This window comes from Sorangium sp. So ce117, from assembly GCF_051524395.1.
Lineage (GTDB): Bacteria > Myxococcota_A > Polyangia > Polyangiales > Polyangiaceae > Sorangium > Sorangium cellulosum_B.
On record NZ_CP150309.1, the window covers coordinates 4,000,856 to 4,462,228 of the forward strand.

The following is a 461,373-nucleotide window of genomic DNA, read 5'->3' on the forward strand; positions in this document are numbered from 1 at the left end:
CATGGACGAGATCCAGGCCTGTTTCCCGGCCGATCGCAGGCCGCGCCCCGAAGGCCAGGCCGCCTGACCGGCGGAGGCTCGAGGACGCCGGAAAGGGAAGTCCTTTTCAGGCGTCCTCGGCGGCAGGCCGCCCGCTCGCCGCGCGCGCGTCCGGCGCTCTCCCCTCTCGCCGCCGGACTCGACTCTTCCCCCTGCAGCCCAGCCGTCTCCTCTCGTCTCCGACGCTCCCGCGCGTGTGGCTGGCGTGTGAAGAGCCTGTTGTCCGAGATACGTTGTGCTCGGAAAGCTCGCTTCCCGGCCGCGCGCGCCGGATCCGATCCGGCGCGGGGCTTTGAGCCGCGGCGCGTCGCGCCTTCCTTTCCGTCCGGAGAGGTCAAATCTCCCCTTGCGATTGCCGGGCAAGCTGGTGAAGTGTGGCCACTTGCATGCATGGATTCTGTTTCGTTCGCGTGTCTCTCGATAGGGCACCCTCTCCGCGTTCGCCGATGGCCAGGCCTCTCACGGGCCGCTCCCTGAGCTCGGCGCGGCCGTCGCGGGCTCTCCTGCCCCGCTTCGGTTCGGAGGCGTGCGGTGCCTGAGCCTCGGATACTGATCCTGTCGAACAGAGATCCGGAGGAAGTCGTCGACGAGCCGCCACTCGCGCAGCGGGTGGGGAGCGGGCGGCTCCGGCTCGGTCGCGAGGACGGCAGCGCGGTGGTCGCGGAGAGCGTGCTCGCGGCCCTCGCCGCGGCCCCGGGCGTGCGCGTTGCGCACCGGCCCGTGCTCCGGCCGAGCGAGGTGCTCGCGGCCATCGGCGACCATCGCCCGGACGTGATCTTCAACCTGTGCGAGGCGCTCGACGGCGACAGCCGCCACGAGGTCATGTGCGCGTGGCTGCTCGCGGGGCTCGATCTCCGCTTCACGGGCAGCGATCACGTCGCGCTCCGGAGCTGCCTGCACAAGGCTGAGGCGAACCGGATCCTGGCGCGCGCCGGCGTGCGCGTGCCAGCGACGGTGCGGGTCGAAGGCCCGGATCGCATCCCGGAGGTCGCGTTCCCGGTCATCGTCAAGCCGGAGCGCGAGGACGGCTCGATGGGCATCGATCGTGGCTCGGTCGTCCACGATCGCAGGGCGCTCCGCGACCAGGTCGCCGCGGTCGTCGCGCAGTGCCGCCAGCCGGTGGTGGTGCAGCGTTACGTGCACGGGCGGGAGATCTCGGTCTCGCTGCTCGGGTGGCCGACGCCGCGCGTGCTGCCGCCCGGCGAGATCACGTTTCAGGGCCTGCCAGAGGGGCACCCGCACGTCGTCACGTACGAGTCGAAGTGGCGCCCGGAGACCGCCGCGTCGATCGGGACGCCCTCCTCGGCGGCGGTGCTGCGGCCGCTCGATCTGCGCCGCGTCGTCGCCGTGGGCCGCCGCGCGTTCGAGGTGCTCGGGCTGCGCGACTACGGCCGCGTCGACGTGCGGCTCGACGAGCGCGGCACGCCGCACGTCATCGACGTCAACCCGAACTGCGATCTCTCGCCGGACGCCGGCTTCGCGCGGGCGGCGGCGCGCGCCGGCCTGTCGTACGCCGACGTCGTCTGGGAGATCCTCCGCGCGGCGCTCGCCCGCGGCGCGCGCCACGACGATCTGCTCCGCGCGCGGGGCCGCGCGCCGGCGCGCGGCCGCGCCGCGGCGCGCTCCGCTGCCCGCGGCGCCCTCGCCGCCGCGCCCGAGGCGCCGTGATCACCCAGCGCGGTCTCCGCGCGGAAGATCGGCCGCTCATCGCCGCGCTGCTCGAGTCGGTCCCGGCGTTCACCGACGACGAGCGCGCGGTGGCGCTGGAGCTCGTCGACGTGACGCTCGGCCAGCCTTCGACGGACGGTTATGGCTACCGGTTCGTGCTGAGCTTCCTGGGCGCCCCGGGCGGCGACGGGGCGCCGCGGCTCCTCGGGTACCTCTGCTACGGCCGCACGCCGATGACGCAGTCCACGTACGACCTGTACTGGATCGCGACCTCGCCCGATTTCGCCCGGTCGGGGGTGGCGCGGGGGCTCGTGGCCACGATGGAGAGCGAGATCGCGCGCGAGGGCGGCGGCCTCGTGCGCGTGGAGACGGGCAGCCGGGAGGGGCACGGCGCGGCGGTGCGCTTCTACGACGCGGTGCAGTTCACGCGGGCCGCGGTCCTCGCCGACTTCTACGCGCCGGGCGACGATCTCATGATCTACACGAAGCGGGTCGCCCCGGCGCGCGCCTGGGCGGCGCCCTCGGCCGGCGAGGCGCCGGCGCGCGTCGACGCGCCCGCGCGCGGCGAGGCGCCCGCGCGCAGCGACACGCCGCCGGGCGAGCCTGCGCTCTACGACGCGGCGTTCGGCTACCGCGACTACGCCGCCGAGCGCGACTTCCTGCTCGCGTGCGCGCGCCGCTTCGGCGGCCGCCCGGTGCAGCGCGTCCTCTCGTGGGCCTGCGGGCCCGCGCGGCACCTGGAGGCCTTCGCGGAGCTCGGCGTCGGCTGCGCCGGCGCGGACGGCTCGGCGGCGATGATCGCCTTTGCGGAGCGCGCCGCGGGCGCCCGCGGCGCCGGGGCGTGCATCCGCTTCTCGTGCGCGGAGCTCGACGAGCGCCCGGACGTCGCGCCGGTCGATCTCTCGTTCGTGCCGCTCTCGGCGATCCACCAGCTGGCCACGCCGGCGGCGCTCGAGCGCCACCTCCGGCTCGCCGCCTCGCTGCTCCTGCCGGGCGGCGTCCACGTCATCGAGGCGACCCACCCCGCCGATCTCACGCCGTCCGGCGTGAACAGGACGGAGTGGACCGAGCTGCGCGGCGAGCAGTCGATCGACGCGCGGTTCCGCATCCACATCGAGCGGTCGACGCCCGATCGCGTGGTGCCCGTGACCCTCGAGGTTGTGTGCTCGGCTCGGCGCAACGGCGGCGCGCCGAGGGAGCTCTCGTCGATCCGGCAGGAGGCGACGTGGTACGTCCCGGACCTCGCCGGGTGGCGGCGCGTCGCGGAGCGGGTGCCGGAGCTCTCGCTGGTGGCGACGCTCGGCGACTTCAACGTCGATGTGCCGTTCGAGCACGCCGCTGCGTGGCGGCTGATCCTGGTGCTGAAGCGCCTCTGATCGATCGAAGCCGCGCGCGGCCGCGATCAGTTCATATCCCAGAAGTACTTGCCCCCGCTCGGCGGCGGCTCGTCCGCGCCGCCGCCGGGGCCGCCCGTGTCTCCGTCGCGCGTCAGCTGGAGCACCTCCTCGAGCGAGCTCGCCTCCTCGCGCCAGTACGCCTCCGTGCCGAAGTGCGGAAAGGTCCTCGGGAAGATGGGGTCGTGCCAGCGCCGCGCGATCCATGCCGCGTAGTGGATCATGCGGAGCCCTCGGAGCGGCTCGATCAGCCCGAGGGTCGAGCGGTCGAAGCGGCGGAGCTCCTCGTAGCCCTCGATGAAGAGCTCGCGCTGCTGCCGGGCGGCCTCGTCACGGCCGGGGAGGAGGAGCCACAGATCCTGCACGGCGGGGCCGACGACCATGTCGTCGAAGTCGAGCACGCGGAGCGCGCCGTCGCGCAGGAGCAGGTTGCCGGGGTGCAGATCGCCGTGGATGCGGTGCACGTCGACGCCGCGCAGGCGCTCCTCGGCCGCGTCCGCGACGGCGCGCGCGGCCGCGAGGTACCGCCGCTCGACGGCCGCGGGGATGAGCTTGCGCTCGACGAGCCAGCCGAGGTCCTCGCGCGCATAGGTGTCGGCGGAGAGCCGGACGCGGTGCTCGGCGGCGCTGGCCGCGCCCACGTTGTGGATGCGGGCGGCGAGCCTGCCGAGGCGCACGAACAGCTCGTCGCCGAGCTCGTCGGGGGCGCGGCCGCCCATGCGCTCGAAGAGGCAGTACGGGATGTGGTCGATCTGCTTGAGCGTCTCGCCGTCGGGGAACGGGCGCGTCGGGCAGACGGGGATCTCGGCGTCCGCCAGCTCCGCGAGGAACCGGTGCTCCTCGAGGATCTGCTCCCGCGTCCAGCGCCCCGGCCGGTAGAACTTGGCGATGACGCGGGTGCGATCCTCGCGCTCGACCTCGTAGACGCGGTTCTCGAACGAGTTCAGCGGGTAGCAGACGCGGTTGCAGTGGACCCCCGCGGCCTCGACGGCCTCGATCACCTTGTGCGGCGTCAGCGACAGGAAGAGGTCGGTCGGGGTGGTGGTGCTCATGGTGGGGAGAGTTGAGCACCGACCGGCGTCGCGCTCGACGAGAACTTTCGCCGCGCGCTGCCGGAGGCCGTCGCCACGCGCCGTTGCCGCGCGGCGAGCGTGGTTGCCGCGCGGCGGGCGTGGTTGCCGCGCGGCGGGCGTGGTTACCGCACCGCGCGGCGAGCGCCATTACCGGGCGGGCCCAGGGGCGCTGTGTCAAGCGCGGCCGTGATACGCTATCCTGAGGACCGCATGATGGAAGAAACGCAGCTTTCGTTTCGTCACCTCGAGCTCAACAGGCTCGAGGCGATGGTCGAGATCATGTTCCTCGCCGCATACGCTGACGGGTCCATCAACGAGGCCGAGCGCGCCGAGCTCGCGCGGCACGTGACGGCCATGAGCGACGGGCGCCTCGGGGCCGACCTCGTCGAGTCGCTCATCTCCATCATCGAGCGCTCGGTGCGCGACGAGGGCAGGAGCGGCCGCTTCGCGGCGCTTCGCGTCCGCCTGCCCGACGTGCGGATGCGCGAGGCCGCGATCGAGCTGGCCGTCCGCCTCGTGGCTGCCGACGGCGTGATCCACGAGAGCGAGCACGCGCTGCTCGTCGAGGCGGCCACGGCCCTCGAGGTGCCGATCGCGTTCAAGGGGCGCGTCGTGCCCGGCTCGGCCCGCTGAGCGGCGCGAGGGGCGACCGCGCCGCGGCGATGCCGGCGCGCGCCCCGGGGGTGCCTCGCTGGCTATCGGGCGATCCTAACCGACATCCGCTGTCGATGTACCCGTCGAGCGCCGGTGTGGCGCGCAGGGAATGCGTCGTGCGACGACCGTTGCGCCGACGGATCCGTCGCGCGCTCGTCCCGGGACCGCGCCGGCGGACGACGCGCCGCGGCTGCGGACGACGCGCGCGCCGGTCACGGCGGACGGCGCGCAGCCCCCGGGGCGAGCCGATGGCCGCCGGCGCCGGATCTGATGCCTCCACACCGCAATCCAGGCGCCGCGGCGCGCGGGAAAGAGGCGGATCTGCGGCGATTTCCATCGGCCTGCTCCTTGCAGCACACGTGGGCAAGGACATGGACAGCCACCGAACTGACAGCTCCACGACGCCACATGGCGGCTCGATGGATCCCGCGTCGAATCGATCCCGCCCCCCGAGCGGGGGCCGAGCCTCTCAGCGTGCGTACCGCTCGCCGCGGTCTCCGCGCTGGCCCTCGTCTCACCGCCCTCCGTTCGAGCCCGTCGACCTCCGGACGTCGGGCCGCCTGTCGAGGCCGTCCGGCTCGGCCTTCCGGCAGGGCGGGGACGTCGCGCCGCTGGAGACGCCGAGCGACGCTCCGGCCACCCCGGCGAGCGTACCGCCCGCCACGCTGCGGACCGGTCTTGCCGGCGCGCCCCCCGCCGCCGCCCTGGCGGTTCCTGCGAACGACCCGTGCTCCGCCGCGCTGCGGCGCTACGCCCCAGGCGACGTCCTCGGGGGGCGCTATCGCCTCACAGAGCTCCTCGGAGAGGGCAGCATGGGCGCCGTGTGGAAGGCGCGGAATCTCTCCCTGAGCCTCGATGTCGCGCTGAAGCTCATCCGTCGTGACTGCGCCGTCCCCGAGGCCGCCTCGCGGCTGATCCGGGAGGCGCAGGCGACGGCGCGGGTGTCGCACCGCGCCACGGTGCGGATCTTCGATCTCTGCTTCACGGAGGAGGGAGAGCCGTTCGCGGTGATGGAGCTCCTCCAGGGCCGGTCGCTCGCCCAGGCGCTCGCCGAGTCGGGCCCGATGTCGCCCATCTCCGCGGTCCAGCTGCTCCTTCCCGTGATCGGCGCGCTCGGCGCGGCGCACGGCGCGGGGGTCGTGCACCGGGACGTGAAGCCGGCGAACATCGTCCTCGTGCGCGAGGGCCGCCGCACGGTCCCCAAGCTCATCGACTTCGGGATCGCGTTCACCGAAGTGCGCGCGGCGGGCGACGAGCGGAGGGAAACACTGGTCGGGAGCCCGGCCTACATGGCGCCCGAGCAGGTCCGCGGCGGGCAGGCGTCGGACGCGCGCGCCGACGTGTGGAGCGCGTGCGTCGTGCTCTACGAGCTCGTGAGCAGCCGTCGCCCGTTCGGCGGCCCGAGCAGCATCTCCATCGTGCACGACGTGCTGCGCGCCGCCCCGCCGCGCCCGGAGGCCCTCGAACTGCACCCGCGGCTCTGGGAGATCATCGAGCGCGGCCTGGCCAAGGACCCTGATGGGCGCTTCACGACCATGGCCGCGCTCGGCCGCGCGCTGGCCCAGTGGGCGATCGCGGCCGGGGTCGCCCACGACGTCACGGGCGCGTCCCTCGTCGACTACTGGCTGTCGTGAGAGGGGCTCTCAGTACGTCACGCCGCAGCCCTTCGCGTCGGCGAAGGCCTTGATCGTCGCGAGCTCGGCCGTCGTCGCGTCGCTGTAGGCCCAGCTGATCGCGCCCGCGTATCCCTGGCTGTACCAGCTCTCCAGGAGCGTCGGCAAAGCGGCCGTCGCCAGGCCGGCGATCGGGAAATCCCCCATGATCACGGGCTTGTCCGTGATGCCGTAGTCCTTGGGCGACTGGTTGTAGGGCCAGTACAGGTTGACCCGGTCGTTGATATGAAAGGTGTAGAAATCGACGTCGGTGTCTCGCCAGGACCGCGCCCACTTCATCGACGCCGAGCCGATCGTGACGAGCGCCGTGCTCTCTGCGCGCAGCGCCCGGATGGCCTCGCCGAGGAACGCCGCCATCTGCGCGTGCTCGATCGGATCCACCTGGGCGTCGGGCTCGTAGCGAGGGCCGTCGTCCGGGCTCGGTCCGGTCATGGCCAGCTCTGGCTCGTTGATCACGTCCCACGCGACCATCCGGTGCCGGTAGGGGCTCTGCGCGACGGCCCTGGCGATCGGCCGGACGACCTTGTCTATCAGCTTCGCGCGCCGCTTTGCGTCCTTCACGATGGGGGTGATACCGACGGTCTTCACGTCGGCGTCGATCCGCGTCGGGTGGAAGTTGTCGAAGGAGAACAGGCAGAACACCAGGTTGACGTCCGCCTGCTCGGCGAGCTCGAGCGCCTTCTGGACGTCGCGCCGCGTCGTCCCGCCGAGGCCGGTCGGGTTCTCGCTCGTGTCGAAGACGACGCTCTCGCCCCGGATCTCCGGCAGCATCCACCACCGCGCGACGCTCGCCCCGTGAGCACGGATGTCGGCGAGGTTCTTCGCGTGCGTCTCCGCCTCGGCCGCGACGCCGCGCTTGTCCCACGCGGCGATGCCGCCGAAGTCGCCGGCGAAGTTGTGCCACGCATAGTTCATTCCGAACATGAAGCGCTTCTTGCAGCCGATCGTGATACCAGCGCTCTCAGCGGGGCACTCGTCGACACACTCCATGCTGTCGATCGGCGCGCCTCCCTGTCCTCCGTGGCCACCCTCGGAGGAAGCGCCCTCGCCGCCGCCGCCGCCAGCGCCGCCGGCGCCGCCAGCGCCCTTGCCGGTCGCCCCGCCAGCAGGCGGGCTCTCGCCGGTGCAGGCGACGAGGACCAGCGCGGCTGTTGCGATGAGCGCGCGGAGACCCGGTGGGCAACGGAGTGTGTTCATAAGGACAGCGGGGTGATCGTACGCGTGCTGTCACGCGAACGCCATCCTCGGGTGGCGGCGCGGGCAGCGAGCGGGCTGCGCGACGCGGGCAGGAAGGGCGGCGCAATGCGGGCAGGCTGGACGGCGGGCGAGGCGGGGCGGCGCCGGCGGGGTTCCCCTTGAAACCTGCTTCCCCGCCCGGCTATGGGAGGGACTCGGGCGCCGCTCGGGCCCCGAACGCCCCGCTTGCGGGAGGAGAACCACCGATCATGAAAGCGCGCGCAGCCGTGGCCCACAGGGCCGGCGAGAAGCTGACGGTCGAGGACGTCCAGGTGGAGGGCCCTCGCGAGGGCGAGGTCCTCATCGAGATCAAGGCAACGGGCGTCTGTCACACCGACGCTTACACGCTCTCAGGAAAGGATCCGGAGGGACTCTTCCCCGCGATCCTCGGTCATGAAGGCGCGGGCGTCGTCGTCGACGTCGGGCCGTCCGTGAAGAGCCTCAAGAAAGGCGATCACGTGATTCCCCTCTACACGCCCGAGTGCCGGCAGTGCTCTTATTGCACGAGCGGAAAAACCAACCTCTGTCAGGCCATCCGCGCCACCCAGGGGCGCGGGCTCATGCCGGACGGAACGAGCCGCTTCTCGATCGGCAAGGAGCGGATTCACCATTACATGGGCACGTCGACCTTCTCGAGCTTCACCGTCCTGCCCGAGATCGCCGTCGCCAAGATCCGCGAGGACGCGCCGTTCGACAAGGTCTGTTATATCGGCTGCGGCGTGACGACGGGTATCGGCGCCGTCATCAACACCGCGCAGGTGAGGCCCGGCGACAACGTCGTGGTCTTCGGCCTCGGCGGCATCGGGCTCAACGTGATCCAGGGCGCCCGGATGGCCGGCGCCGACATCATCGTCGGCGTCGACATCAACCCGAAGCGCCGCGAGCTGGCCGAGAGGTTCGGCATGACCCACTTCGTCAACCCGAGCGAGGTGGCGGGGGATCTCGTGCCCTACCTCGTCGATCTGACCCGGGGCGGCGCCGATTTCAGCTTCGAGTGCATCGGCAACGTCAAGGTGATGCGCCAGGCGCTCGAGTGCTGCCACAAGGGCTGGGGGACGAGCATCATCATCGGCGTCGCCGGGGCCGGCGAGGAGATCGCCACGCGCCCCTTCCAGCTCGTCACCGGGCGCGTCTGGAAGGGCACCGCGTTCGGCGGCGCCAAGGGGCGCACCGACGTTCCCAAGATCGTCGACTGGTACATGGAGGGCAAGATCAAGATCGACGAGCTGATCACCCACACGATGCCGCTCGACGACATCAACCGCTCCTTCGACCTCATGCACGAAGGCGAGTCGATCCGCAGCGTCGTGCTCTTCTCCTGAAGCGGCGCGGCGCTCGACGCCGGCCGCCTCGCGCGTGACCGCAGGGGCGGACGAGCGCACTAGGCCCCTCGGCGCGCGGCATGGCGCGCGCCGAGCGCGGCGCGTGCGCCATGCCCGCGCGCCATGCCCACGCGACAGCCTGCTCTTCGGGGCGCATGTCGGTGCCCTATCGGCGGCGACGGGTGCTGCAAAAATGCTGACCCATGTGACATCATTCGCCGCCATGGTCCATGTCACCTCCCTGGCGGGGCTGCCCGCCAACGCCCTTGCGGAGTCGAACGCGGCGATCGCGGCGTGCGATGCTGTCGTCCTCGTCGCGCCGTCGCCCATCGCGAAGTACGCGGGGGGGCTCGGGTCCGCCGTGGGCGCGGTGGTCGAGGCTGCGGCGCGCGTCGACTCCGCGCTCGAGGGCAAGAGTGCTCCGCTCGTCCTGCCGGCGCCGGGGGTGCCTGGCGGGCGCCTGGTGCTCGCGCCGATGGGGCCGCTCTCGGAAGACGTCGATGACGTCCGCTCCGTCGCGGAGGCCGCGGCGGCCGGCTTCGCGCGGGCGGTGGACGCGGGGGCGAGCCGGCCGCTGCTCGTCGTGCGCGCTCCGGTGGGCGCGGCGCCGCGGTTCGCGCGGGCCGTCGAGGTGGGCGCGCTCGCCGCGCTCGGGAGCCAGTGGACGCCGCTCGAGGCGCGGGAGGCGGAGATGGCCCCGCGCTCGGCCGAGTCGGTGGCGGTGCTCGGGCTGTCGGAGGCGCGCGCCCGCGAGATCGCGGCCGTCGAGGTCGGTCGGGCGCTCTGCCGCGACATCACGGGCACCGAGCCGGAGCGGATGGCGCCCCGCCGCGTCGCCGAGCTGTGCGAGGCGGCGTTCGCCAGGACGGGGGTGCTCGTCAAGATCGAGCGCAACGTCGATGACTATCCGCTCATCAGCGCGGTCTCGCGGGCGTCGCGGGTCGTCGAGCGGCACCGGCCGTGCGTCGTGCGGCTCGACTACAGGCCTCGCGGGGAGATCCGGCGAACGGTGCTGCTCGCGGGCAAGGGCGTCACCTACGACACGGGCGGCGTCGACCTGAAGACCGACGGGCACATGGCCGGCATGTCCCGAGACAAGGGCGGCGCCGGCGCGGTCGCCGGCCTCGTGCGCGCGGCCGCGGCGCTCGGCCTGGAGGGCGTGCGCATCGTCGGGCTCCTCGGGCTCGTGCGCAACAGCATCGGCGAGGAGTCCTATGTGAGCGACGAGATCATCCGCAGCCGCGCCGGCGTGCGCGTCCGGATCGGCAACACCGACGCCGAGGGCCGCCTCATCCTGGCTGACCTGCTCGCGCTCGGGCGGGAGCTCGCCATGAGCGGCGCGGCCGACCCCATCGTGTTCTCGGTCGCGACGCTGACCGGGCACGTCTACCGCGCCCACGGGCCTTACACCGGCGCGATCGGCAACTCCGCCGCGCGGGCGGAGCTCGATCGGCTCGACGTCCTCGCGGAGCGCTGGGGCGAGCCGATGGAGCGCGTCCGGCCGCGGCGCGAGGACTACGCGTTCGTGGCGCCCCGGTCGAGCGCCGAGGACGTGGTGTCCTCGAACCGCCTCGCCTCGGTGAACACGCCGCGCGGGCACCAGTTCCCCTTCGCGTTCCTCGACATCGCCTCGGGGCTCAAGGGGGGGGCGCTGCCGTTCATCCACCTCGATATCGGCGGCGTCGGGGTCGAGTCGGCGGACTGGCAGTTCGGCCGCCCGACAGGCGTCCCCATTCCGAGTCTGACAGCTTATCTCTCTGGCGAATCCTGACCTACAGGAGCGCCAAGGGGGAGACAGCGGGCCTTCCGAGCTCTCGTGGAGAATCGGGAAGGAGCCCGTGTTTTCCGCGCTCGATGGGCGGGTGATCCGTTCTTGGTGGCCGGGGTGGGGGGGCGGCCCGAGCGGATGTGTTGCGCGGTATCATCGGGGCGATGGGGGCGGCCGGCACGTCGCTGGCAAGCTGGGCCGTCATGCGGAGAACTCGCTCGACCACGACCGGCCATCGCGCACCGATCCCGCGCGCGCTCGCCGGGGGACTCGTCCTCGCGGCCACCGCGTGCAGCACGGGGGAACGGGGGATCAACCTGGATGTACCGCGCCTGCCGACACAGCGCGACAGAGGGGATGTCCTGCCGGCTGTCACGAGCGACGGCGAGCAGGCCGAGCGCGCGCAGCCGGCGCCCGATACGGCCGGGATCACGAGCATGGCAGTCCCGATCGGGAGCACCGGATTTGCCCGTGGACGGTCGACGGTGGTCGTGAAGGGCTCGATGGAGCGCGTGCGCGCCGCGGTGCTCTCGTTCGAGCGGTATCCGGAGTTCATGCCGCACTACAAGAAGTGCCGCCTGCTCGGGCGCACGCCCGCGGGCGGGTGGGATCTCTACATGGAGGTCTCGGCCCTTTCGGGCGCGGTCACGATGTGGGCGCGCATCGAGATCCAGAAGCCGGTCGTCGAGGATGGCGTCGAGACGTACTCGTCCCGCTTCATCTCCGGCAATGTGCAAGATCTCCAGGCTATTTGGCGGCTCGAGAAGATCGACGCCCAGTCGACGCGCCTGTCCCTCGAGGTGTTCCTCCGGCCGAAGCTGCCGCTTCCGAAGAGCCTCCTCAACGCGGAGAACCTGGACGGCTCGGCGCGCGCCGTCGCGGCCATCCGGGCGCGCGTCGAGCAGGCGCAGGACGGGAATCGCTGACGCGCGCTGGAGCGAGGCGGCGAGGCCGGCGTCACCCGCCCGAGGCGAGCCTCCGGACGGGGTTGGGCACGTCGAGCCGCGCCGCCGTGGCGCCGTAGACGACCCGCTCGGTGCCCGGGTCGCCCAGGAACTCGTAGGGAAAGCCGAGCGGCACGCGGCTCGCCGCGTCGAGCCTCTCGAGGGCCGCGGCGGGCAAGACGACGTCGAGGCAGCCCAGGCAGTCCTGCATCTGCTCGGGCTTCCGGGCGCCGACGATGGGGATCACCTGCGCCGGGCGCGACCTGAGCCACGCGAGGGCCACCTGCGCCGAGGAGCACCCGAGCTCCTCGGCCACCGCGTCGACCGCGCGCGCGACGCGCAGGCCCCGCTCGTCCAGGCGCCCCTGGTTCATCGCGGCGCGCGCGGCGTCGTTGCCGCCCCCCCGCGTGTACTTGCCCGTCAGCACGCCGCCGGCCATGGGCGCCCACGCGAGCACGCCCAGGCCGAGCCGGGACGCCATCGGGACGAGCTCCCGCTCCACCGTGCGCTCGATCAGGCTGTACTCGATCTCGATGCCGACGAACTGCGACCAGCCCCGGAGCTCGGCGATCGCGTTCGCCCGGGAGACGACCCAGGCAGGCGCGTCGGACATGCCGACATAGAGCACCTTGCCCGCGCGCACCACGTCGTCGAGCGCGCGCATGAGCTCGGCCTCTGGCGTCGTCCAGTCCCACGCATGGACCCAGAGCAGATCGATGTAGTCCGTCCCCAGGCGCTTGAGGCTCGCCTCGACGGACTGGACAAGGTTCTTCCTGCCGTTGCCGCTCGCGCTCGGATCGGCGTCGTTCATGGAGAGCGAGTACTTGGTCGCGATGACCCACGCGCCGCGGTCTCCGCGGACGAGCTCACCGACGATCCGCTCGGCGCTGCCGTTCGTGTACTTGTTGGCGGTGTCGATGAAGTTGCCGCCGCGGGCGCGGTACGCCTCGAGGATGCCGCGGCACGCCTCGGCCGAGGCGCCGAAGCCCCAGTCCTCGCCGAAGGTCATGGTGCCAAGGCTGATCTCCGAGACCTTGAGCCCGCTGCCGCCGAGCAGTTTGTAACGCATCTCCATGGTCGTCCTCCTCGGGCGCAGTCGTCGCCCGGCGACCGGCAGCCTAGGGCGGGCGGGAAGGGCGCTATAGAACGCCGCTGCGCTCCCTGGAACCGGGCTGCTGCGTTGACCGGCCCCGCGCCGCGGGCGCATGCTGGGGCCGGCTCTCCGATGATCTCCCGCGTCTCCCGCAGCGCCATCCCGTTCGTCCGCGCCGGCACCCGCGAGCCCATCGAGGCGCTCCGGCAGGCCGAGATCCGCGCGTCCAGCCGCTCGCTGCGCTGGACAGGCGTGGTGGCCGAGCTCGGCGTGAACCCGTCCTGGGAGACAGACCACCTCGCCGTCGCCGGCCATTACATCGCCATCAACCTCGCGGACGCGCCGCTGCGCTTCGAGCGAAAGCAAGCGGCGGTTCGGGATCACCCCCGGCGCGCTCGCCCGTACCCGGTGATCGCCGTCCGGCGGCGCGAGGCGCTCGCGGCCCTCAGGGCAGCCGGGTGCTGAGGTTGGCTATTCCGTCCGAAGGGCCGTCGAGGGGAGGGGAGCCGAGCGTCCATTTGCGGACCGGCGTGCCCGGCGGCAGCCCGACGTAGTTGTGGCGATGCCGGGACCCGTTGAGGTGCGCCCGGTTGCCGGTGAAGGCGCTGAGCCCCGCGGGATCCTCGTTCTGGATGCCGTAAAGCGTGTTCCTCGACAGCGTGTTTCCCTCGACCAGCGCGCGCGCGCAGGCCCTCAGCCAGATCCCTTTGCCGTCGTTGTTCGCGGACTGGCAGCCGATGATCCTCGCGTCGCTCTGCCCCTCGAGCAGGAACCCCGCGCCCTTCTGCGGGTCGCCGCGCGACGGACCGGCGTCGACGGGCGGGGCCGGCGGCTGCACGAACAGGGGCGTTCGGTGGACCGTGTTGCCGTCGGCGATGCAGTCGATGAACGCGTTGCCCTCGCCGCCCACGAGGCCCCCCTGCGGATCCGCGAGCGGCGTCGACGCGATGAACCCGGCCGCGAGCCCGTCGTCCTCGGCGGTCCCGCTCGCGTTCCTGTTCCCCACGGCCACGCAGCGCCTCAGCACCACGTGGCGGGTCGAGTGGAGCGCGAAGCCGCCGGCGGGCGCGCTCGCGCTCGCGCCGTGGTTGCCGATCGCGCGGCAGCCCTCGAGCAGCCCGCGGTACACCGCCCTGCCGATGCGAAAGCCGAGCGCGGAGAAGTCCTTGACCGCATCGGCGGACGCGGCCGGGTTCGCGTTGTAGTTCCCGTCCGCCTCGCACTCGACCATCTCCAGGTTGCTCGTCGTCGAGATGTTGAACCCGCACGCGCGGTTCCCGGTGAGCGTGAAGTTCCGGTTCGCCCTGCAGCGCAGGAATTTGTAGTTCTCTCCCCACGCGAAGAAGCCGGCCGGCTCTCCGCCCGACGTGTTGTCGTGCGCCTCGCAGTCCTCCACGAGCACGTTGCGGCAGATGACGAAGTCGGCGCCGACGACGTTGAACTGCACGCCGCTCGGCTGGGCGCTGGTGTTCGCCGTGCGGTTGAACACGCACCCCTTGACCTGCACGTCGTCGCAGAACAGGACGAGCGCGCCCAGCGTCACGACGAAGTCGAGCCGGCTCGAGTTCTCCGAGCACACGCAGTTGATCATCCGGATGCCTTCGGCGAAGGCGACGCCGCCGGCCGCGTCCCGGGCGCCCATCACGAAGATCCCGCCGTTGCGGCGCAGGAAGCCCGTGTCGATCACGCCGTCGCCGCCGCACCGCCGGACCGACAGATCGAGCAGATCCAGCTGGCTGCACGCCCTGGCGGCGATCCCCACCCCCTGGATCCCGAGCACGCTGCCGTTCCTGATGACGAGCCGCGTCCTCCCCTCGGCGAACACGCCCACGTTCCCGGAGACGACCTCGCCCCGGCAAGGCCTCGCGCCCGGGTCGGGGGCGACGACGGGCGCCGGAGGGTCGATCTGCCGCAGCGTCCTGCCGCACAGGTCGAGGGTGACGTCGTCGCTCGCGATCGTGATGGCCCGCGCGCTCGCGTCCTGCGCCACCCAGTCGACGTCTTCCACGAGGGTGTACACGCCGGGCGCCGTGATGACGAAGGGGACGCGGCGCTCCGGGTCCGGTCCGCCGTTGATGTCCTGCGCCGTGATCGGCGTCGCGGGGAGGCGCGCGCCGGCGCCGGGGAGCTCGCTCATGGTCCTCGGGCGGGAGTCTACGCCGTTCAGCCCGCTCCGCGTCGCGCCGGCGAGCGCGCGCCTCACTGGATCGGCACCGCGCGCAGCGACTCGGCGAGCTTCGCGTAGAGCGAGCTCCGCGGGTCGTCGCGCCGGTAGATGAGCCGGAAATGATCGCGCGCGAGGGGCGCGGACGGCAGGAGCCGCTTCAGCTTGCCGCCGCGGAGCTCGGCGGTGACCATGTGGCGCGGCAGCACGGCGACGCCCTCGCCGGCGAGCACCAGCGCCTTGATGGCGGCGCCGAGCCCCACCCAGCGGTGCCGCGCGAACGCGAAACAGCCGGCGCCGCCCGCCTGATCCGCGAGGTACCGGAACAGCGGCATGGTCGGATCGATGTCGAGCAGGCAGTGCCGCGACGCGTGCTCCGGGCGGGCGAACGCCTCGCGCCGGAGCAGCTTGGGGGAGGCCACGAACGCGTAGCGCTCCTCGTGCAGCGTCTCCGCCGCGAGGCTCGTGGCGCTCCAGCGCGCGCTGGTGACGACGCAATCGACGCTGCGGTCGTAGAGGCGCTTCAGCAGGTCGTCGGAGGCGCCGAAGTAGAGGTGGAGCGTCAGCTCGGGGCGCCGCCGCGTCAGCGCGCCGAGCTGGGGGACGATCCACGACATCCCGAGCTCGAACCGCGTGCCGAGCGTCAGCTCGACCGGCTCGGGCGCGGGGCCCATCGCGCTGCGGAGGCAGTCCTCGGCGAGCGCCAGGCACTGGCGGGCGCGCGGCAGCAAGGCGAGCCCGCGCGGCGTCAGCTGCACCCGGCGCGTGGTGCGCTCGAACAGCGGAGCGCCGACCTGCTCCTCGATCTGCCGGATGCGCTGGCCGAACGCGGCGGGGCTGAGCGCGACGGCGCGCGCTGCGGTCCGGAAGTTCAGCGTCCGCGCCGCGGCCTCGAAGCAGGCGAGGTTCTCCAAGGAAGGGAGCAGCATCGCGGGATCGTATCGTTTTGCGCAACAATCCCGGCCATGAAATACGGGATCGCGCCGGCCGCGGCGCGCGGTCCACCTCGCGCCGCGGCCGGCGCGCGTGACCCGGAGGGCTGGGGTCGTCCGGACCCCGGGGCGCTACCGGGGATCCTCGACGGGCGCGGTCTCGAGCGGGACGGTGCCGCCGTTCGCGATCCACTTGAAACCGTCGACGAGCGCGGTCGAGTCGACCCTTTCGTCGCCGGCGTCGAAGATCATGAACCGCAGCTTGAGCTCCTCGCCGCCGGTCACCGGGGCCCGCGTGCGCAGCCAGCCGGTCGCGCCGGCGTTGTTCCAGAGCCCGAAGCCGGTGCCCTCTAGCTCGTCCGTCCCGAGCGGGCACTCCTCGCAGACATCGAAGAAGCTGAGTTTGACGCTGACGGGGTTGCCAAGGCTATCGAACGAGAGGTTGCCGTCGAGCGACCCTGGCGGGGCCGGCGTCGCCAGGGCGACGAACTGGTCGTTGAAGCAGTGTTCTTCTGCGACGAACTCGGGGTATTCGAAGGTGTAGAACTTGAACGCGAACTCGTAGCCTGTCGCGTTCGTCGGCGCGCGGATGACGAGCTCGAGGGCGATGTCGTCGTGGATGTTCGCCGAGGGAGCGCACTCGGGGGGGCCTTGCGGGAAGCCGGGCGGCGCGTCGCCCGGCCCGTAGTTCTCGCAGCTATCCGCGTTGCACGCGCCCGGCCACCCGGCGATCCGGGCGCGACCCGAGGACAGGACGAGCAGGCGGGTCCCGCCCTGCGGGCGCACGTTGGGGCCGAAGGAATCGAGCACGCCCACCGCGGGCGAGGGCTCCGCGGGCGAGCCGTCGCCGCGCACGTACTGCGCGCTCAGCACGCCCCACTTCCTATCGCCGGGCGACGCCTTGGCGCAGAGGTCGATCGCGTGGGCCCCGTGGATGGCGTCGAAGTCGGCAGGAGCGATGTTCCTGTCGCAGCCTGGCGGCGCGTTGTCGATCACGCCATCGCAGTCCTCGTCGGCCGGCTCGGGCACCGCGCCGCTCGGGTCGGGCTCCGTGATCACGACCTCGACGGCGCCTGGGTTGACGTTCGTGTCGCCGTCGTTGCAGTCGCCGTCCTCGATGGTGAACCCGTCGCCGTCGTCGTCGGGCGACGGGCCCTCCTCCGCCGGCGCGCCGCCGCCGAAATCAGCCCAGGAGCCCGTCGACTCCACGCGTCCGCCGGCGCCCGCCTCCGCCGTCGTGGCGCTGGCGCTGGTCGCGCCCCCGCCGCCGCCCTCGCCAGGCGCCTGCTGGTCGCGCGCCGTCGCGGAGCACGCGCCCGAGGCCCAGAGCGCCGCCCCGACGCTCGCGCAGAGACCCAAGTAGACGAAGCGCCCGCCTCTCATGGTGCATCCACCTCGATGGTTGGTCCGGACCGCCGGAGCGCCGCGTCCCCGGCGACCCGCGGCAACATGCGAGCACATCACGGCCTGGGCTCGCTGTCTTCTGTTCGCTGCTGCGGCGGCGCGGGGTCGTCGGGCGGTGCGCCTCGCGCTCGTTCCCCTCGCTCCCCTCGCTCCCCTCGCTTCAGGAGCCGCGCGGCCCACAGCGAGAGCGCGAGCAGCCCGACGGCCAGCGCGCCCCCGATCGGCGCGCGGTGCCGCTCGGTGAACGGAAGGTCGCGCGCGACCGGGGCGGCGCCGAGCTCCGGGTTCGCCGCTGCGGCGCCGAGCCTCGCGGCGGGGGGGCGCTCGCGCACGGTGGGGTCGAGCAGGTCGGCCAGATCGTAGCTCGGGCGCTTGCCGAGCGCGTCGCCGACGTAGAGCCGGTGCGGCCCCGGCCGCGCGGCGCGGAACACGATCTCGCGCGCCCGCACCTCGCCTTGCGCGCCCGAGAGGGAGAGCGGCGCCGAGTCGCCGTCGTGGATCGTGAGCCGGAGGAAGCGCTTCCGGGTCGGGCTCAGCGGGATCCGCGTCGACGCGAGCGAGGGCCCCGACTCGCCGCGCGGACGGATGCGATGGATCATGCCGCTCCCCACGGCCGGCCAGACCGCGCGGTACGTGGTCGAGGCGACGTCGACGCGGCGGCTGAACTCCGGCGTGGCGACGTCGAGGAGGACGGCCTCCAGCGGCGCGCCGTCGGCGCCGGCGTCGAGCGTGACGAGCGTCGTCTTCGCCTCGCTGTCCCGCTGCGTCTCGACGATCGCGAGCGGCAGCAGCGCGGGGGACTCGGTGGGGGCCTGCGGCTCGCACGAGACGGCGCCGCCCGTGATCCGGACGTCCGCGGCCGCGCCGCGCGCCGGGGCGCCCTCGGGGACAAGGCGGATCCGGACCAGGGCGGCGCGCGAGAGGGGATAGCGGACCGACAGGTGCTCGACCGTCTCCGAGCCCTGGGGGACGCGGTACACGTGGGCGCCGCGCGCGACCTCGCTGAGCGCCCTCGGATCCGCGCCGGTCTCGACCCGCGCCTCGCGGAGGAAGCTGCCGCCGGTGACGCTGAGCTCGACGCGGCAGTGGCGCGTGCCGGGCGCGTCGAGCGCCCAGGTCGCGTGCGCCACGCCGGCGGCGTCGACCCCCGGATCGAGCATCGTGGCCGCGATCCGCCCGGAGGCGTGCGCGGCGCCCGGCTCGCGGATCACGTAGGGCACCTCGGCGCCGTCGGGGCCTGCGATGCGGACGTCGGCGAGCAGCTCTTCCGCGCGGCTCTCGCGGTAGAGGTCGAGATCGACGTCGACGCGGTGGTCGCCGGCGGCGTCCACGCCCTCGATGGGCCGGACGAGCGCGTGTTTCTCGGTCGGGAGCGCCGCGCCGGTCTGGGCCTCGGCGGGCCGCGCGAGGCTCATCGCCGCGAGCAGCGCGAGCGGCCCGGCCGCGCCCCGCGATCCGGCGCGCAGGAGCGTCACGAGGCGCCGTCCGAACCGTGCGTAGAGGAACCCTCCGCCGACGAGCAGCGCCCCGACGCCCGTGAAGAGGGCGATCTGGTAGATGCGCTCGACGTGCCAGACGTCCCAGGCAACGAGCTTCGCGATGGTGACGGCGAACAAGGAGAGCCCGGCGTAGCGATGGAAGGCGTCGCGCGCCGCGAACCCCGCGGTGAGCAGCGCGATCGCCGCGAGGGCGAGCACGAGCGTGGTCGCCATCGCGAGGCTGCCTTGCTGGCCCTCGAGGGCGGCGCGGTGCTGCACGGTGAGCTCGGCGAACTCGGCCGCGTCGAGCGGGGCAGGCGGGGCGGCGGGGAGCGCGGTGATCGCGCTCCGCACCTCGAGGACGACGGTCGTGATGAGCAGGGCATACCCTGCGCCCAGCGCCCCCACCGCGGCGCCGCGCAGCTCGGCGCGCGCGGCGTCCGGGGGGCGGGCGAACGCCGCGCGCGACAGCAGCCGCCCCGCGGCGAGCAGGGCGGCGCTCACGCCCGCGAACGCATAGGTCCTCGCGTTGAGCAGGACGGGAACCGCCATGGTCCCGTCGCGGCCGTGCGTCGCGAACCAGGTCGTCACGAGCGCCTCGGCCTCGGCCCGATCGACGATGAGCGCCCGCGCGAGGGCGGCGGCGAAGAGCAGCAGGGTGACGGCGAGCCAGGCGCGCTCGCCGGTGCGCGCCGCGATCGCGGCCGCCACGGCCGCGAGGATGCTCCAGACCACCGTGACCGTCGCGCCGCCGAGCCCGAACGCGACGGCCGCGGCGAACAGGGCGAGCGCCTGTCCGAGGAGCAGGGCGATGCGATCGGCGGGGGGCGCGGCGCCGGCGCGGGTCACGCCGGCGCGGGTCACGCCGGCGCGGAGGAGCGCGGCGCCGAGCGCCAGGTCGAGGGCGCCGGCGCCGGCGGTGAGCAGCGCGCGGAGCGTCGGCGTGTCCTCCGGCGTGGCGCCGAGCGCGGCCGCGACGAACCCGAGCGTCGCCACGCACGCGGCGAGCGCGTCGGACCACGAGAGCGCCGGCGCGCCGGGCTCGCGCGGGCGCCGCGCCGAGGCGCCCGCGGCGCCGAGGAACACCAGCATGACGAGCGCCGATGCGCCGAGGAAGCCTGCGCTCACGGCGTCGACGGCATCGGCGGCCGCCGATGCGCCCGCGTCCGCCGGCGCGCTCGCGAAATGCGCAGCCGCCGCGAGCGCGACTGCCGAGACGATCGCCGCGGCGAGGAGCAGGGCGGGGAGCGCGGCGCGCGCGGCCGTCCACGCCGCGAGGGCGGCCGCGCCCGCGAGCGCGAGCGCGAAGAGCGCCGCGTCGGCCTCGATCAGCAGCATGCCCGCGGCGCAGGCGAAGAGCGCCGCGCCGGCGGAGCACGCGATGGCGGTCTTCCGATCGAGCTGACCCGCGAGCCCGGCGCCGCGGAGCCACCCCGCGAGGTAGACGAGCGTCCAGGCCGCGACGAGCGCGACGAGCGTCGTCCGGTGCGCCGCCGGCGCGTCCGCGAACGTCGCGGCGAAGCCGAGGAAGGCGGCGCCCATCGGCGCCAGCAGCCAGGCACTCTCCACCGGCGCGCGCAGGGCGACCAGCGCCGCGAGCGCGAGCGCGATGGCGGCGGCTGCGAGCGCGCGCGGCGCGTCGAAGAGCAGCGCGGTCGCGCCCGCGTGGGCGAGCACGAGCGCGGCGATGCTTGTCGCCGTGGCGTCCGCGCGCGCCGCGACGCGGAGGACGCCGGTCGCCGCCGCGCCGACCGGCGCGGCGCTTCGATCGGGGCTCGAGGCGGGCGCGCGGCGCAGCCACAGCGCGCGCAGGATGCCCTGCGCCGCGGCGAGCGCGATGAACGCGAGGGGCGCCGCGCGCGCGGCGAGCGGGAAGTAGGGCCCCGGGAGCGCCTGCGCGGGCGAGTCGAGCCAGGGCGCCCCGTCCGGATCTCCGCCGGCCGGGGCGGCGCTGGCGTCGAAGTACGTGGCGTACCAGCCCCAGAACAGCGCCGTATGGCCTGCGATCGCGAGCCACGGCGCGACGCGGAAGCCGAGCCTCGCTGCGACGGCGTGGGCGACGCTCGTCATGAGCAGGAGGTAGCCGAACAGGACGAGCGGCCGGTCCTGCCCCGTCGACAGCACGACGGGGTTGAGGAAGCCGGCGACGAGGCTGAGGACCAGGATGGCCTCGCCGCGGTGGCGGAGGGCGAGGCCGGCGCCGAGCAGGAGGAGCACCGTGTCCGCCGCGAATGCCGCGGGGATCGGGACGAGCTCGTACAGCGCGGCGCTCGCCCACACCGACGCGATCAGGACCGAGAGGCCGAGGCCGATGAGCGTGTGGACGAAGCGACGCTGCGCGCGCCCGCGGAGCACCTCGGCGATCGCGAGGAGCGCGGCGCCGGTCGCGGCGCCGATCGCGACGCGCCCGAACGGCCCGATCCAGGCGTTGTCCGAGGCGTACTTGAAGAAGAAGAGCGCGCCGAGCAAGAAGGTGGTCGCGCCTGCGCGGGTGAGCCAGGTGAGGCCGAGCCGCTCCTCGATGGAGGGTCGCTCCGGGGCCTCGCGGTGCGCGGCCGAGCCGGCGCCGGACGCGCTCGCGTCGAGCGTCGCCGCGGGGCGAAGCGCGCGAGGCATCGGAGGAGCAGCGGGACCCGGGAACGCGACCGCGGAGGGCGCCGCGGCCTCCGCGTCGGCGAACGCCGTGGACGCGGCCGCCGGGGGCGCGGTGGCGGTCGGCTGCGCGATCTCGGGCGGCGCGCCGGCGGTCGCCGCGTCGAGCGCGGGCGGCGCGCCGGCGGTCGCCACGTCGAGCGCGGGCGGTGCACCTGCGCCCTCGGCGTCGAGCGCGGGTTGCGCCGCCGCTGGGGGCGGGAGCGCGCCCTGGGCAATCCGCTCTTGCTCCAGGCCGTGTGTGCTTCGCAGGCTCTCCGTCGCTGCGGTGAGCGTTGCGCGGCCGCGCTGTCCGGAGAGCTCGGCCACCCGGTGCTCCAGCGCGTGGATCCGCAGCAGGAGGTCCTCGTTGCGCCGGTTGGCCCGGACGGCGAACACGAAGGCGACGAGCGGGGCAACCAGGAGATAGGCGACGAGCGCGAGCCCGAAGAAGACGACGATTCCTGCCCCCATACATGCTTCGTAGCATGGGGTGCGCATCGCAGGCGCCGCCCGTCCGCGCGATGATGCCTGTGCTGTTCACGCTGCTCGCGCTGACGGCCCCATCGGAAGGCGAGGACCTTTCGGCGCGCGCTGGGATTCGGGTAAGGTGCATCCGCATGAGGAACACACGCCTGCCTGATCGCCGCGCGCCGGGCGCCTGCTATCTTCCCCGTGTTCCCGGACGGCGGCGTTGCTCGGGGGGGGAGCGCGGCCATTCGGGAACAGTTCTTCTGTCCTCTCGACCTTCTGCGCCGGAGACCTCGCGATGGTGAAGCACCCGACCGTCTCTGCGTGGCAGCGGGATCACGAGGAAGGTGGTTATACGGCCGAGTTGCACGGCTGGACCTTGCGGGTCCGCTGGATACCCGAGCGCCCGGGTGAGGTCCGCGGCTTCGTGTGGGAGGCCGTCGATCCCTCGGGGAACAAGGTCACCTCGCGCGAGATCCACGAGGAGATCGAGGTGGCGATGGCGTACGCCGAGGAGCGCGCGGCCCCCGATCCGAAGAAGCACGAGGGCAAGACCGTCGATTGAGCCGCGCGCCGCGCGGCGGCGCCGGGCTCAGCCCGCCTTGTCTGCGGGCGCCGCCTTGCGGCTCCGCCTGGCGCCGTAGTTCCGGATCACGATCTCCCCCACGCGGCCTCTGGCGTCGCTCTTCGCGTTGATGCTCCGGAGCGCCGCGACGCGGTCGATCTTGAACCGCTTGTAGAGCGGCGGGATCTCCGGAACATCGGAGTTCGAGAGCATTACCTGGACGCCTCGCGCGTCGAGCTCCGCGAAGAGGGCGGCGAGGCGCTCCTGGTCGCGGAAGCCGAAGCCGCCCGCGCTGTAGGACGTGAAGTTCGCGGTCGACGAGACCGGCGAGTACGGCGGGTCCAGGTACACGAAGTCGCCTTCCTGGGCGTGGTCGAGCACGCGCTCGAAGTCGCGGACCTCGAGCTCGACGCCCCGCAGCGCCGCCGAGCAGGCCCGCAGCTGGGGCGGGTTGCAGATGGCCGGCTTGACGTAGCGGCCGAAAGGCACGTTGAAGCGGCCGGAGCTGTTCACCCGGTAGAGCCCGTTGAACCCCGTCTTGTTCAGGAAGATGGTCCGCGCGGCGCGCTCGGGCAGCGACAGCGAGGCGGGATCGACGTCGCGAACCTTGTAGTAGTGCGCCTCCTCGTAGGCGTGGCTGCCCAGCGCGGCGATCACCTCGTCGACCCGATCCCGCACCGCCCGGTAGCAGTCGATGAGCTCGGCGTTGACGTCCGTCAGCGCCGCGCGCTTCGGCTGCAGGCAGAAGAAGAGCGCGGCCCCCCCCATGAAGGGCTCGAAGTAGCGCCCGTAGGACGCGGGGAGGAGCGGCTGGAACTGGCGGAGCAGCTGGCCCTTGCCGCCCGCCCATTTGAGGAACGGGCGTGGCGTCACGGGCGCGTCGTCGTCGGGGTCGGTGACAAGGGCGGTGGTCATCGCGCAATACTGGACGCCAACCTACCAGGGCGCGCGATCGTCCTCAACCGCCGAAGGCCGCCGTGAGCGAGCGCGCTCGTCCGACGCGTCCGACGCGCCTCGCCGGTCCGCCCCCGACGCGCGGGTGCCCGGGGCCATGGGTCTCTCCAGGCTAGGTCTTTCTATGTCCATGCCGCGGCCCCGTCGGGCGGCGACGTGCCTTGAGGTCGACAGCGGATGTTGGCCTGATTCATCAGCAATTCCGATTGCTTGTAAGCATGCATGAGCGTGCGTGTCCCGGCTGGAGCGCTGCCCGGATCATGGCATGTCGCCGCTTGCGCGATCGCCGAGCAGGGATAAGTTGAAGTCTCGACACGCGGGCTGAACAGCCGCTGGTGGAGCGGAGCTCTCCCGCATTCGCGCACCGCCGCGTCAGGCCATCTCGCCGGTGGACCTGCGCGGCGCGGCAGGGGCTCGCTCGGGCGCTGGGCGCGGGCGTCCCGCGCCGGGTGGCGGCTCCTCGAGGGGCCGCCATTCGTGGCAGCCGCCGTTGCTTCTCGACAGGAGGGATGCCGCCATGATGCTTGCCTTCGACCTCGATCGCGACGACGCCCCGCAGCAGCGCGGCCCCGGTCCTGCGGACGGACCGGGTTGTTTCGGTGAAGCCGCGGACTACCGTGCTCAGCGGATCCTGTACGCCGCCCGCGACTGGATCGGCGAGCAGGACGGCATCACCACCGACGGCCGCTCCCTGATCCTGCTGCACGCCCAGCGGACGCCGCCGGAGCGGCGCGAGGCGCTCGTGCGCTGCTTCGAGCGCGTGATCCTGCACGCCCCCCGGCCGGAGCTCGCCGCGCTCTCGGCGTCGCTGCGCCAGGCGGGGCTCTCCGTGGACGAGGACCTCTCGGTGATGGGCGCCCCGGCCGGCGAGGTGCGCGCCGCCGTGCAGGGGCTCAGCCGGTTTCGCACATTCCCGCCGGGCCTGCGCCTGTCCAGGGTGTCGCCGGACGACGACGATGCGTCGATCCGCGCGATCCAGGAGCTTCAGGCCGAGAGCGGCCACGCGCCGCTCCCGGGGTGGTACCTGCGCGGCGGCGAGGGGCGCTCCTTGACGCTCGCGCTGCGCGATGGCGCGGGGGCGCTGATCGGCTGCGCCACCCTGTGCGTCATGACGCGGCCACAGCCTGCCGAGATCGGCGGGCGCGAGGCGCTCGCCCAGCTCGGGCTGCTGGGCGCCCCGCCGCTCTGGATCTCCGACGTGGGCGAGGCGCCCTCGTGGACGGCCATGCCGATCTGCACCTCGCTGCGCGAGGACCACCGCGGGCGGGGGCTCGGGGCCCCCCTGCAGGCGGCGGCGCTCCGGGAAGGGCACGATCGCTTCGGGATCCGGTGGTTCTACGCGCTCGTCAGGGCCGGCGACGAGATCGCCAAGCGCATGAACGCGCGTTGCGGGCTCGCCCCGCACCGTGCCGAGGGGTTCCTCGTCGCGTCGGCGGTGCCCCCCGAGAAGCCCCGGCGGCCGGCGGACGGGCGCCGCGGCTCAGGCTGACAGCACGGGCGCGAGGAGAAAGCGCCGCCGTCCTAGCCGAGGAGCCATGGGGCCGGCGCCTCGCCCGCGAGGCGCCGGCGGATCGTGTCGAGCGCGCGCTCGAAGTAGCCGTCGCGCGCGACAACGAACTCATCGAGCCGCACGTCGCGCGGCTCGACCTTCACGGCGCCCGCGGCGTCCGGCGGCCGCCGCACGAGGCCGCTCGCGCGGGGCACCTCGCCTCGGACGAGGCGCAGCGCCGCGCCGAGCGGGAGCGACAGCAGCGCGGTCACCTCGCGCGGATCGGGACGCAGCTCCTCGAGCGCGCGGCGGGTCGTCGCGAGCAGCACGTCCTGCAGCTCGCGATCGACGATGCCCGGCGCGTGATCGTCCTGGCTGCGGCGCGTGCCGAGCCGGACAACGTCGCGCGGCGAGAGCGGCAGGCCGATCTCCTCCTCCGCCTCGCGCAGCGCCCCCTCGAGATCCTCTCCGGCGCGGTAGTGCCCCGACACGGCGACCTCGAGCGCGCCGGGCCAGGTGTCCTTCTCGGGGCTGCGCTGCTGGAAGAGCACCCAGGGCTCCGCGGCGCTCCGGCCGCTGTCCGGCTCCAGGCCATCGGGCCCCCGCTCGAGGAGCACCCACACGTGAACGCTCCGGTGCCAGTCGCCGTCGCGGTGAACGAGCCTGCGCGCCTTGCGCACGCCGAGCGGCCGGCCGTTGTCATCGAGGAGGTCGAAGAGCTCCTCTTCGTCCTGCGCCGCCATGCGCCACAGGGTAGCGCAACGTGAACGGAGCAGGACGTCTTCGCTGATCTGCGTGCTCGCTCGTCCGATGACGCTGTGCTCCGTGCCGTGCCCGACGCACGACATCAGACGGAAGCAGCAGGAAACGAGGCGAGAGGGGTGAAGTGGCGATCCCAGCGGGAATCGAACCCGCGTTACCGGCGTGAGAGGCCGATGTCCTAACCGCTAGACGATGGGACCTTGTTCTGTGGAGAAGACCGACAGCAGAGCTGAGCGGTCTGGCTGGGGGACAAGGATTCGAACCTTGATAGCAAGAGCCAGAATCTTGCGTCCTGCCGTTAGACGATCCCCCAAGGGGTCAGCGCCGTGTTCATCAGCGCCACGGGCCGCGGAATCTACTCGGGCTGCCTGGATTGTCAAGCGATCGAAATCGGACCCGCCGAAGAAAAATGCTCACCGCCAAAAATCGCCCAATTCTCGCGTGTTTCGAGCGACTCGGGCATCGAGCAAGCCCTTCCCCCTGCTCGGCTCGTCGCTCAACCCGCTCCGCCCTCGTTGTATGCCGTCCGTTGTCGTCGCGCTGATGTCATCGCGCTCTCGCCACGATCCGTTCATGCTGTCTTCGTACTGTCGGTGGCTCGTCCCTGGGGAGGCTCCGCGATGTCGCAACCGCGCCCTCGCCGTCGCTTCTCCAGACATCTCGGCTTCGCCGCCCTGGACTTTCGGCCCCGGAAAAGTCGCGGCTCCCTGCTGCGTGCCCTTGACGCGCCGGGTGACTGATTTACTTTCGGCCGCGGTTTAGCCACCGGCCTAGGAGAGTGCCAAGACACTGCGATGTCGGGCACTTAGCTCTCGTCGCGCGGGCGCATCGCCCCAGCGGGGGGGCGAACGGGACCTCCGGCGAGCCGATGGTCAGTCAACAAGCCGAGGACGAGGGAGCCAGCATGAAAATCAGGCCGCTGCAGGATCGGATTGTCGTCAAGCGCGTCGAGAGCGAGACGAAGACCAAGGGGGGCATCATCATCCCCGACGCCGCGAAGGAGAAGCCGATCGAGGGGCGCGTCGTCGCGGTGGGGAACGGCAAGGTCCTGAAGGACGGCAAGGTTCGCCCGCTCGATGTGAAGGTCGGGGACAAGGTGCTGTTCGGCAAGTACAGCGGCACCGAGGTGAAGCTCGACGGCGAGGAGCACGTGCTCATCCGCGAGGACGACGTGCTCGCCGTGACCGAGTCCGCCTCGTGAACCAGGTCTGAGGCAACCGAACGCAAGCGTTAGTACACGCGGCCGCGCGGCCGCGAGGGGATTGAGAGATGGCTGCGAAGCAGATCGTTTTTAGCCGCGGCGCCCGCGCCGCGATCCTCAAGGGCGTGAACACGCTCGCCGATGCGGTCAAGGTGACCCTCGGGCCGAAGGGGCGGAACGTCGTCATCGAGAAGAGCTGGGGCTCCCCGGTGGTGACGAAGGACGGCGTCACGGTCGCCAAGGAGGTCGAGCTCGCCGGCAAGCTCGAGAACATGGGCGCCCAGATGGTGCGCGAGGTCGCCTCGAAGACCAGCGACAAGGCCGGCGACGGCACGACGACGGCGACGGTGCTGGCGCAGGCGCTCTTCGGCGAGGGCCTCAAGCTCGTCGAGGCCGGCCACAACCCGATGGATCTGAAGCGCGGCATCGACGCGGCGGTCGCGAAGGTCATCGAGGCGGTGCAGAAGGCCGCCAAGCCGACCAAGGACAAGGACCAGATCGCCCAGGTCGCCACGGTCAGCGCCAACGGCGACAAGGAGATCGGCCAGATCCTCGCCGACGCCATGGAGAAGGTCGGCAAGGAGGGCGTGATCACGGTCGAGGAGAACAAGCGCATGACGACGGAGCTCGAGACCGTCGACGGCATGCAGTTCGACCGCGGCTACCTCTCGCCCTACTTCGTGACCGACCCCGAGAAGATGACCGCGGTGCTCACGAACCCGCTCATCCTCGTGCACGAGAAGAAGATCTCGGCCATGGCCGACCTCCTGCCGCTGCTCGAGCAGGTGGTGAAGCAGGGGCGCGAGCTGCTCATCCTCTCCGAGGACATCGAGGGTGAGGCGCTCGCCACGCTCGTCGTGAACAAGCTGCGCGGCACGATCAAGGTCGCCGCCGTGAAGGCGCCCGGCTTCGGCGATCGCCGCAAGGACATGCTGAAGGACATCGCGATCCTCACGGGCGCGACGCCGTTCATGGAGGACCTCGGCCAGAAGCTCGAGAGCGCCACGGTGCGCGACCTCGGGACGGCCAAGCGGGTCGAGATCGACAAGGACAACACCGTCATCGTCGACGGCCAGGGCGACAAGACCGCCATCAAGGGCCGCATCGAGGCCATCCGCAAGCAGATCGCGGACACGACGAGCGACTACGATCGCGAGAAGCTCCAGGAGCGGCTCGCGAAGCTCGCCGGCGGCGTCGCGGTGGTGAAGGTCGGCGCGGCGACCGAGGTCGAGATGAAGGAGAAGAAGGCGCGCGTCGAGGACGCGCTGCACGCGACCCGCGCGGCCGTCGAAGAAGGCATCGTGGTCGGCGGCGGCGTGGCCCTCTTCCGGGCGGCCGCCTCGCTGGAGTCGCTCAAGTTCAACGACGAGCGCGACGTCGGCGTGCGGCTCGTCCGCCGCGCCGTCGAGGCGCCGCTCCGCCAGATCGCCCAGAACGCGGGGGTCGACGGGACGGTGGTCGCGGAGAAGGTCCGGACGGGCGCGCCGACGTTCGGCTACAACGCCGCGACCGACTCGTACGAGGACCTGCTCGCCGGCGGCGTCATCGATCCGGCCAAGGTCGTGCGGCACGCGCTCTCCAACGCGGCCAGCGTCGCCGCGCTGATGCTCACGACCGAGGCCCTCGTCGCCGAGAAGCCCAAGAAGGAGAAGGCCGCGGGCGGCGGGGCTCCCGGCGGCATGGGGGGTATGGGCGGCATGGGGGGTATGGGCGGCATGGGCGGCATGGGCGGCATGGGCGACTTCGACATGGGTTGATCGCCTGTCCGCGCCGCTCTCGGGCTGCCGCCGCCTCCGCGCGGCGCCGGCCCGCCGGGCGCGCTGCCCCGACGAAGCGGGCCGAGGGGCCCTCCAAAGCATGCTGGCTTGGGGGGCCCCTCGCGTTTTGTGTTTTGTGAGCGCCAGCGCTCTTGCCCGGGTTTTTGACCCGCGGTCACGTGGGGCGCTAGACTCCCGGGCAATGTCGGAGTCGTCGTTCGCCCGCTATGGCCGCGAGTACGTGCCGGGCGACGTGCTCTTTCGTGAGGGTGACTCCGGCGACGTCATGTTCGTCATCCAGTCGGGCGCCGTGCGGATCACGAAGTCGGTCGTCGGCGAGGACAAGGTGCTCGCGGTGCTCGGGCCCGGCGAGTTCGTCGGCGAGATGGCGATCTTGAACGGCAAGCCCCGGAACGCGACGGCCACCGTGAGCGAGCCGTCCCGCTGCCTCGTGATCGACGCGCGGAAGCTGGAGGTCATGCTGCAGCGCGACGTCGAGATAGCGCTCCGTCTCCTCAAGAAGCTGGCGAAGCGGCTCGACGCGGCGAACTCGCTCGTCGAGATCCTCATGCACCGTGACCCGAAGGCGCGCGTGATGCTCGCGCTCGCGCGCCACGCCGAGGCCTTCGGGGAGGAGACGCCTGAAGGCATACGCGTCCGCTCCTCTCCCGAGGACATCGCGCGCGAGGTCGACGTCGAGCAAGAGACGGTGGACGAGGTGATGAAGCGGCTCCGCCGGCTGAAGCTCCTCTCGTACGGGCCGCCTGGACCCGCGGCGATCATGGTGACCGACATGCGCAGGTTCAGGGATTTCATCGAGTTCCTGGACATGCCGCAGAAGTTCGGCGGAGAGAGCTGAACCAGTGGAGCTGCGTGTCATCGGCTGCCACGGCGGGGAGACCCCCAGGCATCGCACGTGCGCGTTCGTCGTGGACGACATCCTCGCGATCGACGCCGGCTCGCTGACCAGCGGGCTCGAGGTGAAGGACCAGGCGCGGATCGAGGCGTGCCTGGTGAGCCACGCGCACCTCGATCACATCCGCGACCTGGCCACGATCGCGGACAACCGCTGCCAGCTCGGGTGCCCGCCGCTCGTGATCGCGGGCACGCGCGAGACGCTGCGGACGCTCAAGAAGCACTTCTTCAACAACGTGCTCTGGCCCGATTTCGCGGTGATCCCGAGCGCCGGGCAGCCGACCATCCAGTACCTCGAGCTCAAGCCGGAGCGCCCCACGCCGGTCGCCGGTCGCCTCGTGCGCGCGGTCCACGTGACGCACACGATCGACGCGTCGGCGTTCGTGATCGAAGGGGACGGCGGCGCGATCGCGTACAGCGGCGACACCGGGCCCACGGAGCGGCTGTGGGAGGTGCTGAACCAGCAGCAGGACCTCCGCGCGCTGCTGATGGAGGTCAGCTTCCCCAACCGGGAGCAGCGCCTCGCCACCGTGAGCGGCCACCACACGCCGCAGACGCTCGCCCACGAGCTCCAGAAGTTCCGCGCGCCGAGGGATCTGCCGACGATGCTCTACCACATCAAGCCGGTCTTCCAGGCCGAGGTGGAGCGGGAGTGCGCCGCGCTGAAGGGGCTGAACCTGGAGGTCCTTCAGCTCATGGATCACTTCGTCCTGTAGCCGACGCATCGCCGACGCATCGGGGCGGGGCGTCGTGCGCGCGCGGGGGATGGCGGCGCTCCGCTCGACGCGATCGTGGCGCCGAGCTGCCCTGTCCGAGGGGGGATCGCTCGCTGGTCCGGGCGAGATCTCACCGCGCAGGAGGTGAGGCCTGGGCCTGCGCGGCGGCGGTGTCGGGAGCTCGCGCGCGACGCGGCCGCAGGCGCGGCGGGCTAGCGGCTTTCCTGGGTGGGCTCGTCGTTGAAGGGGCGCTTGCCGTCGGGCACCTCTTCGACGCGGGCGAGGACGACCGTGATGTTGTCGGTGCCGCCGAAGTAGTTCGCCCGATCGATGAGCGCCGTGCACGCAGCGTCCAGCGAGCCGCTGGACATCACGAGCTCGAGGATCTGATCGTCGCTCACCAGCCCGGACAGGCCGTCCGAGCAGAGGAGGTACACGTCACCGTGCCGCGTCTCGTCCGTCACGAGATCGACGAGGACGTCCTCGCGGATGCCGAGCGCGCGCGTGATGACGTTGGCCGGCAGCTGCCTGACCTCCTCCTCGGTCATCCACGGCGCCATGTGCGCCGCGTCGCTGACGAGCGAGTGATCGCGGGTGAGCTGCGTGATCTGGCTGTCGCGCAGGCGATAGCAGCGGCTATCCCCGACGTGACCCACCGTCACGTGCTCGGCGTCCTTGGAGAACATCGCCGCCACGATCGTCGTGCCCATGCCGAAGTCGGCGAGCGTCTTGAGCGAGCGATCGAAGATGCGCCGGTTCGCCAGCCTGAGGCCGGTGACGACGTAGTTCTCCTCCTCGGTCAGGTTCGGATCGGCAGGGAAGGGCCAGGTGGCGTCCCTCCCCACCGTCACGGACAAGAAGTCCGAGAGGGTGCTCACGGCAAGCTGGCTCGCGACGTCGCCCGAGCGGTGTCCGCCCATTCCATCCGCCACGGCCACGACACGGTACTCCTCGCTGACGAGGAGGTTGTCCTCATTGTGGTCCCGGAGGAGCCCGGTATCCGTCATCCCGGCAAACCGGGTCCGCAACATGGGCAGAGAGTAGACGCGGAGCAGGGGGGCAGCGCAAGTTCAAGGCGAGGGCAAAGCTGAAATCCTGGGCCGGATCTCCCACAGCGGCCTCGCCATGGCCGCTGGAAGCGGCCGGCGGCAGGGGTAAAGGACCGTTCCGGAGGCGCCCGCTCGCCGGACGCACTTTGCTCTTGAAAGATGAGAGAGGACGTGGGGTTCCCCGCCGCGCGGCGCGCGCCGAGGCGACGGGCGCTCGAGCTCAGAGCCAGCTCTCGCCGATCGCGATCCCCGCCGAGGCCGCGATCGCCTCGGCGGCGCGCACGCCGCAGGCCTGCGCCTCCTCGAAGAGCGCCATCCCCGGCTGATCGACGTGGGCCCAGGCGACGCGCTCGGACAGCGCGCAGCGCGGCTCGAACGGCCGAGGGCCGAGGAAGCCGGGGCGCGGGCGCGGCATCGCGTGCCCCCAGATCATGACGTCCATCCGCTCGACGTCGTCGCGCAGGTGCGGGTGCGCCGGCGCGAGATCGCGCAGCACGCCGTCGGCGAGCGACGCCCACGGCGCGCGGAGCAGCGCCGCGCGCGCGGCGGCGACGTCCGGCCCGCCGAAGGCGCGGTAGTACGTCAGCACGGTGCGCTGCACCGGCGTCGCGAGGCGCGACCGCTGCGTCGTCGCCGCCGCGAGATCGGTGAGCTGGTGGCGCGCGTCGACGTAGCCGAGCCCCTCCGCGCCGTAGAGGACGGAATCCCACGCGTGGTTGGGATCGATGGGCCGCTCGACGTGCAGGTTCGCCACGAGCCACGCCGACGCGACCCGCTCCGGCAGCTCGCCCGCCGCGCTCCCCGCGAAGATCCGGCGCACGACGAACGCCGGCGCCGCGAGGATCGCCGCGCGGGCCTCGACGCGGCGCGCCTCGCCGCGCTGCACGTCGACGTAGTCGATCTCGACGCGGCCGCTCGGCTGCGGGCGCACCGACGTGACGAGCGCGCCGAGCGACACGCGCGGCGCCGCGCGCTCGAGCAGCGCCTTCACGAGCCGGCCGTTGCCCTCGGGCCAGACGAGGTAGCGGCTGCCCGCGAGCTCGGGCGCGCGCGCCTTGCGCCCCGCGAAGTAATGCAGCCCCGCCCAGGCCGAGATCTCCTCGGGCTCGCCGCCGAAGTCATCGAGCATCGCGTAGCGCACGTACCAGCGCACGAACGGTGTGCGGTACCCCTCGCGATCGAGCCACGCCGCCATGCTCATCCGGTCGAGCCGGAGGAGCTCGGGGTCGCGCGAGGAGCGATCGAGCGGGATCTGGAACGCCGGGCGCCCGTCGCTGCCGGTGAGCTCCGTGAGCTCCTCCTCGAGCGCGTGGAACCTCTCGAGCTCGTCCAGCGCCTCGCTCGAGAGCGCGTCGACCGGCGCGAGGCCGCTGTGCCACGCGCCCTCGTAGAACAGCCGCTCGCCCGGCGCGTGGCACAGCCGCCTCGGATCGAACACGGGGCGCCCCGCCGCGTCCCACCCCGTGACGACGCCCATCTGATCGAGCAGCCGCAGCGTCGCGCGCGCCTCGACGTTCGGCGCGGCGAGGTAGTGCGCGCCCCACGGGTGCGGCACGACGCCGTCGTCGCCCCACGCGCTCGTGCCGCCCGGCCTCGGCTCGAGCTCGAGGACCCGCAGATCGAGCCCGGCGCCGGCGAGCCGCCACGCGGCCGACAACCCGCTCACCCCGCCGCCGACGATCACGACGTCCGCGCGCTCGGCGGGGCCGCTCGCCGCGGGCAGCGGGCCGCCGCGGAGCAGGTGGCCCGCGCCGTGGGCCGCGCCGACGATCTCGCCGGCGAGCGGCGCGCGCCCCGGCGCGGCCGTGTGCACGACCCAGCCCGCGGCCACGGAGCTCAGGAAGCCGCGGCGGTTCACCCGATCACCGGGTCCACTCGGCCCACTCGCGCGTGTACACGGAGACGAGCTTCTGGTCGTTCAGCCGGTTGATCGGCGCCTCGACGCGGCCGAGATCGCGGGGGAACCGGAAGAGCTCCGGCAGGCCGCTCGAGTCGAGGTAGCGGAGCCTCGACGGATCGATCCGGAGGGCGCCGGGCGCGGCGAGCCCCTCGCCGCCCGCCAGGATGAAGCCCCACTCGCCGAAGCTCGGCACGTAGACGTGCAGCGGCGCGGTCTTGAAGCCGGCCGCCTCGAGCGTCGTCACGACGCTCCAGAACGACTCGCGCGCGTAGTGGGGCGACGTCGCCTGGACGACGGCGAGCCCGCGCACGGAGAGCCGCTGCCGGAGCAGGTGATAGAAGGCGTCCGTGTACAGCTTGCCGACGGCGTAGTTGCCCGGATCGGGGAAGTCGACGATCGCGAGATCGAACGACTCGGTCGACTCCTCAAGGTACTTGAACGCGTCCTCGTTGCGGACGGCGACGCGCGGGTCGTGCAGCGAGCCCTGGTTCAGGTCCGCGGCGAGCGGCAGATCGCGGAAGGCGCCGGTGACCGCGCCGTCGAGGTCGACGAGCAGGATCTGCTCGACCGACGGGTAACGGAGCAGCTCGCGCGCGGCGAGCCCGTCGCCGCCGCCGAGGATCAGCGCGCGCCGCGGCTCGCGCCCCAGCGCGGCGACGGCCGGGTGCACGAGCACCTCGTGGTACCGGTGCTCGTCGTCCGACGAGAACTGGAGGTTGCCGTTGAGGAAGAGGCGCGTCGTTCGCGGGCTCCTCGTGATGACGAGGCGCTGGTACGGCGACTGCGCGGCGTAGACGATGGGCGCCCCGAAATAGAGCGCCTCCGAGCGCTCGACGAACCGCGAGACGAGCGCGAAGGCGACCCCGAGCCCGGCGATCACGATCAGGCAGAGCGCCCGCAGCCGGACGATGACGGCGCGATCGAGCGGGAACAGGAACGTGCTCGTGAGCGCGACGACCGCGTTGAGCATGCCGAAGAACAGGCTCGTCTGGTGGATCCCGAGGCGGGGCAGGAGGAGCGAGGGGAAGAGCAGGCTCGCGGCCAGCGCGCCGATGTAGTCGAGCGTGAGCACGCGCGCGACGAGCCGCTTCAGATCCAGCGAGAAGTTGAGCAGCCGGATGAGCAGCGGGATCTCGAGCCCCACGAGCATCCCGATGAGCAGCACGAGCGAGTAGAGCAGCGCGCGGAACGACCCGAGCGCGGTGTAGACCCTGAAGAGCATCGGCGCGGAGAGCCCCCCGACGAGCGCGAGGCCGAGCTCGATCTCGACGAAGCGCTCGAGGAGCCGGCTCTCGATGTACTGGGAGAGGTACGAGCCGATCCCCATCGCGAACAGGTAAAGGCCGATGACGAAGCTGAACTGCGTCACCGAGTCGCCGAGGACGTAGCTCGCGAGCGTGCCGGTGATGAGCTCGTAGACGAGCCCCGACGTGGCGATGACGAACACGCTCGCGAGGAGCGCCGGGTGCACGAGCCGGGGCAGCGGCTGCGCCGCAGGGAAGGGCGCCGGAGCGTCCCCGGGAGGGGCGCCCCGAGCGCCCGCAGGGCTCTCCTCGACGGCCGGCATCGGCGCGGTCCTAGCACCGCTCGCGCTGGACCACAGCCTGTTCGGGCTCGCCGGCGCACCTGAAACGCTTCCTCTTTCGTCGTCGAGGCTTCTAGTATGGTGCTCGCGTGAGCACGCCCTTCGACCGAGCAGCCGCGTGCCCCTCCTGCGGCGCGCCGATCACGTTTCGCTTCGCAGGCGCGATGGCGCAGGTGTGCAAGCACTGCAAATTCGTCGTCGCGCGCACCGATCGGGACCTCCGCGCCGTCGGGCGCGTCGCCGACCTGGTCGAGATTCCCACGCCCCTCCAGCTCGGCGTCACCGGGCGCTGGGGCAACGAGCCGTTCGTGGTCGACGGCCGCGTCCAGCTCGATCGGGCCAGCGCGCCGGGCGCGCCCTGGCAGGAGATCTTCATCGCGTTCCCGGCCAGCGGCCGCTGGACGTGGGTCGCGTTCGCCCAGGGGCGCTGGTACGCCACCACCGAGGCGCCGCTCCCGATGAACGGGCTGCCGCCGTGGAGTTCCCTCCAGCCGGGCGGCCGTGTCCACCTCGAGGGGCACGGCATGTTCACCGTCGTCGAGGTCGGCCGCCGGCGCGTGATCTCGGCCGAAGGAGAGATGCCCTACGTCGCCGCGCCGGGCGTGGTGACGGGCTTCGCCGACATCGCGGGGCCGAGGGGCGAGTTCGGGACGCTCGACTACGGCGACGGGCGGACGATCCCGCCCAAGCTCTACCTGGGCCGGCAGATCGACCCGGCCATCATGCAGCTCGACACCGGGGCCCCTGTGGACCAGCCCACGGCGCAGGTGTCCGCCGTCGTGTGCCCGAGCTGCGGCGGCAACCTGCCGCTCGCCGCGCCCGGCACCACGGAGCGCATCGTCTGCCGGTACTGCGGTACTGCGAGCGATCTCACGAAGGGCACGCTCGTCGCGCTCGGACAGGTCCCCAGGCCGCCCATGGAGCCGTACGTCCCGCTCGGCGCCGAGGGCCAGCTCCGCGGCATGCGCGTGCTCTGCATCGGCTTCGTCATCCGGGGCTGCACCGTGGAGGGCGAGCGTTACCGCTGGCGCGAGTACCTGCTCTACGGCGGACCGAGCGTTGGCTACCTGTGGCTGATGGAAGAGGACGGGGCGTGGCAGTTCGTGACGCCTCTCTCGCCCGGCGAGGTCCAGCCGATGGGCTCGACGGCGAGCTATCAAGGGCGGACGTATGCGCTCAAGCAGAGCGTCCACGCCGAGGTGGAATACGTCATCGGCGAGTTCTACTGGAAGGTCGAGATCGGCGAGGCCGTGCAGGCCACGGAGTACCAGGGCGAGGGCGGCAAGGTCAGCATCGAGCAGGCCCCGACCGAGGTGAGCGTGTCGTTCTGCTCACCGCTTCCAGGGAAGGAGATCGCCGCCGCCTTCCACCTGCCACCCCCGCCGAGCCCCTCGTTCGGCGACGGGACGAGCGGCGGAGCCGGCCGGATCGTCGTCATCGTCGTCGTCGTCATCGTCGTCCTCCTCATTCTCATCGCGCTCAGCGACTGCGGTGGGGGCGGCGGCGGCGTCCTCTTCATTCCGAGCGGGGGCGGCAGCCCGAGCTTCGGCGGCGGGAAGTGATCCAGCTCTACTGCTCGATTCGGCTACGCATGAAATGAACGACATGTGCCGGTGCGTCTTTTGCGATCCCGGCTGGTGTCGAGTCGGGCACGTGCAGCACTGGACATGTCTATGTCCACCTCCGTGGAAAGGCGACATCGCGTCGAGCGGAGCGGTCGGATTCGGGCAGATGATGGTCGGTTTCGGGTATCGCCCCGCTCCGGCCGCCGCCGGCGATCGAGTAATTTCAATGGGTTACACGCTGGCTTACGGCGGCCCGTGACGTGCAATGTGCCGTCTGACGCCGGTGGTGGACCGGCGGCGGAGGCCCATGCAAACGGTGAATTCGATCGACCCGCACGCACAGCTGCGTGCGCTCTACATCTCCCTGCTCCGAAACCAGGAGCACTTCGACGAGTTCAAGCAGCTGCTCGCCCTCTACGTCGTCGCGCCCGAGGCAGATGAGGAGCCGGTGGACGCGGCCAGGATCCGCGCGCAGCTCAACGGCCGCATCCGCTCCTGGATCGGCGGCTTCTTCGATGGGCTGAGCGCCTCCCAGGTGCTCCAGTGGCGCGCGATCGTGGTCGAGGAGCGCTTCAACGTGTGCCTGTCGCCCTGGAAGGAGTCGAACGTCTATTGATGCCGCGGCGCAGGCGACAGGCGGGGTTGCACCGCCATCGGCGTACGTCTCACCGGCGCGGCTCTGCCCCGGTGCCATCTACCGGCGCCCGGAGCGCGCCGCGCACCGCGAGCGCCGTGCCCGGCGCGCCGCGCCGGGCGAGGGAGGTGCCCGCGCATGGATGACGCCCTGTGGGTGGACGAGCTCTACAAGGCGTTCTGGCGGACCCTCCCCGGGATGCTGCACGCCGACGCGCAGGGGCTGGCCTACACGCTCGGCCTGTCGCCGTCGCGCGACGTGCCCTGGAGCGCCGTGTTCAGCAACGAGATCACGCTGGCCGCGCCCGCGCTGCTCGCGGAGGCCATGCCGGGCGTCCGCGGGGCCACGGTGCAGGACGCGCTCCTCGCGCACCTGCTCGCCGTCATCGAGGCGTTCGGCACCGATCGCATCAAGGACAAGCAGGTCCGCCCGACCTGGCAGCTCGAGGCCATCCTGGCGCACGCCCGGCGGGCGCGCGACGAGGCGCTCCGCCGCGTCGCGCCAGGGGTCGATGACCCGGCCATCGATTTCGCGCGCGCGGACGACGCGACGCTGTTCGCCATCGAGACCGAGCGCAGCCTCCTCGCGAGCGGCGGGCCCGCCGGCTTCAGCCGCTATTACGCGCTCTCCCTCGGCAAGCAGAGCGTCGGCTTCCCGGCGTCGATCGCCCTCGCGCACGCCGCCGGCTGGACGGCCGAGCGGCGCGAGGTGCTCGCGCGGCTGCTGTCGTCGGTGTGGCTCGGGCTGCAGCTCCACGACGACGTCATGGACTGGCAGGACGACTACCAGCGAGGCGGCGCCTGGGCCGTCGTCCTGGCGTCGGAGCTCCGATCGCGCGCGCACGAAGAGCCCCGGGCCGAGGAGCGCGATCGGGAGCGCGCCTCGGCGCCGCGCCACCGCGGCGCGGTCGCGTACGGGCCGCTCGGGACGCCGCCCTGGGGGATCGCGGTGACGCCGAAGGCGCAGGGCGAGCCGCCGATCCCCGACGCGCCCTCGTCCTTGCTCCCCGTCCGCCGGATGGTCCTCGAGTCCGGCGTCCTCGCGGCGATGCTCGACGGCGAGCGCCGGTGCTTCCGCGCCGCGCGGCGGCGCGCCGCGGTGCTCGGCGCTCGCCGCGTCGCGGCCTGGGCGGAGGGGAAGGCGGCGCAGGCGCAGGAGCTCGCGCGGTGCGAGGCCGAGAGCCCCGGCTTCGCGAACCGCGCCCACGCGCTCAACGCCTGGGCCAAGGCCGTGCTGGCATGAGCCGCGGCCGCGGCGCGGCCGCGCGAGGGGGGGCGGGCTCTCCGGAGGAGGGGTCCGCGCGCGCGCGTCCGGCGCCCGGTCGCAAGAGCGCGCCGCCCCCGGCGTCGTCCGCGACGCCCAGGGCGCGCTCGCGGCGCCCGCCGTGGGACTTCGGCTATGCCCCGGTCCCCACCGCCGCCGGCGACGACGACGACGGTCCCCTCGACGTCGTCGTCGCCTCGCGGTGCCCCGTCGCGCCCGACGCGGTCGCCGCGGCGCTCGGGGCGCGCTGGTCTGGCGTCGCGGTCGAGCGCGTCATCGAACGGACGCCCATCTTCTGGCTCCGCGTCCGGTCCCCCGACCGCGGGCGGCGCGCCGACGTCGCCGCGGCGCTCTCGGCCGCGGCGCTGCCGGTGCGCTACGTCGCGTCGGCCCGGCGCCCGAGCGCCGCCGTCGCCCCGCGCTTCGACGCGGCCGCCGGCGCCGCGGCGCGCCCGGAGGGCTGGACGGCGCGCCGCGCTTCGGTCGAGGACGAGCCCGTCACCCCCGGCCGCTGGTTCCTGCGCGACGAGGGCGGCGGGATCGGCGTCGATCGCCGCCGCTGCGGGGGCGGCGCCGGGACGCGCCTCGGGGTCATCGACGACGACGCGTGGACGGCCGACGAGCTCGGCCTCGAGCGCGAGGTGCTCGTCATGATGGAGCAGCCGCCGCGCAGCCAGGCGCACGGCGCGTTCATGGTCGCGTGGGCCGTGGGGGGCCGCCGCCCCGGCGGGTTCCGCGGCGTCGCGCCGGACGCGTCGCCCCGGCTCTACCTGATCCCGAAGCCTGGATCGTGCGTCGTCGCCCTTCCGGTCGCGATTGTCCGGGCGGTCAGCGACGGCGCCGACGTCGTTGTGTGCGCCGCGTACGTCGAGGGCTCGACGACGCCCATGCTCGACGACGCGCTTGAGTTCGCCGCCCGCCTCGGGCGCCGCGGCCGGGGCTGCCCTGTCGTGTTCCCCACGGGCCGTGAGGCCTCGAGCCCTCCCGAGTCGCTGCACGCGAGCTTCTCGCTCGGGTTCGGCGAGCCCGCGAGCGACCCGCGCGTGTTCTGCGTCGGCCCGGGCGCCCGCGGCGAAGGGTGGTTCCTCTGGCGGGACCGGCGGGGGCGCAGCCGCCCCTTCGCCAACCGCGGCCCGGCGGTGCGGTGGCTCGCGCCAGGGGACGACATCACCTGCCCGCTGCCGTCCGCGTCCAGCGCGACCCCCGCGCTCGAGCGGCTCTGCCACGCCGAGTCGAGCGGGGCCTCGGCCCTCGCCGCGGGCTCGCTGCTCCTCGTCCTGTCGCGGAACCCGTCGCTCCGCCTGCCCGAGCTCGACGCCCTCGTGATGCGCACGCTCGCCCCCGTGCCTCCCGCGGCGCCCGCGTCGGCCGAGCCGATCGCCGACGCGTGGGACGTGCTCCCCGACGGGCGCGATCGCGACGGCCACAACGCCAAGCACGGCTACGGCCGCATCGACGCCGGTCGAGCCTGCCTCGCCGCCGGAGATCCCGTCGCGCTCGCGCTGGTGTCCGTCGGCGAGGACGGCGCCGCTCGCATCTGGCACGACGCCCGCGCCGAGGGGCCGCTCGTCCGCCGCCTGTACTCGCGCCGCCTCGGGCGCTGGGCGGTCCGGGCGCTGCTCGCCGACCCGAGCCTCTGCCACGGCGTCTGCGCGCTCGTGCGCCACGCCCGCCTCACCGCGGGCGACCCGCGGCGCCGGCGCGCCCACGGCGCTGGCGCCGTGCTGCGGCAGCTCTCGCTCGTCGTCCGCGCCCTCGCCGCGAGCCGCGCGGCGCCGCCGCCCTCGCCGCGCGTGCGGGACGAGATCACCGCCCTGCTCGACCGGCTCGAGCGATCGGCGACCGACGCCGCCGCCGTCGCCTACGTCGAGTCGCGCTTCGGAGCGCTGGCGGACGTCGTGTTCGCGGACGCCACGGACGGCGACGCGCACGAGGGCGCCGCCTGAGCGCGCCGCCGTCCCGCCGCGGGGTGATCCCGCTCTCATCTCCGCGGGAAAACGTAATGATAATTGCGTAGTAGCGCCGCTGGGGCGCCGGGATCGCGGGTGACGGGCGCGTTGCGCCCCGTCCGGCGCGCGAGCCCCGTTGGTTCACCCGGAGTTCCAGCGTATCGTGGGTGGCTGGCGGCGCAATTTGCGCGCCGTCGGCTCTCCCGATGCCTGCTATCGAGAATCGCCGTTGGCTCCTCGCGGTGGTCGTCCTCGCGGCGCTCGTGCTGGGCGGCTCGGGGATGAGGAGCGCTCTGGGCTGGTACGAGCGCCCGTTCCCCGGCGTGCTCGTCGATCCGGACGGCGTGGTCTCGAGCGTGGGCCTGCCGTCCTGGGAGGGCTTCCAGAAGGGCCTCCGGTACCCGGATCGCGTCGTCGAGGTCGACGGCTGGCGCCTCGAGAGCACCGCGGGGCGCTACCGCGCGAGCGCCTGGGACGCCGCGGTCGAACGGGCGGCGCACGAGGGGCGCCGCTCGGTGCACGCCCGCGTCGAGACGGCGGAGGGGCTGCGCGACGTCGAGCTCTCCCTCGTCCCCTTCGACGCCCTCGCCTGGTGGTTCTACGCCGGCGGGCTGATGGTCGTCGCCTCGCTCTACGTGGGCGCCGCGCTCATCGCCCTCAGCGCGAGCCCCCACGGCAAGCTCGCCCGCGCCTTCGCGAGCGCCGCGCTGTTCGCCGCGCTCTTCCAGTTCGCGCTGTTCGACTACCACAGCTCGCGCCACCTCGTCCCGTTCTTCCACGTCGCCTACGCGCTCGTCCCGATGAGCTTCTTCACGCTGGCGCTGCGGCTGCCGGACGACGTCCCGCTCATCGCGCGCTACCCCGTCTTCGCGCGGATCGCGCACGGGCTCGGCGGCCTGCTCGCCGCCGCCCTGCTCGCCTCGCACGCCATGGGCTGGACCACCGTCTCGCTCCGGAGCGTCTGCGCGATCCTGTTCGTGGCGTCGTTCTTCTTCTTCGCGACCACGCTGATCCTCCGCTTCGCCGCGGCGGAGGGCGATCGCCGCCGCACCCTGCGCGCGCTGCTCCTCGCGATGGCGCCGCCGCACGTGGTGATCGCCCTCGGCTTCATGCTCGCCATGCTCGGCGCCCCGGCGTCGACGCTCGCGTGGTTCGCGATCCCCGCGCTCGCCCTCACGCCCGTCTCGAGCGTCGTCGCGTTCATCCGCTACGACCTCTGGGGGAGCCGCGCGCTCCTGTCGCGCCCGCTCACGCGCGTCATCATCGCCTGCATGATGGTCGCGCTCACGGTGATCCTCTGCTCCGCGTGCGCGGGGTACGCCGGCCTCCCGCTGCTCGGCGCGATCAAGGTCGCGGCGCCGGCCGCCGTCGTCAGCGCGGCGCTCGTCGTGTTCGCGCTCGGCGCCGGCGATCGGAAGCTCTTCCCGGCGCGCGCGGAGTACAAGCCCACCGTCGAGCAGCTCAGCGAGGAGCTGACGCTCGTCGCCGATCCCGACGAGGTCGCCTTCGCGGTCGAGCGCACGGTGGCGCGCTGGCTCTCCTGCGAGCGCGTCACCTTCCGCCGCATCGCGGTCGACGCGGCCGACGGCGCGGGCAGCGCCGGCGCCGCGCCCGGCGAGCCGGCGCCGAGGGCGGACGAGTCGAGCGGCGAGCGGGTCATCGAGGTCGAGCCCTCCACGACGAGCGCGAGCGCGAGCGAGCTCTCGCTGACCGTCATGTTCCGCGGCCGGCTGCTCGGCGTCCTCGAGGTGGGCAAGAAGCGCGGCGGCGCCCTGTTCACCAGCGAGGATCTCGACCTGCTCCGCACGATCGGCAACCAGGCCGCGCTCGCCATGGCGCACGCCCACAGCTACGCGGAGCTGGAGCGGCGGCGGCGGGAGCAGGCCGCCGCGTGGCGCGACGAGCGCGCGGCGCTCATCGAGACGCTCGCGGCCGAGATCACCCACGAGGTGCGCTACCCGATCAACTTCTTCCGCTCCGTGTTCAAGCGCGGATCGAAGAACCAGAGCCTGGACGCCGAGGAGGTCGACATCGGCTGCGAGGAGGTCGAGCGCCTCGAGCGCCTCGTGATGGGGCTGCGCCGGGTGACGCACAGGAAGCTCGAGCGCCGCCGCCTCGCGGTCGAGGAGCTCGTAAGCCGGGCGGAGATGCTCCTGCGCGATCAGCTCGGCAAGCGGCGGATCGAGGCGCGCGTGAGCGCTGGATCGAGGCTCCGCTGCGATCCCGATCAGGCCACGCAGGTGCTCGTCAACCTCCTCTCGAACGGCCTCGACGCGGCCGGCGACAAGGGGACGATCGGGGTCGTCTGGGAGACCACCGAGAGCGGCGCCGAGCTCGTCGTGTGGGACACGGGGCCCGGCATCTCGGGGGACGCGTCGCGCCTCTTCGCGCCCTGGTACACGACGAAGCCCCGCGGGACCGGGCTCGGGCTCGCCATCACGCACCGCATCGTCCGGGCCCACGGGTGGTTGATCGAGCCGGAGCGGCGCGACGGCACGACGCGGTTCGTGATCTCGATCCCCGCCGCAGACGTCTCCATCACCGCGGAGGACGAGGTCGCGTGAAGATCCTGATCGTCGATGATCAGCGGAGCGGCCGCCGCACGCTGCGGCAGATCCTGGCCGCGCTCGACGAGGTCGAGGTACTAGAGGCGGTCGGCCTGGACGACGCGATGACGGTCGTCGAGCGGAGCGCGCCGGACCTCCTGCTCCTCGACGTGCGCCTGTCGGACGATCCGCGCGACCGCGGCGGCCTGGAGATCCTGCGGCGGGTGCGGGCCTCGGGGCGGAGCACGCCGGCGCTGATGGTCACGTCGGTCAGCGAGCTCTCCGAGATCCGGGAGGCCATGCGGCTCGGCGCGCAGGACTACGTGCTGAAGGACGAGCTCTGCCCGGAGATGCTCCTGCCGATCATCGAGGGGCAGCGCGAGCGGCTGCTCCTGAAGGGCGAGGTGGTGCGGCTCCGCGAGCGGGTCGACCGCACGTTCGGCACGAAGGCGCTCATCGGCTCGTCCGCGGGGATGGAGCGCGTCCGCCGGATCATCGAGCGGGTCGCCGAGTCGAGCAAGACGGTGCTCATCCGCGGCGAGACCGGCAGTGGCAAGGAGATGGTCGCCCGCGCGCTGCACGAGATGAGCTCGCGCCGCGGCGAGCCGTTCGTCGCGGTCAACTGCTCCGCGCTGCCGGGGACGCTCATCGAGTCGCTCATCTTCGGGCACGAGCGCGGCGCCTTCACCGGCGCCGAGAAGCGCATGCGCGGCCAGCTCGAGCTCGCGGGCGCGGGCACCATCCTGCTCGACGAGATCGCCGAGATGCCCGGCGAGCTCCAGGCGAAGCTCCTGCGCGTCGTCGAGGATCGCCGCTTCCGCCCCCTCGGCGCCGAGTCGGAGATCCCGCTGCGCGCCCGCGTCCTCGCCGCGACCCACGTCGACCTGGAGAAGCGCATCAGCGAGGGGCGCTTCCGGGAGGACCTCTTCTACCGGCTCAACGTCGTCACGGTGCACGTCCCGTCGCTGGCCGAGCGCGACGCCGATCTCATCGAGCTCCTGCTCGCGTTCAGCGCGGAGCTCCCGCGCAAGCTGCGCTACACCGACGACGCGATCGCGTGGCTGGTCCGGCGGCCCTGGCCCGGCAACGTGCGTGAGCTCCGGAACGTGGTCGAGCGGCTGGGGCTGCTCGCGGACGACGATCTCATCGACGTCCCCACGCTCGAGGAGCTCGCGCGCGAGCGGCCGGTCGTGGACGCCACCGCGGAGATCGACCGGCTGGCGCGCGCCCTGCTCGCGCTGCCCGAGCGGCTGGGATCGAAGCTCCGCGTGATCGAGCGCGCCGTCCTGCACCACGCGATCGAGAGCTGCGGCGGCAACAAGGCGGCCGCGGCGCGGCTCATCGGCGTCGATCGGAAGATGCTCGAGCGGCGCTGGGACCGGCACACCGGCGAGGAGCCGCCGAGCAGCCGGCGGATGTCGATGCCGACGCCGATGGCCGCGCGCCACCTCGGCGAGGAGCCGCCGAGCAGCCGGCGGCACACGCCCGCGAACGGGACGCGGCACCTCGGCGAGGAGCTATCGGGCAACCGCAACCACACGCCGGTGAGCTTGCCGCGGTACGCCAGCGAGGAAGCGCCGAGCACCCGCCGCCAGGCGCCGCCGCCAGACCACGACGACGTCTGAGGGGCGCGGCGCGCCACGTCGGCGGCGTGCCGCGCCGCGCCAACGGCGGCGCCGCGCGCTACTTCCTGCCGATGCCCGTGTAGACGAACCCCATGCCGCGGAGCTCGTCCGGCTCCCAGATGTTGCGCCCGTCGAAGAGCGTCGGGGAGCTCAGGATGCGCTTCAGCCGGTGGAAGTCCGGGCGCCGGTACTCGTGCCACTCGGTGACGACGACCAGCGCGTCCGCGCCCTCGGCCGCGCCGTACATGCCGTCGCTCAGGAGGATGCGGTTCCCGTAGATGGCGCGCACGTTCGGCATCGCCTGCGGGTCGTGCGCCTGGACCGTCGCGCCCGCCTCGAGCAGCGCGTCGATGAGCGTGAGCGCCGGCGCCTCGCGGATGTCGTCCGTCTGCGGCTTGAACGCGAGCCCCCAGACCGCGATCGTCTTCCCCTTCAGGGCGCCGTCGAAGTGGGCGCTCACCTTGCTGGCGAGCAGCCGCTTCTGCCGGGCGTTGATCCGCTCGGTCGCTCGGACGATCTCCAGATCGTGCCCGACAGAGCCCGCGGTGTAGAGGATGGCCGAGAGGTCCTTGGGGAAGCACGACCCGCCGAACCCCGGGCCGGCGAACAGGAACTTCGTGCCGATGCGCGGGTCGGCCCCGACGCCCTTGCGCACGAGCTCGATGTCCGCGCCGACCTTCTCCGCGAGCACGGCCAGGTCGTTCATGAACGAGATGCGCGACGCGAGCAGCGCGTTGGCGGCGTACTTGGTGAGCTCGGCCGAGCGCGCGTCCATGAGCTGGATGCGATCGCTCGCCCGCACGAACGGGTTGTAGAGGTGGCGCAGGATCTCGCGCGCCTTCGGGTCGTCCGAGCCGATGATCACGCGGTCGGGCTTCATGAAGTCGTTGACCGCGTCACCCTCCTTGAGAAACTCCGGGTTCGACGCGACAGCGAACGGCTGGGTGGCGTTCGCGCCGATGATCTGCCGGAGCCGGTCCGCCGTGCCGACGGGGACCGTGCTCTTCGTGGCGATCACCTTGAAATTGTTCAGGTTCTTGCCGATCGTCTCGCCGACGGCCTCGACGGCGGAGAGGTCGGCGGAGCCGTCGTCCGCCTGGGGCGTACCGACGGCGATGAAGACGATCTCGGCGTCGCGGATGGCGCCGGCGACGTCGGTGGAGAACCGGAGCCTGCCGTCGCGGGTGTTCTTCGCGATCAGCACGTCGAGGCCGGGCTCGTAGATCGGCACCTCTCCGCGCTTCAGCATCTCGATCTTGGCAGCGGACACGTCGACGCACGCCACGTCATTCCCGAAATCCGCGAACCCCGCGCCGGCGACGAGGCCGACATACCCTGTTCCCACGACGGCAAGCTGCATGGGCGGGACGCTACCACGACCCCGGCGCCGTTCTAGCCGGCAGTCGCACGGAGTGTGGCCTCCGATCGATCTGTCCCGCTCCTCTCGCGTGCGAGCGCGCCGAGCGTTCGTGCTGCCCTCGCCTCCCTGAGCCGAGGGGCTGCCGGGCGCGTGGTGGTCGTGGCGCCGTGGCGCCGCGCGGCTCAGGGGTGGACGAACACCACGGTGCCGGTCAGCGAGCGCGCTGCGCCGTGCCATCCCGGCGGGACGGCCGGCTCGGTCCAGAAGAACAGGCGGCGGGCGTCCTCTGGAGACAGGTTGATGCAGCCGTGGCTCTTGGGCCGGCCGAACTTGTCGTGCCAGTACGCGCCGTGCAGCGCATACCCCTCCTCGAAGTACTGCACGTAAGGCACGTCGCGCAGCTCGAACTCCTCACCGACGGTGTCCGAGTCCATGGTGCTCGTGACGAACTTCGTGTGGATACGGAAGATCCCGCGCTTGGTCGCGGTGCTGGACTCGTGGTCCTCGAGCCCCGCCTCGCCGCTCGAGATCAGCGTCGCATAGACGGGCTTCGTTCCCTCGTAGGCGACGAGCACCTGCTTCGTGATGTTGACGTCGAGCCACTTCTCGCCGTTCTTGCCCCAGGCAGGCATCTTCTTGGCAGGGTCGATGCGGCCGGCGTGGCGGTCGTCGACCCAGTCACCGTCCTTCGTCTCGTAGTGCAGCTTGCCGCCGAAGAACTGCTGTTTGCCGGTGAGGGGCACGGCGGAGCGCCACTCGAGCTCTCCGCCGTCGACGAGCTTCTTGCCCTCGACGCGCCATCGCTTGCCCCCGGCGCGGCGCACGAGCACGAACGGGAAGTCGATGTCCTTGCCGATCTCGACGCCGTGGAACTCGGAGCCGCGGATGGGGCGGAACCTGTCGGCCGGGACGACGCGCAGATCGGTTGTGACGTTGTAGCGCCGGCCCTCGTGGAGGAACGACTCGAGGAAGGCCATCCCGTTGCGCCGAGAGACCTCGTCGATCTTCACGGCGTCGCTCGTCTTGATGAGGCCGGAGAGGTTGGGGGCGCGCCGGCCGTCCCGCAGGTACCAGGGGATCTCGCGATCGGTGATGCGCTGCGCGAGCGCGTCGAGCGCGGGCGGGGCGGGCTCTGCGCTCCATTTGAGCCAGACGTCGAGGCCGTAGGTGGCGCCGCTCTCCTCGTCCTTGGCCCAGCGATCGAGGTGCTTCTTGAGGCTCGGCTCGAAGCGCGCGACATCGTCCTCGGTCGGGATGCGCGCGTAGGCCGGGCCGCCGCGCGTGACGGTCCCGTACATGTACGGGAGCTTGTGGGTGACGTCGGGGCGGCGTGCCGCGGCGCGGACGATCTCGTCGTCGAGGTCGAGCGTCGCATCGGGGCCGACGCAGACGTAGCCGAACGGCTTGATCTTGCGGAAGCCCCCGGGGCAGCCGGACGTGCCGGCGGGCTCGGGATCCATCTCCACGACCGCGCCGGCGCGCAGGAAGCCGACGGGCTTCGCGTCGGCGCTGGGCCGCGCAAGGACGCGGGTGAGCATCGAGGTGCTGGCGAGCCGCGGGCGGCCCTCGGGGACCGGCGCCGGCGGGGTGGCGACGCCGCCGAGCGAGACGATGGGCGGGCCCTCGGGCAGGCCGGGCGGCGGCTCGTCCTCGGCCGGGGCGGGGGATGCGGGAGAGGAGGTGGAGGCCGGGCCCTGCGCGGCGGCCTCCTTGGCGCTAGCGCTGCCGGGGGCCTCGAGTGGCGAATCGGGGGTGCTCCCGGACCGGGGCTGGCCGCAGCCCGAGAGGAGCGCACCGAGGGCGAGGAACGCGAACGCAGGGCGGCGCGCCGCGGGTGAAGCTGCGGCGCGCGGTCGGGGCGGCGTGTCCATGGCGCGGCGACGGTAATGCACGGGAGGGGGAGGAGGGCCAGTTTTTGGCGGCGCATGTTCTGTGGGCGGTTGGCGCGCGCCTCTCTCCCGGTCCTGGAGGAATGGCGGCGCCACACCGCGGACCGTGGCGCTGAGACGCGCGGCACGTGTGCACGATGACGGACTGACGCCGAGCAGGGCGCCGCGCGACGAGCCAGCGCCGCGCAGCGGAAGAGAGCTGCGTTCAGGGCGACACGCCGCGGCGGGAGCGAGCTCGATCTCGCTCCTCGGCGCAGCGAGAAGCCGGGCGATCTCGTTGCTGGAGGAAGCCGGAGGGCGAGCAGGTCAGGCGGGCGAGGTAGCCGGGATGGACCGGGTCGTCTAGGCTCGCGGGGCCCGCGGAAGGCTTCGGTGCACGCCCATGATCGAGACCGTCAGCTTCAAGAATTTCAAAGCGCTGCGGGACATCCGTTTCCCGCTCGAGCGGTTCACGGTGCTGGTAGGGCCGAACGCCTCCGGGAAGACGAGCGTGCTTCAAGGGCTGGCCGCTCTCCACGCGGAAGACCCGTGGTCAACCCTGGAAGGTGAGCGACATCCGTCCGTGGTCCGCTCTCATGGCACCAGCGAGCCGATCGAGATTCGATGCACGGGCACCTGGAGGGGCAAGGCGGGCTCGATCGAGCTTCGTGCAGAGGAATACGACGAACTGCACTGGGCAAGGTACGTGACCGTTCACCATGGTGATGACGTATTCACGGAACAGATGGGTGGCATTCAGTTGTCGGATGAAGCTCGAGATGCGGTGGATGCTGTTCGCCCTCCGGCGGACTTGCTCAGGCTCGACGCGACCAAGCTTGCCCAGCCGTCCTACAGCGCCTCGCTCGTGCCGCGAATAGAGCCGGACGGCGATGGCCTGGCCGCCGTGCTCGCCGAGATGCTCATCTCGCGCGCGGACGACTTCCGACGCGTGGAGGAGGCGCTGCGCGCAGTCATTCCGTCTGTGGAGAGGATCCGTCTGGAGCGGTCAGCGGTGAGGCGGCCCGAGATCCAGCGGGTGACCATCAACGGCCAGACGACGACGAGCACCGTAGAGCGCGAGTACGTTGGCCATCGTGTCGTGCTGGACATGCGCGGTGCGGCCAATTTACCAGCCCATGCCGCGAGCGAGGGGACGCTCATCGTGCTGGGTATCTTAACGGCGATCATCGGTCGTAGGAGCGCGCACTTGCTCCTCATCGACGACCTTGAGCGTGCGATCCACCCGAGGGCCATCGCCGATCTGGTCGCGCAGATCCGCAAGCTGCTCGACGCGCTTCCTGACCTGCAGATCGTCGCGACGAGCCACTCCCCCTACCTCATCGATCATCTCGAGCCTGAGGAGGTTCGACTGATGAGCGCCGACGAGACCGGCGCCGTGAGGTGGGCCCGGTTGAACGATCATCCGCAGTTTGAGCGCTGGAAAGAGTTCATGCGCCCAGGGGAGATCTGGAGCATGGTCGGCGAGGAATGGGTCCGCGATCGAGGCCCGCAGCCCCATGCCTGAGCAGGTGGCCTGCTCGATAGCGATCGTATGTGAAGCGGACGCCGACCGGCGCACGGCCTGCGTGCTGTCCGATCGAGCGCTCTGCGAAAACGTCGACTGGATTGGCTCGGAGACGATGGATTTCTTTCGCCGTTATCATGGTATCTTCCTTCAGGATTCTCACCTGAAGTGGACGAGCATGAAGGGGATGGCGAGAGCGCGACATGTCGTCGCGCACGGGTTCTCCGGCGGAAGACCGCGCGAACCAGACGCAGCGATGGCCGAGCAGGCCCTGAAGCTCCTCGCCACGCTCGGCTCTCCTCCAGACGTTGTGATCCTCACGCGTGACGCGGACAAGCTGAGCCGACGTCGCGAGGGTTTCGAGCAGGCGCGGGATTCACAGCCGTGGCCCTTCGCGGTCGTCATCGGCGTCGCCAATACCAAGCGCGAGTGCTGGATCCTCGCTGGCTACGAGCCTCGCGACGACGCCGAGAGAGCGCTCCTCGAGCGCGAGCGCAAGGATCTCGGTTTCGACCCCCGCTTCAGCGCCGAGCGGCTCACGGCGAGCGAGGAAGGCGCGAAGCGCGATGCGAAGCGGGTGCTCCATGCGCTCACGGGAGGGGATCCAGAGCGGGAGGAAGCATGCATGAAAGACCCTCCCTTGACCACCCTGAAGCAGCGAGGCGCCGCGACCGGGCTCATGGACTACCTCACGGAGATCGAAGAGCGCCTCGTGCCTCTGTTCGCCCCGGTCGCGAAGCGCTGACCACCGACCTTCCCCGGCTCCCTTGGCCGAGGCGCGGCGCCGCGCCTCCACGCCGGGCGCGGCGCAGCGTCGTCGCGCACGATCAGGGTGAACGGATACCGCTCTTCACCTCTCGCGTCGGGATCGTAGGCCCCGGTGGGCAGCGCGGTCACCACGAGCGTTCGTTTCCCGTCGGCTGCGAGCTTCAGCTCCGCGGAGCCGGACGACAGGTCCAGGATCTCGCCGTCCGAGTCGGGCGTCAGACCGGGGACGGCCTGGACGACGAAGCGGCGCCTCGCGTCGCCGGGCGCCTCGAGCGACACCCGGAGCGATCGCGGCGTGTCCGCTCCTGCCGAGAGCTCGATATAGCTGGTGCCGAGCAACATCGGCGCGCGCTCGCGGACGTCGATCCTGCCCGGCCTGGCCTCGACCTGGGCCGCCAGCGAGAGCTTCGCCGCCGCGAGGTGCTGAAGGCCGCCCGCGAAGTGCCGGAAATGGCGGTCGTCGATGTGATCGCCGGTGTACCAGCGCCAGCGCGCGAGCTCGTGGACGGCCTCGACATAGCTCATGCCCGCCGCCTCTCGGAGCATCGCATCGAGCGCATCGACGAAGTCAGGCTCGTTGGGCTGCGCGCCGTCGCCTGCGGCGGGGGCGTCGCGCGACCCGAGCCACATGCGCGAGACGAACCGCGGATCGCCGTCGAAGAACCGATCTTTGAGGTAAAGCAGCACCATGGAGGCGCCGTACATGGACCATGTCTCGTAATGGTCGTTGTGGTCGATCGCCCATTCCGGGTGCCTCTGAAAGTCGGCCAGGCCCTCGCCCGCATAGCGATCCGCGCGGACCTGGTCGAGGAACGTCGCCGACATCTCGAAGACGACGGGGCTCTCGCTCCAGTCGTCCGCGGCCTGCGAGGCGTGCGCCATCTCGTGCACCACGGTCTCCTCGAGAGCGGAGCCGCCGTAAGGCCCCCACGGATCGACGATCATGTAGGGGTGCCGGTCGTCCCATGAGGTCGACGGCTCGCCTCCGAGGACGTCGACGAGGCAGCTGCGGTGGCCTCTCCACACGAACACATCGAGCGCGTCGTCCGGCCCGCACTCTCCGCCATCGCCGATGGGCGGGCGCATGCCGATCTGGCGCACATGATAGTCCCAGCCCTCCTCGACGAACGCGAGGACCTGGCGCGCGGTGTCGCGCTCTTCCGCCTTGTAATGGTGCACGAGCACGGGGAGGGTCGAGGATCGAAGGGAGAAAGGGAACATCTCCTCGAAGTCGGCTCGCCCACAGATGCTCGCGCCTTCCGGCAAAGGGTGCTTGTACTCCGACGGTGTGGCCGGGGTCATGTCATCGCCCTCTGTGCCGCAGCCGACGGGCCCGAGGCCGAGGGTGAAGCAAGCCAGCCAGGGAAGGGATCTCCGCATCGAGGCGCTTTAACCGAGCCTCCGGGGAGCTTGCAAGGAGCGGCCGCCAGCATGGCCGCGCGGCGCGCGGCGCGCGAAGTGGAGCAGCACCCGGCTGCGTGCGTGCCAGAGGTGCTGCTCTCTCACCGCGGCTGTCGTGCTAGGCGGACTGGTCGAGCTCTCGCAGGATGTCGCGGAGCGCCTGGGCCTCGGCGCGCTCGAGGACCAGGGGCGCCGACAGGCACGTGGGCGCGTGGTCGCGATACTCCACGGGCTGGAAGGCGGCGAGCGCACCGGACGCGGTATAGGCGAGATCCAGGCGCACCGCGGAGGTGTCCGGCTCGCCCTCCCCATCCAGGGCGAAGGGGAGCTTCGCGATGGCGGCGAAGTCCCGCCTCTCCAGGGCGGCAGTGAGCGCTCCGATCGGGCAGGTGAAGTAGCGGAACCCTTCTTCCACCTTCTCACCCGTGGGCGTGTACACGGTCTCGCTCAGGATCAGCCATTTGCGGCGGGTGGCGAAGCGAGGGTCGGCGCGCATGAAGTCGGAAAGATCTTGGATCTCCATCGCGCGTTCATACCTCAACCGGGCCCAGGATCTCCACCAGTCCGTCGGGGCAGATCACGCTGTTCGGTCATCGCACACAGGAACGCAGGGTGGGTCGTCTCGACGCCTTCTCCCTGTGACATGGCCCTACGGCGGGGGGCGATGACGGGCTACGACCGTCCGAACCTGAGCAGCAGCCCGAGCCAGCCCTTCGCCAGGTAGAGGAGGTTGATCAGCACATACATCCAGAAGAACACGTCGAGCCGGTCCGCGAGCGCGAACGCCCAGATGTGGCTCGGGTAGTGGTTCAGGAAGCGCAGGAACGTCATCACGAGCCCCGCCGCCCGGGCGGCGGGCGACCGGGGCCGCTCCTCCGTGGCGGTCTCGTAATAGGCGGAGACCGAGGTCTCCTTGCCGCTGATCTCCGGGCGGCGGACGAAGTTCGTGAGCGAGATCGCCGAGGCGATCACCGCGACCCCCACGACGCCGGCGAGCAGGAAGCGCGGGTCTCCGCCGGGCCAGCGGCCGCCGTCCAGCCCGAGGCCGCCGGCGCTGAAGAGGCGCATCGAGAGGGCGCCCGAGAGGAGCACCGCCTTGAGCTCGTCCGTGAAGAAGTCGAAGAGGTGGCCCTCCTTCGACGCGAGCTGCTTGTGGCGCGCCAGCATCCCGTCGGCGCAGTCGAGCAGGTAGCTCAGCTCGAGCACGGCGATGGCGACGAGGCCCCCCGCCGCCGTGGGCAGCGCGACGAGCAGCGCCGCCGCGGCCACGAACACGGCGAGGTTGAGCAGCGTCACCTGGTTCGGCGTGATCGCGGTCCGCGCGAGGAGCGCGACCACGCCGCCGGCGAGCGGGCGCATCAGGTAGGTGTTGAAGAGCTGATCGTGCTTCTTCCGCGTGGCCAGGTAGATCCGCTTCGCTTCGCCGAGCATGGCCGGCGCATCCTAGCCGAGCGGCTCCCGTCTTGCTCGGGCGGTGGCGGCGCTTTCGCCTCCGTCGGCGGCACCTTCGCCCCGCCGGACGGGCCGCCCCCGGTCAGCGCCGCGCCGGGCGCGAGGCGGGCGCGCCCCCGTCCAGCGGCTCGTCGCTCCAGTCGACGGCGATCGAGTCCTCCTTCGCGGCCTCGGGGCGCACCCACTCTCTGGTGATGGAGCCGCCGCTCACGGGAGGCTCGTCGCTCCAGTCGACGGTAATGCCCGTGATGCCCTCGACAGCGGTCGAGACGCTCGCGGGCATCACCGGGATCGTGGCGGGCCCGCTCTCGTCCGCGGCGCCTCGGGGCGACGGCTGCTCTCGCAGCGTGATCGCGTCCGGAGCGAGCGCGTGCGCGAAGCGCGACGCGCGCGGCGGCGGCTCGCTGCGCAGGAGGGCGCGCACGTCCTCCAGCATCTGGCGCGCGTCGGGGTAGCGCTGATCGCGGTCGAAGGCGAGCGCGCGATCGACGACGAGGCACACGTCGCGCGGCGCGTGCGGCGCGCGCTGGGCGAGCGGCGGCGCCGGCTCCCTGCCCATCTTCAGCAGGAGGTCGAAGTCGGTGCTCGCCTCGTGGACATGGCGGCCGGCGATCAGCCGGAACATGGTGGCGCCGACCGCGAAGAGGTCGGCGCGGGTGTCGATGTCGCGGCCCTTCGCCTGCTCCGGCGGCATGTAGGGCGTCGTGCCGAGCACCAGGCCCATCCGCGTGAGCTCCCCCTGGAGGCTGGAGTCCTGGCGGATCCGCGCGAGCCCGAAATCGAGGACCTTGATCCGCGGGACGCCGCCGTGCGCGGGCGTGTCCGCTGCGCCGTCGCCGACGACGTACAGGTTGGGCGGCTTGATGTCGCGGTGGATGATCCCCTGCGCGTGCGCCGCGGCGAGCGTGTCGAGCACCTGCGCTGTGAAGCGGAGCACCTCGGCCAGCTGGAGGCCGCCGAGGCGGCGCTCGCGCTCGGCGAGCGACTCGCCCTCGAGGAGCTCCATCACCAGGAAAGGCGCCCCGTCCTCGGCGACGTCGATGTCGCGGATCTCGACGGCGCCCGGGTGGCGGAAGCGGTTCGCGGCCTGGGCCTCGCGCTCGAACCGGTCGCAGATCTCCTTCGATTTCGCGGCCTGCGGGTGCAGGATCTTGAGCGCGTCCCGGCGGCCGATCCGGTGGACGCCGACGTAGACGGCGGCCATGCCGCCGGCGCCGAGCAGCCGCTCCAGCGTCCACTTGTTGCGGATCGTGGTCCCCACGCGTTGTGAGGCGGTTTCGCTGCTCATGGGGTCCTTCCGCTCATGGAAGCGGCGCGGCCGCACGCGGTCAAGCGTATGCTCCGCGCGGTCGCGAGGAGAGCGATGGTGAAACCGGGCAAGCAGAGCGGGCGGCAGTACACCGAGGCCGAGGTGCGGGCCATCCTGGAGCGCGCCCTGCGGGACGCGCAGACGCGCGACGTGAGCCATGACGAGCTGGTCGCGGCGGCCGAGGAGATCGGCATCTCCCGGGGCGCGATCGAGGCCGCATCGCGCGACATCGAGCATGTCCGGGGCGAGGAGGCGGCGCGCGAGGCCATCCTCGCGCGCCGGCGCAAGGGGTTCCGCTCGCACCTGTTCTCGTTCCTCCTCGTGAACGCGTTCCTCTTCGCGGTGAACGCGCTCACGGACGGGCCGTGGTGGTTCTTCTGGCCGCTGCTCGGGTGCGGCCTGGGGCTCGCCTTTCACGCGCTCGGCGCGCTCTCCAGCGACGTGTCCCCGCGGCAGATCCGCCGGGAGCTCGAGCGCAGCGCCGCGCAGTCGCGGGCAGAGCAGCACCGGCGGCTGAAGGAGCAGCGCGAGGCCGAGCGCCTCGAGCGCAAGCAGCGCCTCGAGCAGAGCGCGGAGGATTTCGGGCACGCCCTCGAGGAGGGGGTCGCGACGGTGCTCTCGCGGATCGCGCAGGAGATCCGTGGGAGCGCTCCGCCGCCGGCGCCGGTCGAGGGCGCGTCGAAGAGGTCGCGGATCGCGCCGCTCGACGCGGACGAGGCCGAATCGGAGGAGCTCGGCGAGGAAGAGGCGGATCGGGCGGCCCGGCGAGGCCGCGGCGGGCGCTGACGGCGCGGCGCCGCACGTGTGGCGGTAACTTTTCGGGAGCGGCGCGTGGCCTATCGTTCGACCACCGCGAGCGGCGCGTAGCCACGGCGGGCGGCGCGGGCGAAGGCGCCGGGCGTGATCCCGAAGGCGCGCCGGAAATGGCCGTGCAGCTGGCTCTGATCACAGAAGCCGAGCGCGGTCGCCACCTCGCTCACCGGCCTGCCCGCCGCCAGCCACGCGTACGCGCGCGCCACGCGCATGCGCAGCACGTAGGTGTACGGCGGGATCCCGTGCTCGGCGCGAAACGCACGGCACAGCTGGTAGCGATCGAGCCCGGCCGCCGCCGCCAGCTCGTCGAGCGAGAGGGCCTCGCCGAGGCGCGCGTGGATGAGCTCGGCGGCGCGCCCGAGGCGGCCGCGCGCCACGCCGGCGTGTGGCCGCGCATCGGCGCCGTCGAGCTGGCGCACCAGCGCGTCGAGCGCCTCGGCCACGACGACCTGCCGCGTGAGCGGATCGGGCCGCCCGCGGTACGCACGGTGGAGGGCGAGCAACGGCCGGCGATCGGGATGGCGCCGCTCGAGCAGCGGCACCCGCAGCGAAAGGCTCGGCCGCAGGCCGCGGCGCTCGGCCTGCTCGCGCACCAGCGCCACGTCGAAGGTCACGATCTGGAAGCGCGCCGGCCCGTCGCGCCGCAGATCTTTGTGCACGCTCGTCGGCGCGTCGAGGTGCAGGTCGCCCCGCGCGCTGGCCACGCCGCCGCGGCGCGACCAGAACTCCGCGCGCCCGCGATGGATCAGCGCCACCGCGTACGTCTCCTTCACCGCGCACCACAGCCGCTCGTCGGCGTCGACGAGCAGCGAGCGCACACCGGGCACGTCGGCGTAGGCGCGCAGCTCGGTGCGCACGGGCGCGGCGTCTCTCGGCATCCACCGAGCGTAAACCGGCGCCAGCGGTCGCGCTCTCCGAAGTTTGCGCACGAACGCTCGAGAACGACGCTGGCGGTCGCGCGCGCCAGAGTTGGCGCAAGGAAGCCCAAGACGACGCCGCGGTCGGACCGCATGCTCGCGCTCGATAGCGAGGAGCCCACGCAATGCAGGAATCGTCCGCCGCCCCATGCTCGCCGCGCGTCGCCGCCAGCGCCGCGTTCTTGTGCTTCGCCCCCGTCATGGTCAGCTTCGCCGTCGCCCCCGGCGCGCTGTGGCCCGAGTACCCGGGGCTCGCCTTCCACCTCGCGGTCTTCGCGCTGGTCCCGAGCCTGCGGGCGCCGGAGTGGGCGCGGATGGCCGGCTACGGCTGGCTGTTCCTCGACGTGACCACCGGCGTGATGGCACTCAACCACGTGCCCCACGCCGTCTCCGATCCGGTGCGGCTCGGCGCCCACATCTTCGCCGGCATCTGGATCGTGACGGCGTCGCGCGCCGCCTCGCTGCCGGTGAAGCTCGTCGGCGTCCCCGCCGGCGCCTGGCTCTTCGCCTACAGCTTCGTCTCGCCCTTCTTGCCCCCGACGGTGCTGGCGCCGGCGTCGATCTTGATGATGGTCTGGTTCGCGCTCATCGCCTGGCAGAACGGCAGCCAGCGGCGCGTGTGACGCAGCCGCGCGTCAGAGCTCGGGGAGATTCGGCACGGCAGGGGTAGGGGGGGCCAAACGCCTTTGCGGTGGGTAGGGGGTTCAATGCCTTTGCGAAGACTGGGGCTGACGTTTCCGCGAGGGCAAGACTGCCCTTCCCCGCCCGCGTCTACAGCGCGCCGCCGCGGCCTGCCAGAGTCCGGGCGTGGGCTCAGAGCAAGTCGGAGAGGTCCGGAGCGCGCGTGTTCAGGAACGCGATCAGCTTCGTCAGCCGGCCGGGGGTCAGGCGCCGCTCGCGGCGGAGCAGCGAGATCGGGACGGGCTCGGCGCGGAGCGGCGCGAGCACCTCGACCGCGGCGCCGCTCCGGAGGGAGGCCGCGGCGAGGTAGAGCGGCGCGCAGGCGATGCCGGCGCCGGCGAGCATCGCGCTGAAGCCCGCGTCACCGTCGTCGAAGGTGAAGCGCGCCTTCGGCTCGTAGCTGCCGTCCCGGTGCGGCCAGGGCAAGACGCGCCCGCTGCCGTTCCGGAAGGCGACGAGGTCGTGCCCGTCGAGATCGCGCAGGGTCGCGGGGCGCGCGCGGCCAGCGAGGTAGCCCGGCGTCGCGCAGAGCACCCACGGCGCGGCGAACCAGGTCTGGGCGATGTGCCCGGGCAGACCGTCGAACGGGCCGGAGCGGATCGCAAGATCGATCCCGCCCTCGGCGAGGTCGAGCACCCGGTTCGTGACGCGGATGTCGACCCGGATGTCCGGATGCACGCGCGCGAGCTCGCCCACGAGCGGCGCGAGGACGTGCCGGACCATGCCGGTCGCCGCCGTGAGCCGCACGTTCCCGCCGTCGCCGCGATCGGACGCGTTCGCGGCCGTCTCGGCGAAGGCCTCCGCCGCGCGCACGGCCTCGCGCGCGGGCTCGATCAGCGCCTCGCCGGCGTCGGTGAGGGAGATCGCATGCGTCGAGCGATGGAGGAGCCTCACGCTGGCGCCGTCCTCGAGCCGCGTGATCGCCTTCGAGACGCTCGCGGCGGACATCCCGAGCCTGCGCCCGGCCTCGGCGACCGAGCCCGCGTCCACGACGGCGAGGAAGCACCGCAGCTGCGGGACGGACACCTCGAAGCCGATCGCGGCCATGCCGCGCGACGATGCGCGCGTTCACGGCGCGCCGCAATGGCGGGCCTCCTCGCCGCGCTCGCGATCGGATGCGCCCCGGCGCCCCGTCCGGCGGCCGACGCCAAGGGGAACGCCGGCTTCAGCGGCCACGACGACGTCGCGTACGACGCGAGCCACCGCATCGAGAGCATCGTCATGTTCACGGACATCCCTAAGGAAAGGCTGAAGTAGATGATCACGATCACCCCCTCCGACCTCGAGCGCTTTCTCCGCGAGGACGACGGCAAGCCCGTCGTCATGCTGAACCTCCTCCGCTTCCGCCCCGACGGCGGCCGCGAGCGCTACTTCGAGTACATCGCGCTCGCGCGCCCCGTCCTCGCCCGCCACGGCGGCGAGATCCTCTACGCGGGCGACGGCAAGACGGCGCTCTGCGCCGAGTCCGGCCAGTCCTGGGACTGCGTCGCCCTCGTCCGGTATCCCTCGCGAAGGGCGTTCACGGACATGATCGCCGATCCGGAGTACCACCGCGCCGACCCTGTGCGCCTCTCCGCGCTCAGCGAAGCCGTGCTCCAGCCGACACACCCGCTCGGCTGAAGCACTCCACGCTCTCGAAGGCGCGTCTTCCGTCACCACCCTGCGGACATGCGGATCATGGAGACGCTCGTCCTGGAGAGCGACACGGACTGGACCGTGCTCCGCCCACAGCGTCTCCTCGATCGGATCACGGGCGCTCGCGAAGCGTGAATTGCCCGCAGAGCATCTCTTTCTTGAAGCTCAGCTCATCGAGGCCGATCGCCACGTCCAGGCCGGCCGACCTCGCGAGCTTGTTCATGTCGAACGCGACGAGCTGGATGTTCGAGGCGAAGCGCGCCACCTGGTCCAGCACCGCGTCCAGCAGGGCGTCGATGGTCTTGTTGAGCGACTTGCGGCGAAGTCGAGCGGGCCCCAGCTCCCCTCGAGCTTGATGTCGATGTCCGAGCGCTTCACGTCGAGGTGGATGGCCGCCTTCGCGTCGCCGTCCAGGCGCACGAGCCGCACGACGGGCTTCAGCACGCACTCTCCTTCCAGCTTGATGGACTCGCCGATGCCGGCCACCTTTCCCGAGACCTTGGCGTATGCCTTGACGCGCATCGTGCACGTGGCCTTGTCCTCGGAGATCTCGAGGTTCGGTGAATAGACGGTCGCCTTCACCTCGGCCTCGCCCGAGAACACCGAGTAGCTGGCCTTCTCCTTCTCCTTCCAGGAGGGATCCTTGACCAGCTCCTCGAAGGCCACGTTGATGGCGTCCTCGCGGACGACGAGGCGCACGCGCCCGGCCCCCTCGATCGGCGGGAGGTCCGTGCGGGGGATCGCCATGCCAGGCGCCGTGGCCTGATTCCCGCCGAACACCCGCGCAGACCCGTTGATCTGGTCGTACTCGACCTGCGCGCTGATCAGGGTCGCTCGGATGTCGCCGAGCCCCTGTGTCAGCTCGGGGATCAGGAGGCGCTCAAGCCACTTGACCAGGGCCGGCACCACCACCCTGTCGAGCACCTGGGTCGCGACGGGATCCACCTGGCCCTGTGTGGTGGCCACGGCCTTGTCCACCTTCATGATCAGCCGCGGCCCGGCCGCTGCGCACGTCGCCAGGATGTCGGCCCTGGCGATGAACTCCAGCTTTCGGTCCGGGAAGGTGAGGGCGAGGTGGATCGTGTCCACCGTGCAGAGCGTATTGGACCTGCCCGCCTGGACCTGGGGCGGCAGCGGCGCCAGGTTGAGCCTTGGCGACGTCGGGATGGAGTACAGGTAGCTCGCGCCGAGCTCCGGGAGCGTGCCCTCCTGCTCGAAGTACTCGTCATAACGCCGGTAGTAGTAGTCGACGACGAGCTGCATCAGCGACTCGTCGGCCGCGAGGTACACGGCCTCGGTGCGCTGGGGCTGGATGTTGGGGAGCTTCACTTCGGCGGTCGTGGGGGTAGACATCGGGGCTCTCCTCTCGGGTTGGAGAGAGGCCTCTGTGAGCCTCGCTCCGGCAGCATGTGCGGTCTCGGGGTGCGTCTCACCCCGCCCTCCGCGCGCTTCACTCCTTCATCCGAAAGGCGAGAGAAGAACCCGACAGCGGTCGGTCGATCTTTTCTTCAGGAGCTCGCCCAGGTCGCCGCGGGCCTTCGCCCCGCGCCGTCCGACGGTCCACCCCTCTCGCGTCCGCGTCACCCCCGGCCGGCTACCCTCGACGGGATGGTTCACCCCGTCGTCGATCGGTGGTCCCGTGACCACTTCGGCGCCCCCGCGCAGAAGCGCGCGAGGCCGGTTCCGACCGATCCTGGTGACCGCTGCCGGCAACCGGGGCACCATGGCCGCCGCATGGGCCTGCACCAGGGCGTTCCCGGTACCTCGCCGGCGAGATCGGGGCGGAGGCTTCCGGCAGGCAGCGCGAGGTGAGCGCCAGGCGGAGGGAACAGCGTGTCGTCGAGGATCTTCATCAGCCATGCCGCTGCGGATTCATCGCATTGCCAGCTCCTGGAGCGCCATCTGGCGTCGCTTTGCCGCGAGCATCTGATCGCGCTCTGGCATCACCGCATGGTCCATCCAGGCGAGGATGCGCGAGCGGCGATCCGCAGGCAGATGGAGGCCGCCGATGTCGTCCTGCTGCTGGTCACCCCGGATTTCGTGGCATCCGACGAGTGCAACGAGCAGGCGGCCCAGGCGATGGTGCGCCATCGCCTGGGCGCGGCGCGCGTGGTCCCCATCCTGGTGCGCCCTGTCGACTGGCGCGGCGCTCCGTTCGCGGCGCTGAACCACCTTCCTCCGGACGGGCGAGCCATCACGCGTCATCCGGACCACGACGAGGCCTGGGAGCAGGTCGCGCGCGAGCTCCGGTCCATGGTCGTGCGCACTTCATCGCGGCTCGGCGTCGCCGGTGAGAGCACCCCAGGCCGCCCCCGCAGGGAATCGCCGGCGAGCCGCATGCTCCGTGCTACGGCGCTGGCGATGGCTCTCGCCGCTGCTGGAGCGACCTTCCTGTGTCTCCGTTCGGAGCCCGAGCTACGTGACACCGTGAAGGCGTCCGAGCCACGTGACACCATGAGGCTGAGCCATCTCCTCTGGGCTCCAGCGGACTGCGGTCAGAAGCAGCCCATGGTTGGCTATCGACAGTGCAGCGATCTTCGTGGCCTCCCGTGGCTGCAAGCCCAGCTCAACCTCCTGAAGAGCGCCGGAGTGCAGGGCTTCATCGATCTGCCCGTCGATGCGCGGCTGGACGCGGCGAACTCCGCGGGGAAAGATAACTGGCTGCTGTACACGACGGCGGGAGACCGACGTGTGCTGGTCGGGGTGGGCTATCAGCATGAAACGCGCTCGAAGGATGGGTGCCTGCGGCTGTACGATGCGCAGACGCTCGAAGCGCGCTCTGCCACGGTCTGCCTGGACGAGGGAGGGCGCTGGTGGACCAGGGACGAGAACGGGACCTATCGAGCTGTTGGACGGTGACGTTCCACCGGGCGCGTCGAAGGGTGTAGATCCTGCACGCCCTCCCCGCGGAAGACGGCGCCATGGCGGGGGCGACCTTCGCCCCGCGCTTCGCGCCGCTCTCCCACGCCAACCGCCGCCCCTCTCGCTTTCGCCTCTCCCCCCGGCGGGCTACCCTCGATGGGATGTTTCACCCCGTCGTCGACCGGTGGTTTCGTGACCGCTTCGGCGCCCCCGCCCCCGCCCAGGAGCGCGCCTGGCCGGTCATCGCGGCCGGCCGCGACGCCCTGATCAGCGCGCCGACCGGCGCCGGCAAGACGCTCGCGGCCTTCCTCTTCTGCCTCGACCGGCTCGTCCGCGACGCGGCGCGTGGCGCGCTCGAGGACCGCACGGATGTCCTTTACATCTCGCCGCTGAAGGCGCTCTCCCACGACGTCCACCGCAACCTCGAGCAGCCGATCGCCGAGATCTCCGCGGCCATGGAGGCGGCGGGCCTGCCCGCGCCGGGCATCCGTGCCCTCGTGCGGACCGGCGACAGCCCCGCGCAGGAGCGGCGCGCCATGGCGGCCCGGCCGCCGCACGTGCTCGTCACGACGCCGGAGTCCGCGTTCATCCTGCTGACCAGCGCGTCGGGGCGGCGCGCGCTCTCCGGGGTGCGCACGGTGATCCTCGACGAGGTCCACGCGATCGCCGGCGACAAGCGCGGCGCCCACCTCGCGCTCTCGCTCGAGCGGCTCGAGGACCTCGTGGTCGGCCAGGGCGGCGCCCGGCCGCAGCGCGTGGGCCTCAGCGCCACGGTCCGCCCCATCGAGATCGCCGCCCGGCTCGTCGCCGGCGCGCGCGAGCTGCCCCAGATCGTCGACGTCGGGCAGCGGCGGGATCTCGATCTCGCCATCGAGGTGCCCCGCGACGAGCTCGGCGCGGTCTGTACGCACGAGCAGTGGACCGAGATCTACGACCGCATCGCGGCGCTCACGGAGGGAGCGCGGTCGACGCTCGTGTTCGTCAACACGCGCCGCCTCGTCGAGCGGGTCGCGCACGCGCTCGGCGCGCGGCTCGGCGAGGACGTCGTGGCGGCCCACCACGGCAGCCTCTCGCGGGCCCGGCGCCTCTCGGCGGAGCGGCGCCTCAAGGCCGGGGAGCTCCGGGTCGTCGTCGCGACCGCGTCGCTCGAGCTCGGCATCGACGTCGGCGCGGTCGACCTCGCCTGCCTCGTCGGCTCGCCGCGGTCGATCAACGTCGCCCTCCAGCGCATCGGCCGCTCGGGCCACGCCCTCGCCGCGACGCCGCGCGGGCGGCTCTTCCCGCTGACGCGCGACCAGCTCGTCGAGTGCGCGGCGATCGTGCGCGCCGCGCGCCGCGGCGAGCTCGATCGGATGGCGTCGCGCGAGGGGCCGCTCGACGTGCTCGCGCAGCAGATCATCGCCGCGTGCGCGTGCGAGGAGCGGGACGAGGAGGGGCTCTACGCGCTCGTCCGCCGGGCCGCGCCTTACGAAGGCCTCTCGCGCCGCGACTTCGACGCGGTGGTGGCCATGGTCTCGGGCGGCGCCGCCGCGGCGGACGACGGCGCGTCCGCGGCCCGTGGCGCGCGGCAGCGGGCGGGGTCGCTCGTCTACCGAGACGCGATCGGCGGCCGGCTGCGCGGGCGGCGCGGCGCGCGGCTCGCGGCGCTCACCTCGGGCGGGGCGATCCCCGACATCGCGGCCGTCGACGTGGTGCTCCAGCCCGACGGCACCAAGGTCGGCACGCTCGACGAGGATTTCGCGATCGAGTCGTCCGGGGGCGACGTCTTCCTGCTGGGCAACACCTCCTGGCGGGTGCTCCGGCTGGAGGGCGGCCAGATGTGGGTCGAGGACGCCCACGGCGCCGCGCCGACGGTGCCGTTCTGGCTAGGAGAGGCGCCGGCGCGCACCCCGGAGCTCTCGGCCGAGGTCGCGGCGCTCCGCGCCGAGGTCGCCGCGCGCCTCGACGAGGAGCGGGCCGAGGGGACGCGGCCGGCGGCCGAGCGGGGCCAGGGCGGCGAGGAGGCGCGGGCGGCGTGGTCCCGGGCGGCGCGCTGGCTCATGGAGGCGTGCGCGCTCGACGCGCGCGGCGCGCTGCTCGTGCGCGACTACATCGAGGCGGGGCGCGCGGCGCTCGGCGCGGTCCCTGGCGGCGCGACCGTCGTGGTCGAGCGCTTCTTCGACGAGGCCGGGGGGCAGCAGATCGTCGTCCACACGCCGCTCGGCGGCCGGGTGAACCGCGCGCTCGGGCTCGCGCTGCGCAAGCGCTTCTGCCGCTCGTTCGACTTCGAGCTCCAGGCGGCGGCGACCGACGACGGCGTGCTGCTCTCGCTGTCGGCGGAGCACGGGATCCCGATCGACGAGGTGCTCGATCTGGTCCGCCCCGAGGGCCTCGAGGAGGTGCTCGTCCAGGCCGCTCTCCAGGGCCCGATGTTCCGCACGCGCTTCCGCTGGGCCGCGTCCCGCGCGCTCGCGCTGCTCCGGTTCCGCGGGGGCCGGCGGGTGCCGCCGGCGCTCCAGCGCATGCGCGCCGACGACCTCCTGCTCTCGATCTTCCCCGAGCAGCAGGGCTGCCAGGACAACCACGGGCTCTTCGCGCACGTCGATCCGCCGGATCACCCGCTCGTCCGCGAGGCGCTGCGCGACTGCCTGACCGAGCTGATGGATGTCGAGGGGCTGCGCGCGCTGCTCGTCGGCCTGCGCAGCGGGGCGATCCGCGTCGTCGCGCTCGACACGCCGGAGCCGAGCGTCTTCTCGCACGAGATCCTGAACGCGAACCCCTACGCGTTCCTCGACGACGCCCCGCTCGAGGAGCGCCGCGCGAGGGCGGTCCGGGTGCGGCGCGGGCTCCCGGCGGAGGTCGCCGAGCGGCTGGGCGGGCTCGACCCGCAGGTCGTCGCCGAGGTGGTCTCCGAGGCGCGGCCGGACGTGCGCGACGCGGACGAGCTGCACGAGCTCCTGCTCGACCGGGTCGCGCTCCCCGCGGAGGAGGGGATCCGGAGCGGCCTCGCGAGGCACTTCGAGGCGCTCTGCGCCGCGGGGCGCGCGGCCGAGGTGGGCGCCGCTCCGGGCGCGGGCGTGCCGCGCGCGCCGCGCTGGGTGGCGACCGAGCGGCGGCCGCTTGTCGAGGTGATCTGGCCGGAGGCGGTGTTTGCGCCCGACGTCGCGGTGCCGCCCGCCGTGCGCGGGGCCGCCGGGGCGGTCGATCGCGGCGCCGCCATCACGGCGCTCGTCCGCGGCTTCCTGAGCGCCGCGGGGCCGATCTCGACCGAGGATCTCGCGTCGCGGCTCGACGTGCCCGCGTACGAGGCGCTGTCCGCGCTCACGCGGATCGAGCTCGCCGGCGGCGCGCTGCGCGGGCGCTTCCTGCCGGGCGCGCCGTCGCGGTCGGCGCAGGCCGCCGCGGACGGCAGCGATCCGTCGATCGAGTGGTGCGACCGCCATCTCCTCGCCCGCATCCACCGCCGCACCGTCACCGGCCTGCGCAAGGCGATCGAGCCCGCGACCGCGGCGGAGCTCCTCCGGTTCCTCCTTGCGTGGCAGGGCGTGCGGCCGGGCACGCAGGCGCGCGGGCCGGGGGGCCTCGGGCGGGTCATCGAGCAGCTGCAGGGCTTCGAGCTCGCCGCCGGCGCGTGGGAGCAGGCGGTGCTGCCCGCGCGCGTGGCCGGCTACGACGAGGGGCTGCTCGACGCGCTCTGCCTGTCCGGCGAGGTGGCGTGGGGCCGCGTGGTCCCGCGCGACGCGGCGGCGCCCACGCGCGCGGCGCCGATCACGCTGGCGCTGCGCCGCGATCTCCCGTGGCTCCTCGCGCCGCGGGAGGCCGAGGGCGCGCCGCCGCCGGCGTCGCTCTCCGAGGCGGCGCAGGGCGTGCTGTCGTTCCTGACGCGCGCGGGCGCGTCGTTCTTCGACGACCTCGCCGTCGGTGTGGGCGGCGCGGGCGGCTTGGGCGGCGCGAGCCGCTCCCGGGACGAGGTCGAGGAGGCGCTCTGGGAGCTCGTCGCCGCGGGGCTCGTGACCGGCGACGGCTTCGCGGCGCTGCGCTCGCTGCTCGGCGGCGGCGGCGCGGCCGTCGCGCTGGGCGCGGGCCGCCTGCGCGGCGGGACGCGCCGGGGCGGCCCCGTCGCGTCGGGCAGGTGGTCGCTCCTGCGAGCGCGCCCGGACGCGTTCGCGCCCGCTGCTGGCGAGAGCGCCGAGGGCCCCGACGCTGTCGAGGCGCTCGCGCACCAGTACCTCCGCCGCTACGGCGTGGTCTGTCGCGAGCTGCTCGTGCGCGAGCCGCGGCCGCCCGCGTGGCGCGACCTCCTCCGGGTCTACCGGCGGCTCGAGATGGCGGGTCAGCTCCGGGGAGGGCACCTCGTCGCCGGCTTCGTGGGCGAGCATTTCGCGCTGCCCGAGGCGCTCGACGCGCTCCGCGCCGTCCGGCGAGAGCCCCTGTCCGGCGAGATCGTGCAGCTCTCGGCGTGCGACCCGCTGAACCTGGTCGGCATCGTCACGCCGGGGCCGCGGGTGCCGGCCGCGCTCGGGAACGTGGTCATCTACCGCGACGGCGTGCCGCTCCTGCCCGTGGCCGCGGCCGCGCCTGGCGGGCCGGGACAGGCGATGTCCGCTGCCGCGGGAGCAGCGATGTGAGGGCGACGACCCAGCCTTCTCGCCTCGCCAGAGGAGAGAATTCAACGCAAAGGCGCCAAGACGCCAAGGCGCAAAAATGCACGATAATTGTTCTTTCGTTTGCGCCTTTGCGCCTTTGCGCCTTTGCGTTGAATTCTCTCTCCGGATCCCTGGCCGGACTCCTGGTGGGCGGAACCAGGTCATCATGCGGTTCGATGAGATCGAGAGTCATCTGCGCGCCGCGCAGGCGGAGTCCCTCGACCCGGTGTGATGGACGAGCCGAACTCGAGTCCTTTGACGGTGATCATCGAGGCGCGCAGCAAGACCCCCGCGGCAGGCCGCCAGGGCAGCCCGCGCCCTTGACGCTCGACCGCATGGCGCGAGCTGCCGTACGCTCACGCCAATGGCCAGCGAAAAGAAGAAGAAGTCACGAACCGAGGCCGCCTCGGACGCGGACACGCAGGGCGAGAAGCCCTCCGCTGAGCCGCAGCGCGGCGGCAAGAAGAAGAAGTCGACGCTCACGGCCGCCCAGCGGCAGGATCTGCTCGATCTCGATCCTGCCTATGAGGCGCCGATCGACCACCCCGTCTCCACTACGTTGCAGGAGGCGCGGGAGCTCGAGGTCGCCCTGAGCAAGCTCGGCAAGGAGATCTACAAGAAGAGCAGGCTCTCGAAGGAGGTCGGCACCTCGATCTCTGCCCGGCGCGACCTGCTCGCCGCCGCCGAGTCCGCCTGGACCGAGGTCCGCACGCTCCCGCTCTCCTCCGACCTGCGCGCGCAGCGCAAGGACGCGGAAGCCCTCAAGCGCGACGCCATCGCGGCGCTCCGCTACTTCCTCGCGGCGGACGAGGAGGTGGAGCGGCGCGTCGACGGGATCCTCCTTGGCACCGGCGTCGCCGACCTGGTGAGCGATCTGAGCCAGCTCGCCGAGCTCCTCGAGCAGCACCGCGACGCGCTGGCCAGGGCCGATCTACCGAAGCGCGCCCCGGAGCGCGCCCGTGAGCTCGCCGCGGCGCTCGGCAGCGGCGCGGCGGAGCGCGCCGTCGATCCCGGGGGCAACGCCGCGATGGCACTCCGGAATCGCGCCTTCTGGTGGCTGCGCGAGGCGATGGACGAGATCCGCGCCGCAGGCCGCTATGTCTACCGCGACGAGCGCAAGGTGCTCGCGCTCTTCCGCACATCGAGCGCGCGTGCCCGCGCGCGTCGGCGCGCAGTGAAGCAGGATGAGCCCGAAACGACCGGATCGAGCCCGACACCGGCAGCGCCTGAGCCTGAGCCTGAATCGACCTGACGGCAGCGATCCGACACATCGAGAGCCCGATCCCAGCCGCTTTCGCGAAGCGGACACCGCTGCGGCGTGCTCGAGCGCACGTTGCGCTCCAACCTTGATGCCGTCATTATCCTGCGGCGAACACGCGCTCGGGGGGGCGTTCCTGGTCATCTGAGGCCGCCGCCATGTGGACTGTCTTTCCCGAGCTTCGCCAGCCCGAAAACTCCCGTCACCGCGCCTCCGGCCCGCCAAGGGTGCTCTGGACATCGGCGGTCGCGTTCGCGGCCGCTCTGCAGTGCCTCGCGTGCAATCAGGGAGCGTCCCAGCCCGGCGGCGCGAAGGCGGAGAAGCCTGCGGCCAGCGTCAAGGAGGTGACGCTCGCCCCCGTGACGGAGCTCGTCATGGAGCAGGCCATCGACATCTCGGGGACCCTCGACGCCGATGAGCAGGTGACGCTCGGGGCCAAGGTGGCCGGGCGCCTCGCCTCGATCTCGGTCGACCTGGCGAGCCCGGTCCAGCGAGATCAGGTCATCGCTCAGCTGGAGGCGCGGGACTACGAGCTGCGCATCGAGCAGGCCACGGCCGCGCTGGCGCAGAGCCGCGCCCAGCTCGGCTTGCCCCCGGACGGGCCTGACAGCGAGCTCGATATCGAGGGCACGGCGGTGGTGAGGCAGGCCCTCGCGACGTTCAAGGAAGCGCAGGCCAACCAGGTCCGGGCGCGGGGGCTCGCCAGGGAAGGGCTGATGTCGGGCATGGACCTCGACGCGGCCGAGGCGGCGGCGGTCCGCGCGGAGACCGCCGTGCAGTCGGCGCGGGAGGAGGTGCGCATCCGCGAGGCCGCCGTCCGCCAGCGGCGCTCCGAGCTGCGCATGGCGCGGCAGCAGCTTGCCGACACCCTTGTGCGGTCGCCGCTCGATGGCGTCGTCCAGGTGCGGAGAGCGAACGTCGGCCAGTACCTCGCCGCGGGGGCGCCGATCGTGGACGTCGTCCGGATCGACCCGCTGCGGCTGCGCGTGGCCATCCCCGAGCTCGAGGCGGCCGCCGTGCGCGCGGGCCAGCCCGTGCGCGTGACCCTCCAGGGAGACAGCGCCACCTATCCAGGGACGGTCGCGCGCCTCGCGCCCGCGATCGACCCGCAGAGTCGCACCCTGCTCGTGGAGAGCGACATCAAGAACCCCGGCCACCTGCGGCCGGGGAGCCTCGTCAGCGCGCAGATCGTCGTGAGCTCGAGGCCGGTGCCGACCGTGCCGGCGACCGCCGTCGTCCGGTTCGCCGGCCTCGCGAAGGTCATCACGGTCGAGGACGGCAAGGCGAAGGAGAAGCAGGTCACCGCCGGAAAGACGTCGGGGGATCGGATCGAGATCGTGTCCGGCGTCGCGGTGGGGGAGTCCGTCGTCGCCCGGCCCGGGTCGCTCCAGCAGGGGCAGCCGGTGCGCGTGGTGGAGGGGGGCTAGGGTGCAAGCGCTCGCCAGGATCTGCATCCAGCGGCCCGTCTTCGCCGCCATGCTGACGCTCGCCCTCGTGGTGGTCGGCGCCGTGGCCTACTTCAAGCTGGGCGTGGATCGCTTCCCCGCCGTGGACCTGCCGACGGTCTCGGTCCGCACCACGCTCCCCGGCGGCGCGCCCGAGGACGTCGAGTCGGAGATCTCCGAGGAGATCGAGGCGGCGGTCAACACCGTCGAGGGGATCGCCGAGCTCCGCTCGATCTCGACGAGCGGAACCTCCGTCGTCGTCGCCACCTTCAACCTCGACCGGGACATCGACTCGGCGGCGCAGGACGTCCGCGATCGCGTGCAGGCGGCGCTGCGCCGGCTCCCCGTGGGCACCGATCCGCCCGTCATCGCGAAGCAGGACAACGACTCGACCCCGGTCATGTCGATCGCCCTCTCGGCCGATCGCTCGATCCGGGAGCTCACCGAGGTGGCCGACAAGCTCGTGCGGGTGCAGCTCGAGCGGTCGTCGGGCGTCGGCGAGGTGCGCGTCGTGGGGGGGCAGCAGCGCGCCATCAAGATCTGGCTGAACGCCGATCGCCTCGCCGCGTACGGCCTGCCGATCACCGCCGTCCGCGACGCGATCGTGCAGCAGAACGCGAACATCCCCGCGGGGAACGTCACGGGCAAGGAGGAGGAGCGGACGCTGCGCACGATGGGCCGCATCGAGGACGCGGGCGCGTTCAACGATCTCGTCGTCGCCACCGTCGACGGGCGGCCCGTCCGGGTGCGCGACATCGGCCGCGCCGAGGACGGCACCTACGAGCAGCGCTCGCTGGCCCGCCTCGACGGCAAGCCCACCGTCGTCCTCGACGTCGTGCGGCAGTCGGGCGCCAACACCGTCGCGGTGATCGAGGCCGTGAAGGCCAACCTGGCGAAGCTCTCCGAGCAGATGCCCGAGGACGTGCGACTCGAGGTGATCCGCGATCAGTCGGGCTACATCTACACGGCGCTGCACGAGATCAACGTGCACCTCGTCCTCGGCAGCATCCTCGCGTGCGCGGTCGTCCTGCTCTTCATGCGGTCGTGGCGGTCCACGATCATCGCGGGCGTCGCCATCCCGACGTCGGTCGTCGCGACGTTCGGCATGATGTGGCTGCTCGACTTCACGCTGAACAGCGTGACGATGCTGGCGCTCGTGCTGATGGTGGGCATCGTCATCGACGACGCCATCGTCGTCCTCGAGAACATCTTCCGCTTCGTCGAGGAGAAGAAGATGGACTCCTTCGAGGCGGCCAGGGCCGCGACGCAGGAGATCGGGCTCGCCGTGCTCGCGACGACGCTGTCGCTCGTCGTCATCTTCGTCCCCGTCTCGTTCATGTCGTCGATCTCGGGGCGGTTCCTGTTCCAGTTCGGGATCACGGCCACGGTCGCGATCCTCGTGAGCCTGCTCGTCAGCTTCACGCTGACCCCCATGATGAGCGCGCGCCTGCTCCGCGAGGAGGGCGCCCGCGCGCACGGGGTGGCGGAGGCGGGAGCGCACGGCGGCGGGGGCGGGGCGGCGACGCGAGAGGGCTTCTACGGGAGGCTCGAGGCCAGATACACGCGCGCCCTCGCGTTCGCGATGCGGCACCGGGCGCTCGTCGCCGTCTCGGGCGCGCTGGTGATGGCGTCGGCCGTGCCGCTCTACGGGCTCGTGAAGCAGGAGTACATCCCCTCGGGCGCGGACGACGCGGAGTTCGAGATCCGCGTCACGGCCCCGCTCAGCGCGAGCATCGGCGCGATGGACGACGTGATGCGGCAGATCAGCGACGACGTCCGCGGGGTGCGCGGGGTGCGGAGCGTGCTCGCCACCGCGGGCGGCGGCTTCGTGGGCGGCGTCAGCGCGGGTGAGGCCTTCGTGCGGATCGCCCCGCACGACGAGCGCACGTTCTCCCTGACACGGCTGCTCAGGGAGACGTTCTCCGGCCATCCGTGGCGCGCCTTCAAGGACAACTACTCGCAGAAGGACGTGATGCAGGAGGTGCGGCGCAAGCTGCGCAAGTACTCCGATCTCCGGATCTCGGTGCGCAACGTGCCGTCGTTCAACATCGGCGGCGGGAACTTCGAGATCGACTTCGCGATCCAGGGCCCGGACATCGAGCAGCTCGAGCGTTACGCGAACGAGCTCCGCGAGCGCTCCGCGCAGCTCGGCGGCATCGTGGACGCCGACGTGACGCTGAAGATCGACCGGCCCGAGCTCCGGGTGCTCATCGAGCGCGATCGCGCGGCGCAGCTCGGGGTCCGGACGCAGGACATCGCGACCGCGCTGCGCCTGATGGTGGGAGGAGATCAGGCGGTCTCGCGCTTCCGGGACGAGGCCGAGAACGAGAACTACGACGTGCAGCTGCGCCTCATCGAGGAGGATCGCGATCGGGTGGCGGCCGTCCGCCGCCTCTACGTGCCCCGGACGGCGCGCGCGCCGGCCGCGCCGTCGCCGGGCGGCGCCGGCGGCGCGACGGCGCCCTCGGCCGGGACGCCGCTGCTCCGGGGCGACCTTGTGCGGCTCGACAACCTGGTGCGCATCGAGGAGGCGAGGAGCCCATCGCGCATCGACCGGCTCGATCGCCAGCGGGTCTCGAGCCTGCGCGCCGGCGTTGCCCCCGGTTACGCGCTCGCCGACCGGCTGGAGGCGCTGCGCGGCGCCGCCCGGGAGATGGACATGCCCGCGGCGTACACGACAAGCGTGCGCGGCCGCGGCGCGGAGCTCGAGCGCACGTTCGGCGAGTTCATCTGGGCGTTCCTCCTGTCGATCGTGCTCATGTACATGATCCTGGCGTCGCAGTTCGAGAGCCTGGTGCACCCGGTGACGATCCTGCTCTCGCTGCCGCTGTCGGTGCCGTTCGCGCTGCTCAGCCTGTGGGCGACCGGGAACACGCTGAACCTGTACTCTGCGCTCGGCTTCCTCGTGCTGTTCGGCGTGGTGAAGAAGAACTCGATCCTCCAGGTCGACCACATGAACAAGCTGCGGGGCGAGGGCGTGCCGCGCGAGGAGGCGATCCTCCAGGCGAACCGCGATCGGCTGCGGCCCATCCTGATGACCACGCTGGCCCTGGTCGCGGGCATGCTCCCGCTCTGGCTGGGCACGGGGCCCGGGGCCGAGGAGCGCCAGACGATCGCCGTGGTGGTCATCGGCGGCCAGTCCCTGAGCCTGCTGCTCACCTTGATCGTCACGCCGGTCTCGTACTCGCTGCTCGACGATCTCGCGCGCAGCGAGCGCTGGGGGCGGGTCCGGTCCCGCGTGGCATCCCTCCGCGAGCGCGCGACGGCGCGGTTTGGCCGGCTCTTCGCGCGCAGGACGACGTAGGCGCGGCGGCGCCCGCTGCCCGGCGCCTCAGCCCTTCGCCATCCGGAGCGCGGCCACGGCCACCGCGCCCCAGCCCGCGAGCAGGAGCAGCCCGCCGAGCGGCGTGACCATGCCGAGGACGCGGACGCCGGTCAGGGTCATCACGTAGAGGCTGCCGGAGAAGAGGAGCACGCCGCCCGCGAAGCAGAAGCCGGCGACCGTCGCCGCCGTGCCGCCGGTGCGCGCGGCGAGGTGGGCGGCGAGCGCCAGCGCGAGCGCGTGGGCGAGGTGGTACTGGGCGCCCGTTTGCCACCAGGAGAGGCGCAGCGCGCCGTCCGGCTCCGCGTCGAGCGTCGCCTTGACCCCGTGGGCGCCGAAGGCGCCGAGCGCCACCGCGAGGAACCCGTAAACGCCCGAGAGCAGGAAGAAGAGACGTTCCATCGGGCGCGGAGCTTAGCCGATGGCCGGAGCTCGTCACGGGGGGCGCTTGGCTGGGTGCGCAACTGCGGCGGGCTCGCGCCGATGTTCGAGGTGCAGGAGGACGGTCCGTCGACATGGGCAAGCGAGGCCGCAGGCGCCGAAGGGAGAGCACGAGGCAGGACGACGCGCCGGACGACGTCGATCTGATCCTCCGCCACGTGTCGCGGCAGTTCCCGCACGACGTCGCGCGCGCTCTGCTCGGCGCGGCCGGGCCCATCGAGCCGCTGGGCTGGGTCGACACGCAGGTCACCGGCCGCCAGCGGCGGCTCGATCGGGCGCTCGCCGTGAAGGTGGGCGGCGAGCGGCGGCTGCTCCACGCCGAGTGGACGCTGGCGATGGGGGACGAGATTCCGTTCCGCGTGTTCGAGTACCATTGCCTGACGGCGCTCGCGGTGGCGGACGAGGCGCGGGCGAGCGAAGGCGCCCCGGCCCAGCAACCCACGCCGATCGACAGCGTGGTGGTGGTCCTTTCTGGCCGGGAAGCGCCGTGGCCAACGCACGGCGCGTATCGGACATCGTCACTGGATGAGCCGTTCTCCGGCGTGCAGTTCCGTATCGAGGCGGTCTATCAGCGGACGGTGGCCGAGCTGGCGGCGCGGGGAAGCCCGTTCTGGCTGATCTTTGCGCCCCTGGCCGCGGATGCGGATGGCAGCAAGCTGAGCCAGGTGATCGAAACGCTCCGGGCCTGCTCCGGCGAGCGTCAGTTTGCGGAGCTCGGAGCGGCGATGGTAGCCCTGGCCGAAGCGGACACGCGTGAGCGTGGCCTGGCAGATGTGGTAAAATCATTGCTGCCGCGGGAGATCGTCATGCAGAACTCGATTTACAGGGAAGGCAAGGCGGCCGGGCTCAAGGAAGGGCTGGAGAAGGGGCTAGAAAAAGGGCTGGAGAAGGGCCTCGCGCTGCTCGCGCACCAGGTCGAGCGGCGACTGGGGCGCCCGCTCACGGCAGCGGAGCGAAGCCGGCTCCACGAGCGCCTGCACGCAGAAGGCCCGGAGAACGTGGGCGACGTGGTGCTCGACCTCTCCGCAGACGATCTTTCGATGTGGCTCACCGCCACGGCCTCGTGACGGTCCAGCGGACCAACGGCGCACGCCCTGCCAGCGAGCCAGCGCCGCGTGCTCGGCCGAGCGCGCCGCGCGTCAGCCGCCCGCCGCCCCCCGCCGCGGGAAGATCGTCCCCCGGATCTCCGCCATCGACGTGCCGAACGTCGTCGCGAGCCGGCCGAGGACGAGGCGGTTCAGCCGGCCGTCCGGCGGCGCCTTGACCGCGATCACGAACGCGACGTCGATCGGCGTGCCGGCGTGCCTCGCCGCCCGCTCCGCGAGCGCCGCCGCGGCGACGTCGGACAGCTCCTCACGACGCGCGACGCGGATCTTCACGTAGAGCGCCGCCCGCATCAGCGTGTGGTAGCCGTGCATCCACGCCATCCAGCGCTCTTCCGGGCCCCCGGCGAGGGCCCGTGAGAGCGCGTCGCGGCGCCGCTCGATCTCGTCGAAGGGCAGGTTGTCGAGCTCGTTCAGCGCGCCGGGGAACTCCCCCGCGAGCGCGCGGAACACCTCCTTGCCCGGAATCGGCTCCCCGGCCGCCCGGGCGCGCCGGAGCTCCGCGAGCGTGAGGTACTTGCGGGCAAGCTGCGACAGGACCTCCGGTGAGAGGCGCGTGTCGCCGTCGGGGACCGCCGCGCCGGTCACAGCCAGCCGTGAGGGAACGCGAGGACGTCGCCGATCGACGCGGCGCCGAGGCACAGCGCGACGAGGCGATCGACCCCGAGCGCGTTGCCCGCCGCGGGCGGCATCCCCTCCTCGAGCGCGTCGACGAAGCGCTCGTCGACCGGATAGACCGGCTTGCCCTGGGCGGCCCGCGCCGCCTGATCGGCGAGCAGCCGCGCGCGCTGCTCGACCGGGTCGGTCAGCTCGCCGAAGCCGTTGCAGAGCTCGACGCCCGCGACATACAGCTCGAACCGCTCGCAGACCCGCGGATCGCTCGGCTTGAGCCGCGCGAGCGACGCGAACGGCGCGGGGAAATCGACAAGGAACACCGGATGGGGCAGCGCGGCGATGGCCGGCTCCACCGCGTCCACGAGCAGGCGGAAGAAGCGCTCCTCGTCGCTCGACGCGAGCGCGATCGCGTCGTCCGCGGCCACGCCCGCCCAGCGCGCGAACGCCTCGCCGATCGAGATCCGCGGGAACGGCCGCTCCAAACGTACCTGCTTGCCGGACGTCGAGATCGTGCCATCCGCGCCCAGCGCGCCCGCGACGCGCTGCACGATCGCCTCGGTGTCGGCCATCACCTCGTCCACGCCGGCAAAGGCGCGGTACCATTCGAGCATCGTGAACTCCGGGTTGTGCCTGTCCCCGAGCTCCCCGCGCCGGAAGCAGCGCGCGAGCTGGAAGCAGCGCGGGACGCCTCCCGAGAGCAGCCGCTTCATCTGGTACTCCGGGCTCGTGATCAGGAACGTCGGGCGCGCCGCCTGCACCGCGAACGCGTCGAGGTGCAGATCGAGCCCGGGGGAGGGGACCATGCTCGGCGTCTCCACCTCGAGGAAGCCGCGCTCGGCGAACAGCGCCCGCACCGCGGCGAGCGCCGCCGCGCGCTGGGCGAGCGCCGCGCCGCGCCCGCGATGGATCGCGCGCTCCGTCTCGCTCGACGGCGGCGCGGCGGCGCCCGCGCGCGCCCGCGGCGGCCTCCGGGGCGCGATCCGCTCGACGAGCCGCGCGGACGCGAGCGCGCAGTCGGTCGGCGCCGGCGCCGGCGCCCCCTCGACGATCGCGAGATCGCCGACCTCGAGCGGCGGCGCGAGCGCGCCCTCGAGCGCGACGCGCAGCGCGCCGAACGCGTCGCCGAGGACGACCGCGCCCTCCGCGACCTCGAGCACGCGGCCGCCGACGCGAACCCTGCCGGGCAGCGGCGCACCGGAGGGACGGGCGGGGCACGGGGAACAGGCGGAGACGATGTCGCTCGGGGCGAACGTCGCCGGGAATCCAATGGAGGTGTTTGTTTCAGAGAGAGCCACGGGAGCCTGCGTTGAAGGTGCCGGAGACATACCACGCAGGTTGACCAGGGAGGTCACGTAACGAGGCAATCGCGGCCACAACTCCTTGATTTTCCACGAGGACGTCGCGTCGCTTCTCCTTGATGAGCCAACGCAACTCGTTACGTTGGTCGCGCTCGTCGGTCCGGCCCTGCCGCGCCTCACGCGAGCGCTGCTTGCAGAAAGCCAGCAGAAATCCAGCCGGAGAGATGAACCCATGAGACGACTGCCGCTCTTGCTTCCGTTGACCGCACTCGCAGCCTTGGCGTCTGCGGGGCCCGCCGCCGCGTCGGAGTGGCACACGCTGCGGCAGGGCTCGCCGGCAACGGCGCTGTCCTTCCGCGGCACGGATGGCGCGCGGGGCGCGGCGGAGGCGGCGCTGAAGCACGCCGCTTCAGACCTCCGCCTCCAGGGCGTCTCGCTGCGTTACCAGAGCGAGCTCGTCGATGGCGATCACCGCACTGTCCGGTTTGGGCAGGTCCACGCCGGACTGCCCGTGCTCGGCGCCGCGGTGGCGATCGATCTCACTCGCGAGAACCGCGCGGAGGTCGTGGTGCTCGACGTGGCGCGGGACCTGTCGGTCGCGACGACGCCGACTCACGGGGAAGAGGCCGCGCGGCGCGCGGTCGAGGCGACCTACGGGATGACGCTCGCGGAGCGGCCGAACGCGGCGCTCGCCGTGTTTCCCGAGGCGGAGACCGGCGGCAAGCTCGTCTGGGTCGTCGATGTCCGGTCGGATCGCGGCGGGGAGCGCTACCTCGTCGACGCGCACACAGGCAAGCTCGTCCACAGGCGCTCGCTGGCCGTGCACGCGCGAGGGCGCGTTTACCCCATCAGCTCGGCGGTCACGCCCGAGGTCCAGGATCTCGAGCTCAGCAGCCTCGACGCGGCGGATCCCCAGACCTTGAGCGGCTGGAACGGCAACTTCAAGGTGGTGAATTACGTGGATGGCGACCTCACCGGCGGCGTCGCGCTCACGCTGGAGCAGAGCGTCGGGCCGAACGCGGGGGAGGACTTCCTCTACGATCCGCCGACGAGCGCCGAGGATGCGCACGACCAGTTCGCGCAGGTCGGCATCTATTACCACCTCACCCGGATGCGCGATTACTTCGTGTCGACCCACCAGATCGACATGGGGGCGCCTGGCTGGAAGCTCGTCGCGGTCGCCAACATGCTGGAGGCGGGCCGGCCGATGGACAACGCGTTCTTCTCGGGAGAGGGCGTGGGCGAGCCCTTCCGCGCGCCGAACCTCATCGCCATCGGCCAGGGCTCGTTCTTCGATTTCTCGGACGACTCCGACGTGTTCCTCCACGAGTTCACCCATTATGTCTCCGCCAACGCGGTCGGCTACAATGGGGGGCAGTTTGCGATCAACGAATACGGGCTCTCCCCCTGGGCCGGCAGCATCGATGAGGGCATCGCGGACTATTTCGCCTGCACCGTGAACGGCGACTCCACGCTCGGCGAGGCGACGCTGGCGCCCTTCGGCATGGCGCGCGACCTCGCGAAGGACACCAAGACATGCCCCGGCGATCTGGTGGGCGAGGTGCACGAGGACGGCGAGCTGATCGGCAGCCTCGCGTGGTCCTTGCGCGAGAAATTCGGGGCCAAGGTGGGCGACAAGCTCGTCTGGGGCACGGTGACGCTGCTGACCCCCAACGCCTCGTTCGGCGATTTCGCCAAGGCGCTGAAGAGGGCGACCGGCAAGCTGGTGACCGCCGGTGAGCTCACGGAGGCGGACGCCGGGGCCGTCGACGCGCTGATCGAGAGCCGGGGCCTCGACGACTGCGAGGAGGTGCTCGATCTGACCGGGGGCAAGTCGCAGACGACGAACATGTTCGGGATCGACTCGTTGGTCTTCGGCTCGGGGGCGTCGTGCGCGGATTACCGCTCGCAGCTCAGCCTGCAGAGCCTCTTCCACTTCAAGAGCAAGCCGGATCGGGCCGCGAAGGGCGTCCGCTTCACCGTGGAGCTCGATCCCGACCGTGGGAACGACGTCGAGTGGAGCATCTACGTGAGGGCCGGCCGGCACGTCGGCTTCACGCTGGGCGAGCTCCTGCCGGAGGCCACGAACTACGATTACAGCGTCGAGGGGATCACGGAGACGGACGGCGAGCTCGTCATCGACGAGACCTCCGATCCGCCGTTCGATCCCACGCAGACGTACTACCTGGTGATCGGCCACAAGAACTGTCCGTCCTCGTCCGTGACGGTGGAGAGCGAAGATCTCGGGCTGGAGCCGCCGGTCGATCCGACGGAGCCCGTCGAGCCGGAGCCGGCCGGCTCCACGGGCGGCGCGACGCCGGATCCGACCGATCCGATCGAGGATCCCGAACCGGAGACGGTCGCGGGGTGCGCTTGCCGCGCCGCCGAGCCGAGCGCGCCCGTCGCGCCGTGGACGGCGCTCGCGGGGGTCGCGCTCGCCGGAGCTGCCGTGCTCAGGCGGCGTGCGCGGGCGCGCCGCGAGCTGGGCTGAAGTGAGGGCCTGAGGCCGCTGGCGTCACGCCGCGGGCGGCGCATCGACGTGCGCCGCCTGCCCTCGACGCAAGCGCGAGGCCTGGAGCGCTCGCGCCTGTCGCTTCTGTGGGTGGGATGCGGGGGCTGCCTTCGCTGCGCTAGCGTCCGCCCGCGCCGCCGGTACCGCCCGCGCCGCCGGTGCCGCCACCCGCGCCGCCGGCACCGCCACCCGCGCCGCCACCGCCTCCGCCCGTACCACCGGCGCCACCCGTACCACCGGCGCCACCCGTACCGCCCCCGCTTCCTCCCTCGCCTGTACCGCCGCCCCCGGCCGTCCCGTTGCCGCCGGTGCCACCGCCGCCGCCGCTCGTGCTGCTCACGCTGCTCACGCTGCTCGTCGTCGGATTCTGGTTGGGATCGCAGACCTGCGTGATCACATCCGGTCTGCAGCAACGATGTTGTTGCTGCTGCTGACCGATGCCCATGCACTCGAGGCCATCGGCGCAGTCATCGTTGCCGTTCGCGATTTCGCAGGGCTCGCCCTCTCGCTGCTGGCTGCAGCTCGCGGCGGAGGCGACGATCGCCGCGGCGAGCGCGGCCAGGAGGAGCGCGGGGCGCAAGGCGTTGCGCGATGTTTTCGGGGCTTTCACGCGCGCTGGTCTAGCAGAACCAGGCGGGCTTGCCTATTGCCCATCTACTGCGGAGGGGTAGGCCGGTTCTTGGCGTCGATGGCGTCGATGAACAGGCCCATGTACTGCGCGGCGCTCGTGATCGAGAAGACGAGCGATAGATAGATGAGCAGCCGTCCGACGTGCACAACGTCGACCTCTCCGAAGTCGACGCCGAGGTGGATGTGGTACGGGTAGCCGAGGATCAGGCAGACGATCCCGATCATCTGCAGCGCTGTCTTGATCTTCCCGCCGTCGCCCGCCGCGATGACGAGCCCCTCGGTCGAGGCGATGGAGCGGAGCGCCGTGATCGTGATCTCGCGCGAGATGAGCAGCACCACCGCCCACGCCGGGATCCGGCCCATCGGCACGAGCCACACGAGCGTGGCGGCGACGATGAGCTTGTCGGCGAGCGGATCGAGGAACTTGCCGAGCACGCTCACGAGGCCCTGCCGCCGCGCCAGGTAGCCGTCGAGCATGTCGGTGATCGCCGCGAGCGAGTAGACGCCCGCGGCCCAGAAGCAGTCCCGCGGCGCGCCCCTCGACAGGAGCAAGAGGACGGCCGGGATCATGAGGATCCGGGCGAACGTGAGCAGGTTCGGGAGGTTCCGCGCGTCTTCCCAGAGCGTGCGCCGCCGCTGCGCCTTGATGCCCCGCAGGGACGTGCCCGCGCTAGCGACCATCGATGAGGACCATCCCCTCTCCGCCGAACGTCACGAAGCCCTGCATCCCTCCAGGCGCCTCGGAGGCGGGCAGCGTCCGCGGCAGGAGCCGGCCCATCCACCCGAGCACCGCGGTCGCGCGCGTCGACGTCGGCCGCGACGGGGTGATCTCCAGCGCGGCGGCGCGCTCGGGCACCGACAGGACCATGTGGCCGCGGCCGCGGAGCTGCACCATCGCGACCGCCTCGCCCTCGCCGGCCGGCAGGCGGCCGTTCTCGTAGCCGATCGGCAGATCGAAGCCGACGAGGACGTCCTCGCGCAGGTAGATGGACTCTTCCCCGAGCGTCACCGGGTGGAGCCGCCGCCCCTCCGGCGCGCCGAGCACGAGCTCGCAGCGCCCGCCGATCTCGATGAAGGGCGTGCTCGGCCCGCCGAGCGGCTCGTCGAAGATGCGCCCGCGCGCCTGCCGCTTCAGCACGTGCGTGGCGGTCCCGGAGTGCACGCTCATGGTGCGCAGCGCGTCGAGCCGGGCGACGAAGCCCTTCGCCGACTGCACGAGCACGACGCCGCTCGGGTGCCGCGTGACCGCGGCCTCGCGCGGGAAGACCAGCAGCCGCTCGCGCGCGAGCGCCGAGAGCGTCTCCAGCGGCGGCGCCGCGGACGGCGTCGCGGCCGGCGGCGTCGCGGCGGGCGCCGCCGTGGGAGGCGGCAGCGAGGACGACGACGGCCGCCCCGCCGCCTTCTTGCTCGCCGCCGCCGCGTCCGCCGCCGCGGGGACGGCGATCGCGAAGCGGCCCGTCGCGGAGGGCTCCTCGGGCGCCACCGTGCTGCGGCGCACGGTCGGGGCCACGCTCCCTCCCGGCGTCGCCTGCACCGCCGGCATCGACGGGACCGTCGGCGCCGCGCCGACCCTCGGGCCGGGAGCCTTGCCCGCGCCGGGCAGGTTCGTCGCGCCTCCCGCGCGGCTGTCCGCCCCGAGGCTCTTGAACGACGGCGGCGCCGGGATCGTCGGCATCATCTCGCGGCCAGGCTCGATGGCCGACCATGTCCCTGACGGGATGCGCGGCAGATCCGAGTCGTGCCGGAAGCCCGCGCCGGCGCGATCGAGCGCCTGCACCGCCTCGCCTGCGGCGCGCTGCACCTCGACCTTGGCCTCGACCGGCGGCTGATCCTCGGTGTCGGGCGGTTCCATCGAGTAGCGGCCCGTGGCGCCGCCCGTCATGTCGAGCAGGCGCCGCGCCATCGCGTCGTGGCCGCCCGCCGCGAACGCGTGGCTCGCGCGCTCGTAGTCGCCCATGCGCTGGAACGCGAGCCCCAGGTAGCCCCACGCGCGCTGGTGCTTCGGGTTCTGCTCGAGCGCCTTCTCGAGCTCGGACCGCGCCTGCGCCGGCTGCCCGGTCTTGAGGTACGAGAGCGCGAGGTTGATGCGCGGCTCGACCGCCTCCGGGTGGGCCTGGATCAGCCGCTCATAGATCGCGATCGCCCGCGGGTAGAGCCCCAGGCGGAAGTAGACGATCCCGAGCAGGTCTTGCCCCTTGGGATCGCTCGGCTGGAGCGACAGCGCGCGCTCGAGCTCCGCCTTCGCGGCGTGGACCCGGTTGTCCTGCAGGAGCTCGCTGCCCCGGTGCAGGTGGAACAGGAACTCCTCCGCCGCGACTTCGCGTGAGGAGGGCCGTGGGTCGTCGCGCTCGTGCATTGTCGGGGGGATCGTACACGAAAACGCACACACGCCGTCAGGCGCTCGCCGCCTCGATCGCCTCGGCGAGCGTGAAGGCCCCCTCGTAGAGCGCGCGGCCCACGATGACGCCGCTGACGCCGGGGATCTGCGCGAGCGCGCGCAGGTGAGCGAGCGATCCGACTCCGCCGGAGGCCAGGACGGGGAAGCCGCACGAGGCGGCGAGCTCGCGGGTGGCTTCCAGGTTGGGGCCGACCTGCGTGCCGTCGCGGGAGACGTCGGTGTAGAGGAGCGCCGCGACGGGGGCGCCGGCGAGCGCGCGGGCGACGTCGAGGGCGGTGACGGAGGAGACCTGCTCCCAGCCCTGCACGGCCACGCGCCCGTCCTTGGCGTCCACGGCGACCACGACGCGCCCCGGGAAGCGGCCGGCGAGGTCGCGCACGAGCGCGGGATCGTTCACCGCGGCGGTCCCGAGCACGATGCGCTCGGCGCCCAGCGCGAGGTAGCTCTCGGCCGCGGCGGCGGAGCGGATGCCGCCGCCCACCTGCACGCTGCCGCCCTCCGCGCCGAAGGCCGCGATGACGGCGCGGACGGCGTCGGCCTGGACGGGCAGGCCGGCGCGGGCCCCTTCCAGGTCGACCACGTGCAGCCGAGCGCAGGCACGGCGGAGGCGAGCGGCGAGCGCCGCCGGATCCTGGTCGTAGACGGTGACCTGATCGTAGCGCCCTTGATGGAGGCGCACGGCCTGGCCTCCGAGGAGATCGATGGCGGGGATGAGCTGCACGCGGCGGGTCTAGCGCGCCTCTGCGCCGGTGGGTAGAGGCGGCGAGGGCGGCGAAGGTCGCGAAGGTGAACGGCCCCGCCGCGTCACCACGACCCGCTCGCCCCGAGCACGACCCCCTCCGGGCCTGCCGCGAGCACGCCTGCGCGGATCCGCCTTGACGTCGCGCCGGCGGTCATATCGCTCTGCTTCGGCTCGGTCAGGTAGAGGACCGCCGCCGTCCCGAGCCCGGCCAGCCCCACGCCGAACCCGATCGTGCTCACGAGCCCGGTGGTGCTCGCGCTCTCCGCCGCGTCCAGGCCCGTCTGGTCGCAGGCCGTCGGGTCGCTCAAGCCGATCCTGCTGCCGCAGTGCTCGCGGACGACGCTCTTCTTGCCGAGCGTGAGCGCGCCCGTCACCCCGCCGAGCACGAGCCCCGCGACGCCGACGCCGCCGGCCGCGTACACGGCCGCCCGCCGGCCTGAAAGGCCCTCGGCGGACGGCGCCGGGGCGCCGCTCACCTGCAGCTCGACGCGCTTCTTCTCGCCTTGAGCGAGTTGGATCCGCGTCTCCTGGACAGGCCCTCCCGGCGGCTGCGTCGACACGACGTGCTCTCCCGGATCCACCGGCACGCTCGCGCCCAGCGCGGCGCTGTCCACCGCGCGACCGTCGCGCTTCACCACCGTCCCCGCGGGGGCTCCGGGCGGGAGGGAGAGCGCGAGCTCCGGCACGAGCGGGGCCAGCTTCTCGCGCTCCTCCCGGGCGACCTTGGGCCGCTCTCCTTGCCGGCGCTTCTGCTCCGGCGTCAGCTGCTCGTAGAGCGCAAGGTACTCCCCGAAGTGCGCGAACGCGCTCGCGACGCGGCCCCACCTCGACTCGCAGATGGCCAGCGTGAAGAGCGCCCCCGGCTTGGGCTCGAGCCGATGGCTCTCGGCGATCGCGTTGCAGCCCGTCTCGTACTGGCCCGCCTCCATCTCGGCGAGGCCCCGGTTGAAGAGGGCTTCCGCGGCCGCGCTGTCCTGCGCCGCGGCGGGCGTCGCGGCGGCGAGCGGCCAGAGGACGAGAGCGAGAGGAGCCATCCGGCGCAGGCGACGTGTCATGTTCTGGGGCATCCACAGGCGAAGGTGTCGATGGGTGTCGGCGAGGATCGGACCGGCAGCGCGGCGGACATCGGCCTCAATCTCGTCCGAGCAAAGGGACTTTGGGGCGAGAGGCGGCGCCTGTTCGCCCGGTCGAAGCGGGCCTCGGCGCCACCTTCGGGGGAGCGCCCGCCGCCCCGCGCGCGGCCGGCCCCGCGCTGGCGCTCGCGCTGGTCGCGGGCGGGGTGGGCTCCGCGGCGAGCGCCGGCGCGGAGGCGCTGGGCGTCGGCGCGGACGGCTCTGCCTGCGGCGTCGCGCTCGGCGCGGTGGTCGCGGCGGCGCTCGCCGAGGCGGCGTCCGGCGCGGGGGCCGAAGGCGGCGCGGCCACCGCCGGATCGGCCTGGGCCCCGGCGCGGATCAGGAGCCAGGTCCCTGCGCCGAGCACCCCGAGCCCGAGGACGACCGCGGCGGCGACGAGCGGGGCTCGGCTTGGCGCGATCGGCGCGGTGTTCCCTGAAGGGACGGACGTCACCGACGTCTCCATGGTCGCCGCGAGGGGCGCGACCGGGGAGCGAGACGGGTGCTCCGGCCCCATCGGGCCGACGCTCGTCGCCACCGGCGGCATCATCGCGGGCGCCGTGATCGCGGGCGTGGTGAGCGCGGTGATCGCGGTGATCGCGGGCGCGGTGATCGCGTGCGCCGAGGGGCTCGCCAGGGCCCAGGGCGGCGTGGTCGGGCGGGGTGAACGCCCGCTGCTGGCCGGGGCGAGGCCGAGCAGCTCGGAGAGCGCCTGCGCCGCCTCGCTCGCGAGGCGGAACCGCGCCGCTGGATCGACGGCCGTGGCCCGAGCGAACCAGCCATCGAAGAACTGCGGCAGCACCACCCGCTGCGACATCGCCCGGTGGACCGGCGGCTCCTGCGGCCCGTTGACGGCCACGAGCGCGAACGCGATCACGTCGTTCGCGCTGAGCGCCTCCGGGCTCCAGTACGGCGTCCCCACGAGCAGCGTGTACGCGATCATGCCGAGCGCGTAGATGTCCACGGCGCTGGTGAGCTTCGTGTCGGTGCGGAACTGCTCGGGCGCCATGTAGATGGGCGTCCCGAGGCTCCGCGTGATGCCGGCCGCCGTCCCGCCCTCGGCGAGCAGCTTCGCCACGCCGAAGTCGAGGATCTTCATGCGGGGCGTCCCGTCGTCGCGCTGGGTGACGAACAGGTTCTCCGGCTTGAGATCCCGGTGGATGATGGACGCCGCGTGGGTCCGGTCGAGGGCCGACGCGGTCTGCTGGAGGTACGTCGCGACCTCGCCGGGAGGCAGCCTGCCGAGGCGCTTGAGGCGCTGGCCGAGCTCCTCGCCGCGGAGCAGCTCCATCACGAGGAACGGCATGCCTGTCGCCTCGTCGATGCCCGCGTCGAAGACGTCGACGATGTACTCGCTCTCGATGTCCGCCGTGATCTGCGCTTCGCGCTTGAAGCGGCTGCGCATCTCCTCGCTCTGGAAGAGGTACGCGTGCATCACCTTCAGCGCCCGGCGGCGGTTCGTCTCGATGTGCACAACCTCGTAGACGGACCCCATCGCGCCCACGGCGAGGAGGCGCGCCACGCGATAGCGGTGCGCGAAGACCGTTCCGTCCGCGAGCGTGCCCGACACGGCGGGAGGGTCGCGCGCGGCGGCTGTCGCGTCAAGGATCCAGGGACCCGCGAAGGGCGGGCTGCGCGGAGCCGCGGCCGCGACGCTGCGACGCCCAGCTGCGCGCATCACCGCGCCCGTGCGCACCGCAGCCCTGCACCGGCGAAGTGGCCCGTCGGCGGGCGCTCCTGGAAGGCGGAGGTGAGCAACGTCTCCTTCCCGCTGCGCCAGCCCCCGCCCCAGATCATGTGGTTCGTGTCGGGGGTGAGGACGGCGCAGTCATCGCACGCGGTCGGGTCGTCCGCCGCGAACGAATCCAGCACCCACTCCCACACGTTTCCCCCCAGATCCGCGTGTCCCCACCGCCCGTCTCCCCGCGGCGACCTCGACCCGCTAGGCTGGAGGTCCGCGATCTCGCACGATCCATCGAGGCCGCAACCGTACACCGCGTAGCTCTCGTCGGGCTCCGGGGCGCTCTCCGGGCTCGACCATGGATACACGCGCTGCTCGTCCCCGCCGGCGGCCGCGTAGCGCCGCTCTGCTGACGTGGGCAGCCGGCCGCCGTCCCACGCGCAGAACGCGAACGCCACGTACCAGCTCACGCAGGCCGCGGGCAGGAGCTCGTGCTCGCCCAGCTCGTCGGTCCACGAAAAATAGGGATCTTCGCAGTGAAGCGACGCCGACAGCGCCGTCCGGTCCACGGGCAGGTCGGCGTCCCACGCGGCGCGCCACCCGCTGTCGGGGATCTTCGGGTGCGCTCCTGCCCCTGCCACCGGCCAGCTCGCCGGGTACTCCGACAGGAACGCCCGGAACCGCCCCACCGTTACCTCGAATCGATCCAGCCGGAAGTCGCTCACCGTCACCACGCGCGGCTCGGCGTCGCCCCGATCGAACGTGCCTCCGGGCACCACCAGGCTCCCGCAGCAGCCCTCGTCTCCGCGCGGCCCGCAGATCGCGTCCATCTTCGCGCAGCTCCGAGGGACGGTGCAGCGCCCGTCGTCACACAGGGGCGCGTCCGCCGGGCACTCGGGTTCGTCCTGCCACGCTCCGGCTTCGTCGCACGTCTGCGGCCTGTTCTGCGCGCACCGCACCTCCTCTGGCGTGCACGTCTCGGCTCCGCCTCCGCCGCCCGCGCCGTCCGCCAGGTGGTACGGCTTGTCCACGCCCACGATCGTCGTGCAGCCCCCGATCACGAGGCATGCCCCCGTCCACATCGCCACGGCAGACGCTGCGATCCGCATCAGCGCCGCGCCCCGAGGCGCTCGACCAGCGCGGACCGGACCGCGCGCCGCGGACGCCGAGCCTCCATCCCAAGAATCTCCATGCGCGGGATTCTACTGACATTTCGGCTCGCGAGAGGGCCCGCTCGACGCCGCGTTGCCGCCGTGGGGAGCGAGGTGCGACCGGCGCCCTCCTCCGCAGCGCCGGGCTCTGCCGCGTGTGTCCTGATGCATCGCGGCTTCTGTCCTTGCGCGCCGGCCGACATCCGCGCCGACATCCGCTCGGGGCGAGGCGTTCCGGCCCGGCGGGCGCCGGTTGCACGAGGTCGTCGGGCAGATACCATCGCTCGCTGAAGATGGCTGTACTCACGCTCGAGCAAGCGGCGATCCCGCTCCGGCAGGCGTACCGGGAAGGTCGCCTCATTCCCTTTCTGGGCGCGGGCTTCTCTGCCCCGCTCCGGCTGCCGATGTGGAAGGAGCTGATGGGGTGGATGGGCGCCGCGCTCGGGTTCGAGCCAGCGCTCTTCGAGCTGCACGGCCTGCCCCCGCAGCTCGCCGGCTTCTTCGCCCGCGAGTGCGCGGGCGGCCTCGACAGCTTCATCGCCGAGATGCGCGCGCGCTTTCACGCGGGCGAGGTGGACGAGCGGCGCAGGAGCTCGTGCCAGCACAAGGCCCTGGCGCGCCGCGACTTCTCGACCATCTACACGACCAACTTCGAGCACCACATCGAGGAGGCGCTGCGGGACGCAGGCAAAGAGGCCGTGGCGCTCGCCAGGTTCGACGACTTCGCGCGGTGCCCGGCGCAGGGGGCGTGCCACGTCATCAAGTTTCATGGAGACCTCGAATGGCCCGAGACGGTGGTGCTCACCGAATCGCAGTACTTCAGCCGCCTCCGGCTCGAGGCGGCGCCCGATCAGCGCCTGCGGGCCGATCTGCTCAGCAACAGCTTCCTCTTCCTCGGCTACAGCTTCGGCGACGTCGACATCCGGTACATCTGGTACCGCATGGAGCAGATGCGCATCGAGGGCAGCCCGCAGCTCGCGAGGCGCGCCTCGAACCGCCGCGGCTACTGGGCGACGTTCGGCGCCGGGCTCGTCCAGCCGGCGCTGCTCGAGGACTGGCACATCGACGTGATCGAGCTCGACCCGAACGACAAGACGAAGAGCGTCGTGGACCTGCTCGACGCGCTGGACGGGTGAGGGCGGTGGTCATGGTCTATTTCGTCTCGTCGAACCACCGCAAGATCGCGGACATGACGTATGTATGGAAGGACGCCCCGACGCCGCTCCGCGTCCTCCGGCTCGACGTGCCCCAGATCCTCTCCTCGGATCTCGACACCGTCGTTCGCGAGGAGGCCCTCGCCGCCTACCGGCTCTCCCTCGTGCCGCTCTTCGTCGAGCACGGCGGCCTCTTCATCGAGCACCTGAACGGCTTCCCGGGCCCGCTCGCGATGCCGTTCTGGGAGCGGCTGCAGGACCGGATTTGCTCCCTCATCCCTCCGGGGCAGTCGCGCGCGGCGCACGTGGTCCAGAAGGTGTGTTATTGCGACGGCCGGACGCTGCGTGTCTACACGGGCCGCGTCCCCGGCGAGATCGCCGTCGAGCGGCGGGGAGACGAGGGCATCCACTGGGAGCCGATGTTCATCCCGGCCGGGCACACGCGCACGCTCGGGCAGATGCCGCGTGACGAGCGCCTCCGGTGCTCTGCGAGCGCGGAGGCGCTGCGGGCGTTCCGGTTCGATCTCGGGCTGTGATCGCGGTGGTGCTTGACTTCCGGATCGCTTTGGAGTTCCTAACCGTCCACGACCGCGGCAAGGGGGCGAGAGCCTGATGTCCGGCGCTCCTCTCCCCCGCGCTCAGAGGTTGTCCTCATTTGGCGCGGAGGCGATTCATGGAGTTCAGACAGCTCGGCGGGTCAGGGTTCAAGGTACCGGTGCTGAGCCTCGGGACGGGGACGTTCGGTGGCTCCAACGAGTTCTTCCGGGGGTGGGGCGCGAGCGACGTGGCCGAGGCGACTCGGCTGGTCGACGTCTCGCTCGAGGCCGGGATGAACATGTTCGATTCGGCCGACATCTACTCCGACGGGCTCGCCGAGGAGATCCTCGGCCACGCGATCAAGGGCAGGCGCGACAAGGTCATCATCTCCACCAAGGCGACCTTCCGGAGCGGCAAGGGCCCGAACGACGTCGGCTCGTCGCGGTATCACCTGATCCGGTCGATCGAGGGGAGCCTGCGCCGGCTGCAGACGGATTACATCGATCTCTTTCAGCTGCACGGCTTCGACGCGGTCACGCCGGTCGAGGAGACGCTCGGCACGCTGGACGATCTCGTGCGAGCGGGGAAGATCCGCTACCTCGGATGTTCGAATTTCTCCGGCTGGCACCTGATGAAGTCGCTCGCGGTGTCGGAGAAATATGGTCTCTCTCGGTACGTGGCGCACCAGGCGTATTATTCGCTGGTGGCGCGCGACTACGAGTGGGAGCTGATGCCGCTGGCGCTCGATCAGAAGGTCGGCGCGGTGGTCTGGAGCCCGCTGGGCTGGGGGCGGCTCACGGGCAAGATCCGGCGCGGGCAGCCGTTGCCGGAGGTCAGCCGGCTCCGGAACAAGCTGTCTGTCGAGGGGGGGCCGCAGATCGACGACGAGTACCTCTATGGTGTGGTCGACGCGCTCGACGCGGTGGCGAAGGAGACGGGCAAGACCGTCCCGCAGGTCGCGCTCAACTGGCTGCTGCAGCGGCCGAGCGTCGCGAACGTGATCGTCGGCGCTCGTAACGAGGAGCAGCTTCGACAGAACCTCGGGGCCGTCGGCTGGAACCTCGCGCCAGAGCACATCGCGAAGCTGGATGCCGCGAGCAAGACGAAGCTGCCCTATCCCTACTTTCACCAGGTCGGCGCGTTCACGGAGCGCAATCCGTTCCCTGTCGCGCTCTGACGGTCGCGGCCTGGCCGCGACCGGCGGCTGATCCTGCGCGGAGGCCCGGCTCGGGGGCGCGCACCGCGCCCTCGCCGTGGGAGGCGATCCCGTGGCGAGGGCCGGTCAGCGCAGCACGGCGGTGGCGTCCGGCGTGGCGGCGTGCAAATCAGCGGTCGTGCTCATTCTTTGCGACTTCGACGGGACCATCACCCGCGACGACCTGACGAACCGGGTCTGGGACGCCCACCTTCGCTATGACTGGCGGCAGGTGCTGCTCGCGCCTGCCGCCTCCGGCGAGCTCACGCCGTTCGAGCTCCTCCGCCGCGGCTACGCCGACGTGGATCGCCCGGCCGCCGAGCTCCTGGCCGAGCTGCGCCCGCACGCCGGGCTGCGGTCAGGCTTCGAGGATCTCCTGGCCCTGTGCGCCCGCCGGTCGTGGGTGTTCCACGTGATCAGCCACGGCTTGCCGTTCTACATCCGCGAGTTCCTGCCGCCGGGCACCGCGTTCTCTTGCTTCGATGCCGTCTTCGATGGGCGCTGGCGCGTGACCGTGCCCGGGACGGTGCCGCTCGGTCCCGGCGAGGACTTCAAGATCCGCGTGCTCGACCAGCTGAAGGCGGCCACCGGCGAGACCTCCACGGTCTACATCGGCGACGGCCGGCTGGATTACCCCGCGGCGCGGTGCTGCGATCGCGTGTTCGCGGTGCGGGACAGCGCCCTCGACGCGCTCTGCTCCCGCGACGGGACACCGTGCACACCCTTTGACAGCTTCGCCGAGATCTGCGCGGCGCTCGAGGGCGGCGGCGCCCCTGACGGGGAGCGCGCGCGGCGCGCGGCCGACGCTACGCCCACACCTGGCTGATCCATCCGAGGTTCATCCAGCCCAGGGACCCTCTCGCTTCGGGGTACGCCCGCTCGATCGCCGCCGCAGGCGCGGCGCGGCTCAGATGTGCTTCGGCGGGTTCAGCTTGTCTTCCGCCGACCTCCGCTGGACGAGCGCCTTGGCCTTCTCGTAGAGGACCCGCAGCCGCCCGCCCTCGGGCTCCCAGTACTCGGCGCGCTCGACATAGAGCTTCAGGAGGGCGGCGTGAGGGTGGGTGGGGCCGGCCGGCAGCCACGCCTTCCACGAGGGCTTCCAGAGGCTCCGGATCTTCTCCTCGTTCCTCTCGATCGTCGCGCGCGCCGAGATCGAGATGTACGCCCGATCCCGCGGCCTGTAGCAGCAGACCGCCACCTGGTGCTCGCGGGAGATCTCGCCTGTCTTCGCCGCCTCGTCCTCCGTCACGAACCAGAGATCGCAGTCCATCAGCTCGGCCGGCTCCTGGATCTCCATCGGCCGCCCCCGCATCAGCCCCTCGGGGGTCATCGTGACGAGCATCGCGGTGTCGAACTCCCTGAGGAGCGCGTGCAGCTCGCTCATGGATCCGCGGATCTGAGCCCTGGCCTCCGGATCCATACTCCGGTGTTGCTCTCCACTCTGGTGTTGCATGCGGACAAAGCTGCTCCGCGGACCCTGGCCCGCAAGCAGGGGTGCACCCTGACCCGTGTACCGCAGCAACCTGGCGGCGCTCCGGCGTGACCCGATGCGCCGCGCGCTGCAGAATGGCCCAGGCAGCTCGGCTCACCTTCGCTGGTTTTTTGCGCAGTGGACGGCGTGATGCGACGCCTCGACGCGCGTCCGCTCGGCAGATGGGGCGCTCTCCTGCCGCCAGAAGTGCCAATTGGCGGGCCCTCCTGGGCGGCACACTCCATGCGTTCGCCGGCGCGGGGGCACACCACAACTCCGCCCAGCAGGCTCTGCCATGACCGCGTTTTTGGACGACTTCGACCCTCGTATCCCCGCTGTCCCGATCCGGGACGACACCGCCCGGATCCGGGAAGATTTCCTCGTTCTCGCCGCGCACGAGATCAGGACGCCCGTGACCTCGCTCCTCCTGCAGCTCCAGCTGACGAAGCGGATGAGCCAGCAGGAGCCGGAGAAGACCCCGGCGTGGGCGGCGGCGATGCTGGCCGTCTTCGACCGCCAGCTCGGCCGTCTCGCCCGGCTCTGCGACGACATGTTCCAGGCGAGGCACGGCGGCCTGGCCCGCGGCGCCCCGACCCGTGAGCCGGTCGATCTCGTCGGGCTCATCCGCGAGGTGGTCGCGACGGCGGTCGCGCACCGGCCGGCCGCGTGCGGCGCCATCTCGGTCGCGGCCGAGGGCCCGGTGATCGGCTGGTGGGACCGGTCTCACCTCGAGCGCATGGCGTTCCACCTGCTCAAGAACGCGCTCACCTTCGGCGAGGGCAAGCCGATCTCGATCGAGGTGCGCGCGACCCGCGCGCGGGCGCGGCTCATCGTGCGCGACCGCGGCATGGGGATCGCGCAGGAGGACCAAGAGCGGATCTTCGCGCGCTTCGAGCGGGCCGTCCCTGTCGAGCGCTTCGGCGGCCTGGGGCTCGGCCTGTACATCGCGCACGTCGCGGCGCGCGCGCACGGCGGCGCGATCCGCGTCGAGAGCGAGCTCGGCTGCGGCGCGGCGTTCATCGTCGATCTCCCGCTCGCCCCGCGGCGGCCGCAGCGGGTGAGGGCGGCGCGGCGCTCCTCCTCCTCCTCGCCGATTCTCCCCTCGCGCCCGGCGCGGGCGCGGCGCGGGCGCGGCGCGGGCGCGGCGCGCGCGCCCGAGCTTTCCCTGGGCGCGCACCTCAAGCTCGCGCAGGTCAAGCAGGTGCACCAGCGCCTGCTGCGCCCGCACTGACGCGCGCGCGGGCGGGTCAGCCGTTCAGGAAGCGGGCGAGCAGGCGCAGGCCGGCGGCCTGGCTCTTCTCGGGGTGGAACTGCGTCGCTGTGACGTTGTCTCGCTCGATCGCGGCGGTGACGCGGTGCGGGCCGTGCTCCGTCGTCGCTGCGACCAGCGCGGGGTCGAGCGGGACGGCGTGGTAGCTGTGGACGAAGTAGACGAAGGGGCGCTCGCCGGCGAACACCGCGAGCGGGCCCTCTACCTCGCGCGCGAACGCGATGCGGTTCCAGCCCATGTGGGGGATCTTGATCCCGACCCAGGGCTCGCCGGGAGCTGCGTCCGCTTCGGCCGCGCTCGGCTGTGGGGTGAGGCGCTTGACGGTGCCGGGGAACACGCCGAGCCCGCGCGCGCCCTCCGCCTCCTCGCTCCCGTCGAAGAGCGCCTGCATGCCGAGGCAGATGCCGAGGTAGGGCGTCCCCTTCCGGATCTGCGCGCGCAGCGCCTCGCCGATGCCGCTCTGCAGCGCCGCGGCGCAGTCGCGGAAGGCGCCCTGGCCGGGCACCACCACCTTGTCGGCCCGGCCGATGAACTCCGGGTCGCCCGTGCGCGTCACCGCGCACGGCGCGCCGGCGTCCTCGGCGGCCTGGAGAAGCGCCCGCTCCACGGAGCGCAGGTTGCCCATCCCGAAATCGACGAGCGCGATGGCTTGCATGGCTCAGAGGCTCCCCTTGGTGGACGGGATGCCGGCGACGCGCGGCTCGATCCGGGTCGCCTTCATCAGCGCCTTGGCGAACGACTTGAAGCAGATCTCGACGATGTGGTGCAGGTTGTCCCCCTCGATGAGGCGGACGTGGAGGTTCGCGCCGACGCCGCGCGCGAAGCCCTCGAAGAACACCGGGGCGAGCTCGACGTCCCAGGTGCCGAGCTTGGCCTTGGGCAGCGGCACGCGCCAGACGAAGTACGGCCTGCCGGAGAGGTCCAGCGCGCACTGCGCGAGCGCCTCATCCATGGGGAGGGTCGCCTCGCCGTAGCGGGCGATGCCCGCCTTGTCGCCGAGCGCCTTCTGCACGGCCGTACCCAGGGTGATGCCGCAGTCCTCGGTCGTGTGGTGGCCGTCGATCTCGACGTCGCCCTCGGCGTGGATGGTGAGATCGAACAGGCCGTGGCGGGCGATCTGATCGAGCATGTGCGTGAGGAAGGGGAGCGGCGTCTTGATCTCCGAGCGGCCCTGGCCGTCGAGATCGATCTCGATGCGGATGTCGGTCTCGCGCGTCTTGCGCTCGACACTGGCGATGCGGGGCATGGCGCGTAGGGTAGTCGCCCTTCGCGGCAAGGGAAGCGGCGTGATCCCGATCACGTGGCAGGTAGCGCGGCAATGGCCTTGGATGCGAGCGCCGGATCGCATAAGGTGGCCCCCTGGATAACGTGGCGGTGGTGGCGCCCTGGAGGCAGCCCCAGCGCGGGAGCGTCCGTGAGCTCACCGGTCACCGAAGGTCAAATTCTATCGGGGAAATACCGGGTCGAGCGCATCCTCGGGCAAGGGGGCATGGGCGTTGTCGTCGCCGCGTTGCACGAGAAGCTCCACCAGCGGGTCGCCATCAAGCTGCTCCATCCCGGCGCCAACGACGAGATGGTGGAGCGCTTCGTGCGCGAGGCGCGCGCGGCGGTGCGCCTGAAGAGCGAGCACGTCGCGCGCGTGCTCGACGTCGGGACGCTCGAGACGGGCGCGCCGTTCATGGTGATGGAGTACCTGGAGGGGAGCGACCTCCAGGAGACGCTTCGGCAGCGGGGCCCGCTCGATCTGGAGGAGGCCGTGAGCTACGTGCTCGAGGCCTGCGAGGCCATCGCGGAGGCGCACGCGGCCGGCATCATCCACCGCGATCTCAAGCCGGCGAACCTCTTCCTCACGCGCGCGGCGGACGGCAGCGGCATGGTGAAGGTGCTCGACTTCGGCATCTCGAAGGCGCTCGCGGACCCGTCGACGGCCGGGGCCGAGCCGGAGCTCGGGCTGACGAAGACGGCGATGGTGCTCGGCTCGCCGCTCTACATGGCGCCCGAGCAGATGCGCTCGGCGCGCTCGGTCGACGCGCGCGCGGACATCTGGTCGCTGGGCGCCATCCTCTACCAGCTGCTCACCGCGCGTGTCCCCTTCGACGCGAGCTCGCTGTCCGAGCTCATCCTGATGATCAACACCGAGTCGCCGCCGCCCCCGACCACGTTCCGGCGCGACCTGCCGCCGGGCCTCGAGGCGGCGATCCTGCGCTGCCTCGAGAGGGACGTCGCGAAGCGCTTCAAGTCGGTCGCCGAGCTCGCGGGCGCCATCGTCGATTTCGGGCCTCCGCTCGCGCTGGCCTCGCTGGAGCGGATCGAGCGGACGCTGGGGCTCGTCCCCGCGGTCTCCTTCCGGGACCGGGCGAGCTCCGTGCGCGAGCGCATGAGCACGCCGCCCGCCTGGCAGACGTCGCAGGAGCGCGTGAGCGGCGTCCCCGCGGCGACCGCGCGGCACAGCGCGGCGCCGCCTGCCGGCGCGACGGCGGGCGGCGCGGTCGGCGCGGTCGGCCACACCGCTGGCCCGGCGGGCACCGCGCCTGGCTGGACGGCCGGGGGCGCCGCGTCCGGGCCGCGCTCGCGGAGCGGCGTTGTGCTCGCGCTGGCCGTGGTGGGCGCCGCTGTGGTGATCGGGGGGATCCTGCGCTTCGTCACGTTCCATGGCGGCGCGGACGCTCCTCCCGCCGACCCGTCCGCCGTGTCGGCGACCGCCTCCGCCGAGCCCTCGGCGCCCGCGACGCCGGCCCCGCCCCCGCCTGTCGCGCCTCCGGAGGTGACCGCGGAGCCGCAGCCGCCGGCGACCGCGGCGCCGTCGGCGACCGTGTCCCCGGTGGCGACCGCCGCGCCGGTGGCCACCGCGGCGCCGCTGTCGACCGCCGGGCCGAAGGCGCCGGCGAGCGCGACGCCGGTCGCCACGAGCCCTCGGGCGAAGCCCACCGCCGCGCCCTCGGCCCCACCGGCCGCGACCGCCGCGCCGACCGCGACCGCGACCGCCGCGCAGCCGGGGAGCATCTTCGATGTGCTGAACGACAAAGGTAAGCCCAGATGAGTTGGCCAGGAAGCGAACGGCTCCCGCTGTGGAGCAGCAGGAGCCTGCGCGTCGGCGCCGCGGTCGCGCTCGGCGGCGCCGTGCTGACGGCGCTCGCGCCCGCGGGGGCGCAGCCGGCGCCCGCGGGGGCGCAGCCGGCGCCTGCGGGGGCGCAGCCGGCGCCCGCCGCGGGCGCGCCTGCCGTCCAGGGGCCGCTGTCCGCGACGCTCACCGGCGAGGCCAAGGCCGAGTACGAGGCCGCGCGGATCCTCTTCAACGACGGCGACTACCGCAACGCCATCATCAAGTTCGAGCGTTCCTTCGAGCTCTCCGGCGACCCGCGGCTGCTCTGGAACATCGCTCTCTGCCAGAAGAACCTGAAGCGCTACGCGCGCCTCCTCGGGACGGTCGAGAAGCTCCTCAGGGACGCCGGCCCTCAGCTCGGGGAGCAGGATCGCAAGGACGCCGCTGCGCTCATCGAGGCGACGAAGGCCTACGTGAGCCGGCTCGATCTGAAGGCCAGCGAGGCGGGGGCCACGGTCTTCGTCGACGGCGAGGAGGTCGGCCAGACGCCGCTGAGCGAGCCCGTGCTGCTCGACGTCGGCACCCGGAAGATCCGGGTGACCAAGAAGGGCTTCAAGGACGTCGAGGTCTCCCAGCAGGTGACGGGCGGCGGCGAGGTCACGGTCACGGCCACGCTGGAGAAAGAGGTTCATCAAGGGCGGCTCATCGTCGCGGCGGCGCCGGACGCCGTCATCTCTATCGACGGTCGCGTGGTCGGCCGCGGCGGCTACGACGGCGCTGTGCCGAGCGGCGGCCACGCGCTCCGCGTCACGGCGTCCGGCATGGTGACGCACCAGTCCGAGGTGATGATCCAGGACAACCAGACGCGCCGCGTGCAGGTCACGCTGGTGGCGCAGCCCAAGCAAGGGAACGTCGAGACCTGGCTCTGGATCGGCGGCGGAGCGCTGGTGCTCGCGGGCGCGGTCCTAGTCGCCACGGGGGTCTTCGGCCCGGAGCCGCCGGTCGACGGCCGCACGTCGCCTGGCTCGGTCTCCCTGTCCCGGAAGGGCGGCGCCACGTTCACGATCCCCTTCGGGGGTGGCCGATGAGCGCCGTCGCCCGGGCGGCGCTCGCCGCGCTCGTCGCTGTCGCGGCCTGCGGGTGCTCTCCGCCGGACGAGATCATGCTCGCCGTCTCGACGGATCTCGAGATGCCCAAGGACTTCGGCGCCCTCCAGGTGCAGGTGTTCGAGGGCGGTACCCCCAAGTTCTCGGCGACCTACGAGCGGCTCGGCGAGTCCGACGCCGCCGCGCGCCTGCCGGCGACGATCGGCTTCTACTCCTCGAGCGGCGGGGGTGATGCCATCCGGATCAAGGTCAGCGCCCTCCTCGGGGACGAGCTCGGCGCGCCGCGCATCTTGCGCGAGGCGGTCACGAGGATCCCGAAGAACCGCGTCGCGCTGCTGACGCTGCCGCTCAACTTCCTCTGCGACGACTCGGGCGAGAGCGACGGGAGCGGCGGCGTTGTGAACAAGCACTGCTTGGAAGGGCAGACCTGCGTCGCGGGGGCGTGTGCATCGAGCGAGGTCGATGCGGGCGCGCTCCCCGACTACGCGCCTGCGGACGTCTATGGCGGCGGTGACGGCGACGGCGACGGCGATTGCTTCGACGTGACGGCCTGCTTCCAGGGCACGACGCCTGCGGAGGTCGACACGGCGTGTTCGATCGCGGGCGAGGCCGGAGTCCCGCTGAACGTCGCGCTGGAGACCGCGGCGGGCGACGGGATCTGCGATGACGCCGAACGTTGCCTTGTGGCGCTCGACGCCGGCAGCGCCGATGGCTTCCAGGTGGCGGAGGACGGGCGGATCCAGCTGCCGACCGCCGTCTGTGATCAGGTGGCCGCCGGCAGGATTGCGGCCGTCGTGACGTCGCCGGTGACGGCCGCGTGCGTCCAGAAGACCGTGGGCCTGCCGACGTGCGGGCCGTGGTCGGCGTCGGGCTCCGCGAAGCCGTGATGATGGAACCGTGAAGTCGCCAGAAGACGCCAAAAAGCCGCCAGAAGACGCCAAGAAAAACACAAAAATTCTGGCGTTTCTTGGCGTCTTCTGGCGACTTCACGGTTCAAAAGCCCCTACCCTTGGCCGAAGTACCCCTCCACCCACTCGAGCGCTCGCCGTCCGGCGTTCCGTCAGATCGAGATCTGGGAGAGCGCTCGATATCGATGTGCCGTCGAGAGCGTGACCTGACTTGACGCTCGTCGTCCGGCGTTCCGACAGGTCGCGATCTGAGAAAGCGGTCGATCGCGACCTGCCGTCAAGGACGTGACCCTGGCTGACGCTCGTCGTCAGGCGTTCCGGCAGGCCGCGATCTGGGAGGACGCTCGAACTCGGGTGTCCCGTCGAGAACGTGACCTGAGCTGACGCTCGTCGTCAGGCGCTCGCCGAGATCGCGATCTGCCCGAGCGCCTGAACTCGACGTGCCAGCAAGATTGCGATCTTCCCAGGACCTTGCCGGGATCGCGGAGCCCAGGTCCACACCTGGGCTTCCCTTCAAAATTACGCTGCGCGCCAGATCGGGGCTGCCTTCCTCCGGCTCCTGTGAGCCTCGGCCCATGACGGGCGCCGGTGAGGGCCGTCACGTCGCGTCGGTCACCCCGAGGCGCGGCCTGGGGCTGCGCTGCGCGCTCCGCGGTTGCTCCTGTAATCGGGTGTCATCGACAGGACACGAGACCGGCGCTTCCCTGGCACGACGCGCTGTCCCCCACGTGGAGGTCTGTCCCATGTTGAAACACCTGATGATCGAAGAGATGGTCGCCCTCGTCGCTCCGTGGATCGAGGATGCCCAGCGGAAGCGGCTGTTCCTGTCGATCCCGGAGATCGCCGGGCTGCACGACAAGGTGGCCGAGGTCCACGGCGCCGTGCTGGCGGTTCGCCCGAGCAGGACGGGCGTGTCGGCCGGGATGACGGCCTTGAACGACGAGCTCTCGAAGGTCGACGAGCGCCACGATCACCTGGCCAAGGCGGTCTCGTATGGCATCGACGCGCACCGCGAGCACTGTCTGGCGGAGGAGCCGCCGGACGTCGGGGGGGCGGAGGCGTGTGATCAGGCCCAGGCCAGGCTGTTCCCGACCGGGCTCGCCATCATCAAGGCGTCGCCCACCGCGGAGTCGGGCAACACGGCGCGGATCGCCCGGCTCCTCGACGAGGAGCCCTCGACCGCGGCCTTCCTCAAGGCGATCCCGGCGCCGGGCAAGACGACGCTGCTCCACACCGTGCAGCGGTGGATCGCGTCGGGCAAGGAGCTCTCGACGATCGAGCACCGGCGGGACGCGCTCGCTGCCAAGGAGAAGACCGCGCCGGTCGTGAACGCGACGATCCTGGCGGCGCGCAATCAATGGCTCCGCGTCGTCGCTGCGGTGCTCTCCAACCTGGAGATCTCCAGCGCTCCCGCGGAAGCCATCGAGACGATCCGCGGCCCCGTCCTGAAGGCGTCCGAGCGAGCCGGCAGGCGCTACGCTGGCGGCAAGGCCGGGAGCGCCGGCGCCGAAGGGCCTCGCCAGCCCGCGGGAGCGGGGGAGGGGGGCGCCGCCGCCGGGGGCGCGCCCGGCGTCAGCCCGCCTGTGGAGTGACGCGGCCGTCGGCGCGCGTCACCCGCGCCGCCGCCGCCGCGCGAGGAGCGCCGCGGCGGCGAGCCACGCCGCTGCCGAGCCCGCCGCCCCGTCGGCGCCCGCCGCGAGCCCGCAGCCGTTGCCGTGCGCCCGGGGGTCGCCGCGCAGCGGTCTGGGGGTGGCGCCCTCGCCGCCAGAGCCGTCCTCGCCGCCTTGGCCTCCGCCGCCGCCCGAGCCCGCGTCGCCGCCGCCCGAGCCCGCGTCGCCGCCGCCCGCACCGTCTTCGCCGCCCGCGCCGCCGCCTCCGCTGCCGGCGTCATCGGGCACGCAGCCGCCGGCCACGCAGGTGCCGCCGGGGCAGCGGGCGCCCTCGTTGGGGAAGAGCGCGCACTCGCCGTGCCTCGGGTGGCACTGCGCGGAGGTGCAGACGTCCCCGGAGGGCGCGCACACGACCGGATCGGCGCCCTTGCAGACGCCGCCGTCGCAGGCGTCGGTCCGGGTGCAGGGGTCGCCGTCGTCGCAGGGCGCGCCGTCGGGCTTCGCCGGCGCGCTGCAGTCGCACGCGTCGCCGACGTGGTCGCCGTTCGCGTCCTCCTGCCCTTCGTTCGAGAGGAACGGGCAGTTGTCGTCGGCGTCGGGCGCGCCGTCGCCGTCGTCGTCGTCGTCGCACCGGTCGCCGTAGCCGTCGTCGTCGCCGTCGCTCTGGCTCGGGTTCGCCATGAGCGGGCAGTTGTCGCCGTCGTCGGGCGCGCCGTCGCCGTCGTCGTCGCCGTCGCACGCGTCGCCCTCGCCGTCGCGGTCGAGATCGGACTGCTCGGGGTTCGGGATGGAGAGGCAGTTGTCCACGCCGTCCTCCACGCCGTCGTCGTCCCTGTCCAGCGCGTTCAGGTCGCACGCGTCGCCCCGGCCGTCCGTGTCGGCGTCGGCCTGATCGGGGTTGGGGACGAGCGGGCAGTTGTCGGCCTCGTCGCCCAGGTGGTCGTTGTCGTCGTCGTCGTCGCACGCGTCGCCGCTCTCGTCCGGCGGCGACTCGTCCTTGTTGTTCTCCTGCCCCGCGTTGGGCGCCGAAGGGCAGTTGTCGCCGTCGTCGGGCACGCCGTCGCCGTCGTCGTCGGGATCGCAGGCGTCGCCCGCGCCGTCGCCCTCGAGGTCCGACTGATCGGCGTTCGGCGTGAGCGGGCAGTCGTCGTCGCCGTCGAGGACGCCGTCGCCGTCGTCGTCGGGATCGCAGGCGTCGCCCGCGCCGTCGCTGTCGGCGTCGGCCTGAGCCGGGTTCGGCGCGGACGGGCAGTTGTCGTCGAGGTCCTTCACGCCGTCGTCGTCGCCGTCGCCGTCCACGTCCCAGTTGACGACGAAGGCCCGCTCGGCCACCGACATCCCGGCGAGCGCCGGCGCCGGGAGCGCGTCCAGGTGGGCCGCACCCGCGTGGGAATCGGCCCGGCTCGCGCGCTGGCCGCCGAAGTGCATGACGACCCGCGTCTCTCCGGGCGGCAGGTTCAGGGTGAACTCGACGACGGGCCCCTGCGTCTCCGCGCAGTCGAAGGTGGCCATCCCGACGCTCGCCGGGGCGATCGCCGCGGAAGGCCCGTAGAAATTGAAAAAGAGGCTCGGATCCCCCGCCATGTCGTTGGCGTCGTCGGTGGCGAGCCATCGATCCGCCGGCGTGAACTCCAGATCGCCGGTGTGCGACTGCGTGATGGTGGTAGCGCGGTCGGATCCGACGTTCGTCTCGATCCGCACGACCGTTGCCCGCTCTCGGGGGGTGGGGTTGTGGAGGATCTCCAGGAAGCGCGCCCAGCCCTCGTCGGTCGGCACGTACACCTTCCGGGTGACCTCGAGATCGCCGAGGAGCGCCGGCCCGTGGACGAGCTGCCGCCCGTCCATCTCCTCCACCCGGGCCGAGGCAGGAAAGGCGACCCCGTCCACCCGAAGCAGCATGCCGCTGTCGAAGGCGTCATTGGTCCCGTCGTTGATCACCCCCTCCGTCCCGACGTCCCACCGGAAGTTGAGACCATCTACGAGCGCCTGAACGGGCCCTGTGACAGCGCACTGCGCCGCCGCGCTCCGCGGCGCCGCCGCGAGGGCCAGCGCGGCGCCGACTGCTGTGGCCATGACGGTTCGCTTCATCATCACTCTCTCGCTCCCCGGGCCGCGCCTGACGGCTTGACCGCGCTCGTCAGCGCTCCGACGTCGCCCGCCGGCTATCTCTTCTCCAGGACGAGGAGCTGCACGCGCCGGTTCTTCTCCCGCCCGGCCGCGCTCCTGTCGTCCGAGATCGGCTGGCTCGCCCCGTATCCCTTCGCGACCAGCCGCTCGGCCGCGATGCCCTTCCCGACGAGCCACCGGCGCACGGCCTCCGCGCGAGCGGTCGAGAGCGTCTCGTTGAACCTGGCGTTGCCGGCGCCGTCCGTGTGCGCGGAGACCTCGATCTTCACCCACTCCGGGTGCTGCTCGATGACGTCGCGCACCTCGGCGAGCACCGCCTCGCTCTTCGGATCGATCGGCGCCGGGTCATTCTTCAGCACGCGGAACACGACGGGCTCCAGCAGCAAGATCTGCTCGCCCTGCACCCGCACCCGCGTCGGGCAGCCGCTCGCGGGCGCGTCGCCGCTCGCCGGGCCCTTCTCGCGCGGGCACGCGTCGGCGTCGTCGGGCAGGCCGTCGCCGTCCTGGTCCGTGGGCTGGCGAGGAGCAGGGGGGCAGCCAGGGCGCGTCGCGCCGCCCGCTGCGTCGCCCTTCTCCGTCGGGCACGCGTCGAGCGCGTCGGGCAATCCGTCGCCGTCCTGGTCCGCGGGGCAGCCGCGCCGCGACGGGTCGCCGCCCCCGGAGCCCGCGGCCGCATGGGGGCAGAGGTCGTCCGGATCGGCGACGCCGTCCTCGTCTTCGTCCTCGACGGGGCAGCCATTCCTCTTCGCGTCGGCGCTGGCCGGGCCGTGCGCGTACGGGCACGCGTCCCGCGCGCCCGCGATGCCGTCCATGTCCGGATCCGCGTTCGCGCCCGCGTCCGCCGCCGCGCCGGCGGGCGGCGGCGCCGGGGGAGCCCACGCCACCGTGCCCATCGCGCGGAACGACGGCGTGCCGATCGCGTCGCCGATGCCCGGCCCGGCGGCCGCCCCGACGACGAGGCCGGCGAGGGGGCGGAACGGGCGGAACCGCGCGCCGAGCAGGAGCTCGGCGCTCGTCGTCCTCTCCACCTCGACCCGCTCGCGCGCGGTGAGCGACAGGGAGCCGCCCTGGAGCATCGTCTCGGCGTACACCTCCGGGCCGAGCTGCAGCCGCTCGTCCCAGAGGAGCACGCCGGCGCCGCCGCCATAAGCGAGCGTCGAGGGGCTCTCGGAGCTCCGCATCACCGCGCCGGCCGCGACGCTCCACACGACGCGCGCGACGCGCCCGCCGAGCAGGAGCTGCGGCGTGACGCGGACCGCGCCCTCGCCGACGTACGCGTCCGAGCTGCCCGTGGGCAGGTGCAGGGACGCGCTCGTGCCGATCTGGAAGGGGTCGCCCTCGTCGCCGAGCAGCCGGACGCGCACGCCGAGGCGCAGATCGCCGAACGCCGGGGAAGAGGGCGCCTCGGGCGCGCCTGCGCCGGCCGCCGCGGCGGCGCCGTCGCCGCTCTGGGCGAGCGCGAGCGGCAGCGACGCCGAGACGAGCAGCCGATCCCACAGCGAGAGGGAGCCGCCGACGTGGAGGAGCGACTGGCTGCCGACGATCTCCCGCTCGGGCGAGGCGCCGCCTCCGAGCGTGAGCGGATCCTCCGCGTGGTCGAACAGGGCGAGCCCGCGCGGGACCAGGTGCCCTCCGATGAACGGCGACGGCACACCGAAGAGCGGATCACCCGCGGGGGTCGGCTCGAACCGGCTGAGCGCGACGGCGCCAGGCCCCTCCGCGCGCGCGGAGGACGGGCCGAGGGCGATGCCGATCAGCGCGCCCGCGAGCGCCGCGCCCACCGTGATGAAGCCTCTCATGGGCGCCGGATGGTATCCCCGCCACCGCGAGCGGAGCAAAGGCGATTTGTCCGAGACGTTTCCAACAGTTGCTCGTGCGGCGCGTGCATCGGATAGCATCGCGGTGATCCGAGGTGGAGAGTCGGAGAGTCGGAGCGCCGCCATCGCGGCGTGCCTCCGCCAGCAAGGAGCATCGATGCGAGGGAAGCACCTGGGCCATTGGGGGCGCGCCATCGCGGCCGCGCTCGGCGTTTGGCTCGCGGCGGGCGTCGCCGCGGCCCAGCCGGCGCGCTCCGCGCCCGCCGCGACGCCGCCCGCCGCGACGCCGCCGGCGGAGACGCCGCTCGCGGAGTCGCTGACCGGGATGGCCAGGGCCGAGCACGGGGCGGGCGCGGCGCTGTTCGACGACGGCGACTACGCGGGCGCGCTCGCGCGGTACGAGCGCGCCTACGAGCTGTCGCGCGATCACCGGCTGCTCTGGAAGGTCGCGCTCTGCCAGAAGAACCTGCGGCGCTACGCGAAGATGATCGCGACGCTGCGCCGGATGGAGGCCGAGGCGGGCGCCGCGCTGTCGGCCCGCGACAAGCAGGACATCGCCGACCTGATCAAGGCGGCCGGGGCGTTCGTGTCCTTCCTCGCGATCACGGCGAGCGAGCCGGGGGCCGCGGTGTTCGTGGACGACGAGCCGGTCGGGACGACGCCGCTCGCCGCGCCGGTGCCGATCGACATCGGCGAGCGCCGCATCCGCGTGTCGAAGCCGGGCTTCGTCGATTTCATCCGGCAGGTGAAGGTCGTGGGCGGCGACAGCGTGGCGCTCGTGGCGCGGCTCGACCGGGCGTTGCACCGGGGGCGGCTCGCCATCGCGGCGGGGCAGGACGATCTCATCGCGATCGACGGCAAGGTGGTGGGCAAGGGCCGCTGGGAGGGCTCGGTGCAGAGCGGGACCCACGCGCTGCGGGTGACGGCGCCGGGGATGACGCCGCACGAGGCGCAGATCCTGGTCCGCGACGACGAGCGCCGCCGGATCGACGTGTCGCTGGAGCGCGCCGCGCAGCGGGGCGGCGCGAGCAAGTGGCTCTGGATCGGCGGCGGCGCGGCGATCTTCGCGGGCGCGCTCGTCGCGGGCTCGCTGCTCTTCGAGCCGGGGACGCCGGCGGAGCAGGGCAGCCTGGGCACGGTCCCGCTCGGCTTCGGAGGGAGACGTTGATGCGGATGAAACGGACGAAGCGGACGAAGCGGACGGGAACGATGTCGGCGGTGGTGTTGCTCTCGCTCGCGGCGGCGGCAGCGGGGGTTTCGGCCTGCGGCGGGGAGAAGGGGCAGCTCATGGTCGTCTTCCAGACGGACATGTCGCTGCCGAAGGACATCGATACGGTCCGGATCGAGGCGACGCTCGACGGGTCCGTCGTCTACGACGAGACGTTCGAGCGGCTCGGGAGCGAGGGGTCGATCCTCCTGCCCGCGACCCTGGGCTTCCTCACGCCCGACGACCCGTCGCAGGCGCTCCGGGTGCGCGTCATCGCGAGCCGCGGCGGGAAGGACGGGGTGCGCCTGCTCCGCGAGGTGCTGACGACGGTGCCCGAGGGGCGCACGGCGACGCTGCACATGCCCATCCAGTTCCTGTGCGACGGCTCGGCCGAGGTCGAGCGCGACGCGCAGGGCAACGCGCTGCGCGACGCGGAGGGCAACGTGCTCGTCAAGAACAGCTGCCCCGAGGGCCAGAGCTGCGTCGCGGGCTCGTGCGTGCCGCGCGAGGTCGACTCGCGCGAGCTGCCCGATTACGAGGCCGTGGCCGTGTTCGGCGGCGGGGCAGGCGACGGCGACGGGCTCTGCTTCGACACCCTGCGGTGCTTCGCCGCCGCCGCGTCGGCGCCCGTGGATCTCGAGGCGTTCGCCGCGGACGGCACCGTCTGCCGGGCCGCCGCGCCGAGCGGCGACGTGAACGTCGCGCTGCTCACCCAGGGCGGCGGCATCTGCGGCGAGAGCGCGTGTTTCGTGCCGCTCGACGCGGAGAGCGACGCGGGCTTCCGGGTGGAGGAGGGCAACGTGCTCCGGCTGCCGGTCGAGGTGTGCCGGCGGGCGCAGAGCGGCAAGCTCGCGGGGCTCGCGATCGCGGAGGCGGGCGAGGGGCAGTGCCGCAGGAAGGGCACGGATCTGCCGACGTGCGGCCCTTGGTCGGCGCTGCTGGGCGGCGAGTCCACGAGGCCTGACGCGTCGGCGCCGGTCCCCATCGCTGTGGCGCAGGTCCACCCTGTGTCGCTGCGGGTGGCGGGGGGCAGCGTGACGTGGATCGCGGGCGCCACGTTCGACGGGGAGGGGATGGCCCAGGAGGACGGGGAGCTGAAGACGGCGCCCGTCGGCGGCGGCGATCCGCGGATCCTCGGCGCGACGCAGGCCTCGCCGCGGGATCTCGCGATCGACGAGGCGCGGCAGGTGGCCTTCTGGACGAACGCGGAGGACGGCACGCTGAGCGTGGTCCCGCTCGCGGGCGGCGAGCCGCGCGTGCTGCTCGCCGATCTGGAGCAGCCCGAGGGGCTCGCGCTCTCGGGCGACGCGCTCGCGTGGACCGAGCTCTGGGGAGGCGGCGTGTTCCGGGCGCAGCTGAGCGGCAGCGGCGCGGAGGTCGCGCTCGGCGCGCCGGAGGACCTCACGCCGCCCGGCACGACGTTCTCGTCGCCCTACCGCGTGGCCAGCGCGGGGGACACCGTGTGCTGGACGTACCAGGGCACGCTGGGCAGGACCGACGGGGCGGTGGCGTGCCGCGTGGGAGAGGCCTCGGTGACGATCGCCGCGGAGCAGCTCACCCCGCGGGAGATCGCGCTCGACGTGGACGGGGAGGGGAACGCGGCGGCGGTCTACTGGGCGAGCTTCGAGGGCGGCAGCGTCTTCCGGGCGGATCTGAGCGGGGCGGAGGCCGGCGCGCCCGAGGAGATCGCGTCGGATCAGGGCCAGCTGAACGGCCTCGCGGTGGACGAGGGGCACGTGTACTGGACGCGGCGCGACGCGGGGACGGTCGTGCGCATGCCGAAGGGCGGCGGGGAGCAGGAGGTCCTGGCCTCGGGGCAGGCGCGGCCGGGCGACATCGCTGTGGACGAGGCGACCGTCTACTGGATCAACGAGGGATCGCCGGACGGCAGCGACGGCGCGCCGGTGAGGGACGGGGCGGTGCTGAAGCGCGCGAAGTGACGGGGACGGCGGCGAGCGCAGGGGGCGGCGCCGCGCCGCCTGCGCGCTCGCCGCCGCGTTGTGCTATGGCGCGATCCGTGAAACGCACGGCGCTTCTCCTGCTCGCCCTCGCGCTCCCGGCGTGCGGATCGAGCTACGCACAGCAGGGCCCGAGCGACACGCTCCGGGCCTACGCGCAGGCGCTCCAGGAGGGGCGCGTCGACGCCGCCTACCGGCTGCTCTCGGACGAGGCCAAGCGGTCGATGTCGCTCGAGGCCTTCCGGCGCGCGGTGCGGGACAACCCGGACGACGCGCTCGAGATCGCCCGGGCCATCGCGCGGCCCGCGGCCGATCCGGTGGTGACCGCGACGGTCACCATGCCGAACGGCGAGGAGCTCCTGCTCGTCTTCGAGGGCGGCCGCTGGCGGCTCGACGCGGCGGCGGTCGATCTCTACGGTCAGGCGACGCCCCGGCAGGCGCTGGTGGGGTTCCTGCGGGCCTTCGAGCGCAGGCGCTACGACGTGATCATGCGCTACGTTCCTGACGCCGAGAGGGAAGGCCTCGTCGAGCCCGCGGGCGCCGCGCCCGATGAGGCAGGCGCGCCTGGCGAGGCCGGCTCCGCGCGCGCCGGCGGCGAGGGCCCGGCGCAGCCCGCCGGACCTGGAGCCGCGCCGGGGACCGCGGGAGCTGACGCGGCGCAGAAGCCTGGCGGTCGGCCCGGGACGGTCAAGGCCGCGGCCGCCGCGGCGCAGCTCACGCCCGAGAAGCTGAAGAGCGCCTGGGAGGGGCCGCAGAAGGAGCAGATCAACCGGGTCGTCCAGGCGATCAAGGCGGCGCTGCCGACGGCGACCATCGAGGAGACCGGGGACAGCGCGTCGATGGCCTATGGCGCCGGCGGCACGGTCGCTTTCACGCGCGAGCACGGGGTCTGGAAGATCAAGGACTTCTAGCGGCGCGCCCGCGTCATGGCTTCGAGAAGAGCGCTGTACTAGGGTTGTCTGCATGCCGACCGGCGATCCTTCTTCGCGAACGCCTCCCTCGCCCGACGCGGATAGCGTCCCGATCCTCCCGCTGCGCAACTCGGTGCTGTTCCCGATGTCGGTCGTGCCGATCAACGTCGGCCGGCCGCGGAGCGTGCGCCTCGTCGAGGATCTCCTCGGCCGCGAGCGCGCGCTGGTCGGCGTGATCAGCCAGAGGTCGCCCGACGTGGACGAGCCGACGTTCAAGGAGCTCTACTCCGTCGGGACCGTCGCGCGCGTGGTGAAGGTCATCCGGCTCGGCCCGAACAACTACTCGGTCGTGCTGAACGGGCTCGGCCGCTTCCGGATGAAGTCGGCGTTCTCGCTGGAGCCGTACATGCGCGCGCGGATCGAGCGCATCCCGGAGTCGCTCGTGCGCGACGTGGAGCTCGAGGCGCTCGGCGCGGGCCTGCGCGAGGCGACGCGCGAGGTGCTCGGCCTGATGCCGAACCTGCCGCGCGACACGGCGGGCATCCTCGACAACGTGCGCGAGCCGGGCGCGCTCGCCGATCTGATCGCGTCGAACTTCCCGCAGGCGCAGGCCTCGGTCGGCGACAAGCAGGAGATCCTCGAGGCGTTCGACGTGAAGGCGCGCGTCCGCCTCGTGCTCGCGATGGTCGGCCGCCAGCTCGAGGTGCTGCGGGTCAAGAAGGAGATCTCCTCCATGGTGCAGGAGGAGATGGGCAAGTCGCAGCGCGAGTACATCCTCCGGCAGCAGATGAAGTCGATCAAGGAGGAGCTCGGCGAGGGCGGCGACGACGACGAGATCGAGGAGCTCCGCGAGCGCATCCGGCGCGCCAAGGTGCCGGCGGAGGTCGACAAGGTGGTCCGCAAGCAGCTCAGCCGGCTGCGCTCGATGGCGCAGCAGTCGGCCGAGTTCAACGTGACCAAGACATACCTCGAGTGGATCGCGGATCTGCCGTGGTCCAAGACGACGGTGGACAAGCTGAGCGTCGAGAGCGTGCGGCGCTGCCTCGACGAGGATCACCTCGGGCTGGAGAAGGTGAAGAAGCGGATCGTCGAGTACTCGGCGATCCGGCAGCTTCGCACGGACAAGAAGGGGCCGATCCTGCTCTTCATCGGGCCGCCCGGCGTCGGCAAGACGTCGCTCGGCAAGTCCATCGCGCGCAGCATGGGGCGCCGCTACGAGCGGATCGCGCTCGGCGGCGTGCGCGACGAGGCCGAGATCCGCGGGCACCGGCGCACCTACGTGGGCGCGCTGCCCGGGCGCATCCTGCAGGCGCTGAAGAAGGCGGGGACCAGGAACCCGGTGCTCGTGCTCGACGAGGTCGACAAGATGGGCGTCGACCTGCGGGGCGATCCGGCGGCGGCGCTCCTCGAGGTGCTCGATCCGGAGCAGAACTCGACGTTCCAGGACCACTACCTCGACCTGCCGTTCGATCTGTCGCAGGTGATGTTCCTCGCGACCGCGAACAACTGGGACGGGATCCCGGGGCCGCTCGTCGACCGCATGGAGGTCATCGAGGTGCCCGGCTACACGCGGACCGACAAGCTGGGGATCGCGCGGGAGTTCCTGGTGCCGAAGCAGCTGTCGGCGCACGGGCTCACGGACGAGCGCCTGGAGTTCACGGAGCCGGGCATCGAGGCGGTCGTCGACCACTACACGCGCGAGGCGGGCGTGCGCGGCCTGGAGCGGCAGATCGCGGCGGTGTGCCGCGCGACGGCGGTGAAGGTCGCCGAGGGCCACGACGTGCGCGAGGTGGCGACGCCCGAGCACGTGGAGCAGGTGCTCGGCCCGCACAAGCACCGCCCCGAGATCGCCGAGCGGACGCTCCAGCCCGGGGTCGCTACCGGCCTCGCGTGGACGCCGGCGGGCGGCGAGATCCTCTTCATCGAGGCGACGAAGATGCCGGGCAAGGGCAACGTGGTGCTCACCGGCAACATGCGGAACGTGATGCAGGAGTCGGCGAGCACGGCGGTGAGCTTCGTGCGCAGCAAGGCCGATCGGCTGCACCTCGATCCGGAGTGGCTCAAGGAGATCGATCTGCACGTGCACATCCCGCAGCACGGCACGCCGAAGGACGGGCCGAGCGCGGGCGTGACGATGTTCGCCGCGGTGGCGTCGCTGCTGCTCGGGGCGTCGGTGCGCAGCGACGTCGCGATGACGGGGGAGATCTCGCTGCGCGGGCGGGTGATGCCGGTCGGCGGCGTCAAGGAGAAGCTGCTCGCGGCCCACCGCGCCGGGATCCGGCACGTGCTCATCCCGACGAAGAACCGGCGCGACATCGAGGACGTGCCGCAGGACGTCAAGGAGCAGATCAAGATCACGATGGTGTCGTCGATGGAGGAGATCCTGCCGCTCGTGCTGGAGCCGCCGCGGCGCGCTCCGGCGCAGAGCGCGTCGCAGGAGGAGGTCGAGGAGCAGGCGGGGGTGTAGCGGGAGGGCGCTCCACGAGCGCCTTCCCGCCTTCGTTCGATTTCGAGCGCGTTCCGGGCGCCGCGGCGACGCTAGCCGTGGCAGGCCCGCACGAAGCCGCAGCGCAGCTTGCGGCACGCCTCGACCGGGACGCCGTCGAAGCGATCCTCGGACCTCGCCTCGGCGAAGCGATCGGCGAGCCGGGCGAGCTCGCGCTCGAACCGCGCGTGCTCGTCCTCGGTGAGGGTCCCCATGGGGCCCGAGGCGGCGAGCCACACGGGCTCGACCTCGGCGCCGACGAAGAGCACGCCTGCGCGGACGGGGCGGTCGGGGTGGCGCCTCCTGAGCGCGAGCGCATACGCGCGCAGGCGGAGCTCGTACGGCGAGAGATCCGCCCGGGGGCGCGCGCGCTTGTACTCGACGACGTCGACGAGGCCGCCCGGGTGCAGGACGGCGAGATCGACGGCGAGCGAGAGCGCGAGCCTCGCGCCGCGCCGCCGTCCGGAGCGCTGGGGCTCGACGTCGAGCACGAGCGCCTCCTCCCGGAGGAGCGACGCCTCCTCGGCGCGCACCTGCCGCGCGTAGGGGCCGTCCAGGAAGCGCGCGACGCGCTCCGCGGTGCGCAGCACGTCCGGGCCGTGCGGCGGGAACCCCTCGAAGGTGAGGCGGGCGACGACCTCCTCGGCCTCGGTCGGCTCACCCCAGCGCGCGCGCGGCCAGCGCTGGAGCACCCGGTGCACGGCGCGGCCAGGAGGGCGAGGATCCGCGCCGTCCTCCAGCTCGACGCGCTCCTCGCCCGGGAGCTCGGGCGGGCCCTCGACGTCGAACAGGCCGAGCTGGCCCTCGCCGGCAGGCTCGCCGATCCCGAGGAGGTGGCGCAGCCGGAAGCGGCGCGGGCACGCCTGGAACGCCGCGAGGGACGCGGCCGCGACCAGCACGGTCTGCGCGCGGGCAGGCCCCGTCGCCGGCGGCGCCCGGGGGGCCGGCGCGGCGCGCGCGTACGCGTCGGTGCCAGGCGCGGGCGCCTTCGCCCCGGCGAGCAGCGCGCAGGCGTCGAGCGTCGCGCGGATGGCGCCGGCGAGCGGCGTGGAGGCCTCGACGAGGTCCGCCGCGGCGACGCGGGGCTCGTCGTCGGCCGTCGCTGTGGCGCGGGGCTCGGCGCCGACCGCCGCCTTCAGCGTGAGCCACGCCGAGCCGCTCCGCGGCTTCGCTTCGGCGCCGACGAGCACGAGCTCGCGGCGGGCGCGCGTGATCGCGACGTACGTGAGCCGCTGCCGCTCGGCGCGCTCCCGCGCCCGCACCTCGGCGCGCGCCGCCTGGAGCGCGGGCGTGCTGACGGGCAACAACGGCCCGCGCGCCGACGCCTCGGCGTCGGGGAGCGAGCCGGTCCGCGACCGCCCGTCGATGACCCGCGCGAAATGGCGCACGAGCAGGGCGGCAGGCCGGTCCCCCGCGGCGGGGACGTAGCTCAGGCCAGGCTGAACCGCGCGGGGCTCCGCGTTGAGATCCAGGAGCACGACGGCCGGGAAATCGAGCCCCTTGCTGGCGTGGATCGTCGTGAGCCGCACGGCGTCGTCCTCGGGCGAGAAGACGGCGGCCTCGGGCTCGTCCGCCTCGTCGCGGATGCGGCGGTCGAGCCAGCGGACGAAGCTCGCGAGCGAGCCGCCCCGGCGGCGGGCGATGGAGACGAGGCGGTCGACATTGCCGAGGCGGGCCTGGGCGCGAGGGAGCGCCGCGATGACGCGGTCGAGATCGAAGGCGGTGACCGCGGCGCGGATCGCCTCGCCCGGCGTCGAGCGGAGCGCCGCGCGGCGCAGGCCGGCGTAGCGGGCGCGGAACGCCTCGAGGCGCTCGCGATCCCCCGCGGGCAGGCGCGCGAGGACGGGGAGCGGGCGCCCGTCGTCGAGCTCGGCGTCGTCGGGCGAGGGCGACCAGACCCCCTGCGCCAGCGCGGCGGCGGGCCAGCGGCCGAGCAACGGGACCGCGAGGCCGCGGCCAGGAGGCGCGAGGAGCGCGAGCGACGTGTCGGAGAGCGCCACCACCGGGCCGCGGAGGACGGTCGCCAGGGCCAGGCGATCGCGCGGATCGAGCAGGAGGCGGAGGATCGCGGCCAGATCGCGGACCTCGGCCGCGTCGAAGAGCGCGCGGCCGGCCACCACGTACGGGATCTCGAGGCGCGCGAGCGCCAGCTCGACGAGCGGGATCGTGCTCCTCCGGCGGGTGAGCACGGCGACGTCGCGGAAGCGCAGATCGCCGGTCGCGGCGCCGTCGCCGCCCGCGGCGCCGTCGCCGCCCGCGGCGCCGTCGCCGCCCGCGCCGCGGACGCGCCGCGCGATGTACGCGGCCGCGATCAGCGCCTCGCGCAGCTGTCCGCGCGCGTCCCGGACGAGGGCGTCGACCCCGTCCGGAGCGCCGCCGCCGTCGCTGACGAGCACGACGTCCGTCGGGCCCTCCGCGGCCCTGCCGGGCGCCGCGACGAGGTGCTCTGCCGCGCTGTAGGCGATCTCGAACTCGCGCGGCGAAGCCTGGGGCGCGCCCGCGTCGCCGTCGCCCGAGCCGCGATCCTGGGCGAAATCGCGCGCGGAGAAGGCGTTGATGAACGCGAGCAGCTCGGGCGTCGACCGGCGGCTCTCGCGGAGCGCCACGAAATCGGCGCTCGGATCCGGCGACCAGAGCGCGGGCGCGAGCTCGAGCGCGCGGCCCGCGGCGGCGCCGGCGAGCTCCGCGCAGACGCGGCAGAAGATGGAGACGTCGGCCCCGCGGAACCCGTAGATGGATTGCTTGCGATCGCCGACGAGGAACAGGCCATGACCGGACAGGCTGGCCGCCGTCGGGGCCGCGCCGGCCGGGCGCGAGAGGGCGGCGTCGTCCCGCTCGCGCAGGAGGTACACGAGATCGCGCTGCACCGCGCTCGTGTCCTGGAACTCGTCGACGAGCAGCACGTCGACCGAGCCGCGGACCGCCGCGCCGATCGCCGGATCGTCCCGCAGGCCGTCGCGGGCGGCGCGCAGGAGGTCCCCGAACCCGAGGCCGCCCTCGGTGCGGCGGATCGCCGAGAGCCGCTCGCGGATCTCCTCCAGCAGCTCGACGATCCGCGCCTCGCGGCGCGACAGGGCCGGGGCCTCGCGGAGGAAGCCGAGCAGCTGCTGCGCCTTGTCGCGGTGGGTCTCGCCCGGCAGCGCCTCGCGGAAGGCGATGAGCGCCTCGTCGGCCGGCGTGGACTTGCTCTTGTGCGGCTTGCGCTGCGTGAGGAGCTCGATGAGCGGGGCGCTCGCCGCGCTCGCCGGGAAGGGCGCGCCGCCGTCCTCGCGGCCGAGCGCCGCCACGAGCGCCGCCGCCGGCGCGCGGAAGGCGGCGCTGCCGAGCGCGGCGCTCCCGGCGGCGAGGCGGCGGAGCTCCCGCGCGAGCGCGCCGGCCTCGGCGGCGTGGTCGGACACGGCGAGCCGGCGCGGCGCGAGGCCGTCCTCGTCGAGCCGGTCGAGCAGCCGCGTGACCTCGCTTCGCGCGGCCTCGACGCCGCCCGTCGCGGCCATGAGCGCGCGCGCGGCCTCGGCGCGCTCGCCCCCATCGGCGAGCGCGCGGCTCAGCGCCTCGTCGACGGCGAGGTCGCTGAGCGCCTGCGCCTCCTCCTCGTCGAGGATCCGGGCCGAGGGCGAGAGCCCCATCGCGATCGCGTGCCGGTCCACGATCTGCTTGGCGACGCCGTGGAGCGTGTCGATGCGCGCGGCGGGGAGGCGGGCGAGCGCCTCCTCGGCGCGCTTGCGCAGCTCGGCGGCGGGCAGCGACGCGCCGCCGCCCGCGCCGGCGAGGCCGGCGACGGCCGCCTGCCGCGCCCGGAGGATGTCAGCGAAGGGGATGTCCGCCTCGCCGTTCCAGCGGGCGATCTCGCGGAGCGATCGCTCGACGCGGTGGGCGATCTCCCGCGCCGCGGCGCGCGAGAACGTCGTCGCGACGATGCGGTCCGGCGGCACAGGCGGCGCGGCGGACGCGGCGTCGGGCAGGCCGAGGGAGGTGAGGCCGAGCGTGAGCAGCACGTAGAGCGCCGTGAGGCGGTGGGTCTTGCCGGTGCCGGCGCTCGCGGCGACCACGACGTTGCGGCGGAAGGCGTAGATGAGCGCGTCGCCCTCGGCGAGCTCCGCGCCGCGCGGGGCGGCGCTCACGCGACCTCCTCCGCGGCCTCGTCGCTCGGCACGACCGCGGGGCGGCGGCACACGTCGCGCGCGTCGCACCGCGCGCACATCGTCGAGAGCGCCGGCCGCGGCGCGGCCTTGCCCTCCCAGAGCGCGACGACCGCGGCCCGCGCCGTGCGCGCGGCCTCGGCCCAGCCCTCGGCGAGCGCGCGCTGCTCGTCCGCCGTGCGCGGCCACAGCTCGATGAGCCCGCGCTGGCGCACGCCGATGTAGACGGCCCGCACCTCCTCCGCGCCGAGCGCGCGCGCCGCGATGGCGCTGTACAGCGGCAGCTGGAGCGCCCTCCGCCGCTCCTTGGCGTCGGGGAGCTTGCCGGTCTTGTAGTCGACGACCCGCACGACGCGCTGGTCGGTCGATCGATCGAGCCTGTCGATCTGGCCGTCGACCCACAGGCTCGGGCCGTCCTCCTCGTCGGACAGCGGGGGGAGCTCGAGCGGCTGCCACGGGGGCGGCTCTCCGGCGCCGAAGCGCCGCTCGGCCAGGAAGAAGCGGAGCTCCGGCGACGCGTCCTCCCCGTCTCCGTCGAGCGTGCGGGCCACGACCTCCATCACGTCCGCGATCGCCTTCTCGACCGCCTCGCGGCGGAGCGGGGCCATGGGCGCCGAGGCGCCGAGCGCCGCCTCGGCCGCGGCGCGCGCCGCCGCGAGCTGCTCGGCCGGATCGCGCTCCGGGCCGAGCTCGCGCAGCGCCTCGAACGAGGCCTGCAGGGCGCGGTGGATCAGCGTGCCGCGCTCGCGCGCGTCGGCCGACTCGGCGAGATCCTCGGCGCGGCGCACGTGCAGGACGCGGCGGGCGAACGCCGCGAAGGCGCAGCCCACGGCGCGCTCGATGTGGGTGACGGCGATCGGCCTGCCGGGGTGCGCCCCGCCGATCGCGGCCCTGAGCTGCGCGGCGAGCGCGGGATCGCGGTCGACGAGGACGCGGCCCGTGTGGAGGTCGATCGGCGCGCGCGGATCGAGGAAGAAGTCCGCGCGGGCGCGCTCGATCCGGATCCGCTCCGCGAGGTCCGCCGCCGGCCGCCCTCCGCCCGCGAGGGCGATGAGCTCCGCGTCGCGCGGGCCGAGGGGCGCCGCGTCCGGGGCGACGCGCGAGGCGGGCTCCGTCCGCTGGTGCGCGCCGGCCGCCGCGGCCGCGGTGAAGAGCGGGTGCGGCTCGTTCGGCTCGCTGTCGTCCCCGCGCGTGAAGCAGAGGGCGACGCGGCGGGCGCCGGCGAGCGCCCAGCCGAGCTCCGCGCGCTGGGCCGCCTGGCGCTCGCGCCCCGACGCGGGGCGGCTCGGCGCCGGCAGCCTCCCGCGGAGCGCCTCGCCGAGCAGCGTCTCGTCCGCGCCCGGGCTGCCGCCGTAGGCGCGCGCGTCGAGCCCGGTCACCACCACCACGTCGTGCTCGAGCGCCGTGAACCCTGCGGCGACGTCGATGCGCACCGCGCCGGCGCGGCCGGCGTCGCCGCGCGGCCCGGCGCCCTGCTCGGCCGCGGCCCGCTCGAGCTCCGCGTAGATCTCGGCCGCGGTGGCGGGGCGCTCCTCGCAGCCGAGGTCGTACGCGGCCCGCGCGAGCGCCTCGGCCTGCTCGCGGATCGCGCGCGCGGCCCGCGCGCCTTGACCCATCGCGCCCATCGCCTCGAGCGCGAGCGCGCCGCCGCTCCGCCGCTCGCCGCGCAGCGCGGCGCGGAGCTCCTCGATCCCGGGCTCGCCGAAGCCCAGCTTGTCGAGGAGCGACAGGAAGCGCCGCACGATCTCGGGCCGCGTCGTCGCCTCGCCGATCCAGCGGGCGCTGGCGAGCAGCCGCTCCAGCGCGTGCGGCATCCACGCCTCGTCGTCACCGTCCTCGTCGCCGTGCGCGCCGCCCAGCACCGAAAGGCCCAGGGCGAGCTCCGCGTCGCTCAGCGCCTCCTGCGCGGTCGCCGGCGCCGGCCGCGCCGTCCCTGCGCGGCGGTCCGCGCGGCGGGCCGCCACGACCGAGATGAGGCCGTCGATGAGCAGCCGGCCCGTGCGATCCACCTCGACCGGCACGTCGCGCAGCCGGTGGGCGAGGTCGGTCGAGCGCCGCTCCGCCTCGGCGGCGGACGTGCGGTCCATCCAGGCGCCGGCGTGGACCCCCGGGGCGCGGAGGATCTCGATCGCCTGCTCGCGGCGCACCGGCCCGACGGCGAGGCGCAGGAGGGCGAGCGCGACGCGCCCGTCGGGGCAGCTCGCGGCGGCGCGGCCGCGCGGCTCCGACGAGCGGACGCCCGCGTCGGCGAGGGCGGCGCGGAGGGGCTCGATCGCTGCGTCGTCGAGCGCCGGCACGACGACGGCGATCCGCTCGGGCGGGATCCCGCGGCCGAGCGCGGCGGCCACCTCGGCGGCGGCGGCGCGCGCCTCGCCCTCCGGGGTCCTCGCCGCGACGGCGGCGAGCGGCTCCGCACCGCCGTCGGGCACCCACGCGATCTCGGGCGCGTCCTCGAGCGAGGCCCAGCGCCGCTCCAGGGCGTCGGCGACCGGCGCCGCGCCGTCGTCCGGCAGCGCGGGCAGCTCGACGGTGACGCCCGCGCCGCCGCGCGCGCGGACCGCGGCGTGGAGCGCCTCGACCCAGGCGAGATCGTCGGGCTCCCAGGCCACGGCGCCGCGGATGGCGACCTTGCGCGGGAGCGGGAGCGCGCCGGCCGAGCGGAGCGCCCGCGCGAGCAGGAACCCCGCGCAGCGCGGGTCGACGAGGCGCGCTGCCCGCAGGGCGGCGTCCGCCCGATCGAGGACCTCGGCGATGGCGATCGCGTACGTGGTCCCGAGCGCCCGCAGATCCGCCGGGGAGGTCCCGGCGCGCCGGAAGCTCCCGAGGGCGCGGTCGAGGGCGTGCGCGAGCGCGACGCGCGCGGCAGGCTCGGCCGGCTGCCGCAGCCGATCCGGCGGCAGGGCGTCGAGGGCGAGCCGGGTGGCGAGGCGGGTTGTGTGAAGGCTCGCTATGGCGGCGTCCGGCGCCAGCAGGGCGAGCGCCTCGGAAACGAAGCTCCACCGTGAGCGGATTTCCTGGTCCGCGGTGCGCGCGTCGCGCAGATCGAGAGAGGCGAGCTCGCGTTCAACGTGCCGCTCGGTCGGGACAATGAGGAGCGATGTTCTGCTCACCACCGCGAGACGGCCGAGCGCCGCTCCCGGGAAGCGCAGGCGCCCGCCACGGCAGGGGGCTGAGAGGGCGCCGGCGCATCTGAATGCACGTCCAGCAAGGGGTACCTCACGGCAGACCCTTTACTTCATGCATCCGTCCCCTCGCAACCTCCGCCGGGGGCGCGCCTTGTTGAAAAAGTCTCGCGGAATGTGGGAATTCTTGTGGGGAAATCGGAATGCGTGTTGAAAAACCTGTTGGGAACCCTGGACGCTCCGGGCCGTAGCCTCGGTAGATCTGCGGAATTGCCCCCAGCAAGCGCGCGCCGGAGCACGCCCCGGGCGCTCCAGGGTTTTCAACAGGCTCAGCGGTGAACGGAGGCGACCGGAGGCGACGGGGCGTCACGACGGGAGCGTGAGCCGCCTCGGTAGAACCGAGCGGGAGGGGCGGACGGAAGAAGGGAAACGGAGGAGGGGTGGTTGTACGCTCTGTCGCGAGGCGCCCTGTCGGTTAGGTCGGTTGCGAGGAGAGCTAGCGGTGCGCGACGTCCTTGTCGCGGCGGACGCTTGTGTCGTCGGCCGGCGGCAGATCGGCCACGCTCGCCGGCAGCAGGGCGGGGGCCGCCGTCACGCGGCTCTGGTCGTCGCCTCGCGCGGCGGGAGCGGCGCCAGCGGACGCGGCGGCGGACGTGCTCGCTGCGGTGCCCGGCGCAACGTCGGTGGCGGCGGCGGTGGTCGCCCCGGCGGGGGGCGCCTCGGACTGTGCGCGATTCCGCACAGCGGTCACCGCCTTGTCGGCCGCCTTGACGAGCTGTGTCGTCACGACCGAGGGCGGGAAAGGGAGCTTCGGGGCGACGAAGAGCTCGAGCTTCAGGATCGTGTGGTGCTCGTCGACGGCGCGGAGCCGCCAGCGGGCGCGGAAGTCGGCGACGTTGCCGCGCTTGTGGCGGCCGGAGATCACCTCGTCGGCGCCGTCCTTGGTGGGCGGCGACATGTCGGCGACCGTCCAGATGTGCGCGGCGCCGTTCAGGATCGGCACCTGGAGATAGACCTCGCTCGTGCCCTTGCGCTTCGTGAGCACGCGGCTCTGGTCGAACGGGCCGATGAACGTCTTGTAGTTGCCGTAGGAGGTGACGATCTTCCGGACCGTCTGCAGGGGCGCTTTCACGAGGATCGCCGCGCCCCCGGTGTCGATCGCGGCGACGGGCCCGGTGGTCTTCAGCGTGTACCGGAGCGCCTTCCCGAGCGACGCGAGCTTCTCCGACTCGGCGTCGGCGGCGCGGGCCGCGCGCGGCGAGAGGGAGAGGGCGAGCACGGCGAGCGAGAAGGCGATCAGGGACAGGGACCACAGTTTCTTCATGGACTCTCCTGTTCGAGCGACGTCCGTCAGCGCGGGCTCCCCCCCACGTCGCGGACATGCGCCTCGGGCGGCGAGACCGCAGCCCCTCGCTAGATGTAACTCCGTCAGCACGCGGCTGCACGCCTGCGCACTACAGAAAACATGCTTTCTTCGGACGAGGTCGGAATTCAGCGGTCGGCGTCGGCGCGCTTCGCGTTTGCGCCGCGCTGCGCGCTGTCGTCAGTCGTGGGCGTCGGCGCGGCGCTCGCGGCCTGTCCGGCAGCGTCGGCGTCGGGCTCGGATGACGCCGCAGGCGGCCGCAGGGGTCGCTCGCCTGGCTCCTCGTCGAGCGGGGCCATCTTGCAGGAGCCGTCGAACTGCACGCCGCGGTCGATCATGATGGCGGGCGCGTGCAGGGCGCCGGTCACCTTGGATGGAGCGTAGAGCTCGATGGCGTCGCGGGCGCGGATGCTCGCCTGGACCTCGCCGCCCGTGACGATGCACGTCACGACGTGGATCTCCCCGATCACGAGCGCCCCTTCGCCGATCACCAGCACGTCCTCGCCGCGGATCTCACCGCGGAAGCTGCCGTCGATGCGCACGCGGCCCTCGAAGAAGAGCTTGCCTTCGAAGTGCGTACCGCGGCCGAGGAGGGCGTTGATCTCGGTGGGCCGGTGGCCCCCGCCGTCGTCGCCGCGGGGGCTTCCTGGGGATCGCGGCGAGAGGGGCGAATCCCTGTCGCCCGGAAAGGACATCGGCTCCATCGCCCGCTGGCTTACTTCAGGCATCGTCACATTCGCAACGGGGGTGCGCGTCAGTCGCGTAACGGGCGCGCGGCGGTGGCCGTGTATGTTGAATGATTTCAGATGCTTGGGCTCGATTTGTGGCAGGGTACGTTTTCTGCAGAGGGGGCGGACCGAGCAGGTGTCCCGGCGTGCTGATCGCCGGGGGCGCGCGGCGCGTGGCCGACGTCTGGCCCGAGCGCGCGTGGAGCGTGAGGGTCCGAGGCGACCAGGAGAGGGAGTGGAGATGACGTTCCGATCGTTGCTTGTGGCTGCCGGTGTCCTGGGCAGCATCTCGGTAGCGTCCGCGCAGACGCCGCCCGCGCCGCCGACAGCTCCGCCGGTCGACCCCACGCCGCTCCAGCCGACCGAGCAACCGGCCGCCCCGGCGCCGGCGGCGCCGGGTGCTGCCGCTCCCGCTGCTGCGCCCGGTGCTCCCGCGGCTCCCGGCGCTCCTGCCGCTGCGCCGGGCGTGGCTGCTGCGCCCGCTGCTGCTCCGCCCGCGCAGCCGGAGCCTCCAGCAGCGCTGCCGCCCGCCCCTGTGTCACCGCGGCCCGACGCAGCGGCCTCCCCGACGGTGCAGTGGACTCAGGCCACTGCGGCCGACACCGTCCAGGAGGAGGACGAAGAGACGACCCTGCCCTGGCGAGGGACGACGTTCACCTGGAACCAGGGCGGTAGCACGACCCTGTTCGGTGTTGGTGGGGAGTATATCCCCGCCATCCAGGTCTACGGCTGGGATTTCACGTTCCGGCCCAACTTCTATGTGCTCGACCTGCCCAAGGACAAGGTGTCGGTGGCCGCCGAGATCGGCTGGGTCACCGAGCTCACGAACAGCGACACCACGACGGATTACCGTGAGCCGCAGTTCAAGGACACCGGGCTCAGCGCTCGGTACAGCCGCGAGCTCTGGCAGAGCGGTGGCGCGAACGAAGGCGAGTACAAGACGGACGGGGCCATGCGGCTGCGGGTGCTCCTGCCGACCTCGCCGAACAGCTGGAACTCCGGCAAGTACTTCCTCCTGTCGGTTGGCCCGCAGATCACCCAGAAGATCAAGCTGCTCGGTTCGAAGGCCGACGGGCTGAACAACGTGACGGCGACGCTCGGCGTGACCTACGCCCATCTGTTCGCGGACTCGTACACGCCGGTGAAAGCTGGCCTCCGGCGGCCCCGGATGGCCGTAAGCGGTGACCCGATGTTCGACGACCAGCTGAGCGGGGTGTCTCAGACCACGGATAGCCTGACCACGAGCCTCGAGGTCGACCTGCCGCTCTACAAGGACCTCTCCCTGGCGACGAGCTTCAGGCTCATCGGCCAGTTCAAGCACGAGTTCGAAGGGGGATGCGCCAACATCGGGACCGGCTGCGCCCCGTACGAGGGCTCCCAGGGGCCCACCTACGCCGTCCAGACGGCCTTCGATGTCAGCGTGAGCTACCCGGTCTACGAGGTCGTCGGCCTCACGCTCGGGTACAACAACAGCAACATGCAGCTCGGCCTCGACGGCCAGCGCAGGAATTTCTTCTACAGTCCTGACGCTCAGTTCTATCTCGACATCACCGCCAACCTCGACGTCATCTACTCGAAGGTGACCGGCCGCGGGGAGAAGCCCGAGAAGGCGGGCGCGGCCAGCGCTTCGCGCCGACAGGCGCTCTGACGCGCGCGAGCCGTCGCGGCCCACCGGCGGCTCGTCAGCGGCTCGTCAGCGTCCAGTTACGCGCGCCCGCGGCTCTCGCCGGTGGTCAGCCCGCCCGCGATGAGGTGCGCGGCGCGCAGGGGTTCGGGGAGGTGGCCGTTCACCGAGAGCCGCGCGATGAGCGCGCTCGCGTCGTCCAGCGAGATCCCGGCGCGCTGCACGTACACGCCCGCGACAGGCTCCATCGGGCCGGCGCGCTGGATGAGCGCCCACTTGCGGCGCCCTCCCCGGACGCGCGAGAGCAGCGCGCCGCGGATCGCGTCGAGGTCGGGGAGGCGCCGCGCCACGACCACGACCGGCAGGGCGAGGGCTTCGTGCAGCGCCGCGAGATCGACGACGTTGAAGCCCGCCACCGCGATGCCCTGGAGCATGACCACCTGCGCCTGGGCGTAGAAGCGGGAGCCGCGGATCATCGCGGCGATCGCGGGCGTGGCGTTCCGCCCGTCGCGCCTCACGCGGGTGGAGAGGACGCCCTCGAGGCGCAGCCCCGAAAAGACGGTCCCGACGACCTGCACGTCGCCGCGGTGGTCGCGGGCGAACGGCGCGTCGTCGACGCCGATGACATGCGAGAAGCGTGGAGCGCGGGCCGGCACACGCGGAGCTTACCGTGCTGCCGTCTTTGCCGGGCCAGGCGGTCGTGCTGTACTGCTAGGATGCGACCTTCCAGGCACCTCTCGCTGAGCCTCTCGCTGGCCCTCGGCCTCGCCTCGTCGCTGGCCTTCGCGCAGGGCGCCACCGCCCAGCCGGCCCCGAAGGCCCCCGCGGCGCCGGAGAAGGCCGCGGCCCCGCAGAAGCCGGCGGTCAACAAGCCGCGCGGCGGCAGCGCCGGCGCGCCGCAGGCCGGGCGGCAGCGCCCCGGGCGCGCGCGCAAGCCCAAGAAGGACGCGCAGGCGAGCCTCGCCGGGCGACCGGTCGCCACCTTCCCCGGCTTCCGCATGCTCCCGACCGGCGGCTCGCGCGTGTTCGTGCAGATCCACGGCGGCAAGGTCGACGTCGCCGAGTCGAAGGCCGCCGGACGCGTCGTCTACCGGCTGAAGGGCGCGGGGGCGATCCAGACGAACCGCTTCCCGCTCGTGACGTCGTTCTTCGCGACCCCGGTGACCCAGGTGCAGCTCGTCGGCCAGGGCAACGATCTCGACATGGTGATCGACCTGCGCACCCAGGCCGACGCGACGTACCGCGTGCTCGAGACCGATCAAGGGATGGTGCTCCAGGTCGACTTCCCCCCGTCCGTCCCCGAGCAGCGCTCCGCGGCGCCGGCCGAGGGAGCGCGCAAGCGCTCCGAGCGCCGCACGATCTCGCAGGACCCCGGGAGCGACGAGGAGAGCTCGGATCTCTAGGGCTCCGGCTGGCCGCGGCGGGGGCCCGGGCCGCGGCCGAGCTCACCGCTTCAGGGCAACTAGAGGGCGACCGCCTCCCGCCGGGCCTTCTCCCCGGGCGGGCCCGCGTCCGCCGCCGAGGCCGACTCGCTCATCGCCGCCGCGGCGAACGTGACGAGGACCATCCACAGGAGATCGGCGAGCAGGAGGTGGACGAGCTGCATCCACACCGGCGCGAGCAAGAAGAGGTTGAGGAGCCCCGCGCCGATCTGCAGCAGCACGAGCGCTCCGGTCGCCGCCGAGAGCCGCGCGACCTCGGGCGAGGGGCGCCGGGCAGCGACGGCGCCGCGGGCGAAGAGGAGGTAGACGCTCACGGCCGCCGCCACGGTCGGGTGCAGCACGCGCAGCTGCAGCAGGAAGTGCGCCGCGGGCGAGAAATCCTGCGCCAGGCCCTCGCGGAGCGACGCCGCGGCGAAGAGCGTGTCCCCGAGCGCGGCGATGGCTCCGGTCACGCCCACCGCCAGGACCCCCGCGAGCCCGGCGCCGAGCAGCGCGCCCGTCACCCCCTGGCCGCGCAAGCGCACGCGCCGGCCCCCGCGCGCCCAGTAGAGGGTGCAGGTCATGGCGCCCACCAGCAGGAACGTGTTGATGAGGTGCACGGCCATCCAGAGCGCGCGGGCCGCCGACGCGTCGTGGGCGACGTACTCGAGCAGGACGATGCCGGCGCCGACCGCCGCCTCGGTGATCATGAACAGCATCGACGCGGCCGCGCCGCCGCGCACGGGGTGCCCCGACGGATACGCGACGAGGGCCCAGACGAGCTGCAGCGCGACGAGCAGGAACGCGACGCCCGAGGTGGCGCGGTGCGTGAACTCGATGAAGGTCGCCGCGCTCGGAGAGCGCGGGATGACGTCGCCGTTGCACGTCGGCCAGTGGCTGCCGCAGCCGGCCCCCGAGCCGGTCGCGCGCACGAACGCGCCCCACAGGATCACGCCGAGCGTGAAGGCCAGCGCGAGCGCCGCGAGCTTCCAGAACCGCGCCTGAGTCATGCCGGGTCCTTACCGCGAAACCAGCGCGACGGCAGCCCGCGCGAGATCGGCGATGCAGGGGCGACTTGCCCGGGCAACTCCCGCGATTGCCTTCGTGATTGCGCGCGACCGCGCGCGACCTTCGGCGAGGCGGCGTCCGCCGCAGCGCGATCTCGTTGCGCCCGGCCCCGGCTGAAGGGAGGATGTGCCGGTGCCGAACAGCGACGACCTCCGAAGCGCTCCGCTCTCCGCGCCGATCGAGCTCCCGAGCGGTCGACCGGCCAGGATCGTCGTCGCGGACGACGACCGCCTCGCGCGCCAGATGCTGGCGAGCATCCTCCAGAAGGCCGGCTTCCAGGTCGAGGCGGTCGACGACGGTCAGGAGGCGATCGAGCTGATCGGGCGGGGAGGGGTCGATCTCGTGCTCCTCGACATCGTGATGCCCCGGCTCACCGGCCTCGAGGCGTGCAGGCTGCTCAAGAGCATGACCTCCGAGTCGTTCCTCCCCGTCGTGCTGGTCACCGTGAAGAGCGACACGGCGAACCGGGTCGAGGGGCTCAAGATCGGCGCCGACGACTACGTCTGCAAGCCGTTCGAGGAGGAGGAGCTCCTCGCGCGGGTCGGCGCGATGCTCCGGATCAAGCGGCTGCACGACCAGGTCGCGGCGCAGCGCGCCTACCTGGAGCAGCTCTCCATCCACGACGAGATGACGGGGCTCTACAACTACCGTTACCTCTTCACGCGGCTCAACGAGGAGTTCAAGCGCGCGGAGCGCTACCACGAGCCGTTCGCCTGCGTGCTCGTCGACATCGATCGGCTGAAGGTGATGAACGAGACCGGGGGGCGCACGCTCGGCGACGCCGTGATCCGGCGCGTGGCCGATGGGATCCGCCGCTCGGTCCGGGAGGTCGACGTGGTCGCGCGCTACGGCGGCGAGGAGTTCCTCATCGTCCTGCCGAGCACCCACTTCGCCGGGTCGCTGACGGTGGCCGAGCGGATCTGGCGCGAGGCCGCCGGCAACCCGGTCGAGTTCGGCGGAGAGGCGAGGCCGTGCAGCGTATCGATCGGCGTCGCGCTCTACCCCTCGCGCGACGTCCGCTCCAAGGACGGGCTGATCCGCGCCGCCGAGAGCGCGCTCAACCAGGCGAAGCGCGAGGGCGGCAACCGGATCTGCGTCTTCCAGCAGCACGGCCAGATCTACACGCCCGCGGCGAGCGGCGAGCCGCAGTCCTCGCCGCCGCCGGGGAAGCTCCGCCGCTCCAGCGATCCCGCCTTCGCCGCGACGCACGCGGCGCATGCGGCCGCGGACGAGCCGAGGGAGCCGCAGACGCGCCGGGGCACCGACCTCCCGCCCTTCGCCTCACGCAAGCCGCTGTAGTCGCGCCTCGCCGCTCCGCCTCGTGAACGCCGCAGATCGCGCCCGTATCCTCCTCGTCGACGACGAGCCGGCCCTGCGCCGCGGCCTGGCGCGCGCGCTCGTGCGCGACTTCGACGTCCTCACCGCGGAGGACGGCCCCGCGGCGCTCGGGCTGCTCGCGACGACCCGCGTCGAGGCGGTGCTGCTCGACCTCGCCATGCCGCGCATGAGCGGCGCCGAGGTGCTCGATCGGATCAGGGCGACGTACCCCGACGTCGAGGTCGTGGTGATGGCCGGCCACGCCGACCTCGACGCCGCGATCGCGGCCGTGCGCGCCGGCGCGTACGGGTTCGTGACGAAGCCCGTCGACGCGGAGGCCGCGGTCTCGATCGCGATCGAGCGCGCGATCGAGCGCCGGCGGCTCGAGGGCCGCGCGCGGGCCCTCGAGGAGCGGGTCGACGAGCACGAGCAGCTCGGCGAGGTGATCACGAGCTCGGCCGCGATGCAGGACGCCTACAGGAAGGCCCTCGGCGTGGCGGCCGTCGGGGCGCCCCTCCTGCTGATCGGCGAGCGCGGGACGGGCAAGGAGCTCGTCGCGCGCGCCGTCCACCGGCGCGGCCCGCGCGCCGCGCGGCCGTTCGTCGCCGTCGACTGCAGCGCGCTGCCAGGGTCGCGGGCCGAGGACGAGCTCTTCGGCGAAGGCGGCGACGCCTCGCCGGACGGGCGCGCCCGCGGGGGCCTGATCGAGGCGGCGGACAAGGGCACGCTCTTCCTCGACGAGGTCTCGGCGCTGCCGCCCGCTGCCCAGGCCAGGCTGCTCCGGGTCCTCACGCACGGCGAGATCGCGAGGGCGGGAGGCGAGCCGCGCCGCGTCGACGTGCGCGTGATCGCGTCGGCGTGCGAAGGCCTCCGCGAGCTCACCTCTACCGGCCAGCTCCGGGAGGATCTCGCGTACCGGCTCGGCGTCATCGTCGTCGAGCTGCCGCCGCTCCGGCGGCGCAAGGAGGACGTCGCGCTGCTCGCGAGCCATTTCCTGAACCGGTGCGCGCGCAAGCACGGGCGCGACGTCAAGCGGATCGGCCCCGAGGCGGCGCGCCTGCTCCGCGAGCACGCGTGGCCGGGCAACGCGCGCGAGCTCGAGAGCGCCATCGAGCACGCCGTGATCTCCGCGCGCGGCGAGGCGATCTTGCCCGCGGATCTGCCGCCCTCGGTGTCGGGGCGCTCCGGGTCGCCGCTTCGCCCTCCGAGGGACGCGCTCGTCTTGCCGGCCGAGCTCTGCGATCTCCCCTACGCGGAGGCCAAGGAGCGGGCCGTCGATGCGTTCGATCAGATCTACGTCGGGCGCCTGCTGGAGCGCACGGGCAACAACCTCAGCGAGGCGGCGCGGCAGGCGGGGATGGATCGCTCGAACTTCCGGAGGCTGAAGAAAAAGGTCGCGTCACGCGGAGACGAGCCGGCGCAGGGGGAGAGCGACGGGGCGGGGCCGAGCAAGGGCGGCGCGGGCTGACGCGCGGACACGTCGCCGGTCGCACGTCGCGCGCGCACGTCGCAGAAGCGCGCGGCTGGCTCGTGCTACGTTGCGCCGAAAATGGCCCGACGCGCTGCACGAGCTGCCCTTGCTGCCGCCGCCGTTTCCCTCGCGGTCCGGCTCGCGCCGCTCCCTGCTGCCGCCGCCGACACCGTCGGGGCGCCCGGGCGGCGAGCGGCGGCGGTCCACGATCTCCCCGGCGTGCTCGCGCTCGCCGACCGCAATCACCCGAACGTCGCAGCCGCGCGCGCGAAGCTCGATCAGGTCCGCGCGCAGCTCGACGAGGCCCGGTACGCCCCGTTCTCGCAGTTCAAGCTGACGGGCGGCGTCGCGCTCGCGCCGACCGTCCGCGGGAACAACGTCTTCAGCCCGAACACCGACGTCTCGCTCACCTCGAGCCTCGGGGTCGGCTGGCGCGTGAACATCGACGGCGTCGTCCCGCTCTGGACGTTCGGGAAGATCACGAACCTCTGGGACGCCGCCGAGGCGAACGTCCGGGTGAACCAGGCGAGCGTCGAGAAGGAGCGGGACGCGGTGCGGCTCGACGTCCGCAAGGCCTACTTCGGCCTCCAGCTCGCGCGCGACTCGCGGAGCCTGCTCGTCGACGTGAGGGCCGAGATGGACAAGGCCCTCCGGCGCCTCGAGGAGCAGGTCGAGCGCGAGGAGGGCGATCCCATCGAGCTGCTCAAGCTGCAGACCTTCGGGGCCGAGCTCGAGGCGCGCGGGGCCGAGGTCGACAAATACATCTCGGTCGCGCTGGCGGGGCTGCGCTTCTACACGGGCGTCGCGGATCTCGACATCCCCGACGTCCCGATCCGCCCGCCGAAGCACCGGCTCGGCCACGTCACCCGTTACCTGACCGCGGCGCGCCTGTACCGGCCGGAGCTCGCGCAGGCGCGCGCCGGCTTCGACGCGAGGTCCGCGCAGGTGCGGCTCGCGCGCGCGCAGCTGTTCCCCGACATCGGCATCGCCCTGCAGGTCGGGGTGAGCGCCGCCCCGGAGGTCGCGGATCAGCTGAACCCGTTCACCAGCGACCCCGGCAACTTCTTCCACTACAGCGCGGCGCTCGCGCTGCAGTGGAAGCTCGACCTCTTGCCTCAATCGGCGCGCATCCGCGCCGCCGAGGCGCAGCTCGAGGAGATGGCGTCGACGCAGCGCTTCGCCATGGGCGGGGTCGCGACCGAGGTCGAGACCGCCTATGCCGAGGTCGTGGAGGCCCAGAAGCGGCTCGACGCGTACACCAAGGCGGCCAAGTACGGGAAGCGCTGGCTCGTGATGGTGCAGCAAGGAATCGACGTCGGGACGATGGCGGACAAGGATCTCATCGATCCAGCCAAGGCATATGCCACGAACCGATTTAACCAGCTGAACGCGACGATGGATCTCGACATGGCGATGTCGCGGCTGGCGAAGGCGACCGGCTGGGACGCCATCGCGCCGGACGGCACCTGAGCGAGGGGGCGGCCGCGCTGAGGCACGCGCTGCGTCGCTCGGGCGCCGCTCGGGCGCCGCTCGGCTCAACGTCACCCCGGCTTGAACGCGACCGTCCTTGGCAGTACGGTGCGCGACAGCATGGGAGCCAACGTCAACGTCGAGCGGGCGCCGCACAAGGTGGCTTTGGCAGCGAACGGTGATGCGGCGCGGCGCGCGGCGAGCGGCGCATCCGCGGGCGCCAGCATCGCGTTTTACGTCCTGCTCGCGGCGTCGGCCCTCGCCATCATCGGCACTCTCCACTTCGTGGCGTACGTCGTGCCGACCGAGGCCTCGATGGGGATCGTGCAGAAGATCTTCTACTTCCACGCCCCCGCCGGGTACGCGATGTACATCGGCGCGACCATCTGCTTCATCGGCTCCGCCGGTTACCTCGCGCGCGGCACCCAGCGCTGGGATTCGCTGGCGAAGGCCGGCGCCGAGGTCGCCGTGGCGATGGGGCTGATCGTCCTCGTCACCGGTCCGCTGTGGGCCGCCAAGGCGTGGGGCGTGTACTGGACGTGGGATCCGCGCCTCACGACGTCGCTGCTCAGCGTGCTTATCTACATCGCTTACGTCGTGCTCCGCGCCTTCACCGGCGACAGCGACGCCGAGCGCAAGTTCGCGGCGGCCCTGGGCGTCCTCGGCGCGGCCAACCTGCCGATCATCCATTATTCGGTGAAGATGTGGGGCGGTAACCACCCCACGGTCATCACGGGCAAAGGCGGCGGCCTCGGGCACCCTGACATGAAGATGGCGCTCGGCTTCGGCTTCCTCTCGTTCACCCTTCTCACCCTCGCGCTCGTGTGGGCGCGTTACCGCGTCGATCTCGCGTCCGCGCGGCTCGCGGAGCTCGAGCAAGAGGCCCTCGAAGCCGGCATCGGAGAGGACTGACAACATGCAATCCAATCATTCCTTGTTCTCCCATGCGGCGTTGCAGCAGCCGACGAGCACCACGACGGACGACCGAGCGCAGGCGTTCCGCCCCGTCCAGGGGGGGAACGACATGCAGAGCGGAGAGAAGCTGCTGGTCGAGGCGTACGCCGCGATCTGGCTCATCCTCTTCGCGCTGGTCTTCGTCTCGTGGCGCCGGCAGAAGCAGATCGACCGGCGCATCGACGCGCTCGAGGCCGCCGTGCAGAAGGCGCGGGCTGGAGCGGACCAGGGGGCGAGCTGATGCCGAACCTGGGGGAGATGACCCCGCAGCACGCGCTCTACATCCCCGTTGTGCTGATGCTTGGGCTGATCGTCGGCTACATTCTGGGCAGCCGCGCCGTGCGCGCCGAGCTCGAGCGACGCAGGCGCAGAATGAAGGAGTGACGGGGGCGCAGGCCTTCGTCCCGCGTAGCTGGCGGGCCCGGTGAGCGCCGTCCCCGCCCCACTAGCCGGAGGTCACAAGGTGGTCGATTTCTCTGTGAGCGAAGAGCACAAGGCTCTCATCGATACGGCGCGTCGCTTCACGAAGGAGCGCATCCTCCCGATCGCGGCCGAGTGCGATCAGAAGTCGTACTTCCCGATGGATGTCTTCGTGGAGGGCTGGAACATCGGCCTCGTCAACCCGACCTGCCCGGCCGAGTACGGCGGCCCGGGGATGGGCGAGCTCGAGAACGCCCTCCTCGCCGAGGAGCTCTCGTACGGGTGCACCGGGATCCAGACGAGCTTCCTCGCGAACGGCCTCGCGCTCACCCCCATCAAGCTCGCCGGCAACGAGGATCAGAAGAAGAAGTACCTCGGCATGCTCACCGCCGAGCCGATCATGGCGAGCTACTGCACGAGCGAGCCGGACGCGGGCAGCGACGTCGCGGGCCTCAAGACGCGCTTCACGAAGCACGGGGATGACTACGTGCTGAACGGGCAGAAGTGCTGGATCACGAACGCGAGCTACGCGCGCTACTACGTGATTTTCGCGACGTCGAACCCGGAGCTGCGGCACAAGGGGATCGCGGCGTTCATCGTCGACCGCGACACGCCCGGCGTCCGCGTCGGCAAGAAGGAGGACAAGCTCGGCCAGCGGGCGAGCGACACCGCCCAGGTGTTCCTCGATGATGTGAAGGTGCCGAAGGCGAACCTGCTCGCGCCCGAGGGGCAGGGCTTCAAGCTCGCCATGGAGACCTTCAACCAGACCCGCCCCGACATCGGCGCGGCCGCGACGGGCCTGATGCGGCGCTGCGTCGACGAGTGCGTGGCCTACGCCAAGGAGCGCAAGACCTTCGGCCAGCCGATCGGCAACCACCAGCTCATCCAGTGGATGCTCGCGGAGATGGCGATCCGCGTCGAGGGGACGCGCCTGCTCTACCAGAAGGCCGCGTGGAACCTCGATCACGGGGTGCGCGACCCGATCGTCTCGAGCTTCGCGAAGGCCTACGGCGCTGACAGCGCCATGCAGACCGCCGTGGACGCCGTGCAGGTGTTCGGCGGCAACGGCTACGTGAAGGAGTACCCCGTCGAGAAGATGATGCGCGACGCGAAGGTCCTCCAGATCTACGAAGGCACGAGCCAGATCCAGCGCCTCGTCATCGCGCGCCAGCTCCTCGCGTAGCGCGCCGCGAGGGCGACCCGCGTCAGGTCTGCGGGTGCCAGACCAGCGTGAGCTCGGGGCCGAGCGTGAGCGCGAGGCCCTCGGCGGGCACCATCACGCGGCGGACCTTCTGGCCTGCGAACCTCGTCCCGTTCGTCGAGCAGAGATCGAGGGCCATGATCTCCGCGCCGTCCCGCAGGAGCAGCAGGTGGGTCCGCGAGATGTGCGTGCTCAGGACGGCGCGCAGGCCGCGGTCCAGGCAGTTGTCGGCGCGCCCGAGCAGCACGCCGTCGTCGAGCGCCTGCTGGGGCAGCTCGACCGCGGCGCTGCGCTCGCTCGATTGCAGCGTGAGCCGCACGTACCCGCTCTTCGCGCGCGGCGCCACCATCTCCTCGATGTGCGAGACGGGGCGCACCGACGTGATGTGCGAGATCTCTCCGCGGGCGAAGCGGTGGCTGGTCGTGATGCCCTCGGTTGCCGGGGGCGGCGCGGCGCCCTCGCTGACGGCCTTGCTCGCGACGCTCTCGAGGCCGCGCGGCGGCTCGCTCATCCCGCACGAGCTCACCTCGAGCACCCTCGACGAGGCGCGCGGCCCGACCGGGAGCCCGCCGACCACGTGCTTGCCGATGCGCACGAGCAGCGGGCCGCTGACGACGATCGACCGCCGCGGCACGTCGTCGTCCACGAAGAAGGGGATCGAGGTCTGCAGATCCATGAGCCGGAGCCCGAAGCCGCCGTCGGGGAGGTTGCAGCAGGTGGCGACCAGGTGGCGCACGCAGACGTCGTCGCCCGACGCGAACTTCATGTCGCAGCGCGGGTGCGAGCCGAAGACGGCATATGCGCCGCTGTTCGCGGGCAGGTCCAGCCACGCGACGTCACCGCCTGACACCCGGAACAGCCGGTACCCCTCGGTCATCGGCGACTCGGGAGGGTTCAGCGCCATCACCGCCTCGGCGGTGGACAGCGCGCGCCGCATCGTGGCGACGTCGATCCGCGGTTCTACCGTCATCGCGCGCTCCACGAGCGGCGCGATGTCGCGCGCCCCGCAGTCCGCGTCGGACCGCCGAGCTCGAGCGTGAACGGCGGAGTCGCTGCGCAGGCCTCCGGCAGAGCCGCGGCAGGAGCGAGCGTGGTGGATGTCAGGCAGCGGCGAGGCCTCATGCGGTCGAGCCGAATCCTACCGGAATTTTTCGTCTGGGGCTCTTTCGCTGCGCGCCCCGAATCTGCTGTGGCCGGCGGGGCTCAGGTCGAGACGACGGCTGTCCGGTTCAGCTCACGCCGACGCTGACCTCCGCAACGAGCTCGCCGCCCCAGCGCCAGAAGGCCACCGAGCGGCTGAACAGGACGATGACCTCCAGCCCGAGCCCTCCGCCGAATTCGAGCCGAAAGCGCCCGACGTCCACCTCGATGAGTTGCATGCTCCCCGAAGACGCGAGAGTCGGGCCAACCGTGGATCCGTGCGCGTTGCACGCTGGTGTGTCCGCCGGAGGCACGGCCTCGCCTCGGCCGGTGCGCAGGGCGCGCCGGCCCGCGTCAGCGGGGCCAGGGCGAGGCCCCGCTGCGCGCCGCCGCGAGGGGGGCAGCGGGGCGGCGACGTGGCGCGCGCTCGCGGCAGGGACAGGGGGAGGGCCGGCCGACGCAGGCGAGCGGGCGTGGAGCCGTCGCGCGGTCGTCGACAGACGCGCCATTTTGACGCCGCCCGCACGGTGTCTATCCTGGTCGCGGTGTCCCGGATCCTCCCACGCTTCGACTATCGCATCGAGTTCGCCGCATCGACCGATGTCGGCCTCGTCCGCCCGAGCAATGAGGACCGGATCCTCTGTTGCCCCGAGCTCGCCCTCTTCGGCATCGCCGACGGGATGGGCGGCCACGCCGCGGGCGAGGTCGCGGCTCAGATCGCCGTCGACACGGTGCGCGGCGAGGTGCTCCGTCCGCCCGCCGCCGCCATCCTCGACGCGTACGTGGCCGACCCGAACATCGAGGCGCGGCGCGAGGTGTTCGCGCTGCTCCGGCGCGTGGCCGAGGCCGCGCACGCGGCCATCCTGGAGGCGCGCCGCATGGAGCCGAGCTACCAGGGGATGGGCACGACGCTCGATTTCGTCGTGCTCGCGCACAGCCGGGCGTTCTTCGCCCACGCGGGCGACAGCCGCGCGTACCTGGTTCGCCCGACGACCACCGTCCAGCTCACCCAGGACCACGCTCTCTACGATACGCTCCGCGCGGCCGGCAACCCGACCCCGGCCAGGAAGCCGCAACGGAACCCGCTCGTGAACGCGATCGGGCTCGCGGGCACCGTCGCGGTCGACACCGTGTTCGTCGATCTCTCGCGCGGCGACCGCATCCTCCTCTGCACCGACGGGGTGCACAACGCGATCGACAGCGAGGCGTCGCTCTCCCGCTTCTGCTCGAAGGGCGGGCCCCAGGAGGTCGCCGCGGGCCTCCTCGGCCACGCGCGCGAGCGGGGGGGCCACGACAACGCGAGCGTGATCGTCATCGACATCAAGGAGCGCTTCGTGAAGCGCGCGGACGACGCCGGCCCGTCCTCGCGCGATCTGTCGGTGCTCTCCGCGTGCCCGCTCCTCGCCGGCATGAGCCCCGCGGCGGTGCTCGGGGCGCTCGCGGCCGGCGTCGAGGTGGAGCTCGGCGCGGGGGATCGGATCCCGCGCGACGTCGCCAGCGATCTGGTCGCTTACCTGGTGCTCGACGGGGCCGTGAATCTTCCGGACGGGCGGCGCGTCGGGTCCTCCGGCCTGCTCTTCCCCGAGTCGCTCGTGGGCGCGCGGCGCAAGGGCGAGCTGCCGGTCGCCGCCGCGCGGACGCGGCTCATCCGGATCCGCAAGGACGATTTCGCCGAGGTCTGCGAGCACGACGCGGAGCTCGCGGCCGCCCTGTACCAGCGGCTCGCGCGGTACCTCGCGCTCGGAACCGGATGAGCGCGGCCGAGATGCAGCTCTCCCTGCTCCACCTGGACGATCGCGTCGCGGCCTTCGCGAAGCCGTCCGGGCTGCTCGTGCACCGCGGCTGGGGCGACGCGCCGGTCGTGTTCGTCGACCTCGCCGAGCGCGCGCTGGGCCGGAAGGTCTACCCGGTCCACCGCCTCGACCGCGCGACGAGCGGCGTGCTGCTCGTCGCGCTCGACGCCGCCGCTGCGGCGCTGCTCTGCGCGCAGTTCGAGCAGGGCCTCGCGCGGAAGCGCTACCTGGCGCTCGTGCGCGGCGTCCCCCCCGAGCGCGGGTGCATCGATCACCCGATCCCGAGGCGCGAGGGGGGCCCGCGCGTGCCGGCCGTCACCGACTTCGAGCGCCTCCACGCGCTCGAGCGCTACGCCGTCGTCGAGGCGCGCCCGCGCACGGGCCGCCTGCACCAGGTGCGGAGGCACCTCAAGCACATCAGCCACCCGATCATCGGCGACGTGAACTACGGCAAGGGCGAGCACAACCGCCTGTTCCGCGAGCGGTATGCGCTGCACCGCCTCGCGCTCCACGCGGCCGAGCTCGCCGTCGCCCACCCCGAGACGGGCGCGCCGCTGCGCCTCGCCGCGCCGCTGCCCGACGACCTGCGGGGCCCGTTCGATCAGCTGGGCGTGCCGGCGTGGATAGGCGCCGTCGGCGACGCGGCCGCTAGCCCGCCCCTGGAGAGCGGCGCTTCGGGGTGACGCCGTGGCCGGCGCGGATCTCCTCGAGGGAGAGCGCCGGGCCTCGCTGGACGAAGCCGCCGTCGAACGGGTTCTCGGCGAGGAACAGGGGCGTGTCGAGATCGACGAACGAGAACCCGCCGAGGCCGGCGGCGAAGCACGCCGACGCCGTCATCGCGAGCACCGACTCGACCATGCCGCCGATCATGAGCCCGAGCCCCGCGGCGCGGGCGACCGCCGCGATGTCGAGCGCCTCGGCGATGCCGCCCTTCATCAGCTTGATGTTCACCACGGTCGCCGTGCGCTCCGCCGCGACGCGGAGCACGTCCTCCGCGGAGGCGGCGCTCTCGTCGGCGGCCACGTCGACGCCGGCGCGCCGCGTGACCTCTTTCATGCCGTCCCAGTCGTCGCGCGGCACCGGCTGCTCCAGCAGCGCGACGTCCGCGCCGAGCCGGCGCGCGTGCGCGACGAGCGCGAGCGCCTCGCCCGCGGTGAGCCCGCCGTTGCCGTCGAGGATCAGCGACGCCGCGGGCGCGGCCCCGTGGATCGCCTCGATGCGCGCCGGGTCCGACGCGGCGAGGCGGCCCCCGACCTTCACCTTGAGCGCGCGGAAGCCCATGGCCGAGGCGCGCCGCGCGGCCTCCTCCGCGCGCTCCGGCGAGCCGGTGGTGATGGTGATGTCGGTCGTGAGCGCCGTCCCGGACCCGCCGAAGAAGGCCCAGAGCGGCATGCCCGCGCGCTTCGTGAGCGCGTCGAGGATCGCGGTCTCGATCGCGCAGCGCGCCGCGCCCGCGCCGCCCGCGGACGCCTCGCGGAGCGCGCGCGCGACGGCGCGCCACGCGCGCGCGTCCGAGCCCACCGCGGCCTCGCGCAAGGAGAGGGCGGCGGCGCGCGACCCGTCCTGCGTCTCGCCGTTGAACGCGGGCAGCGGCGCCGCCTCGCCGAAGCCGAGCGTCCCGTCGGCGAGCTCCACGGTGACGAGGAGGTTCGCCGCGCGCTCCTGCGCGCCGCCGGCGATGCCGAAAGGCTCGTGCAGCGGGATGTCGAGCGCCTCGACGGAGACGCGCCGGATCAGGGTGGGGGTCATCAAGACGAGCGTCGCCTCCTCGGGAGCGTCAAGGGGAGCGGGCCGCGGCCGGGCCGAGCAGCGCCTCGACCTCCCGGGAGATCTTGTCCTCCTCGCCGTCCTCGTAGCCCGCGTGGATATGGCGCACGACGCCGTCCCGATCGACGACGAACGCGGTCGGCATCCTCCGCGGCCTGTACGCCTTCTCCGCGCGCTGGTCCTTGTCCCAGAGGATCTTGAACCTGACCCCCGCCTCGTCCGCGAACCCCGCGATCTGTTCCGTCGAGACGTCCTCGGGTGCGTCGAGGGAGACGGCGAGCACGGCGAGATTGCCGCCGAAGCGGTCGACGAGCTCCTGGTACTTGGGGAACGATCTTCTGCAGGGGCGGCAGTAGGTCGCCCAGAAATCGACGATCACCACCTTGCCGCGCGCGTCCTTGAGCGTGGCGGGCCCCTCGCCGCTCACGACCTCCGCCGCGAGCTCGGGCGCCGCCGAGCCGATCAGGCCGCCGCCCGCCTCGGGCGCCGGCGGAGCGATGGGCGCGGCGCCGCCGCAGCCGCCTGCGAGCGAGAGCGCGAGCGAGGCGCAGAGGGCCGCGAGGACACGGGCGAACGACGGCGATGAACTGGGCCTCATGACGAGTTCTCCCTCCCCGATCAGGGCTCGCGATCGACGATGGAAGCGAGCATCTCTCCCTCGGCGCAGAGCGTCCCGTCGACGCTCGCCTCGCCGCGCAGCTTCCAGACGTTCGAGCGGTGGTGCAGCACCTCGGCGTAGAGATCGAGCCGGTCGCCGGGCGTCACGGTGTGGCGGAACTTCGCCTTGTCGATGCCAAGGAAGAACATGAGGTTCGACGTGGCGTCGAACGGATCCGACGCATAGGCGAGGATGCCGCCGAGCTGCGTGAGCGACTCCAGGATCAGCACCCCGGGCATGATCGGCCGCTGGGGGAAGTGCCCCTGAAACCAGGGCTCGTTGTAGGCGACGCACTTGTAGCCGCGGATGCACTTGTTGGCGGTGATCTCCGTCACCCGGTCGACCATCACGAGGGGGTAACGGTGCGGCAGGATCGACAGGATCTGATGGATGTCGAGCGTGACGGGCGCTTGGGTTCGGTCAGGCAAGGCCGGCTCCTTTCCGCGGTGTGGAGCGCGCGGGCGGCGCGCTACTTCGCGTCGTCCTTCTTCTCTGCCTTGTCGCCGCCCGCGTCGTCCTCGCCGCCGCCGGTGTTGTAGAGCTGGATGACCTGCTCCGTCAGATCGAGATCGGCGCGGACGTACGGGGCCGCTTGCTTGTCGAAGATGATCTCGTAGCCCGACTTCTTCGCGATCCTGCCGACGATGAGCATCATCTTCTTGAGGATGGGCCCGGTGAGCTCGCCCTGCTTCTTCTGGAGCTCCTTATTGTAGTCGACGAACACGGTCTGGAGCTCGACCATCTGGCGCTGCCAGTCCTCCATCCGCTTCTGGAGCGACTCGCGCGAGAGCACGCGCGACTGCTTCTCGATGTCCTCGCGCGCCCGCTGGAGCTCGGTCTGCTTCGCGTCGAGCTCCTGCTGCCGCCGGTCGAAGAGCTTCTTCAGCGTGGCCTGCGCTCGGATGCCGTCCTCCGTCTGCATGACGGCGTGCTGCACGTCGACGACGGCGATCCGGGTCTCGGCGGCGGCGACGCTCGGCACGGCGAGGGCGAGCGACACGGCGGCGGCGCGGGCGATCCGAGCGAAGAGCGGCGCGGGCCGATGGACGGGAGAGCGGGAGACCATTGAAGGCGATTACCCGCCGCGTGACGGACGGTCAAGGTGTGCGGGGGATCAGAGGCACTTGCCCGAGATGCAGCTCTCGCCGTCGGGGCAAGGCTCGTCGAGCGAGCACTCCGGCGCGACCTCCTCCCGCGTCTTGCAGAACCCGTCCTCGCAGCCGACGAAGCGGCTGTCGATGAGCTGGCAGGCCCGGGTGTTCTCGCACGGGTAGTGGCAGTAGCCGTCCTCCATGCACTCCTGGCCCTGCGCCGCGCAGGCCTTGGCGCCGCAGCCGGGCTGAGGCGAGGGGTCGTCCATGCACGCGCCGGTGGCCGCGTTGCACACCTCGCCGGGCGCGCAGTCCGCGTGCGTCGCGCAGCCGGTGGTGCAGGCGCCGTCGACGCAGACCGCGCCGCCCTCGCACGGGGCCTCGTCGCCGCACTCGGGGTTCGCGGGGTCGGGGACGCAGACCCCGCGGTCACAGCGCGTGCCGGGCTCCGCGCAGGGCGCGGCGTTGGAGCAGCCATCGGCGCACTCGCCGTTCACGCACACCCTGCCGTCGCCGCACTCGTAGCTGAACTCGCACGCCGCGATGCAGAGCCCGTCGACGCACCGCGTGCCGTCCTCGCACGCGCCGTCGCCGTCGCAGGGACACGTGGTCAGCTCCGCGTCGCACTCGGGCTCCGCGCCCCCCGCGCCGCCCTGGCCCGCGCCGCCCTGGCCCGCGCCGCCCTGGCCCGGGTCTGCTGGACCCGCGCCGCCCTGCCCCCCACTGCTGGCGGCGTCGATGTCCGGCTCCACGGGGCGACACCCGTAACCGTCGCAGAGGAAACAGTTCTCGCCATCGGGGTCGCACTGGAGCGACGCATCGCCACAGCCGCCGCAGCCCGTCGAGGTCGCGGCGATCATCAGGAACAGCGCGCCTCGGCCCAGGATCTTCGCAAGGGGGGAATGAAGAAGCATCGAAGTCCTCCAGCGGCGGCCGGCACAGGCGCGGCCTTCCCGCACGACTACCATGACGCGCGCTAACACGCAGCGTGCCACGGGGCGGCAGGAGCGGAGCGCCGGGAAGCCCGACGAGGCGCTCATTTTGTGAACCCGCTTGTGAACCTGCGTTCACCTGCGCTCGTCGCGCGAGGTTCACTGATCCGTGGGGGGCGCGCGGTGTGAGGGGGGACGGCCGGCGCTCGGAGCCCGGGAGCGATGGGGAAGGCCGCAGCAGGCGCTTCCGGTCGGGGCGAAGGCGCGGGGGCGCTCTCTGCGAGCAGCCCGGCCGGTCACCCCGTGAGGATCAGGAGCGGTACCCCGCGTTCACGTCGACGTAGCCGTGTCCGAGATCGCTCGTGAGGTACGCGAAGTCGCCGGGGCCGCCGCCGAGCACGAGCTCGATGACATAGGTGTCGCGCGCGAGCACCTCGTTCGCCTTGAGCTCGGCTTCCGCCCCGATCGGCGCGCCGTTCCGCACGATCGGGATCCCGCCGACGAGGATCTGGGCCTCGCGCGGGTCGAAGGGGACGCCTGCGCGGCCCGCGGCGGCGAGCAGCCGCCCCCAGTTCGCGTCCTTGCCGAACAGCGCGGTCTTCACGAGCATCGACGTGGCCACCGTACGCGCGACGGCGCGCGCATCGTCGCGCGTCGCGAGCCCGCGGACGCGGATCTCGGCGACGTGCGTGCTGCCCTCGCCGTCGGCCACCATCGAGCGCGCGAGCTCGCCGCACACCTCGGTCAGGCCCGCCGAGAGCTCGTCGCGCGAGACGCGGCGCTGCGACGCGCCGGAGGACAAGAGGAGCACCGTGTCGTTGGTGCTGGTGTCCCCGTCGACGCTGCACGCGTTGAACGTCACGTCGCACGAGGCCGCCAGCGCGTCGCTCGCCTCGCCGGCGTCGAGCACGGCGTCGGTGAACAGGAAGACGAGCATCGTCGCGTGGGGCGGGCCCACGTCGGGGTGGATCATCCCGGCGCCCTTGCCGATGCCGAGCAGCGTCGCGCCGGCGCCGAGCTTGCGCTGCGCGAGCTTCGGCCAGCGGTCGGTCGTGCAGATCGCCTGGGCGAAATCGAGGTAGCCCTTCGGCGACAGGCGGGCCGACAGCTCGGGGACACGCTCGATGATCCGGTGCGCGGGCAGGACGGCGCCGATCACGCCGGTCGAGGCGGGGAGCACCTCGTCCTCCGAGGCGCCGATGGACTCGGCGACGGCGCGCGTCGTATCGAGCGTCGCCTTCCAGCCTGCCTCGCCCGTGCACGCGTTCGCGCACCCGCTGTTGGCGACGACGGCGCGAGCGCGCCCCGACCGGACGCGCTGCATCGCGATGTCCACGGGCGCCGCGCGCACCACGTTCCGCGTGAACATGCCGGCCACGATCGCCGGCTGATCGGCCACCGCGAGCGCGACGTCGATGCGCCCGTCTTTCCGGATCCCGGCGCTGATGGCGCCGAAGCGAAACCCTGCAACTGGCTCGAAGCTCATGAGGGCGCGGAGTCTACGCACGAACGCGCGCCGGGAGAAAGCGACAAGCGGAAGGCGCGCGCCCCGGCGGAAGAGACGCCGGGAGGCGGCCGAGCTGAGCGCGGCATTTGCAATGCTCTGCCCCGATGATCTCGGTCCGGATTGTCGACATCAAGGGCCTGTATCTGCCGGGCTTTCCCGACAGCACGGCGCCGCCGGGGACGACGCGGGCGGCTGGATACAAGCCCGGTTACAAGAGCCTCGATAACCGGGGACGCGTCTACATCAACCGAGATCTCGATGGGCAGTGGGCAAAGAATACGCAGCTCGTCGAGATCACCGTCGAGGTGACGAGCTCCGAGGGCGAGCTGCCAGAAGGAGCCCGGATTCGCTGGAGCGCGCGCGATCCAGACGATCCCTCGAATGAGCGGCCGGAGGTGCACCCGGACTGGGCTGGCACCCTCGACGAGAACGATTACGACGCCGAGGGGGACTATGTGGCGCCGGCCGAAGACGACAACGAGGGAACGCAGGACAGGGCACCTGGCTGGGAAGAGGTGGAGGGCTACGCGCTGTCCGACGCGGCGGAGACCAGCGCGAGCACGGCGATCGTGGGGGGGCGGAGCGCGATCCGGCGCCACATGACCGATATCGCCGGAGACAACCTGATCGTGAGCGCCGAGATCGAGGCCGATGGCATCGCCGAGGCGGCAGGCGACGAGACCGGGATCATGACGCTCTGGCGCCGGATCGACGTCGAGTACATCCGGATGGAGAGCGCGCCCCCGGTGCCCGTGGAGCAGGCGCCGGAGCACTTCGAGCTGGTCTTCACCCAGCTCGACTTCACCGAGGCGCGCGTGATTCAGGACCTGCAGCACATGGCGCTCGACGCCGGCACGCTCGGCGAGATGGCCTCGCGCTTCGTGAGCGAGCACTTCGAGCACGCCGGGGAGCCTGGCTGGTTCTGCCTGATCGCCGCGCTCGAGCCGCACGCCGTGCCCGAGGTCCGGGGCGAGCCGCTGTTCTCCGGCAGCGTCACGATCCTGGACGGCGGCGAGGGCGAGCGGCGCGGCGAGTACGTGGAGATCCCTGGCGCCCACCCGGAAGCGAGCTACGTCACGTTCCGCTGGGACGGCTGGCAGATGAGCTTCTCGGTCGCGAGCGCGGCAGTCCTCGACGACCCGCCGCGGACCCGCCTCTGGCTCGCGCCGCACGACATCCAGAGCCAGTTCACCGCGGGCGACGGCTCCCTGGCGCACGCGTACGAGCGGCGCCTCTTCTTCTTCCCTCGGGCCCGGCGCAGGGACGGGGCGTGGGAGCCCCCGGGCTACGGCATCCCGGCGCGCGTCGACGCCGACGTGCGGGGCCCAGGGGCCACCTACACCGCCGGCATGAGCCCCACGATCGACATCGGGCCGGCGAGGTACTTCGCCGGCAGGACCATCCTGTTCACCCATCACAGGGCGTGGTGGGACCCCGAGGGGGCGCAGCCCCGGCGCGGCTACGAGCGAGCCACGCTCCACACCATCGTCCACGAGCTCACGCACGCGTTCGGGATGCCGCACAAGTGTGGCTACTTCGATTACCGGCAGCCGCGCCGGACGACGTGCTGCATGAACTATCGGTCCCACTGGATGGTGGACGCCGACCAGCAGCTCATCCCTGGAACCGACGGGCGGGTCGGCAACGACCTGTGCGGGCGCCACGTGAAGGAGACCCGGCGCGTGCGCCTCGAGAACAACAGGGGACTTCGATGGAGATGAGGGGCTGTCATGTCCGATGAACACGCGCGGAGCGCCGGGGACCCGGTCGGCCCGCCCGGGCTGGTGCTCCGTTCACTCGACCACGATCGCCGCTATGTGCTCGGCTTTCCCCTGCACGTGGCCATCACGCTGTGCGCCGACCGCCCTCGGGCCTGCATCCTGCGGCTCCCGCGCCCGAGCTGGGCGGGCAACGCCGGCGCGATCGGCGTCCGCCTCGCGCGGGCGGGCACTGGCGAGGAGGTCGTGAGCACCGAGCCCGCGCCGGTCGTGCTCCCCGAGCACGGCACGCCGGTGTTCCGCCTGTGCCCGGGCGAGTGCAGGCGCATGCTCATCGACGTCTCGTCGTACCTCCCGGCGGGGCTCGATCCCGGGCAGTACACGCTGGTGATCGTCTACGTCGGGCCGCCGGACCGCGCGGAGAGCGCGCCGGCGCCGATCGAGCTCGCGGCGCCGAGCCCCGAGGAGCAGCGCGAGCTCGGGCGCCTCGCGCCCGAGGCCGCCCGCGCCGGCTCCTGGGGCCGCTGGACGAGCCTCCCTCCGGACAGCGGCGCGGCGGTCACGAGCCGCGTGGAGCCGGGCGACCCGCTCCGCTTCGACCACATCCTGCGTTATCTGATGTACGGGCCGCAGCCGCTCGGCGACGTGGACCCGGCCCTCCTCGACGTGCTCCGCGGCGTCTACGAGCCGGAGGCCCACGCGCTCCGCGCCGAGATCTACGCCGCGCGGGGAGACGCGGCGCGCTTCGCGGAGGCGGCGGCGTTCATCCGGGCCACCTATCCGGGGCTCGCCTGGTGGATCGAGCGGATCGAGGCGGGGCAGAGCGAGATCGGCTTCGTCCGGGCATGCCGGGCGAACCCGTGCGGCGGGTGAGCGGCGGCTCCGGTCCACGCCCGCTCACGCCCTCGCCGCCGCGCCGGCTCCACACGCAGATCACGCGATTGCAACGCGATGTTCACGTTGCGCGGGTTCAATGGTCGCCGAGCGATGCTTGACGCGATGCGAACCATGGCGAGGTGCTTCTGCAGAAGGACGCGGTCGTGAGCGCGCTGCCGCCCGACGCCGTGACGTCGCTCCCGGGCGCCGAGGCCGCCGCGGTCTCGTGGCGCACGCAGGGCCAGCGCTACATCACGATCATCGTCAAGGCGAGCTTCGCGTTCACGCCCGGCGCGGCCATGTGGCGGACGGAGCCGCAGGAGATCCTCCGCGCCGAGGTCCATCACGGCAAGAACCCCGCGCGGAGCGTGCGGTTCACCGGCGATCTCGCGCCCTACCTGGGCCGCGCGGACGTGCTCTTCACGGGCGACGCCCACGCCCCCGAGGGGGCGCATGTCGAGTGCTTGCCGGTGCGGCTCGCCGTCTTCGGCGCGGGCGGCTGCGCGCTCGACAAACGCCTCCTCGTCCGCGACAAAAAGCCGTTCCAGCGGATGCCCCTCGTGTACGAGAAGGCAGCGCGCGGCGCGAACGGGTGGGAGAACCCCTTCGGCATCGACGCGGGCGACGGCGAGGCCAGGGTCCTCGATCCCCAGGACCCCGCGCGGCCCGCGGGGCTCGGCCCGATCGCGCGCGCCTGGCCCGTGCGCAAGCGGCTGCTCGGCAAGACCCGGCGCGAGACGCTCGAGGGCCCGAACGCGGAGATCCCCGCTGGCTTCGACTGGTCGTACTTCCAGGCGGCGCCCCCGGACCAGCGGATCGACTATCTGCGCGGCGACGAGTGGATCGTGCTCGAGAACCTGCACCCGGCCGCTCGCCGGCTGGAGATGCGCCTGCCCCGAGCGCGCGGCGTGGCGCGGATCCACGGGCTCGCCGCGCCTCCTGCGACAGGGGGCGACGTCATCGAGCTCAACGCGGACACGCTCCGGATCGACGGCGCCGAGCAGCGCTGCACGGTCGTGTGGCGTCAGATCGTCCCCGTACCCGACGGCCACGCCCTCGCGGCCGTGCGGATCGCCGCCGGCGTCGCGGTCGACAGCGAGGAGCTCGCGTGGCCCGACCTGCGCCCCGGGCGGGCCTCGGGCGCCGCGGGAGCGGCTCCAGGTGCGCTCCCGATCGGCCCGCGAGGGACCGTGCACATCGAGGACGCGCCCGGCCAGGCGCGCCAGCGGGACGGGGATCCGGGGCGCACCATCCACCTCTCGGACGACGAGATCGAGCTCATCGACCTGATCCAGCGCCCGTCGCCGCTGCAGACGGTCGCGCTCTCCGACGAGCAGGGCGAGGCGGCGGTGCGCGCGCCGGCGCTTCCGTTCGCGCCCGCGCCGGGATCGTCGCGGCAGGGCCGGGTACTGGCCAAATTTGGACAGGGAGACGGGGAGGCGGGGAGAAAAAACTCAGCAAATCTCCCCGTCTCCCCGTCTCCCTGTGATTTTTCTCGGGCAAAGTCGACCACCACCCAGGGCCGGCCCGAGCCAGCGCGACCGCAGATCGATGCCGTCGCGAGCGCGACGCTCGTGCTGTCGAGCGAGGAGGAGGTGCGCGTCGGCGAGCGGCCCGCGATCCCGTTCTTCTTCGACCCGAGGCCCGCGCCGCGCGTCGAGCTCAGGGCGCCGATCCCCGGCGCGCCCTGGTCTGGCGCGCTCGCTTCACCGGCGCCCGGCGCGTCCATGGGGCTCGCGACCCTCGCGCTGGAGGAGGATGCTCCGCCGCCGCCCGCCGAGGTGTTGCCGCCGCCCGTCGAGTCTTCGTCCTACGCCGCCCCGGCCTCGGGCGTCCTCGCGCGCGAGCCCGAGCGACCCGCCGCGTCCCGCTTCTTTCACGCCCTCCGGCGCGAGGGCGAATCGCCCTCCGGGTCGCTCCCGCCGCTCGGCGACGGCGACGAGGTGAGCCTCGAGCGGTGCGCCCTCGTCACGGCGGAGCTCGCCGAGAAGCCGGTCCCCCGCGCCGACGTGCTCAGGGCGCACGGCCTGTCGGAGGCGCGCTGGGCAGAGGCCGAGCGGCGGTGGCGGGAGTCGATGGCAGAAGAGGCCAGGCGCCGCGAGCGGGCGCTCCGCGACAGGTTCGACGCGGCCTACGTCGGCGCGTGGGAAGCCGTCTGTGGCCCGCTGCATGCGGCCGACTATGCCCGGCTGCTCGTCGCGACCGAGCGCAGCGGGGGCGCCGCGGCGCTCGGCGACCGCGCGATCCGACGCACCGTGTGGGTGCGCATGAAGCGGCTGTGGGCCAGGCGGCTCGCCGACGATCCGCGCCTCAGGGCCCGCGTCGAGGCCGAGATCGCGAGGCTGCGCGAGGCGCCCCGCCAGCGCGCGCAGGCCGGCGCACCCGCGGCGTACGCCGTCTGATCCGCGTCGCGCGCCGTGCCCCTTGACCGCGGCGCCCGGGGTTCCGAACATCATCGCTGGTGCAAGCGATGGTCCATTCATGATCGACGCGTCGACGCTGGGCAAGGAGCTCGCGGGCCGGTACAGCGTGGAGGGGCTGCTCGGCGTGGGCTCGATGGGCGCCGTCTTCCGCGCGCGCCACCTCGCGCTCGCGCGGGTCGTCGCGATCAAGGTGCTCACCGGGCACACGGATCCGCACGCCGGGGAGCGGATGCTGCGCGAGGCGCGCATCTCGGCGCTCATCAAGTCGCCGCACGTGGTGAGCTGCTACGACTTCGGCTTCCTCTCGAGCCGATCGCCGTTCATGGTGATGGAGTACGTGGGCGGCCCGTCGCTGGCCGCGAGGCTCCAGGATGGCCCGCTGCCGCTCGACGATCTGCGGCGCTACATGCTCCATGCGGCGCGGGGGATGGCCGCCGCGACCGAGCTCGGCGTGATGCACCGCGACCTGAAGCCGTCGAACATGCTGATCGCGCCGTCAGGGGAGCTGAAGGTCGCCGACTTCGGCCTCGCGCGCCTGACCGCCACGACGGGGCCCTCGGCGCTACGGGAGCAGCCCCTCACCGCGATGGGCACCGTGCTGGGGACGCCGTTCTACATGGCGCCGGAGCAGGCGTGGAGCCCGCAGGAGAGCGACACGCGCGCGGACATCTACAGCTATGGCGCGTCGTTCTACCACGCGGCCACGGGACAGCGACCGTTCGAGGAGCAGGAGCTCCTGCCGCTCCTGCTCGCGCACCGGCAGGACATCCCGGCCCGGCCGCGGGCGCTCCGTCCCGAGCTCGACGAGGACGTGCAGGCCGTCCTGGAGCGCTGCCTGGCCAAGGACCCGAAGGACCGCTTCCAGTCCTTCGACGAGATCGACACCGCCCTCGTGGGCGCCCAGAGCACCCGCTGGGGGGACCCGCACGACCTGACGCTCCGCGTGTACATGGAGCAGTACACGCGCTTCCGGCCCGCCATCCTGTCGGGCGGCGCTGCCGGGCCGGTCACGGCCTTCCAGTTCCACGGGGACAGGACGCTCTCGATCGTGCGCGCGAACATCGCAGGCGTGTCGGCCGACGCGCTCGTGAGCGCGGACGACGGGCAGCTCACCATGTCGGGCGGCGTGGCGCTCGCCCTGAACCACGCGAGCGGCGGCGTGTGCCACATGGAGACGCGCAAGTACGTTCCCGTGCGGCACGGCGGGGTGGTGGTCAGCTCCGGCGGCAGGTTGAACGCGCGGTTCGTGTTCCACGCGATCACGCTCGACTGGGATCACGTGGCGACCTACCGGCCGACGCGCGATCTCATCCTGCGGCTCCTGGAAGGGTGCTTCTATCACGCGGACACGATGAAGCTCCGGAGCATGGCGCTGCCGCTGCTCGGGGCGGGGCGAGCGGGCTTCTCGCCCGCCGAGTGCCTCGACACGATGGTCGAGTTCCTCGTGAAGGCGATGCTCCTTGGCGGGACAGGGCTGTCGCACGTGACGATCGTGCTCCGGGAGGGCGCCGGGGTCTGAGCGAGCGCCCTCTCGGCAGGTAGCGCCGCGCCATCGCCCCCGGTCCCTGTTTCCAGTCCTCCTGGAGCAGGGGCCCGTGGCTCAAGGAAGTGTCACCGCAGCTCCCGGTCAGAAGTGTTACCAGGGCTCCGCTCGTACACTTGCTCACCGTTGTGCGGCTCCTGCGCAGCTCAACCGGCCTCCTGCACGTCGATTCCGTGTCCTTCATCACTGGATGCCGCCTCCTGCGCAGCCATGGCCGCCTCCAGCGCAGCGCCGGCGGCTCTCCTGCGCGGTCTTGGCCTCGTCCTGCGCAGCGCCCCTGGGTCTCCTGCGCAGCCACGGCCGCCTCCAGCGCAGCGCCGCTAGATCTCCTGCGCGACTCTGGCCGTCTCCTGCGCAGTCTCTTCTGGTCAGCGTCTCGGTCGATCGATCTCCGCTCCGAGCACGCGGAGGCCCTTCAAAAGGCGCACCGCGGCGGAGTACTGGTACGCGGGCACCGACAAGCACCGCGCGGCGAGCACGGTGCTGCCGCCAGCGTCCAACGAGATCGCCGCGGCGCCGCGGATCTCCGGACGCGTGCTGTTCGCCGACCACTCGGCTGACGAAGACTGCCAATCACATCACCATCAGCACACCGGCGTACGCGCCGGACGGGTCGACTCCTGTCTCTTCGGATCACTCGCCGAGTTTCTATTTGACGCCCAGATCCCACCGAGAACAATGGCGCGTGTCCCCACACCGCGTGTCGCAGCTCGGCGAGGAGCCTTCACCATGTCGATGCGCTTCCACGGCAAGGTCGGCCTGCTTAGCGCTTGTAGCCTCGTCGCCGCCACCGCTCCGGCGCTGGCGCTCGAGTTCAGCGGCGGTGTCAGCGTCGGTGGGATCCAGGTCGGGACGGAGCCCAGGCTCGCCGTGAGCCCCTTCATCGGGTGGCTGTGGCGCAGGACGAGCGACTTCCGGATCGAAGTCCACAACGTGCTCAGCGTCGTCCCAGGGGCAGGCGTCGGGTTCTACGACCGGACGGCGGTCACCTTCGGGTACACCACGAAGACCGGCAACGTCAGCCTCGGGCCGTCGCTGTCGATCTACATGATGCAGGTGTGCGGCGCCGTGATCTGCGACCGCGTGATGGGCGTCGCTCCGGGCGGCCGCGCCCAGTCCGACTGGTACTTCGCCGGGCGCCTCGGGGCGTCCACGAGCGTCAACGTGGACTGGGCCGGCGGGAGCAGCATGCGAGCCTGGACGAGGCCAAGGAGCGATGTGAGTATGCCAACGGGGTGCACCTCGGCTCGGGAGCGCAGTCGTGCGGCCCGTGCCGGTGGGTGACGAACTCAAGCTCGATTAGCAGCTCTTGTCGGCAGCATTGCGTCGATGTGGCGGAGGCATGCGAAAAGGACTGCCGCAAAATTCCTGAGAGCGACAAGCCAGCTCGTCGGAGATGCTGGGAAAAGTGCAATAACGAGTATGCTGAATGCATCAAAAAGTGCAAGGACTGAACAATGAGCTCTCATGCGGTCACCAGGGCGCTGGCGCGCACCCTAGAAATGACGCTGCCAGGATCGAGCGACGTTCACGACATCGTTGTTCGCATCGGGCTTCCAGAGACCGATCCCATTCCGGGCGGAGATTTTCGTGTGCTACTCGAGATCAGTGGATTCGACGAGCCGTACTCTCGTCACTTTTGCGGTGTCGATGAGCTCCAGGCATTTCTCGCAGCATGCTGGATCGTGCCGCCAATCCTCGCCACGCTTGCCCCCGCCGGAGCCAGGTTAAAATGGCTTGGCGAGGATGACCTCGGGTTCGGGACTTCCTCTGCGACCCCCTGAAGAAGCGCGGAGATTTGCGGCGGTGGATGCTCCGTATTGGAGGGGTCGCCGCGCTCGGCGCCGTTGTCGAGAACATGATAGAGGTTGCGGGTGGTCATGATCGAGTTGAAGTATCGATTTCATGGTGATGCTTCTCGGGATGTTGGCGCCGCCGCACACGGTAACGGCATCGTGTCCGGCACAGAAAGGCTCACTGCGGCACGCGCGATCTCCTGCGACGCGGCGAAACCACGCGATCTGCGGGATCCCTCAGCCTGGACCAACCTTTGCTGTCCGTGCCCTCGGGAGGTGATGCTCATGTCGAGGATCCTGGCGATGGTTTCAATTTGTCTTCTGGCGTCCGCCTGCGTCGATTCGACGACGGTGGGCCCTGGCGGGCCCACGAGCAGCTCCTCCGGCGGCGGCCAAGGGGGGGACGGCGGCTCCGGCCCGGGGCCCGGCGGCGGCGCGGTCGATTGCTCGGCGTTCGAGGACGACGAGCCCGGACCGCAGGTGACGTTCACGGTGACCAACAACCGCGCGACGCCCATCTATTACCACAACGACCAGTGCTCCGACCGCTTCCGCGTGGCTCCGGAGGGTGGGCAACTCGGCAATGCGGAGCTCTCGAACATCGAGATGACCTGCGAGGAGGTCCAGACGGCAGAACACTGGCCGCTCGACTGCCACGACGCGACCGTGATCGAGATCGCGGCCGGACAGAGCGCGACGTTCGGTTGGACAGGCGTGCTGTACGAGCGCCAGCAGATGCCGAGCGCCTGCGCGGTTCGGCCGGACAATCCATTCGTCGCGTTCTGCGAGCTCGCCGTCGCCGTGCAGCCCGGAGCGCTCGAGATCGCCATCGAGCTCTTCGGCGCGGCCAAGTGTGAACTAAGCAGCATATGCGATTACCCCAGCGCTCCGTTTACTGTCAGGCAGGATTTCACGTACCCGGACGACACGGCGGTTGCGATCGCGATCGACTGACGTCGCCACCTCGCTCAACGGTCGATCGGACTCAGGGAGATCCCTCATCGGGATCGACATCGGGAGCATAACAGTTCGCGGTACCTCAACGAGGGTGGGCCAGGCGCGCCGCGTGGAGCGAGGGGGTCAGAGATGGCGCGGTCCCGGGCTCGACGTCCTCGCCGGGATCGCAGCGGTCATCGACGCTTGGTGCGTGGATGGGTGGGCGGCTTGCTGCGCGCGGGGCCGGCTTCCAGCGCGTCTCTACCTCGGAGGTGGAGGGCAGACCCGCCTTCGGCTGGGAGTGGCGCTGGCGCTCCAGCGGGATGGTGGTGGCCTATCCGGAGATCATCTGCGGCGAGAAGCCATGGAACGCGCCCACCGCTGAGGTATCGCCGATTTTCAGGAGAGTGAACGAATCCGGGTTCGATGATGCTTCGATGATCGAACCCACGCGCGCAGCGTGACTGTGATCTTGCAAGACGCCGCACCGCGAAGCGGTCGCGATGAAGAAAGGACCCTTGACTTTCGCCTCCTGGTCGTAAGAGTATTCCACCCTCCCTTGACGGTCCGGACCTCTCTCCGCCGGGGGCCGCAGTCGGTCGCGGGATCGCGCAAGGGCCGACTCCGAGTGAGGGTACTGTCGGGATTATTTGCTTCTTGCAGCTGCGCGTCCGAGTGGGTCTTGCTTTCTCCGTGGTGATGCCCGGCCCCATCACACGGCGTATTCGAGTGTGAGCATCTGTCTGGCGAGCGTCGTGATCGCCGGGCATGTGGTCGGCGCAGGCCCGCGGGTGCATTCGTGAACACCGCGAACACGAGCGCGCTGGTCGAAAAATTTGAATCTTGACCCATGGTTCGAGGGTACGCAGGCGTCTCGATGGTTCAGTAATTCATCTCGAGCAGAAGCCTGCGGCTTCGCCGGTCCATCATGGAGAACCCTTCAATGCGCATCGCTCCCTTGCTCGGCTACTTATCCGCCTCGATGGCATGCGGCCTGCTGGCGTGCAACGCCGAGCGCATCGTGGGCGAGGACCTCGACGTCCTGGACTCCTCGTCGAGCAGCTCGTCGTCGTCGAGCAGCGGCTCGATCTCGTCGACGAGCAGCAGCGCGGGGACGGGCGGCGATGGGGCCGGCGGGGGCTCCTCGTCGAGCAGCAGCTCGGGGGCGGGCGGCGATGGGGCCGGCGGGAGCTCCTCGTCGAGCAGCAGCTCGGGGACGGGCGGCGGCGGGGCCGGCGGGGCCGGCGGGGGCTCGTCGTCGAGCAGCAGCTCGGGGACGGGCGGCGGCGGGGCCGGCGGGGCCGGCGGCGCACCCGACACGTGCACGACATCCGAACCGTCGGTCTGCAGCAATCAAACCGGCGACCACTGCGGCTTCACCTATCAACTCTGGATGGACCGGGGGACCGGCTGCCTGACCAGCACCGCGGATGGCTTCAGCGTGGAATGGAGCGATATCAACAACTTGCTGGGCCGCAAAGGCCTGAGGCCCGGGTCGGCGAACCAGATCGTGACCTACGAGGCTGACTTTCAGCCAAGCGGCAACGCCTACCTGGGTGTCTATGGTTGGGCGAAGAAGCCGGACGTCGAATACTATATCGTCGATGGCTGGGGCACCTGGCGCCCCCATGGCGGAACAAGAACCATGGGCACCGTCACGAGCGACGGAGGCGTCTATGACATCTACAGAATCGATCGATCCGATGTGATTGGGATTGATGGCGTCAATGCCCCTCCCCAGTTCTGGAGCGTTCGCACGCAGAAGCGCACGAGCGGAACCATCACCGTCGCCAACCACTTCGACGCATGGCAGAGTCTGGGGATGAACATGGGGACCTTGAGCGAGGTCTCGATGTTCGTGGAAGGATATCAGAGCAGCGGAAGGGCTGAGGTGAGCTTGTCCATGAGATGAGCGCCGGGGTCGGAGCGTCGAGCCCAGCCCGCCCCCGAGCTAGCGCCCGCTCGCGCCGTCTCCCCGCGCGGCCACGGACACCCGCAGCGCGCCGATCCCGCGCGCCTCGGCCGTGGCGCCGGCGATATCGATGACGAGCTCGTCGCCGGACGCGAGCGGCCCCACGCCCTGGGGCGTCCCGGTCGCGATGACGTCGCCAGGCTCCAGCGTCATCACCCGGCTGATGTACGCGACCAGCTCGGCCACTCCCCAGATCATCTGCGCCGTCATCCCGTCCTGCCGCACCTGGGAGTTCACGACAGCCCGCACGCGGAGCGCCGCGGGATCGAGCGCCGTCTCGATCCACGGCCCCACGGGGCAGAACGTGTCGAACCCCTTGCCCCGCGTGAATTGCACGTCCTTCCGTTGCAGATCCCGCGCGGTGATGTCGCCCAGGCAGGTGTACCCGAGCACGTGATCCAGCGCCTCCTCCGGCCGCACGGCCCGGGCGCGGCGGCCGATGATCACGCCGAGCTCCGCCTCGTGCTCGACCCGCTGGCTCTCCGGAGGGAGCACGATGGACTGGCCAGGACCGATGAGCGCCGAGGGCGGCTTGAGGAAGAGGAGCGGCTCGACCGGGACGTCGTTGCCCAGCTCCTGCGCGTGCGCGGCGTAATTGCGCCCCACACACACGATCTTCGTGGGGGCCACGGGGCAGGCGAGATCGATGTCGGTCCACGCCACGGCCTCCCCCGTGGTCTTGCCGCCGAGCCAGGGCGGAGCGTCCAGGACGAGCGCGGCTGCGCCGTCGAGGCGGGCGAAGAAGGCTGGGCGATCCTGATCGGGAGGCGCGAGGCGAGCGAAGCGCATGGCGCGAGCAAAGCGCGATCTTCGCGTCGCGGCAAGCCTCGGGGACCCTTGCACAGCGACGTGCGAGCGCCGGGCGCCCGCCAGCGCGGAGCTCGTGCGTCATGGTCGTCGCGCGACGTCGGCGGCGGGCCGCCGTCACCGAGGAGGCGCGGCGACGCCCCGGCGTCGCGCGACGAGGCGAGCCTCGTGATGCCCTTCCTCGAGCCACCCTTCCTCGTAACGGACCACCTCGAGCGCCTCGCCGAGGAGCCCCGGCAGCTCGCCGTCATCGAGCAGCCAGCGCGCGCTCGGGTGCGCGTGCCGCAGCAGGTTCGACCGCGTCGGGTGCACGACGACGAGGTGGCCGCCCGGGGCGAGCTCCGCCGCGCAGGCCGCGAGCCTGCGCTCGAGGAAGTAGAAGATCACGAGGAGGTCCCACGGCCCGGCAGGGAGCGGATCGCGCTCCACGTCGAGCGTCACCGTGCGCAGCGCGAGCCCTTCTCTCGCCGCGGCGGTCCGCGCGATGCCGAGCCCGACCTCGGAGATGTCGGCCAGCGTCACGTCGAGCCCGCGCCGCGCGAGCCACAGGGCGTGACGACCCGCGCCGCCCGCCAGGTCGAGCGCGCGCCCGCGCCGGGGCAGGAGCGGATCGAGCGCCGTGAGCGCGGCGGACGGCTCCCCCGGATCGCCGCCTCCCTCGCGGTAGCGGGCGTCCCACCTCGTGCGATCGTCGTCCGACACGCTTTCCTCCTGTGCTGCTGGCCGCGCCGGGGCGAACACCGGCGAGCGCCCCTCGCTGGCGCGGAGCGTACCATCCTCCAGCGGGGCCGCTCCGGCGCGGGGCGACGGCGCCGGCCGGCGTCTTCTGGACGCGCGGCATGACCTGGCCTAGCACGCCGGCGGTTTGCCATGCCCGAGTGCCTGACCCTGGCCCCGACCCCGGATCCTCGCCGCTTCCGCGCGCCCGACGGCGCGCTGCTCTCGCCGCCCGAAGGCTGGGCGTGCCTGCCCCCGGGTGACGCCGGGCTCACCCGCCGGGTGAAGCTCGCGGGCCCGTCCTGGATGGTCGTCGAGAAGCGCGGGAGGAAGACGTTCTCCCGGGGTCTCTGGGCGCCGGCCGCCACCATCGAGGCCGCCCGCGCGGCGCTCGAGGCGGAGCGCAGCACGCCCGCGTACGCGAAGAAGCGGGAGGCGGACGCCCGGCGGAGGGAGCGCGACCAGGAGGAGTACGTGCGCGAGTTCGAGGCCGCGGTGGCCGCGTTCCTCCGGTTCTCGCCGCGCTACGCGGCGCTCGCGCGGGCGGTCGCGACCAAGGTGACGCTGCACGCCACGCCGGTCGGCAGCGGCACCGTCGCCCGCACGGAGCGGATCCCGGTCGGGCAGCGCGCCGAGTCGGCCGTGATCGCCTGGATGCGGCACCAGACCACGGCCTACGACTCGATGGCCATCCCGCGCGTGAAGGGGATGCGCCGCGAGGTGCGGCGCGAGCTCGCGCAGATCTCCCGCGCCATCCTCGATCTCCATCGCGGCGACGCGCCGCACGCGGGCGCGTCGTGCCCGCTCTGCGCGGCGCTCTGACGCGCGGGGCGGAGCAGAGCGAGCGCGCTACCCGCCGAGCAGCCCCTCGCCGACCAGCCGCGCGCGCAGCCCCGCGGCCCCGTCGAACACGTGCGCGCGCATCCCGACCGCGGCCGCCGCCTCGCAGTTCTCCGCGCGATCGTCGACGAACAGGCACTCGCCCGCGCCGACCCCGATGCGCGTCATGAGCCGATCGAAGAACTCGCGCGCCGGCTTGCGCACGCCCAGGTGATGGCTCGAATAGACCCCCTCGAACAGGACGTCGAGCCCGAACGCCTCGCGCACCTCCTCGACCCACACGGGGTAATTGCTCGCCACGAACCTGAGCGAGCGGCCCTCGAGCGACGCGACAATCTCCCGCACGCCGGGCAAGAAGCGATATCCCGCGCGGCGCACCCGGTTGAACGCGTCGAGGTCGAACGAGAACCCCTCGGCGCCTTCACGAAAGAACCGGCGAGCGAACTCGGCCTCATCGATCTCACCGATCTCGAACGCAGGCCAGCACGTGGGGTCGCGGTGCTTTGCGATCTCGGCGCGCGCGGCGGGCGCGGCGGACCGGATCGCCGCGGCGAGCGCCTCCCGGTACGGGTCGTAGAGGACGGTATCCATCAGATCGAAACACACTGCGCGGACCATCAGTCGCGAACCGTAGCACCGGCGCGCGCCTGTGTGCGCACACAGGTCACACAGGCGCACAGGCGTGCGGCCACACGGGTGAGTTGCGTTGAGGGCGCGCGAGCCAACGCGAGCCAACGCGAACGAACCCGATGTCACGAAACCGATACGAACTTTGAGAAAGCGCATCTCGCAATGCGCTGCGCGATGGCTTATACTGGGCATGGGTGGCGAGTTCTCAGGAGCATGGTCCGGCGACGCGCCGGCTCCTGAGATCGCGTGTGGTGGTCTGCTTTTCTACCGGCGCGCAGCGCCGGGACTTACTTAAAAAGGAGTCAGGCCATGAGATTGCCTGCGATGGGCATTGCCTTGTTCACGGTCGCCGTGGCCAGCGCGGCGTGCGGCGGCGGTGGTGACGACGAGAATCTCAATCAGAGCGGCTCGGGCGCCGGGAACAGCTCGGGTAATGGGAGCGGAGGCGACGACGGCGGCTTCGGTTCAGCGGGGGTGACCTCGGGCAGCGGCGCCGGCTCAGGCGGCCCCAGCAGCGGCGCAGGCCCTTCGACCGGGGCCGGCGAGGCGTGCGCCACGCAATCGGCGCAGGCCGGGCTCCAGCCCGTGTACCTGGCTGTCGCGTTCGACGTGTCAGGCAGCATGGGGATGAACGACAGGCCCTCGCACAGCAAGGAGCTCAAGTGGGATCCCGTCGTCGCCGCGACCAAGCAGTTCTTCAAGGATCCGGCGTCCGCGGGGCTCACCGCCTCGCTCACGTTCTTCCCCGGCGAGCGGCGGATGTGCGACGCCGGAACCTACCGCACGCCGGACGTCGAGATGACGCCGCTGCCCTCCGAGGCGTTCGGCGAGGCGATCGACGATGTCACGCCCGCGACCGACGACGACTGGCGCACGAGCACGCCGACGGCGTTCGTGGTCGACGGGACGGTCACTTTCATCGAGGCGCAGCGCCAGGAGAACCCCGGGAAGTACGCGCTCGTGCTCGTGACCGACGGCTACCCGCAGCGCTGCAGCAGAGACGCGGACAGCATCGAGGCCGTCGTCGAGCGCGTCGAGGGGGCGCGCCAGGACAACGTCCCGACCTACGTGATCGGGGTGGCGAACCCTCCGGAGGACGAGCCGGGAAACGTCGACAACCTGCGCGACATCGCGGTGGCGGGCGGCACGGGGAAGGCGTTCATCATCGAGACCGGCAACCCCGACGCGACGGCGACCGCGTTCAGGGCGGCGATCGACGAGATCCGCGGCGCCTCGGTGTCGTGCACGGTCGCGATCCCGGCCGCTCCCGACGGGCGGACGTTCGACAAGCAGCGGGTGCGCGTGACGTACACGAGCGGAGGGGGCCAGCCGAAGGCCGTCGCGTACGATCAGGAGTGCGCGAGCGCCGACGCCTGGCGCTACGACAATCCGTCGAACCCGACGCAGATCGAGCTCTGCGAGAGCGTGTGCGGCGCGATACAGTCGGATCCAGCGGCGTCCCTGGGAGTCGACTTCACCTGCGAGGACGTGATCGACATCCCGCAGTGATCGGCGGCGGGGGCGCTCCCTGATCCGGGCGCGCCCGCCGCTGACGTGGCGCGGCGCGCGCAGGCCCGCGTCGCGAGCGCTTCCCTCAGGGCGCGCAGGCTGCCTGTGGGCTGAAGAGCGCCGGGGCGAGGCCCCGGTAGTCTTCGTGCGGCACGCCGCCGCGGAGATCGCCGCCGAGCTTGTAATAGAAGCACCGCGAGGCGGGGATCCCGGCGGCCGTGTACGTCGCCACGTCGCTCGGCATGTTGCCGAAGCCGAAGGAGGGCACGATGCCCGTGCGCGCCTTGAGCCATCCGAGCTCGATCGTCTTGAACTCGGCCGCCGCGCCGCCGAACGCGCCGGTGACGCCGATGGTGGTGCGGAGGATGCCCGGCGGGAAGCCCTGCTCTCGCAGCCAGACCCTCGTGCTGCCCACGAGCCACTCGGGGCGCGCTGTCACATAGAAAAGGTAGATCCCGCTCTCGGCGAGGGCGCGCATCGCCTCCGCCGCGCCGGGGTGGGCGGCCGGCGGGCCGCCGCCGACGAGCTCGCCGACGACCGCCGCCTCGCTCGACGTGAGCGTCCCGTCGACGTCGGTCACGGCCACCTGCGCGCCGGACGGGAGGATCTCGATGAACAGATCCGCGCTCGTGGCGTCGCCGGCCACGGCGAGGTGGACGCGGTGCCGGCCGACCTCGAGGCGCCGGCCCGCGGCGAGATCGATGTAGACGCGCCCGCCGGTGTCCGGGATCCCCTCCGTGGTCGGGTGCGGTTGGTCGTCGTCGCTCGTCCGGAAGGTGCCGAGCCGCTCCCAGGCGCCGCTGCAGCCGCGGAGCAGGTAGGCCTCGACGTCCTCGTCCTCGAGATCGTCGTCCTGCGGCCCGTAAGCGAGCTTCGCGATGGCCCACTGGGGCCCGTCGGCGCGGGCGAAGAGGTCGCGCCCGCGGTGGCGCGGCCACCCGGCCGCGACGAGGCGCGAGCGCGTGTGCCTGAACCCGCGCGGCAGGGCAGCCGGCGGCGGCGCGTCGCAGGCCGGACGGGCCGGGCAGGCGCCCGCCCGGGGCCGCGGCGGCGCGGGAGTGTCAGCGTGGCGCGGGGCACCGGCGCAGGCGACGAACGAGGCGGCGGCGAGGACCAGCGGGGCGAGCGGGGCGGGGCGCAACATGTCCACGTATACCGCGTTGGTCGTGGTCGTGAACGTGGTCGTGAACGTGGTCGTGGTCGTGGTCGTGAACGTGGTCGTGCGCCGGCCGACGTGAATCGTGGGAGTTGAGAGCGGCGATCTTCGGGTGACGTTCACGTTCACGATCGAGCCGTTGACGACCACGTTCACGACCACGACCACGACCACGACCACGACGACGACGGTGATCGCTAAGATTCAGGTCCAGAAGCCGGTCGGCTGCCCCAGGAGCGCGGCGCCGACCTGGCCGAACCAGCCCTCTGCGGCGGCGGCGTGCTGCGAGAAGGTGTGAATGTCCCGGAACCGCCGTTGCACGGGCGAGGCGTTCCGGGCGACTCCGCCTCCGCCCGCCTGATAGCAGGCGTCCACGGCCCGGGCGCTCACCTCCGTCACCCAGGCCAGTGCGCCCGAGATCCGCGGCGCCATCGCGAGGGCGGCGCCAGGATTGTTCACGCACCCGTCCCAGAGCTCGTCCCCCATGTCGCGCAGCAGGGCGCGCGCCGCGCGGACGCTCGTCTCGGCGCGGCCGAGGTTCACCTGGAACAGCGGAGAGTCCGCCAGCTGGGCGCGCGCATACAGCCGCTTCTTGCCCGAGCTCGCGAGCGTCACGACGTCGTCGAGCGCCCCCTGGGCGATCCCCACGGCCACGGCCCCCATGTGGAGCACGAAGTGCAGGACCGGCGCGACGAAGCCCGGCCCGGCCACCGACGGCTGGCCCCGGAAGATATCGAAGGTGTTCGCCTCGGGGCAGAAGGCCCCTTCCAGCGCGATATCGTGGCTCCCCGTGCCGCGCAGGCCGAGCACGGACCAGGTGTCGAGGATGCGCGCCTCGCTCGCCGGGAACAGCATGCCCCGCATCTCTGGCACCTCGCCGGCCTCGCGCGCCGCGCCCATCCGCGGGCGGCCGCCGTCCATGATCACGCAGTTCCCGAACAGCCAGCTGGCATGCTCGCAGCCGCTCGCGAAGCTCCAGCGCCCGGTGACCCGGTAGCCGCCGTCCGTCGCGTGGGCTTCCCCCTGCGCGTTGAAGCCGCCGCCGATGATCACGTCCGGCCCGCCGGTGTAGATGGCGTCGAAGCGCTCGCGCGGCAGGAGCGCGAAGAGGTTCGGGCTCTCCGAGCCGATCATCACCGTCCAGCCGGTGGCCCCGTCCGCCCGGGCGAGCGCCTCGAGGACGTCCATCCCCGTGCGCAGATCGATCTCGTGGCCGCCGTGGCTCCTCGGCACGAACATCCGGAAGCAACCCGCCGCCTTGAGCTGGCCGAGGAGATCCGCGGGGAGGCGCCGCGCCTCCTCGATCTCCGCGCTCCGTGAGGCGATCGCGGGGGCCAGGTCACGGACGGCATGCAGCACCTTCGCGGCGTCTTCGTTCTTCATCGCTCGCTCCTCGAGATGGGGGGTGGCGGAGCCCGTGAAGGCTCGGCAAAACAGCTCATCGTACGGCGGTTCTGGCGCTCCGCGCGGACTTTCGGCCCCCCTCCGCCGGGAGGAACGTCATCGCGGGTCGGTCACGCGGCCCATGAACAGCACGGTGCCTGTCGCCACGTCGCGGATCAGGAACACGAACGGGTGATCCGCGCGGAACACCTGGGGCTGCGCCGCGGCCAACCGTGTCGTCATGACGACCCCCGTGGCCGCGGCGGCCTCGGTCCCTTCCTCGTTGACCTCCACGAACGCCTTGTGGCGGACCTGGGAGATGAAGAGCGGCTCCGCCCTCGTGATCCCGGTGAAGTCGGCCTTCTTGTCGTCGAACGCGAGCGGCATGCCCAGCGCGCTCAGGGTCGCCGACAGCTCGAGCTCGGCGGTCATCTTGAAGCGCGGGAGCGCCACGTCGACCCGCGCCGGATGGAGCGCCTCCACGTACGCCTTGAGCTCCCCCGCCGCCAGGCGCTGCTCCACCTTCGCCAGCCCGTCCACCTGCGCGGGCAGGACGACGACCATGGCCAGCCGGCGCTCGGGGCTCTGCGCCTCGTACGCGAGCTCCAGCACCGACGCGTCAGCGGTCTTTCCAAAGCCCGCCTGGAGCGTCTTGCGCATCATCGGCACGGCCGGCGCCGTCCCGGGCTTGACCGTGAACGGCTCGTTCTTGGTGGCCTGTTTGTCGAACGGCGTCGCCCACTTCCCCTTGAAGTAGACGGCGTTCGTGAGCACGAGCCGAGTGAGACCGGTGATGCTGCCGGCGGGCATCAGGTCCTTGATCTTCCCGTTCGTCTGTTGTTCGACCCATTGATTGATGCGCCCCCGCGCCGGCTCGCTCCCGCCCTTGAAGTCGACGAGCTCGATCCCGGCCCCGTAGTGCTGCTGGGTGGTGCTCTGGAACGCGGGCTCGATCGGCAGCCCGGCCTGGCCCCACAGCCGGTTGGCGATCCGGAGCTCGGGCCCCTTGGGCCCGGTCGCCAGCGCCAGCTCCTTGAGGAGCCCGGCGAACGCGGGGTGGAGCGCCTCGGGCGGGAGGGTGAACTCGAGCGTCTTCGCCATCTGGGCCGCGGTCTCGCCGCGGGCGCCGGCGTAGGTCATGGCCAGCGCGGTCGAGATGCTCGCCGGCGAGAAGAAGAGCTTGTCTTTCGTGGCGGCGAGCTTGCCGTAGAGGCGCTGCGCGAACGCGGCGTTCGCGTCGGCGAGCGCCGTGGCCGGCGGCGGGGCCGGCTGCTCCGCGTCCGGCGGGGCGGGCTCGCTCGGCCCAGGGGCCGCCGCCTCGGAGGCCGGCTTCGCGGCGGGACAGACGTGCTCCCACCGGCACGCCCCGCCCTCGGCGCGCGTGCACTGCGGGGTGCCGGTGGAGCCATCGTCGCAGACGCGGGCGATCATCGCGAGGGGGCCGCAGTCGGCGGGCTGGCACGCGGACGCGCTCGGGGCCGGCGCGGCCGGCGGGACGCTTTCCCGGGCCTGACACCCGAGCCCCAGCAACGTGCACAGCGCGGTCGTGAAGAACGAGATCGGTCTGGCCATGGCGCTGCGGTACCAGCGCGCCAGGCCGGCGGGAAGCTCGACCGGAACGAGGAAGGCGGCGAGGGCGTGTGCTCCTGCGGCGCCGGCGGGCGTCGCCGCGCGGCGCGCGCCGTCAGAAGTTGTGGATGAACGTGAACCGGCCAGCGAGCTTGTTCTTCTGGGCGGCCTGGCTCTCCTTCTGCGTCTCGTAGCCGAGGTAAAGGAGCAGCTTGTTTCCCGTGCCGTAGTTCAGCCCGATCACGCCTCCGACCTGCAGGCTGGCGAGGCCGCTCTCGTCGACGTCCGCACCGGCGGTCAACGGGTCGTCCTCGAGCGTGACCTCGTTGAGGTCGACCGTGGCCTCGAGGTGCGGGCCGATGCCGAAGTCGTCGATGGGGTAGTAGAGCAGGAAGTCCCGCGTGTAGACGTAGTTCTGGACGCTCTCGTTGAACATGCTGGAGAACGACCCCAGGATCCACGACTCGAAGTAAACGGGCTTCGAGTCGACGAAGGTGAACAGCTGCGGGGCGACCAGCGCCGCCGGTTCCATCGTCATGAAGTTGAACGAGAAGCCCACCATCGGGTTGATGATGACAGGACCCATCGTGAAGGCGGGCCCGATGTCGAACTCCGCGGTTCCCAGCGTGGTGAGGTAGATGTCGCTCGAGAGGCTGATGGGGCCGACCTGGTGCGTGGCGCCGGCCCAGAGCTGGAGACCGAGGCTGTCTGCGTCGAAGCGGAACCAGCTCGGGATCGGCGCCGGCGCGGCGGGCTCCGCCGCGGGCGTCGGCGCGGCCGTCGCCCCGGCCGCGGCCGCTGCGCCCGGATCAGCCGGGGGCGGCGCGGGATCCTGAGCCCAGGCGGCCGGCGACGCGAGCAACCCCACGACGCAAGCGAGCGCCGAGCAACATCTCCGCATATCGTTCTCCATCATCGAATTGCCTCCTCTGCGCAGCATGAGGTGAAAGCAACATGAAACGTGAGAGCAACATGAAACGTGAGAGCAACATGAAACGTGAGAGCAACATGAAACGTGAGAGCAACATGAAACGTAACGGCAGTCGGTCGACACTAACGTAATGGAGAGCGGTTAGGCAAAGCCGATGTGCACGGGAAGCCTCCGAGCGGCGCGCGCGGCGGCGTGGCCTGCCCGCGCCGGCGCACCTCGCTGGCCACTGGCGTCGATCGGGCAGGGGAGCGGCTTGAGCCGTCGGCGGCGCTCGACCGGGCGAGGACGCCGTTCGCCGAGGGCCGGGGGCGCGCAGGGGGAGAGGGCCTGCGCCTGGTTGGAGAGGAGGATCACAGGGGGATGTGCTGGATGCCCGCGGCCGCCCCGAGCGACGCCAGCACGGCGGCCCCGACGAGGAGCAGCGTCATCTTCAGCAGCGTCCCCTCGATCTGGTCGGTGACGAGGCCGTCGACGCCCTGGGCGAGCTCGTCCCGCACCTTCAGCAGGTCGATGCCGCCTCCCTGGTTGGCCTCGTTGCGGAAGCGCGCCAGCGTCAGCGTCTCGATGGTCCCGAGCAGCTGCGCCTCGATCCTGCGCCGCAGGAACCCCCGCACGCCGCCCCCTGTCGGCGAGGCCTCCACCCTGTGGATCACGGCGAGGCGCAGGCGCTTCACCGCCTCGTTGAGCGGGACGCGCTCCACCGCCTGCGCCATCCGCCCGCCGCGGGCGCCCGCCTCGGCCTGCTCGGAGACGCCGAGCAGCCGCTCGAACACGGCGGTCACGAGCGTCCCGCCGAGGCGCTTTGCCCGCACGATCTGCAGGATGCCCGTGCCGAGCGCCCGCTTCCACGACAGCGTGAAGCCGATCACGGCGGACAGCGCGAGCGCCGCGACGGCCGCCAGCCCCCCGCGCAGCGCCGAGCCGTCGGCCGCGATGGCATACGACGAGCCCGCGAGGACGAGGGCCAGGAACGACATGGCCGCGGCGGTCAGGAAGAAAGAGCGGAGCGCAGGTCCCAGCGCCCCGGCGACACCTTGCACGAACGGTCGAAGATCCATGACCGCTCAGCTGACCACGCCCGCCGCGCGGCGAAAATGCCGAACCCGGCGGGCGCGCGTCGAGCGCGGGGAGCGGGCCCGGAGGGCGCTCCTCCCGGCTCACCGGCTCAGATGACGCCGAACTTCTTGCCGACCTTCTCGAACGCCTCGAGCGCGTGATCGAGGTGCTTGCGCTCGTGGGTCGCCATGTAGCTCGTGCGGAGGACCTGCTGCTTGGGCGGGACGCCGGGCGTGATGAACGGATTCACGTAGAGCGAGTAGTCGTCGAGGAGCGACTTCCACATCATCACGGTCTTGAGATCGTCGCGGATGTAGATGGGGATGACGGCCGTCTCGGTCTTGCCGAGCTCGAAGCCGAGCCGCTGCAGCTCCGTGCGCATGTACGTGAAGTTCTCGCGGAGCTTCTCCTGGCGCCAGGGCTCCTCCTGCATGACCTCGAGCGAGGCCATGGCGGCGGCCACGCAGGGCGGCGCGGCGCTTGCCGCGAAGAGGAAGCTGTAGGCGAAATGCTGAATGTAATCGAGCACCTTTCGCTCACCGACGAGCCAGCCGCCGATCGAGGCGAGCGACTTCGAGAAGGTGCCGCCGATGAGGTCGACCTCCTTCTCGAGGCCGAAGTGCGCGGCGGTGCCGCGGCCCCCCGGGCCGATGACGCCGAGCGCGTGCGCGTCGTCGACGAGGAGCCGCGCCTTGTGCTTCTTCACCACCTCGACGATCCCGGGCAGACTCGCGATCTCGCCCTGGGCGCTGAAGACGCCGTCGGTGATCACGAGGGCGCCCTCGGTGTCGGCGAGCTCGGAGAGCGCGCTGTCGAGCGCGGCGGGATCGCTGTGCTTGTAGCGCACCATCCGGGCGCCGGACGCCTGCGCGAGCCGCACGCCGTCGTAGATGGATGCGTGATCGTCCTTGTCGATCATCGCGACGCTCCGCTTGTTGCTGAGCAGCGCCGAGATGGTCGCGATGTTCACCTGATAGCCCGTCGTGAACACGAGCCCCGCCTCCTTGCCGTGGAAGGCGGCGAGCTTCTGCTCGAGCTCGTTGTGGAGGCGCATCGACCCGTTCACGAGCCGCGAGCCGGTCATGCTGGTGCCGTATTTGTCGATGGCGTTCCGCGCGGCTTCCCGAACCTTCGGGTGGGTCGTCAGCCCGAGGTAGTTGTTCGAGCCGAGCATGATCACGGTCCGGCCCTCGAGCTGCGCCTCGGGGCCGTTGTTGAAGTCGAGCGGGCGGAAGAAGGGGTAGACGCCCATGGCGCGGGCGTTGTCCGCGGTCATGAACTTGTACGCCTTCTCGAACACGTCGCGCCCGCCGATCCGCGACAGCGACGTCCGCGCCGCCATCTGGGTCGCGAGCTGCTGCTCGGCCGCCGCGGCCACGTAGGTGCCGGTGCCGTTCGAGCCCGCGCCGTTCGCGCCGACGCCGTTCACGTGCGTGCGGGCGGCGGTACGCTCGCGCGGCGCGTCGCTGCTCGCCGTCTCCTCCACGACCGACAGCCCCGCGCCGCCCGCGCCGCCCGCGGCGGGCTGGCGGGCCGCCGCGCGGGACGGCGTCGCCACGTGGACGCCGGCCTCGTCGTCGAGCGCGGGATCGATGTTCGGGAGCGCGTGCCCGTTGAGCAGGATGTCCCAGGCCTCGGCGGCCCGCTCCCGGGCGGCGCGTAGGCGGTTCTTCGCGTCCATGACCCCCGTGGCGAGCCGCATCACGCGATCGTTGCTGACGACACGGACGACCACGCCCGACGAGGTGAGCTTCTTTGCTTGGTCGACCAGACGATCCTTCATCCTCATGCCCTGGCTCCTCACGCGATCGAATTAAGGGGCGCGGTCCTGTCCGCGAAAGCCGCTCCGGCGTGCAGGATCGAGGCCTCTCGAGCCCCTGCTGGTTCCCTGCGCGTGTCGCCGCTAAAGCAGCCTGAGCGGGCCGCGTCAACTGCCACCACCGCGTCGCCCCGGCGCGCCGCGAGCGCCGCGAAGCGCCGTCGCCGCGCACGCGCATTCCGCATCGCGCAGGAGCGTTCGCGCGGTGCGCGGCGACGTTCGCAGAGCTCGCCCGCCGAGGGGCCCGCGCGCGCCGCGCCCGACTCCCAAACACCGCGGAGGACAGGCTGCGGCAGGGGCAAAGACGCAACTCGTTGCGGAGTGGTGCGCGCCGGTGTAGGAAAAGTTTTCAGGGTGTATGCGCCGTGTCCTAGTCGTTGACGACGAAGAAAACCTGCGCCTCGTGGTGCGCACCTTCCTCAAGCGGGATGGCTACGAGGTCGAGGCGGTCTCGAGCGGCGAGGAGGCGCTCGCGATGGTCGAGTCGTTCGGGCCCGACGTCATCCTGACCGACGTCCGGATGCCCAGGATGGGCGGGCTCGATCTGCTGGCGACGCTGAAGGCCAAGGGCAACGAGGCCACGGTCATCGTGATGAGCGCCTACGGCAACGTCGACCTGGCGATCGAGGCGATGAAGGCGGGCGCCTACGATTACCTCCAGAAGCCGTTCAAGGCCGAGGAGGTGCTGCTCACGCTCCGCAAGGCCGAGGAGCGGGAGGCGCTCCGCCGCGAGAACCGCGTCCTGCGCCAGGAGATCCGGCGGGAGAACCTCTTCGAGGAGATCCTCGCGAAGAGCCCGCCGATGCAGGTGATCTTCAAGACGATCACGAAGGTCGCCGACTACAAGACCACGGCGCTCATCACGGGCGAGAGCGGCGTCGGCAAGGAGCTCGTGGCCCGGGCGATCCACCGGCGGTCGAACCGCCGCGGCGGTCCGTTCGTCGCGGTCAACTGCGGCGCCATCCCGGAGAACCTGCTGGAGAGCGAGCTCTTCGGGTACAAGCGGGGCGCGTTCACCGACGCGGTGAACGACAGGGCGGGGCTGTTCGAGCAGGCGAACCACGGCACGCTGCTGCTCGACGAGATCGGCGAGCTGCCGCTCCCGCTGCAGGTGAAGCTGCTCCGGGTGCTCCAGGAGGAGACGCTCCGCCGGCTGGGCGACAGCAAGGACATCAAGGTCGACGTCCGCATCCTCGCGGCGACCCACCGCGACCTGATGGCCGAGACGCAGGCCGGCCGGTTCCGCGAGGACCTCTTCTACCGGATCAACGTGCTCCCGATCGCGATCCCTCCGCTCCGCGAGCGGCGGGAGGACATCCCGATCCTCATGGAGCACTTCCTCGCGAGGAACAACGCGCGGTTCGGCATCAACATCCGCGGCTTCGAGCCCGAGGCGAGGCGGCTGCTCCTGGAGTACCGCTGGCCGGGCAACGTGCGGGAGCTGGAGAACACCGTCGAGCGCGCCATGGTGCTCTGCGAGGGCGAGCGCATCGGCGAGGCCGACCTGCCCGAGCGGATCCGCGAGGCGCGCGATCCGATCCAGATGCAGCTGACGAGCGGCGAGCTGTCGATCAAGAAGACGTCCCGCGTCATCGAGGAGATCCTCATCCGGCGCGCGCTCCAGAAGACGAAGGGCAACCGGACCAAGGCGGCCGAGGTGCTGGAGATCAGCCACCGGGCGCTGCTCTACAAGATCAAGGACTACCGGATCGATCTCTGACGACGACGGGCCGGCTGGGACCACAACCGAGCGCGGGCGGCAGAACAGCTCTCTTGCGCCCGTCGCTTCAGGCGGCTACGTCGTCCCGCTCCCCCATGAAGAAGAATTACGTTCTCGACGCGAACGTCCTCCTCCACGATCCACACGCGATCTTCAGGTTCGAGGACAACGACGTCATCATCCCGATCTACGCGATCGAGGAGATCGATCAGTTCAAGCGGGAGGGCTCCGAGCGCGGGCGCAACGCGAGGACGATCGCCCGGCTGCTCGACGAGGTCCGCGGCGCCGGGACGCTCGCGACCGGGGTGCTGCTCGAGAGCGGCGGAACGCTGCGGATCGCGATCCCGGAGCGGCGGCCGGAGCTGCTCGTGGGGCTGGAGTCCGGATCGCAGGACAACGCCATCCTGCAGACGGCGATCGACATCCGCGATCGGCACAAGGATCGGCCGACCATCTTCGTGACGATGGACACGAACCTCCGGATCCGCGCCGACGCGCTCGGGATCCCGGCGGAGACGTACGAGAACCAGCGGGTGCACGACCCGGCCATCGAGCAGTCGGTGGTGGAGCTCGAGGTGCCCGGCGCCGAGGTCGACGCGTTCTTCCAGAACGGCTTTCTCGCCGGCGCCAACCTCTCGGATTTGTTGCCGAATTCTGCGGTGCTGCTCCGCGACGCGGGGGCGCCGAGCCACACGGCGCTCGGCCGGTTCGACGCGGCGCGCGGGCAGATCGTCGCGCTCCGCGTCGGGCGGGAGGGGGTGATGGGGGTCCGGCCGCGCAACAAGGAGCAGGCGTTCGCGCTGGACCTCCTGCTCGACGATTCGGTCCGGCTGATCACGCTGATCGGCAAGGCCGGGACGGGCAAGACGCTCCTCGCGCTCGCGGCGGCGCTCAAGCGGACGACCGAGGACAACGCCTACAGCCGGCTGCTCGTGAGCCGGCCGATCATGCCTCTCGGGCGCGATCTGGGCTTCCTTCCGGGCGACGTGGACGAGAAGCTGAACCCGTGGATGCAGCCGATCTTCGACAACCTCGAGTTCCTGTTCTCGAACGGCGGCGCGAGGCCGGGGCGCGACGCGCGCGGCTTCGTGGAGCTCCTGGAGAGCGGGCAGATCCAGGTCGAGCCGCTGACCTACATCCGGGGGCGCAGCCTGCCGCACCAGTACCTCATCGTGGACGAGGCCCAGAACCTCACCCCGCACGAGGTGAAGACGATCATCACGCGGTGCGGCGAGGGGACCAAGATCGTGCTGACCGGCGACCCTCAGCAGATCGACAACCCGTACGTGGACCACGCGTCGAACGGCCTGCTCGTGGTGGCGGAGCGGTTCAAGCGCGAGCGCATCGCGGGTCACGTGGTGCTCGCCAAGGGCGAGCGCAGCGAGCTCGCGGAGCTCGCGGCGAACCTGCTCTGAGGCGGGCGGCACCGGGCGCGCGGCGCCCTCACGGGGCAGGGGCACACGGGGCGGGGGCGTACTTGGAAGGAGCGGCGGGCCGTGGCGCGGCGTCCTCGAGCTAGATCGGCCGAGCGGCCGGCGCCTCCGGCGTGGGTGCCGGACGCGGATCGGCTCCTCGGCGCCGCGGCGCGGCGGATCCGCGTCGTCGGGTCGAGCACGCCGGTGAACCTCGTCGAGGAGCTCGCGCGGCTCGCCGCCTCCTGGGCTCGGAGCGGCGGGGAGCTCCCGCGGTTCGCCTACGCGCCCGCGCAGGACCACGGCGATCTCCGGAGGGCGATGGAGGCGGCGGCCGAGCGGCTCGCAGGGCAAGGAGAGCTCGGCGCGGTCTACGCCGGCCGCGCGAGCGAGCTCGCCGCGGAGGCCGCCATCTGCGAGGCCGCGGGCGGGGCCGGGTGCTGGGCCGCCGCGCGCCGCCGCTACGCCGCGCGCGACGCGTTCGACGAGCAGGCGGACGCGCTCGCCGCGGCCTGGGTCGAGCAGGAGGCGGGCGCCGCGTCGAGCGACGAGGAGCGGGTGCGGAGCGATGACGCGCGCTCGCCCCGGTCGCTCGTGTCGCGGATGCGCCGCGAGATCGGGGCGCGGCGCCTGCCCCTCCGGGTCGTGATCGCCGACATCGCGCCGCTCGCCGCGACGGGCGACGGGGTGATCCAGGTCGCGCGGGGGCGCATGCTCACGCGCGACGACGTCGAGCGCACGGTGCTCCACGAGATCGAGGGGCACGCGGCGCCCAGCGTGCGCGCCGCGGCGCTCCCGCTCGGGATCTTCGCGATCGGGACCGCGAACGGGGGCGACGATCAGGAGGGCTGGGCGCTCGCGCGCGAGCGCGCCGAGGGGTACCTGGTCGGCGCCCGCCGGATCGAGCTCGGGCTGCGCCACCTCGCCGCGCGGAGCGTCGAGCGCGGCGCGGGCTTCGTCGAGACCGCGCGGCTGCTCGAGGCGCGCGGCGCGTGCTCCACGGGGGACGCCCTGCGCATCGCGGCGCGTGTCCACCGGGGCGGCGGCCTCGCGCGGGAGGTCGTCTACCTGCCGGCGCTGCTGCGGGTCGAGGCGCTGCTCGTGGAGCAGCCAGCGCTGGGGCTGGTGCTCGCCTCGGGCCGGGTCTCGGTGGGCGCAGCAGCGTCGCTCTCGTCCTGGGCCAGGGAGAGGTGATGGATCGTGGCTGCCCAGCTCGATCGGGGTTGCCCGGCTCGATCGGGAGGATGGGAAGCCGGGAAGAAAAGTCCGATCCTCGCTGAACTTCATGCCTTCCTGTGAAGCCGATCCCATGAAATGAAGGCAGCGCCGGTCGGGTGAGGGGCGGGCGAGAAAGGGGGCTGCGTGAAGGGAAGGATCACTCCAGCCGTGCGAGCACGGCATGGAACGCGCTTGACGTGGTGGCCGGCGGGCGGGCTGCCTCGCGCGTGCGGTCGCGTCCGGGTCGACCGCGCGGCGCGCAGCGGCGGTCCCGGGAGCGGATGGGCCGGGCGGAGGCGGGCATGAACTCGAAGAAGGCCATGGAGAGGGAACCCAGGCGGCCGCCGAGGGGAGGGGAGGCCCCGACGGTGGTCCTCAAGGGGGACCTCCATGTCCTGGAGCTCGGCGCGGGCCTGATGCTCGACGTGTTCATCAACGTCGAGGGGCGCCTGACGACGTTCGTCAGCCTGGACGGCCAGCTCATCGCGGAGCTCCGCGTCGCCGGTCTCGCCTGAGGTCCCGGGCCGATCAGGGGCCCGAGAACTCCCGGACGACGCGGAGGATGCCCTCCCCGTAGCTCGAGATCTTCGCCTGCCCCATGCCGCGCGCGAGCGCGAGGTCGTCGAGCGACGCGGGCCGGATCCGCGCGATTTCCCGGAGCGTCCGGTCGTGCGCGATGACGTAGGCGGGCAGCGACTTCTCCTTCGCGAGCGCGGCCCTGTGGGCCCGGAGCGCCTCGTACAGCGGCACGTCGCGTTCCTCGAGCTCGACGCCGGGCTCCGCTTGCGCGCGCGAGGCGGGGAGGGGGGCGCCCGGCGCAGGGCGCGCCGCGTCGTCGTGGGTCGCTGCGGACGAGAACGCCTGCGGGGCCGGCTGCGCGCGCGCCCGCGGGGCGGGCGCGGCCGCCGGCGGGCGCGCGGCGGGTGACGGGCCCGGCGCCGCGCGGCGCGGGCGATGGGCCCGGCGCCGCGCCGCGAGGACCGGGAGCCGCACCCGCGTGGGCACGTCTCCGCGCATCACGCGCCAGCCCGCCGGCGTGATGAGGGGGACGGGGAACTCGCCGGTCGTGAGATCGATCCACGCGTTGGCGAGCAGCGCGCGAAGGATCGACATCGCCTCGTCGTGGCTCTTCCTCTCGAGGACGCCGAACGTCGAGAGCCGGTCGAGCCCCATGCGGCGGACGCGCTCGTTCGACTCGCCGATCAGCATCGACGCGACCGCCTGCATCCCGGCGCCGCCCTTCACCCGCGCGACGCCGGCGAGCGCGCGGCGCACGAGGTCGTTGTCGCGGGCGAGCGCGGCCGGGTCGCTCGCCTCGAGGGCGTCGACCTCCAGGCAGACGTCGCAGTGGCCGCAGCCGCCGAGCGACTCGGCCTCGTCGCCGAAGTAGCGGAGGATGAAGTCGTGCCGGCACGTCGCGGCGTCGACGTAGCGGAGCAGCTCGCGGAACAGCCCCCAGGCGCGCGCGGCGTCGTCGGCGCTCGCCTCGACGCCCCCCTCGCCGAGCTGGCAGAGCCGGCGGCGCAGCGCGATGTCCGCGGGCGCGAACAAGAGGAGGCCGCGGGCCGGGGCGCCGTCCCGCCCGGCGCGGCCGACCTCCTGGTAGTACGCCTCGATCGACGACGGCGGCTGGGCGTGCACGACGAGGCGGACGTCGGGGCGATCGATCCCCATGCCGAAGGCGTTCGTGGCCACGACCACGGAGAGGCTGCGATCGGCGAAGCCCGCCGAGAGGCGCGCGCGGGACTCGGGGGCGAGCCCGGCGTGGTACGCTTCCGCGTTCCAGCCGGCGTCGCGGAGCGCCTCGGCGAGGCGCTCGGCTCCCTTGCGGGTGGCCGCGTAGACGATGCCCGCCCCGCGGGGCCGCCCGGGATCGCCGAGGGCCTCCAGCAGCGCGCGCGCCGTGCGGCGCCCCGCCTCGCGCGGGCCGTCGACCGCGGAGACCTGCAGGTGGAGGTTGGGCCGGGCGAAGCCGCGCAGGATCACCTTGGGCGGCGGCTCCTCGGGGCCGCGCCCGCGCCCGCTCGCCGCATCGCCGCCGGCGTCGTCCGCGCCGTCGGGCGCTGGCCGCGGCCAGCCGAGCCGGCGGATGATCTCGTCGCGCGCGTCGGGGGTCGCCGTCGCGGTGCAGGCGAGGACCCGGGGCGGCCGGAGCCGCGCGAGCGCGGCGCCGATGCGCAGGTAGTCGGGCCGGAAGTCGTGCCCCCACTGGACGATGCAGTGCGCCTCGTCGACGGCGACGAGCGAGAGGCGGCTCGCGGCGAGCGCCTCGAGGAACCCGTCGAGGGCGAGGCGCTCGGGCGCGGCGTAGACGAGCTTGTACTCGCCGCGGCGGAGGGCGGCGAGGCGGCGGCCGTTCTCCTCGCGCGCGAGGCTGGACGCGATGAACGTCGCCGGGATGCCGCGCGCCTCGAGGGCGCGGACCTGATCTTCCATCAGGGAGATGAGCGGGCTCAGGACGAGCGCCGTGCCGGGCAGGGCGACGGCCGGGAGCTGGTAGCAGAGCGACTTGCCGCCGCCGGTCGGGGCGACCACGAGGACGCGGCCCGCGCCCCCGAGCAGGGCCTCGATCGCCTCGCGCTGCCACGGCCGGAACGCGGCGATGCCGAACCGCTCCGCGAGCACGGCGTCGAGCGACGGCGGCGGGCTCTCCGGCGGGCGCAGCGGGGAGGGGGCGAGGCGCTCGGTCACGATCGGCGAGGGGCGTTCAGCGAGGACCATGGCGGCGTCATCGAGCGAGCGCCGTGCCTGCCGAGAGCCCTAGCATTTTCGCGCGCTTGCGTCGCCGGGTGGGTGGCGGCGCCATGGCGGTGATCAGGCCTGGACGACGCCGATGCCCTTGGCGAGCGCTTCCATGTCGTCGAAGTGATAGACGTGGCGACCGCTGCGCCCGGCGAGCGCGGCGGCGACCATCGCGCCGGCGACTGTCCTCGCGTCGATGGGCCGGTACCTGCGCAGGCCGCCCTTCATCGTGAACCGGAGCGTCTGCGCCGCCGCGACGCCGATGGCCTCGCCCTTCCTGACCTCGCCCCGCTCGCCGAGCAACAGGCTCGGCCTGAGCACGTGGACCGCCGCGAAGCTCGCCGCCGAGAGCTCCTGCTCGAGCTCGCCCTTCACGCGCAGGTAGAAGCTCGTCGAACGCGGGTCGGCGCCCACGGAGGAGACAAGGACGAACTGCTTCACCCCGGCCTTCTCGGCGAGCCTGGCGACGGTGATGGGGTAGCGATAATCGATCTCGTAGAAGGCCTCTTCGGAGCCGGCCTTGGCGATCGTCGTCCCGAGCGCACAGAACACGTCGCTCACGCCGGCGAAGTCCGCGCCTTCGAGCCGGTCGAAGTCGACGATGCGCTGCGAGAGCCGCGCATCCTCGATCGGGGCCGGGCGGCGGAGCAGGGCGACGACCTTCGTGTACGCTGGCTGTTGCACGAGGAGGCGCAGGCAGTGGCCGCCGACGAGGCCCGTTCCTCCCACGATGAGAGCTGTCTTGTCGACCGTCATGTCTTCCATGTCCGCGCGGAATCACCCGCGGAGAGCGCCGCCGTGGGGATCCACAGCCGTACCACGCAGCGTAACGCAAGCGGCGCGCGAACCATAGCGGCCGGCCGTGCAGGGCGCGAGCGGACCGACGGCGCGCCCTCCCCACGCTTCCTTTCCTGGTATGTCTGGGCGCTACATGCTCTGTCCGTGTCCAGTCACGTGCCGCGCTCGCCCGGAGCAGCATAGACGGACGACCGCTGTCCTCACGTGAGCGGCGCGCTGGCGACCTTCTGCGACGGCTTCGCGCGCTGTGCCTGCGAGCGCTTCGCGCGCTGGGCGTGGAAGGCCTTGACCGCCATCGGGATGACCAGCTCCCGGTGCTTGGGTACCAGGTTGTTCGGCAGCTGCTCGACTGGCCACCAGGTGCCCGTGGCCGGGACCTCGGCGAGCTTCGCCTGATGGACCCGGGAGAGCATCCAGCCGCGCGTGGCGGCCGAGAAGTAGTCGCCGACGAACGTGAAGTCGGAGATCGTCATCCCGACCCGGTGGAGGAGGTGCTCGGGCTGCTCGCCCGGCGAGAGGACGCTGCCGGGGCAGCACCACTCTCCAGGGCCTGCCGCCGACGCTCCGCGCTGCGTCAGGAGCACCTCGAGGGCGCCAGAGTCCGCGTTCCTCCGGAGGCATACGGCGTCCGCGGCGAGGTGGATGGGGAGCCGGGAAAGAGCGCTGATGAGCGAGCTGCCGAGCGGCTCCCGTGGATCGACGTACCCGAGGAGCCAGCCGGCCATCGACTTGATGAGCCTCATCTCGGTACCCTCCGCGAGGGCGCGCTGCGGGGCCGCTGGAGCACCGCTTGCCGGGCGTTCAGGCGAGCGCGCTGGCGCTGCTCAGGGCTGGACGTCGTGCCAGGGTCGTCCTTCGCGCTGCTGCCGGGGCGGCGCGGCCGGGTCGATGGGATCGAGGTTCGAGTTGGATCTTTCATAGAGGTTGCTGCGTTGGTGTCGTTGTGCGTTGTTGCGTGATGTTGCGCAGGTTCAGATCTTCATGTCGTTTCTCCTGGGATGTCGGGCTGCGCCGACGACGTTGATGAGCCTACAATGCGCTCTGTTTCTTTGTCGTTTCAGTCGTGCAGCTCGGACGTGAATCATTGTCCTGCGTCGTTGCTCGCGTGTCTCGCCGAGCTCCTGACGCCGGTGTTCGGGTGTCGTGCGTGAGAGTCGCTGGTGCTCCGGGCAGCGAGCGCGCCTGCGTTCGCCGGGGCATCGATGACATCGGGGTGTCAGCCGGGCAGTCGTCGCGTCGTCCGCGCTGGCCCGCCGGCTTCATCCTCTTCGGCGCCCTCGGTCACCTCCGCATCGACGTCGATGACCTGCCACGACGCCGGTTGCCCGCGGGACGCGCCAGCGCGCCCCTCGGCGCGCTCACCGAACGGTCCGCCGCCCAGGTCGATGACCCTCATGCTGAAGAACGCGCCGTCGCCGGGGCCGCCAACGCCGACGCCGGCGGCGCTCGCCGCGGCCACCCGCCGCTCGAACCGCTCCCGCACCACCGCCGCGACGCGGCGGCGCACCGGCGGGAGCAGGAGCAGGAGCCCTGCCACGTCGGTCAGCACCCCCGGCGTGACGAGCAGGGCCGCCCCGAGGAGCACAAGGAGCCCTCCCGTGAGCCCCTCGTCCGGGACGCGCCCCGCGGCCATCGCGCCGCGCCACGAGGCGAGCACCTTGAGCCCCTCGCGCTTCGCGAGCGCTGCGCCGAGGACCGCCGTCCCGAGCGCGATCGCCACGGTGGGCCAGAAGCCGATGACGTCGCCGATCGACAGGAGGAGCCAGAGCTCCAGGATCGGGAGCGCCGTGAAGAGCAGGATGAGCTTGCCCATGACCCCCGTCGTCTAGCGCCCCCGGCCGCGCCGCGCACGCGTGAGGCCGCCCGCCGCCGGCGTCGCTGCCGAGCGCCGTGCGCCGTCATCACGCGCCGGGCCGCGCCGCGCCATCATCGGCCGCCGCTGAGTCCCGCGAGGCCGGCTGTTCCAGGCTCCGCCCTGGTTCCTGCGCCGGAGTACCGGCCGCGGTGAGAGTGCGCTAAGAGCGCTTGCCCCGGAGAAATCCATGACGACTGTCCCCGTGGAGCAGGAAAAGGTGGAGGCGTGTCGCGCGTTTGCCGCCGACATCGCCGACGAGGTGCAGCGCTTCATCGACCGCCACACAACGGTCGGCGTCGAGCGCACCGTCGCCCGCGCCTACGGCGTGATCGGCGCCGACGCCGAGGGGACGCCGCTCGTGAACGCGCTGGTCGATCGCATCCACAGGGCGGGGCAAGCCGGCCGCGGCGTCGCGTACCACCTCGGCCGGGCGCTCTGCGAGGGCGCCGGCTCGGTGCAGGAGGCCGCGGAGATGCTGGCGTTCAGCGAGGCGGCCGACCTCGGCCCGGGGCCCTCCGCGGCCGAGGCGCGCGGCGCGCTCGAGGCCGCGACGCGGGAGGCGATCGCCCGGATCGACAGGGCCCGCGACGAGCGCGAGGCCACCAAGGCGGCGCACCGGGTCGGCGTCGCGCCGCTCAAGTACGTCATCGTCGCGACGGGCAACATCTACGACGACGCCGTGCAGGCCAAGGCCGCCGGGTTCGCCGGCGCCGACATCGTCGCCGTGATCCGCGCGACCGCCCAGTCGCTCCTCGACTACGTCCCGGAGGGGCCGACCACCGAGGGATACGGCGGCACGTACGCGACCCAGGAGAACTTCAGGATCATCCGCCGCGCCACCGACGAGGCGACCCGCGACACCGGCACCTACCTCGCGCAGACGAACTACTCGTCCGGTCTCTGCATGAGCGAGATCGCCTGGATGGCGGCGGTGGAGCGGCTCGACATGCTGCTCAACGACGCGATGTACGGGATCCTGTTCCGCGACATCAACATGCAGCGGACGTTCATCGATCAGTATTTCTCCCGCAGGATCATCGCGAGGAGCGGCATCGTCATCAACACGGGAGAGGACAACTACCTCACGACCGCCGACGCGGTCGAGAAGGCCCATACGGTGCTCGCGTCGCAGTTCATCAACGAGGCGTTCGCGCGGCGCGCGGGCCTCCGCGAGGAGCAGATGGGCCTCGGCCACGCCTTCGAGATCGACCCCTGGCTCGAGGACAGCCTCCTCTTCGAGCTCGCCCAGGCCCAGCTCGTCCGGCAGATCTTCGACCGGCACCCGATCAAGTGGATGCCGCCCACCAAGTTCAAGACAGGCGACATCTTCCACAGCCACGTCCACGACGCGATGTTCAACCTGGTCGGGATCACGACCGGCCAGTCGATCGAGCTGCTCGGGATGTTCAGCGAGGCGGTCCACACACCGCTCCTCATGGACCGGTATCTCTCGCTGAAGAGCGCCCGCTACATCTTCACGGCGGCGCGGCACCTCGGCGACGAGATCCAGTGGAAGCCGGGCGGCATCGTCGAGCGGCGCGCCCGCGAGGTCCTCGACAAGGCGCACGAGCTGCTGCGGGAGGTCGAGCAGGAGACCGTCTGGGACGCCATCGGGCGCGGCGCGTTCGGCGACGTCAAGCGCACGCGCACCGGGGGGAAGGGGTACTCGGGGGTCGTCGCGCGCCACCCCGAGTACCTGAACCCGATCCTCGAGGTCCTGGAGCGGTCGTAGCCCCGGCCTGCTGCGCCGTCCCGGTCGGGGGCCCTTCGGCCTTCGGGCTTCGGGCGCGCCGCGAAGGACGGGATTCCCGGGACAACTCTCCTGGAGGGCCGGAGCGTCAGCGCGCCGGAAGACATTCTTCCTGACTTGGCATCTTCTGTGCGCCGAAGCATGGCTGAAGCGTGGAAGCGTGGAACCATGGAAGACGCGCGCTCTCGCCCCCTCGATCGCGCTGGCCGCGCGGCGCCGCATGGCGATACTGTCAACGATGGATGGGCTCTTCCGGCCCCCTGGTTGTAGACAGAGGTGAGCATGACACTGCGAAACATCCTGCGTGCGTATGGCGACCGAGAGGGGGACGGGATGGTCCAGATGTCGTTCACGCTCCGCGTCCTGCCGGGCGACCGCGCGCGCGAGGCGGCGAAGCGCTTTGCCGAGTCGCACGGCCTGCGCGAGCCGCTGGTCACGGCGATGGAGCAGGCCAGCCGGGAGCACACGTATTTCGTCGTTTACGGGCACTCCCAGCACGGGGTCGACCTCTCGGACATCGAGGTCCAGGAGCTCGCGGCCCAGCCGCTCACGCGGGACGACATCGAGGCGCAGGCGAAGAAGCTCGGCCGGAAGATCGTGGTCGTCGGGGCGTGTACCGGCAGCGACGCGCACACGGTCGGCATCGACGCGATCCTGAACTACAAGGGGTTTGCCGGCGAGAAGGGGCTCGAGAGCTTCAAGTGCTTCGACGCCCACAACCTCGGCGCGCAGGTCGAGAACGCCGAGCTCTGCGAGAAGGCCAAGGCGCTCGGCGCGGACGCGATCCTGGTCTCGCAGGTGATCACCCAGCGGAACTGCCACAAGGAGAACGCGGCGGCGCTCGTCGACCTGGCGACGCGCCAGGGCTTCCGGGACAAGGTGATCCTGCTGCTCGGCGGCCCGCGCATCGATCACAACCTGGCCGTCGAGCTCGGCTTCGACGCTGGCTTCGGCCCGGGCACCAAGCCGATCACCGTGGCCTCGTTCCTGATCGAGCGCCTCGTGGGCCGGGCGTAGCCGGTCAGGCGACGAGCAGGTGGTAGGCGGCCGAGAGCTCGGCGAACCGCGCGGTGCGCTGGGCGCCGTCGCCGGCGTGCGCGGCGGCGCGGTCGGGGTGCATGGACGCGGCCAGGCGGCGGAATGCGCGGCGGATCTCGGCCTCGGTCGCGCCCTCGCGCAGACCCAGCACATCGAGCGCCCGGCGGCGCGGCTCGTCCGCCCGAGCGGCGCGCGGCGGCGCGCCCGCCGGCCCGCTGTGCGCGGCGCGCGCCGACGAGCCGGCGCGCCGCTGCCGATCCCGCGCGCGCGGGCGGCCGTGGAGGAAGTCGCTCGGCGGGAGCGGGCCTGTCTGCCGCAGCGACCCGGCGAGGGGCCTCGCCGTGTGGAAGCAGATGGTCGCCTCCTCGATGCTGAACAGCGCCTCGATGCGCGCGCGGAGCTGGATCCGGAGCGCGCGGTCGACCGCGGTCGCCGGGATGAGCCCCGCCGCCACGAGCACCTCGCCGGTCCGGCGCCCCCGGTGCGCGGCGACGAGCGCGGCGAGCCGCTGGATCGACGGCTCGGGCGCGGAGCCCTCCTTCGCGAGGATCTCGCCGAGGCGGGGCACCCGGAGCGGCGTCTCGACGGCCGTGACGAGGCCGGAGAAGAGCTGGATCCGGTGCTGGCGGCCCGGCACCGTCGAGCCGCTCGGCGTCCGGAGCTCGCAGAGCTCCAGGAGCCCGGTGGTCTTCTCGCGGTGCAGCGCGCCGAGCAGGTCTCCCAGGGTCGACGTGGAAAGGCGGCTGGGCAGTTGCATCGAAGGCGGCGTTATCACTGCCGCGCTCGATCGGCCAAGGAAGCGGCGCGGGCGCTCGGGCGCCCGGCCGTCACCCTCGCCGGACGGGCCCGCTCGCGCGCACCGTCGCTCGGCTGTCGCTCGGCCTTCGCTCGATTGCGTTGCGCGCGCCGGCGCGCACGAATGTGTGCCCGGGCCGAGGCCCGCCGTGCGAAGCTCCGCGCGAAAACGGCACGGCGCACCGCGCCGGCGCGCGGATCAGGAGGAATCTGCGATGGGCTTGCTCGACGGAAAGGTCGCGATCATCACGGGAGCCGGCGGCGGGATCGGCCGCGAGGAAGCGCTGCTCTTCGCCCGGGAGGGCGCGAAGGTCGTCATCAACGACCTCGGCGGGACGCGCGACGGGTCGGGCTCGAGCGACGCGATGGCGGCGCAGGTCGCGGAGGAGATCAAGGCCGCGGGCGGGCAGGCCGCGCCGAGCTTCGACAGCGTGGCGACCCCCGAGGGCGCGGCGAAGATCGTGAAGACCGCCGTCGATGCGTTCGGCCGGGTCGACATCCTGGTGAACAACGCGGGGATCGTCCGCGACAAGACGCTCCTCAAGATGGATGAGGGCATGTGGGACGCCGTCATCGCCGTTCACCTGAAGGGGACGTTCCTTTGCACGCAGGCCGCTGCGAAGCAGATGGTCGCGCAGGGCGGGGGAGGGCGGATCGTCAACACCACGAGCGTCTCCGGGATGATCGGCAACTTCGGGCAGGCCAACTACGCGGCTGCCAAGGCCGGCATCTACGGCCTCACCCGCACCGCCGCGATCGAGCTGCAGAAGCAACGGATCACCGTCAACGCGATCGCGCCCATCGCCAAGACGCGGTTGACGGAGGATCTGCCCATGTTCCAATCGGCGGGTGACACGCTCACGCCGGCGCACGTGGCGCCTGCGGCGCTGTTCCTCGCGTCCGACCTGTGCGCCGACAAGACCGGCAACGTCCTCGCCGTCGCCGGTGCACAGATGTACATTTACAAGGTCGTCCAGAGCCCCGGGAAGTTCAAGGACGAGGGCGGCGTCTGGACGGCGCAGGAGATCGCGGATCACTGGGACGCGATCATCAAGCTCTGATCGTGGCGCCGGCGCGACGGCGCAGGGCGCCTCGCCGAGGGCGGGCGCGGCCGGGGCGCCGGCGCGCCCGCCCGGGGCTGCTTCCCGCGGATCGCGTCGCACGCGCGGCGCGGCGCGGACGATGCGGCTGCGCGCGAGCCGACCGTTGCTGCGCTGATCCCTGGATGCTAGGTTCGAACCGCTTCCGGGGTACGTTTGGCGCATCGGCGCACTGTTCGAGCAGGTCGTTCACGCGGAGTCTGGAGGTGCCACCGGTGACCGTCTTTCGCTGCTGTTACGCCTGCGCCATGTCGCGCGGTGCGGCCTCTGCAGCGCGGAGGCGTTGAGCGCCGTGTCGCGTGACGCCCACATCCCGCTCGCCCTGTGGATCTGCGCGGCGATCGTGGCGCACATGGCGGGCGGCGGCGGCGCCGTCGAGGTGGCGCAGGTCATCGAGGATCGCGCGCAGCTCCGCCAGATGGTCCACGCGGTGAGGGATGGCCTCCGGCCGGGCGACACGACGTTCGAGATCCTGACCGACGGCGCTGCGCTCACGCCGCCCCCCGCCCCGCTCGCGCCGCCCGAGCTGCCGTCGGACAGCGAGCCGGACAAGGACGCGACGCCCGATCCGCAGCAGCCGAAGCCCGAGCCGACCAAGGCGGCGACGATCCCGCCGCGGAAGCCGCCGAAGGCCGAGCCGCCGCGCCAGGCGAAGGCGCCTCCGCCCGCGCCGCCAAAGCCTGAGCCGCCCAAGGAAGAGGTGGCCAAGATCGTACCGGTCCAGCCGGCGCCGCCGCCGCCGCTGCCGCCGGCGGATCAGCGGATCGCCGTCCGGCAGCACGTCCAGAAGGACCAGCAGGACAACCCCGAGGCGAACCGGATCGCGGACGACGCCAACAAGGTCGACGAGGAGACCATGGCGCAGATCCGCTCGAAGGATCAGGACGATCCCGAGCCGACGCCCGGGACGCCGTCGGGGCCGAAGGCGCCGACGGACAGGGTCGGCGACAGCGACCACGATCACAGCGGCCACAGCGAGGAGCGCGCCGGCAACGAGAAGCACGCGCCGGGCGAGGGGAACCCAGAGAGCGAGAGCGCGGAGCACCACAGCCCGGCGTCGCCGGCGCAGGCAGCGCAGGCCTCCCGGGCGGCGCCCCCCCCGAGCGTGCCGGGCGCGAGCGGCGGCGCTCGCGTCGCGCAGGTCTCTCCCGCGCTTCCGCCGCCGGAGAAGGGCGCCGCGGGCGGCTCCGGCCCGGCGTCGCCCGAGGTGATCGACGGCGCGCGCGGCGGCTATACCCTCAATCCGGCGAACCCGGGCGGCGACGGCAAGAGCCGTGTGGCCGGCAAGAAGGCGACGCCGCAGCCCTACCAGAGCCCGGTCCGTGTCGGCTCGATCGGCCTCGGCGCGCCGGGGCTCCCCGGCGGGCCCAACCTCAACCTGGACATGGCCGGCGTGCAGGCGGCCGTCGGCAACGAGAAGCTCAGGGCGGAGCGGGCCTCGGACGGCGCCTCCCGCAGGAGCGCGCACCGGGGCTCGTGGGAGACGACGGACAAGTGGAAGAAATGGCGTGCCGCGATCGAGAACTACGACCCCTCGGTCAAGCCCGGCAACCAGACCTCGCTCAACGCCGCGCGGGTGCCGTTCGCGACGTACATCAACATGATCCACAACCGGCTCCACCCGATCTTCGCGGAGGAGTTCCTGGCGTCGCTCGAGAGCTTGCCCTCCGGGCACGCGTTCAACCAGAACCGGGTCACGCACGTGGAGATCGTCCTGAACAAGGACAGCGGCAGCGTCGTGCGCCTCGGCGTCACGAGGCCGAGCGGGATGACGGCCTTCGACATCGTCGCGCTGAACTCGGTGCACCGCGCGTCGCCCTTCGGCAAGGCGCCGGACGCGATCGTGTCGCCGGACGGCAACGTGTACTTGCACTGGGAGTTCCACCGGGATCCGTACGACGCGTGCTCGACCCGCAACGCCCGCCCGTTCCTGCTGAAGGCGCCCTCCGGCGCCGCCCCGATCGAGCCGGCGCCTGTGCGCAAGGGGCCGCGGCCCGTCCCGGGCGACGAGGGGGCGCCAGCGCCGCCAGGCCCGCTGCTTCCGCTCAGGCGTTAGGTCCCGGCTCTGCACCGGGACCGCGGCGATGTATCCTCCGCGTCATGCCGAAGGATTCCGACGAGGCCGTTCGAGTGACCAACGCGCGCATCGAGGCGGCGCTCGCGGATTCCCCGGCGTTCACCCGAGTCGAGCCGCAGTTCTACGTCGTTCGCCAGGGGACAGCGTACGTCTACCTTCATGTCCTTCCCTGGGCGCCCGATCGCGCGCTCGTGCGGCTCGTCGCGCAGCTCGCCCGCGGCGTCGAGATGACGCCGGACCTCGCGATGAAGCTGCTCCGCCTGAACGCGCGCATCCGCTTCGGCGCCTTCGGTTACGTCGCGCAGGGCTCGTGTGTGGTCATCGTCCACACGCTCCTCGGCGGCGAGACGCTCGACGCCGACGAGATCCTTGTCGCCCTCCGGGATCTGTCCGTGCTCGCGGACGAGTACGACGATCGCATCGTCGAGGAGGCCGGCGGCCAGCGGATGCAGGACCTGATCGACGCCTCGGCGACCGCCGCGGTCTTCACGGATCTCGAAGCCCCCCGCGCCTGGGACAAGGGCTGAGCGACGGGCGCTGTTCTTCATGCTCCTCACCATCGATCTCCCACCCGAAGGCCCTCCTCCCTCCGCCGCGCCGGACACCGCTGCCTCGCCCCGTCGCGAGGAGGGCGGCGAGCCTCCGCCCGCCGAGCGCCGGTCCTCTGCCGCCGGGCGGCCTCCGCTCGCCGGCCTGCCTGTGCTCGCGCTCATCCGGCCGCTCGCCGTCCTCGCCCTGCTCGCGATGATCCTCGGCCGCATGGTCGCGCCGGCGATGGTCGGCCTGGCGGTGGGCATCGAGCGCGCTGTCCACACGATCGAGCTCGCCGGCGCCGGCGCCTCGCAGCTCTTCGCGATCGGCGCCATCGTCGTCGCGATGGCGCTGATCAGCGCGGTCGTGCGGAGCCGCGTCCCGTACGCGCTGCGGATCGGCGCGATCGTCGCGGGCAGCTTCGTCATCCTGGTCGTGCTGCACGCGACCGTGCAGCGCGTGCCCGATCTGTCCGCCGCGCTCATCGGCGTGAGCGCCGCGATCCTCGCGCTCGGCAGCGCGTGGGAGGCGCTCCGCGTCCCGTTCGTGCGGCCGGTCGCGGCCGCGCTCGGGCTCATCGGCGCCTCCGCGCTCGTGCGGCTCGCCGGCGTCCTCCTGGCCGTCTGGGCGAACGACCGCGGCTCGAAGGCGCTCGCCGGCGCCACGAGCTCTGTCGCGACCGCCGCGTTCGCGCTCGATGCGCTGGCCGTCCTCGCGGCGACGGTCGCGCTCGGCGCGGGCCGCGAGGCGCGGCCGCGTGACGCCGAGCCGCCGCCGCCGCGCCTCGTGAGCCCGCTCTCGCTGGTGGCGCTTGCGTCAGCGCTGTTCGCCACGCGGGCGGCGCTCGCGGGCGCCGCCGACGACGCATCGATGGTCGAGGCGCTCTTCCGCCGCGCGCTCGACCGGCTGCTCACCCGCCCCGCTCCGGTCGTGCCGCTCTCGATCCAGCTCTTCGTCGCCGCCCTGTCGGTGGTGGTCGTCGCGCTCGCGCTCGTCGCCCCGCCGCGGCTGCCGGCGCTGGGCGGCGCGCTCGCGCTGCTGCTCGTCGCGGGCAGCGCCCCGGAGGTGCCGCTCGGCGCGCTGTCGCTGGTGATCGCCGCCCTCTGCATCGCGCTCGCGGCCCGCGACGAGCGCGGCCTCTGGGCGGCCATGCTCGCGAACGAGCGCGAGCGCACCTCGAGCTCGCTCCCGGGCGCCGGGAAACCGGACATCACCGGCGGCGCGTCAGGTTGACGCGAGCGACGACACTCGTTAAGCACGCCCTCGCTGTGCGGAAGAACAGCGCGCGGCATTCCACCCGCTGCTCGCCAGAAGGACGCGGTGGGAGCCGCCGCCCGGTCCAGACGGTCCCTCCTTAAAAGGCCAGATCAGGCGCGGAGGGGCGCGAACCAGGCTCGCGTGGCGCGCCGCGGGCGCGGGAGAGTCCTCATGCATCGTCGCGATCTCGCCTCGCTCTCTGCTCTCGCGCTCACCGCGCTGGCGCTCGCAGGGTGCCCCGAGGAGCCCTCGAGGCCCAGCGGCGGTACGGCCGCGACCGCCACCACGGCGGCGCCCCCCGTGGCCTCGGCCGAGAAGCCCGCCGCGGCTCCGCAGGGGTCTGAAGCGCCGACGGCCACGGCGCAGGAGGCCGCCCCGGCGGCCCCCGCGGGCAAGGGGATCATCAAGGGGGTCGTCAAGTTCACCGGCAAGCCGGTCGAGATGAAGGTCCCCACCGCGCGCAAGGACGCCCCGGTCTGCCAGGACAAAGATGTCCTGTACAACGCTGTTGTCGTCAACGATGGCAAGCTCAAGGACACCTTCGTCCGCATCGCGGTCGGAGGCGTGCCGGGCAGCTGGAAGGCGCCCGACGCGCACGCGGTTGTCGACCAGCAGGACTGCATGTATGTGCCGCGCATCCAGGGCGTGGTCTCCGAGCAGCAGGTCGACATCAAGAACAGCGACAGGACGCTGCACAACGTGCACACCTACAAGGGCTCTGAGACGCTGTTCAACCAGGCGCAGCCGGGGGGCGCCGCGCCGCTGACGAAGGCGTGGAAGGACGGCATCATCAAGCTCACCTGCGACGTCCACCCGTGGATGCGCGGCTTTGTCGTGGTGACGGATCACCCCTTCTTCGCCGTGAGCGGCGATGACGGCTCGTTCACGATCGAGAAGGTCCCTGCCGGCAAGTACAAGCTCGATGCGTGGCACCCGCACCATGGCCTGAAGACGGCCGACGTCACGGTCGCGGACGACAAGCCCGCCCAGGTCACGTTCACGTACGCTGGCACCGAGCCTGAGCCGGCGGAAAACAAGGACGAGCTCAAGGGCCTTTGGTGAGATCCATGGCAGCGCCTGCAGCAGGCGTCGCCCCGCCCCGGGCCGCCCGGCTGGCGGCGAGCGGCGCGGTGGAGCGACCTTTCCAGGCTCACTCGACGCGCAAAGAACGGATGAGCACGCCACGACGGTTGCCGCAAGGCGACTCGTGCCCTAAAGGGAGGCAGGCGACAACTGACGAACTCGACTCCCCGAGCCGTGTTGTGCGCGCTAGTCTCCCGGCCCCGATGCTGTTTTCTCCCGCCTCCCGCGCTCCGGTGATGACGTCGTTTTTCAGTGTAGCTGTCCCGAGACCAGGGATCTTCGGAGATGTCGCGCGAGCGCGCGGCGCGGGCGCCGGGCACAGCAGCGAGGTGCGCGCGTGACCATGAGCGTCGAGCCGGCCGCCGAGCGCGCCCCGGTCCCTTACGTTCGCCAGGCCGAGCCATCCGAGGGCGGCGGCTGTGCGGTCCCCACCAGCGCGCGCCCGCTGCTCAAGGGAGCGGCCGATCTCGTGAGCCTCACCAAGCCGCGCATCACGAGGATGGTGGTCGCGACGATGCTCGGCGGCATGTGGGTCGCGAGCCGTTATCTCCGCGCCGGACTGGCGGGAGAGGCCGCGATCGAGCGCGCGGCGGTGCCGCCGGCGCAGCTTGCGCTGGCGTTGCTGGGGACGGCGCTCGTCGTGTCCGGCGCCAACGCGCTCAACATGTACATCGAGCGCGACACCGATCTGCTGATGGCGCGGACGCGGAGCCGCCCCTTGCCGGCGCGGCGGCTTTCGCCGGAGCTGGCGCTCTGGTTCGGGATCGCGCTCTCGGCCGCCTCGATTCCGGTGCTGTTTCTCGGGGTGAACGCGATCACGGGCGTGCTCGCCGCGGTGGCGCTGCTCAGCTACGTCCTCGTCTATACCCCGCTCAAGCGCAGGACGACGCTGTCGCTGCCGATCGGGGCGATCCCCGGCGCCATCCCGCCTTTGCTCGGGTGGACGAGCGTCACAGGGCAGATCGACGCGCCCGGCTTCCTGCTCTTCGCTGTCATGTTCCTCTGGCAGATCCCGCATTTCCTCGCGATTTCGCTCTTCCGTCAGGACGAGTACCAGCGCGCGGGGCTCAAGGTGCTGCCGCTCGAGAAGGGCGATCTCACGACACGGCGCCACATCGTCGGGTACCTGGCGCTGCTCGTGCTGTCCTCGGTGCTGTTCGTCCCGCTCGGCGTGGCGGGCCCTGTTTACCTCGGCGCCGCGATCCTCCTCGGCGGGGCGTTCTTCGGGCTCGGCGTCTACGGTCTCCGCGCGGGCACCGGCGCTCGCTGGGCGCGTCAGGTCTTCTTCGCCTCCATGGTCTACCTGGTGCTCCTCTTCGCTGCGCTGATGATCGGCGCCTGAGCGGCGCCTCGTCGCCTTGACTCACTGGCGACAGGCCCTTAAGCGTCACCGGATGGTCTCAACGGAGCCCACGCGCCACACGAACGGCGCTCTGTCGCCTGCGGAGCCGACCGACCAATCACTTCCGTCCGACCGCGGCGACGCGGGGAGGCCTCGGCGTGGCGGGCTCGTGGGCACGCCGGTGTTCTGGGCCGCGCTCCTCGCGCTGGTCGGGCTCGTGGCGCTCATCACCATCGGGATCGCCGGGCGCGCGCTCCACGGCCAGGCCGCGGAGACGCCCGCGATCCGCATCCCTCTGCCCGCCTTCGAGCTCACGGATCAGCGGGGCGCGCGGTTCGGGCTGGAGCAGCTCCGGGGCCGCGTGTGGATCGCGGACTTCATCTTCACGACCTGCCCGACCGTCTGTCCCAAGCTCACGCAGCGCATGAGCGAGATCGAGCGCCGAGGCCGCGATCTCGGTGACGCGCTCCACCTCGTGACATTCACCGTCGATCCGGAGAACGACACCCCGGCGGTGCTCGCAGCCTACGCGGCGTCGCAGCGGCTCCCGCTCGAGCGCTGGACGTTCCTGACAGGCCCCCTCGATCAGATAGAGTCGACGGTCCTCGACGGCTTCAAGATCGCCATGGGCAAGAAGGAGTCGAGCCCTGGCCTCTTCAGCATCTTCCATGGCGAGCGCCTCGTGCTGGTCGACCAGCAGGGCGTGATCCGCGGCTACTACGAGGCGAACGACGACGGGATCGACGCGGTCCTGCGCGACGCGGGCGCCCTCGTGAAGTCGAGGTGACCCGCTCGCGCCCTCCTCACGCCTCGATGGCGAGCCGCTTGATCATCTTCTGAAGGCCGAACCTGGACAGACCCAGCAGCTTGGCGGCCTGCGTCTGGTTCCCGCGCGTGCGCTCGAGCGCGTCGCGCACCAGCTCCGTCTCCAGCGCGTCGATCCTCGCTCGGACGTTGAGGCCGAGCTCGCGGGGCGTCGCGTTGCCGCCGTGCGCGATCTCCGGTGAGAGGTGCTCCCGATCGATGGTCCCGTCGCAGAGCACGATCGCCCGCCGGATCTCGTTCTCCAGCTGGCGCACGTTGCCCGGCCACGCGCAGGCCGAGAGGCGATCCATCGCCCCGCGCGTGACCCGGACCGAGCCGCGGCTGTGCTTCTCGACGAGGTGCTGGACGATGAGCGGAACGTCCGTCGCGCGCTCGCGCAGCGGCGGAACCCGGATCGTGATGATGTTCAGCCTGTAGAGCAGATCCTCCCGGAATGCGCGGGCCCGGACGAGCGCCTCCAGATCCCGGTGGGTCGCGGCGATGACGCGCACGTCGACCTTGCGCGCCCGCTCGGAGCCGATCGGCCTCACGAGGCCGTCCTCGATGACCCGCAGCAGCTTCGTCTGCATCGCGAGGCTCATCTCGCCGATCTCGTCGAGGAACAGCGTGCCCCGATCGGCCACCTCGAAGAGCCCGGCGCGCGGGCGATCCGCGCCCGTGAACGCGCCGCGCACGTGCCCGAAAAGCGCCGACTCGAGGAGCCCTTCGGGGATCGCGCCGCAGTTCTCGCTCACGAACGCGTGCGCGGCGCGCGGGCCGTTGTGGTGGATGGCCCGCGCCACGAGCTCCTTGCCGCTGCCGGACTCGCCGCACACGAGCACCGGAACCTCGGAGGCGGTGACCCGATCGACGAGGCGCAGCATCGCGCGCAGCGGCTCGCTCTCGCCGATGATGGCGTCGTACCGGTAGCGCGTGTCGCGGCCGCCGCGCGCCCTGGCGAGCTCGAGCGCCGCGGCGTCGAGCTCCGCCTCGCGCCGCGCGAGCTCCTCGGCGAGGCGCGACGAGGCGCGCTCCGCGCGGCGCGCGGCCCGGCGCAGCTCGACCTGCGCGCGCGCGTCGGAGATCGCAAGCGCCGCGACCGACGCGATGGCGCGCGCCCACCGCAGCTCCTGCGCGCCGAACGCGCCGCGGCGCACGCGGTCGTCGAGGTAGACGACACCGAGCGCCTCGCCGCGCGCCACGAGCGGGACGGCCAGCACGCTCCGCAGCTTCAGCGCGTGCACGCTGTGGTGCACGCTCGGCAGCTCCCCCGCCGCGTCGACCGCGACCACCGGCTCGCGCGCCTCCAGGGCGCGGCGCGCGAGCGTCTCCGACAGCGCGAGCTGCTCCGCGCCGAGGCTCGAGCGCGCCAGGTTGCGCGCGGCCCGCGGGACGAGGCGCCCGTTCGGGGCGCGCAGGAGCAGGAGCCCCCGCTCGACCCCCGTCCAGAGCACGAGCGCGTCGACGACCCGGTCGAGCAGCGGCGCGAGCCGCTCGCGCTCGCCGAGCGCGCCGACGAGGGCCTCCAGATCGCGCGCCTGCTCGGGCCGAAGCCCGCTCTCCGGCAGCGCCCGCGCGCGGACGACCCACGGGAGCGACCGGACCGCGCCGGATAGCGCCGACGCCCCTGGTGAGGCAGCGGAGGCGCCCGCCGAGCCTGCGCCGGCGGTGCGCACGCAGAGCTCGCGCGCGGCGTCGGCGAGCGCGGCGAGCACCCGGTGCGCGACGTCCGTCTGCCCGGCCCTGACGGCCAGCGCGTGCGCCGCTGCCAGCGCCGGGCCGCGCGCCGCGATCGGGGCGCGGGCGCCCGCGAGCGCGGCGATCGCGGCGAGGATGCGGTCGCTGCGGCCGCGCCACGCCGATGCGCCCGCCGGGCCGCGCGGCGCGTCGTCCGCGGCGGTCGCGGAGCCGACGTCGTCCGCGGAGCCGACGTCGTCCGCGGCGAGCGCGATCGCGGCGCGCGCTCCCCACCAGTCGAGCCGCGAGGCCGCCGCGGGCTCCGGGCCGTTCGCGAGCTCGTCGAGCTCCTCGACGCGGGCTCCATCGAGCTCGCCCGCGCCGTGGCGGAGGAGCCGCGCGGCCGCCCGGAGCGTGTCGTCCGCGGAGCCTCCGGCGAGGAGCGCGGCGGCGCGCGCCGCCGCCGCGCGCGGGTCGACGTGCGATCCGGCGTCCGCGCTCACGACGCCGTCGCCCCGCGCGGCGACCACGTCGGCGATGGCCCAGAGCGCGTAGGCCTCCGCCTTCGCGTCGCCCGCGTCGCGGGCCCGCGCGATGGCGTCCTCGGCGGTCCGGCAGGTCTCGTGCACCAGGCCCGCGGTGGCGTAGGCGGCGGCGCAGGCGAGCAGCGCCCGGGCGCCCTGCGCCGGCCGGCCGAGGTGCTCCCAGAGCAGCGCCGCGCGGGTCGACGTCGCGATCGCGCCGTCGAGATCGCCGAGATCCACCGCCGCCGCCGCCTCGCCGGTCCGGTAGGTGGCCTCCTCGACCACCGCGCCGGCGCGGACGGCGTAGTCGACCGCGGCGCTGAACGACGCGTGCGCTCGCTCCGGATCGCTCGCGTGCCACGCGTAGCCGCGCACGGCGGCCAGCCGCGCCAGCTCCTCGACGGAGCTCGCGAGCGCCTCGCCGCGCGCCACCTCCGACAGCGCCCGCGCGGTGTCGCCGCGCAGCACGGCGAGCAGCGCGCGCACCTCGCAGAGCGGCGCCGTGACCGCGTCCCCGGCGAGCGCGTCGGCCGCCTCCAGCGCCCCAGCGTCGATCGCGACGCGCGCGAGCACCGCGCGCGCGCGCCCCTCCGGGTCCGCGCCGGCGTCGATCGCGGCGCGCGCGCGCTCCTCCGCGAGGGCGCGATCGCCGGCGCGCCGCAGCACCTCCGCCGCGAGCGCCGCGGCCTCCGTCGCGCCGCGAACGCACGAGCGCAGCATCAGGCTCCGCGCGCGCCCGGCGTCGCCGTGCAGCCGGAGCGCGTTGGCCGCCGCGACGATCAGGCTGGCCGGCGCGTCGTCGCGCTGCTCGATCGCCTCGAGTGCGAGCGGATCCGGCGGCACCCGCGCGATCGCGAGCGCCAGCGCCGCCGCCTCCGCCGCGCCGAGGGCGTGCGCTTCGGCGGCGCCCTCGGCCGCTCCGCGGTCCTTCGGCGCCGCGCTCGCCCGCCGCCGCGCGCCGCTCCCCGGGGTTCCCAGCGCAGCCGCCTCGACGTCCGCGAACGTCCAGGCGCGCGGCGGGACCTGCCGCGCGAGCGCGACGAGCGCGTCCGCGAGCGCCCTCTCCGGCGCAGACGCGAGCTGCCCCATCGGCCACGCCGTCGCGCTCGTCCCCGCGAGCGCGGTGAGCCACCGCGCGACGCGGTCCGGCCCGAGCCTCCCCAGCCACGCCGCGTCGCTCTGCGGCGGGCCCACGCGCGCCGCGCCGTCGCCCGCGCGGAGCGACGCGCCGGAGAGCGCGCGCACCCGCTCGACCACCGCGAACGCGTCCACGAGCCAGGGGGCGACATCGTCGCGCACCCCGAGCGCCGCCTCGAGCTCGTGTCGCCGCAGGCGCAGGTAGGCGGCGCGCACGCGGCGCGCGTCGCGGTCCTGTCGATCGCGCTCTGCGCCGGGCGCCCCCGCATCGCGGCCGGCGCGCCCGGCGGGGGGTGCGGCGAACGGGGGCCGCGCCCGCTGCGCGCCGGCGATCGCGGCGCGGGCCGACTCGGTGACCCACGCGGACGACGGGCGCGCCGCGGGGGAGGGCGAGAGGAGCGCCCGGCAGATCGCGTCGAGCGGCGGCCCGGCCGTGCTCTCCGCGGCCGCCGCGGCCCGCGCCGCTCCGATCGGATCGTCCGCGTCCGCCACGCCGGGGAAGGCGATCTCGGCGAGCAGCGTCCCCAGCGCGAGCAGGTCCCTCGCCCGCGCGTCTCCGAGCTCCGCGTCCCCGCGCGCGATGTACCGCAGCGTCGCCCCGTCCACGGACGTCTCGTGGATCGAGCAGGCGAGCCCCAGGTCGATCACCGCGATCCGCCCCTCCGGCGTCAGGATCAGGTTCTCCGGCTTGAGGTCTCCGTGCGCCAGGCCGATGCCGTGCAGGTCGGCGAGCGCCTCGCCCGCGTCGCGCGCGGCGGCGAGCGCGAGCCCCGCGCGCTCGCCAGGGGGCAGCCCGCGCAGGGCGTCGGCGACGGCTCGCCCTTCGATCCAGCGCATCGCGACGAACGCGCGCCCCTCCTCGCCGGGGGCGCCCTCGACGCGCGCGACGTTAGGTGGCGCCGCGAGCCACCCGACGTCGACGAGCTCTGGCAGCCGCGGCGACAGCGCCAGCGCCGCGTGCAGCGCCTCGCGGCCGAGCACCCGCCGCACGGAGGCGCGCTGCGCCGCGGACGCTCCGCGCCCGCGCGCCTCGATCTTGAGCGCCACCACGCCGCCGCGCTCCTGATCGACGGCCCTCCAGACCTCGGCCGACCCGCCGGACCCCGCGACGTCCAGCAGCCGGAAGCGCTCTGCCAACCGAGGTGTCACGGTCGACGGCTCGCTCATCCCCGGAATGCTCCCGGGCAAGGAGCCACCTGTCAACCCGGTTACGGATCCGGCGCAGCGCCCCCCGCCGCGCCTGCCCCGCCTCCGCCTCCGCCTCCGCCGCCCGATCCCTCACCGCAGCTCGGCGCGCCGCCGTCTGGCAGATCGATATCGACGGCCCCCGCGTCGCTGCAGGTGTCTTCCGGGCCCTTGCCGTAGTGGTCCGCCACGAAGCGCGCGAGCGACGCTTTGTCGAGGCACGTCGCGGTGTACGTCGCGCCCCAGGCCGCGGCCGCGACCGGGGTGTCCAGCGCGCTGTCGGGCGTCATCACGAGGCGCGCCTCCGGCCCTCCCGGCACCATGAGGCACTTCGGATCGGAGGCGGCCTCGGCCCGCACCTCGTCGAGCAACGCCTTCACCTCTGCGCAGCCGGACGGGGCGCACCGGTACGCGAGGACGATCGCGCCGTGCTCGAGGTTGTGGACGTACATCTCGCGCGGGACCTCGGACTCGAAGCGCTTGTACTCGGCCCACAGGCCCCAGTGATCTCCGCCGCTCGGCGGGTTGGTCGCGTACTGGACAGGCGCGCACGTGGCCACGTGTTGCGCCGACGTGACGGGGATCCCCGTCTTGACGACGACCTTGCACTCGGCCTCGCCCGGGAGCGGCGGAGCATCCGGAAAGCTCGTGACGGTCTCGGGTTGTTGCGGCGCGGGCGCGGCGTCGCCCTCGTCGATCGGGGGCGAGCTCGTGCCACACCCGCTCAGAGGAACGGCGAGCCCGGCGACCATCGTGGCAGCGACACACATCTGCGCGAAACCGCAGTGTTTCATGGCCGAAGCCTACCATGTCCGACGCGCGACGCGCGTTGCCCTGGCACGTCGGCTCTGGTGTACTTGGGTCCCCTAGCGTGGCGAAGCAACAGAACGATCATCGGCAGACGCTCGTCACCTGCACCGCGATCGCCCCGCCGGTGCTGCCGGTGGCGCCCGGCACCGCGTGCCTGGTGGTGATCTACGGCACCGAGCTCGGGCGCCGCATCGCGCTAGGGACCGGGGCGATCGAGTGTGGGCGCGCGATACAGACCGATATCCCGCTCGACGACGACGCGGTGAGCCGGCGTCATGCGCGCATCTCCTGGACGGGGATGAGCTACGTTGTCCGCGATCTCGGCTCGACCAATGGCACCTACGTGAACGACGTCTCCGTCGATGAGCGCGCCCTGACGGACGGTGACCAGGTGAAGATCGGCCGGACGATCTTCAAGTTCATCCAGGGTGGGAACGTCGAGCTCTCGTATCACGAGGAGATCTACCGGCTGATGACCTTCGACGGTCTGACGCAGGTCCACAACAAGCGCTCCTTCGAGGTCGCGCTGGAGCGCGAGGTATCGCGGGCTTGCCGCTACCATCGCCACCTCGCGCTCATCATGTTCGACATCGATCACTTCAAGAACATCAACGACACCCGCGGGCACCTCACGGGCGACGCCGTGCTCCGCCAGATGGCCGCGCTCGCCGCTGCGAACGTCCGCCGCGACGACGTCCTCGCGCGCGTCGGCGGGGAGGAGTTCGCGCTGCTCGTGCCGGAGATCGCGCTCGACGGCGCCCGCCTGGTCGCCGAGAAGCTGCGCGCGCTCGTCGAGCGCACGCCGTTCCGCTTCGAGGACGGCGAGGTCGCCGTCACCGCGAGCTTCGGGGTCGCCGGCGTCACGCCGGACGCGCCGGTCTCGCCGATGGAGCTCTACCGCCGCGCCGACGAGCGGCTCTACCATGCGAAGAAGGCCGGGCGGAATCGCGTGATGTGACGCTCCGCAAGCGCCGTCAGGGCGAGGCAGCCGGGGCGGAGCAGTCTCGCGGCGCGGCGCCGTTGAGGATCCACGTGGACAGGATGTCCATGCCGTCCACGTAGGGTGTTGTGTCCTGATCTTCCGGCGTCTGGGGGTGGAACCAGAATATGGGGTTTGAAGGCGGGGGCGGCATCGGCATCCCCACGACGAACGCCGCCTGCAGCCGCTCGTTCTCCTGGCGGAGCTTCTCCGCCGCATCGGCGGGCAAGGAGGGGTCGACCGCGCTCTGCCCGATGAGGATCTTGTAGAGCAGGTAGCTGTTCCCCGGGTTTCCAGGGTCGATGAGCGGCATGGCCCTGCCGAAGCGCTCCGGGGATGCCTCCCCCACGTGCGCCTTCTCGCCCATCTGGGTCTGGTGCGCGGTGCGCCCGATCGCGGTCTCGAACAGCGGATCGAGCTGGTTGAACGCCGTGCCCAGGTTCAGGTCCAGCCCAGCGGCGGCGCTCGCGCCGTTGTGGCACCCGAAGCAGCCGTAGAAGAGGTAGTACGCGGCGCCCCTCACGCAGGCGACGCACGTCGGATCCGCGGGAGCGTCTCCCTGGCAAGCTTCCGTGCGCGTGACGCACTCGAGGTCTCGCTGGCAGAAGAAGTCGCCGCTCGGCGGGCGCTCCGGCATCGCCTGAGGCGGGTTCGTCGCCGCGACGGAGAACTCGATGCGCGTGTTGCCGCCGAGGGGTGCGCCGTCGAACGCGCGGATGCCGGACGGCGCAGCCTCGTCCGCCGGCTTGAAGACCGTCAGCGCGTACCGGGTCCCGGGAACCAGGCCCGGCATTCCTTCGATCTGGCGGAAGATGACCTCCCGCTGGACAGGGTTGTACGTGGGCGCCAGGGCGATCGGATTGACGCAGTCCGCGTAGGTCTGGACTGTCGCCAGATCGCCCGAGACACACACGGATTCGGCGCCGACCGTGGCGCTCACCGAGCTCGGCAGCAGGTAACGATCGAACTTCAGCACGAAGCTCGCGGTCGACAGGACCTCGGTCATGCCGGCGGGATCGAGCGTGGTGCGGACGGGCTGGTAGTTCTGGTCGAGGCTGGTCGTGGCGCGCGCCTCGATCAGCTGGACAGGAGGGGCGTCGATCGGCTGGAGCGTGGCCTCCCCCACGTCGCAGCCGACCGTCGCGAGGGCCGCCTGCAGGCAGAGGGGGAGGGGGGCGAGGCGTGTGGCGCGAGCTAGCGTGCTCAGCTCTCGGAGTAGAGCGAGAGCTGCTCGCGGACGACCTTCTCGTTTACCCCGGACTGAATGTGCTCCTTGAGACAGTCGGCCAGCGTGATCAGCATGTCGTCTACCCCTTTCTCCTCGATGAGCTTCGACAAAAGTTGGCGTGCATCCCGTCCGTCGTCCTCGCGGAGGAAGCCCCGCACTGTCTCCAGCGTGATTTCCCCTTGGAAATCGAGATAGAGGTTGTCGATCAGGTACTTGATCAGCTCCTTCACGCCCGTTCTCCTTGGCGTTCGCGGCGATCGTTAGGGAAGCCGCGCGCACTTCGCTATACCCGTCGCCGGAAGGCCAGGGCAAGGAATATACTGACGGATTTTGACTTTTCATTGGCACCGCTGCACGAACCTGTCGCTCGACTGATGGCACACCAGGCACGGACGCGGGTTCCGGGAGAACGCCGTCTTGCACTTGCTCTCGAACCCGAGCGGGTGCGGGTTCAGCCCTTGCCCGCCTGACGCCCCGCGCGTCGCGTGGCAGGTCGCGCAGTCCCGCTCGGTGTGGCAGGAAACGCACGCATTCAGGTTTCGCTCGGCTTCCCAGGCGTGGTGCTTCGCGCTGCGCGGCGCTGTGGTCCACTCCGCCGGCGGGGGATGGAAGCGGCGCCCCGCAGGCCGCGCTGCGCTCGGCGCGTCGCGCGCCACGCCCGTCCGCCGGTGACAGTCCGCACAGAACGTCTGCTCCTGATGGCAGCTCACGCAGCGAGGATTGTCCTGCCGGGCCGCTTGCGGGTGCATCGAGAGGAAGTCGTTCGGGTGGACGTTGCGCGGACGGATCTTCCCGTCGTGGCAGTCGGTGCAGTAGTTCGCGCTGTGGCATGACCCGCAGAAGGCGCTGTCGTTCGCGGCGACTTGCTTGTGCCGCTCGAGCCAGTCGGGCGTGTGCCCCGCGCTGTGCAGCCACGCGGGCGGCAGCAGATCGCCCGTGGCGAACGCCGTCACGAGCCGCCCGTCAGGGCGCGTCAGGTGGCAGACGTCGCAGTCGCTCTTCGCCTCACCCTGGGCCGCGCCGCTCATGTTGTGGCACGTGAAGCAGCCGGCCATGCGCGGCAGCTGGTCACGGGTAGCGAGCTCGATCCGGTCGACGCGGCCGTGGCACTGGCTGCACTTGATGTTCCTGCTCACGTGCTTCGCGTGAGGGAAGCGCAGGTTCGCATGCGGCAGCACGAGCGGCGCCACCTTTCCGTCGCTGCCAGCGTTCTCCCCGATATGGCAGTACACACACTGTCCGTTCTCGTTCGTCCCCGCCTTCACCTGGGTGAGGTCGGAGTGATCGACATCATGACAGTTGTCGCACGTCTCGCTCGGCTTCGGCAGCAGCCGGTCCGTCACCGCGCCGCTCGCGTAGGCCGCGCCGTGGCATGATTTGCACGTCTGCTTGAGCCCCTTGACGTGCTTCTTGTGGTTGAACCGGATCGTCAGCGTCTGCGGGGGGTAGATCTCGTCGCTCGGGACCGGGGTCGCGCTCGTCCCAGGCGGCATCCACGCCAGCGGCACCTCCGCGTCGTCGGGCATCGGGTGGAGGCCCGACGTGTACCCGCCGCGCGGCGCCTTGGCGGGCGCCTCTCCCTCGGCGTCGCCTTCCTCCGCGTCCTCCTCTGCCGCCTCGGCGCTGTCGTCGCCTGCTGCCGCCGGCGGCTTCGGCTGGGCAGCCGCCTCGGGGCCCACGATCGCGAGCGCCAGCGCGCCAAGGCACGCGACGATCGCGACCCACCCAGGGACGAACCTCGCCTCGTCTCGCCGAGCGCGGCGGCGTCCGTCCTGTCTTGCGTCCATGCGATCCTCGCTCACGGCGCCACCCGCAGGTTCACGAGGCCGACGACCCGGAAGCGCTGGCCCACCAGCCGATTCATGTCGTGCTCCCACTCGAGCTTGAAATCCGCGGCCTCGCCCGGCCGATACCCGGCCCCAAGGACATATCCGAACGACGTCGCACCCCGGTCCGGCCTGAGCGGATCCTCCCAGTTGTACAGCGACATCCGCGCTCCGAGCGCGTAGCGCTGCCCGCTCAGCCGCTTCTCTCCCGAGAGATCGGCCCCCGTCCGCCGCCCGCGCTCCCCCGTCTGCAGCATCCCGCGGAGCTCGACCGACGTCGTGCGCGTGCGGTAGCGGCCCGCGAGGTTCGCGAGCACATCGGTCGAGATCGTCGCGGCGCGGTTCTTCTCGTCGCGCGCGTAGTCGCGGAGATCGCCGTCATTCGGATCGAGCGACGTCGCGCCGACGCAGCCCGGTCGCCTCACCGCCTCGCACTGGCCAGCGCCGAACTCCTCCGGGTTGCCTTCGGCGATCCACATCCGCGTGCCGCCCCAGGCCGCGACATCCATCTCGCGGGTGATGTCCACCGCCGCCCGTCCGGTGATCGTGGTGATGGGATCGTGGGTGAACCAGTTCCAGATCGAGTCAGCGTCGAACGTCGGAACGAAGTAGTCGACGTCCGCCCCCAGCGTGACCCGGCTCCCGGCGTACACCTCCAGGCCGCCGTAGAACGAGCCGACGAGCTGGTTGTAGAAGTCGTAGGTCACTCCGCCCTTGATGCCGCCGAGATCGGGCTTGTTGATGTTGGCGGCGTACCCGAGCCGATCCTGCGAGATGCGCGACTCATCGGACGTCCGGACGCCTCCGTCCGGATCCGGGAACTGCTGGGTGACGGAGGTTCCCAGGTTGTAAACGCGGCGGTAGGTCAGGCGACCGTGGATGTAGTTCGGGCCGGCGCTCTCGAGCGCGACGCCGAACGCCGGCGCCAGATCGGCCTCCTGGTACGACGGGAAATCTGCTGCGCTCCCGGGCTGCGTCCGGTCGTCACCGAATCCCCGGTGGCTGCCGCGCCAGATCCCCTGCCGCTCGAAGCGCGATGTGGAGAGCGGCAGGCCGCCGCGCTGCTCGAGCCCGCCGTACGCCTCGAGTTGAACGTAGTAGGGCGTCGTCACCCGGACGAGCGCGCCGTCGAACGACCACCACCCGAGCACGTCGCTCACGTACTGGCGGCCGACCCGGAAGCCGAGCCACCCGCTGGCGACGTTCCGCCCTTCGACGTACGCGTACATCAGATCGAGGGGCGCCTCGCGCAGCCCCGGGATGTAGCGCGAGCCGCCATCGATGCTGTAGTCGGTCTCGCCGCCCCGCTGCGCGCCGTCGAGGTGGCCATTCATCCCGAAGTCCGCGTCGAGCCGGAGCCGCACGGTCGCCGAGTAGTCGGCCTCGCCTGGGGCGGAGTCGCCCTGGAGGTTGTAGACGGCGAGCCCCAGCGTCTGAAGGAGCCGCCGCCGCTCGATGTTCGTGTCGCCCCAGGGGCCCGCGACCTCGTAGGCCTGGACGCCGGTCGTCGACTCGACCTCGAAGTCGGCTGCGTCCGCGCTGCGCGCGACGAGCGCGCAAGGCAGCAGGCACGCCGCGGCGAGCGCGCGTGAGAGGGGGAGGCGACAGAGGAGGACGCGACGGGCGCTCCCCACGTGCGTGCCTGGGCGAGCGTCGCTGGACCGCCGGGGACGAGGTCGTGACGGAAGCTCCGCCATCCATGAGCGGTGCTCAATCACGGACTGCGCTCGCTTTCGTCTTGTGCGGGCCGGTCTGCGCGGCTTCGCTCTCAGCTACCGCCGAGGGCTGAACAAGCATGGCGTGGAGTTTCGTCCACGTGCGGTGATGCTGTCAACCCGATCGCAGGACGAACGGACTTGTCACGACGCGCGCCGGGTCAGCTGTATCCAGCGCCCTTCCGGAGCTTGCCGTCCGAGCCCACGCTGAAGCCGTTCGAGTCCTGGAGCGCCTGGCTCGCGCTGCTCCGCAGCTCGGCCGGCACCGTCCAGCCCCGGGTCATCAGCCCCTCGGCGACCTTGTTCTTCACCCGGACCGACTCCTCGGTCGCGAGCATCTTCACCAGCGCTGGCACGCTCGCCTCATCGCCCTGGGAAAAGATGGTCTGCACGGCGTGGAAACGGACCGTCTCGTTGACGTCGTCGAGGAACCGCTCGACCGCCACCCGCACGTCGTCGCCCTTGATGTCGCCCAGCGCCATGATGAGCTGCTGCTTCGGCTCGACGTTGCGCGCATACTCCGTGTCGAAGCGGTCGAGCAGCTGGACGAGCTCGGTCCGGTACCCGGTGTCGTCGAGCAGCGCCCGCAGGATCTTGAGCGGCCAGGTGAGCGCCTCGGCCTTGATGCAGAACTCGACCACGGCCGGCACCGCGTCCTTGCCCGCATCGACGATCCCCCGGAAGGCCAGATCCTTCTCCTCTTGATCCGTGATGGAGGGGTCGATCGAGAACGTGAAGCGCCTGAGGAGCGCCGCCGCCGCATCCGCGCTCTTCATCGCGGCGAGCGACTGGATGGCGTCAAGGCGGTCGTACGTCTGAGCGCGCTTGTCCGCGACGACCTTCGCAGGCCCGGCCACCTTCTTGTCGGAGGGGGCGCCCCCGGCAGGGGGATTGCTTTTGCGGAGAAAATCGAAAATACCCAACGCTGACCTCTGGTGGCTGTCCCCGCCGCCCGGTCCGAGCTACCCGGCGATCGTGGCCCGATCTATAGCGGGGCGCATCTTCGTGCGCTACGGGCTCATCCGCGTCGTTTGGCTCGCTGCGGCGTAAGTTCGTACGCCCCACGCGCTTGCCTAGCGGCTGAGCCCGTATCACGCGAACCTGCACCCCGCTAGAGTGGCTCCCCGCAGAGGGGGCCTCCCGCCCGAGCTATCCCGGGAGGACCGGCTCGGTCACCGCGAGGCGGCGCAGCCGGTCTACTCGGTCGTCTTGATGCCGGTGGGGAATTGAATACTCAGGCTCACGGTGACCATGCTCGTGAAGTGGAATTCGCGGTCCTTGTCGTCCACCTTTCGGTCAGGGAACGCCTCGTCGGTTCCGAGCCCGTGGTTGTCGAAGCCCGAAGTATTCCATGCGAACGGCAGGGCGCGCCACTCCGCCCCGAAGCCGATGAAGTCCGACGGGTAGAAGTTCCAGCCGAGGCCGAACGTCGGCGCGAAGGCCATGCGGCTCTCGAGCCCGAAGGTGTCCGCGCAGGCGTTCTGGGTGGTCGTGCCGCACTCCTTGCGCTCCTTCACGCCGATCGCCGCGGCTCCCGCGAAGAAGCTCACGTCGGTGTCAACGAAGAGCTCGGCGAACAGCGCCAGCTTTCCGCGGAAGGGAACGACCGTGACCTGTGGCGCTGCGACCCACTGGATCTGTCCAAGCTGATCCTTCGTCAGGTCGCCCTTGGTCAGGTTGACCCTGGTCAGCTGGCACGCCTTCGTGAACGGCTGGGTGTCGCAGTTACGCCCGTCGATCGCGACGCGCTGGAGCTCGTCCGTCAACCCGGTGTTGTACTGAAACCCGTACCCGCCCCAGGCGCCGAAGCCGAGCCAGTCCGTGAAGTGGTAGGTGAGCCGCAGGCCCGGCATGATCGTCCGCCGGTACTCGTCCAGCAGCGTGAACGATGCGCCTGGAGCCACCTCGAACCGCCCGTCGCGGTGGAGCCGGAGCTTCCGCACGGCCGGCGCGCCGGCCAGAGGGCCCGTGAGCTGAATCTCCTGCGCCTCCGCGGGCGCAGCCGTCATCAGAAGTGCACAGCCGGTAAGCCCTGCCACCACGGTGCAGAGGCTCTGGACGAATCGACGCATCATGCCTGTCCCCGTCTTTGGCTGAATCATCCTATGTCTCGCGCTCAGCGTCTGCGCGTCCCCGCGTCCAAAGTCCTCACTTCGGCAGCCGGTATTCCCAGGAGAACGGCAGGAAGACCGACAGCCCGACCTGCGCCTGTACGTTGTTGGTGAAGCTCTTCCCCTCGGCGAGCCAGGTGCTCTTGTCCTGAGGGTTGGTCTTGTCGACGCTGGGGTTCTCGAGCTCGTCGAAGAAGATGTAGTCGCTGACCTCGAACATCGCCGCAAACCAGCGGTTGAAGAAGATGCGGAGGCCACCGCCGACGTGGAACGAGAGCTTCGGCTTCCAGTCGAAGGTACGGTTGTCGGGATCGACGACGGCCATGGGCCTCGTCGAGATCGCGCCGACACCGCCCAGTACGAAGAAGTCGTAGTGGAAGATGAAGTCGCTGAACCCGGCGAACTTGCCGTACGCGGGGACGTACGTGAAGTTCGCATTCGCGTTCCACTGATACTCGGTGATCGGCTCGCCGACACGCGCCGCCCTGCTCGTCTGGAAGTTGAAGTCCGACGGCGTGTTGAGGGCACCGTACCAGTTGCCGTTGACCCCGATCGCGAGGACGTTGGTGAGGTACCAGTTGACCGCGAGCCCCGGCCCGTTGTGGCCGACGAACTGATCGTTCATCGTCAGCCCGAAGTACGGGTTCACCTCGAAGCGGTGGTAGCGCAGCGCGTAGATCTGCTGCACCGCGTAGGTCTCGTTCTTGAGATCCTTCGCGGCCTCCTTCTCCAAATTGATCGTAGGACACGCCGTCGGGTCGATCGCACAGATGTCCCCAAGCCCCGTCGTCTCGCCGCCCTCGGCAGGGGCCGCGGGCGCCTCCACCGGCTCCGTGCCCTCGGCAGGAGTCTCTGGCTCGTCGAGGTTGATTTCCTTGGGTTGCCCTTTTGGCTGAGCTGATGCCGTGAGCGGCATCGCGACCAGCGCAGCCGCAACGAGAAGCCCCACGCGAGCCTGGTTCATCGCCATCCCTTCCAAAGTCCGTGCGATGCGAGCGATCGATCGCCCAGGTAGTACAGCTTCCTAACTACTCGAATTCATTAAATAATTCGGTCAACCGCCAAGCCCGACGGACTATATCACGTCGAAAATAAAAGGATCAACAACCAAATCCTTTTGCCACGGACGACCGGCGGCGTCGCAGAGGGGACCCGCCGGGTGGACACGCGGCGAGCGGCAGACTCGCTGCACAATCACCGCGGGCTCGGATCGCCGGTGTGCTTGCGCCGAGGGCGCGACGATGGTGACGCCTGACGGTTTCAGCGGGAGAGGCGCGGCGTGCTGAGACATCGGAGCCATCGCCCGTTGGTTGGACCGGCCTCGAGCCGCGTGATTGGGTGGTGAGGAGAGATCGAGCGCCGCCGGCGCTCACGCCGCGGACCGCGCGTCAGGCGGCCGCGTCTTCGGAGCCGCTGGCGCGGCCGAGCATCGCCTCGACGAACTCGTCGGGCTCGAACTCGCGGAGGTCTTCCGCGCGCTCGCCGATGCCGACGTACCGGACGGGCAGCCCGTGCTCGGCGCAGATGCCGAGGATGACGCCGCCCTTGGCGGTGCCGTCGAGCTTCGTCAGCACGATGCCGGTGATGGGCAGCGCCTCCTTGAAGAGCGCGGCCTGCTGCATGGCGTTCTGGCCGTTCGTCGCGTCGAGCACGAGCAGCGTCTCGTGAGGCGCGCCCTCGAGCGCCTTGTTCATGGTGCGCGCGACCCGGGACAGCTCCTCCATGAGGTTCGTCTTCGTGTGCAGCCTGCCGGCGGTGTCGGCGAGCACCACGTCGGCGCCGGTGTCCTTCGCCTTCTGGATCGCGTCGAAGATCACCGCGCCCGGGTTCGCGCCGTCCTTGCCGCGCACGACCTCGCAGCCGACGCGCTTGCCCCAGACGTTGAGCTGCTGCACCGCCGCCGCCCGGAACGTGTCGCCCGCAGCGAGCACCACCGTCCGGCCCTCGGCCTTGAGCTGCGTCGCGAGCTTGCCGATCGTGGTCGTCTTTCCCACGCCGTTCACGCCGACCACCATCACCACGGTGGGCTGCGCCTTCAGCGGCAGCCCGCCGCCGGCGCCGACGCGCAGGATCCGCTTCGCGTGCTCGCGCAGCGCGTCCCAGACCTTGTCGGTGTCGGCGAGCTCGTTCCTGCTGAGCGCCGACCGGATCTCGTCGAGGAGGAGCTCTGTCGTCTTCACGCCGACGTCCGAGGTGAGCAGCACCTCTTCGATCTGCTCGACGACGTTGGGATCGATCTCCTTCTTGCCGGCGAACAGCGCCTTCAGCCGGCCGAAGAACCCCTCGCTCTCCCGCACCTTCGTGAGGCCTTTGCGGAGCCCCTCGATGTCTCGCTTGCGCGCGGCCGGAGGCGCGGTCTCCCGCGCTGGCCTGGCGGCCGGCTTGACGGCCGGCGCCTCGATCGCGGGCGCGATGGGCGCCTCCGCGACCGCGGTCGTCGCCGGCTCGATGGCGGGCGGCGGCGCGACGGGCGCCTCGACAGGGGCGGGCGCCGCGGGCGGCTCCTCCTGCGGCGCGGGCTCCTTCGCCTTCGCCGGAGGAGCTTCCTCCGCCTGAGGCTTCTTCGGGGCACGCGGCTTCTCGGTCGGCTTGTCCGCCGGCTTCTCGGAGGGCTGCTTCGCCTTCTCCTGGAGCTTCTTCGGTTCGGGGGGCGCTGCGATCTCCGGTGGCGGCGCCTTCTTCGTGACGAAGTAGACGATCGCCGCCACCACGACGAGGCCGACGATAATTAGGGCGATTTCCACGTTGGCGTTCTCCGGCGAGGGAGCCGACTATATGGGACGCACCCCATACGTCAACGTGCGGTCGCGCGGGGGCGCGATCCGACCAGCGAAACGGCAGATCGGCGCGGCGACGGGGCCGGCGCTCCGCGGGCCCCGTGCGCCTGGCTCACGGGGCCAGCGGCGCGGCGCCCGGCTTGGGCTCCGACGCCCCGAGGTCCTGCTCGATCCGCTCGTCCACGGGATCGGGACCGAAGGCGGCGTGCTCGATCCGGCTCGCCCAGAGCTCGACCTCGCGCTGCTGAACCCTGCTCGCCACCCGGCGCACGTGCCCGGGCGTCGGCTCCGGCGGCCCCTCGAAGGGCGCTCCCTGGCGCCGCGCCCAGCGGACGAGGCGATCGAGGACGGCGCGGCGCCGCGTGACCAGCGCGATGCCCAGCTTGCTCGGCGACGGGAGCGCCTGCTCATGGCTGCTGTGCATTGGCGCGCGGACCACGAGCCTCGCGTCGCTCCGGTACGGCGCCTCGATCGAGAACTCGCCGACGTCGTCCGTCAGCGCGCGGGCGATGACGCCGCTGCCGTCGAAGGCGGGGACGACGATCACGAGCTCGGCGCGCGCGATGGGCGTTCCGTCATGCGCGTCGGCGACGGCGCCACGCCAGCCGGTCGCGCCCTCGAGCGGTCCCATGACGCGCACGCCGGCGCGGCCGGGCGGCGCGACGGGCCGCTCGTCGCCCGCGCGCGTCGTTGCGGCGCGCTTCGGCGCCCGCCGCCAGCCGCCGAGCACCCAGCCCGCGATGGCGAGGACGGCGGCGCCGAGCGCGATCTGCCGCCACGCCCCGGGGCCCGCGACGGGCACGTCGATCGCGAGCTCCGCGCCGGGGATCCACCAAGGCGAGGCGGGCACGTAGCGGAGCGAGATCGGGACCGTCCCCGCTCGCTCGGCGGTGAACGCGGCGATCACCCGCGCCTTGCCGCCGGTCACGGTGGCCGCCCCGACGGGCTCGCCCGCGCGCAGCGCCTCGACGACGCCGCCCTCGACCGGGCCACGGGACGAGCGCACCTCGACGTCGATCGGGACGCCGTCCTCCGCGCGCGCCGGCTCGACAGGATGCGACAGATCGAGCGTGACTTGCGCGTACCGGACGACGCTCTGGCTGACGCTCGCCTTCGCCAGCGTGGCGGTTCCATCGAAGCGCGCGCGCAGCACGCCCTGGCCGGCGCCGTCGAGGCGCTCGGTCGGGAGCTCGAAGCGCGCGCGGCCGTCGCCGCCGGTCGGAGCCTCCGCGAGCCGCGCGCCGCGCTCGTCCTCGAGCACGACCGGGAGGCGCTCGCGCTCGAACGGCGCGCCGCTCCCGACGCCGCGCGCGCCGCTGCGATCGAGCCGGAGCGCCACGGTGACGTTCACCGTCGGGCGATCGAGATCGACCGCGTCGACCGGCGGATCGAACCGGAGGATCACCGGCGCGAGCGGGGCCGCGTGCGCCTCGAGCGGGATCTTCGCCTCGACCGCGTCGTAGAGCTTTCCCCCTGCGAACCGGATGCGCAGCGTCGCGTACGCGAGCGGCGCGCGCCCGCGGAGGCAGAACCCGCCGCGCTCGTCTGTCGCTATCACGTAGCCGCCTTGCGAGGGGCGGGGCTCGCGTGCGCGCGTCGCGCCGTCGGCCGCGCACCCGTCGACCGCCGGCAGGACCGCGGGGGCGCCGGCGCTCGTGAGGGCATCGATGGAGAGCGGCGCCTCCGCGATCGCGCTCCGCGCGTCGTCGACCACGCTTCCGCGCACGACGAACCCGTCGGGCTCGGTCCATGCGACCGCCTCGATCTGCGCGCTTCCGCGCACATGGATGCGGAGCGGCGCGCCATGCGTCTGCGCGTGCGCGGCGGGCGCCGCCGCGAGCGCCGTGGCCGCGAGGAGCGCCCACGGCAGGCATCGTCTCAGTCCGCGCATCTCCCGAAGGCCTCCGGCGAGCTCCTCGTCATGGTCGCGCATTATCGGTCACGCCGGCGCGGCACGGGCAAGGGGAAGCCGATCCGAAGCCGTGCCGAGCTCGCGCTCGCCCGGCGCGCGTGGTGTACGTGGTGTGCGTGTCGCGAGCGAGCGAGCAAGCGGCGAGTGCGGACGTAAGCGGACGTGAGCGGACGTGCACGCGAGCTCGCGGCAGCGCGTCGGGTCGATGGCGGCAGCGGTGGGTAGATAAGCGGATGGTGAAGCCGTGTTCGCCGTGAGCCCAACATGGTTCACGCGTTGAAGCGCCGCGGGCAGGCCGCGTCAAACCGTCCAGTCTGGTCGCAGCGAGGAGCGAGCGAATGCAAGGCAAAAGTGCGAGCGTGTGCGCACCAATTTTCGGGCGTAGACCCGCTGATCCGATCGCCACGGCGGCGATGCGCTCGTGTATCGTCGGACGTGGAATGCGTCGGCCCTTTTCAGTGCTCGTGTTGCTGGTTGTGACGCTTGTACTCTCGCTGATACCCACGAGGCTCTACGCGGATCAGCGCACGAGCTACCTCGCCGACCAGCTCAGGACCAACGAGGACTATCGCGTCCGCACGCAGGCGGCGCTCGCGCTCGGCGCGTCGGGAGACGACGCCGCCACGAGGCCGCTCTGCGACGCGCTCACGGACGGCAACGCGTCCGTCAAGGTCGCGGCGGCAGCGGCGCTCGGCAAGCTCGGCAAGCCCGCGGGGCTCGCGTGCCTGGAGCGCGCCGAGGGCCGCGAGCAGACGCCGGCCGTCAAGTCGCAGATGCAGAAGTCGATCGCGGCGCTGTCCGCTGGCGGCGGGAGCGGCTCGGCGGCGCCGCCGCCTCCGGGCGCGGACACGAAGTACTACGTGGCCATCGAGATCACGAACAAGAGCGGCCGCCCCGAGTCCGAGATCGAGCCGCTCGTGCGCGCCGCGATACAGTCGAAGATCCTCGCGAAGGCCGGCTACGCGGTCGCCCCCAAGGGCGAGACGGTGGCGCAAGGCAAGAAGATTCTGAACGGCAAGAAGCTGAAAGGCTTCTATCTCCTCGCCACGGTCGAGCCCGCCGTGTACCAGGGCGGCAACCTCACCCAGGTGGTCCGCGTCAGCATGTGGACCTATCCGTCCAAGTCGCTCCAGGGTGAGTTCGCGCCGAAGCTCACGCAGAGCGGCACCCCGAAGAAAGACGTCCAGAGCGAGAACATCCTGATGAAGATGTGCGTCGAGAACGCGGTCGAGACCTTCCACAAGGTCGTCGCCTCGCTGTGACGCACCTTCGCTGCTCGATATTGGCTTTCCCAGTGCCTCACGACCCTTGTCATCTCCAGCCAGCTTCGAGGATCCCATGAGCGACGCTTCCAGCACGGCCCCGCAGACCTCCGCGCCGGAGGTCAGAGCGCGCTACCAGCGGAGCGCGCGGAACTACCTGCTCGACCAGAACTTTCAGCTGAAATACACGGGGTTCCTCGTGGGGATCAGCCTTGCGCTCTCCGTGGCGCTCGGGATCCTCCTCTGGAACGCGAGCTCGAAGATCATCGAGCAGAGCCGCAGCGCCGTGCAGCAGGGGCAGGAGACCGTCCGTCAGGGTCAGGAGACCGTCAAGCGCGGCCAGGAGGTGCTCGTCCAGAGCCGTCGGGTCAGCGAGGTCGTCGCGATGAACATCGCGAAGGAGTACAAGGACGATCCCGAGCTCGCGAAGACGTTCGGCGAGGCGGCGCAGCTCGACGAGAGCAAGCTCAAGGACGAGCAGTCGCGGCTCGAGCGCGACGCGGCCATGCTGCAGCAGCGGGCGGAGGCGCTCGGGCGGCAGGCCGCCGACGTCGCGAACAACCAGCAGATGCTGCTCCGCCTCATCGTCGCGCTCCTGTCGTTGCTCGTCCTCGGCGTCGGCGTCGCGGGCATCGTCTTCACGCACAAGATCGCCGGGCCGATCTTCAAGATGAAGCGGCTGCTCCGTCAGGTCGGCGAGGGCAAGCTGATCGTGCGCGAGAAGCTCCGGAAGGGCGACGAGCTCCAGCACTTCTTCGAGGCGTTCGAGAAGATGGTGGAGGACCTGAGGGCGCGCCAGCAGGGCAAGATCGCCAAGATGGATGCGATCCTCGAGAAGCTCGAGGCGGGGGCGCACGCCCAGAAGGGGACGATGGAGATCGATCCCGAGGGGCTCTCCCAGCTGAAGCGACTCCGCAGCGAGATGCAGGAGCAGCTCGACGCGTGATCGCGCCCGCGCGCGGTCGATCGACGTACGCGCTGTCCGAATCCAGCCCGAAATCAAGCCAAAAATAAGAGGAGTTCAGGCCGCGCTAAAATGCGGCCTTGACGATCTCGACCGTCGCTTCTCCGCTCGGGAGGAACGTCACGGACGCGGCGTCGAAGCGCATCCGCTCCACGCCGCGCACGCGCGAGAACGTGGCGCGCCAGAGCCGCTCGCCCGCTCGCCGCACGCGGGCGCGCTTGCTCGCGTCGATGCTGTCGAGGGCGCGGACGTAGGAGCCGGCGCCGCGCGTCCGCACCTCGATGATCACGATGACGGGGCCGTCGCGTGCGACCACGTCGATCTCCAGCCGCCCGACCCGCGCGTTGCGCGCGACGATCTCCACGCCTTGCGCGGCGAGGTGAGCGACCACCGCGTCCTCCGCGCGCGCGCCGAGCGCTCGCCGCGCGTCGGCCGCCGGAGCGCCAGCACGCCCGATCGCGGTCCGGCTCGTCGCCGAAGCCGCCGGCGCGCTGCGCGTGGCGGTGCGCCCGGGCGGACGGCCGTCGTGTGAGCCCGAATCGTCGCTGGGAGGGAGGGAGAGGGAGGTGCCGGCCAGATCGGCCGTCGTCGGGCGAGGGCTTCGCGAACCGCGACGGCCGGTCACCCGACGCCTAGAAGCCTTCGCACTGGTCCGAGTTGGCGCGGCCCTGCACGTCGCCGCAGGCCCCCTCGTTCTCGAACCCCGTGTTCTGCTTGATGCAGTACTTGCCGGTGATGTTCGGGTCCCCGAGGCCGACGTTCGGCCGGATCTCCGAGCAGGTGAAGCCCTGCGGGCACTCGCAGAAGTTGAAGTTCGGATCGTCCGGCTCGCCGTCGGCCACGCCGCACCGGCACGAGCAGTACACCGCCTGCTGCGCGTTCCGGTTCGAGTTGGCGGCGCACTGGCCGCACACGGGCGACGCGACCTGGTCGTCGGTCCCCGGCACGCAGCAGGCTTTGCCCTCGTTCTCAGCCGCCGACTTGGTCGGGTCCTGGCAGCCGGTGAAGCCGTCGCGGCAGAGGTAGAGCTTGCAGACGCCCTCCTCGCACTTCCAGCCGTTGCCGGGGCAGTCCGCATCGGCTCCGCAGCGACAGAAGGCGCCCGCTGCGTCGCACATGCCGCTGAGGCACTGGCTCGCGCCGCCGTCCGGCCTCGACGGTTCGCAGTCGGGCGCGTAGGTCCCCGACTCCTCGCAGGTTGTGCACCCGCCCTGCCCGGGGATACACGTCGCGGGCGCCTCCTGGCCGAGCGGGCAGCTCACGCGCCCCTGGAAGTGGTTCACCAGGCAGATCCGCGTCTGGCACTGGAAGGATCGCGATTCGATGTTCTCTTCCGTCACCTTGAAGCCAGCGAACTGCGAATCGTACTCGTCTTCAGGCAGACACGGGTCGCCGACGCCGCCGCTCTCGCACGCGGAGGGCAGGCTCGCCATAGCGACGACGCTGAGCAGGCCGAGCAGGCCGGACAGAATGGAACGGGTCATCAGAACGTGCTCCTTCGGCGGCGGTGCGCGCCACCGCTTCGGCAGCGGCGCGCGGACGGGAGGCAAGAAAACGCTCAAGTCGAGGTGCTCAAAGGCACAACGTCAGCGGTTGGACCCTAGACGAAGCGCGCCTTGAGCGTCAACAGCCGGATGGGGCGCGCCCGTCCACGTCGCCGGGGTGGCGGGCGCCGCCGGTGCGAGGCGTTCGACCCTGCGCGCGCTCGTCCCTTGGCGGCGGACGGCCTGGCCGCCGCCTGGGCGGCGGCGGTGATGCGGCGGCGCGACGATCGCGTTTAAGGAAGCGAGCGCGCCTCCGTTCGATAATTCCACCGTCGACTCCTACGCAGTGCGCAACCCCAAGGTCGACCCGGCGCCCGGTGTCTCAGGACGGGAATGCAAGAGGGGGCGCCTCGCCCGGCATCGCTTGACAAGCTGCGCGCCACAATCCTACCATCCCCCGCCACACGCAAGTATCCGTTGATTCTCATTGAACTTTTTGGTTCCTGACCGAGCTGCCTCGGGGGTCTACGGCGCGCGTTCTCCGTGTGTGGAGCCGCGAACGGGGCGAAGGGGCCACGATCTTTACGTCGCCGAAAGCGAGGAACGACGATGCGGAACCGGGTGGCGAGTATCTGCCTTGTAGCTTCTGCCCTGTTGCTATCCCCCGCCGTGGGGCATGCGCAGCCCGGCAAAGGTAAGCCCGTCGCGGCTGAAAAGGCGGACGCCAAGGGCGACAAGAAGCCCAGCAAAGAGGTCAGCGCCGACGAGGATGCGGGCCCCGTGACCGCGGGCCAGATGACGGAGGAGGCGGCGCAGGGCAAGCGGCTCTTCGACAGCGAGCGGTGGAGCGACGCCGCGCGGCAGCTGAAGCGCGTCGTCGACGGCGACACCGGCGATGACGATGGCAACAAGCAGATCGCCCAGTACCACCTCGCGATCGCGCTCTACCGCATGCAGTTCTACCAGGCGAGCTACGCGATCTTCTCGCAGATCGCCGACAAGCCGAACCACCTCAAGTTCAACGAGACGCTGCTCTGGCTGTCCAAGCTCGCGACGCAGCTCCCGGAGCCGGCGGACATCATCGAGCGCGTCGGCAAGTACAAGACCGAGCAGGTCGCGCGGTTCAACAACCCCCAGCAGCGCGACCTCTACTGGCAGCTCAACTACCTGCTCGGCCGCTACAAGTACCGGAACCGGAACTACGAGGAGGCCATCAGCCTCTTCGCCAAGGTCGACCCGAACAGCAAGTACTACGTCCAGGCCCAGTTCTTCAGCGGCATCTCGTACGTGCAGCTGCGCAAGTCGGTGCCGGCTGTCAAGTCGTTCCAGCGCATCGTCCAGGCGATCGACGAGGGCGTCGAGGGCCTCGAGGACGAGGCGCGCATGCGCGACCTCGCGTTCCTCTCGATGGCGCGCACCTACTACTCGGCCTCCGTCCGCCTCGACGACAACAACGTTCCGACGATCGACGCCGCGAAGCTCTCGGCCGCCGTCAAGTACTGGAACCGCGTCGACGTCGCGAGCGAGTACTGGCTGGACAGCCTCTTCGAGCAGTCCTGGGCGTACTTCATGGCCGGGCTGTACCCGCAGGCGCTCGGCAACATCCACACGATCGAGTCGCCCTACTTCCCGAACTCGTTCTATCCCGAGGCCGACATCCTGAAGGCCGTCGTCTCGTTCACGATCTGCCAGTACGGCGACGCGACCACGATCGTCGCGAAGATGAAGAAGAAGTACGAGCCGATCAAGAAGGACCTCGAGTCGATCCTGGCGCGGTACCAGGGGGAGGGGAACGAGGAGCGCTTCTTCCAGTTCCTGAAGGACGTGGGCGCCGGCAAGGGCGACATCCCGCCGAGGGTCCGGCCGATCGTCGAGAACGCGCTCTCCGACCGCCAGCTCCGCCGCAACATGGAGTACGTGCGCATCCTCGATGAGGAGGCGGACCGGTTCAAGAAGGCGCCCGCCAACTTCCGCAACTCTCCGGTCGGCAGCGACGTGACCGACGCGCTCGAGTTCGCGAGGAGCCTCGCGATCCGGAACGCCGGCACGCTCGGCCGGGAGCGCTACCAGCGCAACCTCGACGAGCTCAACGAGCACCTCCGCGACTCGTCGAAGATCCTCATCGACATCACCGCGGCCGAGAGGAACAAGCTCGATCAGCAGGTCGTCAGCGGCCAGCTGTCGAAGGAGGACGCGCTCACGTACGGCGTCGTCAAGCCCGACGACGAGCACGTGCTCTGGCCGTTCGACGGCGAGTACTGGCGCGACGAGCTCGGCTTCTACCGGCAGGTCGTGACGTCGAAGTGCAGCAAGTGAGCGATTTCATCATGGTTGGCCCCGCGGCCATAGGTCGCGGGGCAGGCAGCGCTTCCTCACGGGGGTCCGTGGCGGAGGGACGGAGATGGAGATGAAGCAGTCGAAGTTCGGTGTACTGCATGCGCTCCGCGCGGCGGCGGGTACGTTGGCCGTGGCGGCGTGCGCGGTCACAACGAGCCCCGCGTCGGCGGCCGACGCGTGCATCACGCAGCCGGCGAAGGATGCGATCGCCGCCTGTCCGGGCGGCAAGCTCCAGGTGTCGGCGGGCAAGAAGCCGCAGGTTAGCTTCAAGTCAGCCCCGCAGGGGATCCAGCTGAAGAAGCGCGAGGACTTGACGAAGCCGGCCAATCCGACCGCTTCACAGGCCTCGGCGCAGCGCGACGAGCGGCGCAATCGCCTCGCCCCGAAGGTGAGGAGCCTGCTCGTGACGGAGATCCAGGGGCTCGAGGGCCTGTACTCCTCGACGCCCAAGAACGCGCCGGACCGGCCGAAGCTGATGCGGCGCCTCGCCGAGGGCTACGTCGAGCTCGAGTCGGCGGCGTTCCGCGACAAGACCGAGGGGCAGATCAAGGCGGACGAGGCCAAGCGGAAGAACCCGAAGGCGGTCGCCGGGATCCGGACCGAGATCGCCAAGGCCGACAAGATCCTAGCCCTCGCGCGAAAGCAGGCGATCAAGTACTACACGGACCTGAAGACGCAGTATCCGAAGTACTGCCAGAGCACCAACGCGGCCGACCCCGCGAAGAGCACGGGCTGCACGGACGAGGTCCTCTACTACCTCGCCTATGAGTACGAGCAGGCCCAGCAGCTCGAGGACGCTCGCAAGGTCTACTTCGAGCTCATCAAGAACTGGCCGAACTCGAAGTACATCCCGAACGCGTACCTCGCCTTCGGCGAGCTCTTCTTCAACGAGGCGCAGGGCGACCCGTCCAAGTGGGACCTGGCGGAGCAGTCGTACGTCAAGGTCACCCAGTACCCGCCGCCCGAGAACAAGGTCTGGGGCTACGCCCACTACAAGCTCGGGTACGTCTACTGGAACAAGGGCGACTTCGCCCGCGCCATCAGCGAGTTCAAGAAGACGATCGAGTACGGGCAGCAGTTCCAGCAGATGCCGAACGCTGCGCAGCTCGCCGTCTCTGCGCGGCGCGACATCATCCCCGTCTACGCGCTCGCGGGCGACCCGCGCAAGTCGCACGACTTCCTCCGTCCGCTCAGCGGCGACGCGGGCGGCAGCTCCGAGAAGACGTTCAAGATGATGGACGACCTCGGGCAGAACTACCTCGACACCGGTCACTACAAGGAGGGCATCGAGCTCTACACCGACCTGATGACCCGCGATCGGGGCCCGAGGTACTGCGTCTACCAGGGGCACATCGCGGAGGCGACGCTCGCCATGAAGTCTGGCAACAAGGACCAGATCATCGGCGAGCTCGGGCGCCAGCTCGACGTCCACAACAAGTTCCAGGGCGAGGGGCACCCGGCGGACGCCAAGCTGAAGTGCTCGAACATCACCGCCGGTCTGCTGACCGAGACGGCGATGGCCTGGCACCTCGAGGCGGTGGGCTCGGGCGGCGTGCGCGGCACCGGCGACAAGAAGACGATGCAGCTCGCCGCGCAGCTCTACGACAAGGTCGTCAACAACTTCAAGCAGGAGCAGTTCGCCAAGTTCGAGTTCCCCCGCATCCTGAAGGAGGACTGGCCGAACATCTTCAAGATCAAGTACGCGATGGCCGACCTTCTGTACTTCCAGAAGGACTGGGCCAAGTGCGGTCCCGCGTTCGACTCGGTCGTGGCCGAGGACCCGAACGGCCCGCAGGCGGCTGAGGCCGCGTACGCCTCGGTGCTCTGCTACCAGAACATCTACACCGAGACCCACAAGGACGGCTCCGACAAGAAGGGCTCCGGCAACCTCCCCGACGGGGGGACGGGCAAGAAGGGCGACAAGAAGGCGGAGAAGGCGAAGTTCCAGCCGAAGGACTTCAGTGACAGCCAGAAGGGCATGATCACCGCCTTCAACCGGTACGTCTGCTACATCAAGCCCGCGGCGAACGACAAGGAAGCCCAGGAGCAGTACGTCGAGGTGAAGTACGCGCGCGGCCGCACGTACTTCGAGGCGCAGCACTGGGAGGAGGCCGCGCTCGCGTTCCGCGACGTGGCGCTGAACCATGCCGACAAGGAGGTCGGCATCTACGCGTCTCAGCTCTACCTCGAGTCGCTCAACGTCCTCGGCGCGAACATGGATCCGCCGCGTCCGTCTTGTTACGACGACATGGCCGCGGACGTGCCCAAGTTCATCGATCTCTACTGCAAGGGCGGCAAGGAGAAGGAGAACGCCGAGCAGTGCGGCATCCTGATCCGCATCCAGCGCGACATCGAGCGCCTGCGCGCGCAGAAGCTCGTCGAGGCTGCTGACGCGGCCGGTGGCGTCGAGGCCCTCAAGAACTATGAGAAGGCCGCCGTCGCTTACATGGACATGTGGAAGAAGTACGGCGAGGCCGCTTGCGAGGCGAAGCAGCCCGCGTGCGAGAAGAGCGAGGAGGTCCTCTACAACGCCGCGAAGGCGTTCCAGGCCGCCCGCCTCATCGCCAAGTCGATCTCGGCCCGCAAGATCCTGCTCGACCCGCGGTACAACCTCCACAACACCGAGCTGGCGAAGACGTCGATCTACGAGATCGGCGGCAACTACCAGGCGATCGCCGTCTATGACGAGGCGGCGAACTGGTACGAGCGCTACGCCCGCGAGAACCCGAAGGGGGAGAAGGCCGCGGAGGCGCTCCAGGACGCGGTCGTGCTGCGGCTCGGCCTCGGTCAGGAGGACCAGGCGATCAAGGACGCCGACCTCTTCAACAAGAACTACGGCAAGGCGAAGCCGGCGCAGACCGCGCAGATCGCGTTCGCGATCGGCGCGCACTACATCGACCGCGAGGACTGGGATCAGGCGCGCCGGCGGCTGTCGACGGCGATGCCGCAGATCGATCGCAACGCGACGTTCGACGTCCAGGTGCAGGCGCACGCGATGTACGCGCGCGTCCTGCTGCAGACGAAGAGCGTGACCCCGGCGAACGGCGAGTACAACAAGGTCCGCGGCTACTGGAAGGACCCTGCGGCCGCGCTCAAGAAGCTCGACGCGATCGGCGGCGAGGAGCCGGAGAAGCTGCGCCGGCTCGGCAAGGTGCTGACCGCGGTCGGCGAGGCCTACTTCCACTTCGCCGAGCAGAAGCGGAAGGACGTCGATAAGATCAAGTTCCCCGAGTACAAGGGCTCCGGGAACCGCGAGGACGTCCTCAAGCACATCAACACCAAGGTCGCCGACTGGGTGAAGAAGAAGCGCCCGGCGATCGAGGCGGCCGACGTCGAGTACCAGAAGATCCTCAAGCTGGAGCCGACGCCTCCGCCGAAGTGGGTCATCGCGGCCGGCGCGCGCGTCGGTCAGATGTGGGGCAAGTTCGTCGCCGAGTTCCGGGCCGCGCCCATCCCGAAGGAATGGAAGGGGCACGGCATGGTCCCGGGCACCGACGTCTCGTACGACGAGATCCGGGGTGAGTACTACTCGCGCCTCGACGAGGCGAGCGAGCCGCAGAAGCAGATGGCGAAGGGCGCGTTCAAGACCTGCCTCGACCTGTCCGTGAAGTACCAGTACTTCGACGACTACTCGCGTACCTGCGAGGTGTGGCTGTCGAAGAACTACGGCGCCGAGTACCACCTCATCGACGAATTCCGTGGCTCCCCGTCGCGGGTCAACTCCGGCATGAGCGAACGCCCTGCGCCGCTGAACCTCGACGGGACCGCCTTCCGAGAAGCGCTGACCGCAACCGACAAGCCGGCTGCGAGCAAGGACAAGGAAGAGGGCGAGGACAAGAAGGCGGGCGAGGACAAGAAGGCGGGCGAGGACAAGAAGGCGGCGCCGGCGGCGGCTGGCGCGTCCAAGGAAGGCTCGGCGCTCGATCGGGCCACGACCCGACCCAGGAAGTGATGGAGCGAAACATGAGAAGCATCACCTCATTGGCAGCGGTTGCGGTGCTCCTTCTGGCCGCGACGGGTTGTGGCGGCGGCAGCACCGGCGGTACGGCTCACGGGGCGAAGGACCCGACGACGGGCAAGGCGATCACGGACAGCAAGGGTCAGGCCGTGTCGGTCGAGGCGGCCAACAAGTTCAAGACCGCCATGGACACCATGGTCCAGCACGACAAGGCTGGGGACTGGTCCGAGGGGACTTGCAGCTCGACGGCCCAGCTGTTCCTGGACGCGGCGGACGAGCAAGGGGACACGACGTTCGCCGAGGCCATCTACAACGCGGGTCTCGCGTACCAGCGTTGCAAGAAGGACTCGGAGGCGAAGAAGTACTTCACGCAAGCGCTTCAGAAGAACCCGAAGTTCCACCCCGCGCGGGTCCAGGTGGCGCTCTACAACCTGGCGGAGTCGGGCGAGAGGAACCTCGACGCGGCGATCAGCGAGATGCGCCAGGCCGCCGTCGTGGATGCTCAGTACAAGAACGTCGAGGCGCTCGTGCACCTCGCGCTCCTGTACATGAAGCGCGGCAACCAGGTCGCGGACAACGATGGCCCCAACGACTTCCAGCGCGCGAAGCGGTACATCCAGAGCGCGCTGGCCGTCGATGATGCCTTCATGCCCGCGTTCAACCAGCTCGCGATCTACTACCTGGAGACGGCGAAGCAGAAGGCGGGCAGGAAGACGGGCAAGGCGGTCGCGACCAACGTCAGCAAGCAGAAGAAGGTCGACACCCAGGCGCTGGAGCTCGCGGCGCTGGTCTGCTCCCAGGCCATCCGCAAGAACCCCAACTACGCGCCGATCCACAACACCGCGGGGATGATCCAGGTCGAGCTCGCGAACCTGAACGGCGCCGTGCAGGAGTTCAACCTCGCGAGGAGGCTCGATCCGACCTTCTACGAGGCGCAGATGAACTACGCGGCGGTGAACCTCCAGTTCCGCGGGTTCCAGCAGGCGGACGAGGCGTACCGCGCGGCCCTGAAGATGCGTCCGAACGACTACGACGCTCATCTGGGCCTCGCGCTCGCCCTGCGCGGTCAGATCGATGACGCGAACTTCGACAGCATGGTGGCCGCCGCCAGCGCTGAGCTCGAAGCCGCCAAGAAGGTCGCCCCCGAGCGCGCCGAGACCTACTACAACGAGGCGATCCTGACCCAGGAGTACAAGGCGAAGTCGGGCGGCAAGGGGGCCGAGGGCGCCCTCATGTCGGCGAAGGGGCTATTCGGTCAGTTCATCCAGAAGGCGGGCGTAAGCGCCGAGTTCGCCGACGCGGTGAAGCGGTCGAAGGAGCGTATGAGCGAGATCGACCAGATCATCGCCTTCAACAAGCAGACCGAGGCCGAGCGGAAGGCGGCCGAGGCCGACATGAAGACGAAGGAAGCCGAGCAGGAGGCAGCTGCCGGGAGCGAGGGCGAAGGGGGTGAAGGGGGCGAAGCGACGACCCCGGCCCCGGCTCCTGCCCAGTAGCGGAGCCTCGTCCTGCGCGCTGTCGATGGCAGGGTGCAGGTTCGTGTGACACGGGCTCAGCCGCTGGGCAGGGGAGCGAGGCGTATGAAAAGTACGCCGCAGCGAGCTTCACTCTGCGGATGAGCCCGTCGCGCACGAAGATGCGCTCCGCCACAGCGGACGTCTCGATCGGTCCGGGTCGTAAGGAGGGTGAGCGAGGGATACGGTAGTATTCCGGGCGAGCTCGACGGGCGGGTCGGACCGCGTGGCGGTGCGACAGACAACGGCACCTGGAGCCCTCTTCTCTCACTGCACGAAGCTGCATCAAGGAGAAGGGGGCTCGCTTTTTTCGTCGTCGTCGCAGCTCTCTGGGAACCTTGGGTGGAATCGGTTGTCGAGGCGTGTGTGGGTCGTGCTCTCCGACGCCTCGATAGCATGCGAAGCTGGTTGACCGGCCGCCGCGTAAGGCGGTACAATGGCACTGTAACCGCGTCGGAACATTGTGAGGAGGCTGGAATGAGAGGGTTGACCCGATTGGGTGCGGGAGTCGTGGCTGCCGTTCTTACGAGCGTGGTCGCCTCATCGGCGTTCGCGCAGGGAGCGGCTCCTGGCGGTGGGAAGAAGGACGAGGGGTACGGGTACGAGTTCTCGGACGATCCGCTGAACGCCGGCGGGTTCGGCCCCAACGACGCCACCATCCGCGTGCGGCCCGGCCCTGTCCGGACGACGCTGATCAGGCCCCGCACCTCGTTCGTTCCGGAGATGCTCAAGTCGGTCGAGAACCTCTGATGTGACGGGCAGGTTTGGCACCTGCCCTATCGATTTACCCCCCGGTGCTGGGGGCGTGCGCCGCGCGGCGCATAGGGAAGGCTGGCGGAGATGGAAGGCAAGCAAAGGGTCGCTCTCACATTTGCGCTCTACCAAAACGAGGCGCTCGTCCGCCGGGAGACGATCACCCAGGATATCGTCAAGGTAGGCAAGGACGCGAAGAGCCATCTGCGTGTCGATGACGAGCTTGCCTCGCGCATGCACGCGGTCATCGAGGTCGCCTCCCCGCAGGACATCACGCTCATCGATCTCGGCAACGAGCCGGGCACGATGGTGAACGGGGCGCGCGTCAACAAGTGCAAGATCAGCCCAGGCGATCAGCTCCAGATCGGCGGCACGAAGATCATGCTGGAGCGCGCGGAGCCGGTGGCGGTCGCCGCGGCCGCGGGCCCTGCGAAGCCGGTCCCCGCCAACCCGTTTGCGGCGGCGCCTGGTGGGAGCCCGTTCGGCGCTGCGGCGCCCGGGAATCCGTTCGCGGCTGCGCCGCCTGGGAACCCGTTCGCCGCGGCCTCCGCGGGCGGCGCGGACCCGTTCTCCTACAACAACCCGTTCGCGCAGTCGGCGCCGGCCGTCGACGAGGTGCCCCCGGACGCGCCCGAGGGCTCCTACACGTACACGCTCGTGAAGAACGGGCCGGACGTGCCGAGCGACGAAACCGAGGTCCCGGCGGCCTCGGTCGAGGTCATGATTCTGTGGGATGCCGCGGTGCTCCACGTCGAGCACCTCACGCCGCCGCGCTCCTTCTACGTGGGTGAGGAGGCGGGGAAGAACTTCAAGTGCGACTACTTCATCCCCTCGGAGAAGCTCGGCACGACGCGAGCGCCCATCATTCTCGCGGATCGCGCAGGCTCGGTCTCCGTGGTGCTCCTGCCCCGCGCGACCGGCACCATCGAGATCCCGGGTAGGCCGAAGATGACGGTGCAGCAGGCGATCGATCAGGGCCTCACGCAGCCGTGTTCCGAGCTGTCTGGCGCCTATCAGATGGCGCTTCCGTCGGGCGGGAAGGCGAAGGTCGAGCTCGACGGCATCGTCTTCCAGGTGTCCGCCGTGAACGCAGGCAAAGTCGTGGCTGGCCACCTCCAGCTGGACACGCAGAGCCTGCTGTATACGGGCCTCTCGATGGCGGTTCACCTCGGGCTGCTCGCGGCGATGGCCTTCTTCATGCCGCCCCTCGGCGATACGGGCGAGGACGGGATCTCCGCTGACCAGCAGTTCCTCATCCAGCAGTACCTCGCGGCGGCCGCCGAGAAGGAGATGGAGGAGAAGGAGACCGAGCAGGTCGCCGAGAACGCGGCGGACAACAAGGAGGGTGGCACCGGTACACGCGCCAAGGGTGAAGAGGGTTCGATGGGTAACCCGAACACCAAGGCCACCGGCAACCGCTACGGCGTCCAGGGGCCCGCTGACAACCCGGATCCGCACATCGCCCGCCAGGCCGCGCTCCGCGACGCCGCGGAGTTCGGCATGATCGGGCTGCTGAACGCCGGAGCCGGCGGCGATCCGAACGCGCCGACCGCGCCGTGGGGACGCGACGATTCGCTCGGAAACGATGCGCTGAGCGCCCGCGGCAACATGTGGGGCGATCAGATCGGCGACTCGTTCGGCGCTGGCGGCCTCGGCCTCTCCGGCATCGGCGAGGGCGGTGGCGGGCGCGGCGAAGGCATCGGCCTCGGCTCGATCGGCACCATCGGTCACGGCGCCGGCACCGGCACCGGCCAGGGCTTCGGCTCCGGCCATGGCCGCCTCGGCGGGTCGCATCGCACCAAGCCGCCGCAGGTGCGCATGGGTGCGACCAGCGTGAGCGGTCGTCTGCCCCCCGAGGTCATCCAGCGTATCGTCCGCCAGAACTTCGGTCGATTCCGGCTCTGCTACGAGAACGGGCTCAGGAACAACCCGAATCTGCAGGGCCGTGTCGCGGTGCGCTTCGTCATCGGGCGCGACGGCGCGGTCTCCAACGTGGGTAACGGCGGTTCGGATCTGCCCGATAACGGCGTGGTTTCCTGCGTCGTTCGGGCGTTCTACGGCCTGTCGTTCCCGCAGCCCGAGGGCGGTATCGTCACCGTCGTCTACCCGATCATGCTCAGCCCCGGCGGCTGAGTCCGCCTCGCCGCTCGGTTCGAGCGAACGCCCCGCACGCGATGTGCGGGGCGTTTTTCGTTTCAGCGCTGGACGCGGCCGGCGCCGGGCGCGGCCAGCGGTCTGCGGCGAGCGCCGTGGGGTGGCCAGCTCGGCGTCCGCCGCGCGGGGAGGGCGGGGCCCCGCGTGGAGGCGCTGCAGCGAGGCGCATGCACGGGGTCTGAAGCCCTGGACTTCCGCGGTTGCCTCCGCCTATTCTCGCGTCGCCGCGCGAGGTTCAACGCGCGCCACCTCGGGACGCTTGTGACGGTGCCACACGGAGCGGGGCAGCCCGTCTCCTAGATTGCTGAAGGAGCGGCGCAGCCGACTCCGGGATGCTGAAGGAGCGGCGCAGCCGACTCCGGGACGCTGGAAGGAGCGGCGCAGCCGTCTCCGGGATTGGGGACGGAGCGGCGCAGCCGACTCCGGGACGCTGTGAAGGAGCGGCGCAGCCGACTCCGGGACGCTGTGAAGGAGCGGCGCAGCCGACTCCGGGACGTTGAAGAGGGGCGACGCGACGCCCAGGTCACTCAGAGGCCGGCGATGCCGGGGCCATTCGAAAGGTGAGCGAGATGAAGCTTGGGGCATTCTTGATGGTTGGCCTGGTCGCGGCGAGCGCGGCGGGCCTGGGCTGCAGCCGCCATCGCCAGGAGGCCGTCATCCTGGCGAATCAGGCCGACAAGGAGGTCGCCGTCAACCCCGACGGTGCGGCCAACAAGTACGAGCAGGCGACCAAGCTCGACCCGAACAACCACCGCATCTTCTTCAAGCTGGCGATGGCACACAAGAAGTCGGAGTCGTGGGACAAGGTCGCATCGACGCTGGCTCGCGCCACGCAGATCGCCCCGAAGTTCGCGAACTACTGGTTCGAACGAGGGTGGGCGCTCGAGCAGCAAGCGAAGAAGAAGACGATCTCGTACGAAGAGGCCAAAGAGCCCTACCAGAAGTGTATCGAGAACGACCCCAACTTCGCGGATTGCTACTCCCAGCTCGGGAACGTCTATCTCTGGACGGACGACGAGCAGAAGGCGCTCGAGAACCTCACCAAGGCGATCGAGCACAATCCGAACGAAATCCGCTACTACGCGGCGCTCGCCGACCTGTACACCCGTCTCGGGTACACGAAGGAGGCCGAGCAGGTGCTCAAGGAGGCGAAGTCGTTCGCGAAGCCGGGGGACAAGTACCTCTTCGGCGTCCACAGCCTGCTCGCGTCGGTCTACCAGGACCGGGGGTCCACGGCGGAGATGGTGTCCGAGCTCGAGGCCGCCAAGGCGGTGGCGCCCACGGATGGTCCCGAGTCGGTGCAGATTCTCTGGAGTCTCGGGAGCACCTACGCGACCCTGGATCCGCCGCGCAAGCAGGAGGCGATCCAGATGCTCAAGGGGTTCACCACGCGCGCCTGCAAGGGCTCGAAGGCGGCGAGCTTCAAGACCGAGTGCGAGACGGCGAACACGCTCGTCGCGCGGCTCGGCGGTCAATAGCCGTGATGCCGCGCGCGGCACGGGGCACGTAAGCGTTTCAATTCGTTCGAAGGTCGGGGCCGAGGGTCGATAATCAATGGATCTTGCGCAGCGTCTCAATCATCTCGAGTCGGTTCATGACTGGCAAGGGCTCGTCGAGGAGCTCGAGAAGGGGATTGCGGCCGAAGGGGACGCGACCCGGAAGGCGGCATATCACCTGAAGCTCGGGCGGCTGCTCGAGGAGAAGTTCCTTCAGGCCGTCAAGGCGCTGAAGCACTTCCAGGACGCCTACAAGCTGAATCCAGCGCTGTTAGAGGCGCTGGAGTCGGCTCGTTCCATCTACTGGGACCTCGGCAAGACCAACATGGTCCAGAAGCTCCTGGAGCTCGAGCTGAGGAACGCCCCCGAGGGGACCGCGGCCGCCGAGCTCCGCGTGGAGCTCGGCGACGTGCTCTGCGACGCGGGCGATTTCGAGCGCGCGACGGAGATGTACGCGAAGGGCCTCGCCGCGTCCGGCGGGACGAGCGAGGAGGCGCGGGCCTGCCTCTTCGACATGCAGGTCGACCAGTCGTCGTGGTCGGCGCGCATGGCGGAGCTGGTGGACGCGGCCGACGCGGCCGCGAGCACCGACGAGCGCAAGCGGCTGCTGCTCCGCGCGGCGCGCCTCGCGAAGCGCTTCGATCGCGGTCAGCTCGAGGACCTGCTCCGGAGGGCGTACGAGACGGCGCCTTCCGACAAGCAGGCCGCGGCGATGTTCGAGGGGCTCCTCGTCGAGGCGGAGCGGCCGCAGGCGATCGTGGAGACGCAGCGCCGGATCCTCGACGCGCGCGCCGGCGTGGCGCGCGGAGAGGCGGCGTTCAAGTTCGGCGTCCGCTGGGCCACGCGGCACCAGAACGTCGAGATCGGCTCGAAGCTCCTCGAGGAGTCGCTCCGGTTCGATCCCTCGAACGAGGCTGCGTTCGCCTACCTGCGCGAGCTCTGGGGGACGAAGGAGGGCAACTGGGAGCGCGTCGCGTCGCTGGCGGAGAGCGCTGCCAACCAGAACGGCAGCTCCCCGTACATGATCGCGCAGGCGGGCGGCGTCGCCTGGCGCCAGCTCGGCAACCTGATCCGGGCCAGGAGCTGGTTCGAGAAGCTCTCGGCGGTCGCCCCGACGCACCCGAGCGTGAGCGCGTTCGAAGCGCAGATCGGCGAGCGCCTCACGGCCGCGCCTGTCGCGCCGTCCGCGCCTCCGCCGGCTGCTGCCGCGCCTGCGCCCGTCGTCGTCGCGCCGGCCGCGCCTGCGCCCGTGGCCGTCGCGCCTGCGGACGCCACGCCGCTTCCCACGAGCGCGCCTGCGCCCGTCAGCGGGCCGGCGCCGCTCAGCACGCCGGCGCCGCTCAGCACGCCGGCCCCGCTCAGCGCGCCGGCCCCGGTGAGCGGCAGGGCGAGCGCGCCCGCGAGCGCTCCTGTGGACGCCTCGTCGGTGGACGAGCGCGACGCGAGGTCCTCGGTGGCCGACATCGAGCCGCCGCCTCCTGCGCGGGCCCCCGCCGAGAGCAGGCCTGCGGATTCGGAGGTCGGCCGGCGGCCGACAGCGCCGCCGCCTCCGGCCGCGGAGGCCGCGGGCCGCGTCGAGGAGCTCAAGGCCAAGGCCCAGAAGCAGGAGCAGGCCAAGCGGTACAACGAGTACGTCAAGACGCTGATCGAGATCGCCGAGGCGGTCTCGGATCCTGCCGAGAAGATCGACAACTACGCGAAGGCGGCGGAGCTCTACTCGGGCAAGTTCTCGAACGCTGCCGAGGCGGTGAAGTGCTACGAGTCGATCCTCGCGATCGACGGCGAGCACGCGCAGGCGATCGACTTCCTCCGCCAGAGCTACGAGAAGCGGCGCGACTGGGAGAAGCTCATCGGGCTGCTCCGCCGCGAGGCCGCGGCGCTCCCGGAGGGCGGCGATCGCGCCGCGAAGTACCTCGAGATCGCGAAGCTCGCGTCGGAGCGGGTGAAGAAGGTCGACTTCTGCATCGAGCTCTGGGACGAGGTCCTCGCGAACGACCCGGAGAACCCCGAGGCGCTGAACGCGCTGGCCGGGCTCTACGAGAAGAACAAGGACTACCAGGCGTTCGCGAGGGTGCTGCAGAAGCAGGTCGACACGACCTTCGACAGCACCCAGAAGCTCGCGCTCCTCAGCAAGCTCGCGCAGCTCTACGGCGAGCGCCTCAAGGACGACGAGGCGGCCGTCAAGGCCTGGCAAGAGGTGATCGCGCTGAACCCCCAGGACCGCAAGGCCCAGGAGGCGCTCAAGAAGGCGTACCTCCAGCTGCAGCGCTGGGACGACCTCGAGGTGTTCTACGCCGAGAGCGGCAAGTGGGACGAGTTCATCCGAGTCCTCGAGTCGCAGGAGGCCAAGGAGACCGACGACGCGGCCAAGATCAGCCTGCTGGTCAAGATCGCCGAGCTCTGGATGGTCCAGAAGCAGAAGGCGGATCGCGCGGCGCGCGCCTACGAGAAGGTGCTCTCGATCGACGGCTCGCACCTCGCCGCGGCCGAGGCGCTCATCCCGATCTACACGCAGGCGAACAACCCGAAGGGGCTCGCCGGCGCCATCGAGGTGAAGCTCTCGCACGACCAGGACGACGTCTCCCGGCTCGACCTCTACCGGCAGGTCGCGGCGCTCTACGAGACGCGCCTCAAGGAGCCGCAGCGGGCGTTCGAGCGTTACCTCTCGGCCTTCCAGATCGCCCCGCAGGACGAGCAGTGCATCGATGACGTCGAGCGCGCCGCGCGCTCGACCGAGGGGTGGGACGCCCTGATCCAGGCCTACTCGTCGGCGATCTCGCGCGCGGAGGGCGAGGGGGACATCGCGCTCGGGGTCGATCTCCGGCTCCGGCTCGGGCGGGTGTTGCTCGACGAGGTGAAGCGCATCGACGAGGCGCTCTCGCAGTTCCGCGCCGTGTACGAGGCGGACGGCGAGAACCAGGCCGCGATCGGCGCGCTGGAGCGGCTCTACCGCGAGACGGGCCGGTTCGGCGAGCTGCTCGGCATCTACGAGAAGAAGCTCGGCATCGTCACCGAGCCGGAGGAGCGCAAGCAGATCCTCTATGCGATCGCGGAGCTCTACGAAGGGGAGCTGCGCGACGCGGCGCAGGCGATCGGGACGTACCGCCAGGTGCTCGACGACGAGCCGACGGACCCGCAGGCGCTCGCGGCGCTCGACAAGCTCTACCGCGAGCAGCAGGACTGGGAGTCCTACGTCGACGTGCTCCGCAAGCGGATCGACTCTCCGCTCGACGAGCAGGCGCTCATCGACCTCAAGTTCCGGCTCGGGAGCACCCTCGAGAAGCACCTGAACGATGCGGCCGGAGCGCTCGAGAACTACAAGGAAATCCTGATCCTCGATCCGGGCAACGACGCGGCGCGCCTCGCGCTCGAGGCGCTGCTCTCGAACGAGTCCCTGCGGGCCGAGGCGGCGGCCATCCTGCAGGAGATCTACGAGGGGCGCGGCGACTGGGAGAAGCTGATCCAGGCGCTCGAGATCCTCGCCGCGGCCGAGGGCGACACGGCGACGCGCGTGGCGCTGCTCCGGAAGGTGGCGCGGACGGCGGCCGAGAGCCTGAGCGACCTGGGCCGCGCGTTCGACGCGCAGTCGCGGGCGCTCAAGGACGACCCGTCGCACGCCGAGACGCGGGCGGAGCTCGAGTCGCTCGCCGCGCAGGCGGGCGCCTGGGACAAGCTCGACGTCATCTTCAGCGAGATCGCCGATTCGCTGAGCGACGCGCGGCTGAGCCGCGAGTACTGGATGCGCCTCGCGAGCATCCACGAGCGGCTCGGCAAGGTCGAGGAGGCGGCGAACGGCTACCTCCGCGTGCTCTCGATCGACCCCGCCGACTCGGAGGCGCTGGAGGCGATGGACGAGCTCTACCGGCGCACCGAGCGCTGGGGCGATCTCATCGGCGTCTACCGGCGCCGCATCGAGCTCGTGCACCAGCCGACCGAGCGCGAGGGCCTCTACGCCCAGATGGCCGAGGTCTACGAGCAGCGGCTCGGGCAGCCGGAGGAGGCGATCGCCGCGTACCGCGAGGTCCTCTCCATCGACAACACGAGCCTGGTGGCGCTGACGGCGCTCGACGGGCTCTTCAGCCGCCAGGGCATGTGGGAAGAGCTGGCGGACAACCTCGAGGCGCAGCTCGGCATCGCGGTCGAGGAGGAGGCGCAGATCCGGCTGATGCTCCGGCTCGCCGCGCTGCGGGAGTCGCGGATGCGGCTCGTCGACTCGGCGATCGACATCTACCGGCAGGTGCTCGAGCGCGAGCCGACCAACGTCGAGGCGCTCGGGGCGCTCGAGCGCCTCGGGAAGGTCGCCGAGCACGAGCTCGCGATCGCGGAGATCCTCGAGCCGCTGTACCGCCAGTCGGGCGACTTCCAGAAGCTCATCGGGGTGCACGAGGTGCAGGTGCGGCGCAGCGACGACGTGACCCGTCGCGTCGAGCTGCTCCACCAGATCGCCGTGCTCTACGAGGACGCGGGCAGCGACCTCAGCTCGGCCTTCGACACCTACGCGCGGGCGCTGAGCCAGGATCCGGCCTCGGAGTCGACGCAGGAGGGGCTCGACCGGCTCGCGCGCGCGACCGGTCGCTTCGCCGACCTGGCGCGCGTGTTCGAGACGCTGGCGGCGCAGCAGACGGACGCGGAGCTCGCGAGCTCGCTCTACACGATGAGCGCGCGGATCTACGAGGGAGACCTCGGCGACATGGACAGCGCCGTCGGGCACTACCGGCGCGTGCTCGAGATCGATCCGCGCAACCTGCACGCCGCCGAGTCGCTCGAGCGGCTGTTCAGGACCTCGGAGCGCTACAACGAGCTGTCGCAGATCCTCCAGCAGAAGGCGGACATCCTCGACGACCTGACCGAGAAGAAGCTCGCCCTCTTCCAGGCCGCGAGCCTCGAGGAGGAGGTGCTCGAGCGGCACGATCAGGCCATCGCCGTCTACGGCAAGGTCCTCGAGCTCGACGCCGAGGATCTGCGGGCGATCGACGCGCTGACGAAGCTCTACCTCAGCCTCTCACGCTGGCAGGAGCTCCTCTCGGTCTACGCGAAGAAGGCCGATCTCGTCCTCGATTCGAACGAGAAGAAGCGCATCTACTACCAGATCGGCGCGGTGTACGAGCGCGAGCTAGGCAACGTCGCGAGCGCGATCGACACGTACCAGCGCGTGCTCGAGATCGATCCGGACGATCTCCAGGCGCTCGGGCGGCTCGACGTGCTCTACCAGACGTCGCAGAACTGGCTCGAGCTGCTCAGCGTGCTCCAGCACGAGGCGGAGATCACCGCGGACCCGGCGGAGGGCATCAGCTACCAGTACCGGATCGCGGAGCTCTACGAGAAGCACCTCGACGACGTGTCCCGGGCGATCGAGCTCTACCGTGATCTCCTGCAGCAGATGCCCGATCACGAGCCGACGCTGCGGGCGCTCGAGCAGATCAAGGACGGCAGCCGCGAGCCGCTCGGCGCCGCGCTGGTGCTCGAGCCGATCTACGACGCGTCCGGCGAGTGGCAGAAGCTGATCAGCGTGCTCGAGGTCCGGGTCAAGGTGGCCGAGGACCCGTACGAGAAGGTCGATCTGCTCCACCGCGTCGCGCGCCTGTCGGAGGAGATGCTGAGCGACCACGTCACCGCGTTCGAGACGTACGCGCGGGCGGTGACGTGCGACATCGGCAACGAGGAGTCGCTCTCGAACCTGGAGCGGCTCGCGATGATGGTGAACCGCTGGCCGCAGGTCGCCGCGCTGTACGACACGGAGCTCGGCCGGCTCGGCGAGGAGCCGGCGCGCTTCGTGGAGCTCGGGCTGCGGCTCGCGCAGATCTTCGAGACGCAGCTCGACGACATCGACAGCGCCGTCGCGCGCTACCGGCGCGTGCTCGAGGTCGAGCCGGAGAACCAGACCGCGATCGCGTCGCTCGATCGCCTGTTCACCGCGACCGAGCGGTGGGGCGATCTCGTCACCATCCTGTCGCGCGAGTCGGAGATCGCGCAGTCGCCGGACGAGATCCTCGAGTTCAAGTACCGGCTCGGCGTGGTCTATCAAACGCGTCTCAACGACCTGCCCGCGGCCATCGGGGCGTACCGCGAGGTGCTCACGGCGGCGCCCGAGCACTCGCCCACGCTCGAGGCCCTCGAGGGGCTCTTCGCGGCCGGGATCAAGCAGATCGAGATCGGCGCCATCCTGGAGCCGCTCTACCAGGCGGCGGCGGAGTGGGAGAAGCTCGGCGGGGTGCTCGAGGCGGAGCTCACCCACCTCACCGAGGCGCAGGAGCGGCAGGCGATGTACTACCGGCTGGGGGAGCTCCAGGAGGAGCGCCTCATCTCGCCGGACGGGGCCCTCGCCGTCTTCATGCGGGCGTTGAAGGAGTACCCGGGCGACGAGAAGACGCTCGAGGAGGTCGAGCGGCTCGCCGGCTCGGTCGACGGCGGCTGGGAGATGCTCGCCAACGCGTACGCCGACGTGCTGGGCATCCACAGCGACAAGGACGTCCAGACCGGCATCGGCAAGCGGCTCGCGCGGGTCTTCGAGACCGACCTCAGCGACGTCGCCAAGGCCGAGGAGACGTACCGGTACGTGCTCGGCATCGAGCCGCTCGAGGCCGAGGCGCTCTCGAACCTCGATCGGATCTACACGCAGCTCGAGCAGTACCCGGAGCTCGCGAGCGTGCTCGAGCAGCGGGTGCGCGCGACCGAGGATCGCCCGGAGCTCGTCGACCTGTACCTCCGGCTCGGGCAGACGTACGAGGAGCGGCTCGGTCAGCTCGACGACGCCATCCGCGCGTTCCGGCGCATCTTCGACGAGCTCGAGACGACGAACGAGCAGGCGATCAGCGCCCTCGAGCGCATCTACACGGCCAAGGGTGCCTGGACCCAGCTCAAGGTCGTGCTGGAGCGGGAGCTCGAGAACGCGATGGGCGACAGCCAGGAGGCCGACATCCGCGCCAAGATGGCGCACCTGCTCGCCGATCGGCTGAACGACGTCCAGGGCGCGGTCGAGACCTGGAAGCGCGTCCTCGACCTCCGGGGCGAGGATCCGGAGGCGCTCGGGGCGCTGTCCAACCTCTACGAGCGGGTGGGGCAGTGGTCCGAGCTCTGCGACGTCCTCGAGCGGCATTACGACATCGCGATCGACGACGAGTCGCGCGTCGCGGTGCTGCTCCGCCGCGCCAAGCTGTTCCACGAGCAGCTCGGCCGCGACGACTCGTCGCTCGACGACTACCAGCGCGTCCTCGACATCGACTACGCGAACCTCGAGGCGCTCTACGCCATCGCGGCGATCTGGCGGCTGCGCAACGAGCCCGAGCAGATCGTGAGCTCGCTCCACCAGACGGTGGATCGGGCGCGGGACGTGCTGCCGGCCGAGAACGTGATCGCGCTGTACCGCGAGCTCGGGACGACCTACCAGCACGTCCTCGGGCAGGCGTACGACGCCATCGACGCCTGGAGGAAGCTGCTCGAGGTCGACCCGAAGGACTTCGAGGCGATGGCCGCCCTGGAGAACCTGCTCCGGGCCGAGGGGCGCTGGGTCGAGGTCATCGACGTGAAGATGGGCCGGGCGGCGGCCTACGAGTCGCCGGCGGACAAGGTGCGCGAGTACCTCGAGGTGGCGCAGATCTGGGAGCACCAGGTCGAGGAGAGGGACCGGGGCACGCTCGCGTACGAGAAGGTCCTGGAGCTCGAGCCGACGCACGACCAGGCCTTCGCGGCGCTCGAGCAGCTCCACGACGCGGCCCGGCGGAGCGAGCCGCTCATCGAGCTCTACCTCGCGCGGCTCGACTCGCGCGAGGAGGTCTCCGACAAGACCGACATCCTCCGCAAGGTGGCCCGGGTCTTCGAGGAGCAGCTCGAGGACAAGCCGCAGGCCTTCGACGCGCTGCTCACGGCGTTCGAGATGGACTTCTCCGACATGGACACGGTCCGCTACCTCGAGCGCATGGCGCAGGCGACGAACCGCTGGCCGGAGCTCGTGCAGACGGTGAACGGGTGGCTGCAGCAGCAGACGGCCCCGCTCCAGAAGATCACGCTCTGCCTGCGCCTCGCCAAGTGGTACGCGGAGGACCTCGGCCACCCCGAGTACGCCCAGCCGTACTACCAGCAGATCCTCGCGCACGACCCGAACAACGTCGCCGTGCTGCGCCAGATGGCGAACTTCTTCAAGAAGACCGGCCAGTGGCAGCAGCAGGGGCAGATGCTGACGAGCGCCCTCAACGTCGCGGTGACCGACGTCGATCGGAAAGAGGTCCTGACCGAGCTCGGCGAGGTCCTCGAGCGGCACATGGGCGAGGTCGAGCAGGGGCTCAGCTTCTACCGGCGCGCCCTCGACGTGGATCCGCTGCACCTCCCGGCCCTCGAGGCGCTGGAGCGGATCTACACGGATCGCGATCAGTCGAACGATCTCGTCGACGTCCTGCTCCGCAAGGCGCGGGCCGTGAACGAGTCCGACGTCGTCGCGGCCGTGAAGCTGCGCACCGCCGGCCTCTACGAGTCCAAGCTCGGCCTGATCGAGAAGGCCGGCGCGGTCTACCGCGAGGTGCTGGACATCGACGCCTCGAACCTCCTCGCGATGCGGGGGCTCGAGCGCGTCTACACGGCGACGCACCAGTGGCCCGATCTCGTGCGCGTCCTCGAGATGCAGCTCGACGTGGTCACCACGGAGCGCGAGCGCATCGACGTGCTGATGAAGATCGCGACCCTCCAGGAGGAACAGTTCCTGAAGCCCGATCTGTCGGCCGCGCGCCTCGAGCAGGTGGTCGAGATCGACCCGAGCCACGAGCCCGCGCTCGAGGCCCTGGAGCGCTGCTATCGCCGGCTCCGCCAGTGGCACGATCTCATCAACACCTACGATCGCCACATCAACGCGGCGGAGGACCGGCAGAAGAAGATCGAGCTCTGGTCCCACACGGCCAAGGTCTACGCAGAGGAGATCGAGGACCTCGACCGCGCCATCGACGCGTACCTGAACATCGTCGAGATCCAGGACACGCACATCCCGGCCCTGGAGGCGCTGGCGAAGCTCTACGAGAAGCAGGACAACTCGTCGAAGGCCATCGAGTACATGACGCGCGTCGCCGACCTGACGGCCGACGGCAAGCAGCGCGTCGAGATGTACTTCCGGATCGGCAGGCAGCTCGACGAGAAGCTCGGCGAGCGGGTCCTGGCCCAGGAGCGCTTCGAGATGGCGCTCGATCTCGATCCGTCGCACGTGCCGACGCTGGCGGCGCTGCGGGTGATCGCGATCGACGCGGCCGACTGGGACCGGGCGGCGCGTTACCTCGATCAGGAGCAGATGAACACCGACGCGCCCCGCGCCAAGGCGCGGTTGCTCGTCGAGCTCGGCAAGCTCCGGGACGACATGCTCAGCGAGCACGCGCTCGCGGTGCAGGCGTACGAGATGGCGCTCCAGAGCGATCCCGACAACGAGGACGCCGCGATGCCGCTCCTGAGCGAGTACGTCTCCACGGAGCGGTGGGCCCAGGCCGAGCCGCTCGCGGAGATGCTCGTCAGGAAGAGCGGCAAGCGCGACAGGTCAGAGCAGCACCGGCTGCAGCGGACCTTCGGGCGGGTCCTCGAGCGGCTCGGCAAGGACGACGCCTCGCTCAAGGCGTACACGGCCGCGCACAACCTCGATCTGGCCGATCAGGAGACGATCCGGGGTCTGGCGGACGTCAGCTTCAAGCTCGGCGACTGGGCGAGCGCGCTGACGAACTACCAGAAGGTGCTCACCAGCCTCGACGAGGCCGAGACCGAGGAGCGCGCGACCGTCTACTACAAGCTCGGCTGCATCAAGCAGGCGCAGGGGCAGTCGAAGCAGGCGGTCAACAACTTCGAGAAGGCGCTCGGGGCCGAGCCCGCGCACCGGCCGACGCTCGAGGCGATGGTCGCCGTCTACGACGCGCTCAAGGACTGGAAGCAGGTCTGCCACTACAAGCGGCTGATCCTCGACAACATCATGGACGGCCTCGAGCGGTTCAGGATGTTGAACGACATCGGCGACATCTGGGTCGACAAGGAGAACAACATCCCGAAGGGCGTGGAGGCCCTGGAGGAGGCGCTCGAGCTGGAGCCGCAGAACCACGTGCTGCTCCACAAGCTGCTCCAGCTCTACCAGCGCACGGGGCAGTGGGAGCGGATGGTGGACTGCCTCCAGCGCATCGCGGAGCTGGAGCCGCAGCCGGATCGGAAGAGCCGTTACCTCTACACGATGGCGCAGATCTACCGCGACAAGCTGGACGACCCGGCGCGCGCGGTGGAGCTGTTCAACGACACACTCGATCTGAACCCGCACTCCCTCGAGGCCTTCGAGCGCATCAACAAGATCCTCACGGCGCAGAAGGAGTGGAAGCAGCTCGAGCGGGCGTACCGCAAGATGCTGCATCGGGTCGCCGGCAAGGGGAACACGGACCTCGAGTACAGCCTCTGGCACGCGCTCGGGCTCATCTACCGTGATCGGCTCGGCGACAGGACGGCCGCCCTCGAGACGTTCCGCATGGCGTCGCGGCTCAAGCCCGAGGACGCGACGGAGCACCTGATCCTCGCGGAGCTCTACGAGCAGTCGGAGCAGTTCGATCTGGCGACCGGCGAGTTCCAGGCGATGGTCAAGATCGATCCGATGAAGATCGACCCGTACAAGCGGCTCTACCGCCTGTACGTGGACAGCAAGCGCTACGACCAGGCCTGGTGCGTCGCGGCGGCGCTGTCGTTCCTCCGCAAGGCCGATCCCGACGAGCAGCAGTACTTCGAGGACTACCGCCCGCAGGGGCTCATCCAGGCGAAGAGCCGGCTCGACAACGAGCAGTGGATCAGGAACCTGTTCCACGAGGAGGAGAACCTCTACGTCGGCAAGATCTTCGAGATGATCGCGGGGGCCGCGCTCAGGGCGAAGATCGAGACGCTCAAGCAGCGCCGTGAGCTGCCGGTCCTCGATCAGCGCTTCCTGCAGGATCCGGCGACCTCGACGGTGACGTTCGCCCGGACCTTCGGGTGGGCGGCCAACGTCCTCGGCCTGCCGGCGCCGCGGCTCTACGTGCGGAGCGACGTGCCCGGCGCGCTCGTCGCGGTGGCGAACGAGCAGCCGGCGTCCGTCGCAGGGCAGACCGTGCTGACCGGGTTCTCGCCGCAGGAGCTCACGTTCATCGTCGGCAAGCACCTCGCGATGTACCGCGGCGAGCACTACATCAAGACGCTGTTCCCGACGGTCACCGAGCTGACGGTGCTCCTCTTCGCCGGGATCAAGCTCGTCGCGCCCGACACGTCGGTCCCGCCGGACATCGAGAAGCAGATCACGGCGACCGCGCAGACGCTCCGCGGGTTCATGCAGCCGATGCAGCTCGAGGGGCTCCGCATGGTGGTCAAGAAGTTCCTTGCGGAGGGCGCGAAGGCCAACATCAAGCGGTGGGTCCAGTGCGTCGACATCACCGCGGCGCGCACCGGCCTGCTCCTCTCGGGCGATCTCGAGATCGCGAAGAAGATCATCGCCGCCGAGCCGCAGCAGCCCGGGGATCTCCCGCCCCAGGACAGGCTCAAGGAGCTGATCGTCTTCTCGACAAGCGATCAGTATTTCGCGCTGCGTCAGGCGCTCGGGATCGCCATCGGCGAGGGGTGATCCCGCGCGGCAGCAGGGCCTAAGTAGCGGAATTCACCTCATTAACCGGAGCACCCGGGGCACTCGGGGAGCGCGCGTGCGCTCCTCGCCCCGGGGCTCCGCTGTGCCGGAGGGATGCACATCTCCATGAGTCTGCTTGACGAGTCAGCAATCCTTACGAACGATCAGGTGCTGTGACCTCGTCATCGATGATCGTCCGGCTCCCCGTGCAGTCCGCGAGAGGCTTCGGGAGATACAGGCTGATCGCAAAGCTTGGGCAGGGAGGGATGGCCGAGGTCTTCCTCGCTGCGCATCGCGGCCCGCTCGGGTTCGAGAAGCTGGTCGTGATCAAGCGGCTCAAGCCGGGGATCGCGACCGAGCCCGAGGTCAACGCGATGTTCCTCGACGAGGCGAGGCTCGCCGCGCGGCTGAACCACCCGAACGTCGTGCAGACGTACGAGTGCGGCCAGATCGACGAGCAGTACTACATCGTGATGGAGTACCTGGAAGGGCACTCCCTCGATCGGATCTGCAGGAAGATCGACCCGTCGCGTCACCGCGCGGTCTACCTGGCGATCCTCGCCGACGCGCTCGCCGGGCTTCACTACGCGCATGACCTCATGGATTTCAACGGCCAGCCGCTCCATGTGGTCCACCGCGACATCAGCCCGCACAACATCTTCGTCACCTACGACGGGCAGGCGAAGGTCGTCGATTTCGGGATCGCGAAGTGGGCGACGCGCGACGCGGACACCAGCACCGGCGTCGTGAAGGGGAAGATCCGGTACATGGCGCCGGAGCAGGCCCTCGCGACGATGGTCGACCGCCGCGCGGACATCTTCTCGATGGGCCTCATCTTCTGGGAGCTCGTCGTGGGCGAGCGCTTCTGGGGAGATCTCTCCGACGTGCAGATCCTCCAGCGGCTCACGTTCGGCGAGATCCCGAAGCTGCGCGAGCGGTGGCCCGCGGCGCCTGACGCCCTCGAGCGGATCTGCTCGCGCGCGCTCGCGATGGCGCCCGAGGAGCGGTACGCGACGGCGGCCCAGATGCGTGACGACGTCGAGGCGTACCTGGCGACGATGGGCCGCCGCCCCTCCTCGGCCGAGATCGGCCGCCTCATCGGTGAGACCTTCGCGCACCGCCGCGCCGAGGTGAGGTCCGCGATCAGCGACCAGCTGGGGCGGCTCCACGCCGGCGCGGCCGAGGGCGGGGAGGAGTTCGAGATCCTGCCCGTGCTCGAGGAGCGCGGCGCCGTGCCGTGGTCTCAGCGCATGCCGCTCTCGCAGATGTCGCAGCAGTTCTCCGCGCCGGTGGGGGAACAGATGCTGGGCGACGACCCGTCGCGCGAGGACAGCATCTCGAACCGCCAGACGATCCCCACGATCATGGTCGCCAACACCAAGTCGACCCGGCGAAAGGCGCTCTGGAGCGCGGGGATCGCCGTGCTTTCGGTGCTGCTGATCGGCGGCGCGTGGGCGGTCCTCGCGCTTCGCCCCACGGCGACCCCGCCAGAGGGCGATGTTCCTCCGGAGACCAGGGGGGGCGAGGCCACGACCCCATCTCCTCCAACCTACGCGCCCCCGGTCGCCAACCTCGTCGAGCTCCGGATCATCGCCACGCCGCTGGACGCGAAGATCTACCTCGACGACGTGGAGCTCCCCAGCAACCCGTTCTTCGCGAGGTTCAGCCGGGATGGCACCGGGCACCGCATCCGGGTCACCGCCGACGGGTACACCCCGGAGGCGCGCTTCGTGGTGTTCACGCGCGACGAGGTGCTGACCATCAACCTCCGCCCGGTGCCGTCGACGTCCCCCAAGGCAGGCGGCGGAACCGCGCCTCGGAAGTGACCGGCAGCGCCGCGGGCTCGGCGTGACCGCCGGAGGCCGCGCGAGAGGGCGTCGGAGCGCCGCGCGGGGCGTTACGGCCGGCCGCTCAGCATCACCTCGAGCTCCGGCGGCACGCAGCCGTAGGCCTCGGCGGCCGCGAGCAGCGCGGAGTTCTGCGGCAGGTTGAGCAGGAACGAGCTGGCGTAGGGCGTCCCCTCGAGGCCCTTCAGCCGGCGCAGGAGCGGGGGCATCGCGCGCTCCATCGCGGCCCGCGCGCCCTCCAGATCGCCCATGTCCACGCAGGCGTCGTGGAGCGCGAGGTAGATCGGCGCCTCGTTGAGCAGGCTCGGCGCGCCCGCCTCGACGAGGGCCGCCGCCTCCCGCGCGATCTCGCGGGCCTGCTCGGCGTCGCCGAAGCGGCGCTCCGCCTCGGCGCAGAACCCGAGCGCCACGGGCAGGACGTCGCGGTTGTCCGTGACGCGGTACGCGTCGGTGGCCTTCTTCAGCAGCGAGCGCGCCCGCGCCAGGCCCGACGACTCGAGGCGCAAGAGCTCGCAGCCCCGGTAGAACAGGATGCCGAGCGTCACGCGGTCGCGCACGACCCACATGCTCCCCGCGGCCTCGTCCGCGCTCGCGCGCGGCTCCGCGAGCACGGCGTCGAGCCGGGGCTCGGGGCCGAACGTCGCCGCCCAGCAGAGCAGGATCATCTGCCCGTGCCGCGCCGCCCCGGAGCTGCCGATCGCCTGCGCCCTGGCGATGCCCCCCTCGATCTCCTGGAGCGCCTCTTCCCGGGCGCCGATGGTCGTCAGCGCGAAGCCGACGTTCATCGTCAGTATCGCCTCGCGCTCCTGCAGCCCGGCGCGGCGCGCGGCCCGCGCCGCGTTCCGGCGCGCCCCCAGCGCGGCGGCCGGCTCGCCGCGGGTCTGGTGGGCGACCGCGCGCGTCTGCCAGGCGTCGACCGCCGCCCAGACGAGGTTCCGCCGCGCCGCGAGGTCGAGCAGGTGCGCGGCCTCCTGCTCGGCCATCGCCAGCTGCCCGGCGAACGCGTGGACCTGCGCCAGCGTCGCCGAGCACTGCGCCTCCTCCTCGACGAGATCGATCGACCGGGCGCGGTCGCGCAGCGCCGTCAGCCGCCCCTCCAGGTCGATCCCCGAGCCGCACGCGTGGTCGTAGCGCGCGCGGGCCGTCAGCGTGCGCAGCTCGCTCGCCTCGTCAAAGACGTTCTCCCACATCGCCCGGATCGCCGAGTCGCGCTCGGGCGAGCGCGCGTCGAGCCGCGAGTACGCCTCCTCGAGGAGGACCGCGCGCGCGAACGCCGTCGGCTTGTCCGGGGAGAACACGAGCGCGCGATCGGCCATCGTGACCGCGTCGCGGAGCGAGTTCGTCGCCAGGGCGCGCCGCGCGGCGGCCTCCCAGCGGATCGCGGCCTCCTCGTGCTCGCCGCCGAGGTCGAAGTGCTGCGCCACCGTCGCGCTGTCCTCGCCGAGCCGATCGAGCCAGCGCGCCGCCGCGGCGTGCAGCCGCTGGCGGAGCTCGTCGCCGACGGAGGCGTACGCGACGTCGCGGACGAGCGCGTGCTTGAACAGGAACTCGCGCGCGGCAGGGAAGCGCGACGCGGGCTGCGCGACGAGGAGCTCCGCGGCGATGAGCTTCTTCAGCGCCGTCGCGGGCTCCGCCACCCCGACCTCGGCGAGGCCCACGTCCCACACCGACAGGCCGAAGACGCTCATGCGCACCACCGCCTCCCGGGTGGGCTCGTCGAGCGCGTCGAGGCTCACCTGGATGGCCGCCTCGATGGTGGGCGCCGTGGCGGCGTCCTTGCCTGAGGCGATGACCCGCGCGAGCTCCTCGGCGAAGAGCGGCGAGCCGGCCGCCTGCTGCGCGACGCGGTCGAGCGTCGCGTCCTCGAACGGCCGCGCGGCCGCGGCAGCGCTGAAGACGGCCCGCGCGATCTCGCGCGTGGCCCGGCGCGCGATGGGGCGCAGCTCCACGCGCACGTGGTCGCGGCCGGCGAAGCGCTGGCCCTGGTCGCGCCAGAACGCGGGGCGCACCATGAGCAGGATGAACAGCGCCCTCCCGGTCGCCCGCCCGAGGAGGTGATCGAGCCACGCGACGCTCTCCGGGTCGGCCCACTGCGCGTCCTCGACGAGCAGCGCGCACGGCTCGCTCGACGCCGCGTCGACGGCGATGTCGGTCATCGAGAGGTAGAGCGCGTCGCGCGCGCCGCGCAGGTCGACGCCGTCGGGGAACGGCTGGTTCGCCAGCAGGCGCGCGAGGAGCCCGCCGTCGCCGTGGAGCGGCCGCCGCGCGCGCACCGCGTCCTCGGCCTGCTCCAGCGACGCGCCCTTCGGCAGGCCCATGAGGACCCGCAGCGCGTCCGTGGCGACGCCGAGCGCCTGCGCGCGGCCGAACGACTCGCAGCGCAGCTGGATGAGCCGCGGCGGATCCGGTCGATCCACGATGCGGGCGACGAACTCGCGCGCGAGCCGGCTCTTGCCGATCCCCGGCGGCCCCGAGATGCTCATCACGACCGGCGTCCCGTCCTCCACGCAGCGCTCGAACGCCGCGACGGTCGTGATGAGCTCGGCGTCCCGCCCCACGAACGGCGTCTGCGCGTCGGGCCGCTTCGGCGCGCGCGAGAGCACCCGCACGGCGCCGCTCTCCAGGGGCTCGCCCATGAAGCGCCCGCGGGACAGCTCCACCGTTGTGGCGTCGGCGAGGACCCTGCCGAGGCCCGCCTCGCGCGCGAGCGCGACCGCGCGGTCGACGACCTCGCCGGCCGCGCGCGTCCTGTCGACGCGCATGCGGCCGGAGGCGACGCCGACGCGGCCGCCGCGGCCGCCGAGCGCGAGCCCGAGCTCGAGGGCGCGGGACGCCTCGTCGCCGTGGGCCTGCCGCACGCCGAGGTGGGCGGCGATCGAGTCCGTGCCGAGCGGCAGCGCGTCGGCCCCGCGGCGGCGCAGCGCCTCGAGCTCCCGCTGGCGCTCCTCGCCGGTGGCCACGTGCAGCGCCACGATCGTGGTCACGAGCCGCGTGCCCATCGCGCCCGGCGGGTTGTCGCTCACGCGCAGCGGCGACGGGGTGGGCAGGTACGGCTCGTCGGCGAGCGCCGCGAGCCTGTCCGCCACCTCGTGCGCCGAGCTCGGCCGGAGCTCCCGGTCGGCGAGCAGGAGCGCGTGGATCAGGTCGTCGAGCGCCGGTGGCACGTCGAGCAGGAACTCCGAGAGGCGCGGCGCGGGCGTCGTCGCCAGGCGGACGAGGGTCGCGATCGAGGTCGGCCCCATGTGCGGGGGCCGGCCGGCGACCAGCTCGAACAGCGTCGCGCCGAGCGAGTAGAGGTCGCTGCGCGCGTCCACGGTCGCGTCGCCGCGCGCCTGCTCCGGCGAGATGTACGCCGGCGTGCCGACGAGGCCGCCCGCGTCCGTCGTGAGCACGAGCTCCTTCGACGCCGCGACGCCGAAGTCCACGAGCTTGGTGCGGAGCGGGGCGTCCGGCGAGCCGCGCAGGAGGAGGATGTTGGACGGCTTGATGTCGCGGTGGACGACGCCCGCGGCGTGCGCGGCCGCGAGCGCGCTCGCGACCTGCCGCCCGACCTCGATCCCCTCGCGCAGCGAGAGCGGGGAGCGCTTCTGGCGCGCCGCCAGGTCCTCGCCGTCGAGCCACTCCATCGCGATGAAGGTCGCGCCCTCCTCGATCCGCCGCCCCTCCGCGTCGACAGCGCTCGCCTCGAGCGTCCCGAACGCAACGACCCTCACGATCCCCGGGTGATCGAGCTCGGAGAGGACCTGCCCCTCGCGGGAGAGCCGGGCCTGGTCCTCGGCGTCGACGCCGACCGCCGTGATGATCTTCAGCGCGACGTACCGCTCTGTCTGCACGTCGAAGGCGCGGTGCACGGTGCCGATCCCGCCGCGGCCGACCTCGTGCTCGATGTGGAACCGGCCTGCGACGAGCGGCCGTGCGGACTCGATGCGCGCGGAGCTCATGCGCTAGCCGACGTGGTCCGAGGGATGGGCGCCGGGTGGGCTCCGGCGCAGCGGAGAGGCGATCTCATGGCGCCGGGCCGCGTGGGCCTGCGGTGTTCCGACAGGGCGCATTCGCGAAAGAGACTACGCCGTCGCTCATGGCAGTTCCAGTGTCGCCGTCACGGGAACCCGGCAACGTCGCGGACGCGGCGATCCGGCCGGAGACGTCGTAGAGCGCGCGGCGGGCCTCTCTTGACGGATCCGGCGGCTCCTCCTACGGTCGTCGGCTCCGCTGCTCCTTCAACGTTACGTTCACCGTCACGTTACGTTCGAGCGGCGGGAGCCATTTCGATGCTCGATCGCGTCGCCGTTCACCAGACCCGGCTGCGCACGCCCGGCCTCGGGCTCGACGCCAAGGGGGTCGCGCTCGGCGCCAAGGGGCTCGTCCTCCTGCCGTCGATCGATCGGCTCGTCGCCTTCCTGGCGCTGTACACGCGGCAGGGCTCGCTCGCGGACATCCTCCGCTCGCTCGTCGTCGAGATCGTGCGCTCGAAGCTGGGGGCGCGGGAGGTCACCCTCCTGTTCGCGGCCGAGAGCAGCGATCGGCTCGACCGTGTCGCCGAGATCGCGCGGCTCGCGGGCGGCTACAGCTTCACCGGCACGAGCCGGCATTTCGTCCAGTACCGCGACGCGGCCGCGCCGTTCGGGTACGACGTCCCGCAGATCCTGCCCAGCGACGCGGCGCTCTCGCTCTATCACAACGCCTTTTCGCAGACGTACGAGGTCGAGCGGCGCGTCGACGTGCGCACGCTGCTGCTCCGGCTCGAGCCGCACCTCGATCCGGCCGCCGGACGGGACCCTGGCCCGCGCTGGCTGCTCGCGGAGTCGGGGCTCGGCCCGGCGCTGATCCGGTACTTGTCCCGGAGCAGCGTCGAGGCCGAGGTCGGCCTGTGCGAGTGGCCGCCGGAGTCGAGCTTCGATGACGCCCCGGTGCTCCGGTACCTCTTCCGCGTGCCGGCCCTCCCTGCCCGGATGGTCCCGCTGCTCACGAGCACGCCGGGGCTCGGGTATTTCGTCCCGGTCGCGCCGGGCGCGGCGGTGGAGGTGGGGTTCCGGCACCCGGTCAACCTCCGCGCCTGCCCGGTGTTCGGCGAGGCGGGCCTCGTGCTCTTCCGGGGTGGGGGCCGCGAGGCGCTGGAGATCGCGAAGCTTCCGGCGATGGGCGACGTCGCGGCGTTCGCCCGGGTGGAGCTCGGCCGCGAGCCCGTCGCGGCGAAGGTGGCGGCGGAGGGCGACGCGCAGCGCCCCGCGTCGGTCGTGCTCTCGCTCCGCCTCGTCCCGAGCTCCGAGCCGTGGCGGTCGGTCACGGCGTCGTGGATCCGGCCGCAGGAGATGCCGCTCCTGCGGCACGTCGCCTATGCGCTCGGCCCCGAGACCCTGCGCCGCGCCCGCATCGCCTTCACCGCGGCAGGCGCGTTCCTCAGGCACCCCACGGGCATCGAGGGGATCCCGGTCGGCGAGTTCTTCCGGGAGGTCCATCCGGGCCTCTACATCCCTGCCGGGTACGACGCGGTCCCTGCGGTCGCGCCCGGCGTGCTGTTCCGCGCGCTGGGCGCCCCCGCCGGGCAGGCGCTGTTCATCGGGCGCGACGGTGGGGCGATCGGCGTGCCGGAGGAGGCGTTCGTCCCCCTCGAGACGGCGCTGCTCGAGGCCCAGCAATGGTCGGCGGTGGCCGTGTCGTCCGCGGGCCTCACGGCGGCGCTGGCCACCGAGCTGCCCGAGGTCGTGCTCGGCGGCGTCGGCATCCGGCCGCTGCGCGACCTCGCCCCGTCCGAGCCGCTCGCCGAGCCGAGGGCGCTGCCGCCGGGCCCTGGCCGGACGCCCCAATGACCCAGCCTGAAGCGATCGCCGAGCGCCTCTCCGAGCTCCAGGCGAACGTGCTCGCGCCGCTCGTCCTCGGCGGTCCGCTGCGCCTTGTGCGCCCCTTCGGCGTCCGGCTCGCGCTCCTCCTCGGCGACGGCGCGCCGGCGATCGATCGCGACCTCGGCTCGCGCATCGATCTGGTCCGCGTCCGCGTCGCCCGCCTCATCGCCCCGATCGACGTGCTCCCGGAGCTCGGCGCGGCCGAGTGGGCGCTCCTGGCCGCGCTGAACGACCTGCTCCAGCTCACGAACCACGAGCTCGCCGGCGTGCTCACGCGCAGCCGCTATCCCCGCCTGCTCGCGAGCGTGCGCGACCTCTGCGAGCTCGTGCCCGCGCCGGCGGACGTCGGGTCCGCGCTCTCGCGGCACGCGACGTTCGCGCGGGTGCTCGACTGCTTTCGCACGGACGCGCTCGTCGCCTGGTGGACGGGCCGCGCGAGCTTCCGCGGCCAGCGCCCGCCCCCGCGGCTGCTCCGGTGGCGGCAGCTGCGCGGCGTCCAGGTCGAGACCCGGCGCGTCGGCCTCGCGGACATGGGCCACGGCGTCCCGGGGCTCGCCCCGCCGGACTTCGCCGAGGCGCTCTCCCTCTGGATGACGCGCACGCCGCTCACGGATCTCGCGACCGCCGCGCGGAAGGACCCGCCGTTCGCGTGGTCGGCCTCGACGCTCGCGGTCGTCGCCACGCCTCCTGGCCGGAGCCTCGCGTACCGCGTCCTCGTGCGCCAGCCCCACGACCTCGCCGTCGCGGCGCTCGCCCGCGCCGCCCGGGAGGTCCCGCCGCGGTTCGGCCAGGCCCGGGCGCTCGCCGAGTCGTTCGCCAGCGAGGTCGCCGCCGGCATCAAGCTGCTCGACGAGCGCTCTGCGGCCGGCTGACCCGCGCCTTGCCACGCGCCCGTCCTGTCATCTCCACGCACCGCGCGCGGCTTTGCTCGGTTCAAACGGGGCGTGGTACGCTCCGTCCTCCTTGGAGAGGCGCGCTGTCCTCGCGCCCGCGCCTTCGACATCACCTCACGGGCATGGCCCTGGGAGCGACGAACCGTTTGAACCGGCAAGACGCTGAGACTTCCGACAAGTTGCTTGCTTCTCCCTGGCGCGCGCGGCGCCGCGGCTCCTGCCTCGATGCGTTGCCGCGCGGCGGGCGCTCCTGCGCGCGTCTTGCCGGCGTCGCGTTCGCGCTCGCGCTCGCGGTGAGCCCGGGCGTCGCGTTCGCGCAGGCGGAGGCGCTGCTCGACGAGGGCAAGAGCCTGATGAAGAGGGGCAAGGTCGCGGAGGCCTGCCCGAAGATCGAGGAGAGCTACAGGCTGAGCCCGAGGTCGGCGACGCTCCTCGCGCTGGCGATGTGCCACGAGAAGCAGGGCAAGGTCGCGACGGCGTGGTCCGAGTACATCGATCTCGGCGCAGCGGCCCGCAAGGAGGGCAACAAGCGCCTGGAGGCCGACGCGAAGGCGAGGGGAGCGAAGCTGGAGCTGTCGCTCCCGCGGCTGACGCTGAGCGTGCCGCGGGCGGCCGTGGTCGAGGGGCTCGAGGTGACGCTGGATGGGGCGCCGGTCGACGGCGCGCTCTGGGGCCAGGCGAGGCCGATCGATCCTGGCCAGCACAAGGTGAGCGCGAGCGCCCCTGGCAGAAAGCCGTGGGAGAAGTCGGTCACGATCAAGCGGGGCGAGCGGAAGACCGTCGCGGTGCCGGCGCTCGCCAAGGACGCCTCGGCCGCTGCGCAGCCTGCGCCCGCGGCGGAAGCGCCCGCGCCGGCGGCGCCGGAGAAGGGGAGCGCGGGGTCCGGGGACGGCGCAGCGGAGCCGGGGAAGGGCGCTGCGGGGGCCGCGAGGGGCGCCGCGGCGCCTGAGAAGGGCGCGGTTGCTGCGGCGTCAGGGAAGGGCGCTGCTGGGCCAGGGAAGGGCGCTGCGGGGCCGGGGAAGGCTGCTGCGGGGCCGGAGACCGATGCGCCGCCTGCGGCACCTCCTGCAGCCGAGGAGCAGGAGCCGAGCTCCGGATCCTCGCCGAGGCACACAGGGAGCTTCGTGATCCAGGCCGGGGTGGCCGGCGGCGCGTTGATCGGCCTGATGGACTCCGGCAGCTTCGGCGATCTGAGCGCGTACTCGTACAGCTACAACATCCCGGAGGGGGAGCTCATCGCGCCCTGCGACGATGAGGTCTGCCATGCCAGCTTCGATCCGGCGATCGGGCCGTTTGCCGGCGGGGAGGCGTTCATCGGGGTTGCGCTCTCCGAGGATCTGCACCTTGGCGCGCGTGTGCTGGGCGGCTACCGGTTCGGCGGCGGCTATCTCGCTGTCGGCGGCCCCACCGTCTCGATGCGCCTCGGGCGTCTCTGGCTCGGCCTTTCGGGGCTCGTGGGCCCGGTGGCGCAGCAGGCGAAGGTCACCGGGATCAAGGGGGAGATCCCCTCCGAGGTGGTCCATCTCAACTACGGTCGGAGCGAGGTCGCGGTGAACGCGCGCGAGGGCAGCCTCCCTGAGAGCGCGCTCGTTGAGACGCTCGCGTTCGGCGGGAGCGTCGACGTGTCCCTGGTGCTCGCGGACCTTCCGAGCGCGGGCTGGACGTCGGGCGCGCTCCTGCTGAGCGTCTCGCCGACGGTCATGAAGGGCCTCGACGGCTGGGTGTTCGCGGCGCCGGCGAGCCTCGGTTACCGCTTCTACTGAGCGGCCTCGCGACCCATCGCGCTCTCTCGTCGGGCGCCCGGGTGAGGGCACCGGGAGCTTCGGTGCCCGACGAGCCCTGTCCCAGCTGCCAGCACATGCTCGATCACTTCCTCCGGAAGAACATGCTGCAGCCCGCGCAGCTCCGCCCCGGCGTGCCACCCAGGGCAGCGCGGCGGGCCCCGCCCGAGGCGTAGCCTAGCCCCTCGGGTCCGCGCGCCGCCGCCGGGCGCGGCGCGCCTCGCCGCGGGCGCTGTCCGCCCCGCTGGCGGGCTCGGGCGGCGGGGCGAAGCCGATCGCCGCGAGATCCTTCTCGCCGATGACGTCGCCCTTGGCCACGAGCGCCGCGCGGAGCAGGACCGCGCCCATCTCGGCGTCGTTGCCGGGCCACGGGTGGTCGAGCACCGCCTGCAGCGCGCGCAGATCCAGGCCGAACGGCCGGCCCCGCAGGCGGACGCCGATGCGCGCGAGGTGATCCAGCGCGAGCGCACGGAGGTCCTCGGCGCGCGACGACAGCGAGGGCAGCGCGACGGCCCGGTCGCCGAGCCGGTCCGCGAGCCGCTCGCTCAGCTGACCGGTCGCCGCGAGCGCGTCCACGGTCTGAGGCACCGCCACGACGAGCCCGACGTCGTCCGGCAGCGCCGCGCCGAGGTAGCTCTGCACCTCGGACGGCAAGGCCTGGGCGTCGAGCACGAGCAGCGTGCCCCCCCGCGCCGCCTCGATGGGCGAGCTGTCCGGATCGCGCCACAGCGCGAGCGCGCTCGGCGTCCCCGCGGAGCCCTCGATCGCAGCCGTCTCGTCGCGCGTCGGCGCAGCGCCCCGCGCCTGCGCGAACGCCTGCGCGAACCCCTCGGGGACGGGCGCCGCGCCGTCGACGATCGCCAGCGGGCCGCCCGCGCGCGGTGAGGTCAGGTGGACGACCGCGCCCCACGCCACCGCGTCGATCCCGGGCGCCGTCAGCAGCGTGACCGGGCCGCCGGCCACGCCGAGCCGCTCCAGCTGCTCGAGCGCCGCGCGGGCGGCGGGGCTGTAGGCGGCGGCCCGCGCCGGCCGCGCGAGCAGCGCCGCGATCGCGCGGAACCGCCCCGCGCCCTGCGCCACGGCCCGCTCGAGCCGGCTCACCTCGCGCGCGCGCTCCTCCGCCTCGCGGCGGGCGGCGACCTCGCGGCCGCGCGACCCCGACAGCATCGCCGACACCGCGATCACGGCCCCGAGCCGGTCGGCGACCGCGCGCAGGCCGCTCACCTCCTCCAGCGTCATCGGCGACGCGCGCCGGGCCCGGGGGATGGCGAGGGCACCGATCGGGCCCTCCGCGTCGTTCACAAGGGCGACCACGCCGACGTCGCGCTCCGCGAGCCAGGCGAGCAGCGGGCGCACCTCCGGCCGCCGGACCTCGACGGCCTCGGCGGCCTCGACGCGCAGGACGCGCTCCGGCTCGAGCTGGGCGAGCTCGATGAGGCGCGCCGGCACCTCCGCCGGCTCGGTGTGCTTGTAACCGGCGCGATCGACGGTCACCTGCTCCGGCGGCGAGAGCAGGTAGAGCGCCGGCGGGGTCTGCCCGGCGACGCCGGCGTCCGACGCCTCGCGCAGCGCGGAGAGCGCCGCCTCGAGCGCCGCCTCCGGCTCCGGGTTCATCGCCGCGCGCGTCGCGGCGTCGAAGGCCCCGAGCCAGCGCGCCCCCTCCGGCGCGAACCGGCGCGCGAGCGCCGGCGCCGCGAGCCCCGCGAGCGCGCAGAGCGCGCACGCGCCGAACACGGCGACGCCGACGGAGGACTGCGGCGCGCCGCGGAGCCCGAGATCGCCGCGCGGCGCCTGGTGCACGGCGTAGACCGCGAGCAGCGCCGGCGGGGTCGCGAGCGTCGCGACGGCGAGCGTGCCGCGGAGCGCGCGCGAGACCTGCGCCGCGTCCGCGGCCACGGTGCAGAACGCGACGCAGACCGCCGCGACGGCGCTCGTGACCGGCAGGATCGACTCGGGGGGCGCGACGCCGACGAAGGCCGCCGCGAGGCCGACCGCCAGCGCGGTCGCCGTGAGCAGCAGCGCGGCCTCGACCCGGTCGGCCACGCCGAGCTCGAGCCGCCGCGCGATGCGGACGCGCGCGATCGCCACGAGCGTCACCGTGAGCGAGCCGAGCGACGCTGCGGAGGTGGCGTAGTGGACGAGCAGCGGATCGAGATCCGCCGCGCGCTCGGGCGCCACCGCCGAGACGGCGGGCAGGGCGACCGCGACGGTCCAGAAGAGCGACGCGAACGCCGCCGCGTCGAGGCGCCGCGTGCTCGGCGGAGGCTCGAGCAGGCCGCCGAGGCCCGCGATGCGCGCGAGCCCGACCAGGGCGGCCATCGACGCGGCCGCGGCGCCGAGGTTGCCGAGCGCGATCAGCGCGAGCCCGGCGGGGCCGCTCCGCGCGGCGGCGAGCATCGCGGCGCCGGTGAGGCACACGGCGGCCGCGCGGCGGGCCGCCGGCTCGATCCGGTCCTCTCCCCGCGGCGGCCGCTCTACCCAGCGGAGGCCAAGCGCGAGCAACACCGGCAGCCCGAGCAGGGCGAGCCACGCGGGCCCGTGACCGCCGGACGCCCGGAGCGCAGCGAAGGCGGTGTAGGCGACGGCGGCCGCGGCGATCCAGAACGAGCGCCGGCGCAGCATCGCGGCGAGCGTAGCGTTTGGCCACGGGGGCGCCAACGAGGCGGTCTCATCGAGGGGACGACCGCGCCGCCCGCGCCGCTGCCGCGGCCAGACGCTCCTTCGCTACCTCAGGGCGGGAGCGCCGCGATGTAGTCGTAGAGACACTTCATCTCGTCGGCGGTGAGCGTCGGACCGAGCGGCATCCGGTTGTCGCACGGCGGGGCGTCCGTGACCTTCAGGTACATCAAGCTGGCGTCCGGGTCGCCCGGCACGACCACCGTGGCTTCGCCGCCGCAATCGGACGCCTGGCCCGCGACCCTGGTCTCCCAGCCCGTCGTCAGATCGAGGCCCCCCAGGTTCGCTTCCCCATCGTGGCAGCCCGCGGTGGCGCACTTCGCCATCACCAGCGCCTGCGCTTCAGCGCATCCGGCCCCACCGCCGCTGCTCGCGCTGGTGGTCGCAGCGTCGCCGCCGGTGGTGGTGGTCGCGGCGTCGCCGCCGGTGGTGGTCGCGGCGTCGCCGCCGGTGGTGGTGGTGGTCGCGGCGTCGCCGCCGCCGCCGGTCGCCGCGCCGGTGCCCTGGCCGTTTCCGCCGCCAGGCCCCTCGCCGCCGGCGAGGTACTGGTCCTTGTCCTCGAGGGTCCCCGCGCAGCTGATGATGAACGCGGCGCCGCTCATCACGGCGGCGGCGAGCGCGGTGCGCCCGCCAAGGAAAGCGATGTACGTCACGTGCTACCTCTCTCTCTCGCTCAGTAAATATAGGCTCCGGCGAGCCGCACCCCAAGGTACTGGTCGATCGCCCCGCCGGCGACGTACCGGTCGCCGATTGCGGGCTCGAACGACGAGAAGAACCGCGCGTACTCGACGAGGAGCCGCGCCTCGACGCCGGTCGTGACGGGCACGAGCACCCCGGCCATCGCGCCGATGCCCTGCACGCTCGCGCCCTCGAACCGATCGTAGACCTCGCCCGACGAGAGCGGGAACAGGTATTCGGCGCCGAGCGCCAGCGCGACCGGGCCGACCGGCACCCGCGCGTCGAGGCCGGCCCGGACCAGCGTGTAGGAGACGTTCGGCACCGTGCTGGCCAGGGCCTCCGCCGCTTCGACCTCGAAGGTCAGGAGCCGGAGCCCGGCGGAGATGCCGAGCACGGACGACTCGCCGATCGACAGCCGCTCCCGCAGCCCCAGGTTGATGCGCTGGTAGGTCGTGCTGAGCGGATCGCCCTCGCCCACCGCCGAGTTGAGGCCGGGCGCCATCATGAACCCCGCGGTGATGCCGAGGCCCTTGAGCACCGGGATGTCCGTCGACGCGAGCGGGTACACCTCGCCGGAGATCGACAGCGCGGGCTGACCGAAGACGTCGTAGGGCCGGAGGTTCTGCGTGACCGGATCGGAGTAGTCGAACCAGCGGCCGGCAAACTCGACGCCGGCCTCGATCGAGAAGAGCGCCGAGCGGGGGTCGTGGGGCTTGCGCTTCCCGCCCTTGTCGCCGTCGTCGCCGCCCTTGTCGCCGTCGTCGCTGCTCTTCTCCTCGCCGTCGCCGTCGCCGTCCTTCTCGCCGTCGCCGTCGTCGCCGCCGTCCTTCGGCTGGTCCTCGTCGGCCGCGGCGGCCGCCGGCGCGATCTGCGAGAGCGTCGGGCCGAGCAGCTCTTCCAGCGCCTTCTTGCGGTCGTCCCGCGAGCCGCCCAGCGGCACCGCGCTGTCCACCGCGAGGTCGCCGGCGTTCTCGTCGACGTAGACGAGGTAGACCTCTTTCTTCTTCTTCTTGTTCGTCCGCGAGACGCCGTAGATCACACCCTCGGCCTTCGCGGCCTTGCCCGCCTTGCGGATGCGGTCGATGGCCTTCTTCCGCTGGGCCTTCATCACCAGCGCGTCGCCCACCGGCTTGGTCTGGCCGGCGCTGCGCAGCGACTTCGAGAACGCGTCCTCGTCCACGACCTTCAGCGTCTCCGGGACGAGGGACACGATGTCTTCGCGGATGTCGTCCGCGTTCGGCCCCTCGATGTAGATCGCGATCGACTTCGACCCCTTGGGGGCGGCGAGCGCGATGGGCGAGAGCGCGAACGTCGTGACCGTCGCGGCGGAGAGCCCGAGGAGGATCCTCCCGCAGAGGCTCAAAGAGAGGGACAGCGTTGTGAACCTGGTCGGCTTCCGCGCGGGCCTTTTGCCGGCAGCGGCGTCAAACGAAGCTTGCACGCGGCGAGCCTACAGGCGATGTCCCGGCTGGATCCAGCGTCTTTCGAGGGGCTCAGCGACATTTCGGGTGACGCGCAGTGTCGCTACGAGACTCCGCTACAATCGAACTCGCGGGGCGCGCCGAGCCTCGTCTTCTTGGCGCCTTGACGGGCCCCTGCGACGTGAGAAATGTCGTCGCCCGATGCGCAGCGCCGCATCGCATCGCAGGCCAGCGCGTCCCCCAGGGGAGAGGGCAGATGGATCGGTCAAGAGGACGGCACCGCCGCGCGGCGCGCGGCCCCGGCGGCTCTCTCGGGCTTGCGATCGTCGTGGCGGCGGCCGCCGCCTGCTCCGGCGGGCGCGGCGGCGGGGCCGCGGGGGGAGCGGAAGGCGAGGCGCCGCGCTGCGCGGAGCTCCGGCCGGGCGCGTCGCCGCTCCGGCGGATGACGCGCTTCGAGTACAACAACACGATCCGCGATCTCCTCGGCGACGACAGCGCGCCGGCCGACGCCTTCGTTGTCGAGGAGGAGGCGCTCGGCTTCAACAACCAGGCGGCGGCGCTCGGGGTCACGCAGCTCCTCGCCGAGCAGCTCATGAAGGCCTCCGAGGCGATCGCGGCGCGGGCCGCGAAGGATCTCGGGAAGCTCCTTCCGGGGTGCGACCCGGCGGTGCAGGGGCCCGACGCGTGCGCCGCCGAGCTCATCGAGCGCCTCGGCAAGCGCGCGTTCCGCCGGCCCCTCGCGCCCGCGGAGAGCGAGCGGCTCGCGCGGCTCTTCGCCTTCGGGAACGACGAGCACGGCTTCTCGACCGGCGTCGAGCTCGTGATCCAGGCGCTGCTCCAGTCGCCGCACTTCCTTTACCGCGTCGAGCACGGCATGCCGGATCCGGCCGGCGAGGGCGTGGTGGCGCTCTCGGACCACGAGATCTCCTCGCGGCTCTCGTACCTGCTCTGGAGCTCGATGCCCGACGACGCGCTGTTCGCGGCGGCCGACGCAGGAGAGCTCCGCTCCGCGGAGCGGATCGCCGCGCAGGCCCGCCGCATGCTCGAGGATCCGCGCGCCCGCGCTGCCGTCGCGAACTTCCACGCGCAATGGCTGCAGCTCTCGAACATCGACACCCTCACCAAGGACCCGGCGGTCTACCCCGGCTTCCACGCCGGGCTCCCGGCGCTCCTCCGGGCGGAGACCGAGGCGTTCCTCGATCACGTCGTGTTCGAGGACGGCGCCGGCGACGTGGCGACGCTGCTGACGGCGCCCTACTCGCTGATGAACGCCGAGCTCCGCGCGTTCTACGGGCTGGGCGCCGCGGGCGGCGCGGAGGCGCCCGGCGAGCTCTCGGTCGTGCCGCTCGACCCAGCGCAGCGCGCCGGCTTCCTCACCCACGCCAGCGTGCTCGCGGTGCTCGCGAAGCCGGATCAGTCCTCGCCCGTCCACCGCGGCAAGTTCGTCCGGGAGCGGCTGCTCTGCCAGATTCTGCCGCCGCCGCCGCCCGACGTGGACATCCAGCCTCCGCCGGTGCGGGAAGGGATCCCGACCCGCCGGCAGTTCGAGCAGCACGCGCAGGACCCGGGCTGCGCTGGCTGCCACCGGCTCATGGATCCGATCGGCTTCGGGTTCGAGCGCTACGACGGGATTGGCCTCTACCGCGAGGTCGACCAGGGCGTCCCGGTCGACGCGAGCGGCGAGATCGTGGCGAGCCGGAGTGTCGATGGGCCCTTCGACGGGGCGGTGGAGCTCGCGCACCGCCTCGCGGAGAGCGACGAGGTGCGCCAGTGCGTCGCGACGCAGTGGTTCCGCTTCGGCTACGGCCGCGCCGAGCAGGCGGAGGACGAGTGCAGCATGCGCCAGATCCAGGCGGCGTTCGCCGAGAGCGGGTACAACATCAAGGCGCTGCTCGTGGCGCTGACCCAGACGGACGCGTTCCGCTACCGCCGCGCGGCGCCGGACGCAGGGGGCGCGCCGTGAGCGGCGCCGCACAGCGCCGGGCGTCGAGGGGGCGCCTCGATCGCCGCGCCTTCCTGCGCGGGGCCGGCGGGCTCGCCCTCGCGCTCCCCTTCCTCGACGCCATGGCGGGATCGGCGAGCGCCGTCGATTTCCCGAAGCGCTTCGTCGTCTTCTTCACCGGCCTCGGCACGGTGAAGGAGGCCTGGCAGCCGACCGGGACCGAGACGTCGTTCGAGCTCGGAGAGATCCTCGCGCCGCTCTCTCCCTACCGGGACAAGCTGCTCGTCGTCGAGGGCATCCACATGGAGTCCGCCTACCACGGCCCGGGCGACTCTCACCAGCAGGGCATCGGCCAGGCGCTCACGGGCACGGAGCTCCAGGAGGGGACCCTCTTCCCGTACGCCTGCAACCCGGCCGCGCGGGTCGGCTGGGGCGGGGGCATCTCGGTCGACCAGTTCCTCGCCGCGAGGCTCGGGGATCGCACGAAGCTCTCGTCGCTCGAGCTCGGCGTCCAGGTCCAGTATGCCAACGTCTCGTCGCGCCTCTCCTACCTCGGCCCGGGCCAGCCTGTCCCGCCCGAGGACGATCCGCGCGCGGCGTTCGACCGGCTGTTCCTGGACCTCACCGCCGATCCGGCGGAGCTCGCGCGGCGGCGCGTCCTGCGCCGCCGGGTGCTCGGCGGCGTCATGGAGGACTACGGCGCCCTCGCGCGCGAGCTGGGGGGCGAGGACCGGCGGAAGCTCGAGCAGCACCTCCACGCGCTGAACGACATCGAGCAGCGGCTCGACGTGCCGGCGCTCCTCGGCGGCGCGTGCGCCCTGCCGGCGCTGGGCGAGCCGCTCGACGTCTACGCGAACGACAACTTCCCCGCGATCGGGAGGCTGCAGACCGACCTGCTCGCGATGGCGCTCGCCTGCGATCTCACGCGGGTCGCGTCCATCCAGTGGAGCGCGACCCAGGCGGGCAAGGTGTTCACGTGGCTCGGCCAGTCGGAGACGCACCACGCGCTCTCGCACTCGAACATCGCCGACGCGGACAAGCAGCAGCAGCTCGTCGACATCGGGCGCTGGCAGGCGGAGCAGCTCGCGTACCTGCTCGAGAGGCTCGACGCCGTCCAGGAGGGCACGGGCACGCTCCTCGACAACACGCTCGTCCTCTGGTGCACGGACATCTCGGAGGGGCAGAGCCACTCGCGGCGCGACATGCCGTACGTGATCGCGGGGGGCGCCGGCGGGGCGCTCAGGACTGGAAGATTTTTGCGCTATGCCGGCGATCCCCACAACAACTTGCTCGTCGCGCTCTGCAGCGCGATGGGCGTGGACGTGTCGACGTTCGGCAACCCCGCCTACTGCACGGGGGTGTTGCCGGGCCTCTTGGCCTAGGTGCGCGCGCCGGAAATCCCGCCAGGGCTTGCTGAAGCGCGCAACCAGAGCGGCCGCGAAGCGGGCGCCGGGGTTCGGGGCGGAGCCTCGAGGAACCAGCCCCGGCGTGCGCCGCCGCGTGTTTTGGGCTTTTCGTCGCGCGCCGATTTTGGCAAGTACGCCCGCATGGGCGCCCTGCTGTCCTCCGGGAAGCCTCACGGCGCGCGGCGCGCGGCGCGCCTCGCTCTCTGTCTCGCTCACCTCGCGGCGCTCACGGCGGCGGCGTGCGGCTGTCGCAAGCCCGCGGACGTCCCGGCGGACGCGGGGGCCGCGTCCCCGGCCGGCGACGCGGGCGCCGACGCGGCGCTCACGGCGACCGACGGGCAGACCGCGCCCGCGGAGCTCGCGGCGCCCGCGTGGCCGCCGAGCGACAAGCCGCTGCTCGGCGTGACGGCCTTCGTGGCGACCGTCTACAAGGAGCCGCGCGACACGTCGAAGAAGCTCGGGTACCTGCGCGTCGGCTCCAGGGTGCCCCGCTCCGCTGAGCCCGCCGGCACCGCGGGCTGTCCGGGCGGCTGGTATGCGATCGAGCCCCACGGCTACCTCTGCGTGGGCGAGGAGGCGACGCTCGACCTGAACGACCCGATCCTCAAGGCCGCCGGCCCCGGGCCGAACCTGAGGACCGCGCTCCCGTACCGGTACGCCTTCGTCCGCGCTGTGCTGCCGCTCTACCTGCGCGTCCCCACCGCCGAGGAGCAGCGCAAATCGGAGTTCAAGCTCGACGATCACCTGTCCTGGTTCGAGGAGAACAAGGCGACCGTGCAGCGGGTCATCCTCGGCGCGAACGACGTGGCGATCGACGCGCGCGGCGTGCCGCTTCCTGGCAAGCAGCTCGGCGAGCTCGGCCTGGGGAAGAACTCGCTCGAGCTCGGCGAGGGCGCGCTGCTGGGCGCAGAAGGGGACGGCGACCCGATCCCGTTCTGGCTCGAGGGCGGCAAGCGCCTCATCCGCAACATCAGCGACTTCAAGGTCCCCGACTACGCGGTCTTCGCCGATCGCGCGCGGCGCTTCACCGGGCTGTCGCTGATCGGATCGTTCGCGACCGGACCGGAGTCGCTGAGCCGGCGGTTCGCGATAACGACCGATCTGCGGCTCGCGCCTGCGACGAAGATCAAGCCCGACACCGGCTCTCCCTGGCACGGCGTCGAGCTGACCGATGCGCTCACGCTGCCGCTCGCCTTCGTCCGCGCGCGGGGCGCTCGCGACGTCCAGATCCAGGGCGACAAGGCGACGCCGGGCAAGGAGCTGCCGTTCCGGGACATCGTCCCGCTGACCGGCAGGATGCGCCGGATCGAGGGCGTGAAGTACTACCGCACCCGGGATCAGCGGTACGTGAGCCAGCTGGACGTCGGGCTCGCGGTCGCGCCGTCCGCGTGGCCGGAGGTCGCCGAGAAGGGCGAGAAGTGGATCGAGGTGTCGATCACGCACCAGACGCTGGTCCTCTGGGAGGGCAAGCGCCCGGTCTACGCCACGCTGGTCTCGACCGGCCAGGCCGGGGTGGCCGATCCCAAGACCACGACCGCGACGGTGCGCGGCGTCTTCCGCATCCGCAACAAGCACATCACGGCGACGATGGACTCGAACGAGTCGTCGAGCGTCGGCGGCCGCGCGGAGACGACCGCCGACGCGCCGTCGGCCTCGCGCGGCGCGAAGCCGGACAAGGGCGGCTCGTCGAAGGAGCGCGCCTCGAAGAAGCCCGGCGCGAGCGCGGCGGCGAAGCCCGCGGCGGGCGAGAAGGTGGTCCCCCGGAAGGGCGACGGGGAGTACGGCGTGACGCGGCGCCGCGGCGAGGGGACCTACGCCCTCAAGGACGTGCCGTACATCCAGTACTTCGCGAGCGGCTACGCGCTCCACGCAGCGTACTGGCACGACGTCTTCGGCACGCCGCGCAGCCACGGCTGCATCAACCTGTCGCCCATCGACGCCCACCGGCTGTTCCTGTGGACCGATCCCCCGGTGCCGCCCGGATGGCACGCGCTCAACACAGGCGAAGAGCTGGGCGAAGGGACCACAATCATCGTCCACGAGTAGGTGAGGCGGGCGCTGTTATCGATGAGGGAGAAGAGGGGGCGCTCAGTGCTTCGGCGCGGTGTGGATGAGGTCGATCAGCGCCTCGTCTGCGGAGGCGGCGAGGGCGTCGAGGAGCGCGGCCAGGCGGGCGTGCTGGTCCGGGGTGAACGGGGGCATGCCGAAGCGCGCGCGCACGCCTGAGAGGCGGAGAACGAGGCCGGCGCCGTCCTGGTAGCCGGCGATCCAGGGGCCGCGGGTGAGCTCGTCGCAGATGCGACGGAGCCGCGACTCGAAGGCGGCGCGATCGGCGAGGGCGCCGGCGGGGGAGGGGGCGCGCTGCTGGAAGTGGTGGATCGAGGCGGCGGCCTCCGTCGGGGTGCCGTCGATGGCCTCGAGGCCGGCGCGGAGGTCGTCGAGGAGGGACGCGAGGCCGGTCCTGCGGACGAGCGCGCCGTCGAGGCACATCTCCCAGAGCACGTGGGCGAAGAGCGCGAGCCGCGGCGCGCCGAGCGCGGCGGCGCGCAACGCGGCGGCGAGGCGGCGTTCGCCCTCCACGAAGACGGGGGCGGCGTGGAACCAGCGGTCGGCGGCGACGTGGTGGTCGATGCCGGCCAGGACCTCGGCGAGGCGCGGCGGCGGGGCGGCGGGGCGATCGGGCGCGCGGGAGGGCCTGACGCGCCGGTCGGCCATGCGCCAGAGGTCCGGGAGCATCGCCGCCGCGCCCGCGGCGGCCGAGCCGAGGTCGCGCGCGGCGAGGTGGCGATGAAGCAGGAAGTTCATGCGTTCAGGATGGCGCCGCCGTCCGCGGCGGTCGACGGCGAAGCGATGCGGCGCGCTCTCCCTCGCCCTTCTGAATTCCCGCTGTGGGGCAAGGGATACGGCTGCTTCGGCGACGCTGCGGGCCCGTGAGGGCCTGCAGCGCAGGCCGACCGTGGCAGGCAGGAGCGCCCATGAGCTGCCTGTCCCCGATCCAGGAGACTCGTCTTCGTGCTCGATCCACCGGTACGCGCCGCGTGGTGCGCGTGGCGATGAGAGAAGTGCGAGGAAGGCAGTGCGCCTCGATGAACCGGATCTGCGGTGGTCCGGCGGTCCGAGTTCTGCCGCGGCGCCGCAGCGCTCATGTAGGCAGATCGGCGCCGTCGAGCTCGCATCTCCTGCCTCCGTTACCCGGCCAGCGGAGATGGCTCCATGCCAGTCGCCCGCTGCGGCCGTCATGGCCCCTTTTCCTCCTTGGAGCCGCGAGTTCGGCGGGGCCCCCACGCGCGCCCCGCCTCGCACATCCCCTCGCCCGCGGCCGTTGCTTCTCTTGCTCGGGGTTCGGCGCAACAGGTAGCCTAGGCAACGATGCAGGCCAGCGACCCGTTCGGCTGGGTGGGGTCGATCATCGACGGCCAGTTCGCCGTCGAGGCGCTGGCGGGCGAGGGAGCGTTCGGCGTCGTCTACCGGGCCCGGCACCTCGGCTTCGATTCGCCGGTCGCCGTCAAATGTCTCAAGATCCCCGCGGGTCTAAGCCCTGACCAGCAGGACGGCTTCCTCGCCAAGTTCCGCGAGGAGGCGCGCCTGCTCCACCAGCTCTCCCGCCGGACGATGGGCATCGTCCAGGCGCTCGACATCGGCGCCGCCGCCGCTCCGAAGGGGCCATGGACGCCGTACATCGTCATGGAGTGGCTGGAGGGCGAGACGCTCGAGCAGGATCTCAAGCGCCGCAGCGCCGAGAAGCTCCCGCCGAGGAGCCTCGGCGAGGCGATCCGGCTCCTCGCGCCGGTCGCCTCCGCGCTCGCCGTCGCCCACGACGAGAACGTGTCTCACCGCGACGTCAAGCCGGCCAACCTGTTCCTGCTCGGCGACCGCATGAAGGTGCTCGACTTCGGCCTCGCCAAGGTCTTCTCCGAGACGCCGACGTTCGCAGAGGCGCTCGTCCAGACGGGACGAACGTTCCGCGCCTTCACGCCGCAGTACGGCGCGCCGGAGCAGTTCAGCCCGCGGTTCGGCGCGACAGGGCCCTGGACCGACGTCTACGCGATGGCCCTCATCCTCATCGAGGTCGCGAGCGGTCAGCCCGCCCTCTCGGGCGGCGACGTCATCCAGCTCTTCGTCGCCTCGAGCGACGAGGCGATCCGGCCGAGCTTCCGCACCCGCGGGGTGAACGCGAACGCCGACGTCGAGGCGGTCCTCGGCCGAGCGCTCGCGATCAACCCCTCGCAGCGGTTCCACAACCTCGGCGAGATGTGGGCCGCCCTGGAGGCCGCCCACCGCGCCAGCGTCGTCGTCGTGGCGCGCGACACCCTGCGCGCGCCCGCATTCGGCCAGGGCGACGCGAACGACGACGCGGATGACGGGCTGCTCGACCTCGCCGCCGTCCACCTGCCGCCGCTGCCGCCGCCGCCGGCGCTGTCCGTCCCGCCGCCGTCGCTGCCGCCGTCGTCGACGCCGTGGCGGGCGCCGGACAGCAGCGGGATGAGGGGGAGCGTGAGCTCCGATCGCGGCTCGCCGCGGACCCGGGCCGCGCTGCCGTTCGAGGGCGGTGAGCACCGGGTCTGCACCGTCCTGTTCGCGGATCTGTCCGAGGCGACCGCGCTCTCGTCGCGGCTCGATCCCGAGGACGTCAAGGACGTCGTCGACCGCTGCTATCAGGTGCTCGCGGAGCACGTCGAGCAGATGCACGGGATCGTGGAGCGGCCGATCGGCGGGCGCGTCATGGCGGTCTTCGGCGTCCCTCGCTCGACCGACAGCGACGCCGAGCGAGCGATCGTCGCGGCGCTCGGCGCGCAGGCCGCGATCCCGCGCCTCACGCTGCCGCGCGCCGCGCGCTCGGTCCGCCTCTCGGTGCGGTTCGGGATCGCGACGGGGCGGGCCTTCGTCGGCGTCGGGGGCTCGGCGCGGCAAGATCTCGCCGTCATCGGCGACGCGGTCGACGGCGCGGGGCACCTGCAGCAGCTCGCGCCGCGCGGCGCGATCGTGATCGGCCGCGACACCCGCCGCCTCGTCCTCGGGCGCTTCCTCGTCGAGGCGCTCGACGCGGGCGCGGTCCGGGCGCCGGCGGCGCCGCCGGCGTCCACCGCGCACGGCGCGGCGCCGCCGATCTACCGCGTGCTCGGCGAGGCGCCGCTCCACCACGCGCTCGTACCGCCCGATTTCCATGGGCTCTCGACGCGCCTCGTCGGGCGCGGCGCGGAGATGCAGCGCCTGTGTGATCTCGTCGAGACCGCCTTCCACGAGCGGCGGCCGCGCCTCATCACGCTGGTCGGCGCGCCCGGCGTGGGACGGACGCGGATGCTCGCAGAGCTCTTCGCAGGCCTCCGCGACGGCGGCGCCGCGCCCTCCTCGGAGCGCGGGTACGCGCTGGCGCCGCCCGGGGGGCTGCTCGTCCTGTCGGCGCAGTGCTCGGCGCTCGCGCAGGATTCGAGCTATGGCCTGGCCGGCGCGCTGCTCCGCCGCTGGTTCGGCATCCAGGAGGCCGATCCGGCCCAGGTCATCCTGCGCAAGCTGCGCCGCGGCCTGCGCTGGATCCGGCTGCGCGCCGCGCGCGCCCGCGTCCGCGCCGAGCGGGAGGCCGCCGGCGCGGGGGCCAGGGCCGCTGCGCTCGGGGGCGCGTCGCCCATCGTGACCCGCGCGTCGTCCGTCCCGCTACGAGGGCCGATCAGCTCGACCGTCAGCGGGCGCAGGGGAGCCGGGGCGGCGCGGTACGAGGACGATGACGAGCTCGATCCGTCCCCCTCGCTGTCGAGGCCGACCGGGGGGAGCGACCTCGAGGAGATCCTCGCCCGGCTGGCGGCCATCCTGGGCGCGCGGCCTGCGCCCGCCGGGCTCCTCGAGGCCGCGGCGCGCGGCAGCGTGCTGGCGAGGCGCCGGATCGCCTCCGCGCTCGCGCTGCTCGTCGCCTTCGCGCTCGAGCGGACGCCGATGGTGATCGTGTGCGACGACCTGCAGTGGGCCGACGACGCGACGCTCGACCTCGTCGAGGAGCTCGTGGCGAACGCCGAGGGGCTGCCGCTCTGCATGGTGTGCACCGCGCGCCCCGAGCTCTACGAGCGCCGCCCGGACTGGGGCGTCGGGAAGGAAGCGTACGTCCGCGTCGACGCGTCGCCGCTCGCGCGGCGGCACGCGGAGGAGATGATCCGGGATCGGCTCCGCGGCGCCTCCGCGCTCGACAACGAGCTCGTGCGCGCGATCGCCGAGCGCTCCGAGGGCAACCCGCGAACCCTGGAGGAGACCCTCCACCTCCTCGTGGATGCCGGCGCCATCGAGGCCCAGGACGGCGCGTGGCACGTCCGTCACGACGCGATCGGCGCGCTGAGCCTGCCGCCGGCGGTGCACGGAGTGGTCCAGGCGCGCCTCGACCGCCTGGACGAAGGCGCGCGTGGCCTCCTCGCGCAGGCGGCGGTCGTCGGCCGGACCTTCTGGGAAGGCGCGGTCGAGCGGCTCCGCAACGACGCCCCGCAGGCGCGCTCGCCGATGTCGAGCGAGCGCATCCTCGCGGAGCTCCAGGATCTCGATCCGCCGTTCTCGGTGCGCCACGGGGGCAGCGCGTCCACCGCCGAGCTGCTCGCGCGCCTCTGCGAGCGCCAGCTGATCCGGCTCCGCTCCCCCGCGTCGTTCCCCGGCGAGCGCGAGTACGTGTTCGTGGAGCAGGCGACGTGCGAGGTCGCCTACGAGATGCTGAGCCTCAAGATCCGCCGGCGGATCCACCTGCTCGTCGCCGACTGGATCGAGCACCGCGCGTCGAACGTGGAGGCGCGCGACGAGGGGGCCGCCCTCCTCGCCCACCACTACGAGCGGGGCGGCGATCTGCGGGCGGCCGCGGCGGCGCACGACCGCGCCGCGGCGCACGCCGCCGCGATGGGCGAGGGCGCCGCGGCGCTGCGCCACGCGGCGCGCGCCCGGGAGCTCCACGACGAGCTCGCGGCCGACGACGCGTAGGGAGGCCGCCGCTACAGCGCCTTGCCGCGCGCGCTCGGCAGCCGGGCGCCGGACACGACAAGCGCATGGCGCAGGGCGTCCTCCAGCGCGCCGAAGGTCTCGAGCGTCCGCGCGTCGCTGCCGAGCGTCACGATGGCCTGCGCGACCCCGGGGGAGATCCCGGAGACGAGGCAGCGGCTGCCGAGCAGGCTCGCGGCCCGGGCCACCTGGAACAGGTGGTCGACCGTCGGCGTGTCCACGTCCTCCACGCCGGTCAGATCGAGCACGGCGAAGTGGGCCTGCGTGCGGACGATCTCCCCGAGCAGCTTCTCCATGACGTCCGTGGCCCGGGCGCGGTCGAGCGCGCCGATGATCGGCAGCACGAGGACGCCCTCCCACGCCTGGATGATCGGCGTCGACAGCGCGCGGATCGCCTCCTGCTGCCGGCGAAGGACGCTCGCGGTCCGCTCGCGTTCGGCGTTCTCCGCGGCGAGCATCCGATTCTTGCCTTCCAGCTCCTCGGCGTACACCTCGAGGCGCTCGATCGACTGGCGCAGCTGATCTTCGAGCCGCTTGCGCTCGGTGGTGTCCCGCATCGTCACGGCGACGCCGCCCTGGATCGGCACGATCTGGTGGTGCACCCAGACGCTCGGGCGCGACGCCTGGGCGTTCGACGCGGGCAGGAGGATCTCCTCCTCGATCGGCGCCCCCTTCCGGAGGCAGCGCAGGCACCTCTCCAGGAGGACGCCGGCCTCGACCGAGTGGACGAGCTCCGAGAGGCGCTGACCGAGGAGCTGCTCGCGCGGCATCGACGACAGCATCGTCGCGGCGCGGGCGTTGAGCCCCGTGATCACGAAGTCGGCGATCTCCTCGCTGTCGTCGCGGCGGGAGGCCAGCGTGAGGAACGCGTCCATGCTGGCCTCCACGGCCGCGTGGAAGCGCGCCTCGCTCTCCCGGCGCTGCTCCTCGGCGCGCCGGCGCTCGGTGATGTTCTCCCCCACGATGAGCGCGTTCGTGACCTCGTCCGCCCCCCGGATCGCGCTGACGTGGTTCGCGTACCACGCCCGCCCGCCGTTTACCCCGAGGCCGACCACCTCGTAGCTCGCGCGGCCTCCCTCCCGGAGCACCGTCTGGAGCGCCTCCCTCACCGTGTCGTGGTACTCCGGCGCCGTGAAATCGTAGAGGCTCCGGCCGACGATGCTCTCTTCCCGGACCCCGGGAGACGGCCGGTTCACCGAGACGATGCGCGCGTCCTTGTCGACGACCACCAGGTGGTGCGGGATGCCGTCGTACAGCGCCCGCAGCTTCTCCTCGGACTCACGGAGCGAGATCTCGGCGGTCTTGCGCCGCGTGACGTCGCGGGCGACGAAGTAGACGAGGCCCTCGTCGAGCGCGAGCATCGCGTTCCACTCGAGCCACCGGTACGAGCCGTCCTTGCAGAGGAAACGGTTCTCGTAGGTGATCGTCTGCGCGCCCGTCGAGAACGTGTCTGTCTCCGAGAGGGTGCGCGCCTTGTCCTCGGGGTGGATGAACTCGAGGTAGGGCCGCGCCATCAGCTCCTGGCGGCTGAACCCGAGCGTGCGCTCCCACGAGGGGCTGAGCTCCTTGAACCGTCCGTCGAGCGTCGCGGCGCCGAGCATGTCGACGGCGAGCGCGTAGAGCCGCCGCTGCTCCTTGTCCTCTTCGCGCACGACCGCGCGCAGGATCGGCCCTGCGCGGTCGGGGAGGGCGAGCCGCGCGATCTGCGTGTCGGCCTGGATGAAGTCCCCGCCCGGGCGCCGGTAGAGCCACCGAAACCGCTGCGGCTCGCCCCGGCCCGCCGCGTCGAGCCGCTGCGCGAGGCGTTCGGCGGAAGCCTGTCCGTCGGGCTGCAGGAGCGGCGCGAGGTCCGCGAGCTCCCGTCCGACGAGGCCCTCCGCGGATCCGGCGAGCAGCCGTATCGCCCTCGGGTTGGCGTCGATCACGCGGCCGTTCTCCAGGAGGAGGATCGCGTCTTCGGCCGCCTCGAACGCGGCGCGGTGGAGATCAGGCTGGCTCATCGTGGGCGCCGCAGGGGGTCAGGAGCGCCGTGCCGCCGCGTTGTCCTCTCGATCTCGATCGCCAATCAGCACCTCGAGCGGCCGCCGACACCCCTCTCTGCCGCTGCCGCCAGCGGCGCATTGTGCAGGAAGCCTCGGTGGAGATCGAGGTCCATGAGCCCGCGCGCGGCTCGGCGCGCTGGTTGTCGTCGTCGTCCTCGTCGTCCCGCTCGCTTTCGTCGGCTTCGTCGGCTTCGTCGGCTTCGTCGGTTTCGCCCTTCGTCCGCTCCCTGATCCGGGATCCGTCCCGGTGCAGGCCGCTCGCGCGGCGGCATTCGAGCGCTGTCGCCTTCGTCAATGTTGTCTGCCTGCCACCCGCTGACGACGACCTCTCGCGTGCTGCGGGCGTCGTGGTAGCGTTGGCCTGTATCGCGGGGGGTTTCTTCTGCGCTGCCTTTCGGCAGGCAGCTCTCGCGCGGTGCGAGGGGGGTGCGATGATCTCGGAGGCGTGCGGGCTCTGCGCTTGGCCAGCGAGCCTAGTCGTCGACGACGTGCAGCGGCACAAGGGGGCGCTCCTGGACAAGGCGCTGCAGATGCGCGCGGACAACAACGAGCCGCTCGCGCGCGTGGCCTTCCGGGGCGCGCTCTACTGGCAGCGCTGGCTCCTGACGAAGGAGCCTGGGCTCCACGAGGAGGCTCGGGTCGTCTCGGGGCTCGAGTTCGCCCGAGAGGCTGGCGACTGGAAGGAGGCCGATATGCTCCTTGCCCACGCCGACAGCTCGATCGCCCTCGCCGGTCTGCCGTTCGTCGATCACTGGAAGGCGCTCGTCGTGCAGCACTTGCCGGAGCAGGTGAGCGACGAGCACGAGCTCGAGGAGACGTTCCAGGAGTTCCGGCGGCACCCGAGCGAGGAGGCCGCGGAGAGCGTGCGACGCTGCGCCACGGCCATCGCGCCGCTCGGGTCGCCCGTCCCGGTGCACAGCCTCCTGGCGCGTGTGGCCATGGATCTCGGCCAGACCGAGGAGGCGGAGTTCCACCTCGCCGCGCTCGTCGTCTGCAGGCCGCTCTGGATCCCCTACGTCGTGCAGCTGGCCGAGCACCAGGCGAGGCTCGATCTGCCGCGTGCCCTCCGCACCATCGAGGACGCGCGCCGGCTCTTCGGGCCCGACTTCTGGCTCCCTCTTTGAGCGGGATTCACCCGCTCGGCGACGCATCTTGTGAGAGCGTCGGCTATCGACGGCCTCTGATCCCCTTGGAAAGCTGTCGTGGAGGGGAGTTGCCATGCGCGGGCGCCCCCGTCTCCGGACTCCGCCTCAGGTGTTCTCGAGGGTGCGCATCCAGCCGCTGATCCGCGCCCCCGCCGGCTTGGGCCAGCCCATCCGCGCGAAGCGCTCGAGGAGCTGCGGCGTGTGGTCCCCGGTGCGGCTGTCCTTGAAGGCCGCGCGCGCCGCGTCGAGCTCGCGCGCCGCCTCGTGGAAGCGCCCCTCGTGGTACGCGAGCCAGGCGAGCGTCAGGTGCCGGTGCTGCCGGGGCTCCGCCTCCGCGAGCGCCACCGCCTCGCACGCCATCAGGTGCTCGCGAGCGAGCTCCGCCTCCCCGCGGTGGAGCGCGATCTGCGCGAAGAGCAGCCGCGCCTCCACCAGGCCCCACGGATCCCCGAGCCGCTCGAAGAGCCTGCCGGCGGCGAGCGCGTGCTCCTCGGCGAGCTCCGGCGCGCCCGCGTCGAGGGCCACCATCGAGAGCAGGCGCTCGCACCCGGCCTCGCCGCGGGGGTTCGCGACGTCGCGGAAGCTCTGCCGCGCCGCGAGCGCGCCCGAGCGCGCCGCCTCGAAGTTGCCGACGCGGTGGTCCGCGTGCGACAGCGCGAGGTCGCACTGCGCCAGCCCGAGCCGGTAGCCGATGGCGTCGAAGTCGGCGTGCGCGGTCGTGAGCAGCGCGCGCGCCGCGTCCGAGGTCGCCCCGGCCTGCTCGACCATGCTCTGCAGCAGCAGGCACTGCGCCCGGCCGAGCCGATCGCCGACCTCCATGAACCGCGACGCCCCGGACGCGAGCACCGCCCGCGCCCGCGCGTGCTCGCCGAGCAGGTAGTCGATCTCGCCGAGCAGCACCTCGCACTGCGCCTGCCCGTGGCCGTGGCCGATCTCGTCGAAGATCGCGTGCGCCCGCGCGACGAGCCGCCGGCCCTGCGCCTCCGCGCCGAGGTCCGACGCGATGTGCCCGAGCAGGCGCAGGCAGTGCGCCTGGTTCTCGCGGTCGCCGGCTTGCTCGAAGATGCGCCGCGCGTCCTCCGCGTCGCGCCGCGCCTCGTCGAGCCTCCCCGCCAGCCGCAGCGCCTCGGCGCGGAAGCGCAGCTGCGTCCCGAGGCGCGTCCCCGTCAGCACGGGCCGCGCGTCCACGCCGCCCCGGAGGCCCGGGCGCGAGTCGCTCCCCCCGGGCAGCTTGCCGTCGAGCACGGCGAGATCGCGGAGCGTCGCCGCGATGTCGCGCGAGCTCTGCCAGTGCGCCGCCACGTGCGCGTGCATGAGCGCCGCGGCCTCGTCGGTGTCGCCGGCGCGCAGGAGGCTGACGACCCGGTGCCGGAGGATGCGGCGGCTCGACGCGGCCGGGTGCGCCCCGAGCGCGTCGGCGGCGGCGCGGAACACGCGGGCCGCGTCCGGCTCGAGGAAGAGCTGCGAGAGGAGGTGCTCCTGGAGCAGCGCGTGCGGCCAGCGCAGGCGATCGCCCACGGCGAGGAGGATCTGGGCGCGCTGCATGGACGCGATCGCCCGGTCCGCCGAGATGTCGAGCGAGGTGAGCAGCGCGCGCAGGATCTCGCGCCGGATGTCGCCGCCGAGCGCGGCGGCGGCGCGCGCGCCGGTGCGGAGCTCCTCGGGCAGCGCCGCGAGGCGCTCTTCCCAGAGGTCGGCGGTCGTCGCCGCCTGCACGGCCATCGACGCCCTCGGCACGAAGTACTTGCCCGCGCGGAGCTGGAGGTGCCCGCCGCCCGCCCACGCGTGCAGCAGCTGCAGCGCGAAGAGCGGGTTCCCCTTGCTGCGGGCCGTCGCCGCCTCGGCCGCCGCGTCGTCGAGCGGCAGCGTCTCCCGGAGCAGCGCGTGCGTCTGCGTGGGGTTCAGCGGGGCGACGTCGAGCCGCTCCCCGACGTAGGCCGCGAGCGCCCCCTCGATGCGCCTCGCCGCCACCGGATCGCACTCGACCGCCTCGCTCCTGACGGTCGCCACGACGAGCAGGCCCAGGTTCGGCGCGTCGCGGTGGAGCGTGAGGAGCCCCTCGAACGTCGTCGACGAGGCGTAGTGCAGGTCGTCGAGCCAGAGCAGCACCGGCCTGTCCCGGCCGATCCTCTCCAGCGTCTTGCGGATGATCAGCCAGCGGAGCTCGGGGCGATCCAGGCGGAAGCGCTTCCCCGTCGGGCCGACCGCCTCGCTCCCCGGGGGCGACGGCTTGATCCACTCGGCGGTCGCCGCGACCCACGTCTTGCCGACCTCGTCCTCCGGCGGGACCTCCCAGAGGTTCATCAGCACCTTCTCGACGATCTCGCGCTCGGCCCGCTCCAGCCGGTAGTGCTGGGTCACCGCGCCGAGCACGCCGTCGAGCGGCGCCGCGATGCGCCGGTAGCGCGCGCGGAGCGGCACCATGAGCGCCCGCTCGTGGACCTCCTCGCAGAGCCACTCGGCCAGCCGGCTCTTGCCGACGCCGGCCTCGCCCGCGAGCAGGACGAACCGGTGCATCGCCTTCGGCGCGTCGACCATCTCGGCCACGACCTCCATGAGCCGCGCCCGCTCCCCGGTCCGCGCGACGAACGGGCTCGGCCGGAGCGCGAGCAGCCCGGTGGTCGTCACGGACGGCGGCGGGTCGTCGTCTGGGGGCTCGATGAGCTCGGGCGTGAGCAGCTCCTTGCGGCTCGGGGGCAGACGGCCGCTCGTCAAGAGCGCGATCGGCAGCGGCGTCGCGGTCACGTTCGCGTTGTTGCGCGGCTCGAACCGCTTCCACACCCGCCGCGCGTCGCCCGCGAAGTCGAAGCGGTGCCAGGGCCGCTTCGCGAGCAGCCGCTTCGCGAACTTCGCGACGTCGCCCGGCACCGGTGGGGGGAGCGGCAGGTCCGGGATCGACGCGCTCCGGTGCTGCTGGAGGAGCTCGTCGTTGTTGCCGTCGTAGACCTCGCCGCCGGCGAGCAGGGCGTAGAGGATGCAGCCGAGCGCGTAGAGGTCCGTCGGCGGTCCGACGTGGGGCGCCGCGAAGCGGATCTGCTCGGGCGCCATCCAGCCCGGGGTGCCCGCGCCCCAGCGCACCGTGGGTTCGCTCTCCCTGGAGCCGTCGAGCCGGTGATCGACCCGGTCCTGGATGAGCCAGGCCAGCCCGAGGTCGAGCACGTGCACGAGCGGCGGCTCGCCCCCGTGCTGCAGATCGACGAGGACGTTGGAGGGCTTCAGGTCCCCGTGGATCACGCCGCGCGCGTGCGCGTGCGCCAGCGCGCCGAGCACCTGGTCGATGACGCTCCAGATGATCGGCCAGGGCAGCGGGTCCTCGAGCCGCGCGAGGTAGAGCCACTCGTGGAGCGATCGACCTGGGACGGCGTCCATCACGAGGTACGGCGTCCCGTTGCTGAGCGCCCCGAAGTCGCGGGCCTTGACGAGCGCCGGATGGGAGAGCCCGGCGAGCGCCCGGGCTTCCTCCTGGAACCACCAGGCGTCCTCGGGGCGGGCCGCCGCGCCTGGCCGGTCGAGCAGCTTCACGGCCACGCGCTCGTCGATCACGAGATCGCGGCAGAGATAGACGACCCCCATGCCGCCGCGGCCCAGCTCTCGGCGGACCTGATAGCGACCGGCCAGGATCGTGCCCGGTAAAAAGCCTTCTTCCGACATGACGGTGAGCCGCCCGATGATAGCCGTGCCGGCCGGGCCCGGTAGACTCGAATCTCGCCAGGCGGAAGGCGCCAGGCGCCAGGCGCCAGGGCGGCCCGAGGTCGCTTGGCGGCAGTTCGTCGTGTCGGGTCCGCGGAGCGATGCTAGGTTGCGGTGATGGATGCAGCGGTACGCGTGCTTGCATTCGCTGGCGCGAGGGATGTGCTGGGTACCGGAGAAGTGGCGCTGCCGCTGGCTGGTCCCTGCACCGCAGCGGAGCTCCTGGAGCACGTCTGTGCTCGTTATCCGGGGCTCGGCCCCTACAAGGGATCCATCCGGGTGGCGGTGAACGGCGTCTATGCGACGCCGAGCGATCCTGTAGGTTTCGGTGACGAGGTCGCGCTGATCCCGCCGGTGGCGGGCGGCTAGCGGGAGGACCCGAGAGGGACGCGCCATGCCTTCTTCTATCGGCGGCCTCGATCCTGCGCGCAGTGCGGGCGACGCATCGGCTCAGCGGCGGCGATCGCTGCCGCTCATCGGCGGCGGAGACGCTGGCCGACGCGCGGCCGTGATCCCCTACCGCGACGGCGCCGGCCAGGCAGCTGGCGAGCACGCGGGGCCCGCGCCGCGGAGCGTGCGCATCTCGGTCACGGATCGGTGCGACTTCGCGTGTACCTACTGCCGCCCGTCGCGGCATGACGGCTATGCCGACGGCAAGCTCATGACGGCCGCCTGGCGCACCATGTTCGAGGCGCTGCGCGACGCCGGCGTCCGGCGGGTGCGCCTGACCGGCGGCGAGCCGCTGCTCCACCCCGAGATCGTGTCGATCATCGAGTGCCTCGCCGCGCTCGGCTTCGAGGATCTGGCCCTCACGACGAACGCGTCGCAGCTCGCGCGGCTCGCCGGGGCGCTGCGCGCCGCCGGGCTGCATCGGCTGAACGTCTCGATCGACACCCTCGATCCCGGGCGCTTCGGCGAGATGACCCGGGGCGGCGAGCTCGCCCGGGTGCTCGACGGCATCGACGCCGCGATCGCGGCGGGCTTCTCGCCGATCAAGCTGAACACGGTGGTCCTCCGCGGCGTGAACGACGACGAGATCGAGCGGCTCGCGCTGTGGGCCTGGGAGCGCCGGATGGTGCCGCGCTTCCTCGAGGTGATGCCGATCGCCGAGGGCGCTCGGCTCGTCGGCAAGCACCTCGTCACCGCGGCCGAGATGAGGGCGCGCCTTGCCGAGCACCTCCTCCCGGAGGAGGCGGCCGCCGAGCCCGGCCTCGGCCCGGCCAGGTACGTCCGCGCTCGCCGCGACCCGTCGCTCCGCGTGGGCTTCATCACGGGCACCAGCGACACGTTCTGCGAGAGCTGTGATCGCCTGCGCGTCTCCTCGACGGGCGTGCTCCGGCCGTGCCTCGCCACCGACGATGGCGTCGACGCCTCGCGCGAGGCGAAGAGCGGCGATCGAGCGGCGATCCGCCTGCGCCTGGACGAGGCGTGGCGCCTCAAGCCGGACGGCAAGGTCTGGAAGGGCTGCACCGAAGAGACCGCCTCCACGGTGTCGATCCGCGCGATCGGCGGCTGACGGAGCGGGCGGATCCGAGCGGGGCCGGATCACGTTCGGCTTCCGGTCCTCACGGCTGTCGTGTCAGATTCCGGGGCGATGCCGCGAACCCCTGATCGACCCGGCGAGGGCGAAGCGCTCTCGACTCACCTCTCTCCGAGCGGCGAGGCCCGCATGGTGCCTGTCGAAGGCAAGCCCGTCACGCACCGACGCGCTGTCGCGTCCGGCGCCGTCATGATGCGCCCCGAGACCATCGCCCGGGTCGCGCGGGACGACGCCCCGAAGGGCGACGTGCTGGCCGCCGCGCGGATCGCCGGGATCATGGCGGCGAAGCGCACGCCGGAGCTCATCCCGCTCTGCCACGGCATCGCGCTCACCCACGTCTCGGTCTCGCTCGACGTGGACGAGCCCTCCGCGACGATCCGGGTGACTGCCGCCGCGGAGGCGGTGGATCGCACAGGGGTCGAGATGGAAGCCATGGTCGCGGTGAGCGCCGCGTGCTTGACCATCTACGACATGCTCAAGGGAATCGATCGCGAGATGGTGATCTCGGACATCAAGCTCCTCGAGAAGAGCGGGGGCCGCTCCGGCCATTTCCAGCGGAGCGCGCCGTGAGCCGGATCCGCGCCGAGCCGCTCGGTCTCGACGAGCTCATCGCCGCCGTGTCTCACCCTGGCGCGGGCGGCATCGCCACGTTCCTGGGCGTGGTGCGCGACGTCAACGAGGGCCGTTCGGTCACGCTGCTGGAGTACGAGGCCTACGGGACGATGGCCGAGGCCGAGCTCGAGCGGATCCTGTCGGAGCTCGCCGCAGAGATCCCTGGCGTGCGCGTCGCCGCGACGCACCGGGTGGGCGCGCTCCACGTCGGCGATGTCGCCGTCGCCTGCGCCGCGAGCGCGCCGCACCGGGGAGAGGCGTTCCGCGGGTGCCGCCTGCTCATCGACCGCATCAAGGAGCGCCTGCCGATCTGGAAGCGTGAGCACGGGCCGGACGGCCCCTACTGGGTCGGATGGGAGGACGCCCGCTGCGCCGGCGAGCATGGGCACGAGGCGCATCACGGGCACGCGCACGCGCACGGCGACGAGGAGCCCCACGGCCACGGTGGGACGGCGCCTCCGGCCAGCGCTGGCGCCTAGCGCAGGCGAAGCCCGGCCGGCGGAGGCGAGGAGAGCGGGTCGTTCTCCTTCAGGCGGTTGTGGTGCCGGATGTCCGTCCCCTTGACGAGGAAGACGACCGACTCGGCGATGTTCATCGCGTGATCGGCGATGCGCTCCAGGTACTTGGCGATCGACTGGATGCGTGTGGCCCTGTACACCGTGCTCGGGTCGCGGCTCATGACGAGGAGCACCTCCTGGAAGATGCGGGCGTAGTGCTCGTCGATCACGTCATCGCGCGTGAGCAGCTGGTTCGCTCGCTCGCAGTCGCGGGCGACCAGCGCGTCCAGCGCCTCGTGCACCACCTCGATCGCCTCGTCCGCGAGGCCTTGCAGATCCGCCACCGGCGCGAGCGGCGGCTCCTCGTTGAGCTCCTGCACGCGCTCGCAGACGTTCACCACGAGGTCGCCGACCCGCTCCAGATCGGTGACGATCTTGAGCGCCGTGGTGACGAAGCGCAGGTCGGACGCGACGGGCTGGCGCGTCGCGAGGATCCTCATACAGAGCTCGTCGACCTCGCACTCGAGGCGGTTGATCCGGCGATCGAGCCGGATCGTCGCCTTGGCGAGGCCCGTGTCGCGCGTCGTGAGCGCGGTCGAGCCTTTCTGGATCATCTCCTCGACGAGGCTGCCCATGAGCAGCAGCTTCTCGCGAAGCGTGCGTAGCTCGTGCTCGTAGACCTTGCTCGTGTGCGACGTCGGCATGACTCTATCCCCCGCTTCCATCAGCCGAACTTCCCGGTGACGTAGTCTTCCGTCTTGCTCTCCTTGGGGTTGGTGAAGATCGTCTGGGTCCTGTCGAACTCCACCAAGTCCCCCATGTAGAAGAAGGCGGTATAGTCAGAGCACCGCGCGGCCTGCTGCATGTTGTGTGTTACGAGCACGCAAGTATATCGCTCTTTCAGCTCGTCGATGAGCTCCTCGACGCGCGCGGTCGCGATGGGATCGAGCGCCGAGCACGGCTCGTCGAGCAGGATCACCTCCGGCTCCACCGCGAGGACGCGGGCGATGCAGAGCCGCTGCTGCTGGCCGCCCGAGAGGGATAGCCCGGACTGATCGAGCTTGTCCTTCACCTCGTCCCAGAGCGCCACCTGGCGCAGGCACTTCTCGACGAGGCCTGTGGGATCCTTGACGGAGATGCCGTTCAGCTTGTGTCCGGCGAGGACGTTCTCGCGGATGGACATCGTTGGAAACGGGTTGGGTTTCTGGAACACCATGCCGACGCGGCGCCGCAGCCTTACCGGGTCGACGGCTTTGTCATAGATGTTCACGCCGTCGATCATGACGGAGCCCTTCGCCGAGGCCCCGGGCACCTGCTCGTGCATCCGGTTGAGACAGCGCAGGAACGTCGACTTCCCGCACCCGGACGGGCCGATGACCGCTGTGACCTGGCCGTCGGGGATGTTCAGCGTGATGTCGTGGATGGCGTGGAACTTGTGAAAATAGGCGTTGAGCCGGGTGACGCTGATCTTGGCTGGCGGCGCCTCGTCCTCAGGCTCCATGGAGCGGCTGTCGATGCCAACGGTGTCGAGCCCGCTGCGGCGTTCCCCGGACCGTACTTTGTGGTGCAGTGAGTCAAACGAGCTCATCGAGTGCCTTTAGCGCGCCTTGACGCTCCGCGACGTGACGATGCGCGCGAGCAGGTTGAGGAGGAAGACGATGACGATCAGCACGAGGGCGCCTGTCCACGCCTCCTGCTGCCACTTCGGGTAGGGCGAAGTAGCGTTCCGCCAGATCTGCACCGGCAGCGAGGCGATGGGGCGGTCGATGGCGAAGCTCCAGTACGATGAGCCGAGCGCGGTGAGGAGCACCGGCGCGGTCTCGCCGGCGATGCGGGCCACGGCGAGCATCACGCCGGTGCCGATCCCGGGCGAGGCCGTCCGGAGCACGACGAGGAGGCTCGTGCGCCACTCCGGCACGCCGAGGGCGAGCGACGCCTCGCGGAGGTGGGCGGGCACGAGCTTGAGCAGCTCCTCCGTCGTGCGGGTCACCGTCGGGAGCATCACGATCGCGAGCGCGATGCCGCCCGCGAGCGCCGAGAAGCGCTTCATCGTGACCACCACGAGGGCGTAGACGAACACGCCGATGGTGATCGAAGGGACGCCGCCGAGCACGTCGGCGATGAACCGGATGGCGGCAGCGAGCTTGCCGCGCCCGATCTCGGCCAGGTAGATGCCGGCGAGGATGCCCGTCGGCAACCCGATGCCGCAGCCGATGGCGACGAGGATGAGCGTGCCGACGACCGCGTTGCCCATGCCGCTCCGCTCGTCGCCGACGGGCTTCGGCAGCTGGGTGAAGAAGTCGAGGGACAGCCCGCCAAGGCCCTTGCTGACGACGTAGATGAAGATCAGGAACAGCGGGACCAGGACGACGACGGCGCTCGACACGCAGAGCCCTTCGAAGAAGTAGCTGCGTACGCGGCGCAGCGTCTCGCCGGGCGCGGGCTCGAGCAGCGTGCGCCGGGGGGCGCTCGTGGGGCTCGCCACGGGGACAGGGGTGTCGCTGTTCATGCGCGCTTCTCCAGCTTGCTCTTGGTCGAGCTCACGAGCCACCGGGCGAAGAGGTTGAGGAGGAGGGCGACCCCGAAGAGGAGCAGCGCGATCTTGGACAGCGCCGACACGTACATGTCGCTTGTCGCCTCGACGAACTCGTTGGCGATGACGCTCGCCATCGAATAGCCGGGGTGGAAGATCGACGCGCTCACCTTCGGGACGTTGCCGATCATCATCGTGACCGCCATCGTCTCGCCGAGGGCCCGGTTCAGCCCGAGGATGATGGCCCCGATGATGCCCGAGCGCGCCGAGGGGAGGACCGCGTAGCGGATCGTGTCCCACGCGCACGCGCCGAGGCCGACCGCCGCCTCGCGGTGCAGCTGGGGCACCGCCTGCATCACCTCCCGCGACACCGACGTGATCGTCGGGACGATCATGATGGCGAGGATGACGCCCGCGGCGAACATGCCGAAGCCGAGCGGCGGACCCTCGAAGAGGGGGATGTAGCCGAAGTACTTGATGATGACCGGCTCGACGGTGTCCCGGAGCCAGGGGCGGAGCACGGCGATGCCCCAGAAGCCGTAGACGACGCTCGGGATCGCCGCGAGGAGCTCGACCATGAACCCGAGCGGCTTGCGGATCCGGTGGGGGGCCAGATCCGACAGGAAGATCGCGAGACCGAGCGAGACGGGGACAGCGAGCACGATGGCGATCAGCGAGGTGACGACCGTGCCGTACACGAACGGGAGCGCGCCGAACTCCTCGCGCGCAGGGTCCCACACGCTCCCGCCGAGGAACCCCAGCCCGAACTTGTCGATGGCGAGCCGCGACGATCGGATGAGCTCCAGCACCATCAGCGCTGGTACCGCGAGCACCGTGAGGCCGAACATCGTCAGGATGGCGCGGAACGCTCGATCGGCTCCTCGCGCGCCATGTGGCGCATCGCTGTGTGGCGCGGGCGAGGCGGCTTGTTGCATCGGGACTTCTACGGTGCTCATGGACCTATCCTGCGCTCCTGCGCGCACGCCAGCCGCGCACGGCGGGGCGCCGTTCGCGCGGCTGGCGCGCATTCCTGGGGTCATGGGGCGAGCAGGGGCTTGCCGTCAGGGCCGACCAGCGCGGCGAGCTTCTTGTTGACCTTCTCGACCACAGCCGCGGGCAGCGGGGCGTAATGGAGGTCGTTCGTGAACTTCTGGCCGTCTTGCATCGCCCACTTGACGAAGCTGCCGAGCACCTTGCCCTTCGGGAGGTCCTTCTGCTCCTGGTACACGAGCAGGTACGTGAAGCCGGCGATGGGATATGCGTCCTCGCCCTCGGCATCCACGAGCGAGATCCGGAGGTCGTCCGGCATCTTTGCGGCGGCGCCGGCGCCCGCGGCGGTCGTGCTCTCCAGCGACGGGGTGATGAACTTCCCGCTCTTGTTCTTGAGCGAGGCGAACGTGAGCTTGTTCTGCATCGCGTACGCGAGCTCGATGTAGCCGATCGAGGCGGGCGTGCTCGTGATCAGGGCGGAGACGCCGTCGTTGCCCTTGGCGCCGAGGCCGCCAGGCCAGTTGACGCTCGTCCCGGTCCCAGGTCCGCTCTTCCACTCCGGGCTGACCGCGCTCAGGTAGTCGACGAAGATCTTGGTCGTTCCGCTGCCGTCCGAGCGGTGGACCGTCGCGATCTCCTTGTCGGGGAGCTTCACGTCCGGGTTCTCCTTCTGGAGGGCCGGGTCGTTCCACTTCTTGATCTTGCCCAGGAAGATGTGCGCGGCCGCCTCCGGCGTGAGCTTCAGGCCAGACGGGACACCCTCGAGGTTGTAGGTCAGCACGACCGCGCCCAGGCACGTCGGCAGGTGAAGGATGCCGGCGGCCTTCCCGAGCTGCTCCTCGTTCATCGGGGCATCGGTGGCGCCGAAGTCGACGGTCCGCTCGGTGATCTGCCGGATCCCACCGCCGGAGCCGATGGACTGGTAGTTGATCTTGACCTTGGAATTGGCCTTCTGGAACTCAGCGATCCACTTCGTGTACAGGGGGTACGGGAACGTCGCGCCCGCGCCCGTCAAGGTGATGTCCCCGTCAGCGGTCGGCTGCGGCGCGGTGTCCTTCTTCGCGCCGGGGAGCGAGCCGGTTTCTTGGGGGGCATCGGAGCGACCGCACGCCGCGGTCAGGAGGAACATCGCCAGGGTGAGCAGAATTCGAGCCATGCACAGCAAGGCGTAATCGAGGTTTGTGACAGCTCGGTGACGGCAAGGTGGAACAGCGAGCACCGCGCTTTCCTGACTTTGCGTGGTTCGCGTGGATCACCCGGCGCGCGCCAGGCGGACGGTGAACTGGGTGCCGCGGCCGATGGCGCTCTCGACCTCGATCGAGCCGTTCATCAGCTCGACCAGGTGCTTCACGATGGCGAGGCCGAGACCGGTGCCGCCCAGATCGCGTGAGCGGCCGGCGTCGACCCGGTAGAACCGCTCGAAGATGCGGCCCAGGTGGTGAGGCGGAATCCCGGGGCCGTCGTCGACGACGGCGAGCGTCACCTGCTGATCGGCCGAGCGCGCCTTCACCGTGACGTGAGCTCCCTCGCCCGCGTACTTGATGGCGTTGTCGAGCAGGTTCATGAGCACCTGCTCGAGCGCGCGGCGGTCGCACCGGACGGGCGGGAGCGCCGAGGCGTCGACCGTCAGCGTGACCCTGCGCCGGCGCGCCGCCTCGGCGAGCAGCTGCGTGACGTGCTCGATGGCCGGGGCAATGTCGAGCTCCGACAGCGCGAGGCGGAAGTTCTTCGCCTCGATCTTCGAGAGGTCGAGCAGATCGTCGACGAGGTGGCGGAGGCGCTTCGCGTGCCGATCGATCACGTCGACGAACTCGGCGGCCTCGTCGGGGTCCTTCAGCGCGCCGAGCTGCAGCGTCTCGGCGGCGGTGCTGATCGCGGTGACCGGGGTGCGCAGCTCGTGGGACACGTTGGCGACGAAGTCGGTCCGGATCGTCTCCAGCCGGCGGAGGTCGGTGACGTCGTGGAACACCGCGATGAGCCCTGGCTCGGCGGACGCGCCGTCGTGATCCGCGCCCCACGCGGCGAGGGCCTCGCGCTCATCGTGCCCGAGCCGCTCCGGGCCCTTCCGGCGCGACACGCGCACGAGCAGCCGCCTCGGCAGCGTCCGCCCGAGCTCGACCTCGGCGTCGACCGGCTCGTCCCGCTGGCCGGCGAGCTGGATCGCCTCGGTGAGCCGCGCGTTGCGGATCGACTCGATGACCGATCGACCGAGCGCGTCCTCGCCGAGGGAGGCCATCGCGCGGAGCGCCCGGTTGGCGAGGAGGATCCTCCCGTCGCGATCGAGCACGAGGACGCCCTCGCTCATCCCGTCGAGGATGCCCGCGAGCAAGGCGCGCTCCGTCCGTACCTCGGCGGTCGAGCGGGAGAGCTCGCTCGTGAGGTGGTTCAGCGCGCGCGCGAGCTGGCGGAGCTCGCCCGAGCCGCGCAGCGGGGCGCGCGTCGACAGGTCGCCCTCGGACATCGCCTGCGCGAAGCGGGTCAGCCTCCGGATCGGGCGCGTGACGAAGAAGGCCGTGGCGGCGCCGACCGAGACGGCGACGACGATCACGGTGCCCATGCCGAGCAGCAGGGTGCGCCGCGAGCGGAGGAGGGCGGCGTCGACGGCGGCGCGCGGGCTGTGCTCCGCGAGCAGCGCCGCTTCCATGTCGCGCGCGGCGAGGCGCTCGATCGGGACGCCAGCGACGAGGAGGGCGAGCACCGTCCCCGCCGCGAGCTTCGCCCCGATGCCCAGCCCCCTCGGCAAGCGCATGGGCCCTCTAGGCGACCTCGGGCTCGGCGCGGAACCGGTAGCCGACGCCGCGCACGGTCTCGATGTAATCGCCCGCCGCCCCGAGCTTCTCGCGGACGCGCTTCACGTGGGTGTCGACGTTGCGCGCGGTGACGTCGACGTGCGAGCCCCACACCTCGTCGAGCAGGAGATCGCGCGACAGCACGCGCCCGCGGCGATCGTAGAGCATCATGAGCAGGCGGAACTCGAGCGCGGTCAGCGCGATCTCGGCCTCCTGCACCCAGGCCCGGTGCGCGGCGCGGTCGACCCGCAGGATGCCGAAATCGAACTTCTCCGGCGCCGACGCCGGGCTCTCCGAGCGCTTGAGGATCGCCCGCGCGCGCAGGATGAGCTCGCGCACGCTGAACGGCTTGACGACGTAGTCGTCGGCCCCGAGCTCGAAGCCGACGATCCGGTCGATCTCCTCGCCCTTGGCGGTGACCATGATGACGGGCACCGCCGAGGTTTGCGGGTTCTGCTTGAGGCGGCGGCAGATCTCCGTGCCCGACATGTCCGGGAGCATCAGGTCGAGCAGGACGAGATCGAACCGCTCCTCCTTGACCGCCCGGAGCGCTGTCTCTCCGCTCCCGGCGGACACCACGTCGAACCCGGCTTGACGAAAATTGTAGGTGAGAACGCGCTGCAGGTCGCGCTCGTCCTCCACGATGAGCACATGGCTCGGCATGGCGGATGTATCTAGCAGCGCATTGTGACAGCTTGATGGCGATCGCGCGTGCCGCGCGTCGCCCTCGCGAGACGGAATTGCGACAAGGACGAGGTGCAGCGCGAGCGCGAGGAGAGCGCGGAGATCCGAGACGGACGGCGGGCGGATCGGACGCGGCCGATCCTCATCCGGGAGGCGCGGCCGGGAGAGCAGCCTGGAGGGGTGCGGCGGGACGGACAGCGATGACGGAAGCGCGGCCGGGCGGCGGGTCGTGCAGCGAGGCGGGCGGCGGCCTTTCAGGACGGAATGCGTGGCGCTTGCAACGCTCGGCGTTTTCGCCTAACTGGGCCGCCCATGGCCCTCGAGCGAACACTCTCAATCATCAAGCCTGATGCGATGGAAAAGAACACGGCCGGCGCGATCGTCGCCCGCCTCGAGCAGGAGGGCTTCACGGTCAAAGCGATGAAGCGCATCCACCTTACCCGCGCGGAGGCCGAGGGCTTCTACGCGGAGCACCGGGGGCGCGGCTTCTTCGACGAGCTCGTGACGTTCATGTCGCGCAGCCCCATCCTGGTGATGGCGCTCGAGCGCGAGGACGCGGTGGCGAAGTACCGCGAGGTCATCGGCGCGACGGACCCGGCCAAGGCGGCGGCGGGGACGATCCGCAAGCTCTACGGCGCGAACGTGGGCGAGAACGCCGTCCACGGCTCCGACAAGCCGGCGACCGCCGCGCGGGAGATCGGCTACTTCTTCGCGGGTTACGAGGTCGCCCCAAGCGCGACGGCCTGATGCTCGGTGAGCGGCTCGCGGCTGCGCTCGGCGCGGCGCGGGACGGCGCGGCAGGCATCGAGAGCTTCGCGCACCTGCTCGGCTCGCGCCGCGTCGGGCCGCGCGGGGTCGCGCTCGCGCTGCCGGAGGTGTGCGAGGGGTGCGCGGCGCTCGTCGTTGCCCTCGACAGCCTGTCCGCGGCGGTCCGCGACGGCTTCGTCGAGACAGACTCCGCCGTGGCGGACGACGCCGCGGCGGCCGACGCCGCCTGCGCGGTCCTCGGCCACGCGGGCGTCGAGGTCGCGCGCCTCACGGACGAGCTGTCCCGCGCCGCCGCGGGCGCCCCGCCGGCGCGCGGCTCTGGCCGCGGCCGCGCGGATCGCGGCGGCTCCGAGCGCGGCATCGACGCGCGGCAGCGCCTCGGGCTCGAGGCGTCGGTGCGCAGGACGGCCCGGGAGCTGAGCGGCGCGCTTCGCCTGTCCGAGCTCGTGATCGCGACCCTCGAGCTGCGCCCGACGCCGCTCGATCTCATCGACGTGCTCCGCAACTGGAGCGCCGCCCCGGCCGAGGGGCGGCCCGTTGTCGGCATCTCGGTCGCCTCCTCCGATGGCCGCGCCAACGAGGTGGAGGGCGACGTGCGCGCCGTGAGCGGGCTGATGGAGCTCGCGGTCGGCATGGTCAGCGCCGCGGGCGTGGCGAGCCCGCACCTCGCCGTGTCCCGCCTCTCGGACGGGCGCTCGACGGTGCGCATCGCCGAGCGCGGCCCGCGCGAGGGCGCGCCGGCGGTCGCCCTCGACGTGGTGCTGCGCGACGGCGGCGAGCGGGCGGCCGCCGTGGCCCGCGTCGTCGCGCGCCGCGCGCGCATCGAGCTCGTCGAGGGGACGGGCGGGCGCGTCGTCACCATGACGTTCTGACCCCGGTGCCGGTGCTGGCTCGGCCGTGCTAAAGGCGGCGCCATGGCCACCGAAGAATCCATGAAGTCCCTCGTTGAGGCGGCGTTCCGCGACCGCGAGCTCCTCCGCTCGCCCGCGCACGAGGCCGCGGTCCTCCGCACGATCGAGAGCCTCGATCAAGGCCTGCTCCGCGTCGCCGAGCCCGACAAGACCGCGCAGGCGGGCGGCGAAGGCGCGGCGTCCACCGGCGAGGGCGCCCCGCACAGGTGGGTGACGCACGCGTGGATCAAGGAGGCGATCCTTCTCTACTTCTCGCTCCGCAGCATGAGCGTGATGGAGGTCGGCCCCTTCGAGTTCCACGACAAGATCCCGCTCAAGCGCGGCCTCGACAAGGCGGGCGTGCGCGTCGTCCCGCCGGGGACGGTGCGTTACGGCGCGTTCCTCGAGCAGGGCGCGATCGTGATGCCCGGCTACGTGAACATCGGCGCGTGGGTCGGCTCGGGGTCGATGGTCGACACCTGGGCGACGGTCGGCAGCTGCGCGCAGATCGGGCGAGGGGTGCACCTCGCCGGGGGCGTCGGCATCGGCGGGGTGCTCGAGCCGCCGGGGGCGCGGCCGGTGATCATCGAGGACGGCGTCTTCGTGGGCTCCCGCGTGATCGTGGTGGAGGGCGTCGTGGTCGAGGAGGAGGCGGTGCTCGGCGCCGGCGTGGTGCTCACCGCGTCGACGGCGATCCTGGACGTCACGGGGCCGGAGGTCGTCGAGCACCGCGGCCGGGTGCCCGCGCGCAGCGTGGTGATCCCGGGGACGCGGCCGAAGCGCTTCCCGGCAGGGGAGTTCTCGATCCCCTGCGCGCTCATCATCGGCAAGCGGAGCGAGGCGACGGATCGCAAGGTGTCGCTGAACGCGGCGCTGCGAGATTTCGCGGTGCCGGTGTGAGCGCGCGCGCCGACGCGGACGCGGCGGCCACGGCCGATCTCGCGGACACGCTGCTCTGGCTCTGCTCCGTCCCGTCGCCCACGGGCGAAGAGCAGGAGCTGTGCTGCGCGGTTGAGGAGCGGCTCGGTCGGGCTCGGCTCGCCGCGCCGGTGCGCCGCCACGGCGACTCGCTCGTCGTGCAGGTGACGCAGGGCACGGGCGGCCCGAAGATCGCGCTGGCCGGGCACCTCGACGTGGTGCGCACCTCGCACGACGGGCCGCCGCGGATCGAGGGGGATCGCCTCTACGGCCCCGGCGCGAGCGACATGAAGTCGGGGCTCGCGCTGATGCTCGACCTCGTCGAGGGCGAGCGGGAGGCGATCGCGGGCGTGGATCTGACGCTCGTGTTCTACGCGCGGGAGGAGGGTCCGTACCTGGAGAACGAGCTCGCGCTGGTCATCGAGCGCGAGCCGGACCTGCGCGCGCTCGATCTCGCGGTGTGCCTCGAGCCGAGCGACAACCGGCTGAGCCTCGGCGCGAGCGGGTCGCTCCACGCGGGGCTGACGTTCCGCGGGCGGACGGCGCACAGCGCGCGGCCGTGGCAAGGGGAGAACGCCATCTACAAGGCAGGCCCGCTCCTGTGCGAGCTCGCCGCGCTCGCGCCGCGCGAGGTCGAGATCGACGGCTTCGTCTACCGCGCCGTGACGACGGCGACGATGGCGCAGGGCGGGCGCGGGCGGAACGTCGTTCCGGACGAGTTCACGATGAACCTGAACCACCGCTTCCCGCCTGGGACGTCGATCCAGGAGGCGCAGCGGACCATCGAGGCGCTCGTGGACGGCCGCGCCGAGATCGCCTGGCGCGACCTCAGCCCTTCGGCGCCGCCGCACGCGTCCCACCCGCTCGTCGTCGCGCTGCGCGAGGCGGGCGTCGCCGCGGTCGAGCCGAAGCAGGCGTGGACCGACGTGGCCCGCTTCGCGGAGCTCGGGGTGCCTGCGGTCAACTTCGGCCCCGGCGAGAACGCCCAGGCGCACCAGCGCAACGAGTGGTCGTCGCTTCAAAAGCTGTCCGAGGGGCGCACGATCCTCCGCCGCTGGCTCTCGGCGCTCGGACCGGCCTGACGCCGCGCGCACCCGCTGCGCGCGCTCGGTGTCAGGGGGGAGCCCGGCTGATCGCGCGCGGCGTTCGGGGCGCGCCTCGGTGACGCTCGTGCCCTTCAGGTGGCCGTGCGCACCGAGAGTCCGGCGGCGGGGATGGTGAAGAAGAACGTGCTCCCCTGGCCGGGCGAGCTCTCGACCCAGATCGTACCGCCGTGGGCCTCCACGATGCCCTTGGTGACGAACGCCGCGAGCCCCATCCCTTGTCCCATGGGCCTTCGAGGGGGCGCGTGGCGAGCGAAGAGCAGCGGTCGTTGCTCCGGGGAGATGCCAGGTCCGGTATCGGAGATCGAGAATCGCGCGTCGGTGCCCGACGGCTCGGCGCGCACCGTGATGCGTCCGCCCTTCGGCGTGAAGCGCATGGCGTTGCCGAGCAGGGTGGCGATGACCTGGACGATGCGCTCCCGATCGCACGCGATGGGCGGCAGCTCGTGCGGCAGCTCCTTCGCGATCTCGAGCGGCTTCAGCGCGACCGTGGGCGCCATGAGCTCGATCGCCTTGTCGAGGATCGGCTCGACCTCGTGCGCGCCTTTGCCGACCTTCAGCGATCCGCTCTCGATGCTCATGGCGTCGATCAGGTCCTGCGCCAGCTGGTTGATCTCGTCCGCCGCGCGGGTGATCGCCTCGAGCTGCCGCCTACCCGGGCCCTCCTGAGGGACGGATCGCATCAGCATGCGGGCGCTCACGACGATCACGCTCAGCGAGTTCCTGAGGTCGTGAGAGATGGTGGATACGGTCTCGCGCAGGATGCGCTCTGCCGCCTCCGCGCGGCGCTCGAGGAGCTGGCGCTGCTCCTCGATAATCCGCTCGCGCTTGGCCGCGTCGCCCCGTGGGGCGAGCCGCTCCGCGTCCGCCTTCGATCGCCGGGGCGCCCTGGCGCGCAAGGTCGCCGGTCCCGCGGATCGAGGCCCGCTCGCCGCGGCGGACGTCGAGCCCCGCTTCGGAGCGCGCAGGGGCGCCGCCGTGGTGCGCCCGCGGAGTGTGCGGCCGTGCGCTGCGTCCGCGCCGTCCGCCGCGTTCTTCCCGGCTTTTTTTCTCGTCACCCCCGCCATTCTTGTCCCCTCGTGCCTCTCAAGCACTCAGTTAGCCAGAAAGACCGGGCCGAGAATAGTCAGGTGGTGCCGCAGTCAAGTCCTGGCAGCGCGGGAGCGCAGGTGCGTTATTCGCGGTCTCCGCAGTCTCGCCGCGGTCTCGCGGAGGGCACGCGCCTCGCGGATCTCGCGAGCTCGTGCGCGCTGTGTAGGTCTCGCCGGTTCCGTCGAGGGGGATTCGCGGCGCGTCAGGGCGCGCTTTCCGGCTGCGATGACGCGCTGCCGCGCGACAGGAGGCGGCGAATCTCGAGCACGAGCGTGTCCGGCAGACACGGCTTCGTCAGGAAGGCGTCGCACCCCGCGTCCTTCGCCTCGCGCGAGTGCCCCGCGAGGGTGTGACCTGTGAGGGCGACGATGGGGATCCTCATGGTGCGAGGATCGCTCTTGAGGTGGCGCGTCGCCTCCCAGCCATCGATCTCGGGGAGCGAGAGGTCCATCAGGATGAGGTCCGGGATCAGCTCGAAGGCGCGGTCGAGCGCCTCGCGCCCCGTCGCCGCCTCGGCCACGCGGAACCCGGAGAAAGACAAGTACTCCGCGAACATCTCCCGGTTGTCCTGGAAGTCGTCCACGACCAGGACGAGCGGCGAGACCGCGTTGTCATCAGACTTCACTTCCATCCCAGTGAACCTTTCCATTCCTCGGCGCGCCGCGCCGCCCGATCGATCGTAAGGGGCTCCGGCATCGCTCGGCCGGCCTCTCACGCAGGGTCATGTAGGGGGGCGATCCGCTCGGGTCACGTCATGTTTGTATACCTGATTGCGGGCACAATGCCGGGCATTTCCCCTCCCGCGCAGGGGTTATCCTGCATTTGCCCTGAAGGGGTTTCAGGTTGCTCCTGACGTGCCCTAGGTGGGTCCGTAGGGGCGGCGGACGCCGACGATCTCGTGGAGCAAACGAGCGGCGCTGTCCCAGTCGACCGGCTTCACGAGGACACCGTCGAACGCCGAGGCGTTGAGGGCGGCGCGGGCCTCGAGATCGCGCCGGCCAGTGCACGCGAAGATGGCGACGTGCTGGGTCGCCGGATCGGCGCGCAGCGCCTCGGCGACGACGAAGCCGTCGATGCCGGGCATCCTCAGGTCACACAGGATCACATCCGGCACGTCCTGCGTCGCGAGGAACACGCCACGCAACCCGCCGGCTGCCCGCTCTACCAGGAAGCCGTGCGCAGCGAGCGCCGCCTCCGCCATGACGAGGAAATCGGGATCATCATCGACGATGAGGACCCGGCGCCGCCGCTCGATCACCAGGGTATCCTCGTCTCCCTGCTCGTCGTGATGCTCGGTGAACTCTCTGCGCTCTGCCTCGGACATGCTCCCCCGCTCGCGGCTCGGCTGACAGCGCTCCCCAGGTGCTCGGGCTTCGATGCGCTGATGCGCGGAAGCGTGAAAGGAGAGCAACGAAGAGCAACGGCCTCCCGCCGGCGTTTCTGGAAAGGCCCCCCCGCGCTGGTGGAGGCGGAACCTGAACCCCAGGTACACCTTGTGCCCAGGTCGCTTATCCGCAACCATCAACTGTCCAGCGCAGATGGGGGTCTCTGCGCGGTTCACCCCCAGCCTCCGGCGACCGCTGTTTCGGGGGAGCCCCGACGACAGTTGGCTTGCTCGTCTGATGCTCGCGGTCCGCGCTGCTGCATATTCGGAGCAGGCGTTTATGTGGATGGATGACGAGTTCTTCGCGCGTGTGGGCCACGATCTTCGGGGCGAGCTGGCGACCATGCTGGCCGGGGTCCACTATCTCCTGCGTTACCAGAAGGACCTCGGGGCGGCCCCGCGGGACATGCTGGAGCGCGTGCGCGGCGCGGGCGAGCGGCTGAAGCGGCTGCTCGACGAGTTCGACAACTCCATCTGGCTCCGCCAGGACGCCAGCCGTCCCATGGCGATCGCCTCGTGTGATGCTGGCGAGCTCGCCCGCCGCGCGGCGGGGCATCTCGAGGGAGCCGCCACCGCGCGCGGCGTGCGCATCTCCTTCGACGCCGAGCCCGACGGGGGCGCGCCCGTGGAGGGGGATCCGGAGCTGCTCCGGGTGGCGATCGAGTACGTGCTCGGCTTCGCCATCCTGCGCTCGCGCGATCGCCCCGTGCAGATGCGTGTCTCGATCTCTGGCGGTGAGGCGATGGTGACCGTCATCGACGAGGCCGGCCCCGTCGCGCCCGAGCCGCTCGCCCGGCTGCTCGATCCGTTCGGCGAGCGGGCGGCGATCCCCGCCGACCCTGTCGCGCCGCGCCGTCGAGAGCGGCTGGGCCTCGGGCTCGCCATCGCGCGTGGCATCCTCGGTGCGCACGGGGGCGGGCTGACCGTGGAGCCGTCGTCCGAGCGCGCGGAGGGCGGCTCGACGGAGCCGGCCTCGGGGCTCTCCGCGACGGGGCTGCGATTCACGTGCTCTCTCGGCGCCGTTCGGCGGGGCTCTCCCCCCGGCTCGCCCGAAACGACGGGTCGCGGCCGTGCGGCGAGCGCGAGCGGCGATGACGGATGAGATCCTGCCCTGGGCTCGCAACGCGCGGATCGTGTCCGATGAAGACTTCGTCTAGGATGGACGGGGCCGCACGTCGCGAGCGTGCTCCAACTTCCACCGCCCACCGATGAATGCGCCTCGATGCCGACGCTGAGCTCTCTCCTCGTGCAGCATGGGGTTACCTCGATGCGGGTGGTCGAGGAGGCGATCGCCCGCCAAGTGCTCCACGGCGGCGATCTCGCCACGAATGTGCTGGAGCTGGGTGCGGTGCGTGAGCGAGAGCTCACGGCGCTGCTCGCGGAGAGCCTCGGGCTCCCGCCCGCCGTGGGCCGGCTGCGGCCCGCGTCGCCCGAGGTGCTCCGGACGATCCCCGTCGATCTTGCGGTCCAGCACCGCGTGTTCCCCCTCGACGTACGCGCAGGCCTCGACGTGGCAGCGACGGGAGCCCCGCAGCGCGAGGCGACGCTCGTCATCGCCACGGCAGAGCCCCTCGCGTTGCCCGTGGCGGAGGAGCTGAGCTTCGCGCTGGGGGTCAGCCTGCGGCAGCTCGCCGCGCCGCTGGTGCGCATCCGCCAGGCGCTCGCCGAGCACTACGGCGTGGCCCTGGAGCGGCGGTTGTCGCGGCTGGTGAAGCAGCTCGACGCGCGCGCCGAGCCGAGCCCCAACGAGTCGAACGAGTCGAACCCGGCGAACGAGCCTGGCCCTGCGGGCCCGCCGGCGCCGGCGCCGCCGCCCGCCTCACCTGCGGGCACCGACGCGGCTCCACACGCGGCGGTCGACGCCAGCTCGTCCGCGCAGATCGACACGAGTTCGCCTGCCGAGGTCGTCGCGGATCCATCGGCCGAGCTCGCTGCCGCCTCGCCCTTTGGCGCCGATGCGGATTCACCGGCAGGGGTCCGCCCCACGTCACCTCCAGGAGTCGAGGCGGCTTCGCTGGCCAGCGTCGATGAGCCCGAGGATGCCGCTGAGACCCAGCAAAAGCGACCCAGCATCGACGATGCTCCGACGGTCGAATCGCTGACCTCGATCTACGACGAGGACACGGTCGTCGCGGACGTCGCGCTCAACGAGGCGGTGCCCACGCCGAGGAAGCCGCCGCTCCACGAGATGGATGACGAGCCGACGGTCGTCGCTGCGTATCCGCTCGATCTTTCCTTGCTCCGCAATCCCGAGGCGCACATGCCTCGGGTCGAGGCGGTCGCTTCACAGCGCGCCGCGCCAGCACCTGGTGGGGCGGCCGCGCATACCGGCCAGGCGGCCGCGTTGCAGGAAGAGCCGGCGATCGAGCCGGCGGTGCCGACGCCGCGCTCCGAGCAGCTCGCGCCGCACCTTTCGCCGCTGGCGCCATCGGAGGCCGTGCGCACGCCGCCGCCCGTGGGAGCCCCGGGGCCGCCCATCGACATCCCGGAGCCGGCGCCGAAAGCAGCGGCCTCGCCGGCGTCGGCGCTGTCGGGCGTGCGTTCGCCAGCGCCAGGCACTCGGCTCCTGACGGGCTGGCTGAAGCGGGCCTCTGCTGCACACCGGCCTCAGCAAGAGCCGCTGCCGCGAGCCGCTGCGGCGCTCCAGCAGCAGCCCCACGGATCCGCATCCACGGCGTCGACAACGGCGGCATCGGTACCCGCAGGTTCGACACCTGAGGCGCCGGTACCCGTGCCGTCGGCGCCTGCGGCGTCGGCACCCGCGGCGCCGGCGCCCGCAGTGTCGGCACCTGCGGCAACTCCGGCGGAGCGACGCGAGCTCTCCTCGAGCGCGCCGGCGGCGAAGGTCTCCATGCGCGAGGCGGGACGGTCTGCGTCCGCTGCGCAGAGGCGGAAGGGCCCCTTCACGCTGGCCATGGCCGAGCAGGCGCTCGCCGCCGTCGGATCGAGCGAAGAGGTGCTCGGGGTCCTCTTCGACTTCGCTCAACAGTACTTCGAGTACACGGTCCTGTTCACGGTGCACGGCGAGCGCGCTGAAGGCCGCAACGCTTCAGGTCCAGGCGCCGAGCGCGAGCGCGTCACGAAGATCGCCGTGCCCTTCGAACGTCCGAGCGCCCTCGCCAGGGCGCGCGCGCTCCGCGCGCCGGTCGTCACCGCCGTCGCCGGCAGCGCGCCTGACGCCGAGCTCCAGCGCGAGCTCGGCAGGAAGGTCCATGCGGCCGCCGTGGCGGTGGTCCCGATCGTCGTGCGCAGCCGCGTCGTCGCGCTCGTCTACGGCGACGACGGCGCCACCTCGGTCGAGCTCTCGAGCATCGGAGACCTCATCGCGCTCGCCGGCATCGCGGCGACGGTGCTGGAGCGGCTCATCCTGCGGAAGAAGCAGAACCGCAGCGGCGGAGCCCAGCAAAGCGACGGCCCGGCGCCCCACGAGGCCGCCACGCTTCAGCAGAAGGCGCCCGCGCCCCCGCATCCCGCGCCCCCGCATCCCGCGCCCCCGCCTCCGGAGGACGCCGCCGCGCGTTCGGAGGACGCCGCTGCGCCGATGGACGAGCAGGCCACGGAGGGACCGCTCTCCCTGCGCACCCGCGCCGCGCTCATGGAGCTGAGCAGCTTGGTCCGCGCGGACGCGCACGGCTCGCACGTCGCCGCCGCGGGCGCGCAGCTGCCTGCGGCGGATGCAGACCGCGACGCGGGAGAGCCCCCGCCCGCCGGCTCCTCCGACGTCGCGCCGCAAGCCGTGCGGCCGCAGGGCGGCTGGACAACGGAGGACGGGGCTTCCGGGATCGACGCCGTCGCGCGGGCCTTCGGCCTTCGCGGCACCGGCGTGGAGACCGAGCCCGTGCGTCCGGACGAAGGTGTCGCGCATGCGATGGCCTTCAGCTCGACGATCCCGCCGGCCCCGACGCTGCACGCGCGGCGCATGGGCTCCGAGCCGCAGCTCCGGTCGGGCCTCGAGGTGGACGCGGACGTCGTGTCCGGCACGGCCGTCACGGCGCCGATGATGCCGGCGGTCACGCCGCCGATGATGCCGGCGGTCACAGCGCCGATGATGCCGGTGGTCACGCCGCTGCCTGGGACGCGCGCCGCGGCGTCGTCGGCGCCGGCGATCATCGACGAGATCCCCGACCTCGAGATCCCCGCGGCGCCGGTCCCTTCGGCGTCGGAGGACCTCGATCTCGGCGAGCCGGAAGAGGCGCGGACGAAGCGGTACTCACGGCCTCCGTGGATGCTCGACAGCTCGATCACGCCGGGCGCGGAAGAGCACCGGGAGCTCGGGCCGGCGCCGGCCGCGGGGCGGCCCTCAGGGCGCCGCCGCACGCCTGTTGCGGTCGAGACCGCCACGGCGTACGCGAGGCCCCCGTCCGAGCGGCGCGCCGCGGTCTCGCCGTCGCCGGCCGGCGACTTGCGCGCGGAATACACCTCGCTCCTTCAACATGTCCTCGCGGGCGGCGAGGCCGGCGCGAGGGCGTTCGCCGAGCTCGTGCGCAACGGCGACACGGCGATCTCGGTCGTCGCCGCGCGGTTTCCCGGTCCGCTCCGGGTCGATCGCCAGCGCTTCCGTGAGCAGCTCGCCGGCCCGGAGGGCGCCGCGATCGTCGCCACCGTGCCCCCCGCCTCCCAGTGCGGGCCGCTGCTCGAGCTCATCGTCGCGATCCGGCGCCCGGCGCTGCCCTTCATGACCGTGCGGAGCGCCTCGCCCGATCCCGAGGTGCGCCTGTGGGCCACGCACGTGCTCGGCGAGCTGACGTACCCGGAGGCCGCCAACGCGCTGCTCCCACGGCTCTTCGACGACAGCATCGCCGTGCGGCGGATCGCGATCCAGTCGGCCGCCTCGCTGATCGCGGCGCCGCCTGCGGGCGGCCCGATCCTGCAGGGGCTCGACCACATCGCGCGCGACCGCGAGGAGGCGTCCGCGCGGCGGCTCACGGCCATCGAGACGATGACCGAGATCCGCTCGGGAGCCAGCGTGCCGGCGCTCATCAGCGCGCTCACTGACCCTCACGAGGCGATCGTCGAGGCGGCGACGCGGGCGCTGGTCGTCGTCACGCGGGACGATCTCGGCCGAGACGCGCGCAGGTGGCTGTCGTGGTGGTCGAGGAACGGCGAGCGCCATCGCATCGAGTGGATCATCGACGCGCTCACGCACGAGAAGCCTGCCATCCGCCGCGCGGCGATCGACGAGCTGAAGGGCGTCACCAAGGAGTACTTCGGGTACTACGAGGACCTGCCGCGGCAGGAGCGCGAGGCCGCCCAGGAGCGCTACCGCGCGTGGTGGATCTCCGAGGGGCGCTCGCGTTTCCGCACCACCGGCTGACGCCGCAACCATGGAGCGGGTGGCGGCGGGCGCGCGGCTCGCGGCGCCGCCTCCCGTGGGAGCGGCGCGCCGGCGCCTCACGGGCGACGCGCGCAGAAGGAGGTTGAGCCCGCGTCGCGCGGGGAGGCGGGCGGCTCGGCCGCTCAGCGGGAGCCGCCCGTCGGGTGGGCTTCAGGGAGGGTCAGGGGAAGGGGAGAGAGCGAACCGCGCAGCGGCGGTTCACTTCGGCGCGGCGGGGGCGGCGGCCGGCTGCGTGGCGGGCGCCGGCCTCTTGGCGGGCAGCCCGGCGGGAGCGGTCTCGCCGGCCTCCTTCATGGCCTTGTCGATGAGCTTCTTGAACTTCGAGAACGGCTGCGCGCCGCTGATGAAGTAGCCGTTCACGACGAACGCTGGCGTCCCGCTGATGCCCGCCTTGTCCGCCACGGAGTTCTCGGAGTCCACGAACGCCTTGTGGGTGTTCGCGTCGAGCGCCTTCTTGAACTTCGTCATGTCGAGGCCCTGCTCCTCGGCGTACTTCTCGAGCGAGGCGCGCGAGAAGGCGTCCGGCTGCCCCTGATTCTTGAAGAGCACCTCGTGGTACGCCCAGAACCCGGCGTTGCCCTTCTGCGTGTAGGCCTCCTGCGAGGCCTCGGACGCGAGCGGCGCGTTCTTGTGCATCGGCAGCGGCCGGTGGCGCCACACGATCTTCAGCTTGTCGCCGTAGGTCTTCGAGATCTGGGAGACCGTGTCCTCGACGCGCTTGCAGAACGGGCACTCGAAGTCCGAGAAGACCTGCATCACGACCTTGGCCTTCTCGCCGCCCTTCCACGGGCTGTTCGGCGCCGGGGCGGAGACCTCCTTGCGCTCGGGCGGCGGCGGCTCCTTGCCGTCCTTGATGATCTCGGCGTAGAGGTCCTTGGCCGCGACGCCCTTGGCGAGCAGCGCCTCCGACTTCTTGATCTCCTCGTCGATGATCGTCTTGAACTTGTCGAGCGGCTGCGCGCCGACGAGCCGGCGGCCGTTGATGAAGAAGTGCGGGGTCCCGGACGCCTGCAGGTCGTCCGCGAGCTCCTGATCGGCGGCGATGGACGCGCCGAACTTCTTGGTGGCGATCGCGGCCTTCACCTTCTCGACGTCGAGCCCGAGCTCCTTGGCGTAGCCGAGCAGGTCGTCGTCGCTGAGCTTCTGCTGGTTCTTCCAGAGCAGGTAGTACGCGTCCCAGAAGCCCTTCTCGCCCTTCTGCGCGCGGGCCTCCATCGCGAGCTCAGCCGCAGGTTCGGCGCGCTGGTGGAACGGGAGCGGGTTGTTCTTCCAGACGACCCGGACCTTGTCCCCGTAGGTCGTGAGGATCTCGTCGAGGGTCGGGACGACCTTGGAGCAGAACGGGCACTGGAAGTCGGACCACTCGACGATGGTGACCAGCGCGGTGGCCGGGCCCTTCGCCGGCGCGTCGCCGACGGGCACCTTCCAGACGGTCTTGTCGTCCTCCTGCGGGCGCTCGCGGTCCTTCTGCGGCGGCGCCTTCGCCTTGTTCTCCGCGGCGAGCTTCGCGTACACCTTGTCGGGCTTGGTCCCGGCGGCGACCGCCGCCTGCGCGGACTTGAGCTGCTCGTCGATGACGGACGTGAACTTGTCGATCGGCTGAGCGCCGCTCAGGAACACGCCGTTGATGATCGAGGCGGGCGTGCCGGTGACGCCCGAGGTCTTGCCGACCGCCATGTCGGCGTCGATCTTGGCCATGTACTCCTGCCGATCGAACGCCGCCTTGAACTTCGCCCTGTCGACGCCGGCGTCGCCGGCCCACTTCTCGAAGTTCTCGGTCGTGAGGCTCTTCTGGTTCTGGAAGGCCAGCTCGTGGAACTTCCAGAAGGCCTTCGAGCCGCCGAGGCGGAACACGGTCTCGGCCGCGAGCGACGCCGGGCGCGCGTTCTTGTGGAAGGGGAGCGGGTTGTTCTTCCAGATGATGCGCAGCTTCTCGGGACCGTACTTGTCCTTGAGCTGGTTGATCGTCGTCTCGACCTTGCTGCAGAACGGACACTCGAAGTCGCTGAAGACGACCATCGTCACCGGCGCCGCCCGCGTGCCCCACATGGGGTCCTTCGACGAGACCGGGACCGCCGCGTCCTCGTCGGTCCACGGCTGACCGTCCTCGACGGTCGCCGAGATCTCATGCCCGCGCGAGCCGGCGCTCCGATCGATGCTCCACATCAGCCCCATCCCTGCGATGAAGCAGAGAAGAAAGCCGACGATGGCTGTTCCCTTGTTCATGATGTTTCCTCTCTCAACGTGGTGGGGCTCCGCCAGGCGGGCCCCTCCTTCAACGCGGGCGCGGCACCGGGTGCAGCGCCCGCGACAAGATCGCCAATCGTGACCTCCCGGGGCGGCGAGCCACCCCGGGCCGAGGGAGCCTCCGCCGCGTGCGCGCGGCGCAGCCCCCGGTGGAGCGCCAGGGCCGCTCTCGACCCCTCACGCCGGCGCCAGCGACCGGCCTCGGGCGCGGATGGCACGTCGCCCTCGAGAGGGCGAGTCCGCGCGACGTGGGACCGGACCAGCGCCTAGGAGGCTCGGGTCAGACCGGCAAGCGCTCCGGACCTCGCGGCAGCGCCGTCCTTGCGCCGAGAGCTGCGGTCCACGAGAGACCACGCGGCGCGATCGGGGGCGGGCTGCCGGCGAGCTCGCCTCATCGAGGCGGGTGGTAGACGCCCTGCGCGACGCCGGGACGCGGTCCTCCGGAGAGCGCCGCGAACGAGAAGAGCGAGACCGGCGCGTACGGGGCAGGGAGGACGAGGTCAGGAAGGAGCAACGCTTGCTGCGGGGCGCTGGAGAGCTCGCTCACAGGGCCGGGGTGCCGCGAGTTCGGCCCGACCATGGGCCCGCCATCGCTCCCAGCGCAGCCTGGCGCCGCGTCGATCCGCGCGTCGGTGATCGGGAGGGTGCGGGGCGGAGCGACCGAGGAAGCTCCGCGGGGATCGCAGATGGGCGCGTACCTCGTCTCGCCCGTCGCATCGTCGACGCTGGTCAAGACGGTGCACGACGGCTCGTCCGGCGGGGCGACGATCGTCATCCGGTCGTCCTCGCACACCGGGACGATCGCAGCGCGCGCTGTCAGCGGCAGGACCAGCGCCAACGCGAACGTCAGCACGGTCATCAGGCGCTGGACAGCGTGTCGCGACATCCCTCGCCAAGGATTAGCCGAGGCGTGCAGGGAGAGCAATGGCCCGGATCCCCGCGGGAACGCGCCACTTCGGGGTCTTCCTGGACGGATCCCGACGCTTCTCCAGGGTACCGCCCGGAGGACGCCACTTGTCGACAGGGTGTGGATAACTCTGTGGATAAGTTGAAGATCCCCTGTGTCGAAACGGTGGTTCGAGCGGCCCGCGCCAGCAGGAGCACGGGCGATTTCCGCGTCGCGCAGCGGTTCGCGCGAACTTGGCCCACCTTGTCCTACATCCGGTAGGTTCGCTTCATGGCGAACTCCTCCGCGACCGTGCCTCGCCCGGTTCCTCCGCCCTCGCATGAGCCCACCAAGAGCGGCTTCGCTGCGGACGATGTTCCCCGGCCGCTCGGCCGTTACGTGCTCCTGCGGCGCATCGCTCGGGGAGGCATGGGGGAGGTGTTCCTCGCCTCCACGACCGGGCTGGAGGGCGCCGAGCGCCCCGTCGTCGTGAAGATCATCCGCCGCGAGCACGCGTCCGATCCGAGCTACATCGCCCGCTTCCTGGACGAAGCGCGGGTGCAGGCGCAGCTCCAGCACTCCGGCGTCGCGCAGGTCATCGAGGCGGACGTCGACCCCGCGACGGGGGAGCCGTACGCGGTGGTCGAGCACGTCGAGGGCCGGAGCCTCGGCGAGGTCCGGGCCCGCGCCGTGCAGCTCGGGCACCGCTTCGACTGGGCGGAGGCGGTCGCGATCGCGACGATGATCGCCGAGGCGCTCGCCCACGTGCACGAGCGCAGGGACCCGTCGGGCGCCGCGCTCGCCATCGTCCACCGCGATCTGTCGCCGCAGAACGTGATGCTCGGCTTCGCCGGCGACGTGAAGATCATCGATTTCGGCACAGCCCGCGGGCAGAACCGGCGCTGCCACACGGTCGCGGGCGTCGTCTTCGCGAAGCCGGGCTACGTCGCGCCGGAGGTCGCCAACGGCGACCCGGGCGACGCGCGGGTCGATCTCTATGCGCTCGGGATCATGCTCTGGGAGCTGTGCGCGGGGCGCCGGTTCCTCCAGGGCGACGCGCAGACGCACATGGCCTCGGTCGCGCGCAACCAGAACGACCCGCCGCCGATCGCGCTGTCGCTCGGGGCCCCGTCGGCGCTCGACGCCGCCATCGGGCGGCTCACGGCCTTCGACCGCGAGGCCCGGTACCCGTCGAGCCGCGCCGCCGCGCGCGACCTCGCCGCGCTCCTAGGGGCGGCGGTCGCCCTGCCCGGCGGCGAACGCGGCGTGCGTGCGCGGGCCGCGCACCTGATGCAGCGCCTGTTCCCTGGCGAGCCGGGGCGCTCGCGCAGCGAGTTCGCGGCCCTCGTCGTCGCCGCCAAGGCCCATCGCGCCACGGCCGTCACGCCGGTGAGCCCGCGCGCCGAGGCCATGGCCTCCGCCGAGCGCGTGGACGACGGCACGCTGCCCGGCACGCGCTACCGGCTGCTGCGCGAGATCGGGACGGGCGCGAGCAGCACCGTCCACGAGGCGGAGCACGTCGATCTGGCGCGCCGCGTGGCGCTCAAGGTCGTCTCGGCGGAGCAGTCGGCGACCGACGTGATCGCGAGCCGCTTCCGCCGCGAGGCCCGCGTCCTCTCGCGCCTCTCCCACGAGCACCTCGTGAAGGTCCACGATTTCGGCATGGCCGCGGACGGCCGGCTGTTCTGCGCCATGGACCTCCTGGAGGGCGAGACGCTCGACGCCCTGCTCGTCCGCGGCGGCGCGATCGACTGGAGGGACGCGCTCGCGATGGCCGCCAAGGTGCTGAGCGCGCTCGAGCTCGCGCACGCCGAGGGGCTCGTTCACCGGGACATCAAGCCCGAGAACCTCTTCATGACGCGCCCGCGCGGCGCCGAGGGGGCGCTCTCCCTCGCGGACGCCGGCCTGAAGCTGCTCGACTTCGGGCTCGCGAAGCGCCTCGCCGACGATCGCGGCGAGGCCTGTGGCGTCGCGGACGAGACGGGCGCCGGCGAAGGGCCGGCCCGGGCCGCGGTCGCGATCGTCGGGACGCCCGAGTACATGGCCCCCGAGCAGGCCGCGTCGGGGCGCATCGACGGGCGCGCCGATCTCTACGCGCTCGGCTGCGTCCTCTACGAGATGCTCACGGGGCGCCTGCCGTTCGTCGAGCAGAGCCTCGTCGCGCTGATCGACGCGAAGATCAAGGGCAGCCCCGAGCGCCTCCGCGAGCGCGCGCCGACCCGGCAGATCCCGACGTTCGTCGACGATCTGGTGATGCGCGCGCTGGCCCGTCACCCGAGCGTCCGCTTCCAGAGCGCCGCCGAGATGCGAAAGGCCATCCTGGAGGCGCTGGGGCGACCTGCTCGCGCGCGCACCCGCCGCCGCGCGATCGGGTTCGCCGCGGTCGCCGCCGCGATGACGCTCGCGGGCGTGCTGGTCGTCGGCAAGGGGCGCGAGCTGGTGGCCCGTGTCCCCGCGGTCGCTGCGCTCGTCGGCGCTGCGGGCGAGGCGGCCGCGTCGTCGGGCGACGAGGCGCAGCCCGCTGCGCCGGCGGTCGCCGCGGAGGCGCTGGCGGCAGCTGCGGAGGCGCAGTCGCTCGCCGCAGCCGCGGAGGCGCCGGCGGGCGGCGCGATTGAGGCAGCTTCCTACGCGCCGGCGTCTGTCGCGGCAGCTCTCGCGGCGGCCAGCGCGCCAGGGCCTGGCGCGGCAGGGCAGGGGAGCGCCACATCTTCGGCCCTCGCGGCTGTGCCCGCCGGCTCCGATGCCGCCGCGCCCCGAGAGGGAGCCGCGCAGCCTGCGGCGGTCGTGTCGCCTCCGCAGGCCGCCATCGCGAAGAGCGACGCGGCGAAGCCGCCTGCGAGGGACGAGCCCGCCCGGCGCGCCTCGGCGATGACCGCGCGCGCGCCGGCGCCGAAGGCCGCCAAACCTGCGGCGCGCGTCGCGGCGGATCGCGCCTCCCGCGAGGTCGCGAAGCGCGAGCCGAAGGCGCGCGAGCGATCGTCCTCGTCCGCGGCGCGCGAGTCGGCCGCCCCGACACCCGCGCGTGGCGAGGCTGACACGGCGACGAAAGACGCGCACGAGGATCGCAGCGAAGCGAAGCGGCGCCGTCACAAGCGGCGGTCCCGGGTCGCGAAAGCGGAGTAGCCGCGCGTCGCGCGGCGCATTTCGCTCGCGCATGGGCTGCGGCGTTGTATACCGCGCAGCCTGCGATGGCTCAGATCGCCTTGTCCGCGCCGGGTTCGAACGCCGTTACTTCGGGCCCACCCCATCGCGCCATCCTGCGGCTCGCGCTGCCGACCGTGGCGGCGATGCTCACCCAGAGCATCGTCAACGAGGTCGACATCGTCTTCTTCGCGCACCTGCCGTGCCCCGAGTCCTCGAACGCGCACGCGGCGCTCTTGCCGTCGCTGATCGTCCTGTGGCTGTTCGGCGGCTCGCTCAGCGCGATCTCGGTCGGCACGCAGGCGTTCACGGCGCGCCGCTTCGCCGAGAATCGCCCCGGGGACGCGGGCGCGGTCCTCGCGAACGCCCTGTTCTTCGCGATCGTCGCCGGCGTCGTGTTCTCCGCGATCGGGTACCTGACGATGCCGTACATCCTGTCCGTCATCATCAAGGTGCCGGACGCGCGGCAGGCGGCGCTCGACTACCTCGGCTGGCGCCTGCTCGGCGTGACGTCGATGGCGGCGACGTTCGCGCTGAAGGCGTTCTTCGACGGGATCGGCAAGACGCACATCCACCTGGTCTCGGCCCTCGCGATGAACGCGCTGAACATCGTGCTCTGCCTCCTGCTCATCTTCGGCAACGCCTCGCTCGGCATCCCGAAGTACGGCATCGCCGGCGCGGGCATGGCCGGCTTCATCTCGACCTACGTCGGCCTCGCGATCATGCTCGCGTACGCGCTCCTGCCGGAGTACCGGCGCCGCTACCGCCCGTTCGCCACGAGCAAGCTCTCGGCCCCGCTCGTCTGGTCCATCCTCCGGCTGTCGATCCCTAGCGCCGTCGCGACCGTCGCGATCATGACGGGCTTCGCCCTCTTCTACGCGATCGCCAGCAAGCTCGACCAGGTCGCGCCGGCGGGCGTCGTCTCGCCGCTCTGTCCCGGCGGCCGCGCGGAGCCGGTGTACGGCGCCGCGACCACGGTGATCGTCGGCATCCTGAAGCTCACGTTCACGGCCTGCCTCGCCTTCGGCACGTCGACGGCGACGCTGGTCGCGCAGTCGCTCGGCGAGAAGGACGGCGACAAGGCCGCGCGCTTCGGCTGGACCAGCGTCCGGCTGGGGCTCGCGATCTTCGGCGTCGTCGGCCTGCTCGAGGCGATCTTCGCGCCGCAGATCCTCGCGTTCGCCAGCAGCAGCGAGCTCGTCCAGGCCGCGGCGCTCCGGCCGCTCCAGATCATGGGCATCTGCACGCCGCTCGTCGCGGTCGGCATGATCCTCACGCAGGCGCTCTTCGGCGCGGGCAACACGATGTTCGTGATGGTCGTGGAGCTCGTCCTGCACTTCACCTGCCTCGTCCCGCTGGCGTGGCTGCTCGGCATCACGCTCGGCTTCGGCCTGATGGGCATCTGGGGCGCCGGCGTCGTCTACGTGGTCCTCCTCGCCGCGACCATGGTGTGGAAGTTCCGCTCGGGGGACTGGAAGAAGATCCGGCTCGACGCCCAGAAGCCCCTCGACGAGGCCGTGCTCGGCGAGGGCGGCGGCGGGGCGAGCGCGTAGGGGCGCTGAGCCGACCGGCTCAGCGCGGGAAAGCGGCGGCGTTCCCGCCGTCGACGGTCACGACGCAGCCCGTCGTGGCCTCGGCGGTCGCGAGGTAGAGGAAGGCCTGCGCCACGTCCGCCGCGGTGGTCTCGCGCCGGAGCAGGTTGTCGCGGAAGTAGTCGTCGACGGAGACGTTGCGGGCGCGGGCGCGCGCCTCCAGCAAGCCGGCGCCGAAGAGCGCGGTGCGGATCCGGTCGGCGTTCACGGCGTTGGCCCGGATGCCCTGAGGCCCGAGGTCCACGGCGTACTGGCGCATCAGCGAGACGAGCGCCGCCTTGGCGACGCCGTAGGGGCCGAAATCGGGCCCCTGGTTGAACGCGCTCTTCGACGCGTTGAACAGGATCGCGCCGCCTGAGCCCTGCGCGAGCAGCACCCGCGCCGCCGCGCGGGCGACGTTCTGGTGGCCGAGCAGGTTCAGCTCGAGCGACGCGCACAGGGCCTCGTGCCCCTCGGACGTGTGGAGGGATCCAGAGAACGCGCGGCCGGCGTTCGACACGACGACGTCGACGCCGCCGAAGTGCGCCGCGCACTGCGCGAACGCGCGGTGCACGCTCGCCTCGCTGCGCACGTCGCAGGCGACCTTCATGCAACGGCCGCGGTAGCGGCCCCCGAGCTCGGCGGCGGCCTTCTCGAGCGACTCCTCGTCGCGATCGGCCAGCACCACGTGCGCCCCCGAGGCGAGGAACGCCGCCGCCGTCGCGTGGCCGATCCCCGAGGCGGCGCCCGTGATCAGCGCGATCCGTCGATCGAGCTGGCCCCGCTGGCCTGCGCCGAGCTTCAGCTTCGCCTGCTCGAGGCTCCAGTACTCCATGTCGAAGAGATCGAGCTCCGGGACCGGCTGGTACCCGCCGAGCGCCTCGGCGGCCTCGATCACGGAGACGGTATGCGCGTAGACGTCCGCGACGATCTCCGCCTCGGCGCGGGAGCCGCCCACGCACAGCGCGCCCGCCCCGGGGAACAGCAGCACCCGCGGGAACGGATCGAGCTCGTCGCGGACGACGCCCCGCGCCGCGCAGGAGCGGCGGAAGTACTCGTGGTACTCGTCCACGTACCTCGCGATGGCCTGCTCGACGGTCGCGCGGAAGCGCGCCGTGTCGGTGATGTCGTGGCCGTGGATGACGAGCGGCCGCGCCTTGGTGCGGATGACGTGATCCGGCGTGGCGCAGCCGATCTGCGAGACCCTGGCCAGATCGTCGCGCGCGCAGAACGCGAGCAGCTCCAGGCCGGTGCGGAGCGTGCAGACCCAGGGGCGCCCCGACGCGCGGGCGAGCGCTCCGCGGACGACCGGCCCGATGGCGGCCCGGAGGTCCGGATCCGCCACGACCGTGGGGTGCGAGACGATCACGCTGCGCTCGGCGATGTAGTGCTCGGCGCGCGTCACGGCGTCGATCATGCGCGTGTAGCTCTCCTCGGCCGTGTCTCCCCACGTGAAGACGCCGTGCTTGTCGAGGATCATCAGCGACGGGAGCGCCCCTCGGGCAAGGCGCTCCCGGACGAGCTCGGCGACGCGGCGGGCGAGCGCGAAGCCTGGCATGACGTACGGCACGAAGAGCGCGCCGTCCCCGTAGATCGCCTGGACGACCTCGGCCGAGCCGGGCTGATCGATGACCGCGAGCACCGCGTCCGCGTGCGTGTGATCGACGAACTTCGCGGGGATGATCGCGTGCAGCAGCGCCTCGACCGACGGCGTCGGGCTCGACGGATCCAGCATCTGGCCGCGCAGCAGCGCGACCATCTGCTCGTCGGTCATCGCCTCGAGCGCGCAAGCGCGCTGGAGCGGCGCGAGGCGGCACGCCGGGAAGCCGCGCGGCTCGATGGTCGCGAGGTCCCACCCGCTGCCCTTGATGAAGAGCACGTCGACGCGATCGCCGAGCAGGTCGACGGCCGTGCTCTTGACGCTCGTGTTCCCGCCCCCGTGGAGGACGAGCGACGGATCGGCGCCGAGCAGGCGGGAGGTGTAGACGCGGAGGGCGAGATCCTCGCCCCAGGTCGAGGCGTAGGTGTCGAGGGTGCGCTGGGCTTCGTCCTTGCTGTGGCGAGGATCCATCGATCGGCCGCCTACCCCAGCGGCGGAGGCGCCGAAAGCCCGCCGCTCAGTAGCGGTAGTTCTCGGCCTTGAAGGGGCCCTCGGCGGGGACGCCCAGGTACTTCGCCTGCCCCGACGTGAGCTGGGTCAGCTCGACCCCGAGCTTCGGCAGGTGCAGCGCCGCGACCTTCTCGTCGAGCTTCTTCGGCAGCAGGTGGACGCCGATCGTGTGCTTCTCGGTCCACAGGGCGATCTGCGCGAGGACCTGGTTGGAGAACGAGGTCGACATCACGAACGACGGGTGGCCGGTAGCGCACCCGAGGTTCACGAGCCGGCCGCGCGCGAGGACGATCAGCCGCTTGCCGTCCGGGAAGATGAAGTGATCGACCTGCGGCTTGATGCTCTCCTCCTTGATCTCGGGGTTCTTCTCGAGCCACGCGATCTGGATCTCGGAGTCGAAGTGCCCGATGTTGCAGAGGATCGCCTCGTCCTTCATCGCGATCATGTGCTCCGCCCGGACGACGTCCTCGCAGCCGGTCGCCGTGACGAAGATGTCGCCGACCGGGGCGACGGTCTCGAGGCGCTTCACCTCGTAGCCCTCCATCGCCGCCTGCAGCGCGCAGATCGGGTCGATCTCGGTGATGATCACGCGCGCCCCCAGGCCGCGCAGCGACTGGGCGCACCCCTTGCCGACGTCGCCGTAGCCGCACACGACGGCGACCTTGCCGGCGAACATCACGTCGGTGGCCCGCTTGATCCCGTCGCCCAGCGACTCGCGGCAGCCGTAGAGGTTGTCGAACTTGCTCTTGGTCACCGAGTCGTTGACGTTGATCGCGGGCACCTTCAGCTTGCCCGCGCGGTGCATCTCGTAGAGCCGGTGCACGCCGGTCGTCGTCTCCTCGGAGAGCCCGCGGATCGGGTCGGCGCCGGTGAAGAGCTCCGGGTGCTTCTCGTGGGCGACGATCGTGAGATCGCCGCCGTCGTCGAGGATCATGTTGGGCCCCTTGCCGCCCTTGAAGGCGTAGAGCTGCTGCTCGATGCACCAGTCGTACTCCTCGAGGGTCTCGCCCTTCCACGCGAAGACCGGGATGCCGGCCGCCGCGATCGCCGCCGCCGCGTGGTCCTGCGTCGAGTAGATGTTGCAGCTCGTCCAGGTGACCTCCGCGCCGAGGGCCACCAGCGTCTCGATCAGCACCGCGGTCTGGATCGTCATGTGGAGGCAGCCGGCGACGCGCGCGCCCTTGAGCGGCTGCGTCGGGCCGTACTCCGCCCTGAGCGCCATCAGCCCGGGCATCTCCTTCTCGGCGATGCGGATCTCCTTGCGACCCCAGTCCGCGAGCGTGATGTCGGCGACCTTGTAGGAGAGCTTCTTCTCAGCAGTCATGGTGTCCCTTTGCCTTTTCGGTGAATGCGCTTGTGCGCGCGCCGCGCCAGCCGACGAGCAGCTGCCAAACCAGGTGTCGATCCGGGCCTTCGCCCTGCCATGCGGACGGCAGCCGCCGGAGCTCGACGCCGGAGAGCCCGGCCTCCTCGGCGAGGCCTCGGAGGTCGCCCGGCGGGAAGCCGAGCCAGATGTCCGCCTCCTGCTCCCGGAGGGCCTGATCGTGGTGCGCCTCGTAATCGAGCACGCACACCGCGCCCCCGCGGACGTGAGCGCCGTCGCCGCGGCCGGGCGCGGCCGGCCGCGCGAGCTCGACGAGCGCGCGCATCGCCTTCGCCGGCTGAGGCGCGTGGTGCAGCACGCGCGCCGCGAAGACAACGTCGGCGCCCCCGGAGAGGGCCTCGCCCGCCTCCGGAGGATCGCCGCCGAGCGCGCGCGCCACGGCCCGGATCACCTCGGGCCCGTCGATCTCGCCGCACACCAGCTCGACGTTCTCGAGGCTGCGCCGCCGCAGGCGCTCCCCGGCGAGCTGCAGCTGCGCGCTCGCGCGATCGAGCGCGACGACGCGATCGAAGACGGGCGACAGCACCTCGAGCAGCGCCCCGTCGCCGGTGCCCGCGTCGACCGCCAGCCGCCGGTGGGGCAGGAGCGGCGCGAGCGCCGCGAGGTAGGCGGCGAGCTCGGCCGGCGGCCCCGGGCGCAACGGCCGCCCGCCGCGCGCGAAGAACTCGCGCGTCTCGGCGTCGCGCGCGGCCAGCACCTCCTCGACGCGCGCGAGCGTCCCGTCCGCCGCGCACGCGCGCTGGCCCGCGCGCACCGCGTCGTCGACCACGGGATCGGTCGTCGCGCGCGGATCCAGGCGGAGCAGCGTCCACGTCCCCTGGCGCCTGGCGAGCAGGATCCCCGCCTCACGGAGCGCGGCCGCGTGGCGCGAGATCTTCGGCTGGCCCTCGCGGAGCAGCTCGGCCAGCTCCCCGACGGCGAGCTCCTCCGCCGCGGCCAGGCCGAGGAGCCGCACTCGCACCGGATCCGCCAGCAGCCGGTACAGCTCGCACCGCGCGACCGCCTCCTCCGGCTGGGCCGGCGTCTCTGCGACCGAGACCATCGCTCATCTATATGTGTTAATGCGCATAAATGCAAATAGTTTGAGCAAGGCCTTGAACGCGCTCGGTTCGCCGAGAAGGCCCGGCTGACATGTGTGCCGGGGCACCCTCGGGGCGCGCGGCGGGGCAGGCTCCCGTGCAGCGGGCAGCCGTGGCCAGCCAAGCCCACGGGGGCGCCCTTCAACGGCCGCCTCCTTACCGGGGCTCCTTCTGCTTTCTCTTCGATCGCCGCTGTCGTGGTGCGCCGCGGCTCCTGGCTCGCGCTGGGTCAACCGAACGAGCGGACGGCCTTCTCCAGCTTCGCCTCTTCCGAGGAGCGGAGCAGGCCCACGGCCACCACGGTGAGGCGCTCCGGCCGGAACAGCATGCGCGCGGCATCGCGCACATCGGCGACGCTGACGCGCGCGAGCTCCTCGTGCCGCGCCTCCGGGGTGCGCGTGATGTCGGCGAGCGCGGCGAGCCCATGGAAGCCGGCGGTCGCCTCGGCGTCGTCGAGCATCGCCTCCACCGACCAGAGGTGGCGGTCGCGCGCCTTGGCGAGCTCGTCCTCGCGCGGGCCGACCTCGGCGAGCTCGCGGAGCAGCGCGAAGATCTCCCGGACCACTACGGTCGCGCGGTCGTGCTGGACGCCCGCGGCGATGTCGACGACCCCGTCGTCCTCGTAGGCCTCGAACATCCCCGACACGTCGTAGCAGAGGCCCAGCCGATCGCAGATCCGCTCGTACAGCCGCGTCGACATGCCGTCGTCGAGGACGCGGAGCAGCATCTCCACGGCGGGCTCGCGCGGATCGCGCTCGCTCACGCCCCGGAACGCGATCCGCAGATCGGTCTGGCTCGACTGGTTCTCGATGAAGCGGAACCTCGGCTTCTTCTGCCCGTTGGGCGGCGGCGCGGCGGGCACCTGCTCGCCGCGCGGCAGGGCGCCGAAGTGCCGCTCGGCGACCCGCGCGCACGCCTCGGGATCGAGCCGCCCCGCGAGGCAGAGCACCGCGTTCGCCGTCGTGTAGTGCCGGGCGTGGTGGGCGCGCAGCATCGGCTCGTCAAAGCGGTCGAGCGCCTCGATGTCGCCCGTGATCGTGAACCCGAGCGGGTGTCGCTCGTACATGAGCGCGCGCGCGTTGTTGTCCGCGTCGATGTCGCGCCCCTCGTCGTCGAGGTCCTCGAGGATCTCCTCGCGCACGATGCCGCGCTCGACCTCGATCGCGGTGAAGCGAGGCGACGTGGCCACCTCGCCCAGCAGGGCGAGCACCGGCTCCAGGTTCGTCGGCGGCACCGAGATGCTCATCACGCCGTGGTCGACGTGGGTCGCCGCGTAGAGCGTCCCTCCGAGGCGCTCGAAGGCGAGCGCCTGCGCGTGCGCGGTCGGCAGCGTCGGCGTCCCCCGGAACACCATGTGCTCCAGGAAGTGAGAGATCCCGTTGTTCTGCTGGCTCTCGAACCGCGAGCCGACGCGCAGGTAGAGCGAGGCGACCGCCCGGTGGACGTGCGGTTGCGGGACGAGGACGACCTTGAGGCCGTTCGAGAGGACGACGTCGCGCGCGTCACGCAGCGGGAGCGACGTCATTCCCCCTCGTCTTCGAGCGGCAGCGGCGGCTCGCCGGAGCCGTCCTCGGCTGGCTTGGACTCCTTGAGGAGGTTCTGGTCGTACTTCACCTCGCTGCCGATCGTCGACTTCAGCCGGCGCACGTACCCGATGAGCGCGTCGTTCTGCTTCGCGGCGCGCATGGCCGACGTGTAGAACTCGCGATCCTTGTCCCACTGCTCCTGGCTCGCAGAGGTCTTCTCCTTGAGCTGGATCACCGCATAACCGTTCGCCAGCGCCACGACGTCCTTGGGCAGGTCGCCCGGCTTGTCGAGCTGGAAGGCGATGCGCGCGGCCTCGGTGCTGTCCCTCGCGTCGGCGATGGGCGAGCCGGAGACGTTGAACGGCAGGCTCGTCTCGACGGTGGGCCGGTTCGGGTGCGTCGCGATCGTGTAGGGAGCTCGCGCCTCCCCGGCCTCGGCCTGGCCACCCTCCTTCGCGCCCGCGTCCTTGTTGACGTCCTGCTTCGCCGCGCCGCCCGCCTTCGCGCCCGGCGCCGCGGCGCCCTCCTTCTCCTTCGCTTTCGCCGGCGTGAGCTGGGCCATGTACGCGGCGAGCGCGTCCTCCAGCGACTTGCCGCCCGCTGCGGCGGCGAGCACCTGCTTCGCGGCCTCGGCCGCGAGCCGCTCCGACTCGTGGGCGATGTAGAACTCGCGCGCCGTCTCCTGCCGGCCGATCTTCTCGGCCTCGGCGTCCTTCGCGATCTGCTCGAGCTTGATCACGTGGAAGCCGTCCTCGGTCTCGATGAGGTCGGACACATCGCCTGCCTTCATCTCGAAGAGCTTGTCCTCGACAGGCTTGCTCAGGCGCCCCTTGGCCACGCATCCGAGCTCGCCGCCGCGCGCCGCGCTCGGATCGTCGCTCGCGCTGCGGGCCACGTCGGCGAAGCTCTCGCCCTTCTTGAGGCGCTGGACCGCGCCCTCGATCCGCGCCTTCGCGGCGGCCTTGCCCGCCTCCGGCCCCTGCTCGGCCTCCTCGGGCGTCACCTCGACCCTGAGGACTCGGGCGACGCGGCACTCGGGCTGATACTGCGCCTTCCGCCCCTCCCAGGCCTTGTCGAGCTCTTCTTTGTTGTTGTCGGCCCAGGCCTGGATCGCCTTCTCCGACGTGTCCACGATGAGATCGCTGTAGAAGCGCCGGTCGAAGCGCACATAGGCGAGCGTCCTCGTGGATTTCTCGCGCGAGAACTGCTCGAACGCCTCATTCTCGCCGACCCGGACCCGCGCCCGGATGAGCTCGCGCATCCGGGCGGCGATGAGCTCCTTCCGCTGGTAATCGCGGAAGTCCGTGGGGCTCATCTTCGTGATGTTCCGGATCTGCTTCTCGTACTGCTTGTTGTCGAATTTCTTCGTTTGCCGGTTGCGGACGTCCAGGTAGCGAGTGAGGTCTTCCCGGAGGCTGAGGGCGTAACCGACCTGGCGGATCTTGTCTGCCGGGAGCGAGACATGCACCCTGCCAGCCACGAGCTCGTTCGTGAGCTCGTCGTCCGAGACGCTGATCCCGAGGCGCTTCGCGTCCTCGTTGAGGAGCCACCGCTCGTAGAGCCCCTCCGCCGTGAGCCGCCGGTAACCCATCGCCCGGAGGCGGTTTTCGTCGGGGCTCCGCATCGCGAGCAGGTTCTTCGACGCGTTGAAGTCGATCGAGGAGATGCAGCTGCCTCGGACCTCGACGGCACAGGTGTTCCCGGTCGACTGCACGGGACCCGTGCTCGGGCGGAACTGGACGATGAAGACGACGGCGATCGCGATGATGATGGCGGCGCCGAAGATTTGGCTCAGTCTGTTCACGAAGGGCTCGCTCCCGGGGCGTGCGCCGCTCGCTCTTCGAGCGGCCTCCCGCCTTGGCCTGGCGCGGCATAGCACGGCGTCGACGGCGTGTCTTTACGGCGGTCGGGAGCGGGGCTAGGGGCACATGCCATGGCAAGCTCGAAGTCACACCTCCCCGATTGCGGCCTCTACCTGACGACAAAGCCGCTCCCCGGACACGAGGACAAGGTGCCTGCTGGCACCATCGTCTCCTTCCACAACCACTCGGACAACGGTCTGCCGACGGTGACGACGCCCGACCACAACGTTCACAACCGCTGGCACTTCCACGGCCCTGCCGTCGCGTTCCGGGGCACGACGTGGGCAGACTCCCTGCAGCGCCTCCCCGCCGAAGGGTTCTACACGCTTCGCAAGGAGCTCGCGTTCGACGGCGGCAACTGGCCGAAGGGCACGCTCGTGCAGCTCGGTTACACGCAGGCGGGCATGCCTATCCTGTTCATCGCCCGTGTGCGTTCGCGGCTTCAGGAGAACGACCTCTTCTTCTCCGACAAGGGCGTAGGCATCAAGCGCGAGCAGCTTTCCCTGCTCGAGCCCGTCTCCGTCTTCGAGGAGCCGAGCGACGGCTCCGGCCACCAGCCCGATCACGCCGACGCGCACTGAGGGCCGCCGTAGAGGGCGCATCCTCGTGCACCGCGCAGGACGCAGCTCCCGTCCATACTGAATATCGACCGGAGCTCACATTTCTGTCCCCGGGCACGGCGTGTGCTTGTAATTTTCTTTCGTGATTCGACGCAGAACCCTCACACCCCCGTCACTCCAGATTCCGCCTGAGCTCCTGGCCAACCGTCGCAGGAGCCCACGCCGTGAGCTGAGCGAGCGGGTACGCCTGGAGACCGGCGAGCGCGCCGTCGCCGGCTGGACGCTGAACGTGAGCGTCGGCGGGCTCAGGGTGGTGATAGAAAATTCACTCGATCCCGGTACCGAGCTAACGGTCTGGCTCGACGGTAGAAGCCCGCGTCCGGGTAGGATAATGTGGGTCCAGGACGAGCCCGATGGATCGATCGTGGGGGTGTGCTTCCTGGATGGCCTGGAGGATCGGGAGGGCATCAACGGTCTGGGGGGCCTGGAAGGAGGCCCCTCGAGGTCGCCGCGATCGAGCTCCTGAGCGCACAGGAGCGCGCCGGCGCGCCAGAGCGCCACACGGGGTCGGCGCTGTCGGCTTGACGAGGCACCCGCAATTTTGCGATGGATGTTCCTGCTGACAGCTGGGGGTAGCCGGAAACCAGCGGAAGATGCCGACACCCGCGGAGATAAAGAAGGCCCTGCTCCAGGCCGGATTCGAGGTCTACCGCACCCGGGGCGACGCCGTGCAGGTCGCGGAGCGGGTGCGGGAGAACCTCCTCATGGACTCGGGGATCGTCGTGGGCGCCGAGCCGCTGCGGGTCGGGTTTGTCGTGCGCGCCCAGCGCAACGACTTCCCGGGTGCGGCGGACGAGCTGCTCTTCGAGCGCGCGCGCGGGATGGCCGAGCCTGCCGTGGCGCGTGGCTACACCGAGGCCGAGGCCGCCCTCCGCCACGTCCGCGACCCCGGCGACGCCGAGCGGACGCTCGATACGTGGTGCGAGGTCCACTTCGAGAAGCGCGTGGCGTCGCTCGAGCTCGCCGTCAGCGAGGTGGGGTTCGCCCTCTCGCTGGAGAAGACCGCCCCGCCGCGCTGAGCGGTACGCGATGCCCTTCGACCGCGCCGCGAGCCTGCTCGGGCCGTCGGGCCCGTTCGCGCGCGGCCTGGACGGGTACGAGGACCGACAGGGGCAGGTGGCGATGGCGAGCGCCGTCGAGCGGGCGCTCGCGGAGGACCGCATCCTCCTCTGCGAGGCGGGCACCGGGACGGGCAAGACGCTCGCCTACCTGGTGCCCGCGATCCTGAGCGGTCGCAAGGTCGTCGTCTCGACCGCGACGAAGGCGCTCGAGGACCAGATCTACACGAAGGACCTGCCGCTCGTGGCCGAGCACCTCCGGCTGGATCCGCGCGCGGCGCTGGTGAAGGGGCTCGGCAACTACCTGTGCCTGCGGCGCTTCAGCGAGCTCCGGACCAGCCCCGGCGCGGGCGCCGGGATCGCGGGGCGCTCGCTGCCGCTGATCGAGGCGTGGGCGCAGGAGACCGAGATGGGCGACGTCGCGGAGCTCGCCCACCTCGCCGAGGGGGATCCGCTCTGGCGAGAGGTCGCGTCGTCCAGCGAGACGCGCCTCGGCGCCTCGTGCGAGTACTTCGAGAGGTGCTTCGTCACGCGGATGAAGCGCGACAGCGAGGCGGCGCGCCTCCTCGTCGTCAACCACCACCTCTTCTTCGCGGATCTCGCGCTGAAGATCGCCGGAGCGCGCCGCGGCTTCGCCGGCGCGGGCGCGCTCCCGCCGTACGATGCGGTCATCTTCGACGAGGCGCACCAGCTCGAGGACATCGCGACGGGCTTCTTCGGCGTCCGCGTCTCTCGCGCGCGGGTCGACTCGATGCTGCGCGACGCGGACCGGGCCTTCATCGCGTCGGGCCTCGCCGATCGCATCCTCGGGCGGGGCGAGGGGACGGCGATCACGGCCGTGGTGCGCGAGTCCGCGGACGCGCTCTTCGATCGGCTCGCCTCGCTGGGCGGCGCCGCCGGCGGCGGGGATCGCGGCGAAGCCCGGAGCCCGCTCGCCAGGGACGCCTGGTCCGGCGAGCTGCTCGACGCGTACCACCGCCTCGACGACCACCTCGAGGCGCTCGCGGCGTACGCGAGCGCGAACGCGATCAGCGAGGCGGTGCAGCTCGTCGGCAACCGCGCCGCGCAGCTGCGGGACGACGCGGCGCGGATCGTCGACCCCGCGACGAACCAGGTCACGTGGGTCGAGGTGCGCGGCCGCGCCGTCTCGTTCGGCGCGTCGCCGGTCGATCTCGGGGACATGCTGCGCGAGCACGTCTTCGAGCGGATCGGCGCCGTGGTGCTGACGAGCGCCACGCTGACGACGGGCGGCTCCGCCGGGGCGGGGTTCCGCTTCCTCCGCTCGCGGATGGGCCTCGACGAGGACGTGTCGGTCCCTGTCGACGAGCTCGAGGTCCCTTCGCCCTTCGACTACCCGACCGCCGCGCTGCTCTACACGCCGCGCGACCTCCCCGAGGCGACCGACGCGGCGTTCGTCGAGCGGGCCGCCGATCGCGCGGCCGAGCTCATCGGCATCACGGGCGGCGGCGCGTTCCTCCTCTGCACGTCGATCCGCGCCATGAACGCGCTCGCCGCGGCCCTCCGCGTCCGGCTCGGGCGCGCCGCGGCGGTGGCCCGCGCGGATGGGAGCGCTCCGGGGCGGCAGGCTCCGCTGCTCGTGCAGGGGGACGCGCCGAAGGGCGCGCTGCTACGCCGCTTCCGCGCAGAGCGGCACGCGGTGCTCGTCGCGACGATGAGCTTCTGGGAAGGCGTGGACGTCCCCGGCGAGGCCCTGCGCCTCGTGATCATCGAGAAGCTCCCGTTCGCGGTGCCGACCGATCCCGTCGTCGCGGCCCGGTGCACGGCGATCGAGCAGGGCGGCGGCAACCCGTTCATCGCCTACAGCGTGCCGCAGGCCGCGATCACCTTGAAGCAGGGCTTCGGCCGGCTGATCCGCGCGCGGACCGATCGCGGCATCGTCGCGATCCTGGACCGCAGGATCCGCACGCGCGGCTACGGCCGCGTGCTGCTCGACAGCTTGCCCGACGCACGCCGGACCGACCGCATCGAGGACGTGCGCGCCTTCTGGGCGGCCCACGCGGCCGACGCGGAAGCGGAGCGAGGCGGAGCGCCGGCGCGGACGTGAGGCGCGGCGCGAAGGGGCCGCGAGGCGAAGCGCGAGATGAGGCGCGCGCTCCGGCGACGCGCGCGCTCCGTCGGCGCGCTCGTCAGGGATACGACGTCTTCCCGTAGATGCACCACGCGCCGCCCTTCCGGAGCGCGATGGCCTGGCGGAGCCTGTAGTCCGCCTTGAACCTGGGGTCGTCGTACGAGGCGCGGGAGGAGGGCACCGTCGGGCTCTTGCAGTCGATCGCGGAGGAGATGAGCAAGAAGTAACGCGGGTTCTTCGCGAAGATCACGTCGGTGTAGCCGGCCCCGACCTTGTGCGTGTACGCGCCCGGCAGGCGGGAGACCTCGGGGCTGAGCAGCCCGAGCATGTCCACGACCGGGAAGCCCGTGCGGTAACCGACGTAGCCGATGTCGGCGAGCGCGATGGGGCCAGGCTCCGCGTTCTGGACGAGCCACTCCGCGGAGCGCCCTGCGGCGTCGTCCCAGAAGCCCTTGTCGTTGACGAGGAGGTTCCGCTGGGCCCGCACGAGCTCGCCGGCGCGGGTCGCGATCGTGATCGCGCCGAACGCCGCGATCGCGAGCGACGCCACGCGCTCGCGACGCGCGGCGATCGCGCGGACCGCGTCGTCGGCGAGCAGGAACGCGAACGGCTCCGCGGGCGCGAGGAACCGGAAGTAAGGCATCCAGTCGCCGCCCACCGCGACGACGTACACGCCGAACAGCAGCGCGATCGACGCGATCGCGAGGCCGCTCCGGCGCCGGTGGACGATGGATGAGGCGACCGAGAGGATCCCGAGCCACAGGAAGGCGCCGGCGTGCTGCGCGTACTTGCGGACGTAGTCGCCCCCGCCCTGGATCTGCTGCGCGAAGTCGCCCGTCTTCGCGGCGAGCGTGTTCGGGAGCCACGCGCCGTAGTAGCTGTGCCGCCACACGAGGTGCGCGGCGACCGGGAGCGCGAACGCGACAAGGCGCAGCACGCTCCGGCGCGAGAGCGCCTGCTCCGAGTGCCAGACGACGAGCAGCCCGAGGAACAGCGGCGCCTCCGGGCGGGTGAGCGCGGCGAGCGCGAACACCGCGCCGGACAAGGGGAACCAGGGGAACCATGAGGAGACGGGCGCGGGCCGAGCGCCGCTGTTGTCGCTGGCGGCGTCCTCTTCGCGGAAGAAGAGCTCGGTCCCTGCGAGCGTGAGCAGGAGGAACAGCGGCGTCTCCAGCCCGAACACCGCGTAGCCGGAGAAGAGGACGCTCATCGCGAGCAGCCACGTCGCGAGGCAGGGCACGTTCGAGAACGGACGCAGCCGCCGGGAGAGGAGGTAGGTCGGGACGAGCGCACCTGCGGCGCAGGCGGCGCCGAGCACCTTCGCCGCCGCAGCCGGCGCCGCGCCGAGCTTCACCGCCGCGGCGAGGAGCACCGTCCAGAGGAAGTTCGTGTAGCCCTCGACGCGCTCGCCCACGTTGTAAACGAGCCCGTTTCCGTTCGCGAGGTTCTCCGCGTACCGGAACGAGATGTACGCGTCGTCGATCGTGAAGCTCGCGACGCGGAGCGCAGCCGCGATCGTGATCACCATCGGCGCGAGCAGCCCGAGCGTGAGCTCCAGCGAGGCGGGGAGGGGAGCGCCAGCGAGCCAGGTTCGAAGATCGCGCGCCGGCGAGCTGTGGCGCTCGGCTCCGGACGGCTCCTCGCCTTCGATGGACTCGTCGTGTCCCACCTCCTCGCTCCTCCCCACCGCGGTCACGGGCTCGTCGCTCATCGGGCGCGACCATACCGCGATTGTCACAGCCACAACGTCGAGCTGCGTAAATCGGGACAGGATGGTGTGCGAACACCCGGACGCAGTGCGAACGAAATTGCGCACTCTGACTGTAGGGCTACGCTGTCGAGGCAGCCACGGCGACGGCTTCCCGTGCTGACAAGGAAGGAGTCGAGTGATGAGCGAGCTCGTTGCGCACCTGCCCGTGATCGGTCCCGTCGTTGTCCTGGCGGCGCTCGCCCTCGCCGCCGTCTTCCTCGTGCGCAGGGCGTCGGCCCCCGGTGCGCCCTCTTCCGCGCTGTCCGTGAAGGAGCGGGCCATCGTGGCGGCCTGCGCTGACGCCCTGTTCCCGGCCGGGGGCCCGATCCCGGTCTCCGGCACGGAGGCCGGGCTGGTCGAGTACGTGGACCGCTACGTCGCGCGCACACCGCGGCCTCTCCGGCCCTACATGCGGCTGCTGTTCCACTTCGTCGAGCTCTCGCCCTGGGTCTTCGGGCCGCGCCGCGCCCGCTTCACGCGCCTCCCGCAGGCTGATCGCATCGCGGTGCTCGCGTCGATGGCGCAGAGCTGCATCTACCTCCGGCGGGTGACGTTCCTCTCCCTGCGGACGATGCTCTCGATGGGGTATCTCGCGAACGAGAAGGTCGCCGGCGCGATCGGCGTCGCCTGCTGCGCCACGCCCTTCGAGCGCCGCGTCGCCGGCAGAGCGGCGGGTGAGCCCGCCGCCGCGGCGCCCCCGTCGCTCGCGCCGGGGGTGACGGCGTGAAGCTCCCCGTCTTCCCGGAGCCGCCTCGCGCCGTGGCCCGCGAGCGGCGCTCGCTCTCCGAGGCGACGCTCCGATCGAGGGGCGCGGTGGAGCCGCTCGCGCCCGACGAGCCGCGCTCGCAGGTGAAGGTGTTCGCCGACTACGAGGGCGAGGTGCGGGCGTCGTGCGAGGTGCTCGTCGTCGGCTCGGGGCCGGGCGGCGCGGTCGTCGCCAAGGAGCTCGCCGAGGCGGGGCGCGACGTGATCCTCGTCGAGGAGGGGCCGCCGTTCGGGGTGGAGGATTTCCGCCAGGAGCCGGGCGAGTCGCTCTCGCGCACGCTGCGCGAGGGCGGGATGCGCGCCGCCCGCGGGCGCATGCTTATCCCGACCATGCAGGCGATCGCGCTCGGGGGCGGCTCGGTCGTCAACTCGGCCATCTGCGCGCGCTCGCCCGCCTGGGTGTTCGACAAGTGGGCAGAGCGGACCGGCACGTCCTCGCTCACCCTGGACGCGCTGCTGCCCCACTACGATCGCGTCGAGCGCCTGCTCGGCGTCTCGCCCACGCCGATGGAGGTGCAGGGCGAGCGCAACCTGCGCTTCAAGCGCGGCTGCGACGCGCTGGGGCTGTCGAGCGAGCCGACCCACCGCAACGTGCGCGGCTGTCGCGGCTCGGGCGAGTGCTTCACGGGGTGTCGCAACCGCGCAAAGATGTCGACCGACGTCTCGTACGTCCCCGCCGCGATCCGGGCGGGCGCCCGCGTCTTCACCAGCGTGCGCGCCGAGCACCTGCTGCTCGCCGGCAGGCGCGCAACCGGGATGCGCGGGCGCACGATCGAGCCGTTCACCTGGCGCGAGGGGGCGCCCGTCGAGATACGGGCGGAGCTCGTCGTGCTCGCGGCCGGCTGCATGGCGACCCCGCTCATCCTGCTCCGCAGCGGCGCCGCCGGTTCGAGCGGCCATGTGGGCAACGAGCTGCAGCTCCACCCTGGGCTCGCCATTATGGCGGTGTTCCCGGAGCCCATCGATCCATGGGAGGGCGCGACCCAGGGCTATCACTCGCTCCACTTCATCGAGCAAGGGATCAAGCTGGAGGTCCTCTGGTCGCCGCCGGCCGTGCTCGCCGCGCGATTTCCAGGCCTCGGGCACGACTACCAGCGTCATCTCCGGACATACAACCGGATGGCGCCGTTCGACGTCATCATTGCAGCCGAGCAGTCGCGCGGGACGGTGCGTCCGAAGCGCGGCAGCTGGGACCCTGATGTGCGATTCGACTACGCACCGCGCGACGTCGAGAAGATCCAGCGCGGTCTCGGCATCTTGTCCGACATCTGCTGGGCAGCGGGGGCCTCGTCGATACTGCCCGGGCTGCACGGCGTGCCCGACGAGCTGACGTCGCCCAAAGAAGCCGAGATCCTGAAGAGCAAACGGCTCGACGGGCGTGACACGATCACCGCGGCGAATCACGCGTTCGGTACGGCGCGGATGTCGAGGCGCCCGCGGGACGGGGTGGTCGATGAGGAGGGGCGCTGCCACGATCTGGACAATGTGTACGTCGCTGACACGAGCATCTTTCCTGGAAGTCCTGCAGTGAATCCGATGCTTACGTGCATGGCGCTGGCCGATCGCATCGCATGCGGCATCATCGAGCGCTGGTGATGCGCGCGGCGGCGTGTCACCACAGGAGTCAGTGAGCCAGGGGCGCCACATCCGTCGGGCAGGCACGGCATGTCGCGGACGGTATGTGAGGGGGGCTTTGCACCCGAGAAGGAGGCAACTCCCGAGTTGATACGAGGCCCCGCGAGGTACAAGTTTAACGGCACGTTTCAACTCGCACGGGGCCGAGCCGTCCGTCCGCCGAGCTGGGAGGGAAGCTTTGGGACCGAACGCAGTTTCAGCTGCAATTCCGCGCGGACAAGCGCGCTCGCCGCATCGGAGCCACAGCCATCACGGCCGTGTGCTCCTCGTCGAGGACGAGCCCGACCAGGCGGCCATCCTCGAGGCGGTGCTGCGCCATGAAGGGCTCGACGTCGTCGTTGCGTCGAGCGGCGAGCAAGCGCTCGAGATCCACCAGCGGACGCCGGCTGACGTGCTCGTCACGGATCTCAACCTGCCGGGCATGACGGGGGTCGATCTGATGCGCCGGCTCTCGCCCGGCGAGCTCGAGGGGCCCGAGCCGAAGGCGCCGCCGCCCCACGTGGTCATGGTCACCGGCGCGGCGTCGATCACGAGCGCCGTCGACGCGCTCAAGCTGGGAGCGGCCGACTACCTCCAGAAGCCGCTCGATCCGGCGCGCCTCGTGCTGCTCGTGCGCGAGCTCCTCTCGTCGCCGCCGACCGAGTTCGACGACGACGATCCCCTCCATGGGCAGCTCGTGTTCGAGGGGATGATCGGCGGCTCGCCGCGGATGCGGGAGGTCTTCACCCGCATCGATCGCGTCGCCGCGACGATGGCCCCCGTGCTCATCGTCGGCGAGAGCGGCACGGGCAAGGAGCTCGTCGCGCGCGCCATCCACAACCGGAGCCGCCGCCGCGCGGGCCCGTTCGTGCCGGTCCACACGGGCGCGATCCCGCGCGAGCTCATCGGCAGCGAGCTCTTCGGCCACGAGAAGGGCTCGTTCACCGGCGCGTTCGCGGCCGCGGAGGGCAAGTTCGAGGCGGCGGCGGGCGGCACCGTCTTCCTCGACGAGGTGGGCACGATGGACGCGGCCGTGCAGGTAAGCCTCCTCCGCGTGCTCGAGACGTACCGGTTCACGCGGGTCGGCGGCCGCAAGGAGATCGAGGCCGACGTCCGCGTCGTCGCCGCCACGAACAAGGACCTGCTCGACCTCGTCGACGACTGCGTCTTCCGCGAGGACCTCTACTACCGGCTCAACGTGTTCACGGTGACGCTGCCCCCGCTGCGCGAGCGCAGGGATGACATCCTGCCCATCGCGGAGCGCTTCCTGCTGAAGTTCGCCAAGCGCTACGGCACCCCGGCCCGCCGCCTCTCGGACGCCGCCGTCGAGCGGCTGACCGAGCACGACTGGCCGGGCAACGTCCGCGAGCTGCGCAACGTCATCGAGCAGACGGCGCTCTTCGCCTCGAACGAGCTGGTCTCGGCCAACGACGTCCAGCTCGGCCAGGGCCGGATCGAGCGGCGCTCGGGCCGGCGTTCCTATGACAGCATCCCGTCGGCGAGGGTGGCGGCGCCGGTCGTCCCTGCCGAGCCGGCCGAGCCGCTCTCGGTGCCGATCGTTCATGCCGCCGACCTGGTGGTTCCCTCCGAGCCCGTGCCGTCGCACGTCGGCGCGCAGCCCGTGCCGTCCTCCATCGGCCCAGCCTCGATGCCGCGGAGGCCGGGGGAGGCGGGCGCGCACGAGGCCGAGCCGTCGCGGGACGCCGGCGAAGCGGCCGAGCACCCGCTCGTGCTGCGCCTTCCGGTCGGAACGCGCCTGGCGGACGCGGAGCGCAAGCTCATCCTGCTGACCCTCGAGGCGGTGCGCGGCAACAAACAGCGCGCCGCCCGCGTGCTCGGGATCAGCCGCCGCGGCCTGTACTCGAAGCTGCAGGCGTACGGGGAGCACGTGGGGAGCCACGAGGCCCAGGCGCACAGCGAGAGCGCCGAGCCGCAAGACCCGGTCGACGATGTGCCGGTCGTCACCGACGAGCCGGTCCTGGAAGAGCTCGGTTCCGTGCGCGGCGACGCCTGACGGAGCCTCCTTGCCGCTCTGCGCCGCGCGGCCACACCGCGCCGCGCCGCGAGCTCACACCGCCACACCGCAGGTTCGCAGTACCGCAGCAATCACGGGTCGGGCGGGCGCGTCGAGTGTGAGGCGCCTCCCCGCGCGGATGGGCGCCTGGGCCGCGCCGCGAGGCGGCTGGTCGCACTCCGGAGCCCGACCTGCGCGCTGCTGCGCCGCACCCCGACAACGGTCCCGTCGGAGGTCCGTCCCTTTGTGCTTTACGAAGGGACGACGACCTCGGCTATCGTAAAGCGGAGCTGCGAGATCAGACGCGCGACTGGCACGTCAGAGAGCGAGCCACCGGCGCGGCATCAAGGTAAACTCTACGCGACGCCTCGCCGGCACTACACCCCAGCGGGCCAGCCCCCAATGAAGATCACCTGCCAGTCCTGTCAGTCGAAATACACCGTCTCGGACGAGAAGGTCCAAGGCAGAACCGTCAAGATCAAGTGCCGCAAATGCGGCGCGACGATCCTCGTGAACAGCTCGGGCGTGACGACCAACGGCGGGGTCGCCGATCCGGTCTCCGGCACGAGCGTTCCGAATGACGGGACGACGTACCTGGTCAACGTGGCGGACGGAGATCAGCGCTCGATGGCGCTGGCCGAGATCGTCACGAGCTACCAGTCGGGGGTGATCAACGCCGAGACGTACGTCTGGGCGGACGGCATGGCCGACTGGCAGCCGCTCGGCCAGATCGACACGATCGTCGCGGCCCTGCATGCAGGCAGCGCTCCTGCCTCCGTGGCCGCGCAGGAGGCGGCGCCGGTGCCGTCGACGTCCGTGCCCAGCGGGGGAGCGGCCCTCGGGCAGACCTCCCCGGGCGTCGAGTCGGTCGCGGCGGCCGCTCCTCGAGCAGCGGCTGTGCGTCGCGATCCGGCGCGTCCGACGCAGGATCTCTTCGGCGCGAGCCCGGGCGTCGAGGCGCACCGGCCCAGCTCCGACGACGTGGCCACGAGCGCTCCGCTCTTCAAGAGCGGCGCCGCGCCTGGCCAGCGCGACGAGAACTCGATGCTGTTCTCGCTGAGCGCCCTCACGGCGAAGGCCGCCGCTCCGGCCCCGGCGCGGGCGGCCGTCAGCGCCACGGACGACTCCGGCCTCATCGACCTGAAGGCCCTCGCGTCGGGAGCTGGCGTCCGAGCGCCGTCGCCCGTCGCGAGCATCGTCGCCAACGATGGCGGCCTGTTCCAGCTCAGCGCGCCGATCGTGACCACGGCGCGAGCGCCGTCGGTCGCGCCGCCGAACGTCGGCGAGGCCCCTTCCAAGAACCGCGCCCCGTTGATCATCGCCGCGGGCATCGCGATCGCGGGCATCGCGATCGCAGGTGTCTTCTTCCTGATGAAGGGCGGGGGCAGCACGCCGGTCCCCACCGCGGTCGAGACCGCGCCGCCCACGGCCGCCGCGCCGGCGACGACGGCGCCCCTCGACACGGCGCCCGCGCCCACCGCGCCGGCGACGGCGTCGGCGACCGCGACGGCAGAGCCGGTCGCGAGCGCCGCGCCGAGCGCCACGCCGACGGCAGCAGGGGCGCGCCCGAACGCGAGGCCGACGCCGCGACCGAACACGGGCGGCAGCACCGCAGGCAAGCAGACGCCTGGTGCGGCCGCCCCGGCGCCGGCCGCTCCGGCCCCCGCGAAGCGCGGCGGCTGCGGTTGCGCGGTCGGCGATCTGATGTGCGCGATGCAGTGCTCCGCAAAGGGCAAGTGAACGCGCGTCGGCCGTCGTCCGATCGGTGAGCGGAGATCCTCGTCGCCGGAGCCGCGCGTGCAGCGGCTGCTCCGGCGCTGGGCGTGCGATGCGCGACCGGCGTGGGCCGGCCGCTGCAGAGACGCGCGACGCGAGCCGCGGCTGAACCTTGGCGTGGGCGCCCGCAAGGACGGTGCGGCGCCTGGACCGCCGCGCTAGCATCGTCCGTCATGAGTGAGCCCGACGGGCGGCTGCGCGCGCCGATTCCTCGGCGGATGCCGGGCGCGGCGCGGCGCTCCGCGATGGCGCTGCTCCTTTGCGCGAGCGCGGCGGGGTGCGGTGGACAGGCGGCGATGGCGCCCTCGGGAGGACCGGCGTCGAGCGATCGCAGCGCTTCCGGGCAAGCGTCGCGCCTGGCTCCGGGCGGACGATCCTCGCAGGGGGCGCTCGTGACCATGGTCACTCCATCGCGGCTGCTCCCGGATCTCGTCGGACAGCGCGGCGTGGTGGCCAGCGAGGCGGGGGCCAAGCGGGTGCTCATCGATCGCATGCGCGTCGTCGCGCACGACGATGGATCGCTCGAGCGCGCCGCCGACCTGTTGCCGTCAGGTCAGGTCACCTCGCTCAAGCTGCCGACGCGCCTGGGCGGCGGGTACCTGTTCCACGCCTCGAGCCGCGGCAGCGCGCAGCTCTGGCGGGCCCAGGCGTGGCTCGCCCCGCTCGAGCCGCTCGTCCAGCTGCCGTCGGAGGCGAACGAGATCCTCGCGGGGTTCGATCGCCTCTACGCGCGGCTCTCGCACAGCCACCGGCTCCTCGCGATCGACGCGCAGACGGGCGCGGCGATGCCGCTCGGCCCGCTCCCACCCGCGAGCACGTACGGCCAGATCGCGTTCGCCGACGGATGGCGCGCCCTGGTCGAGGCCGATCTGCGCGGCCTGCTCGTCACGTTCGACGCAGGGGCCACCTGGCGTCAGGTCGAGATCGACGCGCGGCCGACCTCTGTCGCCGTCGTCGGCGGCGATCCTGCCGTCATGACCGCGAGCGGGCTCTACGCGGTCGATGCGCGCGGCGGCGTGACGTACCGCACGCTCGAGGTTTCCGACGACGTGCAGGAGCCGCCGGCGCGCGCGCAGGGGCCTCTCGGGAGGCGCCCGCTCCGCGCCGCGGTCGAGGACGGGTGGCCCGACTCGAGCACGACCGCGGTGGTGGCTCGCGGCGGCGCCCTGGCGCGCGTCTCGCTGCGCGACGGGGCGGTCATCGACGTCGCGCTCGACGCCTATCCGGAGCGAGAGGCGGCCTGCCATGCGATCCGCGCGGGGGCGTCGTTCGGGTTCGTGTGCGGCGAGCGCGAGGGGCCGACGACCCTGTACGCTTTCCAGCCGCCGCTCGGCATGCGCCGGCTGATGCGCTTCGACGAGCCCCGCTTCGTGGTCGCGAGCGGCAACGGCGCGCTGGTGATCCGCGGCTCCTGCAGCGAAGACAGCGCGGAGCGTGCCGGGCGTGCGTACTGCGTCGTCGCCGCCGACGGGCGCACCCGCGAGATCCACGTCCGCGCGCCCGCGCGCGACGTCGGCATCGAGCGCGTCGTCGCGCTGTCCGATGGCCGCATCGCCGTCCTCTCGCCGCCTCGCCTGGACGCGTCGGGGCAGCTCACGCTGCTCAAGGGGAGCGACGTCACGACCGTCCCGCTGATCCTCCCGTCCAAGCCGCGCAGCACCGCGCGCGATCTGCAGCACGGCATGTGGATCGAAGGGTTCGAGGAGCGTGAGCCCGGCGTCATCGGCGGCTGGGTAGAGGCAGGCGGTCCGATCGTGGGCGTTCGGATCGACGCGAAGAGCGGGAAGGTGACCGCGGGGGCGCCGCGCCAGGACGGCACGGGCGCGCTCTTGTCTGGGCGGTTCGCGTTCTCCCTCGGAGAAGGCGAGCGCGCCGCCGAGTCGACGGACGGCGGCATGACCTGGCGCTCGCTCGATCTGCCGGAGCGGGACGACGACGCCGCGGCGTCGAGGACGCGCGCGTGCGGCCCCGTCGGCTGCGTCTTCAGGGGCTGGATCCGGGTCGGCTGGGGCAAGACGGCGCTGCCGGACGATCTCGCCGAGGCGAAGCCGCCGCCGGTGCTCCAGACGCCGCTCCGCGCGGGGAGCCCGATCGCGATGCGCTGCGCGGCCCTCGGCTCCTCGACGCCACCGCTGCCGGACAAGCCTCCCGCCGCGCCTTCCGCGCGCGCCGAGGGAGCGCGCCCGGCCTCGTCGGTCACGCGCTCGGCGTCGACGGAGATACCGACGTCGCCGTGGGCTCCTTTCCGCAACACGCCGCCGCCCAAGCGCGGGGCCGACGAGATCGGCCTCGATAACGGGGCTCCGTACGACATCGTGACGATGCGCGCCTACGCATGGGGCAAGCGAGGCGCAGACTGGGCGCGCGCCGGGCGCTGGCTCCTCCGCTTCGACGATCGCTTCGACCCGGATGGCGGGGTGCGTTCCAGCGGCGTGAGCGCCTCGCCTTGGTCGGATGAGGCGTCGGCCGCCGAGGCGCTCGGGGTGGTGAGTCAGGGGGCGGCGTCCTGGGGCGCGTACCTCGATCCTGGCGGACGGGCCGCGCTGACCCACGTGTGTCGCGGCGCCGGATGCAGCCTGTTCGCAGCCTCTGAAGGGCTGCCGATCCTTCCGTTGCGCGACAGCGCAGGCCGCGCCGGCAATTTCCTCCGGCCGTTTCCGAACGGCGCCGTGCGGCTCGGCGAGACGTGGTTCTTCGCGACGCCCGGCGGCTCGTATGACGTCGTGGCGCTGTGGCGCGCCGACCTCGGGATCGCGCGGCAGCTGGCGACCTACTATCGCCCTGGCCGCTCGGGCTACGGCGTGGATCCTCCGCGCCTGGTCCGGCGCGCGCTGGGCGGCGGCGTCGGCCTGCTCATCTCGGCGGCTCCCGACCCTGGCGTGCGCGCCGGCTCCTGGCACGTGCTCCCGATCGACCGCGAGACCGGCGCGCTCGGCGAGGCCGTGCCGCTCGGCCGCAAGGACCTCGCGGATACACGGATCGAGCGCTGCGCTCCGGGTCAGGACGGCTGGCTCCTCGACACGAGCCTGGAGGGCTCGCCGAGCTTCGATGTCGGCGGAAGCTCTCCCTCCGTCGACGGCGCCGAGTTCCGGCTTCGCCTGGATCCAGGCAGCGCGTGCGTCGAGGCGATGGCGGTGAGGCTGCAGGGCGCCTTCGCGAAGGCACCCGAGAAGCAGAACGACGTTGGCGCCGGCGCGATCCCGCTCGCTGCGACCGAGCGCGCAACGGGCCGGAGGTGGCGGTTGCGCTGCGAGCCGAAAGACGCCGCCAGATGATCCGCTAGTGGGTGATGGCCTCCGGCGAAACGGCGTTCACCCGTCCCTCGACGCCGACCTCCTCGCCTCCTCCGTCGCGGATGGTCCCGAGCCAGTCAGCCGTCCATGCGATCGGCGCGGCGGAGCTGTTGAGCTGCGCAGGGCCTGAAGCGTTCACGACGATCTCGCCGATCCTCCCGGCTGTCTCCGATGCCTCGGTTCCAGCACGCCACAGGAGCGTGAGCCCGTCAGCGCACAGCATCGCCATGCAGTCGCTCGTGCAGTCGGAGTAGCCGCCGAGCAGCTCGCCGAGCGCCTGGCACTCTGCGGCAGCGGCGAGCGCCGCGGGGACGGACTCCGCGGCCGTCTCCGCTGCGACCCCGAGCCCCGTCAGCCCGCCGATGGTTCGGGTTGGCGACCACGTCAGCGTCCCCGCGAGCCGGAGCACGTCGCCGGGATCCGCCGTCCACGACATGAAATGTGCCGGTGGTACGCCCGCGTTGTCAGAGGTCACGCTGCCGAGCCAGCTCGCCTCGAAGAGCGCGCGTCCCTGCATGTCTGCCACGCCGCTCAGCTGGCCGTCGAGCGCGAGCGGCGTCCCCGCGAGCCCGGTACGCGCCCATCCACGACACCTGTCGCGCAGGGGGATCGGGAGCGCGGCGAGGTGCGCCTGTGCTGCGGCGTCCCAGTCACGCTCGACCCGCTGCGCGGCAAGCGCGCGCGCATGGTCCGGCGGCGCCGCGCGCTGCATGGCGTCGAGCAGGGACGCGGCTTCCGCGCCGGCAGGCAAGAAGGCGTCGAGCAGCTGCTCGGTCGCTGCTTCGAGCATCGCGGTCAGCCCCTCCGCTGTCACGAGGGTCAGCTTCGTGTCGAGGCGCGTCGCCGCCATATCGATCGGCAGGTCCTTGATCGGGACCCGGACGTCGCGCGCGGAGCCGGCCTGCAGCTCTCGTTCGCCCACGCAACCCCACATGATCCGACCGCTGTGCAGGGCGACGGTAAGGCTCGGCCCTACAGGCGCGCCCTTGACGACAACCGGTTCGTCCGGACCGCCGTGCGCCACGAGCGCGCCCACGGGTGCTTCAGGCGCAGCGGCCGCGATCTCCTCGCAGGTGGCCTCCGCGACGACGCTCGCCGTCCAGTCCTTCGCGACGCGCGTCCCCTCGTAGACCGGGATGACGCGGAGCGTACCGAAGCCCTCCGCGCTCACCGAAACACCGAGCTCCGCGGACGGCCCGCCCTTCGTCGCGGCGCGGAGCCGAAACGTGCTTCCCAGGGTCGACGCGTGGAGCTGAACCGAGGCCCTGCCATTTTCGTCCGCGACGGCCGTGGTGCGGTCGACCCATGCACCTGCAGCTTCGCCGAGGAGGGTGAAGCTCACCTCGTAGGGCGCCGGTGGTTGTCCCGTGACCCAGACCGTGCGCAGCTCCCCTGGCACGAGCTGGAGCGTGCCTTCCTCCTCGAACGCCAGGACGGTGGGTTGAGCGGTGTCCCCGGGCATGTCGGGGCCGCCCGTCGACTCATCGGCCATACGAAAAGAGCAGGACGCCAGTCCCACGATGGCGATCCAGGGAGCCGAGTACTTCCAAGGCAAGCTCACTCTTGGAGTGTACCTTGCATCTCCCCCAGCGAACAGTGGAGGGGCAAACGTACGACGGCATTCCGGGTGAGCCCTGTCCGTCGGTCACCGACGCTACCGAGCAGAGCTTGGGGTGAGTAGGGTCGCACAGTCGTGCCGTCGCGAGCTGTGCCGCGAGGCGGTGGTGCCAGGGCCGCGTGGCGGCAGCGGACGACCGCAGGGCAGCGGACGTCCCTAAGGCGCGACCGGTGGCGCCGCGCCTCGATACCTGAGGCAGACGGCGCCAGCCCGCAGGGGCGCGACTACTTCACGTAGATCTGGGCGACGGCGAGGCCGCTGCCCTTGACGGTCATGATGGCCTTCGCGGGGCCGCCCACGGGGAGCGGATTCTTGAAGCAAGAGCCTTTGCCACCGAGCGTGGCGTTCGGTCCCGTGGTGTTGTCCTGGGAGAGCACCACGGGCGGCAGCATCGGCGCGGGCTGCGCGACGATCTGCAGGTTGAGCTCCTGGACGCCGAGGCCCACGCCGATCACCGAGTAACACTTGCCCGGCTGGATATTGAACGGCTGCTCGAGCGTCTGGCCGTCCTGGAACTGCCCGGCGAACGCGCCGCCCTCCGGCTGCATGCCCTGGACCTCGGAGGCCGCCATGGCGGTGAGGATCGGGGTCGCTGCGCTGACCGCAGCAGGCGCGATCGGGGTCGCCTGGCCGGTGCTCGTGCCCGTTGCGGTCGGCGTCGTCGGCGTCGGGGTGGGGGTCGTGGTGGCCGGCGGCGGGTACTGGCCCGGCTGCGTGGGTTGGCCGTACTGGCCCGGCTGGGTGGGCTGACCGTACTGTCCGGGCGGGTATTGTCCGGGGGGGTACTGGGTTGACGCCCCGTACTGGTTCTGCATCTGCGACGGGTTGTTCGGCTCCGGGTCGCTGCCGCCGCAGGCGAGGGGCGCGAGGCCGAGCAGGGCCGCTGGGATGAGGACGTGCAAGCGCATACGAGGCTCCTTCAGGGTTGTGCGGGTGAGGCCGCGATAATGGGACGCTCGCCGCACCCGCGGCGGCTCACCGCCGCTGGTCACGGTCGGTAAGACGGCCGAGGTGGGGGCGTGTTCTACAACGACTTGGCGGCGCGAGGCCAGACGCTGCGGTGAAGATGGCACGAGGCGCGTCCAGCGAGCGGAAAGCGGCGTCGCCGCGGCCTGGGTACACAGGTCCCGGAGCACGTTGTCGACCAGCGTTCGACGTTTCCGTGTTCGCGGCCGCGCGCGCGGCGTCGATCGCCCCCCGTGTCCCCGCACGGCCGCGGCCGTCGAGCCCCCCCCGATGGATGCGCTGAGCCTGGCCGGCGCCGCCTACCGCCGCCTACTGCCCCATTCCTCGCGAAGACGCACCAAGCCGTCGGCGCACCCGCCGGAGGAACCACTGGTCCCTGCAGCCCTCCATGGGACCCCTGCGGCGCTCCAGCCCAGTTGACGCGGGCGGAGGGCGACACCAGAAACCCCGTTCACAACCGCGCGCGGGGCGGGGCGGTCACGTGGTCCGCTTGGCGAGCCCAGCGCGGTCCCGTCGCGAGCCCGGCCGGCACGCCACGGCGTGCGGCCCGGCAGTCACGCGCCGCTTCTGTGTAGATTGAACAATGGGCGATCCCGCTCGCGGCGGGAGATCAGGAACGAGCCATGAGCGACATCCACCAGGCGATCAAGGATACCGTCGAGAGCAACCGCGTCGTCCTCTTCATGAAGGGCACGAAGACCTTCCCGCAATGCGGGTTCTCGGCGCGGGCCGTCGACATCCTGAAAAAGTGCGGCGTGGACTTCAAGGACGTCAACGTGCTGTCCGATCCCTCGCTGCGCCAAGGGATCAAGGACTTCTCGCAGTGGCCGACGATCCCGCAGGTCTACGTGGACGGGAAGTTCATCGGCGGCTCCGACATCCTGACGGAGATGTTCCAGTCGGGCGATCTGCAGAAGCTCCTGTCGAAGCAGGACTAACGTCCGGATCGCTCGGGGGCGCGAAGCCCCGCCGCGCTGACGGCGCGGCGCAGGACCTCGTCGAACATGTCGCCGGTGAGCCGCCCCGTCTGGGTGTTCTGCTGGCTGACGTGGTAGCTGCCGAAGAGCAGCGCCGCCCCGGCGCCGCCGCGCGGATCGGGGATCGCCGCCTCCACGCTGTGCGCGAACGGTGGGAGGCGCGGGTGAGCTTCCGCGCGATCCCCCGCGGACGCGCCGCGCGAGCGGGCGAGCGCGGCGACGGCGTCATAGCCGATCTTGCCGAGCGCGAGGTAGACGCGCGCCCGATGCAGCGCCGCGAGCTCTCGGTCGATCCACCCGCGGCACGCCGCGAGCTCGGCGATGGTGGGCTTGTTGTCCGGGGGAGCGCAGCGGCAGGGGGCGGTGATGAACACGCCCCGGAGCGAGAGCCCATCGTCGCGCGAGGTGCTCGTCGGCTGCGAGGCGAGCCCCGCTCGATAGAGCGCCGCGTAGAGGAAGTCACCCGACCGATCGCCCGTGAACATGCGGCCGGTGCGGTTCCCGCCGTGCGCCGCCGGGGCGAGCCCGACGATCACGAGCGGCGCGTCCGGATCGCCGAAGCCCGGCACAGGGCGGCCCCAGTAGGTCTGGTCCCGGTAAGCGCGCCGCTTCTCTCGCGCGACTTCCTCGCGCCACGCCACGAGCCGCGGGCAGCGCCGGCACTCGACGAGCTCCGCCGTGATCAGATCGAGCGCGCGCGCCGCGCCGCCGCGGCTCACGCGGCGGGCTCGCCGCCCGAGCTCGTCGATGCGCTGCTCTGCCCCACGTCCACGCCGCGCTCCGATGCGCGCGCCTCCGCGAGCGGGCGCGGCGGCGCCGCCGCGTGGTCTGTCAGGCCGCTCTGCTCGCCGGCCACCATCCCGGTCACGATGCGGTCGAGCACCGCGTCGAAGCGCAGGCGATTGAAGCGAGCTCCGCTCGCCAGCCAGTCGATGTGCCCGCCCTTGCCCGGAAAATGGCCGACGATGTCCAGGTGGTCGGCCTTGCCGGCCCAGATGAGCTCCCCCCAGACCTGCGAGGCCAGCGGGACCACGCCGTCGTTGGCGTCCGGCGGCGGCAGCTCCCCGAGAACGCGCGCGAGCTTCTGCTCGATCGATCCGTCATGGGAGCGGCAAGGGTAGTGCTCGTTCAGGCGGGCGGTGATGTTCGACAGCGCGGTGAAGATGGCAGCCGACATCGCTCCCCACGGCGACCGGAGCGCCGATACCCAGTCGCGGACGGCGTTGCGTGGCGCGTACGTCGCGACGCTCTGGTACCGCAAGCCCGCGCGGTCCTCGAGTCCGGCGTGGAGCAGATCCATCGCCTCGGGCATGAGCTGGACGATGGCGCCCTGGTCGTCGCGCAAGAGCTTCAGCCAGGCGCGCAGCTCGCGGCTCGATGCGTCGTCGAGCACGCGGATGAAGCTCTCGACCGCGCGATCGATGAGCTCGATCTCGAAGAAGCCGAGCTGCGCCCGGCCGAACGCGGCGACCAGCGCCGACGCGGCGGCGAGCGGCGGCGCGCCGAGCTTGAGGCCGGCCACCGTCAGCGCGGTGACGGCGTAGAGCAGGCGCTGGCCGCTCACCGTGGCGAAGAAGGCGGCGAGCGGGGTGCCGAAATGGGGCGTGTTGATGGTGGTGACGGACCGCAGCCGGCTCGTCCAGCCGAGCCGGCGGTGAGCGTTCCCGGGGAGCCGTGACGTCGGCGAAGCGACGAGGCGAGCGTCCAGGCCTCCGGTCGAGTGGCCTACGATGTGGATGGGGCCGTCGTCGTCCCCGGCGCTCTCGTCCACGAGGCGGGCGAGCTTCGCCGCCCGGCGGAGGATGGAGGCCGTCGGGTGGACCTCGCAGACGTGGATCTCGACGATCCGGCCGCGATCGCGGAACCGCTCCTCGATTGCGCGGATGAAGTGCTCGAAATACTCGAGGGAGGCGAGGGTCGCGAAGCCGAACATGCCCGGCGACAGGTAGACGCGCGTCTTCTGCACGCGCGGGAATGTGCCATGTCCACCGGCCCTCCGCGGCATTTCCATCGCCGCCCGCGCCTGCGACCGTGACAGCCGGGCGGCGTGAAGAAGCGGCGGCATGCCGGCGGCAAATCCGGCTACCCTGCGATCGTGGACGACCCCAGCGCGCGGGAGATCGAGGCGGCTGTACAGGAGGCCCTGGGCCTGTTTGGAACATCGGGCTCGGTGAGCGTGCAGGGACGCCAGATCGCGCTGCGCGGGCGCGGTGCGCCCGTGGCCATCGATCTGGAGCAGCTGGTCGAGCAGTGGCCGCTTCTGCCACAAGAGCTGCGCACGCGTAAGGCGTCCGACATCGCGCGGCGGCTCGCTCAGGCGCACCGCGCGGTGAGCTCGCTCGCGCCGCCTGCGCCGGCCGCCCGGGTCCGGCCAGCGCGGCACCTCGTGATCCCCGTCGGCGCGCTCGCGCTGGTGGTCGTCGTCGCGCTCTTCGCGTCGCGCATGCTCCGATCGCGGGAGGCCCCGGCCGCCTCGCCGACAGAGCCGGAGACGACGTCTGGCGAGGATGCGGCGCGGAACGCGCGCACCTGCGAGGCCGCCCGCAAGCGGATCTACGCCGGCGCTTCCATGGGGCCCTTCGAGCTCGCGGGCTGGGTCGCCGAGCTCTGGCTGGCGATGCCTCGCGGCGCCGCTGCAGCGGAGGTCGCCTCCGGCGCCGGGGAGCCAGCGGCCCTGACCGCCGAGTCCGTGGGGCTCGGCGCGCTCATCGCGCAGGGCAAGCTGACGTCGGGCGCCGACGCCGAGCTCGCCGCGATCACCGACGGGGTCGTGGAGATCGTCCCCGGGTTCGATGCGGAGGAGGCAAGGCGCTCTCCGTCGTGGCGCGCGATCACCGCGCGTTTCTCCGGCGGATACGCGCGGGCATACTTCGATCCCGCGCACCGGGCGCGCTTCGTCGCGCTCGGCGATCGCATGGCCGACGCGGCCGCCGCGGCGCTGGGCGCCCTGTACGCGCGCTGCGCGCACCTGCCCTACCACGACGCCGGCGCCTGGTTCCGCGGCGCGGATCCGGCCACGGCGGCGGCGGCGCTCGTCTATGCGTCCGGCCTCTTCGCCGAGATGTCGGCGGTCGATCGAGGGGCGCTCGCCGCGCTGCCAGGGGTGGGGCCGATCGACGCCTTGCGCGGCGCAGGCGCCTCGCTCGATGCCGCGAGCCTGGGCAAGCTGGTGGGGGCGCACGGCGGGGGCATCACCAAGGGCGGGACAGGCGCGGTCGTCATCACGTTCCCCGTCGGCGGGCCGACCCGGGCGACGACCGCGAGCCGCACCGTCGCGCGCAAGCTGCAGGTCGGCGTGGGCCAGGAGTGAACGCTCACTCGCCCGCGGCGAAGTGCACGATCGAGAAGACCCGCGCCGCGTCGCCGGCGCGCTCCGAGAGGAGCGCACGACCGCCGAGGAAATCGAGCTCGACGACGAAGGCGAAGCCGGCGACCTCGCCGCCCTGCTTGCGGGCGAGCTCGGCCGCGGCCGAGGCCGTGCCGCCGGTCGCGAGCAGGTCGTCCACGATGAGGACCCTGGCCCCCGGTCTGATCGAGCCCTTGTGCATCTCGAGCTCTGCCTTGCCGTATTCGAGCGCGTACGCCACGCGATCGGTCGCGGCCGGGAGCTTGCCTGGCTTGCGCACGGGCACGAAGCTGGCGTTGAGCCGGGCCGACAGCGCGCCGCCGAAGATGAAGCCCCGGGACTCGACGCCGACCACGACGTCGACGTGCTCGCCCACGAAGCGCTGGGCCAGGAGATCCAGCGTGATGTGGAGCGCCCGCGGATCCGCGAGGAGCGGCGTGATGTCCTTGAAGAGGATCCCGGGCTTCGGAAAATCCGGGACGTTCCGGAGGTGCGCCTTGAGATAACGGAGCGCGTGCTCGGAGGGCAGGGCGTCGTGATTGAACATGACGCCGAGCGTAGGCGAGCGCATTCGAGCCGGAAAGCGCGCCACGCGTCGCGACGCGAGCTACGTCAGGTGATGTGGCCGTCGTTGAGCTCCGCGGCGAGGAGGCCTGCGATGCCCTCGTGCTGCGCGGCGAAGAGGTCGAGGGTCAGCGGCGTGACGCTGACGGCCCCTGCGTCGTAGGCCTCGGTGTCCGAGCCGGGGACGAGGTCGTGGCGTACGCCCGCGCCGCCGATCCAGAGGTACTCGTGCCCGCGCGGATCCCGGCGAAAGATCACCTCTTCGGTGTACAGGCGCGCGCCCATGCGCGTGGCCCGCACGGGCCAGCTGCTGCCCGCGGGGATGTTGATGTTGAGCAGCGGCGCTGGCCGGCGTCCCTCCTTCCCGGCGGCGCGGTGGAGGGCGAGGGCGAGCTTGACGCCGAGCGCCGCTGCGGCCGGGAGAGACGCGCCTGCATCGGCGGAGAGCGCGATCGAGGGGACGCCGCGGAGCGCTCCTTCGCGCGCGGCGGCCACGGTGCCCGAGTAGAAGATGTCGGCGCCCAGGTTGAGCCCGTGGTTCATGCCCGACACGACCAGATCGGGGCGCCGCGGCAGCACGCGCGTGCCGGCGTGAAGGGCGACGTAGATGCAGTCGGCGGGCGTCCCGTCGACCGCGAACACGCCGGGCGCAGCCTCCAGCAGCCGGAGGACGCGGTGCAGGCTCAGGGAGTGGCTCGTCGCGCTCTGGTTGACCGCGGGGGCGCACACCACCACGTCGGCGTGCCGGGCGAGCTCGTCCCGCACCGCGGTCAGACCCGGAGCTGAGTAGCCGTCATCGTTGGAGAGGAGGATCAGAGGGCGCATGCGTTCGCTCGATGGGTCTCTGGATCAGCGACCGAGCATGCGCCTCGCGAGCGCGGCGACGAGCTCGACGAGGGCGCTGACGCGGCCGAACCATCCGGCTCCCCCGCGCGCCCGCGCCATCGCGAAGGCGACCGTCCGGAGCGCGGGCGTATAAGGGTACCACCACAGCTCGCTCTTCGCCCTGCTGCGGTCCTCGAGCAAGAAGCGCGGCCGCGTGAGCTCCGCGAGCGCGTGTGGGCTGCTCGTGACGCCGTAGCCGCTGTCTCCCGCCCCCGTCCACGGCGCGGCCGGGAGCGCGCCCGTGAAGCCGTGGTTGTTGATCGTCACCACGCCGGAGCGCAGGCGTCGCGCGAGCGCGTGGGCCCGCTCGTAGCCGCGGGTCCAGAGGCTGGTCGTGAGCGCGAAGCGGGACGCGTTGGTGCGCGCGATCGCCTCCTCGGCGTCCTTCACCACGATGATGGGAAGAACGGGGCCGAAGGTCTCCTCCCGGAGCAGCGGCGTGTCCTCGCGCTCCACCTTGAGGACCGTCGGTGGGAAGGCGAGCGAGCCCTCTTCCGGCGCGCCGCCGGCGAGGATCTCTGCCCCGCCCTCGACGGCCGCCTCGAGCTGATGCCGCACGATCTCCGCCTGCCGCGCCGTCGTCATCACGCCGACGTCGATGCCGGCCCGGAGATGCCCCGTGAGCGCGACGACGCGCGCGATGAAGCGGTCCGCGATCGCCTGCTCGACGTAGACGCGCTCGATGGAGGCGCAGTTCTGTCCGGCGTTCGTGAAGGCGCCCCAGAGGACGCCGCGCGCGGCGCGCTCCAGATCGCAGTCGCCGAGGACGATGGCGCTGTCCTTCCCGCCGAGCTCCAGGGACGTCGGGATGAGGCGCTCGGCGCACGCGACGGCGATCTTCTTGCCGGTCGCGACGCTGCCCGTGAAGACGACGAGATCGACGCCGGCCCCGGCGAGCGCGGCGCCGACGTCGCCGCCGCCCTGCGCGACGGCGAGGACGCCGTCCGGGAGCAGCCCGTCGAACAGCGACGTGACGAGCGCGCCGGAGCGCGGCGTGATCTCGCTTGGCTTGAGGACGACGGCGTTGCCCGCGAGCAGCGCCGGCACGATCGTGCGCAGCGGGATCGCGACAGGGTAGTTCCAGGGCGTGATGAGCGCGACGACGCCGCGCGGATCCCTCTGGATGCGCCCGACCTTGCCGGGGTAGGCGAGCGGATCGAGCGCGACGGTGGAGTCGTCGAGGAGCTCCTCGATGGACCGGGTCCAGTAGTCGATGAGATCCGCGTTCGGCAGCACTTCTGCGAGCGCGGCCTCCTCGATCGGCTTGCCGCACTCGCGGTGCACGAGCGTCGCGATCTCCTCGGCCCGCGCGAGCAGGCGCTTCTTGACGCGCGCGATGAGCTCGGCGCGCTCCCTGATCGGGACCTCCGCCCAGGCGATCTGCGCCGCCCGCGCTCTGGCGACGATCGTCGCGAGGTCGCTGAGCTCTGTCTCCGCCACGTCGTCGAGGGGCGCTCCCCCTGCCGGGCTGCGCAGCGGGAAGGGACCGGAGCTCGCCACCCTGACGGACGCCGACGACGCCGCGTCGCCAGCTGCGGCGCCGGCCTCGTCGGGAAGGGGAGTCGTCTCGGAATCCATCGGGCGCGGAGCCTAGCACCGCGCTCCTGCCCCTCTGCATGGGGCATGTGGCGACCCCGAGGGAGCAGGCCCCGACCGGACCGGCCGGGGGCGCGGGTTTCTACGGAGCGGGATCAGGTGCGGGGGCGGTCTCTTCAGCGGGCGCGGGCGCAGCGCCCTCACCGTCCGGGGTGGCGGTGCCGGCGGGGCTGCCTTTCCGCTTCGTGGGGCGGTCGGGCGTGGGGCTCGCCGCGGAGGGCGTGATCGACAAGATCGTTTGCTTGCGGCAACCGACGATGACCGCCTGGCCGGCGGAGAGCCACGCGGGGTCCGACGTCTTCTCCGTCGTCAGCTTGCCGAGCCGCACGTAACGCGTCCCGCAAGGCACGTCGAGCGTCTCTCCGGTGCTTCCGGCGAGCGAGCCGTTCACATACACCGACGCGCGCTCCGGCGAATTGACCGTCAGGTGGCCCCGGCTCGACGGCAGATCCTCGGCCTTGCCAGCGGCAGGCGCAGCGCTCGCCTCGGGGGCAGCGCTCGCTTCGGGGGCAGCGCTCGCTTCGGGCGCAGCGCTGGCTTCGGGCGCGGCGCTCGCTGCCGGCGTCGCGCTCTCGGCCGCGGACGGTGCAGCGGGCGCCGTCTCGGTGGGCGCGGCGGTCGGCGTCGGCTCGGTGGTCGGCGGCTGCGCGGTCGCGCCCTGGGTCGGTCCCGCAGACGTGTCGGGGGCGACGTTGGGGAGGGGCGCGGGCTCGGAGCCAGACACGCTGAGCCGGTACGCGACCGCTGCGCCGCCCACGAGGAGCGCCACGGCGGCGATCACGATGCCCACGCGGGAGCGCGGGCGCGGCGGCGGTCGCACGGTGATGCCGGCGTCCGCGGCCGGCCGCGTCGTGACGTGGTCGGAAGGCTTCACGTCCTTGTCGGCCGGGAGGGGCGGGTCCTTGGTGATGACCTTCGGGAGAAGGTCGCGGTCGGCCGCCTTCGGCCTGGACCTGCGATCCGCTTCGTCGCTCGCGTCTCTGGACCGCGTTCCGGGCGACGCATCGCCGGTCTCTGCCGCGACCGAGCGCGCGATAGCCTGAGCTTCGGACCGCGCGGAACGGACCGCCGTCTCCTCGTCTTCGAGGCCCTCGGGGCGAGAACGAATGACGGTGGGCTCGTCCTCGAGCATGCCGCGGATCACGGTCGGCTCGTCGTCGACCATCTCGCGGTTGAACTCTCGCTCGGTGGCAGGCTCCCCCATCGCGCGCCGCGTGGCGGCGGCGATCGGATCCGGCGCCTTGGGGGTGACCGGCTCACCTGAAGAGGACGGCCCACGGGCAGTGACCGCCTCGAGCGTGGAGGCGTCGTCCGCGGAGGCCGACGCGGCCGTGGCGTGTACCTCCGCGCGGTCGGGCAGGGATCTGCGCTCCGCGCGCGCCTCGGCATCCGGCGCCGCCCTGCGCTCGGCCGGGAGCTTCAGCGCTGCAGCGGGCTTCTGGCCGGGTGCCGGCTCGTCGGGGAGGAGCCCTGCGAACGAGAGCTCGCTGTCGCTCTCCGCCACCTTCGGCCGCGCAGCGACGTCCTCGTGGGGGAAGAACGGCTTCGTCTCTGCGCGCGGGCTGGAGCCCCGGGCCGGGGGCACCGCCGGGCCTGCAGCGGGCGCGTCCTTGCCCAGGGCAGCTGACCTGGCCGCAGGCGCGGTGACCTTGGCCGCGGTCCTGGCTGCCTCTCTCGGCTTCAGCTCGGCAGCCTCCGCGGGAGGACGGAAGGTCTCCTGAGCACCGGCGGGGGGGCCGGCGTCAGCCCGCGGGAAATCGATCGAGGCGCCGGGCCTGGCGGCCGGCTTCCCAGGGGAGCTGGGAGGCGGCGCAGGGTTGCGCGCCGGCGTCGCCGCGGCCGGCTTGACGGCCGCGGCCTTGACCCCGCTCGCTGCGGGCGTGGCCGCCGCGGGCGTCTTCACCGGCGGCTGTTGCGGCGTCTTCGCCGGAGATTGCTGCGGCGCCTTCGCGGCCGCTGCGGGCTGCTTCGCGGCGCTGGCCGCCGCGGTCTGCGCAGCCGCCGGGCTGAAGGCGTCGATGCCACCGACGTCGTCCAGGGCGGGCTCGAGGGAGCGCGGCGCAGACGGTCCGCTCGCGGCGATCGCGCTCGCCGCCGGCCGTGCTTCGTTCGCCGGCGACGTTTCCGTCGAGCTGAACCTGGGGTCGGGCGAGGCCGCGCCCGCCGTGTCGTTGGCGATGGCGCCGGGCGCCTCGCCGCGATGCGGGACGAGCTCGGCGGAGGCCGCGAGCTGCGCCCGGGTGCGGGGCGCAGCGGCGTTCCGCTGCACCCGGTGGAGGAGCGCTTCGAGGGTGGCGACTTTTTCGGCGACGTTCACGCCGCGCCAGCATATCGCGGCTCGGCGCTCGTTACATCATTCGCGGTGAAGGGGCGCGATCGGGCGGGCTCACCGGCGGAAAATCCCGCCGGAAGGGGTCAGAGGGTCTCGAGGTAGGCGACCAGATCGTCGATCTGGGCGTCCGAGAGCTGGGACGTCTTGCCGTGCCGGTCGCCGCCGCCGCAGGCGGGGTTGGTGAACCGGTCCTTCAGCGTCGGCGCGCATCCGTCGTGCATGAACGGCGCGCGCGCGCCGATGCGGACCAGCGACGGCACCTGGAAGCGCTTGCCCGTGCCGACGTCGAACGAGTCGCTGGTCGTGAGCTGAGCGCCCGCGTGGCAGCTCGCGCAGTCGACGGCCTTGTCGTGGAAGAGGGCCTCGCCGCGCGCGACGGCCTCTGCGTCGGGCGCCGACGACGCCGGCGGAGCGGGGAGGCTGTCGATCCACCGGGCGAAGACCTTCACCCGGCGCGGTCCCTGGTGCATGCCGCCCATGCGCCGCTCGAAGACCTCGTCCATGATGGCCTCGATGCCCGACATATCGCCGTCCCAGTGGAACGGGGCCGTGTTGAGGATTCCGCCGCTGACGAACTGGGTGCGCCGCGCTCCGATGGGGTTGAAGTGCCAGGTATGGCTGTCCTCGCCTCCCTCCGGATGGCATGACGCGCACGCCATCGGGCCGGCAGCGTTCCGGTGGAACATCTCGTGGCCGGTGTCCCTCCGGCTCTCCCCGGGGAGCGTGATGACCTTGGCGACGCGGTTGCCGGCGGTGTTGGGAGCCCCGAGGACCTGGATGCCCGCCGGCTCGCGGGTCTGCACCACCACGGAGCCGCCGGCGAACGCGACGGCCGTGGGCTCGCCTTCCACGACCACGCGCTGCTCCGCCTCGACGCAGGTTCCTTCGAAGGCATCCATCGTCACGTTCAAGGTCGCGCGGCTGGTCATGAGGATCTCGCTCCTGCCGGCCGCGACGACCGCATACGAGAGACCGTCATCGGACACCGCGACATCGACCGGCAGGGTCGCGGAGGGAAGGGCAGCGGCCAGGTTCGGCTGGCCATCGGAGTCGGGCGTGCCGACCTCCGAGACCGTGGTGTGGACGACGCTCCCATCGCATCCGCCGGAGCTGTAGCCCCCCTCCACGATCTCGACGGGCGCGATCAAGGCGCGCTGGTGGACCATCGCGACACCGCCTGTCGGCAGCTTGATCGTCCGCCAGGCGACGGTTGGCGCGAACTCCTGCCCGAACAGGTTGAACTTCGGGAGCTTCTTTTGCTCCATGACGATGCCGTCCGCCCCGATGGTGAGCAGCTCGGCAGACCGGAACTTGCTGACCAGGAGCCGGTCCCCGTCCACGATCACGTCGCGCAGATCGCGATCGAGCTTCAGGCGGCGCGTCGCCGCTCCGGGACCGGCCGGGAGCGTGACGAGCTCGCCGCCGAGGCACGCGACATGGAGCGCGTCGGTCTGCGCATCGTAGGCGACCCCCCGCGGGGCCGGGCACACGTCGCGCCGGTCGACGATCGTCCCGCTCTCCGCGTCGACGGTCACGATCGCGCCGCCGCGGCGGAGCGCGACGTGGAAGCGACCCGCGTCGTCCTCGACGACCCTGCCCGGCTCGTCGCCCTTCTGCAGGGCGATCTCCGCGGTCAGCTTCTGCGCCTGGAGATCGACGATCCAGACGCGGTCGCGATCCGGATCCGCGGCCACCGCCCGGAGGGCGCTCTTGCTCACGGCGAGCGTTCCGCCGCTGATGGCGGGCGGCGGCTCCGCCGCGACCGCGACGCTCCCCGGATCGCCGATGCCGATGTCGGGGGTGTCGTCCTCACCGAGCTCCCACGGAGCGCAGGCGGCAAAGGGTGATGCGATGACAAGGATGGCGAGGAACGGGGAGAAGCTGCGGCGCGACGCAAGCAGTCTATGCATGAGGGCCTCCGGTCCGCCGCCAAGCAAGATGGCGGCCACTTCATTCGATGTTCTTCCATCCGATCGCGCGCGGCAATACGTGTTGCCGCGGAGAGAGCGACGTATTCCTGCCGTCCACAACGCGCGTGAGCGCGGTTGGGGGGCGCGTCCGGCGAGGGTCCCGGGATGCGCATCGGTGACGACGTCCCTGCTGTCGTGGCCCATTGCGGCACGGCATGACGAGCGCACCAGACCATCGGGCCCGGCGTGGCTCCGGACGGTGTCCGGCGCGGTCTGCGTATGACGTGGGCCTTGGGGCGCAAGCATCCCGTGGGCCGAGAGCGCGGGCTGCCCGGTCACCTTCGCCGGACGGCGAGGCGAGCCATCGCCGAGACGCGATGCGTGGGATCGCCTGTGACTTGACGGGTGCTCTCGCCGCCCATAAGTGACCCACCGGTCATGAAAAGCACCGCACCCTCGTCTCGACGCAGCATCTCGCTGGCTTCGACGCTCGCCGGGCTGCTCGCCCTCGGGCTCATCGCCTCACCGGCCGCGGGGCAGCCGGCCGCTCCCCGACCGGCGGCTCCGCAGCCGGTCACCCCGCCGCCCGCCCCGGCGCCTCCTGCCGCGGGCCAACCGCAGCCCCCGGGCGCTCCTGTCGCTGCGGCCCCGCCGGCGGCGCCGAAGGCCGATCCGCTCGCCACGGCGCTCGCGCCGCAGCCGGGGGGGCTGACGCCGGACGACGTCGCGAAGGCTGCGCTGCGGACGCGCGCGTCGCTCCGCGCCAAGCAGGCCGATCTCCGCGCGGCGGCTGCGAAGGTCGACCAGGCGATGGTCAATTTCTTTCCGCGGCTGACGCTCACGGCCACCTACACGCGTTTGTCAGAGGTCGAGACCCCGGCCCTCGGCGCGGGGGCGCCGGTCGTCGGCGTGACCAACGGCCCGGGGCAATCTGGATTCAGCGAGGGACCCCTCTCCACCGCGCCTTGCGCAGACGCTGCGGGGCAGTGTGTCGTCGACGGCGATGGCCGCTTCGTGACCCTCAACCGTTCTCCTGGGCTTAGCCTCCCTTCGTCCGTCAACTCCTACTCCCTGACGGCGAGCCTCGCCGTACCCATTTCGGATTACGTGTTCCGCATCTCGCAGGGGTACGCGTCGGCGTCCCACGCAGAGAGCGCGAAGAAGCTCGAGCTGCAGGCGGAGACTCTGCAGGCCGCGGCCGACGCGAAGATCGCGTTCTTCAACTGGGTCCGCGTGAAGGGGCAGGTCGTCGTCGCAGGTGAGGCGGTGTCTCAGGCCAGGGCGCACGTCGAGGACGCGCGCCGCACCTTCGAAGTCGGGCTGCTCTCGCGCGCCGACGTGCTCCGGCTCGAGGCCCAGGTGGCCGGTGCGGAGCAGGTGCTCAATGAGGCGCAGGCCGCGCTCCTCGTCGCGGACGACCAGATCCGTATCGCGCTCGGCGCCGCGCCGGACAGGCCGCTCACGTTGGGGATCGATGTGATGGGGAGCGCGCCTGCGAAGCCGCCCGCGGAGGCGCTCCCGGCGCTGGTCCAGGAGGCGCTTCAGAAGCGCCTCGAGATCCGCGCCCTCGACGAGACGCAGTACTCGCTCGAGAAGGCCGAGGCGGTCACGAGGGCCGGCTACTTCCCGCGGGTGGACGGGTTCGCCGATCTCACCTACGCCAACCCCAACCAACGCGTCTTCGGAGCTCAGGACAGGTTCGATGCGACGTGGTCCGCGGGCGTCCGCGCCACGTGGGTCGTCAACGACATCTTCACCACCGCGGGCGCCTCCGCCGAGGCGAACGCCCGCACCATGCAGATCGCGGAGCAGAAGGCCGCGCTGCGCGACGCCCTCCGCCTCGAGGTGGCCTCCGCGTATTCCGAGCTGAGCAAGACCGCGAGCAGCATCGAGTCAGCGGAGCGCCAGCTCGCGGCGGCCGCGGAGTCGATGCGCGTCCGATCCGAGCTGTTCCGGGCAGGGCGGGCCACGAGCGTCGACGTGGTCGACGCCGAGGGCGAGGTGACGCGCGCGCGGCTCCAGCAGCTCAACGCGCGTGTCGGCGCGCTCGTCGCCAAGACCCGGCTGGACCACGTGGTCGGACGCGACGTGAAGGACCTGAAATGACCTCGCCGCGCGCGTCTTCTTCGCTTGCGCGGCCCTCCTGGCCGGAGTAGGGAAGGCGTGCGCCGCTGCACCGCGGGTTCCTGCGGCGCCGTTGTCGACACCACGGCAACCACCCGCATCATCCCTCACCGGCCGAGGCAGCGCGTCCACGGTGCGCGCCCGGTCCGCCCGTCATGACGGAGCTTGCGCTCATCCTCAGCGGCGGCCTGCTCGGGCTCGCTTTTGCGGCTTACCTCGCTCGCTGGGTCGTCGCACGCCCCGCGGTCGAGCCCGAGATGCAGCGCGTCGCCGCGATCATCCAGGGGGTCGCTGATGCGTACTTTCGCCGGCAGAGCAGCGTGATCGGCGCGGTCTCCGCGATGCTCGGAGGCGCCATCTTCCTCGCTTACGGCCTCCTCCGGCGCGCCGGGGAGAACAACCCGGTGCCAGCGCTGGAGCTCGGTGTCTGGCTGACGCTCTCGTTCGCGGTCGGGGCCGCCAGCGCGGTCGCGACCGGCCGCGTCGCCGCATGGATCGCGCCCCGCACCAGCGTGCGCGCCGCGAGCGGCGCCCGCCGCTCGCTCGATCTCGCCCTGCAGATCGCCCTCCGCGGCGGCGCCGTGTCGGGGCTCTTCGTCGCGAGCATGAGCCTGCTCGGCCTGGGCGGCCTGTTCGCCGCGGTCCTCGCGTTCCGTGGCGGCTTCGGCGCCGAGCCGGCCGAGGCGCTCGCGCTCGCCCCGACCATCCCCTGGGTCATCGCCGGTTACCCGCTCGGCGCCTCCTTCGCCGCCCTGATGGCGCAGCTCGGCGGCGGCACCTTCTCCAAGGCGGCCGACCTCGGCGCGGACCTCGCCGGCGCGGAGGTCGGGCTCGACGGGGACGACCTCCAGAACCCGGCCACGATCGTCGACCTGGCGGGTGATACGGTCGGCGACTGCGCCGGGCGCGCGGCCGGCGTCTTCGCCTCCACCGTCGCCGAGAACGCGGGCGCCATGGTGGTGGGCGCGATGCTCTTCCGCAACAACGCCGGGCTCCCGAGCGCCCTCGCCGTCGTGCTCTTCCCGCTCGTCAGCCGCGCGTTCGGCCTCATCGCGACGCTCTTCGGCGTGATGGTCGTCAAGACCGACGACCGCGAGGACGCCTTCAACGCCCTCGTGCGGGGGCTCTACGTCACGGCCACCCTCCACGCCGTCGGCATCGCCGGGGCCGCCAAGTGGCTGCTCGACGCCCACTGGGTCATCTTCTTCGGCTGCGGCGTGATCGGCATCGTCACCGGCATCGGCGTGCTGCACGTCACGCAGTACTACACGGAGCAGCGGCACCGCCCGGTGCGCGAGCTCGCCGAGGCGGCCCGCAGCGGCTCCGCGATGGCGGTGCTGCGCGGGCTCGCCATCGGCCTCGAGAGCTCGGTGCTCCCGCTCCTGGTCGTCGTCGGCGCCACCTTCGGCTCCTACCTGCTCGGCGCCCGCTCCGGGCTCGCCGGGGGGGGCCTGTTCGGCACCGCGGTCGCGACGATGGGGATGCTGGGCACCGCGGGGTACGTCCTCGCCATGGATGCGTTCGGCCCCATCGTGGACAACGCGGGCGGCATCGTCGCCGTGACCGTCGCCCGCGAGCGGCCGGACGTGCGTGGCCGCACCCTCGTGCTCGATGCCGTCGGCAACACGACCAAGGCGCTCACGAAGGCGTACACGGCCGGCGTGGCCGCGCTCGCCTCGCTGCTGCTCGTCGCCGGCTACCTCGATGAGTCCCGGCGCCGCGCGTTGGCGTCGAGCGCGCCGATTCGCGGCGAGACGACCGCGATGGTCCTGCGCCTCGACCGGCCCGAGGTTTACCTCGGCGCCCTGGTCGGGATCCTCCTTGTCTTCTGGCTGGCCGGCCGCTGCATTCGCAACGTCCTCCAGGCTGGCCGACGCGTCCTCGACGAGGTGAGGCGCCAGGCCCGCGCCCGCCCGCCGGGCTTCGTCGGCGACCACGAGCCCTGCGTCGAGATGGTCTCTCGGGCCGCGCTGCGCCATATGATCGCGCCAGCCCTCGTCTCCGCGGTGGTGCCCGTCGTCGTGGGACTTGCCTTGCGCTTTGCAAGGACGGAAGATAATCCTCTGGTCGCGGCCGATTCAGTCGCGGCCTTGATCATGGCCGGGACGGTCGCAGGCGTCCTCGGGTCGCTCTTCTTGGGGAATACCGGGGCGATCTGGGACAATGCGAGGCAGTACATCGCGACCGGCGCGCACGGTGGGCGCTACCTTGTCGACGAGACGGGGGCGCGGGCGGACAACCCCACCTATGGTGCCGCCGTCGTCGGCGACACGATCGGCGATCCGCTCAAGGACGTGGCCGGTCCCGCGATCCACGTGCTCATCAAGATGCTCCCCGCCGTGATCATCGTGTTCTTGCCGTTCTTCATCTGATGACGGTTCTTCACCCAGCGGGATTTGCCAAGAGATCCCGTTCACCCGACCCATCCCGGCGAATCACCGCCGCACCCGTATCCCGAGCCCACGACGTGCCGCCTCCGATCTCCGACGCACTCTCCACCCTCAGCGATCGTGGCCTGCGAAGGCTGCTTGGCGCCCGCACCTTCCTCCGCGGGCTGGAGTACTTCCGCCGCCGCGTCGTTGAGGACATCTCCATCAACGAGACGATGGCGAGCGGTACCGTCCGCGCCGCCGACTCCGAGCCGTATCCGGTCAAGGTCGAGCTATCGCCCGATGGCATCCAGTCGCAGTGTTCCTGTCCGGCGTTCCAGAAGGCTGGGCAGCACTGCAAGCACGTCGCGGCGCTGCTCATCAGCATCCGCGACCAGGCGCGCGGCGCACAGCCGCGGCGCGAGCCGCCGATCCCGGCGCTCGTCCCGCAGACCGCCCACGCCGGCGGCGACGCCCTGAAGCGCGTGCGCCGCCGCGATCGCCGCGGGCGCCTGGCGATCACGCCAGCGGCGCCCGTCCAGACCGTCGTCGGCACCCACGGGCCGCCGGGCTCACCCGTCGCCCTCGCGGCGCCGATCCTGGACGCGACGGCCAAGCAGACCGGGATCGGCGCCTGGCTTCCGCCCGAGGGCGTCACCGGGGCACGGCGCGTGGAGTTCCGCCTCCACGTGCGGCAAGGGGCGCTGACCGTCACCGTCCTCGACGCCGAGGCGCGCGTCCCAGTGCTGCCCTCTGCGGCGCTCGCCTGGCAGGCGCTCTATCCGACGCCGGATCGCGACGCGCTCCGGCTGCTCGCCCGGTTCGAGAGCGGCAACCCGCGCCACCCGGCCGTCGACATCCGCGGCGAGGACGTGGCCGAGCTGCTCCCGCTGCTCGAGGGCCAGCGCGTGCTGCTCGAGCCGGCCCTGATGCAGCTCCGCTTCGGCGACGACAGCCTGCGGCCGCGCTTCGATCTCGAGACCGTCGGCGGCGACACCATCATCGTGAAGACGAGCTTCGAGCGGGGGAACGACAAGCGCCGCTTCTCGCTGCTGCAGGGCGGGTGGTTCGAGGGCTGGCCGGGCTGGCACATCGACACGCAGGAGGGGCTCGCGCGCCGCATCGACAAGCGCGTCTCCCCCGCGGCGATGCGCCGCCTGCTCCGCTCGCCGACCATCGGCGAGCCGATGAGCGAGCTGGCCCGCATCATCATGCAGGGGCTGCCCAAGATCGCGCTCGAGGTCGGCGCGGAGCTGCCCGACCTGAACCAGATCGCCGAGGTCGTCGATCTCGTGCCCACGTTCCGCATGCGCGCGGGCGGCTCGCTCATCGAGGCGCGCGTCACGCTGACCGCCGCCTACGGCGACGCGGAGGTCGCCGTGCGCGCCGACGGCATGTCGCCCCCGGTGCTCATTCAGCCGCCCGAGGAGGGGATGAAGCGCGCCCGCTGCATCCGCGTGGACATCGCCGCGCAGCAGGAGGCGGCGAGCAAGCTGCTCGCCCTCGGGCTCAGGCCGGACGAGACGGGCCAGGGCTTCGTCGCGAACGGCGACCAGGCGCTCACCTTCTGGACCGAGGGGCTCGCCGAGCTCCCCGACGACTGGGACCTCTTCGTCCCCGAGGATCTCGTCGACACGCAGGTGCGCGGCAGGCCGATCGGCGTGTTCGCCAAGGTCACCTCGGGGATGGACTGGCTGAACGTCAAGCTCAGCTTCGAGAGCGAGGGCGTCGGCGTCGATCGCGACGAGCTGCGCCGCTGTCTCGCCGAGGGCAAGCGCTACGTCCGCCTCGAGGACGGGTCGTTCGCCGCGTTCGATCCCGACGCCGTGCGCGCGATGCTCGATCGCGAGGTCGAGCTGATGATGGCGGCCGGCAAGAGCGGCCGTCTGCCGCTCGCGCAGGCCGGGCGGGTGCACGAGCTGCTCCAGCACGCGAGCGGATCGAGCGTGACCGCCTCCGCGCGCGAGCTGTTCCAGAAGCTCAGCAACATCGACGAGATCGGCAGCACCAAGCGGCCCAGGAACCTGAAGGCGACGCTCCGTCCCTACCAGGAGGCGGGCCTCTCGTGGCTCAAGTTCATCCATGACATCGGCTCCGGCGGCGTGCTCGCCGACGACATGGGCCTCGGCAAGACAGTCCAGACGCTCGCCCTCCTGCTCGCCGTCAAGCAGGAGGAGAAGCACATGCGCGCGCTGATCGTCGCCCCGACGAGCGTCGTCACGAACTGGGAGCGCGAGCTCGCCCGGTTCGCGCCCTCGCTGTCGGTCGCCCTCTGGCACGGCGCCGATCGCAAGGATCAGATCGACGAGGTGAAGGCCGCGGAGGTGGTGATCACGAGCTACGCGCTCCTCCGTCGCGACGAGGATTTCCTCGCGCAGCTCGACCTGAGCTACGCCATCCTCGACGAGGCGCAGCACATCAAGAACCCGATGAGCGCCACCGCCGCGGCGGCCAAGCGGCTCCGCGCGAAGCGCCGGCTCGCGCTGACGGGCACGCCCATCGAGAACCGGCTCTCGGAGATCTGGTCCATCTTCGACTTCGTCTCGCCGGGCCTGCTCGGCTCGCTTGACAAGTTCGAGGCCCGCTTCTCGCGCCCGATCGAGGCGGGCGACTACAGGACCGCGCAGCGGCTCCGCGCCGCCATCCACCCGTTCATCCTGCGCCGCACGAAGCAGGAGGTCGCCAAGGATCTTCCCGAGAAGATCGAGATGGATCAGATCTGCGATCTCACCGGCGAGCAGCGGGCGCTCTACCTGCAGGTCGCGCGCGAGGTGCGGGCGCAGGTCCTCGGCGAGGTCGAGCGCGTCGGCCTCGCGAAGAGCCAGCTGCAGATCCTCGCCGGCCTTACCCGCCTCCGGCAGGCGGCCTGCGACCCGCGGCTGCTCGGCTTGCCGCGGGAGTTCGGCGACGACGACTCGGGCAAGCTCGTCGCGGTCCGGGAGCTCATCGCGAACGCCGTCGAGGGCGGGCACAAGGTCCTCGTCTTCAGCCAGTTCGTGATGATGCTGAGGCTCATCGAGAAGGCGATGAAGGAGGATGGTGTCGCCTACGAGTACCTCGACGGCTCCACGAAGGACCGCGCGGAGCGCGTCGACCGCTTCCAGAACGATCCGAGCGTGCCGGTCTTCCTCATCAGCCTCAAGGCGGGCGGCACGGGCCTGAACCTCACCGCGGCCGACACGGTCATCCACTTCGATCCGTGGTGGAACCCGGCGGTCGAGCAGCAGGCCACCGACCGCGCCCACCGCATCGGGCAGACGAAGGTGGTGACGGCCTACCGGCTCATCGCCGAGGGGACGATCGAGGAGAAGATCCTGCTGCTCAAGGACAAGAAGCGTCAGCTCGTCGCCTCCGTCCTCAGCGAGGACGCGGGCGGCGCGAAGAAGCTCACCAAGGCCGACCTGGAAGAGCTGTTCGCGGTGGACTGAAAGAACGACGGCGCGCTGGGGGAGCGCGCCGGTCGGGGAACACCGGCCGATCCATGAGAGCGCGCAGGGGAGCGCGCCCTCACGGGGGCACAGGTCGATCCATGGCGGCGCTCGGAGTGGCCCTCGCGGGGCCTTCCGGCACCGCAGGGCGGGGGAGGGGGGCTACGGCTTGCGGCCGCCGCTCAGGACCATCAGGTGGTACTTGCCGAACTCGCTCTGCCCCAGGGTGAACAGGACCTCGATCAGCAGGCGGTACGGCGTGGTTGCGTCGGCGACGATGATCGCCTCCGACGACGACGGATCGAGCCCTTTCGCCGCGCGAATGGCCTTGTCCGTCTCGCGCGCGTGGGACAGGGCGTTCGCCAGCGGCACGATGTAGAGATCGTTCGGGCCGCTTCGCTTGTACTTTGCGTCGACGCCCGACTGCGCGAGCTGCTCGCGGTTGGGCAGCATGACGATCGGGGTCGGATCCTCGCCGACCAGGATCTGCGACTTCGAGACGATGACGACGACGCCCTCCTGGGAGGGCTCGGCCTGCATCACCGACTTCGGCAGGGTGAGGTCCTTCGACTGCGGGATGGATGCCGCCGACGATCCCACGCTCTTCAGCAAGAAGACGAGGATGATCGTCATCAGGTCGAGCATCGCCGTGATGTTCAAGAAGTCGATCTCGGGGTCCCGCCGGTTCCTTCGGATCGCCTTCCGGAGGGCCGCCTTGTAGCGGACGACGCTCGCCTTCGGCCGCGGGGCAGGTCGCTGCTCGGCGCTCATCGGGCCACCCCGAAGTGGACCTCCGGGAACAGCACCTCCCCGTCGTCGCTCCTCAGCGCATCCATCACGTCGATGATCGTCTTGTAGTCGATGCCCGGGTTCGCCGTGATCGTCACCTGCGTCTCCTCTTTGAACTCGGGGCGGGCGTTTTTGAGGCGCTTCGCGCACGCCGTGAGCGCGGGGTAGTCATAGCTGTCGTTCGCCTTCGGCACCGTGACCCCGCCGCCCACGTCCTGGCAGCCGGTCGCGATGTTGCCGCTCGACGTCTTCAGCGAGATCCCCTGGCTCGTGATGAACGCGGAGAGGTTCAACGCCTTGCTCGAGAGCTCGCTGCGCACCTTGCCCCCCCCGATGGATGGCGGGGTCGTGTCGATCGACGACACGAATGTCACCGACACGCTGGCGAGCACGAAGATGAGGATGTTCATGATGATGTCGAGGTACGGGACGACGTTGAGCTCGCCGGCCTCCTCCCCGGCATCGGGCTCCTTGGGGTGCGATAGGCGCCGGATCTTCGATCGCTGCGCCGAGCTGAGCGGGACGTCTTGCGGGTCCGCCATGGGCTAGTAGCCAGGCTTGCTGCTGATCGTGAGCAGGTTGAAGACGCGCTCGGTCGTCGACTCGAGATCGTGCTGGATGTTCTTGGAGCGGGTGTGGAGCAGCACGTGCGCGATCATGCAGACGACCGCGATGGCGAGGCCGAACGCCGTGTTGTACATGGCCTCCGCGATGCCGTTCGAGAGCATCCGCTGCTTGTCGGCCTGCGAGAGGCCCTGGGCGGCGATGGAGGCGAACGTGTTGATCAGGCCGGAGACCGTCCCGATGAGGCCGATCAGCGTCGCGATGTTCGCGAGCGACCACAGGGCGCCGATGCGCTTCTCCACGGCCGGCTTGAGCTCGGACAGCTTCTCGCTGAGGGCGGCGTCGATCTCGTCGGCCCCCTTGTTCGCGTGGGTCAGGCCGGCCTTAACGAGCTGCAGGATCGGGTAGTCGCTCGCGTCGCAGAGCTTGATGGCGCGGTCGATGTTGCCGGCCGCCACCAGCTTCTTGACCTGCGCGAAGAACTCCTTGGAGTTCACGCGGTAGCGTCCCAGCTGGAACGCCGTTCGTTCGATGATGATGGTCACCACGACCGCGGAGACGACCAGGTTCGCGATCAGGAAGGTCGGATTGTGCTTGATGGCCTCCCACATCCCACCTTCGCCACCACCCTCGGCCGCCAACATCAGCAGATGACGCATCCTCGAAGTCCCTTTCTCAGCGTCGTCAGAAGCCCGACAATCTCCAGGCGCGGCGACTATAACTGCCGCCCGATCCCGTGTGCAAGCTCGGCGATGCTGCCGCGCCCCGAGCCGCGAGGCCGGGATCGCCGAAAATCCCCGCAAGAACCAGCGCATCTCACGGCGAGCTCGCCCCGGCCACGCGGACGGGCGCCCTCGGCGCCGAGGCCGGACAGGGTGGTCCGGAGACCCCTGAATCGCTCCGGCTGCCGGCGTCTGAGCGGGCCACCGTGCTCTGCCATCGCCGCGTCGTCCGGGCGGATGAGTCGCTGCGCTCGCTTTCGGGTGACGCGGCTCGCACTGCCGCGGCGCGCGATCCGGCCGGTGATGGTCCATGCGGGCGCTGCGCCCCCTGAAATTCGCGGCATCTGCCGCAGGTCGGCCCGCATCGCTCCCGGCCGATCATGACATAACCCCGCGATTGTTGTAAAGTTTTGCCCGTATCAGAGCGCTCACGTGTGGCCAAATCTCTCTTGACGGCGCCGGGTCTCAATCGCGAAGATGCGCGAGTCCCCCGGGCGCGTCGGCGTAGCTCGGCCACAAGGCGGCACGCTCTGCGGTGAACGGGGAGCCGCGCCCAGAGCCATGAAAGGGCCCCTGGCGCGACGACGCGAAGTCAGTCTTGGACGACAGGTGGGAGAGCTGGGACGGCGCCGCGCGCCGGCACCAGAAGAGACGATCAGGACTCTTGCAGAGGTCAGCGCCGCTCGGCTAGCGTCCCGTGGGCATCTCGCCAGAGAGCGACAGCAGCACGCCGTCCACGGCCAGCGCCGCCAAGCAAAACAGGCCTCTCATCCGTCTTTACGTGTGAGTGAAAGACTGCCGCCCCTCGGCAACACGAGTCTGACAAAGGGAACCGATCGAGTTGCGCGAAACCTCATCCCGGGGACGCGAGGCGAACTGGAGGACAGAAGCAATGCACGGAGCGTATGAAGCTTTCAAAGAGGGTGGGTGGGGTATGTGGCCCATCCTGTTCTGGTCGATCCTCACGATCGGCATCATCGTCGAACGCGCCCTCTACCTGTTCGGCTCGTCCATCAACAAGGACGTCTTTCTCGCCACCATGCAGAAGTGCATCCTGGCGGGTGACGTTGCCAAGGCCGTGAAGATGTGTTCGGCGGCGAACGCCCCGCTCGCCCGCATCGTCCAGGCCGGCCTTGTCAAGGTGAACCGTCCCGACGAGGAGGTCCAGGCGGCGATGGACGAGGCGGCTCTCCGCGAGCTGCCGAAGATCTCGGCGCGCACCTCGTACCTCGCGCTGCTCGCGAACCTCGCGATGCTCTCCGGCCTCCTCGGGACCGTGACGGGCCTCATCAAGTCGTTCGGCTCGGTCGCCGGCGAGTCGGTCGACCCCAGCCAGAAGGCCCGCGTGCTCGCGCTCGGGATCTCCGAGGCCATGAACTGCACCGCCTTCGGCCTCGGCGTGGCCATCATCGGCCTCATCGGCTTCGCCGTGCTGAACGGCAAGACGCAGCACATCGAGGACGACATCAACGAGGCGTCGGTGCAGATCCTCAACCTCGTCGTCGCGAACCGTCAGAAGGTGAATGTCGCTGCAGTAGGTCAGGCGGCTGCCTGATGGTCCTCGGCGGGCCCGGGTCGTCGAGCGCCCTCCGCGCGCGATGCCGCCTGGGCCCGCTCTCGCGCCTCGAAGCCCCGGACGGCGGCTTCCGCCGCCGGGGCCCCGGGAACTTCGGAAGAGCGACGAAGTCAGACCCAGCATGGTGCCCCACCGCGAGCTGCGGGCAGGGCGTTCCCCGCAACAACTTGGATAGGTGAGCTCAGGCTCACGTTGGGAAGGCAATATGGGCGGCGTAGACGTCGGCGACGGTGGCGGCAAGAAGCGGTCGACGAACACTGATATCAACATGATCCCGTTCATCGACCTGCTGATGGTCACGATTGCATTCCTGTTGATCACGGCGGTCTGGGTCACCAACTCGCGCATGAACGCGGACGCCCAGGTCCCTGGCCCTCCGGACCCGAACAAGGAGCTCACCCCGCAGACACCGGAGAAGGTGCTGAACCTTCACATCGGCGAGAGCGAGTTCGGGCTCGTGTGGAAGCAGGGCGCGACGGTGGTCAACGAGGTCAAGGTGAACAAGTCGCCCGTCGAGATCGGCAGCGCGGACTCGAAGATCGTCCGCTACCCCGAGCTGGCGAAGCGGATCGAGGAGGAGTGGAAGACCCACGGCGGCCACCGCGATCCGAGCGACAAGAAGCTCGACCAGGCCATCCTCCACACCGACAACCGGACGCCCTTCAAGGAGATCGTCGCGGTGCTCGACGCGCTCTACGCGCCCAAGCGCGAGATGCGGTTGCCCGATGGGAACAAGCAGGTCCCCGTGTTCAACATGACGTTCTCGGTCCGCTGAGGCAGGAGCGCGCACATGGATAGGTTCAATCCGAAGCACCACAAGAACCCCCACGCTCATGTGATCCACCAGCCGGGCCGCCGGCTGATGAAGGGCGTGCCGCTCCGGTTCGTGTGGAACAAGGTGTCCGGACACGGGGCTCGCAGCCCGAACGCGGGGCTCAACCTCGTGAGCTTCATCGACTTCCTCGTCGTGACCGTGATCTTCCTCCTGATGTCCTTCTCGGCGTCAGGTGAGATCGCTGTCGACAAGAACGTCAGGCTCCCGAAGGCGGAGAACGTCGAGGACGTCATCGACGCGCCGATGGTCGCCGTGAACGGCAACCAGATCCTCGTCGACGGCGCCCTGGCCGGGTCGACCCGCGCGATCGAGGAGCTCGGGCGGCTTCAGAAGATCGACGAGCTCTTCAACCTGCTCAAGAACAAGCGCGAGCTGTGGAAGCAGGTGCAGCCGAACAAGCCGTTCCCCGGCGTGTGCATCCTCCAGGTCGATCAGAACGTGCCCGCGCTGGTCGTGAAGAGCGTGTTCCAGACCGCGGCGTTCGCCGGTTACCCGAACGTCAGCTTCATGGTCAGCAAGCTCCCGAAGTCGCAGTGATCCCCGCTTCTTGACCTATCGAGCACAGAAGGATGGGGCACGCCGGGCGACCCCCGGCGGCCTCGGTCACCATGGAACGTGGTGGCTCCAGCGGCGCGCTCGGCGCGGCCTTCGCCTCTACGCGGCTCGCGTGGAGGAGGCTGCCTTGCTCGGGTGATCGGGCTGGGGCCTCCTGCGTGGAGCCTCTGCTATGTCCTCTGAACAGCCGCCCCGCGAGCGCGGCCTGCCGTCGGTCTACAAGGCGCGCGAGGCGCGCTCCAAGATGCGCTGGCCCCCGGCGAAGTTCTGGGGTTACACGGCCCTCGTCCTGGCGGTCTCGGCGATCCTCCACTGGAAATGGTCGCAGGGGCAGATGGAGAGCGCGCGCCAGAAGCTGATGGCGCGCCAGCGTGCGGTCGCCGTCGAGCTTGGCCCGCGCTGGTTCCCCATGCGCGAGCGCGTGGAGGGCTGGACCCTCGATCTAGCGCGGAGCGCCGGCGCCGATCTCGTGGATCGGGAGGCGCTCAAGACGTGGAATTTCCGTGAGCTTGCGGGTATTTACCTGCGCCTCCGGCTAGACGAGGCCACGGGCGTCGACGCTGTCCGGAAGAACGCGCAGCAGTCGCTCCGCGACGCGTTCACTGCGTGTCTCTTGCGTGTGCCGAACCCGAACCCGCTGGCCGGCGCGGAGTGCAAGCGCACGCGTGACTGCCCCGCGGGCGACTACTGCAACGAGGCAGAGCGCTGCTCCAGGCCCGCGCAGCCCTTCAACCTGCGCGTCGCCTACCGGACGATGCACGTCCTCTCGGACGAGTGGGTGCGTGACGCACAGGATGCCTCGAGCGAGCTCCGCTTGCGGCTGCTGGAGTCCAGCTTCGAGGACACGATGCGCGACGATGTTCCGCTCGCGGCGGAGCTCCTCACGCGGGCGCAGTATTACCTCCTCGTCCTCGACGAGCAGGCCGAGGGAGCGGCGAGCACCGAGGCGTTGCTCGGGGTGCCGCACATGGCGCGGGTCGGGGTGTGGCGGCTGTCGGACGGCAAGCCCATCCTGCGGGTGCGCCGCGAAGCGAGCGGCAACCTCATCGGCGGGACGCCCTCGGTCGAGGGGAGCGTGCTCGATGCACGGCAGCGGCAGGCGAACAGCTGCGCGCTTGCGCTCGCGGTGCGCGAAGCGATGGGCGACACCACGGCCGCGGTCACCGAGCCGCAGTAGGGCGCGCCGCCCCCGCGGCGTGCGTGCCGCTCATCGCGCCCGCGCGCGTGAGCTCGCCTCGTAGCCCGCGCCGCCGCGTGAGCTCACGCGCGCTGGCGCGCCGCAGCGCGCGCTGGCGCGCCGCACCGCGCGCTGCCGCGTCAGCGCACACGCGCGCCTCCGAGGAAGTCGCGCGCGACGATGTGCAAGTCCGTGAGGTTGTGACCTGTCGGGCCCGTCTCGACGCGCGTGCCGAGCGCGCGGTGAACGACGGCGTCGTCGAAGCGCGCGAGCGCGGAGTCGATCGTGCGGTCGTCCGTCGCGGCGGCTGCCGCGCGGGCAACGGCCGCTCCCGCGGCGCCGGAGCTGCCGTCGACGCCGTCGGAGGCCGCGCAGAGGAGCGCGACGTCCGGCGGCAAGCCGCGCAGGGCAGCGAGCGCGATCCATCCTGCGCGGCCGCCAGCCCCGCGGTGAGCCGACAGCGCCAGCGTCGGTTCGCACGGGATCACGGCCGCTTCGCCGGGAGCGAGGGTGCGCGCGAGCGCGAGGCGACGCTCCACGATCGCGCGCGCGTCGCCGTCCTCGGCGGGGGCGGCGGTGGCGCGGAGCCCTGCCCTGTCGGCGAGGGCCGCCGCCACGCGCTCCGCGAGCTTGTCCGGATCGGCGAGCACGCGCGCTTGCAGGCGCCGCGCGTCCGCTGGCTTCAGCGACTCGCTGAACGCGGGCGTGAGCCGCGCGAACCGAGGGGCCCAGCGATCGAGCGCGGCGAGCGCCTCCTCCACGCGCGTCGGGTCCGGGACGGTGGGGCCCGAGCCGACGTCGTGCGGGAGTCCACCCACGACGTCGCTCATGAGCAGCGTCAGCACGCGCGCCGGGGCCGCCGCCGCCGCGAGCCGCCCACCCTTGATCCGCGACAGGTGGCGGCGAACGAGGTTGACGTCCTGGATCGGCGCGCCTGCTTCCAGGAGCTCTGCGACGACGGCCTGCTTGTCGGCGAGGGACACGCCCGGAGGCGGCGCGGCGAGCAGCGCCGAGGCGCCGCCGGAGAGGAGGGCGATCAACAGATCCTCGGGCCCGAGCGCGGCCGCGATGGCGAGGGCCGCTTCGGCCGCGTCCACGCTGTGCGCGTCGGGGATGGGGTGCGCCGCGCGCATCACGCGCAGCGGGCGCAGCGCGGCCTCCTCGGGGTCGGCCATCGATGTCGTCTCATCGCGCGCGGCGAGCGCCGGGGCCGCGACGGTGATGACGAGCCCTCCGGCGATCCTGTCACCCCAGCGGCGGAGCGCGCCCCGGGCCATCCCGGGCGCCGCCTTCCCCGCCGCGATGACGAACACGCGGCCGCGGTGCGCTTCGGACTCGGCGTCGAGCGCGCGCTCGACGAGCCCAGCTGGGTCGAGCTCTGCCAGCCCGGCGCGGAACGCGGCCACCAGCGCCGCGCGCAGCTCGTCGAGCGCGGCGCTCAACGGGTGCTCGCGCCGACCACGCCGCGCTGCGCCGCCCCCTGGGCGGGGGCGCGGTCGCCTGCGTCGACGAGGTGCGCGCGGAGGACGTGATGCCAGCCGAGCGTGACCGAGAGGAGCGCCCGCTGCGCGTCGCGCGGGCCGTCGTCGCCCGAGAGCTCCGGCCCGCGAAAGCGGAGCGCGCCCCGCAGGCCGAGGAACGGGCCGGTGGCGTCTCCCAGGAGCGGCACGTCGAGCGACAGCGAGAGCTCCAGCCCGGGCTCCGCGGCGAGCCCGGCTCCGGGCGGCGCTTCCCAGAACGAGCCCACGCCGAGCGCCACGGAATCGATGAAGAGGTCGAGCCAGGGGGCGCTGCGCTCGAGATTGCTCGCATAGCGGGCGAGGAAGAGCGGCTGGATGAAGACGCCGCTCGCGATCGAGCGCGCGACGGGCGCCCCCTCTGCGCCGAGCGCGTCGGTGTAGTGCGCGTACAGGCCGGCGGTCGAGAGGTACACCGCGGCGCCGCGCGCGCAGAGCGCCGGACCGCCGTCCGCGAACGAGGCGCCCGCGCCCGCGCGCAGATCGAGGTCTCCGTCCAGCCGGCCGTACGCGCCGTCGCCTTCCGCATGCGCCGTGGACGCCCCCGCGAGCGCCGCGAGCGCTGCGACGCCGGCGAGCGCCCTGGTGATGGCGCGGCGCGTGGGCTCGCACGATCCCCGGGCTGCCTTGTTCCTGGTGGTCATCAGCGTATCAGCGCCTCCCGCACCGTATCCCGCAGCTCGGGCGCGAAGAGGATCCGGGTGCGAGTCATCGTCTCGTTGCGCAGCCGATCCAGCAAGAAGGACACCTCGGCGGGGCGCCGCGGGCGCCCTTTGGAGTAGACGACCATGAGCGACGCGTCCTCGGCGTAGGGCGTGTCCTCGGCGACGTCGACGCCGACGTACACCTCCGGGTCGAGCCCGGCGCTCTGCGCGATCCCGCGCACGGTCTCAAGCGCCGCCGCGCGCCGGGCGTCGCGCTCGGCCGGCGACTCGCCGGGCTCCGGGAACAGCTCGACCGACTTGAAGAGCGAGCGCACGCGCAGGCGGCGGGCCAGATCGGACAGCACGGGATCGGGCGCCGCTTCCCAGGCATGGATGGACCCGAGCAGGACCTGATCGTCGAGCTCGAGGTACTGCTCCAGGGTGGGCATCTCGCCGACGGCCATCGCCGCGATGGCCGTGGGGACCTCGGGGATCCGGTCCCCGGCGGCGAGGCGGGTGACGACGCGCCGGAGGATGGCGCCGATCATCCACTCCGCGCTGCGCGTCGTCTTGTGGAAATAGACCTGCTGAAACATGAAGAAGCGAGCGAGCAGGAACGACTCTATCGCGCTCATCCCCTTCGTCCCGTCGATGGCGAGCGCGGGCGCCGGCGGGGCAGACGCGGCGCCGCCGCCGGGCATCTCCACCTGGACGTCGCTGAACCTGAGGCTGCGGAGCAGCCATGGCAGATCGTACTCGCCGTACCTGACGCCCGTCGCGTGCGCGTCGCGGAGCAGGTAGTCGCAGCGATCGACGTCAAAGGTGCCGCTCACCGCCTTGGCGAGGTACGGCAGCTCGTGCCGCCCGCCGATGAGGTCGGCGACCCGCTGCGGGAGGTAGGGATCCTGGCGCACGAGCACCTGGTGCACGTCCGAGGACCGGTCGAGCAGGATGCGCTCGGTCCAGCGCTCGTGGTGGAGCGCCCCCGGCATGGCTTCCTCGAAGAGGTGCGACAGCGGGCCGTGGCCGAGATCGTGCAGGAACGCTGCGGCGATCGCGTCGCGCGCGCGGTCGCTGGTCACTCTCTGCCAGAACGGAAGGTCGCGATCGATTTGACGGAGCCTCGCGATCAGGAGGCGCATCACGTGGGCGGCCCCGAGCGCGTGAGAGAAGCGGGTGTGCTCGGCGCCTGGGAAGGCGAGCGACGTCAGCCCGAGCTGACGGATGCGCCGCAGCCGCTGCACCTCGCGAGCGCCGAGCAAGCGCGGAACGATGGCCGCTTCGCCGCTCTCGAACTCGATCAAGCCGTGGACTGGGTCGCGCAGAATCAAGATGGGTCTCCACTCGACGCCATGGGCGCAAACGGCGCCGAGTCACTCAGGAGTCGCCTGATGGCGTCGATCTGCGGGCGTGCGCGCGGGGGGGAGGGCTCATTGCTTCGGGCGTGCGGCGTGGAGCACAGCATGGTGCGCCTCGAACAGGGGCGGGAAATCAAGGAGGTATGCGACGTTCCCACGTGGGCCCGCGGGAAGGCAAGCGCGGCTCGTCGCCGAGCCTTCCTCGTGAGCGATCCAGCGAACCGGTCGGCTCCGCCTGACGAGGACGATAGGCGCGCTGCATCGGGGCGTCATGAGCGTGGCGTGCGACGGAATCCACGGGATGCGGCCAGCCGCGCCGAGGCAGAATCGCGCGGCGGACGTCGTGCGGCCGACGTCGCGGACGTCGCCAACGTCGAGCGAGGGGCAAATCGTGTCGAGCGTCGCGTGAGGCGAAGGCGCGCGTGGCGCACCACGGCACCGCGAACGCTGCCCTGCGGCCGCATGCGATTGCGTACGAGCGCGTGTGATTGCGTGCGGTTGCGTGCGGTCGCGGTACACGAGACGAGCGCGCGAGATGCGCGGGTGAGATGCCTGAGGCGAATCGGGCGAACAGCGCGCGACCACGCGAGGAACGTGCGAGGACGACGTGAACCACAGCGGGGTGAACAGACGCGAACAGACGAAAATGAGGCGCCGCGATGCCAGCGCGAGCGAAATTGTGATCGGAGAAAATTGTGTTCGGAGGAGGAAAGTGCTCGATTTCTTGAAGCTGGACGAGCATCCTGGTGTACGGTAGGAGGCTGACTATTCCGTTGGTTAACGCGGGTCATCGGATATCCGGGAGATCAAGTCGAGCGCATGACCACGACCAACGGACGGCAGTCGGGGCGGGGGCATCCTGCAGATGAGGAGCAAGGTCGGGTGACACGCGAATCGGGAGGCATGGCGAGCAGTGATGATGCTGAGCTCGACGAGTCGCCGAGGCGGCTCGATGCCATCCTCCGCGCCCTCCCAGAGTCGGAGCTCAAGGGCCTCATCACACGCATGGGGATCCGCATCGACGCCGCGAAGCGCATCGACGCGCCTTCTCAGGCGGCGCGGGCGCTGGTCGGCCTCCCCGACGTGCGCGACCCGTCGCGGCTCCCGACCGCCAGCCGCGAGCTGCTCCATCGCATCGCCGAGGCGGGCGGCGTGCTCGTCGTCCCCTCGCTCCCGGCCGGCCTCGAGCCGCTCATCGCCCGTGGCGTCGTCTACGCGCGCAAGACCGACGAGGGCATCGAGCTCGTGCTCCCGGCGGCGTTCCTCGTCCAGCTGAAGAGCTGGGAGAGCGAGGACCCCCGGGCGATCCGGGCGCTGCTGGCGCAGGCGCCCTTCGAGACGATGAGCGCGATCGCGACGCACTACCTCGGCCGCCCGGCCACGCCGCCCATCGCGCTGTCCCTCGAGAACGCGTGGGAGACGCTGAGCGATCCGGAGCGGCTCCGCGAGGAGATCGATCGCCTCGCGCCCGTCGAGCGCCGCCTGCTCGAGTCCATCGAGGCCGTCGGCGGCGAGGTGGACACGCAGGAGCTTCTCGATCTGGAGCGGGAGCCGATGCGCCTGCGCAGCGCGAGCGGGGTGACGGCGAGCCGCCGCGGCGCGGGCTTCGCGCTCGAGCGCCGCGCCTTCCTCATCCCGATCCATCCGAACCGGCACGTCGTGCCGACCGAGGTGGCCGCCATCGTCGGCGCCGATCGCCGCCGGATGCGCGAGAAGCGGCGCGAGCAGATCCGATCGTTCGTCCTGGAGGAGGATCACGCCCCGCGGCGCGCTCGCTTCGCCTCGGATCCCGGGATGCTCGCGCTGGCGCTCGCGTACTGCGTGCGAGAGCCCGGCAGCGACGTGCGCCCCGGCGTCGGGACGCCGCGGTCGCTGCTCGTCCGGCTCGCGCAGCGCTTCGGGCGGGACGTCGAGGGCGTCGCGCTCGTCGCGGCGCTGGCGCGCGCCGTCGGGCTATGGGACGCATCGGCCGCGTCGCCGGCGACGCCGCCCGGCTCGCTCCAGGTGCAGGAGCTGACGCCGCTCCTGTTCACGACGTGGCGCCGCGGCGGCGCGTGGGATGAAGCGCGCGCCGAGCGGGAGGTGCTCCGGGTCGCGTCGGACAACCGCGACGCGAGCCCCATCGGCGCGCTCCGCGAGATGGTGCTCGATGCGCTGCACGACCTCGGCGAGGGCCGCTGGGTCCCCTGGCAGTCGCTGCAGGGCTACCTGGCGGCGGATGAGCGCATCGCCGGGGTCGAGCGGCTGGTCCGTCGCTGGGCCGAGCGCGCCTCGGTCGAGGCGCCGGAGGTCCCCGACATCACGCGGCGGATCGCGCTGGAGTCGCTGCCGGCGCTCGGGATCATCGATCTCGGCGGCGCCGAGGACGTGGCCAGCGCGGAGCTGGCGCTCCGGCTGACGCCGCGCGGGCGGGCGCTCCTCGCGGGCTCCGCGCCGAGCTCGGACAACAGCAAGAGCAAGTTCGTCGAGGCGCACGCGCTGCGCGTCGGCCTGAGCGCCAAGGTCGCTGCCGTGCTCGGGCTCTCGTCGTTCGCCGAGATCGGCCGCGTCGGCGATCAGGTCGACCTCCTGCTCACGCCGCCGTCGATCGCGCGCGCGCTGTCGGTGGGCCTCGACAGCGACGCCCTGCGCGCTCGCATCGAGGCGGTCGCGCCGCTGCCGGACACCATCTCGCGCATGCTCATCCAGGCGAGCGTCGTCATCGGCAAGGCGAGCTTCGTCGGCGCCTCCGGCTTCCTCTGGATCGAGGATCCCGAGATCCGCGAGCTGCTCCGCACGCGGAGGCCGGCGGCCGAGATGTTCGTCGATCCGTCGCCCCCCTCGGGCTTGCTGATCGAGGCGGGGGTCGATCTGGAGCGGCTCATCCGTCGCTGCCGCGCGCTCGGCGTCGAGATCGAGGCCGATCTCGGCAACCTCAAGGCGACGCGGCAAACCCCGGCGCACGGCACCGAGGGACCGCACCGGACCTCCTCGACGGCGAACATGCGCCGATCCCGGACTCCGCCGGCGCGCACCCGTTGAGCTCGCTGTCAACCGGCATCGAGAGGCCATGAGCGCGGGCCGACCGCCGAGCCGAACCTGAAGGAACGGTCTGGCGGTCATCGGCGCTCACAATCGGACCGCAGGGGCGCGTCGTCCGCGGTGCGTGAGGCGCGCAGGCTGGCGCTGGGCTGCGCTTGATTCCGCCTGCTCCGCGCCAGCGTCCCACCTGGGAGGCGGTTTTTCGCAGCTCTTTGCATTCCTGCGGCGTGAGGGGAATCGCTTCGGAGAAGCGCGACGTGTATACCTTAGCTTGATGGCGCCCTCCTCTGGTGAGCCGGACTCGACCGAAGGAGAAGTCTCGGTCGGCCCGGAGACGGCTGCGTTTCCGCTCGGCCCTGGGGAACCGAAGGCTGACAACGTCTACACGATCGCGCCTGGCACCGTCATTGCGCGCAAGTACCGCGTCGAGCGCACGATCGGCCGTGGAGGCATGGGCCTCGTGGTCGAGGCGCTGCACCTCGATCTCGATACGCGCGTCGCCATCAAGTTCCTGCTCCCGGAGTTCATGTCGTACACCGAGGCGTCGGAGCGGTTCATGCGCGAGGCGCGTACGGTCGCCAAGCTGCAGACGCACCACGTCGTGCGCGTGCTCGACGTGGCCGCGCTCGACAGCGGCGAGCCGTACATGGTGATGGAGCTGCTCGACGGCGTGGACCTCGCGGGCCACGCCGCCGAGGCGGGCACGCTCGCGATCGGCGAGTGCATCGATCACATCGTCCAGGCGTGCGAGGCGCTCGCGGAGGCGCACGCGCTCGGGATCGTCCACCGCGATCTGAAGCCGGCGAACCTGTTCCTGACGAAGCGCCCGGACGGCGCGCCGCACATCAAGGTGCTCGACTTCGGCGTCTCGAAGATCCTCACCGGCGACACGGGCAACGTCTCGCTCACGCAGACGACCACGATCCTCGGATCCGCGCTCTACATGTCCCCCGAGCAGATGCGCTCCTCGAAGAGCGTCGATCCTCGCACCGACATCTACGCGCTCGGCGTGTGCCTCTTCGAGATCATCGGCGGCAGGCCGCCGTACGTCGCCGATAGCTTCCCCGAGCTGTGCGCGAAGATCTACACGTCGCCGCCCGAGGCGCTCCAGGACCTCCGCCCCGAGGTGCCGGAGGGCCTCGTCGAGGTGATCGAGAAGTCGATCGCGCGCGAGCCGGAGGATCGCTTCCAGTCGATCTCGGAGTTCGTTCAGGCGCTCGCGCCGTACGCCGCTCCGAGCACGCGCACGACCATCGGCGCGATCCTTCGCCAGCACGCCGTGGAGCTCGACTTGCCTCCGCCGGCCTCGCGGGCGGCCATGACGCGGACGTCGCGCGCGTCGCGCACGAGCAGCGGCGGGCCGTCGGTGAGCGACAGGGGCGCGCGCACGGGCAGCTCTACGCCTCCGGTCGAGGAAGAGGCCCCGCGCCGTGGGCGCACGCTGCTCTACGTGGGGGTCGGGGCCGTCGCCGTCCTCGTGGGCGCGTGGGGCGCGCTCCAGTTCCAGCGCAGCCGGTTCGCCGTGGGAGGGAGCGAGGCGACCGCTCCGGCGGACGCGCCTTCGTCAGGCGACACCGCGGCTCCCGGCGCGCCGACGGCGACGGCGCCTCAGGCGCCAGATACGGCCGCCGCGATCCCGACGGTCGCTGTCCCTGCTGCCACCGCAGCGGCCGCTGACGCGGGCGCGGCGAGCGCGAGCGAGGTGGACGCAGGCGCATCGGATGCGGGCGTCAGCTCCACCGAGACAGCGGCGGACGCGGGGAGCGGGCCGTCCGCAACGGGGACGACGTCGCCGAGCGCCAGCGCTGGCAAGCCGCCGCGCGCCGGCGCGGGCGGGCGAGGGCGCACGCGCCCAACGGAAGCTGGAGGGGCTGCCGTGGATGCGCCGGCGCCGCGCACCGTCACGCCCACCGTGAACGACGATCTCTCGCTGGAGACATGCACCGCCACGATGCCGGACGGCTCCAAGAAGGTCGTCCCCTGCAGGTGACGCGCGCCAGGGCCGCCCGTGTGCGGCGGGGCTCTCCGGTCACGCCGGGATCGCGGCCGGATCGCTGAGGATCGCGCCGGTGAAGCTGGGGCGCAGGTAGAAGCCGCGTGGCAGCGCGGCGATCATCTCCCCGTCGCGTCCGAACGCGAGCGTCCGCGAGCGCCCGCTCGCGGCCTTCGGCCGCACCTGGAGCCAGCGCCCCGCGTGCGCGGTGAGCGCCTCGACGGCGCCGATGCCGATGAGCCCCATCAGGTCCTCGAAATCGGCGCGCAGGACGCGCTCCTGCGCGTCCGTCGGCCGCCAGAGCCGCGGGGCGCCCAGCCGTCGCTCCTCGCTCGGCCGGCCCGGAGCGGCGATGATCGGGACCCAGAGCACACAGGCGAGCTTCGCGCGAGCGCGCGACGTCTCCCACTCCGCACGATCGGCGTCCGACAGCGAGATCGAGCAGACGAACGTCGACTCCTGCGGCGCCCCGGTGACCTCGACGGGGATCGTCTTGAGCTCGATCCCGAGGTGGGGAAAATCGGGCCTCGACGTCGAGCCGGCCGTCGCGCCGAGCGCGCGCTCGACGAGCGCGCCGGCGGCGCCCTTCGTGCGCACGCCGCCTCGGGGCACGGCGCAACCGAGCGCGCGTGCGAGATCGGCGAGCGTCAGGCCGGCGAGCGCGGCCGCCCGGCACCTGAGCTCGGCTTCGTCGCGAGGCGGTTTCAGCGCAGAGACCAACGACGCCGCCCTTAGAGCATCGCGGGGCGCGACTCCAGCGCTCAGCCGCGATCGAGAAAGGTTGGCCGCCGGGGTGCGCCGGGACGTCGATGGGGATCGAGCAGCGCTGACCCGGGGGCCATGGCGGCCTGATACGCGGCCCCCCGAACGCGCCGCCGAGAAACAACCTACTGCTTAAATCCTTCTTTGAGCCGACAGGATTCAGAGGAAAAACGCATCAGGAATTTCCTGTATGGACTTTCCGAGGTCCACCGATGCTGGGCCTGGCAGCCCGCTCGTCGTCGAGCGGCCATCTCAGGTCAGCGAGCTGGCCGGTGATCCGCAGCAGCATTTCCCGCAGGGAGGAGGCGTTCGCGCGATCGTTCGGGTTGTGTCGTAAACAGGCATACATGAACGCCGCGATGTCTGCGGTCCTCGGATCGTCGGCGATGCGCTTGATCGGCGCAGGGAGCCCGTCGTGCGTGACGTGCGCCGTGATGAGCGCGACCTCGGTGGGCGCGTCGAACAGCGTCTTGCCGGTGAGGATCTCGTAGGCGAGGCAGCCGAAGCTGTAGACGTCGGCCGTGAGCGGGGTCGGCGTGACCCCGGCGGGGACGACGCCCCAGATCTCCGGGGCGCCGTAGCAGCCGGTGGCGCAGCCAGGGCGGATGTGGCGGCCGGCGAGGCCGAAATCGACGAGCACGGGCTCGCGTCCCCCGCGCAGGATCACGTTCGTCGGCTTGATGTCGAGGTGTCCGACGCCGACGGCGTGCATGGCTTCCAGCCCGGCGAGGATGCCGTCGAGCAGCGCCACCGCGCTCCGCGAGGTGAGGCCTCGAGCGTCGAGCAGCTTGTCGCAGCGGATGCCCTCGATGAGCTCCATCACGAGGATCGGCTTGGGGCGGGCGCCCGCGTCGAACGTGACGAAGCCGGCGAGGTTCGGGTGATCGGGCAGCGAGAGCAGCGCGCCCGCCTCCTCCCGGAACAGGCGGAGGAAGTCGGCTTCCGAGACGCTCCTGGCCGCCGTGTGATCGTACTCCGGCACCTTGAGGGCGAAGCGCTCCGCCGACGGGTCGTGTCGTTCCTCGGTGCGGGTGACGACGAACACCGTCCCCAGCGAGCCGCCGCCGAGCTGGCGGTGCACGTAGAAGCCGCCGAGCGTGCGCCGGCTCGGCAGCCACGCGGGCAGCGGCTGCTCGGGCAGGGCGACCCCGCTCGGCGCGCTCTGCCGCCGGACCGGGAGCAGGAGGACGCGCGGCACGACGAGGGCGACCACATCGGCGAGCGCGCTCGGGATGCTCGCGCGCGCGGCCGAGACGAGCGCCTCGATCGGCGCCGCGACGCTCGGCTCCGCGTCGCCTTCCTCCTGCAGCGCGACCTCGATGGCGAGGCGCAGCGGCTCGGTCGCGCCGGAGGGCGCGGAGGCCGGGTGCTCGCCGCAGCGCCGGCGCGCGCCCGCGGTCAGCTGGGCGAGGCGCGTCAGGGCCTCGTCCAGGGCGGCGAGCGGCGAGGCGTCCGCGTCGCCGTCGCCCGCGCCGGTCAGCGCGCTGAGCGCGCGGGCCGCGTTCATCGCTCCGAGCGCGCGCGCGAGGCGGGCGAGCGCGCCCCGCACGATCTCCGTGCGCTGCGACGCGCCCGCAGGGAGCGCCGTCACGAGCGCCTCGATGGCGGCGATGCGCTCGAGCGCCACGCGCGCGCGCTCGGCCTCGGCGAGCTCCGCGTCGAGGCCGCCTTGCCGGGTCGACCGGCGCGACGCCGCGGCGTCGCTCTCCGGCGCGCGCGCGCCTCCCTCGCGCCCACCGCGCGCGCCTCCCTCGCGCCCGCCGCGCGCGAACCGCGCGTAGGCGCGCAGCAGCTGGGCGACGTCCGGGTGCATGCTCGCCTGGCCGAGCACGTCGAGGTCGTCGGGGTCGCCGCCGCGCATCGCCGCGTGCAAGAAGATGTCGGCCGCGTCGGCGGCGCCTTCGCGCACGAGCGCGTCGAGGCCGCGGGCGACCGAGGCGGCGATGGCGCGGCGGAGCGACGAGCCGCGTTCGGCGCGCAGCCGGTCGAGCAGCACGCCGATGGCGCCCGTCCAGCGGGCGAGCACCCGCGCCTTGAGCTCTGGCTCGCTGCCGAAGTCGGTGCTCTCGCCGTCGATCAGGTGGATGAGCGCGCGCAGGTTGCGCTGGTGCACGGTGACGTGCAGGGGCGGCGAGGCGCTCGCCCGCGCGGCGGGCCCCTCGGCGCGGAGCAGCCAGCGGGCGAGCCGCTCGTCGAGATCGTCCAGGGACGCGACCCCGGTCGCGTCCTCGCTCGGCCGCCGGTTCAGGAGCAGGAGGCTCTTCAGCAGGCCGGAGCCGAGCAGCTCGGCGTCCAGCTCACGCACGAGCCCCACCGCGGCCCTGCGCGCCGCGGTGCTCTGCGCGTCGTCGTGCTCGGAGAGCTCGATTTCCTCGAGCGCGCCCACCACCTCGGTCGCGAGGGCGTAGGCCTCGAGCGCGCGGCCGTGCGCGTCGCGCGGGCCGGTCTCGACGAACGCCGCGACGGCGCTGTCGAGCGCGCCGCGCAGCAGCGCCACCCCGGCGCTGTCCATCGAGAGGTCGCGGTGGATGACGCGCGCCAGCGCCGCGAGCCCGTCGTCGCGGACGTGCGCGCTGGGCGGGGCCTCGAGCGCGTCCTCGAGCGCGCGGGCGCAGCGCGCCGCGGCGCGGGCGCCGAGCGGCTCGCCGCGGCTCATCACGCCGCGCAGCTCGCGCCGGAGCTCGACGATCGCCTCGGCGGTCGCCATCGGGGACGTGCGCGCGATCTCGTCGAGCAGCGCGTCGGCGGCCTCGGGCTCCGCGTCGGCCGCGACGGGGAGCCCCCAGGCCATCGCCGTGGCGATGCCCGGGTCCGCGGCGAGCAGCGGGCTCCGGAGCAGCTCGATCGCGCGTCCGAGCGCGCCGTCCGGATCCACGGCGATGCTCGCGGCCAGCGACGCCGCGCCGCGCCGCCACTCGGTGGGGGAGAGATCCTGGGCGAGCAGCGCGCGCACCTCCTCGGCGAAGTCGGGCAGCACCCCGGCGAGCAGCCCTCGCGCCGCGGCGACGTGGCGCCACACGAGCGGCTCGCGATCGGCGAGGAGCGTCTGCCAGGCGAGCGCGATCCCGTCGGCGCTGCGGTCGAGGTCGCGCCGCCGCCCGTCGCCGACGTTGCGGAACAGCCGGAGCGGGAGGTCGTCGCCCTGCATGGCCCGGCGGGTCGCCTCGCGGGCGGCGCGCTCGATCAGGCGCGCGGCGAGCCGTCGCTCCGGGAGCGAGCCGGTCGACGGCGCGGCGATCCAGTCGCGCGACAGCTCGCGCCGCGAGGCGAGCAGGAGCGCGAGCGGTTCGACCGGGATGTCGGTGCCGGCGGGGAGCCAGAGCGAGAGCATCACGCGGGCGCGGATTCCTGCGCCGGACAGGCCGCGGGCCGAGCCGGCCGCCATGCGCGTCGCGAGGGCGACGAACGTCGCTGCGTTGCCGGCATAGAGCTGTCCCAGGACGCGCCTGCCCAGCTCGCGCCGCTCCGGCCCGAGCGGGAGCGCCCCGGCGATCTCGTAGAGCGCCACGCTCGCGGCGGCCGGCGCGAGCCAGCTCAGATCGTCGAGCAGCCCGTCGGCCATGGCGGTCTGGACGCTCCGGAGCAGGCCATCCGGGCTGAGGGAGTCGAGCGGGGTCGATCCATCGAGCGCATCGACCAGCGCCAGCGAGGCGATCGTCTGCCGGAAGAGCGCGCGCCGGACGTTCGGGTCGTCGTGGGACGTGAGGTCGACGAGCCCTTCGAGGTATTCCGCGCGCGGTCGCATCGGCAGGTTGCGCAGTCTAGCGCGGCGACGCGCCGGCCCCCCTCTCGCGCCGCAGCAATCCTCGCCCGTCATGGAACCTCCCACCTCGACCCGGAGCGCGTGCTGCTCCACATGGCTCCGAGAGAGCTACCTCCCCCTACGATGATCGGACCGGCCGGAGGCGCGCCCCCGCCGCGCGCTCCGCCGCCTCGCCCCGGCGAGCACGACATGGCGGGGCGAGGAGCCAGCCCTGTTGAGGCTCGATTTCGTCCAGAAGCGGGTCCTCTCGCGTCCGGCCGCCTGGGCTGTCGGCGCGCGTGGGGCAAGTGGCAGAGCGCTCCAGGCCGCGCCACGCGCGTTGAGGACGCAATCCACGCATCCTGCGCAACGCACCGCACCCCACGGACTGACTGGGTGGAAGTGGGCATCGAAGTGGGTTAAGCGGCAGCGCGTGCGGGGCCTCGTCGCCCTGCGTGTTCGCCGCGCGACGCCGCGACCGAAGAGCTGGAATGCAAGGAGACGTGGAACAGGGCTATTTCGACCTCGACGCGTTTCGCGCGGCGTACTCGCGCTTCCTCGCGCCGGCGGGGGACGCGGCACCGCGCATCCTGCTCACGGGGCACTCCCACCAGGCCTGGCCGGATGTGGCGCGCGACGCGCTCGCCGCATGCTTCGACGACGCTGCGCGGCTCGTCGACGGCAAGTGGGACGCCGCGGTGTTGCCGAGGCTCTCGGCGGTCGGCGCGGCGATCCTGGAGCGGATGGGCTTCGAGCGCGGCGACGCCATCGCCTTCGGCCAGAACACCCACGAGCTCGTCTACCGGCTGATCACGTCGCTCCCTCGGCGCGAGCGGCTCCGGATCGTCACCACGCAGGGCGAGTTCCACTCGCTCAGGCGCCAGCTCGCCCGCCTCGCCGAGGAGGGCGTCGAGATCGACTGGGTGAGCGTCGAGCCGCGACACGCGCTCGCCGACCGGCTGCTCGCCGCGCTCCGGCCGGGCACCTCGATGCTCGCGATCTCGGCCGTGCTCTTCGAGAGCGCGACGGTGGTGCCGCGGCTCGACGAGATCGTCGCGCGCGCGGCCGAGATCGGCGCCGTCCCGCTCGTGGACGTCTACCACGCGTTCAACGTCGTCCCGCTCGCGTGGGGCAGCGCGGCGCCTCACGTCTTCGCGGTCGCGGGGGGCTACAAGTACGCGGCGATGGGCGAGGGGATCTGCTGGATGCGCGTCCCGCACGGCTGCGGGCTGCGCCCGGTCTTCACCGGCTGGTTCGCCGACTTCGGCTCGCTCGCGGGCAGCAGCGGCGGCGTCGCGTACGCGCCCGGGGGCGCGCGATTCGCGGGCTCCACGTTCGACCCCTCCGCGCTCTACCGCGCCGCCGCGGTGATCGAGCACTGGGATCGCTTCGGCCTCACCGTCCCGCGGCTGCGCGCGATATCGCTCCGGCAGACCGGGCGCATCCTCGACCTCCTCGACGCCGCGGGCCGCGGCGGCGACGTCGTCTCGCCCCGCGAGCCCGAGCGCCGGGGCGGCTTCATCGCCGTTCGCTCGGCGCGAGCGGGCGACGTCGTGGAGCGCCTCCGCGCCCGGCACGTGCTCGTCGACGCCCGGCGCGACGTGCTCCGCATCGGCCCCGCGCCTTACCTCACCGACGCCGAGATCGACCAGGGCGTCGCGGCCCTCGTCGAGGAGCTCGGTCGCTAGCGCCCCGGCGGCGTTCTCGTCGGGACGATCAGGGTTCGCTGTGGACGCGCGGCGCGTCGGGGTACAGCGACCGGAGCCCGCGCCAGGCGACGTCGGCCGCGCTCTCCGCGGGCTCGGCGAGATCCCACTCCAGGTAGAGCTTGTCGCCGTCGTAGCAACCGAAGCTCGTCGACAGGCAGAGCAGCGGCTCGCGCTCGGTGGCATACCCCTCGCGCGCGACGTCGTGCCCGTAGATCGCCACGCGAGCGTCCGGGTCGATCGCGCGGAGGAAGGCATGGGCGCGGTCGCTCGATGTGCTCCGCGCCCAGAGCAGCGCGCCGAGCGTCCCGTGCAGGCTCATCTCCGAGAGCGGCACGTCGAGGAACCCGTCGAGCGGGAGCCGATCGAGATCTTGCCGGCTCTGAATGCGGGCGTGCGGCGCCGCGTGGAGCATGACCAGCCGGGCCGCGCGCGCGGCCGCCACGAACGGCCACCCGCGGAACCAGCTTCGCATCGCCAGCGTGTCCTCCGGGCCGAGGAGATCTTCGAGCCGCAGCGCCTCGTCCGGGAAGAATTTCGCCACCACCGGACCTCCCACGTGCGCGTGCTCGTGGTTTCCGAGCAGGTAGTGAACCCGGCCGGGGTGGCGTTCCGCGAGACTCCTCGCCTTTTTCAACAAGGTCACGGAATCGCCCCGGTAGAACGAGCCCAGGTAGTCGGGCCATTCACCCTCGTCGAGCTCGGGCCCGTGGACGAGGTCGCCCGTGATCACGAGGACCGCGCCGTCACGGCCGGTCGCCGCCTGCTCGAAGATCTCGGCGATTCGCTCGAAATCCGCGACATTGCCCTGCAAGTCGGTGGCGACGATCAGTCTGCCCCGATCAGGGAGGTCGACGACACGCTGCACGTCTCCAGCATAGCCGAACGTCCCTGCGTTCGCCTCGCGTGAACTGAGCTCATCCGACGCGTGAACGCCGGCCGGCTGCCACGCGACGCCCTCCGCCAGATCGTCCAGATTTGACGAAATATTACAATAGTACTGTCGCTTGGCGGAGGTTCTCGCTCGGGCTAGGCTCGCAGCCGTATGCAAAACCGGAAACTTTCAGCGTGGGTGGACGAGGTCGCCCATCAGACGCGGCCCGATCGGGTCGTCTTCTGTGACGGCTCCGAGGCGGAGAACCGAACGCTGATCCAGGGGATGCTGAGCGACGGTACGCTCCTCGCGCTCGACGGGGAGAGATACCCCAACTGCTATCTTCACCGGAGCGACCCGACCGACGTCGCCCGGACTGAGCACCTCACGTTCATCTGCACTCGCGATAAGGAAGACGCGGGCCCGACGAACAACTGGATGTCGCCGGAGGAGGCCTCGCAGCGGGTCGGACGGCTGTTTGACGGGGCGATGAAGGGGCGGACGATGTTCGTCGTCCCGTACCTGATGGGCCCAGTGGGATCGCCCTCGGCGAAGGTCGGAATCGAGATCACCGACAGCCCTTATGTCGTGGCGAGCATGCGGATCATGACCCGTATGGGCCGGGTCGCGCTCGATGCGCTGGGCAGCTCGGATGACTTCTGCAGGGGGCTGCACTCGCTCGGGGACCTGAGCCCCGAGCGCCGCTTCGTCTGCCATTTCCCGGCGGAGCGGCTCATCTGGAGCGTCGGCTCCGGGTATGGGGGCAACGCGCTGCTCGGGAAGAAGTGTTTCGCGCTGCGCATCGCGAGCACGATGGCGCGCGACGAAGGGTGGTTCGCGGAGCACATGCTCATCCTCGGCCTGGAGGACCCGGGAGGGCGGGTGACGTACGTCTGCGCGGCGTTCCCGAGCGCCTGCGGGAAGACGAACCTCGCCATGCTGGTGCCGCCGGCGTCCCAGAAGGGGTGGAAGGTGTGGACCGTCGGCGACGACATCGCCTGGCTGCGCATCGGCCGGGATGGCCGGCTCTGGGCGATCAATCCCGAGGCCGGCTTCTTCGGCGTGGCGCCGGGGACGAGCTCAAGGACGAACCCGAACGCCCTGGCGACGCTGGCCAGGAACTCGATCTTCACGAACGTGGCGCTCACGCCGGAGGGGACGCCGTGGTGGGAAGGCTTCGACGGTCCGGTGCCGCCGGTGCTGACCGACTGGAGGGGACGCCGGTGGACGCCCGACAGCGGGGAGCCCGCGGCGCATCCGAACAGCCGGTTCACTGCGCCGGCCCGCCAGTGCCCGTCCATCTCGACGGAGTTCGACGCCGCAGCGGGCGTGCCCATCTCGGCCATCGTCTTCGGCGGACGGCGCGCGCGGCTCGCGCCGCTCGTCTGCGAGGCGCGCGGCTGGGCCCACGGCGTCTATCTGGGCGCGACGATGGCCTCGGAGACGACCGCGGCCGCCACCGGGAAGGTCGGGGTCGTCCGCCGCGACCCGATGGCGATGCGCCCCTTCTGCGGATACAACATGGGCGATTACTTCCGGCACTGGATCGAGCTCGGCGAGAACCGCGCGGCGTTCCCGAAGATCTTCCACGTGAACTGGTTCCGGCAGGGCGAGGCGGGCGCGCTCCTCTGGCCAGGCTTCGGCGAGAACCTCCGCGTCCTGCGCTGGATCGTCGCGCGCGTGCGCGGGGAGGCGAAGGGACACGACACAGCCGTCGGGATCATGCCCACGGACGGCGAGCTCGACACGAGCGACCTCGGCGTGAACGACGAGGCCATGCGCGAGCTCTTCGCCATCGATCGCGACGCGTGGCTGGAGGAGGCGCGCGATCGCGAGGCGTTCCTGGAGTCGTTCGGCTCGCGGATGCCCGAGGCGCTGCTCCGGCAAAACCGGGAGCTCATGGCCCGGATCCGGGCGTGAGCTAGCACCGTCGAGAGCGATTCACGCGCGGTTCACGCGCGGTTCACGCGCGATCCACGGCCGATTCACGCGCGATCCACGTCCGATTCACGCCACGTATCACCCCGCTCGTCCGCGCTGCGTGGCGAGAACGGTCGGGAATGTCTTGACGCCGGCGCAAGTAGGCCCACACAGTTCTTTCAGAAAATTTTGAAACTTTCATGAGCCACGCAAGCGACATCCATCGCCAGGCGGAGCTGCTCGCGGCGGATGCGATCGGCGACGTCATTGAGCACTGGGGCTTCCGCCGGGTGCTCGGGCGGATCTGGACCGTCCTGTTCATTGAAGGCGGAGCCCTCTCCGCCGCCGAGATCGGCGAGCGGCTGCAGGTTTCTTCCGGCGCAATGAGTATGTCGCTGACAGAATTGCAAAGGTGGGGTGTAGTACGAAGAGTATGGAAACCGGGCGAGCGGAAGGAGTTCTTCGAGGCCGAGACGGACTTCTGGAAGATGATTTCCAAAGTGTTCGCCGAGCGCGAGCGGCTGATCGCCGACTCCGTGAGGGAGCGCCTCGAGCGGGCTTCGGCGCTGCTCGAGGGCCTGCCTCCCACCGACGCCGCCCGGTTCAGCCTCGATCGAGTGGAGCGGCTCCTCTCGTTCGTGATCGTCGCGCAGGCGGCGCTCGACGGGTTCATCAAGAGCAGGACCGTGGATTTCTCGCGGTTCGGGGATCTGGTCCGGTTCCCCATCCGCGCCGTGCGTTCCCGGCGAGGCGCCTAGCGGGACCGTGATTTCGGAGGGTTCGACCGTCACGGGGGCCCCGCGCGGTGCGGGGCGCAGCGTGCGCTCGTGCTTCCAGGTGGAGATGGGATGACTGCGACTACAACGTTTACTGGGACGGTCCAGCGGAGCGATGTCGTCTCGAGCCTCGGAGGCATGTGCGCTGGGCGAGGGCTCGACGCGCTCGCTGCGCGCCTCGCGGAGCTGAGGCGCCTGCTCGACGGGGACCTCGGCGACATCGAGCGCGAGATCGCGAAGGTCGGGCTGGACGGCGAGACGCCGGCGCACCAGAGCGCTCGGCACTTGCTCGGCCTGAACGGCAAGCGGCTGCGGCCCATCTGCGTCGCGCTGGCCTCCCACATCGGGGGCGGCTTCAACGACGCCGCGCGGACGTTCGCGGTCGCTGTCGAGCTCGTCCACAACGCGACGCTGCTGCACGACGACGTCGTCGACCTCGGCGACCGCCGGCGCGGCGCGGACGCGGCGCGGGTCATCTACGGCAACGCCGCCTCGATCTTCGGCGGCGACTACCTCCTGCTCGACGCGCTCTCCAAGATCCAGGCGGTCGGCATGACCGACGTGCTCGAGCGGGTGCTCCTCGTGATCAAGGAGATGGTCGTGGCCGAGGCGCTCCAGCTCGCGTCGCGGGGCCGCGTGCGCACGAGCACGAGCGAGTACTTCCAGATCGTCGACGGCAAGACGGCGTCGCTGTTCCGCTGGGCGATGTTCGCAGGGGCGCGCGCGGGCGGCGTGAGCGAGCCGCTCTGCAAGGCGCTCGAGAGCTTCGGGACGAGCCTCGGGGTCGCGTTCCAGCTCGTCGACGATGTCCTCGACTTCGCCGGCGACCCGGAGGCGACCGGCAAGGCGCTGCTCACGGATCTGCGCGAGGGCAAGATGACGTACCCGCTGCTCCTCGCCATGGAGCGCGACCGTGAGCTCACGCCCGCCCTCGAGGCGCACTGCGCGTCGGAGGACGCGGCCGTCGAGCCGGAGCTCGGCCGGCGCATCGCGCAGATCATGGTCGAGAAGCGCGTCGTCGACGACTGCCTGGAGCTCGCGTCCCGGCTCTGCGGGGACGCGGTGCGGAGCATCGAGCCGCTCCCGGAGAGCCCGGCGAAGGCGGCGCTGGAGGGGGTCGCGATGTCGACGCCCCGGCGGAAGCGGTGAGCGGCGATGACGAACCCCTTGATGCAGTGCGCGGGGCGCGCGCCCCGCTCGCGAGCGCGCGCGGCGCGCGGAGACACCCGATGAGCCAACACGTGTCCAGCCGGATCAGCGGCTTCTACAAGCGGTGCCTCGAGGAGCGGCTCCGCGCGATCCAGGCGCTCGGTCTGCTCGACGAGGAGGCGCTCGCGCACCTCGCCAGCGGGGGAGGGCTGCCGACGGCGGTGGCCGATCGGATGTGCGAGAACGTCATCGCGACGCACGCGCTCCCGCTCGGCCTGGCGCTGAACTTCCGCGTGAACCAGCGCGACGTGCTGGTGCCGATGGCGGTGGAGGAGCCGAGCGTCATCGCCGCCGCGTCGAACGCGGCGCGCATGGTCCGGCGGTCGGGCGGCTTCTCCGGCGAGGCGGACCCGCCGATCATGACCGCCCAGGTCCAGCTCGACGACGTGCCGGACGCGGAGGCGGCCGCGGGCCGGCTGGAGGCGGCCCGCGCGAGCCTGCTCGCGGCCGGGGACGCGGCCATCCCCAGGATGGTGGCGCGCGGCGGCGGCTGCCGCGATCTCGAGGTGCGCGTCCTCTCGGCGGAGCTCGGCGTGCTCGTTGTGCACCTCTACGTCGAGGTCGGCGACGCCATGGGCGCGAACCTGGTCGACACCGTGGCAGAGGCGGTGGCGCCGCTCGTGCAGCGCATCGCCGGCGGGACGCTGGGCCTGCGGATCCTCTCCAACCTGACCGTCCGCCGCCTCGTCCGGGTGACGGCCACCGTGACGGACGACGCGCTCGGGGGCGCGGACGTGGCGAGCGGCATCGCGCGGGCGAGCCGCTTCGCGGAGCTCGATCCGTACCGGGCGACGACCCACAACAAGGGCTTCATGAACGGGCTCGACGCGGCCGCTGTCGCGCTCGGGCAGGACTTCCGCGCCATCGAGGCGGGCGCGCACGCGTACGCGGCGATCGGCGGCCGGTACCGGCCGCTCAGCACGTGGGAGCGCATCCCCGGCGGGCTCGTGGGGCGGGCGGAGCTGCCGCTCGCGGTCGGCACGGTGGGCGGCGCGACCGAGGTGCACGCGGGCGTGCGCGCGGCGCTGCAGCTCGTGGGCGCGAAGAGCGCGCGCGAGCTCGCGGTGGTGCTGGCGTCCGTCGGGCTGGCGTCCAACCTGGCGGCGCTGCGCGCGCTCGCGAGCGAGGGCATCCAGCGAGGCCACATGCGGCTCCACGAGCGGAAGCGCGCGATCGGCGGCACGTCGACGGGGGGCGGGGAGTCCGCCGCGCCGCCGTCCGGCGAAGGCAAGCGGTTCGCCGCAGAGCGAGCCGAGGCGCCGCGCGCGGTGCACGAGGCGGGGGGCGGGACATGAGCGACGCGAGCCAGGATCAGGCGCCGCGCGGCGAGCGCCGCTTCGGCACGGGCGAGATGTTCGACGGCATCGCCGAGCGGTACGATCTCCTGAACCGGGTCATCTCGATGGGGCTCGATCAGGGCTGGCGGCGGCGCGCGGTGCGCTCGCTCGAGCTCTCGCCCGGCGCGACGGTGCTCGACCTCGCGACCGGCACCGCCGATCTCGCGATCGCGATCGCGCGGGCGCACGAGGTGAAGGTCATCGGGGTCGATCCGTCGCAGGGGATGCTCGGCGTCGGCCGCCGGAAGGTGGAGGCCGCGGGGCTCGCCGGGCGGATCGATCTCGAGGTCGGCGACGCGCAGCAGCTCCAGCTCGGCGACGCGAGCGTCGACGCCATCTCGATGGCGTTCGGGATCCGCAACGTCCCGGATCGCGCGCGGGCGCTCCGCGAGATGGCGCGCGTCACGCGGCCCGGGGGGCGCATCGCGATCCTCGAGCTCAGCGAGCCGCGCAGCGGGCTCATGGGCAAGCTCGCGCGCTTCCACATCCACACGGTCGTCCCGTACGTGGGCGGCGCGATCTCCGGCAAGGACGAGTACCGGTACCTGCAGGACTCGATCGCGAGGTTCCCGCCTCCGGACGAGTTCGCGGAGCTGATGCGCGGCGCGGGGCTGCGCGTGCTCCGCGTGGAGCCGCTCACGATGGGCGTCGTGTGCCTCTTCGTCGCGACGCCCGAGGGGGCCTGAGGTGCGCGCGAGAGAGGGCCTCTGGGGGCGGTGATGGGCGGGTCGAACCTCCACTCTGCCTGGGCGCAGCTGTTCGTCCGCGCGCTCGCGCAGGCCGGGGTGCGCGACCTGGTCCTCTGCCCCGGCTCGCGCTCCACGCCGCTCGCGATCGCGGCGATGGAGAGCGAGGAGGTGCGCTGCCACAGCGTCGTCGACGAGCGCACCGCCGCGTTCTTCGCGCTCGGGCAGGCGCGCGTGACCGGACGGCCCAGCGTCTTCGTCTGCACCTCGGGCACCGCCGGCGCGCACGCGCTCCCGGCGATCATCGAGGCGCACCAGAGCTTCACCCCGTTCATCGCGATCACGGCCGATCGCCCGTGGGAGCTCGCCGACGCCGCGGCCGCGCAGACCATCGATCAGACCAAGCTCTTCGGCGACCACGTCCGTCACTTCGCCGAGCTCGGGCTGCCGGATCCGTCGCCCCTCGCGTTGCGCGCGGTGACGCGCATCGCGGCCCAGGCGGTCACGCGCGCGCTGTCGCCGACGCCGGGCCCGGTCCACATCAACGCGCGCTTCCGCAAGCCGCTCGAGCCTGTCGACGCGGCCGGGCCCGAGCCATGGCAGGCAGAGTGGGAGGCGCTGATGCGCCGCGCCGGCACGCGGGTCGTGTCGGCCTGCGCCGGGGTCGATGGGCGCGCGATCGAGGAGCTCGCCGCGCGCTGCGCGCGCGCGGAGCGGGGGCTCATCGTGTGCGGCCCCGCCGAGAGCCGAGAGGACGACGCGCGCGCGCGCCGCGCGGTGCTCGCGCTCTCGCGCGCGACAGGCTTCCCGGTGCTCGCCGAGGGCACGAGCCAGATCTGCTTTGGCGGCCTCACCGAGGGCGTCGTGATGCCGGCGTCGTTCGATTCGTTCCTCCGCGCGCCCGAGTTCCGCGCGGCGAACGCGCCCGACCTCATCCTCGAGCTCGGCGCCCCGCCGACATCGGCCGGCTACGCGACCTACATCGCCGAGCACACGAGCGCCCGCCGCGTCGTCGTCTCCGCGCACGGCTGGAACGACCCGACGAGCGCCGCGTCTGCCCTCGTCATGGGTGAGCCCGTGGAGGTGTGCGAGGCGCTCGCGGCGCGCCTCGCCGGGGCGGCGCTGAGCCTGGGGCGCGGGCGGCGGGACTGGGCCGCGACGTTCGCGCGCGCCGGCGAGATCGCGGCGGCGCACGCCGCGCGCGCTTGCGCCGGGGACGAGCTGACGGAGGGCGCCATCGCCCGGATGGTGGCCAGCGCGTGCCCTGCGGGTTCGCTGCTCGCGATCGGCAACAGCATGCCGGTGCGCGACCTCGACACGTACTGCCCGCCGTCGGCGCGCGCGCTCCGCGTGCTGCACCAGCGCGGGGCGAGCGGGATCGACGGCCTCGTGTCGGCGGCGGCCGGCGCGCGCGTGGCGGCCGCCGCGCCGGTCACGTTGCTGCTCGGCGATCTCAGCCTGCTGCACGATCTGACCGGGCTGCTCCTCGCCGCGAAGGCAGCGGGCGACGGCCGAGCGCCGCTCGTCATCGTGGTGGTCCAGAACGACGGCGGCCGCATCTTCGAGCACCTCCCCATCGCCAGGCGCGGCGCCGAGTTGCTCGAGCGGTGCTTCACGATGCCGCAGCACCTCGATTTCGCGCCCGCGGCGGCGATGTTCGGGCTCGCCTACGAGCGCGCCGGCACCGCCGGGGATCTCGCCCGCGCGCTCGCCGCGGGGTACCAGCGGGCGGGCGCGACGCTGATCGAGGCGGTGGTGCCGCCCCACGACGGCGCCGCCCGCGTGGCGCGGCTCTGGTCCGACGTTCGTCGCGACGTCGCGGCCCTGGGCAGCGCGCCGGCCGCGGACGGCGCGGCGGCCGATCTGCAGACTCCATGAGCGGCGCGCGCGCCGAGAACCCCGAGCTTGCCGAGAGGGATCCACGATCATGAGCCAGGTCAACGCGAACACGAGTCCCGCACCCGACGACGTCGCGCGCGACGCGTCCGGCGAGGGCGCCGCGCAGCGCGGGAGCGCTCGCGCCGCCGCGAGGGCGCGCGGGCCCCGCGAGCTGGAGAGGGGATCGTGAGCGCCGCGGCGGCCCCTCAGACGGCGGGCGCAGCGGCCCCGGGTGGCGTGCGCCCCGGCTCGCTCCGGGCGTGGCTCCTCGCGTGCCGGCCGGCGACGCTCACCGCGGCGCTCGCGCCGGTGATGGTCGGGACGGCCGTCGCCTACGCGCTCGGCGGGATGCGGCTCGGCCCGGCGCTCTCGGCGCTCGCGGGCGCGATGCTCATCCAGATCGCGACGAACTTCGCGAACGACGTCTTCGATCACGAGAAGGGCGCCGACACGCACGAGCGGCTCGGCCCCACGCGCGCCGTGCAGGCGGGGCTGCTCACGCCGCGCCAGGTGCGCGCTGGGCTGCTCGTCACGATCGCGCTCACGCTGCCGTTCGGGGTGTACCTGGCGTTCGTGGGCGGGTGGCCCATCGTGGTGATCGGCGTCGTCTCGATCCTCGCTGGCGTCGCGTACACGGGTGGGCCGTACCCGCTCGGCTATCACGGCCTCGGCGACCTGTTCGTGTTCGTGTTCTTCGGCCTCGTCGCCGTCTGCGGTACGGCGTTCGTCCAGCTCGGCTCGGTCCCGCCGCTCGCGTGGGCGGCGGCCGTGCCGATCGGCGCCATCGCCACCGCCGTGCTCGTCGTCAACAACATCCGCGATCGCGAGACGGACGTCGTCGCCGGCAAGCGCACGCTCGCCGTCCGGCTCGGGCGCCGCGCGGGCGTCATCGAATACGCGATGCTCTTCGCCGCCGCCTACGCGGTGCCGGTCGCGCTCGCCGCCGGCGAGGGCCGGCGGTGGACGCTCCTCGTGTTCGCGACGTTCCCTCGCGCGGTGCGCCTGCTCCGGGTGCTGGCGACGACCGACGGCCGGCCGCTCAACGACTGCCTCGCCGGGACGGCGAAGCTGCTGCTCGCCTACGCGCTGCTCTTCTCGCTCGGCCTCGTGGCCCAGCTGTAGGGATCATGCGCGTCGTCGATGCCCGCCTCGCGTCCCGGGTCCTCGAGGGCGCGCGCCGGGGCCTCGTGCTGTCGCTCACCGACGACGAGGGGCGCGTCGGCCTGGGTGAGGCCACGCCGCTCCCCGGCTTCTCACCCGATACGGCCGACGAGGACGAGCGCGCGCTCGCCGAGCTGCCGGCGGCGCTCGGCGCGATCGAGCTGCCGGCCGAGGGCGCGACACCGACGGCCTCGGCGTCCGCGATCCTGCGCGCGCTCGCGCCGCTGTCATCGCGGCTGCGCGATCTCCCGGCGGCGCGCTTCGCCCTGGAGACGGCGCTGCTCGATCTGCTGGGCCAGCGCCTCGGCCTCTCGTTATCCGCGTGCCTCGGCGGACACGGGCGCTACGCCGACGTCCAGGTGAACGGGCTGCTCACGACCTCGGTGGCGCTGCCGGAGATGCTCGAGCGCGCGCGCGCGCTCGCCGCGCGCGGCGTCCGCGCGATCAAGGTGAAGCTCCGCTCGCGCGGGGAGGACGGCTTCGCGCGCGACCTCGAGGCGCTGCGCGCGCTCCGGCGGGAGCACCCGGGCGTCGAGCTCCGGCTCGACGCGAACGCGGCGTGGTCGCTCGACGAGGCGCCCCGCCGGCTGGCGCTCCTCGCGCCGGTCGGCCCGCGCTTCGTCGAGCAGCCGGTCGCGCCCGAGCTCCTCCATCACCTCGGCGCGCGCGAGGTCCCGTGGGCGGCCGACGAGTCGCTCGCGGTCGAGGGCATGCCGGAGCGCCTGCTCGAAGCGGAAGGCTGCGCTGCGTTCATCCTGAAGCCCGCGATGCTCGGCCTGCTGCGCGCGCACGCGCTCGGCAGCAGGGCGCAGGCGCGCGGCATCGACGCCGTGGTGACGCACCTCTTCGACGGGCCCATCGCGCTCGCCGCCTCGTGCGAGCTCGCGCTCGCCTTGCCGCGCGCGCCGCTCGCGTGCGGCCTCGACGCGCACGCCGGCCTGGAGGCGTGGCCCGCGATCCGGATCCCGCAGCTCCGCGAGGGCGGCCTCGTCGCGGCCAGCGATCAGCCCGGCCTCGGCATCCGGCCATGGACGGGCTGAGCCTCGTCGATGCCGCGCGCGATCCCGCGATCGCCGCCCGGACGGCGATCGTCCTCGGCGGCGCCGAGGACGACGCGCCGCGCGCGATCGACGTCCCCGCCCTCGGCGTCGGCCCCGGCGGCGCCCTCCGCTTCGGCGAGCTGGCCCCCGCGGTCGCGGCCGTATCTGCCCGGCTCGCCCGCGCGGGGATAGGGCAGGGAGCCCGCGTGGCGCTCGTCGCCCCGAACGCGCTCGGGACCGTGGTCGTCCTCCACTCGCTGCTCGCGCTCGGCGCCGTGCTCGTCCCGATCCATCCCCGGCTCACGGCCGGCGAGGCGGGCCTCCTGATCGACGACGCGCGCCCCGACCTCGTGCTGCGCGAGCCTGCGCTCGCCGCCCTGATCGACGACGCCGCGCCGGAGATCGGCGCGCTCCGCGAGCGCGGGGCGCGCGCCGCCGAGGCCGCGCGCGTCCCGCCGCCGGACCCTTCCGGCGATCTGGCGATCGTCTACACCTCGGGCACCACCGGCCGTCCCAAGGGCGCGGTGCTCTCGCGCAGCGCGTTCCTCGCCGCCGCCGAGGGGAGCGCGGCCAACCTCGGCATGCGCGACGACGATCGCTGGCTGCTCTGCCTTCCGCTCTGCCACGTCGGTGGCCTCTCGATCGTGACCCGCTGCTTGCTCGCGCGCCGCGCTGTCATCCTCGCGCCTCGCTTCGAGCCCGCCTCGGTGCTCGCCTCGATCGTCCGCGACCGCGCGACGCTGCTCTCCGTGGTGCCGACGATGCTGCTCGCGCTGCTGGAGGCCGATCGCGACAACGTCCTCGCCCGGCTCCGCGCGGTGCTCGTCGGCGGCGCGGGCGCTCCGGAGCGGGCGCTCGACGAGTGCGCGCGCCGCGGGGTCCCCGCGCTCACCACGTACGGCCTCACCGAGGCGTGCTCGCAGGTCACCGTGCAGCGCCCGCGCGATCCGCGCACGACAGAGCCGGGCTCCGGCTCCCCGATCGCCGGCGTCGAGCTCCGCATCGAGGGCGCCGGCAGCGACGGCGTGGGCCGCATCGAGATCCGCGGCCCGGTGCTGTTCCGCGGCTACTACCGCGGCCCCGACCGCGCACCGGAGCTCTCGGTCGACGGCGCCGGGTGGTTCGTCACCGGCGATCTCGGCGCGCTCGACGCCGCCGGGCGGCTGCACGTCGCGGCGCGCCGCAGCGATCTCATCGTGACCGGCGGCGAGAACGTCTACCCCGCCGAGGTGGAGCAGGTCCTCGCGTCCTGCGAGGGCGTCGCCGGCGCGGTGGTGTTCGGCGTGCCTGACGATCGCTGGGGCCAGGTCGTCGCCGCGGCGATCGTCCCCGAGCAGGCCTCGCCTTGCGAGGCGGGCGGCGCCGCACCCTCGCCCGCATTGCTCGGCGACCTCGCGGCCGTCGTCGCGGCGCGGCTCGCCCCGCACAAGCGCCCGCGGCGCCTCTGCGCCGTCGCGGCGCTGCCGCTCACCGCGGCCGGCAAGCTCGATCGCGCGGGCGCGGCGGCGCAGCTCGCGGCCGCGCTCGCCCCGTTCCCACCACGCTAGCGCCCGGCGCGCCGTCCGGCGGCCGTCGCTCGGCGTGGCTAGGCGAGCGCGCTGCGCAGATCGTCCGGGAGCGGGCACGGCGTGAAGCGCGCGCCGTCGATGCACACGTGCACGGTCTGCCCGATGGCGGCGACCCGGCCCGCCGTCGTCATCGTCACGCGGTAGCCCACCGTGAACGACGTGTCGCCGAGCTTCGGCGCGAGCACCTCGACATCGATGGCGTCACCGAACCGGAGCGGCAGGAGGTAATCCGCCTCGGCGTGGACGAGCGGCAGCTTGATCGTGCCGCCCGCGATCATCGCAGGAAGGTCGATGCCTCGCTCCTTCAGCGCGATCATGTACGCGTCGCTGAAATACTCGAGGACCCGCGGATAGAAGACGATCCCGGCCGCGTCGACGTCCTGGAAGCGCACGGCGCGGCGCTCCACGGCGAGGCGCGGCGCGGTCTGCTTGAGCTCATCGACGCTGAACGCGCGCTTCATCGCGCCGCAGGGTAGCGCAGAGGCGCCGAGCACGTCGCGAGGAGCGCGGTGCTCCGCCGCACCGCGGCGCCCTCCTTCTCCAGCTCTGACGCGGGCGGTCAGGTCTGACCGCCGACGCTTCGCCGGGTCGTTCTGCTGTCCCTTTCTGCTCGCCGTCGTCCGTTTCGCGGTCCATGCTCGCCCGCGATGGCTGACCGACGTCCCGGCGGTCTCGGGGCCGGGTCCCGCAGGCTGCGTCGCGCCACCGCGAAGGATCGCGAGCGCCGCGCGATGCGATGCCTCGGGCCCCGAGCGCCGCGCTCCCGCGGCGTGCTCGCGGCGCTCGCTTGCCTCTTGGCGGCGAGCTTCGCGGTCGCGTGCGAGTCGGCGCCGGTGTCGACCCCGACGCCGATGCCCTCTCAGAGTCCGCCTGTCGCTGCGCTGCCGCGGCCTGCGTTCGCGGAGACCTCGACGCCGACCGGCGCGGCGCACGCGTCGAACCCGCTCGGCCTCCCCCCGTACCCGATCAAGCTCGAGCCAGGCCGCCGCGTGTTCACGTTCTCGGACCGGATGCTCGCAGGGGCCAAGCTCGGGTCCACGCTCGTGCTGTACGCGGCGACCGTGGTCGGCTTCGACGGCGACGACCTCATCGTCGAGGGGAGGGGTGGACCCTCGTACAAGGTTCACCCGGGCTACGTCATCCCCGTGCCCGACGCGCCCCGCCTCCGGCCCCACGACCCGCTGCTCACGGAGTGGAACGGCGTCATGAAGCACGCCGTCCTCACCCGCTTCGTGAAGGACAAGATCGAGGTCCGCTACACCGACATGGACCCGCGGACCCCGCTCGCGCAGCTCAAGGGCGTTCGCTTCGTCGTGCAGACCGCGGGGCTCGCCCCCGGCAATTTCGCCGCATGGAAGGACGGCGAGACGTGGCGCCACGTGCTGCTCGTGTCGCGGCTCGGCGGTCCCGCGGCCGAGCCAGGCGCCGTCCTGACGTCGCTATCCAGCAGCTCCGCACGGTGGTTTGCCCTCGGTTACGGCGGCGCCGCGCTGCTCGCCGACGAGTCGGCGCTCCGTCCGCTCCCCGTCAAGCCGCAGCTCAAGATCGGGGCGAGCGTCTGGGCCGAATGGGTCGGCGCGCTCCGCCCCGCCGTCGTGCAGAGCGCCGAAGAGACAGGCCTGTACACCGTCAAGTTCGAGCGCGCCGGGCGGCCGGCCACGGTCGGCTGGGGGCTGCTTACGCCGCCGCTCGAACGGTAGTAGCCGCACGGCACCGCAAGAGCGCATCGCTCGATCCGCCACCCTGGCCCGAGGAGCGGTCCTGGCCCATGGCGAACTTCCGAGGTGGGCGAGCGCCGGATCGCGCATCTCGCCGCGCCGCGAAGCGACGATCCGGAGTCGAGTAACGCCGCTCGCACGCAGCGCCGGTGCGCAAGACGCTACGCGTTTTCGCCCGACATGGAGAGTGGTAAGCGCTGTAGTATGGATCTCAGGAGCGCATGGTTGGCGACGCGCCAGTGGGTCCCTTTCACCCTCAGGACCATGGCGTACGGCACCGTGTCTCTGACGCTGGGGCCCCTCACGCCGCAGCGCTCGGCGAGCCTGTGGGCGATGCGACGCTGGTGTCAGGCGAGCGCGCGAGCGCTCGATATCGAGATCCAGGCGAGCGGACTCGAGAACGTCCCTCCCGGGGTGTTCGTCTACTGCTCCAACCACCAGAGCCTGCTTGACATCCTGACCCTCGGCGCCGTGCTGCCGGGCGATTTCAAGTGGGCCGCCAAGCGCTCCCTGATGAAGATCCCATTCCTCGGCTGGCACCTCCGGCTCGCGGGTCATGTGCCGGTCGATCGCACGGTCGGCTCCCGCGCCGCGGTCGAGGCGATCTCGCGGTTCGAGGAGGTGCTCAAGAGCGGCAAGCCGCTGCTCGTCTTCCCCGAGGGGACGCGGAGCGAGGACGGCATCCTCCGGCAGTTCAAGAACGGCGGCTTCTATGCAGCCGTCCGCGCCGGCGTGCCCGTGGTGCCGGTCGCCATCGACGGCACGCACCTCCTCATGAAGAAGGGCGCCCTCGACATCGGCGACGGCACCCTGCGGATCGTCCGCGTCCGGGTCGGCGCGCCGATCGCCGTGCGCCCGGACGGCCGCGAGGGCGCGCGGGTCAACGAGCTGCGCGAGCGCGCCCACGCCGCGGTGAGCGAGCTCCTCCGCTCGATCGGCGGTCGCGTCGAAGCGCCGGCCGGCGCCGCGGCCGAATCGGAGGCGCCGGCGAGCGGCGCCCGGACCGAGCAGGCGTCCGGCTGACGGGGCGCCGCGCCGGCGGGGCGGATCAATCGCAGAGGCTGGGGAGCGCGTCGATCTCGGCGAACAGCTCGTTGTAGCCGTCGATGCGACGGCCGCCGTGCGCCTCATCGTCGAACCGGTAGAACACGCGCCGCGCGACCGGCATCACGCCGCCGTTGTCATAGGCCTCGGCGTCGGTCGCCGTGTTGCCGAAGGCCCACGCGGGCAGCATCTCCCTTCCGTCGAACAGCCGCTCCAGCTCCGCTGTCTTGTACTCCACGGCGCCGTCGCCCGTCGCGCCTGTGAGGCTCAACGTGGTGTGCACGATGCCAGGCGGGAAGCCGTACGCCTCGAGGAAATCGCGCGTGCGCTGGACGAGCCACTCCGGCCGCGCGGTCAGGTACATCGGGCGATAGCCCTTCGACGTGAGCCGGTGGAGCGCCGCCGCGGCGTGCGCGTGCGCGTCGGGCAGCTCGCCGAGGAGCAGCGAGGTGAACTCCTCGGTCTCCGTGCCGGTGAGCGTCCCATCGACGTCGCTGACGAACATCGGCGTGCCCCGCGGGACGACCTCGATGAAGAGGTCGGTGCTCGAGAGGTCACCACGGACGACCAGGTGGACCCGGTGCCGGCCCGGACCGAGCCGCTGCGCCGCGGGGATCTCGAAGTAGACGCGGCCGCCGTCATCGCTGACCCCCTCGACCGCGCGGTGCGCCGAGTCCGCTTCCGTCGTGGTCGCCGAGCCGAGGCGCTCCCACTCTCCGCCGCAGCCGCGGAGCAGATAGACGTCGACCCGCTCATCCTTCAGGTCCTTGTCCGTGATCCCGTAGGAGAACTTTCCGATGATCCATTGCGGGTCGTCCGGCGTCAGGTAGAGGTCGCGTCCACGGTGGTTGGGGCTCCCAGCGCCGGCGATGAGGTAGGAAGACGGGTGATTCCACGCGAGCTCCTCGCCCGGATCGGGCCGCGCCGCATCACACGCAGGAGGTGGGTTGCAGGAGGCTCCCGGCGCCACGCCGCCGCTCGAACCGCCGTCCTCGCCGCTCGGCGGGCCGCCACCTCCATCGCCCTTGCCCCCGCCGGCATCATCCTGGCCCCCGCCGCTGTTCTGGCCGTCGCCATCGCCGCCCCGGCCATCGTCATTGCCTCCCTGGCCACCGCCCCCGCCTCCGCTCGGCGTCCACTCGAGCGTCGCGTCGGCCGGTCCGCAGCCGATCGCGAGCGCTGTTGTCGCCATGACAAGTAGGATCCTGGTCTGCATCGGGCCCGAGTGTGACCGAGTCGCCCGCGTTCGAACAGCGACCTCCGGTCGTCGAGGGCCTCCCCGCGGACCGCGCTCGCCCCTTGCGCGCTGGCCCGACTCCGGGCAATCGTAGCGGCCCCAACGATGCCCAAGCCCGATCCGAAGGTCTTGCTTCGCCACGCCGGTGACTATCTCAAGGCGCACCCCGAGGAGATCGCGAGGGCGCTCCGCGGCGCGCTCCGCCTGCGGTTCGGCGTCCCGATCGATGCGCTGCGCTATCTGGCGCGAGAGCTCAGCGGCGGCAAGCGCGCGCCGAAGGACATCGTGATCGAGGCCGCGCCCCCGGGCCTGCGCCTCGCCCTGACGGTGAAGATCATGGGCGCCCCGATCCGGGCCTCGTTCACGGCCTTCGCCGAGGAGCTCGACGTGCGCGCGGACGCGATCCAGGTCGGCCTGCGGATCGCCGACCTCAAGCTGCAGGTGATGGGCGACGAGGCCTCGCCGATCGCCGGGCTGATCGGCTCGGGGGCGATCGACCTGAACAAGCCGGGCGATCTCGTCTCCTTCATGCCCAAGCGGCCCGCCGCGCTGATCGACGCGAAGGGTGACAGGATTACCCTGGATCTCCTCAAAATCCCGGCCCTCGGCGGGAATCCGGCGGTCGTGCGGGCGCTGCGCATCTGCGCGCCGGTGCTCGGTGTCCGTGCGCTCAAGACCAAGGATGACCACCTGGACGTGCACCTCAAGGCCACCCCCTCCGGGGTCGCCGCCGCGATCGCCGCGGTGCGCGCGGGCGTCTGAGGCTCTTTCCGGTGGGGGCCGTCGCCCGCTAGACTTCTCCCTGCATGTCTCGGCTCCCCGAGCCCGCGCCGGCTGCGCTCTCGTTCCAGTTCCTTGCCGAGATCGCATCCGGGGCCACCACCCGCGTTGATCTCTGCAGGTCGGCAGGTCCGCACCGGCCTGGGGAGCTGCTCGCCGTCAAGCGGCTGCACCCGCACTTCGCCGAGGATCAGAACGTCTCCACCCGGTTCCTCGACGAGGTGCGCACGACCGCGGCGCTCAAGCACCCGAACGTGGTCGAGGTCGCGGGCTGGGGGACGGACGAGCAGGGGTGGTACTTCGCCGTCGAGCTCGTGCAGGGCGTGAGCCTCGCGCGGCTCATGAAGACCGTCTTCGACACCGGCGAGATGTTCTCCGAGCGGCTCGTCGTCCACGTCGGCGCGACGCTCTGCCGCGGGCTCAGCGCGGCGCACGAGCTCCGCTCGCCTTCCGGCGCGCTGCTCAACCTCGTGCACCGCGATCTGACGCCGGGCAACGTGCTCGTCGGGTTCCAGGGCGAGGTGAAGATCGCCGATTTCGGGCTCGCGAAATCGTCGCTCCGCGTGATGACGACGGCCGTCGGGGCGCGCCGGCGCGTGACGACGTACATGGCGCCGGAGCAGGCCCGCGGGGGCGCCGCCGACAGGCGCTCCGATCTGTTCTCGCTCGGCGTCGTGCTGTTCGAGCTCTTCACCGGCAAGCACCCGTGGCCGTCGACGAGCGACTACGAGCTCCTGCGGAGCATGTCGACGCAGCCAGCGGCCGACCTGCGGGAGCTCCGGCCGAAGATCGACAAGGAGCTCGTGTCGATCGTGATGCGCTGTCTCGAGAGGGATCCGCCGTCGCGCTTCCAGAGCGCGGACGAGATCCTCGCTCGGCTGGAGGGGTGGCTGCACAGCCACGGGTACCACGAGGGGAACGAGGAGGCGCTCGGGCGCTTCGTGCGGCGCAACGCGATGAGGCAGATGCGCTGGTTCGAGCGCGCCGTCACCGGCGGCTTCGCCGGGGTCGCCAAGGCGCCGCGCCCCTCGCTCTCGACAGCCGAGGCGATCCCGCGCCGGCCTTCGGCCGATCCGCAGGGCAGGGGGGCGAACGCCCCCGGCCGGCCCCGCGGCGGCGGGGGCGCGCGCGCTCAGAACGACGACGCGACCGACATCGAGGCGCGCCGCGGGACGCTGTCCCCGCCGCCGACCGGCCTCACGCCGCGCGAGGCGGACGCCGCGGACGACGACCTCGACCGGCGCGGACCGATGGCCTCCGAGACGGCCGACGAGGCGACGGTCGTCGTCGGCAGCAACGGCAGGGTGCGCGCAGACCCCGGGTCCTCCAGCTCGGGCGGAGGACGGCGCCGCAGCAGCCTGCCCTCGTACGGATCCCTCACCGATCGGGACAGCGAGCCGCTGCCGGTGTCGGGGAACGCGCCGCGCGCGACGTCTGGGAACGAGGCGACGCCCTCGAGCTCTCCCGTGGGCGTGTTCTCCGTGGATCACGACGCCGACACACCGCTCACGGCGCAGGGCGCGCCGGGAGGGGCGAGGCCGCTGCACGCGGAGGTCGACCGCCTCACGACCGAGGCGCTCCGGCTCCGCGAGGAGGCCCGCTTCGCGGTCGCCCACGCCGAGCGCAAGCTGGCGCTGGCCAAGGTGGCTGCTCACCTCTCCGAGATGGCCACCGAGGCGCTGCGCCTCTCCGCGAGCGCCGCTCCGGAGCGCGCGTCGCACCGCCTCGACGAGGCGCTCGCGCTCGAGCGGGCGATGCACAAGGTGATGTCCGCGCCGCTCACGCTCGCGCCCGAGATGACGGCGCTGCCTGTCGCGTGGGGCAACGAGCAGCGGGCCATCCTCGCCCAGCTCGGCCTCGAGCACCTGGCGTCACCCGCCACGTCGAGGCCCTCGGATTTCGGCGCGCCCCCGCATCGGCTCACGCCGGCGCCCGGGGACGTGAGCGCGGCCCAGCATCGGCTCACTCCGGCGCTCGGGGATGCGGGCGCGGCACAGCCGTTCATGGGCGCCGACCCCGCGAGGCGCGACGCGGCAGGCGTGCCATACGCCGCGCTCGCCGTCCGGGGCGACGCTGCGGGCGACGCGATCGGCCCGCCCACGGCCGCGGACGCCGTCGCGTTTCAGGCCAGCCTCCGGCCGATGCTGCTCGGCGTGCCGCGCGCGCTCGCGCTCGCCGTCGCGGCGGCGGCCTTCATGGCGTTCGTCTTGCTGGCCTGGTTCTATTCCTGAAGCGCCGCTGCGCGCGCTGGCGGGGAGCGCGCGAGCGCGCCCGACGCGCCGAGACGTCGCTTGATCCCGGCGGGGCACGGCGGCTACCGTCCTTGGATCATGAGCGAGCAAAGCGACTGGGTGCTGATCGGCCTGGATGAGACCACGGCGCGCCGGCAGGGGATCCCCGCGCGCATGCCGGTGCCTCGGGGGGAGTTCGAGGGGCTGGCTGACAAGGGGCTCAGCATCGACGCCGCCCGCAAGTGGATCAAAGACTTCCTCACGAACTCCGAGCCCGGCAAGAGCGGCGTCTGGCGCAAGCAGAACAGCACGCTCGTCTCGCAGTTCGAGGCGTTCCTCGACAAGGCTCCGGTCTGGGAGCGCGCGCAGAAGGCGTTCGGCGAGCGCGATTACGAGAAGGCGATCTCGGCGCTCAAGCGCATCATCACGATGGATCCCGACGATCACGCCGCGCGGCTGAACCTCGCCTCGGCGCAGGCGAACATGGGCGATCACCCCGCGGCGCTGAAGAGCTTCCAGTCGATCCGAAAGACGTTCCAGGGGGACGCCGACTACCACGTGGCGGTCGGGCAAGTGCACCTGGCGATGCAGAAGAAGGACGCCGCCCTCGATGAGATGGTGCTCGCGCTCGAGGCGAAGCCCGACTGCCAGCCGGCGCTGGACGCGATGGTCCAGCTCGGGGTCCTCCTGCCGATCTACGAGAACCCGCGCGACGCGGCCTCGCTCGTCTACGTGCGCTCCGACGCGGTGCTCGAGTACCTCGCGGGCCAGTGGGACGCGGCGCCCCGCGACGGCGCGTTCTATCTCGAGCAGCTCGCCTACCACGAGCGCGAGCTCCGCCACGACGTCGCGCTGGCTGCAGCGGAGCGCGCCGTCGCCGCCTCGGGCGAAGGGGCGAGCCGCGAGCGCGCGCACCTCGCGCGGATCGCCGCGCTCCGCTCGCTCGGGCGCACCGACGAGGCGCTCGCCTCGGCCGAGGCCTTCGTCGCGACGGCGCCGTCCTCGTCGGGCGCCTGGGTCGAGCTCGCCAAGTGCCTGTCCCAGGCGGGCCGCGGAGCGGAGGTGCCCGCCGCGGTCGAGCGCGCGCTGGAGAGCGACCCAGGCGACCTCGCGGCGCTCTCGCTCCGGTTCTGGCCGAGCGATCCCGCGGACATCCAGAAGGTCAACGAGGCGATCCCCGCGCTCGCCGCCTTCGTCGCGGCTCACCCCGAGAGCGCCGGCGCGCGCCGCTCGCTCGCCCGCGCCGAGCTGGTCGCAGGTCGGATCGACGACGCGCTCGCGGGCTTCGCGGCGGCCGTCGCGCTCGCGCCCGGGGACGACGACCTCCGGGCCGAGTACTGGACCGAGCTCGGGAAGCAGCAGCGATACCCGGACATCATCGCCGACGCCGCGAAGCTCTCGGACCTCGCGAAGCGCGACTGGAAGCTGCGGTGGAACGAGGCCGAGGCGTACGCCGCGCTCGGCAAGAACATCGAGGCGCGGGCGGCGTTCTCGGCCATCAACTTCGACGAGTCGCTGCACGTCGACGTGCGCCGCAGGGCCAAGCGCGCCGTCAAGACGATGGATGAGACGCCGCCCGTCGCGCCGTGACGCGGGCGGCGCGCGCTCAGAGCGAGCCGGAGACGCCGAGCCCGACGGTGTCGCCCGTGACGATCGGCTTCACCGACAGGGCGACGTCGTTGCGGACGAGCTTCTTCTCCGGCGCGGCGAGGCCGCCGATGAACATCGCGGCCCCGGCGACCTGAGCCAGCCCGTCGACCATGAGGACGAAGACGCCGCCGCCCTTCGCATCGGCGGTGCCGACGGTGATGAAGGGGCCGGCGAGCGGGATGTAGAGCGGGAGGTAGCTCTCGCCGCTGCCGCCGTTCGCCCTGTCCGCGCTCTCCGCCACGAGCCCGACCATCGCCGAGAGGATGTAGGTGACGCCGAACGTCACGGCGCCGCCGATGACCAGGCCGCGGCGCGCCCTCTCCTCGACGCGGTAACCCTCCGGGACGGCCTGCCCTTCCTCGTAGTTCATGATCCTCGGGCCAACCGGATACGAGCCGGAAGGCGATGCGTATCCCGGAGGCGGGGCGTATCCCGGAGGCGGGGCGTATCCCGGGGGCGGGGCGTATCCCGGAGGCGGGGCGTATCCCGGAGGCGGGGCGTATCCCGGGGGCGGGTAGTAGCCGGGCTGCTGCCCATACGGGGCAGGCGCGCCGTACGGCGCAGGGGCCCCGTGGGGCGCGGGCTGCGGCTCGGCGCCTGCGCGCGGCGAGGACGCAGGAGGCGCCTGCGCGAAGGCGGAGGGGGCGCTGAGCAGGAGTGCGGCGAGGGGTGCTGCGCTGGCGAGGAGCGCTCGCCACGGGTGCGTCGAGGCGCCCTGTCCGGGATGGGTCGTCATGGTCAATGACGCTAACGCAGCTCCGTCGCCAAGGTCCAGACGAGCGCAGGACGCCGGCGCGCGGCGTGAGTGCTCTCGGGCGGCGGCTATGCGCGCGTGCGCGCGGGCTCCATCGGCTGGTGCCTCCTCACGGCGCCACCGTCCGTGTGCGCCTCGAGCGCCGGCGCGTGGTGGTCCTCCAGGAGCGGCGGGATCTCGCCCGTGATCAACCGCGAGGCGCGCTCGTAGGTCACGTAGGACAGGGCCCACGAGAACAGCACCAGGAAGCGGTTACGGAAGCCGATCAGGAAGAGGATATGCACGAACAGCCACGCGAGCCACGCCAGGAACCCGGAGAGCTTCAGCTTGCCGAAGTCGGCGACCGCCGCGGCGCGCCCGATCGTCGCCAGGGATCCCCGGTCGTTGTACCGGAACGGCAGCCGCGGCAGCCCCCGCAGGGTGCGCGCGATGCAGCGCGCGGCGTGGCGCCCTCCCTGGATCGCCGCGGGCGCCACGCCGGGCACGGGCGTCCCGTCCTCCTGCTTCAGCGACGCGAGGTCGCCGATGACGTAGATGTCCTCGTGACCCGGCACCGTCAGGTCCGGCGCCACCAGCACGCGCCCTGCCCGGTCGAGCGGCGCTCCGAGGGTGCGGGCGAGGGCGGACGCCGCCACGCCGGCCCCCCAGAGCACGGTCCTGGCTTCGATCCGCTTGTCGCCGATCGAGACCCCCTCCTCGTCGATGTCGGTGACGCGGCAGTTCGTCCGCACCTCGACGTTGAGCGAGACCAGCTGCTGTCGCGCCTTCTCGCCGAGCTCCGGCACGTACGACGGCAGCACCTGCCCGGCCCCTTCCAGCAGGAGGATGCGGGCTTGGCTTGGATCGATGCGCCGGAACTCGCGCACGAGCGTGTGCCTCGCGAGCTCCGAGAGGGCGCCGGCGAGCTCGACGCCCGTCGGGCCCGCGCCCACCACCACGAACGTCATCCAGGCGCTCCGCCGCGCCGGATCCGGCTCGCGCTCGGCCGCCTCGAAGGCGAGCAGGACGCGCCGGCGAATCTCGAGCGCGTCCTCGACGGTCTTGAGCCCGGGCGCGACGGCCGCCCACGCGTCGTTCCCGAAGTACGAATGCGACGCCCCCGCCGCGATGATCAGCTTGTCGTAGCCGAGCTCGCCGTCCTCGAAGATCACCCGCTTCTGGACGGGATCGATCGCCTTCACCTCGGCGAGGATCACGCTCGTGTTCTTCTGCTTGCGCAGCACGTGGCGGATGGGCGTGGCGATGTCGCTCGCGCTCAGGCCCGCCGTCGCGACCTGATACAGGAGGGGCTGGAACGTGTGATGGTTGTGCCGGTCGATCACGGTCACCCGTACCGGCTCGCGCCGGAGCGCCCGCGCCGCGTAGAGGCCGCCGAAGCCGGCACCGATGATGACGACGTGCTCCATGCCGTGGCCCTGGTTCCCGTACGCCACCGCAGCAAGAGCCGGAGCCGCAGATCTCCCGCTTTGACCCTGGACGTGCAGGGGGGCGCCCTCGCTCGTTCGCGGGATGGAGGCCGCGAGGCGGCCGCTCGCGATGCCCTCTCGTCCCCCTCTCGTCGGCGTCGCCGTCCGTTCGTCGGGCAGCGCCGGCGTCAGGCGCCCCAGGCGGTGCGCGGCAGGGACCGGCCGATCGCCGCTGGCCCGGCTAAGCCGTCTTGCCCTGAGCGATCCACTTGTTCATGAAGACCGCGCTGACCTCCCACCCTTGCCGCAGCTCTTTCTCGGCGCTGCTCTCGAGCATGCCGCCGACACCGAACACCTTCGCTTCGATCGTGATCTCGGCGATCCGACGCACCTTGTTGTCGCCGATGGCCTCGGCGCGCACCACGCCCTCGTTGCGCATCTTGTCGGCCAGCGTGCTTGGCGTCAGCTTGAAGGTCCACACGTTCGTCGCCTTGTTCAGCCTGCCCTCTTCCGTGTAGCGGAACCCGGAGCCGAGCAGCTTCTCGACGGGGCCGGGCAAATTCATCTTCGGCTTCCCGGCCGACCTCCGGATGATCTCCGTCGCCGTCTCGACCTGCTCCGTGATCGTGAACTCGGGGAAACCGAGCTCCTTCCTGTAGAGCTCCTCGTTGAATGTCTTGTCCAGGAACAGCTTCCAGAACGTCTCGAGGTTGCAGTTGATCTCGTGCGTGAGGGTGAACTTGCCCATGGGATCGTTCCTTTGCGGTGCGCGGGGTCGATGACGTCCAGCTCCGCGTTTACCGCAGCCCGTACGTGGCGTCCATGTCTCGACCAGGACCGCTGAACACGGGATCTGCGCTGGCGACGCGTCCGTCTGCGTTGCGCGCGCCACCGGCGCTGTGCACGGTTGCGTACGCGCGCTCCGGGCGATGCGAGGGCTGGCGGCGGCCTTCCGGCGCTTCTGCGTCCGTGCGATCATGACGCTGTGACGTGCATCCTCGTCATCGACGACGACGCCGCGATCCGAGCCATGTTTGCGCGTTCGCTCCGTACGCTGGGCGACGTCGAGGAGGCGAACGGCGGGGCGCCGGCGCTGCGCCGGCTCTCCGCGCGCAAGTTCGATCTCGTGGTGCTCGATCTGCACATGCCGCTGATCGACGGCTTCAGCGTGCTCGAGTCGCTCTCGGCCAAGGGAGCGCTGAACCGCGACACGCCCGTCTTCGTCGTGACGGCCGATGAGTCGCAGCAGGCGCGCATCCGCGCGCTGCGACGGCACGCGATCTTCCTGCTCTCGAAGCCGGTGAACCTCGCGATGCTGGTGTCGCTCGCGGAGTCGTCGCTGAAGAAAGCTGCGGCCCGCGCCACCCCGCCCCCGCCGCCCGACGAGGCGCAGCCGGAGAAGCCGAAGGAGGACTGAGCGCGATGCGCCGGCCGCGCGGGCTGCGGGGGAGGCAGCCGCGCCCGGTCCGAAGGCGCTACCGCGGCGCCAGGTCGAGGGGGGGCGCAGCGGGGCGCGGCCGAGGCGGCGCCTGGCCGGGGACGGGCCCGCGCGGCAGCGTCGAGACGGGCGGAGTCGCCGGCAGTCCGGGCTGGCTCGCGGGCCGTGGCGGAGGCCACCCGGTGACGGACGGCGTGGGCAGGGGCCCTGGGACGCGCGGCGCAGGGGTGACCGAGGAGCCCGGGTACGGCGCCCCCGGCGCGGGTGCGGCGCCGGGGACGTACGCCGGCTGCCCGCTCGGGAGAGGGGTGGCTGCATCGGCGGGCACCGCGGCATCCGCGGCCGCGTCGGCCGGGGCGGCCGCGTCGGCGATCAGCTCGGCTGCGGCTGCATCGGTCGGGGCCGCGGCGTCCGCGACGGTGTCGCTCGCGACCGTCGACGCCGTCGCTGCCGCGTCCGGCTTCGCCGCGGCATCGGCGCCGGCATCGGGCGCTTGCACCGTCGGTGCGGAGGCGCTGGGGCTGGCGGAAGGCACCACCACACCGCCGAGCGGCATGCGGCCGGAACGCGCGAGCAGCAGGAGCGCAACGGCCGCGACCGCGCCCAGGACGATCAGCGCGAGCAACGCCATGCGGATGAAGGACCCCTTCGCGGGAGGGGACGCGCGGCGCTCGGGCGCGGACGCGACAGCGCTCGCGGGGCCGCTCGCGTGCGCCGCCGGACCGACGTAAGCCGCCGGCCCCGGGGGCACCGGCGGCCCCACCTGCAGCGGCGGCGGGAGCAGCGGCAGCGGCGAAAGCCCCGCCGGGAAATCGAACGGCGAGCCTGCGCCGTCGGGGTTCGACTTGCGGGTCGCATCCGGGGTCGATTTGCGCGTCGCGTCCGGATTCGACTTGCGCATCGGGTCGGCGTTCGCGCGGCGCGGGCTCGTCGGCGCCGGCATGCGCGAGCTTGCCGGCCCCGACATGCGCGAGCTTGCCGGTCCCGACATGCGCGAGCTCGCGGGCCCCGACATGCGCGAGCTCGCGGGCCCTGACATGCGCGAGCTCGCGGGGCCTGCCGGGGACGAGGGCGGCGCCGCGTCGGCCGCGCCCCCTCCCTCCGTCGACTCCGGGCCGTCCTGCAGGATCGGCAGCATGGAGATGCGCCGCAGCATCACCTCGGTCGCGTCCTCGGGGCGCGAGGCCTGCGGCTTCTGAGGGTGGGCGCGCTCGGCGAGGATCCGGTCGAGCTCGTCGAGCGCCTGATCGATCCGCTCCTTGCGCGCCTCGGCGACCCCGGGGAGCAGATCGCGGACGAGCTGGCCCACCTGTTTGTCGGTGTAGCTCTCGCGGACCGCGGCGCTCACCTGCTCGAGATCACGGCGCAGCTCCGCGGCCGTCTGGTACCGCTCGTTCGGGTTCTTGGCGAGCGCGCGCATGATGATGCGGTCGAGCTCCGGGTGGACCTCGGGCATGATCTCGCGCGGCGGCTGCGGGTTGCGGTTGGCGATCTGCTGCATCGCCTCCAGCGGGCCCTTGCCGCGGAACGGCGTGTGGCCCGTCACCAGCAGGTAGAGCAGCACGCCCATCGAGAAGAGATCGCTGCGGCGGTCGAGCGCCCCGCCCATGACCTGCTCGGGCGAGAAATACCCCGTCTTGCCCTTGATCGCGCCGACGCGGCTGGTCTGCGCGCGCGCCCGCGTCTTCGCGACGCCGAAGTCGACGACCTTGACCATGCCGTCGAACGTCACCATCACGTTCTCCGGCGTGACGTCGCGGTGGATCAGGTTGAGGAGCTCGCCCGTGTCGTCGCGGACCTCGTGCGCCGCGTGCAGCCCGGCGCACGCGTCGATCATCACGTGAAGCACCCAGCCGAGCGGCAAGAGCGCGCGCTTCGCCTTCTGGTTCGAGAAGATCTTCGCGATCGGGGCGCCGTCGATCCACTCCATCGCGAGGTACGGCCGATCGCGGACCTCGCCGTACGCGAGGATGTGCACGACGTTCGGGTGGAGGATCCGCGACGCGGTGCACGCCTCGTCGAGGAACATCGCCCGCGCGTCGTCATCCCCGCGCATCGCGTCCGACAGCAGCTTGACGGCGACGATCTGGACGGAGCCGTTGGGCCGCCTGAGCCGCGCAGCCCACACGGCGGCCATGCCGCCCACGGCTGCAGGGAACAGCAGCTCATAGGGGCCGATCGTATCGCCCGGCTGGAAGTTCCCCGGGTCGTCGTCGTTCCAATCACTCCACGGATCTTTGGCCACGCGCTCCCCCACCATGTCGGAAGACGTGCAGCGCGACAAGACCTGGCGCTCGGCCCCGTCTTCCCGCTCCCCTGCGCGGCGCTGCCGGTGTCAGGCCCGGCGACGCTCGCCTACCATGCGCTCGAGCCGCCCGAGCGCCCGGACGAGGACATCCTCGCTCGGGCCGAAAGAAAAGCGGACGTGGTGGCGGAACCGCGACGGCCGCCCCGCCCGGCGCTTGCCGGGGTTGACGTCGAAGAACTCGCCCGGCACGACGATGATCCGCTCCCCGAGGGCCGCCCGGAAGAAGCCGTAGCCGTCGGAGAGCCCCGGGGGCAGATCCGCGACCGAGCCCCAGACGTAGAACGTGCCCTCGGGCTCCGCGTCGACCGTGACGCCGATCCTGCGCAGCCCCTCGAGCATGATCTCACGCTTGTGCGAGAACGTCCGATGGATGGCCGTCGTCTCGGCGCGGGTGTGCTCGATGGTAAGCAGCTCTGCCGCGGCGCGCTGCATCGGCTTCGAGCCGCCGCCGTCGAGGAAGCTGCCGGCGCTCGCCACCGCCTCGATGACCTCGCGCGGCCCCAGCGTCCAGGTGACGCGCCAGCCAGGGTAGCGCCAGTTCTTGGTCAGGCCGTCGAAGATCACGACCGGATCGCGGTCGACCTCCTCGACGTAGCGCGCGGCGCTCTCCATCGGGGCGACGTCGCCCATCCCGTAGATGTAGTGTGAGTAGAACTCATCGAGCAGGAGCGCGCAATCGAGCTCCTTCGCGGTGCGGACCCAGGCGGCGAGCTCCTCGCCCCGCACGTGCTTCCCGGTCGGGTTGCAGGGGTTCGAGGCGAGGATCGCGCTCAGGCCGCGGCCCAGGATCTCGCGGCGCAGGTCGCCGACGGAGAACGAGTAGCCGCGTTCGCCCTCCAGCAGGATCGGGATCGGCGAGAACAGCCGGAAGACGTCGAGCAGCTCCTCGTAGGCGGTGTAGTCGGGGAGGAAGTGGCCGAGGTTGATCTGCCCGAGCGCCGCCGCGGCGCGGGTGAGGGCGATGCGACCCCCGCCCGAGACCGCCACGTTCTCGGCCGTGTAGCGCGACGGCATGCCCCGCCGGTACGCGCGGTTATAGAGCGACGCGATCGCCTCGCGCAGCTCCCAGAGGCCGGCCACGGGCGCGTACTCCTGGTCGTCTCCGGAGATCGGCACCGCCACGCAGCGCGCGGGCGAGCCCGGGAGCGGGCCCGTCTCCGGCTGGCCCTGCCCGAGGTTGCACCAGCCGTCCGTCCCCTCGTCGGCGCCCGCCTTGAACCCCAGGCGCGCTGCCTCGGTCGTCACGTAGATGACGCCCGTCCGCGGAACCTTCCGGAAAGCGTGGACCGCCCGGTCGTCGCCGCGCGGCGGGGCCGGCGTGTTCCCCCGGTCGGCCGCCGCCCCAGGATCGCTGGGCCGGGCCTCGTCTCCCTGGACGTCGCTTCGCTCGTCGGGATGCTCTCGCGCTGCTTCTGTCATCGTTCGTTTCCAGGCACTTCCAGGCATGGGAGGCGCTGCCGTGGCGACCCAGCAGGAGGCGAGCGCCTCAGGCCTGCTCGGCCGTCGGCTTTCCGCCGTCCTCGCTCGATGGCTCGGGCTGCCGCGCCCACGGCATCGTCTTACCCGAGAAGATCCAGAGCAGGTAATAGCAGAAGGCGAGTGAGACAGCGGTGAGCACCGTGTACTTGTCGTCGTTGTAGTTGAACGTGATCCAGATGAACTGGCTGAGCGCCGCCAGGCCGAACAGGGGTACCTCGATCTGGCGCTTCACCCGGGTGAGCGGCGCGCTCAAGATCATGAATGAATAGTAATAACAGGTGAGCTGCGAGAGCAGGATGACGAAGATCTGGGCGAGGCACTGGGCCACCCACAGCGAGCGGACCCGCCGGCACACGTAGACGAAGCCCGCCAGGGTCGCGGCGATGATCCCATAGGCGATCCAGCGGTATTTCGCGTAGCGCTCGTTGCGCATCCGCTTCCAGACCTCGAACGGATCGACGAGCTTCGTGTCCTTCGTGTACTTCATGCGGCCGGACTCGACGCCCGTGCCGGGCTCGTGGCCGACGAGCACGCGGAGGCCCATGTGGTTCGTCAGCGGCGTCTGGTCGTGCACCTTGAGCGTGTGCTCGTAGAACTGCCGGTACGAGTCCGTGCCCGAGACCTTCATGCTCACCGGAATGAGCACGGCGGCCGCGAGGACGCCGCCGATCAGCACCTGCACGTGCGACCTCGCCATGCGCTTGTGGCGGACGAGGTGAATCCCGGCGACGGTGAGCCAGCCGATCACGGGCAGGCCCGGGAAGATGCGCAGGAGGCCCGCGTAGACCATGCTCGCGCCCGCGAGCTTGAAGTAGCGCTTCCGGATGAGGCAGGCCGCGAGGACCAGGTAGAAGAGCCAGTCCTGCCGGAGGAACGCGCCGCCCGTCCAGTAGAACGGCGCCGACGACTGGCAGCCCCAGAAGATCGCCGCGACGGCGAAGACCCGCCACCCGAAGGCCCAGTAGAGGGCGGCGAACATCCCGAGCAGATAGAAAATATCGAAGCCGGCGAGGAACTGGAGGTAGCGGGTGCTGGCCGGCTGGAGGTCCGCCCAGAACTTGCCCATGATCGTCCAGACCGGCGGCGGGTTGTAGCCGTGGTCCTTCTGCATGTCCTCCCAGTAGCCCTTGTCCGAGGCTGTCCGGAAGAACTGCACGTCGGCCTTGAACGCGTCCCAGCGCTCCGGTGCGAAGTGCGCCTTGCAGATCTCGGGCGTGCTGAGCACCTCGCTCGCCGGCATGAGGAGGTTGTCGCCACCGAGGTTCCGGATCTTCTTGTCCGGGTGGCGTACCTCCTTCGCCATGTCCAGCTTGACCTGCCGCCCGGTGTCCTCGTTCGTGTACGTGACGAGCCCCAGCTCGTCCTGCGCGATCAGCGCGCATTTGTAGAGGCCGTCGTACCCCATCTCCGGGAAGTACTTGGCCCCCATGTAATAATGGAACTGATCCCAGCGGTGGTAATACTTGGCATAGCCGAAGCGGAAGCCGTTGAAGTACGCGATGATGGCGGCGACACCGAGCGCCACGCCGGCGAACCGCTTCCAGCGCTCCGCGATCGGCCGGCGCATCCCCTCGCGGTGCGTCTCGTAGAAGACGCAGAGCGCGGCGCCCATCGCGATCGCCACCTTCGCCATGTCCACGGCGCGGGCGTGCTCGTCGATGTACCGGTCCAGACCATAGAAGAAGAGCGCGACGCCCGCGGCGACCGTGCTGTACCGCGCGAGCACGCGGAGCCGCGACGGGGCGAACCAGTTGAGCGCGAACGCGACGCCGAAGTAGGCGCAGAGCGCGATGACGATCTCGATGACTTGTTGTGACGTGAGCTTCATTGCCTGCGGTTCGGATCGGGATCGAGGTGACGCGGGACGCGCCGGCGGGCCTCTTCGCCGGCCTTCCACGGCAGCGCGCCCGGCGTCGGGCGCTGCTGCCGCCGCCCCGACCCGCCGCTGCGGGCTGGAGCCCGTCGGCCGGGGAGACGCCGTAGGTGCAGGGCGCACCCCGTCCCGGACGGGCTCCACGGGGGAGGCGGGGCCACCTTAGCCGAAATCCCAGGAGTGTGGCGCTCTCGTTGTGGGCGCCATGGGCATCGGCGGGCGTACCCAGGTGGCGTGCGTGGGACCGGTGTGACCGGGGCGGAGCCGTGTCGGCTCGACGTGCTGCGCAATTGAGCGGGCTTCCTCCGCCGAGCAGAGCTCGTGTATCGTCTCCCTTCGTGTCGAACGACAGTTTCTCTTCCGCTTCTTCGGGGGGCTCGGAGCGAGAGGGGGCCCGGGGCCCCTACGGTTTTCTCGTGCGGGTCGACGGTGCGCCGCCGCTCTGGTGCCGGGAGGTGCGGGGCTTCCACCGCGCCGCCGTCGCCGCGGCCGATCCTGACGCGCTGCCTCCCGCGCAGCTCGTGCTCGTCGGCCTCGACGAGCCGGCGCGCGCGTGGCTCGCGTCGTGGGCCGAGGACAGCGAGCGCGTGCGGCGCACGCTGACGATCCGCCGGCTGCTCGACGACCGGGAAGCCACCGCGGTCGTGACGCTGGCGTCCTACGGTTACGGAGTCAACACCGCGCTCGCCGTGGAGTCGGTCGTGGTGCCCGGGGGCGACGGCCCGGCGGCCATCCTGCGCAGCGGGGTCCACACGAAGGAAGAGATCGACGCGATGCTCGCGGTCCTCGCCACGGCGCTGCCGGAGGGCGAGGAGGCGAGCTGGTTCGCGCACGTCTGACGCGCGCGGGGCCCGGTCACGGCGCGCTGATCCGCCGCGCGACGTCCTCGCCGTTGTTCCACCGGACCTGTTCCGGCAGAGCTGTGCGTTTGCGTCCGGCACGTCGTCTCGCTGGAGCGCGCCGCGCCTCGTCCTGCCGAGACGCGCCTTGAACCTCGCCCTGCCTGGCTGCTTCTCCGGTGATGCCTGCCCGGCGGCGTGTGGCGTGCGGCGTGCGGCGTGCGGCGTGCGTTGTCGAACGACGCCTGCCCGGCTGCGCTGCGAGACGCGGTGGGAGCGGTGGGACGATGCGGACCGTGGGTGGACAATGGATGGAATGGAAGAGAATCGCTTTCGATGTTTCGGTGCGTGAGCCCCTTGCTCGCCTGAACAGCGGTGATACGCTGGTCCTCGGCCTCGGACGGAGCATCAGCTCCAGGATGGTCCTGCCGTGGAGCACCACGGTGCCGGGGTCGACACCAGATCGGCGGGCTCTCCGCTGATCCGCAATCGAACACCCTTGCCATGCCGGACGATCCCTTTCGATCCGGCGCGGGGTGCCGGCAAGCCGGAGGAGGGATGGACACCATGCACAGTACCAGTGGCTCTTCTATACCGGAGGCTGGGAACGGCTGACCCTCGTGGAGCGTGGACGCAGGGTCATCGGGGCCTTGCAAAACGCTACCGCGCTCGGCCAGGTCCGGCGCTCGATAACCTGTTGACTGCCATCGCGACCTCCGCGAGGCCGGCAGAGAGGGAATCGAGGAAGACTCAGGTCTTCCGGCAACGATTCTCACCGGTGCTCCGGGGCCGAATGCTCGTCGCGATGGGACAGGGGGGGCGCCGCACAGGCGGGATCAAGCGGGGTCCAGAAGGCCTCCGGTAGAGGCCCACGGGACGGGTCGGGTGCGAGCAAAGCACCCGACCCGTTTTTATTTCCATTGCCTGGGAGCGCTTTTTTGTCCTGCGCCGTGCCCGTCTGGTACGCGGGCTCGATGCGGATGCTGCTGCTCGCGCTGCTGCCGGCGTTGCCCCTTCTTCCAGCGTGCGCCGACGCCTTCGGGGATCGAGAGGCGCCGGAGCGGGGGACCGCGCTCGGCGCGTTCCACGTGGTCGGGACGCAGACGGCGAACACGTGCGGGGAGGGGGCGCTCGGCGCGAAGCGCCTGTGGGAGTTCGACGTCGAGCTCGCGCGCGGCGACGGCGCCCTCTACTGGAACAACGGCGCCAGCGTGATCGCAGGCGTCATCGACGACGACGAGGTGGGCTTCTCGATCGACGGGCGCGTGGTGGTGGACATGCGCGCCGGCGACGCGCCGCCGGGGCCGCCGTGCTCCGTCGAGCGCCGCGACCGGGCGCTCGGGCAGCTCGGCGGCAGAGGGGATGACGTCGCGGGGTTCAAGGCGACGATGTCCTTCGAGTTCGTGCCCACGGCGGGGTCTCGGTGCGAGGACCTCGTCGCCGGAGAGCTCAGCGTCGCGCCGGTGCTCGCGGCGCTGCCGTGCGGCATGGCCTACGATCTCAAGGCCAAGCGGAGCGCGCTCCCGCCCGAGTGAGCGTCGGCTGGGCGTGGACCTCCGGGCGCGCGCCGCGGTAGGGTGCCACGATCGTGAAGCACGTCATCCATTCTCTGGGCGGGCGCGGCGGGCGGCGCACCGTCCTGGTCCACGGCGGCGCGGGCAACGTCGCTCCGGAGCGGCGGCCGCTGCATGCGGCGGGGTGCCTCCGCGCGGCGCGCGAGGGAGCGCGCGTGCTCTCCGAGGGAGGCAGCGCGCTCGACGCGGTCGAGCGCGCGGTGCGCGTCCTCGAGGACGATCCGCTCTTCAACGCGGGCACGGGCGCGTGCCTCAACGAGGAGGGCCACGTCGAGCTCGACGCGTCGATCATGGAGGGCCGCGGGCTCAGGGCCGGCGCGGTCTGCGCGCTCTCGGAGTTCGCCGAGCCGATCGCGATCGCGCGCGCGGCGCTGGAGGACGGCCGGCACGTGCTGTACGCCGCGCACGGCGCCGCGCGGTTCGCGCGGATGAAGGGGTTCACGCCCGTGGGCGAGGCGGCGCTCATCACGGAGGCGGCCCGGGAGGCGCTCGCGGCGGCCCAGCAAGGCATCCGCGCGACCTCCTGGGCGGGCAACACGGTCGGCGCGGTGGCGCTCGACGAGGGCGGGCTCACCGCCGCGGCGACGAGCACGGGCGGCACGGTCAACAAGCGGGTCGGGCGGGTGGGGGACTCGCCCCTCATCGGGGCAGGGACGTACGCTGACGACGAGGCCGGGGCCGTGTCGACGACCGGCCACGGCGAGGGGATGATCCGGCTCGCGGTGGCGCACTCGGCGGTGGAGCGGATGCGCGCGGGCATCGGCGCGGTCGACGCGGCGAGCGGGATCATCGCGCACCTGGCGGAGCGCCTCGACATCACCGGGGGCGTCATTGCGCTCGATCGGGCTGGGCGGTTCGGGCTGGCGCGATCGACCGCGACCATGTCGTGGGCGGCGGTCGGCGATTGGGGCGAGGAAAGCGGTGTGTGAATTCGCTTTACAGAGAGCCCCGATTATTTCATGGTCACTGTTCATTACGTGACGCCCCTGGCGCTCTCGCGTGTGCGGTCGTGAGCATCACTGTCAGTCCGCGTTCGTCCTGAGCTGGGGTGTTCGCAACCAAGCCGCGGCGCTGTTGCGCGTGTCGGATCATGGCGTGTCATGCATGGCGAGGCGGCCTGAACGGTGCCCGATCCACGGGGATCACGCTGGGCTTCGTCACCAGGAGGTCTATCTTATGAATCGGAATTCGCTGCGGTTTCTCTCGGTGGGTCTGCTCTTGGCGGCCGTTGCGTGCGGGGATGACGACGGTGGCTCCGGCGGTGCAGGGAGCGTGTCCTCGGGCACGGGCGGGGCAGGGGGGACCGGCGGCTCTGCCGATGGCGGAGGCGGGAGCGGGGGCGGCGACGGCGGGGGCGGCGCGTCGACGCCTGGCGGGAGCGGGGCTGTCGATACGGGGGAGTACCGCAACCTCTTCGTCGAGAACGGGCGCACGCAGGACGAGGTGAACGCCAAGATCGCGGCCGCCTGGGACCATCTCTTCAAGGGTGATCCGGCCGAAGAGGCCGTCTATTTCGAGCAGGAGGAGAACGACAACGGCCCGCTCGCGCAGATCCGCGACATCGCGAGCGCGGACGTGCGCTCGGAGGGCATGAGCTACGGTATGATGATCGCCGTCCAGACAGACCATCAGGCGGAGTTCAACGCGCTCTGGAACTGGGCGAAGACAACCATGTTCCACGCCGACGAGACGCACCCGGCGTACGGGTATTTCTCGTGGCAGATGAACTTCGACGGCACCCCGCTGGACGAGATGCCGGCGCCGGACGGCGAGGAGTACTTCGCGACGGCGCTCTATTTCGCGTCGGGGCGCTGGGGCAACGGTGAGGGCATCTACAATTACAGGGCGGAGGCGGATCGCTTGCTCGACCTGATGAAGAACCGACCGGACATCACCGGGGAGTCCTTCGGGAACGGGGAGACGCGCACGACGACCGGGTCGACGCTCTTCAACACCGAGAACCACCAGATCCGCTTCACGCCGGACGCGGGGAACTTCGAGACCAACGGGGACCACACCGATCCTTCGTATCACCTGCCGGCCTTTTACGAGATCTGGGCCAAGTACGGTCCGGAGGCGGACCGCGCCTTCTGGAGCGAGGCGGCCGAGGTGAGCCGCGGCTACTTCCACCTCGCGGCCCACCCGGAGACGGGGCTCACGCCCGATTACGCGAATTTCGACGGCACGCCCAAGGCGGCGTCGTGGAAGCCCGAGTCCGTGGACTTCCGCTTCGACGCGTGGCGCACCGCGATGAACTGGTCCGTCGACTGGGCGTGGTGGGCGAAGGATGAGCGCCAGCAGGAGCTCAGCGATCGCATCCAGGCGTTCTTCGAGGCGCAAGGAGCGGAGTACGGGAACCAGTTCACCCTCGACGGCGAGGCGCTGAGCGCCGACCACTCCTCGGGGCTCGTCGCGATGAACGCGGCCGCCAGCCTGGCGGCCAAAGGCCCGCGGTCCGCCGATTTCGTCCAGGCGCTCTGGGACCTCGCTCCCCCGAGCGGGCAGTACCGCTACTACGACGGCATGCTGTATTTCATGGCGCTGCTGCACGTGGGCGGTCAGTTCCAGGCGTACGCGCCGCAGTGAGGCGCGGCGGCGCGGCGCTGCGCAGATTCGTGTGATCCGGGCTCCGTCGCGCGACGCGATGAGCCCGTGGCGGACGAATCTGCGCCCCGCTATAGTCCGCCGCCCCCATGATCCCTGCCGGTCCTCTGCCCATCACCCCGCTGTCCTCGCCGCCGGATCGGATCTGGCGGGTCCCTGGCTCGAAGAGCATCACGAACCGCGCGCTCGTGCTGGCTGCGCTCGCCGACGGCGAGAGCACGCTGGAGGGGGTGCTCCATAGCGACGACACGCGGCACATGCGGTCCGCCCTGGAAGCGCTGGGGATCGGGATCGAGGACGCCGGGCCGCACACGCTGGTGGTGAAGGGGGGGCGGGGCCGGCTGCGCGCGCCGAGGCGCGAGCTGTTCATCGGGAACAGCGGCACCACGGTGCGGTTCCTCGCGGCGCTCGCGTGCCTCGTGCCGGGCGAGGTGGTGCTGGTCGGCGACGAGCACATGGCCAAGCGGCCGATCGCCGATCTGGTCGACGGCCTGAGGCAGCTCGGGGCGGACGTGGAGTGCGCGACTGGCTGCCCGCCGCTCCGGATCCGGGGCGGCCGGCTGAAGGGCGGCACGCTGACGATGCGCGGCGATCGCTCCAGCCAGTATTTCTCGGCGGTGATGATGGCGGGCCCCTTCGCCGACGCCGCCATCGATCTGCGCCTGGCCGGCGAGCTGGTCAGTCGCCCTTACGTCGAGATCACGCGGCGCATGGTCGCGGATTTCGGCGGTCGCATCGACGAGGCCGCGGGCGGGTTCACGGTCCATCCCGCCGCCGGGTACCGCCCGCGGGCGTACCCGATCGAGCCCGACGCGTCGTCCGCGAGCTATCCGTTCGCGCTCGCCGCGGCCGCGGGCGGCGCCATCACCGTGCCCGGGCTCGCCGAGGGGGCGTTGCAGGGAGACTACCGGTTCGTCGAGCTCCTGGAGCAGGCAGGCGCGCGCGTGAGCCGGCAGGCCGACGCCACCACCGTGCGCAGCGACGGGCGCCTGCGCGGCATCGACGTCGACATGCACCACATCTCGGACACCGTGATGACGCTGGCCGCGATCGCTCCGCTCCTCGAGGGGCCGACGACGATCCGGAACGTGGCGAACATCCGGATCAAGGAGACGGACCGCCTCGCCGCCACGGTCGCGGAGCTCCGCCGCCTGGGCCAGGAGGTGACCCACGGCGACGACTGGCTCCGTATCGAGCCTCGGCCCCTGACGCCCGCGCTCGTGCGCAGCTACAGCGACCACCGCATGGCGATGAGCTTCGCGATCCTGGGGCTGTGCCGGCCGGGGATCACCATCGAGGATCCGGCCTGCGTCGCGAAGACGTACCCGACGTTCTGGGAGGACGTCGATGCGTGCTCCCGCGCGGCAGGCGCGGCGCCCGCCGTGTGATCCCGGCCCGCGCCGCCGGTCGGGCGCTCAAGAGGCGGCGAGCACGGCCTCCACGCGCGCTCGATAACACACGCGCGCCGGGCCCAGGTCAGAGGCGGGGCCGCGCGTTCTCGTCGAGCCAGTCGAGCGCCTCGTCCATCACCCGCTCGGCGTCCGGCAGCTCTCCGTGGTGCGCGCCGGGCATCTCCCGGTAGACCGCCGGTATCTTCGCGGCGAGGAGCCCGCTCGCGCCGTCCTTCATGCGGTACGTGGCATCGAGCTCGCCGCTGATCATCACCGCTCCCCGGATGTCCCGGAGGCGCGCGGCCGAAGGCGTGGTGGGGGCGCCGAGCAGCACCAGCCGCGAGTACCGCTCCGGCCACCGCTCCGCGAGCCGCTCCGCGATATAGGCACCCTGCGAGTAACCGATGACCACGAGGTCCTCCGCCTCGCCGCCGCACGCCGCCAGCGCGCTCCGGATGCGGCCGTCCTGCTCCTCGGCGTCGGGCGAGTACTTGCTGAACACCCCGCCGGCGCCGCAGGGCACGTTGCCCTGGAGCCCGAGCACACCGCCGTGCTCCCGCGCCGCCCTCGCGAAAGCTTGCACGTAGCCCATCCCATGCCCGCACATGCCATGAAGGAACACCATCCGCGGACACGCGCCGAGAGGCCCGGTGACGACGAACGCCGGCAGATCGCCAGGCACGGGCGCCTCGGTCGCGACGAGCGGCGGCTCGGCGGGCTGCCGCTCGATCATGGCGGGCTGTGCCGGGCGCTCCTCCGCGAGCGCACGTTCCTCCTTGCCACACCCCGTCGCCAGCGCCGCGAGGCCGAGTCCGGATATAGCCATGGCGGAAATTTTCATCATCCTGGCGTTGGGCCACGATCGGCTCACCGCAAGCGGCCCGGTGCACCCGCGGGGGTTTCCGCTCACCCGGCGAGCAGAGCGGTTTGCCCTTTCTGACGGATGAATCATCCGTTATAACGGACAATGGCCTGGCTGGCGCGGCTCCCCGGGATCGTCGCGCCGCGCGCCCGCGGCACCGAGGCGCGCAGGGAACAGCCTGGCATCGCAGCAGGGGAGTACGTCCCGCGCTGCGAGAGACGATCGATTGCAAGGATGGCAAGGAGCAGACCGATGAGTGATCGCGGCTTGGGTTATTTCGGCGAGCGGTACGGCAGCGAGGGACCGGCGCCCCGCTTCGCGCAGTGGAACGAGGTGATCGAGGCGCTGCTCGGACATCGCTCGGTGCGGCGTTACGCGCCGAAGCCGCTCCCGGAGGGCACGCTCGATCTGCTCGTGGCCGCGGCGCAGTCGGCGCCGAGCTCGTCGAACCTGCAGCTCTGGAGCGTGCTCTCGGTGCAGGACGCCGAGCGGCGGCGGCGCCTCTCGGAGCTCGCCGGCGGCCAGGCGCACATCCGCGAGTGCGGGCTGTTTCTTGTATGGCTCGCCGATCTGCGGCGGCTCGGCGAGCTCGCGAAGCACCGCGGCGTGGGGCACGAGGGGCTCGATTACCTCGAGATGTTCGTCATGGCGGTGGTCGACGCGGCGCTCGCCGCGCAGAACGCGCTCGTCGCGGCCGAGTCGCTCGGCCTCGGCACGGTCTATATCGGCGCGCTGCGGAACCACCCTGAAGCGGTCGCGGCCGAGCTCGGCCTGCCACCCCAGGTGTTCGCGACGTTCGGCCTGTGCGTGGGCTGGCCCGACCCGGCCGCCCCGGCGAGCATCAAGCCGCGGCTCCCGCAAGAGGTCGTCCTGCACCGCGAGCAGTACGGCGCGTTCGAGCGAAGCGTGGGCGCCCTCGATAGCTACGACCAGCTCATGGAGCGCTTCTACGCGAAGGAGCGCATGGGCGTGCAGGGGAGCTGGAGCCGCCACTCGGCCGCGCGTGTCGAGTCGGCCCAGGCGCTGCGCGGGCGCGACCGGCTGCGCGCGGCGCTCCTGGCGATGGGTTTCCAGCTGCAGTAGTTGCGGCGCAGGGGTCGAGGCGCGCTCGAGGTGCCGCGGAGGTGCGCCCGGAGCAGCACCGGGGCAGCAGCCCCTGGTGCCTCTCCAGCAACCAGGGGGGCGCCCGCCGGATCGACGTGGGGAAACAGGCCATGGCATGTCGGCTGCAATTGCAGTGGAGAGGGGCGGATAAGGCAGCTGGCCTGAACAAGGGAGCCTTCCCATCATGAGCGAGGAACTGGAGCCTGAGGGCGAGGTCGGACGCGTCCTCGACGGGAGCGACACGCTGGCGCTGGAGGCCGACGTCCTGGTGCTGGGCGGCGGGCCCGCCGGGACCTGGGCCGCGCTCGCCGCGGCGGCGAAGGGCGCGCGCGTCGTGCTCGCGGACAAGGGGTATTGCGGCAGCAGCGGCGCCACGGCGCCTTCAGGGGTGGGCGTGTGGTACGTGCCCCCGGTCCCCGAGATGCGCGAGGCGGCCAAGGCCAGCCGAGAGGGGCTGGGCGGCTTCCTCGCGGACCGGGGCTGGATGGACCGCGTGCTCGACAGGACGTGGGCCAGCGTGAACGACCTCGCGACGTGGGGTTATCCGTTTCCTGTCGACGACAGCGGGCAGCCCGTCCGCCGCAGCCTGCAAGGCCCCGAGTACATGCGCCTCATGCGCAAGCGGGTGAAGCTCGCGGGCGTCCGCATCCTCGATCACAGCCCAGCGATCGAGCTCCTCGTCGACGCGAGCGGCGTGGTCGCCGGGGCGTCCGGCATCTGCCGGCAGCTCGGGCACAGGTGGGTGGTGAGGGCCGGGGCCGTGGTCATCGCCACCGGCGGCTGCGCGTTCCTGAGCAAGGCGCTCGGCACCAACGTCCTCACCGGCGACGGAGGGCTGATGGCCGCCGAGGCGGGCGCCGACATGTCAGGGATGGAGTTCTCCAACGCCTATGCGATCGCCCCGGCCTTCGCGTCGGTCACCAAGACCCTCTTCTACAACTGGGCGACGTTCTATTACGAGGACGGGCGCGTCATCGAGGGGGCCGGCTCGCAGCGCGGCCGGTCCGTGATCGCAGAGACCCTCCTCACGCAGCCGGTCTACGCCCAGCTCGACAAGGCCGACGAGGCGCTCCAGGCGTGGATGCGCACGGCCCAGCCGAACTTCTTCCTTCCCTTCGATCGCGCCGGCATCGACCCCTTCCGGCAGCGGTTCCCCGTCACGCTGCGGCTCGAGGGCACCGTGCGCGGCACGGGCGGGATCCGCATCACCAGCCACGGCTGCGCCACATCGGCGCCGGGGCTCTACGCCGCCGGAGACGCCGCGACGCGAGAGCTCATTTGCGGCGGATTCACGGGCGGCGGCAGCCACAACGCCGCGTGGGCCATCTCCTCGGGCCAGTGGGCCGGCGAGGGAGCAGCCCTGTTCGCGCGCAGCGTCGGCCCGAGCGCCGGCCGGCGGGTCGTCGAGGGGGCCGGCCGCGCCGCGCTCCCGGCGGCGGGCGGGACGAGGCCGCTCGACGCGGAGGGGGTGATCCGGTCGGTGCAAGACGAGGTGTTCCCGTACGACAAGAACCTCTTCCGCACCGCGCGGGGGCTCGCGGCCTCGCTCGACAGGCTCGATGGGCTGTGGCGGGAGGTGCGGCAGGCCTCGCCCGGGGCGGCGGTGCGCGGGGCCGTGCGGGCGCGGGAGAGCGCCGCGATGGTGGCCACCGCGCGCTGGATGTTCAACGCGGCGCGCGCGCGCACCGAGACGCGCGGCATGCACAAACACACGGACCATCCCGGGCTCGACCCGGCGCAGCAGCGGCGCCTGATCACCGGCGGTCTGGACCACGTGTGGGTGCGCCCCGAGTCCCCCGCGCCGGCGTCGATCGGCGCGGCCGCGGCGGAGGCGCAGGCGCCATGATCGAGCTCGTCAGCGACGCCCGGTGCATCGGGTGCGATCTCTGCGTCGAGGTCTGCCCCACCGACGTGTTCGACCGCGTGCCGGGCGGCGCGCCGGTCATCGCCCGGCAGGGGGACTGCCAGACGTGCTTCATGTGCGAGGCCTACTGCCCGGTGGACGCGCTCTACGTGGCCCCGGAGGCGGAGCGGCCGGTCGCCGTGGACGAGGAACGGATCGAGGCGTCCGGGCTGCTCGGGAGCTACCGGGCCGCGGTGGGGTGGGGCACCCGGCGCAAGCCGGGCGCCGCCGCCGACGAGACGTTCCGCGTCCTCACGGTCGCTCGCCAGACCTAGAGGCGCCGCGAGCGCCTCCGCGTGCCTTCACGGCAGTAGCCCCCATCCCCATCCCCGCCACGACAGTTCTCGCGGCGAGCCGTTCGAGCGCGAGCACCTGCTGCCCTGAAGGGGCTCGGGCCAGCCGAGCCCGTTGTCCTCAGGTGCGTGGCGGTAAATTTTCGACGCCCGAGGAATCGTGCGTCCCGTGCAATTCTCATGACTGACTTCGCCCTGCTCTCACAACCTGGGTGAGAAACGAGGCCACCATTCCGCTCACGGCCGGGAGGCGAGGCGCCGACCGGACGATGAGGGGCCGCGCGAGGTATGCATGAGACGACCTATTTTCTTGATTTGCTTTTCGCTCGCTGCCGCTCACCTGGCATGCGGATCGAGCGGTGAACCCGGAACCAGCTCGGACGGCGCCGGCGGGGAGGGCGCCGGGACGGGCGGCGGTACGACCGGCGCGGCGTCCAGCGGCAGCGGCAGCGGCGCGGGCACCAGCGCTGCGTCCGGCAGCGGCGGCGCCGGGACCAGCGCTGCGTCCGGCAGCGGCACCGCCGGGACCAGCGCCGCGACCGGCAGCGGCGGCGCGGGCGCGGGCGCTGGCGAACCGACGGGGTTCGCGCAGATGGAAGACCTCGACCGCGGTGTCGTGGCCGTGCCCACGGAGGGCGGCACGTACGTGGGCTTTCGCCTGTTCGGCTACGACCCCGACGACATCGCGTTCAACGTCTACCGCGACGGCGCCAAGGTCAACGCCGCGCCGCTCGCGGACTCCACGAACCTCGTGGACCGCGACGGCTCTCCGAGCTCGGTCTACACCGTGCGCCCCGTCATCGGCGGCGTCGAGCAAGGCGAGTCGGAGTCCGCGCCCGTGTGGAAGGATGGAACCCTGTCCATCCCGACGACGCCGCCGCCCGCAGGGGACGGCTACACGTACTCGAGCGGCGATGGCAGCGTGGGAGACGTGGACGGCGACGGGCGTTACGAGATCATCCTGAAGTGGGATCCGTCGAACCTCCAGGACAACTCGAAGGCCGGCCGCACCGGCAAGACCTACCTCGACGCTTACTCGCTCGACGGCAAGCGGCTCTGGCGCATCGATCTCGGCGTGAACATCCGGGCCGGAGCGCACTACTCGCCGTTCCTCGTGTACGATCTCGACGGCGACGGGAAGGCGGAGGTGGCCGTCAAGACGGCGCCGGGGACGCGCGATGGGAGGGGCGAGTACCTCAGCAAGGGGCCCGCGGCCGGCGATGACGATTCCAAGGATTACCGCAACAACGACGGCTATATCCTCACAGGCCCGGAGTACCTCACCGTGTTTGCCGGCGACACCGGCGCAGAGCTCGCAACGACCGAGTTCAAGGTCGGCCGCAGCGACCCGTGCAGCTGGGGCAACAACGAGTGTTATGGCAACCGCGTCGACCGCTTCGTCGGCACCATCGCCTTCCTCGACGACACGGGGCGCCCGAGCGTTGTGTTCGGGCGCGGCTATTACGCGCGCACGACGCTCTCGGCCTGGAACTACCGCGACGGCGCGCTCTCGAACCTCTGGACGTTCGACTCCAGCTCGAGCCGCGCCAACGAGGCGTTCGGCGGCAAGGGCTGCCACTCCATCAGCGTCGCGAACGTGGACGACGACCCGCAGCAGGAGATCATCAACGGCGGCGCCACGTTCGACGACGACGGCACGGGCCTCTGCGCGGTGGACTACTACGCTCACGGCGACGCGCTGCACGTCACGGATCACATCCCGTCGCGCCCTGGCCTCGAGGTGTTCCAGCCGTACGAGAGCGGCGACGCACCCGCCTACGCCATGCGCGACGCCCGCACGTGCGAGGTCCTCTGGAGGGGGCCAGGCAACGGCGGCGAGGAGGGCCCTGGCCGGGGTGTGGCTGCAGACGTCGACCCGCGCAGCCCTGGCAGCGAGGCGTGGGTCAACAACAGCGAGCTGCTGCGCGGCTCGGACGGTGATGGCGTCGGGAGCCGCCCTGCGTCGAGCAACTTCCTCATCTGGTGGGACGCGGACCTGAGCCGGGAGCTCCTCGACGGCAACGGCATCCGCCAGGCCGACGGCCAAGGGGGGAACTTCACGGCCGCCGGGTGTACCTCGAACAACGGCACGAAGAGCTCGCCGACGCTCAGCGCCGACATCCTGGGCGACTGGCGTGAAGAGGTGATCTTCCGCTGCGGCGATTCCATCCGCATCTTCACCACGAACCAGGTCGCGACGAACCGGATCTACACCCTGATGCACGATCCGCAGTACCGCGTTGCCATCTCGTGGCAAAACGGCGCCTACAACCAGCCGCCTCACCCGAGCTTCCATATCGGGGAGGGGATGGATGCAGCGCCGAAGCCGGACATCCACGTCCGCTGAGACACCGGCGCTAGCGAGTCGCCTCGCTCGACTCGACATCTGAAGCCGACGGCCTGGCTACCGAGTCACCACGCATCGAAAGGGCCGCCCTCACTGCACAGACCTCCTGTGAGCGTTCACAAGGTTTATAAATACACGAGTACAGTACATTCGTTAACACCGTTGACGAAGTTCGCGTGACGCTGGTACAGTGGTGTTACCTGCCCGCGGTGAGGCGGGTTGCGCCTGACGGACTGAGCCTAACGGCCTGAGAGCCTGAGAGAGCGACATGCGATTTATCGACCTGCACCAGGGTTCTGCAACCGACCTCCGTACATCCCGGCGGGGCCTGGCGACGCTCGCCGCGCTGGCCGCGTTGTTGCTCAGCGCGTGCGCCGGTGACGATGGCAACTCGTTGAGCGGCGCGTCGGAGGGCGGCGCGGGAGGACCCGACGCGACGGGCGGGACGGGCGGCGCGGGCTCGCAATCGAGCGTGAACTCAGGCTCGGGCGCGGGCACGGGTGCGGGCTCGCAGGCGAGCACGGGTGCGGGCTCGGGCTCGGGCTCGGGCTCGGGCGCGGGCACCGGAGGTGCCGGTGTCGGCGGCGGTCCGGACGACCATCCTGCGTACGACCACTGCGTGAGCGGGTACATGCCGCACCCGAGCGACTCGGATCCCAACATGAAGGATGGCCCGGCGGAGTTCTTTCCGCCCGGCAACAACAGTCCGGACATCGTCGATACGACGGTGCAGCCCCAGGTCCTGGACTGGATGTATGAAAACAGGTGGCAGGACGCTCACGTCGAGTGGCACGCGATCCGCGCCTGCAACTTCGGGGGCGCCGGGAGCAAGGTGGGCATCTGCAAATTCAAGCAGCTGGTCCCGCAGGATCAGAACTGTCAGAGCGCCGGCGACGGCTATCAGTTCCTTGTGTTCCACCGCCACATGATCCAGGCGCTGCAGCAGCTCTGGCCCAATCATAAAGAGCAGTTCACGGGCTTCACCAAGTTCCCGACCAAGGCGGAAGATGTGCCGTCCCAGTGGCGCTCCGCGTGGAAGAACTGGGACGCGGCCGCCCTCGAAGCCGGGAAAATCGGCGATGAGATCGACAAGCCCGAGAACCTCGCGAGGTTCAAGGACGAAGGCGAGCTCGGCTTCTGGCTTCAGTGCAACGTGGGGCAGAAGCTGGCGGGGGCGACCAACATGCCGTGGGTGGGGCTCCACTTCGTTCTGCACGCCAAGTGGGCGCGGCCGGGCAACACGACGCACGGTGTGAACAACACCAATGCGAACATCGACAACTACATGTTCTGGAAGCTCCACGGCTGGATCGACAACGTGTGGGAGAAGTACCGGCGCGCCAAGGGGATGTTGCCGACGGACAAGAAGTTGACGGATGATCTGATCGCGCAGTGCCGCGAGATGGACACCGAGATCAAGATCATCAAGGAGAACCTGGACCCCGAGGATGTCAGGGATCCCAATGCGCCTTTGCCGGTGGAGTCAGGGTACTTCCACGAGAAGGTGCGGCCCATCTTCGAGAGCGCGACGAATCTGTGCAGCGGCTGCCACGCCGAGTCGGGCCCCAACGCGGGGCTGTCGCTCGGTGGCCGCCTCAGCTCCAAGGAGATCGTCGACGGTCTGGTCAACGTCGCCACGCGCGGTGGCGGCCAGTTCAAGCTCGTCGTCCCGGGCGACCCCGACCACAGCTGGCTCTACCTCAAGGCCGCCGGCAAGGCGGAAGCCGCGGGTTGCCAGCAGTCCTCCACGGCGCAGTGCATCTCGGGCGTGATGCCGCCCAGCACGGGGGGGCCGACGGTCAGCCCGGCGCAGCTCGAGATCTTGCGTAAATGGATCGCGGACGGCGCCCCGGGACCGACCTGATCCTGGCGAACGCTTGAGGTCGGCGGGGATCCGAGCTGCCGGCCTCACGACTTTCGGGGCTCGGGGGGGCGCCATCCGCGCCCTCAGGCGTGAGAAGTACCCAGGACGCTCCACCTCTCTCCTGGCATCCCGCACATCGATCCCGTTGCTCGCCCCGTGGCATAAACGTCAACCACGCTTCGCGCCGCGTTCTCCTACATCCTAACGTTTACGTGGTCGTGGTCGTTTACGGCTGACCGTTGACGACCACGACCACGACCACGACCACGTTCACGTAAACGTTGACGTTCACGTGGGTGACCGATGGTGGGGTGGAGCGGGCTTCGTGCCCTGAGCGTGACAGAACGAGCTTGGTTGGCGCCTGTGAGGGGCACTCCACGAGGCCGGGCAGCTCGGCACTACCTGCACGCAACCGGAGACGGACCTGGGCGAGGCCGTACTCGTTCCGCCTGCCAGAAGTCCGGCCAGCGATCTGGGGAGAGATTTCAACGCAAAGGCGCCAAGTCGCAAAGTCGCAAAGCCGCAAAAAAACAGATCTTGCGCAGTTTTGCGCCTTTGCGACTTGGCGCCTTTGCGTTGAACTCTTTCTCCCCTCGCGACGCCGGTCCCTGGCAGGATCTCTGACCCGAGGTACTAGGGTCCAGGCGGCGGGTAGGTTTCCTTCATCTCCTGGATCCAGCGCGAGACCACCTCCACGCCCGTCTCGTCGACCTTGTGTGTCCCGATGCGCGGCATCTGCCCTTCGAAGCCGCGGAGCACCTGGCGGGCGACAAGCAAGCTGCGCGACGGGTCCCCCGGCCGGATGTCATACCAGTTGGCGGGGTCGGGGTTCGTGAGGCCCTCGTACTTCGCGTTTTCCGCGGGGCGCTTGTTGATGCCCGTCCGGGCGGCGTCCGTGGCCATCACGTCGCCGAGCTCGCCCGCCTCGAGCCGCAGGTACAGGCCCGTATCGTGGGCCGCCGCCTCGGGCAGGTCATTGTGACAGCTCACGCCGCAGTTGGCGTGCAGGTAGCCGAGCGCCTGGCGCTCCACCTCGTTGCCAGGAATCGTGAGGGCGAGATGGCTCGCGTCCGCGAACACACCGAGCTCGACCAGCGTCTCGGCCGAGAGCCCCTGGGCGCCAGCGCCGAGCATCAGCGCGTCCCAGCCGAGGACGTAATCGGCGCGCCCGACGTGGCACTCCTGGCACTGATCGCGGTTCGGCACCGTGTGGCCAGTGCCGTAGAGATCGGTCACGCCGAAGTCGTTCTGCATCTGGATCGCCTGCTTCTCGTCCTCGGACCACACATAGCTCGTATAGACCCAGCCGGCGGCCGTCTTGCGCAGGAGGCGAGTCTCCGCGAGGCGCTGCGCGCCGCCCGCGCCCGTCACGCTGAACTCCTTCCAGAACTGCGTCCCCTCGGGGTAGATGAACGCGTCCGGATCGCTCGTGTCCACCTGCTGCCCTTTCGGAATCGACACGAAGCGCCGCTTCTCGGCGCCGTCGCTCCAGAGCTCCACGGCAGGCTTGTACTCGAGCACACCGCACGCGAGCTCGCGCTGATCGAAGTTCCCGTAGAGCCCCGTACAGCGCAGATCCACCGGCAGCACGCCGTCGAGCGGCGCAGCGCAGTCCACGTCGGTGGGCATCGCGAACTCTGCGCAGCCCGCGCCGCCGGCGCCACCCGCGCCGCCTGCGCCGCTCGTTTGCGCGCCCGATCCGCCGCTGCCCACCGTGGCGCCCGACCCCCCTTCGCCCTCGGGCTGCGCTTGCCCGCCGCCCGAGCTGCATCCCGCCGCGAGCAGCAGCGCGCCGACGAGTGAACCGTTCCTCACGACATGAAAAAGCATGCGCGCAGTCTGCCACAGGAGAGGAGCGCTTGGGAGCGTGGAGTCACACCTTCGCCATGCCGCATCGCGCATCGACCCCGCGCCGCGCGCTTCATCCGGTCACCCGTCGTCCTTTGCAGGAATGTGAACGTCGATCAATCAACGATCGACCGGACAGAAGCGGTGGAGCCGACGGAGCGCGATGAGGGCAGGGCGCACTCTGAAAAGGTGAACCTATCGAATGGTCCACTCTTGCTGTACACCGCGCGTCCAGCGCCGGATCGTTCACACGGCTTGGACGCCCGGCATGGCCTGTCCGCCGCGCTCGTGCGCCGCTCCGGCGCCATGCTCGCGCGGTCGCGGCGGGCGCGGTGCGGCCTCGGCAGCAGGCGCTGCTGACCGCGTGCTCGTGACGCAGCAGCTGGCGCGCGGAGTCCGGCCGAAGCGCGTGGAAATGCCTGGCACGGCGCGTGCGATACGCGGCGCGCGTCGGAGCAGCGACCCGGCACGGAGGGCGCGCTCGGCGGTGCGCCGCCCGGGCCCGCGGTGGCGCGCCGCCCGGGCCGTCACCCCGCCCAGCGCGCCAGAGAACAACCTTTTCACGGAGCCGTTGCATGAGTGGTCTCAGTCTCGTCTTCGATACGCCCCAGCTCGCGCAGGACTACGAGGTGCGCAGCGCCGATCGGCAGTTCCGCCATGGAAAGCGGCTGATCGCCGAGCTCGGCGTCCGCCCCGGCGATCACGTGCTCGACGTCGGCAGCGGCACCGGGCTGCTCGCAGAGCACGTGGCGGGCCTCGTCGGGCCGACAGGGAAGGTGCTCGGGATCGACCCGCTGCCGCTGCGCGTGGAGATCGCCCAGCAGAAGGCGAAGGCGAACCTCTCCTTCCAGGTCGGCAACGCGTACGCGCTCGACGGGCTCCCCTCCGGCAGCTTCGATGTCGTGTACCTCAACGCCGTCTTCCACTGGCTCCCCGAGAAGACCGAGCCGCTGCGGCAGATCCACCGCCTGCTCAAGCCGGGGGGCCGGATCGGGCTCACCACGGGCGCGAAGGATCACCCGAACCGCCTGCAGGCCATCAAGCGGGAGGTGCTCTCGCGTGAGCCCTACGCGCGTTATCCGGAGTCCCGGGATGGGACGCCCCACTGGGTCACCGCCGTGGAGCTCGCCGGGCTGCTCGGGGGCGCCGGCTTCACCGTGCAGAAGATCGAGGCCCAGGAGAACGTGCACCATCAGCCGGACGGGCGCGCCGCCATCGCCTTCTCGCAGGCGAGCTCGTTCGGCAACTTCCTCGGACACCTGCCCGAGTCGCTGCGCAGCCAGGCCATCGAGGACATCCAGCGCGAGCTCGAGGCCTTCCGGACGCCCGAGGGCATCCGACTCGAGGGGAGGCGCCTCTTCGCCATCGCACACAAACCGGCGTCGCACTGAGCCGACACGTCGATAGCCGACCACCGCACCGCGACGCCATCCCAGCACCCTTTTCGCTTTCTCTGCCACGAGGAGAATTCCGCATGAGCGCTACACAGAACCAGAGCAACAACGTCCTCGAGATCGTCCCCGTCGCTGGCCGGATCGGCGCGGAGGTGCGCGGCGTGCGCCTCAGCGGCGATCTCGACGCCGCCACCGTGAGCGAGATCCGGAAAGCCTGGCTGCGATACAAGGTCATCTTCTTCAGGGGTCAGCACCACCTCGACGACGGCTCGCAGGAGGCGCTCACCACGCTGTTCGGCGCCAAGCCCGTCGCGCACCCGACGGTGCCCGTGGTCAATGGCACCGATTACATCCATGAGCTCGACTCGCGGGAGGGCGGGCGCGCGAACTCCTGGCACACCGACGTCACGTTCGTGGACGCCTACCCGAGGGCCTCGATCCTCCGGGCGCTCGTGATCCCGGCGTACGGTGGCGATACCGTGTGGGCCAACACGGTCGCCGCGTACCAGGATCTGCCGCCCGCGCTGCGCGCGCTCGCGGACACGCTGTGGGCGGTCCACAGCAACGAGTACGACTACCAGGCGCGGAAGCCGAACTCGTCGGCGGACGACGTGCGGCGCTATCAGGAGGTGTTCACGTCGACCGTGTACGAGACCGAGCACCCCGTCGTGCGCGTCCACCCGGAGACCGGGGAGCGGTCGCTCGTGCTCGGCCACTTCGTCAAGCGGCTGCTCGGCGTCTCGTCCCACGACTCGACGCACCTCTTCCAGGTGCTCCAGGAGCACGTCACGCGCCTCGAGAACACCGTGCGCTGGCGCTGGGCCGCGGGCGACGTGGCGGTCTGGGACAACCGCGCCACGCAGCACTACGCGATCAACGACTACGGCGATCAGGTCCGCGTGGTGCGCCGCGTGACGGTGGACGGGGACGTGCCCGTCAGCATCGACGGCCGGCGCAGCGTCACCCGTAAGAAGGCGCCGCGCGCCGCCGCCGCGAGGAGCGAGAGCGCCGGGGTCGCCGTGGCCGCGGCGACGGCGTAGTCGCGCCGAGCCGGGGCGCGTCCGCGGGCGTCAGGGGATCCTTGACGGCCGCGGACGTGTGCGCTTCACCTGCGGCGGAGGAGCACCCCGTGGGTCCAACAAGCAAGCGCGACGACGCTCGAGACGGAGCGCAGAGCACGGCGCACGTCGTGGTGATCATGCTGATCGTGGCCTTCGGCGTGCTCGCGCTGCCGTGGATGGTCCTCCGGAAGCTGGACGCCCGGACGCCGACGGGCGGCGTGGCGGCGTCCGGCGTCCCGGCCGAGGACCTCGCCCAGGGCGGCAAGATCTATTATCGCTCGTGCGCCAACTGTCACCAGGCCAGGGGGGAGGGGAAGCCGGGCCGCTATCCGCCCCTCACCGGCTCGTCATGGCTGCTCGAGGACAAGGAGACGCCGATCCGGATCACGCTGCTCGGCGCCGCCGGTCCGATGGAGGTGAACGGCGCGCTCTACAACGACGTGATGCCCAACCTCGGCGTCACGCTGTCGGACGAGGACGTCGCGCTGGTGCTCACCTACGTCCGGTCGAGCTGGGGGAACAGCGCGCCCGCCATCACGCGGGACGAGGTCGCGAAGGTGCGCGCCTCGCTGGGAGACCGGGTGGAGCCCTGGGCCGGCGGCGCGGCGCTGTCGGCGGCGCGGGAGACGCGCGTCCTGCCCTGAGGCGCGCAGGCGAGCGGGGCTGGCTGCGGCGCGGCGCTTCCAAGCGGGGCTGGCTGCGGCGCCGGCGCTTCCAGGCGAGAGGGGCGGTCACTCCCGCACGGGCTCCTGCAGATCCACCCCGAAGTGCTCGCGGTAGCCCCGCCGCGCGGCCTCGCGCAGCTCGTCGTCGCCGCGGCGGACCTGCTCCTCGAACGCCTGCGCGTACGTCTCGGGATCGACCTGCCGCGCGCCGAAGCGCAGCTTCCTCCCGGAGAGCGTCTCGAGGACGAGCGTGGCCACCCGGTGCTCGGCGCCGCCGCGGGCCACGACGCCGAAGGGGAACAGGTGCACGAGCGTGAGCTGCGGCGGCGCGTCGCCGGCCGTCATCTCGGCGATGTACGCGGAGAGCTCGCGGCTCACGCGGTCCTGCGCCTCGTCGGAGAAGCCGGCGAGCAGCTCGGTCACCGCGGGCGAGAGGGGCAGGTGAGGGCCGTCGATCTGGTGCTGGAGCTCGTGCCGCTCGGTGCCGGCGAGCACGGCCCGCTCGAGCGTGGATCCCAGGCGCTCGCGCAGCTTCGCGAGCGCGGCGTCGCAGCGCGCGAGGGCGCCGGCGCGAGCGCCGTCCGCGCCGTCCGCCGCCGCGTGGCACGTCGCGCCCTCCTGATCGAACCGCTCGGCATAGGACCGGACCTCGGAGCCGAGGACGAGCGCGAAGGGATCCTGGTCGCGCGAGAAGCCGAGGTGGACGCGGCGCTCGTCCGTCATCGGCTCCACGAGGAGCGTCGCGAAGCGGTCGTCGCCGACGCGGTAGGCGTGGACCTCCTTGACCCGGTAAGGCGTTGTGTAGAAGCGCCGCGTGGCGCCGTCGGCCGAGACACCGAGATTGACGGCCGCGTCGAGGTAGTACCCGAGCCCGGCGCGTCGCGCCTCGTCGTTGGCCTCGGCGACGAACCGGCCGAACGCGCGGCCGGAGAGCTCGAGATCGTCCACCTGAGCGGCCAGCGTCGCGAGCGCCGCGGCGACGTCCTCGCCGTCGGGCTGCGCCCTGGCGACCGCGAGCATCTCGCGGCTGCGCGCCCTGGTCAGCACCTGCGCCTCCGCGCCCGTGCCCTGTGCGCGTCCGCTGCGCGCGTGCGCGTCGCGGGCGATGCGCGCGCGCTCCCAGCTCGGCAAGAGCTCGCCGTACACCTTGTCCCATTCGGCCGTGGGCGCGCCGAGCCTCCAGTCGACGCCCTTCGGCGCGGGGCGGCCGAGCACGAGCAGCGCGCCCAGCAGCGCGGCGACCGAGGCCGCTGCCGCGCCTGCCGCCACGATCGGCCGGGCCCCGCCCGCGCTGGCCCCGATGCCTGGCTCCAGCTCGGCTTCGGGCACCATCACGCCGAGCGCGAGCACCTCGATCGCGGAGGCGAGCACCGCCACGACCGCGGCGAGCAGGAGCGCGAAGAAGGCGACGGTGCCCGCCTCGACGCCCCAGCCGCCCGAGAGGAACGCGCGGTACACGAAGAGCAGCATGAGGCCCGGCATGGCCCACACGGCCGCGATCGCGAGGCCCGGGTGCTCGCGCCGGGGGACGCGGCGCGCGTACGCGAGGCCCAGCAGGGCGATCGCGAGCGGGCCGAGCACGAAGAGCAGGACCATGCCGTAGCCGAGCTGGAAGCGGGCGTCGGGCAGCGTCGCGACGAGCACGGCCGCGCGCGCGATCGTCTGCGCGGGGATCTCGCCGCGCGATGGCCAGAGGTAGAAGACGAGCGCCGCGGCGAGCGACGCGACGAGCAGCGCGCTGCCGCCCCTGCGCGCCCGCGCGTGGAAGCGCAGCACCACGCCCGCCGCGGTGAACGCGAAGACCGCGAGGAACGGGGCCGGCCGCGTCACCAGGCTGTCCGGCAGCGGCAGCATGTCCCACGCGGAGCTCCGGCGGCCGATCCACACGGCGACGTTCACGGCCACGAACGCGGCGAGCACGGCGATGGCGCGCGACGTCGGCCGCTCGACGAGCAGGCCCGCGCGCCGCTCGGTGCGCGCGCCGAGGAAGAGCAGCCACAGGCCGGCGATCGCGGGCGCGAGCGCGGCGACCTGGGCGGCGGGCGCGAGCTCGGGGAGCACGCTCCACACGAAGATCCCGTGGCCGTAGGCGACCTCGTACGGCACCAGGGCCGACAGCGCGAGCGCGAGGCCGCTCCACAGGCAGCGCGCGCGGAGGCGCTCGGCCGACATGCGGTAGAACATCGCGGTCGCGGCGCTCTCCTCGCCGGGAGGAGCGGCGGCGTCCGGCGGCGGGGCGCCGGTGTTCTGCGGCCGGGCGGTGGCGTCCGGCGGCGGGGCGCTGGCGCCGTGCTGCGGAGGGAGGAGGGGCGCGGTCACGGCTCGACCGCCGCGCTCGCGATGCGCGAGATCGACCGCTTCTGCGGGAACACCGGGTCGCGGTACCGCACCTCGAACAGCACGCGCTTCCCGTCGGCGGAGAACCGCGGCACCCGCTCCGTCGCGGAGCCCACCGTCAGCTTCTTGATCTCGCCCGTGGAGAGCGCCAGCACCGCGATGTCCGTGCCGCCCGCGCCCCGCGTCTCGAACGCGACGCGCGCGGCGTCGGGCGAGAACGCGGGCCACGAAGCCCCGCCCGGGGCCGCGTACACCTTCCGGCGCCACGTCGTCGTGTCGATGACCGCGATCCCCGGCTCGTCGCCGTCGACGACGCACACGATCTTCGTCCCGTCCCTCGATGCCGCCGGGTTGCGCAGGTCCTCCCCGGGCTTCGCGCGGAACGGGCGCTCGATCGACAGCGGCTGCTTGCCCACGTCGACCACCGCGAGGTGCGGCGCGTCGCCCTCCGACGCGTCGGGCACGTAGACGAACGCGAGCCTCGTCTCGTCGAGCCACGCGAACCCGCCGAGCGACTCGTTCTCGGTGTGGAGGCCGAACACCTCCTTGCCGCCGTCGGTGTCGAGCACCATCAGATCGGCCTGCGCGTCCGCCTCCGGGCGATCGTAGACCGCCACGAACCTGCCGCCGGGGGCGAGCTTCGGGTCGACGAAGCGGTGCTCCGGATCCACGCGCACGCGCTTGCTCTGCCCGGATCGGTCGACGACCGTGATCGTCTTCGCCCAGCCGATGAAGTCCTCCACCAGCGCGACCCGGTCGCCGTCGCGCTGCGACGACGGGTACGAGTACACGTGATAACCCCTCCACATCGGCTTGACCGCGCCGGGATCCGTCGTCGGGACCGCCGGTTGATCGAGCGGCCGCCACTCGACCGTCTCCAGCGCATCGCTGCGGGCGAGGTCCCTGGACCGCACCGAGTGGAACACCGAGACGTCGGCCGTCTTGACGAAATAGCCGCCCTCGGCCGTGCCCACGAGCAGGTCCTCCGCCGCCTGGGGCGACAGGAAGGTCACGCGACCCTGCTCCTCGGCCTCGATCTCCTTCGCGCGGGTGGCGTACGCGCCGGCGGCCCGGTCGAGGTTCGCGGCGCGGTCCTTCACGAACCTGCGCGCCGACGCCAGCCGCTCCAGCAGCTTGATGTCCGATCCCTCCGTGATCTCGCGCACCGAGGGGTGGTCCATGAGCTGCGCGATCACCGCGTCGAGCGCCTGGGAGGCCATGGAGTTCGCGAGCAGCGCCATCGCGCGGTCCTTCTTCGTCGCCCCGGAGTAGCCGCGGATCCGCCGCTCGGTCGACGTGCCCTTGTCGAGGAACGTGAGCGTCACCGGCGCGTCGACCCGGAGCTCGAAGTAACCCTCCTTGATGGGGTGCTCCACGATCTCGGGCGCGAGGCGCGCCTCGATGATGAAGCCGGCGCCGAGCGCCTTCGCGGCATCCTTCGGGTCCTTGGCGCTCTCGAGCGCCTTCATCACCTTCGGGTCGCCGCCCTTCACGGGATCGAACCCGAGCTCCGCGAGGTGCTCGCCGAGCTCGTCGGCCAGCCTCGCCGCGGGCTGCGACCCCTCCCACCAGTACCCGTCGAGATCGATGGCCACGAGGATGCGCAGCGGATCGGTCGCCGTCATCGAGCGGAAGGCGAGGAGGCCCGCCGCCGCGATCACGAGGCCGAGCACCGCGAAGACCGGCCAGAGCCTGCGCTTCGGCACGAGCGCCTCGAGCGACTCCAGCGGTTCGGGCTCGGGGGCGGGGGGCTGCGCGTCGGTCGGTGTTCGAGGCTCCTCCATGGAAGGGGACGTGCCCTATCCGCGAGAGGGCGTAAAGCTGCGCGCCCCCCATGACCGTCCGACCATACTCTGCCGGCGCGGAGGGCTCGAATTGGGGCTGAATTCGCGGAGGCATGCGTCGTGCAGGCGCGTCAAGCCCTGCTCTTCATCAACGAGGTCCCCGATGAACACGGCACATGCCTTCCGACGCACGCTTGCCCATCGCCTCTTCGCCCTGCTCGCGCTCCCCGCTGCTGCGGGCGCGGCCGGCTGCACCAATACCTATAGCAGCTGTCCCGAGGATCCCGAGCCCGTCTCCAAGGTGGCCTGCTTCGCGTGGCCGCAGGACGAGGCTGACGCCCTCGGAGATGCTGGCGGCGAGGGGGGAGCCGGGGGCGGCGGAGGTGCCGGCGGGAGCGAGCCTGTCGCGTGCCCCTCGCGGTCGGAAGGGCAGGAAATCCTCAATCAGACCGGCTTCGGATCTCACAGCGTCAAGAGCGATGGAGCCTTGCAGGACGGCCAGTGCTGCTATCAGACGTACTTCATCCCCATGTGCGAGGGGCGCCCGTACCTCGTCGAGGAGGCGGCGCGGACAGCGCCGTTCGTCCGCGCCCGCGGCAGCGCCGGGTGGGGCGCGGCGGAGGCCGCCGCGCCGCGGATCGATCATCTCACCGCGGATCTGCGGGCGGCGCTGGCCGCGGCGTGGACGCGCGACGCGCTCTTCGAGCACGCGTCCGTGGCCTCGTTCGGCCGCTTCGCGCTCGAGCTGCTCGCCGCGGGCGCGCCGGCCGATCTCGTGGAGGAGGCGCACCGCGCGGCGCTCGACGAGGCCCGCCACGCGCGCCTCTGCTTCGCCCTCGCGAGCGCCTATGCGGGCGAGGCGATCGCGCCGGGCGCGTTTCCCTTCGACGGGCGGGTGGAGGTCGAGGCAGACCTCGCGTCGATCGCGGCGCGCGCCGCGAAGGAGGGCTGCATCGGCGAGACCATCGCGGCAGTTGTCGCGGCCGAGGAGCTCGGCGCCGCGGAGGACCCGGCGGTGCGGAGCGCGCTCGCGATCATCGCGGCGGATGAAGCGCGGCACGCCGAGCTCGCGTGGGGCACGGTGGCGTGGGCGATCCGCGTGGGCGGCGAGCGCGTGCGCGCGGCGGTGGAAGAGGTGTTCGCGGGGCTCGGGCGCGCGGAGCTCGGGGGAGGCGACAGCGCAGGAGGTGCGCAGCTCGCGGCGCACGGGCGGTTCGGCGCCGCGGCGCGCGGCGAGGCAGCTGCGCGCGCGATCGAGGAGATCGTGCGGCCGGCGTCGAGGTTGCTCCTGGCAGGGCGCCCGGACGCAGCGGCCCAGAGCGCGATGACGGCCTGAGGGCGGGGGCCCTTCCGCTCGCCTTGGCCACGGGATACGCTCCCTCTCCGCCATGAAGGAAGCGCATCTCGTGACCGGGGCGACCGGGTTTATCGGCGCCGCGCTCGTCCTGGAGCTGCTGGGGCGGACCGATGACGACATCGTGGCGCTGGTCCGACCCGGTGACACCGGGGCGGTCGACAGGTTCCGCCAGTCCATCCATCATGCTGCAACGCTCTACGAAGCGACCGATGTGCTCGCGAAGCTCGACAGGTGCCGTGTCGTCGCCGGTGACGTCGTCGAGCAAGAGTGCGGCATCCGCGATCCGATCGGTGTTCGCGTCGCGCAGGTGTGGCATGTGGCCGCATCGTTGCAATATGAGAATCGTCACGTGGACGTCATCAGGGCGACCAACGTCGAAGGCACCCGCCGCGTCCTCGCCCTCGCGGGGCAGCTCGGGGCGGGGACGTTCAATTACATCAGCACGGCGTACGTTGCAGGGCGAGCGACAGGGGCGATCCCCGAGGTGCAGAGCCGCGGCAACGCGACCAACAACCACTACGAGCAAAGCAAGATCGACGCCGAGACGCTCGTCGCATCCTGGGCGAACGGGCGCGTTCGTATCTTTCGCCCCAGCATCGTTGTGGGGCATAGCCGCACGCTCGGGGCGACCTCGTTTTCGGGCTGTTATGGCTTCTTTCGCCAGCTCGTGCAGTTCCGCGGGATGATCGAGCGCACCCAGAAGGGCTTGCTCTCGCGATCCCCCGTGCGGATGAGGGTCGACCCGGATGGCGACCTGAACCTCGTTCCGGTCGATGCGGTCGTCCAGGAGGCCGTCGCGATCGCCCTCCAGGACGCACGTGAGGGTGTGTTTCATCTGACGCATCCATCCCCATGGAAGACCGGCGCGACGGTGCGCACGATGTTCGAGCTGCTCGGTATGCACGCGCCCATATTCATCGACCGGCGTGACGACTTCTCCTGGCTCGATCAGCAGCTCGACAAGCGGATGGACTTCTACGGTTCGTACATCATCGGTCACAAGCATTTCGAGCGAATCCGGACGGACGCGGCGCTCCGGGGGTGCGAGCGTTTTGCGTACGCCGAGGTGCCCCTCGTGGAGCTCTGCCAGTGGTACTTTCAGGTCCTCGAAGAGACCCGCAAGAACCTCCCGGTGGCACGCTGATATGGGCGCGCTAGGGCCGCTCTTCATCGTGGGGACGGGGCGTTGTGGGTCGACCATGCTGTCGAACCTCGTGCGCCGACATCCGGACGTGCTGAGCATCTCCGAGTTCTTCTCGCTGGCCACCGACCTCGGTGGACGGATCTCCCTGTGTTTCCCGGACCATCCGATCGGTGCGGACGAGCTCTGGCGGATCGTCGCGGGCATCCAGCCCAAGCTGGCGACGATGCGGCGCCACGACGTCATGATGGACGAGGTGCTGTATCGGCCGGCGGCGCTCCGATCTTTCGGCGGCGTACCGGGTGTGCCGGCCATCCTGGAGACCGCGCTTCCGCATCTGTGCGACGAGCCGGAGGCGCTGTTCGACGACCTCGAGCGCTTCGTCGCCACCCTGCCGACGGCGGCGGTCGGCCAGCACTACCAGCAGGTGTTCGGATTTCTCGCTCACCGCTTCGGCAAGCGAATGTGGGTCGAGCGTTCCGGGGGCTCGCTGCGGCTGGTTCGCCGGCTGATCAAGAACTTTCCCGACGCGCGTTTCGTTCATCTGGTGCGCGACGGCCGCACCTGCGCCATCTCGATGAGCCGTCACCTCGGGTTTCGCATGGCGTTGATCGCGGTTCAGTTGACCGAGATCCTCGGCGTCGACCCGTGGGAATCGAGGGACCGCGCGTACGTGGACGACGTGCCCGAGGAGCTACTCCCGTTCTTGCCCGAGCGCTTCGATCGCGAGGCCTTCCTGCGCTACGAGACGCCGCTGCCGCTGTGCGGTCATTACTGGTCCGGCGAGATCGTGACTGGGCTCGACGAGCTCTCGGGCGTCGCGCCCGGGCGGCTCTTGACGCTTCGTTACGAGGACTTCGGTCGAGCGCCGCGCCCGACCATCGCTCGCCTGATGGAGTTCATCGGCGTCGACGTAGATGACGCCTGGATCGAGCGGATGGCGGGCATCGTGCGTCCAGCGCGCTCGCGCTTCAGCGAGCTCGCCCCCGGAGAGCGCCGGGCGTTGATGGATGCGTGTCAGCCTGGCTTCGCCGCCCTTGCGGAGCTGTATTCCGACGAGATCGCGGAGGCGGCCATGGACGAGGCCACGACCTGATCCGATGGCGGGTCGCGCGTGCTCCTCTTCCGAGTTCCGAGCACGCGGCGCGCCGCGCGCAGGCGGTCGATCGGTGCGTGTGGAACGACGGCAACACCTGGCCTTTTCAGCGTATACATTTTGCGTCTTTCAGCACGATTCCGGCAGCCGGAATCCTGTGCCCTGGGCGGAGAAGGCGAATCCTGCTCCATGGACGCGCCCCCTCTGAATCCGACACGCCCGCTGCGATCTCGCTCATTTCAGGGAGAGGTATTGTCGTCAGCAGCCCGATGCACGACCACGGCAGCTTTCTTGCATAGCCGCGCCGGTCGCAGGAGGCGCAATGAAAGCTCAATCCGGAGCGGGGCTCACCGTGCTCGTCGCCATGATCGCGGCGTTCGCCGGGTGCACGATGTACGACGGCTATGACGATCTCCCGTACGACGATTCTCCTCCAGAGTTTACGGGGCCCAGGGTGCCAGATCCACCCCCCAACATCTCCGCGGTGCCGCCGCCCCCGATCAGCGGCGGGACGCTCCTTGTGACCGCCGACAAGGCGCTTGCCATTGCCGCGGATCCGGACCGCGACAGGATCTCCATCGTCGACCTCGTCGCGTTCCAGCTGGACGCCATCCTCCCTCTGGAGAAGGACGACGAGCCCGGGCGCGTGGCCGAGGGGGCGGCTGGCTCCGTGCATGTGGCGCTCCGCCACGGGGGCGCGGTGGTCACGATCGATCTCGCGACCAAGGAGATGCACCGCAGGCCCGTTTGCCCCGCGCCCCGCGGGATCGCGTACGACGCCTCGACAGACCTGCTCCACGTGGCGTGCGCGGGCGGCGAGCTCGTGACGCTCTCGTCGGACCTCGCTGCCCCGCCGGTCCGCGAGCTCCGCCTCGACCGTGATCTGCGCGACGTGGTCGTCGAGGGGGAGTCGCTCCTCGTGAGCCGCTTCAAGTCCGCCGAGCTCCTCGTGATCGCGAAGGACGGGACCGTGGCCGAGCGCATCAGGCCGCCGGCGTACATCCCGCGCGAGATCTACGGCGCCGAGGACGACGCGCGCGAGTACGAGCCGGCGGTGGCGTGGAGGACGGTCCCGCTGCCCGGGGGCGGCGTGGCCATGGTGCACCAGCGCGACATCGTCGCGCCCACGAGCAATACGGGTATCGGTAGCTACTACGGGCAGGATTGCCGCCGGAGCGTGATGCATACGGCGGTGACCGTCATGCGACCGCTGCCCAGCGAGGCCCCTTCGTCCAGCCCTGCGCTGTCCAGGCCTGGTGTTGGCGGCCTCGGCTTGGGGCTGCTCCCGGTCGACATCGCGGTGTCGCCGGATGGGCTCAGCGCGGCGGTCGTGCAGGCGGGCAGCCGCGATCTCGTCGAGACGCCGCTCGAGACCGTGGAGCAGTACGACGGGATCGACCCCTGCTCGCTCGCCACCGATCAGCGCCGTCTCATGGTCCGCACCTTCGGCGAGCCCATCGCGGTCGGCTACGACGGGGAGAGAAACCTGCTCGTGCAGATGCGGGAGCCGCCGATCATCCTGCGCCTCGCGGCCCTCAGCGGCGAGATGCTCAACACGCTCGATCTTCACGGTGAGAGCCGGCTCGACGACGCCCATGCCCTCTTCCATGGCGACGACGGAGGATCCCTCTCCGTCACCTGCGCGTCCTGCCACCCGGAGGGGCATGAAGATGGCCGGGTATGGAACTTCGCCCCCTTCGGAATGCGCCGCACGCAATCCCTCGCAGGCGGAATCGTCGCGACGGTGCCGCTGCACTGGGATGGGTTGCTGGCGAATTTCAGGGTCTTCATGAGGGCGGTATTCGAGGACCGGATGGGCGGTTCGCTTCCGAGCCTCGATCACCTCGACGCGTTCGCGGCGTGGCTCGACGCGATCAAGGCCCTGCCCCGGTCGAAGCCGGCGGACGAGGACGCTGCCGCGCGTGGCGAGGTGCTCTTCAACGAGCCGACCCTCGCGTGCGCGACGTGCCATTCCGGCGAGAAGCTCACGAACAACGAGACGGTCGACGTGGGCACGGGCAAGCCCTTCCAGGTGCCGTCGCTGCGCGGGCTCGCGGCGCGCGCCCCGTACATGCACGATGGCTGCGCCGCGACGCTCCACGACCGCTTCGGCCCGTGCGGCGGAGGGGATCGACACGGCGTCACCTCGGCGCTCACGCCGGCTCAGATCGACGATCTCGTCGCGTACCTCGAGACGCTCTGAGCCGAGGGCTCCCGGTTCGCTCTGAGCGCCCCCTCGCGCAGCGGCGAAGCGTCCTGGCCTGGACGCGACGTGCCCAGCAGCTAGCCTCATCGCATGTCCGATCTGCTCGTCAACATCGATGTACCGGCGCTCGATCCTGCCATCGCGTTCTACACGCGTGCGTTCGGGTTGCGCGTCGGGCGGCGCTTTGGTGCCTCCGGGGTCGAGCTCCTCGGCGCGGCGGCTCCCATCTACCTCCTGGTGAAGCCGACCGGCAGCGAGCCTGCCGCCGGTGCGTCCCCGCGCGACTACCGGCGCCACTGGACGCCGGTCCACCTCGATTTCGTGGTCGACGATCTCGAGGCCGCCGCGCGCCGCGCGCAGGAGGCAGGCGCGGTCCCTGAAGCCGATATCGAGGTGGCAGCGTGGGGGCGCATGCTCCGCCTGGCCGATCCCTTCGGCCACGGCGTCTGCCTTCTTCAGTTCAGCGGCCGCGGCTACGACGAGATCGCCACGCCCGGCTGAGCGCGCGGAGGTCCCGCGGGGCGGCAGCCCTTGGCGCCATCGACGAGATCACGTGTCCTCCCGCCCCGCGCCGGCGCAGGGCCCTGGGGGCCGCATCCCGCCGAGGTAGCGCTCGAGCAGCCGCACGAGCTCCTCGGCCAGCGCGCCAGAGCGCACGTCGTCGGGCCGCTCGACGATCGCCTGATGCACCACCGCGTGCGCCGCGGTCTGCATCATCCACCACGCGAGCTCCGCGTCCGGCGCCGCATAACCCCACGCCGACAGGAGATGTTTTGCCTCCTCGAGCAAGAAGCCCTCGCTCGCCGCGGATCGGGTCGCCTTGATGCGCGGCATCTGCTCGAGGAACACGCGGTGCAGCTCGGGCTCCACGGCGTGGGCCGCGATGCCGGCCTCCACCATCGTCCGGATCACCCGATCGGGCGACTGCCCCTGATGCGCGGCGAGCACTGCGGCCGCGGCCGCGCGGCCCTGCTCGATGTGCCGGCGGTGGAGCTCGGCCACGAGCGCCTCCTTGCCCGGAAAGAACTGGTACAGCGACGCGACGTTCACCCCGGCCCGCTGGGCCACGCGGTTCGTCGTCAGCCGCGCGTACCCGTCCCGGACCAGAATGTAAGCGGTCGCCTGCAGGATCGCCTCGACCGTCGCGCGCGACCGGTCCTGCGTCGGCTGTTTCCGCGGCGTGATGGCGTCCCGCTTGCGCATGGAACCATGCTGGCAGAACGCAAGCTGACGAGGCAAGCGACAGCGTCCAAGATGGCGTGACTTCACCTGACAGGAGACAGCCAATGAATCCGTCGCTGAGCACGCACGTCCTCATCGCGGGGGCGGGGCCCACCGGCCTGACCCTCGCGTGCGATCTGGCCCGCCGCGGCGTGGCGTGCCGCATCGTCGACAAGGCGCTTGCCCATTTCGCCGGCTCTCGTGGAAAGGGCGTGCAGCCGCGCACCCTCGAGGTCCTCGACGATCTCGGGGTGGTCGACGCGGCGATGGCCGCCGGAGCCCCTTACCCGCTGATCCGCGCCTACGACGGCGCCGCGGTGCTCGGCGACTGGGCCATGTTCGAGCGCCGCGCGCCGGCGCCGGACGTGCCCTATCCGAACCTCCTGCTCCTCGGGCAATGGCGGACGGAGGAGATCCTGCGCGCCCGGCTCGCGGAGCACGGCGTCCATGTCGAGCTCGCCACCGAGCTGACCGGCTTCGAGCAGGACGGCGACGGCGTGACGGCCACGCTGGTCCGGGCGGGCGAGACGGAGCGCGTCCGCGCCGGCTACCTCGTCGGCGCGGACGGGGGGCGCAGCTTCGTGCGGCGCGCGCTCGGCGTCGGCTTTCAGGGGGAGACGCTGGAGGCGGACCGGGCGCTCGTGGGCGACGTCCGCGCCGACGGGCTGGACCGCGAGCGCTGGCACGCCTGGCCGAAAGCGCTCGGCGGCCCGGTCGCGCTGTGCCCGCTGCCCGGCACGGAGCGCTTCCAGATCCTGATACCGATCCATGGCGACGAGGCGCCCGAGCTGACGGTGGAGGCCGTCGAGAGGCTGTTCCACGAGCGGACCGGGCGCTCGGATGTCCGGCTGCACGACGCGGGCTGGCTGTCGCTCTACCGGCCCAGCGTGCGGATGGTGGACCGGTACCGGGTCGGCCGGGTGTTCCTGGCCGGCGACGCCGCTCACGTGCACCCCGCGGCCGGCGGACAGGGCCTGAACACCGGCGTCCAGGACGCCTACAACCTCGGCTGGAAGCTCGGCCAGGTGCTGGCGGGAGCGCCCGCGGCGCTGCTCGACACCTACGAGGAGGAGCGGCTTCCCGTCGCCGCGGCGATGCTCGGCCTCACCTCGAGGCTGCATCGCCGGACCGCGGAGGGAAGCCCGGGCGAGGTGCGGCGCGGCCCGGAGACGCAGCAGCTCGACATCAGCTACCGCGGGAGCTCGCTGGCCCGCGACGTTCACGGCGCGCCGGCGCGCGTCCTCGCCGGGGACCGAGCGCCCGATGCGCCCTGTCATGACGCCGAGGGAGCGCCCGTCCGCCTGTTCGATGTGTTCCGTGGCCCGCACTTCACGCTGCTCGCCTTCGGCGCGGCCCACGGGGACACGGTCGCCCGGGTGAACGCCCGGTACGGCCCCGCCGTGCACGCGCGCGCCGTGGTGCAGCCGGGGGAGCCAGCCGGCCGGCGCGCCCTCGTCGATACGGACAGGCACGCGCGCGCCGGCTACGACGTCGGCGGCGATGCGCTCGTGCTGGTCCGCCCGGACGGCTACATCGGATGGCGCGCTTCCCCGGGCATGCTCGAGCAACTCGAAGACTTCCTTCGCCCGCTGGTCGGGTGACCGCGTTGTCCACCCGCGCGTTCGGCTTGCGCGGTGGGCAGCGCTTCGGCGCTTCCTTCGTCGCGCTGGCGGGTGGAGGGAAGAGCCTCCACTGCTGGCGGCGCCGAGCGCCAGCGCGAGCCTCGCGTCCCCTCAGCAGGGGTCGAGCGCCGCGCAAGAATGGGGTGCAGGGGCTCTCTCTGTGCCAGGCAAGGGCTTTGCTACGGCTGTGCTTGGCGGTACGCTGAATCCGATCGAGCTACCGCGCAGGCCACGCGACACCTCTCGAGGTGACGTTCCCTGACGCGCACGCGGGCTCCGCCCGCGCAGGAACGAACAGAGTCCCCGCACGCGCGCGCCCGCGAGATCCGCTCACGCGCCCGCGCGACCCCAGAGAAAGGCAGCGAAGGAAGAACATGAACACCCGCTGGTTTGAACAAGTCCTTTTGGCCCTGACAATGACGCTCTCGGCCGGTTGCGCGGCCGAGGCGCTCAGCGAAGAGGAGCAGAGCGAAGTCGTGGGCGAGGCGGAGGAGGCGATATCGCTCTTCTCCTTCAGCCGGAGCACGACCAACAACGCCACCGTGAACACGGCCAATTTCAACCTCAATATCAACCCAAACAGGCGCGTGATGATCGGCACGACGGGCATCGTCGGCGCCAGCTCCTCGGGCGACACGTTCCTCCGCCTCTTCGACCTGAGCTCCGGGTCGCCCGTGCAGGTGGCCTCGGCGAACGACGGCCCCTCGGGGTCGATCTCGGCGCAGATCCGCTATACGACGTCGTCGACGGGCTGGCCCTTCCAGATCCGGGCCGGCTGTGACGGTTTCTCCTCGTGCAGCGGCACGGTCGCGATCGCGCACGGCAAAGGCACCTTCTCGTACTCGAGGAGCAGCACGAACTACGCCACGACCAACTACGTCGACCAGGCGTACTTCTTCAACGCCGGAGAGACGATCTCCTTCGGCACCTGCGCCGCGGTGCTCTACGGGGCGAGCCGCTCGGGGATGTCGTACATCCGCCTCTTCGATCGCAACGGCGTCCAGGTCGCGGTGGACTCCGCCGAGACGATCGGCTGCTCCGAGATGCCGAAGACGACCCACGTCGCGGCGCTCTCGGACTACTACACCTTCCGCGCCGGCTGCGTCGGCAACGCCTCGTGCACCGCGACGGTGGCCGTCTACGCCGAGTGAGGCTCGACCAGCTCGCGGCGAGCAGCTTCCCTGTCAGAGCCGGCCCACCGCTCGAGGCTACTTGCCTGCTTGCCGCTCGGCCCGTCCCCATGGCCGGAATTCGCGGACTCATGGACAGACGGTGATTGTCCGGTATTCTCGCGTCGATGAAGTCTGCGCCACCGCGCGGATCAAAACCCGCGCTGGCGGCATGGCGTGACGCCTGAGGCGCTGTAAGGTCTGCCCCGCCGTACAGCAAAGGAAGCACCTCGAAGGATGAACCGCCCGTCCGTCACCGCCGAGTCGTCCCCCGGAGCAGACCTCTCCACCGCCGGCGGGCGCGCGCATGGCTACCCGCGGCCGCAGCTCCGGCGCGCCGGGTGGGAGTCGCTCAACGGTACGTGGAGCTTCGCGCTCGATCCCGAGGCGCGCTTCCGGGAGCCGGCCGACGTCGGCTGGGAGGGCTTCATCGAGGTCCCCTTCGCGCCGGAGACCCCGCGGAGCGGCGTGGGCGCGCGCGGCCTCTTCCGCGCCGTCTGGTACCGGCGCACCATCGCGGTGCCGGAGCTCCGCGGTGGAGAGCGGCTGATGCTGCACTTCGGAGCCGTCGACTACGACGCGACCGTCTGGGTCGCGGGGAGCCGCGCGGCGCATCATACCGGCGGCTACACCCCGTTCAGCGTCGACATCACCGACCTCGTCGGTTCGGCGCGCGCCGTCGAGATCGTCGTGCGCGCGGAGGACGATCCGCTCGACCTCGCCAAGCCGCGCGGCAAGCAGGATTGGCAGCTCGAACCGCACTCCATCTGGTACCCGCGCACGACCGGCATCTGGCAGACGGTGTGGATGGAGCGCGTGCCCGCGAGCTCGATCGCGGCGCTCCGCTGGCAGTCGAGCCTCGACCGATGGGAGCTCGATTTCTACGCCAGGATCGGCGGCGAGCGCCGGGACGGACTGCGGCTGCGCCTGCGCCTCACCGCGAACGGCGCGCTGCTCGCCGAGGACAGCTACGCCGTGGTGCTCGGCGAGGTCCACCGCCGGATCGCGCTCTCCGATCCGGGCATCGACGACTCGCGCAACCAGCTGCTCTGGAGCCCCGAGTCACCCACGCTCATCGACGCCGAGATCGAGCTCGTCACCCGCGACGGCGAGACGATCGATCGCGTGCACAGCTACACAGCGCTCCGATCCATCGCGGTGCAGGGCGACCGCGTGCTGCTCAACGGGCGGCCCGTCGGGCTCCGGATGGTGCTCGATCAGGGCTACTGGCCCGAGACCGGGATGACCGCGCCCGACGACGACGCGCTCCGGCGCGACATCGAGCTCACGCGCGCCATGGGGTTCAACGGCGCACGCAAGCACCAGAAGATCGAGGATCCGCGCTATCTCTACTGGGCCGATCGGCTGGGCTTGCTCGTGTGGGAGGAGATGCCGAGCGCCTACCGCTTCACGCCCCTCTCGATCGAGCGCCTCACGCGCGAGTGGACGGAGGCGATCAACCGCGATTTCAGCCATCCGTGCGTCGTCGCCTGGGTGCCATTCAACGAGTCCTGGGGCGTGCCCAACCTGCCGGACAGCGCGCGCGAGCGGCACGGGGTCAAGGCGCTCTATCACCTCACCAAGACGCTCGACCCGACGCGCCCGGTGATCGGCAACGACGGCTGGGAGGCCGTGGCCACCGACATCATCGGTATTCATGACTACGATCCGGATCCGGCCCGGATCGCCCAGCGTTACGACGGCGGAGAGTGTCGCCCGCGGCTCTTCCGGCGCGAACGCCCCGGCGGCCGCGTGCTCGTGCTCGACGGCCACTCGCGCAAGCAGGAGCACCCGATCGTGCTCTCGGAGATGGGCGGTATCGCGCTCCGACGCCCCGGCACGTGGGGATACACCTCCGCCGATAACCCCGCGGCGCTGGAGCGGGCGTACGAGCGCCTCCTCGCCGTGGTGCGCGCGACACCGCTGCTCGCGGGCTTCTGCTACACGCAGCTCACCGATACCTACCAGGAGGCCAACGGGCTTCTCTACGCCGATCGGACGCCGAAATTCCTGATCGACGCCATCGCCGCCGCCACGCGCGGCCGGGCCGCCGGGCAGGTGCACCCCGACCCGATGGAGCTCGCGGAGTGCGCGGGCCCGCGCCAAGAAGGCATCATCATGGACGAGGTGATCGCCGGGGAGGAGTGATGTTCAAACGGCGCCTCGCCAAACCGGGCGGCTGAGAGGCGGCCGAGCTCCGCGATGGACGTGGCCCTCAGGTACGTTCCTTGTATTGCCCCTCCTCGGCGGCACGCTCGTGCACATCAGCCGCGCCGCGGCCGCCACCGAGGAGGACAAGCATGAGCCCGAAACGGCGGCCGGACGTCGTCTGCTTCTCGCACCTGCGCTGGAGCTTCGTCTTCCAGCGCCCGCAGCACCTCCTCTCGCGCTGCGCGCGCACGCGACGCGTGTTCTTCTTCGAGGAGCCGATGTGGAGCGATGGGCCGCCGCGGATCGAGGCCGCGCCCGTCGATCGCCACGGCGTTCGCGTCGTCACGCCGCACCTGCCACCAGGCCTCGACGACGCGCGGATCCACGCGCTACAGCGCGATCTCGTCGACGACATGCTCGATCGCTTCGGCATCGACGATCATGTGCTCTGGTACTACACGCCGATGGCGCTGCTGTTCTCGCGGCACCTCGCGGCCAGCGCGGTCGTGTACGACTGCATGGACGAGCTCTCCGCGTTCGCCGGCGCGCCGCCCGCGCTCAAGCATCACGAGGCCGAGCTGCTCCGCCGCGCCGACGTGGTCTTCACGGGAGGGCGCAGCCTCTACGAGTCCAAGAGGGCGCTGCACGCGAACGTGCACCTGCTCCCGAGCAGCGTCGACATCGCCCACTTCGCCGCGGCGCGCCGGCCGCTCGCGCCGCCCGTCGATCAGGCCACGATCCCGGGCCCGCGGCTCGGTTACTTCGGCGTCATCGACGAGCGCATGGATCTCGATCTCATCGCCGGCGTGGCCGCCGCCCGGCCTGAATGGCACCTCGTCTTCGTCGGTCCGGTCGTGAAGATCGAGCCGGCGAGCCTGCCGCGCGCGCCCAACATTCACTATCTCGGCAAGAAGACCTACGAAGAGCTGCCCGCCTACCTCGCGGGCTGGGACGTGGCGCTCCTTCCGTTCGCGCGCAACGAGGCCACGCGCTTCATCAGCCCCACCAAGACGCCGGAGTACCTCGCGGGCGGCAAGCCCGTCGTCTCCACGTCGATCCGCGATGTCGTCCGGCCCTACGGCGAGCTCGGCCTCGCGCGCATCGCCGACACCGCGGCCGATTTCGTGGCCGCCGTCGAGGCGTACCTCGCCGAGGACCACGCCGCGCGGCTCTCGCGGGCCGACGCGCTGCTCGCACAGGGATCGTGGGACGCCACATGGTCGAAGATCGAGAAGCTCCTCGACGGCGTGCTCATGGTGGGCCGGCGCCCGGCGGCGCGGCAGGGCGCCGATGTTTGACTATCTCATCGTCGGCGCCGGCTTCGCCGGCTGCGTGCTCGCCGAGCGGCTCGCGCGAGGCTCGGGCAAGAAGGTGGTCCTCTGCGATGTCCGCCCGCACATCGGCGGCAACGCCTATGATCACCACGACGCCGCCGGCGTCCTGGTGCACAGGTACGGCCCCCACATCTTCCACACCAACTCGCGGGAGGTCTTCGAGTACCTCTCTCAGTTCACCGAGTGGCGCCCGTACCAGCACCGCGTGCGCGCCTGGGTGGACGGGCAGCTCGTCCCCATCCCCATCAACCTCGACACCATCAACCAGCTCTACGGCCTGCGCCTGAGCGCGCCCGAGGTGGAGGCGTTCCTCGCGTCCCGGGCCGTGCGACGCGAGCAGATCCGCACCAGCGAGGACGTGATCGTCAGCAAGGTCGGCGTCGAGCTCTACGAGAAGTTCTTCAAGCACTACACCCGGAAGCAGTGGGGACTCGACCCGTCCGAGCTCGACGCCGCCGTGACCGCGCGGGTGCCGGTGCGGAGCAACCGCGACGATCGGTACTTCACCGACACCTACCAGGCCATGCCGCTCCACGGCTTCACGCGCATGTTCGAGCGGATGGTCGATCACCCGAACATCAAGATCCTGCTCAACGCCCCGTTTCGCGAGATGCAGAGCGTGATCCCTCATCGCGAGGTGATCTTCACCGGCCCCGTCGACGCCTTCTTCGACTATCGCTTCGGAAAGCTGCCGTATCGATCCCTGGAGTTCCACTTCGAGACCAAGGATCAAGAGAGGTACCAGGACGCGCCGGTCATCAATTATCCGAACGAGAACCCCTATACCCGGGTCACCGAGTTCAAGCACCTCACGGGCCAGGTGCACCCGAAGACGACCATCGTCTACGAGATCCCGAAGGGCGAGGGCGATCCGTATTACCCCGTGCCGCGGCCGGAGAACGCGGCCCTCTACCGCAGGTACGAGGAGCTCGCCAAGGAGACGCCCGGCGTCCACTTCGCAGGGCGGCTCGGGACCTATCGCTACTACAACATGGACCAGGTGGTGGCGCAGGCGCTCACCCTCTACGCCAAGCTAGCCGGCGTGCCGAACCGACAGCTCGCCGCGGCCAAGGCGGCTTGACCATGGCGCAAGAGGCGAGGGCGCCCCTCGAGATCTGGGGCGGGGTGGAGTGCACGGTCAACCGCGTCGGCGACGTGGTTCACCACCAGCTCGAGCGGAGCGGGCACGCGCGCCGCCTCGATGATCTCGATCACTTTGCCGCGCTCGGGATCCAGGCGCTGCGCATGCCCGTGCTCTGGGAGCGGACGGCCCCCGATCGGCCGGAGCGCCTGGACTTCGGCTGGGCTGACGCGCGGATCGAGCGGCTCCGGGCGCTCGAGGTGCGGCCCATCATCGGGCTCGTCCACCACGGCAGCGGCCCGCGTTACACGAGCCTCGTCGATCCGGGCTTCTCGGAGGGGCTCGCCCGCTTCGCCCGCGCGGCGGCCGAGCGTTATCCGTGGGTCACCGACTGGACGCCGGTGAACGAGCCGCTCACGACGGCCCGCTTCTCGGGCCTCTACGGGCACTGGTACCCGCACGGCCGCGATCCGCGCACGTTCGTGCGCGCGCTGCTCACCGAGTGCCGCGCGATCGCGCTCGCCATGCGCGCCATCCGGGAGGTGATCCCCCGGGCGCGCCTGATCCAGACCGAGGATGTCGGCAGGACGACGAGCACGCCGCTGCTCGCCTACCAGGCCGAGCACGAGAATCACCGGCGCTGGCTCAGCTTCGATCTGCTCACGGGGCGCGTGGACGGCGATCACCCGCTGTTTCCGCTGCTCCTCGGGTGGGGCGCCTCGCCCGCCGAGCTCGCGTGGTTCGTCGAGGGGCCATGTCCGCCGGACATCCTCGGCATCAACTACTACATCACGAGCGAGCGCTTCCTCGACGAGCGGCTGGCCTCTTACCCCGCCTGGTCGCACGGCGGAAATGGCAAGCACGCGTATGCCGATGTCGAGGCCGTGCGTGCGGTCGCCGAAGGCATCGACGGGCACCGCGCGCGGCTCCAGGAGGTCTGGGATCGCTACCGCCGGCCCGTGGCGATCAGCGAGGTGCACCTCGGCGGCCCGCGCGAGGAGCAGCTTCGCTGGCTGGTCGAGGCGTTCCGCGCCGCAGAGGCGGCGCGCGCGGCGGGCGTGGACGTGCGCGCGGTCACCGCGTGGTCGCTGCTCGGCTGCTTCGACTGGAGCTGCCTCGTCACGGAGGAGCGCGGGCACTACGAGCCGGGCGTGTTCGATGTGCGCGGCCCCGAGCCGCGGTCGACGGCGCTCGCTCGGCTGGTCTCCGCGCTCGCGCGCGGCGATCGCTTCGAGCACCCCGTGCTCGTCCCGCCGGGCTGGTGGCGGCGCCCGGAGCGGCTGACGTACGGTCCGGCCACGGCCGCCGCGCCCGCGCCCGAGGCGGCCGCCGCCGGCCCGCCCATCCTGATCACCGGCGCGAAGGGGACGCTCGGCCGCGCGTTCGCGCGCCTGTGCGCGCTGCGCGGCCTGCCCCATCGCACGATCGGGCGCGACGAGATGGACATCGCCGATCCCGCGTCGGTCGAGCGCGCCCTCGATCGGTTCGCCCCGTGGGCGGTCGTCAACACGGCGGGGTTCGTGCGCGTCGACGAGGCCGAGCGCGAGCCGCACCGCTGCGAGCGCGAGAACGCGCTGGGGCCCGCCGTGCTCGCGATCGCGTGTCGCCGGCGGGACGCGCGGCTCGTGACCTTCTCGGCCGATCTGGTCTTCGACGGCGCGCAGCGCTCGCCGTACGTGGAGACCGATCCCGCGCGGCCGCTCAACGTCTACGGCCGCAGCAAGGCGACGGCGGAGTGGAACGTCCTCGCGATCCTCCCGGAGGCGCTGGTGGTGCGCACCGCCGCGTTCTTCTGTCCCTGGGATGAAGCGAACTTCGTCGGCGCCGCGCTGCGCGCCCTCGGCGAGGGCCGGAGCTTCCACGCGGCCGACGACGTGATCGTCTCGCCGACGTACGTCCCGGATCTCGTGCACACGACCCTCGATCTGCTGATCGACGGCGAGCGCGGCATCTGGCACCTCGCCAACCGGGACGCGACGAGCTGGGCGGAGCTCGCCTCGCGCAGCGCGGCGCTCGCGCGCGTCCCCGCGACGCGGCTCGTGCGCTGCCCGAGTCGCGCGCTCGGCCTGGCCGCGCCGCGCCCGCGGTACAGCGCGCTCGGGAGCGGCCGCGGGCTCTTGTTGCCGTCGCTCGACGACGCGCTCGCGCGCTACGTCGCGGAGCGTGACCCCCGGCCACAAAGTTAGGAGGTTTCATGCGCGTCCTGGTCACCGGCGTAGCCGGCTACATTGGCAGCGTGATCACCGAAGAGATCGTCGCGCGCGGTCACGACGTCGCGGATCTGGCCGAGATCATCGGCTCGGCGTTCCGCTGGGGGCTCGCCCGGCGACGCGAAGGCGGCGCTCGCCCGGCAGCTTGATCTCGCCCACGCCGCGGTTCACGAGCAGCGGCGCCGAGGAGGCGGAAGCGTGGCCGCGATCGCGTTCGAGCATGTGTACAAGCGCTACCAGGGGGGCGCGCCCATCGTGGAGGACCTGTCGCTGCGCATCGAGGACGGCGAGCTCCTCGTGCTCGTCGGGCCTTCCGGGTGCGGCAAGTCGACGACGCTCCGGATGATCGCGGGCCTCGAGGACGTCGACGGCGGGACGCTCTCCATCGGCGGCCGCGTGGTCAACGACGTGCCCCCGAAGCAGCGCGACGTCGCCATGGTCTTCCAGAGCTACGCGCTCTACCCGCACATGACGTGCTTCGAGAACATGGCGTTCTCGCTCGCGCTCCGCCGCGTGCCGCGCGACGAGGTGAAGCGCCGCGTGGAGGCCACCGCGCGCGCGCTGGCGATCGATCACCTCCTCGATCGCAAGCCGCGGGCGCTCTCGGGCGGCCAGCAGCAGCGCGTCGCCATCGGGCGCGCCATCGTGCGCGAGCCGGGCGTGCTGCTCATGGACGAGCCGCTCTCGAACCTCGACGCCGCGCTGCGCAGCTCGATGCGCGCCGAGCTCCGCCGCCTGCATCGTCGCCTCGGGACGACGTTCGTGTACGTGACCCACGATCAGACGGAGGCGCTCACCCTCGGGGAGCGGATCGCCGTCCTCCGCGGAGGCGCGCTCCTCCAGCACGACAGCCCGCAGCAGCTCTACGACCGGCCGGCCAACGTCTTCGTCGCGACGTTCATCGGCGCACCCCCGATGAACCTGATCCCCGCCGAGCTCCGCCTCGACGGCCCGACCTCGGTGCTCTCGGCGCCCAGCGTGCGGCTCGCGCTGCCGAGGACACCGGAGCACCGCGAGGGCCGGGTGATCGCCGGCGTCCGGCCCGAGCACCTCGGCCCGGCGCCCGCCGGCGCGTCGCTCGGCGTACAGGGCGATGTCGAGATGGTCGAAGCGATGGGGTTCGAGTCGTACGTCCACCTGCGCGTCGGCGACGCCGCGATCGTGTCCCGCTGGTTGGATCGCGGCACGACGCCGGCCGTCGGCGCGCGCGTGGCGCTGGCCGCCGCGCCGGAGCACGTCCATCTGTTCGATCCGCGCACCGAGGAGCGGGTCTGAGATGGCCCGTCGCGCGCTCTGGCTCGTGGTCCTGTGCGCGTCCATCTCGCCCGCCGGATGCGCCTCGAAGGCCGATCCCCCCTCGCACGTCGCGCGCACCACCATCACCTTCGTGGGCTGGGGGATGCCGGAGGAGCGGGCCATCATGCGGTCGGCGCTCGCCGCCTTCGAGCGGATCCACCCGGAGATCCACGTCGAGTACACGCAGGTGCCCGGCGTCGGCTACGACTACCTCAACAAGCTCCGGCTGATGATCGTGGCGAAGCGCGCGCCCGACGTCTTCTACGTGCCCGACGGCGCGTTCGGCGAGATGGTCAGTCAGGGCGTCCTGCGCGACATCGACGGTCTCGTACAAAAGAGTCGGAACCTCGACCTCGCCGACATCTGGCCGACCGCCCTGGACCGCTATCGCTGGAATGGCCGCGTCCTCCACGAGGGCAGCCTCTACGCGCTGCCGAAGGACATCGGCCCCACGGTGCTCTACTACAACAAGGACGTGCTGCGCCGCCGCGGCGTGCCCGCGCCGGATCCCGAGGTGCCGATGACCTGGGACCAGGCCATCGCCGCGTTTCGTGCGCTCACGTACCGCGAAGGTTACGTCCAGCACTGGGGGATCACCGGATATCCCTATGAAGCCGCGGTGTGGTCCGCGGGCGGCGAGATCGTGGACGCGGCGCAGCGCCGGTGGCTCATGGACTCCGACGTGTCGATGGACGCGGTGCAGTGGTGCGCGGATCTGGCCCTCCGCCATCAGGTGGCGCCCAACCTCGCCCGCAGCGGCGGCGCCGGGCAGAGCGAGCTCTTCGAGGCCGGGCTCGCCGCCACGCACATCGATGGTCGCTGGATGGTCCCGCGGTATCGCCGGATGCGCTTCGACTGGGATGTCGCGCCCGTGCCGGTGCCGAAGCCGGGCATGACCTCGGTGAGCTGGTCGGGCTCCGTGGGGCTCGCCGTCAGCGCCGCGAGCCGGCGCGTCGCCGAGGCGTTCACGTTGATCGAGTACCTGGCCGGCCCCGAGGGACAGCGCGAGCTGGCCCGATCCGGGCTCCAGGTGCCCAATCAGCGATCCGTTGCCGCGACCGCCGCCTTCCTCCAGCCCGGGCAGCGGCCGGCCCACGCCGAGGTCTTCCTGCGCGCCGCCGAGACGAGCCGTCCGAGCCCCGAGACCGAGATGCCCAACGCCTTCTGGCACGAGGTCTTCTCGAGCTTCATCCCCCAGGTCTGGCGCGGCGAACGGCCCGCGCGCGAGCTGCTCCCGGCCCTCGCGCCGGTCGTCGAGCAAACCATGCGGGAGAACAACCCCGGACCGGAGGCAGCGCGTTGAAGAAGCAGATACCGCGCGCCCGCGCCGAGGCGCGCTGGGGTTGTGCGTTCGTGGCGGTCCCCGTGCTCGGCTTCGTCGTCTTCGCGCTTGGCCCGATGCTGGCGTCGCTCTATCTGAGCTTCACCCGCTTCGAGGTGCTCACGCCGCCGCGCTGGGTCGGCCTCGACAACTACGCTCGCCTCTTCGCCCGGGATTTCTTCATCTGGCGGACGCTCGCCAACACGGCCTTTTACCTCCTCGGCATCCCGGTCGGCATCACCATCTCCCTCTTGCTCGCGCTCCTGTTGAACCAGAAGCTCAGGCTCGAGGGGCTCTTCCGCACCGTCTATTTCATCCCCTCCGTGTGCTCGATCGTGGCCGCGGCGCTGCTCTGGAAGTGGATCTACAACGCCGACTACGGGCTCATCAACACGTACCTCCGCGCCCTCGGCGTCGCCGACCCGCCCGGGTGGCTCTCGAGCCCGCACCTCGTCAAGCCCGCGCTCGTCGTGATGGGGATCTGGAGCGGGCTCGGCTACAACATGGTCCTCTTCCTGGCCGCGCTCCAGGGCGTGCCGCGATCGCTGCTCGAGGCCGCGGAGCTCGACGGGGCGAACGCCTGGCAGCGCTTCCGGCACGTGACCCTGCCGGCCATCAGCCCCATGACGTTCTTCATCGCCGTTACCAGCGTCATCGGCGGGCTGCAGAGCTTCGATCAGGTCTACGTGATGACGCGCGGCGGCCCGGAGTTCCGCTCGGCGACGTTCATGCTCTATCTCTACCTCACCGGCTTTCAGTACTTCCAGATGGGTTATGCGTCGGCGATGGCCTGGGTGCTCGGCGCGCTCGTGATGATCGTGACCGTGCTCCAGTTCCGCCTCGCCCGGCGCTGGGTGCACGATGAGTAGCGGCCGGAGGTCCCGAGGGCGCCGCGCGCTCCGGCTCCTCTCGTATGCGATCCTCGCGCTGGTGGCCGTCTTCGTGCTCGCGCCCTTCGCGTTCATGATCAGCACCAGCGTGAAGCCGGCGGACGAGATCCACGCGGTCCCGATCCGCTGGATCCCGGCGCGCCCGACGCTCGCCAACTACCGGCAGGCCTTCGCCGAGATCGACATCCTCCGCGGCACCTGGAACACGCTCCTCATCGCCGTCCCGTCCACCCTCGGCGGCCTCCTCACCGCCTCGTTCGCCGGCTACGCCTTCGCGAAGCTCCGTTTTCCGGGGCGCGACGCGATCTTCGCCGCGCTCCTGTCGACGATGATGCTGCCGAGCGTGGTCACGTTGATCCCGCAGTTCGTTGGCTTCGCCCGGATCGGCTGGATCGACACCTACTATCCGCTCATCGTGCCGGGCGCGACGGGCAGCGCGGTCGCGATCTTCCTGATGCGGCAGTACTTCGCGAGCATTCCGGACGAGCTCATCGAGGCCGCGACGCTGGATGGCGCGAACCCTCTCCAGACGTTCACGCGGGTGGTCTTCCCCCTCGCCGGGCCGGCCGTCGCGACGCTCGCGGTCCTCGGGCTCAAGGCCGCCTGGAACGACTACTTCGGGCCGCTCATCTACATCACCTCTCCGCAGAAGATGAACATCCAGCAGATGATCGCCGGCACCCAGAACGCCTACGGCGGCGAGCCGGCTGTGCTCATGGCGGGCGCCTCCCTCGCGATGTTGCCGCTCGTGGTGCTCTTCCTGTTCGCGCAGCGGTACTTCGTGGAGGGGCTCGCGCGGACCGGGCTCAAGCGCTGATTCGTCGCCATGGCGCAAGGCTTGTTTCCGGACCGGAGTTGTCCGCCCGGACGGGCACATCGGAAGGCTCGCGTCCCCGGGCACGCCCGAGCAGCTGGACGAATGCCTTCGCCCGCTGGCCGGGTAGGGGAAGGCGCCGAGAGCAGGAGGTGCGGCTCGTTCGGTTGCTTCTGGGAGCCAGGCGGCGCACCCCCTGGACGTCGGGATCGGCGCGTCGGTCGGATGTCGGAGCTCATCCATGATGCCCAGCATGGATCAGAGAACCCCGGTGCATCGTCCATGCGCGCTCGACCGTGGTCTACAAATCGCAGCAATCTTCACTCATGGAAGCCACGACATACAGGCTGATTGCCGCCCTCTTGCTATCGCCCGTTTGTTCCTCATGCACCATGGCGGCGGAGGATGTAGGCGAAGGGGCCGACGTGGTCATGTTGGATGACATGACCACGTCAGAGGCCACCGCCACCGCATCGGATGAGCTGGATTTTCATGACGTGCCGCGCGTCGATCGTCAATTGATCTGCCTCGCCTTGACGACATCAGGCCAAGAAGCGAAGGAGGCGTTTTGCGGATCGCGATGGAGGCTCGACCCAGACAAAAAGGACGAATGCTCGAAGAAGGCAAACAGCGGGAGCGATGTTGAATGGGTCTTCTACTGCGCACTGACAACGTTCCCGGATTAGCCGCATGAGCCGCTAGATCTGCTATCCGAACGCCGTTCGCCGGTATGCCGTGGAAGGTGAACCGGACCGCCAGATCGCCCTGGTCATCGGTAAGCCGATCGAGCCGGGGTCCCCGGACGGCGGCTCGCCCCTGTCCATGGTGAACGCGCATGGGGTCGCGGGGGGCTGTGCGTTGGAGAGGTACGGGGCAGCTTCGCTCCCCAAGCTCGGCAACGTCGTGACGATCATCGAGGACACCTGGACCGTCCAGACGAAGGACGCGCGCGGCATCGTCTATTGACGAGCCTCTCGAAGAAACAGGGGACCGAGGCGGCTGAAGCGCGTGAGCTCGAGCGCTACCTGCCCACGGTCGAGCGCGCCCGCCGCCACTCCTGAGCGCGCACTGTCGCCGCTCCTGAGCGTCCCGCCGCGCCCCTGCTCGCGCGCATGCTCGCCGAACGGCCCTGGGGCCGCGGCGCGAGTGCACCCGTCAGGTCTGCAAGCGGCGATCTCAGGATCGAAAGCTTCAGGGGCTTCCTTACGGGTAAGTCCTTGAAAAAGGTGCGGAAAGACCCTGGACCGTGTCCTGCTAGGTTACCAGGGCAGAGCGCCCGTGACGGCTTCCCCCCCCCGCCGTCGAATGGGCGCTCTTTTTTTAGGGCTCCCCCACAGAATCTGTGGGCGCACGCGCCGAGCAAGCACGGAACGACTTGTGGACGGGCATCTGCGGGGCACCCTACCGCATCGCATTTCTGAGCGATGCGTCGAGGGCATCCGTGGGACGCGTTGCCTGCTCCCGGATCGTCGTCGCACAGGCTGTGCGTGGATGCGTCGACGCGCAGCTGGAGACCGGAGAATTGAACGCAAAGGCGCCAGGGCGCAAAGACGCAAAAAGACACGAGAGGGGCATGTAGTTCCATTCTTGCCATCCATTGGCCACACGATGGATGCCCTGCATTCTCTCTCCGCTTTTTTGCGTCTTCGCGCCTTTGCGTCTTTGCGTTAAAATCCGCCATTCTCGGCGACGTCCGCCACATGCGCGACGAGGCACCCTGCGTTGTGGGTGGTTCCGCGCCCGGAGCGCCTTCGCCAGGAGCGGGTAGCCGTGACCTTCGAGAATCCGGCCGCAGAGGGCGAGCCGGAAGCCGAGGCGACGGAAGGCGTCGATCCCGGCGACAGCGAGGAGCGGTGATCGCGCTGGAGCGCCGCCGCACAGCCCTGGGGGCCGCGGCGCGAGCGCATCCGCCAGGTCTGCAAGCGACCATCTCAGGATCGAAAGCTTCAGGGACTTCCTGATGGGTAAGTCCTTGAAACAAGTACGGAGAAGCCCTGGCCCGTGTCCTGCTAGATAACCACGGCAGAGCGCCCGTGACGGCTTCCCCCCCCCGCCGTCGAATGGGCGCTCTGTTTTTTGTGGCCCGGCGCGGCAGGGCGCGAGGAGCGTCCGGCAGACGCTCGGCTGCTGCGGCTACGGATCCTCGGTGACGAGGACGATCGCGAGGCCGTCGTATCCCTTGCTTCCCACGGTCTGGATCGCCGTCGCGCTCACGCGTCGCTCGGCCGCGAGCAGCTCGTTCAGGCGGCGCACCCCCTGGACGTTGGGATCGGCGCTCTCGGGGTCGATGACCGCCCCCTTGCGCACGACGTTGTCGATCACGATGACGCTGCCGCGGCGGGAGAGCTTGAGCGCCCACGCGAAGTAGTCGGGATTGCTCGGCTTGTCGGCGTCGATGAAGATGAGGTCGAACGGGCCGCGGCCCTCCGCGGCGAGCCTTGGCAGCGTGTCCAGCGCTCGCCCCAGGCGCAGCTCGGCGATGTCGGCCAGCCCGGCGCGATCGAGGTTCGTGCGGGCGACCTCGGCATGCTTCGGCTCCGACTCCAGCGTGATCAGGTGGCCGCCGGCGGGCAGCGCCCGCGCGAGCCAGATCGTGCTGTAACCCCCGAGCGTGCCGATCTCCAGGATGGCTCGCGCCCCCCGGATCCGCGCCAGGAGATGCAGCAGCTTGCCCTGGTTCGGCGCGACGTTGATCGCCGGCAGGCCGGCCGCGGCGCTGGCCGCGAGCGCCGCATCGAGCGCGGCGTCGGACGGGACGAGCAGATCGGTGAGGTAGCGATCGACGGCGGACCATTGCTCCTGAGCCATGAAAATCTTCCTCCTCACGTCGGGCGACCCCCGTCGCCTCGCACAGGTGAGTTGAGCGGCAAGTGTTGAACTCTACTGCATGTATCGGCGATGCTGAGCGCCCTCGCAGGGACGCCTCGCCGCCAGGTCAAACGTTGGATGTTTGTCCGTTATAACAGATGCCTGGGATGAGCGCAGCCCTCGCCGCCGCGCGGGGCTCGTCGTTCGTCCTACCGCGGCACGAGGACGCGGACGTCCCAGGGCGCGAGGTCCAGCGCGAGGGCGTCGGCCCGGAGGTGCGCGCCGGCGCCGCTCAGCGCGTCGCGCAGGCCGCCTCGCGCGTGGGCGGCGAACGGCTCCGGGACGGTGAGCCGCTTCTTCACCGATCGCTCGCTGAAATTCAGGACCACGAGCGCGAAGCGGGAGGCGTCGTCGCCGTGCCTGACATAGGCGAAGACCTCGTCGTCCGGCCCCCCGGCGTGCACCGTGATAGCCAGATCGCCGTGACGCCGAGCCGCTCGATCGCGGGGAGGGCGGCGCGGACGCTCCGGAGCGGCGGATCACCGAAGGACGGCGGCACGACGCCGTAGAGGACGGCATCGTCGATCCAGGCCGGTGCGGGTAGTGCTCAAAATTGAACATGAAGGCGGGAAGGCGGGAAGAAAAGATCAATGATCTTCCCACCTTCCCGCCTTCATGTGAACACTCTCCGGGCAAATTTGAGCACTACCTCGCCGCCCACCCGGATCGCGCAGTCCTCCAGCGTGCCCGCTCCGGCGAGGGCGCCCTGGACGCGCGCGCTGAAGGCCCAGACGTCGGCATCGCCGGCGTGCAGCTCCAGCCGGGCTTGCGCCGCCGCGGAGGGGCGCCGCGATACCGAGGGGGTGACCGATTCGCACGAGGGCGCCGCCAGGAGCAGTGCGGCAGCCCATCCAAGCCGGGTGAGCGGCCGCGCATGAGGCGATGGGCCTGGGGCGCGCTGCCGAAGAGCGCCCATGGCCGCGCCGATCGGCACGACCGATCCAGAGAGAGAGCACGGAGGTTTTATGTCGTGATCTTCTCGCTCTCCTCCATGTCCGCCGTGTCGTGTCATCCACGGCGGCGCATTCCCGTGCTGGGGCTTCCCCTGCGCCTCCTCGCGCCAGGATCAGGCGGCGGCGTAAAGGCGGCTGCGGCTCCGGGCGCGCACGACGAGCGGGACGCCCCCCGAGGGGCTCAGCGTCAGATTGCGGCGCACGGGGCGGGGCGGACGCTCGTCGAGCAGGCGGAACTCCCATGCTGACAGCGCCACGCCGAGCACGATCTTCATCTCGAACATCGCGAAGGCCGCGCCGATGCAGCGGCGGTGTCCGCCGCCGAACGGCAGGTACTCGAACGGGGAGAACTTGCGCTCCAGGAAGCGCTCCGGCCTGAACCGGGACGGCTCGGGGTAGAGCTCGGGGTGGTGGTGCACGAGCAGGATGCAGGGCGCCACCCCCGTTCCCGGCTGGAGCTCGTGCTCGCCGAGGCGGAACGGCTGCGCCAGGAGGCGCGGGGACTCGGTGACGATCGGATAGATGCGCAGCGCCTCCTTGCACACGGCGTCCAGGTAGGGCAGGGCAGCGAGGCGCTCGGGGTCGGGCTCCGGGCCGAGGGCGTCGATCTCGTCGCGGAGGCGCGCGAGGACGCCGGGGTGGCGGTGCACATGATCGAGGGCCCACGCGAGGGCGAGCGCCGTGGTCTCGTGCCCGGCGAACAGCAGCGTCCGGAGCTCGTCGAAGATGGCCTGATCGCTCATGCGCGATCCGTCGTCGTAACGGGCCGAGACCATGAGGCTCAGGATGTCGTCGCCCGGCGCCGCGCGCGCCCGCTCGATCTGCGCCCGGAACAGGGCGTCCAGGTCGCCGACGCGCCGGCGGAAGCGCGCGTAGGGGCCGATGCCGCCGAGCTCCCGCTGCAAGGGCGGCAGGAAGGTCAGCGCCGGGGTCAGCGCGTCGGTCATGGCGACGACGGCCTGAGCGAATGCGCTCGTTCGAGACGGCTCCTCCACGCCGAAGACGGCGCGGATGATGACGTCGAGCGAGATCGCCTGCGTGAGCTCCTGGGCGATGGCGCGGGGCGCGCGCGCCGCCTCGGTGAGCCTGCGGGCGGCGGTGTCCGCCATCGCCGCCGCGTAGGCGCGCATGCGATCGCCGTGGAACGGCGGCGTCAGCAGCTTCCGCTCGCGCCTGTGGCGCTCGTCCGAGAGCATGAGCAGCGAGTGCTCCCCCACGAGCGGCGCGATCGCCTTGGTGGCGAAGGGAAGGAAGGTCTCGGGCGGCGCCGTCATCACGTCCTGCACCGTCCTGGGGCCTCCGGCGATCACGACGTCGCCGCTGACCACGGGGACGTTGAAGACATCACCGTAGGTGGCGGCGCAATGCGTGAGGAACTCGAACGGACGGGTGAGGAACTTGTAGGTCGTAAGAAGTCGGCTGCGCGGGCCTCGGGGCAACTGGCTCATGGCGTACCTCGGCGGGGGGCTCGAGCCCGGGGGCGCGCGGCGCCTCACCGGGATCGACGCTAAGGATGGGCTCGGCGCGCCGCTGCGGCAGCGGCGTCGGGCGCCAATGTTGCGACGGACGGCGCCAGGCGGGGGCGCGCCGCGCGGTGTCCGTCCGACCAAGGCCCCCGTGACCCACCCCCGTCGGGGCCGGCCGGCGCTACCGCGCTCGCGCCCCGAATAGCTCGCCTGGGCCGTTGTCGGTGCGGCTAAGCAATGCTCATGCCGTAGGCATAGCGGCGGGCGGCGGCGTTTTTTGTCGGATGCAGCGATGAGTTCCGCGCGCTCCGGCAGTCGACCTTCCGAACCCGTTCCGCGGCAGCGCCCGCATCGGGCGAGGCCCATTCCCGATGACCATGGAGATGTCCCCATGACCCGGATCGAACTGCCCCGCGTCGTGTCGCGCGCCGAGTGGCTGGAGGCGCGCAAGGCGCTGCTCGCCCGCGAGAAGGAGCTCACGAGAGCGCGCGATCGGCTCAACGCGGATCGCCGGCGCCTGCCGATGGTCGAGGTGACCTTACGGGCGTGGCACGGAGTCGACGGGCGGCTCGTACTATTTCCTCGATCTGACCGCGCTCGGGCGCCAGGAGGAATGGGAAGAGCCCAAGGGGCGCAGCACAGGGCTGGGCGCCAAGGCCGGCGACGAGCGCATCCGCTACCCCGACGAGCAGGAGGACCTGTCCGACTCGAGCGGCGCGCGGCCCGCGGTCGCCGCTCCCGAGGCAGACGACTGTTGCTCACGGATGCGGCGCTGAGCCGCAGGGCCCTCGCCACACCCGGCGAACGCGCGACGTCCGAGCGGCCTCGCTCGCCGCGGGCAGCAGGGAACGCCGCTCACCGCGCATCGAACCTCACGTCCAGATCCGGGTACTTGCGGGCGAGGTACTCCAGCGCCAGCCACGTGTGGCAATGCCGGACCTCGGGCTGGCGCGCCGTGGGGCAGTTGCAGCCGAGGAACACGTCGCCTTGCCGGGCCTCCTGCGCCAGCGCGTCGAAGTGCTCCCGTTGCTCCGCAAACCGCTTGTCGAGCACCGCAAAGTAGGCGGCGCGAAACCCCTTGAAGCCAGCTTGCGAGGGATCCGAAAGGAACTCTTCGACGATCTCCGGGGTCGGCCTCAGGACGTGGTGCGTGTGTTTGCGCGTGTCGTACCGCTTGCCCTCTGGCAGCGGATCACCCTCCGGACGGCGCCCGCGGACGATCTGGTAGCGTGCAAGCATAGGTGCTCATTCCTCCTTTCGTTCGTCGTTTGCATGCGTCGGCCGTGAGGTCTCATGGCGGTCCGGACGAAGCGCAGCGCGCGCCGCTCACCGCGGCGCCGGCGCGCGCGCCACGCGGCCGCCCACGACCACCATGTCGATCGGCGTGTCGACGAGCGAGCGATCGGGCGAGAGATCGCGGCCGAGGACGGTCAGATCGGCCACGTAGCCAGGCGCGATCCGGCCCCGCTGGCCCTCGGCGAAGGCCGCGTACGCGGGCGCCTCGGTGAAGGCCAGGAGCGCCTCGTCGAGGTCGAGCCGCTCCTCGGGCATCCACCCGCCCGGGGGGTGGCCCGAGAGATCTTGCCGGGTCACGGCGGCATGGATGCCGAGCAGCGGTGAGGCGTCCTCCACCGGGAAATCCGAGCCGAACACGAGGCGCGCGCCCGACGACAGGAGCGACCGCCAGGCATAGGCGCCCTTCAGGCGATCGGCGCCGAGCCGCGCGGGCGCCCACGGCATGTCGCTCGTCGCGTGGGTCGGCTGCATCGAGGCGATCACCCCGAGCGCCGCGAAGCGCGGCAGATCGTCGGGCGAGAGGATCTGCGCGTGCTCCACCCGGAACCGCAGCGCCGCCGCGCGCTCCGGGCCGAGCGCCTCGAACGCGTCGAGCACGGCGCGGTTGGCGCGGTCGCCGATCGCGTGCACAGCGAGCTGGAAGCCCGCGTCCGCGACGATCCGCGCCGCGCGCGCGAGCGCTTCGCGATCCATCAGCAGGAGCCCGCTCGTCGAGGGCTCGTCCGCGTACGGCGCGAGCAGCGCCGCGCCGCGCGAGCCGAGCGCGCCGTCCGCGAAGAGCTTGACCCCGCCCAGCACGAACATCGCCGTGCCTGTCGGGTCCACGTCGGGCGCGCGCGCCTTCAGCCCATCGAGATTCCCGTCGCCCGCGAGGTACGCGGTGACGCGGATCGGCAGCCGCCCGGCGGCGGCGAGCGCGCGGTAGACGGCCACGGTCTCGTCGCCGATGCCCATCTCGTGCACGCCCGTGAGCCCGGACGCGAGCGCCGCCTCGGCGGCGCGCAGGATGCGCCGCTCGCGCACGGCGGGCGGGTCGGCCGGGACCTTGGCCTCGATGAGGCCCATCGCGTTGTCGATGAAGACGCCCGTCGGCTCGCCCGCGGCGTCGCGCAGGATGCGCCCGCCCGGTGGATCCTGCGTGCCTCGGCCGACCCCGGCCGCGCGCATCGCCGCCGCGTTCGCCCAGAGCGCGTGCCCGTCGACGCGGTGCAACGCCACCGGGTGCTCCGGCGCTGCCGCGTCGAGCGGGGCGTGCGTGGGGAACGCGGCGCCCGGCCAGAGGTTCTGGTCCCAGCCGCGGCCGGTGATCCACTCGGCCCTCGGGCGGGCCTTCGCCGCCTCGGCCACGAGCGCCGCCGCCGCCTCGGCGCTCTTCGCGCCGCGCACGCTCAGCGTCTCCAGCGCGACCCCGAGCCCGTAGAGATGGGCATGCCCGTCGACGAGGCCGGGCACGACCGCGCGCCCCGGCAGCTCCTCGACGCGCGTCCCCGGCCCGACGAAGGCCTTCGCGTCGGCCGCGCTGCCCACGAAGACGATCCGCTCGCCGCGCACGGCGACCGCCTCGGCGCGCGGGTTCCCGGGGTCCATGGTCCGGACGACGCCGGCGGAGATCACGAGATCGGCGGGCGCCTCGGACGCCGCCGTCGCGGCGAGCAGGCCCGGCGAGGCACAGCTTGGGGCGAGGCTGCCGAAGAGGCTCAGGAGCGTCGCTCGGAGCGCGTTCGACATGAGCGCCACCCTAGCACCCGCATGGGGCGCGCAACGGCGGGCAGGGGGCTACCAGAGGCTCAGCGTGATCGCGATGGTCAGCAGCGGCAGCGGCGCGAGCACCGCGACGAAGAAGACGAGGACGTCGAGCCGCGCAATCCGCGCGCTCCCTCGCTCGAGCAGCCGGGCCTGCTCTCCGGCGACGATCTCGGCGCCGCAGTGAGCCCCTCCGCGGTACGTGCCCCCGGACGTCGGTCCGAGGACCACGACCGGTCCGGGCGGCAAGCCGCGGTCTGCGGCGCGCACGGGAGCCGAGCCGTCCGCGAAGTCGAGCCAGCCGTTTTCCTCGAGCACCGCGACCCTCGCCCCCGCGATCCGCGCGAGGGCGCGGCGGGCGCGCCAGCGATGGCGGAGCAGCGCCGCGGAGAGCAGCGCTCCGCAGGCCGCGACGGCGATCGCCCGCCGGTGGGCGCCGAGCACGTCAGCGACGAGGCGCATGGACGCGGGCCTCGCGACGAACCGCGGCGCCGCGAGGACGACCGGACCTGCTTCGCCGCCGCGATGGGCATCGTGGATCGCTCCGTCGAGCACGAGCAGCTCGCCCAGCTGGCGGCCGCTGGCGAACAGAGACGCCTTGCGAACGAGCGGCGACGCCTGGCGGATGATGAGAGAATCGCGGGCATCGATCCAGCCCGGCTGCTGCCGGCACGCCTCGGGGTCGACCATCGTGTACGTGCCGCGCTGAGACAGCCACGTCACGAGCTGAGCGTCGAACGGCCTCCCGGCCTCCTCCACATCGAGAAAACACCTCTCGGACAGGCTCGGGCACAACCGGCGCACGCCCAGCCGGCCGATGGTCACGTCGTGGATGCGCGTCACGAGGGGCGGTCCGGACGGGTCCGACGGGCCCTCGGCGATCATCGAGGGCTCCCCCTCGACGGGCGGGACGACTCCGATGCTCGGAAGGGACGCGATGTGATCCTCCGGATCAGGCTCTCGCACGGCGCGAGCGGTCGACACGGCAATGAGGCCCGTGGCCAGCGCGAGGACGGCGACGCTCGCCGCGTGGAGAGCGCGCGGCGGCACGTGGACCATGGTGCTCGCCATGGCAGCGAAGAACACCACCCCGAGGGCGCCGACGAGGGCGGACATGAGCCCGAACACGCTCCCGCTGGCCGGCAGCCACTCTCGCCATACGTGCCAGGAAGGGGGGATGTCGGGGCACGTCATCGCATCCCGGGTCATTCGGAAGAAAAGGTACGCGAGCGGAAAGACGAAGAGGGGAAGGGAGACGCGCAGCGCAGCGCTGCGGGTCGCGGCGGCGACGCAGAGGAGCGCGACGAACAAGCCCGCCTCCACCACGAACCAGGGGACGGCCACGTGCTTGCCCGCGAGGATGGCGAGCGCGACGCAGGGGCCAACCAGGACCCCCACGCACGCGGCGTGACCCCTCGGAGGGTCCGAGGAGAAAGAGGGGGGATGATCGCCCGGTGCCAGCACCAACGCTCCTTGAGCTTCACCGAGGCGCCCCGCCCACGGCGGGGCCACCTGGACGCCGAGGAGCGCCCTGCGCGCTGCGCGCCTCGGAGAAACGCGCCTCGGCCTGTATGTCCGACGATCCCATGGGGCGCCGATCGCCGTCAAGGAGGCCGCCGGATCGCGACGGACGGGCGCTCGACTCCTCGGGCTCGTGCATCGAAGGCGCCGCGCTCCCTTCACAGCCTGCGGGACGCGGGCGGCGCGGGCGGCGCCGACCCGTCGAACGAGCACATAGCCTGAGCCGGCCGCGGCCTCCCGGGCCAGAGAGCACCTGAGAGGACACCTGGTGGAGGCTCGCGCCGTCGGCGTGGGGGCTCAGACCTCCACCGCGCCGCGCGGGCGCCCCCCCGGCGCCGCGCGGTGGAGCGCGAAACCACCGCAAGAGGCCGTCTTCCCCGTGGATCCTGGGCGCGCCGGGGGCGGCTCGAAGCGCCCCGACAATCTGGCCTGCCGATTGCTCTATCGGGATGCGACGCCGCGAGACAGCGACGAGGGCCATCTGGGCGACTCGAACTCGCCAGAGGCCACTGACACGCGATCTCGTGAGCGTGAACCCCGACCGAAGGATACACAACCATGAAGCTCAAGAACCTGCTCCTCTGCTCGCTCATCTCGTCCTTCTCGCTCGTCGGCTGCATCGCCGAGCCGCTCGACGGCGACAGCGCCGATGAGGGTGCGAGCGACGCCGCCGAGGTCGTGGGTGAGGGCGCAGAGGCGATCATCGGCCCGGGGGGTGACGACGGCGGCGGCCCGGTCACGAAGACCGTGAACCTCTCCTGCTCGATCACGTTTCCCAGCATCTTCAACCCGAACGCGGCGATCAAGAACACCTCGCTCTTTGGCGTTCCGGACATGGCGAAGATCACCTTCACCGTAACGCACTACTACGGCGATCCTGGGCCCTACACCCGCTCGGTGACCGGGCCGCTCGCCAAGGGCCAGACCAAGCTCGTCCCCCTCTCGCACCCCGGCGCGCTCGACGCCTACGGTTGCACCGCCAAGGCCACCTGGACCATCATCGACTGAACCCGCCGCAGCAGACCAAGCGGTAGCTTCTGAAATCCGCGAGGGGCGGTCATCATACCCACGACTTCGCCGTGGTGGGCTGGCAGTGCTTGACGAAGAGCGAGCCACTCGGTCGACGGATGAGCACGACCTCGAGGCCCACCCAATCCTCTTTCACGGGGTTGCCGCCCTGGATCGAGATCCACAGCTTTCCGGCCCCATGGGTCGTGTACTTCATCAGCGTGGTCTCCGCGCCGTTCTGCAAGCCGTTGATCTCCGCGCGGTGCTGCTGCAGCACCCGCGCGAGCTGCGTGGCCATCCCATCGAGTCCGCTGGGGATGCAGGCGTTGGCGCCCACGTTTCGGCGCAACTCGGCCGCGTTTTTGGCCGAATTGTCATCGTCGGCATAGTGTTCGGCGCAATTGTTGCCGGCGTTTCTCGCGAGCAACGCGCGGGCTTCGTGCACAGTATAATCCTGCTGGGCGAGCAGCTGGTTCGCCCTCTGCTGGTCGCCGCCCGTGGCCTTCAACGCGAAGAGCCGCTCGTGCACGACAGCAAAGGTCGCGGCGCCGTTCGTCGCGTAGTCGAGGGCATCCTCGGCCTGTTGGCCGGCGATGCCCCACGACTGCACCAGGACCTCGGCGGCTTCTTTCCGGAGAGGCGTCCCCTGGGCTTCGATGAGCAGGCCCGCAGTGGCGGGGTCGCCCAGCACGCGCTCCTCGTGATCGCGCAGCCAGAATAGGCGGGCGTTGGGGAGCGTGGGCGCGCTCGCAAGGATCGTCATGGCCTTGTCGAACTCGTCGATCACCCACCGTAGCGCGTGGAGCAGGTTCAGCGCGCGATCGGACCCGAAGTTCGCGTTCGCCGCAGCACGGAGCACGCGGTCGAACACGAGGAAGTTGCGACCGACCGGCCAGAGCTGGTGGTCAGAGAGGATCGTGCTCCAGTCTGCGTCGGACAGACCCAGATCGAGCAGCTCGGTCAGTTTCGCGCAGCGCTCAGGTTTGTAGTACCTGGACAGCAACCGCGCGACGGTCGCGGCATCACAGCCTTTGGCGGCGACGTTGCTAGCGGCGATCAGCAGCTTGGCGGTCGCCTGCAGGTCCGCCGCCAGGCAGTCTGGCGAGAGGGCATCGAGCAGCGTGAGACCTTGGGTGCGACGGAGCTCGATCGAAGCGAGCTGCAGCCAACTGAAGAGCGACTTGGCCGGATAGGGGCTCCCCACCGCGGCGCGGAGCTGGTCTTCCGTGCCCTGCGAGGCAAAGAACTTCTCGGCCGCGTCGAGAAATTGCTGTTTTGTACCGTAGTTGCCAAGCAAGGCAGGGAGGTTTCGCTTGACGATGATCGTCACGTTCTGGGGTGGACCTTGGAGCGCAGCCTCGATGTCGGTGGTGCCGAGGTCCGCGCACGAAACGCTCACGATCCCCGGCTGGACCGGGACGCCCCCGACCCAGGTGATCTGACTCGCGGCGGCGGGCGGCGAGGTGTCGGCTCGGATCTGCACGTCGGCTGCCCCCTTGAAGGCCTCCCAGGCGCCGCTGCCATTGTCCGTGGCGTTGATGACCTCGAGCCGGACGAGCACGGGGTGCACGGTGAGGGTGTCGGAGCGGGATGCGCCGCGTAGCGATACCCGCACGTCCCGCGAGCCGAGCTGATCGCACGAGACCTGAGCGGTGTGTTTGTCGCCGCTGGGCGCGGCGCCCTCCCATTGGAGCTGGTTCCAGGCGTCCGGTAGGTCGGGGAGCGTGGTGGCCGTCGCGGTGACCGTCGCAGCGGGGTCGTAGGAAGCCTCGTTGACGCTGAGCACCAGCGATTCGAGCACGGGGTGGACGCTGAGGGTGGCCGAGCGGGACGCGCCGCGCAGCGACACCCGCACGTCGCGCGACCCGAGCTGATCGCACGAGACCTGGGCGGTGTGTTGGTCGTCGCTGGGCGCGGCGCCGTGCCATACGAGCTGGTTCCATGCGTCCGGTGCGTCAGGGGAGGTGATGGCCGTCGCGGTGACCGTCGCAGCGGCGTCGTACGACGCTTCTTTGTTGCTGAGCACCAGCGAGACGAGCACGGGGTGCACGGTGAGGGTGTCCGAGCGGGACGCGCCGCGCAGCGACACGCGCACGTCCCGCGACCCGAGCTGATCGCACGAGACCTGGGCGGTGTGTTGGTCGCCGCTGGGCGCGGCGCCGTGCCATACGAGCTGGTTCCATGCGTCCGGTACGTCGGGGAGGGTGGTGGCCGTCGCGGTGACCGTCGCAGCGGCGTCGTAGGACGCTTCTTTGTTGCTGAGCACCAGCGAGACGAGCACGGGGTGCACGGTGAGGGTGTCCGAGCGGGATTGGCGGCGGAGCGACACCCGAACGTCCCGCGGGCCGAGCTGATCGCACGAGACCTGGGCGGTGTGTTTGTCACCGCTGGGCGCGGCGCCCTCCCATTGGAGCTGGTTCCAGGCATCCGGTACGTCGGGGAGGGTGGTGGCCGTCGCGGTGACCGTCGCAGCGGCGTCGTAGGACGCTTTTTTGTTGCTGAGCACCAGCGAGACGAGCACGGGGTGCACGGTGAGGGTGGCCGAGCGGAATTGGCCGTGCAGCGACACGTGCACGTTCTGCGAGCCGAGCTGATCGCACGAGACCAGCGCCGTGTTGCCGTTCGATGACGCGACGCCATGCCATCCGAGCTGGGCCCAAACGGCCGGATCGTCGGGGGAGGTGGTGGCCGTCGCGGTGACCGCCGCAGCGGTGTCGTAGGACGCTTCGTTCGCGCTGAGCACCAGCGATTCGAGCCGGAACACCCGCACGACGAGCTCGTCCTCGACCCCGCCAAGGGTCGCCCCGATGATCTGCTCGTCGAACACCGCGCGCGAGAGAGCGCGCAGGTTCGGGCTTCCGGCGACGGGAGCCCCTCCGGTCCACTGGATCTGAGCCCACGTCTCCTGATCGTCGGGAGTGGTCCTCGCCCGCACCAGCACCACCCCGTCCCCTTCGTGGAGCGTCCACCAGGTCCCGCGGTGAAGCTCGGCGTCTCTCACCACGTCGAGCCGCACGAGGAAAGGATCGAAGACCGTGACGTGATGGGAGGCGAACATCGGGCCGAGGCATGCGAACACCACGAAGTCGCCGGCCTGCGAGCGTGGGACCAGCCGGTGCCGGGGACTGCCCGCGTCGAGCCCCCCAGCCCACGCGATCTGGTTCCAGGCGGTTCCGTCGTTGGGGATGGTGTCCGCCTCGAGCAGGACGAAGCCGGCGGGGTGCGTCGTCGTCCGCGACGCGTTGGGCCCCGTCGGCGCGGCGCCTGCGATGACCCTGAGATTGATGAGCACCGGGCGGTGGTCCCGGCAGACCAGGATGGGGTCGCCGACCCGCCTGGCGCTGTGCTCGCCGAACGCCTGGTCGCGCGCTTCGTGCCTGGGTGACGGCTTGTGCCGCTTCGTGGGCAGAGGGTCGTAACCCTCCGGAATGCCGCGTTTCATGGAGAGCCGTCGCCTCCCAGGGGAAACCCTCGGGCTCCGGCCTCGTCCTCGAGGGCCGGCATCCTCAGATCGCCGTGGAGGGCGGGATCGCGCAGGATGCGGGCGATCCAGGGGTGGGCGGGATCGGCGTCGAAGCCGGCGCCGACATCGAGCATCCAGTCGAGAAACTGGACCACGTGATGCTCGAGGGTGACGCCGTAGCGGCCGGCGCGGACCACGCCCTCCTCGATGAAAGCGCGGAGCTCGGCGTCGCCCAGCGCCTCGCAGGCGGGGCCATGCCAGCGCCTGAGGTAAGCGGCGGTCTGGACCAGGAAGCGGTCCCTCTGCAGGGCGGCGAACGCCGCCTTCTGGTGGCGTCGGATGATCAGCATGGGACCGACGGCCGGTGACCGAAGATCGTGGGGCGCACGAGAGCGGATGCTACGCGGTGCGAATGGCCCGCACAACGCTCGCCGGACCCTCCTCGGGGACAAGGGGGTCGACCTCCGGCGATCGGCGCACGCCGGCGTGAGGAAGGGCGGCCATCTGGCGGCTCCTCGTTCCCGTTTTCCGCGCGACGAAGTCTCCCAGGCCAGAGAGCACCTGAGAAGACACGTGGTGGAGGCTCGCGCCGTCGGCGTGGGGGCTCAGACCTCCACCGCGCCGCGCGGGCGCCCCCCCGGCGCCGCGCGGAGGAGCGCGAAAACCACGAGAAAGGCCGTCATCCCCGCGGATCCTGGGCGTGCCGGGGGAGGCCCGAAGCGCCCCGACAACCTGGCCCGCCGGTTGCTCTATCGGGATGCGACGCCGCGAGACAGCGACAAGGGCGTCCCGGGCGACTCGGTATCGCCAGAGGCCGCCGACACGCGATCTCGTGAGCGTGAACCCCGACCCAAGGATACACCACCATGAAGCTCAAGAACCTGCTCCTCTGCTCGCTCATCTCGTCCTTCTCGCTCATCGGCTGCATCGCCGAGCCGCTCGACGGCGACAGCGCCGATGAAGGCGCGAGCGACGCCGCCGAGGTCGTGGGTGAGGGCGCAGAGGCGATCATCGGCCCCGGGGGGGATGACGGCGGCGGCCCGGTCACGAAGACCGTGAACCTCTCCTGCTCGATCACGTTTCCCAGCATCTTCAACCCGAACGCGGCGATCAAGAACACCTCGCTCTTTGGCGTTCCGGAGGATGCGAAGATCACCTTCACGGTAACGCACTACTACGGCGATCCTGGGCCCTACACCCGCTCGGTGACCGGGCCGCTCGCCAAGGGCCAGACCAAGCTCGTCCCCCTCTCGCACCCCGGCGCGCTCGACGCCTACGGCTGCACCGCCAAGGCCACCTGGACCATCATCGACTGAACCCGACTCCGCTGGTTCCTTTCCAGGAGGATTCACAGGGAGGCGAGGAGACGGGGAGTAGAATCCCATCAAACTCCCCGCCTCCCTGTTCAATTTCTTCTTCGCTGTAATGTCAACAAAATGAGAGGATTTGTCAGGTTCGGAACGAGGTGTCGACGACCGGACACGGCGCGCCGGACGGTGTGGTCTCTCACTCCGCTGCTTCGGTACTGCAGGTGATGTTGATCCACCCTCCACGGCGTTCGATCGGGCCGCCGATGAACCGGAGCGGCCATGGGTGCTCCGAGGGCCCGCAGCGCCACTGCGACACGAGCTCCGGCACCTCGGTCGCGCAGAAGCCGCTCGGGCATCCTGGACAATCGAGCGAATGCCGGCAGCTCTCCAGGTCGGCGCCGGCGAGCTGCACGACCTCGCAGCGGCGCAGCTCCTTGCCGCCGCGCTCGACGAGCGTGGGCTGCCCGCCTGGATCGCGCCGACCTAGCGCGGCATCGCAGCGCTCGACATCGGCCTGATCGATCATGACCTTGCAAGCGACCACGCCTCCGGCGTCCACGGCGAGCGGGTGGGCCTGGCAGATGGGGCCGCAATCGGCAAAGCCCGGGTGAAGGAGCATGTCCCACGTGTGCTGATCGTCGCAGCTCGAGGTGATCGGCTCCGCGCTCATGAGCTCGCTCCACGCCGCGAGTCGCCCGCCGCCTTCGTCGATGGCGTGACAGGTCCAATCGGGCGTGGTGAAAGGCCCGACCACCTCCGTGTCCAGGGTCATCGACAGCGCTGTCTGGCTGGGTACCTCGTCGGCGACGAGCCCGGGCCCCTCGTCGTCGCGCGTGCTCGCGACGAGCAGCCTCGCGATCCTGTCTTGAGGCAGCGACCTGACGAGGGCTACCTCGGCATCCCCCACGGGTGCGCGCGCGCCCGTGACGAGCTCCAGCGCGCGCCTGGCCGTCCGTAGCGGGCGGTACTCCTCCCCGGGCTCGGCGAGCCGCTGTCCCAGCGCCTCTGTCACGCCTGCCATCACCGCCTCGACCTCCTCCTCGTGCGAGGTCTGCGTGGTCCACGCGAGCGAGGGGATTTCCCTCGAGGTGACGAGCGCCGCAGCGTCGGGCGCGCTCGGCCGCGCGACGACCACCCGAATATCGCCCGGGTGCCACTGGGCCGGATCCGCGCTGCCGCATGTTCCCCACCGCGATTCGATCACGGCAAGGAGGCCTGCGCGCACGCTCTGGGCGACGCGCTCACGGAGCTGCGCGGCTTCGGTCGTGTCCGCGTCATCGACGACCAGCACGATGACCTTCGGGCGCTCCGCGATGAGCCCTCCCTCGAGGACCAGCTGCGAGGTTGTCCGCGGGTCCACCGCCACCGGATCCGTGCCGCACGCCACGGCGGCGAGCGTCAACCATGCGAGATGGAGAGACCTCATTTGCCACATCATGAGCCGTATTGGCAACACGCGTACCAGCGAGGGAGCCGCTCTCCATTCCGAGAAGAGCGCTATTCCCGCGGTATCCGAAGGAGGCCAAGCGCGCTCCATGCCAACGCGGCGGCGCGCGGCGCCAACCCAGTTGCTCAACCCGAGTGAACCGCTCCCGGCCGGAATGGTGGTGCTGGATCCGCAACTCATCCACGCATCGAAGGAGCCCGTCCACGACACGCTGGGCGACGCCTCGCTCCCGTTTCTCAGTGCATTGCACCCCATCGCCGGCGGAGGCGGAGCGAAGCCGCCGCCGGCCGGCGCTCAAACTCCCAGCTTCGGGCGCTGAGCGATGATGAAGTCGACGGCGGCGCGCACGCTGCTCACCTTGGCGTAATCGGCGTTGAAGGTGGCCACGAACGATTTCGCCTCCGGCCAGGCGTCGAGCGTGGGCTCGATCTCCTCGGCCTTCCAGCGTGCGCCGAAGGGGGCCATGAGCAAAAGGCCGAGCTTGAGCCCGCGCAAGCTCCTGAGCAGGAGCGCCGCGTCGACGACCTTCTCGCCGCGCGACCTGGTGCGCAGGGTCTGCAAATCGACGAGCTCTTCGTCGAGGAAGGCCGTGGCCGTGCGCTCGAGCAGCTCGTGCGCCGTGGCCCGTGGCAGCGCGCGCCACACCTCATCGGGCAGCGACTCGGACTCCTTCAGCGTGAGATCGAGGTGGCCGAGGAGGCTCGGATCAAGCTCTTTTCCAGGCTCGACGAGGCAGGCGAAGAGCCGGAGCACGGTCGAGTACGTGACCTCGGCGCCGCGCGCGCGCAGGTCGTCGAGGCGCGCGAGCTCGGCCTGGGCGAGCGCCAGAGTTGCACCTCTGTCCTGGGCCACCGCGTCGGCGATGAGCTTCAGCTGGCCTTGGTTCGAGCCGGGAAGGTCGAGGTCGCGGAGCCGGCGGGGGTCGAGCCAGAGCGCGAGCCGTTCGAGCGGCGAGAGGCCGGCGACGAGCTTCTTCAGGGCTTCCCTGGCCCGGTCGTCGTTTTCGGCGTCGATGCGCTCGCTGGCCCGCCAGAGGGGCAGCTCCACGTCCTCCTCGCCGAAGCGGAGGCGCACAAGCCGATCGCTCGGGAGCCAGGGGCCGAGGCCGATCAGCGCGCGGCGCAGGGCGAGGGGCCGGGGCACCGCGTAGGAGCCGAAGTCGACGGGGGCGTCGACCTCGCGCTCGGCGGTGAGCTCGAGCAGGCGCTGCGCCATGGGGGAGAGCGCCTCGGGGCGGACCGTCTCGCGCTCGTTCGGCCGAGGCGAGAAGAGGAGCGCCAGCCCGAGCGCCACGATCTTCGCGGAGGGGGCATCCGGACCCTCGAGCGGCGCGAGCAGGGAGCGCGCGGCCTCCTCGCGCGTGGCCTCGCTCGCGTTCCGGAGGATCGCGAAGGCTCGCTCACGGAGATTTCCATCCCAGAAGGGCAGGGCGTCGGCCGCCTTGGACTTCAGGCCGAGCGCCTGGCAGAGGCGCAGGAGCCCTCCTTCGGGCAGTCGATCGAGCGGGGCGCCGAGCGCGAGCGCGAGCGCAGCGACCGAGGCGAGGGGAGCCGAGCGTCCCTTCACGGCGCCCGCGAGCAGCGCGTGCGCTTCGGTGTCCTGCTCGCGCGCCAGCCACGCGCCGAGGCAGAGGAAGGCGGCCATGCGCGTCGGCTCCTGCTTCTCGCGCCGTGCGAGCTCGAGCACGGCCGCCCGCGTCGCGCTCGACGGCGCGATGGGGGAGAGGGCGTAGAGGGCGTGCGCGCGGACGTTCGGCGCCGCGTCCCCGAGCCTCGCTGCGAGCGTGGGCTCGTGGCTGGCGAGGGCCGCGCGCGCGGCGGCGCGCGCTCCGGGGCGCTCCTCGCGCGCTCCCCGGTCCTCGGCCAGGCGGACGCCGAGCCGGAGCGCGTGGAGGTGCACCTTCGGATCCCACGCCGGGTCGCCCTTCACGAGGTGGGCGAGGAGCGCGGGAGCTTCGGGCGCACCGGCAGGGTCGGTGGCGAGATCGTCGAGGACGCGGAGCGCGCGCTTCCTGTCGGGTGTTTTGCCGCCGATCGCCTCGATCAGGCGAGCGATGGGCGCTTCGGTGGGCAGGGCGACCCGGGCGAGCAGGGCGAGCGCCGCGTCCTTGCAGGGCAGGTCGCGCACGAGGCGGAGGGTGCCCTGCGTGTGCTCCGACTCGCAGGCTCGCGCCGCGCGGTGCCAGGCGATCAGCTCCTCGCGGGACTGCCACTGGGTGTGCGCGAGCCGGAGGGCGCGCGGGGCGCCGCCCGGGCCCGGCGGGAAGTCGCCTGTCTCGAGCGCGGCGTCCCACGTCGGGTGAAAGGCGTCGGCCATGCGGCAGGGCTCGTCGATGAGCTCGTGGAGCCCGAAGCCGGTGGGATCGAGGGGCGCGGGCTCCTGGCTCGGCGAGAAGTCGGGCGCGCCCCGCGCCATCCCCACGAACGAGACGGCGCCGCCCTCCTGGGCGCACCATTCCCATTCCACCTCACGGATCTCGCGGTAGCCACGCCGGGCGGCCTCGGCGAGACGATCGTCGCGCTCGTCCTCCGCGCACGGAGCGCCGCGGCGCGCGACAAGGAACGGCGGAAGGCGGAACCAGCGCGGGGGCCGCGCCGAGCGGAAGCCGTCCTGGAACGCCGCTTCGTCGACGTCGCCGAGGTCGGCCGCGGCCCAGCAGGTGAGCATGTCGTCGGGCGCGAAGCCCACGCGCGCGACGCCGCCGGGCACGACCACGAGCTCGTGCCCCGTCTCGGTGTCGCGCAGGACGCCGAGGCCGTCGCTGCCCACGTGCGGCGCGGCGAGCTCGAAGCTCGGTCCGGAAGCCTCCGCGGCGAGGCGCTCCACGAGCTCGGCGAGCACGCGTTCCTTGCCGCCCTTCGACAGGCGCCGCCAGGCGTCGATGTTCGCGAGCGCGGCCACGAGATCGAGGTCGTCCACGGCGGCCGGCGCGGCGATGGCGTCTGGCTTGCCGTTCTTGGTGGGCTTCATCGCGGACTTCGCGGCCTTCCTGGGCGGCAGCGCGTCTCGCTTGGCGGCCTCGTACGCAGCGCGCGCGCTCGGGCTGACGCGCGCTTCGAGCACGACCTGGTCGTCCTCGGTCAGGGCGCGGGGCGTCTGGAGCGACATCGCGAGCTTCCCGGGCGCCGCCGTCAGGCCCTTGCCGCTCGAGAAGCGCAGGCTGCCGACCAGATCGGTGATGTCGGTGATGGGAGCGACGTTCGCCTCCGCCGTCCACATCTCCGCCTCCGCTTGGGGGAAGCGGAGCGCGCCCACGAGCCAGAGGCGCTCTCCCGGCTGGCGCACCGTGGCCAGGTAGAGCGTGCCTCCCTCCGAGAGGGGCTCGAGGGCGCGGTGCCGGCTCAGGTAGCGATCGAGGGGCAGGACGCTCCCTGGCTCGCACGCCCCGTGTTGCTTCTCCAGGCCGGCGAGCGCGGAGGCGCTGATGATCGCGAGTACGCTCGTCATGAGTCGATGCTATCTCGGGCGTCGTACCCAGGAATCGCCTTTTCTTGTGCATGGCGCTGTGTTTGCCTGGGAGCGTTCGCCCGATCGGTCGGGCGAGGAGGATGTAGACCATGCGCAAGCTATGGATGGCTCCGGTGATGGCGGCGGCGGCGCTGATGACGGCGCCGCGACCCGCCGAGGCGTGCGGAGGATTCTTTTGCGGACGACAGCCGGTGGACCAGACCGCGGAGCGGATCCTGTTCGCGACGAACCAGGATGGTTCGGTCACGATGGTGACGCAGATCCAGTATGCGGGCGCGGCGCCGGACTTCGCCTGGGTGGTTCCGCTGGCCGAGGTGCCGGCGGTGGAGAGCCTCGCTGTGTTCCCGCAGCTTGCGCTCACCGCCCTCGATTCAGCGACGGGCCCGCAGTTCCAGTGGCCCAACGACCCGAGCTGCTACCCCGCCTTCCCCGAATCCGCGGGGGGCGGGCCCACCGCGGGCGGCACCGACGACGGCGACGTCACGGTGCACATCCGGGAAGAGGTCGGGCCGTACGACGTGGCCGTCGTCGAGTCGACCGATCCCACGGCGCTCGTCGCCTGGCTTCGCGACAACAACTTCCGCGTTAACGACGCGATGGTGCCGTACATCCGCATCTATACGAGCGAGGGGATGAAGTTCCTCGCGCTGCGGCTCCAGCCGGACGCGGCGGTCACCGACATCCAGCCGTTCCGCTTCACGCTTCCGTCGGGGTCGCCGTCGATTCCGATCCGGCTGACGGCGATCGCCGCCGAGCCGGAGATGGGCATCACCGTGATGATCCTCGGCGACCGGCGTTATGGGCCGGCCAACTGGCCGGACGTCGAGATCGACGACAACCAGATCGTCTGGAGCGCGAACCAGTGGCCGCTGCAGACGAACTGGACGGCGCTCGTCGCGCGCGGCGTCGACGACGCCGGCGGTCGAGGCTTCGTCACGGAGATGAGCGGACCGACGACCGACATCGCCGAGCAGGTCCGCAACACGATGACCTCGGACGAGGATCAGCTGGCCGCGCGCGACGCGCTGCTGCCGCTGCTGGAGGGCAACGCGACCATCACACGGCTCTATACGCGCCTGTCGCCCGAGGAGATGACCGTCGATCCGATCTTCCGGCGCACCGACGGTCCCGTTGTGTCGAACACCCGTCTGCTCCAGCGCTACGTCGATGACCGCGACCTGTGCGTGGGCGCTCCGGCCTCCGAGGCCGCTGGCGCCGCGTCGCCGTGCGACTTCGCGGCGTGCGGCGCAGGCGGCCTGTGCCGCGTCGTCGAGGGCGCGGACGGCGCCCAGCCCGTCGCCGCCTGCGCGTGCGTGCCCGGGACGACCGCGCGCACCACGCTCGATCCGTCGGGTCGGCCGACGGTGACCTGCCAGGACCTCCGCATGTCGTTCCTCAACCCGGGTGACCGGGCGCTCCCTGACGCGCCGCCGCTCGCGGATCCTTGCGCGACGTTCGACTGCGGCGCGAACGGCGAGTGCGTGCCGATGAACATGACGCCGACCTGCCGCTGTTCGACCGGTTATGTGGCGGTAGGCACGATCGCCGCCGACGGCAGCCGCACGACGACCTGCGTTCTTCCCGACGAGCCCGTCCCCACGTCCTTCTACGACCGGCGCGTCCCGCCGCTGCCCGATTCGCTGCCGGGCGGCCGGCCGGTCGATGTGCCGCCGCCCGCCGTCGGGGCCGCCTCTGGAGGCTGCAACGCCGGCGGCCATGCTGGCGGTGCCGTCGGTCTCAGCGGCGCGCTTCTCGGGCTGCTGGCGGCCGCGCGCCGCCGCCGGCGCTCGTAGGAGTCCACGCCGTGGCCAGCTCGACCTCCGCCGCCGGTTTCGTCGTGCTCCTCGCGTTCGCTCCTGGCTGTGTCGGCGGGGACGAGCCGCCGGCGCAGGGCATCGCCGAGCTCGGCACCGGCGAGTGGCAGTTCGAGCCGCTCGCCGAAGGCCAGGAGGTCGAGCTCGCCCACGGCGCGCAGGGCGGCTGGCACGTGTGGACGAGCGTCAGGACGCTCGGCCTGGAGCCCGAGGGCGTCCAGCTCGAGGTCACGACGACCGTGATCGGCGATCCGTCCTCGGCGACGACGAGCCGGGGGAGGATCGCGCTCGAGGAGCTCGAGGACGGCCGGTGCGAGTTCATCGGATGGCCGGCCGTGCTGCGCGAGCCAGCTTGTGCCATCGGCCAACCGCTCCGGATCAGGGGGGTGGTGACCGACGCGCGAGGCACGGTTGCGACCGCCGAGCGGCTGGTGCACCCCCGATGGGACAGCGACGAGGCCTGTGCTGGGCGGCCATAGGGCCCGAAATCCACATCGCCCCCTGTCCGCCAGGCCGTCCGGTCAGCCGCTCCGGGCCGCGACGACGAGCTCTCCGCGCGACCTCGTCTGCGACCGGCTCCGTCGAGTGATAAGAGAACGTCATGGGGGTCGATGCGCCTTTCATCCGAGAAGCACGGCCGGAGGACGCGCCGTTGCTCGCCGCAGCCGAGCGCGCGATCGCGAGCGTTCCGGGGAAGCTCGCCTCGAGGCCCGACGAAATCGTCGACGACGACCTTCGAAAGAAGATCGTCGACCTCGACGCTCGCCGCGGCGGCATCTATCTCGTCGCCGAACACGCGGGCACGGTCGTCGGGCATGCGTTCTTGGAACCGCTCTCGCTTGCCGCGACGTCGCACGTCGTCAGGCTGATGATCGCCGTCCACGAAGGCCATCAACGCCAAGGCATTGGCAGAGCCCTCATGAACGCGCTCTTGCGCTGGGCGCGCTCAAACCCGCGCGTTGAAAAGGTCGAGCTTCAGGTGCGCTCGTCGAACGAGCCCGCGATCGCGCTTTATCGATCGCTCGGGTTCGTTGAAGAGGGGCGTAAGACGAGGCGGCTGAAGAGCGGTCTGAACGAGTACCTCGACGACGTTTACATGGCTCTGTGGGTTGGTCCGTGAAGCGCGAGCTGCGTGGGATCAGCACGCGCGGTGCTGGGTACCCTCGCCGGGCGTGATGAAGATCATCACGCTCGGCGAGCGCACGATCTGCCCGTGCCAGACGCCGCGAGGGACGATGCACGTGCCCTGATCGCGCAGCTGGATCACGCGCTCGCCGCCCTCGTCTTCCAGCACGACGTCGACCGAGCCGGAGAGCAGGATCAGGATCTCGTCGCCACGGGGGTGGACCTCGCGGTGATCGGGGCTCTCGTTCATGTGAAAGAGGCCCACCATGCGGCCGGCGTGCAGCTCCTCGCGTTCGCCGATCTTCGCCCAGAACTCGGCGTCCACAGGGATCAGCTTCGCGGCGCCGCCGTCGAGGAGCTGCAGGTAGGTGTCGGAGAGAAGAAAAGCGTGGGGGTCGTGTCGGGTCATGCGCGCACCATGGGCCCTCGCGCGCGCCGGCGATTGTAGATTTTTTCCGAGCATCCCGCTTCGCGGCCGCCCAGGTGCCGCGCGCCAGCAATCTCCGGCGGGACGATTCCGCAGGGGCGAACCGTCGCAATCCGGTGCTTTCCTTCAGAACCAGCGCGCGAGCGCGTCGTCGAGCGACTTCGACGACGCGTCTGTCCACGCGATGCAGCCGTCGGGACGGACGAGCATCGACGGGCCGTCGTTGGTGCGTGCGACGTGCACGTTGCGCGGGAGTGACCGTTTCGAAGGCGAGATGAAGAGGCCGCCGCCCTTCTCCATCAGCACGTAGAGCCGCTCTTCGCTGCCGCCTTCGAGCGTGAGGAGCTGGTCCTTCGCGAGCGTGCCGACGAGCGGGTCGTCGTCCCCGAGGTCGTAACGAATGCCGACGCCCGAGAGCATCTCGCCGAAGTAGCGGTTGCCTTCGGGCAGCTTCATCAGGTCGCTCACGATGGTGCGGAGCGCGCTCGTCAGCGGGTCAGGTCGCATGAGCGCGACTTGCGCGCGGGTATTTTCGAGGACGCGCGCGGCGACGGGATGGCGCTCGGCGGTGTACGAGTCGAGGAGATGCTCGCGCCCCTTCACCGCCGCGGCGAGCTTCCAACCGAGGTTCGCGGCGTCGACGAGGCCGAGGTTCAAGCCTTGGCCGCCAAAGGGCGAGTGGACGTGCGCGGCGTCGCCGGCGAGAAAGACGCGGCCAGTTCGGTAGCTCGTCGCTTGCCGCGCGTGATCCGTCCAGCGCGTCGCCATCGTCATCGACAGGATCTTGACGTCGGTGCCGCTCACGCGCTGAATCGCCGCTTCGACCTCGGCTTGCGTGATCGGCGCATCCCGATGGGGCGGCGGCCCGTTGAACTCCGCCGTGAAGACGCGCCCCGGCATCGGTCCGGACGCGACGAGGCCGCGCGGCGTTCGATGCCAACCCATCGCGAGCTTCTCGGGCGCATCGAGCTCGACGACAGCCTGATAGCCGGTGATGGTCGGATCCGTGCCGGGGAACTCGAAGCCGGCGAGCTTGCGGACGCGGCTCCGGCCGCCGTCGCAGCCGACGAGGTACTTCGCGCTCCGCGGGCCCGCGCTCGTCTGCGCGGTCACGCCGTCGTCGTCCTGCTCGAAGCCTTCCACCGTGATGCCGCGACGGATTTCTATCCCGAGCTCGGTCGCGCGCGCGCTCAGGATCCTCTCGAGCGCCTCTTGCGGCACGAGACGCATGTGGCGCTCCGGGTCGCGCTGGAGGTCTTGGTCAATCAAGAACATTCCAGAAAAATGGCCTCCTGGCCTCTTTATCGTTCCAGATCCGAAGCGCGCCTTCAGCGCCGGCATCATCCGCGCCATGGTGGCACGGCGCTCGTCGTCGAGCGCACGCGCGAGCCCGCGTCGTTCCAGCGCCTCGGCTGCCACCGCGCCGACCCCGGCGGCCTTGATCGTGCGGTCGGGCTCCACGAGCCGCTCCAGCACGAGCGGCTTCACGCCCGCGATCGCGAGCTCGATTGAGAGGAAAAGCCCGACCGGACCGGCGCCTACGATGACCACGTCGTGAGTCATGAGCCAAATCTTAGACTCGGTAAACATTTGCGCAAGTCAAATATTTGTCTTAGTCTAAGATTCGATCCATGGGCGAGCTCCGGGAAAGCAAGAAGCGCGAGACCAGGCAGCGGATCTCCGACGTCGCGACGGCGATGTTCTTCGCGCGCGGCTTCGACGCGGTGACGGTCGAGGAGATCGCCGCCGCCGCCCATGTCTCCAAGATGACGGTGTTCAACTACTTCGCGCGCAAGGAGGACCTCCTCTTCGATCGCGAGGACGAGGTGAAGCGGCTCTTACGCGAGGCAATCGGCGAGAGGCCGCAAGGGCAGTCGCCGATCGACGCGCTCCGCCGCCTCGTCGACAGGCTGTGCGAGCAGAAACATCCGTTCGTTCGCATCGACAGCCAGACGGTCGGCTGGTTGCGCGTCGTCGCGGCGAGCCCGTCGCTCAAGGCGCGCCTCCGCGAAATCGGGGATGAGACGGTCGAGGCGCTCGCGGTCGAGCTCGCTGGTCCGAAGCCCGATGGCATCGTGCGGCTCGTCGCCGGCATGGTCGTGCTGACGTGGCGCACGGCGTACGGCGAAGCCATCCGCGTGTTCGAGCGCGGAGGCTCGGCGAAGAAGGCGAACGCTGCGTTCATCGCGTTGATCGATCGCGGTTTTGCGGCCATTCACGGGATGGCGGCGAGCACGCGCTTTGCCTACGCGCCGGCACCCAGCGGATCGTGAGCCACATCATGATCAACGGGCTGGGCAACGGCACGATGGCCCTCTCGTCGAGCTTCGCGCTTCTCGCAGCTCCGCGACGTCGCGCGGAGGCTCGGCGAGATGGCCGCGAACCAGCGCGCCGGCCTGCCCCTCACGCAGGAGCACCTCGATTTCATCAACCAGGCCGTTAAGGTCTTTCGGGGTTGCGGAGCTACCGGGCGCGGGCGCGCCGGTACTCTCCCGGTGTCGTTCCCGTCCAGCGACGGAAGCTGCGGTAGAAGTGGCGCGGCTCGCCATAGCCGAGCAGGAACGCGATCTCCTGGAGCGCGAGGTCAGGCCGGCGGACGAGATCGAGCGCCTTCTCCCGCCGGGCCTCGTCGAGCTGCGCCGTGAACGACGTGCCGATGTCCTTGAGCGCGCGCTGGAGCGAGCGCGTGCTCATGCCCAGAGAGCGCGCGACCCCCTCCTGGTCCACGTCGCCGTGGTCGAGCCGCTCGTCGATGCGGGCGCGCACGCGCGCGTCGAGCGTCGCGGCGCTGGCGGGCGCGGCGCGCGCGGCGAGGAGCTGCTCGGCGTGGCGAACGAGGTAATCGCGGACCGACGGGTCCGCGCCGACCAGGGGCGCGTCGAGCAAACGCGCATCGTAGACGAGGCCCGTGGCGCCCGCGTCGAAGCGGGCCGGAGCCCCGATCGCCTCCTCGTAGAGCGACGGCGGGTGCCGGCGAGGATGGCGGAACAGCGCCTCGATCGGCCGCGCCGAGCCGCCGAGATAGAGCGCGATGAAGCGCGCGAGCGTCGCGATCATCATCTCGATCGGCTCGGCCATGGCGACGACGCGCGGCTCGTGCTCGAGCGCGAGCCGGGCGACCCCGCCGTGCTCCTCGAGGGTGATACGGAGGTACGGGTCCATCAGCCGGCAGAAGCGGCCATAGACGGCGACGCCCTGCCGCACGGTCTCGCTGTGGCGAAGGACGTGCCCCACGATGCCGACGACCGACACCGGGATGCAGCGCGCATAACGCAGCCCGAGCGGCTCGCCGGGGAGGCGCTGGAGAAGGACCTCCCACAGCGAGAAGAGCGATGCATACGGCACGAGCTCGTCGGGCGCGGCGAGGACCTCGGGCGAGACGCCGGCCGCCCGGAGGAGATCCTCCTGCGGGACTCCGCACGACGAGGCGAAGGCGACGAGCCCGGCGGGCATGGATGCGAACACGAGATCGCCGTCGGACATGGCGTGCGCCGAGGATAGCGCAGCCGCCCGGGGGCTCAGCGCCGATCCCGCCGCGCTCGAAATCCAGCTTGAACGAGCGCTCCGGCTCGTGGCATCCTCGACATGCACGAAAAGGGGGGGACGATGGCGGTGCATCACATCGCGCTGGCGACCAGCGATCTGGTCGCCACACACCGGTTTTATACCCGGGTCATGGGGTTTCGTCTCGTGAAGGTCATCGCGGTGCCTTACGAGGGCAGCCGCGACGGGGGCTGGGCGAGGCACGCCCTGTATCGGACCAGCGAGCCCGATGGTCCGCTGCTGGCGTTCTGGGATCTGCACGAGGAGACGGTGCGGGGCCGCTTCAGGACCGATCTCTCGACAGGGCTCGGGCTGCCGGTGTGGATGAACCACCTGGCTTTCAGCGCCCCGACGGGCGAGTTCTACGGTCGGATGCTCGCGCGGTGGCTCTCGCACGGCCTCGAGGTGACCGAGCGAGATCGCGAGTTCTGCCGCTCGATCTGCACGATCGATCCCAACGGCATCATGGTCGAGTTCTGCCAGACCCTCCGGCCCTTCTCGGCCGAGGAGGTGGCCGACGCGGAGCGCTCGCTCTTCGATCCGATGCCGCCGCTCGAGCTGCCGCGACGCTCGATCGTCCACCGGTCGCAGCTGGGGTGACGCGCCTGCGCGCGACCGGGCCTCCGATGGGGATTGCGCCCCATCGTCACGGCATGCGCAGCATGTTGGAGGATGAAAGCGCGTGCTGCGGTGTGGCTCAGGGCGCTGCCGGAGGACCTTCCCGGCAGGGCGCCACCCGATCGGCGCCGCCGAAGAACTCTCCCGCGAGCAGCGACCACGCCCGCGCGTTCTCCGGCGGGCCGCACTTGAACGGCGCCTTCGCGAGCCGCTTGCCGCGGAGCGCCGCGCGCTGCTCGCGGTAGTAGCGGATCGCCAGCTCGGCGGCGTACTCCACCACGCCGTTTCCAGGCTGGAACGAGTAATACGTGCCGCCCTTCACGATGGTCTCGTTCGGCGAGTACGGCGTGAGGCAGGTGATCCTCGTCCCGCAGCGCGCGACGATCCCGTCGTAGATCGGCGAGAGCGCCGCCTGCGACCACCCGCCGTGCGCGCCGTCGTTCAGGTGGAAGAGCTCGTGGAAGAGCGTCTCCCGCACGTCGTCCGCGGAGCGGTGGAGCGAGCCGGAGAGGTTGTACGCGACCGTCCAGCCCGACGCGTAGGCGGAAGGCGTCCGCGCCCGCACAGACCGGAAGTACTTGAGCGCGAGGGCGCGGTGCCGGTAGCGCACGGGCGAGCTGGCCGTGGCCGCGAGATCCGCGACGAAGGCGTCGAAGTCGGCGATCGCCGACACCGTCCACTCGAGGTGGCGGCGCTCGGCGCGCACCGGCAGCTCCGGGACGAGGTGGAGCATGCCGCGGTAACCGCCATCCATCATGTGCTCCCGCTCCAGCCCGGCGACGCTGCCGTTCTGGTCGAAGAGCGCGGTGGCGCTCGCTGCGGCCTGCGGGTCGCCCTGGTAGCGGAGCGCGAGCAGGCAGCGGATGCGCTCGTGCGCTGGGCTTGGCGCGGCCGCTGTCCCGGCGTTCCCGCGCCGGCAGGCGTCGATGGCGTCCCGGTGGGCGGCGGCGTCGCCCGGGAACAGGATCGCCTCGGCCTCGTCGGCCGAGATGGCGGGGGCCGGCTCGGTTGGGGCGGGGGAGGGCGCGGCGCCGTGCGCGCCGTCGGCCTGCGCCGCCCCCGCGGACGCGGCGCCGGCAGGCCCAGGGGTTCCCGGGCCAGAGGGCGCGCCGGTCACCGCGAGGACCGGAGAGCTCGGCGGCGCCGTGGCCTTGCCGGCGGGGCCCGGGGGGCCGGAGCTCGCGGGGGCACACGCCGCGACGAGCACCGGCAACGCGAGGGTCAATACGGCGGCGAGCGGCGTGGCCTCGGGGCGCATCCTGTCCAGGATGCCAGAACTTGGTGCGGCGATCATCCAACGATGTCCGTGAGGGCAGGGGAGGACGCCCATCGAAGCGCGACGGGCTCTCTGCGACGTGAACGCTACCCACCCGCGCGCCGCAGCCACATGCCGATAAGCTTGCTCCCGGAACGACGTGTCGCTGATGCGGGCCTTCCTACGGCACCACCACCGTATCGTTTGTTTGCAGCGGCAGATCTCCGCGGAGATCGCCTTTCCCGACGACCTCATCGAAGGCGAACGGAATCCTGCGCTCGCCGATCGCGTCGCGCCGGACGATCACCACCTCGTCGGGATCGGCGAAGCGCGTGAATCCGCCCGCGAGGGCGAGCGCCTGGAGCACGGTGATCTGCGCCCTCGGCGTGAACTCGCCAGGACGCGACACCTCGCCCATCACGTAGACCCGGTAGCTGTGGAGCTCTGCCACCTCGACGCTGACGACCGGCTTCTCATGATAGAACTTGGCGGCCTGCGTCGCGATGTCCTCGGCGACGCCCATGACGGTGCGCCCCGACGCCAGGACGTCGCCGACGAGCGGGATCGTGATGAACCCGTCGGGTCGCACCGTGACGCGCTGGCTCAGCGCCTCGTTCTTCCAGGCGCGCACCTCCAGCACGTCGCCGGGGCCGACCGCATAGGCGCTCGTCGCGCGGCGCTCCGCATCGAAATCGACGCGTGGTGCGCGCGCGCGCGCGCCGCAGCCCGGGAGCGCCATGAGGACCGTGAGCGCGGAGCAGAGCAGGGCAATCCGGACACAGCGGGAGCACATGCGGTTTCCAGCCTCCTTGATGCGATGGCGCTCCAGCAAGCGCCGATCCCGCCGCCGCGCTCCGCGCCTGCTCCTCGCGCGCGCACTGGCGCTCTTCTCGCGTGCCGCTCGGGCCCGCGGTGCTAGATCCGTCGCGCGGAAGGGGGGAATGCGCGCCGCGCCTCATCGCGCCCGCGCAGGGCGCCTCGGCGCGGCCGTCACGAGGGCGCGGCGCGGGCCGCCCGTGCGCGGCGCGCGCCACGCGAACGGCGCGCCACACCATGGCAGCGTGGGTCGTGTGCGCGCTGTGCGCGCTCGTCATCATCAAGCCGCAGGAGTTCATCCCCGCGCTCTCGGGGATTCCGCTCGTGCACGCGGCGTTCGGGATCACCCTGCTCTGCGTCGCCCTCGACGTCGTGTGGCGGCGGCTCAAACCGACGCTCGCGCCTCAGGTCGTCTATGCGCTCGCGTTCCTCGCCTGGGCAGCGCTGACCACCGCGCTGAAGCGCCCGACCGCGCTCGAGGAGCGCGGAATGCAGCTCGCGACCGTCGCGGGCATCTTCGTCGCCGTCGCCGTCGCCGCCGCCTCGCCGCGAGGGCTGCGGGCGCTCGCGATCACGCTCGTCGGCTGCGCCGTCCTCACGACCGTGGTCGCGATCGTGCAGGCGTTCCAGCCCTACGGCTGCATGATCGCGGCTCCCGATGACTGGGAAGGCAAGGGCGAGCTCGAGCCGGATGGGCGCCCCTGCGAGACCAACGTCGACTGCCGCATCGAGGCGCCCGTGCCCGACGGCAACTACCGGTGCGAGCGCCCCGGGCCGCTTGGCACGTCGACCATCGATGGCCGCGTCCGCTACCGCGGCTCGCTCGCCGATCCCAACGAGCTCTC

At 71.8% G+C, this 461,373-nt stretch carries 336 protein-coding genes, 2 tRNA genes and 2 pseudogenes (2 of these 340 only partly in view); 188 read left to right on the forward strand and 152 right to left on the reverse strand.

All coding sequences use genetic code 11. The features are described 5' to 3' along the window. The 3 genes from ftsH to WMF46_RS14990 all read left to right on the forward strand — a co-directional run. Positions 1 to 67: the 3' portion of an ATP-dependent zinc metalloprotease FtsH gene (gene ftsH / locus WMF46_RS14980; protein WP_437986235.1), read on the forward strand. Its footprint begins 1,721 nt before the window's first position; only the last 67 of its 1,788 coding nucleotides appear in the window; the start codon falls outside the window, past its left edge; the stop codon is at positions 65 to 67. 503 nt (positions 68 to 570) lie between these two features. After that, a complete protein-coding gene (locus WMF46_RS14985) occupies positions 571 to 1,707 on the forward strand; it encodes a D-alanine--D-alanine ligase family protein (protein ID WP_437552618.1) in 1,137 nt (378 codons plus the stop codon). Then, complete coding sequence (locus WMF46_RS14990) at positions 1,704 to 3,083, forward strand: GNAT family N-acetyltransferase (protein ID WP_437986236.1); 1,380 nt, start codon at positions 1,704 to 1,706, stop codon at positions 3,081 to 3,083. The genes WMF46_RS14985 and WMF46_RS14990 overlap by 4 nt, the downstream gene beginning before the upstream one ends. A gap of 26 nt (positions 3,084 to 3,109) precedes the next feature. Here WMF46_RS14990 and WMF46_RS14995 read toward each other — a convergent pair whose 3' ends face one another. Next, the gene (locus WMF46_RS14995; RefSeq protein ID WP_437986237.1) at positions 3,110 to 4,153 is read right to left on the reverse strand and encodes a serine/threonine protein kinase; all 1,044 of its coding nucleotides are present in this window, start codon (positions 4,151 to 4,153) and stop codon (positions 3,110 to 3,112) included. Between the two features lie 231 nt (positions 4,154 to 4,384). Between WMF46_RS14995 and WMF46_RS15000 the strand changes: the two genes are divergently transcribed. Further along, positions 4,385 to 4,807, forward strand: coding sequence for a tellurite resistance TerB family protein (locus tag WMF46_RS15000; protein WP_437986238.1), 423 nt, complete (start codon positions 4,385 to 4,387; stop codon positions 4,805 to 4,807). A gap of 761 nt (positions 4,808 to 5,568) precedes the next feature. Then, a complete protein-coding gene (locus WMF46_RS15005) occupies positions 5,569 to 6,462 on the forward strand; it encodes a serine/threonine-protein kinase (protein WP_437987897.1) in 894 nt (297 codons plus the stop codon). Between the two features lie 9 nt (positions 6,463 to 6,471). Here WMF46_RS15005 and WMF46_RS15010 read toward each other — a convergent pair whose 3' ends face one another. Next, positions 6,472 to 7,698: a hypothetical protein gene (locus WMF46_RS15010; protein ID WP_437986239.1), complete on the reverse strand. Its 1,227-nt coding sequence runs from the start codon at positions 7,696 to 7,698 to the stop codon at positions 6,472 to 6,474. Between the two features lie 248 nt (positions 7,699 to 7,946). On the opposite strand from WMF46_RS15010, the gene WMF46_RS15015 reads away from it, so the two are divergent. The 3 genes from WMF46_RS15015 to WMF46_RS15025 all read left to right on the forward strand — a co-directional run bounded on the left by WMF46_RS15015 (position 7,947) and on the right by WMF46_RS15025 (position 11,753). After that, complete coding sequence (locus WMF46_RS15015; protein WP_437909145.1) at positions 7,947 to 9,059, forward strand: S-(hydroxymethyl)glutathione dehydrogenase/class III alcohol dehydrogenase; 1,113 nt, start codon at positions 7,947 to 7,949, stop codon at positions 9,057 to 9,059. Positions 9,060 to 9,264: 205 nt separating this feature from the next. Beyond that, positions 9,265 to 10,830 (forward strand): aminopeptidase, encoded by a 1,566-nt coding sequence (locus WMF46_RS15020; RefSeq protein WP_437986240.1) that lies wholly within the window; start codon positions 9,265 to 9,267, stop codon positions 10,828 to 10,830. A gap of 200 nt (positions 10,831 to 11,030) precedes the next feature. Then, entirely contained in the window at positions 11,031 to 11,753 is a 723-nt protein-coding gene (locus WMF46_RS15025) for a type II toxin-antitoxin system RatA family toxin (RefSeq protein WP_437986241.1), read from the forward strand. Between the two features lie 31 nt (positions 11,754 to 11,784). Here the strand turns inward: WMF46_RS15025 and WMF46_RS15030 are convergent, their stop codons facing one another. Further along, positions 11,785 to 12,840, reverse strand: a complete 1,056-nt coding sequence (locus WMF46_RS15030; protein WP_437555396.1) for an aldo/keto reductase — start codon at positions 12,838 to 12,840, stop codon at positions 11,785 to 11,787. A 156-nt stretch (positions 12,841 to 12,996) separates the two neighbouring features. Between WMF46_RS15030 and WMF46_RS15035 the strand changes: the two genes are divergently transcribed. After that, positions 12,997 to 13,329: a hypothetical protein gene (locus WMF46_RS15035; RefSeq protein WP_437986242.1), complete on the forward strand. Its 333-nt coding sequence runs from the start codon at positions 12,997 to 12,999 to the stop codon at positions 13,327 to 13,329. Here WMF46_RS15035 and WMF46_RS15040 read toward each other — a convergent pair. The 4 genes from WMF46_RS15040 to WMF46_RS15055 form a co-directional block, all read right to left on the reverse strand. Next, positions 13,310 to 15,001, reverse strand: coding sequence for a right-handed parallel beta-helix repeat-containing protein (locus tag WMF46_RS15040; protein WP_437986243.1), 1,692 nt, complete (start codon positions 14,999 to 15,001; stop codon positions 13,310 to 13,312). The genes WMF46_RS15035 and WMF46_RS15040 overlap by 20 nt on opposite strands. A gap of 62 nt (positions 15,002 to 15,063) precedes the next feature. Further along, entirely contained in the window at positions 15,064 to 15,957 is an 894-nt protein-coding gene (locus tag WMF46_RS15045; protein WP_437986244.1) for a LysR family transcriptional regulator, read from the reverse strand. A gap of 135 nt (positions 15,958 to 16,092) precedes the next feature. Continuing rightward, positions 16,093 to 17,343 (reverse strand): hypothetical protein, encoded by a 1,251-nt coding sequence (locus WMF46_RS15050; protein ID WP_437986245.1) that lies wholly within the window; start codon positions 17,341 to 17,343, stop codon positions 16,093 to 16,095. A 77-nt stretch (positions 17,344 to 17,420) separates the two neighbouring features. Next, a complete protein-coding gene (locus tag WMF46_RS15055; RefSeq protein ID WP_437986246.1) occupies positions 17,421 to 21,947 on the reverse strand; it encodes a DUF2339 domain-containing protein in 4,527 nt (1,508 codons plus the stop codon). Between the two features lie 295 nt (positions 21,948 to 22,242). Here WMF46_RS15055 and WMF46_RS15060 point away from each other — a divergent pair, with 295 nt between their 5' ends. Beyond that, positions 22,243 to 22,509 carry a hypothetical protein gene (locus WMF46_RS15060; RefSeq protein WP_437768353.1) on the forward strand — a complete coding sequence of 89 codons (267 nt, stop codon included), beginning with the start codon at positions 22,243 to 22,245 and terminating at the stop codon, positions 22,507 to 22,509. A gap of 27 nt (positions 22,510 to 22,536) precedes the next feature. Here the strand turns inward: WMF46_RS15060 and WMF46_RS15065 are convergent, their stop codons facing one another. Beyond that, positions 22,537 to 23,424: a DNA adenine methylase gene (locus WMF46_RS15065; protein WP_437986247.1), complete on the reverse strand. Its 888-nt coding sequence runs from the start codon at positions 23,422 to 23,424 to the stop codon at positions 22,537 to 22,539. Between the two features lie 556 nt (positions 23,425 to 23,980). On the opposite strand from WMF46_RS15065, the gene WMF46_RS15070 reads away from it, so the two are divergent. After that, positions 23,981 to 24,952 (forward strand): hypothetical protein, encoded by a 972-nt coding sequence (locus tag WMF46_RS15070; RefSeq protein ID WP_437986248.1) that lies wholly within the window; start codon positions 23,981 to 23,983, stop codon positions 24,950 to 24,952. A 32-nt stretch (positions 24,953 to 24,984) separates the two neighbouring features. On the opposite strand, the gene WMF46_RS15075 is transcribed toward WMF46_RS15070, so the two are convergent. From WMF46_RS15075 to WMF46_RS15085, 3 genes are all read right to left on the reverse strand, one after another. After that, positions 24,985 to 25,695, reverse strand: a complete 711-nt coding sequence (locus tag WMF46_RS15075) for an NUDIX hydrolase (protein WP_437986249.1) — start codon at positions 25,693 to 25,695, stop codon at positions 24,985 to 24,987. Positions 25,696 to 25,839: 144 nt separating this feature from the next. After that, positions 25,840 to 25,914: transfer RNA gene (locus WMF46_RS15080), tRNA-Glu, on the reverse strand. 39 nt (positions 25,915 to 25,953) lie between these two features. Then, a tRNA-Gln gene (locus WMF46_RS15085) sits at positions 25,954 to 26,027 on the reverse strand. 591 nt (positions 26,028 to 26,618) lie between these two features. Here WMF46_RS15085 and groES point away from each other — a divergent pair. The 4 genes from groES to WMF46_RS15105 all read left to right on the forward strand — a co-directional run bounded on the left by groES (position 26,619) and on the right by WMF46_RS15105 (position 30,303). Next, positions 26,619 to 26,915 (forward strand): co-chaperone GroES, encoded by a 297-nt coding sequence (gene groES, locus WMF46_RS15090; RefSeq protein ID WP_012235412.1) that lies wholly within the window; start codon positions 26,619 to 26,621, stop codon positions 26,913 to 26,915. A gap of 68 nt (positions 26,916 to 26,983) precedes the next feature. Next, the gene (gene groL / locus WMF46_RS15095; protein WP_437986250.1) at positions 26,984 to 28,672 is read left to right on the forward strand and encodes a chaperonin GroEL; all 1,689 of its coding nucleotides are present in this window, start codon (positions 26,984 to 26,986) and stop codon (positions 28,670 to 28,672) included. A gap of 202 nt (positions 28,673 to 28,874) precedes the next feature. Then, positions 28,875 to 29,531 carry a Crp/Fnr family transcriptional regulator gene (locus tag WMF46_RS15100; RefSeq protein WP_437552639.1) on the forward strand — a complete coding sequence of 219 codons (657 nt, stop codon included), beginning with the start codon at positions 28,875 to 28,877 and terminating at the stop codon, positions 29,529 to 29,531. 4 nt (positions 29,532 to 29,535) lie between these two features. Continuing rightward, positions 29,536 to 30,303: an MBL fold metallo-hydrolase gene (locus WMF46_RS15105; RefSeq protein ID WP_437986251.1), complete on the forward strand. Its 768-nt coding sequence runs from the start codon at positions 29,536 to 29,538 to the stop codon at positions 30,301 to 30,303. A gap of 212 nt (positions 30,304 to 30,515) precedes the next feature. Here the strand turns inward: WMF46_RS15105 and WMF46_RS15110 are convergent, their stop codons facing one another. The 3 genes from WMF46_RS15110 to WMF46_RS15120 all read right to left on the reverse strand — a co-directional run bounded on the left by WMF46_RS15110 (position 30,516) and on the right by WMF46_RS15120 (position 34,819). Beyond that, entirely contained in the window at positions 30,516 to 31,334 is an 819-nt protein-coding gene (locus tag WMF46_RS15110) for a PP2C family protein-serine/threonine phosphatase (protein ID WP_437552642.1), read from the reverse strand. A gap of 238 nt (positions 31,335 to 31,572) precedes the next feature. Beyond that, complete coding sequence (locus WMF46_RS15115; protein ID WP_437986252.1) at positions 31,573 to 33,210, reverse strand: FAD-dependent oxidoreductase; 1,638 nt, start codon at positions 33,208 to 33,210, stop codon at positions 31,573 to 31,575. Between the two features lie 4 nt (positions 33,211 to 33,214). Next, positions 33,215 to 34,819, reverse strand: coding sequence for a polyamine aminopropyltransferase (locus tag WMF46_RS15120; RefSeq protein ID WP_437986253.1), 1,605 nt, complete (start codon positions 34,817 to 34,819; stop codon positions 33,215 to 33,217). A gap of 107 nt (positions 34,820 to 34,926) precedes the next feature. Between WMF46_RS15120 and WMF46_RS15125 the strand changes: the two genes are divergently transcribed. The 6 genes from WMF46_RS15125 to WMF46_RS15150 all read left to right on the forward strand — a co-directional run bounded on the left by WMF46_RS15125 (position 34,927) and on the right by WMF46_RS15150 (position 44,419). Further along, on the forward strand, positions 34,927 to 36,399 hold the full coding sequence (locus WMF46_RS15125; protein WP_437986254.1) for a DUF4178 domain-containing protein: 1,473 nt from the start codon (positions 34,927 to 34,929) through the stop codon (positions 36,397 to 36,399). A 310-nt stretch (positions 36,400 to 36,709) separates the two neighbouring features. Next, positions 36,710 to 37,018: a hypothetical protein gene (locus WMF46_RS15130; RefSeq protein ID WP_157906673.1), complete on the forward strand. Its 309-nt coding sequence runs from the start codon at positions 36,710 to 36,712 to the stop codon at positions 37,016 to 37,018. Positions 37,019 to 37,174: 156 nt separating this feature from the next. Next, positions 37,175 to 38,278, forward strand: a complete 1,104-nt coding sequence (locus WMF46_RS15135; RefSeq protein WP_437986255.1) for a hypothetical protein — start codon at positions 37,175 to 37,177, stop codon at positions 38,276 to 38,278. Then, positions 38,275 to 40,245, forward strand: a complete 1,971-nt coding sequence (locus WMF46_RS15140; protein ID WP_437986256.1) for a S8/S53 family peptidase — start codon at positions 38,275 to 38,277, stop codon at positions 40,243 to 40,245. Before WMF46_RS15135 ends, WMF46_RS15140 begins: the two co-directional genes overlap by 4 nt. 209 nt (positions 40,246 to 40,454) lie before the next feature. Beyond that, complete coding sequence (locus tag WMF46_RS15145) at positions 40,455 to 42,812, forward strand: ATP-binding protein (protein ID WP_437986257.1); 2,358 nt, start codon at positions 40,455 to 40,457, stop codon at positions 42,810 to 42,812. Continuing rightward, a complete protein-coding gene (locus WMF46_RS15150; RefSeq protein WP_437986258.1) occupies positions 42,809 to 44,419 on the forward strand; it encodes a sigma-54-dependent transcriptional regulator in 1,611 nt (536 codons plus the stop codon). Before WMF46_RS15145 ends, WMF46_RS15150 begins: the two co-directional genes overlap by 4 nt. Positions 44,420 to 44,477: 58 nt before the next feature. On the opposite strand, the gene WMF46_RS15155 is transcribed toward WMF46_RS15150, so the two are convergent. Then, complete coding sequence (locus WMF46_RS15155) at positions 44,478 to 45,779, reverse strand: UDP-glucose dehydrogenase family protein (protein ID WP_437909162.1); 1,302 nt, start codon at positions 45,777 to 45,779, stop codon at positions 44,478 to 44,480. Between the two features lie 182 nt (positions 45,780 to 45,961). Beyond that, positions 45,962 to 47,650, reverse strand: coding sequence for a L,D-transpeptidase (locus WMF46_RS15160; protein WP_437986259.1), 1,689 nt, complete (start codon positions 47,648 to 47,650; stop codon positions 45,962 to 45,964). A 400-nt stretch (positions 47,651 to 48,050) separates the two neighbouring features. On the opposite strand from WMF46_RS15160, the gene WMF46_RS15165 reads away from it, so the two are divergent. Then, positions 48,051 to 49,172, forward strand: coding sequence for an AAA family ATPase (locus WMF46_RS15165; protein WP_437986260.1), 1,122 nt, complete (start codon positions 48,051 to 48,053; stop codon positions 49,170 to 49,172). A gap of 256 nt (positions 49,173 to 49,428) precedes the next feature. Beyond that, entirely contained in the window at positions 49,429 to 49,917 is a 489-nt protein-coding gene (locus WMF46_RS15170) for a hypothetical protein (protein ID WP_437986261.1), read from the forward strand. On the opposite strand, the gene WMF46_RS15175 is transcribed toward WMF46_RS15170, so the two are convergent. The 4 genes from WMF46_RS15175 to WMF46_RS15190 form a co-directional block, all read right to left on the reverse strand. After that, a complete protein-coding gene (locus WMF46_RS15175; RefSeq protein WP_437986262.1) occupies positions 49,857 to 51,320 on the reverse strand; it encodes a hypothetical protein in 1,464 nt (487 codons plus the stop codon). The genes WMF46_RS15170 and WMF46_RS15175 overlap by 61 nt on opposite strands. 139 nt (positions 51,321 to 51,459) lie before the next feature. After that, positions 51,460 to 51,864 carry a hypothetical protein gene (locus WMF46_RS15180; RefSeq protein WP_437986263.1) on the reverse strand — a complete coding sequence of 135 codons (405 nt, stop codon included), beginning with the start codon at positions 51,862 to 51,864 and terminating at the stop codon, positions 51,460 to 51,462. Positions 51,865 to 52,013: 149 nt separating this feature from the next. Continuing rightward, positions 52,014 to 52,772 carry a CDP-alcohol phosphatidyltransferase family protein gene (locus WMF46_RS15185; RefSeq protein ID WP_437986264.1) on the reverse strand — a complete coding sequence of 253 codons (759 nt, stop codon included), beginning with the start codon at positions 52,770 to 52,772 and terminating at the stop codon, positions 52,014 to 52,016. A gap of 103 nt (positions 52,773 to 52,875) precedes the next feature. Continuing rightward, a complete protein-coding gene (locus WMF46_RS15190; RefSeq protein WP_437986265.1) occupies positions 52,876 to 54,081 on the reverse strand; it encodes a serine/threonine-protein kinase in 1,206 nt (401 codons plus the stop codon). Positions 54,082 to 54,156: 75 nt separating this feature from the next. Between WMF46_RS15190 and WMF46_RS15195 the strand changes: the two genes are divergently transcribed. Next, positions 54,157 to 54,888 (forward strand): 2TM domain-containing protein, encoded by a 732-nt coding sequence (locus WMF46_RS15195; protein ID WP_437986266.1) that lies wholly within the window; start codon positions 54,157 to 54,159, stop codon positions 54,886 to 54,888. Positions 54,889 to 54,938: 50 nt separating this feature from the next. On the opposite strand, the gene WMF46_RS15200 is transcribed toward WMF46_RS15195, so the two are convergent. After that, positions 54,939 to 55,793, reverse strand: coding sequence for a helix-turn-helix transcriptional regulator (locus WMF46_RS15200; protein WP_437986267.1), 855 nt, complete (start codon positions 55,791 to 55,793; stop codon positions 54,939 to 54,941). Positions 55,794 to 55,957: 164 nt separating this feature from the next. On the opposite strand from WMF46_RS15200, the gene WMF46_RS15205 reads away from it, so the two are divergent. Beyond that, the gene (locus tag WMF46_RS15205; RefSeq protein WP_437986268.1) at positions 55,958 to 56,455 is read left to right on the forward strand and encodes a hypothetical protein; all 498 of its coding nucleotides are present in this window, start codon (positions 55,958 to 55,960) and stop codon (positions 56,453 to 56,455) included. A 190-nt stretch (positions 56,456 to 56,645) separates the two neighbouring features. On the opposite strand, the gene WMF46_RS15210 is transcribed toward WMF46_RS15205, so the two are convergent. Then, the gene (locus WMF46_RS15210) at positions 56,646 to 57,560 is read right to left on the reverse strand and encodes a LysR family transcriptional regulator (RefSeq protein ID WP_437986269.1); all 915 of its coding nucleotides are present in this window, start codon (positions 57,558 to 57,560) and stop codon (positions 56,646 to 56,648) included. A 36-nt stretch (positions 57,561 to 57,596) separates the two neighbouring features. Here WMF46_RS15210 and WMF46_RS15215 point away from each other — a divergent pair, with 36 nt between their 5' ends. Next, complete coding sequence (locus WMF46_RS15215) at positions 57,597 to 57,770, forward strand: hypothetical protein (protein ID WP_437986270.1); 174 nt, start codon at positions 57,597 to 57,599, stop codon at positions 57,768 to 57,770. Continuing rightward, on the forward strand, positions 57,771 to 58,133 hold the full coding sequence (locus WMF46_RS15220; protein WP_437986271.1) for a DUF1330 domain-containing protein: 363 nt from the start codon (positions 57,771 to 57,773) through the stop codon (positions 58,131 to 58,133). Positions 58,134 to 58,367: 234 nt separating this feature from the next. Here the strand turns inward: WMF46_RS15220 and WMF46_RS15225 are convergent, their stop codons facing one another. Continuing rightward, on the reverse strand, positions 58,368 to 59,501 hold the full coding sequence (locus WMF46_RS15225) for a hypothetical protein (RefSeq protein WP_437986272.1): 1,134 nt from the start codon (positions 59,499 to 59,501) through the stop codon (positions 58,368 to 58,370). Between the two features lie 480 nt (positions 59,502 to 59,981). Here WMF46_RS15225 and WMF46_RS15230 point away from each other — a divergent pair, with 480 nt between their 5' ends. The 5 genes from WMF46_RS15230 to WMF46_RS15250 all read left to right on the forward strand — a co-directional run bounded on the left by WMF46_RS15230 (position 59,982) and on the right by WMF46_RS15250 (position 71,642). Continuing rightward, a complete protein-coding gene (locus tag WMF46_RS15230) occupies positions 59,982 to 61,007 on the forward strand; it encodes a toll/interleukin-1 receptor domain-containing protein (protein ID WP_437986273.1) in 1,026 nt (341 codons plus the stop codon). A 62-nt stretch (positions 61,008 to 61,069) separates the two neighbouring features. Next, entirely contained in the window at positions 61,070 to 65,617 is a 4,548-nt protein-coding gene (locus tag WMF46_RS15235) for a DEAD/DEAH box helicase (RefSeq protein ID WP_437986274.1), read from the forward strand. A 382-nt stretch (positions 65,618 to 65,999) separates the two neighbouring features. Next, positions 66,000 to 66,887: a hypothetical protein gene (locus tag WMF46_RS15240; protein WP_437986275.1), complete on the forward strand. Its 888-nt coding sequence runs from the start codon at positions 66,000 to 66,002 to the stop codon at positions 66,885 to 66,887. A 164-nt stretch (positions 66,888 to 67,051) separates the two neighbouring features. Then, a complete protein-coding gene (locus WMF46_RS15245; RefSeq protein WP_437986276.1) occupies positions 67,052 to 68,320 on the forward strand; it encodes an efflux RND transporter periplasmic adaptor subunit in 1,269 nt (422 codons plus the stop codon). Between the two features lies 1 nt (position 68,321). Beyond that, on the forward strand, positions 68,322 to 71,642 hold the full coding sequence (locus tag WMF46_RS15250; protein ID WP_437986277.1) for an efflux RND transporter permease subunit: 3,321 nt from the start codon (positions 68,322 to 68,324) through the stop codon (positions 71,640 to 71,642). Between the two features lie 27 nt (positions 71,643 to 71,669). Here WMF46_RS15250 and WMF46_RS15255 read toward each other — a convergent pair whose 3' ends face one another. Then, positions 71,670 to 72,062, reverse strand: coding sequence for a DUF423 domain-containing protein (locus tag WMF46_RS15255; RefSeq protein ID WP_437986278.1), 393 nt, complete (start codon positions 72,060 to 72,062; stop codon positions 71,670 to 71,672). A gap of 113 nt (positions 72,063 to 72,175) precedes the next feature. Between WMF46_RS15255 and WMF46_RS15260 the strand changes: the two genes are divergently transcribed. Continuing rightward, complete coding sequence (locus tag WMF46_RS15260; protein ID WP_437986279.1) at positions 72,176 to 73,168, forward strand: hypothetical protein; 993 nt, start codon at positions 72,176 to 72,178, stop codon at positions 73,166 to 73,168. 72 nt (positions 73,169 to 73,240) lie between these two features. On the opposite strand, the gene WMF46_RS15265 is transcribed toward WMF46_RS15260, so the two are convergent. Beyond that, the gene (locus tag WMF46_RS15265) at positions 73,241 to 73,792 is read right to left on the reverse strand and encodes a hypothetical protein (protein ID WP_437986280.1); all 552 of its coding nucleotides are present in this window, start codon (positions 73,790 to 73,792) and stop codon (positions 73,241 to 73,243) included. After that, positions 73,789 to 75,114: an EF-P lysine aminoacylase EpmA gene (gene epmA, locus WMF46_RS15270; protein WP_437986281.1), complete on the reverse strand. Its 1,326-nt coding sequence runs from the start codon at positions 75,112 to 75,114 to the stop codon at positions 73,789 to 73,791. Before epmA ends, WMF46_RS15265 begins: the two co-directional genes overlap by 4 nt. A gap of 280 nt (positions 75,115 to 75,394) precedes the next feature. On the opposite strand from epmA, the gene WMF46_RS15275 reads away from it, so the two are divergent. Further along, a complete protein-coding gene (locus WMF46_RS15275; RefSeq protein ID WP_437986282.1) occupies positions 75,395 to 77,608 on the forward strand; it encodes an MYXO-CTERM sorting domain-containing protein in 2,214 nt (737 codons plus the stop codon). Between the two features lie 139 nt (positions 77,609 to 77,747). Here WMF46_RS15275 and WMF46_RS15280 read toward each other — a convergent pair whose 3' ends face one another. From WMF46_RS15280 to WMF46_RS15310, 7 genes are all read right to left on the reverse strand, one after another. Then, positions 77,748 to 78,239 carry a hypothetical protein gene (locus tag WMF46_RS15280; RefSeq protein ID WP_437986283.1) on the reverse strand — a complete coding sequence of 164 codons (492 nt, stop codon included), beginning with the start codon at positions 78,237 to 78,239 and terminating at the stop codon, positions 77,748 to 77,750. A gap of 44 nt (positions 78,240 to 78,283) precedes the next feature. Beyond that, positions 78,284 to 78,940 (reverse strand): CDP-diacylglycerol--glycerol-3-phosphate 3-phosphatidyltransferase, encoded by a 657-nt coding sequence (gene pgsA, locus WMF46_RS15285; protein WP_437299845.1) that lies wholly within the window; start codon positions 78,938 to 78,940, stop codon positions 78,284 to 78,286. Next, positions 78,930 to 80,615 (reverse strand): tetratricopeptide repeat protein, encoded by a 1,686-nt coding sequence (locus WMF46_RS15290; protein WP_437986284.1) that lies wholly within the window; start codon positions 80,613 to 80,615, stop codon positions 78,930 to 78,932. The genes pgsA and WMF46_RS15290 overlap by 11 nt, the downstream gene beginning before the upstream one ends. 37 nt (positions 80,616 to 80,652) lie before the next feature. Further along, positions 80,653 to 81,378 (reverse strand): 1-(5-phosphoribosyl)-5-[(5-phosphoribosylamino)methylideneamino]imidazole-4-carboxamide isomerase, encoded by a 726-nt coding sequence (gene hisA / locus WMF46_RS15295; RefSeq protein WP_437909182.1) that lies wholly within the window; start codon positions 81,376 to 81,378, stop codon positions 80,653 to 80,655. Positions 81,379 to 81,461: 83 nt separating this feature from the next. Next, positions 81,462 to 82,433: a hypothetical protein gene (locus WMF46_RS15300; RefSeq protein ID WP_437986285.1), complete on the reverse strand. Its 972-nt coding sequence runs from the start codon at positions 82,431 to 82,433 to the stop codon at positions 81,462 to 81,464. Between the two features lie 97 nt (positions 82,434 to 82,530). Further along, entirely contained in the window at positions 82,531 to 84,081 is a 1,551-nt protein-coding gene (locus WMF46_RS15305) for a protein kinase domain-containing protein (protein ID WP_437986286.1), read from the reverse strand. Between the two features lie 107 nt (positions 84,082 to 84,188). After that, on the reverse strand, positions 84,189 to 85,274 hold the full coding sequence (locus WMF46_RS15310; protein ID WP_437987898.1) for a formylglycine-generating enzyme family protein: 1,086 nt from the start codon (positions 85,272 to 85,274) through the stop codon (positions 84,189 to 84,191). A 362-nt stretch (positions 85,275 to 85,636) separates the two neighbouring features. Between WMF46_RS15310 and WMF46_RS15315 the strand changes: the two genes are divergently transcribed. From WMF46_RS15315 to WMF46_RS15330, 4 genes are all read left to right on the forward strand, one after another. Beyond that, complete coding sequence (locus WMF46_RS15315; RefSeq protein ID WP_437552679.1) at positions 85,637 to 86,479, forward strand: SIR2 family NAD-dependent protein deacylase; 843 nt, start codon at positions 85,637 to 85,639, stop codon at positions 86,477 to 86,479. Continuing rightward, on the forward strand, positions 86,476 to 87,033 hold the full coding sequence (locus tag WMF46_RS15320; RefSeq protein WP_437986287.1) for a non-canonical purine NTP pyrophosphatase: 558 nt from the start codon (positions 86,476 to 86,478) through the stop codon (positions 87,031 to 87,033). The genes WMF46_RS15315 and WMF46_RS15320 overlap by 4 nt, the downstream gene beginning before the upstream one ends. Positions 87,034 to 87,170: 137 nt before the next feature. Beyond that, entirely contained in the window at positions 87,171 to 88,211 is a 1,041-nt protein-coding gene (locus WMF46_RS15325) for an aldo/keto reductase (protein ID WP_437986288.1), read from the forward strand. A 91-nt stretch (positions 88,212 to 88,302) separates the two neighbouring features. Further along, positions 88,303 to 89,055 carry an HAD-IB family phosphatase gene (locus WMF46_RS15330; RefSeq protein WP_437986289.1) on the forward strand — a complete coding sequence of 251 codons (753 nt, stop codon included), beginning with the start codon at positions 88,303 to 88,305 and terminating at the stop codon, positions 89,053 to 89,055. An 81-nt stretch (positions 89,056 to 89,136) separates the two neighbouring features. Here WMF46_RS15330 and WMF46_RS15335 read toward each other — a convergent pair whose 3' ends face one another. Further along, positions 89,137 to 89,613 carry a pyridoxamine 5'-phosphate oxidase family protein gene (locus tag WMF46_RS15335; protein WP_437986290.1) on the reverse strand — a complete coding sequence of 159 codons (477 nt, stop codon included), beginning with the start codon at positions 89,611 to 89,613 and terminating at the stop codon, positions 89,137 to 89,139. Positions 89,614 to 89,995: 382 nt separating this feature from the next. On the opposite strand from WMF46_RS15335, the gene WMF46_RS15340 reads away from it, so the two are divergent. After that, a complete protein-coding gene (locus WMF46_RS15340; protein WP_437986291.1) occupies positions 89,996 to 90,931 on the forward strand; it encodes a sensor histidine kinase in 936 nt (311 codons plus the stop codon). A gap of 16 nt (positions 90,932 to 90,947) precedes the next feature. Here WMF46_RS15340 and hisH read toward each other — a convergent pair whose 3' ends face one another. Further along, positions 90,948 to 91,625: an imidazole glycerol phosphate synthase subunit HisH gene (gene hisH, locus WMF46_RS15345; RefSeq protein ID WP_437986292.1), complete on the reverse strand. Its 678-nt coding sequence runs from the start codon at positions 91,623 to 91,625 to the stop codon at positions 90,948 to 90,950. A 3-nt stretch (positions 91,626 to 91,628) separates the two neighbouring features. Then, a complete protein-coding gene (gene hisB, locus WMF46_RS15350; protein ID WP_437552686.1) occupies positions 91,629 to 92,216 on the reverse strand; it encodes an imidazoleglycerol-phosphate dehydratase HisB in 588 nt (195 codons plus the stop codon). 168 nt (positions 92,217 to 92,384) lie between these two features. On the opposite strand from hisB, the gene WMF46_RS15355 reads away from it, so the two are divergent. From WMF46_RS15355 to WMF46_RS15370, 4 genes are all read left to right on the forward strand, one after another. Continuing rightward, positions 92,385 to 94,010 (forward strand): serine/threonine-protein kinase, encoded by a 1,626-nt coding sequence (locus tag WMF46_RS15355; protein WP_437986293.1) that lies wholly within the window; start codon positions 92,385 to 92,387, stop codon positions 94,008 to 94,010. Continuing rightward, complete coding sequence (locus tag WMF46_RS15360) at positions 94,007 to 95,101, forward strand: PEGA domain-containing protein (protein WP_437986294.1); 1,095 nt, start codon at positions 94,007 to 94,009, stop codon at positions 95,099 to 95,101. Before WMF46_RS15355 ends, WMF46_RS15360 begins: the two co-directional genes overlap by 4 nt. After that, the gene (locus WMF46_RS15365) at positions 95,098 to 96,006 is read left to right on the forward strand and encodes a hypothetical protein (protein WP_437986295.1); all 909 of its coding nucleotides are present in this window, start codon (positions 95,098 to 95,100) and stop codon (positions 96,004 to 96,006) included. Before WMF46_RS15360 ends, WMF46_RS15365 begins: the two co-directional genes overlap by 4 nt. A gap of 764 nt (positions 96,007 to 96,770) precedes the next feature. After that, complete coding sequence (locus tag WMF46_RS15370) at positions 96,771 to 97,619, forward strand: hypothetical protein (RefSeq protein ID WP_437986296.1); 849 nt, start codon at positions 96,771 to 96,773, stop codon at positions 97,617 to 97,619. Between the two features lie 18 nt (positions 97,620 to 97,637). Here the strand turns inward: WMF46_RS15370 and WMF46_RS15375 are convergent, their stop codons facing one another. Next, entirely contained in the window at positions 97,638 to 99,710 is a 2,073-nt protein-coding gene (locus WMF46_RS15375; protein WP_437986297.1) for a thrombospondin type 3 repeat-containing protein, read from the reverse strand. An 89-nt stretch (positions 99,711 to 99,799) separates the two neighbouring features. Next, positions 99,800 to 101,563 carry an OmpA family protein gene (locus tag WMF46_RS15380; protein WP_437986298.1) on the reverse strand — a complete coding sequence of 588 codons (1,764 nt, stop codon included), beginning with the start codon at positions 101,561 to 101,563 and terminating at the stop codon, positions 99,800 to 99,802. Positions 101,564 to 101,738: 175 nt separating this feature from the next. Here WMF46_RS15380 and WMF46_RS15385 point away from each other — a divergent pair, with 175 nt between their 5' ends. From WMF46_RS15385 to lon, 4 genes are all read left to right on the forward strand, one after another. Further along, positions 101,739 to 102,749 (forward strand): PEGA domain-containing protein, encoded by a 1,011-nt coding sequence (locus WMF46_RS15385; protein ID WP_437986299.1) that lies wholly within the window; start codon positions 101,739 to 101,741, stop codon positions 102,747 to 102,749. Between the two features lie 5 nt (positions 102,750 to 102,754). Next, positions 102,755 to 104,728 (forward strand): hypothetical protein, encoded by a 1,974-nt coding sequence (locus tag WMF46_RS15390; protein ID WP_437986300.1) that lies wholly within the window; start codon positions 102,755 to 102,757, stop codon positions 104,726 to 104,728. A gap of 77 nt (positions 104,729 to 104,805) precedes the next feature. Next, entirely contained in the window at positions 104,806 to 105,657 is an 852-nt protein-coding gene (locus WMF46_RS15395) for a hypothetical protein (protein WP_437986301.1), read from the forward strand. 52 nt (positions 105,658 to 105,709) lie between these two features. Next, positions 105,710 to 108,124 (forward strand): endopeptidase La, encoded by a 2,415-nt coding sequence (gene lon, locus WMF46_RS15400; RefSeq protein WP_437986302.1) that lies wholly within the window; start codon positions 105,710 to 105,712, stop codon positions 108,122 to 108,124. 71 nt (positions 108,125 to 108,195) lie between these two features. Here lon and WMF46_RS15405 read toward each other — a convergent pair whose 3' ends face one another. The 4 genes from WMF46_RS15405 to WMF46_RS15420 form a co-directional block, all read right to left on the reverse strand. Continuing rightward, positions 108,196 to 112,263 carry a UvrD-helicase domain-containing protein gene (locus WMF46_RS15405; RefSeq protein ID WP_437986303.1) on the reverse strand — a complete coding sequence of 1,356 codons (4,068 nt, stop codon included), beginning with the start codon at positions 112,261 to 112,263 and terminating at the stop codon, positions 108,196 to 108,198. Continuing rightward, positions 112,260 to 115,391 (reverse strand): PD-(D/E)XK nuclease family protein, encoded by a 3,132-nt coding sequence (locus WMF46_RS15410; protein WP_437986304.1) that lies wholly within the window; start codon positions 115,389 to 115,391, stop codon positions 112,260 to 112,262. The genes WMF46_RS15405 and WMF46_RS15410 overlap by 4 nt, the downstream gene beginning before the upstream one ends. A gap of 508 nt (positions 115,392 to 115,899) precedes the next feature. Continuing rightward, positions 115,900 to 116,727 (reverse strand): SRPBCC family protein, encoded by an 828-nt coding sequence (locus tag WMF46_RS15415; protein WP_437986305.1) that lies wholly within the window; start codon positions 116,725 to 116,727, stop codon positions 115,900 to 115,902. 167 nt (positions 116,728 to 116,894) lie between these two features. Then, positions 116,895 to 117,494, reverse strand: a complete 600-nt coding sequence (locus tag WMF46_RS15420; protein WP_437986306.1) for a bactofilin family protein — start codon at positions 117,492 to 117,494, stop codon at positions 116,895 to 116,897. 241 nt (positions 117,495 to 117,735) lie between these two features. On the opposite strand from WMF46_RS15420, the gene WMF46_RS15425 reads away from it, so the two are divergent. Beyond that, entirely contained in the window at positions 117,736 to 119,142 is a 1,407-nt protein-coding gene (locus WMF46_RS15425) for a hypothetical protein (RefSeq protein WP_437986307.1), read from the forward strand. Between the two features lie 56 nt (positions 119,143 to 119,198). Here WMF46_RS15425 and WMF46_RS15430 read toward each other — a convergent pair whose 3' ends face one another. After that, positions 119,199 to 119,774, reverse strand: coding sequence for a DUF99 family protein (locus tag WMF46_RS15430; RefSeq protein ID WP_437986308.1), 576 nt, complete (start codon positions 119,772 to 119,774; stop codon positions 119,199 to 119,201). Positions 119,775 to 119,834: 60 nt separating this feature from the next. Between WMF46_RS15430 and WMF46_RS15435 the strand changes: the two genes are divergently transcribed. Next, positions 119,835 to 120,521 (forward strand): hypothetical protein, encoded by a 687-nt coding sequence (locus WMF46_RS15435; protein WP_437986309.1) that lies wholly within the window; start codon positions 119,835 to 119,837, stop codon positions 120,519 to 120,521. A gap of 59 nt (positions 120,522 to 120,580) precedes the next feature. On the opposite strand, the gene WMF46_RS15440 is transcribed toward WMF46_RS15435, so the two are convergent. Then, on the reverse strand, positions 120,581 to 121,549 hold the full coding sequence (locus WMF46_RS15440; protein ID WP_437986310.1) for a COX15/CtaA family protein: 969 nt from the start codon (positions 121,547 to 121,549) through the stop codon (positions 120,581 to 120,583). Positions 121,550 to 121,739: 190 nt separating this feature from the next. On the opposite strand from WMF46_RS15440, the gene WMF46_RS15445 reads away from it, so the two are divergent. The 7 genes from WMF46_RS15445 to WMF46_RS15475 all read left to right on the forward strand — a co-directional run bounded on the left by WMF46_RS15445 (position 121,740) and on the right by WMF46_RS15475 (position 128,422). After that, positions 121,740 to 122,906, forward strand: a complete 1,167-nt coding sequence (locus tag WMF46_RS15445) for a diguanylate cyclase (protein WP_437986311.1) — start codon at positions 121,740 to 121,742, stop codon at positions 122,904 to 122,906. Between the two features lie 22 nt (positions 122,907 to 122,928). After that, on the forward strand, positions 122,929 to 124,392 hold the full coding sequence (locus tag WMF46_RS15450) for a sigma-54-dependent transcriptional regulator (protein ID WP_437986312.1): 1,464 nt from the start codon (positions 122,929 to 122,931) through the stop codon (positions 124,390 to 124,392). 222 nt (positions 124,393 to 124,614) lie between these two features. Then, the gene (locus WMF46_RS15455) at positions 124,615 to 125,865 is read left to right on the forward strand and encodes a TolC family protein (protein ID WP_437986313.1); all 1,251 of its coding nucleotides are present in this window, start codon (positions 124,615 to 124,617) and stop codon (positions 125,863 to 125,865) included. 120 nt (positions 125,866 to 125,985) lie between these two features. Further along, positions 125,986 to 126,777, forward strand: a complete 792-nt coding sequence (locus tag WMF46_RS15460; RefSeq protein ID WP_437717834.1) for a cytochrome c biogenesis protein — start codon at positions 125,986 to 125,988, stop codon at positions 126,775 to 126,777. 4 nt (positions 126,778 to 126,781) lie between these two features. Beyond that, on the forward strand, positions 126,782 to 127,060 hold the full coding sequence (locus WMF46_RS15465) for a CcmD family protein (protein WP_437986314.1): 279 nt from the start codon (positions 126,782 to 126,784) through the stop codon (positions 127,058 to 127,060). Continuing rightward, a complete protein-coding gene (locus WMF46_RS15470; RefSeq protein ID WP_012235483.1) occupies positions 127,060 to 127,203 on the forward strand; it encodes a hypothetical protein in 144 nt (47 codons plus the stop codon). Before WMF46_RS15465 ends, WMF46_RS15470 begins: the two co-directional genes overlap by 1 nt. Positions 127,204 to 127,282: 79 nt before the next feature. Then, positions 127,283 to 128,422: an acyl-CoA dehydrogenase family protein gene (locus tag WMF46_RS15475; RefSeq protein WP_437552715.1), complete on the forward strand. Its 1,140-nt coding sequence runs from the start codon at positions 127,283 to 127,285 to the stop codon at positions 128,420 to 128,422. A 22-nt stretch (positions 128,423 to 128,444) separates the two neighbouring features. Here the strand turns inward: WMF46_RS15475 and WMF46_RS15480 are convergent, their stop codons facing one another. Together WMF46_RS15480 and WMF46_RS15485 are read right to left on the reverse strand one after the other, a co-directional pair. Beyond that, positions 128,445 to 129,410: an FHA domain-containing protein gene (locus WMF46_RS15480; protein WP_437552716.1), complete on the reverse strand. Its 966-nt coding sequence runs from the start codon at positions 129,408 to 129,410 to the stop codon at positions 128,445 to 128,447. 259 nt (positions 129,411 to 129,669) lie between these two features. Next, the gene (locus WMF46_RS15485; RefSeq protein ID WP_157906681.1) at positions 129,670 to 129,819 is read right to left on the reverse strand and encodes a hypothetical protein; all 150 of its coding nucleotides are present in this window, start codon (positions 129,817 to 129,819) and stop codon (positions 129,670 to 129,672) included. Between the two features lie 306 nt (positions 129,820 to 130,125). On the opposite strand from WMF46_RS15485, the gene WMF46_RS15490 reads away from it, so the two are divergent. Together WMF46_RS15490 and WMF46_RS15495 are read left to right on the forward strand one after the other, a co-directional pair. Next, positions 130,126 to 131,334: a protein phosphatase 2C domain-containing protein gene (locus tag WMF46_RS15490; RefSeq protein ID WP_437986315.1), complete on the forward strand. Its 1,209-nt coding sequence runs from the start codon at positions 130,126 to 130,128 to the stop codon at positions 131,332 to 131,334. Continuing rightward, positions 131,331 to 132,056 (forward strand): pseudouridine synthase, encoded by a 726-nt coding sequence (locus WMF46_RS15495; RefSeq protein ID WP_437986316.1) that lies wholly within the window; start codon positions 131,331 to 131,333, stop codon positions 132,054 to 132,056. Before WMF46_RS15490 ends, WMF46_RS15495 begins: the two co-directional genes overlap by 4 nt. On the opposite strand, the gene WMF46_RS15500 is transcribed toward WMF46_RS15495, so the two are convergent. From WMF46_RS15500 to argJ, 6 genes are all read right to left on the reverse strand, one after another. Further along, positions 132,022 to 133,122: a dipeptide epimerase gene (locus WMF46_RS15500; RefSeq protein ID WP_437986317.1), complete on the reverse strand. Its 1,101-nt coding sequence runs from the start codon at positions 133,120 to 133,122 to the stop codon at positions 132,022 to 132,024. The two genes, WMF46_RS15495 and WMF46_RS15500, sit on opposite strands and share 35 nt — an antisense overlap. A 28-nt stretch (positions 133,123 to 133,150) precedes the next feature. Continuing rightward, positions 133,151 to 133,738 (reverse strand): TlpA family protein disulfide reductase, encoded by a 588-nt coding sequence (locus WMF46_RS15505; protein WP_437986318.1) that lies wholly within the window; start codon positions 133,736 to 133,738, stop codon positions 133,151 to 133,153. A gap of 20 nt (positions 133,739 to 133,758) precedes the next feature. Continuing rightward, on the reverse strand, positions 133,759 to 134,226 hold the full coding sequence (gene fabZ, locus WMF46_RS15510; protein ID WP_272098066.1) for a 3-hydroxyacyl-ACP dehydratase FabZ: 468 nt from the start codon (positions 134,224 to 134,226) through the stop codon (positions 133,759 to 133,761). 41 nt (positions 134,227 to 134,267) lie between these two features. Continuing rightward, positions 134,268 to 134,864, reverse strand: coding sequence for an OmpH family outer membrane protein (locus WMF46_RS15515; RefSeq protein WP_437986319.1), 597 nt, complete (start codon positions 134,862 to 134,864; stop codon positions 134,268 to 134,270). A gap of 48 nt (positions 134,865 to 134,912) precedes the next feature. Further along, on the reverse strand, positions 134,913 to 135,803 hold the full coding sequence (locus WMF46_RS15520; protein ID WP_437986320.1) for a hypothetical protein: 891 nt from the start codon (positions 135,801 to 135,803) through the stop codon (positions 134,913 to 134,915). Between the two features lie 328 nt (positions 135,804 to 136,131). Beyond that, positions 136,132 to 137,307, reverse strand: a complete 1,176-nt coding sequence (argJ, locus tag WMF46_RS15525) for a bifunctional glutamate N-acetyltransferase/amino-acid acetyltransferase ArgJ (protein WP_437986321.1) — start codon at positions 137,305 to 137,307, stop codon at positions 136,132 to 136,134. Positions 137,308 to 137,432: 125 nt separating this feature from the next. Here argJ and WMF46_RS15530 point away from each other — a divergent pair, with 125 nt between their 5' ends. The 7 genes from WMF46_RS15530 to WMF46_RS15560 all read left to right on the forward strand — a co-directional run bounded on the left by WMF46_RS15530 (position 137,433) and on the right by WMF46_RS15560 (position 146,638). Next, positions 137,433 to 139,049 (forward strand): hypothetical protein, encoded by a 1,617-nt coding sequence (locus WMF46_RS15530; protein ID WP_437986322.1) that lies wholly within the window; start codon positions 137,433 to 137,435, stop codon positions 139,047 to 139,049. A gap of 9 nt (positions 139,050 to 139,058) precedes the next feature. Beyond that, a complete protein-coding gene (locus tag WMF46_RS15535) occupies positions 139,059 to 139,919 on the forward strand; it encodes a hypothetical protein (protein ID WP_437986323.1) in 861 nt (286 codons plus the stop codon). Between the two features lie 143 nt (positions 139,920 to 140,062). Next, positions 140,063 to 142,324 (forward strand): DUF2169 family type VI secretion system accessory protein, encoded by a 2,262-nt coding sequence (locus WMF46_RS15540; protein ID WP_437986324.1) that lies wholly within the window; start codon positions 140,063 to 140,065, stop codon positions 142,322 to 142,324. A gap of 79 nt (positions 142,325 to 142,403) precedes the next feature. Continuing rightward, positions 142,404 to 143,864 carry a serine/threonine-protein kinase gene (locus WMF46_RS15545; RefSeq protein WP_437986325.1) on the forward strand — a complete coding sequence of 487 codons (1,461 nt, stop codon included), beginning with the start codon at positions 142,404 to 142,406 and terminating at the stop codon, positions 143,862 to 143,864. Between the two features lie 753 nt (positions 143,865 to 144,617). Further along, positions 144,618 to 145,172, forward strand: coding sequence for a hypothetical protein (locus WMF46_RS15550; protein WP_437986326.1), 555 nt, complete (start codon positions 144,618 to 144,620; stop codon positions 145,170 to 145,172). Positions 145,173 to 145,345: 173 nt separating this feature from the next. Beyond that, entirely contained in the window at positions 145,346 to 145,672 is a 327-nt protein-coding gene (locus WMF46_RS15555) for a DUF6968 family protein (RefSeq protein ID WP_437986327.1), read from the forward strand. 96 nt (positions 145,673 to 145,768) lie between these two features. Next, a complete protein-coding gene (locus WMF46_RS15560; RefSeq protein WP_437986328.1) occupies positions 145,769 to 146,638 on the forward strand; it encodes a hypothetical protein in 870 nt (289 codons plus the stop codon). A 316-nt stretch (positions 146,639 to 146,954) separates the two neighbouring features. Here WMF46_RS15560 and WMF46_RS15565 read toward each other — a convergent pair whose 3' ends face one another. Next, a complete protein-coding gene (locus tag WMF46_RS15565) occupies positions 146,955 to 147,173 on the reverse strand; it encodes a hypothetical protein (protein WP_437986329.1) in 219 nt (72 codons plus the stop codon). Positions 147,174 to 147,586: 413 nt separating this feature from the next. Beyond that, on the reverse strand, positions 147,587 to 147,946 hold the full coding sequence (locus WMF46_RS15570) for a hypothetical protein (protein ID WP_437988044.1): 360 nt from the start codon (positions 147,944 to 147,946) through the stop codon (positions 147,587 to 147,589). Positions 147,947 to 148,001: 55 nt separating this feature from the next. Between WMF46_RS15570 and WMF46_RS15575 the strand changes: the two are divergent. Next, a pseudogene (locus WMF46_RS15575) lies at positions 148,002 to 148,532 on the forward strand (glycoside hydrolase family 11 protein); the annotation flags it as partial. Positions 148,533 to 148,571: 39 nt separating this feature from the next. Here the strand turns inward: WMF46_RS15575 and WMF46_RS15580 are convergent. Beyond that, positions 148,572 to 149,381, reverse strand: a complete 810-nt coding sequence (locus WMF46_RS15580; protein ID WP_437986330.1) for a fumarylacetoacetate hydrolase family protein — start codon at positions 149,379 to 149,381, stop codon at positions 148,572 to 148,574. A gap of 135 nt (positions 149,382 to 149,516) precedes the next feature. Further along, positions 149,517 to 150,101: a class I SAM-dependent methyltransferase gene (locus WMF46_RS15585; RefSeq protein ID WP_437986331.1), complete on the reverse strand. Its 585-nt coding sequence runs from the start codon at positions 150,099 to 150,101 to the stop codon at positions 149,517 to 149,519. 168 nt (positions 150,102 to 150,269) lie between these two features. Between WMF46_RS15585 and WMF46_RS15590 the strand changes: the two genes are divergently transcribed. Next, positions 150,270 to 150,938 (forward strand): DUF2293 domain-containing protein, encoded by a 669-nt coding sequence (locus tag WMF46_RS15590; RefSeq protein WP_437986332.1) that lies wholly within the window; start codon positions 150,270 to 150,272, stop codon positions 150,936 to 150,938. Between the two features lie 27 nt (positions 150,939 to 150,965). Here WMF46_RS15590 and WMF46_RS15595 read toward each other — a convergent pair whose 3' ends face one another. Beyond that, the gene (locus WMF46_RS15595; RefSeq protein WP_437986333.1) at positions 150,966 to 151,574 is read right to left on the reverse strand and encodes an HAD family hydrolase; all 609 of its coding nucleotides are present in this window, start codon (positions 151,572 to 151,574) and stop codon (positions 150,966 to 150,968) included. Between the two features lie 321 nt (positions 151,575 to 151,895). Here WMF46_RS15595 and WMF46_RS15600 point away from each other — a divergent pair, with 321 nt between their 5' ends. Further along, a complete protein-coding gene (locus tag WMF46_RS15600) occupies positions 151,896 to 153,095 on the forward strand; it encodes a vWA domain-containing protein (protein ID WP_437986334.1) in 1,200 nt (399 codons plus the stop codon). Between the two features lie 85 nt (positions 153,096 to 153,180). On the opposite strand, the gene WMF46_RS15605 is transcribed toward WMF46_RS15600, so the two are convergent. The 6 genes from WMF46_RS15605 to WMF46_RS15630 form a co-directional block, all read right to left on the reverse strand. Further along, positions 153,181 to 154,431 carry an LNS2 domain-containing protein gene (locus WMF46_RS15605; protein ID WP_437986335.1) on the reverse strand — a complete coding sequence of 417 codons (1,251 nt, stop codon included), beginning with the start codon at positions 154,429 to 154,431 and terminating at the stop codon, positions 153,181 to 153,183. 24 nt (positions 154,432 to 154,455) lie between these two features. Beyond that, positions 154,456 to 155,634, reverse strand: a complete 1,179-nt coding sequence (locus WMF46_RS15610) for an acyl-CoA dehydrogenase family protein (RefSeq protein ID WP_437986336.1) — start codon at positions 155,632 to 155,634, stop codon at positions 154,456 to 154,458. A 117-nt stretch (positions 155,635 to 155,751) separates the two neighbouring features. Beyond that, complete coding sequence (locus WMF46_RS15615; protein WP_437986337.1) at positions 155,752 to 157,206, reverse strand: serpin family protein; 1,455 nt, start codon at positions 157,204 to 157,206, stop codon at positions 155,752 to 155,754. A 112-nt stretch (positions 157,207 to 157,318) separates the two neighbouring features. Beyond that, on the reverse strand, positions 157,319 to 158,119 hold the full coding sequence (locus tag WMF46_RS15620; RefSeq protein ID WP_437986338.1) for a hypothetical protein: 801 nt from the start codon (positions 158,117 to 158,119) through the stop codon (positions 157,319 to 157,321). A 365-nt stretch (positions 158,120 to 158,484) separates the two neighbouring features. After that, positions 158,485 to 159,192, reverse strand: a complete 708-nt coding sequence (locus WMF46_RS15625) for a hypothetical protein (RefSeq protein WP_437986339.1) — start codon at positions 159,190 to 159,192, stop codon at positions 158,485 to 158,487. Between the two features lie 107 nt (positions 159,193 to 159,299). Next, a complete protein-coding gene (locus WMF46_RS15630; RefSeq protein ID WP_437986340.1) occupies positions 159,300 to 160,979 on the reverse strand; it encodes an aminotransferase class I/II-fold pyridoxal phosphate-dependent enzyme in 1,680 nt (559 codons plus the stop codon). 388 nt (positions 160,980 to 161,367) lie between these two features. Here WMF46_RS15630 and WMF46_RS15635 point away from each other — a divergent pair, with 388 nt between their 5' ends. The 4 genes from WMF46_RS15635 to WMF46_RS15650 all read left to right on the forward strand — a co-directional run bounded on the left by WMF46_RS15635 (position 161,368) and on the right by WMF46_RS15650 (position 165,874). Further along, the gene (locus WMF46_RS15635) at positions 161,368 to 162,729 is read left to right on the forward strand and encodes a sigma-54-dependent transcriptional regulator (protein ID WP_437986341.1); all 1,362 of its coding nucleotides are present in this window, start codon (positions 161,368 to 161,370) and stop codon (positions 162,727 to 162,729) included. 95 nt (positions 162,730 to 162,824) lie between these two features. Next, complete coding sequence (locus WMF46_RS15640) at positions 162,825 to 164,144, forward strand: PhoH family protein (RefSeq protein WP_437552742.1); 1,320 nt, start codon at positions 162,825 to 162,827, stop codon at positions 164,142 to 164,144. An 81-nt stretch (positions 164,145 to 164,225) separates the two neighbouring features. Next, the gene (locus WMF46_RS15645; RefSeq protein WP_437986342.1) at positions 164,226 to 165,335 is read left to right on the forward strand and encodes a tyrosine/phenylalanine carboxypeptidase domain-containing protein; all 1,110 of its coding nucleotides are present in this window, start codon (positions 164,226 to 164,228) and stop codon (positions 165,333 to 165,335) included. Between the two features lie 326 nt (positions 165,336 to 165,661). Then, complete coding sequence (locus WMF46_RS15650) at positions 165,662 to 165,874, forward strand: hypothetical protein (RefSeq protein WP_012235515.1); 213 nt, start codon at positions 165,662 to 165,664, stop codon at positions 165,872 to 165,874. A gap of 13 nt (positions 165,875 to 165,887) precedes the next feature. On the opposite strand, the gene WMF46_RS15655 is transcribed toward WMF46_RS15650, so the two are convergent. From WMF46_RS15655 to WMF46_RS15670, 4 genes are all read right to left on the reverse strand, one after another. Then, a complete protein-coding gene (locus WMF46_RS15655; protein ID WP_437986343.1) occupies positions 165,888 to 168,080 on the reverse strand; it encodes a RecQ family ATP-dependent DNA helicase in 2,193 nt (730 codons plus the stop codon). Between the two features lie 93 nt (positions 168,081 to 168,173). Beyond that, positions 168,174 to 168,866, reverse strand: coding sequence for an NAD(P)H-binding protein (locus WMF46_RS15660; RefSeq protein WP_437986344.1), 693 nt, complete (start codon positions 168,864 to 168,866; stop codon positions 168,174 to 168,176). Positions 168,867 to 169,099: 233 nt separating this feature from the next. After that, on the reverse strand, positions 169,100 to 169,642 hold the full coding sequence (locus tag WMF46_RS15665) for an NUDIX hydrolase (protein ID WP_437986345.1): 543 nt from the start codon (positions 169,640 to 169,642) through the stop codon (positions 169,100 to 169,102). A 473-nt stretch (positions 169,643 to 170,115) separates the two neighbouring features. Next, complete coding sequence (locus tag WMF46_RS15670) at positions 170,116 to 170,712, reverse strand: FxsA family protein (protein ID WP_437986346.1); 597 nt, start codon at positions 170,710 to 170,712, stop codon at positions 170,116 to 170,118. 229 nt (positions 170,713 to 170,941) lie between these two features. Here WMF46_RS15670 and WMF46_RS15675 point away from each other — a divergent pair, with 229 nt between their 5' ends. Further along, the gene (locus tag WMF46_RS15675; RefSeq protein ID WP_437986347.1) at positions 170,942 to 172,486 is read left to right on the forward strand and encodes a lysine 5,6-aminomutase subunit alpha; all 1,545 of its coding nucleotides are present in this window, start codon (positions 170,942 to 170,944) and stop codon (positions 172,484 to 172,486) included. Between the two features lie 300 nt (positions 172,487 to 172,786). Then, positions 172,787 to 173,521 carry an OAM dimerization domain-containing protein gene (locus tag WMF46_RS15680; protein WP_437746375.1) on the forward strand — a complete coding sequence of 245 codons (735 nt, stop codon included), beginning with the start codon at positions 172,787 to 172,789 and terminating at the stop codon, positions 173,519 to 173,521. A gap of 4 nt (positions 173,522 to 173,525) precedes the next feature. Here WMF46_RS15680 and WMF46_RS15685 read toward each other — a convergent pair whose 3' ends face one another. Then, entirely contained in the window at positions 173,526 to 174,299 is a 774-nt protein-coding gene (locus tag WMF46_RS15685; RefSeq protein ID WP_437986348.1) for a J domain-containing protein, read from the reverse strand. Positions 174,300 to 174,552: 253 nt separating this feature from the next. On the opposite strand from WMF46_RS15685, the gene WMF46_RS15690 reads away from it, so the two are divergent. The 7 genes from WMF46_RS15690 to WMF46_RS15720 all read left to right on the forward strand — a co-directional run bounded on the left by WMF46_RS15690 (position 174,553) and on the right by WMF46_RS15720 (position 182,514). Then, positions 174,553 to 175,398: an SDR family NAD(P)-dependent oxidoreductase gene (locus WMF46_RS15690; protein ID WP_437986349.1), complete on the forward strand. Its 846-nt coding sequence runs from the start codon at positions 174,553 to 174,555 to the stop codon at positions 175,396 to 175,398. Between the two features lie 331 nt (positions 175,399 to 175,729). Further along, positions 175,730 to 177,493: a hypothetical protein gene (locus tag WMF46_RS15695; protein WP_437986350.1), complete on the forward strand. Its 1,764-nt coding sequence runs from the start codon at positions 175,730 to 175,732 to the stop codon at positions 177,491 to 177,493. A 44-nt stretch (positions 177,494 to 177,537) separates the two neighbouring features. Beyond that, positions 177,538 to 178,041, forward strand: coding sequence for a T3SS (YopN, CesT) and YbjN peptide-binding chaperone 1 (locus WMF46_RS15700; protein WP_012235526.1), 504 nt, complete (start codon positions 177,538 to 177,540; stop codon positions 178,039 to 178,041). A gap of 19 nt (positions 178,042 to 178,060) precedes the next feature. Beyond that, a complete protein-coding gene (locus WMF46_RS15705) occupies positions 178,061 to 179,278 on the forward strand; it encodes a hypothetical protein (protein WP_437552755.1) in 1,218 nt (405 codons plus the stop codon). 195 nt (positions 179,279 to 179,473) lie between these two features. After that, the gene (locus tag WMF46_RS15710; RefSeq protein ID WP_437986351.1) at positions 179,474 to 180,364 is read left to right on the forward strand and encodes a carboxypeptidase regulatory-like domain-containing protein; all 891 of its coding nucleotides are present in this window, start codon (positions 179,474 to 179,476) and stop codon (positions 180,362 to 180,364) included. A 364-nt stretch (positions 180,365 to 180,728) separates the two neighbouring features. After that, the gene (gene cyoE, locus WMF46_RS15715; RefSeq protein ID WP_437552757.1) at positions 180,729 to 181,727 is read left to right on the forward strand and encodes a heme o synthase; all 999 of its coding nucleotides are present in this window, start codon (positions 180,729 to 180,731) and stop codon (positions 181,725 to 181,727) included. 52 nt (positions 181,728 to 181,779) lie between these two features. Next, complete coding sequence (locus WMF46_RS15720) at positions 181,780 to 182,514, forward strand: SCO family protein (RefSeq protein ID WP_437986352.1); 735 nt, start codon at positions 181,780 to 181,782, stop codon at positions 182,512 to 182,514. Between the two features lie 16 nt (positions 182,515 to 182,530). Here the strand turns inward: WMF46_RS15720 and WMF46_RS15725 are convergent, their stop codons facing one another. Both WMF46_RS15725 and WMF46_RS15730 read right to left on the reverse strand, forming a co-directional pair. Beyond that, positions 182,531 to 187,036, reverse strand: coding sequence for a sigma 54-interacting transcriptional regulator (locus tag WMF46_RS15725; protein ID WP_437986353.1), 4,506 nt, complete (start codon positions 187,034 to 187,036; stop codon positions 182,531 to 182,533). A gap of 41 nt (positions 187,037 to 187,077) precedes the next feature. Beyond that, a complete protein-coding gene (locus tag WMF46_RS15730) occupies positions 187,078 to 187,848 on the reverse strand; it encodes a DUF3105 domain-containing protein (RefSeq protein WP_437986354.1) in 771 nt (256 codons plus the stop codon). Between the two features lie 77 nt (positions 187,849 to 187,925). Between WMF46_RS15730 and WMF46_RS15735 the strand changes: the two genes are divergently transcribed. Continuing rightward, positions 187,926 to 188,822: a diguanylate cyclase gene (locus WMF46_RS15735; RefSeq protein WP_437986355.1), complete on the forward strand. Its 897-nt coding sequence runs from the start codon at positions 187,926 to 187,928 to the stop codon at positions 188,820 to 188,822. A gap of 16 nt (positions 188,823 to 188,838) precedes the next feature. Here WMF46_RS15735 and WMF46_RS15740 read toward each other — a convergent pair whose 3' ends face one another. From WMF46_RS15740 to WMF46_RS15780, 9 genes are all read right to left on the reverse strand, one after another. After that, the gene (locus WMF46_RS15740; protein ID WP_437986356.1) at positions 188,839 to 189,969 is read right to left on the reverse strand and encodes a hypothetical protein; all 1,131 of its coding nucleotides are present in this window, start codon (positions 189,967 to 189,969) and stop codon (positions 188,839 to 188,841) included. A 77-nt stretch (positions 189,970 to 190,046) separates the two neighbouring features. Further along, complete coding sequence (locus tag WMF46_RS15745; protein WP_437746386.1) at positions 190,047 to 190,301, reverse strand: hypothetical protein; 255 nt, start codon at positions 190,299 to 190,301, stop codon at positions 190,047 to 190,049. Positions 190,302 to 190,409: 108 nt separating this feature from the next. Then, entirely contained in the window at positions 190,410 to 191,858 is a 1,449-nt protein-coding gene (locus tag WMF46_RS15750) for a cytochrome c3 family protein (protein ID WP_437986357.1), read from the reverse strand. A gap of 11 nt (positions 191,859 to 191,869) precedes the next feature. Beyond that, positions 191,870 to 193,531 carry a hypothetical protein gene (locus WMF46_RS15755; protein WP_437986358.1) on the reverse strand — a complete coding sequence of 554 codons (1,662 nt, stop codon included), beginning with the start codon at positions 193,529 to 193,531 and terminating at the stop codon, positions 191,870 to 191,872. 242 nt (positions 193,532 to 193,773) lie between these two features. Further along, positions 193,774 to 194,469, reverse strand: coding sequence for a HEAT repeat domain-containing protein (locus tag WMF46_RS15760; RefSeq protein ID WP_437909270.1), 696 nt, complete (start codon positions 194,467 to 194,469; stop codon positions 193,774 to 193,776). Between the two features lie 339 nt (positions 194,470 to 194,808). Next, complete coding sequence (locus WMF46_RS15765; RefSeq protein WP_437986359.1) at positions 194,809 to 195,687, reverse strand: hypothetical protein; 879 nt, start codon at positions 195,685 to 195,687, stop codon at positions 194,809 to 194,811. A gap of 73 nt (positions 195,688 to 195,760) precedes the next feature. Further along, the gene (locus WMF46_RS15770; RefSeq protein WP_437986360.1) at positions 195,761 to 196,672 is read right to left on the reverse strand and encodes an outer membrane beta-barrel domain-containing protein; all 912 of its coding nucleotides are present in this window, start codon (positions 196,670 to 196,672) and stop codon (positions 195,761 to 195,763) included. Between the two features lie 439 nt (positions 196,673 to 197,111). Further along, on the reverse strand, positions 197,112 to 198,467 hold the full coding sequence (gene ftsY / locus WMF46_RS15775) for a signal recognition particle-docking protein FtsY (protein ID WP_437986361.1): 1,356 nt from the start codon (positions 198,465 to 198,467) through the stop codon (positions 197,112 to 197,114). A 145-nt stretch (positions 198,468 to 198,612) separates the two neighbouring features. Continuing rightward, on the reverse strand, positions 198,613 to 200,391 hold the full coding sequence (locus tag WMF46_RS15780) for a carboxypeptidase regulatory-like domain-containing protein (RefSeq protein ID WP_437986362.1): 1,779 nt from the start codon (positions 200,389 to 200,391) through the stop codon (positions 198,613 to 198,615). A gap of 497 nt (positions 200,392 to 200,888) precedes the next feature. Here WMF46_RS15780 and WMF46_RS15785 point away from each other — a divergent pair, with 497 nt between their 5' ends. Next, the gene (locus WMF46_RS15785; RefSeq protein ID WP_437986363.1) at positions 200,889 to 201,674 is read left to right on the forward strand and encodes a HEAT repeat domain-containing protein; all 786 of its coding nucleotides are present in this window, start codon (positions 200,889 to 200,891) and stop codon (positions 201,672 to 201,674) included. A 76-nt stretch (positions 201,675 to 201,750) separates the two neighbouring features. Continuing rightward, a complete protein-coding gene (locus WMF46_RS15790; RefSeq protein WP_437986364.1) occupies positions 201,751 to 202,620 on the forward strand; it encodes a HAMP domain-containing protein in 870 nt (289 codons plus the stop codon). 85 nt (positions 202,621 to 202,705) lie between these two features. Here the strand turns inward: WMF46_RS15790 and WMF46_RS15795 are convergent, their stop codons facing one another. Both WMF46_RS15795 and WMF46_RS15800 read right to left on the reverse strand, forming a co-directional pair. After that, a complete protein-coding gene (locus WMF46_RS15795; RefSeq protein ID WP_437552772.1) occupies positions 202,706 to 203,029 on the reverse strand; it encodes a YraN family protein in 324 nt (107 codons plus the stop codon). A 241-nt stretch (positions 203,030 to 203,270) separates the two neighbouring features. After that, complete coding sequence (locus WMF46_RS15800) at positions 203,271 to 204,122, reverse strand: hypothetical protein (protein WP_437986365.1); 852 nt, start codon at positions 204,120 to 204,122, stop codon at positions 203,271 to 203,273. A 654-nt stretch (positions 204,123 to 204,776) separates the two neighbouring features. On the opposite strand from WMF46_RS15800, the gene WMF46_RS15805 reads away from it, so the two are divergent. The 8 genes from WMF46_RS15805 to WMF46_RS15840 all read left to right on the forward strand — a co-directional run bounded on the left by WMF46_RS15805 (position 204,777) and on the right by WMF46_RS15840 (position 229,744). Beyond that, positions 204,777 to 206,438 carry a tetratricopeptide repeat protein gene (locus WMF46_RS15805; RefSeq protein WP_437986366.1) on the forward strand — a complete coding sequence of 554 codons (1,662 nt, stop codon included), beginning with the start codon at positions 204,777 to 204,779 and terminating at the stop codon, positions 206,436 to 206,438. A 91-nt stretch (positions 206,439 to 206,529) separates the two neighbouring features. Then, positions 206,530 to 210,411: a tetratricopeptide repeat protein gene (locus WMF46_RS15810; protein WP_437986367.1), complete on the forward strand. Its 3,882-nt coding sequence runs from the start codon at positions 206,530 to 206,532 to the stop codon at positions 210,409 to 210,411. Positions 210,412 to 210,422: 11 nt separating this feature from the next. Beyond that, entirely contained in the window at positions 210,423 to 211,913 is a 1,491-nt protein-coding gene (locus WMF46_RS15815; protein ID WP_437986368.1) for a tetratricopeptide repeat protein, read from the forward strand. 528 nt (positions 211,914 to 212,441) lie between these two features. Then, a complete protein-coding gene (locus WMF46_RS15820) occupies positions 212,442 to 212,681 on the forward strand; it encodes a hypothetical protein (RefSeq protein ID WP_157906686.1) in 240 nt (79 codons plus the stop codon). A gap of 90 nt (positions 212,682 to 212,771) precedes the next feature. Continuing rightward, positions 212,772 to 214,817 carry an AgmX/PglI C-terminal domain-containing protein gene (locus tag WMF46_RS15825; protein ID WP_437986369.1) on the forward strand — a complete coding sequence of 682 codons (2,046 nt, stop codon included), beginning with the start codon at positions 212,772 to 212,774 and terminating at the stop codon, positions 214,815 to 214,817. A 590-nt stretch (positions 214,818 to 215,407) separates the two neighbouring features. Next, entirely contained in the window at positions 215,408 to 216,316 is a 909-nt protein-coding gene (locus WMF46_RS15830) for a tetratricopeptide repeat protein (protein WP_437552778.1), read from the forward strand. A 76-nt stretch (positions 216,317 to 216,392) separates the two neighbouring features. After that, on the forward strand, positions 216,393 to 227,918 hold the full coding sequence (locus tag WMF46_RS15835) for a tetratricopeptide repeat protein (protein ID WP_437986370.1): 11,526 nt from the start codon (positions 216,393 to 216,395) through the stop codon (positions 227,916 to 227,918). A gap of 188 nt (positions 227,919 to 228,106) precedes the next feature. Beyond that, positions 228,107 to 229,744 carry a protein kinase domain-containing protein gene (locus WMF46_RS15840; protein WP_437987899.1) on the forward strand — a complete coding sequence of 546 codons (1,638 nt, stop codon included), beginning with the start codon at positions 228,107 to 228,109 and terminating at the stop codon, positions 229,742 to 229,744. Between the two features lie 71 nt (positions 229,745 to 229,815). Here the strand turns inward: WMF46_RS15840 and WMF46_RS15845 are convergent, their stop codons facing one another. Beyond that, positions 229,816 to 233,706 (reverse strand): serine/threonine-protein kinase, encoded by a 3,891-nt coding sequence (locus WMF46_RS15845; protein WP_437986371.1) that lies wholly within the window; start codon positions 233,704 to 233,706, stop codon positions 229,816 to 229,818. Between the two features lie 330 nt (positions 233,707 to 234,036). Here WMF46_RS15845 and WMF46_RS15850 point away from each other — a divergent pair, with 330 nt between their 5' ends. From WMF46_RS15850 to WMF46_RS15860, 3 genes are all read left to right on the forward strand, one after another. After that, positions 234,037 to 235,575 (forward strand): hypothetical protein, encoded by a 1,539-nt coding sequence (locus WMF46_RS15850; RefSeq protein ID WP_437986372.1) that lies wholly within the window; start codon positions 234,037 to 234,039, stop codon positions 235,573 to 235,575. Further along, complete coding sequence (locus tag WMF46_RS15855) at positions 235,572 to 236,480, forward strand: hypothetical protein (protein ID WP_437299949.1); 909 nt, start codon at positions 235,572 to 235,574, stop codon at positions 236,478 to 236,480. The genes WMF46_RS15850 and WMF46_RS15855 overlap by 4 nt, the downstream gene beginning before the upstream one ends. Before the next feature lie 200 nt (positions 236,481 to 236,680). Further along, positions 236,681 to 238,264, forward strand: coding sequence for a hypothetical protein (locus WMF46_RS15860; RefSeq protein WP_437986373.1), 1,584 nt, complete (start codon positions 236,681 to 236,683; stop codon positions 238,262 to 238,264). A 195-nt stretch (positions 238,265 to 238,459) separates the two neighbouring features. Here WMF46_RS15860 and WMF46_RS15865 read toward each other — a convergent pair whose 3' ends face one another. The 3 genes from WMF46_RS15865 to WMF46_RS15875 form a co-directional block, all read right to left on the reverse strand. Continuing rightward, positions 238,460 to 240,904, reverse strand: coding sequence for a hypothetical protein (locus WMF46_RS15865; RefSeq protein ID WP_437986374.1), 2,445 nt, complete (start codon positions 240,902 to 240,904; stop codon positions 238,460 to 238,462). 107 nt (positions 240,905 to 241,011) lie between these two features. Continuing rightward, positions 241,012 to 241,611 (reverse strand): c-type cytochrome domain-containing protein, encoded by a 600-nt coding sequence (locus WMF46_RS15870; RefSeq protein WP_437986375.1) that lies wholly within the window; start codon positions 241,609 to 241,611, stop codon positions 241,012 to 241,014. A gap of 20 nt (positions 241,612 to 241,631) precedes the next feature. Then, entirely contained in the window at positions 241,632 to 243,077 is a 1,446-nt protein-coding gene (locus WMF46_RS15875; protein WP_437986376.1) for a hypothetical protein, read from the reverse strand. A gap of 236 nt (positions 243,078 to 243,313) precedes the next feature. Here WMF46_RS15875 and WMF46_RS15880 point away from each other — a divergent pair, with 236 nt between their 5' ends. From WMF46_RS15880 to WMF46_RS15890, 3 genes are all read left to right on the forward strand, one after another. Continuing rightward, complete coding sequence (locus WMF46_RS15880; protein WP_437986377.1) at positions 243,314 to 245,020, forward strand: DUF1592 domain-containing protein; 1,707 nt, start codon at positions 243,314 to 243,316, stop codon at positions 245,018 to 245,020. After that, positions 245,017 to 246,381, forward strand: coding sequence for a DUF1552 domain-containing protein (locus WMF46_RS15885; RefSeq protein ID WP_437986378.1), 1,365 nt, complete (start codon positions 245,017 to 245,019; stop codon positions 246,379 to 246,381). The genes WMF46_RS15880 and WMF46_RS15885 overlap by 4 nt, the downstream gene beginning before the upstream one ends. 165 nt (positions 246,382 to 246,546) lie before the next feature. Continuing rightward, a complete protein-coding gene (locus WMF46_RS15890; RefSeq protein ID WP_437986379.1) occupies positions 246,547 to 248,451 on the forward strand; it encodes a L,D-transpeptidase in 1,905 nt (634 codons plus the stop codon). Between the two features lie 42 nt (positions 248,452 to 248,493). Here the strand turns inward: WMF46_RS15890 and WMF46_RS15895 are convergent, their stop codons facing one another. After that, positions 248,494 to 249,210 carry a hypothetical protein gene (locus tag WMF46_RS15895; RefSeq protein WP_437986380.1) on the reverse strand — a complete coding sequence of 239 codons (717 nt, stop codon included), beginning with the start codon at positions 249,208 to 249,210 and terminating at the stop codon, positions 248,494 to 248,496. A 564-nt stretch (positions 249,211 to 249,774) separates the two neighbouring features. On the opposite strand from WMF46_RS15895, the gene WMF46_RS15900 reads away from it, so the two are divergent. Next, positions 249,775 to 253,350: a protein kinase domain-containing protein gene (locus WMF46_RS15900; RefSeq protein WP_437986381.1), complete on the forward strand. Its 3,576-nt coding sequence runs from the start codon at positions 249,775 to 249,777 to the stop codon at positions 253,348 to 253,350. Positions 253,351 to 253,361: 11 nt separating this feature from the next. Here the strand turns inward: WMF46_RS15900 and WMF46_RS15905 are convergent, their stop codons facing one another. Continuing rightward, positions 253,362 to 255,368: a PAS domain S-box protein gene (locus WMF46_RS15905; protein ID WP_437986382.1), complete on the reverse strand. Its 2,007-nt coding sequence runs from the start codon at positions 255,366 to 255,368 to the stop codon at positions 253,362 to 253,364. Between the two features lie 473 nt (positions 255,369 to 255,841). Here WMF46_RS15905 and WMF46_RS15910 point away from each other — a divergent pair, with 473 nt between their 5' ends. Further along, positions 255,842 to 256,534, forward strand: a complete 693-nt coding sequence (locus WMF46_RS15910) for a hypothetical protein (RefSeq protein WP_437986383.1) — start codon at positions 255,842 to 255,844, stop codon at positions 256,532 to 256,534. Between the two features lie 126 nt (positions 256,535 to 256,660). On the opposite strand, the gene WMF46_RS15915 is transcribed toward WMF46_RS15910, so the two are convergent. Beyond that, positions 256,661 to 260,206 (reverse strand): protein kinase domain-containing protein, encoded by a 3,546-nt coding sequence (locus WMF46_RS15915; RefSeq protein ID WP_437986384.1) that lies wholly within the window; start codon positions 260,204 to 260,206, stop codon positions 256,661 to 256,663. 156 nt (positions 260,207 to 260,362) lie between these two features. On the opposite strand from WMF46_RS15915, the gene WMF46_RS15920 reads away from it, so the two are divergent. The 4 genes from WMF46_RS15920 to WMF46_RS15935 all read left to right on the forward strand — a co-directional run bounded on the left by WMF46_RS15920 (position 260,363) and on the right by WMF46_RS15935 (position 262,876). Then, entirely contained in the window at positions 260,363 to 260,614 is a 252-nt protein-coding gene (locus WMF46_RS15920) for a MoaD/ThiS family protein (protein ID WP_276597196.1), read from the forward strand. A gap of 25 nt (positions 260,615 to 260,639) precedes the next feature. Further along, a complete protein-coding gene (moaA, locus tag WMF46_RS15925) occupies positions 260,640 to 261,761 on the forward strand; it encodes a GTP 3',8-cyclase MoaA (RefSeq protein ID WP_437986385.1) in 1,122 nt (373 codons plus the stop codon). A gap of 78 nt (positions 261,762 to 261,839) precedes the next feature. Continuing rightward, complete coding sequence (moaC, locus tag WMF46_RS15930) at positions 261,840 to 262,355, forward strand: cyclic pyranopterin monophosphate synthase MoaC (RefSeq protein ID WP_044964956.1); 516 nt, start codon at positions 261,840 to 261,842, stop codon at positions 262,353 to 262,355. After that, positions 262,352 to 262,876 (forward strand): molybdenum cofactor biosynthesis protein MoaE, encoded by a 525-nt coding sequence (locus tag WMF46_RS15935; RefSeq protein WP_437986386.1) that lies wholly within the window; start codon positions 262,352 to 262,354, stop codon positions 262,874 to 262,876. The genes moaC and WMF46_RS15935 overlap by 4 nt, the downstream gene beginning before the upstream one ends. On the opposite strand, the gene phoU is transcribed toward WMF46_RS15935, so the two are convergent. From phoU to WMF46_RS15970, 7 genes are all read right to left on the reverse strand, one after another. Continuing rightward, entirely contained in the window at positions 262,873 to 263,598 is a 726-nt protein-coding gene (gene phoU, locus WMF46_RS15940; RefSeq protein ID WP_044964959.1) for a phosphate signaling complex protein PhoU, read from the reverse strand. The two genes, WMF46_RS15935 and phoU, sit on opposite strands and share 4 nt — an antisense overlap. A 20-nt stretch (positions 263,599 to 263,618) precedes the next feature. Next, on the reverse strand, positions 263,619 to 264,395 hold the full coding sequence (gene pstB, locus WMF46_RS15945; protein ID WP_044964962.1) for a phosphate ABC transporter ATP-binding protein PstB: 777 nt from the start codon (positions 264,393 to 264,395) through the stop codon (positions 263,619 to 263,621). Positions 264,396 to 264,491: 96 nt separating this feature from the next. Then, complete coding sequence (gene pstA / locus WMF46_RS15950) at positions 264,492 to 265,403, reverse strand: phosphate ABC transporter permease PstA (RefSeq protein ID WP_437552804.1); 912 nt, start codon at positions 265,401 to 265,403, stop codon at positions 264,492 to 264,494. Next, the gene (gene pstC, locus WMF46_RS15955; protein WP_437552805.1) at positions 265,400 to 266,383 is read right to left on the reverse strand and encodes a phosphate ABC transporter permease subunit PstC; all 984 of its coding nucleotides are present in this window, start codon (positions 266,381 to 266,383) and stop codon (positions 265,400 to 265,402) included. The genes pstA and pstC overlap by 4 nt, the downstream gene beginning before the upstream one ends. A gap of 80 nt (positions 266,384 to 266,463) precedes the next feature. After that, positions 266,464 to 267,573, reverse strand: a complete 1,110-nt coding sequence (gene pstS, locus WMF46_RS15960) for a phosphate ABC transporter substrate-binding protein PstS (RefSeq protein WP_437986387.1) — start codon at positions 267,571 to 267,573, stop codon at positions 266,464 to 266,466. A 96-nt stretch (positions 267,574 to 267,669) separates the two neighbouring features. Further along, on the reverse strand, positions 267,670 to 269,166 hold the full coding sequence (locus WMF46_RS15965; protein WP_437986388.1) for an ATP-binding protein: 1,497 nt from the start codon (positions 269,164 to 269,166) through the stop codon (positions 267,670 to 267,672). 7 nt (positions 269,167 to 269,173) lie between these two features. After that, a complete protein-coding gene (locus tag WMF46_RS15970; protein WP_012235579.1) occupies positions 269,174 to 269,869 on the reverse strand; it encodes a response regulator in 696 nt (231 codons plus the stop codon). Between the two features lie 333 nt (positions 269,870 to 270,202). Here WMF46_RS15970 and ndk point away from each other — a divergent pair, with 333 nt between their 5' ends. The 4 genes from ndk to dapE are packed head-to-tail and all read left to right on the forward strand — an operon-like array spanning position 270,203 to position 273,548. Further along, positions 270,203 to 270,637, forward strand: a complete 435-nt coding sequence (ndk, locus tag WMF46_RS15975; protein WP_437986389.1) for a nucleoside-diphosphate kinase — start codon at positions 270,203 to 270,205, stop codon at positions 270,635 to 270,637. Beyond that, positions 270,637 to 271,530, forward strand: coding sequence for a hypothetical protein (locus tag WMF46_RS15980; RefSeq protein ID WP_437986390.1), 894 nt, complete (start codon positions 270,637 to 270,639; stop codon positions 271,528 to 271,530). Before ndk ends, WMF46_RS15980 begins: the two co-directional genes overlap by 1 nt. A 42-nt stretch (positions 271,531 to 271,572) precedes the next feature. Continuing rightward, positions 271,573 to 272,448, forward strand: a complete 876-nt coding sequence (locus WMF46_RS15985) for a 2,3,4,5-tetrahydropyridine-2,6-dicarboxylate N-succinyltransferase (RefSeq protein WP_437552810.1) — start codon at positions 271,573 to 271,575, stop codon at positions 272,446 to 272,448. Next, positions 272,445 to 273,548, forward strand: coding sequence for a succinyl-diaminopimelate desuccinylase (dapE, locus tag WMF46_RS15990; protein ID WP_437986391.1), 1,104 nt, complete (start codon positions 272,445 to 272,447; stop codon positions 273,546 to 273,548). Before WMF46_RS15985 ends, dapE begins: the two co-directional genes overlap by 4 nt. Positions 273,549 to 273,643: 95 nt before the next feature. On the opposite strand, the gene WMF46_RS15995 is transcribed toward dapE, so the two are convergent. The 3 genes from WMF46_RS15995 to WMF46_RS16005 form a co-directional block, all read right to left on the reverse strand. Further along, positions 273,644 to 274,636, reverse strand: coding sequence for a sensor histidine kinase (locus tag WMF46_RS15995; protein WP_437552811.1), 993 nt, complete (start codon positions 274,634 to 274,636; stop codon positions 273,644 to 273,646). A 227-nt stretch (positions 274,637 to 274,863) separates the two neighbouring features. Next, positions 274,864 to 275,292, reverse strand: coding sequence for a response regulator (locus tag WMF46_RS16000; protein ID WP_012235585.1), 429 nt, complete (start codon positions 275,290 to 275,292; stop codon positions 274,864 to 274,866). Between the two features lie 228 nt (positions 275,293 to 275,520). Beyond that, positions 275,521 to 275,985, reverse strand: a complete 465-nt coding sequence (locus WMF46_RS16005) for a response regulator (protein ID WP_012235586.1) — start codon at positions 275,983 to 275,985, stop codon at positions 275,521 to 275,523. Between the two features lie 340 nt (positions 275,986 to 276,325). Here WMF46_RS16005 and WMF46_RS16010 point away from each other — a divergent pair, with 340 nt between their 5' ends. Next, on the forward strand, positions 276,326 to 277,147 hold the full coding sequence (locus tag WMF46_RS16010; protein WP_437986392.1) for a sensor histidine kinase: 822 nt from the start codon (positions 276,326 to 276,328) through the stop codon (positions 277,145 to 277,147). 120 nt (positions 277,148 to 277,267) lie between these two features. Continuing rightward, positions 277,268 to 281,359: a hypothetical protein gene (locus WMF46_RS16015; protein ID WP_437986393.1), complete on the forward strand. Its 4,092-nt coding sequence runs from the start codon at positions 277,268 to 277,270 to the stop codon at positions 281,357 to 281,359. 219 nt (positions 281,360 to 281,578) lie between these two features. Here the strand turns inward: WMF46_RS16015 and WMF46_RS16020 are convergent, their stop codons facing one another. Both WMF46_RS16020 and WMF46_RS16025 read right to left on the reverse strand, forming a co-directional pair. Continuing rightward, positions 281,579 to 283,606, reverse strand: a complete 2,028-nt coding sequence (locus tag WMF46_RS16020; RefSeq protein ID WP_437986394.1) for a DsbA family protein — start codon at positions 283,604 to 283,606, stop codon at positions 281,579 to 281,581. Positions 283,607 to 284,018: 412 nt separating this feature from the next. Beyond that, the gene (locus tag WMF46_RS16025) at positions 284,019 to 284,513 is read right to left on the reverse strand and encodes a hypothetical protein (protein WP_437986395.1); all 495 of its coding nucleotides are present in this window, start codon (positions 284,511 to 284,513) and stop codon (positions 284,019 to 284,021) included. A 291-nt stretch (positions 284,514 to 284,804) separates the two neighbouring features. Between WMF46_RS16025 and WMF46_RS16030 the strand changes: the two genes are divergently transcribed. Together WMF46_RS16030 and WMF46_RS16035 are read left to right on the forward strand one after the other, a co-directional pair. Continuing rightward, on the forward strand, positions 284,805 to 287,636 hold the full coding sequence (locus WMF46_RS16030) for a protein kinase domain-containing protein (RefSeq protein WP_437986396.1): 2,832 nt from the start codon (positions 284,805 to 284,807) through the stop codon (positions 287,634 to 287,636). A 65-nt stretch (positions 287,637 to 287,701) separates the two neighbouring features. Further along, positions 287,702 to 289,207: an MATE family efflux transporter gene (locus tag WMF46_RS16035; RefSeq protein WP_437986397.1), complete on the forward strand. Its 1,506-nt coding sequence runs from the start codon at positions 287,702 to 287,704 to the stop codon at positions 289,205 to 289,207. Between the two features lie 19 nt (positions 289,208 to 289,226). Here the strand turns inward: WMF46_RS16035 and WMF46_RS16040 are convergent, their stop codons facing one another. From WMF46_RS16040 to WMF46_RS16060, 5 genes are all read right to left on the reverse strand, one after another. Continuing rightward, positions 289,227 to 291,296, reverse strand: a complete 2,070-nt coding sequence (locus tag WMF46_RS16040) for a bifunctional aldolase/short-chain dehydrogenase (protein ID WP_437986398.1) — start codon at positions 291,294 to 291,296, stop codon at positions 289,227 to 289,229. A gap of 46 nt (positions 291,297 to 291,342) precedes the next feature. After that, positions 291,343 to 292,659 (reverse strand): adenosylhomocysteinase, encoded by a 1,317-nt coding sequence (gene ahcY / locus WMF46_RS16045; protein WP_437986399.1) that lies wholly within the window; start codon positions 292,657 to 292,659, stop codon positions 291,343 to 291,345. After that, positions 292,649 to 293,761, reverse strand: a complete 1,113-nt coding sequence (locus WMF46_RS16050) for an ArsR/SmtB family transcription factor (RefSeq protein ID WP_437986400.1) — start codon at positions 293,759 to 293,761, stop codon at positions 292,649 to 292,651. The genes ahcY and WMF46_RS16050 overlap by 11 nt, the downstream gene beginning before the upstream one ends. Positions 293,762 to 294,027: 266 nt before the next feature. Then, entirely contained in the window at positions 294,028 to 295,323 is a 1,296-nt protein-coding gene (locus WMF46_RS16055; protein ID WP_437986401.1) for a M16 family metallopeptidase, read from the reverse strand. Next, the gene (locus tag WMF46_RS16060) at positions 295,320 to 297,128 is read right to left on the reverse strand and encodes a peptidylprolyl isomerase (protein ID WP_437986402.1); all 1,809 of its coding nucleotides are present in this window, start codon (positions 297,126 to 297,128) and stop codon (positions 295,320 to 295,322) included. Before WMF46_RS16060 ends, WMF46_RS16055 begins: the two co-directional genes overlap by 4 nt. 129 nt (positions 297,129 to 297,257) lie before the next feature. On the opposite strand from WMF46_RS16060, the gene WMF46_RS16065 reads away from it, so the two are divergent. The 4 genes from WMF46_RS16065 (at position 297,258) to WMF46_RS16080 (ending at position 300,929) form a co-directional block, all read left to right on the forward strand. Beyond that, entirely contained in the window at positions 297,258 to 297,767 is a 510-nt protein-coding gene (locus WMF46_RS16065) for a hypothetical protein (protein WP_437552823.1), read from the forward strand. A gap of 121 nt (positions 297,768 to 297,888) precedes the next feature. Beyond that, positions 297,889 to 298,272, forward strand: a complete 384-nt coding sequence (locus WMF46_RS16070; RefSeq protein ID WP_373372243.1) for a PilZ domain-containing protein — start codon at positions 297,889 to 297,891, stop codon at positions 298,270 to 298,272. Positions 298,273 to 298,399: 127 nt separating this feature from the next. Then, positions 298,400 to 298,825, forward strand: a complete 426-nt coding sequence (locus WMF46_RS16075) for a hypothetical protein (RefSeq protein WP_437986403.1) — start codon at positions 298,400 to 298,402, stop codon at positions 298,823 to 298,825. Positions 298,826 to 298,835: 10 nt separating this feature from the next. Beyond that, the gene (locus WMF46_RS16080; protein WP_437986404.1) at positions 298,836 to 300,929 is read left to right on the forward strand and encodes an ATP-dependent DNA helicase; all 2,094 of its coding nucleotides are present in this window, start codon (positions 298,836 to 298,838) and stop codon (positions 300,927 to 300,929) included. A gap of 82 nt (positions 300,930 to 301,011) precedes the next feature. Here the strand turns inward: WMF46_RS16080 and WMF46_RS16085 are convergent, their stop codons facing one another. Then, positions 301,012 to 302,664 (reverse strand): hypothetical protein, encoded by a 1,653-nt coding sequence (locus WMF46_RS16085; protein ID WP_437986405.1) that lies wholly within the window; start codon positions 302,662 to 302,664, stop codon positions 301,012 to 301,014. A gap of 178 nt (positions 302,665 to 302,842) precedes the next feature. Between WMF46_RS16085 and WMF46_RS16090 the strand changes: the two genes are divergently transcribed. The 5 genes from WMF46_RS16090 (at position 302,843) to WMF46_RS16110 (ending at position 312,147) form a co-directional block, all read left to right on the forward strand. Beyond that, entirely contained in the window at positions 302,843 to 303,430 is a 588-nt protein-coding gene (locus tag WMF46_RS16090; protein WP_437986406.1) for a gluconate 2-dehydrogenase subunit 3 family protein, read from the forward strand. Continuing rightward, positions 303,427 to 305,064 (forward strand): GMC family oxidoreductase, encoded by a 1,638-nt coding sequence (locus tag WMF46_RS16095; protein ID WP_437986407.1) that lies wholly within the window; start codon positions 303,427 to 303,429, stop codon positions 305,062 to 305,064. Before WMF46_RS16090 ends, WMF46_RS16095 begins: the two co-directional genes overlap by 4 nt. Positions 305,065 to 305,362: 298 nt before the next feature. After that, positions 305,363 to 307,096 carry a sigma-54-dependent transcriptional regulator gene (locus tag WMF46_RS16100; RefSeq protein ID WP_437986408.1) on the forward strand — a complete coding sequence of 578 codons (1,734 nt, stop codon included), beginning with the start codon at positions 305,363 to 305,365 and terminating at the stop codon, positions 307,094 to 307,096. Positions 307,097 to 307,498: 402 nt separating this feature from the next. Further along, entirely contained in the window at positions 307,499 to 308,836 is a 1,338-nt protein-coding gene (locus WMF46_RS16105; RefSeq protein WP_437986409.1) for a zinc-ribbon domain-containing protein, read from the forward strand. A 209-nt stretch (positions 308,837 to 309,045) separates the two neighbouring features. After that, positions 309,046 to 312,147 (forward strand): hypothetical protein, encoded by a 3,102-nt coding sequence (locus WMF46_RS16110; protein WP_437986410.1) that lies wholly within the window; start codon positions 309,046 to 309,048, stop codon positions 312,145 to 312,147. Positions 312,148 to 312,151: 4 nt separating this feature from the next. On the opposite strand, the gene WMF46_RS16115 is transcribed toward WMF46_RS16110, so the two are convergent. Together WMF46_RS16115 and WMF46_RS16120 are read right to left on the reverse strand one after the other, a co-directional pair. After that, positions 312,152 to 313,726, reverse strand: coding sequence for a hypothetical protein (locus tag WMF46_RS16115; RefSeq protein ID WP_437986411.1), 1,575 nt, complete (start codon positions 313,724 to 313,726; stop codon positions 312,152 to 312,154). Positions 313,727 to 314,007: 281 nt separating this feature from the next. Next, positions 314,008 to 314,691 (reverse strand): hypothetical protein, encoded by a 684-nt coding sequence (locus tag WMF46_RS16120; protein ID WP_437552834.1) that lies wholly within the window; start codon positions 314,689 to 314,691, stop codon positions 314,008 to 314,010. A gap of 681 nt (positions 314,692 to 315,372) precedes the next feature. On the opposite strand from WMF46_RS16120, the gene grxD reads away from it, so the two are divergent. Further along, positions 315,373 to 315,687 carry a Grx4 family monothiol glutaredoxin gene (gene grxD, locus WMF46_RS16125; protein ID WP_437552835.1) on the forward strand — a complete coding sequence of 105 codons (315 nt, stop codon included), beginning with the start codon at positions 315,373 to 315,375 and terminating at the stop codon, positions 315,685 to 315,687. Here the strand turns inward: grxD and WMF46_RS16130 are convergent. Continuing rightward, positions 315,684 to 316,445 carry a uracil-DNA glycosylase gene (locus WMF46_RS16130; protein ID WP_437986412.1) on the reverse strand — a complete coding sequence of 254 codons (762 nt, stop codon included), beginning with the start codon at positions 316,443 to 316,445 and terminating at the stop codon, positions 315,684 to 315,686. The two genes, grxD and WMF46_RS16130, sit on opposite strands and share 4 nt — an antisense overlap. Then, positions 316,442 to 317,692 (reverse strand): esterase/lipase family protein, encoded by a 1,251-nt coding sequence (locus WMF46_RS16135; RefSeq protein ID WP_437986413.1) that lies wholly within the window; start codon positions 317,690 to 317,692, stop codon positions 316,442 to 316,444. Before WMF46_RS16135 ends, WMF46_RS16130 begins: the two co-directional genes overlap by 4 nt. A gap of 81 nt (positions 317,693 to 317,773) precedes the next feature. Between WMF46_RS16135 and WMF46_RS16140 the strand changes: the two genes are divergently transcribed. Then, on the forward strand, positions 317,774 to 319,036 hold the full coding sequence (locus WMF46_RS16140) for a hypothetical protein (RefSeq protein WP_437986414.1): 1,263 nt from the start codon (positions 317,774 to 317,776) through the stop codon (positions 319,034 to 319,036). A gap of 4 nt (positions 319,037 to 319,040) precedes the next feature. Here WMF46_RS16140 and WMF46_RS16145 read toward each other — a convergent pair whose 3' ends face one another. From WMF46_RS16145 to WMF46_RS16165, 5 genes are all read right to left on the reverse strand, one after another. Beyond that, on the reverse strand, positions 319,041 to 319,643 hold the full coding sequence (locus tag WMF46_RS16145) for an adenine phosphoribosyltransferase (protein ID WP_437986415.1): 603 nt from the start codon (positions 319,641 to 319,643) through the stop codon (positions 319,041 to 319,043). A gap of 41 nt (positions 319,644 to 319,684) precedes the next feature. Next, the gene (gene surE / locus WMF46_RS16150; RefSeq protein WP_437986416.1) at positions 319,685 to 320,461 is read right to left on the reverse strand and encodes a 5'/3'-nucleotidase SurE; all 777 of its coding nucleotides are present in this window, start codon (positions 320,459 to 320,461) and stop codon (positions 319,685 to 319,687) included. Positions 320,462 to 320,485: 24 nt separating this feature from the next. Further along, positions 320,486 to 322,099, reverse strand: a complete 1,614-nt coding sequence (locus tag WMF46_RS16155; protein ID WP_437986417.1) for an aldehyde dehydrogenase family protein — start codon at positions 322,097 to 322,099, stop codon at positions 320,486 to 320,488. Positions 322,100 to 322,199: 100 nt separating this feature from the next. Further along, the gene (locus WMF46_RS16160) at positions 322,200 to 324,434 is read right to left on the reverse strand and encodes a hypothetical protein (protein WP_437986418.1); all 2,235 of its coding nucleotides are present in this window, start codon (positions 324,432 to 324,434) and stop codon (positions 322,200 to 322,202) included. A 98-nt stretch (positions 324,435 to 324,532) separates the two neighbouring features. Beyond that, positions 324,533 to 326,359: a c-type cytochrome gene (locus WMF46_RS16165; protein ID WP_437986419.1), complete on the reverse strand. Its 1,827-nt coding sequence runs from the start codon at positions 326,357 to 326,359 to the stop codon at positions 324,533 to 324,535. 438 nt (positions 326,360 to 326,797) lie between these two features. On the opposite strand from WMF46_RS16165, the gene WMF46_RS16170 reads away from it, so the two are divergent. The 3 genes from WMF46_RS16170 to WMF46_RS16180 all read left to right on the forward strand — a co-directional run bounded on the left by WMF46_RS16170 (position 326,798) and on the right by WMF46_RS16180 (position 334,280). After that, a complete protein-coding gene (locus WMF46_RS16170; protein WP_437986420.1) occupies positions 326,798 to 328,465 on the forward strand; it encodes a TolC family protein in 1,668 nt (555 codons plus the stop codon). Between the two features lie 173 nt (positions 328,466 to 328,638). Further along, complete coding sequence (locus WMF46_RS16175; RefSeq protein WP_437986421.1) at positions 328,639 to 330,855, forward strand: sodium-translocating pyrophosphatase; 2,217 nt, start codon at positions 328,639 to 328,641, stop codon at positions 330,853 to 330,855. A 95-nt stretch (positions 330,856 to 330,950) separates the two neighbouring features. Beyond that, a complete protein-coding gene (locus WMF46_RS16180; RefSeq protein ID WP_437986422.1) occupies positions 330,951 to 334,280 on the forward strand; it encodes an SNF2-related protein in 3,330 nt (1,109 codons plus the stop codon). A gap of 162 nt (positions 334,281 to 334,442) precedes the next feature. Here WMF46_RS16180 and WMF46_RS16185 read toward each other — a convergent pair whose 3' ends face one another. Genes WMF46_RS16185 through WMF46_RS16195 form a run of 3 tightly spaced genes read right to left on the reverse strand, consistent with a single transcriptional unit; the run spans position 334,443 to position 336,277 of the window. Further along, positions 334,443 to 335,051: an ExbD/TolR family protein gene (locus WMF46_RS16185; protein ID WP_012235622.1), complete on the reverse strand. Its 609-nt coding sequence runs from the start codon at positions 335,049 to 335,051 to the stop codon at positions 334,443 to 334,445. After that, the gene (locus tag WMF46_RS16190) at positions 335,048 to 335,611 is read right to left on the reverse strand and encodes an ExbD/TolR family protein (protein ID WP_437986423.1); all 564 of its coding nucleotides are present in this window, start codon (positions 335,609 to 335,611) and stop codon (positions 335,048 to 335,050) included. Before WMF46_RS16190 ends, WMF46_RS16185 begins: the two co-directional genes overlap by 4 nt. 3 nt (positions 335,612 to 335,614) lie before the next feature. Continuing rightward, the gene (locus WMF46_RS16195; RefSeq protein WP_272098212.1) at positions 335,615 to 336,277 is read right to left on the reverse strand and encodes a MotA/TolQ/ExbB proton channel family protein; all 663 of its coding nucleotides are present in this window, start codon (positions 336,275 to 336,277) and stop codon (positions 335,615 to 335,617) included. Between the two features lie 1,012 nt (positions 336,278 to 337,289). Here WMF46_RS16195 and WMF46_RS16200 point away from each other — a divergent pair. From WMF46_RS16200 to WMF46_RS16215, 4 genes are all read left to right on the forward strand, one after another. Then, positions 337,290 to 337,910, forward strand: coding sequence for a MotA/TolQ/ExbB proton channel family protein (locus WMF46_RS16200; RefSeq protein WP_231864858.1), 621 nt, complete (start codon positions 337,290 to 337,292; stop codon positions 337,908 to 337,910). 226 nt (positions 337,911 to 338,136) lie between these two features. Continuing rightward, complete coding sequence (locus WMF46_RS16205) at positions 338,137 to 338,706, forward strand: biopolymer transporter ExbD (protein WP_437552848.1); 570 nt, start codon at positions 338,137 to 338,139, stop codon at positions 338,704 to 338,706. Positions 338,707 to 338,721: 15 nt separating this feature from the next. Next, positions 338,722 to 339,303, forward strand: coding sequence for an ExbD/TolR family protein (locus WMF46_RS16210; protein WP_437552849.1), 582 nt, complete (start codon positions 338,722 to 338,724; stop codon positions 339,301 to 339,303). Between the two features lie 190 nt (positions 339,304 to 339,493). Continuing rightward, the gene (locus WMF46_RS16215) at positions 339,494 to 340,498 is read left to right on the forward strand and encodes a hypothetical protein (RefSeq protein WP_437986424.1); all 1,005 of its coding nucleotides are present in this window, start codon (positions 339,494 to 339,496) and stop codon (positions 340,496 to 340,498) included. 140 nt (positions 340,499 to 340,638) lie between these two features. Here WMF46_RS16215 and WMF46_RS16220 read toward each other — a convergent pair whose 3' ends face one another. From WMF46_RS16220 to WMF46_RS16230, 3 genes are read right to left on the reverse strand one after another with little or no spacing between them, the layout of a single operon-like run. Next, a complete protein-coding gene (locus WMF46_RS16220) occupies positions 340,639 to 341,940 on the reverse strand; it encodes a DUF4147 domain-containing protein (protein WP_437986425.1) in 1,302 nt (433 codons plus the stop codon). Next, complete coding sequence (locus tag WMF46_RS16225) at positions 341,937 to 342,659, reverse strand: hypothetical protein (RefSeq protein WP_437986426.1); 723 nt, start codon at positions 342,657 to 342,659, stop codon at positions 341,937 to 341,939. Before WMF46_RS16225 ends, WMF46_RS16220 begins: the two co-directional genes overlap by 4 nt. Further along, complete coding sequence (locus WMF46_RS16230) at positions 342,659 to 343,990, reverse strand: HD domain-containing protein (protein ID WP_437986427.1); 1,332 nt, start codon at positions 343,988 to 343,990, stop codon at positions 342,659 to 342,661. The genes WMF46_RS16225 and WMF46_RS16230 overlap by 1 nt, the downstream gene beginning before the upstream one ends. 930 nt (positions 343,991 to 344,920) lie before the next feature. Here WMF46_RS16230 and WMF46_RS16235 point away from each other — a divergent pair. Continuing rightward, positions 344,921 to 347,038 (forward strand): hypothetical protein, encoded by a 2,118-nt coding sequence (locus WMF46_RS16235; RefSeq protein ID WP_437986428.1) that lies wholly within the window; start codon positions 344,921 to 344,923, stop codon positions 347,036 to 347,038. 274 nt (positions 347,039 to 347,312) lie between these two features. Beyond that, positions 347,313 to 349,028, forward strand: a complete 1,716-nt coding sequence (locus tag WMF46_RS16240) for a serine/threonine protein kinase (RefSeq protein ID WP_437986429.1) — start codon at positions 347,313 to 347,315, stop codon at positions 349,026 to 349,028. A gap of 39 nt (positions 349,029 to 349,067) precedes the next feature. Here WMF46_RS16240 and mutH read toward each other — a convergent pair whose 3' ends face one another. Both mutH and WMF46_RS16250 read right to left on the reverse strand, forming a co-directional pair. Further along, entirely contained in the window at positions 349,068 to 349,751 is a 684-nt protein-coding gene (gene mutH / locus WMF46_RS16245) for a DNA mismatch repair endonuclease MutH (protein WP_437986430.1), read from the reverse strand. A gap of 217 nt (positions 349,752 to 349,968) precedes the next feature. Further along, a complete protein-coding gene (locus tag WMF46_RS16250; protein ID WP_437986431.1) occupies positions 349,969 to 353,610 on the reverse strand; it encodes a protein kinase domain-containing protein in 3,642 nt (1,213 codons plus the stop codon). Positions 353,611 to 354,026: 416 nt separating this feature from the next. Between WMF46_RS16250 and WMF46_RS16255 the strand changes: the two genes are divergently transcribed. Then, entirely contained in the window at positions 354,027 to 355,223 is a 1,197-nt protein-coding gene (locus WMF46_RS16255) for a kynureninase/PvdN C-terminal domain-containing protein (RefSeq protein WP_437986432.1), read from the forward strand. A 28-nt stretch (positions 355,224 to 355,251) separates the two neighbouring features. Here WMF46_RS16255 and WMF46_RS16260 read toward each other — a convergent pair whose 3' ends face one another. Next, positions 355,252 to 356,109 (reverse strand): metallophosphoesterase, encoded by an 858-nt coding sequence (locus WMF46_RS16260; protein WP_437986433.1) that lies wholly within the window; start codon positions 356,107 to 356,109, stop codon positions 355,252 to 355,254. A 177-nt stretch (positions 356,110 to 356,286) separates the two neighbouring features. On the opposite strand from WMF46_RS16260, the gene WMF46_RS16265 reads away from it, so the two are divergent. The 9 genes from WMF46_RS16265 (at position 356,287) to WMF46_RS16305 (ending at position 367,669) form a co-directional block, all read left to right on the forward strand. Next, positions 356,287 to 358,035: a phosphoenolpyruvate carboxykinase (GTP) gene (locus tag WMF46_RS16265; protein ID WP_437986434.1), complete on the forward strand. Its 1,749-nt coding sequence runs from the start codon at positions 356,287 to 356,289 to the stop codon at positions 358,033 to 358,035. 200 nt (positions 358,036 to 358,235) lie between these two features. Next, a complete protein-coding gene (locus WMF46_RS16270; protein WP_012235639.1) occupies positions 358,236 to 358,793 on the forward strand; it encodes a GbsR/MarR family transcriptional regulator in 558 nt (185 codons plus the stop codon). A gap of 90 nt (positions 358,794 to 358,883) precedes the next feature. Further along, positions 358,884 to 359,960, forward strand: a complete 1,077-nt coding sequence (locus WMF46_RS16275) for a polyprenyl synthetase family protein (RefSeq protein WP_437986435.1) — start codon at positions 358,884 to 358,886, stop codon at positions 359,958 to 359,960. Positions 359,961 to 360,040: 80 nt separating this feature from the next. Next, entirely contained in the window at positions 360,041 to 361,315 is a 1,275-nt protein-coding gene (locus tag WMF46_RS16280) for a hydroxymethylglutaryl-CoA reductase, degradative (RefSeq protein ID WP_437986436.1), read from the forward strand. Further along, on the forward strand, positions 361,312 to 362,043 hold the full coding sequence (gene ubiE, locus WMF46_RS16285; RefSeq protein WP_437986437.1) for a bifunctional demethylmenaquinone methyltransferase/2-methoxy-6-polyprenyl-1,4-benzoquinol methylase UbiE: 732 nt from the start codon (positions 361,312 to 361,314) through the stop codon (positions 362,041 to 362,043). The genes WMF46_RS16280 and ubiE overlap by 4 nt, the downstream gene beginning before the upstream one ends. Positions 362,044 to 362,076: 33 nt before the next feature. Beyond that, the gene (gene menD, locus WMF46_RS16290) at positions 362,077 to 363,921 is read left to right on the forward strand and encodes a 2-succinyl-5-enolpyruvyl-6-hydroxy-3-cyclohexene-1-carboxylic-acid synthase (RefSeq protein WP_437986438.1); all 1,845 of its coding nucleotides are present in this window, start codon (positions 362,077 to 362,079) and stop codon (positions 363,919 to 363,921) included. A gap of 186 nt (positions 363,922 to 364,107) precedes the next feature. Next, entirely contained in the window at positions 364,108 to 365,043 is a 936-nt protein-coding gene (locus tag WMF46_RS16295) for a 1,4-dihydroxy-2-naphthoate polyprenyltransferase (RefSeq protein ID WP_437986439.1), read from the forward strand. A 5-nt stretch (positions 365,044 to 365,048) separates the two neighbouring features. Further along, complete coding sequence (locus WMF46_RS16300; protein WP_437986440.1) at positions 365,049 to 366,122, forward strand: mandelate racemase/muconate lactonizing enzyme family protein; 1,074 nt, start codon at positions 365,049 to 365,051, stop codon at positions 366,120 to 366,122. Further along, the gene (locus tag WMF46_RS16305; RefSeq protein WP_437986441.1) at positions 366,110 to 367,669 is read left to right on the forward strand and encodes an AMP-binding protein; all 1,560 of its coding nucleotides are present in this window, start codon (positions 366,110 to 366,112) and stop codon (positions 367,667 to 367,669) included. The genes WMF46_RS16300 and WMF46_RS16305 overlap by 13 nt, the downstream gene beginning before the upstream one ends. Positions 367,670 to 367,707: 38 nt before the next feature. Here the strand turns inward: WMF46_RS16305 and WMF46_RS16310 are convergent, their stop codons facing one another. Next, entirely contained in the window at positions 367,708 to 368,151 is a 444-nt protein-coding gene (locus WMF46_RS16310) for an acyl-CoA thioesterase (RefSeq protein ID WP_437986442.1), read from the reverse strand. Between the two features lie 390 nt (positions 368,152 to 368,541). Between WMF46_RS16310 and WMF46_RS16315 the strand changes: the two genes are divergently transcribed. Further along, positions 368,542 to 369,390: a hypothetical protein gene (locus WMF46_RS16315; protein ID WP_437986443.1), complete on the forward strand. Its 849-nt coding sequence runs from the start codon at positions 368,542 to 368,544 to the stop codon at positions 369,388 to 369,390. A gap of 351 nt (positions 369,391 to 369,741) precedes the next feature. Beyond that, positions 369,742 to 370,431, forward strand: coding sequence for a lysophospholipid acyltransferase family protein (locus WMF46_RS16320; RefSeq protein ID WP_437986444.1), 690 nt, complete (start codon positions 369,742 to 369,744; stop codon positions 370,429 to 370,431). Positions 370,432 to 370,456: 25 nt separating this feature from the next. Here the strand turns inward: WMF46_RS16320 and WMF46_RS16325 are convergent, their stop codons facing one another. Then, positions 370,457 to 371,644: a lipin/Ned1/Smp2 family protein gene (locus tag WMF46_RS16325; RefSeq protein WP_437986445.1), complete on the reverse strand. Its 1,188-nt coding sequence runs from the start codon at positions 371,642 to 371,644 to the stop codon at positions 370,457 to 370,459. A gap of 150 nt (positions 371,645 to 371,794) precedes the next feature. Between WMF46_RS16325 and WMF46_RS16330 the strand changes: the two genes are divergently transcribed. The 3 genes from WMF46_RS16330 (at position 371,795) to WMF46_RS16340 (ending at position 376,290) form a co-directional block, all read left to right on the forward strand. Continuing rightward, positions 371,795 to 372,451, forward strand: coding sequence for a hypothetical protein (locus tag WMF46_RS16330; RefSeq protein ID WP_437978145.1), 657 nt, complete (start codon positions 371,795 to 371,797; stop codon positions 372,449 to 372,451). Between the two features lie 44 nt (positions 372,452 to 372,495). After that, entirely contained in the window at positions 372,496 to 374,700 is a 2,205-nt protein-coding gene (locus WMF46_RS16335) for a serine/threonine-protein kinase (protein ID WP_437986446.1), read from the forward strand. Positions 374,701 to 374,799: 99 nt separating this feature from the next. Then, entirely contained in the window at positions 374,800 to 376,290 is a 1,491-nt protein-coding gene (locus WMF46_RS16340; protein ID WP_437986447.1) for a tetratricopeptide repeat protein, read from the forward strand. A gap of 16 nt (positions 376,291 to 376,306) precedes the next feature. Here the strand turns inward: WMF46_RS16340 and WMF46_RS16345 are convergent, their stop codons facing one another. The 3 genes from WMF46_RS16345 to WMF46_RS16355 form a co-directional block, all read right to left on the reverse strand. Continuing rightward, positions 376,307 to 376,720 carry a hypothetical protein gene (locus tag WMF46_RS16345; RefSeq protein WP_437986448.1) on the reverse strand — a complete coding sequence of 138 codons (414 nt, stop codon included), beginning with the start codon at positions 376,718 to 376,720 and terminating at the stop codon, positions 376,307 to 376,309. 452 nt (positions 376,721 to 377,172) lie between these two features. Beyond that, the gene (locus tag WMF46_RS16350) at positions 377,173 to 378,510 is read right to left on the reverse strand and encodes an NAD(P)/FAD-dependent oxidoreductase (RefSeq protein ID WP_437986449.1); all 1,338 of its coding nucleotides are present in this window, start codon (positions 378,508 to 378,510) and stop codon (positions 377,173 to 377,175) included. A gap of 241 nt (positions 378,511 to 378,751) precedes the next feature. After that, on the reverse strand, positions 378,752 to 379,258 hold the full coding sequence (locus tag WMF46_RS16355) for a DUF2505 domain-containing protein (protein ID WP_437746490.1): 507 nt from the start codon (positions 379,256 to 379,258) through the stop codon (positions 378,752 to 378,754). Positions 379,259 to 379,495: 237 nt separating this feature from the next. Here WMF46_RS16355 and WMF46_RS16360 point away from each other — a divergent pair, with 237 nt between their 5' ends. Further along, positions 379,496 to 379,927: a response regulator gene (locus WMF46_RS16360; protein ID WP_437552878.1), complete on the forward strand. Its 432-nt coding sequence runs from the start codon at positions 379,496 to 379,498 to the stop codon at positions 379,925 to 379,927. Between the two features lie 58 nt (positions 379,928 to 379,985). Here the strand turns inward: WMF46_RS16360 and WMF46_RS16365 are convergent, their stop codons facing one another. From WMF46_RS16365 to WMF46_RS16375, 3 genes are all read right to left on the reverse strand, one after another. Further along, complete coding sequence (locus WMF46_RS16365; protein WP_437986450.1) at positions 379,986 to 382,193, reverse strand: protein kinase domain-containing protein; 2,208 nt, start codon at positions 382,191 to 382,193, stop codon at positions 379,986 to 379,988. 90 nt (positions 382,194 to 382,283) lie between these two features. Then, positions 382,284 to 383,675 (reverse strand): pyridoxal phosphate-dependent aminotransferase, encoded by a 1,392-nt coding sequence (locus tag WMF46_RS16370; RefSeq protein WP_437986451.1) that lies wholly within the window; start codon positions 383,673 to 383,675, stop codon positions 382,284 to 382,286. Positions 383,676 to 383,742: 67 nt separating this feature from the next. Continuing rightward, positions 383,743 to 385,563: a hypothetical protein gene (locus WMF46_RS16375; RefSeq protein ID WP_437986452.1), complete on the reverse strand. Its 1,821-nt coding sequence runs from the start codon at positions 385,561 to 385,563 to the stop codon at positions 383,743 to 383,745. A gap of 461 nt (positions 385,564 to 386,024) precedes the next feature. Between WMF46_RS16375 and WMF46_RS16380 the strand changes: the two genes are divergently transcribed. The 5 genes from WMF46_RS16380 to aroA all read left to right on the forward strand — a co-directional run bounded on the left by WMF46_RS16380 (position 386,025) and on the right by aroA (position 392,013). Next, positions 386,025 to 386,447 (forward strand): hypothetical protein, encoded by a 423-nt coding sequence (locus WMF46_RS16380; protein ID WP_437986453.1) that lies wholly within the window; start codon positions 386,025 to 386,027, stop codon positions 386,445 to 386,447. Between the two features lie 950 nt (positions 386,448 to 387,397). Further along, positions 387,398 to 387,982: a hypothetical protein gene (locus WMF46_RS16385; RefSeq protein WP_437986454.1), complete on the forward strand. Its 585-nt coding sequence runs from the start codon at positions 387,398 to 387,400 to the stop codon at positions 387,980 to 387,982. Positions 387,983 to 388,035: 53 nt separating this feature from the next. After that, complete coding sequence (locus WMF46_RS16390; protein ID WP_437552884.1) at positions 388,036 to 388,950, forward strand: isoaspartyl peptidase/L-asparaginase; 915 nt, start codon at positions 388,036 to 388,038, stop codon at positions 388,948 to 388,950. Between the two features lie 247 nt (positions 388,951 to 389,197). Further along, complete coding sequence (locus tag WMF46_RS16395; protein ID WP_437986455.1) at positions 389,198 to 390,607, forward strand: glycosyl hydrolase family 8; 1,410 nt, start codon at positions 389,198 to 389,200, stop codon at positions 390,605 to 390,607. Between the two features lie 107 nt (positions 390,608 to 390,714). Next, positions 390,715 to 392,013: a 3-phosphoshikimate 1-carboxyvinyltransferase gene (gene aroA / locus WMF46_RS16400; RefSeq protein ID WP_437986456.1), complete on the forward strand. Its 1,299-nt coding sequence runs from the start codon at positions 390,715 to 390,717 to the stop codon at positions 392,011 to 392,013. A gap of 88 nt (positions 392,014 to 392,101) precedes the next feature. On the opposite strand, the gene WMF46_RS16405 is transcribed toward aroA, so the two are convergent. Then, a complete protein-coding gene (locus WMF46_RS16405) occupies positions 392,102 to 392,842 on the reverse strand; it encodes an alpha/beta hydrolase (RefSeq protein WP_437986457.1) in 741 nt (246 codons plus the stop codon). A gap of 288 nt (positions 392,843 to 393,130) precedes the next feature. Here WMF46_RS16405 and WMF46_RS16410 point away from each other — a divergent pair, with 288 nt between their 5' ends. From WMF46_RS16410 to WMF46_RS16430, 5 genes are all read left to right on the forward strand, one after another. After that, the gene (locus WMF46_RS16410) at positions 393,131 to 393,961 is read left to right on the forward strand and encodes an NADPH-dependent oxidoreductase (protein WP_437986458.1); all 831 of its coding nucleotides are present in this window, start codon (positions 393,131 to 393,133) and stop codon (positions 393,959 to 393,961) included. A 205-nt stretch (positions 393,962 to 394,166) separates the two neighbouring features. Then, complete coding sequence (locus WMF46_RS16415) at positions 394,167 to 395,828, forward strand: FAD-binding protein (RefSeq protein WP_437986459.1); 1,662 nt, start codon at positions 394,167 to 394,169, stop codon at positions 395,826 to 395,828. After that, a complete protein-coding gene (locus WMF46_RS16420; protein ID WP_437986460.1) occupies positions 395,825 to 396,160 on the forward strand; it encodes a 4Fe-4S binding protein in 336 nt (111 codons plus the stop codon). The genes WMF46_RS16415 and WMF46_RS16420 overlap by 4 nt, the downstream gene beginning before the upstream one ends. 310 nt (positions 396,161 to 396,470) lie before the next feature. Next, positions 396,471 to 398,525, forward strand: coding sequence for a rhamnogalacturonan lyase (locus WMF46_RS16425; protein WP_437986461.1), 2,055 nt, complete (start codon positions 396,471 to 396,473; stop codon positions 398,523 to 398,525). Positions 398,526 to 398,793: 268 nt separating this feature from the next. Then, entirely contained in the window at positions 398,794 to 400,389 is a 1,596-nt protein-coding gene (locus WMF46_RS16430; RefSeq protein WP_437986462.1) for a hypothetical protein, read from the forward strand. Positions 400,390 to 401,022: 633 nt separating this feature from the next. On the opposite strand, the gene WMF46_RS16435 is transcribed toward WMF46_RS16430, so the two are convergent. Then, complete coding sequence (locus tag WMF46_RS16435; RefSeq protein WP_437986463.1) at positions 401,023 to 402,204, reverse strand: hypothetical protein; 1,182 nt, start codon at positions 402,202 to 402,204, stop codon at positions 401,023 to 401,025. A 608-nt stretch (positions 402,205 to 402,812) separates the two neighbouring features. Between WMF46_RS16435 and WMF46_RS16440 the strand changes: the two genes are divergently transcribed. From WMF46_RS16440 to WMF46_RS16450, 3 genes are all read left to right on the forward strand, one after another. After that, a complete protein-coding gene (locus WMF46_RS16440) occupies positions 402,813 to 403,628 on the forward strand; it encodes a class I SAM-dependent methyltransferase (protein WP_437986464.1) in 816 nt (271 codons plus the stop codon). 83 nt (positions 403,629 to 403,711) lie between these two features. Then, positions 403,712 to 404,671, forward strand: a complete 960-nt coding sequence (locus tag WMF46_RS16445) for a TauD/TfdA dioxygenase family protein (RefSeq protein ID WP_437986465.1) — start codon at positions 403,712 to 403,714, stop codon at positions 404,669 to 404,671. An 89-nt stretch (positions 404,672 to 404,760) separates the two neighbouring features. Beyond that, a complete protein-coding gene (locus WMF46_RS16450; protein ID WP_437986466.1) occupies positions 404,761 to 405,336 on the forward strand; it encodes a c-type cytochrome in 576 nt (191 codons plus the stop codon). Positions 405,337 to 405,423: 87 nt separating this feature from the next. On the opposite strand, the gene WMF46_RS16455 is transcribed toward WMF46_RS16450, so the two are convergent. Both WMF46_RS16455 and WMF46_RS16460 read right to left on the reverse strand, forming a co-directional pair. After that, positions 405,424 to 407,676, reverse strand: a complete 2,253-nt coding sequence (locus WMF46_RS16455; protein WP_437986467.1) for a hypothetical protein — start codon at positions 407,674 to 407,676, stop codon at positions 405,424 to 405,426. Next, on the reverse strand, positions 407,673 to 409,478 hold the full coding sequence (locus tag WMF46_RS16460; RefSeq protein WP_437986468.1) for a hypothetical protein: 1,806 nt from the start codon (positions 409,476 to 409,478) through the stop codon (positions 407,673 to 407,675). The genes WMF46_RS16455 and WMF46_RS16460 overlap by 4 nt, the downstream gene beginning before the upstream one ends. A 163-nt stretch (positions 409,479 to 409,641) precedes the next feature. Here WMF46_RS16460 and WMF46_RS16465 point away from each other — a divergent pair, with 163 nt between their 5' ends. The 5 genes from WMF46_RS16465 to WMF46_RS16485 all read left to right on the forward strand — a co-directional run bounded on the left by WMF46_RS16465 (position 409,642) and on the right by WMF46_RS16485 (position 415,779). Then, positions 409,642 to 410,814, forward strand: a complete 1,173-nt coding sequence (locus WMF46_RS16465) for a ferritin-like domain-containing protein (protein ID WP_437986469.1) — start codon at positions 409,642 to 409,644, stop codon at positions 410,812 to 410,814. Between the two features lie 52 nt (positions 410,815 to 410,866). Further along, the gene (locus WMF46_RS16470; RefSeq protein ID WP_437986470.1) at positions 410,867 to 411,979 is read left to right on the forward strand and encodes an SDR family oxidoreductase; all 1,113 of its coding nucleotides are present in this window, start codon (positions 410,867 to 410,869) and stop codon (positions 411,977 to 411,979) included. 1 nt (position 411,980) lies between these two features. After that, a complete protein-coding gene (locus tag WMF46_RS16475) occupies positions 411,981 to 413,072 on the forward strand; it encodes a sulfotransferase family protein (protein WP_437986471.1) in 1,092 nt (363 codons plus the stop codon). Positions 413,073 to 413,394: 322 nt separating this feature from the next. Beyond that, entirely contained in the window at positions 413,395 to 415,275 is a 1,881-nt protein-coding gene (locus WMF46_RS16480) for a c-type cytochrome (RefSeq protein WP_437986472.1), read from the forward strand. 93 nt (positions 415,276 to 415,368) lie between these two features. Further along, entirely contained in the window at positions 415,369 to 415,779 is a 411-nt protein-coding gene (locus WMF46_RS16485; RefSeq protein ID WP_437986473.1) for a VOC family protein, read from the forward strand. Positions 415,780 to 415,827: 48 nt separating this feature from the next. Here WMF46_RS16485 and WMF46_RS16490 read toward each other — a convergent pair whose 3' ends face one another. Then, positions 415,828 to 416,481: a TetR/AcrR family transcriptional regulator gene (locus WMF46_RS16490; RefSeq protein WP_437986474.1), complete on the reverse strand. Its 654-nt coding sequence runs from the start codon at positions 416,479 to 416,481 to the stop codon at positions 415,828 to 415,830. A gap of 83 nt (positions 416,482 to 416,564) precedes the next feature. On the opposite strand from WMF46_RS16490, the gene WMF46_RS16495 reads away from it, so the two are divergent. The 13 genes from WMF46_RS16495 (at position 416,565) to WMF46_RS16555 (ending at position 431,353) form a co-directional block, all read left to right on the forward strand. Next, complete coding sequence (locus WMF46_RS16495) at positions 416,565 to 418,100, forward strand: FAD-dependent oxidoreductase (protein WP_437986475.1); 1,536 nt, start codon at positions 416,565 to 416,567, stop codon at positions 418,098 to 418,100. Between the two features lie 395 nt (positions 418,101 to 418,495). Next, positions 418,496 to 419,272, forward strand: a complete 777-nt coding sequence (locus tag WMF46_RS16500; protein ID WP_437986476.1) for a hypothetical protein — start codon at positions 418,496 to 418,498, stop codon at positions 419,270 to 419,272. 255 nt (positions 419,273 to 419,527) lie between these two features. Next, positions 419,528 to 421,438 (forward strand): glycoside hydrolase family 2 protein, encoded by a 1,911-nt coding sequence (locus WMF46_RS16505; protein ID WP_437986477.1) that lies wholly within the window; start codon positions 419,528 to 419,530, stop codon positions 421,436 to 421,438. A gap of 152 nt (positions 421,439 to 421,590) precedes the next feature. Continuing rightward, positions 421,591 to 422,739, forward strand: a complete 1,149-nt coding sequence (locus tag WMF46_RS16510; RefSeq protein ID WP_437986478.1) for a glycosyltransferase family 1 protein — start codon at positions 421,591 to 421,593, stop codon at positions 422,737 to 422,739. Next, the gene (gene glf / locus WMF46_RS16515; protein ID WP_437986479.1) at positions 422,732 to 423,856 is read left to right on the forward strand and encodes a UDP-galactopyranose mutase; all 1,125 of its coding nucleotides are present in this window, start codon (positions 422,732 to 422,734) and stop codon (positions 423,854 to 423,856) included. The genes WMF46_RS16510 and glf overlap by 8 nt, the downstream gene beginning before the upstream one ends. A gap of 2 nt (positions 423,857 to 423,858) precedes the next feature. Further along, the gene (locus WMF46_RS16520) at positions 423,859 to 426,042 is read left to right on the forward strand and encodes a family 1 glycosylhydrolase (protein ID WP_437986480.1); all 2,184 of its coding nucleotides are present in this window, start codon (positions 423,859 to 423,861) and stop codon (positions 426,040 to 426,042) included. Between the two features lie 8 nt (positions 426,043 to 426,050). After that, entirely contained in the window at positions 426,051 to 426,215 is a 165-nt protein-coding gene (locus WMF46_RS16525) for an NAD-dependent epimerase/dehydratase family protein (RefSeq protein ID WP_437986481.1), read from the forward strand. A gap of 49 nt (positions 426,216 to 426,264) precedes the next feature. Beyond that, complete coding sequence (locus WMF46_RS16530) at positions 426,265 to 427,341, forward strand: ABC transporter ATP-binding protein (protein WP_437986482.1); 1,077 nt, start codon at positions 426,265 to 426,267, stop codon at positions 427,339 to 427,341. A gap of 1 nt (position 427,342) precedes the next feature. Further along, positions 427,343 to 428,665, forward strand: coding sequence for an ABC transporter substrate-binding protein (locus tag WMF46_RS16535; RefSeq protein ID WP_437986483.1), 1,323 nt, complete (start codon positions 427,343 to 427,345; stop codon positions 428,663 to 428,665). Then, positions 428,662 to 429,552 (forward strand): carbohydrate ABC transporter permease, encoded by an 891-nt coding sequence (locus WMF46_RS16540; RefSeq protein WP_437986484.1) that lies wholly within the window; start codon positions 428,662 to 428,664, stop codon positions 429,550 to 429,552. The genes WMF46_RS16535 and WMF46_RS16540 overlap by 4 nt, the downstream gene beginning before the upstream one ends. Then, positions 429,545 to 430,390 carry a carbohydrate ABC transporter permease gene (locus tag WMF46_RS16545; protein ID WP_437986485.1) on the forward strand — a complete coding sequence of 282 codons (846 nt, stop codon included), beginning with the start codon at positions 429,545 to 429,547 and terminating at the stop codon, positions 430,388 to 430,390. Before WMF46_RS16540 ends, WMF46_RS16545 begins: the two co-directional genes overlap by 8 nt. A gap of 323 nt (positions 430,391 to 430,713) precedes the next feature. Next, positions 430,714 to 431,073, forward strand: coding sequence for a hypothetical protein (locus tag WMF46_RS16550; RefSeq protein WP_437986486.1), 360 nt, complete (start codon positions 430,714 to 430,716; stop codon positions 431,071 to 431,073). 49 nt (positions 431,074 to 431,122) lie between these two features. Then, complete coding sequence (locus tag WMF46_RS16555; protein WP_437986487.1) at positions 431,123 to 431,353, forward strand: hypothetical protein; 231 nt, start codon at positions 431,123 to 431,125, stop codon at positions 431,351 to 431,353. Between the two features lie 1,167 nt (positions 431,354 to 432,520). On the opposite strand, the gene WMF46_RS16560 is transcribed toward WMF46_RS16555, so the two are convergent. From WMF46_RS16560 to WMF46_RS16570, 3 genes are all read right to left on the reverse strand, one after another. Next, a complete protein-coding gene (locus tag WMF46_RS16560) occupies positions 432,521 to 433,195 on the reverse strand; it encodes an O-methyltransferase (RefSeq protein ID WP_437986488.1) in 675 nt (224 codons plus the stop codon). A 209-nt stretch (positions 433,196 to 433,404) separates the two neighbouring features. Then, positions 433,405 to 433,659 (reverse strand): alpha amylase C-terminal domain-containing protein, encoded by a 255-nt coding sequence (locus WMF46_RS16565; RefSeq protein WP_437986489.1) that lies wholly within the window; start codon positions 433,657 to 433,659, stop codon positions 433,405 to 433,407. A 662-nt stretch (positions 433,660 to 434,321) separates the two neighbouring features. Next, positions 434,322 to 435,656 (reverse strand): cytochrome P450, encoded by a 1,335-nt coding sequence (locus tag WMF46_RS16570; RefSeq protein WP_437986490.1) that lies wholly within the window; start codon positions 435,654 to 435,656, stop codon positions 434,322 to 434,324. Between the two features lie 409 nt (positions 435,657 to 436,065). Here WMF46_RS16570 and WMF46_RS16575 point away from each other — a divergent pair. Then, a pseudogene (locus tag WMF46_RS16575) lies at positions 436,066 to 436,210 on the forward strand (DUF899 family protein); the annotation flags it as partial. 319 nt (positions 436,211 to 436,529) lie between these two features. Here the strand turns inward: WMF46_RS16575 and WMF46_RS16580 are convergent. From WMF46_RS16580 to WMF46_RS16590, 3 genes are all read right to left on the reverse strand, one after another. Then, on the reverse strand, positions 436,530 to 436,913 hold the full coding sequence (locus WMF46_RS16580; protein ID WP_437986491.1) for a hypothetical protein: 384 nt from the start codon (positions 436,911 to 436,913) through the stop codon (positions 436,530 to 436,532). Positions 436,914 to 437,000: 87 nt separating this feature from the next. Further along, positions 437,001 to 438,698 carry an amidohydrolase gene (locus tag WMF46_RS16585; RefSeq protein WP_437986492.1) on the reverse strand — a complete coding sequence of 566 codons (1,698 nt, stop codon included), beginning with the start codon at positions 438,696 to 438,698 and terminating at the stop codon, positions 437,001 to 437,003. A gap of 48 nt (positions 438,699 to 438,746) precedes the next feature. Beyond that, a complete protein-coding gene (locus WMF46_RS16590) occupies positions 438,747 to 440,111 on the reverse strand; it encodes a hypothetical protein (protein ID WP_437986493.1) in 1,365 nt (454 codons plus the stop codon). A 681-nt stretch (positions 440,112 to 440,792) separates the two neighbouring features. On the opposite strand from WMF46_RS16590, the gene WMF46_RS16595 reads away from it, so the two are divergent. After that, positions 440,793 to 441,242 carry a hypothetical protein gene (locus tag WMF46_RS16595; RefSeq protein WP_437986494.1) on the forward strand — a complete coding sequence of 150 codons (450 nt, stop codon included), beginning with the start codon at positions 440,793 to 440,795 and terminating at the stop codon, positions 441,240 to 441,242. Between the two features lie 52 nt (positions 441,243 to 441,294). Here the strand turns inward: WMF46_RS16595 and WMF46_RS16600 are convergent, their stop codons facing one another. Both WMF46_RS16600 and WMF46_RS16605 read right to left on the reverse strand, forming a co-directional pair. Then, entirely contained in the window at positions 441,295 to 444,186 is a 2,892-nt protein-coding gene (locus WMF46_RS16600) for a hypothetical protein (RefSeq protein WP_437986495.1), read from the reverse strand. A gap of 494 nt (positions 444,187 to 444,680) precedes the next feature. Next, complete coding sequence (locus WMF46_RS16605) at positions 444,681 to 445,055, reverse strand: hypothetical protein (RefSeq protein ID WP_437986496.1); 375 nt, start codon at positions 445,053 to 445,055, stop codon at positions 444,681 to 444,683. Between the two features lie 516 nt (positions 445,056 to 445,571). On the opposite strand from WMF46_RS16605, the gene WMF46_RS16610 reads away from it, so the two are divergent. Continuing rightward, on the forward strand, positions 445,572 to 446,021 hold the full coding sequence (locus WMF46_RS16610) for a hypothetical protein (protein WP_437986497.1): 450 nt from the start codon (positions 445,572 to 445,574) through the stop codon (positions 446,019 to 446,021). A gap of 190 nt (positions 446,022 to 446,211) precedes the next feature. On the opposite strand, the gene WMF46_RS16615 is transcribed toward WMF46_RS16610, so the two are convergent. Continuing rightward, the gene (locus WMF46_RS16615) at positions 446,212 to 447,441 is read right to left on the reverse strand and encodes a hypothetical protein (protein ID WP_437986498.1); all 1,230 of its coding nucleotides are present in this window, start codon (positions 447,439 to 447,441) and stop codon (positions 446,212 to 446,214) included. Positions 447,442 to 447,756: 315 nt separating this feature from the next. Continuing rightward, positions 447,757 to 450,909, reverse strand: coding sequence for a hypothetical protein (locus WMF46_RS16620; protein WP_437986499.1), 3,153 nt, complete (start codon positions 450,907 to 450,909; stop codon positions 447,757 to 447,759). A 110-nt stretch (positions 450,910 to 451,019) separates the two neighbouring features. Here WMF46_RS16620 and WMF46_RS16625 point away from each other — a divergent pair, with 110 nt between their 5' ends. The 3 genes from WMF46_RS16625 to WMF46_RS16635 all read left to right on the forward strand — a co-directional run bounded on the left by WMF46_RS16625 (position 451,020) and on the right by WMF46_RS16635 (position 453,864). Next, positions 451,020 to 452,723: a DUF2330 domain-containing protein gene (locus WMF46_RS16625; RefSeq protein ID WP_437986500.1), complete on the forward strand. Its 1,704-nt coding sequence runs from the start codon at positions 451,020 to 451,022 to the stop codon at positions 452,721 to 452,723. An 11-nt stretch (positions 452,724 to 452,734) separates the two neighbouring features. After that, the gene (locus tag WMF46_RS16630; RefSeq protein WP_437986501.1) at positions 452,735 to 453,223 is read left to right on the forward strand and encodes a hypothetical protein; all 489 of its coding nucleotides are present in this window, start codon (positions 452,735 to 452,737) and stop codon (positions 453,221 to 453,223) included. Positions 453,224 to 453,345: 122 nt separating this feature from the next. Then, positions 453,346 to 453,864, forward strand: coding sequence for an N-acetyltransferase family protein (locus WMF46_RS16635; RefSeq protein WP_437986502.1), 519 nt, complete (start codon positions 453,346 to 453,348; stop codon positions 453,862 to 453,864). Between the two features lie 18 nt (positions 453,865 to 453,882). Here WMF46_RS16635 and WMF46_RS16640 read toward each other — a convergent pair whose 3' ends face one another. Both WMF46_RS16640 and WMF46_RS16645 read right to left on the reverse strand, forming a co-directional pair. Beyond that, the gene (locus WMF46_RS16640) at positions 453,883 to 454,278 is read right to left on the reverse strand and encodes a cupin domain-containing protein (RefSeq protein ID WP_437986503.1); all 396 of its coding nucleotides are present in this window, start codon (positions 454,276 to 454,278) and stop codon (positions 453,883 to 453,885) included. Between the two features lie 144 nt (positions 454,279 to 454,422). Next, complete coding sequence (locus tag WMF46_RS16645) at positions 454,423 to 455,859, reverse strand: FAD-dependent monooxygenase (protein ID WP_437986504.1); 1,437 nt, start codon at positions 455,857 to 455,859, stop codon at positions 454,423 to 454,425. Between the two features lie 68 nt (positions 455,860 to 455,927). Between WMF46_RS16645 and WMF46_RS16650 the strand changes: the two genes are divergently transcribed. After that, the gene (locus WMF46_RS16650; protein WP_437986505.1) at positions 455,928 to 456,569 is read left to right on the forward strand and encodes a TetR/AcrR family transcriptional regulator; all 642 of its coding nucleotides are present in this window, start codon (positions 455,928 to 455,930) and stop codon (positions 456,567 to 456,569) included. Between the two features lie 190 nt (positions 456,570 to 456,759). Here the strand turns inward: WMF46_RS16650 and WMF46_RS16655 are convergent, their stop codons facing one another. Next, a complete protein-coding gene (locus tag WMF46_RS16655; RefSeq protein ID WP_437986506.1) occupies positions 456,760 to 457,779 on the reverse strand; it encodes an AraC family transcriptional regulator in 1,020 nt (339 codons plus the stop codon). A 123-nt stretch (positions 457,780 to 457,902) separates the two neighbouring features. Between WMF46_RS16655 and WMF46_RS16660 the strand changes: the two genes are divergently transcribed. After that, on the forward strand, positions 457,903 to 458,439 hold the full coding sequence (locus WMF46_RS16660) for a VOC family protein (protein ID WP_437986507.1): 537 nt from the start codon (positions 457,903 to 457,905) through the stop codon (positions 458,437 to 458,439). A gap of 97 nt (positions 458,440 to 458,536) precedes the next feature. Here WMF46_RS16660 and WMF46_RS16665 read toward each other — a convergent pair whose 3' ends face one another. Together WMF46_RS16665 and WMF46_RS16670 are read right to left on the reverse strand one after the other, a co-directional pair. Further along, complete coding sequence (locus WMF46_RS16665; protein WP_437986508.1) at positions 458,537 to 459,751, reverse strand: hypothetical protein; 1,215 nt, start codon at positions 459,749 to 459,751, stop codon at positions 458,537 to 458,539. Positions 459,752 to 459,893: 142 nt separating this feature from the next. After that, on the reverse strand, positions 459,894 to 460,505 hold the full coding sequence (locus tag WMF46_RS16670) for a polysaccharide biosynthesis/export family protein (protein WP_437986509.1): 612 nt from the start codon (positions 460,503 to 460,505) through the stop codon (positions 459,894 to 459,896). A 260-nt stretch (positions 460,506 to 460,765) separates the two neighbouring features. Here WMF46_RS16670 and WMF46_RS16675 point away from each other — a divergent pair, with 260 nt between their 5' ends. Further along, positions 460,766 to 461,373, forward strand: partial view of an O-antigen ligase family protein gene (locus WMF46_RS16675; protein WP_437986510.1) — the 5' end (the start) only. Its footprint extends 922 nt past the window's final position; only the first 608 of its 1,530 coding nucleotides appear in the window; the start codon lies at positions 460,766 to 460,768; its stop codon lies beyond the right edge, outside the window.

What these genes read in the sequence shown, in the direction of transcription:
- WMF46_RS14995 (WP_437986237.1), bottom strand. Translation starts at nt 4,153, where the DNA reads ATGAGCACCACCACCCCGACCGACCTCTTCCTGTCGCTGACGCCGCAC.
- WMF46_RS15000 (WP_437986238.1), top strand. Translation starts at nt 4,385, where the DNA reads ATGATGGAAGAAACGCAGCTTTCGTTTCGTCACCTCGAGCTCAACAGG.
- WMF46_RS15010 (WP_437986239.1), bottom strand. Translation starts at nt 7,698, where the DNA reads ATGAACACACTCCGTTGCCCACCGGGTCTCCGCGCGCTCATCGCAACA.
- WMF46_RS15015 (WP_437909145.1), top strand. Translation starts at nt 7,947, where the DNA reads ATGAAAGCGCGCGCAGCCGTGGCCCACAGGGCCGGCGAGAAGCTGACG.
- WMF46_RS15025 (WP_437986241.1), top strand. Translation starts at nt 11,031, where the DNA reads ATGCGGAGAACTCGCTCGACCACGACCGGCCATCGCGCACCGATCCCG.
- WMF46_RS15030 (WP_437555396.1), bottom strand. Translation starts at nt 12,840, where the DNA reads ATGCGTTACAAACTGCTCGGCGGCAGCGGGCTCAAGGTCTCGGAGATC.
- WMF46_RS15035 (WP_437986242.1), top strand. Translation starts at nt 12,997, where the DNA reads ATGATCTCCCGCGTCTCCCGCAGCGCCATCCCGTTCGTCCGCGCCGGC.
- WMF46_RS15040 (WP_437986243.1), bottom strand. Translation starts at nt 15,001, where the DNA reads ATGAGCGAGCTCCCCGGCGCCGGCGCGCGCCTCCCCGCGACGCCGATC.
- WMF46_RS15045 (WP_437986244.1), bottom strand. Translation starts at nt 15,957, where the DNA reads ATGCTGCTCCCTTCCTTGGAGAACCTCGCCTGCTTCGAGGCCGCGGCG.
- WMF46_RS15050 (WP_437986245.1), bottom strand. Translation starts at nt 17,343, where the DNA reads ATGAGAGGCGGGCGCTTCGTCTACTTGGGTCTCTGCGCGAGCGTCGGG.
- WMF46_RS15055 (WP_437986246.1), bottom strand. Translation starts at nt 21,947, where the DNA reads ATGGGGGCAGGAATCGTCGTCTTCTTCGGGCTCGCGCTCGTCGCCTAT.
- WMF46_RS15060 (WP_437768353.1), top strand. Translation starts at nt 22,243, where the DNA reads ATGGTGAAGCACCCGACCGTCTCTGCGTGGCAGCGGGATCACGAGGAA.
- WMF46_RS15065 (WP_437986247.1), bottom strand. Translation starts at nt 23,424, where the DNA reads ATGACCACCGCCCTTGTCACCGACCCCGACGACGACGCGCCCGTGACG.
- WMF46_RS15070 (WP_437986248.1), top strand. Translation starts at nt 23,981, where the DNA reads ATGATGCTTGCCTTCGACCTCGATCGCGACGACGCCCCGCAGCAGCGC.
- WMF46_RS15075 (WP_437986249.1), bottom strand. Translation starts at nt 25,695, where the DNA reads ATGGCGGCGCAGGACGAAGAGGAGCTCTTCGACCTCCTCGATGACAAC.
- groES (WP_012235412.1), top strand. Translation starts at nt 26,619, where the DNA reads ATGAAAATCAGGCCGCTGCAGGATCGGATTGTCGTCAAGCGCGTCGAG.
- groL (WP_437986250.1), top strand. Translation starts at nt 26,984, where the DNA reads ATGGCTGCGAAGCAGATCGTTTTTAGCCGCGGCGCCCGCGCCGCGATC.
- WMF46_RS15100 (WP_437552639.1), top strand. Translation starts at nt 28,875, where the DNA reads ATGTCGGAGTCGTCGTTCGCCCGCTATGGCCGCGAGTACGTGCCGGGC.
- WMF46_RS15110 (WP_437552642.1), bottom strand. Translation starts at nt 31,334, where the DNA reads ATGTTGCGGACCCGGTTTGCCGGGATGACGGATACCGGGCTCCTCCGG.
- WMF46_RS15120 (WP_437986253.1), bottom strand. Translation starts at nt 34,819, where the DNA reads ATGCCGGCCGTCGAGGAGAGCCCTGCGGGCGCTCGGGGCGCCCCTCCC.
- WMF46_RS15130 (WP_157906673.1), top strand. Translation starts at nt 36,710, where the DNA reads ATGCAAACGGTGAATTCGATCGACCCGCACGCACAGCTGCGTGCGCTC.
- WMF46_RS15135 (WP_437986255.1), top strand. Translation starts at nt 37,175, where the DNA reads ATGGATGACGCCCTGTGGGTGGACGAGCTCTACAAGGCGTTCTGGCGG.
- WMF46_RS15140 (WP_437986256.1), top strand. Translation starts at nt 38,275, where the DNA reads ATGAGCCGCGGCCGCGGCGCGGCCGCGCGAGGGGGGGCGGGCTCTCCG.
- WMF46_RS15145 (WP_437986257.1), top strand. Translation starts at nt 40,455, where the DNA reads ATGCCTGCTATCGAGAATCGCCGTTGGCTCCTCGCGGTGGTCGTCCTC.
- WMF46_RS15155 (WP_437909162.1), bottom strand. Translation starts at nt 45,779, where the DNA reads ATGCAGCTTGCCGTCGTGGGAACAGGGTATGTCGGCCTCGTCGCCGGC.
- WMF46_RS15160 (WP_437986259.1), bottom strand. Translation starts at nt 47,650, where the DNA reads ATGGACACGCCGCCCCGACCGCGCGCCGCAGCTTCACCCGCGGCGCGC.
- WMF46_RS15165 (WP_437986260.1), top strand. Translation starts at nt 48,051, where the DNA reads ATGATCGAGACCGTCAGCTTCAAGAATTTCAAAGCGCTGCGGGACATC.
- WMF46_RS15170 (WP_437986261.1), top strand. Translation starts at nt 49,429, where the DNA reads ATGGCCGAGCAGGCCCTGAAGCTCCTCGCCACGCTCGGCTCTCCTCCA.
- WMF46_RS15175 (WP_437986262.1), bottom strand. Translation starts at nt 51,320, where the DNA reads ATGCGGAGATCCCTTCCCTGGCTGGCTTGCTTCACCCTCGGCCTCGGG.
- WMF46_RS15180 (WP_437986263.1), bottom strand. Translation starts at nt 51,864, where the DNA reads ATGGAGATCCAAGATCTTTCCGACTTCATGCGCGCCGACCCTCGCTTC.
- WMF46_RS15185 (WP_437986264.1), bottom strand. Translation starts at nt 52,772, where the DNA reads ATGCTCGGCGAAGCGAAGCGGATCTACCTGGCCACGCGGAAGAAGCAC.
- WMF46_RS15190 (WP_437986265.1), bottom strand. Translation starts at nt 54,081, where the DNA reads ATGAGCAGCGAAACCGCCTCACAACGCGTGGGGACCACGATCCGCAAC.
- WMF46_RS15195 (WP_437986266.1), top strand. Translation starts at nt 54,157, where the DNA reads ATGGTGAAACCGGGCAAGCAGAGCGGGCGGCAGTACACCGAGGCCGAG.
- WMF46_RS15200 (WP_437986267.1), bottom strand. Translation starts at nt 55,793, where the DNA reads ATGCCGAGAGACGCCGCGCCCGTGCGCACCGAGCTGCGCGCCTACGCC.
- WMF46_RS15205 (WP_437986268.1), top strand. Translation starts at nt 55,958, where the DNA reads ATGCAGGAATCGTCCGCCGCCCCATGCTCGCCGCGCGTCGCCGCCAGC.
- WMF46_RS15210 (WP_437986269.1), bottom strand. Translation starts at nt 57,560, where the DNA reads ATGGCCGCGATCGGCTTCGAGGTGTCCGTCCCGCAGCTGCGGTGCTTC.
- WMF46_RS15215 (WP_437986270.1), top strand. Translation starts at nt 57,597, where the DNA reads ATGGCGGGCCTCCTCGCCGCGCTCGCGATCGGATGCGCCCCGGCGCCC.
- WMF46_RS15220 (WP_437986271.1), top strand. Translation starts at nt 57,771, where the DNA reads ATGATCACGATCACCCCCTCCGACCTCGAGCGCTTTCTCCGCGAGGAC.
- WMF46_RS15225 (WP_437986272.1), bottom strand. Translation starts at nt 59,501, where the DNA reads ATGTCTACCCCCACGACCGCCGAAGTGAAGCTCCCCAACATCCAGCCC.
- WMF46_RS15235 (WP_437986274.1), top strand. Translation starts at nt 61,070, where the DNA reads ATGGCGGGGGCGACCTTCGCCCCGCGCTTCGCGCCGCTCTCCCACGCC.
- WMF46_RS15240 (WP_437986275.1), top strand. Translation starts at nt 66,000, where the DNA reads ATGGCCAGCGAAAAGAAGAAGAAGTCACGAACCGAGGCCGCCTCGGAC.
- WMF46_RS15245 (WP_437986276.1), top strand. Translation starts at nt 67,052, where the DNA reads ATGTGGACTGTCTTTCCCGAGCTTCGCCAGCCCGAAAACTCCCGTCAC.
- WMF46_RS15255 (WP_437986278.1), bottom strand. Translation starts at nt 72,062, where the DNA reads ATGGAACGTCTCTTCTTCCTGCTCTCGGGCGTTTACGGGTTCCTCGCG.
- WMF46_RS15260 (WP_437986279.1), top strand. Translation starts at nt 72,176, where the DNA reads ATGGGCAAGCGAGGCCGCAGGCGCCGAAGGGAGAGCACGAGGCAGGAC.
- pgsA (WP_437299845.1), bottom strand. Translation starts at nt 78,940, where the DNA reads ATGGTCGCTAGCGCGGGCACGTCCCTGCGGGGCATCAAGGCGCAGCGG.
- WMF46_RS15290 (WP_437986284.1), bottom strand. Translation starts at nt 80,615, where the DNA reads ATGCACGAGCGCGACGACCCACGGCCCTCCTCACGCGAAGTCGCGGCG.
- WMF46_RS15300 (WP_437986285.1), bottom strand. Translation starts at nt 82,433, where the DNA reads ATGGCTCCTCTCGCTCTCGTCCTCTGGCCGCTCGCCGCCGCGACGCCC.
- WMF46_RS15310 (WP_437987898.1), bottom strand. Translation starts at nt 85,274, where the DNA reads ATGTGGACGGGGGCATGCCTCGTGATCGGGGGCTGCACGACGATCGTG.
- WMF46_RS15315 (WP_437552679.1), top strand. Translation starts at nt 85,637, where the DNA reads ATGGCTGTACTCACGCTCGAGCAAGCGGCGATCCCGCTCCGGCAGGCG.
- WMF46_RS15325 (WP_437986288.1), top strand. Translation starts at nt 87,171, where the DNA reads ATGGAGTTCAGACAGCTCGGCGGGTCAGGGTTCAAGGTACCGGTGCTG.
- WMF46_RS15335 (WP_437986290.1), bottom strand. Translation starts at nt 89,613, where the DNA reads ATGAGCGAGCTGCACGCGCTCCTCAGGGAGTTCGACACCGCGATGCTC.
- WMF46_RS15340 (WP_437986291.1), top strand. Translation starts at nt 89,996, where the DNA reads ATGACCGCGTTTTTGGACGACTTCGACCCTCGTATCCCCGCTGTCCCG.
- hisH (WP_437986292.1), bottom strand. Translation starts at nt 91,625, where the DNA reads ATGCAAGCCATCGCGCTCGTCGATTTCGGGATGGGCAACCTGCGCTCC.
- hisB (WP_437552686.1), bottom strand. Translation starts at nt 92,216, where the DNA reads ATGCCCCGCATCGCCAGTGTCGAGCGCAAGACGCGCGAGACCGACATC.
- WMF46_RS15360 (WP_437986294.1), top strand. Translation starts at nt 94,007, where the DNA reads ATGAGTTGGCCAGGAAGCGAACGGCTCCCGCTGTGGAGCAGCAGGAGC.
- WMF46_RS15365 (WP_437986295.1), top strand. Translation starts at nt 95,098, where the DNA reads ATGAGCGCCGTCGCCCGGGCGGCGCTCGCCGCGCTCGTCGCTGTCGCG.
- WMF46_RS15370 (WP_437986296.1), top strand. Translation starts at nt 96,771, where the DNA reads ATGTTGAAACACCTGATGATCGAAGAGATGGTCGCCCTCGTCGCTCCG.
- WMF46_RS15375 (WP_437986297.1), bottom strand. Translation starts at nt 99,710, where the DNA reads ATGGCCACAGCAGTCGGCGCCGCGCTGGCCCTCGCGGCGGCGCCGCGG.
- WMF46_RS15380 (WP_437986298.1), bottom strand. Translation starts at nt 101,563, where the DNA reads ATGAGAGGCTTCATCACGGTGGGCGCGGCGCTCGCGGGCGCGCTGATC.
- WMF46_RS15385 (WP_437986299.1), top strand. Translation starts at nt 101,739, where the DNA reads ATGCGAGGGAAGCACCTGGGCCATTGGGGGCGCGCCATCGCGGCCGCG.
- WMF46_RS15390 (WP_437986300.1), top strand. Translation starts at nt 102,755, where the DNA reads ATGAAACGGACGAAGCGGACGAAGCGGACGGGAACGATGTCGGCGGTG.
- lon (WP_437986302.1), top strand. Translation starts at nt 105,710, where the DNA reads ATGCCGACCGGCGATCCTTCTTCGCGAACGCCTCCCTCGCCCGACGCG.
- WMF46_RS15415 (WP_437986305.1), bottom strand. Translation starts at nt 116,727, where the DNA reads ATGAAGAAACTGTGGTCCCTGTCCCTGATCGCCTTCTCGCTCGCCGTG.
- WMF46_RS15420 (WP_437986306.1), bottom strand. Translation starts at nt 117,494, where the DNA reads ATGCCTGAAGTAAGCCAGCGGGCGATGGAGCCGATGTCCTTTCCGGGC.
- WMF46_RS15425 (WP_437986307.1), top strand. Translation starts at nt 117,736, where the DNA reads ATGACGTTCCGATCGTTGCTTGTGGCTGCCGGTGTCCTGGGCAGCATC.
- WMF46_RS15435 (WP_437986309.1), top strand. Translation starts at nt 119,835, where the DNA reads ATGCGACCTTCCAGGCACCTCTCGCTGAGCCTCTCGCTGGCCCTCGGC.
- WMF46_RS15440 (WP_437986310.1), bottom strand. Translation starts at nt 121,549, where the DNA reads ATGACTCAGGCGCGGTTCTGGAAGCTCGCGGCGCTCGCGCTGGCCTTC.
- WMF46_RS15460 (WP_437717834.1), top strand. Translation starts at nt 125,986, where the DNA reads ATGGGAGCCAACGTCAACGTCGAGCGGGCGCCGCACAAGGTGGCTTTG.
- WMF46_RS15465 (WP_437986314.1), top strand. Translation starts at nt 126,782, where the DNA reads ATGCAATCCAATCATTCCTTGTTCTCCCATGCGGCGTTGCAGCAGCCG.
- WMF46_RS15470 (WP_012235483.1), top strand. Translation starts at nt 127,060, where the DNA reads ATGCCGAACCTGGGGGAGATGACCCCGCAGCACGCGCTCTACATCCCC.
- WMF46_RS15480 (WP_437552716.1), bottom strand. Translation starts at nt 129,410, where the DNA reads ATGACGGTAGAACCGCGGATCGACGTCGCCACGATGCGGCGCGCGCTG.
- WMF46_RS15485 (WP_157906681.1), bottom strand. Translation starts at nt 129,819, where the DNA reads ATGCAACTCATCGAGGTGGACGTCGGGCGCTTTCGGCTCGAATTCGGC.
- WMF46_RS15495 (WP_437986316.1), top strand. Translation starts at nt 131,331, where the DNA reads ATGAGCGCGGCCGAGATGCAGCTCTCCCTGCTCCACCTGGACGATCGC.
- WMF46_RS15500 (WP_437986317.1), bottom strand. Translation starts at nt 133,122, where the DNA reads ATGACCCCCACCCTGATCCGGCGCGTCTCCGTCGAGGCGCTCGACATC.
- WMF46_RS15505 (WP_437986318.1), bottom strand. Translation starts at nt 133,738, where the DNA reads ATGAGGCCCAGTTCATCGCCGTCGTTCGCCCGTGTCCTCGCGGCCCTC.
- WMF46_RS15515 (WP_437986319.1), bottom strand. Translation starts at nt 134,864, where the DNA reads ATGGTCTCCCGCTCTCCCGTCCATCGGCCCGCGCCGCTCTTCGCTCGG.
- WMF46_RS15520 (WP_437986320.1), bottom strand. Translation starts at nt 135,803, where the DNA reads ATGCTTCTTCATTCCCCCCTTGCGAAGATCCTGGGCCGAGGCGCGCTG.
- argJ (WP_437986321.1), bottom strand. Translation starts at nt 137,307, where the DNA reads ATGAGCTTCGAGCCAGTTGCAGGGTTTCGCTTCGGCGCCATCAGCGCC.
- WMF46_RS15530 (WP_437986322.1), top strand. Translation starts at nt 137,433, where the DNA reads ATGATCTCGGTCCGGATTGTCGACATCAAGGGCCTGTATCTGCCGGGC.
- WMF46_RS15535 (WP_437986323.1), top strand. Translation starts at nt 139,059, where the DNA reads ATGTCCGATGAACACGCGCGGAGCGCCGGGGACCCGGTCGGCCCGCCC.
- WMF46_RS15545 (WP_437986325.1), top strand. Translation starts at nt 142,404, where the DNA reads ATGATCGACGCGTCGACGCTGGGCAAGGAGCTCGCGGGCCGGTACAGC.
- WMF46_RS15550 (WP_437986326.1), top strand. Translation starts at nt 144,618, where the DNA reads ATGTCGATGCGCTTCCACGGCAAGGTCGGCCTGCTTAGCGCTTGTAGC.
- WMF46_RS15555 (WP_437986327.1), top strand. Translation starts at nt 145,346, where the DNA reads ATGAGCTCTCATGCGGTCACCAGGGCGCTGGCGCGCACCCTAGAAATG.
- WMF46_RS15560 (WP_437986328.1), top strand. Translation starts at nt 145,769, where the DNA reads ATGATCGAGTTGAAGTATCGATTTCATGGTGATGCTTCTCGGGATGTT.
- WMF46_RS15580 (WP_437986330.1), bottom strand. Translation starts at nt 149,381, where the DNA reads ATGCGCTTCGCTCGCCTCGCGCCTCCCGATCAGGATCGCCCAGCCTTC.
- WMF46_RS15590 (WP_437986332.1), top strand. Translation starts at nt 150,270, where the DNA reads ATGCCCGAGTGCCTGACCCTGGCCCCGACCCCGGATCCTCGCCGCTTC.
- WMF46_RS15595 (WP_437986333.1), bottom strand. Translation starts at nt 151,574, where the DNA reads ATGGTCCGCGCAGTGTGTTTCGATCTGATGGATACCGTCCTCTACGAC.
- WMF46_RS15600 (WP_437986334.1), top strand. Translation starts at nt 151,896, where the DNA reads ATGAGATTGCCTGCGATGGGCATTGCCTTGTTCACGGTCGCCGTGGCC.
- WMF46_RS15610 (WP_437986336.1), bottom strand. Translation starts at nt 155,634, where the DNA reads ATGAAGAACGAAGACGCCGCGAAGGTGCTGCATGCCGTCCGTGACCTG.
- WMF46_RS15615 (WP_437986337.1), bottom strand. Translation starts at nt 157,206, where the DNA reads ATGGCCAGACCGATCTCGTTCTTCACGACCGCGCTGTGCACGTTGCTG.
- WMF46_RS15620 (WP_437986338.1), bottom strand. Translation starts at nt 158,119, where the DNA reads ATGATGGAGAACGATATGCGGAGATGTTGCTCGGCGCTCGCTTGCGTC.
- WMF46_RS15625 (WP_437986339.1), bottom strand. Translation starts at nt 159,192, where the DNA reads ATGGATCTTCGACCGTTCGTGCAAGGTGTCGCCGGGGCGCTGGGACCT.
- WMF46_RS15630 (WP_437986340.1), bottom strand. Translation starts at nt 160,979, where the DNA reads ATGAGGATGAAGGATCGTCTGGTCGACCAAGCAAAGAAGCTCACCTCG.
- WMF46_RS15635 (WP_437986341.1), top strand. Translation starts at nt 161,368, where the DNA reads ATGCGCCGTGTCCTAGTCGTTGACGACGAAGAAAACCTGCGCCTCGTG.
- WMF46_RS15640 (WP_437552742.1), top strand. Translation starts at nt 162,825, where the DNA reads ATGAAGAAGAATTACGTTCTCGACGCGAACGTCCTCCTCCACGATCCA.
- WMF46_RS15650 (WP_012235515.1), top strand. Translation starts at nt 165,662, where the DNA reads ATGAACTCGAAGAAGGCCATGGAGAGGGAACCCAGGCGGCCGCCGAGG.
- WMF46_RS15655 (WP_437986343.1), bottom strand. Translation starts at nt 168,080, where the DNA reads ATGGTCCTCGCTGAACGCCCCTCGCCGATCGTGACCGAGCGCCTCGCC.
- WMF46_RS15660 (WP_437986344.1), bottom strand. Translation starts at nt 168,866, where the DNA reads ATGGAAGACATGACGGTCGACAAGACAGCTCTCATCGTGGGAGGAACG.
- WMF46_RS15665 (WP_437986345.1), bottom strand. Translation starts at nt 169,642, where the DNA reads ATGAGGCTCATCAAGTCGATGGCCGGCTGGCTCCTCGGGTACGTCGAT.
- WMF46_RS15670 (WP_437986346.1), bottom strand. Translation starts at nt 170,712, where the DNA reads ATGGGCAAGCTCATCCTGCTCTTCACGGCGCTCCCGATCCTGGAGCTC.
- WMF46_RS15675 (WP_437986347.1), top strand. Translation starts at nt 170,942, where the DNA reads ATGACGACTGTCCCCGTGGAGCAGGAAAAGGTGGAGGCGTGTCGCGCG.
- WMF46_RS15680 (WP_437746375.1), top strand. Translation starts at nt 172,787, where the DNA reads ATGACACTGCGAAACATCCTGCGTGCGTATGGCGACCGAGAGGGGGAC.
- WMF46_RS15685 (WP_437986348.1), bottom strand. Translation starts at nt 174,299, where the DNA reads ATGCAACTGCCCAGCCGCCTTTCCACGTCGACCCTGGGAGACCTGCTC.
- WMF46_RS15690 (WP_437986349.1), top strand. Translation starts at nt 174,553, where the DNA reads ATGGGCTTGCTCGACGGAAAGGTCGCGATCATCACGGGAGCCGGCGGC.
- WMF46_RS15700 (WP_012235526.1), top strand. Translation starts at nt 177,538, where the DNA reads ATGCCGAAGGATTCCGACGAGGCCGTTCGAGTGACCAACGCGCGCATC.
- WMF46_RS15705 (WP_437552755.1), top strand. Translation starts at nt 178,061, where the DNA reads ATGCTCCTCACCATCGATCTCCCACCCGAAGGCCCTCCTCCCTCCGCC.
- WMF46_RS15710 (WP_437986351.1), top strand. Translation starts at nt 179,474, where the DNA reads ATGCATCGTCGCGATCTCGCCTCGCTCTCTGCTCTCGCGCTCACCGCG.
- cyoE (WP_437552757.1), top strand. Translation starts at nt 180,729, where the DNA reads ATGAGCGTCGAGCCGGCCGCCGAGCGCGCCCCGGTCCCTTACGTTCGC.
- WMF46_RS15720 (WP_437986352.1), top strand. Translation starts at nt 181,780, where the DNA reads ATGGTCTCAACGGAGCCCACGCGCCACACGAACGGCGCTCTGTCGCCT.
- WMF46_RS15725 (WP_437986353.1), bottom strand. Translation starts at nt 187,036, where the DNA reads ATGAGCGAGCCGTCGACCGTGACACCTCGGTTGGCAGAGCGCTTCCGG.
- WMF46_RS15730 (WP_437986354.1), bottom strand. Translation starts at nt 187,848, where the DNA reads ATGAAACACTGCGGTTTCGCGCAGATGTGTGTCGCTGCCACGATGGTC.
- WMF46_RS15750 (WP_437986357.1), bottom strand. Translation starts at nt 191,858, where the DNA reads ATGGACGCAAGACAGGACGGACGCCGCCGCGCTCGGCGAGACGAGGCG.
- WMF46_RS15765 (WP_437986359.1), bottom strand. Translation starts at nt 195,687, where the DNA reads ATGATGCGTCGATTCGTCCAGAGCCTCTGCACCGTGGTGGCAGGGCTT.
- WMF46_RS15780 (WP_437986362.1), bottom strand. Translation starts at nt 200,391, where the DNA reads ATGCGCGGACTGAGACGATGCCTGCCGTGGGCGCTCCTCGCGGCCACG.
- WMF46_RS15790 (WP_437986364.1), top strand. Translation starts at nt 201,751, where the DNA reads ATGAGCGACGCTTCCAGCACGGCCCCGCAGACCTCCGCGCCGGAGGTC.
- WMF46_RS15800 (WP_437986365.1), bottom strand. Translation starts at nt 204,122, where the DNA reads ATGACCCGTTCCATTCTGTCCGGCCTGCTCGGCCTGCTCAGCGTCGTC.
- WMF46_RS15810 (WP_437986367.1), top strand. Translation starts at nt 206,530, where the DNA reads ATGAAGCAGTCGAAGTTCGGTGTACTGCATGCGCTCCGCGCGGCGGCG.
- WMF46_RS15815 (WP_437986368.1), top strand. Translation starts at nt 210,423, where the DNA reads ATGAGAAGCATCACCTCATTGGCAGCGGTTGCGGTGCTCCTTCTGGCC.
- WMF46_RS15825 (WP_437986369.1), top strand. Translation starts at nt 212,772, where the DNA reads ATGGAAGGCAAGCAAAGGGTCGCTCTCACATTTGCGCTCTACCAAAAC.
- WMF46_RS15830 (WP_437552778.1), top strand. Translation starts at nt 215,408, where the DNA reads ATGAAGCTTGGGGCATTCTTGATGGTTGGCCTGGTCGCGGCGAGCGCG.
- WMF46_RS15835 (WP_437986370.1), top strand. Translation starts at nt 216,393, where the DNA reads ATGGATCTTGCGCAGCGTCTCAATCATCTCGAGTCGGTTCATGACTGG.
- WMF46_RS15840 (WP_437987899.1), top strand. Translation starts at nt 228,107, where the DNA reads ATGATCGTCCGGCTCCCCGTGCAGTCCGCGAGAGGCTTCGGGAGATAC.
- WMF46_RS15845 (WP_437986371.1), bottom strand. Translation starts at nt 233,706, where the DNA reads ATGAGCTCCGCGCGCATCGAGTCCGCACGGCCGCTCGTCGCAGGCCGG.
- WMF46_RS15850 (WP_437986372.1), top strand. Translation starts at nt 234,037, where the DNA reads ATGCTCGATCGCGTCGCCGTTCACCAGACCCGGCTGCGCACGCCCGGC.
- WMF46_RS15855 (WP_437299949.1), top strand. Translation starts at nt 235,572, where the DNA reads ATGACCCAGCCTGAAGCGATCGCCGAGCGCCTCTCCGAGCTCCAGGCG.
- WMF46_RS15865 (WP_437986374.1), bottom strand. Translation starts at nt 240,904, where the DNA reads ATGCTGCGCCGGCGCTCGTTCTGGATCGCCGCGGCCGCCGTCGCCTAC.
- WMF46_RS15880 (WP_437986377.1), top strand. Translation starts at nt 243,314, where the DNA reads ATGGATCGGTCAAGAGGACGGCACCGCCGCGCGGCGCGCGGCCCCGGC.
- WMF46_RS15890 (WP_437986379.1), top strand. Translation starts at nt 246,547, where the DNA reads ATGGGCGCCCTGCTGTCCTCCGGGAAGCCTCACGGCGCGCGGCGCGCG.
- WMF46_RS15895 (WP_437986380.1), bottom strand. Translation starts at nt 249,210, where the DNA reads ATGAACTTCCTGCTTCATCGCCACCTCGCCGCGCGCGACCTCGGCTCG.
- WMF46_RS15900 (WP_437986381.1), top strand. Translation starts at nt 249,775, where the DNA reads ATGCAGGCCAGCGACCCGTTCGGCTGGGTGGGGTCGATCATCGACGGC.
- WMF46_RS15905 (WP_437986382.1), bottom strand. Translation starts at nt 255,368, where the DNA reads ATGAGCCAGCCTGATCTCCACCGCGCCGCGTTCGAGGCGGCCGAAGAC.
- WMF46_RS15910 (WP_437986383.1), top strand. Translation starts at nt 255,842, where the DNA reads ATGATCTCGGAGGCGTGCGGGCTCTGCGCTTGGCCAGCGAGCCTAGTC.
- WMF46_RS15915 (WP_437986384.1), bottom strand. Translation starts at nt 260,206, where the DNA reads ATGTCGGAAGAAGGCTTTTTACCGGGCACGATCCTGGCCGGTCGCTAT.
- WMF46_RS15920 (WP_276597196.1), top strand. Translation starts at nt 260,363, where the DNA reads ATGGATGCAGCGGTACGCGTGCTTGCATTCGCTGGCGCGAGGGATGTG.
- moaA (WP_437986385.1), top strand. Translation starts at nt 260,640, where the DNA reads ATGCCTTCTTCTATCGGCGGCCTCGATCCTGCGCGCAGTGCGGGCGAC.
- moaC (WP_044964956.1), top strand. Translation starts at nt 261,840, where the DNA reads ATGCCGCGAACCCCTGATCGACCCGGCGAGGGCGAAGCGCTCTCGACT.
- phoU (WP_044964959.1), bottom strand. Translation starts at nt 263,598, where the DNA reads ATGCCGACGTCGCACACGAGCAAGGTCTACGAGCACGAGCTACGCACG.
- pstB (WP_044964962.1), bottom strand. Translation starts at nt 264,395, where the DNA reads ATGGAGCCTGAGGACGAGGCGCCGCCAGCCAAGATCAGCGTCACCCGG.
- pstA (WP_437552804.1), bottom strand. Translation starts at nt 265,403, where the DNA reads ATGAACAGCGACACCCCTGTCCCCGTGGCGAGCCCCACGAGCGCCCCC.
- pstC (WP_437552805.1), bottom strand. Translation starts at nt 266,383, where the DNA reads ATGAGCACCGTAGAAGTCCCGATGCAACAAGCCGCCTCGCCCGCGCCA.
- pstS (WP_437986387.1), bottom strand. Translation starts at nt 267,573, where the DNA reads ATGGCTCGAATTCTGCTCACCCTGGCGATGTTCCTCCTGACCGCGGCG.
- WMF46_RS15965 (WP_437986388.1), bottom strand. Translation starts at nt 269,166, where the DNA reads ATGCGCTTGCCGAGGGGGCTGGGCATCGGGGCGAAGCTCGCGGCGGGG.
- WMF46_RS15970 (WP_012235579.1), bottom strand. Translation starts at nt 269,869, where the DNA reads ATGCCGAGCCATGTGCTCATCGTGGAGGACGAGCGCGACCTGCAGCGC.
- ndk (WP_437986389.1), top strand. Translation starts at nt 270,203, where the DNA reads ATGGCCCTCGAGCGAACACTCTCAATCATCAAGCCTGATGCGATGGAA.
- WMF46_RS15980 (WP_437986390.1), top strand. Translation starts at nt 270,637, where the DNA reads ATGCTCGGTGAGCGGCTCGCGGCTGCGCTCGGCGCGGCGCGGGACGGC.
- WMF46_RS15985 (WP_437552810.1), top strand. Translation starts at nt 271,573, where the DNA reads ATGGCCACCGAAGAATCCATGAAGTCCCTCGTTGAGGCGGCGTTCCGC.
- WMF46_RS15995 (WP_437552811.1), bottom strand. Translation starts at nt 274,636, where the DNA reads ATGGCGGGGGTGACGAGAAAAAAAGCCGGGAAGAACGCGGCGGACGGC.
- WMF46_RS16000 (WP_012235585.1), bottom strand. Translation starts at nt 275,292, where the DNA reads ATGGAAGTGAAGTCTGATGACAACGCGGTCTCGCCGCTCGTCCTGGTC.
- WMF46_RS16005 (WP_012235586.1), bottom strand. Translation starts at nt 275,985, where the DNA reads ATGTCCGAGGCAGAGCGCAGAGAGTTCACCGAGCATCACGACGAGCAG.
- WMF46_RS16010 (WP_437986392.1), top strand. Translation starts at nt 276,326, where the DNA reads ATGTGGATGGATGACGAGTTCTTCGCGCGTGTGGGCCACGATCTTCGG.
- WMF46_RS16015 (WP_437986393.1), top strand. Translation starts at nt 277,268, where the DNA reads ATGCCGACGCTGAGCTCTCTCCTCGTGCAGCATGGGGTTACCTCGATG.
- WMF46_RS16020 (WP_437986394.1), bottom strand. Translation starts at nt 283,606, where the DNA reads ATGAACAAGGGAACAGCCATCGTCGGCTTTCTTCTCTGCTTCATCGCA.
- WMF46_RS16025 (WP_437986395.1), bottom strand. Translation starts at nt 284,513, where the DNA reads ATGTCGCGACACGCTGTCCAGCGCCTGATGACCGTGCTGACGTTCGCG.
- WMF46_RS16030 (WP_437986396.1), top strand. Translation starts at nt 284,805, where the DNA reads ATGGCGAACTCCTCCGCGACCGTGCCTCGCCCGGTTCCTCCGCCCTCG.
- WMF46_RS16035 (WP_437986397.1), top strand. Translation starts at nt 287,702, where the DNA reads ATGGCTCAGATCGCCTTGTCCGCGCCGGGTTCGAACGCCGTTACTTCG.
- WMF46_RS16040 (WP_437986398.1), bottom strand. Translation starts at nt 291,296, where the DNA reads ATGGATCCTCGCCACAGCAAGGACGAAGCCCAGCGCACCCTCGACACC.
- ahcY (WP_437986399.1), bottom strand. Translation starts at nt 292,659, where the DNA reads ATGACTGCTGAGAAGAAGCTCTCCTACAAGGTCGCCGACATCACGCTC.
- WMF46_RS16050 (WP_437986400.1), bottom strand. Translation starts at nt 293,761, where the DNA reads ATGGTCTCGGTCGCAGAGACGCCGGCCCAGCCGGAGGAGGCGGTCGCG.
- WMF46_RS16055 (WP_437986401.1), bottom strand. Translation starts at nt 295,323, where the DNA reads ATGACGTCGCTCCCGCTGCGTGACGCGCGCGACGTCGTCCTCTCGAAC.
- WMF46_RS16065 (WP_437552823.1), top strand. Translation starts at nt 297,258, where the DNA reads ATGGCAAGCTCGAAGTCACACCTCCCCGATTGCGGCCTCTACCTGACG.
- WMF46_RS16075 (WP_437986403.1), top strand. Translation starts at nt 298,400, where the DNA reads ATGCCGACACCCGCGGAGATAAAGAAGGCCCTGCTCCAGGCCGGATTC.
- WMF46_RS16080 (WP_437986404.1), top strand. Translation starts at nt 298,836, where the DNA reads ATGCCCTTCGACCGCGCCGCGAGCCTGCTCGGGCCGTCGGGCCCGTTC.
- WMF46_RS16085 (WP_437986405.1), bottom strand. Translation starts at nt 302,664, where the DNA reads ATGAGCGACGAGCCCGTGACCGCGGTGGGGAGGAGCGAGGAGGTGGGA.
- WMF46_RS16090 (WP_437986406.1), top strand. Translation starts at nt 302,843, where the DNA reads ATGAGCGAGCTCGTTGCGCACCTGCCCGTGATCGGTCCCGTCGTTGTC.
- WMF46_RS16105 (WP_437986409.1), top strand. Translation starts at nt 307,499, where the DNA reads ATGAAGATCACCTGCCAGTCCTGTCAGTCGAAATACACCGTCTCGGAC.
- WMF46_RS16110 (WP_437986410.1), top strand. Translation starts at nt 309,046, where the DNA reads ATGAGTGAGCCCGACGGGCGGCTGCGCGCGCCGATTCCTCGGCGGATG.
- WMF46_RS16120 (WP_437552834.1), bottom strand. Translation starts at nt 314,691, where the DNA reads ATGCGCTTGCACGTCCTCATCCCAGCGGCCCTGCTCGGCCTCGCGCCC.
- grxD (WP_437552835.1), top strand. Translation starts at nt 315,373, where the DNA reads ATGAGCGACATCCACCAGGCGATCAAGGATACCGTCGAGAGCAACCGC.
- WMF46_RS16145 (WP_437986415.1), bottom strand. Translation starts at nt 319,643, where the DNA reads ATGCGCTCGCCTACGCTCGGCGTCATGTTCAATCACGACGCCCTGCCC.
- surE (WP_437986416.1), bottom strand. Translation starts at nt 320,461, where the DNA reads ATGCGCCCTCTGATCCTCCTCTCCAACGATGACGGCTACTCAGCTCCG.
- WMF46_RS16155 (WP_437986417.1), bottom strand. Translation starts at nt 322,099, where the DNA reads ATGGATTCCGAGACGACTCCCCTTCCCGACGAGGCCGGCGCCGCAGCT.
- WMF46_RS16165 (WP_437986419.1), bottom strand. Translation starts at nt 326,359, where the DNA reads ATGCATAGACTGCTTGCGTCGCGCCGCAGCTTCTCCCCGTTCCTCGCC.
- WMF46_RS16170 (WP_437986420.1), top strand. Translation starts at nt 326,798, where the DNA reads ATGAAAAGCACCGCACCCTCGTCTCGACGCAGCATCTCGCTGGCTTCG.
- WMF46_RS16175 (WP_437986421.1), top strand. Translation starts at nt 328,639, where the DNA reads ATGACGGAGCTTGCGCTCATCCTCAGCGGCGGCCTGCTCGGGCTCGCT.
- WMF46_RS16185 (WP_012235622.1), bottom strand. Translation starts at nt 335,051, where the DNA reads ATGAGCGCCGAGCAGCGACCTGCCCCGCGGCCGAAGGCGAGCGTCGTC.
- WMF46_RS16190 (WP_437986423.1), bottom strand. Translation starts at nt 335,611, where the DNA reads ATGGCGGACCCGCAAGACGTCCCGCTCAGCTCGGCGCAGCGATCGAAG.
- WMF46_RS16195 (WP_272098212.1), bottom strand. Translation starts at nt 336,277, where the DNA reads ATGTTGGCGGCCGAGGGTGGTGGCGAAGGTGGGATGTGGGAGGCCATC.
- WMF46_RS16200 (WP_231864858.1), top strand. Translation starts at nt 337,290, where the DNA reads ATGTGGCCCATCCTGTTCTGGTCGATCCTCACGATCGGCATCATCGTC.
- WMF46_RS16205 (WP_437552848.1), top strand. Translation starts at nt 338,137, where the DNA reads ATGGGCGGCGTAGACGTCGGCGACGGTGGCGGCAAGAAGCGGTCGACG.
- WMF46_RS16210 (WP_437552849.1), top strand. Translation starts at nt 338,722, where the DNA reads ATGGATAGGTTCAATCCGAAGCACCACAAGAACCCCCACGCTCATGTG.
- WMF46_RS16215 (WP_437986424.1), top strand. Translation starts at nt 339,494, where the DNA reads ATGTCCTCTGAACAGCCGCCCCGCGAGCGCGGCCTGCCGTCGGTCTAC.
- WMF46_RS16225 (WP_437986426.1), bottom strand. Translation starts at nt 342,659, where the DNA reads ATGACCACCAGGAACAAGGCAGCCCGGGGATCGTGCGAGCCCACGCGC.
- WMF46_RS16235 (WP_437986428.1), top strand. Translation starts at nt 344,921, where the DNA reads ATGGCGAGCAGTGATGATGCTGAGCTCGACGAGTCGCCGAGGCGGCTC.
- WMF46_RS16240 (WP_437986429.1), top strand. Translation starts at nt 347,313, where the DNA reads ATGGCGCCCTCCTCTGGTGAGCCGGACTCGACCGAAGGAGAAGTCTCG.
- WMF46_RS16250 (WP_437986431.1), bottom strand. Translation starts at nt 353,610, where the DNA reads ATGACGGGCGAGGATTGCTGCGGCGCGAGAGGGGGGCCGGCGCGTCGC.
- WMF46_RS16255 (WP_437986432.1), top strand. Translation starts at nt 354,027, where the DNA reads ATGCAAGGAGACGTGGAACAGGGCTATTTCGACCTCGACGCGTTTCGC.
- WMF46_RS16265 (WP_437986434.1), top strand. Translation starts at nt 356,287, where the DNA reads ATGCAAAACCGGAAACTTTCAGCGTGGGTGGACGAGGTCGCCCATCAG.
- WMF46_RS16270 (WP_012235639.1), top strand. Translation starts at nt 358,236, where the DNA reads ATGAGCCACGCAAGCGACATCCATCGCCAGGCGGAGCTGCTCGCGGCG.
- WMF46_RS16275 (WP_437986435.1), top strand. Translation starts at nt 358,884, where the DNA reads ATGACTGCGACTACAACGTTTACTGGGACGGTCCAGCGGAGCGATGTC.
- WMF46_RS16280 (WP_437986436.1), top strand. Translation starts at nt 360,041, where the DNA reads ATGAGCCAACACGTGTCCAGCCGGATCAGCGGCTTCTACAAGCGGTGC.
- ubiE (WP_437986437.1), top strand. Translation starts at nt 361,312, where the DNA reads ATGAGCGACGCGAGCCAGGATCAGGCGCCGCGCGGCGAGCGCCGCTTC.
- menD (WP_437986438.1), top strand. Translation starts at nt 362,077, where the DNA reads ATGGGCGGGTCGAACCTCCACTCTGCCTGGGCGCAGCTGTTCGTCCGC.
- WMF46_RS16300 (WP_437986440.1), top strand. Translation starts at nt 365,049, where the DNA reads ATGCGCGTCGTCGATGCCCGCCTCGCGTCCCGGGTCCTCGAGGGCGCG.
- WMF46_RS16305 (WP_437986441.1), top strand. Translation starts at nt 366,110, where the DNA reads ATGGACGGGCTGAGCCTCGTCGATGCCGCGCGCGATCCCGCGATCGCC.
- WMF46_RS16310 (WP_437986442.1), bottom strand. Translation starts at nt 368,151, where the DNA reads ATGAAGCGCGCGTTCAGCGTCGATGAGCTCAAGCAGACCGCGCCGCGC.
- WMF46_RS16315 (WP_437986443.1), top strand. Translation starts at nt 368,542, where the DNA reads ATGCCCTCTCAGAGTCCGCCTGTCGCTGCGCTGCCGCGGCCTGCGTTC.
- WMF46_RS16320 (WP_437986444.1), top strand. Translation starts at nt 369,742, where the DNA reads ATGCGACGCTGGTGTCAGGCGAGCGCGCGAGCGCTCGATATCGAGATC.
- WMF46_RS16325 (WP_437986445.1), bottom strand. Translation starts at nt 371,644, where the DNA reads ATGGCGACAACAGCGCTCGCGATCGGCTGCGGACCGGCCGACGCGACG.
- WMF46_RS16330 (WP_437978145.1), top strand. Translation starts at nt 371,795, where the DNA reads ATGCCCAAGCCCGATCCGAAGGTCTTGCTTCGCCACGCCGGTGACTAT.
- WMF46_RS16335 (WP_437986446.1), top strand. Translation starts at nt 372,496, where the DNA reads ATGTCTCGGCTCCCCGAGCCCGCGCCGGCTGCGCTCTCGTTCCAGTTC.
- WMF46_RS16340 (WP_437986447.1), top strand. Translation starts at nt 374,800, where the DNA reads ATGAGCGAGCAAAGCGACTGGGTGCTGATCGGCCTGGATGAGACCACG.
- WMF46_RS16345 (WP_437986448.1), bottom strand. Translation starts at nt 376,720, where the DNA reads ATGAACTACGAGGAAGGGCAGGCCGTCCCGGAGGGTTACCGCGTCGAG.
- WMF46_RS16350 (WP_437986449.1), bottom strand. Translation starts at nt 378,510, where the DNA reads ATGGAGCACGTCGTCATCATCGGTGCCGGCTTCGGCGGCCTCTACGCG.
- WMF46_RS16355 (WP_437746490.1), bottom strand. Translation starts at nt 379,258, where the DNA reads ATGGGCAAGTTCACCCTCACGCACGAGATCAACTGCAACCTCGAGACG.
- WMF46_RS16370 (WP_437986451.1), bottom strand. Translation starts at nt 383,675, where the DNA reads ATGACAGAAGCAGCGCGAGAGCATCCCGACGAGCGAAGCGACGTCCAG.
- WMF46_RS16375 (WP_437986452.1), bottom strand. Translation starts at nt 385,563, where the DNA reads ATGAAGCTCACGTCACAACAAGTCATCGAGATCGTCATCGCGCTCTGC.
- WMF46_RS16395 (WP_437986455.1), top strand. Translation starts at nt 389,198, where the DNA reads ATGAATCGGAATTCGCTGCGGTTTCTCTCGGTGGGTCTGCTCTTGGCG.
- aroA (WP_437986456.1), top strand. Translation starts at nt 390,715, where the DNA reads ATGATCCCTGCCGGTCCTCTGCCCATCACCCCGCTGTCCTCGCCGCCG.
- WMF46_RS16405 (WP_437986457.1), bottom strand. Translation starts at nt 392,842, where the DNA reads ATGGCTATATCCGGACTCGGCCTCGCGGCGCTGGCGACGGGGTGTGGC.
- WMF46_RS16410 (WP_437986458.1), top strand. Translation starts at nt 393,131, where the DNA reads ATGAGTGATCGCGGCTTGGGTTATTTCGGCGAGCGGTACGGCAGCGAG.
- WMF46_RS16415 (WP_437986459.1), top strand. Translation starts at nt 394,167, where the DNA reads ATGAGCGAGGAACTGGAGCCTGAGGGCGAGGTCGGACGCGTCCTCGAC.
- WMF46_RS16420 (WP_437986460.1), top strand. Translation starts at nt 395,825, where the DNA reads ATGATCGAGCTCGTCAGCGACGCCCGGTGCATCGGGTGCGATCTCTGC.
- WMF46_RS16425 (WP_437986461.1), top strand. Translation starts at nt 396,471, where the DNA reads ATGAGACGACCTATTTTCTTGATTTGCTTTTCGCTCGCTGCCGCTCAC.
- WMF46_RS16430 (WP_437986462.1), top strand. Translation starts at nt 398,794, where the DNA reads ATGCGATTTATCGACCTGCACCAGGGTTCTGCAACCGACCTCCGTACA.
- WMF46_RS16440 (WP_437986464.1), top strand. Translation starts at nt 402,813, where the DNA reads ATGAGTGGTCTCAGTCTCGTCTTCGATACGCCCCAGCTCGCGCAGGAC.
- WMF46_RS16445 (WP_437986465.1), top strand. Translation starts at nt 403,712, where the DNA reads ATGAGCGCTACACAGAACCAGAGCAACAACGTCCTCGAGATCGTCCCC.
- WMF46_RS16460 (WP_437986468.1), bottom strand. Translation starts at nt 409,478, where the DNA reads ATGGAGGAGCCTCGAACACCGACCGACGCGCAGCCCCCCGCCCCCGAG.
- WMF46_RS16465 (WP_437986469.1), top strand. Translation starts at nt 409,642, where the DNA reads ATGAACACGGCACATGCCTTCCGACGCACGCTTGCCCATCGCCTCTTC.
- WMF46_RS16470 (WP_437986470.1), top strand. Translation starts at nt 410,867, where the DNA reads ATGAAGGAAGCGCATCTCGTGACCGGGGCGACCGGGTTTATCGGCGCC.
- WMF46_RS16475 (WP_437986471.1), top strand. Translation starts at nt 411,981, where the DNA reads ATGGGCGCGCTAGGGCCGCTCTTCATCGTGGGGACGGGGCGTTGTGGG.
- WMF46_RS16480 (WP_437986472.1), top strand. Translation starts at nt 413,395, where the DNA reads ATGAAAGCTCAATCCGGAGCGGGGCTCACCGTGCTCGTCGCCATGATC.
- WMF46_RS16485 (WP_437986473.1), top strand. Translation starts at nt 415,369, where the DNA reads ATGTCCGATCTGCTCGTCAACATCGATGTACCGGCGCTCGATCCTGCC.
- WMF46_RS16490 (WP_437986474.1), bottom strand. Translation starts at nt 416,481, where the DNA reads ATGCGCAAGCGGGACGCCATCACGCCGCGGAAACAGCCGACGCAGGAC.
- WMF46_RS16495 (WP_437986475.1), top strand. Translation starts at nt 416,565, where the DNA reads ATGAATCCGTCGCTGAGCACGCACGTCCTCATCGCGGGGGCGGGGCCC.
- WMF46_RS16500 (WP_437986476.1), top strand. Translation starts at nt 418,496, where the DNA reads ATGAACACCCGCTGGTTTGAACAAGTCCTTTTGGCCCTGACAATGACG.
- WMF46_RS16505 (WP_437986477.1), top strand. Translation starts at nt 419,528, where the DNA reads ATGAACCGCCCGTCCGTCACCGCCGAGTCGTCCCCCGGAGCAGACCTC.
- WMF46_RS16510 (WP_437986478.1), top strand. Translation starts at nt 421,591, where the DNA reads ATGAGCCCGAAACGGCGGCCGGACGTCGTCTGCTTCTCGCACCTGCGC.
- glf (WP_437986479.1), top strand. Translation starts at nt 422,732, where the DNA reads ATGTTTGACTATCTCATCGTCGGCGCCGGCTTCGCCGGCTGCGTGCTC.
- WMF46_RS16520 (WP_437986480.1), top strand. Translation starts at nt 423,859, where the DNA reads ATGGCGCAAGAGGCGAGGGCGCCCCTCGAGATCTGGGGCGGGGTGGAG.
- WMF46_RS16525 (WP_437986481.1), top strand. Translation starts at nt 426,051, where the DNA reads ATGCGCGTCCTGGTCACCGGCGTAGCCGGCTACATTGGCAGCGTGATC.
- WMF46_RS16535 (WP_437986483.1), top strand. Translation starts at nt 427,343, where the DNA reads ATGGCCCGTCGCGCGCTCTGGCTCGTGGTCCTGTGCGCGTCCATCTCG.
- WMF46_RS16545 (WP_437986485.1), top strand. Translation starts at nt 429,545, where the DNA reads ATGAGTAGCGGCCGGAGGTCCCGAGGGCGCCGCGCGCTCCGGCTCCTC.
- WMF46_RS16550 (WP_437986486.1), top strand. Translation starts at nt 430,714, where the DNA reads ATGGAAGCCACGACATACAGGCTGATTGCCGCCCTCTTGCTATCGCCC.
- WMF46_RS16560 (WP_437986488.1), bottom strand. Translation starts at nt 433,195, where the DNA reads ATGGCTCAGGAGCAATGGTCCGCCGTCGATCGCTACCTCACCGATCTG.
- WMF46_RS16570 (WP_437986490.1), bottom strand. Translation starts at nt 435,656, where the DNA reads ATGAGCCAGTTGCCCCGAGGCCCGCGCAGCCGACTTCTTACGACCTAC.
- WMF46_RS16580 (WP_437986491.1), bottom strand. Translation starts at nt 436,913, where the DNA reads ATGCTTGCACGCTACCAGATCGTCCGCGGGCGCCGTCCGGAGGGTGAT.
- WMF46_RS16585 (WP_437986492.1), bottom strand. Translation starts at nt 438,698, where the DNA reads ATGTCGAACGCGCTCCGAGCGACGCTCCTGAGCCTCTTCGGCAGCCTC.
- WMF46_RS16595 (WP_437986494.1), top strand. Translation starts at nt 440,793, where the DNA reads ATGAAGCTCAAGAACCTGCTCCTCTGCTCGCTCATCTCGTCCTTCTCG.
- WMF46_RS16605 (WP_437986496.1), bottom strand. Translation starts at nt 445,055, where the DNA reads ATGCTGATCATCCGACGCCACCAGAAGGCGGCGTTCGCCGCCCTGCAG.
- WMF46_RS16610 (WP_437986497.1), top strand. Translation starts at nt 445,572, where the DNA reads ATGAAGCTCAAGAACCTGCTCCTCTGCTCGCTCATCTCGTCCTTCTCG.
- WMF46_RS16615 (WP_437986498.1), bottom strand. Translation starts at nt 447,441, where the DNA reads ATGAGGTCTCTCCATCTCGCATGGTTGACGCTCGCCGCCGTGGCGTGC.
- WMF46_RS16620 (WP_437986499.1), bottom strand. Translation starts at nt 450,909, where the DNA reads ATGACGAGCGTACTCGCGATCATCAGCGCCTCCGCGCTCGCCGGCCTG.
- WMF46_RS16625 (WP_437986500.1), top strand. Translation starts at nt 451,020, where the DNA reads ATGCGCAAGCTATGGATGGCTCCGGTGATGGCGGCGGCGGCGCTGATG.
- WMF46_RS16635 (WP_437986502.1), top strand. Translation starts at nt 453,346, where the DNA reads ATGGGGGTCGATGCGCCTTTCATCCGAGAAGCACGGCCGGAGGACGCG.
- WMF46_RS16640 (WP_437986503.1), bottom strand. Translation starts at nt 454,278, where the DNA reads ATGACCCGACACGACCCCCACGCTTTTCTTCTCTCCGACACCTACCTG.
- WMF46_RS16645 (WP_437986504.1), bottom strand. Translation starts at nt 455,859, where the DNA reads ATGACTCACGACGTGGTCATCGTAGGCGCCGGTCCGGTCGGGCTTTTC.
- WMF46_RS16650 (WP_437986505.1), top strand. Translation starts at nt 455,928, where the DNA reads ATGGGCGAGCTCCGGGAAAGCAAGAAGCGCGAGACCAGGCAGCGGATC.
- WMF46_RS16655 (WP_437986506.1), bottom strand. Translation starts at nt 457,779, where the DNA reads ATGTCCGACGGCGATCTCGTGTTCGCATCCATGCCCGCCGGGCTCGTC.
- WMF46_RS16660 (WP_437986507.1), top strand. Translation starts at nt 457,903, where the DNA reads ATGGCGGTGCATCACATCGCGCTGGCGACCAGCGATCTGGTCGCCACA.
- WMF46_RS16665 (WP_437986508.1), bottom strand. Translation starts at nt 459,751, where the DNA reads ATGATCGCCGCACCAAGTTCTGGCATCCTGGACAGGATGCGCCCCGAG.
- WMF46_RS16670 (WP_437986509.1), bottom strand. Translation starts at nt 460,505, where the DNA reads ATGTGCTCCCGCTGTGTCCGGATTGCCCTGCTCTGCTCCGCGCTCACG.